Source organism: Methylacidiphilum caldifontis (assembly GCF_017310505.1).
GTDB classification, from domain to species: domain Bacteria; phylum Verrucomicrobiota; class Verrucomicrobiia; order Methylacidiphilales; family Methylacidiphilaceae; genus Methylacidiphilum; species Methylacidiphilum caldifontis.
On the sequence record NZ_CP065957.1, the window covers coordinates 345,435 to 806,807 of the forward strand.

The 461,373-nt window shown below is 41.6% G+C and carries 401 protein-coding genes, 12 tRNA genes, 3 rRNA genes, 1 other RNA gene, 15 pseudogenes and 1 CRISPR repeat array (2 of these 433 running past the window's edge); of the genes and pseudogenes, 193 read left to right on the forward strand and 239 right to left on the reverse strand.

Annotated elements, in window-relative coordinates:
• The 3 genes from IT6_RS01655 to IT6_RS01665 all read left to right on the forward strand — a co-directional run.
• A protein-coding gene (locus tag IT6_RS01655) for a pyruvate dehydrogenase complex dihydrolipoamide acetyltransferase (protein ID WP_134440126.1) crosses the window boundary here: on the forward strand, positions 1-140 show its end. 1,108 nt of this gene lie to the left of the window's left edge; 140 of the gene's 1,248 nt are visible here — the last part of the coding sequence; its start codon lies beyond the left edge, outside the window; its stop codon occupies positions 138-140.
• 13 nt (positions 141-153) lie between these two features.
• Positions 154-1,542, forward strand: coding sequence for a dihydrolipoyl dehydrogenase (gene lpdA / locus IT6_RS01660; protein WP_134440127.1), 1,389 nt, complete (start codon positions 154-156; stop codon positions 1,540-1,542).
• A gap of 258 nt (positions 1,543-1,800) precedes the next feature.
• Positions 1,801-2,697 carry an NAD(P)-dependent oxidoreductase gene (locus IT6_RS01665; protein ID WP_134440128.1) on the forward strand — a complete coding sequence of 299 codons (897 nt, stop codon included), beginning with the start codon at positions 1,801-1,803 and terminating at the stop codon, positions 2,695-2,697.
• Between the two features lie 80 nt (positions 2,698-2,777).
• On the opposite strand, the gene IT6_RS01670 is transcribed toward IT6_RS01665, so the two are convergent.
• The 4 genes from IT6_RS01670 to IT6_RS01685 form a co-directional block, all read right to left on the reverse strand.
• A complete protein-coding gene (locus tag IT6_RS01670) occupies positions 2,778-3,167 on the reverse strand; it encodes a 4a-hydroxytetrahydrobiopterin dehydratase (protein WP_242524282.1) in 390 nt (129 codons plus the stop codon).
• Positions 3,168-3,431: 264 nt separating this feature from the next.
• Positions 3,432-4,307 carry a c-type cytochrome gene (locus tag IT6_RS01675; protein ID WP_206827154.1) on the reverse strand — a complete coding sequence of 292 codons (876 nt, stop codon included), beginning with the start codon at positions 4,305-4,307 and terminating at the stop codon, positions 3,432-3,434.
• A 23-nt stretch (positions 4,308-4,330) separates the two neighbouring features.
• Complete coding sequence (locus tag IT6_RS01680) at positions 4,331-5,209, reverse strand: substrate-binding domain-containing protein (RefSeq protein WP_206827156.1); 879 nt, start codon at positions 5,207-5,209, stop codon at positions 4,331-4,333.
• 254 nt (positions 5,210-5,463) lie between these two features.
• Positions 5,464-7,299, reverse strand: a complete 1,836-nt coding sequence (locus IT6_RS01685; RefSeq protein WP_134440131.1) for a methanol/ethanol family PQQ-dependent dehydrogenase — start codon at positions 7,297-7,299, stop codon at positions 5,464-5,466.
• Between the two features lie 180 nt (positions 7,300-7,479).
• On the opposite strand from IT6_RS01685, the gene IT6_RS01690 reads away from it, so the two are divergent.
• The 3 genes from IT6_RS01690 (at position 7,480) to rnpB (ending at position 10,048) form a co-directional block, all read left to right on the forward strand.
• Positions 7,480-8,697 carry an MFS transporter gene (locus IT6_RS01690; RefSeq protein WP_134440132.1) on the forward strand — a complete coding sequence of 406 codons (1,218 nt, stop codon included), beginning with the start codon at positions 7,480-7,482 and terminating at the stop codon, positions 8,695-8,697.
• Positions 8,698-8,751: 54 nt separating this feature from the next.
• Positions 8,752-9,369 carry an HAD family hydrolase gene (locus IT6_RS01695; protein WP_134440133.1) on the forward strand — a complete coding sequence of 206 codons (618 nt, stop codon included), beginning with the start codon at positions 8,752-8,754 and terminating at the stop codon, positions 9,367-9,369.
• A gap of 266 nt (positions 9,370-9,635) precedes the next feature.
• Positions 9,636-10,048, forward strand: an RNA gene (gene rnpB, locus IT6_RS01700) — RNase P RNA component class A.
• A 21-nt stretch (positions 10,049-10,069) separates the two neighbouring features.
• On the opposite strand, the gene IT6_RS01705 is transcribed toward rnpB, so the two are convergent.
• Genes IT6_RS01705 through modA form a run of 3 tightly spaced genes read right to left on the reverse strand, consistent with a single transcriptional unit; the run spans position 10,070 to position 12,700 of the window.
• Positions 10,070-11,218 (reverse strand): ABC transporter ATP-binding protein, encoded by a 1,149-nt coding sequence (locus IT6_RS01705; protein WP_134440134.1) that lies wholly within the window; start codon positions 11,216-11,218, stop codon positions 10,070-10,072.
• Positions 11,188-11,871: a molybdate ABC transporter permease subunit gene (gene modB / locus IT6_RS01710; protein ID WP_242524283.1), complete on the reverse strand. Its 684-nt coding sequence runs from the start codon at positions 11,869-11,871 to the stop codon at positions 11,188-11,190. The genes IT6_RS01705 and modB overlap by 31 nt, the downstream gene beginning before the upstream one ends.
• A 13-nt stretch (positions 11,872-11,884) precedes the next feature.
• Complete coding sequence (gene modA, locus IT6_RS01715; protein ID WP_134440136.1) at positions 11,885-12,700, reverse strand: molybdate ABC transporter substrate-binding protein; 816 nt, start codon at positions 12,698-12,700, stop codon at positions 11,885-11,887.
• A gap of 206 nt (positions 12,701-12,906) precedes the next feature.
• Between modA and fdhD the strand changes: the two genes are divergently transcribed.
• Complete coding sequence (gene fdhD, locus IT6_RS01720; RefSeq protein ID WP_206827166.1) at positions 12,907-13,746, forward strand: formate dehydrogenase accessory sulfurtransferase FdhD; 840 nt, start codon at positions 12,907-12,909, stop codon at positions 13,744-13,746.
• A gap of 112 nt (positions 13,747-13,858) precedes the next feature.
• Here the strand turns inward: fdhD and IT6_RS10580 are convergent, their stop codons facing one another.
• Positions 13,859-14,086, reverse strand: a complete 228-nt coding sequence (locus IT6_RS10580) for a zinc ribbon domain-containing protein (RefSeq protein ID WP_206827168.1) — start codon at positions 14,084-14,086, stop codon at positions 13,859-13,861.
• Between the two features lie 219 nt (positions 14,087-14,305).
• Here IT6_RS10580 and IT6_RS01730 point away from each other — a divergent pair, with 219 nt between their 5' ends.
• On the forward strand, positions 14,306-15,817 hold the full coding sequence (locus IT6_RS01730; protein WP_242524284.1) for a hypothetical protein: 1,512 nt from the start codon (positions 14,306-14,308) through the stop codon (positions 15,815-15,817).
• A gap of 21 nt (positions 15,818-15,838) precedes the next feature.
• On the opposite strand, the gene IT6_RS01735 is transcribed toward IT6_RS01730, so the two are convergent.
• Complete coding sequence (locus tag IT6_RS01735) at positions 15,839-16,231, reverse strand: hypothetical protein (RefSeq protein WP_134440138.1); 393 nt, start codon at positions 16,229-16,231, stop codon at positions 15,839-15,841.
• 115 nt (positions 16,232-16,346) lie between these two features.
• Here IT6_RS01735 and IT6_RS01740 point away from each other — a divergent pair, with 115 nt between their 5' ends.
• The 5 genes from IT6_RS01740 to IT6_RS01760 all read left to right on the forward strand — a co-directional run bounded on the left by IT6_RS01740 (position 16,347) and on the right by IT6_RS01760 (position 19,381).
• A complete protein-coding gene (locus tag IT6_RS01740) occupies positions 16,347-16,826 on the forward strand; it encodes a peroxiredoxin (RefSeq protein WP_134440139.1) in 480 nt (159 codons plus the stop codon).
• A gap of 64 nt (positions 16,827-16,890) precedes the next feature.
• Positions 16,891-17,316 (forward strand): DUF3096 domain-containing protein, encoded by a 426-nt coding sequence (locus IT6_RS01745; protein WP_206827170.1) that lies wholly within the window; start codon positions 16,891-16,893, stop codon positions 17,314-17,316.
• Complete coding sequence (locus IT6_RS01750; RefSeq protein WP_206827172.1) at positions 17,313-17,957, forward strand: Tll0287-like domain-containing protein; 645 nt, start codon at positions 17,313-17,315, stop codon at positions 17,955-17,957. The genes IT6_RS01745 and IT6_RS01750 overlap by 4 nt, the downstream gene beginning before the upstream one ends.
• A 232-nt stretch (positions 17,958-18,189) precedes the next feature.
• Complete coding sequence (locus IT6_RS01755) at positions 18,190-18,339, forward strand: hypothetical protein (protein WP_206827174.1); 150 nt, start codon at positions 18,190-18,192, stop codon at positions 18,337-18,339.
• A gap of 154 nt (positions 18,340-18,493) precedes the next feature.
• Positions 18,494-19,381 (forward strand): alpha/beta hydrolase, encoded by an 888-nt coding sequence (locus IT6_RS01760; protein WP_134440474.1) that lies wholly within the window; start codon positions 18,494-18,496, stop codon positions 19,379-19,381.
• Between the two features lie 28 nt (positions 19,382-19,409).
• Here the strand turns inward: IT6_RS01760 and IT6_RS01765 are convergent, their stop codons facing one another.
• From IT6_RS01765 to IT6_RS01810, 10 genes are all read right to left on the reverse strand, one after another.
• Positions 19,410-20,630 (reverse strand): molybdopterin molybdotransferase MoeA, encoded by a 1,221-nt coding sequence (locus tag IT6_RS01765; RefSeq protein WP_206827177.1) that lies wholly within the window; start codon positions 20,628-20,630, stop codon positions 19,410-19,412.
• 13 nt (positions 20,631-20,643) lie between these two features.
• Positions 20,644-21,162, reverse strand: a complete 519-nt coding sequence (gene mobB / locus IT6_RS01770) for a molybdopterin-guanine dinucleotide biosynthesis protein B (RefSeq protein WP_206827179.1) — start codon at positions 21,160-21,162, stop codon at positions 20,644-20,646.
• Positions 21,163-21,180: 18 nt separating this feature from the next.
• Positions 21,181-21,762 (reverse strand): molybdenum cofactor guanylyltransferase MobA, encoded by a 582-nt coding sequence (gene mobA, locus IT6_RS01775; protein WP_206827181.1) that lies wholly within the window; start codon positions 21,760-21,762, stop codon positions 21,181-21,183.
• 7 nt (positions 21,763-21,769) lie between these two features.
• Positions 21,770-22,561 (reverse strand): histidinol-phosphatase HisJ family protein, encoded by a 792-nt coding sequence (locus IT6_RS01780; RefSeq protein ID WP_134440478.1) that lies wholly within the window; start codon positions 22,559-22,561, stop codon positions 21,770-21,772.
• Between the two features lie 9 nt (positions 22,562-22,570).
• The gene (locus IT6_RS01785; RefSeq protein ID WP_242524285.1) at positions 22,571-23,746 is read right to left on the reverse strand and encodes an aminotransferase class V-fold PLP-dependent enzyme; all 1,176 of its coding nucleotides are present in this window, start codon (positions 23,744-23,746) and stop codon (positions 22,571-22,573) included.
• Between the two features lie 116 nt (positions 23,747-23,862).
• Complete coding sequence (gene nifS, locus IT6_RS01790; RefSeq protein WP_206828440.1) at positions 23,863-25,011, reverse strand: cysteine desulfurase NifS; 1,149 nt, start codon at positions 25,009-25,011, stop codon at positions 23,863-23,865.
• Entirely contained in the window at positions 24,989-25,978 is a 990-nt protein-coding gene (locus IT6_RS01795; protein ID WP_206827183.1) for a glycosyltransferase family 9 protein, read from the reverse strand. Before IT6_RS01795 ends, nifS begins: the two co-directional genes overlap by 23 nt.
• Positions 25,971-26,522 carry a hypothetical protein gene (locus tag IT6_RS01800; RefSeq protein ID WP_134440481.1) on the reverse strand — a complete coding sequence of 184 codons (552 nt, stop codon included), beginning with the start codon at positions 26,520-26,522 and terminating at the stop codon, positions 25,971-25,973. Before IT6_RS01800 ends, IT6_RS01795 begins: the two co-directional genes overlap by 8 nt.
• A 22-nt stretch (positions 26,523-26,544) precedes the next feature.
• Positions 26,545-27,621, reverse strand: coding sequence for an agmatine deiminase family protein (locus IT6_RS01805; RefSeq protein ID WP_206827185.1), 1,077 nt, complete (start codon positions 27,619-27,621; stop codon positions 26,545-26,547).
• 13 nt (positions 27,622-27,634) lie between these two features.
• Positions 27,635-28,504, reverse strand: a complete 870-nt coding sequence (locus tag IT6_RS01810; RefSeq protein ID WP_206827187.1) for a carbon-nitrogen hydrolase — start codon at positions 28,502-28,504, stop codon at positions 27,635-27,637.
• Positions 28,505-28,626: 122 nt separating this feature from the next.
• On the opposite strand from IT6_RS01810, the gene IT6_RS01815 reads away from it, so the two are divergent.
• Positions 28,627-29,181, forward strand: a complete 555-nt coding sequence (locus IT6_RS01815; RefSeq protein WP_134440484.1) for a Slp family lipoprotein — start codon at positions 28,627-28,629, stop codon at positions 29,179-29,181.
• Between the two features lie 17 nt (positions 29,182-29,198).
• Here the strand turns inward: IT6_RS01815 and IT6_RS01820 are convergent, their stop codons facing one another.
• Positions 29,199-30,059, reverse strand: a complete 861-nt coding sequence (locus IT6_RS01820; RefSeq protein ID WP_206827189.1) for a prephenate dehydratase — start codon at positions 30,057-30,059, stop codon at positions 29,199-29,201.
• Positions 30,060-30,166: 107 nt separating this feature from the next.
• Here IT6_RS01820 and IT6_RS01825 point away from each other — a divergent pair, with 107 nt between their 5' ends.
• The 11 genes from IT6_RS01825 to IT6_RS01875 all read left to right on the forward strand — a co-directional run bounded on the left by IT6_RS01825 (position 30,167) and on the right by IT6_RS01875 (position 40,965).
• Positions 30,167-31,180 (forward strand): bifunctional heptose 7-phosphate kinase/heptose 1-phosphate adenyltransferase, encoded by a 1,014-nt coding sequence (locus IT6_RS01825; RefSeq protein WP_134440486.1) that lies wholly within the window; start codon positions 30,167-30,169, stop codon positions 31,178-31,180.
• Positions 31,177-31,722: a D-glycero-alpha-D-manno-heptose-1,7-bisphosphate 7-phosphatase gene (locus tag IT6_RS01830; protein ID WP_134440487.1), complete on the forward strand. Its 546-nt coding sequence runs from the start codon at positions 31,177-31,179 to the stop codon at positions 31,720-31,722. The genes IT6_RS01825 and IT6_RS01830 overlap by 4 nt, the downstream gene beginning before the upstream one ends.
• A 43-nt stretch (positions 31,723-31,765) precedes the next feature.
• The gene (gene kdsB, locus IT6_RS01835) at positions 31,766-32,497 is read left to right on the forward strand and encodes a 3-deoxy-manno-octulosonate cytidylyltransferase (RefSeq protein WP_134440488.1); all 732 of its coding nucleotides are present in this window, start codon (positions 31,766-31,768) and stop codon (positions 32,495-32,497) included.
• A complete protein-coding gene (locus IT6_RS01840) occupies positions 32,494-34,107 on the forward strand; it encodes a CTP synthase (RefSeq protein ID WP_134440489.1) in 1,614 nt (537 codons plus the stop codon). The genes kdsB and IT6_RS01840 overlap by 4 nt, the downstream gene beginning before the upstream one ends.
• Positions 34,108-34,112: 5 nt before the next feature.
• Positions 34,113-34,898 (forward strand): 3-deoxy-8-phosphooctulonate synthase, encoded by a 786-nt coding sequence (gene kdsA / locus IT6_RS01845; protein WP_134440490.1) that lies wholly within the window; start codon positions 34,113-34,115, stop codon positions 34,896-34,898.
• Complete coding sequence (locus IT6_RS01850) at positions 34,882-35,421, forward strand: hypothetical protein (protein WP_134440491.1); 540 nt, start codon at positions 34,882-34,884, stop codon at positions 35,419-35,421. The genes kdsA and IT6_RS01850 overlap by 17 nt, the downstream gene beginning before the upstream one ends.
• Before the next feature lies 1 nt (position 35,422).
• Entirely contained in the window at positions 35,423-35,938 is a 516-nt protein-coding gene (locus IT6_RS01855; protein ID WP_134440492.1) for an LptA/OstA family protein, read from the forward strand.
• Between the two features lie 33 nt (positions 35,939-35,971).
• Entirely contained in the window at positions 35,972-37,147 is a 1,176-nt protein-coding gene (locus IT6_RS01860; RefSeq protein WP_134440493.1) for an MGDG synthase family glycosyltransferase, read from the forward strand.
• A gap of 202 nt (positions 37,148-37,349) precedes the next feature.
• Positions 37,350-38,816: a family 1 glycosylhydrolase gene (locus IT6_RS01865; protein WP_242524287.1), complete on the forward strand. Its 1,467-nt coding sequence runs from the start codon at positions 37,350-37,352 to the stop codon at positions 38,814-38,816.
• Positions 38,817-38,824: 8 nt separating this feature from the next.
• Positions 38,825-39,484, forward strand: a complete 660-nt coding sequence (locus IT6_RS01870; protein ID WP_134440495.1) for an MBL fold metallo-hydrolase — start codon at positions 38,825-38,827, stop codon at positions 39,482-39,484.
• A gap of 86 nt (positions 39,485-39,570) precedes the next feature.
• A complete protein-coding gene (locus IT6_RS01875) occupies positions 39,571-40,965 on the forward strand; it encodes an aspartate aminotransferase family protein (protein WP_206827193.1) in 1,395 nt (464 codons plus the stop codon).
• An 83-nt stretch (positions 40,966-41,048) separates the two neighbouring features.
• Here IT6_RS01875 and IT6_RS01880 read toward each other — a convergent pair whose 3' ends face one another.
• Complete coding sequence (locus IT6_RS01880; RefSeq protein ID WP_206827195.1) at positions 41,049-41,957, reverse strand: DNA glycosylase; 909 nt, start codon at positions 41,955-41,957, stop codon at positions 41,049-41,051.
• Between the two features lie 59 nt (positions 41,958-42,016).
• Here IT6_RS01880 and IT6_RS01885 point away from each other — a divergent pair, with 59 nt between their 5' ends.
• The 5 genes from IT6_RS01885 (at position 42,017) to IT6_RS01905 (ending at position 46,852) form a co-directional block, all read left to right on the forward strand.
• Positions 42,017-42,955 carry a DnaJ C-terminal domain-containing protein gene (locus IT6_RS01885; RefSeq protein ID WP_134440498.1) on the forward strand — a complete coding sequence of 313 codons (939 nt, stop codon included), beginning with the start codon at positions 42,017-42,019 and terminating at the stop codon, positions 42,953-42,955.
• Positions 42,956-42,962: 7 nt separating this feature from the next.
• Positions 42,963-43,262: a MerR family transcriptional regulator gene (locus IT6_RS01890; RefSeq protein WP_134440499.1), complete on the forward strand. Its 300-nt coding sequence runs from the start codon at positions 42,963-42,965 to the stop codon at positions 43,260-43,262.
• A 45-nt stretch (positions 43,263-43,307) separates the two neighbouring features.
• On the forward strand, positions 43,308-44,486 hold the full coding sequence (locus tag IT6_RS01895) for a class I SAM-dependent methyltransferase (RefSeq protein WP_206827208.1): 1,179 nt from the start codon (positions 43,308-43,310) through the stop codon (positions 44,484-44,486).
• A 120-nt stretch (positions 44,487-44,606) separates the two neighbouring features.
• Positions 44,607-46,301 carry a 4-alpha-glucanotransferase gene (locus tag IT6_RS01900; RefSeq protein ID WP_206827210.1) on the forward strand — a complete coding sequence of 565 codons (1,695 nt, stop codon included), beginning with the start codon at positions 44,607-44,609 and terminating at the stop codon, positions 46,299-46,301.
• A 116-nt stretch (positions 46,302-46,417) separates the two neighbouring features.
• A complete protein-coding gene (locus IT6_RS01905) occupies positions 46,418-46,852 on the forward strand; it encodes a hypothetical protein (RefSeq protein WP_134440502.1) in 435 nt (144 codons plus the stop codon).
• 113 nt (positions 46,853-46,965) lie between these two features.
• On the opposite strand, the gene IT6_RS01910 is transcribed toward IT6_RS01905, so the two are convergent.
• The 3 genes from IT6_RS01910 to IT6_RS01920 all read right to left on the reverse strand — a co-directional run bounded on the left by IT6_RS01910 (position 46,966) and on the right by IT6_RS01920 (position 49,457).
• On the reverse strand, positions 46,966-47,814 hold the full coding sequence (locus IT6_RS01910; protein WP_134440503.1) for a sugar phosphate isomerase/epimerase family protein: 849 nt from the start codon (positions 47,812-47,814) through the stop codon (positions 46,966-46,968).
• A gap of 110 nt (positions 47,815-47,924) precedes the next feature.
• Positions 47,925-47,998 (reverse strand) — tRNA-Gln (locus tag IT6_RS01915).
• 10 nt (positions 47,999-48,008) lie between these two features.
• Entirely contained in the window at positions 48,009-49,457 is a 1,449-nt protein-coding gene (locus IT6_RS01920; RefSeq protein ID WP_134440504.1) for an NADP-dependent isocitrate dehydrogenase, read from the reverse strand.
• 179 nt (positions 49,458-49,636) lie between these two features.
• Between IT6_RS01920 and IT6_RS01925 the strand changes: the two genes are divergently transcribed.
• Both IT6_RS01925 and IT6_RS01930 read left to right on the forward strand, forming a co-directional pair.
• Positions 49,637-50,185 carry a hypothetical protein gene (locus IT6_RS01925; protein ID WP_206827212.1) on the forward strand — a complete coding sequence of 183 codons (549 nt, stop codon included), beginning with the start codon at positions 49,637-49,639 and terminating at the stop codon, positions 50,183-50,185.
• 7 nt (positions 50,186-50,192) lie between these two features.
• Positions 50,193-50,753, forward strand: coding sequence for a hypothetical protein (locus tag IT6_RS01930; RefSeq protein ID WP_242524288.1), 561 nt, complete (start codon positions 50,193-50,195; stop codon positions 50,751-50,753).
• Positions 50,754-50,856: 103 nt separating this feature from the next.
• Here the strand turns inward: IT6_RS01930 and rrf are convergent.
• The 5 genes from rrf to IT6_RS01955 form a co-directional block, all read right to left on the reverse strand.
• Positions 50,857-50,972 (reverse strand): 5S ribosomal RNA (gene rrf, locus IT6_RS01935).
• A gap of 114 nt (positions 50,973-51,086) precedes the next feature.
• A 23S ribosomal RNA gene (locus IT6_RS01940) occupies positions 51,087-53,936 on the reverse strand.
• 146 nt (positions 53,937-54,082) lie between these two features.
• Positions 54,083-54,156, reverse strand: a tRNA-Ile gene (locus IT6_RS01945).
• Positions 54,157-54,191: 35 nt separating this feature from the next.
• Positions 54,192-54,264, reverse strand: a tRNA-Ala gene (locus IT6_RS01950).
• Positions 54,265-54,593: 329 nt separating this feature from the next.
• Positions 54,594-56,117, reverse strand: a 16S ribosomal RNA gene (locus IT6_RS01955).
• The 16S, 23S and 5S rRNA genes sit together here with 2 tRNA genes alongside, the layout of an rRNA operon.
• 385 nt (positions 56,118-56,502) lie before the next feature.
• Here IT6_RS01955 and IT6_RS01960 point away from each other — a divergent pair.
• From IT6_RS01960 to IT6_RS01980, 5 genes are all read left to right on the forward strand, one after another.
• Complete coding sequence (locus IT6_RS01960; RefSeq protein WP_242524289.1) at positions 56,503-58,194, forward strand: ArnT family glycosyltransferase; 1,692 nt, start codon at positions 56,503-56,505, stop codon at positions 58,192-58,194.
• 440 nt (positions 58,195-58,634) lie between these two features.
• The gene (locus IT6_RS01965) at positions 58,635-59,705 is read left to right on the forward strand and encodes a multicopper oxidase domain-containing protein (RefSeq protein WP_390881564.1); all 1,071 of its coding nucleotides are present in this window, start codon (positions 58,635-58,637) and stop codon (positions 59,703-59,705) included.
• 8 nt (positions 59,706-59,713) lie between these two features.
• The gene (locus IT6_RS01970) at positions 59,714-60,415 is read left to right on the forward strand and encodes a c-type cytochrome (RefSeq protein WP_206827216.1); all 702 of its coding nucleotides are present in this window, start codon (positions 59,714-59,716) and stop codon (positions 60,413-60,415) included.
• Entirely contained in the window at positions 60,412-60,816 is a 405-nt protein-coding gene (locus tag IT6_RS01975) for a c-type cytochrome (RefSeq protein WP_206827218.1), read from the forward strand. The genes IT6_RS01970 and IT6_RS01975 overlap by 4 nt, the downstream gene beginning before the upstream one ends.
• Positions 60,817-60,853: 37 nt before the next feature.
• Positions 60,854-61,771, forward strand: a complete 918-nt coding sequence (locus IT6_RS01980) for a multicopper oxidase domain-containing protein (RefSeq protein ID WP_242524291.1) — start codon at positions 60,854-60,856, stop codon at positions 61,769-61,771.
• Positions 61,772-62,072: 301 nt separating this feature from the next.
• On the opposite strand, the gene IT6_RS01985 is transcribed toward IT6_RS01980, so the two are convergent.
• The 8 genes from IT6_RS01985 to IT6_RS02020 all read right to left on the reverse strand — a co-directional run bounded on the left by IT6_RS01985 (position 62,073) and on the right by IT6_RS02020 (position 68,422).
• Entirely contained in the window at positions 62,073-62,477 is a 405-nt protein-coding gene (locus tag IT6_RS01985; protein WP_206827220.1) for a winged helix-turn-helix transcriptional regulator, read from the reverse strand.
• Positions 62,478-62,580: 103 nt separating this feature from the next.
• Positions 62,581-64,155, reverse strand: a complete 1,575-nt coding sequence (gene nadB, locus IT6_RS01990; protein ID WP_206827222.1) for an L-aspartate oxidase — start codon at positions 64,153-64,155, stop codon at positions 62,581-62,583.
• Positions 64,156-64,185: 30 nt separating this feature from the next.
• Entirely contained in the window at positions 64,186-65,937 is a 1,752-nt protein-coding gene (yidC, locus tag IT6_RS01995) for a membrane protein insertase YidC (protein ID WP_206827230.1), read from the reverse strand.
• A gap of 128 nt (positions 65,938-66,065) precedes the next feature.
• Positions 66,066-66,347 (reverse strand): membrane protein insertion efficiency factor YidD, encoded by a 282-nt coding sequence (gene yidD / locus IT6_RS02000; protein WP_206827232.1) that lies wholly within the window; start codon positions 66,345-66,347, stop codon positions 66,066-66,068.
• Positions 66,348-66,352: 5 nt separating this feature from the next.
• Positions 66,353-66,727, reverse strand: coding sequence for a ribonuclease P protein component (gene rnpA, locus IT6_RS02005; protein ID WP_242524292.1), 375 nt, complete (start codon positions 66,725-66,727; stop codon positions 66,353-66,355).
• A gap of 29 nt (positions 66,728-66,756) precedes the next feature.
• The gene (gene rpmH / locus IT6_RS02010; protein WP_134440514.1) at positions 66,757-66,930 is read right to left on the reverse strand and encodes a 50S ribosomal protein L34; all 174 of its coding nucleotides are present in this window, start codon (positions 66,928-66,930) and stop codon (positions 66,757-66,759) included.
• A gap of 41 nt (positions 66,931-66,971) precedes the next feature.
• The gene (locus tag IT6_RS02015) at positions 66,972-68,042 is read right to left on the reverse strand and encodes a polyprenyl synthetase family protein (RefSeq protein ID WP_134440515.1); all 1,071 of its coding nucleotides are present in this window, start codon (positions 68,040-68,042) and stop codon (positions 66,972-66,974) included.
• Between the two features lie 152 nt (positions 68,043-68,194).
• The gene (locus IT6_RS02020) at positions 68,195-68,422 is read right to left on the reverse strand and encodes a PUR family DNA/RNA-binding protein (RefSeq protein WP_134440516.1); all 228 of its coding nucleotides are present in this window, start codon (positions 68,420-68,422) and stop codon (positions 68,195-68,197) included.
• Between the two features lie 152 nt (positions 68,423-68,574).
• Between IT6_RS02020 and IT6_RS02025 the strand changes: the two genes are divergently transcribed.
• Genes IT6_RS02025 through def form a run of 4 tightly spaced genes read left to right on the forward strand, consistent with a single transcriptional unit; the run spans position 68,575 to position 71,586 of the window.
• Positions 68,575-69,798: a hypothetical protein gene (locus IT6_RS02025; RefSeq protein WP_242524293.1), complete on the forward strand. Its 1,224-nt coding sequence runs from the start codon at positions 68,575-68,577 to the stop codon at positions 69,796-69,798.
• A gap of 55 nt (positions 69,799-69,853) precedes the next feature.
• On the forward strand, positions 69,854-70,534 hold the full coding sequence (locus tag IT6_RS02030; RefSeq protein WP_206827236.1) for a MotA/TolQ/ExbB proton channel family protein: 681 nt from the start codon (positions 69,854-69,856) through the stop codon (positions 70,532-70,534).
• Positions 70,535-70,575: 41 nt separating this feature from the next.
• On the forward strand, positions 70,576-70,992 hold the full coding sequence (locus tag IT6_RS02035; RefSeq protein ID WP_134440518.1) for an ExbD/TolR family protein: 417 nt from the start codon (positions 70,576-70,578) through the stop codon (positions 70,990-70,992).
• 21 nt (positions 70,993-71,013) lie between these two features.
• Positions 71,014-71,586: a peptide deformylase gene (def, locus tag IT6_RS02040; RefSeq protein ID WP_134440519.1), complete on the forward strand. Its 573-nt coding sequence runs from the start codon at positions 71,014-71,016 to the stop codon at positions 71,584-71,586.
• 187 nt (positions 71,587-71,773) lie between these two features.
• Here the strand turns inward: def and IT6_RS02045 are convergent, their stop codons facing one another.
• Together IT6_RS02045 and IT6_RS02050 are read right to left on the reverse strand one after the other, a co-directional pair.
• Positions 71,774-72,049, reverse strand: coding sequence for a glutaredoxin family protein (locus tag IT6_RS02045; RefSeq protein WP_134440520.1), 276 nt, complete (start codon positions 72,047-72,049; stop codon positions 71,774-71,776).
• Between the two features lie 32 nt (positions 72,050-72,081).
• Positions 72,082-72,882: a chlorite dismutase family protein gene (locus tag IT6_RS02050; protein ID WP_206827238.1), complete on the reverse strand. Its 801-nt coding sequence runs from the start codon at positions 72,880-72,882 to the stop codon at positions 72,082-72,084.
• A gap of 452 nt (positions 72,883-73,334) precedes the next feature.
• Between IT6_RS02050 and lptB the strand changes: the two genes are divergently transcribed.
• The 7 genes from lptB (at position 73,335) to IT6_RS02085 (ending at position 86,553) form a co-directional block, all read left to right on the forward strand.
• Positions 73,335-74,006, forward strand: coding sequence for an LPS export ABC transporter ATP-binding protein (gene lptB, locus IT6_RS02055; protein WP_390881581.1), 672 nt, complete (start codon positions 73,335-73,337; stop codon positions 74,004-74,006).
• Positions 74,007-74,198: 192 nt separating this feature from the next.
• Positions 74,199-76,109, forward strand: coding sequence for an ATP-dependent helicase (locus IT6_RS02060; protein WP_206827242.1), 1,911 nt, complete (start codon positions 74,199-74,201; stop codon positions 76,107-76,109).
• A complete protein-coding gene (gene dnaE / locus IT6_RS02065; protein ID WP_134440523.1) occupies positions 76,106-79,579 on the forward strand; it encodes a DNA polymerase III subunit alpha in 3,474 nt (1,157 codons plus the stop codon). Before IT6_RS02060 ends, dnaE begins: the two co-directional genes overlap by 4 nt.
• 4 nt (positions 79,580-79,583) lie before the next feature.
• The gene (aroB, locus tag IT6_RS02070) at positions 79,584-80,660 is read left to right on the forward strand and encodes a 3-dehydroquinate synthase (protein WP_206827244.1); all 1,077 of its coding nucleotides are present in this window, start codon (positions 79,584-79,586) and stop codon (positions 80,658-80,660) included.
• Between the two features lie 306 nt (positions 80,661-80,966).
• Positions 80,967-81,140, forward strand: a complete 174-nt coding sequence (locus IT6_RS10585) for a hypothetical protein (RefSeq protein WP_390881582.1) — start codon at positions 80,967-80,969, stop codon at positions 81,138-81,140.
• Positions 81,141-81,494: 354 nt separating this feature from the next.
• Entirely contained in the window at positions 81,495-84,053 is a 2,559-nt protein-coding gene (locus IT6_RS02080; protein ID WP_134440525.1) for a DNA topoisomerase 3, read from the forward strand.
• Positions 84,054-84,183: 130 nt separating this feature from the next.
• Positions 84,184-86,553: a phosphoketolase family protein gene (locus IT6_RS02085; protein WP_134440526.1), complete on the forward strand. Its 2,370-nt coding sequence runs from the start codon at positions 84,184-84,186 to the stop codon at positions 86,551-86,553.
• A 17-nt stretch (positions 86,554-86,570) separates the two neighbouring features.
• Here IT6_RS02085 and IT6_RS02090 read toward each other — a convergent pair whose 3' ends face one another.
• Complete coding sequence (locus tag IT6_RS02090; RefSeq protein ID WP_206827246.1) at positions 86,571-88,118, reverse strand: MFS transporter; 1,548 nt, start codon at positions 88,116-88,118, stop codon at positions 86,571-86,573.
• Between the two features lie 296 nt (positions 88,119-88,414).
• Here IT6_RS02090 and IT6_RS02095 point away from each other — a divergent pair, with 296 nt between their 5' ends.
• The 4 genes from IT6_RS02095 (at position 88,415) to IT6_RS02110 (ending at position 93,804) form a co-directional block, all read left to right on the forward strand.
• Entirely contained in the window at positions 88,415-89,992 is a 1,578-nt protein-coding gene (locus IT6_RS02095; RefSeq protein WP_206827249.1) for an MFS transporter, read from the forward strand.
• Positions 89,993-90,059: 67 nt separating this feature from the next.
• Complete coding sequence (locus IT6_RS02100) at positions 90,060-91,559, forward strand: efflux transporter outer membrane subunit (RefSeq protein WP_242524294.1); 1,500 nt, start codon at positions 90,060-90,062, stop codon at positions 91,557-91,559.
• Positions 91,543-92,838, forward strand: coding sequence for an efflux RND transporter periplasmic adaptor subunit (locus IT6_RS02105; RefSeq protein WP_206827257.1), 1,296 nt, complete (start codon positions 91,543-91,545; stop codon positions 92,836-92,838). The genes IT6_RS02100 and IT6_RS02105 overlap by 17 nt, the downstream gene beginning before the upstream one ends.
• Positions 92,839-92,916: 78 nt before the next feature.
• Complete coding sequence (locus IT6_RS02110) at positions 92,917-93,804, forward strand: hypothetical protein (protein WP_206827259.1); 888 nt, start codon at positions 92,917-92,919, stop codon at positions 93,802-93,804.
• Positions 93,805-93,812: 8 nt separating this feature from the next.
• Here the strand turns inward: IT6_RS02110 and glcF are convergent, their stop codons facing one another.
• The 3 genes from glcF to IT6_RS02125 are packed head-to-tail and all read right to left on the reverse strand — an operon-like array spanning position 93,813 to position 97,670.
• Positions 93,813-95,069, reverse strand: coding sequence for a glycolate oxidase subunit GlcF (gene glcF, locus IT6_RS02115; protein ID WP_206827267.1), 1,257 nt, complete (start codon positions 95,067-95,069; stop codon positions 93,813-93,815).
• Positions 95,070-95,092: 23 nt separating this feature from the next.
• Entirely contained in the window at positions 95,093-96,178 is a 1,086-nt protein-coding gene (gene glcE, locus IT6_RS02120) for a glycolate oxidase subunit GlcE (protein WP_206827269.1), read from the reverse strand.
• Between the two features lie 4 nt (positions 96,179-96,182).
• Positions 96,183-97,670, reverse strand: coding sequence for an FAD-linked oxidase C-terminal domain-containing protein (locus IT6_RS02125; RefSeq protein ID WP_206827271.1), 1,488 nt, complete (start codon positions 97,668-97,670; stop codon positions 96,183-96,185).
• Between the two features lie 276 nt (positions 97,671-97,946).
• Between IT6_RS02125 and IT6_RS02130 the strand changes: the two genes are divergently transcribed.
• Positions 97,947-98,417 carry a hypothetical protein gene (locus IT6_RS02130; RefSeq protein WP_206827274.1) on the forward strand — a complete coding sequence of 157 codons (471 nt, stop codon included), beginning with the start codon at positions 97,947-97,949 and terminating at the stop codon, positions 98,415-98,417.
• Positions 98,418-98,528: 111 nt separating this feature from the next.
• On the opposite strand, the gene IT6_RS02135 is transcribed toward IT6_RS02130, so the two are convergent.
• From IT6_RS02135 to IT6_RS02150, 4 genes are read right to left on the reverse strand one after another with little or no spacing between them, the layout of a single operon-like run.
• Positions 98,529-100,085: an aldolase/citrate lyase/malate synthase family protein gene (locus IT6_RS02135; RefSeq protein WP_206827276.1), complete on the reverse strand. Its 1,557-nt coding sequence runs from the start codon at positions 100,083-100,085 to the stop codon at positions 98,529-98,531.
• The gene (aceA, locus tag IT6_RS02140; RefSeq protein WP_206827278.1) at positions 100,082-101,320 is read right to left on the reverse strand and encodes an isocitrate lyase; all 1,239 of its coding nucleotides are present in this window, start codon (positions 101,318-101,320) and stop codon (positions 100,082-100,084) included. The genes IT6_RS02135 and aceA overlap by 4 nt, the downstream gene beginning before the upstream one ends.
• Before the next feature lie 18 nt (positions 101,321-101,338).
• Entirely contained in the window at positions 101,339-103,537 is a 2,199-nt protein-coding gene (locus IT6_RS02145) for an amylo-alpha-1,6-glucosidase (protein WP_206827280.1), read from the reverse strand.
• Entirely contained in the window at positions 103,530-104,555 is a 1,026-nt protein-coding gene (locus IT6_RS02150) for a glycosyltransferase family 4 protein (RefSeq protein WP_206827283.1), read from the reverse strand. Before IT6_RS02150 ends, IT6_RS02145 begins: the two co-directional genes overlap by 8 nt.
• A gap of 146 nt (positions 104,556-104,701) precedes the next feature.
• Here IT6_RS02150 and pckA point away from each other — a divergent pair, with 146 nt between their 5' ends.
• Positions 104,702-106,246 (forward strand): phosphoenolpyruvate carboxykinase (ATP), encoded by a 1,545-nt coding sequence (pckA, locus tag IT6_RS02155; RefSeq protein ID WP_206827285.1) that lies wholly within the window; start codon positions 104,702-104,704, stop codon positions 106,244-106,246.
• A gap of 66 nt (positions 106,247-106,312) precedes the next feature.
• On the opposite strand, the gene IT6_RS02160 is transcribed toward pckA, so the two are convergent.
• Genes IT6_RS02160 through atpD form a run of 8 tightly spaced genes read right to left on the reverse strand, consistent with a single transcriptional unit; the run spans position 106,313 to position 112,578 of the window.
• Positions 106,313-107,191, reverse strand: a complete 879-nt coding sequence (locus IT6_RS02160) for a F0F1 ATP synthase subunit gamma (RefSeq protein WP_206827287.1) — start codon at positions 107,189-107,191, stop codon at positions 106,313-106,315.
• On the reverse strand, positions 107,188-108,678 hold the full coding sequence (locus IT6_RS02165; RefSeq protein ID WP_206827289.1) for a F0F1 ATP synthase subunit alpha: 1,491 nt from the start codon (positions 108,676-108,678) through the stop codon (positions 107,188-107,190). The genes IT6_RS02160 and IT6_RS02165 overlap by 4 nt, the downstream gene beginning before the upstream one ends.
• The gene (locus IT6_RS02170) at positions 108,675-109,439 is read right to left on the reverse strand and encodes a F0F1 ATP synthase subunit delta (protein WP_206827291.1); all 765 of its coding nucleotides are present in this window, start codon (positions 109,437-109,439) and stop codon (positions 108,675-108,677) included. Before IT6_RS02170 ends, IT6_RS02165 begins: the two co-directional genes overlap by 4 nt.
• A gap of 20 nt (positions 109,440-109,459) precedes the next feature.
• The gene (atpE, locus tag IT6_RS02175) at positions 109,460-109,726 is read right to left on the reverse strand and encodes an ATP synthase F0 subunit C (protein ID WP_206827293.1); all 267 of its coding nucleotides are present in this window, start codon (positions 109,724-109,726) and stop codon (positions 109,460-109,462) included.
• Between the two features lie 25 nt (positions 109,727-109,751).
• A complete protein-coding gene (locus IT6_RS02180) occupies positions 109,752-110,390 on the reverse strand; it encodes a F0F1 ATP synthase subunit A (RefSeq protein WP_206827295.1) in 639 nt (212 codons plus the stop codon).
• Positions 110,391-110,404: 14 nt separating this feature from the next.
• Positions 110,405-110,683, reverse strand: coding sequence for an AtpZ/AtpI family protein (locus IT6_RS02185; RefSeq protein ID WP_206827297.1), 279 nt, complete (start codon positions 110,681-110,683; stop codon positions 110,405-110,407).
• A 9-nt stretch (positions 110,684-110,692) separates the two neighbouring features.
• Positions 110,693-111,103, reverse strand: a complete 411-nt coding sequence (locus tag IT6_RS02190) for a hypothetical protein (RefSeq protein ID WP_206827300.1) — start codon at positions 111,101-111,103, stop codon at positions 110,693-110,695.
• A 14-nt stretch (positions 111,104-111,117) separates the two neighbouring features.
• Positions 111,118-112,578, reverse strand: a complete 1,461-nt coding sequence (atpD, locus tag IT6_RS02195; RefSeq protein ID WP_242524295.1) for a F0F1 ATP synthase subunit beta — start codon at positions 112,576-112,578, stop codon at positions 111,118-111,120.
• A gap of 90 nt (positions 112,579-112,668) precedes the next feature.
• Between atpD and IT6_RS02200 the strand changes: the two genes are divergently transcribed.
• From IT6_RS02200 to tatC, 3 genes are all read left to right on the forward strand, one after another.
• A complete protein-coding gene (locus IT6_RS02200; RefSeq protein WP_206827302.1) occupies positions 112,669-114,012 on the forward strand; it encodes a nicotinate phosphoribosyltransferase in 1,344 nt (447 codons plus the stop codon).
• 65 nt (positions 114,013-114,077) lie between these two features.
• The gene (locus IT6_RS02205) at positions 114,078-114,773 is read left to right on the forward strand and encodes an epoxyqueuosine reductase QueH (RefSeq protein ID WP_206827304.1); all 696 of its coding nucleotides are present in this window, start codon (positions 114,078-114,080) and stop codon (positions 114,771-114,773) included.
• Positions 114,774-114,787: 14 nt separating this feature from the next.
• The gene (gene tatC / locus IT6_RS02210; RefSeq protein ID WP_206827306.1) at positions 114,788-115,555 is read left to right on the forward strand and encodes a twin-arginine translocase subunit TatC; all 768 of its coding nucleotides are present in this window, start codon (positions 114,788-114,790) and stop codon (positions 115,553-115,555) included.
• 12 nt (positions 115,556-115,567) lie between these two features.
• Here the strand turns inward: tatC and IT6_RS02215 are convergent, their stop codons facing one another.
• The 4 genes from IT6_RS02215 to IT6_RS02230 form a co-directional block, all read right to left on the reverse strand.
• Positions 115,568-115,864, reverse strand: coding sequence for a hypothetical protein (locus IT6_RS02215; protein ID WP_206827308.1), 297 nt, complete (start codon positions 115,862-115,864; stop codon positions 115,568-115,570).
• Between the two features lie 51 nt (positions 115,865-115,915).
• The gene (locus IT6_RS02220) at positions 115,916-116,398 is read right to left on the reverse strand and encodes an HNH endonuclease (protein ID WP_242524296.1); all 483 of its coding nucleotides are present in this window, start codon (positions 116,396-116,398) and stop codon (positions 115,916-115,918) included.
• Positions 116,399-116,561: 163 nt separating this feature from the next.
• Positions 116,562-119,726 (reverse strand): UvrD-helicase domain-containing protein, encoded by a 3,165-nt coding sequence (locus IT6_RS02225; protein ID WP_206827310.1) that lies wholly within the window; start codon positions 119,724-119,726, stop codon positions 116,562-116,564.
• Positions 119,727-119,745: 19 nt separating this feature from the next.
• Positions 119,746-122,496 carry a PD-(D/E)XK nuclease family protein gene (locus tag IT6_RS02230; protein WP_206827312.1) on the reverse strand — a complete coding sequence of 917 codons (2,751 nt, stop codon included), beginning with the start codon at positions 122,494-122,496 and terminating at the stop codon, positions 119,746-119,748.
• Between the two features lie 137 nt (positions 122,497-122,633).
• Between IT6_RS02230 and IT6_RS02235 the strand changes: the two genes are divergently transcribed.
• A tRNA-Gly gene (locus IT6_RS02235) sits at positions 122,634-122,709 on the forward strand.
• Between the two features lie 648 nt (positions 122,710-123,357).
• Here IT6_RS02235 and IT6_RS02240 read toward each other — a convergent pair.
• From IT6_RS02240 to IT6_RS02280, 9 genes are all read right to left on the reverse strand, one after another.
• Positions 123,358-123,798, reverse strand: coding sequence for a hypothetical protein (locus IT6_RS02240; RefSeq protein ID WP_206827313.1), 441 nt, complete (start codon positions 123,796-123,798; stop codon positions 123,358-123,360).
• Positions 123,799-125,098: 1,300 nt separating this feature from the next.
• Positions 125,099-126,169: a hypothetical protein gene (locus tag IT6_RS02245; RefSeq protein ID WP_206827314.1), complete on the reverse strand. Its 1,071-nt coding sequence runs from the start codon at positions 126,167-126,169 to the stop codon at positions 125,099-125,101.
• A 65-nt stretch (positions 126,170-126,234) separates the two neighbouring features.
• Positions 126,235-127,080 carry a hypothetical protein gene (locus IT6_RS02250; RefSeq protein WP_206827315.1) on the reverse strand — a complete coding sequence of 282 codons (846 nt, stop codon included), beginning with the start codon at positions 127,078-127,080 and terminating at the stop codon, positions 126,235-126,237.
• A gap of 87 nt (positions 127,081-127,167) precedes the next feature.
• Positions 127,168-128,949, reverse strand: coding sequence for a tetratricopeptide repeat protein (locus tag IT6_RS02255; protein WP_206827316.1), 1,782 nt, complete (start codon positions 128,947-128,949; stop codon positions 127,168-127,170).
• 177 nt (positions 128,950-129,126) lie between these two features.
• Positions 129,127-129,684, reverse strand: a complete 558-nt coding sequence (locus tag IT6_RS02260) for a hypothetical protein (RefSeq protein ID WP_206827317.1) — start codon at positions 129,682-129,684, stop codon at positions 129,127-129,129.
• Between the two features lie 51 nt (positions 129,685-129,735).
• Entirely contained in the window at positions 129,736-130,761 is a 1,026-nt protein-coding gene (locus tag IT6_RS02265; protein WP_242524297.1) for an OmpA family protein, read from the reverse strand.
• Positions 130,761-133,121, reverse strand: a complete 2,361-nt coding sequence (locus tag IT6_RS02270) for a tetratricopeptide repeat protein (RefSeq protein WP_206827320.1) — start codon at positions 133,119-133,121, stop codon at positions 130,761-130,763. Before IT6_RS02270 ends, IT6_RS02265 begins: the two co-directional genes overlap by 1 nt.
• Before the next feature lie 47 nt (positions 133,122-133,168).
• A complete protein-coding gene (locus tag IT6_RS02275) occupies positions 133,169-133,597 on the reverse strand; it encodes an ExbD/TolR family protein (RefSeq protein WP_134439010.1) in 429 nt (142 codons plus the stop codon).
• 17 nt (positions 133,598-133,614) lie between these two features.
• Positions 133,615-134,400 carry a MotA/TolQ/ExbB proton channel family protein gene (locus IT6_RS02280; protein WP_242524298.1) on the reverse strand — a complete coding sequence of 262 codons (786 nt, stop codon included), beginning with the start codon at positions 134,398-134,400 and terminating at the stop codon, positions 133,615-133,617.
• 167 nt (positions 134,401-134,567) lie between these two features.
• Here IT6_RS02280 and IT6_RS02285 point away from each other — a divergent pair, with 167 nt between their 5' ends.
• Entirely contained in the window at positions 134,568-135,140 is a 573-nt protein-coding gene (locus IT6_RS02285) for an adenylate kinase family protein (protein WP_206827324.1), read from the forward strand.
• A gap of 19 nt (positions 135,141-135,159) precedes the next feature.
• Here IT6_RS02285 and IT6_RS02290 read toward each other — a convergent pair whose 3' ends face one another.
• Together IT6_RS02290 and holA are read right to left on the reverse strand one after the other, a co-directional pair.
• On the reverse strand, positions 135,160-135,924 hold the full coding sequence (locus IT6_RS02290) for a glycosyltransferase family 2 protein (protein WP_206827326.1): 765 nt from the start codon (positions 135,922-135,924) through the stop codon (positions 135,160-135,162).
• Positions 135,925-135,997: 73 nt separating this feature from the next.
• Positions 135,998-137,173, reverse strand: coding sequence for a DNA polymerase III subunit delta (gene holA, locus IT6_RS02295; protein WP_242524299.1), 1,176 nt, complete (start codon positions 137,171-137,173; stop codon positions 135,998-136,000).
• Between holA and IT6_RS02300 the strand changes: the two genes are divergently transcribed.
• The 6 genes from IT6_RS02300 to IT6_RS02330 all read left to right on the forward strand — a co-directional run bounded on the left by IT6_RS02300 (position 137,155) and on the right by IT6_RS02330 (position 143,380).
• Positions 137,155-137,649 carry an HIT family protein gene (locus IT6_RS02300; protein WP_206827328.1) on the forward strand — a complete coding sequence of 165 codons (495 nt, stop codon included), beginning with the start codon at positions 137,155-137,157 and terminating at the stop codon, positions 137,647-137,649. The two genes, holA and IT6_RS02300, sit on opposite strands and share 19 nt — an antisense overlap.
• 124 nt (positions 137,650-137,773) lie before the next feature.
• Positions 137,774-138,652, forward strand: coding sequence for an ATP phosphoribosyltransferase (gene hisG / locus IT6_RS02305; protein WP_206827330.1), 879 nt, complete (start codon positions 137,774-137,776; stop codon positions 138,650-138,652).
• A gap of 1,186 nt (positions 138,653-139,838) precedes the next feature.
• Positions 139,839-140,654 carry a D-alanyl-D-alanine carboxypeptidase family protein gene (locus tag IT6_RS02315; RefSeq protein ID WP_242524300.1) on the forward strand — a complete coding sequence of 272 codons (816 nt, stop codon included), beginning with the start codon at positions 139,839-139,841 and terminating at the stop codon, positions 140,652-140,654.
• Between the two features lie 45 nt (positions 140,655-140,699).
• Positions 140,700-141,506: an undecaprenyl-diphosphate phosphatase gene (locus tag IT6_RS02320; RefSeq protein WP_206827332.1), complete on the forward strand. Its 807-nt coding sequence runs from the start codon at positions 140,700-140,702 to the stop codon at positions 141,504-141,506.
• 65 nt (positions 141,507-141,571) lie between these two features.
• Entirely contained in the window at positions 141,572-142,702 is a 1,131-nt protein-coding gene (locus tag IT6_RS02325; protein WP_206827334.1) for a hypothetical protein, read from the forward strand.
• A 12-nt stretch (positions 142,703-142,714) separates the two neighbouring features.
• Entirely contained in the window at positions 142,715-143,380 is a 666-nt protein-coding gene (locus IT6_RS02330; protein WP_206827336.1) for a YrhA family protein, read from the forward strand.
• A gap of 99 nt (positions 143,381-143,479) precedes the next feature.
• Here IT6_RS02330 and IT6_RS02335 read toward each other — a convergent pair whose 3' ends face one another.
• Together IT6_RS02335 and proB are read right to left on the reverse strand one after the other, a co-directional pair.
• The gene (locus IT6_RS02335; RefSeq protein WP_206827338.1) at positions 143,480-144,742 is read right to left on the reverse strand and encodes a glutamate-5-semialdehyde dehydrogenase; all 1,263 of its coding nucleotides are present in this window, start codon (positions 144,740-144,742) and stop codon (positions 143,480-143,482) included.
• Positions 144,702-145,511: a glutamate 5-kinase gene (gene proB, locus IT6_RS02340; protein ID WP_206827340.1), complete on the reverse strand. Its 810-nt coding sequence runs from the start codon at positions 145,509-145,511 to the stop codon at positions 144,702-144,704. Before proB ends, IT6_RS02335 begins: the two co-directional genes overlap by 41 nt.
• Positions 145,512-145,615: 104 nt before the next feature.
• Between proB and IT6_RS02345 the strand changes: the two genes are divergently transcribed.
• Together IT6_RS02345 and IT6_RS02350 are read left to right on the forward strand one after the other, a co-directional pair.
• Positions 145,616-146,455, forward strand: a complete 840-nt coding sequence (locus IT6_RS02345) for an NAD-binding protein (RefSeq protein WP_206827349.1) — start codon at positions 145,616-145,618, stop codon at positions 146,453-146,455.
• Positions 146,456-146,474: 19 nt separating this feature from the next.
• Positions 146,475-147,362, forward strand: a complete 888-nt coding sequence (locus tag IT6_RS02350) for a bifunctional 5,10-methylenetetrahydrofolate dehydrogenase/5,10-methenyltetrahydrofolate cyclohydrolase (protein WP_206827351.1) — start codon at positions 146,475-146,477, stop codon at positions 147,360-147,362.
• A gap of 87 nt (positions 147,363-147,449) precedes the next feature.
• On the opposite strand, the gene rpoC is transcribed toward IT6_RS02350, so the two are convergent.
• The 17 genes from rpoC to glgP all read right to left on the reverse strand — a co-directional run bounded on the left by rpoC (position 147,450) and on the right by glgP (position 167,157).
• On the reverse strand, positions 147,450-151,622 hold the full coding sequence (gene rpoC, locus IT6_RS02355) for a DNA-directed RNA polymerase subunit beta' (protein WP_206827353.1): 4,173 nt from the start codon (positions 151,620-151,622) through the stop codon (positions 147,450-147,452).
• Between the two features lie 21 nt (positions 151,623-151,643).
• Positions 151,644-155,513 carry a DNA-directed RNA polymerase subunit beta gene (rpoB, locus tag IT6_RS02360; RefSeq protein ID WP_134438995.1) on the reverse strand — a complete coding sequence of 1,290 codons (3,870 nt, stop codon included), beginning with the start codon at positions 155,511-155,513 and terminating at the stop codon, positions 151,644-151,646.
• 31 nt (positions 155,514-155,544) lie between these two features.
• On the reverse strand, positions 155,545-155,934 hold the full coding sequence (gene rplL, locus IT6_RS02365; protein ID WP_134438994.1) for a 50S ribosomal protein L7/L12: 390 nt from the start codon (positions 155,932-155,934) through the stop codon (positions 155,545-155,547).
• Positions 155,935-156,202: 268 nt separating this feature from the next.
• Positions 156,203-156,724, reverse strand: coding sequence for a 50S ribosomal protein L10 (rplJ, locus tag IT6_RS02370; protein ID WP_206827355.1), 522 nt, complete (start codon positions 156,722-156,724; stop codon positions 156,203-156,205).
• A gap of 11 nt (positions 156,725-156,735) precedes the next feature.
• Positions 156,736-157,434, reverse strand: coding sequence for a 50S ribosomal protein L1 (rplA, locus tag IT6_RS02375; RefSeq protein ID WP_166792779.1), 699 nt, complete (start codon positions 157,432-157,434; stop codon positions 156,736-156,738).
• A gap of 32 nt (positions 157,435-157,466) precedes the next feature.
• Entirely contained in the window at positions 157,467-157,892 is a 426-nt protein-coding gene (gene rplK / locus IT6_RS02380; protein WP_134438992.1) for a 50S ribosomal protein L11, read from the reverse strand.
• Between the two features lie 88 nt (positions 157,893-157,980).
• Positions 157,981-158,583, reverse strand: coding sequence for a transcription termination/antitermination protein NusG (gene nusG, locus IT6_RS02385; protein WP_166792781.1), 603 nt, complete (start codon positions 158,581-158,583; stop codon positions 157,981-157,983).
• Between the two features lie 67 nt (positions 158,584-158,650).
• Positions 158,651-158,953, reverse strand: a complete 303-nt coding sequence (gene secE / locus IT6_RS02390; protein ID WP_242524301.1) for a preprotein translocase subunit SecE — start codon at positions 158,951-158,953, stop codon at positions 158,651-158,653.
• 10 nt (positions 158,954-158,963) lie between these two features.
• Positions 158,964-159,036 (reverse strand) — tRNA-Trp (locus IT6_RS02395).
• Between the two features lie 35 nt (positions 159,037-159,071).
• Positions 159,072-160,256: an elongation factor Tu gene (gene tuf / locus IT6_RS02400; protein WP_134438989.1), complete on the reverse strand. Its 1,185-nt coding sequence runs from the start codon at positions 160,254-160,256 to the stop codon at positions 159,072-159,074.
• Positions 160,257-160,305: 49 nt separating this feature from the next.
• Positions 160,306-160,378: transfer RNA gene (locus tag IT6_RS02405), tRNA-Thr, on the reverse strand.
• Positions 160,379-160,545: 167 nt separating this feature from the next.
• Positions 160,546-161,895: an exodeoxyribonuclease VII large subunit gene (gene xseA / locus IT6_RS02410; protein ID WP_206827371.1), complete on the reverse strand. Its 1,350-nt coding sequence runs from the start codon at positions 161,893-161,895 to the stop codon at positions 160,546-160,548.
• Between the two features lie 31 nt (positions 161,896-161,926).
• Positions 161,927-162,535, reverse strand: coding sequence for a phosphoribosylglycinamide formyltransferase (gene purN, locus IT6_RS02415; protein WP_206827373.1), 609 nt, complete (start codon positions 162,533-162,535; stop codon positions 161,927-161,929).
• An 18-nt stretch (positions 162,536-162,553) separates the two neighbouring features.
• Positions 162,554-163,099: an adenylyltransferase/cytidyltransferase family protein gene (locus IT6_RS02420; RefSeq protein WP_206827375.1), complete on the reverse strand. Its 546-nt coding sequence runs from the start codon at positions 163,097-163,099 to the stop codon at positions 162,554-162,556.
• A gap of 21 nt (positions 163,100-163,120) precedes the next feature.
• A complete protein-coding gene (gene fumC, locus IT6_RS02425; RefSeq protein ID WP_206827377.1) occupies positions 163,121-164,512 on the reverse strand; it encodes a class II fumarate hydratase in 1,392 nt (463 codons plus the stop codon).
• A gap of 29 nt (positions 164,513-164,541) precedes the next feature.
• A complete protein-coding gene (locus IT6_RS02430; protein ID WP_206827379.1) occupies positions 164,542-165,423 on the reverse strand; it encodes a PPK2 family polyphosphate kinase in 882 nt (293 codons plus the stop codon).
• A gap of 12 nt (positions 165,424-165,435) precedes the next feature.
• Entirely contained in the window at positions 165,436-167,157 is a 1,722-nt protein-coding gene (gene glgP, locus IT6_RS02435) for an alpha-glucan family phosphorylase (RefSeq protein ID WP_206827381.1), read from the reverse strand.
• Between the two features lie 155 nt (positions 167,158-167,312).
• Between glgP and IT6_RS02440 the strand changes: the two genes are divergently transcribed.
• Positions 167,313-168,605, forward strand: a complete 1,293-nt coding sequence (locus IT6_RS02440; protein ID WP_206827383.1) for an exo-beta-N-acetylmuramidase NamZ family protein — start codon at positions 167,313-167,315, stop codon at positions 168,603-168,605.
• On the opposite strand, the gene IT6_RS02445 is transcribed toward IT6_RS02440, so the two are convergent.
• Positions 168,595-169,497: a CHAD domain-containing protein gene (locus IT6_RS02445; protein WP_206827385.1), complete on the reverse strand. Its 903-nt coding sequence runs from the start codon at positions 169,495-169,497 to the stop codon at positions 168,595-168,597. The two genes, IT6_RS02440 and IT6_RS02445, sit on opposite strands and share 11 nt — an antisense overlap.
• Before the next feature lie 115 nt (positions 169,498-169,612).
• Between IT6_RS02445 and rpmG the strand changes: the two genes are divergently transcribed.
• Positions 169,613-169,780: a 50S ribosomal protein L33 gene (rpmG, locus tag IT6_RS02450; protein WP_206827387.1), complete on the forward strand. Its 168-nt coding sequence runs from the start codon at positions 169,613-169,615 to the stop codon at positions 169,778-169,780.
• A gap of 15 nt (positions 169,781-169,795) precedes the next feature.
• On the opposite strand, the gene ispD is transcribed toward rpmG, so the two are convergent.
• The 4 genes from ispD to IT6_RS02470 all read right to left on the reverse strand — a co-directional run bounded on the left by ispD (position 169,796) and on the right by IT6_RS02470 (position 173,021).
• Positions 169,796-170,509, reverse strand: coding sequence for a 2-C-methyl-D-erythritol 4-phosphate cytidylyltransferase (ispD, locus tag IT6_RS02455; RefSeq protein ID WP_206827390.1), 714 nt, complete (start codon positions 170,507-170,509; stop codon positions 169,796-169,798).
• 6 nt (positions 170,510-170,515) lie between these two features.
• The gene (locus tag IT6_RS02460; protein WP_206827392.1) at positions 170,516-171,331 is read right to left on the reverse strand and encodes an MlaD family protein; all 816 of its coding nucleotides are present in this window, start codon (positions 171,329-171,331) and stop codon (positions 170,516-170,518) included.
• A 1-nt stretch (position 171,332) separates the two neighbouring features.
• Positions 171,333-172,079: an ABC transporter ATP-binding protein gene (locus tag IT6_RS02465; protein ID WP_206827400.1), complete on the reverse strand. Its 747-nt coding sequence runs from the start codon at positions 172,077-172,079 to the stop codon at positions 171,333-171,335.
• Positions 172,080-172,247: 168 nt separating this feature from the next.
• On the reverse strand, positions 172,248-173,021 hold the full coding sequence (locus IT6_RS02470; RefSeq protein ID WP_206827402.1) for an MlaE family ABC transporter permease: 774 nt from the start codon (positions 173,019-173,021) through the stop codon (positions 172,248-172,250).
• Between the two features lie 162 nt (positions 173,022-173,183).
• On the opposite strand from IT6_RS02470, the gene IT6_RS02475 reads away from it, so the two are divergent.
• A tRNA-Arg gene (locus tag IT6_RS02475) sits at positions 173,184-173,259 on the forward strand.
• A gap of 737 nt (positions 173,260-173,996) precedes the next feature.
• Here the strand turns inward: IT6_RS02475 and IT6_RS02480 are convergent.
• The gene (locus IT6_RS02480) at positions 173,997-174,434 is read right to left on the reverse strand and encodes a hypothetical protein (protein WP_206827410.1); all 438 of its coding nucleotides are present in this window, start codon (positions 174,432-174,434) and stop codon (positions 173,997-173,999) included.
• A gap of 144 nt (positions 174,435-174,578) precedes the next feature.
• Between IT6_RS02480 and IT6_RS10590 the strand changes: the two are divergent.
• A pseudogene (locus IT6_RS10590) lies at positions 174,579-174,806 on the forward strand (tyrosine-type recombinase/integrase); the annotation flags it as partial.
• Here the strand turns inward: IT6_RS10590 and IT6_RS10595 are convergent.
• The 4 genes and pseudogenes from IT6_RS10595 to IT6_RS10600 form a co-directional block, all read right to left on the reverse strand.
• Positions 174,728-174,940: a hypothetical protein gene (locus tag IT6_RS10595; RefSeq protein ID WP_390881583.1), complete on the reverse strand. Its 213-nt coding sequence runs from the start codon at positions 174,938-174,940 to the stop codon at positions 174,728-174,730. The pseudogene IT6_RS10590 and the gene IT6_RS10595 overlap by 79 nt on opposite strands.
• Positions 174,941-175,113: 173 nt before the next feature.
• Positions 175,114-176,015, reverse strand: a pseudogene (locus IT6_RS02490) (cysteine desulfurase family protein).
• An 8-nt stretch (positions 176,016-176,023) separates the two neighbouring features.
• On the reverse strand, positions 176,024-176,638 hold the full coding sequence (locus tag IT6_RS02495) for a class I SAM-dependent methyltransferase (RefSeq protein ID WP_206827424.1): 615 nt from the start codon (positions 176,636-176,638) through the stop codon (positions 176,024-176,026).
• Positions 176,639-176,902: 264 nt separating this feature from the next.
• Positions 176,903-177,179, reverse strand: a pseudogene (locus IT6_RS10600) (Fic/DOC family N-terminal domain-containing protein); the annotation flags it as partial.
• A gap of 220 nt (positions 177,180-177,399) precedes the next feature.
• On the opposite strand from IT6_RS10600, the pseudogene IT6_RS10605 reads away from it, so the two are divergent.
• The 3 genes and pseudogenes from IT6_RS10605 to IT6_RS02515 all read left to right on the forward strand — a co-directional run bounded on the left by IT6_RS10605 (position 177,400) and on the right by IT6_RS02515 (position 179,701).
• Positions 177,400-178,011, forward strand: a pseudogene (locus IT6_RS10605) (MBL fold metallo-hydrolase).
• 17 nt (positions 178,012-178,028) lie between these two features.
• Positions 178,029-178,388 (forward strand): ArsR/SmtB family transcription factor, encoded by a 360-nt coding sequence (locus tag IT6_RS02510; protein WP_206827428.1) that lies wholly within the window; start codon positions 178,029-178,031, stop codon positions 178,386-178,388.
• Positions 178,385-179,701, forward strand: coding sequence for an MFS transporter (locus IT6_RS02515; RefSeq protein WP_390881566.1), 1,317 nt, complete (start codon positions 178,385-178,387; stop codon positions 179,699-179,701). Before IT6_RS02510 ends, IT6_RS02515 begins: the two co-directional genes overlap by 4 nt.
• 400 nt (positions 179,702-180,101) lie before the next feature.
• Here IT6_RS02515 and IT6_RS02520 read toward each other — a convergent pair.
• The 14 genes and pseudogenes from IT6_RS02520 to IT6_RS02590 form a co-directional block, all read right to left on the reverse strand.
• Positions 180,102-181,722: pseudogene (locus IT6_RS02520) on the reverse strand (IS1634 family transposase).
• A 117-nt stretch (positions 181,723-181,839) separates the two neighbouring features.
• Positions 181,840-184,437, reverse strand: a complete 2,598-nt coding sequence (locus IT6_RS02525) for a DEAD/DEAH box helicase (protein ID WP_206827449.1) — start codon at positions 184,435-184,437, stop codon at positions 181,840-181,842.
• A gap of 2 nt (positions 184,438-184,439) precedes the next feature.
• A complete protein-coding gene (locus IT6_RS02530; protein ID WP_206827451.1) occupies positions 184,440-184,862 on the reverse strand; it encodes a hypothetical protein in 423 nt (140 codons plus the stop codon).
• A 270-nt stretch (positions 184,863-185,132) separates the two neighbouring features.
• The gene (locus tag IT6_RS02535) at positions 185,133-185,765 is read right to left on the reverse strand and encodes a DNA methyltransferase (RefSeq protein WP_206827453.1); all 633 of its coding nucleotides are present in this window, start codon (positions 185,763-185,765) and stop codon (positions 185,133-185,135) included.
• A complete protein-coding gene (locus IT6_RS02540) occupies positions 185,734-186,477 on the reverse strand; it encodes a DNA methyltransferase (RefSeq protein WP_206827456.1) in 744 nt (247 codons plus the stop codon). Before IT6_RS02540 ends, IT6_RS02535 begins: the two co-directional genes overlap by 32 nt.
• A 61-nt stretch (positions 186,478-186,538) precedes the next feature.
• Positions 186,539-187,888 carry a RecB family exonuclease gene (locus tag IT6_RS02545; protein ID WP_206827458.1) on the reverse strand — a complete coding sequence of 450 codons (1,350 nt, stop codon included), beginning with the start codon at positions 187,886-187,888 and terminating at the stop codon, positions 186,539-186,541.
• Between the two features lie 140 nt (positions 187,889-188,028).
• On the reverse strand, positions 188,029-188,526 hold the full coding sequence (locus tag IT6_RS10410) for a 3'-5' exonuclease (RefSeq protein ID WP_315861706.1): 498 nt from the start codon (positions 188,524-188,526) through the stop codon (positions 188,029-188,031).
• A 60-nt stretch (positions 188,527-188,586) separates the two neighbouring features.
• Positions 188,587-189,423: pseudogene (locus IT6_RS10415) on the reverse strand (UvrD-helicase domain-containing protein); the annotation flags it as partial.
• Positions 189,424-189,482: 59 nt separating this feature from the next.
• Positions 189,483-190,463 carry a DUF4238 domain-containing protein gene (locus tag IT6_RS02560; RefSeq protein ID WP_206827464.1) on the reverse strand — a complete coding sequence of 327 codons (981 nt, stop codon included), beginning with the start codon at positions 190,461-190,463 and terminating at the stop codon, positions 189,483-189,485.
• Between the two features lie 383 nt (positions 190,464-190,846).
• On the reverse strand, positions 190,847-191,128 hold the full coding sequence (locus IT6_RS02565; RefSeq protein WP_206827466.1) for a hypothetical protein: 282 nt from the start codon (positions 191,126-191,128) through the stop codon (positions 190,847-190,849).
• Positions 191,128-191,502, reverse strand: a pseudogene (locus IT6_RS10710) (IS1634 family transposase); the annotation flags it as partial. The gene IT6_RS02565 and the pseudogene IT6_RS10710, both read right to left, overlap by 1 nt.
• A 661-nt stretch (positions 191,503-192,163) precedes the next feature.
• On the reverse strand, positions 192,164-193,060 hold the full coding sequence (locus IT6_RS02580; protein ID WP_206827472.1) for a restriction endonuclease: 897 nt from the start codon (positions 193,058-193,060) through the stop codon (positions 192,164-192,166).
• A gap of 335 nt (positions 193,061-193,395) precedes the next feature.
• A complete protein-coding gene (locus IT6_RS02585; RefSeq protein ID WP_206827474.1) occupies positions 193,396-194,211 on the reverse strand; it encodes a tetratricopeptide repeat protein in 816 nt (271 codons plus the stop codon).
• Complete coding sequence (locus IT6_RS02590) at positions 194,183-194,416, reverse strand: hypothetical protein (protein WP_206827482.1); 234 nt, start codon at positions 194,414-194,416, stop codon at positions 194,183-194,185. Before IT6_RS02590 ends, IT6_RS02585 begins: the two co-directional genes overlap by 29 nt.
• A 910-nt stretch (positions 194,417-195,326) precedes the next feature.
• On the opposite strand from IT6_RS02590, the gene IT6_RS02595 reads away from it, so the two are divergent.
• Both IT6_RS02595 and IT6_RS02600 read left to right on the forward strand, forming a co-directional pair.
• Positions 195,327-198,194 (forward strand): TonB-dependent receptor plug domain-containing protein, encoded by a 2,868-nt coding sequence (locus IT6_RS02595; RefSeq protein WP_206827492.1) that lies wholly within the window; start codon positions 195,327-195,329, stop codon positions 198,192-198,194.
• Between the two features lie 13 nt (positions 198,195-198,207).
• A complete protein-coding gene (locus tag IT6_RS02600) occupies positions 198,208-198,813 on the forward strand; it encodes a hypothetical protein (RefSeq protein WP_206827494.1) in 606 nt (201 codons plus the stop codon).
• A 359-nt stretch (positions 198,814-199,172) separates the two neighbouring features.
• Here IT6_RS02600 and IT6_RS02605 read toward each other — a convergent pair whose 3' ends face one another.
• Together IT6_RS02605 and IT6_RS02610 are read right to left on the reverse strand one after the other, a co-directional pair.
• Entirely contained in the window at positions 199,173-201,713 is a 2,541-nt protein-coding gene (locus IT6_RS02605) for a TonB-dependent receptor domain-containing protein (protein WP_206827501.1), read from the reverse strand.
• 757 nt (positions 201,714-202,470) lie between these two features.
• On the reverse strand, positions 202,471-202,815 hold the full coding sequence (locus tag IT6_RS02610) for a DsrE family protein (RefSeq protein WP_206827503.1): 345 nt from the start codon (positions 202,813-202,815) through the stop codon (positions 202,471-202,473).
• Between the two features lie 309 nt (positions 202,816-203,124).
• On the opposite strand from IT6_RS02610, the gene IT6_RS02615 reads away from it, so the two are divergent.
• Entirely contained in the window at positions 203,125-203,295 is a 171-nt protein-coding gene (locus IT6_RS02615) for a hypothetical protein (protein WP_206827505.1), read from the forward strand.
• Positions 203,296-203,297: 2 nt separating this feature from the next.
• Here IT6_RS02615 and IT6_RS02620 read toward each other — a convergent pair whose 3' ends face one another.
• The 3 genes from IT6_RS02620 to IT6_RS02630 all read right to left on the reverse strand — a co-directional run bounded on the left by IT6_RS02620 (position 203,298) and on the right by IT6_RS02630 (position 206,082).
• Positions 203,298-203,435 (reverse strand): hypothetical protein, encoded by a 138-nt coding sequence (locus IT6_RS02620; RefSeq protein ID WP_206827507.1) that lies wholly within the window; start codon positions 203,433-203,435, stop codon positions 203,298-203,300.
• A gap of 157 nt (positions 203,436-203,592) precedes the next feature.
• Positions 203,593-204,249, reverse strand: a complete 657-nt coding sequence (locus IT6_RS02625) for an SOS response-associated peptidase (protein ID WP_206827509.1) — start codon at positions 204,247-204,249, stop codon at positions 203,593-203,595.
• Positions 204,250-204,483: 234 nt separating this feature from the next.
• Entirely contained in the window at positions 204,484-206,082 is a 1,599-nt protein-coding gene (locus IT6_RS02630) for a phytoene desaturase family protein (protein ID WP_206827511.1), read from the reverse strand.
• Between the two features lie 678 nt (positions 206,083-206,760).
• Here IT6_RS02630 and IT6_RS02635 point away from each other — a divergent pair.
• Both IT6_RS02635 and IT6_RS02640 read left to right on the forward strand, forming a co-directional pair.
• The gene (locus IT6_RS02635) at positions 206,761-209,265 is read left to right on the forward strand and encodes a TonB-dependent receptor (protein ID WP_242524302.1); all 2,505 of its coding nucleotides are present in this window, start codon (positions 206,761-206,763) and stop codon (positions 209,263-209,265) included.
• 327 nt (positions 209,266-209,592) lie between these two features.
• On the forward strand, positions 209,593-210,423 hold the full coding sequence (locus IT6_RS02640; RefSeq protein WP_206827513.1) for a hypothetical protein: 831 nt from the start codon (positions 209,593-209,595) through the stop codon (positions 210,421-210,423).
• A 344-nt stretch (positions 210,424-210,767) separates the two neighbouring features.
• Here the strand turns inward: IT6_RS02640 and IT6_RS02645 are convergent, their stop codons facing one another.
• From IT6_RS02645 to IT6_RS02655, 3 genes are read right to left on the reverse strand one after another with little or no spacing between them, the layout of a single operon-like run.
• Positions 210,768-214,919, reverse strand: coding sequence for an Eco57I restriction-modification methylase domain-containing protein (locus IT6_RS02645; RefSeq protein WP_206827522.1), 4,152 nt, complete (start codon positions 214,917-214,919; stop codon positions 210,768-210,770).
• A gap of 34 nt (positions 214,920-214,953) precedes the next feature.
• Entirely contained in the window at positions 214,954-217,815 is a 2,862-nt protein-coding gene (locus tag IT6_RS02650) for a helicase-related protein (protein WP_206827524.1), read from the reverse strand.
• Positions 217,816-217,836: 21 nt separating this feature from the next.
• Entirely contained in the window at positions 217,837-223,095 is a 5,259-nt protein-coding gene (locus tag IT6_RS02655) for a DEAD/DEAH box helicase (protein ID WP_206827533.1), read from the reverse strand.
• 593 nt (positions 223,096-223,688) lie between these two features.
• Here IT6_RS02655 and IT6_RS02660 point away from each other — a divergent pair.
• The 12 genes from IT6_RS02660 (at position 223,689) to cas2 (ending at position 238,395) form a co-directional block, all read left to right on the forward strand.
• Complete coding sequence (locus IT6_RS02660; protein WP_206827535.1) at positions 223,689-224,126, forward strand: hypothetical protein; 438 nt, start codon at positions 223,689-223,691, stop codon at positions 224,124-224,126.
• A gap of 350 nt (positions 224,127-224,476) precedes the next feature.
• Positions 224,477-226,375, forward strand: a complete 1,899-nt coding sequence (locus tag IT6_RS02665; RefSeq protein WP_206827543.1) for a TonB-dependent receptor domain-containing protein — start codon at positions 224,477-224,479, stop codon at positions 226,373-226,375.
• A gap of 99 nt (positions 226,376-226,474) precedes the next feature.
• Positions 226,475-226,798 carry a hypothetical protein gene (locus IT6_RS10545; protein ID WP_315861705.1) on the forward strand — a complete coding sequence of 108 codons (324 nt, stop codon included), beginning with the start codon at positions 226,475-226,477 and terminating at the stop codon, positions 226,796-226,798.
• Between the two features lie 227 nt (positions 226,799-227,025).
• On the forward strand, positions 227,026-230,010 hold the full coding sequence (gene cas10 / locus IT6_RS02675) for a type III-B CRISPR-associated protein Cas10/Cmr2 (protein WP_206827551.1): 2,985 nt from the start codon (positions 227,026-227,028) through the stop codon (positions 230,008-230,010).
• Complete coding sequence (cmr3, locus tag IT6_RS02680; protein WP_206827559.1) at positions 230,007-231,275, forward strand: type III-B CRISPR module-associated protein Cmr3; 1,269 nt, start codon at positions 230,007-230,009, stop codon at positions 231,273-231,275. Before cas10 ends, cmr3 begins: the two co-directional genes overlap by 4 nt.
• 77 nt (positions 231,276-231,352) lie before the next feature.
• Positions 231,353-232,291, forward strand: a complete 939-nt coding sequence (gene cmr4 / locus IT6_RS02685) for a type III-B CRISPR module RAMP protein Cmr4 (protein ID WP_206827561.1) — start codon at positions 231,353-231,355, stop codon at positions 232,289-232,291.
• Between the two features lie 18 nt (positions 232,292-232,309).
• Complete coding sequence (gene cmr5 / locus IT6_RS02690) at positions 232,310-232,669, forward strand: type III-B CRISPR module-associated protein Cmr5 (RefSeq protein WP_206827563.1); 360 nt, start codon at positions 232,310-232,312, stop codon at positions 232,667-232,669.
• A 3-nt stretch (positions 232,670-232,672) separates the two neighbouring features.
• Positions 232,673-233,575 carry an RAMP superfamily CRISPR-associated protein gene (locus IT6_RS02695; protein ID WP_206827565.1) on the forward strand — a complete coding sequence of 301 codons (903 nt, stop codon included), beginning with the start codon at positions 232,673-232,675 and terminating at the stop codon, positions 233,573-233,575.
• Between the two features lie 257 nt (positions 233,576-233,832).
• On the forward strand, positions 233,833-234,924 hold the full coding sequence (gene csm6, locus IT6_RS02700; protein ID WP_206827567.1) for a CRISPR-associated ring nuclease Csm6: 1,092 nt from the start codon (positions 233,833-233,835) through the stop codon (positions 234,922-234,924).
• Positions 234,925-235,027: 103 nt separating this feature from the next.
• A complete protein-coding gene (locus IT6_RS02705; protein ID WP_206827569.1) occupies positions 235,028-236,929 on the forward strand; it encodes an amidohydrolase family protein in 1,902 nt (633 codons plus the stop codon).
• Positions 236,930-236,998: 69 nt separating this feature from the next.
• Positions 236,999-238,006: a CRISPR-associated endonuclease Cas1 gene (gene cas1, locus IT6_RS02710; protein ID WP_206827577.1), complete on the forward strand. Its 1,008-nt coding sequence runs from the start codon at positions 236,999-237,001 to the stop codon at positions 238,004-238,006.
• A gap of 2 nt (positions 238,007-238,008) precedes the next feature.
• Positions 238,009-238,395, forward strand: a complete 387-nt coding sequence (cas2, locus tag IT6_RS02715) for a CRISPR-associated endonuclease Cas2 (protein WP_206827578.1) — start codon at positions 238,009-238,011, stop codon at positions 238,393-238,395.
• Between the two features lie 281 nt (positions 238,396-238,676).
• Positions 238,677-243,391: direct repeats of the CRISPR family, unit length 37 nt; unit sequence GTTAGAACTAGAGATGAAGCCGAAAGGCAATTGAGAC.
• A 110-nt stretch (positions 243,392-243,501) separates the two neighbouring features.
• Here the strand turns inward: cas2 and IT6_RS10715 are convergent.
• Together IT6_RS10715 and IT6_RS02725 are read right to left on the reverse strand one after the other, a co-directional pair.
• A pseudogene (locus tag IT6_RS10715) lies at positions 243,502-244,530 on the reverse strand (IS1634 family transposase); the annotation flags it as partial.
• A gap of 107 nt (positions 244,531-244,637) precedes the next feature.
• Positions 244,638-245,918, reverse strand: a complete 1,281-nt coding sequence (locus IT6_RS02725; RefSeq protein WP_206827580.1) for an RNA-guided endonuclease InsQ/TnpB family protein — start codon at positions 245,916-245,918, stop codon at positions 244,638-244,640.
• Positions 245,919-245,938: 20 nt separating this feature from the next.
• Here IT6_RS02725 and tnpA (IT6_RS02730) point away from each other — a divergent pair.
• Positions 245,939-246,353: pseudogene (gene tnpA, locus IT6_RS02730) on the forward strand (IS200/IS605 family transposase).
• Between the two features lie 124 nt (positions 246,354-246,477).
• Here tnpA (IT6_RS02730) and IT6_RS02735 read toward each other — a convergent pair.
• Positions 246,478-246,882, reverse strand: coding sequence for a DUF302 domain-containing protein (locus IT6_RS02735; RefSeq protein ID WP_134440177.1), 405 nt, complete (start codon positions 246,880-246,882; stop codon positions 246,478-246,480).
• 16 nt (positions 246,883-246,898) lie between these two features.
• Positions 246,899-247,672 (reverse strand): zinc ribbon domain-containing protein, encoded by a 774-nt coding sequence (locus tag IT6_RS10610; RefSeq protein ID WP_390881568.1) that lies wholly within the window; start codon positions 247,670-247,672, stop codon positions 246,899-246,901.
• Between IT6_RS10610 and IT6_RS02745 the strand changes: the two genes are divergently transcribed.
• The 3 genes from IT6_RS02745 (at position 247,640) to IT6_RS10615 (ending at position 248,645) form a co-directional block, all read left to right on the forward strand.
• Positions 247,640-247,882, forward strand: coding sequence for a hypothetical protein (locus IT6_RS02745; protein WP_206827584.1), 243 nt, complete (start codon positions 247,640-247,642; stop codon positions 247,880-247,882). The genes IT6_RS10610 and IT6_RS02745 overlap by 33 nt on opposite strands.
• Before the next feature lie 8 nt (positions 247,883-247,890).
• On the forward strand, positions 247,891-248,196 hold the full coding sequence (locus IT6_RS02750) for a hypothetical protein (protein ID WP_206827586.1): 306 nt from the start codon (positions 247,891-247,893) through the stop codon (positions 248,194-248,196).
• 176 nt (positions 248,197-248,372) lie between these two features.
• Positions 248,373-248,645 (forward strand): transposase, encoded by a 273-nt coding sequence (locus IT6_RS10615; protein ID WP_390881585.1) that lies wholly within the window; start codon positions 248,373-248,375, stop codon positions 248,643-248,645.
• Between the two features lie 121 nt (positions 248,646-248,766).
• Here IT6_RS10615 and IT6_RS02760 read toward each other — a convergent pair whose 3' ends face one another.
• Positions 248,767-249,474, reverse strand: a complete 708-nt coding sequence (locus IT6_RS02760) for a class I SAM-dependent methyltransferase (RefSeq protein WP_206827589.1) — start codon at positions 249,472-249,474, stop codon at positions 248,767-248,769.
• A 367-nt stretch (positions 249,475-249,841) separates the two neighbouring features.
• Here IT6_RS02760 and IT6_RS02765 point away from each other — a divergent pair, with 367 nt between their 5' ends.
• The 4 genes from IT6_RS02765 to IT6_RS02780 all read left to right on the forward strand — a co-directional run bounded on the left by IT6_RS02765 (position 249,842) and on the right by IT6_RS02780 (position 253,354).
• A complete protein-coding gene (locus IT6_RS02765; protein ID WP_206827591.1) occupies positions 249,842-250,858 on the forward strand; it encodes a glycosyltransferase family 2 protein in 1,017 nt (338 codons plus the stop codon).
• Between the two features lie 104 nt (positions 250,859-250,962).
• The gene (locus IT6_RS02770) at positions 250,963-252,039 is read left to right on the forward strand and encodes a hypothetical protein (protein WP_206827594.1); all 1,077 of its coding nucleotides are present in this window, start codon (positions 250,963-250,965) and stop codon (positions 252,037-252,039) included.
• A gap of 19 nt (positions 252,040-252,058) precedes the next feature.
• Positions 252,059-252,619, forward strand: a complete 561-nt coding sequence (locus IT6_RS02775) for a Slp family lipoprotein (RefSeq protein ID WP_206827596.1) — start codon at positions 252,059-252,061, stop codon at positions 252,617-252,619.
• Positions 252,620-252,766: 147 nt separating this feature from the next.
• Complete coding sequence (locus tag IT6_RS02780; RefSeq protein ID WP_206827598.1) at positions 252,767-253,354, forward strand: protoglobin domain-containing protein; 588 nt, start codon at positions 252,767-252,769, stop codon at positions 253,352-253,354.
• Between the two features lie 57 nt (positions 253,355-253,411).
• Here the strand turns inward: IT6_RS02780 and ispF are convergent, their stop codons facing one another.
• On the reverse strand, positions 253,412-253,894 hold the full coding sequence (gene ispF, locus IT6_RS02785) for a 2-C-methyl-D-erythritol 2,4-cyclodiphosphate synthase (protein WP_206827600.1): 483 nt from the start codon (positions 253,892-253,894) through the stop codon (positions 253,412-253,414).
• A 75-nt stretch (positions 253,895-253,969) separates the two neighbouring features.
• Here ispF and IT6_RS02790 point away from each other — a divergent pair, with 75 nt between their 5' ends.
• From IT6_RS02790 to IT6_RS02800, 3 genes are all read left to right on the forward strand, one after another.
• Positions 253,970-254,842: an NAD(P)-dependent oxidoreductase gene (locus tag IT6_RS02790; RefSeq protein ID WP_134440170.1), complete on the forward strand. Its 873-nt coding sequence runs from the start codon at positions 253,970-253,972 to the stop codon at positions 254,840-254,842.
• Positions 254,839-255,129 carry a cupin domain-containing protein gene (locus IT6_RS02795; RefSeq protein WP_206827607.1) on the forward strand — a complete coding sequence of 97 codons (291 nt, stop codon included), beginning with the start codon at positions 254,839-254,841 and terminating at the stop codon, positions 255,127-255,129. Before IT6_RS02790 ends, IT6_RS02795 begins: the two co-directional genes overlap by 4 nt.
• Positions 255,130-255,199: 70 nt before the next feature.
• A tRNA-Glu gene (locus IT6_RS02800) sits at positions 255,200-255,275 on the forward strand.
• A 354-nt stretch (positions 255,276-255,629) separates the two neighbouring features.
• Here the strand turns inward: IT6_RS02800 and IT6_RS10720 are convergent.
• The 6 genes and pseudogenes from IT6_RS10720 to glnD form a co-directional block, all read right to left on the reverse strand.
• Positions 255,630-257,075, reverse strand: a pseudogene (locus tag IT6_RS10720) (IS1634 family transposase).
• A 188-nt stretch (positions 257,076-257,263) separates the two neighbouring features.
• Complete coding sequence (locus IT6_RS02815) at positions 257,264-257,881, reverse strand: hypothetical protein (RefSeq protein ID WP_206827622.1); 618 nt, start codon at positions 257,879-257,881, stop codon at positions 257,264-257,266.
• 3 nt (positions 257,882-257,884) lie between these two features.
• Positions 257,885-258,694 (reverse strand): ComEC/Rec2 family competence protein, encoded by an 810-nt coding sequence (locus IT6_RS02820; protein WP_206827624.1) that lies wholly within the window; start codon positions 258,692-258,694, stop codon positions 257,885-257,887.
• Positions 258,695-258,699: 5 nt separating this feature from the next.
• A complete protein-coding gene (locus IT6_RS02825; RefSeq protein WP_206827626.1) occupies positions 258,700-259,461 on the reverse strand; it encodes a ComEC/Rec2 family competence protein in 762 nt (253 codons plus the stop codon).
• A gap of 729 nt (positions 259,462-260,190) precedes the next feature.
• The gene (locus IT6_RS02830) at positions 260,191-261,894 is read right to left on the reverse strand and encodes a GAF domain-containing protein (RefSeq protein ID WP_206827628.1); all 1,704 of its coding nucleotides are present in this window, start codon (positions 261,892-261,894) and stop codon (positions 260,191-260,193) included.
• A 34-nt stretch (positions 261,895-261,928) separates the two neighbouring features.
• On the reverse strand, positions 261,929-264,643 hold the full coding sequence (gene glnD / locus IT6_RS02835; RefSeq protein ID WP_206827631.1) for a [protein-PII] uridylyltransferase: 2,715 nt from the start codon (positions 264,641-264,643) through the stop codon (positions 261,929-261,931).
• Positions 264,644-264,736: 93 nt separating this feature from the next.
• Here glnD and IT6_RS02840 point away from each other — a divergent pair, with 93 nt between their 5' ends.
• On the forward strand, positions 264,737-265,477 hold the full coding sequence (locus IT6_RS02840; RefSeq protein ID WP_206827632.1) for a pyridoxine 5'-phosphate synthase: 741 nt from the start codon (positions 264,737-264,739) through the stop codon (positions 265,475-265,477).
• Positions 265,478-265,488: 11 nt separating this feature from the next.
• A complete protein-coding gene (gene acpS, locus IT6_RS02845) occupies positions 265,489-265,860 on the forward strand; it encodes a holo-ACP synthase (RefSeq protein WP_134440165.1) in 372 nt (123 codons plus the stop codon).
• A 246-nt stretch (positions 265,861-266,106) separates the two neighbouring features.
• On the opposite strand, the gene IT6_RS02850 is transcribed toward acpS, so the two are convergent.
• The 4 genes from IT6_RS02850 to IT6_RS02865 form a co-directional block, all read right to left on the reverse strand.
• Positions 266,107-266,976: a class I SAM-dependent methyltransferase gene (locus IT6_RS02850; RefSeq protein ID WP_206827633.1), complete on the reverse strand. Its 870-nt coding sequence runs from the start codon at positions 266,974-266,976 to the stop codon at positions 266,107-266,109.
• Between the two features lie 228 nt (positions 266,977-267,204).
• On the reverse strand, positions 267,205-268,134 hold the full coding sequence (locus IT6_RS02855) for an AraC family transcriptional regulator (RefSeq protein ID WP_206827634.1): 930 nt from the start codon (positions 268,132-268,134) through the stop codon (positions 267,205-267,207).
• A gap of 20 nt (positions 268,135-268,154) precedes the next feature.
• On the reverse strand, positions 268,155-268,874 hold the full coding sequence (locus IT6_RS02860) for a response regulator (RefSeq protein ID WP_206827635.1): 720 nt from the start codon (positions 268,872-268,874) through the stop codon (positions 268,155-268,157).
• 9 nt (positions 268,875-268,883) lie between these two features.
• The gene (locus IT6_RS02865; protein WP_206827636.1) at positions 268,884-271,586 is read right to left on the reverse strand and encodes a sensor histidine kinase; all 2,703 of its coding nucleotides are present in this window, start codon (positions 271,584-271,586) and stop codon (positions 268,884-268,886) included.
• A 184-nt stretch (positions 271,587-271,770) separates the two neighbouring features.
• Between IT6_RS02865 and IT6_RS02870 the strand changes: the two genes are divergently transcribed.
• The 14 genes from IT6_RS02870 to IT6_RS02935 all read left to right on the forward strand — a co-directional run bounded on the left by IT6_RS02870 (position 271,771) and on the right by IT6_RS02935 (position 286,102).
• Positions 271,771-272,433, forward strand: a complete 663-nt coding sequence (locus IT6_RS02870) for a 50S ribosomal protein L25 (RefSeq protein WP_134440160.1) — start codon at positions 271,771-271,773, stop codon at positions 272,431-272,433.
• 35 nt (positions 272,434-272,468) lie between these two features.
• Positions 272,469-273,023, forward strand: coding sequence for an aminoacyl-tRNA hydrolase (gene pth, locus IT6_RS02875; protein ID WP_134440159.1), 555 nt, complete (start codon positions 272,469-272,471; stop codon positions 273,021-273,023).
• A gap of 55 nt (positions 273,024-273,078) precedes the next feature.
• Positions 273,079-273,414 carry a 30S ribosomal protein S6 gene (gene rpsF / locus IT6_RS02880; protein ID WP_134440158.1) on the forward strand — a complete coding sequence of 112 codons (336 nt, stop codon included), beginning with the start codon at positions 273,079-273,081 and terminating at the stop codon, positions 273,412-273,414.
• Between the two features lie 6 nt (positions 273,415-273,420).
• Positions 273,421-273,858 (forward strand): single-stranded DNA-binding protein, encoded by a 438-nt coding sequence (locus IT6_RS02885; protein ID WP_206827637.1) that lies wholly within the window; start codon positions 273,421-273,423, stop codon positions 273,856-273,858.
• A 59-nt stretch (positions 273,859-273,917) separates the two neighbouring features.
• Entirely contained in the window at positions 273,918-274,508 is a 591-nt protein-coding gene (gene rplI, locus IT6_RS02890; RefSeq protein ID WP_134440156.1) for a 50S ribosomal protein L9, read from the forward strand.
• A 103-nt stretch (positions 274,509-274,611) separates the two neighbouring features.
• Entirely contained in the window at positions 274,612-277,311 is a 2,700-nt protein-coding gene (gene bamA / locus IT6_RS02895; protein ID WP_206827638.1) for an outer membrane protein assembly factor BamA, read from the forward strand.
• A gap of 253 nt (positions 277,312-277,564) precedes the next feature.
• Positions 277,565-278,164, forward strand: a complete 600-nt coding sequence (locus tag IT6_RS02900) for an OmpH family outer membrane protein (RefSeq protein WP_134440154.1) — start codon at positions 277,565-277,567, stop codon at positions 278,162-278,164.
• A gap of 60 nt (positions 278,165-278,224) precedes the next feature.
• Positions 278,225-279,286 carry a UDP-3-O-(3-hydroxymyristoyl)glucosamine N-acyltransferase gene (lpxD, locus tag IT6_RS02905; protein WP_206827640.1) on the forward strand — a complete coding sequence of 354 codons (1,062 nt, stop codon included), beginning with the start codon at positions 278,225-278,227 and terminating at the stop codon, positions 279,284-279,286.
• 15 nt (positions 279,287-279,301) lie between these two features.
• Complete coding sequence (locus tag IT6_RS02910) at positions 279,302-280,612, forward strand: homoserine dehydrogenase (protein ID WP_206827642.1); 1,311 nt, start codon at positions 279,302-279,304, stop codon at positions 280,610-280,612.
• Entirely contained in the window at positions 280,602-281,702 is a 1,101-nt protein-coding gene (thrC, locus tag IT6_RS02915) for a threonine synthase (RefSeq protein WP_206827644.1), read from the forward strand. Before IT6_RS02910 ends, thrC begins: the two co-directional genes overlap by 11 nt.
• Positions 281,703-281,824: 122 nt before the next feature.
• Complete coding sequence (locus IT6_RS02920) at positions 281,825-283,192, forward strand: 3-isopropylmalate dehydratase large subunit (RefSeq protein WP_134440150.1); 1,368 nt, start codon at positions 281,825-281,827, stop codon at positions 283,190-283,192.
• Positions 283,193-283,214: 22 nt separating this feature from the next.
• Positions 283,215-283,565 (forward strand): SH3 domain-containing protein, encoded by a 351-nt coding sequence (locus tag IT6_RS02925; RefSeq protein WP_242524305.1) that lies wholly within the window; start codon positions 283,215-283,217, stop codon positions 283,563-283,565.
• Between the two features lie 72 nt (positions 283,566-283,637).
• Positions 283,638-283,725, forward strand: a tRNA-Ser gene (locus tag IT6_RS02930).
• Between the two features lie 31 nt (positions 283,726-283,756).
• The gene (locus IT6_RS02935) at positions 283,757-286,102 is read left to right on the forward strand and encodes an HAD-IC family P-type ATPase (RefSeq protein WP_206827646.1); all 2,346 of its coding nucleotides are present in this window, start codon (positions 283,757-283,759) and stop codon (positions 286,100-286,102) included.
• A gap of 100 nt (positions 286,103-286,202) precedes the next feature.
• Here the strand turns inward: IT6_RS02935 and IT6_RS02940 are convergent, their stop codons facing one another.
• On the reverse strand, positions 286,203-286,562 hold the full coding sequence (locus IT6_RS02940) for a hypothetical protein (protein ID WP_134440148.1): 360 nt from the start codon (positions 286,560-286,562) through the stop codon (positions 286,203-286,205).
• Positions 286,563-286,623: 61 nt separating this feature from the next.
• Positions 286,624-286,851 carry a hypothetical protein gene (locus tag IT6_RS02945; protein ID WP_134440147.1) on the reverse strand — a complete coding sequence of 76 codons (228 nt, stop codon included), beginning with the start codon at positions 286,849-286,851 and terminating at the stop codon, positions 286,624-286,626.
• Positions 286,852-287,012: 161 nt separating this feature from the next.
• Here IT6_RS02945 and IT6_RS10430 point away from each other — a divergent pair, with 161 nt between their 5' ends.
• On the forward strand, positions 287,013-288,608 hold the full coding sequence (locus IT6_RS10430; RefSeq protein ID WP_242524306.1) for a hypothetical protein: 1,596 nt from the start codon (positions 287,013-287,015) through the stop codon (positions 288,606-288,608).
• A 209-nt stretch (positions 288,609-288,817) separates the two neighbouring features.
• On the opposite strand, the gene IT6_RS02955 is transcribed toward IT6_RS10430, so the two are convergent.
• Entirely contained in the window at positions 288,818-290,431 is a 1,614-nt protein-coding gene (locus IT6_RS02955) for a hypothetical protein (protein ID WP_206827648.1), read from the reverse strand.
• A 13-nt stretch (positions 290,432-290,444) separates the two neighbouring features.
• Complete coding sequence (locus tag IT6_RS02960) at positions 290,445-290,609, reverse strand: hypothetical protein (protein ID WP_206827650.1); 165 nt, start codon at positions 290,607-290,609, stop codon at positions 290,445-290,447.
• Positions 290,610-290,968: 359 nt separating this feature from the next.
• On the opposite strand from IT6_RS02960, the gene IT6_RS02965 reads away from it, so the two are divergent.
• The gene (locus IT6_RS02965) at positions 290,969-293,047 is read left to right on the forward strand and encodes an NAD(+) synthase (protein WP_206827660.1); all 2,079 of its coding nucleotides are present in this window, start codon (positions 290,969-290,971) and stop codon (positions 293,045-293,047) included.
• On the opposite strand, the gene IT6_RS02970 is transcribed toward IT6_RS02965, so the two are convergent.
• Together IT6_RS02970 and IT6_RS02975 are read right to left on the reverse strand one after the other, a co-directional pair.
• A complete protein-coding gene (locus tag IT6_RS02970; RefSeq protein WP_206827662.1) occupies positions 292,954-293,724 on the reverse strand; it encodes an aminotransferase class IV in 771 nt (256 codons plus the stop codon). The two genes, IT6_RS02965 and IT6_RS02970, sit on opposite strands and share 94 nt — an antisense overlap.
• Before the next feature lie 17 nt (positions 293,725-293,741).
• Positions 293,742-295,961 (reverse strand): protein-disulfide reductase DsbD family protein, encoded by a 2,220-nt coding sequence (locus IT6_RS02975; protein WP_242524307.1) that lies wholly within the window; start codon positions 295,959-295,961, stop codon positions 293,742-293,744.
• A gap of 152 nt (positions 295,962-296,113) precedes the next feature.
• On the opposite strand from IT6_RS02975, the gene IT6_RS02980 reads away from it, so the two are divergent.
• Positions 296,114-297,568, forward strand: coding sequence for an excinuclease ABC subunit UvrC (locus IT6_RS02980; protein WP_206827666.1), 1,455 nt, complete (start codon positions 296,114-296,116; stop codon positions 297,566-297,568).
• Between the two features lie 63 nt (positions 297,569-297,631).
• Here IT6_RS02980 and purL read toward each other — a convergent pair whose 3' ends face one another.
• Together purL and IT6_RS02990 are read right to left on the reverse strand one after the other, a co-directional pair.
• A complete protein-coding gene (gene purL / locus IT6_RS02985; protein ID WP_206827668.1) occupies positions 297,632-299,914 on the reverse strand; it encodes a phosphoribosylformylglycinamidine synthase subunit PurL in 2,283 nt (760 codons plus the stop codon).
• 13 nt (positions 299,915-299,927) lie between these two features.
• A complete protein-coding gene (locus tag IT6_RS02990) occupies positions 299,928-301,070 on the reverse strand; it encodes an amidohydrolase family protein (RefSeq protein ID WP_206827676.1) in 1,143 nt (380 codons plus the stop codon).
• A gap of 341 nt (positions 301,071-301,411) precedes the next feature.
• On the opposite strand from IT6_RS02990, the gene miaB reads away from it, so the two are divergent.
• The 3 genes from miaB (at position 301,412) to putA (ending at position 307,363) form a co-directional block, all read left to right on the forward strand.
• Positions 301,412-302,812 (forward strand): tRNA (N6-isopentenyl adenosine(37)-C2)-methylthiotransferase MiaB, encoded by a 1,401-nt coding sequence (gene miaB / locus IT6_RS02995; protein WP_206827682.1) that lies wholly within the window; start codon positions 301,412-301,414, stop codon positions 302,810-302,812.
• Positions 302,813-303,186: 374 nt separating this feature from the next.
• Positions 303,187-304,230, forward strand: coding sequence for an AI-2E family transporter (locus IT6_RS03000; protein ID WP_242524308.1), 1,044 nt, complete (start codon positions 303,187-303,189; stop codon positions 304,228-304,230).
• Positions 304,231-304,285: 55 nt separating this feature from the next.
• Positions 304,286-307,363 (forward strand): bifunctional proline dehydrogenase/L-glutamate gamma-semialdehyde dehydrogenase PutA, encoded by a 3,078-nt coding sequence (gene putA / locus IT6_RS03005; RefSeq protein ID WP_206827685.1) that lies wholly within the window; start codon positions 304,286-304,288, stop codon positions 307,361-307,363.
• A 2-nt stretch (positions 307,364-307,365) separates the two neighbouring features.
• On the opposite strand, the gene IT6_RS03010 is transcribed toward putA, so the two are convergent.
• The 6 genes from IT6_RS03010 to IT6_RS03035 all read right to left on the reverse strand — a co-directional run bounded on the left by IT6_RS03010 (position 307,366) and on the right by IT6_RS03035 (position 311,960).
• The gene (locus tag IT6_RS03010; protein ID WP_242524309.1) at positions 307,366-308,634 is read right to left on the reverse strand and encodes an aspartyl protease family protein; all 1,269 of its coding nucleotides are present in this window, start codon (positions 308,632-308,634) and stop codon (positions 307,366-307,368) included.
• Positions 308,635-308,797: 163 nt separating this feature from the next.
• On the reverse strand, positions 308,798-309,511 hold the full coding sequence (locus tag IT6_RS03015) for an SDR family oxidoreductase (protein WP_206827688.1): 714 nt from the start codon (positions 309,509-309,511) through the stop codon (positions 308,798-308,800).
• A gap of 86 nt (positions 309,512-309,597) precedes the next feature.
• On the reverse strand, positions 309,598-310,182 hold the full coding sequence (locus IT6_RS03020) for a 5-formyltetrahydrofolate cyclo-ligase (RefSeq protein WP_206827696.1): 585 nt from the start codon (positions 310,180-310,182) through the stop codon (positions 309,598-309,600).
• 117 nt (positions 310,183-310,299) lie between these two features.
• The gene (locus tag IT6_RS03025; RefSeq protein ID WP_206827698.1) at positions 310,300-310,455 is read right to left on the reverse strand and encodes a hypothetical protein; all 156 of its coding nucleotides are present in this window, start codon (positions 310,453-310,455) and stop codon (positions 310,300-310,302) included.
• Positions 310,456-310,622: 167 nt separating this feature from the next.
• Positions 310,623-311,306, reverse strand: a complete 684-nt coding sequence (locus IT6_RS03030) for a lipid-binding SYLF domain-containing protein (RefSeq protein WP_206827700.1) — start codon at positions 311,304-311,306, stop codon at positions 310,623-310,625.
• An 87-nt stretch (positions 311,307-311,393) separates the two neighbouring features.
• A complete protein-coding gene (locus tag IT6_RS03035) occupies positions 311,394-311,960 on the reverse strand; it encodes a hypothetical protein (protein ID WP_206827702.1) in 567 nt (188 codons plus the stop codon).
• Positions 311,961-312,202: 242 nt separating this feature from the next.
• On the opposite strand from IT6_RS03035, the gene IT6_RS03040 reads away from it, so the two are divergent.
• Both IT6_RS03040 and IT6_RS03045 read left to right on the forward strand, forming a co-directional pair.
• Positions 312,203-312,274 (forward strand) — tRNA-Thr (locus IT6_RS03040).
• A 688-nt stretch (positions 312,275-312,962) separates the two neighbouring features.
• The gene (locus IT6_RS03045; RefSeq protein ID WP_206827704.1) at positions 312,963-313,154 is read left to right on the forward strand and encodes a glycosyltransferase family 2 protein; all 192 of its coding nucleotides are present in this window, start codon (positions 312,963-312,965) and stop codon (positions 313,152-313,154) included.
• A 466-nt stretch (positions 313,155-313,620) separates the two neighbouring features.
• On the opposite strand, the gene IT6_RS03050 is transcribed toward IT6_RS03045, so the two are convergent.
• Complete coding sequence (locus IT6_RS03050; protein WP_206827706.1) at positions 313,621-314,121, reverse strand: DUF2321 domain-containing protein; 501 nt, start codon at positions 314,119-314,121, stop codon at positions 313,621-313,623.
• A gap of 186 nt (positions 314,122-314,307) precedes the next feature.
• Between IT6_RS03050 and IT6_RS03055 the strand changes: the two genes are divergently transcribed.
• On the forward strand, positions 314,308-315,270 hold the full coding sequence (locus IT6_RS03055) for a DUF2971 domain-containing protein (RefSeq protein ID WP_206827708.1): 963 nt from the start codon (positions 314,308-314,310) through the stop codon (positions 315,268-315,270).
• Between the two features lie 131 nt (positions 315,271-315,401).
• On the opposite strand, the pseudogene IT6_RS03060 reads toward IT6_RS03055, so the two are convergent.
• Positions 315,402-315,881, reverse strand: a pseudogene (locus tag IT6_RS03060) (IS1634 family transposase); the annotation flags it as partial.
• 148 nt (positions 315,882-316,029) lie between these two features.
• On the opposite strand from IT6_RS03060, the gene IT6_RS03065 reads away from it, so the two are divergent.
• The 4 genes and pseudogenes from IT6_RS03065 to IT6_RS03080 form a co-directional block, all read left to right on the forward strand.
• Positions 316,030-316,770, forward strand: a complete 741-nt coding sequence (locus IT6_RS03065) for a TIGR04255 family protein (protein ID WP_206827712.1) — start codon at positions 316,030-316,032, stop codon at positions 316,768-316,770.
• Between the two features lie 23 nt (positions 316,771-316,793).
• Positions 316,794-317,102, forward strand: a complete 309-nt coding sequence (locus IT6_RS03070) for a hypothetical protein (protein WP_206827713.1) — start codon at positions 316,794-316,796, stop codon at positions 317,100-317,102.
• Positions 317,095-317,505: a type II toxin-antitoxin system VapC family toxin gene (locus IT6_RS03075; RefSeq protein WP_206827722.1), complete on the forward strand. Its 411-nt coding sequence runs from the start codon at positions 317,095-317,097 to the stop codon at positions 317,503-317,505. The genes IT6_RS03070 and IT6_RS03075 overlap by 8 nt, the downstream gene beginning before the upstream one ends.
• A gap of 285 nt (positions 317,506-317,790) precedes the next feature.
• Positions 317,791-318,079, forward strand: a pseudogene (locus tag IT6_RS03080) (IS1634 family transposase); the annotation flags it as partial.
• A gap of 53 nt (positions 318,080-318,132) precedes the next feature.
• On the opposite strand, the gene IT6_RS03085 reads toward IT6_RS03080, so the two are convergent.
• The 3 genes from IT6_RS03085 to IT6_RS03095 all read right to left on the reverse strand — a co-directional run bounded on the left by IT6_RS03085 (position 318,133) and on the right by IT6_RS03095 (position 319,984).
• Positions 318,133-318,375 (reverse strand): hypothetical protein, encoded by a 243-nt coding sequence (locus IT6_RS03085; RefSeq protein ID WP_206827725.1) that lies wholly within the window; start codon positions 318,373-318,375, stop codon positions 318,133-318,135.
• 454 nt (positions 318,376-318,829) lie between these two features.
• Positions 318,830-319,075, reverse strand: coding sequence for a site-specific integrase (locus tag IT6_RS03090; protein WP_206827727.1), 246 nt, complete (start codon positions 319,073-319,075; stop codon positions 318,830-318,832).
• Between the two features lie 87 nt (positions 319,076-319,162).
• Positions 319,163-319,984, reverse strand: coding sequence for a tyrosine-type recombinase/integrase (locus IT6_RS03095; protein ID WP_206827730.1), 822 nt, complete (start codon positions 319,982-319,984; stop codon positions 319,163-319,165).
• 500 nt (positions 319,985-320,484) lie between these two features.
• On the opposite strand from IT6_RS03095, the gene IT6_RS03100 reads away from it, so the two are divergent.
• Together IT6_RS03100 and IT6_RS03105 are read left to right on the forward strand one after the other, a co-directional pair.
• Entirely contained in the window at positions 320,485-320,952 is a 468-nt protein-coding gene (locus IT6_RS03100; RefSeq protein WP_206827732.1) for a hypothetical protein, read from the forward strand.
• 405 nt (positions 320,953-321,357) lie between these two features.
• A complete protein-coding gene (locus IT6_RS03105) occupies positions 321,358-322,299 on the forward strand; it encodes an outer membrane protein (protein ID WP_206827734.1) in 942 nt (313 codons plus the stop codon).
• A gap of 748 nt (positions 322,300-323,047) precedes the next feature.
• Here IT6_RS03105 and IT6_RS03110 read toward each other — a convergent pair.
• The gene (locus IT6_RS03110; RefSeq protein WP_206827736.1) at positions 323,048-323,236 is read right to left on the reverse strand and encodes a hypothetical protein; all 189 of its coding nucleotides are present in this window, start codon (positions 323,234-323,236) and stop codon (positions 323,048-323,050) included.
• 323 nt (positions 323,237-323,559) lie between these two features.
• Between IT6_RS03110 and IT6_RS03115 the strand changes: the two genes are divergently transcribed.
• Positions 323,560-324,087: a hypothetical protein gene (locus IT6_RS03115; RefSeq protein WP_242524310.1), complete on the forward strand. Its 528-nt coding sequence runs from the start codon at positions 323,560-323,562 to the stop codon at positions 324,085-324,087.
• A gap of 33 nt (positions 324,088-324,120) precedes the next feature.
• Here the strand turns inward: IT6_RS03115 and crn3 are convergent, their stop codons facing one another.
• The 4 genes from crn3 to cmr6 all read right to left on the reverse strand — a co-directional run bounded on the left by crn3 (position 324,121) and on the right by cmr6 (position 331,979).
• Complete coding sequence (crn3, locus tag IT6_RS03120; RefSeq protein WP_206827738.1) at positions 324,121-325,041, reverse strand: CRISPR-associated ring nuclease Crn3/Csx3; 921 nt, start codon at positions 325,039-325,041, stop codon at positions 324,121-324,123.
• 320 nt (positions 325,042-325,361) lie between these two features.
• Positions 325,362-329,759, reverse strand: coding sequence for an AAA domain-containing protein (locus IT6_RS03125; protein WP_206827740.1), 4,398 nt, complete (start codon positions 329,757-329,759; stop codon positions 325,362-325,364).
• Entirely contained in the window at positions 329,749-330,621 is an 873-nt protein-coding gene (locus IT6_RS03130; protein ID WP_206827742.1) for an RAMP superfamily CRISPR-associated protein, read from the reverse strand. The genes IT6_RS03125 and IT6_RS03130 overlap by 11 nt, the downstream gene beginning before the upstream one ends.
• 5 nt (positions 330,622-330,626) lie before the next feature.
• Positions 330,627-331,979, reverse strand: a complete 1,353-nt coding sequence (cmr6, locus tag IT6_RS03135) for a type III-B CRISPR module RAMP protein Cmr6 (protein WP_206827744.1) — start codon at positions 331,977-331,979, stop codon at positions 330,627-330,629.
• A 777-nt stretch (positions 331,980-332,756) separates the two neighbouring features.
• Between cmr6 and IT6_RS03140 the strand changes: the two genes are divergently transcribed.
• Entirely contained in the window at positions 332,757-333,248 is a 492-nt protein-coding gene (locus tag IT6_RS03140) for a hypothetical protein (RefSeq protein ID WP_206827746.1), read from the forward strand.
• Positions 333,249-333,797: 549 nt separating this feature from the next.
• Positions 333,798-335,417: an IS1634 family transposase gene (locus IT6_RS03145; protein WP_206827748.1), complete on the forward strand. Its 1,620-nt coding sequence runs from the start codon at positions 333,798-333,800 to the stop codon at positions 335,415-335,417.
• Positions 335,418-335,768: 351 nt separating this feature from the next.
• Here the strand turns inward: IT6_RS03145 and IT6_RS03150 are convergent, their stop codons facing one another.
• The 3 genes from IT6_RS03150 to IT6_RS03160 form a co-directional block, all read right to left on the reverse strand.
• Positions 335,769-336,560 (reverse strand): DUF805 domain-containing protein, encoded by a 792-nt coding sequence (locus IT6_RS03150; protein ID WP_206827750.1) that lies wholly within the window; start codon positions 336,558-336,560, stop codon positions 335,769-335,771.
• A gap of 402 nt (positions 336,561-336,962) precedes the next feature.
• The gene (locus IT6_RS03155; protein ID WP_206827752.1) at positions 336,963-337,499 is read right to left on the reverse strand and encodes a hypothetical protein; all 537 of its coding nucleotides are present in this window, start codon (positions 337,497-337,499) and stop codon (positions 336,963-336,965) included.
• A gap of 301 nt (positions 337,500-337,800) precedes the next feature.
• On the reverse strand, positions 337,801-338,001 hold the full coding sequence (locus IT6_RS03160) for a hypothetical protein (RefSeq protein WP_206827754.1): 201 nt from the start codon (positions 337,999-338,001) through the stop codon (positions 337,801-337,803).
• Positions 338,002-338,838: 837 nt separating this feature from the next.
• Here IT6_RS03160 and IT6_RS03165 point away from each other — a divergent pair.
• Together IT6_RS03165 and IT6_RS03170 are read left to right on the forward strand one after the other, a co-directional pair.
• Positions 338,839-339,273: a DUF805 domain-containing protein gene (locus IT6_RS03165; protein WP_206827756.1), complete on the forward strand. Its 435-nt coding sequence runs from the start codon at positions 338,839-338,841 to the stop codon at positions 339,271-339,273.
• Between the two features lie 928 nt (positions 339,274-340,201).
• A complete protein-coding gene (locus tag IT6_RS03170; RefSeq protein WP_206827758.1) occupies positions 340,202-340,423 on the forward strand; it encodes a hypothetical protein in 222 nt (73 codons plus the stop codon).
• Positions 340,424-340,586: 163 nt separating this feature from the next.
• On the opposite strand, the gene IT6_RS03175 is transcribed toward IT6_RS03170, so the two are convergent.
• Positions 340,587-340,739 (reverse strand): hypothetical protein, encoded by a 153-nt coding sequence (locus IT6_RS03175; RefSeq protein ID WP_206827760.1) that lies wholly within the window; start codon positions 340,737-340,739, stop codon positions 340,587-340,589.
• A 173-nt stretch (positions 340,740-340,912) separates the two neighbouring features.
• Between IT6_RS03175 and IT6_RS03180 the strand changes: the two genes are divergently transcribed.
• Positions 340,913-341,569 (forward strand): hypothetical protein, encoded by a 657-nt coding sequence (locus IT6_RS03180; RefSeq protein ID WP_206827762.1) that lies wholly within the window; start codon positions 340,913-340,915, stop codon positions 341,567-341,569.
• A gap of 929 nt (positions 341,570-342,498) precedes the next feature.
• Here IT6_RS03180 and IT6_RS03185 read toward each other — a convergent pair.
• Positions 342,499-342,587, reverse strand: a tRNA-Ser gene (locus tag IT6_RS03185).
• A gap of 128 nt (positions 342,588-342,715) precedes the next feature.
• On the opposite strand from IT6_RS03185, the gene IT6_RS03190 reads away from it, so the two are divergent.
• The 3 genes from IT6_RS03190 (at position 342,716) to IT6_RS03200 (ending at position 346,344) form a co-directional block, all read left to right on the forward strand.
• Positions 342,716-343,348, forward strand: a complete 633-nt coding sequence (locus tag IT6_RS03190; protein WP_242524311.1) for a 2OG-Fe(II) oxygenase family protein — start codon at positions 342,716-342,718, stop codon at positions 343,346-343,348.
• Positions 343,349-343,412: 64 nt separating this feature from the next.
• Positions 343,413-345,362, forward strand: coding sequence for a GNA1162 family protein (locus IT6_RS03195; protein WP_206827763.1), 1,950 nt, complete (start codon positions 343,413-343,415; stop codon positions 345,360-345,362).
• A gap of 172 nt (positions 345,363-345,534) precedes the next feature.
• Entirely contained in the window at positions 345,535-346,344 is an 810-nt protein-coding gene (locus tag IT6_RS03200; RefSeq protein ID WP_242524312.1) for an HlyD family secretion protein, read from the forward strand.
• Between the two features lie 7 nt (positions 346,345-346,351).
• Here IT6_RS03200 and secY read toward each other — a convergent pair whose 3' ends face one another.
• From secY to IT6_RS03325, 25 genes are all read right to left on the reverse strand, one after another.
• Positions 346,352-347,842: a preprotein translocase subunit SecY gene (gene secY / locus IT6_RS03205; RefSeq protein ID WP_206827767.1), complete on the reverse strand. Its 1,491-nt coding sequence runs from the start codon at positions 347,840-347,842 to the stop codon at positions 346,352-346,354.
• Positions 347,843-347,947: 105 nt separating this feature from the next.
• Positions 347,948-348,400: a 50S ribosomal protein L15 gene (gene rplO / locus IT6_RS03210; protein WP_206827769.1), complete on the reverse strand. Its 453-nt coding sequence runs from the start codon at positions 348,398-348,400 to the stop codon at positions 347,948-347,950.
• 21 nt (positions 348,401-348,421) lie between these two features.
• The gene (rpsE, locus tag IT6_RS03215) at positions 348,422-349,069 is read right to left on the reverse strand and encodes a 30S ribosomal protein S5 (protein ID WP_134440980.1); all 648 of its coding nucleotides are present in this window, start codon (positions 349,067-349,069) and stop codon (positions 348,422-348,424) included.
• 3 nt (positions 349,070-349,072) lie between these two features.
• A complete protein-coding gene (gene rplR, locus IT6_RS03220) occupies positions 349,073-349,426 on the reverse strand; it encodes a 50S ribosomal protein L18 (RefSeq protein ID WP_134440979.1) in 354 nt (117 codons plus the stop codon).
• Between the two features lie 22 nt (positions 349,427-349,448).
• The gene (gene rplF, locus IT6_RS03225; RefSeq protein WP_134440978.1) at positions 349,449-349,988 is read right to left on the reverse strand and encodes a 50S ribosomal protein L6; all 540 of its coding nucleotides are present in this window, start codon (positions 349,986-349,988) and stop codon (positions 349,449-349,451) included.
• A 13-nt stretch (positions 349,989-350,001) separates the two neighbouring features.
• Positions 350,002-350,388 (reverse strand): 30S ribosomal protein S8, encoded by a 387-nt coding sequence (gene rpsH, locus IT6_RS03230; protein ID WP_134440977.1) that lies wholly within the window; start codon positions 350,386-350,388, stop codon positions 350,002-350,004.
• Between the two features lie 16 nt (positions 350,389-350,404).
• Positions 350,405-350,590 carry a type Z 30S ribosomal protein S14 gene (locus IT6_RS03235; protein WP_134440976.1) on the reverse strand — a complete coding sequence of 62 codons (186 nt, stop codon included), beginning with the start codon at positions 350,588-350,590 and terminating at the stop codon, positions 350,405-350,407.
• A gap of 22 nt (positions 350,591-350,612) precedes the next feature.
• A complete protein-coding gene (gene rplE / locus IT6_RS03240; protein ID WP_134440975.1) occupies positions 350,613-351,194 on the reverse strand; it encodes a 50S ribosomal protein L5 in 582 nt (193 codons plus the stop codon).
• Positions 351,195-351,261: 67 nt separating this feature from the next.
• Positions 351,262-351,576 carry a 50S ribosomal protein L24 gene (rplX, locus tag IT6_RS03245; RefSeq protein ID WP_134440974.1) on the reverse strand — a complete coding sequence of 105 codons (315 nt, stop codon included), beginning with the start codon at positions 351,574-351,576 and terminating at the stop codon, positions 351,262-351,264.
• Entirely contained in the window at positions 351,573-351,938 is a 366-nt protein-coding gene (gene rplN / locus IT6_RS03250; protein WP_134440973.1) for a 50S ribosomal protein L14, read from the reverse strand. Before rplN ends, rplX begins: the two co-directional genes overlap by 4 nt.
• Positions 351,939-351,953: 15 nt before the next feature.
• Positions 351,954-352,247, reverse strand: coding sequence for a 30S ribosomal protein S17 (gene rpsQ / locus IT6_RS03255; RefSeq protein ID WP_134440972.1), 294 nt, complete (start codon positions 352,245-352,247; stop codon positions 351,954-351,956).
• A 13-nt stretch (positions 352,248-352,260) separates the two neighbouring features.
• A complete protein-coding gene (gene rpmC / locus IT6_RS03260) occupies positions 352,261-352,476 on the reverse strand; it encodes a 50S ribosomal protein L29 (RefSeq protein ID WP_134440971.1) in 216 nt (71 codons plus the stop codon).
• Entirely contained in the window at positions 352,473-352,898 is a 426-nt protein-coding gene (rplP, locus tag IT6_RS03265; RefSeq protein ID WP_134440970.1) for a 50S ribosomal protein L16, read from the reverse strand. Before rplP ends, rpmC begins: the two co-directional genes overlap by 4 nt.
• A gap of 21 nt (positions 352,899-352,919) precedes the next feature.
• On the reverse strand, positions 352,920-353,567 hold the full coding sequence (gene rpsC, locus IT6_RS03270) for a 30S ribosomal protein S3 (protein ID WP_134440969.1): 648 nt from the start codon (positions 353,565-353,567) through the stop codon (positions 352,920-352,922).
• A gap of 20 nt (positions 353,568-353,587) precedes the next feature.
• Entirely contained in the window at positions 353,588-353,926 is a 339-nt protein-coding gene (gene rplV, locus IT6_RS03275) for a 50S ribosomal protein L22 (protein WP_134440968.1), read from the reverse strand.
• A 9-nt stretch (positions 353,927-353,935) separates the two neighbouring features.
• Positions 353,936-354,211: a 30S ribosomal protein S19 gene (gene rpsS, locus IT6_RS03280; RefSeq protein WP_134440967.1), complete on the reverse strand. Its 276-nt coding sequence runs from the start codon at positions 354,209-354,211 to the stop codon at positions 353,936-353,938.
• Between the two features lie 18 nt (positions 354,212-354,229).
• Entirely contained in the window at positions 354,230-355,081 is an 852-nt protein-coding gene (gene rplB / locus IT6_RS03285) for a 50S ribosomal protein L2 (protein ID WP_134440966.1), read from the reverse strand.
• A gap of 24 nt (positions 355,082-355,105) precedes the next feature.
• Complete coding sequence (gene rplW / locus IT6_RS03290; protein ID WP_134440965.1) at positions 355,106-355,390, reverse strand: 50S ribosomal protein L23; 285 nt, start codon at positions 355,388-355,390, stop codon at positions 355,106-355,108.
• Positions 355,387-356,037, reverse strand: a complete 651-nt coding sequence (gene rplD, locus IT6_RS03295; RefSeq protein WP_134440964.1) for a 50S ribosomal protein L4 — start codon at positions 356,035-356,037, stop codon at positions 355,387-355,389. The genes rplW and rplD overlap by 4 nt, the downstream gene beginning before the upstream one ends.
• Positions 356,038-356,074: 37 nt before the next feature.
• Positions 356,075-356,722 carry a 50S ribosomal protein L3 gene (gene rplC, locus IT6_RS03300; RefSeq protein ID WP_134440963.1) on the reverse strand — a complete coding sequence of 216 codons (648 nt, stop codon included), beginning with the start codon at positions 356,720-356,722 and terminating at the stop codon, positions 356,075-356,077.
• A 54-nt stretch (positions 356,723-356,776) separates the two neighbouring features.
• Positions 356,777-357,082: a 30S ribosomal protein S10 gene (rpsJ, locus tag IT6_RS03305; RefSeq protein ID WP_134440962.1), complete on the reverse strand. Its 306-nt coding sequence runs from the start codon at positions 357,080-357,082 to the stop codon at positions 356,777-356,779.
• 20 nt (positions 357,083-357,102) lie between these two features.
• Positions 357,103-359,274: an elongation factor G gene (gene fusA / locus IT6_RS03310; protein WP_134440961.1), complete on the reverse strand. Its 2,172-nt coding sequence runs from the start codon at positions 359,272-359,274 to the stop codon at positions 357,103-357,105.
• 70 nt (positions 359,275-359,344) lie between these two features.
• Complete coding sequence (gene rpsG / locus IT6_RS03315) at positions 359,345-359,815, reverse strand: 30S ribosomal protein S7 (protein WP_134440960.1); 471 nt, start codon at positions 359,813-359,815, stop codon at positions 359,345-359,347.
• A gap of 222 nt (positions 359,816-360,037) precedes the next feature.
• Positions 360,038-360,463: a 30S ribosomal protein S12 gene (rpsL, locus tag IT6_RS03320; RefSeq protein ID WP_134440959.1), complete on the reverse strand. Its 426-nt coding sequence runs from the start codon at positions 360,461-360,463 to the stop codon at positions 360,038-360,040.
• 298 nt (positions 360,464-360,761) lie between these two features.
• A complete protein-coding gene (locus IT6_RS03325; protein WP_134440958.1) occupies positions 360,762-361,634 on the reverse strand; it encodes a diacylglycerol/lipid kinase family protein in 873 nt (290 codons plus the stop codon).
• 129 nt (positions 361,635-361,763) lie between these two features.
• Between IT6_RS03325 and IT6_RS03330 the strand changes: the two genes are divergently transcribed.
• Together IT6_RS03330 and IT6_RS03335 are read left to right on the forward strand one after the other, a co-directional pair.
• Positions 361,764-363,026 (forward strand): AsmA-like C-terminal region-containing protein, encoded by a 1,263-nt coding sequence (locus tag IT6_RS03330; RefSeq protein ID WP_242524313.1) that lies wholly within the window; start codon positions 361,764-361,766, stop codon positions 363,024-363,026.
• 26 nt (positions 363,027-363,052) lie between these two features.
• A complete protein-coding gene (locus IT6_RS03335; RefSeq protein ID WP_134440956.1) occupies positions 363,053-363,607 on the forward strand; it encodes an RsmD family RNA methyltransferase in 555 nt (184 codons plus the stop codon).
• Between the two features lie 44 nt (positions 363,608-363,651).
• Here the strand turns inward: IT6_RS03335 and IT6_RS03340 are convergent, their stop codons facing one another.
• A complete protein-coding gene (locus IT6_RS03340) occupies positions 363,652-364,932 on the reverse strand; it encodes an RNA-guided endonuclease InsQ/TnpB family protein (RefSeq protein ID WP_206827773.1) in 1,281 nt (426 codons plus the stop codon).
• Positions 364,933-364,952: 20 nt separating this feature from the next.
• Here IT6_RS03340 and tnpA (IT6_RS03345) point away from each other — a divergent pair.
• The 5 genes and pseudogenes from tnpA (IT6_RS03345) to IT6_RS03365 all read left to right on the forward strand — a co-directional run bounded on the left by tnpA (IT6_RS03345) (position 364,953) and on the right by IT6_RS03365 (position 368,260).
• Positions 364,953-365,367, forward strand: a pseudogene (gene tnpA / locus IT6_RS03345) (IS200/IS605 family transposase).
• A gap of 110 nt (positions 365,368-365,477) precedes the next feature.
• Entirely contained in the window at positions 365,478-365,639 is a 162-nt protein-coding gene (locus tag IT6_RS03350) for a hypothetical protein (protein WP_206827774.1), read from the forward strand.
• A gap of 122 nt (positions 365,640-365,761) precedes the next feature.
• Positions 365,762-366,406, forward strand: a complete 645-nt coding sequence (locus IT6_RS03355; RefSeq protein WP_134440010.1) for a L,D-transpeptidase — start codon at positions 365,762-365,764, stop codon at positions 366,404-366,406.
• 90 nt (positions 366,407-366,496) lie between these two features.
• Complete coding sequence (locus tag IT6_RS03360; RefSeq protein WP_206827776.1) at positions 366,497-367,801, forward strand: molybdopterin-dependent oxidoreductase; 1,305 nt, start codon at positions 366,497-366,499, stop codon at positions 367,799-367,801.
• A gap of 12 nt (positions 367,802-367,813) precedes the next feature.
• A complete protein-coding gene (locus IT6_RS03365; protein WP_242524314.1) occupies positions 367,814-368,260 on the forward strand; it encodes a cytochrome C in 447 nt (148 codons plus the stop codon).
• 162 nt (positions 368,261-368,422) lie between these two features.
• On the opposite strand, the gene ahcY is transcribed toward IT6_RS03365, so the two are convergent.
• The 13 genes from ahcY to IT6_RS03430 form a co-directional block, all read right to left on the reverse strand.
• Positions 368,423-369,727 carry an adenosylhomocysteinase gene (ahcY, locus tag IT6_RS03370; RefSeq protein WP_242524315.1) on the reverse strand — a complete coding sequence of 435 codons (1,305 nt, stop codon included), beginning with the start codon at positions 369,725-369,727 and terminating at the stop codon, positions 368,423-368,425.
• A 95-nt stretch (positions 369,728-369,822) separates the two neighbouring features.
• Positions 369,823-371,010: a methionine adenosyltransferase gene (gene metK / locus IT6_RS03375; RefSeq protein WP_206827780.1), complete on the reverse strand. Its 1,188-nt coding sequence runs from the start codon at positions 371,008-371,010 to the stop codon at positions 369,823-369,825.
• A gap of 66 nt (positions 371,011-371,076) precedes the next feature.
• On the reverse strand, positions 371,077-371,538 hold the full coding sequence (locus IT6_RS03380) for an acetolactate synthase (RefSeq protein WP_134440004.1): 462 nt from the start codon (positions 371,536-371,538) through the stop codon (positions 371,077-371,079).
• 57 nt (positions 371,539-371,595) lie between these two features.
• Positions 371,596-372,828, reverse strand: a complete 1,233-nt coding sequence (locus tag IT6_RS03385; RefSeq protein WP_206827790.1) for an aminotransferase class I/II-fold pyridoxal phosphate-dependent enzyme — start codon at positions 372,826-372,828, stop codon at positions 371,596-371,598.
• Between the two features lie 4 nt (positions 372,829-372,832).
• Positions 372,833-373,342: an Lrp/AsnC family transcriptional regulator gene (locus tag IT6_RS03390; protein WP_134440000.1), complete on the reverse strand. Its 510-nt coding sequence runs from the start codon at positions 373,340-373,342 to the stop codon at positions 372,833-372,835.
• A 14-nt stretch (positions 373,343-373,356) separates the two neighbouring features.
• Positions 373,357-374,325 (reverse strand): ribose-phosphate diphosphokinase, encoded by a 969-nt coding sequence (locus IT6_RS03395; protein ID WP_134439998.1) that lies wholly within the window; start codon positions 374,323-374,325, stop codon positions 373,357-373,359.
• A 171-nt stretch (positions 374,326-374,496) separates the two neighbouring features.
• Complete coding sequence (locus IT6_RS03400; RefSeq protein WP_206827792.1) at positions 374,497-374,775, reverse strand: hypothetical protein; 279 nt, start codon at positions 374,773-374,775, stop codon at positions 374,497-374,499.
• A gap of 60 nt (positions 374,776-374,835) precedes the next feature.
• Positions 374,836-375,396 (reverse strand): elongation factor P, encoded by a 561-nt coding sequence (gene efp / locus IT6_RS03405; protein ID WP_134439994.1) that lies wholly within the window; start codon positions 375,394-375,396, stop codon positions 374,836-374,838.
• Between the two features lie 11 nt (positions 375,397-375,407).
• Positions 375,408-376,379, reverse strand: a complete 972-nt coding sequence (locus tag IT6_RS03410; RefSeq protein WP_390881586.1) for a KpsF/GutQ family sugar-phosphate isomerase — start codon at positions 376,377-376,379, stop codon at positions 375,408-375,410.
• Positions 376,380-376,580: 201 nt separating this feature from the next.
• The gene (gene mgtA, locus IT6_RS03415) at positions 376,581-379,352 is read right to left on the reverse strand and encodes a magnesium-translocating P-type ATPase (RefSeq protein ID WP_206827796.1); all 2,772 of its coding nucleotides are present in this window, start codon (positions 379,350-379,352) and stop codon (positions 376,581-376,583) included.
• Positions 379,353-379,476: 124 nt separating this feature from the next.
• Positions 379,477-379,857 (reverse strand): cupin domain-containing protein, encoded by a 381-nt coding sequence (locus tag IT6_RS03420; RefSeq protein WP_206827798.1) that lies wholly within the window; start codon positions 379,855-379,857, stop codon positions 379,477-379,479.
• Between the two features lie 91 nt (positions 379,858-379,948).
• Positions 379,949-380,030, reverse strand: a tRNA-Leu gene (locus IT6_RS03425).
• Between the two features lie 69 nt (positions 380,031-380,099).
• A complete protein-coding gene (locus tag IT6_RS03430) occupies positions 380,100-381,458 on the reverse strand; it encodes a hypothetical protein (RefSeq protein WP_206827800.1) in 1,359 nt (452 codons plus the stop codon).
• A 315-nt stretch (positions 381,459-381,773) separates the two neighbouring features.
• Here IT6_RS03430 and IT6_RS03435 point away from each other — a divergent pair, with 315 nt between their 5' ends.
• Positions 381,774-384,233 carry a glycogen/starch/alpha-glucan phosphorylase gene (locus tag IT6_RS03435; protein WP_206827802.1) on the forward strand — a complete coding sequence of 820 codons (2,460 nt, stop codon included), beginning with the start codon at positions 381,774-381,776 and terminating at the stop codon, positions 384,231-384,233.
• Positions 384,234-384,270: 37 nt separating this feature from the next.
• Here IT6_RS03435 and IT6_RS03440 read toward each other — a convergent pair whose 3' ends face one another.
• The 3 genes from IT6_RS03440 to moeB all read right to left on the reverse strand — a co-directional run bounded on the left by IT6_RS03440 (position 384,271) and on the right by moeB (position 386,557).
• The gene (locus IT6_RS03440; protein WP_134439979.1) at positions 384,271-384,777 is read right to left on the reverse strand and encodes a hypothetical protein; all 507 of its coding nucleotides are present in this window, start codon (positions 384,775-384,777) and stop codon (positions 384,271-384,273) included.
• Positions 384,774-385,079 (reverse strand): ATP-dependent Clp protease adapter ClpS, encoded by a 306-nt coding sequence (clpS, locus tag IT6_RS03445; protein ID WP_187146964.1) that lies wholly within the window; start codon positions 385,077-385,079, stop codon positions 384,774-384,776. The genes IT6_RS03440 and clpS overlap by 4 nt, the downstream gene beginning before the upstream one ends.
• A 290-nt stretch (positions 385,080-385,369) precedes the next feature.
• Positions 385,370-386,557 carry a molybdopterin-synthase adenylyltransferase MoeB gene (moeB, locus tag IT6_RS03450; protein ID WP_206827804.1) on the reverse strand — a complete coding sequence of 396 codons (1,188 nt, stop codon included), beginning with the start codon at positions 386,555-386,557 and terminating at the stop codon, positions 385,370-385,372.
• 175 nt (positions 386,558-386,732) lie between these two features.
• Here moeB and IT6_RS03455 point away from each other — a divergent pair, with 175 nt between their 5' ends.
• The 4 genes from IT6_RS03455 (at position 386,733) to IT6_RS03470 (ending at position 391,791) form a co-directional block, all read left to right on the forward strand.
• Positions 386,733-387,863, forward strand: coding sequence for a ribonuclease D (locus IT6_RS03455; protein ID WP_206827806.1), 1,131 nt, complete (start codon positions 386,733-386,735; stop codon positions 387,861-387,863).
• Positions 387,864-387,989: 126 nt separating this feature from the next.
• Positions 387,990-388,739, forward strand: coding sequence for a YebC/PmpR family DNA-binding transcriptional regulator (locus IT6_RS03460; protein WP_206827809.1), 750 nt, complete (start codon positions 387,990-387,992; stop codon positions 388,737-388,739).
• A gap of 17 nt (positions 388,740-388,756) precedes the next feature.
• Entirely contained in the window at positions 388,757-391,519 is a 2,763-nt protein-coding gene (alaS, locus tag IT6_RS03465) for an alanine--tRNA ligase (protein WP_242524316.1), read from the forward strand.
• A 59-nt stretch (positions 391,520-391,578) separates the two neighbouring features.
• Positions 391,579-391,791 (forward strand): DUF2905 domain-containing protein, encoded by a 213-nt coding sequence (locus IT6_RS03470; protein ID WP_134439452.1) that lies wholly within the window; start codon positions 391,579-391,581, stop codon positions 391,789-391,791.
• 8 nt (positions 391,792-391,799) lie between these two features.
• Here the strand turns inward: IT6_RS03470 and rpoN are convergent, their stop codons facing one another.
• Entirely contained in the window at positions 391,800-393,176 is a 1,377-nt protein-coding gene (rpoN, locus tag IT6_RS03475; RefSeq protein ID WP_206827813.1) for an RNA polymerase factor sigma-54, read from the reverse strand.
• A 96-nt stretch (positions 393,177-393,272) separates the two neighbouring features.
• On the opposite strand from rpoN, the gene IT6_RS03480 reads away from it, so the two are divergent.
• Positions 393,273-394,061: an MBL fold metallo-hydrolase gene (locus IT6_RS03480; protein WP_206827815.1), complete on the forward strand. Its 789-nt coding sequence runs from the start codon at positions 393,273-393,275 to the stop codon at positions 394,059-394,061.
• Positions 394,062-394,418: 357 nt separating this feature from the next.
• On the opposite strand, the gene IT6_RS03485 is transcribed toward IT6_RS03480, so the two are convergent.
• A complete protein-coding gene (locus IT6_RS03485) occupies positions 394,419-394,670 on the reverse strand; it encodes a hypothetical protein (RefSeq protein WP_206827817.1) in 252 nt (83 codons plus the stop codon).
• A gap of 151 nt (positions 394,671-394,821) precedes the next feature.
• Positions 394,822-395,045, reverse strand: a pseudogene (locus IT6_RS10620) (restriction endonuclease); the annotation flags it as partial.
• Between the two features lie 260 nt (positions 395,046-395,305).
• Between IT6_RS10620 and IT6_RS03495 the strand changes: the two are divergent.
• From IT6_RS03495 to IT6_RS03510, 4 genes are all read left to right on the forward strand, one after another.
• Positions 395,306-395,599 carry a hypothetical protein gene (locus IT6_RS03495; RefSeq protein WP_206827821.1) on the forward strand — a complete coding sequence of 98 codons (294 nt, stop codon included), beginning with the start codon at positions 395,306-395,308 and terminating at the stop codon, positions 395,597-395,599.
• Positions 395,600-396,191: 592 nt separating this feature from the next.
• Positions 396,192-397,025, forward strand: a complete 834-nt coding sequence (locus IT6_RS03500) for a vWA domain-containing protein (protein WP_206827823.1) — start codon at positions 396,192-396,194, stop codon at positions 397,023-397,025.
• Positions 397,026-397,044: 19 nt separating this feature from the next.
• Complete coding sequence (locus tag IT6_RS03505) at positions 397,045-397,800, forward strand: hypothetical protein (RefSeq protein WP_206827825.1); 756 nt, start codon at positions 397,045-397,047, stop codon at positions 397,798-397,800.
• Positions 397,778-399,511: a CFI-box-CTERM domain-containing protein gene (locus IT6_RS03510; protein ID WP_206827827.1), complete on the forward strand. Its 1,734-nt coding sequence runs from the start codon at positions 397,778-397,780 to the stop codon at positions 399,509-399,511. The genes IT6_RS03505 and IT6_RS03510 overlap by 23 nt, the downstream gene beginning before the upstream one ends.
• A gap of 98 nt (positions 399,512-399,609) precedes the next feature.
• Here the strand turns inward: IT6_RS03510 and IT6_RS10625 are convergent, their stop codons facing one another.
• The 3 genes from IT6_RS10625 to IT6_RS03520 form a co-directional block, all read right to left on the reverse strand.
• Positions 399,610-399,795, reverse strand: coding sequence for a recombinase family protein (locus tag IT6_RS10625; protein WP_206827829.1), 186 nt, complete (start codon positions 399,793-399,795; stop codon positions 399,610-399,612).
• Between the two features lie 288 nt (positions 399,796-400,083).
• Entirely contained in the window at positions 400,084-400,347 is a 264-nt protein-coding gene (locus IT6_RS10630; protein WP_390881571.1) for a DUF6804 family protein, read from the reverse strand.
• 3 nt (positions 400,348-400,350) lie between these two features.
• Positions 400,351-400,644: a hypothetical protein gene (locus IT6_RS03520; protein ID WP_206827831.1), complete on the reverse strand. Its 294-nt coding sequence runs from the start codon at positions 400,642-400,644 to the stop codon at positions 400,351-400,353.
• 218 nt (positions 400,645-400,862) lie between these two features.
• On the opposite strand from IT6_RS03520, the gene IT6_RS03525 reads away from it, so the two are divergent.
• Together IT6_RS03525 and IT6_RS03530 are read left to right on the forward strand one after the other, a co-directional pair.
• On the forward strand, positions 400,863-401,159 hold the full coding sequence (locus tag IT6_RS03525; protein ID WP_206827833.1) for a hypothetical protein: 297 nt from the start codon (positions 400,863-400,865) through the stop codon (positions 401,157-401,159).
• A 45-nt stretch (positions 401,160-401,204) separates the two neighbouring features.
• On the forward strand, positions 401,205-401,372 hold the full coding sequence (locus IT6_RS03530) for a hypothetical protein (RefSeq protein ID WP_206827835.1): 168 nt from the start codon (positions 401,205-401,207) through the stop codon (positions 401,370-401,372).
• Positions 401,373-401,437: 65 nt separating this feature from the next.
• On the opposite strand, the gene IT6_RS10635 is transcribed toward IT6_RS03530, so the two are convergent.
• The 3 genes and pseudogenes from IT6_RS10635 to IT6_RS03545 all read right to left on the reverse strand — a co-directional run bounded on the left by IT6_RS10635 (position 401,438) and on the right by IT6_RS03545 (position 402,503).
• Complete coding sequence (locus IT6_RS10635) at positions 401,438-401,536, reverse strand: helix-turn-helix domain-containing protein (RefSeq protein ID WP_390881572.1); 99 nt, start codon at positions 401,534-401,536, stop codon at positions 401,438-401,440.
• A pseudogene (locus IT6_RS03540) lies at positions 401,530-402,158 on the reverse strand (IS607 family transposase). Before IT6_RS03540 ends, IT6_RS10635 begins: the two are co-directional and overlap by 7 nt.
• 51 nt (positions 402,159-402,209) lie before the next feature.
• Positions 402,210-402,503, reverse strand: coding sequence for a hypothetical protein (locus IT6_RS03545; protein WP_206827847.1), 294 nt, complete (start codon positions 402,501-402,503; stop codon positions 402,210-402,212).
• An 89-nt stretch (positions 402,504-402,592) separates the two neighbouring features.
• On the opposite strand from IT6_RS03545, the gene IT6_RS03550 reads away from it, so the two are divergent.
• On the forward strand, positions 402,593-403,297 hold the full coding sequence (locus tag IT6_RS03550) for a DsbA family protein (RefSeq protein ID WP_206827849.1): 705 nt from the start codon (positions 402,593-402,595) through the stop codon (positions 403,295-403,297).
• Between the two features lie 64 nt (positions 403,298-403,361).
• On the opposite strand, the gene IT6_RS03555 is transcribed toward IT6_RS03550, so the two are convergent.
• The gene (locus IT6_RS03555) at positions 403,362-404,396 is read right to left on the reverse strand and encodes a glycosyltransferase family 4 protein (RefSeq protein WP_206827857.1); all 1,035 of its coding nucleotides are present in this window, start codon (positions 404,394-404,396) and stop codon (positions 403,362-403,364) included.
• A gap of 224 nt (positions 404,397-404,620) precedes the next feature.
• Between IT6_RS03555 and IT6_RS03560 the strand changes: the two genes are divergently transcribed.
• From IT6_RS03560 to IT6_RS03585, 6 genes are all read left to right on the forward strand, one after another.
• A complete protein-coding gene (locus IT6_RS03560; RefSeq protein WP_206827860.1) occupies positions 404,621-405,001 on the forward strand; it encodes a DUF302 domain-containing protein in 381 nt (126 codons plus the stop codon).
• A 17-nt stretch (positions 405,002-405,018) separates the two neighbouring features.
• The gene (locus IT6_RS03565; protein WP_206827862.1) at positions 405,019-406,854 is read left to right on the forward strand and encodes a ribonucleoside triphosphate reductase; all 1,836 of its coding nucleotides are present in this window, start codon (positions 405,019-405,021) and stop codon (positions 406,852-406,854) included.
• Positions 406,835-407,533 (forward strand): anaerobic ribonucleoside-triphosphate reductase activating protein, encoded by a 699-nt coding sequence (locus tag IT6_RS03570; protein ID WP_206827865.1) that lies wholly within the window; start codon positions 406,835-406,837, stop codon positions 407,531-407,533. Before IT6_RS03565 ends, IT6_RS03570 begins: the two co-directional genes overlap by 20 nt.
• A 22-nt stretch (positions 407,534-407,555) precedes the next feature.
• Positions 407,556-407,990, forward strand: a complete 435-nt coding sequence (locus IT6_RS03575; RefSeq protein WP_206827867.1) for an SRPBCC domain-containing protein — start codon at positions 407,556-407,558, stop codon at positions 407,988-407,990.
• Positions 407,991-408,141: 151 nt separating this feature from the next.
• A complete protein-coding gene (locus tag IT6_RS03580; RefSeq protein ID WP_134439442.1) occupies positions 408,142-409,008 on the forward strand; it encodes a hypothetical protein in 867 nt (288 codons plus the stop codon).
• A 139-nt stretch (positions 409,009-409,147) separates the two neighbouring features.
• Positions 409,148-410,575: an amidase gene (locus IT6_RS03585; RefSeq protein ID WP_206827869.1), complete on the forward strand. Its 1,428-nt coding sequence runs from the start codon at positions 409,148-409,150 to the stop codon at positions 410,573-410,575.
• Positions 410,576-410,863: 288 nt separating this feature from the next.
• Here the strand turns inward: IT6_RS03585 and cynS are convergent, their stop codons facing one another.
• Entirely contained in the window at positions 410,864-411,304 is a 441-nt protein-coding gene (cynS, locus tag IT6_RS03590) for a cyanase (RefSeq protein ID WP_206827870.1), read from the reverse strand.
• Between the two features lie 34 nt (positions 411,305-411,338).
• Complete coding sequence (locus IT6_RS03595; RefSeq protein WP_206827872.1) at positions 411,339-412,367, reverse strand: DUF6607 family protein; 1,029 nt, start codon at positions 412,365-412,367, stop codon at positions 411,339-411,341.
• 117 nt (positions 412,368-412,484) lie between these two features.
• Here IT6_RS03595 and IT6_RS03600 point away from each other — a divergent pair, with 117 nt between their 5' ends.
• Entirely contained in the window at positions 412,485-414,248 is a 1,764-nt protein-coding gene (locus IT6_RS03600; protein ID WP_206827874.1) for a GNA1162 family protein, read from the forward strand.
• Positions 414,249-414,277: 29 nt separating this feature from the next.
• On the forward strand, positions 414,278-415,126 hold the full coding sequence (locus IT6_RS03605; protein WP_206827876.1) for a tetratricopeptide repeat protein: 849 nt from the start codon (positions 414,278-414,280) through the stop codon (positions 415,124-415,126).
• A gap of 9 nt (positions 415,127-415,135) precedes the next feature.
• Here IT6_RS03605 and IT6_RS03610 read toward each other — a convergent pair whose 3' ends face one another.
• Both IT6_RS03610 and IT6_RS03615 read right to left on the reverse strand, forming a co-directional pair.
• Positions 415,136-415,399 (reverse strand): hypothetical protein, encoded by a 264-nt coding sequence (locus tag IT6_RS03610; protein WP_206827877.1) that lies wholly within the window; start codon positions 415,397-415,399, stop codon positions 415,136-415,138.
• A 95-nt stretch (positions 415,400-415,494) separates the two neighbouring features.
• Positions 415,495-416,028 (reverse strand): DUF488 domain-containing protein, encoded by a 534-nt coding sequence (locus IT6_RS03615; RefSeq protein WP_206827879.1) that lies wholly within the window; start codon positions 416,026-416,028, stop codon positions 415,495-415,497.
• A gap of 48 nt (positions 416,029-416,076) precedes the next feature.
• On the opposite strand from IT6_RS03615, the gene IT6_RS03620 reads away from it, so the two are divergent.
• From IT6_RS03620 to IT6_RS03640, 5 genes are all read left to right on the forward strand, one after another.
• Positions 416,077-417,204, forward strand: a complete 1,128-nt coding sequence (locus tag IT6_RS03620) for a nucleoside hydrolase (protein WP_206827882.1) — start codon at positions 416,077-416,079, stop codon at positions 417,202-417,204.
• Between the two features lie 72 nt (positions 417,205-417,276).
• Complete coding sequence (locus tag IT6_RS03625) at positions 417,277-418,575, forward strand: FAD-dependent oxidoreductase (protein ID WP_206827884.1); 1,299 nt, start codon at positions 417,277-417,279, stop codon at positions 418,573-418,575.
• Positions 418,576-418,577: 2 nt separating this feature from the next.
• The gene (gene preA / locus IT6_RS03630) at positions 418,578-419,885 is read left to right on the forward strand and encodes an NAD-dependent dihydropyrimidine dehydrogenase subunit PreA (protein WP_206827886.1); all 1,308 of its coding nucleotides are present in this window, start codon (positions 418,578-418,580) and stop codon (positions 419,883-419,885) included.
• A gap of 25 nt (positions 419,886-419,910) precedes the next feature.
• Positions 419,911-421,320 carry a dihydropyrimidinase gene (gene hydA / locus IT6_RS03635; RefSeq protein WP_206827888.1) on the forward strand — a complete coding sequence of 470 codons (1,410 nt, stop codon included), beginning with the start codon at positions 419,911-419,913 and terminating at the stop codon, positions 421,318-421,320.
• Positions 421,317-422,555 (forward strand): Zn-dependent hydrolase, encoded by a 1,239-nt coding sequence (locus IT6_RS03640; protein ID WP_242524317.1) that lies wholly within the window; start codon positions 421,317-421,319, stop codon positions 422,553-422,555. The genes hydA and IT6_RS03640 overlap by 4 nt, the downstream gene beginning before the upstream one ends.
• 40 nt (positions 422,556-422,595) lie before the next feature.
• Here the strand turns inward: IT6_RS03640 and IT6_RS03645 are convergent, their stop codons facing one another.
• Both IT6_RS03645 and IT6_RS03650 read right to left on the reverse strand, forming a co-directional pair.
• Positions 422,596-423,258 carry an energy transducer TonB gene (locus tag IT6_RS03645; RefSeq protein WP_242524318.1) on the reverse strand — a complete coding sequence of 221 codons (663 nt, stop codon included), beginning with the start codon at positions 423,256-423,258 and terminating at the stop codon, positions 422,596-422,598.
• 377 nt (positions 423,259-423,635) lie between these two features.
• The gene (locus IT6_RS03650) at positions 423,636-424,613 is read right to left on the reverse strand and encodes a CapA family protein (RefSeq protein ID WP_134439453.1); all 978 of its coding nucleotides are present in this window, start codon (positions 424,611-424,613) and stop codon (positions 423,636-423,638) included.
• 340 nt (positions 424,614-424,953) lie between these two features.
• Here IT6_RS03650 and IT6_RS03655 point away from each other — a divergent pair, with 340 nt between their 5' ends.
• The 4 genes from IT6_RS03655 to IT6_RS03670 all read left to right on the forward strand — a co-directional run bounded on the left by IT6_RS03655 (position 424,954) and on the right by IT6_RS03670 (position 428,733).
• Positions 424,954-425,700 carry a sulfite exporter TauE/SafE family protein gene (locus IT6_RS03655; protein WP_134439430.1) on the forward strand — a complete coding sequence of 249 codons (747 nt, stop codon included), beginning with the start codon at positions 424,954-424,956 and terminating at the stop codon, positions 425,698-425,700.
• Positions 425,701-426,209: 509 nt separating this feature from the next.
• Complete coding sequence (locus tag IT6_RS03660) at positions 426,210-426,548, forward strand: hypothetical protein (RefSeq protein ID WP_134439429.1); 339 nt, start codon at positions 426,210-426,212, stop codon at positions 426,546-426,548.
• 61 nt (positions 426,549-426,609) lie between these two features.
• Positions 426,610-428,022: an alkaline phosphatase D family protein gene (locus tag IT6_RS03665; RefSeq protein ID WP_206827892.1), complete on the forward strand. Its 1,413-nt coding sequence runs from the start codon at positions 426,610-426,612 to the stop codon at positions 428,020-428,022.
• Between the two features lie 93 nt (positions 428,023-428,115).
• Complete coding sequence (locus IT6_RS03670) at positions 428,116-428,733, forward strand: MIP/aquaporin family protein (RefSeq protein ID WP_206827894.1); 618 nt, start codon at positions 428,116-428,118, stop codon at positions 428,731-428,733.
• Here the strand turns inward: IT6_RS03670 and IT6_RS03675 are convergent.
• The 6 genes from IT6_RS03675 to IT6_RS03700 form a co-directional block, all read right to left on the reverse strand.
• Positions 428,730-429,347 carry a hypothetical protein gene (locus tag IT6_RS03675; protein WP_206827896.1) on the reverse strand — a complete coding sequence of 206 codons (618 nt, stop codon included), beginning with the start codon at positions 429,345-429,347 and terminating at the stop codon, positions 428,730-428,732. The genes IT6_RS03670 and IT6_RS03675 overlap by 4 nt on opposite strands.
• Positions 429,344-430,753, reverse strand: coding sequence for a selenium-binding protein SBP56-related protein (locus IT6_RS03680; RefSeq protein ID WP_206827898.1), 1,410 nt, complete (start codon positions 430,751-430,753; stop codon positions 429,344-429,346). The genes IT6_RS03675 and IT6_RS03680 overlap by 4 nt, the downstream gene beginning before the upstream one ends.
• A 165-nt stretch (positions 430,754-430,918) precedes the next feature.
• Complete coding sequence (locus IT6_RS03685) at positions 430,919-432,331, reverse strand: bifunctional 2-methylcitrate dehydratase/aconitate hydratase (RefSeq protein ID WP_206827906.1); 1,413 nt, start codon at positions 432,329-432,331, stop codon at positions 430,919-430,921.
• Between the two features lie 53 nt (positions 432,332-432,384).
• Positions 432,385-433,074: a ribulose-phosphate 3-epimerase gene (rpe, locus tag IT6_RS03690; protein ID WP_134439423.1), complete on the reverse strand. Its 690-nt coding sequence runs from the start codon at positions 433,072-433,074 to the stop codon at positions 432,385-432,387.
• A 62-nt stretch (positions 433,075-433,136) separates the two neighbouring features.
• Entirely contained in the window at positions 433,137-434,201 is a 1,065-nt protein-coding gene (locus tag IT6_RS03695; RefSeq protein ID WP_206827908.1) for an NADH:flavin oxidoreductase/NADH oxidase, read from the reverse strand.
• A gap of 44 nt (positions 434,202-434,245) precedes the next feature.
• On the reverse strand, positions 434,246-434,980 hold the full coding sequence (locus tag IT6_RS03700; protein ID WP_242524319.1) for a hypothetical protein: 735 nt from the start codon (positions 434,978-434,980) through the stop codon (positions 434,246-434,248).
• Between the two features lie 88 nt (positions 434,981-435,068).
• Here IT6_RS03700 and IT6_RS03705 point away from each other — a divergent pair, with 88 nt between their 5' ends.
• From IT6_RS03705 to IT6_RS03715, 3 genes are all read left to right on the forward strand, one after another.
• Entirely contained in the window at positions 435,069-436,157 is a 1,089-nt protein-coding gene (locus IT6_RS03705; protein ID WP_134439420.1) for a pyridoxal-phosphate-dependent aminotransferase family protein, read from the forward strand.
• A 141-nt stretch (positions 436,158-436,298) separates the two neighbouring features.
• The gene (locus tag IT6_RS03710; RefSeq protein WP_134439419.1) at positions 436,299-436,970 is read left to right on the forward strand and encodes a response regulator transcription factor; all 672 of its coding nucleotides are present in this window, start codon (positions 436,299-436,301) and stop codon (positions 436,968-436,970) included.
• A gap of 28 nt (positions 436,971-436,998) precedes the next feature.
• A complete protein-coding gene (locus tag IT6_RS03715; RefSeq protein ID WP_206827910.1) occupies positions 436,999-438,402 on the forward strand; it encodes a sensor histidine kinase in 1,404 nt (467 codons plus the stop codon).
• Here IT6_RS03715 and gpmA read toward each other — a convergent pair.
• The gene (gene gpmA / locus IT6_RS03720; protein ID WP_206827912.1) at positions 438,395-439,141 is read right to left on the reverse strand and encodes a 2,3-diphosphoglycerate-dependent phosphoglycerate mutase; all 747 of its coding nucleotides are present in this window, start codon (positions 439,139-439,141) and stop codon (positions 438,395-438,397) included. The two genes, IT6_RS03715 and gpmA, sit on opposite strands and share 8 nt — an antisense overlap.
• Before the next feature lie 149 nt (positions 439,142-439,290).
• Between gpmA and IT6_RS03725 the strand changes: the two genes are divergently transcribed.
• The 5 genes from IT6_RS03725 (at position 439,291) to IT6_RS03745 (ending at position 446,596) form a co-directional block, all read left to right on the forward strand.
• Positions 439,291-440,613 carry a TolC family protein gene (locus tag IT6_RS03725; protein ID WP_206827914.1) on the forward strand — a complete coding sequence of 441 codons (1,323 nt, stop codon included), beginning with the start codon at positions 439,291-439,293 and terminating at the stop codon, positions 440,611-440,613.
• A 14-nt stretch (positions 440,614-440,627) separates the two neighbouring features.
• Positions 440,628-441,935, forward strand: a complete 1,308-nt coding sequence (locus tag IT6_RS03730; protein WP_206827916.1) for a TolC family protein — start codon at positions 440,628-440,630, stop codon at positions 441,933-441,935.
• A 50-nt stretch (positions 441,936-441,985) separates the two neighbouring features.
• Entirely contained in the window at positions 441,986-442,810 is an 825-nt protein-coding gene (locus tag IT6_RS03735) for an efflux RND transporter periplasmic adaptor subunit (protein ID WP_242524320.1), read from the forward strand.
• 5 nt (positions 442,811-442,815) lie between these two features.
• Complete coding sequence (locus IT6_RS03740) at positions 442,816-446,004, forward strand: efflux RND transporter permease subunit (protein WP_206827920.1); 3,189 nt, start codon at positions 442,816-442,818, stop codon at positions 446,002-446,004.
• A 70-nt stretch (positions 446,005-446,074) separates the two neighbouring features.
• The gene (locus IT6_RS03745) at positions 446,075-446,596 is read left to right on the forward strand and encodes a L,D-transpeptidase family protein (RefSeq protein ID WP_206827921.1); all 522 of its coding nucleotides are present in this window, start codon (positions 446,075-446,077) and stop codon (positions 446,594-446,596) included.
• A gap of 212 nt (positions 446,597-446,808) precedes the next feature.
• Here the strand turns inward: IT6_RS03745 and IT6_RS03750 are convergent, their stop codons facing one another.
• The 3 genes from IT6_RS03750 to IT6_RS03760 form a co-directional block, all read right to left on the reverse strand.
• On the reverse strand, positions 446,809-448,374 hold the full coding sequence (locus IT6_RS03750) for a hydantoinase B/oxoprolinase family protein (protein WP_206827923.1): 1,566 nt from the start codon (positions 448,372-448,374) through the stop codon (positions 446,809-446,811).
• Positions 448,375-448,777: 403 nt separating this feature from the next.
• Positions 448,778-449,005 (reverse strand): hypothetical protein, encoded by a 228-nt coding sequence (locus IT6_RS03755; protein ID WP_206827925.1) that lies wholly within the window; start codon positions 449,003-449,005, stop codon positions 448,778-448,780.
• Positions 449,006-449,144: 139 nt separating this feature from the next.
• Positions 449,145-451,220: a hydantoinase/oxoprolinase family protein gene (locus IT6_RS03760; RefSeq protein ID WP_206827927.1), complete on the reverse strand. Its 2,076-nt coding sequence runs from the start codon at positions 451,218-451,220 to the stop codon at positions 449,145-449,147.
• A gap of 205 nt (positions 451,221-451,425) precedes the next feature.
• Between IT6_RS03760 and IT6_RS03765 the strand changes: the two genes are divergently transcribed.
• Positions 451,426-453,057: a bifunctional aminoglycoside phosphotransferase/ATP-binding protein gene (locus IT6_RS03765; RefSeq protein ID WP_206827929.1), complete on the forward strand. Its 1,632-nt coding sequence runs from the start codon at positions 451,426-451,428 to the stop codon at positions 453,055-453,057.
• A gap of 188 nt (positions 453,058-453,245) precedes the next feature.
• On the forward strand, positions 453,246-454,175 hold the full coding sequence (locus IT6_RS03770; RefSeq protein ID WP_206827931.1) for a hypothetical protein: 930 nt from the start codon (positions 453,246-453,248) through the stop codon (positions 454,173-454,175).
• 242 nt (positions 454,176-454,417) lie between these two features.
• Here IT6_RS03770 and IT6_RS03775 read toward each other — a convergent pair whose 3' ends face one another.
• Positions 454,418-454,933, reverse strand: coding sequence for a hypothetical protein (locus tag IT6_RS03775; RefSeq protein WP_134440703.1), 516 nt, complete (start codon positions 454,931-454,933; stop codon positions 454,418-454,420).
• Between the two features lie 262 nt (positions 454,934-455,195).
• Here IT6_RS03775 and IT6_RS03780 point away from each other — a divergent pair, with 262 nt between their 5' ends.
• Together IT6_RS03780 and IT6_RS03785 are read left to right on the forward strand one after the other, a co-directional pair.
• Entirely contained in the window at positions 455,196-455,918 is a 723-nt protein-coding gene (locus IT6_RS03780; RefSeq protein ID WP_206827933.1) for an energy transducer TonB, read from the forward strand.
• 407 nt (positions 455,919-456,325) lie between these two features.
• The gene (locus IT6_RS03785; protein WP_134440701.1) at positions 456,326-457,018 is read left to right on the forward strand and encodes a winged helix-turn-helix domain-containing protein; all 693 of its coding nucleotides are present in this window, start codon (positions 456,326-456,328) and stop codon (positions 457,016-457,018) included.
• Here IT6_RS03785 and IT6_RS03790 read toward each other — a convergent pair.
• Positions 457,015-457,230 carry a hypothetical protein gene (locus tag IT6_RS03790; RefSeq protein WP_206827935.1) on the reverse strand — a complete coding sequence of 72 codons (216 nt, stop codon included), beginning with the start codon at positions 457,228-457,230 and terminating at the stop codon, positions 457,015-457,017. The two genes, IT6_RS03785 and IT6_RS03790, sit on opposite strands and share 4 nt — an antisense overlap.
• 127 nt (positions 457,231-457,357) lie before the next feature.
• On the opposite strand from IT6_RS03790, the gene IT6_RS03795 reads away from it, so the two are divergent.
• Both IT6_RS03795 and IT6_RS03800 read left to right on the forward strand, forming a co-directional pair.
• Positions 457,358-458,131 carry a helix-turn-helix transcriptional regulator gene (locus IT6_RS03795; protein WP_206827937.1) on the forward strand — a complete coding sequence of 258 codons (774 nt, stop codon included), beginning with the start codon at positions 457,358-457,360 and terminating at the stop codon, positions 458,129-458,131.
• A 132-nt stretch (positions 458,132-458,263) separates the two neighbouring features.
• Positions 458,264-458,728, forward strand: coding sequence for a gamma-glutamylcyclotransferase family protein (locus tag IT6_RS03800; RefSeq protein ID WP_134440698.1), 465 nt, complete (start codon positions 458,264-458,266; stop codon positions 458,726-458,728).
• A 44-nt stretch (positions 458,729-458,772) separates the two neighbouring features.
• Here the strand turns inward: IT6_RS03800 and IT6_RS03805 are convergent, their stop codons facing one another.
• The 3 genes from IT6_RS03805 to glgX form a co-directional block, all read right to left on the reverse strand.
• Positions 458,773-459,171 (reverse strand): hypothetical protein, encoded by a 399-nt coding sequence (locus IT6_RS03805; RefSeq protein ID WP_134440697.1) that lies wholly within the window; start codon positions 459,169-459,171, stop codon positions 458,773-458,775.
• A gap of 556 nt (positions 459,172-459,727) precedes the next feature.
• Positions 459,728-460,432 carry a C40 family peptidase gene (locus IT6_RS03810; RefSeq protein WP_134440696.1) on the reverse strand — a complete coding sequence of 235 codons (705 nt, stop codon included), beginning with the start codon at positions 460,430-460,432 and terminating at the stop codon, positions 459,728-459,730.
• A 15-nt stretch (positions 460,433-460,447) separates the two neighbouring features.
• Positions 460,448-461,373: the 3' portion of a glycogen debranching protein GlgX gene (glgX, locus tag IT6_RS03815; RefSeq protein WP_206827946.1), read on the reverse strand. 1,213 nt of this gene lie beyond the right edge of the window; 926 of the gene's 2,139 nt are visible here — the last part of the coding sequence; its start codon lies off the right edge, out of view; it ends in the stop codon at positions 460,448-460,450.

Genomic DNA, 461,373 nt, shown 5'->3' on the forward strand with positions numbered 1-461,373 from the left:
GACAAAATAATATTGTTATTGGTGAAGTCATGCGAGTGAGTGCCTCCTGTGACCATAGGGTAGTTGATGGAGCAACTGGAGCAAAATTTTTAAAAGAATTTAAACAACTCATGGAAAATCCTCTTTCCATGTTAGTATAAAAAAAACTGTTCTATGAATAACGACTTGGACCTAATTGTCATTGGTGGGGGTCCCGCTGGATATGTTGCTGCTTTACGAGCCGCCCAAATAGGAAAAAAAGTGGCCGTGATTGAAGAAGATAAACTAGGGGGAGTATGTTCTAATTGGGGATGTATTCCGACCAAAGCATTGCTTAAGACAGCAGAACTTTTAGAATCATGTCGTAGAGCAGACTCTTTTGGACTAGAAATTTCGGGATTAAAATTTGATTATGCCAAAGTTATTGCAAGGAGCAGGCAATCAGCAACTCGCATGTCTTCAGGAGTGGAATATCTATTTAAGTCCAGGGGAATCAGATGGATCAAAGCTAGAGCAAAAATTAATAAAGAAAAAAAAATAAGGGTATTTTACCCTGCTGAAAAAACCGAAGAACTCCATAGCCCTTTTATACTGATCTGCACAGGTTGCAAGCCCAAAACTATTCCTTCAATCAAGGTTGACGGCAAAATAATTTTTACGAGCAGAGAAGCATTAGAATCTACAAGACTACCCAAAAAAATCGTTATTGTTGGAGGAGGTGCTATAGGGATAGAATTTGCTTATTTTTATAGATGCTTGGGATCAGAAGTCGTTGTGGTCGAAATGACTTCTCATATCCTTCCTGGAACAGATATTGAAATTTCTCAGGCCCTGCATAAGAGTTTAACAAAAAAAGGAATAACGATATTCAACTCTACCCTGGTGGAGAAGTGCTGGGTCATCAAAGATAAACTCCATGTAAGACTTAAGGGAGCTGTAAACGACTCGATCGAATCTGATGCCATGCTTTTAGCCATTGGAGTTGCTGCACAACCTTCTGAAATCCTAGAGCCTGGTTTAGAGCTTAAAACCGAAAATGGATTCATTTCTGTAGACAATAAATATCAGACATCTATTGAAGGCATCTATGCAGCGGGAGATGTTATCGGGCCCCCCTTACTTGCACATGCAGCTTTCAGGGAAGGATGGGAAGCTGTTGATTGCATGTTTTTAGGCAAGCAATCGACTAGACCTCATTTTGTCCCCAGTTGCGTTTATTGCCAGCCTCAAGTGGCTACTGTGGGTATGACCGAAGAAGAAGCAAAAAAAGAAAACATTCCATATAAGACCGCTAAGTATCCTTATAATGCAAATGGAAAAGCCGTTGCTGCTGGAGAAACAGAAGGTTTCGTTAAACTGATCGTGAGCAGTCGCGATGAGGAAATCCTGGGAGCGCACATTCTTGGTCAGGATGCCAGTGAACTTATTGGAGAATTTGTACTTGCAAAAACACTGGAAAGCACAGCCCAAGAACTGCATCTGGCCATTCATCCTCATCCTACTTTATCTGAGATGATTGGGGAAGTGGCTCTTCTCGTAGAAGGAATTGGCCTTCATCTATAATCTTAAAGAAAATCAACTGTTCGTTAAAGGATAGGTCCTTTTTATATTCTCCCAAGATTACAAGTTGGAACAAGGTTAAGAGAATGGTCAAAAGTAAGATTGCGATCAGCTAAAGCTGCTACAACAGTTGTTAAGGCTAAAGGATAGGAATACTCTTGACTTCTATTCGAAAAACTTTTTTAACAGAGAAAAATAGTAATTCGTGGTACTAAAAGCTAATATTTATTTTTAATAGGAATAAAAAAAAGGAGCAAAGATATGAGTAAGAGAATCGGATTTGTAGGTGTGGGAAGAATGGGTGCAAATATGGCACGTCGTCTTCATGATTTAAAATATCCGGTAACTGTTGTTTATGACGTTTATGAAAAAGCTGCTGAAGAACTAGCTAAAGAAATAGGAGCTGAAGCCTCTAAAAAGCTTGCAAGAGTAACTGAGCTTGCGGATGTGATTTTCACCGTAGTTTCCGATGATGCAGCAATGCACAAAATATTTGCAAAAAATGGTGACAGTCTTTTGATCAACGCAAAGGGCAGGATATTCATCAATACAGCCACGATTTCGCCTCAAACCCACATTGAAGTGGGCAAACTATGTGAAGAAGTTGGAGCTGAAGCTATAGAAGCCTGTATGGCTTCAAGTATTCCACAAGCCAGAAATGGTACTCTTTATTTTATGCTAGGAGGCAAACAAGAGGTTATTAAAGAAGTTGAACCCATTCTCAAAGATATGTCCTCTTCCATGAGATATTGCGGGCCGCTAGGATCAGCAGCCAGGGTCAAAGCTCTTGTCAATATGGTCATGAACATTAATACTGCAGCATTGGCAGAAGGACTCGGGCTAGCAAAGGCCCTGAACCTTGATTTAAATATGATAAGAGAGGTTTTCTCACAAACTGGAGCAAATTCAAGGGTATTGCAAACTGACGGAGAAGATATGCAAAATAGGGAACATACATGCTTTTTCTCTGCTGAACATGCCTTGAAAGATAGTGGTATAGCCCTTAATTTGGCAAAAGATGTGGGATTAAATCTTCCTCTTGCTCAAGCTACCTATAACCAATATCAAAGGCTTGTGAAAAAGGGTTTTGGCCAACTCGATAAGTCAGCGATTTCCGAATTAACTTTCCCCGACCGTCATGGGTTGGATAAAGACTAAAACGCAAAACAAATAAAAAAAGGGGAAGGAATCCTTCCCCTTTTTTTATGATTGCATTGAATTCAAAAGATCAAAAAATCTTAAGATTCAACGTAATCTTTTAAAATAGGTTGATACAAGCTATCTGTTTTTGCTGCCATTATAAAGTCATTGCGATGCAATCCATGAATTTTGTGTGTCCACCACCAAACCGTAACTTTACCCCATTCTGTTAAAAGAGATGGATGATGCTTTTCTTGTTCCGCAAGTCTCCCTACTCTCTCTGTAAAGATTAAAGCTGAAGCAAAATCAGGAAATTCGTAAGCTCTCTCCAACATTTCCACTCCATTTTTTTCGACAATCCGCCACTGTGGGATCTGCTTAATTAATTCCACTTTTTCTTGGGAACTTACTTTTGGGGCATCACCGCGGCAAGCAACACACTTTTCTTCTGAAAGATTGTTTTCTGTCATATTAAAAATAGTATTCATCCTCTGTGACAAAGCAATAGTATCTAGGAAGATAAGCAATAAATAATACAAGCTCAGCCCAATCTGTTATCGGTGTACAATCGTTTCCTTTCAAGCTCATTCCAAACACACAGATAAGGCTTCATTCAATCTTAACCAAAATCCTTATATTCCATCTCTTCGTTAAACATACTTCGATCCAAAGGACTAAACGCCAAAGCAAAAATATGGCCCAATAATCAAATAAGGAGCAGACAAGCTTCAGTTGCTCTTTGCATGCTTGCCTTATTGAGGCGCTACACCATAGACTTTGAGTACATTAAGCAAAGCATCCGCACATTTAGTGACATATACCATAGAGCTCTGCTCTTGCCCTTCAAATCCCTTAGGCGAGGTATAAGATTTGCTAAAAGGAAGCATTTTAAGCTTACGAGCTGAATCGAGTTCCATAGCATAAAACGCTGCAAGAGGAGTCCAAAGAATCGCCGCATCAACTTTTCCTGCTAAAAGATCTTCTAGGGGTTTACCTAATTCTCTTTCCTTATCAGGATAGGCTTTAGCTTTTGCTTTCAGAGAAGTAGCGATTTCTTTAGCTGCACTATTGTCAAGCACGGCTACGGTTAACCCTGACAGTTTGCTATCTTCGGCTGATGAGAAATTTTTCGAAGAACCATCGAAAACGAGAACATATTGTCTTTGATAACCACTCAGCCGAGGTAGAACAGCTTTTAACCAATGAGGATCAGCTTCAACTATGGCACAGGATTTTTTATCAATATTGAGCTGTCCGGCAGCACCCCCACCTTGCTCAGCCGCAGCAACTTTACAGTACCTAACAAAAGTGATGACTTTCCATATTTCGTCATCCGTAAGCACACCCCCAAACATTCGAGGCATGGTCTGTTGGGGGATTTGACCTTTAATAAGTTTAAAAAGAGTCTGATCATCGCTTCCAAAAACCCATGTGTCATCAATAAATGAAGGACACATTCCCCCTCCTCCTCCAGCTCCATGACATCCATTACAACCCATCTTAAAATAAAGCTCTTTACCTTGCGAAACCACCTGTTTATCGGAAGGGGAATAGGGATTCTTTTGTTGAGCAAATAGTACACCAACTGATAAAGACAAAATTAAACAGCTAACAGCTATTTTTTTCATGTTATTATACAAAGAGTTATAGGTTAATCATTCTTTAGAGGAAGAGAGCCATCACTTACTTGAGTTGTTTTGATCTCTTTCCCAACAGAAACAGTCTTTTGCAATACTGGCACGCCATACTCTTCAAGAATATGTTGAATTTCAACATGTTTCAGATCGATGACCTGATCAAGTTTCTTTTTAAGCTCTTGGTCTCCTTTCCTTACACCCATGGAGATATCAAAAGTCACGGGAAATCTTGGATTATCACTTGTTAAGGGGATCATAACCAATGGAAAGTTTCTTTTTTTAATATAAAAGCCCGCCACAGGTCCCCATACCAAACCGACGTCAATCTTAGCGTTCATGACATCCTCTACAACTTTTCCCGGAGATTCTTCCGGATGAAATATGGGATCAAAGAAAGGTGAATAACCCACGACATTCTCAATAATACCTCTTTCTGCAAGGAGCTGGTGAGGAGGACTGTTGATGAGGACCCCAATTTTGAGGGTTTTTAAAACAGGATCATTAAGTGATTGAATGGATAACCCCCGGTCTTTTTTATAAACCATGACGTAAGAAGTCCTATAATAAGGTTTAGTCGTAAGAACCTGACCCCAATTGGAAGGTACTCCAATGATCACGTTACATTTACCCAATTTTAATGTGTTTCTTACTAACCCTCTTTGATGAGCAAACCAATAGTAAGACAAAGGCAGCTTGAGAGTATCGGCCACAAGCTGGGCAATTTTATTTTCAAAACCTTCCAATTTTTGGTTTGAAAAAGGAAGGTTCCCTGGATCAGCACAAGAACAGATGTCTTCTGCACTTGCACGCTGCCCTATAAAAGCCATTAAAAAGAGACAAGATAAAATTGTTCTTAAGCTCTTTCTAAATGATATTTCACAAAATCTAATCATCGTGTCTTTCTTTTGGAAAACGTTAGCCTCTATTTTTTAAAACCGTAGTTTTGCTAGAGAATAACAGAACCCTATAGATTTTTTTAAAAAGACCTTTAAGACCTTTTACCTCAAGATCTCTTTTTAATGTAACCCATTTTTAGAGATTCTCTCCCCCATTTATATGTTGATGATTTTTTGAAAACCAACCTTTTAGCCGCTACCCTATTATATTTTCAGAGTAGCGGCTAGAGGTTCAATCAATAATCGTAGCTTTATTCCAACGAAAAGACGTAGAGTTCGCCACCAATGGTCGTAGCCTTTGGAAGTCCAGCTTGATAAGCAACACCCACGGCTCCTAGACCGGCGTAGGGATCGTCAGGAGGTAAGTTCTGGGCTACAGCAATACCAAACCACCCACCGACTCCAGAGTAAACAGCTACGTACTGTTTCTTATCAGGTCCCAAGAATGTAATGGGGTTGCCAATAATTCCTGAACCAAGTTTTTGCTGCCAGAGCACTTTTCCTGTCTTTATATCCACTGCTTTAAACCATCCATCCATCGTTCCATAAAAGGCGAGTCCACCAGCCGTAACCACTGGACCACTCCAAACAGGAAAATGTTCATGGATTTCCCATACTCTCTTCCCCTTAAGAGCATCGTAGCAAATGAATGCACCATAATAATCGTCTTTGCCTTCATGCCCTGAATACATAAGCACGTTGGCGCCAACGTAAGGGGCTCCTGCTGTGTAGGTCGCTTCTACCCCTTCATAGTTCATACACATATTGTTGGTCGGAACATAAAATAATCCTGTCTGTGGATTAAAAGCAGCAGGTTGTTGGTCTTTGCCACCCATGGAATTAGGACAAATACCTTTGGTATCAACACCCTGTTTCGTCCTTTTTTCAGGGATCTCAACGGGTCTATCATTTTCCTTGCTAATTTCTTTTGCCCAATTTTCATAGACAAAAGGCTGAGCTTCAATTAATTGACCCGTTCTTCTATCCAATACGTAACCAAAGCCGTTACGATCGAAATGAACAAGACAAGGGGTTTTCTTTCCCTTTACCGTTAAATCTGGAAGAATCATTTCGTTGATTCCATCATAATCCCAGGAATCCCATGGAGTCATCTGGTATGCCCAACGTGCTTTACCCGTATCGGGCCGTCTGGCTATAATAGAACAGGACCATTTATTGTCTCCCCCCTTTCTCTGCTCGGCATTCCAAGTACCTGGGTTACCTGTTCCATAATAGAAGAGATCAAGAGCAGGATCATAGCTATACCATCCCCAAGTTGTTCCTCCTCCAAGCTTCCACTGCTCCCCAGGCCAAGTTTTCGTTCCATCGCCGGGTCCACCATGTTGGGGAAATTCCTTATTGAAATCGGAATCGATCAAAACTTCCTCATCTGGTCCCTGGCTATAAGCCAGCCAAACTCTATTGCCCGTATTGATATCATAGGCGCCCACTCTTCCTCTGACTCCAAATTCCCCACCAGATACTCCAACAAGTACCTTATCTTTGACAACCAAGGGTGCACCCGTAATCGTTTCCCCTTTAGTCACGTCCGCATGCTTGGTTTTCCAAAGTTCTTTTCCTGTATTTGCATCAAGAGCAATTATCTGTCCATCAAGGGTAGCCAAAAAGAGCTTGCCATTGGCATAAGCCAGTCCCCTGTTGACTACGTCGCAACAAGCCACTGCTACTGCTTGGCTATTCTGAACAGGAGTATATTGCCACTTAATTGCATAGGGCTTTTGAGTCAAATCAAGGGCATAAACATGGTTGGGATAGGCTGAATGAACGTACATCGTCGATCCAACGACCAGCGGTCCACCTTCATGTCCACGCAAGGCCCCTGTTGAAAAGCTCCAAGCAAGACGCAATCGGGACACATTTTTCGTATTTATCTGGGTCAGCTCACTAAAACGGGTATTTGCATAATTTTTGTTTTGCATGACCCATTGAGCTGGATCTTTCTCAAGTTTAACGAGCTCATCATTCGCTTTTGTAACGGGTAAAGAACCTAATAAGCCAAAAGCCGCTAAAAAGGTGGCTTTCTTTGCCACGGAATATCTTTTAGGCTTTTTTAATTTAACTGTCATCGCTTCCTCCTTTATTTATTCTATGGTGCCTTCCATTTACCACTCTTGTGATCTAAGTCAATAACAAATGTAATAATTTTTGTTGACAGATTAAAAAGTAATCTGTCTTGCCGTTATTATTCGCCTTATTCACTTGAGTGTTTTTATTAGCATTATCACTTATATAATTTTTAACATAAAATGAAGCTTTTTTTTCGAACAGATTTATTTAATTGCCAATCTTTTAAAATCGCTTTTTGGGGACAATCTGTTTCTTTTATTGGAAGTTGGATACATTTAGTGGGTTTAAGTTGGCTCGCTTTCCAGCTTACTCGTTCACCCTTGGGCCTCGGTTTGGTTGGTTTTTCCTCCACTATTCCTTCTTTTTTATTTTCTTTTCTTTCAGGTATAACAGCCGACAAATTCTCCAGGCTTAAAATCCTGGTAATAAGCCAATTTGCTAATTTTCTTCTTTCCTTTTTACTGGGTTTATTGAGTACTTTAAAGGTAGTCAATTTCTATGAAGTCCTTATTCTCTCCTTTGGGATGGGTATTTTCAGCAATATGGAACTTCCCTCAAGGCAGGCTCTGTTTCTTTCTTTTTTACCCGATACAGAGTTAAAAAGAGCCATCGCCATAAATGGACTTCTTTTCAACTTGGCAAAATTGATTGGTCCAGCAGCCGCAGCCTTTCTTATTCCTCTTTATGGCTCCTCGATCTGTTTTTTTATAAACAGTCTCTCTTATGGAGTATCCATTCTTTCTTTCATCATCGCTTCGTCTAAAAATCAAAAGAAGGAAAAAACCATTTCCAAATCAAACTTAAAAAAAAGTTTTTTCTCACTCATTGCAAATCCTCTTATTTCTTATCCAGCCCTACTTCTGGGCATTGTTACTCTTTTTGGTTGGTCCTACTCTGTTCTTCTTCCCTATGTTTCTTCACACATCTACAATAAGGGCTCCCAAGGGTTGTCCTTATTCTACAGTGCAAGCGGCCTAGGAGCTATTATCGCCACATTGATTATAACTTTTTATCCCAACCTCTTTAGCTCCTTAAAACTTAGGCAAATCTCCATTATTATTTTCTGCCTTTGCCTTTTTCTTTTCTCCTTTTTCCCTCCCTTTTATATTTCTCTTTTTCTTATTACGTTATTAGGCTTTGGTCTTTCCCTTTTTATAGCGGCAACAACCATGATTCTCCAGGAAAGAATTGCTGGGGAGTCAAGAGGAATGGTTTTTGGCCTAAGTTCTTTCTTTTTTCAGGGTTTTTTTGGCTTTGGCAATCTTCTAATGGGAACAGTTGCTCAATTTGCGGGTGTAAGATTAAGTCTTTTGCTCAGCTCAATCATCTGTTTTGTTGCCTTTTTATTTTTTGAACGTCCAATTCGAATCCAAAAACAAACTCTACCCATAAACTAAACCACAACCTTTATACTGGATTTTACCTTTAATAGGTCGAAGTTATATTTGGCTATGTCTGATCCTCGAATAAACACCCTTTTTTTGGATGTCGGAGGTGTTCTGCTTACCAATGGATGGGATACACAAGGAAGAAAAAAAGCGGCTGAACTGTTCGGATTGGATCCCATAGAATTTGACGATAGGCATCACTTAACCTTTGATACCTATGAACAAGGAAAGCTTACTCTGCATGAATATTTAAGAAGAACGGTATTTTATCAAAGTCGGCCTTTTACTATGGATGACTTTAGGCAATTTATGTTCAGTCTTTCCCGCCCTTTCCCTGAAATGATAGAACTCATCAAAGCATTGAAAAAAAAATATAACTTAAGGATTGCGGTATTAAGCAACGAAGGCAGGGAGCTGCAAATTCACAGGATTCAAACTTTCAATCTGAATAGCTTTATTGATTACTTTATCGTCTCCTCGTTCGTCCATTTAAGAAAACCAGATGTGGATATTTTTCAATTGGCTCTTGATGTCGCTCAATCTCCACCCAGTTCAGTCCTTTATATCGAAGATAGACCCATGTTCGTAGATGTAGCCAGAAGTCTTGGCATCGAAGCCATTAGGCATGAAAGTTACGAAAAAACAAAAGCAGCCCTCATTTCTTATGGGCTTATCCCCTAATCGTTCTTTTCTAAACTTGCTATCTATCAGTTCGGTTTTCTCAACCATGCTCGCTTGAATCACAACCATAACACGGCTTGCTTCTTGTTCTCCAAGTTTAATGGCTATTTGAATGATTAGACCTGCAGGTAATCTTTTATGGAGAAAAGGGATACCATGTTTTAATAGACTAAGCACTGCTCAATGAATAGAGTTGATAAAGCCCCGAAAATTTTGATCAAAGGGTTTCATTTACAAAAATGGCAAAATAAAATATAATAATATATCCCGAGGGGTATGCCGCCACTCGACTTTTAGGCTCTATAAGTCGAGAGGAAAGTCCGGACTCTATAAGGCAGCGATCCACTGGAAACAGTGGGCTTGGATGAGCAAAAGCCTTCCAAGACGGAGAGTGTCACAGAAAACATACCGCTTAACAGTTATCGTTAAGCAAGGGTGAAAAGGCGGGGTAAGAGCCCACCGCATGAATGGTAACATTCATGGCAGGAAAAACCCATCGCAGAGCAAGGCCAAGCAGGGACATGGGTTGCCTTACCCATCTCATCAAAGCATGATGAGAACTCCCAGGTAGGCCGCACCGCTTTGCCAAAAGCGGATCCCTTTAAAGTACAGGGATAGACAGATGGCGGCAAGTCCAGTATCCTGGACTACAGAATCCGGCTTATTCCCCTCGGTATTTTTATAGATTGACTTTAAAAACTTAAAAATCCCTTTCAATCAAATGGATAGCTCCTGTTTTGACCAATGCAGAAACACTGTCTCCATCCCTAATTTTCATTTCGATGAGAGAGCTCTGGCTTATAAGGGCATTAAGCATAATCCCGCAGTCAATGGAAAGGTGAGCTAAGCCTTCTGTCATTTTTATTTTCTTCACCCTACCCGTATAACGATTTCTCACACTGAAAGAACCTTTTGGGATATCGCGATCGGCAAGTCCATCATTTTTAAGTATAGAAACATCTTCAGCGCGAAAGAGACAAAATATCTTTCTTCCCCTAAAAAAAACATCTTTTCTCTCTTTTAATACCGCTTCTAGCTGACCGATTGGCGTTTCTACCACCACTTTGCCTTGCTCTAAATAAACAATTTCTCCAGGGATGATATTTTCTATACCAATAATAGATGCTACTTCTATCGTTGCAGGTTCAGAAAAAACTTGTCTTGTTTCGCCAAATTGAAGCAGTTTACCCGAACTTATTATACCCACATATCGAGCCATCTGAATGATTTCAGCCTTATCATGACTAATCATGATCGTCAAACACCCACTTTGATAAGCGATCTCTTCTATAAGTCCCCTTATTTGTTCTTTAGCCTTAAAATCCAGCCCATTTAAAGGTTCATCTAGCAAAAGCAAGCTCGGTTGCCTAGCTATAGCTCTAGCCAGAGCGACCCTCCTTTTTTCACCCCCTGAAAGCGATGATGGCCACCTTGAAGCCAGCTGTTCTATACCCGTTTTTTTAAGGGCTTGGCTAATTTTCAGTTTTATATCTGCCCGGCTCAATCCTTCTTTCTTTTTTAGACCATAACCGACATTTTTCTCTACCCTCAGATGAGGAAAGAGTGCGTCCTCCTGGACCACATACCCAATATTGCGTCGATAAGGGGGAAGGTTGAGTTTTTTTTTCGTATCTACCCATATTTCTTCGCCCATGGAGATTATCCCCTGATCAGGGAAATCTAGACCAGATATGCAACGAAGGAGTGTGGTTTTTCCACTTCCTGAAGGGCCATAGAATGCCGTCAAAGAAGATGGGCAAAGAGGAATAGTTAACTGCGCCTGTAGCTGGAGGGAAGGAGAAATATTTTTTTCTATTTCTAAATAAAAGACTTTGTTTTGTTGGTCCATCTGCTGTCTGCAGTCGAATATACAATAAAAAGAACAAGAAAAGAAAAGAAGAGAAGCACAAGTGCCGTTTTGTTCGCACTTTCATAGTCAAGCCCTTCAACTTGGTCATAGAGGGCAATGGAAAGAGTCCTTGTTTTGCCTGGTAAATCTCCTCCTACCATAAGGACAATGCCAAATTCTCCTAGAGTATGGGCAAAACTTAAGACTGTTCCTCTCAGAATACCTTGAACGGAAAGAGGCAAGATAACTTTTAAAAACGTAGCCAACTTGTTTTCACCGCAACATAAAGAAGCTTCAATAAGTTTGCTATCCACAAGGCTAAAAGAACCGACTAAATTCTGTACCATAAAAGGCAAACTATAAATAATAGAAGCAACAAGCAACCCTTCGAAAGAAAAAACAAGAGATTTTCCAAAAACTTTTGTATAGATATTTCCGAGAGGACCAGAATTTCCAAGAAGAATAAGCAAATAGAAACCTAAAACAGTTGGCGGCAACACCAAGGGAAGACTTACCAGGGTATCCACAATCATTTGCCAATGGCTTTTTTTTCCAAAGGAAAGCCAATAGGCGATGGGAAAAGATATAAGATACAACAAAACGGTTGTCCAAAACGATAGTTTAAAGCTAAGAAAAAGGGCCGCCCAATCCATCTTTAATATCCTTTTATGGCAAAAGACCATATTCTTTAAGGATTCTCCGGCTATTTTCAGCAAAAAGGAAATCTTTAAATCTTTCTGCTATCGAAAAATCGGCAGTCCGCTTGATAATTAAACCATACTGTAAAATTCTTGGATAAAACTGATGGGGAACTTCTACAAATACTCCTTCAGTTTTAGCTTTTGGCGACAAAGCCAATGAAAGAGGTACAAAAGCGATTTGAGCATTTTTTGCTTCAGCAAACTGAAAAGCTTGTATGACATTTTCTCCCATGACCATTTTTTCTTTTAATCTATCCCACAATCCCGCTTTAATAAGAGCAGCCTTAGCGGCTTTCCCATAAGGTGCTCTTTCAGGATTTGCAATAGCAATTTTCAAGACTTTGCGGTTTAATAATAAATCTTTCCAATTAGCTTGTTCCTCTTTTTTAAACTGATCTTTATGCATCCAAACAACCAATTTACCTTCAGCATATTCAAATGGTTCGCCAACAGAATATCCCTTTGAAGCAAGCAACGAAGGATATTCTCTGTCTGCAGAAAAGAAGAGATCAAAAGGAGCTCCTCGAATAACTTGCTCGTAAAACTTGCCTGAAGCCCCATAGATGATTTCGACCCGAATATCCGGATTTTTCTGCTGAAATATCTCGACAATTTTAGGCAAAACAAATCTTAAATCCGCTGCCGCAGCAACAGTTATGACCGCTGATCGATTAGCCGGCTTAACACCCTCCTCGCTCCGAAGGGGAGATACCAGAAACAAGCCTAAAAACGAAAGAACTGTAAAATATATTAAACGCATAGTTACTTTTAAGTAACTCATAAATCATTGTCAATTTTTCAATCCTCGCTTCTTTCTTCTTAAAACCCCTACATGATTGTTTTTCATCTTCATAATCTTCTTCGACTTTATCTTTAAGTGGTTTTCTTTTTAAAAAAGCTAATGCTTAAGGGTTATTTGAATATTATCTTTTATCTCAAACAAAGAGTTTTGTACAAAAAAGCCATAGAGATAAGCAGGAAATAAAGATGACGCAGAGACCAGGTTCTAAAGTTCCAATCCGCATCTGGGAGTTTACTGAAGAAACAAAAAAAAATAGGGCAGATTACCTAGCTACTGAAGAGCCATTAGAGATCCGTCTTAAGGCTGGAGAGGAAGAAAAAGTCCTAGCCGTTACGATGAGAACTCCGGGAGCTGACTTTGATTTAACCCTAGGCTTTCTGTTTTGTGAAGGAGTAATTTCTAGTTTGGATGAGGTGCACTCGATTTCCTATTGCCTGCGAAAAGAAGAAGAACAGAGATACAATAGTCTTTTGGTTATTCTTAATCAATCCCGGCTGCCAGCAATGGGATCATTTGAAAGGCACTTCATGACCTCGAGTGCCTGTGGAGTTTGTGGTCGAGCTACAGTGGATCTATTGGTTACAAAAAAAAAGGAAAACAGCCGTTTTCCTTTTAACTGGAAAATACCTTTGGAGGTCATCTACAAACTGCCCCAAGAGTTCCAAACAAAACAAAATCTCTTCAAAACCACTGGTGGATTACATGCTGCAGCCATATTCGATTTAAAAGGCAATCTAATCAATATTAAAGAGGATGTTGGAAGACACAACGCTATGGATAAGATCGTTGGATGCGCTTTGCGCGAAGGGCTGATTCCATTGGATAAACACATCGTGATGGTTAGCGGCAGAGCCAGTTATGAGCTTCTTCAGAAAGCCTACATGGCAGGGCTCAGATTTTTTTGTTCCGTATCCGCTCCAAGCAGTCTTGCCCTTGTCGTTGCCCAAAAATTCTCTATTACCCTTGTTGGTTTTTTACGCAAAAAAAGATTTAACGTTTACAGTGGGATTGAAAGAATCGAATAGGTAACTTGCTTAACTCTTGACCTCCTCCCCCGCCTGAAGGCGGAGGATTCCTTCCTGCCACTAGGGGCCTAGTTGCACCCCTTGGATCAGTCGAACAACCAACTCCCCGGCGCTACACCGGAGAACAGGCGATCCGGGCCAGTCCAGCCCTTAATATGTTCATCGCTCCCACTGTGTCGGCATGGCCCTCATACCCGCACCTCTCGCACCGGAATGTCGTTTGCCTCGGCCGATTCGCTTGGCTTACATGTCCGCATTCCGGCACCGGACAAGTCTGGCTCGTGTACGGGGCCGGTACGGTCCTCAGCCAGCCCCCTAACCCGTGGAGCTTGTAGCCCAAGAACGTATCAATGCCTTTTCATTCTATAAGCTAACGATTTTCTCTAGAAATCGTGCTTTTCCAAATTGCATTTCCAAAACTTCTGAAATGATTAAACGATCATATCTAACATATCCTTGATCGCTTTGATTTAGCGGGATCCTTAACAAGATGAAGTTAAATAGAATGAATGTTGAGTACATGAGTTTTGTATTCATGCCAATTATGAATATGTTTTAAATGATGAAGTTTACATTTAAGAAAACTTTTTTCATTATTCCTTTTTTTCTTTTGTCTCTTTCCCTTTTTTGGGGCATGAGCCAATGGCCAGGAACAACGACCCGAAGCAAGGCTGAGATAACAAAATTTAGATCTGAATTAAGCAAAGAAATTGATGAATTAACTTCTCTGACCGATCGACTTGGAAATGAAAAAAGGCAATTTGAAAGTCTTTATGAAAAAACATTGATGTCTTCCCTTCCTGATCAGATACCACTTTCTTTAATGGAATCTTCTCTCTTTAATTATCAGTCAATGCTCGATGAACTGACGACAAAAATTTCAAAAATCCAATCTGACATTTCATCTCGAGTCGCTCAATGGAACCTTTCATCCCAATCCGACCTTTTCGATCCTACACTGCTGAACCGGTGGACATCGATAAATTCTCAAGCGGATAATTTTTCCTCCGCCCTTCATATTCTCCAAACCGATATCCAGCTATCTTATCAAAGACGCAACGAACTGCTTGCTGCTGAAAGTCGTCAAAAACAAGAGGAAAAAAAACAACAGGATTTAGCCGCTTCCAAGGCTGCGGCCTACTCGACGACCAATGCCTCTACTCTATCTAACGCTATTTCTCCATCCGCTCAACCTTTTGTCGGTAGCGAAGAAAACAATACTCAGTTGACTTACTCTGGTAATCCATGGGGAGGATATGGCTATGGTTGGGGCTGGGGATGGCCATGGTGGTGGTGGGGATGGGGATTTGGTTTTGGTTTTGGATGGGGTTTATGGTGGCCTTTCTTATGGGGTCCATTCGGTTTTTTTCCTTTTGTCATTGAACGAAACGTTTTTATTACGAAAACAACCCCGACTCAACAACATCAGGGTATGGCTCAGCATGGGGGTGCAGCCCCCCACTCTCTTTCTTCAGCCCATCCTTTTAATCATCCTGGCTCGTTCCATACCAACCAACACAATATGACTCACACAGTCTCTGCTCACCCAGCTCATAACCTCGCCCATTCTACAACACAAGGTCCTCTTCATAACGATTTTCATAACCTTCTTCACCAAGACCATCAAAACCTTGCCGCTCTGAATCAAAGAAACTTGGCCCATACGCAACCTACAGGTTCTCTTTCCCCCGTTCATCCTCAACACCTGACTAACCATGGCATTCATGACATTGCTGGTCATCCTCTCCATTCTCCCTCAACAGGTCATCTTGCTTCTCATTTTGGTTCTCCATCCTCTTTTTCTGGACACATGGGAGGTGCTCCTCTCCACTCCTTCTCTGGTGGCGGCACCTTTCATGGCAGTAGTGGACTTTCCCACGGATTTATTTTCCATGGGGCAACAGGGTTAGGTCATGGAGGCTTTTACGGTCATCAGGGCTTTATTGGACATCCTGGAGGCTTCTATGGAGGAATGAGAGGATTCCATGGGGGAATGGGAGGCTTCCACGGGGGGATGGGAGGATTTCATGGGGGAATGGGAGGTTTTCATGGGGGAGGATTCCACCATTAATCAACTCAGCGTGGATTAAGCTCAGTGTTGTGCCGCTTGGTCCATCTCTTTTTGGATTTTTCCCGCTTCGTTTCCGATTGACTTTTCAACTTTTCTTAGCCGATCTTGGAATTCTTTTTCCCACTTATCCCAGTTTTTTTGGAAGTCCTGCTGTTCCTTTATATACTCCTGATGAAGAGCTGAAGCCGTTTTTTGGTTTTGTTTAGCCACGGCCTGCTGCCAATCTTCAAATATTTTTACGATCCGATTATGCTTTTTCTTTAGTTCGGAAACTTTTTGATCTTTAAAGCTATTTTTACTTTTAGCAGGGCCACTTTGAACAGAACCGGTTACAGTTTGATCTTTACCCCAAGTTTTAAAGGGAAAGACTACTAAGATAATGAGAGAAATTAGAGGAAAAACAACTTTCATCATAAAACAGTAATAAATGATTTTGAATATTAATAAAAGAAAAACCCCATACAGTTTTTATTTATATGTTTTTTCTTTTTTCATTTTCTTTTTTATCATCTCTTTATATGGTAATGCTATGAATCAGCATTCACCCTTGGAAATCGGAGCAACCGTTCCTGATGTGGCGGGAGTAGACCAAGATGGTCACAGTATCCAACTTAAATCGGTTGCCCAAGAAGGAATCGTTTTATTTTATTTTTATCCCAAGGCAGATACACCCGGTTGTACCCGGGAGGCCTGCAATTTTAGAGATAATTATAAGATGTTAATAAACAACGGAGTAAAAGTATTTGGCATCAGCATGGATAGCCAAGAGGCTCAAAAAAAATTCAAGGATAAATATCATCTACCTTTTACTCTTTTAGCGGATCCCGAAGGTAAAATCGTAGATCAATTCGGAGTGACCAAAAGAAATGGCCATGCTTCCAGGCAATCTTTCCTTGCGAAAAATGGTAAGATCGTATGGCGCAATTTGAAAGTCAATCCCGATAATCATGTTCAAGAAGTACTCGAAGAGGTCAAAAACCTTAAAGATAATTCCGCCCAAAATCGATAACCCAAGATTAAAAAAAGTTCACAACCTTGTAGAGAAGCGTTCTTAAAAAAACATATTTCTAACGATGGATAACAACCTGAGGCTAATCCTGCAGTCTGGCTTTTCATTGCTCTTTGGATTTATTCTTTTCCTCAAACCTCATCTCCTCTATTTTCTCATCGCTGCTTATCTTCTTTTGTTTTCTATTCTTGGTTTTTTTTTCCATCTCCATTTTATATTCTGTCTTGTGACAGCGATAAGCGGAATTTTAATTCTTTTATTTCCTAATCTCATACCCTATCTCGTTGCTTTCCATTTTATTTTCTTTGCCGTCTTAAGTTTTATGGCCTTTGGCCCTTCATTCTTCAGCATCTTTCCTATTATCATCGCTATTTTGCTTTTCATTTTTCCTAATTCCATCGCCTATCTGATTGCTTCATATCTGGTCATTAGCAGCATAGGCAATCTTTTAAATCTCTTTTTTCATCAGAAAGGAAGATTTATGATATGAAAAGAAAGTGGGCGATAATCAAAATAAGATTTTTCCTTTTTTTTATCTTTTTATTCAGTTTCTTTCTTTCAGCTCATTCTCAGCAAGAACCCGTAACAAGTATAGCTTCTTTGGAAAAAAGCCAAGCCATTGAAAAAATTGCTTCTCCCATCGCTCAAGAGTTCCAAGAATCCCTTAAAAATATCTTAACAACAAAAATCAAAGAGCTTGGTCCAACGGGAGCCCTAGAATATTGTAGTCTCAATGCGATGCCTCTCACTGAAAAAATCAAACAAAAACATGGATCAACGATCAGCCTTCTTAAAAGAACTTCAGATAAAGTAAGAAATCCACTGAATAAACCTGATTATGCAGAAAAAGAAGCTCTCGAAATTTTCTTAGAAGCTCAACGCAGGCATGAACCTATGCCGGCAAATTACGTGCAAAAAGTAGAACAAGATTGGACCATAAAATATAGGTATTACAAACCCATTTTTATCGGGAATATTTGTCTTAATTGTCATGGTTCAACAAGCCAAATGAGTCCCTCTCTTAAAGAAGAATTACATAAAAGATACCCAATGGACGAAGCTACTGGTTATAAGCTGGGTGATTTTAGAGGGCTAATCACCATAGAAGTCAGCATGTTCCAAGAAGAATAAGCCTTGGATAAGGCTACCAAAAAAGTAGCTCACCAACTTTCATGCACCTAAAAGTATTGGTAAGAGAATATTTCATAGCTTAATAACTTTTTAGAACAAAACCTCATCCCTGCTCCACTTAAGATGCGCTAGACACATCAAGTTAATATCCCCCCCATTACGGCTGCTTTAGTTACAAACAAAAGAGGCTAAACTGCCGATATAAAGCCTATGCATTGAGTAGATTCCGACGATGTCAGTGGGTTACCTTAAACAATGGGCCACTGGCTACATTCATCTGGTTAAAGTTGTCCTGCAAAAGGATAGAATAAAAGCCCTAAAAGGGTTGGAGAGGCTTCAAAGAACATGCCCTGAAACTGAGCCAGTCGACAAGCAAGCTTAACTTCTTGCAAGATGGGAGCTGTCAGAAACCCAACAAATAACTGGCGCTTATTAATGAAGTTTTAATCCTATTGCACGAAATCTCTACACCAAAAGAAAAAGACATTAAAATTAATTTTTTATAGCAATGAATAACCCTTATATAAAATTATTTTATGTCGTTTTTTTCCTTGCTCATCCTTCTTATTATTTTTCCAAGTTCCATTTTAGCTTTAGGATTGTTTTATTTTGGCAGGGTTTTAGCCAACCTTGCCGTTACAGTTCCTCCTTCTGCAAGCCCAAATCTCAACCCTGGACTAATAGGCCTCAATTACCGATCATTGAAGATCCTGTCGCATGATAATGTAGAACTGGCTGGCTGGTTTGTTTCTTCTAAAACAGATGACGAAAAAGTCAAAACTCCACTTATAGTTATCCACGGACTGGGAGCAAATAAACAATTTATGATGAGTTATATTCAACTTGCACATGAGTTAGGATTTCCCGTCTTAGCCGTTGATCTAAGGGGACATGGCGAAAGTGGTCCTTCTATTGTCACTTTAGGCCTAAAAGAAAGTTTAGATTTAGAAAAATGGGTCGAAGAACTGAAAAAACAAGGATATTCTAAACCGATTCTTTGGGGAACATCACTAGGAGCGGTAACGGCACTTCTTGCCGGATCCCGCCTTAAAGGCCAACTTCGTGCTATAATTGCTGACGCTCCCTTTGATAATCTTTACAATGCCTTAGTTACACATGCTCAATTTTTTTTCAAATTAAAACCTTTTCCGATGGTCCCTATCGTTTCCTGGCATCTCAAGAAAAACTTCGGAATCGATCCTCTAGCCATTGACTGTGTACATGCCGCTCAGAATATTGATTGTCCTCTTTTTATCCTGGCTGCTGAAAAGGATGCAAGAATGCCACTTGCTATGGTAAGAAGAGTCTTTGATGCAGCAAAAAGTCCAAAATCTTGGTGGATCATTCCCAATGCAAATCACGAAATAAGAACCTTTGATAACCATTTCAAAAAGACAATCACCCAATTTCTATACGACATATAAACCAGGAAACGGGATTATTCTGTTTTTATCATAACCGAATGCAATCCACCGGCATATCCTTGGGAATAAAGGTTGACTGAGAAGGCAAACTTAAAAGAACATCAGCTTTGAGTGCGGACAGAAAACCCACAGGATCTTTTAGAGATACTGGTTTAACGAAACGTTGATATTGATTATAGAGTTCCTTCCCAAAATAATACTCGACTCTACCTGCTTTCTTTCTCATTTCGATGGCAATAGGAGCCTTGAATTTGATAAAAGGATTTATAGACCATCCCATCCGCTTGGCTACAGCTTCCCTTAACAGGGCATAAAAGCTGACAAGAACCGCAGGAGGATTTCCAGGTAAAGAGAAAAAGGGAATACCTTCAAAAGAAGAAAAAGAGAAAGGTCGACCTGGTTTAATAGCGATTTTTTTGAAATAAATCCAACATTTCTTATCAATGAACTTAGCCACGTAATCTTTTTCTCCAACAGACAACCCTCCCGTCGAAATAATAAGGTTGGCTTGGCTTTTCTTGGCTTTGTTCATTTCGTTTTCAACTGCATCAAAATCATCTTGAACAATATTTCCCCCTTCCACACAAACACCCAACTCCTTCAAAGCATTTTGTAAGAAAATCCGGTTGCTATCAAAGATCTGTCCATAACTGATGGTCGTCCCTACCGGTTTAATCTCCTCACCTGTGCTAAACAAATGGACACGGAGGGTAGGTTTGACTTTAAGCTGATGTATGCCTAATGATGCTAAAAGATTGATCAATCGAGAATCTATTTTTTGACCCTTACAACAAAGAAGTTGACCTCTCTGTATCTCTTCCCCCGCTTTTTTGATATTATCCCCTTTATTATATTTTCCTTTTATTTTAATACGACCATCCTTAAGGATAACCTCTTCTTGGATAACAACAAGGTCGAAAGGTTTAGGAACAGCTGCCCCTGTGGCGACTTTCACACACTGGTTTGGATCAAAAGTTTTGGATACAGCCTTTCCTGCGTAGATTTCAGAGGCAATTGCAAATTCTTTTTCTCCTTCAGAAAAGAGAGCCTCAGCACAAAGAGCATATCCATCCATTAGAGAAACATCAAAAGGTGGATAATCCGATGAGGAATAAACATCTTCGGCAAGAATTTTATTTAATGATTGTTCCAGGGAAACGGTCTCAAATCCATCAATTTCTTCAATAGTTTTATTTATAATATCTAATGCTTGGTCAATAGAAACAAACTGAAGCGGGGAAGAGTTCATATGTATCCTTTTCTTATAGGGATGGGTTAATCCAATGCAAAATAAAAGAACTTATAGCCGAAACGTCATCCCTAAAAAAGACCGGCTTATTTTCCCAAAAGTCTTTCGACTCTTTTGTCTGGGTTATCAGTCCCACACAACCGACTACTTCTTTCAAAGACAGCTCTGATTCTTCAACTCTTTCCACAAAACATAATTTAGGAAAATGACCTTCTTTTTTAAGTCCCTCAATGAAAAGAATGTCGCAGCCCAAAGTATTCAAAAACTTAACTAACTGCTGAAAAATCATTTCCTGGGGACAACCATAATCGAAAATCATCGCCGACTGATTGCCAGATAGAAGACAGACAGCCGAAGCTCCTGCTTCTTTTAAGCTGTAACTGTCTTTCCCGGGATAATCTAACTGAAATCCTTTATGGGCATGTTTGAAGGCTCCTACCCTTAATCCATTGGAAGAAAAATATCTTATGAGTTTACATATCAGAGTAGTCTTTCCACATCCACTTCTGCCAACAAAACCAAAGACCGTCACGAAACTCCCTTTTATAAACTACCGTTTTCTTACAGCTTCCTCTAGATCAACCAAGTAGTTGATATTGTAAAAGCTTTCCGAGTATTGACTCAAATCAACTTTGAGGGCTTGCACAAATTGATAAAAACGAGCGACTTTCCGCCCTCCCTCAACCAAGTATTTTTCAAGCTGGGCTAACACCGATTTTTTAAAAAGCGCAAAAAGATATTGGTCCCTTGTTCCATCCCAAACATAAGCAACAGTTGAGGAGGAAGAAAAAAGCTTTTCCTTAAGGGCAACATCGAATCTTTCTTCAAAAAAAGGGCAATCACAAGGGACAGTTAACAGGAAGGATGCGTTCATCTGTTTGAGAACGGTATATATTCCACCTAAAGGACCACAGTTTTCCATGCTATCTTTAACAACTGGCCAACCATAACAGCCATACTTTTCCAAGGAGCGATTAGCACTTATCCATAGTGTATTTACCCTTGGAGAAAGTTTTTCAGCACTATAAACAAAAAGGGGTTTTCCTTTAAAATCTAAAAGTCCCTTTTCGATGCCTCCCATACGAGTTGCCTTTCCCCCACATAGAACTACACCATCGATATTGGTCTGCATCTATATTTTACAAAGGAAAAACAATTTTTTTTCTTGATTTAAACATCGTCAATTCCCTGTAACCCACCTCCCTGACAAGATCCAGGGCTAAATCAAAATCCTGCCCCACTTCATTCGGATCATGAGCATCTGAACTGATCAAAATAGGAATATTTTTTTTATAAGCTATTTCCAAAAATCGTTTTTCTGGATAAATCTCTTTAACTGGTTTTCTCAATCCTGCGGTGTTGATTTCAAAAGCCAGATGATGGTCAGCCATAGCTGTAAGGGCTTCTTCATAAAAAGAAGCAAGATCTCGACTGGGTTTATGATTAAACTTTTTGATTAAATCGGGATGAGCCAAAAAGTCGAAAAGCCCTGAACAAGCCATTTTCGTATACAAAGAAAAATACTCAGTCCAGGTGGCTTCGATGTCGGTCTTCTTCCATCTGTCTAATTTAGAAGGATTATCAATATCCCAATCCCTAGAGATGTAATGAACAGCCCCAATAAGATAATCCCAAGGAGCTCGAGATGATAAATCGCGGATGTGTTCCTCAAACCCGAGAATGAAATCACATTCTAGACCAAGTCGTATAGGATATTGTGGAAATTTTTTTCGTGTTTCTTCAACAAGCCCAATATATTCGTCTAGCTGATCAAGACGCATTCTCCAATCATCAAAATGATAAGGCATCGGATTATGATCAGAAAAACCGATTTCGATTAAGCCTTTTTCAATTGCTTTTTGAACATACAGATAGGGCTCCCCTACCGCATGCCCACAAAGTGGAGTATGAAGATGATAATCAAAAATCATAGATCTGGCTTATTCCTTGTAAGCTAATATTTCAATTACCCTATCAATATCCTCTTCGGTATTATAAAAATGGGGGGCAAATCGAAGATACCAATTTTTATTTCTATCCATTCGAAAAGAAACCACTACTCCCTGGGATTTTAATCTGGCAAGAATTCCCTGAGGATCAACTCCTGGAGCGAAGGCAGAAATTATACCTGAACGTCTCTCGAGTGGAAAACCTTCAGAGAGACATTTCCAACCTACTCGACAAAGATTTTCCCAAAGATATTGATGCAGAAAAAGAATTCTTTCCCTTATCTTGTTAATGCCGATAGCAAGAAGAAGTTCCATTGAAGTTTGCATTCCTACTATCCCTAAAGCATAGAGAGCTCCACTTTCATATCTGCGCGCACCTCTTTCCATTTCTATCTTTTCCTGAGCAATAAAATCCGGAGATTTGATGTTCCAAGCTCCCAAAAGAGTTGGACTCAAGTAATCCTGTAGAGATTCCTTGCAATAAAAAATTCCCGCTCCAAGGGGACCCAAAAGCCACTTATGTGAGTCTGCGCTAAGAAAATCAAAATACCTGGAATCCATCATAGAAGCCCCTAAAGATTGTATTCCATCCAGGCTAAATAATATACCCCTTTTATGGAGTGCTTCGCCCATTTCCTGGTAATCGAGGAGATAGCCTGAAAGATAATGACAACTTGCCAAAGCCACAAGTTTGGTTTTGGAACTCAAGGCCTTAAGAACCAAAGGTAAAGTAATTTTCCCTGGTTCTTCGGGATACAGGGGAACAGTCTTAACACCAAACTTTTCAAGATTTTTCCATGGATAAACGTTAGTAGGATAATCATCCGGATAATAGACGACTTCATCACCTGGCTTCCAGGGTAACCCATTAGCGACTAAGTTTAGCCCAAGAGCAGTTGGACCTAAAAGGGCTATCTCCGAAGCTTTAGCCATAAGCAGCTTAGCTGCTGTTTCTCTTGCCTCAGTAATGGTTTGAAAAAATGATTCGGTTTCTTGACTCCAATCCGAAGCTTCAAAAGCCGCAGCGGAAATCTTTTCAGCTGTAGGAGCAGGCAAAGGGGAGACCGCAGCATGAGCCAGAAACACCCTATTTCGCGTAACCGGAAAAAGTGCATTTCTTATATTTTCTTTTGAAAGAATATCTTCAAGCGAACAGTTCATCATCATGGAGTTGTGTATAACTTACATCATAATCCATCCATAATCCATTACCTTGAAGATCTTTTCTATTTTCCCTGGACTTCGTTATAGATGTAAAGCTAGGCAGCAATGAAGACCCACCACTAGGATTTGGGCATCGTTTTTCTTATTTTTTCTACCGATTTAATAATTTCATCTACCGCAAACTGTATTTCTTCTTCTGTATTATGTCTTCCTAGAGAAAACCGAACGCTTGATTTTGCATCTAATGGACTTAATCCCATTGCCGTAAGCACTTTTGAAGGTTTTAATGAACCTGTTGTACAAGCCGATCCTCCCGAAGCGCAGATACCTTTCTGATCCAGGTCAAGAAGAAGGGTTTCTGCATCAATCCCCTTAAAACAGATGTTCGATGTATTGGGAATCCTATACTCTCTATCCCCATTGAGTTTTGTGAAGGGAATCTCACTTAAAATCCGCGTTTCTAAAAGATCGCGCAGCGCGCGTATTCTTTTATTTTCTTCATCCATTCTTTGAGAAAGAATTGCAATCGCTTTACCCATACCCACAATAGATGGAACATTTTCAGTCCCCGCTCTGCGACGCATTTCCTGGGATCCTCCGCGAATTAGGGGTTCAAAAGGACTGCCTTTACGGACAAACAAAACGCCGATGCCTTTAGGTGCATAGAATTTATGTCCGGTTAACGAGAGAAAATCGATTGGTACTTGAGAAAGATCGATAGGGATTTTTCCTATAGCCTGTACCGCATCGGTATGAAAGAGGACCCCTCTTTCTTTACAAATTTTGGCAATCTGTTCTACAGGGAATATTACCCCTGTTTCATTGTTAGCCCACATCACCGATACGATAGCTGTATGCTCATTAATCTTTTTTTCCAGCTCCTCAAGATCAATTAATCCTAGGGAATTTACAGCCATTTTGTCTATCTCCACTCCCCTTTTTTCCAGATCTAAACATAACTCCTGAATGGCTGAATGTTCGGTAGAGGTTGTGACAATTCTTTTTTTACCTGTGGTTCGAAGAGCCGAAAGAATGGCTGCATTGTTAGATTCTGTCCCACAACTGGTAAAAACAATCTCCTCCTCTTGGCAACACAAGAACCGAGCAATAGCATTTCTTGCTTTTTTCACGTATTGCTTAGCTTCTTGTCCAAGCCGATGAGGACTTGAGGGATTCCCGTAGTAAACGGAGAAAAAAGGAACCATCTCCTTAAGCACTTCAGGGTCAACAGGAGTAGTCGCATTATTATCTAAGTATATCAACCGCATAATCATGATTACATTCTTCCAACATTTCAAAAACACAATACAAAACTTCATCGACTAAAAAAGAAACTTTCTCTCCTCTATTCCATAATACTCTGCACCTCTTTTTATCTATATTTCGATACATCCAAATATATGGATCGGTAGGGCCAAATAAAGCGATAGTAGGACAACCCACAGAGACAGCCAGATGCGTAAGCCCACTGTCATGCCCACAATAAAGAGCACTTTTTTTAAGGATGGCCGCTACTGTAGGCAGTTCTAGATTAATTACCTTGAGGTCGGCAGGAATACTCTTTAACTCTACACGATCCAATTCAGCAGGACCCAGAATTAAAACAACGTTATAGCCTCTTTTTTTTAATTCCTGACAAAAGGTTTTCCAACTCTTTGAAGGCCAATTTTTTTTGGGATTACCGCTACCTGGATGGAGAGCTACGATTTTTTGATTGCTTTTCAACCCACTTAAAACAGTTAATGCGTTTTTCTCATCTTCTGAACTAAGAAAAATGAGAGGAGGTGGAATGCTCTTATTAACAGAATCAATGATCCCCAATTCTACTACAGGCTGCAAAAGCCATTCCAGAACGTTTCCTTGGCCAGGGAAAGGGGGACAATAAATGATTTTTTTTACTCCACAACCCTCTATGTTTCTTCTCAACACCCCTTGATTATCAGGAGAGTAACAAAGGACTAGATCAATATGAGAAAAAAACTCCAAAAGCTTTGAGCCGAGTTTCCCTTCTTCAGAAAAAAGGGGAGTAAAAAAAGAACTCCCTATGTCATAAACCTTATCAAAATAGTATCTTTTTTCACCCAAAATCCCATAACGAGGAGTTCCAAGAAGGTCTATCCTTGCAAAGCTATAATGATTTCTTAAGACAAATAAAGCTGGCAAGGTATGGATGAAATCTCCCAATCCTCCTCCTCTAATCACTACAATATTGCGTGCTTCAAACTGCTTAGCCATCCACCAATCCCAATAATAGTAAAATAAGACCAAGAATAATGGGGAAAAGAGCAGCCATTTTGATCTTTTTTTCTGAAGTACAAAACCAAGCTATTCCATCTCGAGCTACATAGGGAATACATACGAAAAGCATCCCCACAACAATCCATCCATAGGCAAGCAATACAAGCAAGATACGCCAATTACGACTACTTAAAAAAGTACCGTCCAAAATAACATCCGCTCCTAATAAAAGGAGAAGTGCTAAAGCTCTGACTGCAATAAAATCCTCGATGGAGATAAGAGCTAAAATTCCAAAAACAAAAGCAAAAAGGATAAACCATATTCTCTGTGGTGTATATTCTCCTAAGTCTATCGTAGCCAATAAAATGATAATCCATAAAACGGCAAGCCCCATCATAATTTTTCCCAGAAAATCATTCCTGGAAAAATTTTTAAGAAATTTTACAAAAAAAGAGGGATAAACAAAAGCGACCATTCCCAGCAATAAATGCAGTAAAGCGGTTCCAAAGGAAACCGCCTTTAAAGAAAGATGATAGATCATGTTATTGTTTTTTCTACTGTTTTTATTCCCATCCGGGTTCCTGTTGCGTTATGCAATGAATAGCTCCTAAGCCCCAAACCAGATCACGAGCTGGAAAAGGATAAATTTTTCTTTCAGGGAAAAAACCCTGCAAGATTTCCAGAACCTTTTCATCCTTAGAATCATTAAAGACAGGAACAAACAGCGAATGGTTTGTGAAATAAAAATTTAGATATGAAGCGGGCAATCTCATTCCTTCTCGGATTATTGGCTTAGGCATGGGGATTTCAACAATTTCAAAGAATTTTCCATAACTATCCCTAGCTTGAGCTAACCGCTTAATATTTTCGCAAAGGCTTTTGTAGTTACTATCTGAACTATTCTCTTCGAAAGCGGCTGCAATGGTTTTCGTATTCAAAAACCTGCTGTACTGATCCACATGTCCGTCGGTATCATCTCCAACGATCTCTGCTTCAAGCCATATGACTTTATCTGCTCCAAGAAATTGATGGAATATTTCTTCTATACTTTTCAAAGAGATTTCAGGGTTTCTATTCGGATTAACTATGCTCCTAAGAGAAGCTAAAAGAACGCCCTGTCCATTAGAATCAATTGCCCCTCCTTCTACAATGAGGGCTGGAGAAAAAACGCGCATACCTAAATAAGCCCCGATCCGTTGAGGTACTTGATCGTCTAGATCATAGGGAGGATATTTTCCTCCCCAGGCATTGTAACCAAAATCGACTATGGCTATTTCTCTGTCATTTTTAATGAAGATCGGCCCGTGATCTCTACACCAAGGTTCATAAGCAGGATTTTCGTATAAAAAAATCCTCCGGTTTATTTCTCCTCCACGTTCCTTGATGAGCTCTTCAACCTCTTCATACTGTTTGCGATCAAATACATTTATCCTGACCTGTTCATCTCCAGAAATAACCCGAATAAGTTTTATCCAAAGTTCTTCAATTTCTCTATGAATTCCAGGAAAACTTATACTCTGTTTTCTTGGCCATGTAAACCAGGTCGCTTTATGCTTTTCCCATTCAGCTGGAAGACGAAATCCAGGACCGGGGTACAAATAGCTATTTTGTGTTCTATCCTCGATGGGGAATTTTTTCATGGACCTAAGAAGGCTAAGAAAGAAATCTTTCAGTCATTTTCCCGTAAAGATCAATACGTCGGTCACGTAAAAAAGGCCAGTTTATTCTTGTTTTCTCAATCAGATCGAAATTGATTTCACCAATAAGAATTTCTTCTTTTTCTCCCGCCTCTTTTATCATTCTTCCAAAAGGATCAACCAAAAAACTCCTTCCCCAGAACTCGATACGCCGACTCTGTTCGTCGCCTTCAAGACCAACTCGGTTTACGGAAGCAACAAATACTCCATTAGCTAAAGCATGAGCCCGTTGTATAATCTGCCAGCTGGATAATTGATCTTGACCAAAAGATTCTTTTTCTTCAATCAGCCATCCAATAGCCGTAGGGTAGAAAATAATCTGTGCTCCCTTTAATGCAAGAATTCTTGCTGGTTCGGGAAACCACTGGTCCCAGCAGATCAAAACTCCTATCTTTGCAAATTGGGTCTTGAAAATGGGAAATTCAATTTCTCCAGGAGAAAAATAATATTTTTCAAAATATCCTGGATCATCAGGAATGTGTGCCTTTCTGTAACAACCCAGATAGCTCCCATCTGCATCGACCACTATGGCCGTGTTATGATAGAGTCCTGGAGTTCTCTTTTCAAAAATCGAACCAATCAAAACCACATTAAGTTTTTTGGCCACCTCCATAAAACTTTGCAGGGTAGGACCATTGATTTCTTCTGCCCAGGCAAAAAAACAGGGATCAATCTGATTGCAAAAATAGCGGGTCCTGAAGAGCTCGGGAGTACAGATAATCTGTGCACCCCATTCTTTTGCTTTATAAATTAGTTCTAACTGTCGATTTAATCCCTCTTCTGGGTCCCGCCCCCCATAACTTTGGATAAGAGCTATTTTTAACATTTAATATTCTTTTTTTCTTTTTTAAAACAATTTGATAGGTTTTGTTCAAACAAAACAATCAAGTCGGTGATCGATTCATTAAAAAACAACTCGTTTTCGTCAAATTGAATTTGAAGCTCTCAATGTCTATTGCAAAGAAAATTTTAGTTTTGTTTCTCCTTATAAACACTACGGTGGGCTGTTCAATTGGTCCCATTACTGCTTCACAACGTTTTAAAGCCAGAAAGCAACCCCCCTTTTCTTTGCTTGCTTCTCGGCCAACTGCCTTTGTTGGCCAACATGTCCTTTTGGGTGGAATAATTCAACGATGCACAACCCAGGGAGGAGAAAGCCTGATCCTCATTATACAGAAACCTCTAGATCAAGCAACAGATCAACCGATCGTGAAAACCCCTTCTAAGGGTAAATTCTATTTCTGGTATAAAGGGAAAATTGATCCAAAAGTCTATTCTACAGGCAAAATGATCACGGTCACAGGAAAGGTTGTTTCACCCTTTAAAATGAAACTGGACACATCCTCATTGCTGATTATAGAGGGAGAAGAATTTTTTCTTTGGCCCAAGGAATCCCTTCCTTCTTATGCTTCCAAAATTCCCACGCGATCTATTCTAGAAAACATATGGGAGCCGGTAGGATTTGAACCCTGGGCAACGGGATGGGGAGAAGGATGGTGGTAACAAACCGGAAGTTGCCCCTAGACGTTAAAGGTTTCCCTTACTGGATATGAGCCCAAAGACTTAAGCCAGAGAGAAAATTTTTCAGCTCTCTGCAGAGCATTTGCTAAGTGGAGAGACTCTTTCCCAGCCTGTATCGAAAAAAGGAAAAGATAGGTATTCAACTTTCCAGGGATAGGACGAGAAACAATTCTTTTTATATTTAATTTTTCGTCTCGAAATGGTTCTAAAAAGGAACATAAGCTGCCCGGCTCATCTTTGACCGAAAAAACAAGAGTTGTTTCCGCAGTCTCACCGGGATAAGGGAACCGGCCTAACACGAAGAATTGGGTGAGATTAAGACTACCCTCTAGCACTGGAAATTCTAATATATCCAGTTTATAGATTTCTGAAGCTAAGCGAGTTGATAGAGCGGCTGAACCGGTAGTTTGAGCAACGATCTGAGCTGCCTCCGAAGTGCTCGCTGTCTTATTGATTTTAGCCAAAGGGAACCTCGATTTAATCCATTTCCGGCAATAAAAAAGAGGTGTTGGGTGAGAATAGATTTCTTTAATTTCTTCTCCATGCCGACCAATTAAGGCCAATTCCACATTCAAGGAAAGCTCTTCTTGAATATAGAGATGAAAATCCTCTTCTAAAAGCAGATCGACCGATTCAAGAATCATCCCTCCAGTGGAATTTTCTATGGGAATTAATCCGATTCTCTGTTCGCCTGCAGCCTCTTCTTTAACAAACTCAATAATATCTTCTATCGAACTGAGAGATTGATGAAGATCATTGGGAAATCTTTTTTTAACAACAAGATGTGAAAAAGTGGCTTCCGGGCCTAAATAACCAATCCTTTTGATTAACAGTTTTTTTTTCTTCTCATCCGCATTCATGTATTTATAAAATTAAAAACTTAATAATATGAGAAACCAAGGAATATATGACAAAAAATGTCTTTGGGCTTTCTAAAAACATATTCTTTTTGTAAGACCTTCCTTTTATGACCTTTTCCCCTGAATATATTGATAAATTTTTAGACCGCTTTACAAACATTAGGGTGCTTGTCATAGGAGATCTCATGCTCGATGAGTTTCTCTGGGGAAAAGTGAACCGCCTTTCTCCTGAAGCCCCGGTACCCGTTGTTGAAGTACAAAAATATTCCTATTTTCCAGGAGGAGCAGCTAATGTGGCTAGGAATTTAGCTGAATTTACAAAAGAGGTATCCATTTTAGGGGTTATTGGTAAAGATGAAGCGGGCAAAAAGTTAATAGAGAGTCTTCAAAAGTTCGGTTGCGATACTCAAGGAATTCTTACTGTTCCAGGAAGACTAACCACCCAAAAAACCCGAATCTTTGGTAGGCAGCAACAGGTAGTAAGGGTAGATAGAGAGACAATCGAGCCTATTCCTGAGACAATCAAAAAAGACATTTTTGTTTATCTTGAAAAAGAGATCGCTTCTAAGGAGCTGATAATCATTGAAGATTATGCTAAAGGACTGCTTGACCAGACTATAATCGATTTTATTCTTAAGCACGCTCAAAATAAGATTGTTGCTGTCGATCCTCATTCTAACAATCGGCTCAATTGGAAAGGGGTCACTGTTGTCAAACCCAATAGAAAAGAAGCCATAGTGCTTGCTGGTTTCCCTGACATTCATGAAGAGAACATGGAAAAAGTAATCGAAGCGGCCATGATCCTTCAAAATAAATGGCATTGTTCATATATTCTTGTCACCTTGGGAGAAGAGGGCATGCTTCTGCTTGAAAATGAGGGGAAAACCAAAAAAATTCCTTCGGTTTGCAGAGAGGTTTTTGATGTCTCTGGGGCCGGAGATACAGCCATAAGTCTTTTTTCGTTAGCACTCTGTTGTGGTTTCTCTGGTTTTGAAGCAGCACTCATTGCCAATCACGCAGCAGGAATTGTCGTTGGTAAACTGGGAACAGCAACATGTACATCCTCGGAACTTAAAAGAAGCCTTTTATCACACTCCGATTCATGGTTTTTTAATATATGAACCGGGCAGTTTTCTTTGACAGGGATGACACCCTCATTAGGAATGTACCCTATTTAAAAAACGACGAACTCATAGAAATACCCCAAGGATTGGAAGTTTATCTTTCCAGGTTAAAACAGGTGGGATTTCTTCTTTTCATCATTTCCAACCAATCTGGGGTTGCTCGAGGACTTTTGACCCCTGAAGACGTCGAAAAGGTCAATAAAAAACTACTAGAAAAGCTGGGAGGTACTTTTTTTGAAAAAATTTATCTTTCCTATGAAGGGCCTTCACAGGAACTGAATTGGGATAGGAAACCTCAACCAACGATGATATGGAAAGCGGCAACTGAATATGACGTTGACTTTGAAAAATCGTTTTTTGTGGGAGATAGGCTTGCCGATATATTATGTGGTCGGAATGGAGGATGTAGAACTATTTTTATCGATCAGGGGAAAAAGGATCTTGAGTCCTATATCTCAAGAAGGCTGTCCACTTTCATCGTCAACTCCGTCTTCGAAGCGATAGAAAAAATCCTTTCTACTTTAACCCTTAAGGAATAATTTTTTCCGTAGACGAACCCTATCAATTTGATATTAATTGTCCATGACCAGCATAGTCGTCATCCCCGCCCGTTGGGGTTCAAGCCGGTTTCCCGGAAAGCCCTTAGCTTTGCTTGGAAAAAAACCGTTAATCCAATGGGCTTGGGAAAGAGCCATGGAATGCAAGACGATAACCAAAGTGATCGTAGCTACCGATGATCAAAGAATAGCAGAGGTAGTGAATAAATTTGGCGGAGAGGTGGTAATGACTCAACCCAACCATCCCTCCGGTACAGATCGCGTGGCAGAAGTGGCTACTCTTTATCAAGCTGATGTCTTCGTCAATTTTCAGGGTGATGAACCCTTTTTACCTGGCAAAGAAATTGACCGACTCATTGATCAAATGGATGAAGCTCCCATTGCTACCTTAGCAAGAGAGATATTAGATCCTTCTGAAAAAAACAATCCTAATGTGGTAAAAGTTGTTTGCGATTTAGATGGTTTTGCGCTTTATTTTAGCAGATCAGATATACCTTTTCTGAAAAATAAAAATTTCAATTATACAAGCCGAGCTCATGTAGGAATATACGCATTTTGCTCTTGGGCTTTAAAGAAATTTGTATCCTTACCTAGTGGAATTCTCGAACAAGTGGAATCGTTAGAACAATTGAGGGCTTTAGAAAATCGTATCCCTATTAAAGTTATTTCAAGTTCTTATCAAACTGTCGCCATCGACTGCCCTGAAGATCTGTTGAAAGCGGAGCAAAAATTAGAACAAATTAGAGAGCAACGATGAAGTACATATTTGTTACTGGAGGTGTAATCAGTTCTTTGGGTAAAGGGATTACCGCCGCAGCCTTAGGAACACTTTTGGAAAAACGGGGAGTCAAGATATCGTTACAAAAACTTGATCCCTATCTTAATGTTGATCCAGGGACCATGAACCCCTATCAGCATGGTGAGGTCTATGTTCTTGAAGATGGAGCGGAGACCGATCTTGATCTTGGACATTATGAAAGGTTTACCAGTGTAAAACTTTCAAAAATCAATAACACCACAACCGGTCAAATATACGAATCGGTTATTCAACAAGAAAGACAAGGGAAATATTTAGGTAAGACAGTTCAGGTTATTCCCCATGTTACAAACGAGATAAAAAGTCGCATTATGCGTGTCGCAGAAAGTAGCCGCTGCGACATTCTAATTACTGAAATTGGTGGTACGACAGGAGATATAGAAGGGCTTCCTTTTCTTGAAGCGATTAGGCAAATGGCTCTAGAAGTTGGACCTGAAAGGGCCTTGTTCGTTCACGTCACCTACGTTCCTTTTATTAAATCCGCTGGTGAATTAAAGACAAAACCAACCCAACAGAGTGTTGCTAAACTCAGAGAGATAGGTATACAACCTAATGTCCTTGTTTGTCGTTCCGATCATCCCCTCACTAACGAAGTTAGAGCTAAACTTTCTCTTTATTGCAATGTTCCCATTGAAGGGGTTATTGAAGAGCTTGATGTTCAACACACCATTTATGAAGTCCCTCTCATGCTTCAAAAAGAGAAACTCGATGATTTAGTGTGTAAATATTTAAAATTAGAGCTTCCAGAAGCCGATCTTTCAGACTGGAAATGTTTTGTTGAAAAAATCATTCATCCTTCCCATCATGTGACAATCGCAGTGGTTGGTAAATACATCGGCCATCAAGACGCTTACAAAAGTATATATGAAGCCTTAACGCATGCAGGAGCATCTCTTTGTTGTGGAGTGAAAGTTAAAAAAATAGATGCCGAAGAGATCGAAGTCCAGGGGACAGAACAACTTCTCCAAGGGGTAGACGGCATACTCGTTCCTGGAGGATTTGGCAGTCGAGGAATTGAAGGAAAAATACAAGCAGCCAAGTACGCTCGGATCAACAATGTCCCCTATTTCGGTTTGTGTTTAGGAATGCAAACCGCAATCATTGAGTTTAGCAGAAACGTAGCTGGACTGACCGGTGCTCACAGTTCTGAATTCGATCCCAAAACCCCTCATCCTGTTATCTGCTTGCTTGAAGAACAAAAGAAACTTTCCAAACTAGGGGGATCGATGAGGCTAGGCAGTTTGATGTGTAAACTCATACCCCATACAAAAGCTTACGAAGCCTATGGCAATGAGAGTTCTAGAGAACGGCACAGACATCGCTATGAGTTTAACAACTCGTATAAATTCATTCTTGAAAAATTTGGTTTAAAAATTTCGGGAACAACTGAAAATGGTGAACTTGTAGAACTGATTGAGCTAGAGAATCACCCCTGGTTTTTGGGTTGTCAGTTTCATCCTGAATTCCAATCACGACCTAATTTTCCTCATCCTTTGTTTGTCGCTTTCCTGAAAGCTGCTCTTGCACATCATAACCAAAGTGGGTCATAACTGAGATGAATGGCAAAAAGCCTTTTTTTCTTATTGCTGGTCCCTGTGTTATCGAATCAGTAGAGCTGGTCATCGATATCGCTTTAGAACTTAAAAAAATTACAACTAAGTATCAGATCCCTTTTTATTTTAAATCTTCCTTTGACAAGGCCAACCGCAGTTCAATCGACTCTTTCCGTGGTCCTGGGTTAAAAGAAGGCTTAAAAATATTGGCCAAAATAAAAGAAAAAACTGGATGTGCTTTGACAACCGATGTTCATTCGACAGAACAAGTCAGTTCTGTAGCACAAATTGTCGATTTAGTGCAAATTCCGGCTTTTTTATGCCGACAGACGGACCTTATTGTTGCTTGCGGACAAACGGCTAAAGCTGTAAATGTAAAAAAAGGCCAATTCTTGGCCCCTGAAGATGTGGATCTTATCGCTGAAAAACTGAAACGGGTTGGTTGTTCTCATTACTTCTTTACGGAGCGGGGAAGTTGCTTTGGATACCACGATCTTGTTGTCGATATGAGAGGAATTAGCCTCATGCGTTCTCGAAAACACAAGGTGATATTTGATGCAACTCATTCAGTTCAAAGACCTTCCGCCCTTGGAAAAGTAACCGGAGGAGATAGTTCTTATGCTTTTCCCCTGGCTCGTGCCGCTGTTGCGGTAGGAATTGATGGCCTTTTTTTTGAAACCCATCCTTTCCCTGAAAAAGCTCTTTCGGACTCATCAACGATGATTCCTTTGGATGCAGTAGATTCCATTTTGGGCTGTCTTTTAAAAATTCATGAAGCTATTCCGTAATGTTTTTAATCTTTGTTTTCTTTCGCTTTTTCTCATCACTCCTAATGGGCAGGCTGACTCTCCTTCTTTGCCCTTAGGAGCCGTGGTAAAAAACTTCTCTTTACCTCAAAGAAATACAAATGGGAAATTGCAGGCAACAATACATGGTGAAGAAGCAATTGCTGTGAGCGTTAATAGGATTGAAATAAGAAAGATGAAAATCGAGCTTTTCGACAACGACCAAATTACCACCGTTATCCTTTCCCCGCGCTGTGATCTTTGGAAACTAGACAATAGATTATCTACAAAAAATGGAGCTGAAGTAGACAGAAAAGATTTAAAATTGACTTCACAAATCATGGATTGGGAAATAGATAACAGAAAAGGAATATTCCGTGAAAACGTACGGATGGTTCTTTATAACCTTCCCTTAGGCAAACAGACTTCTCATAAAGAGAGCCATCAGAGTCATCAACCTCCTACTCCTTCTTTGCGAACAGGCAACATCCCTTTACTCCACCATGATATTGAAACCAAGCCATAAGATGAAAATAACATTCAGAAAGCTTTTTATCTTCTGTTTTATCCTTTTCGAATTCAATTTACATGGCCAATTCCCGGAAGAAAATCCCCCTGAACTCCTGACAAATCCTGATGCTACTGTTGTGACTTCTAATACTTTTAAAATGGATCAAAATATCCACCAAGGTTTTTTTAGTGGTAATGTCATAGCCATCGCAAACAACTTTAAAATGAGATCTAATGAAATGACCGTTTTTTTTGATGAAAACGGTTCGGAAATTAAAAAGCTTATAGCTAAAGGAGAAGCTATTCTGATTCAGGAAAAACGAACAGCAAAAGCTGCCCAAATGGAATATATAGTTGCCGAAGATAAATTGATATTAACGGGAAATCCTGAAGTCATTGAAGAGAATAAGGATCATGTAACAGGCAATGTGATCACTATTTTTCGCAACTCAAACCAAATGTTTGTGGATGGACATAGCCGTGTTATTCTTCTTAGGACAACTCAAGCTCAAGATCAGCAACAGAAAAAATAAAAATCATGTTATTTTCATCCAAGAAAAGTGAAAATGGCGGAAAAAATTAGGGTATTGATCCTTTCCACCAGTGCTGGAACTGGACATATTCGTGCGGCTGAGGCATTAGAAAAGGTTTTTTTTGAGGATAGCAGGGTTGGACAAGTCGAATGTGTAGACGCCCTAAAATATACGAATAAAATCTTTAGAGATTTTTACTCCAAGCTTTATATCCAGCTTGTTGATACGGCACCAACCTTTCTCGGTTGGTGGTACCGAACAACAGACGAACCTTGGAAAACCGATAAGATGAGATTCATGCTCGACCGGCTTAATACTCAACCTCTTATAGATTTTATCTCCGCTTACAGCCCACATGTAACGGTTTGTACCCACTTTTTGCCCGCTGAGATTATTTCCTATTTAATTTCACAAAAGAAAATAGATTGCCGACTGTCTATCGTTGTAACAGATTTTCATTGTCATGCTATGTGGCTTTGTCGAGTTTTTCACCGATATTTTGTGGCCAATGAAGAAAGCAAGATTCACCTCATCAATCTGGGCATTCCAGCAGAAAGAATCGTTTTCAGCGGCATCCCCATTGACCCTGTATTTAAGCCTTCGAAAAATAAAAAAGAACAGAAAAAAAATATGGGCTTTGATCCCGAAACTCCTGTAATCCTTGTTTCAGCAGGAGCTCTGAGTGTAAGCCCTGTAGAAGTCATCCTTGAGTCTCTTGAAACATTGAAAATGCCTCTTCAAATTGTCGTTGTTTGCGGGAAAAACGTGCAAATGGAAGAAAAAATTCGTATCCAAGCTTCAAAACTTTCAAATCATTCTATACAAGTTTATGGCTTCACTACAGAGATGCATAAATTCATGGATGTTGCAGACATTTTAATTGGAAAACCAGGAGGACTTACCGCTTCGGAAGCTATGGCTATGGGCCTACCGATGATAATTATCTCTCCCATTCCTGGCCAGGAAGAATTTAATAGCGATTTTCTTCTCGAAAAAGGGGTAGCTATTAAATGCAACGAGTTTACCACTTTAGCCTACAAAGTCCATTATCTGCTTAGCCATCCTCACATTTTAAAACAAATGCAAAAAAATGCTTTAAAACAGGGCAAAGCTGATGCTGCCTATACAATTGTTAAAATTCTATTAGATGACGAACTCAATCCTCCTATGCCCGTATGCTTAAACCCCGAGCAGAAGGAAAGAATATGATTTATTTTCGGTCTTTATCATCCTCTTTTCTATTTTTACAACTCTAAGCGTTTTTTAAACGGAGGCTGTTATAATGCGCAAGGGATATTTAATCTCAAAGTCAAATGTTAAAGATAATAGAACCCTCTCCTGGCCCTTAGAACTCCCTCATAATGAGTTTTTATGGGGAGTAGCCACCTCACCTTATCAACATGAAGGGGGTATGAATGGAGACGGTGAGCCCTTAAATAACTGGGCTTGGGCAGAAAAAGAAAGGTTAGTTGAGCCTTCAGGCAGAAGTTGTGATTTTTGGAATCTTGCCGAAGAAGATTTAAAAAGGGCAAGTAAGCTTGGTCTTAATGCTTTTCGTCTTGGTTTATGTTGGAGTCGGATACAACCAACCTATGTATTACCTGATCCTCATAAACCCACATTCTCTCCTCCCCCTTTTGATGACCGAGCACTCATGAGGTACTGTAAGATCATCGCTTCTTGCAGGTCGCTGGGAATGGAGCCGATAATCACTCTTCATCATTTTACACATCCTGCTTGGTTAGGACTAGACGCATGGATTAATCGAAACACCATAGATCATTATGTCAATTATGTAGGCTATACTTTAAAATTTCTTCTTGATCATTTACCCAAAGACTTCCATTGCCAGCCTCCTCAGTTCCTTTTAACGATCAATGAACCTAATATGCTCTCCACTTGTCATTATCTATATGGTTATTTTCCTTCTGGACCTAACCGAGGAATCCATGCAGCAACCACCTGCCTCATCCATCTTCTGGAAGCCCATACAAAGGCTTATTTTCTCATTCATTCACTCTATAAATCTTATGGCCTCAAACCTTTCGTTAGTTTTAACAATTATTCAAGCAATCTTTATTGGCTTGACCTTGCTTGGCTTGATCTCCTTCATGCTGCTTACTTTGGAATCAAAAAACAAAAATTATTTTCCTACCTTTGGGATAGAGCCAGGCAATTAGACTCAGCATTTGATAAGATGCGGTTTTCATCCATATCCGCAGTGCGCAAAATTTTGGGATTACTGCTTAAAAAGACACAGCATTTTCTTGCTTATGCTTGTTCTTTTGAAAGCTCTTGGAAAGAATTGCTGGAAGTCATTTATTGTTCAAAACAAAGACCTTTTGATTTCATCGCTTTCGATTATTACGATCCTTTTGTTGAACACGCATTGAGATGGCCAAGGTGGAATGATGAACTACCGAAAAGGAACAAAGCCTTTCATGAATGGCTCATGGAGGCTTTTACAAGTAAATGGTGGGATTGGAGAATGTTACCAGAAGGATTGGCTTTTATTACCCACCAACTTACCCATTATCGGCTGCCTCTTTTGATTTCAGAAAATGGGCTGGCTTATCGCTATACCCCTATGGGAACTATGGAAAAAAGAAAAGACTCTGTCTTAAGAAGCCATTATATTCGAGCTCATGTACGGACGGTACAAAAACTGCGAGCAGAAGGATCACCCCTTTTTGGCTATCTTTACTGGTCACTCGTTGACAACTATGAATGGGGATCTTTTTCCCCAAGGTTTGGCCTCTATTCAATCGATTTTAAAAACGGACTTCATCGAAAAGAAGTAGATGTTTTTGGTGAAAATCCTGCAAAAATATATGCTGAAGAAATAAACAATGCCCGAATAAGCATGACTTACAGGTAAAATCAACTATGAAAGAACCCATAATTTATACTGGAGGTGAACTCCAAACGAACGCTTACCTAATTCCTGGGAAAAAAGCTTATGTCTGTATTGACGCCCCCCAGGGAATTACCTCCTTTCTTACCCAAAGGAAAATTGAAGTTGAAACTCTACTGCTCACTCATGGACATTTCGATCATATATGGGAAGCTCATTTGATAGAAAAAACTTTCCAATGTCCTGTTTACATTCATCCCGCTGACTATAACCTATTGCACCATTCTGGAGGCAGCGCCTATGTGGGGATAAAAGCAACCATTCCATCTCCAAAAGAGATTATCCCTCTACCTGTCCTTGCGGGAAGCAGCATTCATTGGGGTTGCAGTGGGCTAGAATTTATCCTTTTCCATATTCCAGGGCATAGCCCAGGCAGTGTAGCTTTTTATGTAGCCCGGATGCATGCCGTATTTTGCGGGGATATCCTTTTTGCCGGCTCCATCGGTCGAACAGATTTACCCGGAGGAAGCCTTAGCTCTCTTCTTGAAGGCATTAAAAATTACCTCTTTTCTTTACCCGATAACACTGTTGTTTATCCCGGCCATGGTCCCTCAACCACTATTCTGAAAGAAAAAGAAACCAATCCTTTTTTTAATAAACAACTAGAAGGAAAATCTTCTTTTTTCCTATAAAAAACGGAATATAAAAAGTCTTTATAAGATATGACCTATAGGGTAAAAAATTAAAAATTTTTATTAATTTTAATGGGATAAATATAATGGATATAAAGAAAATTATAGAATCACGAATGGGAGAAAATTATTCTCTCCATCACCAATACATTAATAGGACTCTTGTCCAGGTCCAAAGAATCATAGGTTTCGATAAGGTTTATACAAAAGCAAAGGGAGCTTATCTCTATGACAAGGAGGGAAATAAATACTTGGATTTTCTTGGGGGTTTTGGAGTCTTCGCTATAGGAAGAAACAATCCAGAAATAAAAAAGGCCATCATTGATGTACTCGACATGGATCTGCCTAACATGGTACAGATGGATTCGGCACTTTTGAGTGGCCTTCTGGCAGAAGCGCTAGTAAAAAAATTTTCTGAACGCGGTCTTCCTCATCTTAATGCTGTTTTCATTTGCAATAGTGGAACCGAAGCCATTGAAGGAGCCATAAAATTTGCAAGAGCTGCAACCAACCGCCCTCGTATTCTTTCTTTGATTAATTCTTTTCATGGATTAAGCATGGGATCGTTATCAGTTTCTGGAAACCCTTATTTTCATGAGGGATTTGGTCCCTTTCTTCCTGGTTGCGAGCATATAGCAATGGGCGATTTAAATGGATTAGAACATGAGTTAAAAAAGGGGGATGTTGCAGCCTTTCTGTTTGAACCTGTCCAGGGAAAAGGCGTTTACTTTCCTAAAGATGATTATTTCATTGAAGCTCAAAAATTATGCAGGAAATACGGCACTTTACTCCTTTGCGATGAAGTGCAAACAGGACTAGGCAGAACAGGGAAATGGTTTGCGTTTGAACATTGGCATCTGGAACCTGATATAGTTACTCTGGCTAAAGCCCTAAGTGGAGGCTACGTTCCCTGTGGAGCAATTATTACCCGCAGAGAAATTTATCAAAAGGTTTTTAACCGGCTCGATCGGTGCATTGTCCATTCATCAACCTTTGGTCGAAATAATCTGGCCTGTGCCTGTGGTCTTGCGACCTTATCCATTCTTGAAGAAAATCAATTAATCGAAAATGCTAAAAATTGTGGAGAAAAGATAGAGACGGCTTTAATTGGTCTACAAAAAAAACATGAATGGATAAAAGAAGTCCGCGTAAAAGGACTGATGATCGCTATCGAATTTGGCGAGCCGAAATCTTTAACGGGCAAAATGGCTTGGAAAACTATTCATGCGATGGATAAAGGACTATTTCCTCAATTGATCGTTTCTGCATTAATGGCTGAACATAGGATATTGAGTCAGGTTGCCGCTAATAATCAGGACATTGTCAAATGCCTGCCTCCATTGATTATTGGTGATGAAGAAATCAACTACTTCATATCTTCTTTGGATGCGGTTCTTGCTGAGTTGAAAAAATTCCCTGGACCTCTTTGGAATCTGGGAACTAATTTCATGAAAGCGATGAAATCCCAGAAAGAAAATTAAGAGAATGACGCTCTCTTTTCTTCTGCCCTGGGATTTCCTTCATTGACTCAAGTTTAAAGAGCTGGGTTTATGTCATCTTCCCTTTAATGGTATTCCCAAAGACCCCCTTTTTTCCAGAATGCTGATCTTGACCAATAAAAAAGATATTGTTGGGCATAACCTGCAAAAGGACCGAAATAGGTTGAAGAAAAATCGATAAGATCTTTAGAAGTTATCTTGGTTTTGTTTAAGAAAGAGGGGTAAAAAGTTTTTAATACTCTTTCCATCCATCGGTCGATAGGAAAAACATCTAGTCTTGCAAATCCAAAAAGAAGTACACAGTCGGCAATTTTTCTTCCTACCCCTGGCAACTCCATTAGTATATGTCTAATGTTTTCTGTTGAAGTCTTCTCAAGCTCAAAGAAGTAATCTTTTTTCATTGGCCAAATAATGGATGAAACTGACCAAATAAAATCTGAACGGAAACCCAGTTTAGCCTCTTTTAACCCTGTAGGTCCTCTGTCCAGGATCTCTTCAGCAGTGGGAAAGGAAAAAAACCCTGGATAGACTTCACGACCATAAAAAGCTCTTATCCGGCTGACTATTTTGCGAATTTGAACTATCGGTTTTGCAGAGGAACAGAGAAAGCTGACAAGAGTCTCCCACGGATCCTGTTTTAATATCCTGAGCCTAGGGCAATAATGCAACGCTTTATTCAAAGTCCTATCTTTTGGGGGAAAACTGCTCAACACTTTTTCAAGATCCAGTTCAATTTGGAAATACTTTTTAAAAGCACAAAAAGAACCCAGTGGGCTATAAATTGACAGCTTTTTTTCGGGAACTAAAGCATAAGGCACTTCACCTATTTGGCCTATCCATATGCCATTTGCTAACCTCTGCCATGAAAAAGTCTGACCCGATCCCAAAGTGGCATCGATATCGACAAGTTGCTTATCAACTTCTCCAACAAGAGACCAATCACAGCTAATTTGCTCAATGGAGTAATCCAGCATATTTTTATAATGCAATCAAACATCCTCATCATATTATTTAACTTATTGAATACTCATTTATGAAGTTTAGAAATTATTACGAAATATTGGGAGTAGACAAGAACGCAACTCAAGATGAGATTAGATCAGCTTTCAGGCGTCTTGCTCGAATTTATCATCCTGATGTAGCTAAAGATAAAAAAGCCGCTGAAGAGAAATTTAAAGATATAAACGAAGCATACGAAGTCTTGAGTGACCCCGAAAAGAGAAAAAAATATGACCAGATGTTTGAGTCATGGGATAGAACACAAGAAGAATTTGTCCCTCCATTCTGGTCTGCTCCAAAAGGATGGACATATCAACAAAGATACGAGCCCGAATTTGGAGGCACAGGCTTTAGTGATTTCTTTGAGGCCTTTTTTACAGAGCATGGCGGGCTTTTTTCCAATCTTTTTCAAAAAAACGGTGACACGGCCCTTAAAAAACAGAAGGGCAGAGATTTATCAGCAGAAATCCTGGTTAGCCTTGATGAAGTTCTTCATGGTTCAGTGCGTCAAATCACCATATCTCGCCCGTTTAATGGAGGAAGTCGTAAAGATACCTACCAGATTACTATTCCCATTGGTATAGAAGAAGGCCAAAGAATCCGACTCGCCGGACTAGGAGAACCTTCAGCTTTTGGGAAGGCGGGTGATCTTTTTTTGAAGGTCAAATATGCAAAGCATCCCTTCTTTAGAGTCGAAGGTAAAGATCTTTACTATGATCTCGAAATTCCTCCCTGGGATGCAGCATTAGGGTCAAAAGTTCAGATTCCAACCTTGGAAGGGCAGGTCAACTTAAAAATTCCGCCGGGTTGTAAATCTGGAACTAAACTACGCCTTAAAGGTCTAGGCCTCCCTTACCGAGAAGGGGGAAAAAGAGGAGATCTTTACGTGGTCATTTCAATAAATGTACCACAAGCTATAAACCCTGAGGAAAGAAAGCTTTGGGAACAACTCAGTAAAAAGAAATATCAATAGAGAAAGAATGAATAACGAAGAAAAGGAAAATAATCAAACCCTTACTATCCTTGCTGCAGGAGAAGGAAAAATCAGGCTTTATTCTCTTGAAGGCTTATCAAGAGAAACGGGAGTTGATATCGAAATTGTTTCACTGTATATACGGATGGGGTTAATCAGTCCCTGTGATTCACCGCATGGAGAGGACCTTTTCAATGACGATGCTGTTTTTCTCCTTAAGCAGTTTGAAAGGCTAAGATTAGAATACAGAATGGGATTCCAAGCCATCATCAGGTTTTATAGAATATTCAAGGCCTTGCAAAAATAAACAATCCTAAGGTCATAATCCTCGGGCTTCTTTTTTATCCATAACATGATTACTGAATACGACAGCCAAACTCCTCTCCTCCAAGAGATCCTTTGTCTAATCAAGAATCAAGGGCCTATTCCTTTCGATACCTATATGTCGATTCATCAAAGTCATCCCCTATACGGATATTATTCTAGAGGTACTCGAAAACGGATTGGGAAAAGGGGAGATTTTTTCACAAGTGTTTCTGTAGGTTCTCTTTTTGGTGAGAGCCTTGCAATGCAATGTAGTGAAGCTTGGAAGCAATTAAAAATGAATGGCTCTCTATGGATTGTAGAGGCAGGTGCAGGAGGAGCAGAACTTGCTTGTGATATCGTCGATTGGTTGGATAAAAACGAAGCGGATTTATCGAAGCAGTTATCTTATCTCTTTATTGAGCCATTTTCCCACAACCAAAAAGAGCAACAAAGGGAAATTGAAAAGCGGATAGGCAAAACTGACCGTTTTTGTTGGGTAACAGGCTGTGAAGATCTCCCCTCTTTTTGCTCTCCTGTCATTTTAATCGCCAACGAATTTCTCGATAGCCTACCTGTCAAACGCATAACCTTTCGTAATGGCTGTTGGATGGAGCAATACGTAGGGATTAACAAAGAAAATAAACTTAATTTTATAGAACTGCCTCTCTCTGCCCGAAGCGGACTCGATGAGCTTATTAAAAAATTACCTCTTCCGCAAATAGAAGGATATACAACAGAAATCCACACCGAAGCGTTGAAGTGGATTACAAAGCTAGCTCAAAAACTGAATTGCTGCCTTCTTTTCATTATCGATTATGGATTAGCGGAAGAGGAATATTTTGCTCCTTGGCGATCAAATGGCACCCTTCGTTGTTATAAAAATCATAAAATTTTTTCAGATCCCTTTCTCTTTGTTGGCATGAGCGACATCACAACGCATCTTAATTTTAGTCTTATTGTAAAAACAGCAGAAGAAAATGGAATGGAACCAATAGGATGGCTAGACCAACATCATTTTTTTATGGGATGTTTAGAAAAATGGCATTCTAGAGATCCCCTGTTTCTTTCTAAAAACCCACAAAGGGAACAATGGATAAGAAAATTTTTTATGCTTTCCCACCCCCTTTTCATGGGAAATAATTTTAAGTTTTTGTTACTCTCTAAAAACCTTCCCCTTTCCCTAAAGCTACCTGGACTTAAATTTTGCCAATCAAAAAAGCCATGAAAAATCTATTCTAAATTGCTTTGTTTATATCCAATAAGAGATGTATGCTATCAAACAAATTAGATTAACCCTTAGCTTTATTTTTTATTCTACTTCTTTTTTTCATAGCATTTCCCTTATATGCAACAGATAAAGAACAATGAAAAGCAAGCGGGCATTTTGGTTCCTGTATTTGCATTAAGAAGAGAAAATGACTTAGGTATTGGTGACACCAAGGCTGTTTTGTCTACAATAGATTTTTGTCGATCCCTACGCTTTAGCTATCTTCAAATTCTGCCCATAAATGAGACAAGTGAAGACAATAGCCCTTATAATGCGATGAGCTCCATCGCCTATGATCCAATGCTTCTTACCATGGAACCGGGATTTATACCTGGACTTTTAGACGAAGATCTCAAGACAGCCGAATTTAAGGAGCTCAGGTTCAAAGAAAAGTTAATTGATTACACTCTTGTAAAGAAGGTTAAAAAAAGCCTTTTGGAAAAAGCTTTTTCCCGTTTTGTACTTTCTTCCAGCCTTGTTCAAAGAAAGGATTTTGCCCATTTTTGTAGCCAAAACAAAGATTGGCTTTCTAGATATACTCTTTTTAGGGTTCTTGTAGAAGAAAATGATGGAAACAGCCGTTGGAGCGACTGGCCTGAAGAGATTCAGAATTATAAAAATGCCTTGAGTTGGTTTAAAAAACAAAAAAATAAGAGTCGTATTATAGAGAAGAGACGTTTTTATGCCTTTGTCCAATGGGTTGCTTACAATCAATGGAAAACCGTTAGACAATATGCGGACATCAAAAAGGTTAAACTGATGGGGGACATTCCGTTTGGAATCAATAGGTATAGCTCAGATGTTTGGGCAAGCCAAGAGCTTTTCGATTGTCAATGGAGTTGCGGAGCTCCTCCTGAAACCTTTTTCCAGGGAGATGAATTTGTAAAAAAATGGGGACAAAATTGGGGATTTCCCTTGTACAGGTGGGAAAGACATGAAGCCGAATCCTTCAGTTGGTGGAAGCAAAGAGTCCTACAAACGACAAAAATATTCCACGCTTTTCGTATCGACCATGTTTTAGGTTTTTTCAGGGTCTATGCCTTTCCATGGTTTCCTGAGCAAAATGATGAATTTCTTTCTTTGAACAAAGAAGAAGTAAGAGTTAAAACAGCTGGCCTGCTACCTCGATTTTTTCCTGGACCAGATGAGCCGGAAGAGTCGGCTCTCATTAATAAAAATCAAGGGGAAAAAATCTTGAAGGTAATCCTCGATACCGCCAAAAAAGAAATTGTTGTTGCTGAAGATCTTGGTCTTGTTCCCAGCTATGTAAGACCAGTTCTGCAAAAAATGGGTATTCCAGGTTTTACTATCCCCATGTTCGAAAGAAACGTCGATTTTTCCTATCGACCCACAAAGGATTATCCATTCCTTTCCGTTGCCACTTATGGGACACACGATCATCCCCCATTAGCCAGCCGATATAACTACCTTTGTCAAAAAGCCGCACAAAACCCATATAGCGAGGAGATGAGGGAACTTAAGCATATCGGTCTTTTTATTGGATGGAATTCTTCCGAGCTTCCTGATCATTTTGATGAAAACATTCATCTTCGTTTTATTGAAATCCTTCTCAACTGTCCTTGTTGGCTTGTTGTTTTTTCCATTAGCGATCTTCTAGGCATAGACCTTCAATTTAATCATCCTGGATCAGATCCAAAAGATAATTGGAGAGAACGACTAGATAAACCACTCATCGACTACCTCAAAGAAGCCGAATTTGCTTCAAAACTAAAAAAAATCAGTCAGTACATAGAACAATCCCAAAGGTCATAAATTTCATGATGCCTAAGAGTCGCCGTTCATTTATAAATAAAGAGAAACTCGGTTTTTATTTTTTCCTTTTTTTTAACAACATTTAATGAAAAAATATTATTGAAGACACATTGCGTATGAGGCCTTTTTTTATCTCTTACAGAAAGCTTTTCATTATAGGCATTCTGTTTTTCCCTCTATTCATGATCCTTGGAGGATGCGATCAAGCCGTTTATCTTTGGCAATACGGTTCAGTTACAGGTCCGGGAAAAAAGAACGCACGCACCGCTTTTGAACAGGATCTTTTTAATCCAGAAAATACAAAAAAGTTTAATATAGTAGGACATCAGGTTGTTGTTAATTACGTGGATATGCCTTCAATCAATCCTTGGACTTCACAGGAAGAAGCAGAAGTGCACGTAACAATACAAGTGAAATTCAAAAACGGTCGAGTTTTTCAGCAAAGTTATGATGGAACTATTATCCATACCCATGGGAAAGAATGGCACCTAAGTCCAATGCTGGTCAAAGCCATAGATACACAACTTTCAGCTGTCAGTCGTTCAAGTTAGTTTAGGGTTTTTATAATCTCAAATACCTCGGATTATTGGAGTGAAGAAGATTGAATAATCAAATTCTTTCCATTCTTCGGGAAGTTAAACTCTTTTAACGCATGCTTTTATTTTTACAGTCCATTGATAAGCTCAATACCGTGTTCATAGAGCTTGCTAAGAAAGTTTCGTGGGTTATTTTTATCAAGCCTCTGGCTACTTAACTCCAAAAGAAAAGTCGACTGGAAGTTTTTTTCCTTCAAGCTTTCTATGAAATCTTTCCAGCGAATGATCCCTTCTCCTGGAGGCAGATGATCATCATGCTCCCCAAAAGTATCCTGAACGTGAAGAGCTACAACCCTGTTAGCTATTTCTTTGTAACGAAGGATAAAATGTTCCTTATGTTTCAGAAAAACATGACCTGTATCGAAACATATCCCTACATTCTGGGGATATCGAGAAACAAGCTGAAAAAGAAACTCTAAATCTGATCCAAGAAAAGAAGGCAAAAGTGTTTCTAAGGCCAAAACTAATCCCCATTTTTCTATAGATTGATAAATCAGATCTATGCTTTTCTCAATCTGATCTAATCTTGACTTTTCTTCTTCTCTGCTAGAAATACGGCTCATTTCGATGCCCGAAGGATGAACCACAAGAACTTTGCCTCCTATTTCTTTTAATACTTCAGCAGCAGCTAAAGTAGCGTTGACCGATTCTTGCTGTATAGATCGATCAATATGAGAAAGATCAAAAGAAGGATAAAAAGGACTATGCAAACTCAACGGCTGTATACCTAATGAAAAAAGTTGTCTTTTAATGTTTTCGACTTCATTTGGATTTCGATAATCAAAATGGACATATCGACACAATGAATCAGGAGAAGCCCATATCTCAACGGTTTTGAATCCTGCTTGAGAAATAATCGGAAGTGCCTCATTAAGAGGAATGTCACAAAAAAGACTTGTGGATAGCCCCAGATTCACTCTTTAATTTTCCTCGTTTTTCACAGTTAAGACCGACATATCTCTAAAGAGGTTAGGTTTCCATTATTTTTGATTAAACAATACTATCCCTACTCCAAAAAAAATTCAGATGGCTGCCCGGCATGGATTCGAACCATGACTAAAGGCTCCAAAGACCTCTGTGCTACCATTACACCACCGGGCAATAAAATCTTTTATTCACCCTGAACTTTTGAATACCCTTCTACTCCATTAAAGCTATACAATAATTCTGTTTTTGTGAACTCTAATTCTCTTTGTTGAATAACATTCAACAGGCTGATAACATCTCTATGATCGATCTTTAAGCTGTTTTCTCTATTTGCACAAACAAAACGGCATTGAAAAGGACCCGCAAGCAAAGACTCTCCGTAAGCAAAAGGCCAAACGGCCATGCCCCGGTTAGCAATCATTTCAAGCTTTAAACGCTGTCCACAGTCTTGCAACTTTCGGGCCAACTCAACGGGACTCCCCTCAAAATCGATAAATACATCCACTCCTACCAATTCTTTTTTTTCTGGGGGAACAGTAATCCGAAAGTCAGTCTTTGGATTTTCATGAAATCGGGATGAACAAAAAGGTTTTAAAACTTCTGGAACTTTTCCCAAATTGCTAATCACATGCTGAGCAAATTCCTTTGTCCCCACTTTCATCCTGCTTGTCCCTTCACGGAAAACATCATAAGTATGTATTCCTTCTTCAATGGTTTTTAACCATGCATTATATACCCTGTCGGCAATCTCGTTTTGTCCTATATGGATTAGCATCTGAACAGCAGCTAGAAGAAGCCCCGAAGGATTAGCCAAATTCTGACCCGCTCTTCGAGGTGCAGAACCATGAATGGCTTCAAACATCGAATAACCATGTCCAATATTGGCAGAAGCACCAAGACCTACTGAACCTGCTATTTGGAGAGCCACATCTGAAAGAATGTCCCCATAAAGGTTAGCCAGAACGAGAACATCAAAAGACTGGGGGCTATCTGCAAGCTTTGCAGAACCAATATCCACGATCCAATGTTCTTTTTCAATTTGAGGATATTCTTTGGCCACTTCCTCAAATACTTTATGAAACATTCCATCTGTAATTTTAAGGATATTATCCTTGGTAAAAGAGCTAACTTTCTTTCTCCCATAACAGCGAGCATATTCAAAGGCATAACGAATAATTCGTTCTGTACCCTGTCTTGTCATTATCTTTAAAGCTTGGAAAGCATCCACCCCCTGTCTATGCTCTATACCTCCATAAAGATCTTCCTCGTTTTCTCGAATAATAACAAGATCGATCCCAGGATGTTTCGTATGGATGAAAGGGGCAAAGGACATACAGGGTCTAACATTGGCGTAAAGCCCCAAGGCTTTACGAACAGTTACATTAAGACTTTTGAAGCCTCCACCTTGAGGGGTGGTTATGGGAGCTTTTAAAAAGACTTTAGTGCGTTTTAAACTTTCCCATGAAGAGGGTTCGATACCTGAAGGATTCCCCTTCGAATAAACTTTATAACCAATCTCAATCGTTTCAATCTCAAGTTGAGCTCCAGCTTCAAGGATGATCTTCAATGTGGCATCCATGATTTCTGGCCCTATTCCATCCCCATATGCAACCGTTATTGGAACTTTTTTCATGGGAAACTCCTTATGTTGTTGGTACCCTTATCTTGTTTAATCTTTTTTTTCATAGAAAAAGCGAAACTTTTTTAATATTTCTTTTCTTGTTCATTTAGGAAAACTAATTATTCAAATCATTTTAATGAAAAATAAAAATATGTAATAATTTGATAAAAATGACAAGAAAGAAATTGTATATGCAGCCTTATGCAATCATAAAAGATGCGATACTTTCTCTTTCTTTTCTTTTATTTTTCTCTTCCTGCTCACATACTTATTTTTATCCTTATCAAGGGAAAAATGTCCAAATTGGAAAGGGAAGCGGAAAACGCGTTATTAACGGAATAGATGTCTGGAGTGATGGACTGCCGAAAAAAAAATACACCATTATTGGGGTTATTCATGATAATAGGAGTGGACTTTTCTCTTCGGGTGTTCTTAAAAGTGTCACCAAAAAAGCCAAACAGCATGGTGCTGACGGTATCATTGAATATCAGGCCTATGCAACCGCTGTTAATAGCTTAGCCGCCTCAGCAAGTGGTTTTGCTTCTAATGCTGATCAGATGCCTTCCACATATGGGCCAACGATGAGTTCCTGGCTTGCTTTTGTGGGACCCGCATCAGCAGCAGTTGCGGGAGCTCAAAGTGGACAGTCCCGATGGTGGGTTATTAAATATCTTCCAGAAGGGAAAGAACCTCATAAAGCTAAAACAACTAATACAAAAGAAACATCCAACAGTTCATAACCAATTTATGAGTTCAGAACACAAGAAATTCCTTTTCTTTCTTTTATCGACCGCTTCTAGACAACTGCCAATTATTTTTCTTTTTACTTTCTTTAGCTGTTCTAAAACAACGTATGTTCCCTTTGAAGATGGAGCCAAAACGGTCGGCAAAGGGGGAGCTATTCACAAAGTCTGTGGAATTGATGTGTGGACAGATGGCAATCCTGATCGACCTTATAAAATCATTGGGGTTATTCACGATAGCCGCAGTAGCCTTCGAAAAGGCAGTGTAGAAAAGGATGCAGCAAAAATTGCAAAAAAAATGGGCGGAGACGCTCTATTAGAATACCAAACCTTTGGTCTAACTCCTGGTGGTATAACAGGAGCCATTGGAGGAGCAGCAGGAAATGTGATGTGGATTTCCGCTCAATATAGTTCTGCTGCAGCAGGACCCATAGCCATGGGGGCAGTAGCTGCAGCAGCCCTCGCCTCCTCTGGGGGTGGTAAATCCAGATGGTGGGTGGCTAAATACCTCCCTGAAGATAAAACTAAAAAGACAGAAAATAACGAAACACAAAAGGTTAATTAATGGCTAAACATTGATTAAAGTTTTAAATAAAGCTCCTCAAACCCTCTATTTTGCAACACCAAAAAAAAACCTCTTGTCACAACAGACAAGAGGTTTTTAGTGACCCTGGCAACGCCCTACTCTCACGTACCCTATCGGTACACTACCATCGGCGAAGACACGTTTCACTTCCGTGTTCGGGATGGGAACGGGTGGTTCCATGTCTCTATGGTCACCAGGCTTTTTGTTTTTACATTGAGTTATAAAAACAAAAGGTCTAGTGACCACAAAGATTAAACATCGTTCTTTGAAAACTGCAGGCAAATTGAGAATAAAAAACCTAAGCACTACAAGAACTACAAGCCAATCGGGCTATTAGTACCGCTCCGCTACATGCATTACTGCACTTACACGCGCGGCCTATCAACGTGGTAGTCTACCACGGCCCTGATAGGGAGATCTCATCTTGGGAATGGCTTGGCGCTTAGATGCTTTCAGCGCTTATCCTTTCCGGACATAGCTACCCGGCGCTGCGCCTGACGGCACAACCGGAACACCAGCGGTCCGTCACTCCCGGTCCTCTCGTACTAGGGAGTGAACCCCTCAAATCTCCAACGCCCACAGTGGATAAGGACCGAACTGTCTCACGACGTTCTGAACCCAGCTCGCGTACCGCTTTAACCGGCGAACAGACGGACCCTTGGGACCTTCTCCAGCCCCAGGATGCGATGAGCCGACATCGAGGTGCCAAACCGAGCCGTCGATATGGACTCTTGGGCTCGATCAGCCTGTTATCCCCGGCGTACCTTTTGTCCGATGAGCGATGGCGATTCCACATTCAACCACCGGATCACTTGGTCCTACTTTCGTAGCTGTTCGACCCGTCGGTCTCACAGTCAAGCTCCCTTCTACCCATGCGCTCGACGCACGATTGCCAACCGTGCTGAGGGAACCTTAAGAACTCCTCCGTTACCCTTTAGGAGGAGACCGCCCCAGTCAAACTGACCAGCTGCCATTGTCCCAAATCTCGATTCAGAGACTTTGGTTAGAACTCCCGTTACGGAAGAGTGGTGTTTCATTGGCGACTCCGCTTCCTCCGAAAAGGAAGCCTCACAGTCTCCCACTTACGCTAAGCAACCATAACAGAAGTCCAGTAACAGCATACAGTAAAGGTGCACGGGGTCTTTCCGTCCTACTGTGGGTAGGCGGCATCTTCACCGCCATTATAATTTCACTGAGCATCTCTTCGAGACAGTCGCCAACTCGTTACACGATTCGTGCAGGTCGGAACTTACCCGACAAGGAATTTCGCTACCTTAGGACCGTCATAGTTACGGCCGACATTCGCTGGGACTTGGGTTCAAAGCTTCGCCTTTTGGGCTAACTTCTCCCCTTAATCTTCCAGCATTGGTCACGTGTCACTCCCTATACGTCGTCTTCACGACTTTGCAGAGAGCTGTGTTTTTGTTAAACAGTCGGTTGGCGCTGTTCACTGCGACCTCCCTTGCGGGAGGCACCCCTTCTCCCGAAGTTACGGGGCTAATTTGCCGAGTTCCTTAAAGAGATTTCACTCACGCGCCTGAGTATATTCTACCCACCCACCTGTGTCGGTTTCCGGTACGGGCACCTTAGTATACCCGGAAGCTTTTCTTGGCATTTCATTTGAAAGATCCCCTCGGGATTTCTCCTTCAGGTCCCCTTGCGGGACAAGGACTTTCAGCACCTCGCCTTTCTCTTGAAATGCGTCCCTTCCGGTTAAATGTCGGTGGTGCTGGAATATTAACCAGCTTGACATCGTCTACGCCCTTCGGCCTCAACTTAGTCCCCGACTAACCCTGGGAGGACGAACTTTCCCCAGGAAACCTTGGGTTTACGGCGGGCCGGATTTTCACCGGCCTTATCGTTACTCATGTCTGCATTCTCACTTCCAAAAACTCCACGGTCGGTTACCCTCCCGCTTCACAGTTTTTGGAACGCTCCTCTACCGTGTCATAAAGACACCCGCAGCTTCGGTATGCAACTTCATCGCCAATCATTTTCGGCGCGAAATTTCTCGGTGAGTCAGCTATTACGCACTGTTTAAATGGTGGCTGCCTCTAAGCCAACATCCTCACTGTCTAAGAAATTTCACATCCTTTCCACTTAGTTGCATTTTGGCACCTTAGCTGGCGATCTGGGTTGTTTCCCTCTCGACGATGAAGCTTATCCCCCACCGTCTTACTCCCATGTTACACCCTGTGGTATTCAGAGTTTGATTGGATTCGGTACCCCGGTAAGGGCCCTAGTCCATTCAGTGCTTTACCCCCACAGGTCAGCACATGAGGCTAGACCTAAATCTATTTCGAGGAGAACCAGCTATCAGGGGGTTTGATTAGTCTTTCGCTCCTACCCACAGCTCATCGGAGACGTTTTCAACCGTCACCCGTTCGGACCTCCATCATCGGTTAAGATGACTTCATCCTGGCCATGGGTAGATCACCTCCCCTTCGGGTCTATTGCCTGCAGCTTTTGACGCCCTATTCAGACTCGCTTTCGCTTCGCCTCCGTCCCAAAGGGACATAGACTAGCCACAGACAATAACTCGCAGACTCATTAAGCAAAAGGCACGCCATCACCCTTTCGGGCTCTGACACCTTGTAGGCACACGGTTTTAGGTTCTATTTCACTCCCCTCATCGGGGTTCTTTTCACCTTTCCCTCACGGTACTGGTTCACTATCGGTCGCCAGGGAGTATTTAGCCTTACGCGGTGGTCCGCGCAGATTCACGCGAAGTTTCCCGTGCATCGCGTTACTCAGGATACCTTCAGATGTTGCAAAAGCTTTAAGATACAGGCCTCTCACCTTCTTTGGGGCGACTTTCCATCCGCTTCTCCTAGCTCTGCAACTATCTTTGTGAAGGTCCTACAACCCCAAGCAGCAAGCTGCTTGGTTTGGGCTGTTCCGCTTTCGCTCGCCACTACTAACGGAATCGCATTCGCTTTCTTTTCCTCCGCTTACTGAGATGTTTCACTTCAGCGGGTTTCGCCTAACCAGGTCTATGGATTCAACCTGGTCGGGTACGACATTACTCGTACCAGGTTACCCCATTCGGAAATCCCCGGATCAAAGCGTGCTTCCCACTCCCCGAGGCTTATCGCAGGTAGCTACGTCCTTCATCGCCTCCTGGCGCCAAGGCATCCACCATGTGCCCTTCCTTACTTGTAGCTCTCTTTAAGTACTCTTAAATATTTTACTCTCAATCACCTGCAGTTTTCAAAGAACAATCAACCCTCAAATTCAATCCTTAATATACACCGATTAGCCAAGCTAACAAAACAGTCAGGAAAAAAGAATTTTTTTGCTTAACCATCTGGGCCTGACTGGGCTCGAACCAGTGACCCTGCGCTTATCAAGCGCATGCTCTAACCAACTGAGCTACAGGCCCAATCGAGTCCCAACCTTTCCAGTCAATGATTCAACTGGAGGCAAGGGGATTCGAACCCCTGACCTACAGCTTGCAAAGCTGCCGCTCTACCAACTGAGCTATGCCCCCGACAATCTTAGGGATTATCGTGTTAAGCTTATCTTGAAGATGATCTTATCTTCTTTTTGCCTGACAGAAAACAAACCGCTTTTTGTGTATAAAACAAATTTTTATGTCTTTCATCACACAAACTACACTGGCTAGTCATAATTTTACACAAAAACGGCTTTCTGAGGGCTGTGGTCGCCAGTTCAACAGAACTGAGTTGTGCAGAATCCTTAAATAAGGGCGCAGTAACAGTTTTTAATAACTTACTTGTCCGCATCTATATATGCAGAACAAGCAATCGACCTAAGCAACGACTCCCTTTAAAAGTTAATCGTTGCCCTACTCCTTAGAAAGGAGGTGATCCAGCCGCAGGTTCCCCTACGGCTACCTTGTTACGACTTCATCCCAATCACTAGCCATACCTTCGACAACCATAAGGTTGGCTTCGGGTACAACCAGCTTTCAGGATGTGACGGGCGGTGTGTACAAGGCCCGGGAACGTATTCACGGCGCCGTAGCTGATGCGCCATTACTAGCGATTCCGGCTTCACGAAGGCGAGTTGCAGCCTTCGATCTGAACTGGGCCCGGTTTTTGGGATTTGCTCCACCTCGCGGTCTTGCTTCCCTCTGTACCGGGCATTGTAACACGTGTGCAGCCCAGGCCATAAGGGCCATCCTGACTTGACGTCGTCCCCACCTTCCTCCCCGTTGTACGAGGCAGTCTGTTCAGAGAGCCTTTCGGCAACTGGACATAGGGGTTGCGCTCGTTGCGGGACTTAACCCAACATCTCACGACACGAGCTGACGACAGCCATGCAGCACCTGTGCCGTTCGCCCTTGCGGGCCATTACCTTTCGGTAACTGAACACGGCATGTCAAGGCCTGGTAAGGTTCTTCGCGTTGCATCGAATTAAGCCACATGCTCCACCGCTTGTGCGGGCCCCCGTCAATTTCTTTGAGTTTTAGCCTTGCGGCCGTACTCCTCAGGCGGTGCGTTTAACGCGTTAGCTACGGCACTGGCGGGGTCGATTCCGCCAACGCCTAACGCACACCGTTTACGGCTAGGACTACCGGGGTATCTAATCCCGTTCGCTCCCCTAGCTTTCGTGTATCAGAGTCAGGTACCGTCCAGGAAGCCGCCTTCGCCACCGGTGTTCCTCTCGATATCCACGCATTTCACCGCTACACCGAGAGTTCCGCTTCCCCCTCCGGTCCTCTAGCTAGACAGTATCGAATGCAGTTCCTTTGTTGAGCAAAGGGATTTCACATCCGACTTATCTAACCTCCTACACACCCTTTACGCCCAGTAAATCCGAGCAACGCTCGGGACCTCTGTATTACCGCGGCTGCTGGCACAGAGTTTGCCGTCCCTTCCTCTCCCTGTACAATCAAACCTCCAGGTTTATTCAACCTAGAAGCCTTGGTCCAGGGTGACAGGAGTTTACAACCCGAAGGCCTTCATCCTCCACGCGGCGTCGCTCCATCAGGCTTTCGCCCATTGTGAAAAATTCTCGACTGCTGCCACCCGTAGGTGTCTGGGCCGTGTCTCAGTCCCAGTGTGGCTGACCACCCTCTCAGGCCAGCTACCCGTCTTAGCCTTGGTGGGCCATTACCTCACCAACTAGCTGATGGGCCGCGGGCCTCTCCTGAAGCGTAAGGCCTTTTCAGGTCCCCTACTTTGGTCTTTCGACCACATGCGGAATTACCCCACCTTTCGATGGGCTATTCCCCACTTCAGGGCAAGTTCCCACGTGTTACTCACCCGTTCGCCACTGAACTTGCTTCTTGTTGCCAAGAAACAAGCTGCGTTCGACTTGCATGTCTTATCCACGCCGCCAGCGTTCGCTCTGAGCCAGAATCAAACTCTCCGTAAAGAGAAAGATTCTTGGCTTGTTGTTCTACATAAAAAGTAGAACCCTGGCCACAAAACTACTGCATCACCTTAGATAAGGTTCTGCACAACTCAATCCTGTTTTCCGGCGACCAATATTTTCAAAGAACAAATTTTTCTATACCGCTTTATCGTAGGGAGTTTATCCTATTCACTCTCTTTTTTAAGTCAACAATTTTTTTTCTTAAAAAAAAGAGTTTTTAAAAATATACGTCTTATTTCACCCTTTTCAAAGCCAATTGCAAATCTCCAATTAGCCTTGTTAATAAACAATACTTGGGTATGGTTATCTTTCTATAAAAATAACTCTTTTTCTAATGGATTCAATCAATGGCTCTTTCAAAAAAGGATCGGTTCAAAAGATAAAAATGATCGAGCTATTTAATCTATCTAAAAATCTTATTCTAAACAATACCCGGCTCTGTTCTTATCTTACTATTGCTTTCGTTTTCCTTTTCTCTTTTATTTTTCTATCAGCAGGTTCTTTTTCTCTTCCTCTCATCGACCGAGATGAACCTAGATTTGCCCAGGCTGCAAGGGAAATGTTAGAAAAGAAAAACTATCTGGTTCCCTTTTTTAACGGTGAATATAGGCTGGATAAACCCCCACTGATTTATTGGCTCATGATTTTTAGTTACAGCCTTTTGGGAATAAATGAATTTTCAGCAAGACTTCCTTCTATCCTTGCCTGTTCCATCCTCTCCGTTATTCTTTATCGTTTTTCCTCTTCCTATTCTCCTAGGTTTCGGTTATTTGTCCCCTTAAGTTTTATTTGTTCAGTTCAAACCCTTATCCATGGAAGATTAGCCACCGCCGACATGGTAATGGTCCTGTTTGTGACCTTAGCTCAATGGGCTTTTTTAAATCTGCTTCATAAGAAATCCTGGAGCTGGCTGTTTGTTTTCTGGATCTCCTTGGCTCTCGGTTTCTTGGCTAAAGGACCCATTAGCTGGCTTGTTCCGCTTTTTACTTTTATCCTTTTCCGATTTGTTTTTTGGAGAAAACCATCGTCTATTCTTTCTCTATATTTTATTCCAGGCTCCTTGTTCTGTTTGGGGATCATAAGCCTCTGGGCAATCCCTGCGTTGATCGAAACAAAAGGGCTTTTTTGGAAAATTGGTATGGGTGAACATGTTATCCGTAGGGGCATGGAAGCTTTCGATAACAGGCCCTTTATTCCTTTCTATTATTTTATTTCCCCCTTTTTGAGCCTTTTTCCCGCTTCCGCATTCTTTGGGCTCTTTGTTGAAACACTAAGAAAAAAATGGTCAATGGATAACGCCTTCTTGCTTTCATGGTTTCTTGCTCCCATTCTCATATTTTCTTTCTATGCCACAGAACTACCTCACTATATTATGCCTGGATTTCCCGCCTATTTTCTAGTGATCGGTCAAGCTATCAGCGAAACAAAGCCAACAAGGTTTTCTATTCTCTTTGCCCTCTTTTTGTATATCCTGTTTTTTGTCTTTTCCCTTCTCATTCTTTTCTTTGGGTTTGCAGCTGGACCAACTGTAGACAATCCTCTAAAGCCTGTTTTTCTTTCCATAGGACTTATCATCTTTCTGTTATCTCTCTTTAGTGGAGCCATGATGCATTATGCATATAAGAATTCTTCTCGAGCTATCTCCATTTCTATCATGGCTACTGCCTATATCACCCTTAACTGTGTGTTTGGCTTCTTAGCTAAGGATCTCCATTCTCTTTCTTTAACTTCAAGAATTAGTCCTTTGTTTAAAAACATGCCTTTTTCTTCGCAAAACTATGCCTGGGGCTATACTGAACCGAGTCTTGTCTTTTATTCAAACAAGATTTGGAAATGGGATCCCCTTTCTAGCCAGCTTAATCCACCCTATTTTTCGCTTCGCCAAGAAACTGAAACTTCCCTTTCCAAGGCTTTGTTAAATGTTTTTCAAGGGAAAAAACAACCACAATTAGCCCAGAAGACAAATTTTTCCGTTGACAATCTTCCTCCTCCAGGGAAATGGGGAGAAGGAAAAATAGAAGGACTTAACCTAGGAAGAATGTCTTGGGTAAAAATTGAGTATTCCTATCAGTACTAATTTTAGCTCTCTTCAAAACCAAATCTTTTCAGTTGCAAAAGGCCCATCAAAAGAGAGGCTAAAAGCAACGGCTATCATCCTTAAGAGGGCATTCCGATAAAGAAAGATCGCGATTACCCTATCGGTCCCATACTCTTCCCCTATTCAATAAAAGAGAGAAGGCAACTGCTTTTGACTGTAGAGATTATTCTCAAGGCCACTTGTATTCACAAAATCCATAAAATGTCCCGTTGAGATTACTGCTGGATAAAGTGGATAGATCGATAAGCCGGCGAAAGTATTGGGCCTTTCCCTCCAATAGATTCGACAACTCGAATCAACAGTTTTATTTTCCCACAAAAAATATTTCTTTGATCATCAAGAAATAGAACCAAAAAGTAACTTTTGCTCTAAATTGTGCCTACTTGTTTTTTTCAACCTAGTGGGGTTTTTATTCATTGATGATTTTAAAGCTAAAATTGCATAAGTTTTTTTGGTCTTCTTCAACTTCTTTTTTTCTTTTCATTATTCTCTGTATCTTTTTGGGATTAAAAAACCTTCTTCTTAGTGAATCCCGAAATTTTGAGCTTACTATAGAGGATACAATCATCACGCTCGTAAAGGACCAAAAATTCCACACCTTTGCTTTTAATGGCCAAGTACCTGGTCCCCTTATTCATGTTAAATATGGTGATGATGTGACCGTAAAAGTCACCAATCTCACCACCCTTCCCCATACGATCCACTGGCATGGCATACTCCAAACTGGAACTTGGCAAATGGATGGAGTACCCAACACTACTCAACCCGAGATCAAGCCTGGAGATACTTTTAGCTATCATTTCAAAGCACTACCTGCAGGGACCTACTGGTATCACTGTCATGTCAATGTAAACGAACACGTTTCAATGAGGGGCATGTGGGGACCCCTGATCGTCGATCCACCTAAACCCCATCCTTTAGAAAAAAAGGTGACCAAGGATTATATCCTCATGCTCAGTAGTTGGCCTTCTCAATGGGCAAGAAAACCTGGATACGGAGGTATTCCCGGAGATGTCGAAGATTATTTTACCATTAATGCTAAAAGTTATCCTGAAACTCAACCCATTCGGGTCAAAAAAGGTGATTTTATCCGCTTGAGGATTTTTGCCACAAGTGACACGGTGCATTCCCTTCATATTCATGGACACGTTTTTTTGATTGGATGTAAAGACGGCCATTTCTTACCCAATCCCATAGAAGCTGATACCCTGCTGATTTCTCCTGGAGAAAGATACGACTTGTTCATGTATGCCGATAACCCTGGCCGATGGATGGTCCATGACCATGTGGATGTCCATACAACCAATGGCGGTAATCCCATGGGGGGAATAATGACGGTTATTGAATATGACGAAGTGGAAAAAACTGACTCCTGGTATGACTGGAAAGATAAAAAATTCGTTCCTGACTTTTTTTACGAAGAATCGCTTAAAAAGCCTTATGGCCTCTTTATAAATCCTGCATTTAAAGGAGAACCTGCCCCTCAATAAAAATGAAGATGAAAACCTCCTTTTTATTAATTTTTATATTCGTTTTTTTCTTTTCTGTAAAAAAGCTTTTGGCAGAAGATGGAATGCACATTCTTCAAAATCAATGTGCAAGCTGTCATGCGTTAACTAAACCAACTGACAACTCCCTGGAAAGATTATGGAATAGAAAAGGGCCAGACCTCTATTATGCAGGCTTAAAATTTCAAAAGGACTGGCTTGTCAAATGGCTTCAGCAACCCACTGTTATTCGTCCTGCAGGTGAATTTTACCTGAAACATATTAAAACAACTCCAAAAGGTGATGAAATCGATCCTTCCACATTGAGTGCACATCCCAAGCTTTCACCTACAGAAGCACAAGTGGTAGCAGACACATTAATGAATTTTAAACCAGAGGGACTCCTAACAGCCGCTAAATTTAAAAATGAGCCTATCAATCCGACGATCGGAGCCATGTTCTTTGGAAAATTAAGAGGCTGTTCATCCTGTCATGCTACAAAAGAAGGAGGAGGAGGTCTTTCTGGACCCGAGTTATTTGATGCTGGAGATAGGCTTCAAGGGGATTTTGTTTATTCATTTATAGAAGATCCTCAGAAATTTGAACCCCATATTTGGATGCCTCAACTCGATTTAGCAGAAGCGGATCTTCAGCGGCTAACTTCTTACCTAATGAGCCTTCATGGGTCTTCCTCACAAAAGGAGAAAAAATGAGAATGAAGTTCCTCACCCTGATCAGAATCCACTATAGCCCTCTCCTATTCTTTTTATTGTTATCTAGCTCTTTTGGAGCATGGGCTCAAGATCAAAAATGGGCAAAAATTGAAAAGGTATACAACACCTACTGCGTACAATGCCATGGATTACAAAGAAACGGTACTGGCATTAATGCCAAATTTATGACTGTCCAGCCTCGAGATCATACAGACCCCAAGGAAATGGGCAAAATACCTGATGATGAAATCATAAAAGCCATTACTAACGGGGGTATTTCTGTGCAAAAATCAATCCTCATGCCCGCATGGGGTAAAGTGCTTACGCAAGAAGAAATTCTAGAATTAAAAGACTATCTTCGCCACATCTGCAATTGTGGGATGGAAAATAAAAAATCCTAAAAATGGAGGGAAAATCATGAAAAGAAAAAAAAGAAAAATGAGATGGTTGATAGCCATACCAATCCTGTGGATAGGTATTGGATCGTTGGGAGTAGCTAAGACCGTGCCTGTTGAATTTCATGGCAAAGAGGCCGAATTGACCATTGATAACAAGGGCACAAAATATCTTGCCTGGACGTTTAATGGCCAAGTTCCCGGTCCCTTGGTAAGGGTTACAGAAGGAGATGTTGTTGATTTTACACTTGTAAATGAAATCACAAACAAAAAATCCCATGCCATGGATTTTCACGCAGCCCAGTTAGATGCAGCAAAAGACTTTGGACAAATCAGGCCTGGAGAAACCAAGCATTACTCCTTTAAGGCTAATTATCCTGGAGTATTTTTTTATCATTGTGGTGCTGATCCTATGGTCCAACATATAGCAAGGGGAATGTTTGGGGTAATCATCGTAGACCCTAAGGATCCAAAGGCTATGCCTAAAGCGGACAGAGAGTATGTGCTCGTACAATCTGAAATCTATTCCAATCCCGACGATGAAAAAAGCTTGATGGAGGGCAAATGGGAATTCGCCGCTTTTAATTTTTGCAAGTTTAAATATGACCCCGTTCACGATGAAAGAGCCACGACTTGGTTGCAGGCAAAACCAGGTGAAAGGGTGCGCATTTATTTCGTCAATGCTGGACCTAATGAGTTTGCTTCCTTTCATCCTATAGCAGGAATATGGGACAGGGTTTATGTTGGAGGAAATCCTAAAAATGTTTTATACGGCCTGCAATCTTTTACTGTTGGACCCGGTGATGGGGCTATTTTTGATCTGGTTTCACCTGTCGAAGGAGCAAATGCAATCGTTACTCATTCTATGAAACAAGCTCTGTCCGGAGCTATCGCAATAATCATGTTTACCAAAGATGCAGACCCCAAAATGGGTCGAGGAGATCAAATTTTAGTGCGATAAAAAGCTGCATGGGGGCAGGTATGGCTTCTATCTTGATGCCTGCCCAGTCTCTCAACACTTCATAAAAAACACGCATAGAGACGATTAGAGCTACCTTTATATTTATGATAGAATAGGTTCAAAAAGTTTTTGCTCCTACCTTATCTGTAAGGCAAAGATAAATATTTTGCTAACCATAAGTAAAACGACATTTAACCCTTAAGATGGTTTTCTAGAATCAGCTAACACCTACTTAAAGAATACCCAACTGAGTAATGAGGGAAAAAGAAAATAGAGGGGCCTTGGCGACTGCCCGTTTCATTTAAATTACCTTGGCTCCATTATGTAAAGGACGGAATGGCTCTTTTTCTACAACACTCTGGGTTAGGTTAAAATCAATTTCTTTTTGAAGTTCCTCTACACTTTTTAACACTTTCATGAATTTTTCTCCAAAATCGGTCAAGTGATATTCTACTTTGGGAGGAACAAGAGGATAAACGGTTCTTTCTACAATGCCCCATTGACAAAGCTTTTTCAAAAGGTCATTTAGAACCTTAGTGGTAATGCCAGGAATATTTTTTTTCATTTGGCCAGGTCTATGTATTTCTTGACAAATTAGTTCCAATACAGAGACCGTCCACTTACATTTAAAAACTTTTTCTACTAACCGCGCTGCTTCTGCTTTCCTTGTAGGCAATATCACTTTTTGTCTTGCCCTATTATCCATATTGCAAAGATTAAATTTTTTATCATTATTGTCAATAAGGTTTAATATTTTTCTTATTATTTTATATAGGGAATTGCTGAATCTAATTAGGGAGTTTTTCTTATCAATTTTCCCTAGGAACAAAAGATACTTGAGTATCGACTGGGAAATCCAATTTTTTTGGATAATCAACCACCCAATGAGCTCCCCTACTTTCTTTTCTCTGCAAAGCGCTTTCGATGATAATTGCAGCTGTCAAGGCCATATTTTGAGCTTCTAGATTGAGAAGTGACAACGTGCCTTCTTTTTGATGGCTTTTTAAAAATTCGAGCAGCAGCTCAATTTCTTTTTTTGCTTTCCCAAGATCTGACACACACCGGACTATGCCAACATAATCCCACATAATTTTCCTAATCTTACCCATCACCTCTCTTATGTCGGCATCCATGGCTCTATTTTCTTCAAGTAAAACCCTTTCACTGAGCTCAATTTTATCTAGCGAAAAATTTCTATTTTCTTTGGCAGAAAGCTTTGCCGCCCTTCCTGCAACAATAATGGCTTCCAACAAGGAGTTGCTTGCCAATCTATTGGCTCCGTGAAACCCCGTACAAGCTACTTCTCCCGCCGCCCATAAACCAGGGATAGATGTCTTTCCCCACGGATCTGTGGCCACTCCCCCGCATTGATAATGAGCAGCTGGAGCCACAGGCACCAGATCCTTTGACATATCTATTCCTTGACTTAAACAATAGGAGAAAATGTAGGGAAATCTTTCTTCAAGCCATTTTCTTTCTCTTCCTCTTATATCTAAATAGACATAAGGATAATTATTTTTTTTCATTTCCATGAAAATGGCCCGACTAACAATATCTCGAGGGGCAAGTTCTGCTCTTGGATCAAAGGCTTTTAGAAAATGTTCTCCTTTTGGATTTATAATTTTCGCTCCTTCTCCACGAACCGCCTCGCTGATCAAAAATTTTTGAGCAGTAAATTGAGCAAAACAGGTAGGATGAAATTGGATCATTTCCATATTTTTAAGAATAGCCCCAGCCCTGTAGGCCATAGCGATTCCATCACCCGTTGCACTATTAGGGTTTGTTGTATGGAGATAAATAGCTCCACAACCACCCGTAGAAAGAAGGGTATGAGGAGAGAGAAAGGCTTTTATACATTTCTTTTCTTTGTCGTAAACATAAGCCCCAAAACAATTATTCTTTGAAACAATAAGATCAACGGCCAATTGATTTTCCCATATCCTAATCTGGCTTCTTTTTTTCACCTCCTTTTTCAATGCTTCAATAATGGCCATCCCCGTATGGTCTTTAACATGGAATATTCTTCGATGTGAATGGCCCGCTTCCAATCCTAGATCATAATTGCCATTCTCATCCTTGGTGAAAGGCACTCCATAACGAATTAAATCCTTAATCCTCGTTGGAGCTTCTTCAACGAATGATTTTACTACTTGAGGATTGCACAACCCATCGCCAGCTTTGAGAGTATCAGAAAGGTGTGATTCAAAGGTATCTTCTGAAGAGCTCACACAAGATATACCGCCCTGGGCATACCACGAACTCGAACTATTAAAAGTATTTTTAAGAAGAACCGAAACAGGGCCAAATTGAGATACCTCTAAGGCAAAAAAGAGCCCAGCAATGCCTCCTCCGATGACTAGGTAATCTGTTTCTATTTTCTCCATGAAAGTATAATTCAAAGCCAAAAAAAGACCTTATTTCATGAGTGAAATTTTATGAGGGCTCTTTTGCTTTTTTACCCTATGTAACACAGGAACAGGTTTTTTCAAATTTCGATAAGTCTGCACGATAGTCACCAAGTTATTCACCGTCCAGTACAGAGATAAAGCAGAAGCAAAGTTATAGAAGAAAAAGAGAAAGAAAACGGGCATCCATTGAAAAACCTTTAGCTGCGGATTTTCCGAAGCCTGGGGAGTCATTCGAGACAATAGAATTTGGGTTCCTACCATTATCAAGGGTAATGGATTGATATCGAGACCAACAGATGGAATTCGGAAAATGGTATCGGGTTGAGTTAAATCCCGAATCCATAAAAACGATTGATTCCTTAATTCAACGGAGCCCTGAAGCATCGTATAAAACCCGATAAAAATGGGGACCTGAACAAGCATAGGTAAACAGCCCCCTACAGGATTTACTCCATATTCCCTGTAAAGTTTCATCATTTCAGCCTGCATTTTATCCGGCTGATCTTTGTAGCGAGCTTGCAACTCCTTCAGTTTAGGGGAAAGTGCCTGCATCGCTTTCATGTTCCTGTTAGCTTTTGACTGCAGGGGCCAAAAAATCCCTTTAAGAAGCAAAGTAAATAAAATTATATCTAGACCATAATTGGGAATAAAAGAATGAAAATGAACCATGCACCAAACCAAGGGTTTGACCACCCAGCCCCACATTCCATATTCCATGACCCTATCTATATGATCACCTAGTTTTTTGAGACGAGCATATTCTTTGGGTCCTCCATAAGTTTTAAACTGAACACTTAGAATAGAGTTGGGTTCAATGGACATTTCAGGAAAATAGGCCCATGCTTTAATGCCCACAGGTTTAATATTTTGCCCCTCCCGCTCAGAAGGAAATTGAGAAAGTTCAACCGGTACAGCTTCAACTTGAATGGGAGGAAGAGAGGAAGGAGGAGAAACTACAATAGTAAAATACTGGTTTTTTACGGCCACCCAACGCAAGGGTTCATTAGGGCTATCAATGACTGTTCGAGGCCCTCTCCAGTAGAACAATCCCAAAAAACCTGCAGCATTAAAATCAGGGAGGCCAATGCGTCCAAACCGGGCCCCTTTTAAAGTAAGCCAATTGACAGCCATGTTTTGCACGGCATCCTTGACATGAATGGGAGAGGCCAATCCCATATTTATCCTGTACTTAGGAAGAGTGATTGGCAAAGAGGATCTATTAATGAGCCGCTGTTCCATCATAATTTGGTAATCCTGGCTCAAAGAAAAAATTCTTTCTAGAGTAACCCCATTTGTTAGATTACGACGAAAGAAAACTTTTCCTTCTTTGCTTTCCGATTGATAGCCGCTCAAGTTATACTTGGCATCCCATCCAGAAAGATTGAGCAAAGGCTCTTCATCAAATCGATTTAGCAAAATGTTTTCTTTGCCGTTTGGTCCTCGAAAAAAATGTTCTTTAAGCTCGATATTTTGAATGCCTCCTCCCCAAGAAGTAAAAGATACACGTATTTTATCATTTTCTAGATAACTAATGATTTCTTTACCAAGGTCTGGGGATTTTTCGAAGGATTCTAAAGGACCAAGAGTTTGGCTCTCTTCTGGAGTTTTTGAAGATTGTTGATCGGGTGAAGTCTCTTCAGAAAACGTAGACTCAGCAGGTGCAGGTTGTTGCCTTACGTAGTGATATTCTACATATATCTGCCATGCTAAGAGTAATACGAGAGAGATTCCAAAACCGATCCAACCTTTCTTATCCATAACCACAAGATATGAATATTAACCTCTAAAGAAATAACAAAGATTTCCTTCTTCGTAAGATATTTACAAGAGATTTTTCTATTTTTATAAAATAAATTTGTTTGCTACCATAAATGAAAATCCCTTTTTCAAGGATTTGGCTGTTTGTTTACCCCTTTTATGCCTTTTAGTCCTAAATCTTTTGAATCCGGAACCGGATCCCATCCCTCTCCTCCCCAAGGATGACATCTTAGGATTCTTTGCAAGGAAAGAATTAATCCTCTTATTATGCCATGTTTTTGAACCGCCTCTCTACAATATTGAGAGCAGGTTGGATAATAACGACAAACTCCATACATTCCCAACGACTGGCGAAATGTACTGAGGCCATATCGATAAATATCCAAAAGAAAAAAAACTATTTTTTTCATATAATTTATTCCAAGGAAATCGCCTTTTTGCCCAGTTCTATCATATCCTTTTTCAACTCCTCAAATGAAGCTTTCAAAGCTTTTTCTTTGGCTATCCAACCAAAGGAAAAAGACGAAAGTTTAAAAGGCAGGTACTGCCGAAATATCTCCCTCATTCTTCTTTTAATCAAATTTCTTTGTGAAGAATTAATCACTTTTCTTGATACAGCAAAAAAGACAAGGGGAAAAGTTTTGTCCTCTCTAGGCAAAAGATAAAGTATAAAATAAGGAGAAGAAAACTTTTTTCCTTCGGAGAAAAAAAGAGAAATTTCCTTTTTCTTTTTAGCAATAAGTCTACGCGATAATCGATTGTTCAAAACCACTGGATTTCTAAAAACCATCTTATTAAATAAAAGTCTGGGTATGAAAATCATGAAGGAACATGGCGATTAAATTTTCTTTCGGTGTTTTTAGGAACCAAACGCCATCTACCCTTTTTTCTTCTCCTTTGTAATATTAATCGTCCAGTTCTTGTACGAGTACGTTTTAAAAACCCATATTGCCGCTTTCTTGTTCTTTTTGAAGGTTGAAAGGTCCTTTTCATATGTTCCCCCTACGGTCGGATTTGAAAGTTAAAAATGTAGTCTATAGAACTGATTGTGCGTTAACAAGCTCGAGCAGATGATTACCTAAAATTTTACCTACATCACGCAAACATTCTTTTTCATCACTCTCTGGTAAAAGAGCGAGTTCATTTTCCCCTTTTTCCAAGAAATTCATCGCTGTCTGAAGAGTTTTTTTGAGAATCCCTTCTTTTACAATCCAAAATTGAATTTTCCCCCAGTCAGCGGATACGCCGTTTTCGAAAATTTCCACAAGCGTTCTTTTTATCTCTTCCGACCCCTGTTGATAAAGATAAAGAATAGGTAAAGTTAATTTTCCTCCTCCCAAATCTGTCCCCAAGGTCTTGCCCACATTTTCTTCACTGCCAAAAAGATCTAAACAATCATCATATATTTGATAAGAAGATCCCAATGCCTGGCCAAATCTGCCAAGAGCTTCAGATATTGCGCTCGAAGCAGAATTAAGCCTTGCCGCCAGTTCACAGGGAATGCGAAAAAGTTCGCCCGTTTTCATCTGAATGATCTTTAAATATTCCTCTTCCAACAAGCTCCAATCAAATCTTCTACGGGTCTGAAGGATTTCCCCACTACAAACAACACATACTCCACTTGCGACACTCCTAATAATATCCGGATGCAACCGACAACATACTTTTAAGGCTTGGGCAAACAAACTATCACCAAGAAGAACCGAAATTTCAGTTCCCCACCTTGAAGTCACAGAAGGAAGTCCTCTGCGCATCGAAGCCCCATCAAGAATATCATCATGAACAAGAGTCGCTAAGTGAATCATCTCAATAACCACCGCTAAATAAAGATGATCCTCAGCTATTCCTCCACTGCCCTTTGCAGAAAGCAACACAAGAAGAGGCCTAATCCTTTTGCCTTCGCTGGCTAAAACATAGCGAAATAAAGAAGCAACTCCCGCATCAAATTCTTCAGCTTGGTTTAAAATTTCCCTGTCTATCCAAGCAAGATAATCTTTAAGCTGACCAGTCAAGCTTTGGAATATATCCGGTTTCGGTTTAACCTGATCTTTAATTATAGTCATCTTAGCATCATTACTGCGGTCATTATCATTTCCTCCAGTCATAGACACCACGCTATCCCTACTTTCTAAAGCTCTTTAGTAAATAACTCCCTTGGTTTTTTCTTTTAGAAAAAAACCAAATGTCAATTTTCTTTTTTCTGTAAGGTTAGCTAGAGAAGCAGTGATTTCAAAGCTTCTTTTAGTACTCTTACAGTTCAGATTGTTGCATTGGAGGAATCTTTGCACGCCTCGATCATGGCATCGAGCGCTTTTCTGAATTCTTCCAACCCGGGGGCAGGAATAATAATTGCATCCCTTCTTCCTCGCACATCTTCAGTAATACGAAGAAACCTACCCCTTCCATTCTCTTTAAGATCAAAGAAGAAGTTCTTTCTTTCTACAGTAATCTTTTCACTCTTAATGTTTTTTTGCTCGCCATCCATTTCTAGAACTCCTCGCTGGTTTTTAGAGTAACTTTTGAAAGGTCTATTTGTCAAATCCTCGTTTTACATCATCTAATAAAACCGTTTATACTTTGCCTTTTCTGTTGGGTTGTGCAAAATATTTTTTATGTTTTAAGGAAAATCTATTCATTGTGACTAAACAAAAATCATATTTAAGAGGTTTTCTTTTTTTATCCTTCGCCATTCATTTGGCGATAACTTTATTTCTTGGATCAGGAGTTTTGAATCGGTTTTTTCCCCAGACTCCTCCCCATGATCCTCCTCCGCCAACTTTAACTATGCTTGAAATGGTTCAACCTGAAAGCTTTATACCTACCGAAGAATGGCAAAAGACCACTCATCCTGATCCCAATGCTCTGCTTCAATCGGATAGATCAACTTCGTTAAGGAGCCAGGAAACACCTCAAAACCCTAACTCCCCTCTCCCTCAGCTTTCCGGAGATCCCCGCTCATCAATGAGTTATGTTGATGTTCCTTCCTCAAGGCCTTCTCCTCCAAGACCGAGTGGAAAATATACTCCAGCCCAAAAAGCATCCCCGGCTCATAGGCAAATGCAAACTGAAAATCCTCAAACTCCCTCTCCAACTCCAAAAACAGAAGTTCAAAAACAAAATCAAAACCAGCAACAAAAAGCAAATCAATCCCTAAAAGAAGCTGTCCAACAGCCATCTAAAGCTGAAGAAAAAAAAGATGAAAACGCAAAAGAAGAAAATCCCGCTAAGTCACTCGAAAAGCTCCTCAAAGAGATCAACAATCCCACAGAGGAATATCTGAAAAAAGACGATCCCAATGGTGATCCTCTTATGCCTTTTCAAAATAAATCACCAAAAACCCCAACAAAGAATGAAGCTAAAGAAGCCTCTAAAAACAGCCCTTCTCAATCCCAACCCCAAAACAATCCTTCTGCAAACGCGTCAGATCGTCCTGAACCTGCCTCTCAACCCTCTCCTCCTCCCGCTCCTCCCCCTTCCCCTGAATCTTTTGAAAGGCATCGGATGCAAATAGCAGGAGGAAGAACAGCTGAACTTGGTCCTGTTTCACCTTCGGCAAGAGAAACCGAACTTGGCCGTTATAAGGCAAGGCTTTATCGCGCCATCGGCTCCAGGTGGTATCTAGAAGTAGAGCAAAGCATGGGTCTTCTTGCCATTGGCTCTGTTAGAGTAAGGTTTTACGTTCAATCCGATGGGACAGTGAGTAGCCTACAAGTTATTAGTGAAGAAGGCATAACCGAAGTATTGCGGACAATTTCCCTCGATTCTATTAGACTGTCTGCGCCTTTTGGGCCCTTTTCAGAAGAAATGAAAGGACAAATTGGCAATGGATTTTGGGAAGAAATTACCTTCACCATTTACTAATAAAAGAACATTGGTATTTTTTTGAATAATATGGGTTAGTATAAGGAAAGAGTCTATGGTTATTGCGACTAGCTTGAATTGGAATCAGATTTCATCTTATTTTGCGATAAAAAATTTTATAGAAGGTAGTGGGCTGTTCATATACCCGGTCATTCTTTGTTCTATTGTGGGACTGGCAATCATTCTCGAAAGGGCCTATGCTTTACGAAGATCTAAAATTATACCCAAAAAGCTGGTCAAGGCGATCGAAGAACTCGGTTGGGGAGAAAACCCCGAGCACATAGAAAAACTTTGCCAGGATCAAAAGTCGACTTTAAGCCGGCTTGTTTATCTCTGTCTTCAAAACATGACTTGGTCGAAATACGAAAATTCAGAAACTCTCCAAGTCAAGGCCCGTGCTGAAATTGCCCAACTAGAAAAAGGACTTGTCATTCTTGAAATAATCGTAGGTATCGGCCCATTGCTCGGTCTGCTAGGTACACTTTCTGGACTAATCACAATTTTTGGCAACGTCGGGACCCATGGCATGGCCACTCAAGGAGCAGCTATCGCCCATGGTATTTCAGAAGCACTGCATACCACTCTTGCTGGCTTGGGTATAGCTGTTCCCTGCTTGATCGCCCATAGTCTTTTTAGTCGAAAAGTAGAAGCCTATGCAGTTGAAATGGAAACGATCTGTTCAGAGCTCCTGGCAAAAATTTATACTGAAGCACCATCTCCAGATGTTAACTATTAATCTATTCTTTGATAAAATAGGCCAGATGTGATCAATTAATTATGGAATTTAGACCGAAAAGCAACCGCAAGCCTTTGATCAATCTCGTATCTTTAATCGACATCCTATCCATAGTTCTACTCTTTTTCGTTGTGACTACTACTTTTCAAAGAGAAGAACCCGCTGTAAAAATTGATCTACCTAAATCGGTGCGATCAAAACCCATAAGAGCAGATCTGCCTAAAATTATTTTCGTTACTGAAGATAAAAAGATCTTTTTAGATAATAACCCAGTGGAACCGGACAAGCTGGGTGAGATTCTAAAGAAAACAATTTCTGAAAACCCAAATGCCAAAATTGCTCTCAAAGCGAGCAAAAATGCTCCCTTCGAAATCATAATTCAAGTTATGGATGCAGTTAAATTTGCAGGAATTCCAAACTTACCTACATTTACTGCAGAAGAGGACAAAAAACCTTAAAAAAACAATATCTTTACTCTTATGGTATTAAACATTGTTTTGTACGATCATCCTATTTTAAGAAAAAAAGGAAAACCTATCGACTCATTCAATGATCAGTTAAAACGACTGGTCTCAGACATGCTTGAAACAATGGCTTTTCATAAAGGAGTAGGTTTGGCAGCTCAACAAATCGGTCAAGCCCTACAGCTGGCGGTAATCGATGTGAGCGAATCTAAAATTCCTTCTTCCTTGCTCATCGAGGGGAAACCTGTTCCCATCGAAGAACATATGCCTCTTTTTCTTATAAATCCTACCTTAAGTTGTACTCGATCCAAGGAGTTGAGCAACGAAGGCTGTTTAAGTTTTCCTGGATTAAGAATAGATGTTCCTCGGTCGAAGCGAGTAAAGCTAAAAACATTCGACTTGGAAGGCAAGCCCTTGGCTTTGGAAGCGGGAGGATTTCTTGCCATAGCCATACAGCATGAGTTTGATCATCTCCAAGGGAAGCTTTTCATCGATTACCTATCTCCCGAAAAGAAAAAGGCGATCAAAGAAGAACTCGAAAAAATAAAAAGGGCAGAACCCTCCCTTTTTGCCAAAGAAAACGCTTAGGCTTGTTTTGTTGTATCCCAAAGAATTGCACGAATGGGGATTATGGTCTCTTCCTGTTTTGGTTGTAATGTGGGCAGCTTATAGATGTTGACTATCTTTGTCTTTTTACAATAAAGAAAGGCAAAAAAGCTTAATTATAGCTCACATTTCTTGGCCCACAAAGCTAAAAACTGCAACAGTTATGCAATCAGGCTGAATTTTTGTTGCTCTGATTTAAAAAATTTTTACTTCGTATAAACTCTAAAAGTTCCTTCCCTCCAAAATCAGCCAGAACCTCATTCCCCCATTCCATAGTGGGAGCTCGGGATTGCCCTGAAATCATCCTCATTCTTTGGTAAGCTTCCTTATCTCTTAATACATCAATGCGTTCGTAAGTAATATGCAACTGATTTAACAGTTGCTCGACCTCTTCACACCACGGACAACCCTCCTTAATATAAAGAATGAGCTTTTTTTCATCCATAATGGTCAACTCAAATTTTTGGTTTAGCCTGGTTAACTGCCCATAACTCTTTCTAGGGCTTTATCCAAAGGAAGTTGCAATCCACAATAAAAAGAACCGAATTCAGCAAATTGAGCACTTACAGGATCAAATCGCATTTCATAAACAATCGACTTAATATCAAAAGGATCTTTTGCATATAGACTTACTGCCCATTCCCAATCATCTAATCCAGTAGATCCTGAAATATACTGAACAACTTTACCACTATACTTTCTGCCCACAGCTGCATGTCCTTTCATTAACTCTTTTCTTTCTTTAAACCCAAGGGCATACCAGTTCTGACCGTTTTCTCTTTTTTTCCTCATTGGATAAAAAGAAAAAAAAGGATAATCGGCTAATGTAGGATAGAGTCGAACAGTCGTATAATATTCTCGATTTTTTTCAAAAGAGATCATTTTTTCTTTAAATTCTTCAGATCCAGGACTGAGGCCCGAAGAAATTAACTCCTGCTCAAATTCATCTCTTGTTGTAGTGTATTCAGATTTCTCTGTCATAGAAAAAAAAGAAAAATGAAGATTCCATCCATCGCTGCCAAATTCCCTTACGAGCTTTTTTTCAATCTCTTGCATCAGGTTTAATTCCGGACCTAGGATCATAAAACCGATATCGCAATGGCAAAGCATGCAGAAGGTAGCGACTTGAAATTTTTCCTGTTTTCTGATATTTTCAATAAAAGAAATTATCTCTTTTTTGAAATTTGCATTGTGAGGACAGTCTTTTCTTTTCCAATGATCTATAGAAAAGAAAAGGTGAACTACAAAAAGACCTTCTTTGGGTTTTATTGCTTCCATTACAAATGCTCCTTTTAGGTTTTTCGGTTAAAAAAGAAATCCATGATGCATCACTTTTATCGAATGGAGATTATTTTGAGCAAAAAATATTTTTTAAAAGTATCATCTAATAAATCTAATAAACGAAACGCAATCGGGCAAAACCTAGAATGAATACAAAATATAATGGCCATTCTTCCCCTTCAAGCGAACTTTCAGAAAAAAATCGAATGGAATCACCGACCCTGCGTTCCCATTCTTTGAGCGAAGCCTTGAAATGCTTCAAACAAAAGACTCAACTCCCTGCCCATTCCTCTCCAGCTCCTGCTGCCCTTCCGATGGTTCAATCGCTTCGACTCTCATCTCCTTCTTCTTCAACTCAGCTCATTCCTAAGGGAGCCGCTTCCACTAACGCAGGCAATGAAGCTCTCATTAAATCTGTCCAACTGGTTAAGGAATATGGAGGCAGAAAAGTGGTTAATGGGGTAGACCTTGTAGTCAATCGGGGTGAAATCGTTGGTCTCCTAGGACCCAATGGAGCGGGTAAAACTACTACTTTTTACATGCTTATTGGCCTTATTACTCCCACCAAAGGAAAAGTGTTTTTTGAAAATGAGGACATCACCAACATGCCGATGTATAAAAGGGCCCGAAAAGGGCTTGGCTACCTGCCCCAGGAAGATTCCGTATTTAGAAAACTTACGGTTGAAGAAAATCTCATGGCTATACTTGAATTTCTGGACATCTCTAAAGCAGAAAGACAGCGTAGGCTTGATGAACTTATTCATGATTTCGGTCTGGACAAAGTAAAAAAAACACTCGCTATGTCCTTAAGTGGGGGTGAAAAAAGAAGGCTTTCAATCGCCAGAGCTTTAACAACTTCCCCTTCGATTTTGCTCCTTGATGAACCTTTTAGTGGGGTTGACCCTCTGGCCGTTTATGATCTCCAACAACTTGTTTTGAGTTTAAAACAAAGAGGTGTCAGTGTTCTCATTACTGATCATAACGTCAGAGAAACCCTTTCTATTGTTGACCGCGCTTATCTCATCTATGAAGGTAAAGTTATGAGTCATGGGACCAGTGAATTTTTAATCAACGATCCGGTTACCCGTGAACTTTACCTTGGGCCTCGATTCAGCATGTAAAATCTTTAAGATTACCCTTTCTCAACAAAAAGTTCTCCCCCCTTTCCTGTTAATTTGTTAAGGTTTTTGAGTAAAAACGGGTATTATTCTGAAAAAATTCAGATTTTAGAAAAAACTTCGAAGAGATTTTGTCCAAGCATCTTCGGTTAAAATATTTTATTTTATAAAACTGACAAAGATTGGAAATATGCAATGATACCTTACGAAATAGAGCTCAACGAAGAACAAAAAAAAGCGGTCACAGCCCCCTTGGGTCCTATCCTTGTTATTGCTGGAGCTGGAAGCGGTAAAACACGGACTTTGACTTACCGCGTAGCTTACTTGATTGAAAAGGGTATAAAACCCGAGCGGATAATCTTAGCCACTTTTACTAACAAGGCTGCAAAGGAGATGCTCAGCCGCGTAGAACGACTGGTCAAAGCCGATACGACAAGAATTTGGGGGGGAACATTTCATCATCTTTGCAACAAAATTTTAAGATATCATGCTAACGAGATCGGTTTTGGGCAAAATTTTACAATTATTGATCGTGAAGATTCGATCCATCTGCTTGCCGATTGCATCAATCAACTCAATCTTAAAAATAGCAGCAAGTTTTTCCCCTCTCCTGAAGCCTTGATAGAGGTATTTTCACTATCAATTAACAAAGCAAAACCTGTTTGGAGAATTATAGAAGAATCCTTTTCTCACTTTTCTGTCTTTTGTGAAGAGATATCTAAACTGCAGAGTTTTTACATTGAACGGAAAAGAAAATCTTTGATTTTTGATTATGATGACCTGCTCTTTTATACCGTCAAGCTTTTCCAAGAAAAAGAGAAGATCTTGAAATTTTACCAATGCTATTTCGAATATATTCTTGTTGATGAATACCAGGATACGAGTCGAATCCAAGCTGAATTTATTGATCTGATCGGAAAGAGTCATCAAAGAGTGATGGCTGTGGGTGACGATGCCCAAAGTATATACTCATGGAGAGGGGCAGAAATCGAAAATATGCTGAGTTTTCCCAAGAGGTATCCTGCAAGTCTTATAATAAACATAAAAACAAACTATCGTTGCACGCCTGAGATTTTAGCTTTAGCTAACGCAGCTATTGAAGGAAACCGATTCCAGTTTCCCAAGGAATTAAAAGCGGCCAGACAAAGCTTGCAAAAAGCTAAACCAGAGCTGCTCTTATGCTCTTCAGCTATAGTTCAATCACAAGCCATTGCTGAAATCATCCAAGATTTCAGGGACCAGGGAATAGATCCCAAAGAAATAGCCATTCTTTACAGGGCGCATTTCCATGCTATAGAAATACAACTTGAACTCACCCATAGAAAAATCCCTTTTGAAATCACCAGTGGCATCCGCTTTTTCGAACAAGCCCATATCAAGGATATCTGTTCTTTCTTGCGCTTTTTCGTCAATCCTTACGATGAAACCGCTTTTAAGAGAATTGTAAAAATGTTTGCTGGAATAGGCCCAAAAACAGTATCCAAATTATGGGATCAATACCTATCCTCTACTACTTCCCTTGAAAAACTCTCCCCACCGAAGGCAGCAGAACAACCGTGGATGAATTGGCTAGATATTCATAAGGCACTTGCTTTTCCAGAGCTTGCTAATAAACCCTCAAAACAACTGGAGAAAATCCTCTATGGGTTTTATTCTGAATATTTAAAGGTTCTTTATGAGGGTTACCAAAGAAGACTTGAAGATATCGAAGGACTGATTAGCTTTGCCGCTGATTTTAACTCAACAGAAGATTTTCTTTCTCAAATTTCTTTGCTTACAGGAGTTGATACAGCCCATGAGGAAAAAAATGGGGTGCGGCTCAGTACGATTCATCAGGCAAAGGGGTTAGAATGGAAGGTCGTATTCATAATCATGCTTTGTGAAGGACTTTTTCCTTCAAATTATTCTTTAAATTATCCCCATCTGCTTGAAGAAGAAAGAAGGTTATTTTATGTTGCCGCTACACGAGCAAAAGATAGACTATTTTTATGTTACCCTGCCCGTAGATCTTTTAACAACCGTCAACTCAGTTGCTTGCCTTCCCGTTTTCTTGAAGAACTTCCCCAACAGCTTGTAGTAAAAACAAAAGTACAAAAGTTCTTATGAGCAGCAATTTTGTTCATCTTCACCTCCATTCCGATTACAGCCTTCTGGATGCATCAGCAAGGATTAAAGACATTGTCGGCAAAGCCAAAGAGCTGGGGATGGCTGCTGTTGCTCTGACCGATCATGGCAATCTCTATGGAACTATTGAATTCTACAAGGCCTGTGTCAGTCAAAATATCAAGCCCATCATTGGATGTGAAGCTTACATTACTCCCGGGAGCCGCTTTGATAGAAAAGGGAACAGGACCCCTATTTATCACATGACCTTACTGGCTAAAAACAACCAAGGCTACAAAAATCTTTTGAGACTTATATCTCTAGCCCACCTAGAGGGATTTTACTATAAGCCAAGGATTGACATTGATCTTCTTAAAGAATATGGGAGGGGTCTTATTGGCACCAGTGGGTGTATGAATGGAGCGATTCCACAAAAAATACTTGAAGGAGACTTGAAAACCGCAAGGAAGATCGCTGAAGAACTCAGTCAGATCTTTGAACCGGACTGTTTTTATCTTGAAATTCAAAATCATGGTCTAAAAGAAGAAAAAGAAATCAGAGAGGTGCTTGCTGATTTTGCCCAAAGCATGGGGTTACCCTTAGTGGCGACCAACGATGTCCATTATATAGAACAAGAGGACGCCCAGTTTCATGATGTTTTACTTTGCATAGGGACTGCCAGTCAAATTCATGACACTAAAAGAAAGAAATATCCTTGTTCAGAGTTTTTCTTTAAGACCCCTCAACAGATGGCTGAACTGTTCAAGGAATATCCCCAGGCAGTAGAAAATACCTTGAACATTGCGAATAGCTGCGATGTCACCATTGAACTCGGCAAAAACCATTATCCTACTTACAACCCACCTCCCCCCTATAAATCTCAAGAAGAATATTTAAGAAAGCTGTGTTACGAAGGACTTCAAAAAAGATACGCTCCCAACATCAATGAAAAAATCAAAGAAAGACTGGAATATGAACTTTCCGTGATTGAAAAGACCGGTTTTTCAAGTTATTTCCTTATCGTTTGGGATTTCATCCATTATGCCAAAAAAGAAGGTATTCCCGTCGGTCCGGGAAGAGGCAGCGCTGCAGGCAGTCTTACGGCCTACGTTTTAGAAATAACCGATATCGATCCACTCAAGTACGGCTTGGTCTTTGAAAGATTTTTAAATCCTCAAAGGGTTTCTCCACCAGATATCGACATCGACTTTTGTTATAACCGCCGGTCCGAGGTCATCGATTATGTAAGGAAAAAATATGGAGAATATTCTGTAGCTCAAATTATAACTTTCGGTACTCTTGGAGCAAAGATGGCGGTCAGAGATGTCGGCCGAGTCCTGGGGTTGAGTTACCAAGAGGCGGACCGAATAGCCAAGATGATTCCTGCTGATCCTCAAGTGACTTTAGAAAAATCCAGAGAACTCAATCCTCTTTTAGACGAACTTTGGACCAACGATCCCCAAAGCAGGGAAGTCCTTAATATCGCAACAAAACTCGAAGGGCTAACAAGACAAGCTGGAGTTCATGCTGCCGGGGTGGTGATTTCAGAAGGTGAACTTCTTAACTTCATTCCCCTAACCCGGGGTGAACAGGGTGAAATTGTAACTCAATGGTCGATGGAACCTATCGCTGAAATTGGACTGTTGAAAATGGATTTCTTGGGGCTAAAAACCCTTACAGTCATTTCTGAATGCTTGGATCTTATAAAAGAAAAAAAGAATATCCAGTTAGATCCAAGGCAGTTTCCTCTGGATGATAAAAAAACTTACGAGCTTTTAGGCCGAGGACACACCATCGGCGTGTTCCAACTGGAATCTGCAGGAATGGTTGATCTTGCCAAAAAGCTTAAGCCCGGAAATATCGAAGATATCATCGCCCTGGTTGCCCTTTATAGACCAGGACCAATGGAAAACATTCCTGCCTATGCTGACAGAAAACTAGGCAAAGTTCCCATTACCTATGACCACCCACTTTTAGAACCTATTCTCAAAGATACTTATGGGGTAATGATCTATCAAGAGCAGGTTATGCAAGCCGCAAACGTTCTTGCTGGCTATTCGCTGGGAGATTCTGATCTGCTGAGAAGGGCAATGGGGAAAAAAAAGCCGGAGGAAATGCGAAAGCAAAGAGACCAATTTATTAAGGGTTGCAAGGAAAAAAATGGTATTCCAGAAGATAAAGCGATCCAGATTTTTGAAACCTTAGAAAAGTTTGCGGGCTACGGTTTTAATAAAGCTCACAGTGCTTGTTATGGTTATCTTGCTTATATAACCGCCTATTTAAAAGCTAACTACCCCGTTTTTTACCTTTGTACTCTTTTATCCAATGAATCGGGGGATGCTGAAAAAATAGAGTTGCTTGTATCCGAATGCAGAAGAATGGGTATTGCCGTATTACCTCCCGACATATCAAAAAGCGATGTTCGGTTTTCAGTCGAAAATGGGTCTATCCGGTGGGGACTCTCTGCAATCAAAAACGTCGGAGAAGCTGCAGCAAAAGCAATTGTCGAGTTAAGGGAAAAAAAGGGAAGCTATCAATCTTTGTTCGATTTATGCTTCGGTATTGGAGGAAGAATTATAAACAAGAAAATCCTGGAGAGTTTAATTAAATCGGGGGCCTGCGACAGCCTTGGGAGAAGCCGAAAAGAATTATTAGAGAAATTGCCTTCAATCTTATCGGCAGGAAGCAGATCTTCTAAAGAAAGATCAACTGGCCAACAAAACCTTTTTGAGGAGCAGAGTTTTATTTATTCTACCGACCAGCAACCCGTCGAGAATTTTGAAGATTACCCTCTCCACATTCGTCTCCAGTGGGAAAAAGAATTTCTAGGTACCTATTTGAGCAGTCAGCCTTTGGACGAATGGATCCCATGGATAAATCTTTTCCAGAATGTCCCTATCTGCGCCTTAAAAGAACAAGCTGACAGCAGTCGGATCTATCTTCCCGGAATGATTACCCATATAGAGAAAAAAACAGCCCAGAAATCCAAAAAACCTTATTTTAAATTGATACTTGAAGATCAAACGGGTCAGATTGAAGTCATCCTTTTCAAGGATGACCTTCCTCCTTCTCTACTCGATCAATGGACAACCACAGCATTCGTGGTAGATGGACATCTAAGCTCTAGAGATAACGATGTATCGATTCGGGCAGAGCACATTTATACGATTGAGCAAGCCTTGCAATCCTTGACCGCTTCGCTCCTTTTAACTATAAAAGAAGAAAAGTGGGAAGCTGATTCTTGGCAGAAACTGCATAAGCTTTTTTTGGAACACCCTGGTAATATTCCCGCTCAGTTTCGTTGTATAAAAAAGGATGGAACCGTTTATACCATCGAAGTGACAAAAGAATTCTACGTCAATCTTTCCATCACTTTTTTAAAAAGACTTCTTTCTGTCTTGACCCTGGACTCCATTAGCTTGCAGTTAAAAAAGCCGCAATATAACTCCTTTTCTAGAAATAAAATTCAATAGCCCAATGAATGCCCAAAGAATAACCTTAAGAGTTTCAACTCCAAGTAGAAATTATTTCGTGCATATAGCAAAGGGAATACTTAGGGACAGCGGTTTACTTGCACAACAACTCGGGCTCGAAAAAAGGATAGCCCTCATATTTGATGAAGCTGTTAAAGCCTACGCTACAAAAATAGTTGATTCTTTAAAAGCTTATGGTTACGAAGCCAAGCTTTTGGCTATAGCTTCTGGAGAAGGCTCAAAAAGTTTTAAGACTGTTGAAATGATCGTTACAGCCCTTTCGGAAATGGAACTGGATCGCAAAAGTACTATTATAGCTTTAGGTGGGGGTGTACTTGGAGACGTTGCCGGCTTTGCGGCTTCCATTTTTCTTAGAGGGATATCTTTTGTTCTCGTACCCACTACACTTCTAGCCATGGTTGACAGTGCAATTGGAGGCAAAACCGGTATAAACCTACCTCAAGGGAAAAATCTCATCGGCTCCTTTCACCAGCCCCTTGAGGTATGGATTGATCCAACCGTTTTGGATACACTTTCTGCTCGACTCATCAGCGCAGGAATGGCCGAAATCATTAAATATGGCATGATTCACGACCAAGCTCTTTTGGAAGAAATCGAGAAAAAAGACAAAGCTGACTTGCTCTACTTGATTAAGAGAAGCGTGGAGATAAAAGCTGAAATCGTAGGGGCTGATGAAAAAGAAAAAACGGGGAAAAGAGCTCTTCTTAATTTTGGGCATACCCTTGGCCACGCCCTGGAGGCGGCCAACGGATATAAAGATTTGCTCCATGGTGAAGCCGTTGCCATCGGGATGCATGGGGCTTGTTTACTTTCTAACCGGCTCCTTTCTTTCCCTGAAACAGCTATTGAAAGATTGAAGAAAATTCTACGCCTTTATTCTCTTCCGCTTAAGGCCCAAGGCCTTTCCCAACGGGATATCCTAGATGCTCTTAAATTAGACAAAAAAAGAGACAGGGGAACCAATGCATGGGTTCTTCTCAAAAACATCGGCTTACCCATAATAAGCAAAGAAATCACAAAAGAAGATGTCGATTGGCTCCTAAAAGAAATTTTGGATTAACACCAATATTTTTCAGGCCTGCTGCTCTTATGGCCATTTCAAGAATGCGGCTACTCTATCCTTCGGTTTATATTGACATCAGCTATAGGATCAAAAATAAAGACAAAAATAATCTAAGCTTTTGGTAAAATGCCCCTCTTTTTTTATTTTTCATAAAAGGACAACTTCCTCAAAGATAGCCGATCGCTCTTGTCTTGATATGAATAAGAAACCTAAGCCCATAGGAAATACAAACCAGATTACCTAATTGCCAATGCCAGAAACGTTGTCATTTCAGGTTGTGCTTTAGGTACCGAGACTCAAGCTATCTTAGAGTCATTGCAGTCGGAGGAAAATTCTTTCGCGACCATGGGATTAGGCATTTACAACTGCTATCCTTCACAAATTTTAGAGCTCTTAGAAAAGATCATTTCAATGAGCTTGATTATATACAAATTTCGGTTGGGCACAGCACATCCAGCCATTTTACTTTTACTGTAAGCAACAGGATAATAAGTGGCCTTTCTTCTGAAGTCATTATCATGGAAAGAGCCCAAGGAAAAGAGCTTTCTAAATAAGAACTTCTTGTTTACAAATCTTTAAGTATCAAAGAAACATTCCTTGACAAGCCTGTAGAAAAAAAACAGATTTTTCTGCCTCTGTGCTTTTTCCTATTCTGATCTGCTTAGAAACGAAAAAAAAACATCCCTCAACCCCCTATCAAGGGTTATATACAGGGATAGGATGAGACAAAAAGGCAAACAAAGTCTAGCTTAGGATTTACTCAAGAGAGCAACTTGTTAAAAATGCTTTTGTACATAACAATACTTAACATAAAAAAAAGTGTAGTTCTCCATGGCCAAAACATTAGTGATTGCTGAAAAACCGAGCGTGGCACAAGATATTGCTGATGCTCTAGGCGGTTTTCCCAAGGGAAGAAAAGATATTTATGAAAATGACCAGATGGTTATAAGCTCGGCAGTTGGGCATGTCGTCGAACTTTGTCTTCCTGCAGAGATGGACAGCCGCCATAAGCAATGGTCTTTATCTAACCTACCGATACTGCCTGTTTCATTTTCCCTCAAACCTATAGAAAAATCCAAAGCAAGACTTAATCTTCTGCTTTCTCTTCTTCACAGGCAGGACATAGATCTTATTATTAACGCTTGTGATGCGGGAAGAGAAGGAGAACTGGTTTTTCGCTATCTCATTCGATATGCAAACGTCAACAAACCTATCAAAAGGCTATGGTTACAATCGATGACCAAGGATGCCATTATCGAGGCTTTTAAAAATTTAAGGCCCCTTAGCGAAGTAGAGGGTTTAGCTCGTGCTGCGGTTTCGAGATCTGAGAGTGACTGGCTCATTGGAATAAACGGCACTAGGGCTCTTACCGCTCTTCATTCCCACTCCAAAGGTTTTAGGCTTACTTCGGTAGGAAGGGTTCAAACCCCTACGCTAGCGATCGTTGTCGAGAGAGAAAAAGAAATTCTTAGCTTTCAACCTAAACCTTACTGGGAAATCATAGGAACGTTTCTCTCTAAGCAGGGAGAATACAAGGGAAAATGGTTCTTGAAAGATTCATCCGAAGGGGAAGCAAACCATCCTGAAAGGATAGAGGATGAAGAACAATGTCAAAAAATCATTGAAAAATGTTTAAACAAAGAGGGTATTGTCACCGAAGAAAAAAAGGTTTCTTTGCAATCTCCTCCCCTTCTTTATGATCTAACAACCCTTCAAAGGGAAGCAAACAATCGTTTTGGCTTCAGCGCCCAAAGAACTTTACAGATTGCTCAATCCTTATATGAAAATCATAAACTCATCACCTATCCTAGAACCGACTCTAAATACCTTCCCGAAGACTACGTCCTTAGAGTAAAGGAAGTCTTAAAAAGCCTTTCCCATAGTTCTTTTGACTCTTTTAGCCAAGAGATTCTTTCCCATAATTGGGTGCAGCCTAGTAATAAGATTTTTAACAACCAAAAAGTTTCCGATCATTTTGCCATCATACCAACGACAAACAGGCCTTCCGGCATCGATAAAAGCGAAGAAAAGATCTATCAGTTAATTGTCAGAAGATTTTTGGCAGCTTTTTATCCACCCGCTCAATGGGATGTAACCAAAAGGATCACTGTAATCGAAAAAGAAAACTTTAAAAGTGAGGGCAAAACCCTTAGATCAGCTGGCTGGTTAAAAGTCTACAGAGACATTCAATCCTCTGAAAACAGAGAAGAAGACTTGCTCTGTCCCATCGAACAGGGAGAAAGAGTTTTAAACAAGGCCCTGGAAAAAATTGCTAAGGAAACGAAACCTCCTGCCCACTTTACGGAAGCCACCCTTCTTTCAGCTATGGAAAGTGCGGGCAAGCTCGTAGAGGATGAAACACTCAGAGAGGCGATGGCCAAGAAAGGGCTAGGAACCCCCGCAACAAGAGCAGGCATTATAGAGGGACTCATAGAAGACGGTTACATGAGAAGACATAACGGCAAAGAGCTCATTGCCACCCCAAAAGCATTTGCCCTGATTGAACTGCTCTCTGCTGCAAACATCCAAACCTTAAGATCAGCGGAACTGACGGGAGAGTGGGAATATAAACTTCAATTGATGGAAAAAGAGAAATATCCCCAAGAAAAATTTATGGAGGAGATTTACCAACTTACCGCTTCAATCGTGGATAAGGCCAAGTCCCTAGGATCGATCAACAATCTTAAAAAGCCTCTGCCCATTGTCTCCCCACAAGGTAGCACAATTGAAGAAACCCTCTACGAATACAAATCCGTAGATAATGCTTTTCATATTAAAAAATACATTGCGGGTAGACCCCTATTTCCCACTGAACTAGGAACACTCATCATTCAAAAAGAAATCGGACCTTTGAGAGGGTTCTATAACAAAAAAGGCGATCCTTTCAATGCTTCTTTGAGACTTGAAGATGATAAGGGGACCCTAAGGTTTGTATTCGAAAAAAACGGGGCCAAAGAAGAAAATGAGCAAATTATTTCCAAAGAACCCCTTGGTAGTTGTCCCCTGGATAATGCTCCCGTTGTTGAGGCTCAAGGATACTACGGCTGTTCCAATTATTTTTTAGCTGATAACAATGGTAACAAATGCAGTTTTAAAATAAACAAAACGATTTTAGGACAAGAAATTTCAAGAGAGGAGATGATCAAGCTTCTTCAAGAGAAAAAGACCTCTCTACTCACCCATTTTCAATCCAAGAAAAAGAAAAAAAACTTTTCTGCCTATATTGTTTTAAAAGATAATGGAAAGCTTGGCTTCGAGTTTCCGGTTAGAAAAACAAAAAAGGAAGGGGTCATTTCTGAAGACAAAAAGGGAAAGAAAGAAAAAGCAAGACCAGTGAAGAAAAACTCTCGAAGCAAAAAAACAGGCTCCAGCAGAAAATCAAAAAAATGAGAACTGTGAAAGTGTGACTGACCCTTAATGATATTTGGAAAAGAGAGAAACATTTAATTTAACCTCTTATATACAGTGTATCTCAAAACAAGATTTTAGGCATTTTTAAAAACTAATTAGCGGAAAACCTATGAACACGGATACAGAAAACATAGATCTCTACGTGGAATATTGGAATGCTGCCAATTACCTTGCTGCAGCACAGTTTTATTTAAAAGAAAATCCACTTTTACGGGTACCTTTAAAACCCGAACATCTTAAACCTCGAATCCGTGGGCACTGGGGATCTGCTCCTGGTCTTAACCTCATTTATGTCCAACTTAACCGCCTAATTCAGAAAACAAAAGCACAGTTCCTTTTCATAACGGGTCCTGGGCATTGTTCATCAGCCATCCTTGCCAACCTCTATCTTGAGGGAACTTATACCGAATTTTATCCTGAAGTTTCTCAAGATATAGACGGTCTTACCCTATTTTGCAGGCAATTTTCTTCTCCTGGAGGAGTGCCCAGTCACTTGAGCGCGATGACACCCGGGTCGATTCATGAGGGGGGAGAACTGGGCTATTCCCTTTTGCATGCTTTTGGTGCAGCCTTTGATCATCCCCAGCTTATCGTTGCTGCCGTGGTCAGTGATGGAGAAGCCGAAACGGGTCCTCTTGCAGCAAGCTGGCAATCAATCAACTTCCTCAATCCATTAAGAGATGGAGCTGTCCTTCCAATCTTTCATGTGAACGATGGGAAGCTTTCTGGTCCAACGATTTTCGGCAGGATGGAAGACAAGGACATCGCGATGTTTTTTTCTGGCTTGGGATATGACCCTTTGTTTGTTTGTGGTGATGACCCTCAAAAAGTCCATGCGGATCTTTTTAAAGCTTTAGACCAATCCTATCTGGCTATCCGACAAATTCAAGCGGAGGCAAAAGAAAAAGGGCTAAAAGCAAAGCCTAAATGGCCCATGATCGTACTAAGAACTCCTGATGGGTGGACGGGCCCAAAAGAAGTGGATGGAGTACGTATAGAAGGGACTTACCGTTCTCATCGAAGCCCACTTATGGATGCTCGAGAAAACCCAGATCATTTAAAAATTTTGGAATCCTGGCTTAAAAGCTACCGTCCTGAAAAGCTTTTTGATGAAAAGGGAAAGTTAAGAGAAGATCTTTTAGCTCTTGCTCCTAAAGGTCATCTTCGGATGGGAGCAAGTCCCTATGCTAATGGAGGGAGCCTGCTTGTAGATCTCGCTTTGCCCGACTTCACAGAATATAGAGTACCTGTCAAACAACCGGGAACTTCCGTTTCTGAACCTACGCATGTTCTAGGGAAATACATCCGAGATGTGATCCGAAGAAATCCAAAAAATTTTCGAATATTTTGTCCAGATGAAACCGACTCAAACCGGCTATCTGCTGTATTTGAAGTGACATCCCGTTGTTTTGTTTCCAAGATCTTTCCCGATGACGACTATCTTTCCCCCGATGGCCGGGTAATGGAAATTTTAAGTGAACACTGCTGTCAAGGATGGCTTGAGGGTTATTTATTCAGCGGAAGGCATGGGTTGCTAGTTTCTTACGAAGCTTTTGCCATGATCCTTGATTCTATGGCTAGCCAACATGCCAAATGGCTAAAACTCTACAGAGAGATACCTTGGAGAAAACCTGTAGCTTCTCTCAATTATCTTTTATCTTCTCATGTTTGGCGACAGGAATATGATGGCTATACTCACCAGGGTCCAGGATTTATCGACACCTTAATCAATAAAAAAGGCAACGTAATCAGGATTTATCTGCCAGCGGATACCAATACTTTACTTGCAGTCATGGACCACTGCTTAAGAAGTAGGAATTACATTAATCTGGTCATTGCAGAAAAACAACCTTCTCTGGATTGGTTAGACATGGATGAAGCCCGAGCTCATTGTGCAAGGGGAGCCTCAACCTGGTTATGGGCAAGCAACGACAACGGCAAACCAGATATTGTTCTTGGATGTGCTGGCGATGTGCCTACATTGGAAACAGTTGCTGCATCATGGCTTCTACAAAAGTATTTTCCTGAACTTAAAGTACGGGTTGTCAACGTTGTTGACCTTATGATCCTTTCTCCTCCAGCCTATCATCCCCATGGCATCGATGAACAAAATTTTATTAATCTTTTTACTACTTCTCAACCTGTGCTTTTTGCCTTTCATGGATATCCAAGAATGATCCATGACCTCATTCATGGAAGACCTAATCCTGCTCGATTCCATGTTCGTGGCTATCAAGAAGAGGGAACAACAACCACCTCTTTCGACATGGTTGTCTTAAACAAGATCAGCAGATATAATCTGGCTATTGATGCTATAAAATATGCCCTTAAATCTGTTCCCCACCTGCGAACAAAAGGAGAAGAGCTTATAGGTTTCTTTGAAAGAAAGATTGTCGAACATTCAACGTTTGTCCGGACACATCTTGACGACATGCCCGAAATAAAAAACTGGACATGGTCTAATCCAATTACCAGCTGATAGAGAATAAATAAGCTCTATTCTTTTTTTAATTTTTTAATTTTGGATGCCCATACAAAGAAGCTAACAAAAAAATAAAGAATAGCGCAGAACCGAAACGTATCATCAACAGCTAAAATATAACTTCTTTGGCTTACCAAATAAGCGTATTCTTTCAAAGCCTGTAAAGAATCTAAGCCTAGCTCTCTAAGTCTCTGAAGGAATTCCATAACTGAGGGATCAAACAAACTACGGGTTTCTACTAACCGACTTTGCTGGAAAGCCGTGCGATGTTCAAGAAGGGTTCCCAGAAGCCCAGCTCCTACGGTAAAAGAAAAGGTTCTTAACAGAATACTCCAGTTAATTGCTATTTGTTGATGACGGGGAGAAAGTCCTTCAATGACCATGCGGTTAAGAGGAGGCAAAATCCCCACCATCCCTCCCAAAAAGAGTTGTGAAACCAAAACGGATTGAACGAAATAAGATCTTCGATTAAAAAAATCGTAAGTACTAGTCATGTAACAAAAAAGGGCGAGCAAGGCAAAACAAAAGCTTGCTATAGGCCTGGGATCGGAACGATTGGATAAGTAAACGGATAAAGGATAAAGAATAGGCAGGCACACTAGCATCGGAATCAGAGGCAAAGAAGACAGAAAAGAGCTGTAGCCGATTTCTTGAAGAGCTCCAATCAGAATGGAAAAAGCTCCATAAAGGGCACCAAAAGAAAGAGGCCCTATTAAATTGGCGATTAAAAAATTAGACATTAAAAGAAGACGCACATCAAAAAAAGGTTTCTTTTCACCCAGTTCCCAAACAAAAAAATAGATTAAAGAAGCCACACCAATAAAAAACAACACGTTAATGAACAAAGAGTTATACCAATCCTCATCTTGACCTCTGGATGCAAGGGTTTGAAACGAAATAAAACAGAGAGTGATCAACAAAAAACCCACCCCATCGAAAGGAATTTTTCTTTTTTCCTCTTCTTTTTTGCCTAAGAGAGCCCAGAGAAAAGCCAACCCCAGGGAATGCAAAAGGACATTTAGAGTAAAATACTCTCTCCAGTTCCAATGACTTTCTTGTATTAAAGCTCCAAAGGATGGTCCAAACCCAAAAGTAGTCATAAGAAGAAAGCCAAACAAGCTGGTAACAAAGGGCCATTTATTTATGGGATAGAAATCCATCAGGACGTATTGACAAAGCATCATTACAGCCCCGACGGCCAAACCTAGGAAGAATCTGATTAAAAGAAAGAGATAAAAATCTTCCCCTATAGCCATGACCAAGTTGCTTAAAATAAGAATAACGATTGCGCTGTAAAGGGAACGCACTTTACCAAGAGATTGAGAAAGCCATGGACTTATAAACATGCCCAACCCTCGGCCAACAAAAAAAATGGTTGAAGTCCATGAGGCATGACTAGGACTTTGAGCCAACTCACCCACAGCATGCCTGTTTAGAACCGCATAGCTTGAGGAGCTGTAAGTGGCTAACAGAAATTCCATCGCTAACAGAAGATGAATAGCAAAAAAGAAAACTTTTTGTAATAAAGAGCTTACAGGAAATAACGGAGAAGAAATCTTCATAAAATATATTTATCATTTATTTTAGAATTTTAAATATGACTACATAATATATTTTATTAACCTATCTTATTTGTTTTTCTTACATGAATCAGAATAAATAATTTTTTTGAATATTAAATAAATATAATTTTTAAGATATTAAAAAAATAAATAATAAGAAAGCATAATAATATATTGATTAATTTAATAATACTCCAGAGAAAAATTAAAAAATTCATCTAGAAAAATCTTTAAATTCAGAAATAAAATTAATAGTTTAAAAAAAAGATTTAGTATTTAGAAGATTCTTTAAAGAAATGCCTCTAGAACCAAAAAAGAAACTTAGACAATCTCTTCTTATTCTTTTACAAGGGATTTTAAGCATCGAATTTCTCTTAGGAACATATAGCCCACCTGCTTATGCTACTTTTAATCTTTATCCTTCAGGAGATTTGGGCGTAAGCCCCAGCCATGCTTCCTGGATTTCCACCATTTATTTTGCAGGCCAAGCATTTGGGCTATTTCTTGGTCCCTGGTTCGATCGATTTTTAGGAAGAGTGAGGGCTCTTTTTTTTGCAATCAGTTTTTTTGCCCTTTTTGATTTTCTTGTTGCCGTTAGTTCTGATTACTACTTATCTCTCTTTTTTCGGTTGCTTTTGGGCATCGCTGGGGGAAGCACCATGACTCTCTGCCAGCTTAATCTTCTAGATTATTATCCAATCAATCGCTGGCCTTTCATCACCGCTTATTTTGGTTTTCTCCAAGTTTCTGTTTTTGGATTTGGCCCTGTGTTAGGAGGATTCATCAACGAATATTTCGGCTGGAGAGCCTATTTCCTGACCAGTTTTTCTTTACATGTCATCTGTGGGCTTATCGCAAGTTGGATTATTCTTTTTCTCTCGGATCAACACCCAGAGCATGAAACCAAAGAGGTTTACTTTGATTGGGTGGGCTTTATTCTTATCCTTTTTGCTGCTCTCTGTTTCCAAACAATCGTTACTCGAGGTCAAGATGAAGACTGGTACAACTCAACTTTCATCGATCTTCTTTTTATTTTTGGTTCGGTCTCCCTTGTCTATTTCATAGTTTGGGAAATAGGTGAAAAAAAACCTTTCATTAATATCAAGCTTTTTTTAAAACCCACTTTTATCATTTCTGCCATAATCGCCCCTGTTACCTTTGCGATAGTTTACGGACTTTTTTCAACCCTGGTTTTCAATTTGCAGCTGCTCAAAAACGCTACCAATTTCTCTTCGTTTCAAGCTGGATTAGCCATGGCTCCCCTTCTTTTTTTTCTGCCCTTTCTCTATCCTTCCTCTGTTTTTTTATCTCAACGAATTGATCCTCGGCTCATTGCTTCTATTCTTTTAACTCTGCTTGGCATTTTCTGCTACTGGACAGGATATTATGACTTTTTCAGAAAAAGAGCCTTTTTCGATCAATTTTTTAACCAATACATTCTTCTGACGCAGGTGCTCAATGGAGCTTATGTGGGACTCGTAGCTCCACTCAATGCGATCGGTATTCATGGGTTATCAAAAAAAAATCAGGAATCCGCTATCAATTCAGTTATCCTTTTGCGGACCTATTTCCTTACTTGGGGCGGTGGTCTGCTAGGAACCATGGTTATGGAACACCGGAGGGATTTTCAACAAACAAGACTTGTTGAAACATTTTCTGGGCAAAACCCCGAAAGCATGCAATTTATCTCTTCCTTGCATCAGTTGGGTCTCAATGATCTGCAAATACATTCCAAATTGGTCGAACAAGCCGCTAATCACTCGGTTATCCTTGCCTTAAATGATACTTATCGACTTTGCAGTTGGATTTATTTCTTCTTAGCACTTCTTGTTTGGTTGCCCTCGCTAAAAAAGGCTGAAAGATATTTTTCTTAACATTTTCTATCATGACTATTGAAAATGATTTCCACTCACATTGAAAGAGTTCTAATAAGAATGTAACATGAGAAGCTTCTTTTTTATTCAAAGCTTTGAAATAAATAGGTCTTTTGGGTTCTCCTTTTTTGTTTTTATAGTTATCCTAGGCCTTTTTCTTTGTGGATGTGCCACTTTACCTAAAGACACTCGCGTAGCCAAGCCCATAGACCCTCCTCAAATTCAGCAGACCCTCAGTACTGAGTTCGATCATTCCTCAGAAAAGTTAATTCAGAAGTGGCCATCGAATAACTGGTGGGAAGCCTTTCACAACCCCGAAATGAATCGAATCATAACTGTAGCTCTTGGAAAAAACCCCGATTTGAAAGCCTCATTGGCAAGGATACATCAAGCATGGGCGGTTGCTGCGGGGGCTCGGAGTCGTTATCTCCCTTCCTTTTATTCTACTCAATTTCTTTTTCCCGTCCCCTTTGGAGTTATGCAACTTCCGGGTAGCAGTTTCTTTGGTCCTTTTGGGGATAATAGCTTTTTTTTCTGGAGTGTGATCCCGGCACTGGCAAACTATCATCTTGATCTTTGGGGTGAGGATAAAGCCCGGGTGAGGGCAGCCATTGGAATGGCTAGGGCTACTGAGGCCGAATTTGCTGTTGCTCGGCTTTTTCTGAGCACAACCCTAGCCAGCAGATATATAAGACTGGCTTCGGCCGAAGAAGAATTGGAATTAGCCAGAAGCGGTCAACAAATTATCAAGGAGTTGCTCCAACTCGTTCAGATGAGAAAAAAAAGCGGTATTGAAAACCTCCTTCCAGTTCATACCATCGAACAAAGACTGCAAACAATAACCCAGCAGGTCAATAGCCTCGAAAGAGAGACAAAAATTCTTCGGGACGAAATAGCCAGACTCGCAGGTCAAGGGCCCGATTGGGGTAAAACTATCCTGGCAAAAGAACCCCATTTCCCCAAGCGCTTTCCCTTACCCAAATCACTCCCTCTCGATCTGCTGGGTAGAAGGCCTGATGTAGCCGTAAGCAAATGGAGAGCTGAAGCTCTCGCTCACCAGGTTAAAGTGACAAAAACAGCATTCTATCCCAATCTTGACCTAGTGACTTTGGTGGGCTTCGAAACCCTAAATTTCGCAACATTGTTTCTCAACCCCGCTTTACCCCTTTTATATATTGCTGGGCCTGCATGGAATTTGCCGATTTTTACAGCAGGTCGGCTCAGTGCAGAACTTGTCGTGGCCCAAGAAGAATACAACATAGCCGTCGAAAATTACAACAGCACCCTTCTTTCAGCTTTCCAGCAAGTAGCCGATGCTCTTGCAGTTTGGAAAGAAACGGATAAAAACCTGGATTCCCAAGAACAATCAACAGCTGCAGCAAAATCCAATGTTGAGCTTTCAGCACGGCTTTTTTCAGCTGGAATAAATACGAAAACTGATCTGCTGGATTTGCAATATAGCCTCATTCAGTCTCAAATAACATTAAGTAATAGAACTGCTGAACATTTAGAAGCAGCAGTCGGTCTTTTCTTAGCTTTAGGAGGTGGATATGACTCCATTGAATGAATCCGAAAAGAAAAGGGATAATAGCCGGAGTCAATGGGAAAAATGGTGGCGTATTTTAAATAGATCTATTGTTGCTTCAACTCCACCTAAATATCGCAGAAAAGTTATTCGCAACAGACGATTAGTGCTTGTGACTTTGGGTATACTGTTTTTTGGACTTCTTTACTTTATTCTCTGGTTTTTTGTCTTCAGCCGTTACATTGTCACCAACGACGCATACGTTATAGGCAACCTTGTACCCTTGAAATCTCAAGTTAGCGGTGTAGTCACTGAAGTTCTTTATGAAAACACCCAGCTCGTTCACCAGGGCGATGTTCTGATCAGACTGGATAGACTGGACTCCCGAGTCGCCTTGGAAAGAGCAGAAGCCAATTTAGGAGAAACGGTAAGAAGAGTTGAAGATCTTTTTTACCAAGTTCAAGTCAGCCGAAATCGGCTTCTTGCAGAAATCGCAAGGTTAGACCGGCTCAAGCATGATTTAGCCCGCTACAAAAGTGTTGTATCTTATGGAGCAGTTTCCGAGCAGCTGGTCGATGATACCGAGCAGCAAGTTAAGGAACTTGAGGCTCAAGTCAAACAAGACCAAGCTTCCCTTTATGACGCTGAATCTCAAATATTCAATACCAAGGTTGAAGATCATCCCCTTGTCAAACAGGCCGCAAGCGAATTGAAGAATGCTTACCTAGATTACGTCAGAAGAGAAGTTTATGCCCCCGTAACGGGTTATATCGCCAACCGTAAAGTTCAACCTGGAGACGAAGTCCACCCAGACACTTATTTGCTTTCCATTGTTCCTCTCGATTACCTCTGGGTCGAAGCAAACTATAGAGAAAGGGAAATGAAAAAAATCCGCCCAGGACAACCTGTGACAATAACCGTGGATTATTATGGAAGAAGGCTTGTATACCATGGTCAAGTAGAAGGGCTTCATCCGGGAACAGGTAGCGCCTTTGCACTGCTTCCGCCTGAAAATGCCACAGGCAATTATATCCACATTGTGGAAAGAGTCCCTGTAAGAATACGGCTTTCAGCCGATGAGTTAAAGAAACATCCCCTCAGGCCAGGCCTCTCGGTTATCGCCATAACTCATGTCTCCAAAAAAGGGGAGCATATTTTAAGTTCTTTGGTAAAGTTTCCTAAAGAAAAATATGAAGCTCATGTTTATGAAAGAGAACTCGACGGCGCTGACCAGCTGATTCAAAAAGTAATCGAATCAAACCTTTACAAAAACAGGCTGCCACAACCTTCACCAATGGAAAAAAATGAAAACCAGAAATAATTAATGTTTTTAATAATTTATTTGACTGTAATTCTCATTTTTGTCAAAAAAGGGTATTCTTACGATAGGTCTTTTTAAATGAATAACAAGAAGTCGGTTTTGAATTTAACGCTTTTCTTTTTAATTATCTTTTTTTTGTTAAATGTTCAACTTGATGCTACAGATCCCCTTACAGCCGATAATAGTGTAGCTGTGGAAGATCCTAATCCCAAAGCTAAAGAGCAGCTTTCAAAATCTTTAAATAATAACATTAATACCCAAGATTTTCATTACCATAGCGGGGTTTATGCAGCCCTCTATGGTGGAGGTGGATATCTCGATTCAGACCGGTGGAATTATACCGACTCCCGGGGTAATATTGGCATGGGCAATTATGGCGGTTCATGGGGAGGAATAGGAGGACTAAAAGCGGGTTATCAATTCAAGGGGTGGAAAATCGGTCATACCCCATATAGAATTACTGAAGCAGTTGAATTTGATGGGTTTTATGCGGGTTATTCCAACCCGATGAACGGATTTATTGGCACTTTTACTGGCCCCGTTTTCAATGGGAAAAGTGTAAGCCCCGATATGCAACTCAATGTAGGGATCATGACGATCAACGATATAACCAAGCTTATTACCCCTTATCGTTTCGCCCCTTACATTGGATTTGGAGTGGGAGGTGGCATCGTCACGGCTTCTAATATTACAGGACTAGCTCCTGCTGGGGGATTTGACACCACCCATTCGAGTACAACCGGAGCCTTCGTTCTTGCAGAAATCATGGGAGCTGAGTATTACATTACTGATCATTTAAGTGTTTTTATTGAAGGAAAGTTCATCTATTTCGATAGTTCCGTTTCAATCTTTAGGAACTTGGCTCATTTTAATGTGATGACCAATTCTGGAGCAACAGCTGCGGTTTCTTTAAGCAACTTTTTCCAATACATTGGAGTTGCGGGTGTCAAGTATGTCTTCTGGTAAGAATAAAGTTATTGAGCAGCAGCCGGCTGCGATATTTTTTCTATATACTCCAACCAGTGAAGAACAGGGACTGGAGAAAGCTGTTGCAACTGCAACCGACACCCTACGTTTGATGTAAGGATAACGGCCGGTTTCCCGCCGAGGATATTTTTCATTTTCAATTCAAGAATTCTCTGGGAGAGTTCTTTTTGCATGACCGCATACATTCCTGCTGCACCACAGCACATATGGCTATCTGGAATAGAGGTAAGTTTGATATCGAGTCTGCTTAAAAAAGCTTCTACCCTCCCTTTTTCTTTCAGTCCATGTTGTGCTGTACAGGGACTGTGATAAGCTACAGGCTCAAGTCTTGGAGCATTTAAAAGGGAATGGATATCTTCTTTTTCTAAAATCTCAACAGGATCGAAAGTCATACGCGCTATTTGCAAAGCCTTATGGTTATATTGCTTGTCATCTTTAAGTATATCTCCATACTCCTTGATCATTTGACAACAGGCTGATGAACAAACAATAATGCCTCCCATACCCTTTTTAAGATGTGTAATCCACACATCGATATTTTTTTTCATTTGAGAAAGCGCTTTTTTCCTATTGGGTAAATGATAAGCTAGGGCTCCACAACAACCTTCCTCGGCTATGTCTATAAGCTCGATACCAAGTCTCCTAAAAAGACGGCGAGCAGAGTTTAATACCGAAGGATAAATTATTGGTTCAACACATCCTTTAAACAAGATCATTTGTCTTGGATTGCCTCCCCAATCTTTCCTTTCCCAATCCCTTCTAAGGATTGTATCTTCTTTTGAAATTTGGGGCAGCTTTCGGCGTAAAATATCGGGTAAAAGAGCTCTTATGGAACTTCCGAACTTAAAAAGATAATAAAATTTCTTTCTATCCGTAATAAAATGAAGAAAAAAGTTCAAAAGTAGCCTTTCTAAAAAGGACCGCTGGACAGACTGTTCAATAATCTCCTTGCCTATAATCGCCAGTTTTCCAAACTGTACAGAGGATGGACAGCTCGTTTCACAACCTTGACATAAAAGGCATCGATCGAGATGTAGCTTGACTTTTTCTGCTGAGGTTTTGTCTTCCAAAAGGGATTTTATTAAATAAATCCTACCTCGAGGCCCATCCAGTTCGTCTCCCAAAAGCTGGTAGGTAGGGCAGCTCGCATTACAATAACCACAATGAACGCAAGCCCTGATCAGTTCTCTGGCTTTAATAGCCAAAGACTCTTTTTTAAACTTCAAACCCAATTGCGTATCCATAAAAAAGCTATCGCTTTCAATAATTAAAACTCTTTGTAAATCCTTTTAGGATTAAAAAGCCCGAAAGGATCAAAAGCTTCTTTAAGTCTCTTCTGCAAGTTCATGAGCGCTGGTGGCAAAACTGAAGCCAATGTTTCGTCTCGATCATGAAGCCAACCATACCCACCCGCTTGAGTTGCCCAAGAAAATAGGTCCTCATCGGCCTTTGCGTTTTTTCCCTTCCACCATCGTTGCGATCCTCCCCAATCATAAAACCATTCTCCATCCCAAGGAGGAATAGGTGTGGATTGAGGAAGAACAAATCTCCATATCCGATCTGAGTCGATAAAGAAAGAATGAGTTCTTTCCTTTACCGAAAACCAAAATTGATCATGATTATCTAAAATTTCACCTCCAATGACTTTCAGTGCACTTTTAACCGATTTTTCATAGCCTGAAAATCGGATAAAGATTTTACCCCTATGAAAGCACCCTGCAGAAAGGGGAAAACACCGAGTCGAAAGGGTAGAAATAAAATCTAAGGCCTCTTCGTCATTTTTTTCCAGAACAACTGTCATCGAACATTCTGGCAAAGGAACTACCTTAAAGGTCGCTTCAAGAATAATTCCTAGTGTTCCTTGAGCTCCAGCCATGAGCCTGAAAAGATCAAAACCCGCAACATTTTTAATAACCTTACTCCCAAAACTGAGCAATTCTCCTAATCCATTGATAATTTTAACTTTCAGAAGATAATCTTTGAGTGCTCCCCTATAAGGTCTAGAGGGACCAGAAAGTCCGCAAGCAACGCTACCTCCAACTGTTGCTTGCATTCCAAAATGAGGGGGTTCAAAGGGAAGATATTGTCCATGTTGTTTCAAAATCTCTTCTAGGTAGGATAGAGAAGTTCCATTTTTAACAGTTATAAAAAGTTCATCGGGTTCGTACTCAACAACTCCTTTGTTAAAAGACACATCGAGGGGCTCAGCTTCCACTTTTCTACCCAATCTTTCTTTTGTAGATCCACCCACAATTTTGATTTTCTTTTTTAAGCTGATTAACTCCCGGGTTTTCTCAATGATCTGTATGGTGTTTACATCCAAGCCCGTGATTGGAGAACTCACCTTATTCATGGGATTAAAATCTCTCTAACCCACCCCACAAATCATTATCCTTATGAAGATGCATTTTGCCAAACTCTGCACACCGATGAAGTGTAGGGATGGTTTTGGCCGGATTCAGTAAGGAATAAGGATCAAAAGCCTTTTTGACTCTTCGAAATTGTTCAATCTCTTCAGAAGAAAACTGGATACACATTGAGTTGAGTTTTTCCAGGCCCACCCCATGTTCGCCCGTTATCACTCCTCCCACTTGGACACAGAGCTCAAGAATCTTTTCTCCCATCTTCTCCACTTTTTCAAACTCCCCAGGAACGCTTTGATCATAGAGAATAAGAGGATGGAGATTACCGTCACCCGCATGAAACACATTTCCTACCTTAAGATTATAATGGGCTGAGAGCTCATCGATCTTTTTGAGTAAATAAGCCAGTTTTTTCCTCGGGATCGTACCATCCATACAGTAATAATCAGGAGAAATCCGACCCATTGCAGGAAAAGCCGATTTTCTGCATTTCCAAAGGAGCATTCTCTCTGAGTCATCCTTCGAGACAACAATTTCCTTTGCTCCCGCTTTCAACATGATTTCCTTAACCCGTATGCTTTGTTCTTCGACTTCCTCCTGCATTCCATCAACTTCACAGAACAGAATAGCTTGAGCGCTATTCAAAAGAGCCCTTGGCATATCTGCTTGAACGGCATCAAGGACAAGCTTATCCATCATTTCAAGTCCCGAAGGAATAATTCCAAATGAAAGAATAAGACTTACCGCTTGACTAGCCTTAGCGAGGTCATCAAAACAACCCACCACAAGCTGAGCACATTCTGGCTTAGGTAAAAGACGTAAAGTGGCTTCCACAATAATTCCCAGCAATCCTTCCGAGCCAACAATCAATGGCAATAGATCATAGCCAGGACTCTCTGCTCCTTTTCCACCCAGAGTTAATATGTCCCCTTCCAGAGTAATCAATTTTAGGCCCAACACATTATTTACCGTTAACCCATACTTTAAGCAATGGATTCCCCCAGCATTTTCAGCGATATTTCCACCAATCGTGCAGGCAATTTGAGAAGAAGGATCAGGAGAAAAATAAAGACCGTAAGGTGCCGCTTCCTGACTAACACGAATATTCGTCACACCTGGTTCCACCCTTGCCGTTCGATTCTTGGGGTCTATCTCCAATACCCGGTTAAACCGAGCTAGACTAAGGACTACAGCTCCTTCAATGGGAGTCGCTCCTCCCGATAGCCCTGTACCAGCCCCTCTTGGAACAATGGGCACTTTATAACGCTTGCAAACAGCTAATATGGACAGAATTTCTTCAACCGACCGGGGAAGTAAAACAGCAAGAGGGGTAGCTCTAAAAGCGGTGAGCCCATCACACTCATAAGCGGTAAGCCGTTCAGGATCATAAATAACATTTCCTGCCGGCAGGATAGACAAAAGGGACTGTAAAAACGGAGAAAACTCTTCTCTTTTTCTTATTCTTTTATTCTGTTTATCCATGATTAAAATGAACGATAAAACTCTGATAATTCATGAATAATAGTTATTGCTATAAGATAAACTCAAGAGTATCCCATAAGCAACAAAGCTGGCAATTAAAATTGATCACACAAGCAAATTAAAAAATGATCAATCAATTGATTAAGACTTTGAGGAAGGTTATAAAACTGTCTATCTCTTTTTGAGAACCCTTGTTTTTTCGTTATCTTTAAAACAGGTATGATTGATAAATTTCTTTCTGGATAAAAAGGTAAAACTAGGCTTTTAAAAATGGTCATGAATTTCTTAACTCAATTATTTTTTCTTCGTATTTCTTCTGAAGAAGCCTTATATAGCAGAAGTACATTTCAAGGGGTTGTTTGTATATTATTGTTGTTATTGGGTAGTGCTGTTTCTTCATATTATGCGGTTCAAATTCTCAGGTTAAGAAGATTGCAGACTAAGCCTGATGCCCTCTCTCTCATTTTATTTGCTATTTTTGCCCTCTTCGGTTTTTTTGGAATGCTTTTTTGGAAACCTCTCCCTGAAGATTACCGGTGGATAGCCATTTTGGCTGGAATCTCAATAATACTCCTCCTTATCAAAAGATTTGCCCCAAGAACTATACATCCTCAAATCCTGCCTCCTGTGCTCATTCCTTCTGCTATCGTTACTCTCCATTATCTCATTCATGAAAAAATCGAATTTTTGATTGTTTTCTTTGTTACCCTGTTCACTTTAGGGGTAATAAAAGAACTCAAAAACTAAATATCCTTCTTTGCTCTTAATCGCGGTAACAACTCGTTGATTATGGCTGATAATCTCAAACGGGCAAGCGGATCAGAATAAGTGCAAGCGGTCGATATCCTTCTATCTTTTTTAGCCCTGAAGCTGTTCATAAGCAATGAGGGAAAGAAAATCTATAAAATCTTTTGTCAAAACCACTTCTTCAAGGATTTTATCCGCTTTATCTAAATAAGGAAGATGGCTAAGCAGTTCTTTTTCTTCTGTCTTCCAAGCAAGAAAAATTTCTTTATCTAAAGGAATCTCTGAATCCATTAAGGCACCAAGATGAATCCATTGCCAAAGCTGGCTGCGGGCAATTTCAGCTGAAGAGATGTCTTCTTTTATCTTGAAACTTTCAATAGTCCCTTTAGCTGAAAACCACGAAGAAAGATAACGCAAAACCAAGTTTATGTTGTTCCTTATCCCCGACTCTGTGATTTCTCCTCCAATCTTAAAATTGAGTAGATCTCCAACATTATCTCTCGGTATCTCAGCATTCCTTTCTTCTATAGTTAGAGCTTCCGATTTTGTCTTTTCATCAAATCCATGATTAACCCCAGGGAGCAGCTGAGGATGGGCAATCACATAAGCATCAATGCCTAAAGCTTTCATTTTTTCTTTTTCTTCCCTAAGTTTGCTGAAAATTTCTGCGTTATCTTCTTCGGGACTTGTTACATACGGAGTTAAGGCAAAGAGAGCGGAAGCTCCTCTTTTATGACAGGTCCTGGCCAAAAGCTCTGTGCAGGTTTTCAAAAAAGAAGCCTCTAGGGTTATTTCAGATCGATCAGGAAAAATTGCTTCTCGCCAATTCCTCAATTTTTTTATCACGCTAAAGATGTAATCCCTGGGCTCCATGAGCAATCCAACAGCATGGTTTTTCAAACTGTAGAGGATTTCCTCCATTTCAAAAGCTGCTGTCAGCGTTTCTATAAGGATTGTAGCTCTGATCGTTCCAGGAGCCAAAGACAATGCGTTTTCGGTAAAAGCAAAAAGGGATGACCAAAACTCAGCTTCGTAGTGATTTTCTATTTTAGGAACATAAAAAAAAACCCCGCCTTGTCTTTCCGCAAGGAGCCTAGCGTTATGAAAACAAAATAGACCGAAGTCAAAAAAACTTGCACAAATTGGTTCACCCTCTACATGCACATGTTTTTCTAGAAGATGAATCCCCCTTGGCCTAACATGAAGAACGGGCAGTTTCTCTAAGTTGCCAACTTTTTCTGCACTTTGCCTTAAGGCAAGGTACATGCTCGATTGGCCCTCGATGACGTTTCTCCAAGTTGGAGAAAGGGTATCTTCGAAATCAACAACAATTCCTGAAGCTCCGGCCCAAAAACCAAGTTCGAGTTGTAGGTTATCTGCAGCCGTTATGATTTCAACTTTCCGATCAGTTAAAACTTGAGGAGGGGATAATACTTCCCATTTCTCTTCTCGGAGAGATTGGCTGTCTGGAAGAAATCCTAAAGAAATTCCTCTATCCAAGGATTGTTGTGTTTTTTTTCTTCTTTCTAAAAGGTCCACTAAAAGTCCATTAAACCGCCTATGAAGAGAACCAATAAAATGCAAGGCTTCATAACTTAGAATCTTTTCCCAATCTTTGTTGTAGGAACCAATAATCGTTATTCCAGAAGGCGTTGCATAAATACTCATAGATGATCTTTTGTTTGTTTTCTTCCAACAATTGTATCATAAACCAACTCAAAGTAGCTTGCACCTACTTCATGTTGATGATTAAAAGCGCTAAAACCTTGTGCAACCGCTTCCCGCTCATTTTCCTGAAATTCAGAATAGCCAATCAAGCCTTGTTCCTTGCATTCCTTGGCCAACTTGAATGTTCCATAACTGAGGGCATGGAAACCGGCCAAACTTATAACCTGCAGCTTGTAACCCCACGAAGAAAGAAGGTTTTGAAAATTATGCAGTTGATCCTCCTGCACCAATTTTTTCCAATAAAAAGAAGACGAACAATTATAAGCAAGGATTTTTCCAGGAAACGATTTGTGGATTTCTTGGGCAAACTGCCTTGCTTTTAAAAGATCGGGCTGCGAGCTTTCATACCAAAGCACATCGGCATAAGGAGCATAAGCCAATGCACGATTTATGGCTAGATCTATTCCTCCCTTGATTTCAAACAAGCCGTCATCTGTCCTGCCTACTATGAATTTTCTATCCCTCTGGTCTTCATCTGAAGAAATGAAAGATGCCCCATCGGCATCTGTTCTTGCTATAATAACAGTGTTTACTGCCGATATATCCGAAGCTAGCCTAGCCGCTTTAAGTTTCCTTATCGCTTCGCTGGTAGAAACCAGAACTTTTCGTCCCATATGTCCGCACTTTTTTGCTGAAGGAAGTTGATCTTCGAAGTGGATTGCAGAAACCCCAGCTTCAATGAGCCATTTTGTGAGTTCAAAGACATTAAGAACACCTCCAAAGCCCGCTTCTCCATCAACAATAATAGGGACAAAGTAATGGATATCTTTTTTAGATTCCGCAAAATCAATAGCGTCAGCTCTTCTTAATGAAGCATTTATCCTTTTGACAAGCAAAGGCAGAGAGTTGTAGGGATAAAGAGAAAAATCCGGATACATTTCACAAGCCTCGTTAGCATCAGCAGCTATTTGCCAACCCGAACAATAAATCGCTTTAAGACCAGCCCTAACCATTTGAACAGCTTGCATCCCCGTTAAAGCTCCAAGAGCAAAAACAGGTTCTTCTTGATGAAGAAGACTCCACAATAAAATCGAGCCTTGTCTTGCAAGAGTATATTCGATTTGCATTGAGCCCGATAGCCTCACCACGTCTTCTGCGGAGTATTCCCTGCTGATCCCTTTCCATCTTTCTGAATGAGCCCACTCCTCGGCCAATTTCTTTGCTTTATCCAACATATTTTAACCCTATGAAGATCAGTCGATAACAATTAATTTAATATCGCCCTCTTTATTAAGAAGTCTAACCCCAACGTTATGAGGATACCGGGTCAGCTCGATATCGATTTTCCAATCCCTACCTTTTAAATCCTGGATGACCACTTTATCCAGAAAATCGGGCAACCTGGGCTCATCAAATACAATTTCATTCTTGGTTCCATCGATCTTTAAGCCCAACGCGGATTGCAGAAGCAGAAAGATAGCCCCGCTTGACCAGGCATGAGGAGAGCAGGCAACAGGATAAAGAGTCGGTCCTTCATCCCCTCTCCGGGCTATTCCTCCAAAAAGTTCAGGTAAACGTTGAAGATCGAAAAAAAGGGAAGCTTCAAAAAGCCCCTTGAAGAGTTTCATCCCCATTTCTTTCATTCCATAGGACATAAGACCAGCAGCGATAAAAGCGGTATCAAAAGGCCATACTGAACCATTGTGATAGGAAATGGGATTATACCGAGCTTCACCTTCAGCGATTGTCCTTATACCCCAGCCAGTAAAAAATTTATCGCTCATGAGAAGATTACCGATCTTCTCAGCCCTTTGCGGACTAGCAATTCCGGTGTAAAGGCATAGGCCAGCATTCGAAGCAAGAACTTGACATTTTTCTTTTCTTCCATCCAAAGCCAATGCATAAGAAGAGAGCTCATCAACCCAAAATTCTTTTTCAAATTTTTCTTTTAATATTTCCGCTTCCTTGACCAGCCTGTCATGAAGGGAGAAAAGACCAAGAACTGCCGCAAGATCGGCAACATGCTTTTTTGCAGCATAGACAAATCCCTGGACTTCGCAAAGAGCGATTGGCCCGATGGGGAACGATCCATCTTTATGGAAAACCGAATCAAAAGAATCTTTCCAGCCTTGATTGGTTAATCCTCTTGAACTTTTTTTTCTGTATTCGACAAAACCATCCCCATCAACGTCTCCATACCGATCTATCCAAAGCAGGGCAAGCTCGATATTAGGCCAGATTTCTTCTATAAATTTTTTATCTACCGTCCGCTTGTAATATTCAGCAGCAAGAATGAGGAAAAGGCAGGTTGCATCGATACTGCCATAATATTTTCGAAACGGAATTTCTCCTAGGTTCGCCATTTCTCCTTCTCGAGTTTCATGAAGAATCTTTCCCGGTTCTGCATCCGCTTCTATAGAGAACTCCTTGGCTTGAGTCGCTGCAAGAAACGATAACACTCCTTTAGCAAGTTCAGGAGAAAGCCATAAACATTCTAAGGTAGTGATAATACCGTCCCGACCAAAAGGGGTGCAAAACCAAGGTACACCCGCATAAGGAAAAGGCCCAAAGGGGGTCTCAGAGACGAGCATCAAAAGATCGGATTTTGACCGATTAACCCAACTATTAAATTGGCTGTTAGAGGTCCAGACTCTACTCCATCTTTTTTCTGATTGCTGATAATCTTGAGTAGATTTCAAGGAAGCTTCTTCATAACTCATAAGAGAGGGGAATATTCTTTTTTCATCGCTTTGGTGACATTCTATGGACAACCGAATGATCTTTTCTTTCCGGGGAATAAGATCAAGACTAAGGGAAGCTGATGTGGAACCCATAGTTAAAGGTTGAGGATCGAAAAAAAGACGAGTTTGTCTTAGAATGCCATCTAATCCAAGGTATTTAAAAACAACGGCATCCTTTTCAACAACGGGATCCATCAAGTTTCCCCTTCTTTTTCTCTTGCATCCTCTCACCTCAAAGAGATCGACAAAATCGGCATTGAATTTAAAGAGAAGGATAACTTGGGCAGGGCTTTCTCCATAATTGCAAACTGAGATCTCCTCATAAACACAGGCTTCCCAGATAAATTTCGTTCGAGTTATCAGCAAGGTTTGCTGTCGGATAATCTTACCTTCTTTTTCTATTTCCGGATTGGATAAGTCGATGGTAAAAAGTCCATTATCTTCTCGAATCGTCGAACTTAAAAAGAGTGGAAAACTTTTTTCAATAAACAGTACACTTTCGTTAAGATGCCTCGTTCCCCGGTAATAAATGCCTTGGTCACCTAACCCTAAAGGTTGGATATCACCCCGGCGGTCAAAAACTCCAAATGTCTCATTATGTTTCAAAACCCGGGTCCGGTCATCAGCAAAAGGCGAACAAACCCGAACATAATAAGTATCCCCAATTTGTATAAAATCTTTTCCTTCAGCCAAGCCTAGCACCTTATCCATAAAGTAATTTGGTATATATCGATAAGTAAGATTGTGCCATTTTTCTGGCTGTAAAGTGATTTAACACATGATCTCTGCATTCTTTTCGATTAATTTGATCAATTTCCTTTATTTTTTTTATTCCATCCCTGATCGAATCGATAATGTAACCTGTTTTCCCATCAATGACAATTTCAGGCACTGATCCTTTTCTCCAACCAATGATGGGTGTACCACATGCCATGGCTTCAATCATCACTAGTCCAAAAGGTTCGGGCCAGTTAACAGGAAAAAGAAGCGCATAAGCCTCTCCCAAAAACCTGTTTTTTTCTTCTTCCCCAATTTCCCCTATGAATTCAACAGGAGCTTTTTTAAAAAGAGGTAAAATGACTTCCTGGAAATATTCCTTGTCTACTTCATCGACTTTCGCCGCAATTTTAAGGTCCATACCTGACTGTCTTGCAATTTCAATCGCTCTATCCACTCCCTTTTCAGGCGATATTCTTCCCACAAAAGCCAGGTAGTTTCCTTTAGCAGGATAAAAACGGTAAAGATCTTCAGGTATGCCATGGTAAACCGTGCCTACCCAATTAACCCATGGCAAGTATGAACGCTGGGATTGGGAAATCGAAACCACCGGAATCTGATCGAATACTTTATAGAGAACAGCAAGGTCAGGAAGATCGAGTCTTCCATGAAGTGTGGTTAGATGTTTTCTTTTAATTCGATTTGAAAAAGGAAAATGGAAAAAATCGATGTGATAATGAATAATATCGAAATCTTCACTACAACGAAAGAGTTTTTCAAGCATTATGACGTGATAAACCAAAGGATCTTTTTTCTGTTTTTGTAGCCGTAACGATTCCTCTATCGGAGCTATCAATCGAGCTTTAGTCAAGGAATCTCCACTTGCAAAAAGAGTGACTTCATGGCCTTGAGCGATTAATTCTTCTGTAAGATAGTGAATAACTCGTTCTGTACCTCCATAGAGCTTCGGAGGCACCCTTTCATACAAGGGCGAAACCTGGGCAATTTTCAAATAAATGCCTCCTTTTTCAAATTTCCTTAATTAAATTCAAAAAAGAAGCAGATTAAAAACTGACCAGATTTTCAGAGAGCAATAATTATTATAAAACAATTGAATAGGCTTTCAAATCCCCTTTTCTTCTTATACAAAATTAACCCATGACCATTGAAGGATTACTAAAACAGATCGGGTTAAGAAATTTCAATCAGCTTTATTGGGACCTTACCCCAGCCGCTTTATATGAAGAAGCAATAAGAAGACATGAAGCTCTTTTATCCTACTCGGGATCACTTGTTTTCCATACCGGCCAATACAAGGGAAGATCACCCGAAGACAAGTTCATCGTTAAAGATAAAATGACGGAAAACCTGGTCGATTGGGGTAAAATCAATAAACCTTTTGATCCTCTTGCTTTCAGGCATCTCAAAGATAAATTGCTATTCTATCTACAGAACCGGGATCTTTTTCTGCAGAGGTGTCATGTCTGTGCAGATCCTCAACATCGACTGAACCTATGGATCATAACGGAACAGCCCGTTTACTCTCTTTTTGCAAGAACGTTATTCAGGGTAGAAAAGGGGGAAAAAAGAGAGCCTTTGTTAGCTGATTTTATCCTTATTCATGCTCCTGGTTTTAGAGCAGATCCCGAAATCGATCAAACGCATTCGGGGGCTTTCATCATCCTTAATTTCAGTGAAAAATTAATACTTATCGGAGGCACGGGTTATGCCGGAGAAATCAAGAAATCCGTTTTTACCTTGCTGAACTTCCTCCTTCCTCAAAAGGGCGTTTTTCCCATGCATTGCTCGGCAAACCTGGGAAAAAGCGATGACGATTCGGCTATTTTCTTTGGTCTTTCGGGAACAGGCAAAACTACCCTTTCCATTGACCCAACCCGCAGGCTCATCGGTGACGATGAACATGGCTGGGATGACAAAGGAATCTTTAATTTTGAAGGAGGATGTTATGCTAAAATTATTGGAATTAGTAAAGAAGGAGAACCCGAAATTTATAAAAGTGCTTTACGTTTTGGAAGCTTGTTAGAAAATGTCATTATCGATCCTCAAACAAGAGAGATTAATTTTTTTGACGATTCTCTGACTGAAAACACCCGTGCCGCCTTTCCTATAGACTACATTCCTAATGCCAGTCTAACGCAAACAGGAGGGCATCCTAAAAATATCGTTATGCTTTGTTGTGATGCTTTTGGACTTCTTCCTGCAGTAGCCAAACTCTCGACCGAACAGGCTATTTCCTATTTTCTCCTTGGTTATACCTCGAAAATTGCGGGTACCGAAGCAGGGATAAAAGAACCCCAAGCTGTTTTTAGTCCCTGTTTTGGCTCTCCCTTTCTACCCCTTTCACCCAAGGTTTACGCCCAAATGTTCAAAGAAAAAATCGAAAGCCATAAACCCACGGTTTGGCTTGTAAACACAGGATGGGTTGGTGGTGAATATGGCATTGGCAAAAGAATAGCTCTTTCGATTACTCGTCGGCTTGTCCAATCCATACTTAATGGGGAGTTAGCTAAAAGTGAATTTGTCCAAGAAAAGCATTTTAATCTTTTTATTCCTCAAAGTTTCAAGGACATTCCCCATGAAATTCTTTATCCAAGCAAATCCTGGAAAGACGAAAGAAAATACACCACAAAAGCCAAGGAACTTAAAGAACTTTTTAACCATTATGCACAAACATTAACTTAGAGCTAAAAGAAGCCTTATTTTACTGATTATTCTTTGAGTTTGCTGATCGCGTTTAAAAACTGCGAGCTAATCTATCTCTTTTTTAGCCTTTTTCTTTAAAGCTTCACTACCAAGAAGAATGACTTCGATTTCTTCAGTGATCTCCTCTTGTCTAAGCCTATTGGCTTTTTTATTCAGTTCTCCAACCTGCTTCTCAAGTTGATCTAAAGCAGACTGCATGTGTTGCATTCGAATTTTACTCTCAGCAAGCAAAGAAGAATAAAAGGCGAAGAAAAAACCAGCCATGAGGAAATTATCTAGGAGATCCTCAAAAAATTCCCTAGCATTAACTTGAAGTAAAGGAACAGGAGGTGCTTTTTTCTTAGCAGCCAGAATTTTCTCTTCCGATACAGGAATAGGCAGAAGTGTTTTCTTCTCAATTTCAAAACTATCAGCCATATGGAAAAAAACGGAGATCGATGTGGGATGCTCATTCTCTATCAGGCAATTTCTAACCGTATCTAAAAAATCGATAATAAAGGGATAAATTTCTTCAGCCACGCTCGGTCCTGAAACCGCTTTTATGATTTTCTTAAGGCTAGTTGCCCTGCTCTCAAGCTTACTGCCGACCAGGATCAGTCCATAGCTATTAGACAATGTCGAAGATTTTTCCAGTTCCTCCCAAAACCCCACTAACGAGGAATTAAAATCACCGCAAAATCCACGTTCCGACCCGATCAAAATATAAAGAGGTCGTTCTAGCTGCGTTCGAGGCAAAAGATCCGGAAAAGCTGGAAAAAAATCATTGGCTATGTTTTGTAAGGTATCAATGGCCACCTTTTGACTTTCAAAATATCTACTAATTTTCCTTTGCTCGACCAGAGCCATGTTTTTCATGGCCTTCATGATCTCACCAATTTCTAAAAGAGCCTCTCGATACTTGATCAGATCTCTTCGTTTACTCATGCGACTTTTGGTAGTTTTTTCGCTACATTTGCACTGATAGAGCTAAAAGCTTCCTTGATCTCTTTTAGCCAACTTTCCCTTGGATCATCCAAGCTTAAAGAACTCGATTCAATCTTTTTCAAAAGTTCTCCCTGTACTTCTCTTACACAATCCAGCGGAATCACATCAAAAAGACCTTCATTGAAAGCAATCAGCCAACAGAATTGTTGCTTGGGTGAAATCGGTGACAATCTCTCTTGTTTAAGCAGCTCTCTTAAAAGTCTTCCTCGTGCAATCTTTTTTTCTAAAGACGCTTCAAGTTTTGTTCCAAAGCGGGTAAAAACTTCCAGCTCTAGAAACTGCAGGTAATCTAATTTCATTCTTCCCGCCTCTTTTCTTAAGTGCGGATGTTGTGCAGCACCCCCAATCCTTGAAACCGAACGTGTCACATCGATTGCAGGGAGAAAACCACTGGAGAAAAGAAACTGTTCAAAATAAATCTGTCCATCGGTTATCGATATCAGATTTGTAGGGATATAAGAGGAAAGTTCCCCCTGTTGGGTCTCAACAATAGGCAGTGCTGTCATGCTACCTCCCCCTTTAGAAGCTGAAAGATGAGTTGATCTTTCAAGAAGCCTTGAATGAAGATAAAAAACATCCCCGGGATAAGCTTCTCTACCGGGAGGTCGACGCAAGAGTAGAGAGAGCTCTCTGTAAGTTTGTGCATGTAAACTTAAATCATCGTAAACAACCAGTGTATCCCTACCTCCTTCCATCCATTCCTCAGCAATGGTACAGGCCGCAAAAGGGGCGATGTATTGAAGACCGGGTAAGGAGGTTGCTTCCGCTACCACGATCGTGGTATAATCCAGGGCATTACCGGCTCTTAAAGTATCGATCACATGAACTACAGTTGACCTTTTTTGGCCTATTAAACAATAGATACAGAGTACATTTTTATCTTTTTGATTGATGATCGTATCCAGGGCAAAAGTGGTTTTTCCAAGTCCATTATCACCGATTAACAGCTCTCTCTGTCCTTTTCCAATAGGAATCATCGCATCGACTATTTTATTGCCTGTATAAAAGGGCTCATTGACAAATTCTCGATCGATAATTGCTGGGGCTTTAACCTCTAAGTTCCGTTGCCTGGACGACGCAATAGGTCCTTTCCCATCCAGAGGATTACCCAAAGGATCGATGACCCTGCCCAAAAGCTCATCTCCAACCGGGACACTTAACCGTCGACCTGTTCGATGCACAAGAGTTCCCGACATGATCTTTTCGGTTTGAATGAGCATTATGGCCCCAACGAGTTTTTCACTTAGGTTATATACAAGGGCCACACTACCCTCTTCACATTCTAAAAGATCATCAAGAGCTGCCAAGGACAACCCGTCTATCCAGGCTGTTCCATCTCCTATGGCAACTACCCTGCCAAATTCTTCTACCTTGGGATCAAACCGGTATTGATCAACCCAATGAGCTACTTTTTCGATTGGAGTCATAAGCTTACCTTTATTTTATCGTTTTCAGCTTCTGTAAAAAATTCCAATTCGTCCTCGATGCTTGCCCGAACAATCCAGCTTCCAATGATAATCCTTATTCCTGCCAAGAGTTTTGGATCCTGGTCAAAGTCAAGGGGAAGATCTTTTTCGACAATTTGGCTTATTGTCTCTTTGAGTCCTCTTTTAACTTCTTCTCCAATAGGAAAAACACTTTTAACAACACCCTTATCTACACTTTCCCTTTCCATAGAACGACGAATCAACTCGAGGGTTTCGGCAGGTAAAGAGCGAAGCTTTTTAAGACACAAAGCAATAAGTTTGCTTTCAACTTCTTCAGAAGCAAGATTTGAAAAAAACCGAGCAACAAACCGGGCTCCTAGTTGCAGAGCCTTTGCTTGCGTTTCAATCTCCAAGTCCCGCTTTCTTTTTTCCTCTAATACCTTGTTCCTTTCCTTTTCTAGCTCTAAGGCCTTCTGGTTTTCAGCGATAAGCTTTTCCCTCTGGACTCTCAACTCCTCCTCGAGCTCTTCCCTAGCCCTCTTTTTTTCTTCTTCCCAAACCTTTAGCCTATTCTCATAATCGCTCCTTAACTTTACTGCCTCTTCCTTCAACTTTTCTGCTTCTTTCCACATTGCCTGGACAGTTTCTTTCCTTTGCCTGATCAAGTTGAGAACAGGCTTATAGAGAAACCTTTTGAGAAGCCAGACGAAAACCAAAAAGTTAACAATCTGTAGAATGAAAGTCGTTTTGTTCCAGTTCATACCTTAAATCAGTTCTTTTTCTACTTGGTAAGATATTCGAGCATAGGACTTCGAAAAAGAACGATTAAAACGATAACAAGGACGTATATAGCAAGCGATTCTATCATGGCAAGACCGATAAGTAACCAGCGCGTGATCGATTTCTCCAGTTCGGGTTGCCTGGCTAAAGCTTCCAAAGCCTTGGCTATAGCTATGCCCATGCCAATACCCGGACCGACGACCCCCAAACCTATTGCTAAAACCGCCATGGCTGTAACTAAAGTTGAAAATAAACCGATATTACTCATATTTCCTCCTTTTAAGATTTAACTTTTATTTTTCTTGGACTAAGGCTTCCATTCCACTGGCTATGTATATTAATGCCAGAATACCAAAGATATAGGCTTGAAGAATGGCTTCAATCAAGTGAAGCAATAAAAAAGCCACAGGTGTAAGGAATCCAGCCAGAAGTAAAAGAACACCTATCCCGATTTCCATGCTCGACATGTTGCCATAAAGTCGGACAGCCAATGTTACTGTTCGAGTTATTTCTCCAATAACGTGAAAGGGGAAAAACCAAAAAAAAGGAACGAAATATTCTTTGAGATAAGCAAGAATACCTTCTGCACGAATCCCATAATAAGGAACTGAAAAAAAGACAATCAGGGCTAAAGCTGAAGTAATGGAAAGATCCGCTGTGGGAGAATGGAGACCGGGAATAAGACCAATCAGGTTACATAAAAGAATATAAATCCAAAGTGTTCCAATTAAAGGAAGGACTACTTGGGGATCTTTAGGTATCACCTCGGTTACCGATTTTTCAATGAACGAAACCAGATCTTCAACAATCAACTGGAAATAACCGGGTGATTCGAGCTTAAAAGATCGTACACAAAACACCGATAAAACAACTACAATAGCCATTATACATAAAGAGGTGATCGTCGACTCAGTCAAAAATTGCTCGGCCATAAAGCTACTATCTCTTAAATCTTGTTGCGAATAAAAATATATATGTTTATAGCCCCTAATATCACCCCTAGAATAATTAAGGAAATCGTCCAATGGATGGCATAACCAGGAAGTTTTTCATCAAGCCATTTTCCAAGATAAGCCGCTATGATCACGGGAATAATGAACAAAACTCCCAATGTACCTAAAAAGACAGTCTGCGATAAAAGGGTGGGCTTAAATTGCCTAGCTTTTTCTGTTTTCTCCACATCCTTTTGTACTTCTTCAACCAGTTTTTTTCTATCCCGTTCCATAAATAGGTATTACGATTTGGGAATCTTTTTTTGGATTTCCCACATTCTTTTTAGCATTTCCTTTTCAAGATTTTTTGCCCTCTCTTTCATCTCTTTCCGTTGCTCCTCTTCTTTTTTTAGTTCCTGTTCAAGGTTGACCGATATTCTTTTCATATCCTTATCAACAAAAAAATGGGGAGTAACAATCCAGAGAACGTTTTTTTTAAAATAAAGAATCCCCCCAGCCAAAGCTAAGTAGTTGGGATCAGGATCATTAAGGACATAAAACCAGTACAAACCTAGAAGAAGAGAAGTCATAAACGATTCATGCTTTGCCATAATCCCAAACTGACCGCTATGATCTGATCCATGAAAAAGAGTAACGTCTTTGCGGCTTAACTGCTTTGTTGCATCGATTAAATTTAATTCAAAAGTAGCCATCGACTTAAAACGACCTATTTTTTGCCAAACTCCTTTTTAAGGGAACCTTTCATGTAGCACTGATCTTCAGAGAGATGATCGTAGTCTCCGTTGAGTAAAGCCTCGCAATCATCAAGGGTATCGGCAAGTGGAACACTTACCCCAGCAATGCCCGTATGACTTGCCGTGGTAAAAAAGGGTTGGGTTAAATACCTCTGGATTTTCCTTGCTCTCAGGACGATCTGTTTGTCTTCTTTAGACAATTCCTCCATCCCCAAAAGGTTGATGATATCTTCCAACTCCTTGTACCGGGAAAGATACTTTCGTACCTCTGAGGCGATCGCGTAATGCCTTTGGCCAAGAAACTCTTTATCCATGATCCGACTTGTCGAAACCAAGGGATCGATGGCGGGATAAAAACCCTTTGCAGCTTGTGACCGGGAAAGAATAACCACCGTATCCAAATGCGACAATATCGCCATAACCGCCGGATCAGTCATATCATCGGCGGGTACATAAACCGCTTGGACCGCTGTTATGTTGCCCGATTTTGTGGATACTATCCGGTCCTGCAGTTCAGCTACCTCGGTAAGCAAAGTCGGTTGGTAACCCACCATGGCGGGCATCCTTCCTAAAAGACCAGAAACCTCACTGCCTGCCTGCACAAAACGAAAAAGATTATCCATCAAAAAAAGAATTTCGGTTTGTAAGCTATCTCTAAAATACTCCGCATAACTCAAGGCGGTCAACCCAATCCGAAACCTTACCCCTGGAGATTCGTCCATCTGACCGAAAGCCATGAGAGTTTGAGGCATAACCCCCGCTTTTTGCATCTCCTTCCACAGCTCATGACCCTCCCTAATCCGTTCTCCCACCCCGGCAAAAACCGAAACACCATGATGAATTAAACTCACCGCCTTCATAAATTCCATCATCAGAACCGTCTTGCCTACCCCCGCCCCACCAAAAAGACCTGTCTTACCCCCTTTGACAAAAGGACAAAGCAGATCGATCACTTTTATGCCAATTTCAAGGATCGACTTTGGCCCCAGAGTAATATCCAAAGGAGGGGGATCTGAAAAAATATTCCTGTATGCTTCGGGTTCAACAGGTTCTAAGCCGTCCAGGGGTTGACCAAAGATGTTGACAAGCCTCCCAAGATATTTTTTGGATACAGGAATTGAAACCGCACAGCCCGTATCATATACATCCATCCCCCTGTATAACCCAGCCGTTGAATGAAGAGCAATTGCCCTCAGATGATGTTCATCAATGTGCTGGTGGACTTCAAAAACATAACTCTCGTGATCCAAGTAGGTCTTTAAACAACGATGTATGGGAGGCAAAACAAGGCATTCAATATCAACGACTGGACCGTGGACCTCAACGATCCGACCTATAATTTTTTCAGATAAAGCCACTCCTTTAGGGCTCAATTCCTTTTTAGGTTGAGAATTTTCCGATTGTTGATGAGAAACCATAGGTTCTGAATTCATGGAAAAGAGTTTGTCGTTAAATAAAACACGCTGTAAAAATATAGGGTTCGTTTTAAATTACTCAAAAGAACCAACTTCTCCATAGATAACATGAATCCAGATAAAAGTCTTCTTTTGACCGATCTCTACGAGCTGACCATGATGCAAGGGTATCATTATCATAAGATGGAAGGTATTGCTACCTTTGAGTTGTTCGTGAGAAAATTGCCTATAAACAGAAATTTTCTTCTCTTTGCCGGGCTAGAACAACTGCTTTGTTTTGTCGAAAATGCCCATTTTGACGAAGAAGAAATTGATTGGCTCGCCCAGCAAGGATTAAAGAAAGATTTTTTAGAGTATCTCAGAACATTTCGTTTCCAGGGAGATATCTATGCCATGGCTGAAGGAACCATCTTTTTTCCTTTCGAACCTATTTTAAGGGTTACCGCTCCAATCGCCCAAGCTCAGATCCTCGAATCCCGACTCATGAATATTATCCACTATCAAACCCTAATCGCTTCAAAAGCGATCCGATTTTCTCTTGTTGCTCCGAAGAAAAATCTCGTTGAATTTGGATTAAGACGAGCTCATGGTGCTGAGGCCTCCCTTTTTGCCGCCAGGGCTAGTTTCATTGCAGGCTTTAGTGGGACTTCAAACGTTCTTGCCGGCAAAATGTATTCCATCCCGATCTCTGGCACTATGGCCCATTCCTTTATCCAGGCTCATGATGTTGAAGAGATGGCCTTTTACAACTACGCGGTCGCCAATCCCCGCAACGTTACCTTTCTTATCGATACCTATGATACGGAAAGAGCTGCTCGTTACATCGTAAAGCTTGCTCCAAAGTTAAAAGAAAATGGCATTACCATTGAAGCTGTCCGTTTAGATAGTGGAGATCTTGATTTTCTTTCTAGGAGTGTTCGATCGATCCTCGATTCCGGTGGATTAAAGAATACAAAAATTTTTGTTAGCGGTAGCCTTGATGAATATAAACTAGAAAAACTCGTCAGTTCAGCTGCTCCCATTGATGGTTTTGGGATTGGAACTTCCCTGGATACCTCAAGTGACAGTCCTTATATGGACTGCGTCTACAAGCTCCAGGAATACGAAGGCAAACCCAGGAGGAAAAGATCTACAGGTAAAGCGACCTGGCCGGGAACAAAACAGGTATTCAGGTTTTTCAACGAGAACGGAACATTTGAAAAAGATCTGGTTTGTTTAGCTGAAGAAGAATATCCTGCCTATCCCCTTTTGCAACCTGTAATGCGCAAAGGCAAAAGAATCTATCCCAACGAAACTCTTATTGAAATTCAAAAAAGAACTATGAGTAACTTGGAAAAATTGCCTTCTAGACTTAAAACCCTGCAGTCAGCCCAACCTCCTTACCCGGTGGAGTTTTCACCACCACTGATCAACTTGAGAGACAAGCTTGAAAGAGAAGAACTTCAAATGTGATTTAAATGAAATGTTTTTTTCATTCAGGTTGCAATCTGGTGTGGCTTGAATTTCTTTATAAGAAGATGACAGAGCTTAACTTTGAAAGGGTAAAACTAACCGCTCCAGCTGGAGCAGATAAGGTTCTCCTACATTCCTGTTGTGCTCCCTGTTCAGCTGAAATCATGGAAGCCATTATAGCCTCAGGCATCCAACTCACTGTTTTTTTCTATAATCCCAACATCCATCCTCGTGTTGAATACGAAATCCGCAAGAAAGAAAACATCCGATTTGCTGAGAAAAAAGGGATCGCTTTTGTCGACGCTGACTATGACACGGACAGCTGGTTTAATAGGGTCAAGGGACTTGAATGGGAACCAGAAAGGGGCAAGCGTTGCACGGTTTGTTTTGACATGCGAATGGAAAGGACCGCTCTTTATGCCTACGAAAACGGATTTAAAGTTTTCTGTACAAGCCTTGGAATCTCAAGATGGAAAGATTTTGACCAGGTCACTGCAGCCGGAATTCGAGCGGCTTCTCGCTATGGTCTTGAATATTGGACATATAACTGGAGAAAAAAGGGGGGTTCTGAGCGGATGATCTTGATCTCTAAAGCGGAAAATTTCTACCAACAACTTTATTGTGGTTGTATCTATTCTTTGAGAGATACCAATAAATGGAGAGTTTCTAGAGGAAAACCTAAAATCACCCTGGGAAGTACTTTTTATGGTTTAGAAGAATCAAATTCTTCTGAGCAGAGGCAGCCTTCTATCTCCCCTTGAATTTTTTCTTTATCATGAAACGGGATGAAGAGAAACCCTTCCTTGAACATTTAGAAGATTTAAGGTGGGTAATTATAAAATCTCTGATCGCCTTAGTTGCAGCTTCTCTTCTCTGTTTTATTGAGACTAAACCGGTAATGGCCATTCTTCTTAAACCTCTTAAAGCCTCAGGGGAAGACCCTCAAAAAGTCTTAAGAGTTCTGGGTGTAGTTGACCCACTCAGTGTCCAACTCCAGATTAGTTTGCTAGGAGGACTTGTACTGAGCCTTCCTTTTATCCTCTATTTTGTTGCCCAGTTTATTATTCCTGGTCTTACTCCTTCCGAAGTAAAGCTTCTTTTCCCGATATTCAGTTGTGGGGCTATTCTTTTTATTGGAGGAATCCTTTTTTCTTACTTTATCCTGTTGCCCCAAACCCTGCAGTTTTTCTCCGCCTACAACAAATGGATGGGCATTCAAACCGATTGGACCTTGCAGAACTATTCTAATTTCGTTGTCCAAATGCTCGTTTCTTTTGGCTTGGCCTTTGAATTACCCCTTGTGGTTATTCTTTTGGGCATTCTTGGCATTATAAACTCTGCAACACTGAGCCGTTATAGAAGGCATGCCATTGTGGTCATCGTGATCGCTGCTGCCTGTATTACCCCAACCTCTGATCCCTTGACCCTTTTCCTTCTTTCCGTTCCTATGTATCTATTGTATGAAGGTTCACTTTGGGTGTTAAAAACCATTGAAAACCGTAAAAGAGTCCAAAAAGATCACTCCCCAGAACTTCTCCCTTAGCTCCACACTGCCTTATCCCAAGTATTCTAAGCTCCCTTCCTTGTTTCTAAGATAAACGGAAGCTCCGGGATTCTCCAAGCTTACTTCTATTCTGTTGCCTTCCTCAAGATCGATGACAAACTGCTCGTCTTTTTCGATCGCTCTGTGTACCTTTTGACCCGGACTTAACTCTCCTAAAACTTCCCCCTTTATCTTGAGCTGAAGAAAAGAACCATCTGTAAAATAAAGACAAAACACATTCTCTTTGTGTTCCTTTCTTTCAATCGTTCTTCCAGCAATAATCCGGCTCAGTTTTCTGTTTAATCCCATGCTTTGTTAAAATAACCTAAAGAGCAAATTCCACACAACTGCTTTTGTCTCTTACCTATACTCATATGATCTTCTTTTTTCTGGTATTCCCATGTATTTCTTGTAAGCTTCAATCCAATTGGTAGCAATGGCTTTCTGAGCTTCCTTTAGATCAACAATATTTTCACAGACCAACTTGTGCAATTTATACTCCAACTTGTCTTTGAGATAAGCATTCCAAGGTGATGTCCAATAAGACTGAGGCCAAAGGTTCTTTATCGAGTTCGACCCTCCAAGGCCAAGCGGAATCAAATGATCGATTTCATAATGGTGAGGCTCAGGATGAATAATTCCATACCGCCAGTAGACTTCCCTTTTAACAGCGATAGGAACATTCCTGACCCGTTTTGCATAACCAGGAACACAAATGTCTTCTTTAGTCACATCAAACGTATCCCCAGGAGTCAATTGAGGATCGGGCAGCAGCCGATCTTCAAAGCCAAAAGATGAAATAACTGGCCAAAACAGCCATACAATTAAAGGAAACCAAAACATTTTAACCGATTCCTTTGTCATAAGAAGCCAAATAACTTGTCGTAGTTAATAAAAGAAAAGCCTGAATTCAAGCAGAAAAACCCATCGGAATGGATAGCTTTCAACTCAATCGTGCGCTTTTTCAATAGCCACAACAAAAAAACTTCATCTAAACAAAGAAAGATTACAAAGCCATAACCTCCTTGAGAAAAACAGAGACAAGAAAAACTTTTATCCGTGAAGAGTCGATATCAAGAAGCTGGCAAAGAGCTTTGCGGTAAAGAATAAGCTGAGAAAGGTATTTTTTAACAAGCTCTTCTTTCTTATCCAAAGAAATAGCATCAGTCTTAAAATCATAAATGGAACACTGGACATTCCCCAGTAAGTCTTTTTCAACATGAACCCGATCAAGCGTACCTCTGACCCACTGTCCTTCGACTTCAACACAAAAACTGCGTTCAATCCATATTTTTGTTTCTTCTTTGGGAGTGAATATTTCTTTAATGGATGGTGATTGCAAACAATCCAAGACTTCTTTAAAAGGATTTCTTTCTTTATCTTTCTGGCCGTATTCTAAAGCCTTTTGCTTGAGCTTGAATAAAATGTCTTCAGAAAGCCGTTCGATTTGGGAAAATATCTTATGAACGATTAACCCATGATCGATTCTTTTTCCCTTATCCAAAGAAAATAAAGAATAAAGATTCAACTCCTGAGCGTTTGGTTCCAAAGTAGATGGAGAAACAAACTGGGTCCGGGATAGAGGCCTTGGCGGATAAGGAAAATCCTGGCTTTTTGCCTCCTTTTTTTCTTCTAGTTTGAAAAATTCTTTCTTAGGCCGAGGATTCCATTCCCTTTTTCCTGTTTCAAAAAGGGTTACCAAGGGGTAATCAGGAAAAAACAAGTTCCTGTGAAAAGACGTTGTTCCCAGTCCCTCAAGCAGCAAGTCCTGCCAATAAACCGACTGTCTGGTTGAGTTTTTTCCATTTGTTTGCTGCTGAATTTCTCCTACAATATATAATCCTTGTCTTGCCCTAGTCATGGCGACATAAAGAAGCGAAAGTTTTTCCAGCTGTTCTTCAGCAACAAGCTCTTCATACAAGCAGGACAATTGGGGTTCTTTCTCTGCAATCTCTTTCCGAGGAAGAAAAAAAAGCTTACTTTCCCCGCGACTGGATGTATATGCTATGGGAACATCCCGGGGTTTATTCATCGCTGTTTCTCGGCCCAGTAACTCAGTAACGATAACAACATCAAATTCAAGCCCCTTGGCACTATGCACCGTTCTGACTTGAACTGAAGAAGGATCTTCAGATAGGGGTAAAGAAAAATCTTTGTAATGACTTAAAAATCTCTCAAAATTTCTACTGCCCGTTTTATCGAAAGCCTGGCAAATCTGCAAAATCATCTCCATCCTTTCCTTGTGAAAGTCATCCAGCACTACAGCTTGTTGAAGAAGAGAAAAAAATTGAAAAGCTAGTCCTTCAAATCCTTCGAGAAAAAAAACTTTCCAAAACGCTTTTCTCCATGACACCTCATCCTGGAAAACCGAACCGAAGGGTGTACTTCTAAGCCACCCCAAAGCCAGGGAATCTCCAGGGTGAGCTAAAGCTTGGACCAAGGCAAAGAAAAGTTTTCCAATCAAACTATCCTTTCCGGGATAAAGCTTTCCTTCCAAGGATACTCTTAAAGAAGGACACAAGGAAAGATGTTGAAAAATAGCCTCAGCTTTCCTGTTGGTTTGAACAAGAATGGCACAACTCAAATGTCGTTCTTGAGGTTTTATCTCTTCAACCAACAGTTTTTCTAGAGCCTCATACAGGGAAATACAATTATCGGTCTCTTCCTCTTCCCCATTCTCTTCAACAAAGTTCTCTCCATTTTTTTCTTTTTTAGCTGTCTCAACGCACAAAAAACAGCTATATCCTTCCAGTTCTACATCCATGGCTTGTTGATCAACCCATCTTTTCTTCCATTTCTCTAAAGATTCGGGTAAAAGTTTATCAATCACTTCAAAATTACCAAAGATCATGTTAACAAAATCCAAGATAGCCTTGGATGATCTTCTTGAACCGATCAGCTCCTCCCTTTTTAGTTTGTACTGGGACTCGACTGAATCGATCAGTTCACTGCATGCTCCCCTCCACCCATAAATGCTTTGTTTTGGATCTCCAACACAGAAAAAAGACCGTGACCCATCCTGGTATTGGATCAGCTCGTCAACAAAAAGCTTGATCACTTTCCATTGTAATAGACTCGTATCCTGGAACTCATCGATGAGAAAATGATTCCATTTTTGGTCAAGGTTGTACAAAAAAGGATAAGAACTGTTTAATCCAGTGGCTTCTAAGATGATCCTCGGAATATCTTCAAAACTGCAAAAACCCTGGTTGGTTACACTTTTTCGATAATAAAGATCATAAACGCTCAGTAGGTGCGCCACAGCTCGAGTCCTGCGGTGGGATTTTTCAATAAAATAATCGATCGTCTTTTCTGCTAGCTTTCCCAATGCAGAAGCTAGAGGCTCGGCCAAAGGATATTTTTTCCTTTCCAAAGTTATTTGATCACATTGAGCTGTTTGAGGATCGTAAGCTTTCAAGACATTCTGATACAGTCTTGGAAGGGAGTTGATTTTCAACTTTTGTTCCTCCCATGTTTTAGTCGGCATATCCAGAGATTTTAGGTAGGATCCAATCTCATCGAGCAGGGAAAGAAAAGCTGGATCTTTAATTGTCTCCTCGTTACTTGTAACCAACCGAGGATCTCCCCATAAATCTACACTGGGAAAATCAGAGAAATAAGGATAGTATTTCTGTACCAAGGATAAGTAGTTTGAAAAGATTGTCTTAAGATCATCCCCCAAGAAAACCTTAAAGTTGTCTACAAAAGAAGGGTCAAACTCCTTTGAACTTAATACGTTCCTGATTAATTCCACTTGGATGGTTTTTTTAGCTTTTTCATCCAGGATTGAGAAACGGGCAAAACTAGTCCTTTTATCAAGCGGAATGTAATTCAGTAGAAAATAAAAAAAAGAGTCGATCGTTTGAAAATGCAGGGAAGGAAGATGTTCGATAAGCATTTTTAATGCTCGACAGGCCTTTTTATTTTGGGAAAAAAGATCTGGCTCTATCCCTTCTCTATCTGTTAAAGGAACTGCTAGCTTGGCTAAAGTTGAAAATAGCCGATCTACGATTTCCTGGGCCGCTTTTTTTGTAAAAGTAATAACTACCAGCGAATGGGGAAGAATTTCACCCATTAACAGCTCAAGAACTCTTTCAACTAGCTTATGAGTCTTTCCCACTCCAGCAGAAGCTACGACTATCAAGTGGTCTAACTGTTTTTCCCTGTTCATCGTTTTGTTTAAGCTATAGCTAAATAGGAGGTTCAAAAATTTCTTCTGGACTGCTGTCAAACCAAAAATTCCAGGATGGATAACGCCAAATATCCGCCTTGGGATTGGGAGGCCAAAATTTATTTTCTTTTATCGCTTTGACGACCTTGGAAATAGATTTGGTACTCTCTTCAAGAAAATGGGATTTATCAACTGGCCAAAGTTTTAAAAGGTCATTTTCTTCCCTGTGAGAAAGAAAATAAAAAGCTACCGTGAGGCTTTTCCCCGCTGCCACTGATTTTAACCCATGGTAATACAAAGGAAGTTGAAAATTTAACCATCGCCACTTTTTCCCTTCGAATAAAAAATAAGCTTCAGTAGGGGGTAGCTCTTCATTGGATCTAACCGATTTTAAATGGGTTCGGAAAGGGGCCTGGGCTTTCATAGCTTTATAATCGATGATTTGGAACTCTTCTTCCCTCTGGTCTATTCGATCTATACGACCCCGGATCAACATTCCCTCTATTTCGAGTTCAACTGGTTTTTCTACATCCACAATCTGCCATCCTTCTTTTTTTCTAGCCGCTTGAAACAAGGAAAAGGTTTTAAGCCTACCCAACATCGCTTTTTGCTGGAAATGTAAAGCTAAAGTTCTTGTCTTTCCATAACGGTTGGTCAAAGTTTTTTCCAATTGATCCGAAAGAAACAAAAAGATTTGATCGGGATCTACAAGTTCTCTTGACTCATAATTTTTTCCAAAGAAGGTCAAAACCTCATGGAGAATTCTGCCAAAATCAGATTCAATGAGTTCGGCTTGGGGTAAGACCAAGGGTTGCCATCCTAGCCTATGTTTTATATAAAAGTAAAAAGGACAGCTCAAATAATCGTTAAGCGCACTGACTGAAAGGCATTCTTTGTTATTCAACGAAGGAGAAGGTAGTTTTAATTTAAATGAATCAGTTTTTCCCCTGGGAATGGTTTGGCTTGGCAAGGAACTGAACAGGGTAGATACTCGTCTAGGTAATTCTTTATCCTTCAGGAGAAAAAGAAGACGGGAAGGATACAAGACCTCTCCGTCACTGTCTCGTTTAGATAAAAAAATGTCTATTCTACCCCTCCTACTTAACCTTTCGGAAAGATAACGGAGCAACAGCCCATCTCGGGTAAGACGCATTTCTTGGCTTTTAAGTCCCAACTGTTTCCTTCTCTCCTCATCCAAAATCATGTTAGTTCCTATGGACTTGGGTACATCTCCTTCTTGGAATCCCGCAAGAACCAGATGCGAAGCATCATCCCAAAGCAACTCAAGCCATCCTTTAAGTTCTAACCTTGGAGATTTCCTATCATAAAACAGTCTTTCTTCGTTCATTTCATCCAGCATCAAGGAGAGGAAATCACGACAATCAGCTGGGGCAATGGATGGGGCAAGCAGGCAAAACTGTTCTAGCCGTGTGGTTAAGAGAGAACTCCATTGAGGGATAATTTCTTGAAATGACTCTGAAAAGTTTTCCAGAGCCTCTGCAAAGAAGCTCAATAGCTTTTGTGGCCATTGATCGGATTTCAAACCATCCAAGAACCGATTTACACAGCTAACAAGCCCTTGAGTTTCAGGAGGACTCTCTCCTAAATCATCGAAAAACAAGGGAATCCTTTCCATGGTAAAGCGGTCAAGGCTAGACAAAAATGTATCAAACTTGCCTGGATACCTTTTTTGAAACCATTCGTAATAAAGGGGGCTACGGATAAACTGAGAAAGGTTGTTCCAGGAAGGATCGTTAAGCAGTTCTTTTAAATGGAGGAAAAAATCATAAAAAGGGGTTTCCTTATAAGAAATTCCCGAGTAGTCGAAAAAAGGAATATTATTTTTCTTGAGCTCTTCTTTTAGGATCGCTGTTCCCTGTTCGCGACAGAGTCCAATAGTCGTCGCCTCCTCATAATTTTCACCTGAAATCAGCTTAACAATCTCTTTAACCGTGGCTATTTCATCCCCATATAAATGGATGCATTCATCACTAATTGGAATTGTAAGCTCTCTCCAAGAGTCTTCGATAGGCAACCCCTTAGCATCAAAAAAGGGAGCCAGATCAGAAGTGGCCGGCAGAAGCACGTCAATCTTGGAGAACTCCTTTAACCCTTCCAGGAACTTAATGGCTAAAGGATTTGGATCCAGACAACCCGCAACCACTATATTCTTAATTGCAGGGGGGAGCTTAGGCTCTTGTAATAACTGATGGTAGAAGAAAAAAGGATCGATTAATCCCCTTTTTCCAAGGGTAGAAAAATACTCCTGTTCAAGGAGTGCTAAACTTTTATGAAAACCCTCTTCAGCAGGTTGAATGGATGATAAATCTTTGAGGGTCAAATTTTTTTCTGCAAGTTCATCTTGTGTATCGATAATTACCGTAGTTAGTGAAAGAAGATTTTCAAAATCCCCGCTTTTCATGCTCCAAGACTCAAGGACTCGGTTTTGGAAAGCTTGGTTAAGAACGCTTACCCAAGCAAGCTTCCTTTGCATCCGACTGGCTACTTTCTTAAGATCCAGCCAGCCGTCTGGATGAATTTCGAAGAGGGTCATCGGGGTAATGATCGTGGGGAGGACAAATCCTTGGCCATATTTATTCTTGATGGCTTCAACAAGCATCAGTGCTGAAAATCTGGTGGGGACGATAACAAGAAATTCAGAAAAATCAGCAACCTTGTCCAAACAATGGTTATTTCTTAAAGAAAGCCACTCTACGACACTTACAGGAAAAGGATCTTGCACACCCAGAAACTGCCGCTCAAAATCCATTTTTCCATGCTAACATTTTTTTATGCTCTAACCAACAAAAAGAAAACTCAACCAATTGCAAAGTTTAAATGACTTAAAGCTTGCTTTTTATACCTATTCAGTTCATTTATAACAAAAAGGATTATCTTACTCTTGATGCGGGTGTAGCTCAGTTGGTAGAGCGCAACCTTGCCAAGGTTGACGTCGCGGGTTCAAATCCCGTCACCCGCTCCATTTATTAGAATCGGAAACGCTCCTCTTTTCCCAGTTGTGTGAGGTGCATCAAATGGTATTGTTGTCAATTTGCAGCATTACCAAAAAATCTGACTAATGGAAGAAACAACTGCTAGAATGGCAGACAAGATCAGCAATTGATAACATCACGCGGAGTTCAAGGCATTGCACGAAAAAAAACTATCAACCAACCGAATAAAGACAGGGATATATCTGGTCGTGGCAAGTGGTTGAAAGAAACAAGCACTTCTGGAACTACCTAGATTCCTTGACCTCAGAAAAAGCGTGATTCTAAAGCCACCGAGTTGCAGATGCATGAACTCTTCAAGCATATCGAGAGCTTGGTGGAACAAACAATGACTAAAAAAAGTTCGATCCTCTAGGTTGAGGTCGTCATGCCACGATTGACCAGCCAGAGTTTTTTCTTAAAAAAATCAGCCTCTTTCGTTAAAAAGGGTAAATATAATTTATGTCAAGAATACCATCTTTCACTCATAGACTCGGTAAGGCTCTTTGGTGAAAATCTACCACCAAGGAATAATTCTTAGGAGAGTACAAACTTCGGAAGTACAATCTGGATTGCTCGTGTTCAATAATACTAGTGTAAGATTTAATATTGCATCCTAACTCAAAGCACGAGAATCTCGATCAACAAGTCCAGGTCATCGTTCGCAGTGTAGTGATCGACTTTTCTAAGTGAATTCGAATGATGGCAAGTGTATGGGACTTATCCTTGTCAGTCTGCTCACGCAAATCCCGATCAGCAAAAACTGATAGGCTGGTTATTAAGGCATCGTCCTCTAATAGACAATAGAAGTATGGTTTTTCCACTTCTTGAGGATAGTCATTCTCTGGTATTTCCTGTTCTTTAGGAATTCTAAGGGCATCTAGGAGTGTCTTAAGGCGGTTATCGAGATCACCAACCTGCGAAAGCATAGTTCCAGGCTCTTCCGGAACAAGAAGAAGCACCTCAAGATGAACGATATGCATATCACTCTCACGTATAAGTGCTACCGGCTGAAATCCACGAATAGAATCTGGTGGTTTTTTATGCAATTCTTTTTCAATACTTTCCTTGACATGTTGCATTGGCCTCCGGTCAAGTAAGCATTTTATTTGTGGATGGAATACACGTCGAATGGTCTGCTTAGACTCGGGTCTCCCATTGCTTACCAAGGATCCTTCGTAAATTAAACGGAACTCCACCTTTATTCCTCCCACGATCGCGTCCACTTATATTGATATCATATTAGTAACCAGCGCCTCAATGATATTTTATTGACACTTTTATTACAGCTTTTCTCGCTTTTACAATTGGAAATAAAAGGAAATAGAAAAAAGGAGTACAATTCTTTACATTTTTGAGATGAGAGACTTGGCTTTGTGAAGTGTGAATACACAAATGAGTCCCTATCTTCCAGCTTCGTATAACTAATTCGTCTTGAGCATTAAGACGAGGGTAAACCTTTCTCAAAAGGTCTCAATATTCCGGCAAAAAGCAGATTTCAGGTTGAGGAAATGCATAGCGAAAGACTTCTTCTTTCAATACTGTCACCTTCTGCATATTGTTGTCGTCGGATTTTAAGATTAACTTAAGCTCTAATCTTCTAAATACTCTCTACTCGTACTGCTTCAAAATTGCGAGAATATCGGAAAATTACAGATGGTCTTCTAAGGCCTGGAGACATCCGCGGTAAAATGAATAAGTTGCAGCAACCTTTTGCTACGGGTATCTTTTTTCATTGGGCGAAGTGTTTAAACCTCCTAACCAAGAACATGATAAATCTTGGGGGTATATATTTGAACAGGACAAGTTAAGTAAATCACTTAAGACATTGCTGAGAGCAATTAGAGTTCTCGACGGTTCTTTCGGGATCAAATATTCAACAACATTTAATAAAATCTCATTATAAAAATGCTCATATTTTGCACTATCTATAACTGGAAATTTTTTACTAAATGTGTTCTATAACATGCTTAAGGCTTTTTCAACATACCCACAATTAGCGAGAAACCGTATTTGATCAGTCTTTCGACAGCAAGGGAAAAACTGGTATTGCACAAGCTTTATTTTTAATCTTTCTTCTTTTCGTCTGCGAGAATCAAATGAGGTATTCATGGGCTTGGAAGAGATGAGCATTTCTAAAGACTCTGAATCATTTAGTTATCCGAACTTGTTCATATTGAACAATAGGAATATTTCCTATATTCAATAGAAATTTTATTGACCCCTCACCTATTGACAGAGAAACGTTATACTTTTATTTTCGAAAAACCTTTTACTCTGCTCACAAGTAATGAGAAAAAAAATTTGTCATTGTAAACAAAGCAACGAAGCTTAAAACAACAGGCAAACCCCAAAATACAAAACCCAAAACAATCTGTTTCCTTATTTCTGAGAAATCACATACAGCAAGGCGGTATCTAGGATCATCCAGAGAAGGGACAAGATAAGGACAATTTCAACAGCGATAAAGAAATTGGTCGATATAAATTCCCTTGCCGAGTTGTAGGATTGTTCTACCCGGTCTAGCTTGACTTTTACAGCTGAAGCGATGTCGTCGATATCAAATTCTTTTTCCACGTACTTATAAATCGTCCGCAGGTGCCAATCTGAAGCTATCTGGTTAACATTGGCAAAGACCGAGTATATCGACTCGACAATCGATAGTTTATCTTGAACGAAATTCATCCCCTCTTCAGAAAATTTCTGGTAGCGTTGGGGCATCATCCAAAACTTATACCATGGAGGCAAATGGGCTAAAATAGTCTGGGCCTTGTCCAGTTCCCTATCCAACAAGAAATTATAGGAACGCAAGTTCCAGTAAAGGGCATAGACAAGCCGGATGATATTCAATATGACCTGGGATTCGTAAGAAGAGACGACTGCTCCAAACCTTTTGATCAGGATCAACTCGTTTTCGTAATAGCCAAAGTTAATCAATTTCTCGTTCTGGAGTACAAAGGGAGAAAGGCTATCGTAGTTGGGTTCCCCTGAAACAATACCATAAAGTCTCTTATAATGCTGTTCAATAAAGGCTTCAGCATCTTTGACAATTCCAGGTTCCAAAGAGAAAATAGGAAATAGGTCTAGTTCTTCAAGACGGTACACATACTGGTAGCTTGCAAACTGCTTGGCTTGTTCAATTAAACTGTTCACGAACGTCTTGACCCAGGCCAATATCCCCAAAGAACCCACGTTAATTGATCGCACTTCTATGGCAAGCGATGTCAGGAAAGCCATCTCTGCTTCGATGGGAAAAGAGACTTCAATAAGCCCTACACCAAACTTATAAATCTGGGTAACGACTTGAGCTTTAGCAGAAAATTTGTCCTTGAAAGAAACGAGGTGCGTGGTCCTTGTTGAAATTTCTTTGACAATCCTGTTGGCTTCCTCACCTCCAAACTCAAGTTCCAAACCCAAATCAAAAGGAATAAGAATTGAAACCTCCGCTTTCATTTCCTCTCTTAGCGCTTTGAAAATATATAGCAGGACCGACTCTTCGGAAAATGAAAACCCTCAAGCTACAGTTCTATGGGCAACCGGCCTTTCCAAAAGAGGGTTGCAAAAGAAAAAAGTTCTAAGGCAAAGGGCAGATACCCTAAATAACCAAGAATAGGCATTTCAAAAACAGGAAAAAAACCCAAATAAGGGATATGATAAACCCATTTTGGATCAGATTTCCAATTCCATGTTTCCCAACATAACCCACAGATCAATACCCCAATACCCAGAGAAACGACTCCTCTCCAATCTCCCCTCTGTAAATCTCCAAAAAGGATTGATCTTTTTCGGAGAAACGCATTAAGAGGTTCAGTTAGAAAAAAAAGAAAAATCCAGCACAAAGGATAAAAAACTTTGGGAAAACTTAAAAGGAGCACAAGACATAATAAGCCTAAAAGAGCAACTAACTTTTTGGAACCAATAATAAAGGGCTTACGCTTTTTAAGGCTAGCAACCCATCGCCATTGTCTAACCCATTCAGCGGTCGTTAAAACGGCAGGTATAACCGTTGAAAAACTTAAGGAAGCGAACAAAAAATAACTTACTGGGCCAAACTTATGGCTTCCCCTGTATTCCCAATTTTGAATACGAAGATTGATCCCCTCAAAAAGCCACCAGAACGGAATGGAAAAGAGAAATAAAAAAAGATAAGTTAACCCCATTCGCGTCAATGGGGAATCGCCTTTTCTCATGACAATTAACCCATCGACAGTCAAAATATAACCAAGCCATATAAAGAAAAAGAGATAATGAGTCCTTGCCCCTTCGATCAGGAGGTTAGCTATCCATGAAAAGCTAAGCAATCCAATACCTATATAGAAATGCAACCCAAGGTAAGCCTGAGTTTGAACAGAGTAGCTCTTCATCGCTCAGAATTAAAATAAAAAGAAATAGGAAGAATAGCCACTGGCTATTTGAGTTGGAGGATCAAAAAGCTGCTGACTTTTGCTTTCTTAGTGGGCTGAGTTTGCGATCTTGTACTTGATCTGATGGGCAAGTTGAGGATTAAGGTTTTCAATTTTAGTTAAATCTTTATCCCTCTCATTGAAATCATGGAGTTGGTTTTCTAGGAAAACGAGATTAATCAGTGGCCTAATATCACCTGGAAGATTTTCCTCAGCCCTGTGCCATGCATCAATCGCTTCAGGGAACAGGTGAAGTTCTTGACAAAGACAGCCTAAATTAAACCAACCCATCCCGAAACGGGGATCTATCTGGATCGTTTTTTTATACGCATCCAGGGCAACCAATCTTTCACCCACCTTCTGGCTTAATACCCCAAAATTGAACCACCCATCTCGATCCTTGGGATTGAGTTGGACGACTCGCAAAAAACAAGCCCGAGCAAACTTTTCCTGTTCCATTTTCAATAACACCAGCCCCAAGTTATACCATATAGAAGGATTCTTGGGCTCAAGAAGGCTCAACTCTGTATAAGCCTCCGAGGCTTGTTCCCATTTAGCTAGAGCCAAGTAAGATTCGGCTATCCCTACCCACGCACGTATAGATTGAGGGTTTAACCTTGCCGCTTTCATAAAAGCGCCGACTGACTTATCCCAATTTTGCATTTTCTGGAAAATTTCTCCCATAAGCAGCCAGGCACTGACATGCCTAGGTCGAGATTCTACATAGCTTTTGAGTTCTTCAACGGCTCTTTCGAATTGACCGATTTGATTTAAACAGATCCCTAGAGGATAAGCGATCTCCTTGGAAAGAGCTCCATCTTCCCTTGCCTTAAGTAAGGCGTCTATCGCCGGGTTCCATTCTTTACGGGAGATCATGATCTGGGCAAACAAAATAGGATAATGATAATCTGTTTCATTTAAGGAAGTTGCTTTCCTAATCGCAAAATCCGCTTTATCCAACAGAGAAATTCTTAAATAGTTTGCTGCAGCCGACGCCCAGGCAACGTCAGATTTAGGAAACACTTGGATGAGTAGATCAGCATTCTTTTCGATATCGCTTCTCTGAACACTTTGCCACAAATTGATCCAATAAGGTGAAGAAGCAAGCCTAGGATCCTGTTCTCCCTTCTGCTTGATCGCATCCAGGTTTTCCTTCCAAAACGCATATTCCATGAGTCTATCCGCTTTATCCAAGATTTCTAACGGAGCACTTAATAACCTTGCTCTAACCAACTCCTTTTGAGGGTCAATTCCATCCACTATGCCAATCGTTTGATCTTTTTCGTTGATTACTGGACTGCCTAGTAATACTCCAGCTGTCTCCCCAGAAAAATACAGATGTTGACTATCCGTTTCCGGCAGTTCTTTAAGTTTGTATTTACCTATTTTCCTTGGTTCCTCAGGTGTTGGAAGAGGAATGAAAAACTCAAGCCCTGCTCCTTGAGGCCAACTATCCTTTGAAACGATTCTCAAGGCAGAAAAAGATTTGCCTTCCACCTGGACCAAAAGCAAATCTTTTTCAGGTTCTCTTAATATCCAACCCAAGTACTGAACCGGCCGAAAATCCCATCGCTTTGTTTCTTTAACCGTTTTCCCATAGAACACATTGGATAAGGTTAAAACCTTGCCGTCTGCCGATAAGATTATTCCTCTAATCCATTGTGAAGAGCCATTAGAATCGACGACAGAAAAATCAACAATTCTTGAGGTCCAAAAATCGGCATCGAAACTCGATTCTTCGGCTCTTAATAAAGAAAAGCAATAAACTAACGGAGTTAAATAAAAAAGTAAAAAGAGAAACCAATCTTTAAACAGCCAAAAAAGTTTCACAATAAGACTATTCGTTTTTACAAAGAAAAGCAGGCAGCAACTATATACAAAAAAAAGCTTAAAAAATAAAGGATAACTTATTGATTAAATTAAAAGAATAAATGCAACGAAATCAGTCTATGGTTAACCATAAAAAAGGATTTCTTATGAAAATTGGAAAGGATGAATCTATACAGATTACTTATGATGGGCAGTTAACAAGGGACCAACTGCACGAACAATTTTGTCTAAGGCTGGGCGTATAGCATTTAGGTAATCTTCGTTAAAATCTCGGTAACCGTCATAAAGCCAAACATGAGCTCTCTGGATATTTCCAAAAGAACCCAAGGGTATTCCTTTTGATTCCTTCGAAGGATAATATTCGGCAAATAGACGTACAACAATGTCTGTAGCGGTATTGGTTCCTATAAAAGAATACCTCCATCTGCCCAAATCGACCCGAACAATGGGAATCCCTTCCTGAGCTTGGCTCATCTTATCAATCCTTTTTACTTCCAAGGAAGGATAAGCTCTTTTGAAAGCAGAAATCGCTTCTTTATAGAAGAAATCTCTTTGGGAAAGATAATCATACCTGGACAAAACGAATTCCGGCGGCCTGTTAAACCATGCTTCAGGAACAGCTAAAATGTATATTTTGTCATGTGACGGTAAGGAAACATCCTTTTTAGCGCTAAATGCTAAATTTAAAAAAGAAATAAGAAATAAAAGGGAAAAGAAGAAAACTTTTCTTTTCACATATTATTATACTTGTCTTTTCCGAAGAAAACAAATGCAGAAGAAAAAACTTCATTCATCGACTAGGGCTCGAATTACTATTTCTACTCTACGGTTCCTAGCCTGCTCTTCGATTGAACCTCGAGGATTAACAACAGGATGACTTTTCCCATAACCGGTCGCATGAAAGTTATACATGCCCCGAGGAAGATGAGCTTCTAACCATTGCTGAACGGCAAAAGCTCTCTGTTCACTCAGTTGCAAATTATACATCTCATCGCCGAAAGTATCCGTATGCCCTCCAATTTCAACATCAGCCCGGTTGTATTTTTTTAATATTTCGAGCACCTGGAAAAGGAGAGGTTCAGCAGTTGGTTTAATGTTGGCTGAATCAAAGTCAAAAAGGATATCACTAGGAAGACGCAAAACGACAGGTTGTGGAACCCTGGGATCAAAATTAGCTGCTGCTTTAAATTGGGTTTGAATATCATCTACTCCAGGAATGCCTTCTCCCCCACTCGTTCCGGTAGGATGGGTTCCCGCTTGGCCAGGTGCACTCGCTCCAGGGATAGGATCATGACCAAGACCCGAAGGCAGAATATTGTTCGTATTCGGCACGCCCGGAGAGGAAGGCCCGACGATCATGTGCGAAATCATGGATTGGAGCTGAGACTTAGTATCTTCTTCATAAGGACTAAGTTCAGTAGGAGGAGTAGGAGACAGTACCGCAACTTCAGGAGCTCCTCCCGGTACCACAGAAGGCATGGGAATCCTCACCGGGTTAGCTTGAGTTACGTCTTGAACCAAAGGATTGATGGCTTTGATCTGTTTTGGAGCTTCAAGGGCTGGGATTGGAGTTACCGACGGACTTTTGGTATCAGCCCGAGCCTGAAAAATCGAAGCAGGTAGCTCAGCTCTTTTTAAATCTAGTCTGCGGTTAAATTTTTTGGCTGTGGAAGGCAAAGAGATGTTTTTGATGCGGATAGGACCAACTGTCACAATAAAACCCAAATGAAGAAGGATCGAAATGACAATTGCTAGGGTAAGTGTTTTCCGATCCAGAACTATGGAAAGTGAAGGGAAAGGTTCAGTTTTCATCAAGTGTCCGGTTTAAATGAAGGATATTTTTCTTTGAGTTTTTTTTCCCAGAAAGCAGCTTGATCACTATCACCCGCCTTTGAAAAAGATAAAATGGCCTTTTGCATCGCTCGGGGAGTAATGTGATCATCTTGATAGATCAGGCTTAAGGTTGTATAAGCCTTGGCCGCTTCCTTATAATTTTTTTGAGCAAGATAACTATCTCCAAGGAGCATGCGAGCTTTCGCATTATTCTCCCCCTCAGGTTCTTTAAGCATGACTTCCTCTAAATTCTTCTGTGCTTGGGCAAATTCTCCCAGGGCAATCTGTGTCTCAGCCAATCCCAACAGTACGGGGGAATTATTTGCGGAGTCTGGAGCCGATTTCTGGAACTCAAGGTAATAGTTGTTCGCTTCTTTCCAGTTCTTAAGTTTGCGATCCGTTTCCGCTAGCAACCATAAACTTGAAACGAAATACTTATCTTGGGGTTTAGCCACCTGAATGACCTTTTTAAAATAAAGAACAGCGCTATCCCATTTTTCTTTTTTGAGGAGTTGGCAGGCTATCCAGTAATAAAGTTCAGGAGGAATGGGTTCAGCACCACTCTTAAAATTGTCTTCATAGGATTGGATATAACCACATACCTTTTCTACATCATCTTGATGATAAGATATCCAGGCGAGCATCAAGGTAGCCGCTAAATAGAGCTTTTCAGGCTCAGTTTCCCGGGCAATGGAAAAATATTCCTTTGCCTGATCATACTGTTTTTCATCATATTTCTGCTGTCCGACGATCCATGCCGCTATACCCCGGTAAGAAGAACGAGGGTAATCGGTCAATACTTTCTGCATAGTCTCCGCTGCAAGACTCTTTTCCTTGAGTTCGTAGGCTAAAATGCCAACATGTTCAAGACAGGTCTGTCTTTCGGGATCCGTTCTCTTCAGAGCTTGCAAAGCTTCTCTCCACCATTTCAAAGCTTCACTCTTTTCCCCAATTTTTTCCAGACAACTCGCAAGGCTCATTTTTACTGGGATGAGTTCTTTTGAATGGGGATAGTTTGTCAAAAAACTTTTGTAAAGCGATGCGGCTTCAGTCCATTTTTCAAGTCCATAATAGGCATTAGCCTTTCCCAAAAGAATGGCTCCTGGTGGAACAAACGCAGAATGCACAGATTCCAGTTTTTCCCAAAGTGGAAGGGCCAAGGCAAACTTTCCAGTCTTGATGAAGTCTTCGGCTTTTAAGTAAATAAGAGCATAGAGATAGGGGGAAGAAGGATACTGGAGGGAAAATTGACTAATATTGGTTTCCAAGGAGCTCTTATCAAGGTAATAATTGGCTAATACTTTTTCGTAAGCAGCAAGGTCAACGAGGCTAGATTTAGGATATGTAGTTATAAAAGCATCGAGAAGAGAGGTGGCCTTGGAATATTCTTTCATTTCCAAATAGGCATTGGCAAGATCAATCTGAAGTTTCTCTTTCTGGCTATCGACAAACCCATCATTATGTTTCTCATAAAACTGGATGGCTTCGTTGTACCTTTTTTGCGATAGATAAAACTGAAACAGCCCGCTGTTAGCCAACTTATTCCATTCCGTGTAAGGAGGACCTCCTGAAGCTTGAGTAAAAAAAAGCTCGGCCTCTTTAAGTTGACCCGATTTCCAAGCTGCCCAACCGCTCCGAGCTAAAGCTTTCGATCTAACAAAAGGATCCTTTGTTTCGCGCAAGACAACCGACCAATACTGCAAGGCCTGTTTCCAGTCAAAAATCGACTCGTAATAGGCTGCAAGGACTCCAGCAGCATCTACTCTAAGATCTGGAGCCTTGTCAACCAGCTCCCGCAACTTGTAAATCCCTTTTTCTTCTTCCTTTGTTTGGAGCTGACATAAAGCAAGCAAGAAACTAGCAGCCCTTGAGGTTTGAGGATCGGCTTTTTCGGTGGCGACCTTAAGTGCAACAATCGCTTTGGAAAATTCGCCCAGTTCAGATTCCAATTTTCCTACCCAAAAATAAGCTGTAGGAACAAAAGCACTAGAGGGATCATTTTGAATAAGCATCTGATAAATTTTTATCGCTTCCTCTTTTCTTCCTATCATCCGATAACAATCAGCCATGGTAAAAAGCGCTTCCGTTTTTTTGCCTGCAGCTAAAAAGGGCAGAATCTTATACAATATCTTGATCGCTTCCTCGTAGTTGCCCTGCCTATAAAGGGCCACTGCTCTATCTAGCTCAAGATCAGCTGTGGGGACGATTTCAACCGATTGACTAATCTTTTCTGTACGAGCCAGAAGTAATCTTTCGGCGCTCAAAAAATGGAAAAGCGTAAAAACAAAAAATAAACCGGCACCAAATTTTTTGTTCCAGATAAGCTTCCTGAACTTCATTCCTTTTTATTACTAACTATTAAAAACCCAAAATTCATTTTTTTCCTTTAACGGGAAGAAGTCATATCCGGCCGATTCGTCGCAAAGGCTATATTCCAGGCATTGACTCCCCGACAAACATCCAAAACCTTTATGACTTCCTTGTAGGAAGTCTCTTCATCAGCCCGGATAATAATCGCTTGATCCGGATACTGCTGAATTACACCTTTTATAATTTCTTCGAGTTCTTGTGCCGAAACAACTCTATGATTCAAATTGACTTGCCCATCTTTGGTTATGTTTATAATCACTTCTCCAGGTAGCCTCCTTGGCATTTCCCCATTTTTGGCCTTTGGAATTTTTACTTCAAGATCCGCCTCGTATCGCGCCAAATTCCAGGTTAACAAGAAAAAAGAAAGCAAAAACATGATCACATCGATCATCGGCGCCAGTTGCAAGCCAATCTGTTCTGTTCCTACCCTTTTCCTAAAATTCATATGACAATGCTCACCTATTATTCTTCCTTGATTTCGTCGTTATTTTCCTCCTCAAAAGATGAAGAAGCAACCGTTTTGAGTTCGGGGGAAGTTTTGTATTTCTTGTTCAAAAGATAAATTTCTTGAACCCATATCACAGACCTTTCTTCAAAAACAGAGATGAGATATTGGACCCTCCCTCTAAAGAAAGAGTAAAAAAACATGGCCACAATGCCTACAATAAGACCAATTGCTGTTGAAACTAAAGCTTGTGAAACCCCCCCTGCAAGCAAAAGGGTCCTCATTGGGGAAGGTTCGGCAGCGATCGAGCCAAAAGATCTTAATATACCCACCACAGTCCCAAAAAGACCCAACATGGGTGCAATCACTCCTGCATCGAGCAAATAAAGAATACGTTGGTTGAGTAATGAAGAATAACCGCTGCCAAAAGCTTCAGCTACAGCAACAACTGACTCCAAATCTGCATCCTTGTGCTTGGATAAAAAACTAATTACCTCTTTTAAAAGCCGGGCACATCCTTCAGACCTGTTTTTTATGACTTCTGACACCAAAGATATTTCACCTTTCCGGAGTGCATTTTCTACTCTCCGGTCCAAGTCTTTTGTCCAGACAGCAGAAATACGAATGGAAATAAAATAATAAAAAATCAAAGCCACAACGAGAAAAGAGATAAAAAAAAGGGGATAGATTACCCACCCCCCCGATTTAAGGAGGTCAAAGACGGTTATTGGTTTTGTTGTCCCTTCTTCTGCTGCCGCTGCCCAAAAAAGAAAACCATTATGTATAAAATAAACTAAATTCATGATCAAAAATTGGTTTGCCTCTATTTAGATAATTTAAAAAAAAATATGGAGAAAAGTCATGAACTATTTCTTTTTAGTTTATTAATTAAAATGCCATTGGCAATCTTGATTGAATATTGAAAAAAACTATTTTTTTTTATATTTCCATTTAAAAAACTAAAAACACAGTGAAATACAACTCTCTTTTACTCATAGGTGCTCCCGGTTCCGGCAAGGGAACTCAAGGTAAAATTCTTGGAACTATTCCTGGCTTTTTTCATTTTTCTTCCGGAGATCTTTTTCGTTCAGTCGATACGCAAAGCCTCATCGGGAAAACATTTCTTGAATATTCTTCAAAAGGCTTGCTTGTCCCCGATGAAATCACCGTTGAACTTTTTAATTCCTATATTGAAAAGATGATTACAGAGAGAAGATTCCGTCCAAAGGTTGATTACCTTGTCCTGGATGGACTTCCTCGAAACGTGAGGCAATGGCAGATCCTTTCAGACAAGGTAGAAGCCCTTTATGTCTATCATCTTTATTGTTCTGACCGATCTATCCTTGAAGCACGACTCAAGGGAAGAGCCGCATCAGATCACCGAATGGACGACAATGAAGAAGTGATAAAAAAACGCTTCGAAGTGTATGAAAAAGAAACAAAACCCCTGTTAAATCTTTTTTCTCCAGAACGTCTTATCGAGATCGACTGTTCTGTGCTTCCCTACCAGGTATTGCGCGAAATATTAAAACCCCTACCCTGAAAAGAAAAATTTTCTTTTTTTAAGGAGCGATGTTTTTCTTAAGACTATTCGTAGCTATAGGTTTTAGTCGTCCCTTGAATTGTCTTTTCCGTAGCCAGATCATTCCAAGCAGGTCAACAGTCGCTTGAATCGCTCTTTTCCATGAAATGACCTTGCTTTTTCCTGCCCTTCTTGGGCGATGGTTAACTGGGCATTCTCCCACTTTAAAGCCCATCGCTAGTGCCAGGGCGGGAATAAACCGATGCATGCCATTCCATCCAGGAAGTCTCCGGGCTACCTCTGCCGTCATAATTTTTAATGAACAGCCTGTATCCCGGGTGTTATCAGCCAAAAGTACCGAACGAATAGCATTAGCAATCCGGGAAGAAATTTTCCGAAACCAACTGTCTTTCCTGTTCTTGCGCAACCCCGTGATCAGATCCAACCCCTCGGCTTTCAATTGGGAATACAATTTTTTTAGATCTCTCGGGTCATTTTGCAGGTCCGCATCCATAAAAGCCACATACCGGCCTGAAGCTTGACTAATCCCAAAATACATGGCTGCGCTCTGGCCGCTTCTTTCTGTCAAATCTAACCAGACTATCGGGAATCTTGGGGTGGAAGCCGGCCGCTCGTAACTGTCTGTACTGCCGTCATTAACCATAACGATTTCTACATGAAGTCCCAAGGACTCAAGTGCATGGTCCAATTCGGTCAGTAAAGCGGGAATATTTTCGGCTTCATTATGGAAAGGAATAATAAGGGAAAGATCCACCGGTTCGGTTCTCTCGTTAATCACAGTCATTATTTAACTCTATAAATTGGCAATTTTCTATTTTAAAATTTAGAGAATTTAGCTCCTTTCCTAAATAACCGAATCAACCCTTAGCAATAGTATTTGGGTTGAAATCTTCAGCATATCTTTTCATCTTAACAACAAGTCTTTCTAAGACTTTAGCCTTATGTTCAGTGGTAAGGCTGGCCGAAATGAGTTTTTTGTGCGTCTCATAGGCCTGCTGAAATGCCCACAACCAAAAATTCAATCCTAAACCTTGGGCTTGTTCCAGGTTATGACCAAAAACCCATGGGTTTATCCTTTCTCCCGATTTCTTTTTGGGATAAACAAACTCGGCTTCTTCAGTTATGTTTAACTTCAAGTACTTCCCCTTTCCCTGAAATTGGAGCAACCCCTTTTTGATTAAAATTAAACCCAGACAAGCCCAAAATATTCTTTGGGATAAGGAAAGAATAATCCCTATTTCCGACCCTCCTTCTTGCAATAAACTGCGCAATTCCACAAATGCCAGATCGAATTTTGCACCCATTACAAGATCACAAAACCTCCAGATAACCGTTTCTCTTCTTCCACAAAAAAGGTCGGTTAAAGCCTTTTCTTCGATTCTGCCCTTTGCACCAAGATAGAGGGAGAGTTTTTCGATTTCCATATCGAGCAAGGAACGCTGGGATCCTGATTCGATCAAAAGTTGTAGCGCAACGTTTAGATCTGCTTCAATTCCATTTTCTTCAAGTTTTTCCATCACCTCCATAACCGAGGAGGAATCTAGAGGATCGAGTTTAGTTGTCAGTTCAACCTTAAAGAGCGATTTAAGCTCCTGGAAGAGCTTTTTCCTTTTGTCTATCGACTCAGCAAGGATAACAACAATGAGATTTTCAGGGGGATTTTCTTTAAGGATTCTTAGAATTTCTTCAACCCCCTGCTCTATTTTTTTCTCTCCCAAGCCACCGGCAGCTAAAAACCGAGCATTTTTCCAAAAGATAAGCTTGAGTTCATCAAAGAGTGGAGGAGTTAAAATTTCTTCTTTGAGCTGTCCAAGCACAGCTATCGAGTCCGATGTGCTTTCTTTATTATCATCAAGGCTCACCAGCTCTATGCTAGGATTTTCTTTCTTGCACTGCTCAATGAAAGCTAAAGCTTTCCTCTGGGCTTCATAAAAATCTTCACCCCCAAAAATAAAAACACGATTTTTTTTGTTCTCTTTACCTTTCATCGATTCATGAATAAAATGAAAATGCCATGGAACATCTTTGGGCACCTTGGAGAAAAGCCTATTTTGAAAAAGAAGAAACAACAGCTCATCTCTTTGAAATCATCGCTCAGAGTCAGGAGGATGAAAAGAATTTTGTTTTAACTCGAGGTAAAGTATCTTTTTCTCTTCTTAACCGTTATCCCTACAATACAGCTCATTGTATGGTTGTCCCCTATAGGATAATTAAAAGTATCACGGAGTTAACCGAAACCGAAATGTTAGAATGCTTTCATACCCTTAACAGGCTTTGCAAAAGCATTCAAAGGCTTTTTTCTCCCCATGGTTTCAACGTAGGATTAAATATTGGAGCTGCAGCAGGTGCAGGAATCGAAAGCCACCTCCACTGGCATCTAGTCCCCCGTTGGAGAAATGATACCAATTTCATTACAACCATTGGTCATACACGAGTTCACCCCGACGATCTGCCTACGGTTTATAAACTGCTCATCGAAGATCTTGCACGGGAAGAAGAAGATGTGTAACCAAGTTAAAATTCAATCCTTTTTCCCTAAACTTAACCTTCTTTTGTTTTTTCTCATTGCTCCAAAAATTAAACAAAAATATCTTTACAAAACTTAAAGATTGAATAGAGTGATGGTCTTTCCCATGAGTGGTTTGAAATTAAGGATCGGAATCCCCAAAGGAAGTTTAGAAGATGCGACGATAGAGCTTTTTGAAAAGGCTGGTTACATCGTTGCACGGAGTAGTCGTGCTTACAGGCCAGCCATAGACGATGATGAACTGGAGGTCAGGCTTGTCAGACCTCAAGAAATTGCCCGCTATGTTGAACAAGGGTTTTTGGATTGCGGTGTTACAGGCAAAGATTGGATCTTAGAAAACGATGCCGACGTACATGTCATTTGTGAATTAAAATACAACAAGTCCACCTCCCTTCCTGTTAAATGGGTACTGGCTGTACATGAAAACTCGCCCATCTACAAGCCTTCTGATCTACAGGGTAAATGGATAGCTACGGAGGCAGTCAACATGGTTAAACAATATCTAAAGAAACTGGGCATAGAAGCTCACGTCGAATTTTCCTGGGGGGCTACAGAAGTAAAAGTACCTGAACTTGTCGATGCCATTGTGGATATAACTGAGACAGGCTCTTCATTAAGAGCAAATCATTTGCGGGTCATTGATGTCATCTTGGAAAGTTTCCCTCAATTTATCTGTTCACATAAAATATGGGAAGAACCTGAAAAAAGAAAAAAACTTTCCTCTATGGCTCTACTTTTACAATCAGCTTTGAATGCCAGGAACAAGGTTGGGCTAAAGATGAACGTGCCCAAAGAAAAATTAACTGATATTCTAAAAATTTTACCCTCACTCCGTAACCCTACTGTTTCCCCTTTAGCGGATGGACAATGGGTGGCGGTGGAAACAATTCTAGATGAAAGTCAGGTTAGAGATCTTGCTCCGCAATTAAAAGAAATGGGAGCGGAGGGGATTATTGAATATTCTTTAAACAAAATCATCTATTAAGAGTTTATAGGACATGGGATCATTAAAAAAACGCCGCAAGGCAAAAATGAACAAGCATAAGCGCCGCAAACGAAGGCGTGAAAACAGACATAAAAAAAGATTAAGGTATAAGGCATAAATAAGTATTCCTTTCAAGTTCAGGATATTTATAGCCGATAGTTTTAACTAAGGCCTCATCCGCCCCTACCGATCATTTGCGCAGGAACAAGCAACCGGCCGATTCCAGTTGTCGTGTTTGTATCTAAAAAGAATCACGGCTGCCCCTATGCTTTTAAGGGCTTCCTACACAAGGTGTTCTTGAGGTAACTTTTGAGCAACACCGACCATGGTTGCGTACAGAAAAGGTGTCCTAATAATCCAGATAGTTTGCATCTCAATCATTGCAGAAGATTTCATTCCCACCGTTGAGTCAGCCCTGGAATGCAACAGGGATATCGTCTACATGAAACAGAAAGCAAAACATGCCCACACAGGCTGCTTCAGAGAGGTCAAATAAAATACATACAGCCAGTGCCTGATTGCGGCCATCACCATAAACCTAAGGGATAAAACCGGGAACAACCTAGATAGAGCTTTCGAGCACAGCTAGCTTTTTTTACACAATTAATGTGTGCCTATTGCCCTCTGATCAAGCATTGGTTTCATCGCAACGATACAATATTTGCATCCAGGAATGTTATGATTCCGGTATGTGATTTGTTTAAGTAGAGCTCAAAGCCTAGCGGAATCACAGAAACCTGATCCACAGAGGATTTTCCAAGGTCTCTTATGGAAAAAGTCTAAATTCAGCGTTCCATAGCTAAAAGCCAAGCGGCTTTAGCGGACCTTAACCTTTACTAAAGGGATAGGGATGGTTAACAGATCTCAATCCTTTTTTCCATTGAAAGTATCGCTATGATTTTTCCCAAAAGCATTGTTTTAATCTTTGGTCAAATCATGGAAATTCCCTTTAAGGATTAAAGGGGTCTAAATTATAAAAAGAGCAGTGAGTGGGCTACCAGTATCCATTCATATCAAAATATTTCTGGACAGCTCATATCTGAGAGAAATATAATTATGGATTATGATTGTCTTGAGTTCTTTTTCTTTCCAATCGTCCTTACGAAAACATTTCAACCGTTTTCCCTTATTTATTTTAATAACTTCACTTTTTACAATTTTATTCTTTGCTCAACCAGCAAACCTTTTGGCAAGGAGTCGACATCATGGTAGCCATGCGAACTTTAGTAACCTGAGTTACGAGCAAGTCTCCTCTCTTGTTCAAGCCAGTGGTGTCTTTTTGTATGACGCCACAACCCATAAAGTCCTATTTGCCAAAAACGATGATGTTCCCTATGCCCCTGCCAGTACGACCAAACTCATGACCGCCCTGCTCGTTTACGAAAAAACCGGTTTTAAAGGTGAGGTTAGGATCAAAAGAGAAGATACACTGATCCAACCTTCGCATGTTCCCTTGATTGCAGGAGAAGTCGTTTCGATTTACCAGCTTGTCGAAGAACTTTTAATTGGATCTTGCAACGATGCCGCTTTAGCTCTAGCTCGGGCTTGCAGTGGTTCGGTGGAAAAGTTTGTTGAAGAGATGAATCACAAAGCACAGTTGCTTGGCTGCTCAAACACCCATTTTGTTAATCCTCATGGACTTTTTGAGCCTGGACAATATACGACTGCGCGTGATCTCATGCGCATATTTCAAGCAGCTATAAGAATTCCGGCCATTAGTCAAATTTGTCAAACACGCATGATCCATTTTCAAAACGGCGGCATAAAGCGTGTGATGTATAACCACAACCGACTACTTGGTCGCTACTCGGGCATGGGACCAGCCAAGACTGGATGGACAAGAATTTCCCAGCATACCTATGCCGCAGCTTGCGAAAGAAACGGACATACTCTTTATCTGACCATACTCCATAGTCCAGATAAATGGTATGACGCACGCATTCTTTTCGATTATGGCTTTGCCCAGGTAAAACCGCAGTATACTGTTGAAGAAAAATTTTAAAAACTTATAAAAAGCCAGTACTCTTTTCTTTTCTAACTATTCCTCATGAATGAGCTGTGGCAAGCGATCCTTTTAGGAATCATTGAAGGGGTAACTGAATTTCTTCCTATTTCGAGTACAGGACATCTTCTGGTTGCTGAACATTGGCTAGGAGAAAAGTCTGAAACTTTTAACATATTTATTCAACTGGGTGCCGTTTTAGCCGTATGTCTAATCTATAAACAAAGGGTATCCAGTTTTCTCTTCTTATGGAAACACACGGATAAAATTCCCTATTTTCTTAAACTTTTCCTAGCTTTTACCATTACTTCCATCCTTGGACTTGGGGTAAAAAAAATGGGTTGGGAGCTTCCTAAGGACCTTGGACCGGTTATCATAGCTATATTCGGAGGAGCCTTTTGGATCTATTTTGCAGAAAAAGCAACCGTCCATAGGCAATCCTTTGCAGAAGAAATCAGCTGGTTAACAGCGATTTGTGTGGGAGTAAGTCAAGTTGTAGCCGGAATTTTGCCCGGATTTTCAAGGTCAGCAGCGACAATCCTCATGGCGGTACTTCTTGGTGTTTCTCGACCTGCTGCCACCGAGTTTGCTTTTCTTCTAGGGATACCGACAATGTTCGCGGCTAGCCTTTTTTCATGGATCGAAGAGACCCATTTTTTAAAAACACCTTCGATTGACTCCCCTTTGACACTGGCTATCGGTTTTTTCATATCCGCAATCGTGGCTTTTATCTCGGTAAAATGGCTTCTTTCTTTTATTCAAACCCATACCTTCATTCCTTTTGTTTGGTATAGGATAATACTTGGCTTTTTCCTGCTCGCTCTCCTTGCTTTTGGTTGGAAAGCTGTCTAGCCATTTTTCAAAGATAACAATTGTTTTTGGGTTCTTCTGATCTTATATCGCCCTACCCTTTTTTCATGAGCAAGAAAAAAGGCACTACTTTTAGAGACGCTCGAGGCAATATTATCCCTTCAAGGGAAATGCTTTTTAAAGTAGACCGGATGATCAAAAATCTTAACAGCCTTTCGGATCCCCAATCAATTCTCGATGGCTGTCCAGAAGCTCCAGGAATAGTCCTAGAAAAATCAACCGTTATACCCATAGATAGAGAAAGCAAAGAGTACAGGAAAATTGTTAAGGAATATGAGAAAATTAGACCCCAATTTCTTGCTGCTCTTGCTAATCATCCCGTAGGTAAACCACTCAGTCTTCTGGCCGTAGGCAAGGAAGGTTGGGAGATGATGAAAAAAGGCAAGGTGCCTAAACGAAATCTAGGGAGCTTCGTTGACGAGGATGGGATTCGGCGTAACGCTATCGCAATGTACAGCCTCAAAAGACTTAAACGGATAAAAACCCCACCCCATGAAAACAGCCAGGACACATACAACTGTCACCATATCATTCAAAAAAGTGTGAAAGCAACCCACCAGCGTTCACCAAACGACCCTGAAAACCTAGTCCTTGTTCAAACATTTAAAAGTCACAATAACCAATTTAATCCCCATCACTTTTGGCATGCTCTCTTTCTTCACCCTCAGATCAATGGAAATACGGGGATAGCCCAACCTTACTATGCCGTAAGACCCCTCTTTCCGATTTATCCACCCATTCAAAAACCGGTTCAATCCGTTGAACAACTACGCCAAGAACTTAAAAAACTTGACCCCAAGACTACCTTACCCCCTTCTTGGGAAAACAAGATTGTCGCTTTTTCACGTCTACTAGGAAATCAACCTTATCGTATTCCTTCCCCGTATAGGGGAACGATCAAAATTTATCAAAAAATATATTCAAAAGAAAACAGAGAGCATTCCAACAATATCCAGGCACGAGATACCGCTGCTCAAGCAGCTGGTTCATTTGCCCTTGAATGGTTGCCTCCAGGAGCTGTCATTAATGGGAAAAGACTGCCTTTCTCTCACAAACCAAAATTTAGATTGCCAATCATAGATAAAGAAAATAAAATACACAATGAGCAGGGTAATCGCTTACCCCTACTCGCTACAAAGAATAAAGGAAGAAAAGAAGAACGCGCGATTTACCGCTAAACAAAGGTGGTTATGAAATACCTTGAATATCTAGAAATGGTCAATCAGGAAGAGATGGATGCAGGTTTTGAGCCCTTTCGAGGAAGACCAAAAGAAAAGGTTTTAGCCTACAGGGATCAGATAAAAGAAAAATATGGTATTGAAATACCTGAAGATTATCTTGAATTTTTGAATATTGCTGATGGGCTTGCTCATAACGGGGTCGTTTTTTTTTCCACCGATCATGAAAAAGAAGAACTCCAAGCTATTCCTGGATTGATCTCTGAAAACCTCTCGATAGGCACCTTTGAGCAGAATAAAGATTATCTTATTTTAGGTTACTCCAATCTGTTCTGGTATGCTTACCACTTTCCTACTCAAAAATACCTGGCTTTAGACGAAGAAGATCTCCAAGAAGTTGTGGAATTTAAAGACTTCGATGACATGATGACCAGTGTATTGAAATATGAAGTATTAGAAATGATCGATGAAGAAGAAGAGGAAGAGGAGCTGGTCGATGAAAATGAAGAAGAACAGGCCGAAGAGGAAATTTATTCTGAAGAAATCGTTTTAGAAGAGTGGGAGGAGGAAGAAGAAGAAGAAATGGAAGAGGGACCCAGAGAAACCAAAGCCAAGGAAAAAGAAGAGGAGGCAGAAAATAAAGAACAAAAGAAAAATGGTAACGAAAAGAAGAATTAAGTTTTAATTCGTTTTTTTGAGTAAAGTAAAAAGGAAAAAAATTTCTACTCCTTTTTTTATTATTTCAATCTTTATCAATTTCTTTTACTTAAGGAAAGCCTAGGTTCTGATCTGGCCATTACCATAAACGATGTATTTGTAAGTAGTCAGCTCTTTTAGCCCCATGGGTCCACGGGCATGAATCTTGTCTGTACTGATCCCGATCTCTGCACCAAACCCGAATTCAAAGCCATCTGTAAAACGGGTTGAAGCATTCCAATAAACCGCCGCAGAATCTACTTTATGCAAAAAGGCTTCAGCAGCAGAGCTGTCTTCGGTGACAATCGCATCCGAATGATTGGATCCATGCTTTCGAATATGATCGATAGCCTCTTGCAAATTTTTTACAATTTTTATCGATAAAATCAGATCAAGATATTCGGTAGACCAATCCTCTTCATCAGCAAGAATGAGTCGATCTCCCATAATATTCAAGCAGTTCTGATCTCCTCGTACCTCTACTCCTCTTTTTTGGAGCTCGTTGACCACTAAAGGGAGAAAATCGGGGGCAATTTTTTCATCAATTAAAAGCGTTTCCATTGCATTACAGACAGCGGGCCGCTGGCATTTGGCATTCAATACTATGCTCAATGCCTTTTCAAAAGAAGCAGCGCCATGAACATAAACATGGCAAATACCCTGGCTATGCTTGATCACAGGTATTTTTGCATGATTAACAACCGTTTCTATTAGATTTTTACCCCCACGTGGAATAAGCAAATCGATTAATCCTTGTTGGCTGCAAAGTATAGGAATCGACTGTCGATCCGTAGTGGGAACCAATAGAACAGCATCCTCAACGATCTGGGCTTTTCTAAGCCCAGCATGAATGGAATCAACAAGAGCACAATTAGTGTTAAAAGCTTCTTTCCCTCCTCTCAAAATAACTGCATTGCCGGATTTTAGACACAACGCGGAAGAATCCACCGTCACATTGGGTCTCGATTCATAAATAATACCGATAAGTCCAATAGGAACCCTTATTTTTTTAATCAACAGTCCATTTGGCCTTTTCCATTCTTCGATCACTTCACCAAGTGGACTGGGTAGATAAACAATATCTTCTAAAGCTTTGAGAAGATCTCCAAACCTTTTTTCACCCAGATAGAGCCGATCGATTAGGGCTGGTGAAAGACTAGCCTTCTTGGCGTTTTCTACATCCTTTTCATTAGCTCCTAAAATTTCAGCCTTTTTTGAAAGCAACTCTTCTCCAATAGCCATCAGGCCGTAATCGATAGTCTTAGGGGATAACTCAGCCAGAAGACGGCTAGAATCCTTGGCTCTACGGCAAAGATATTGAATTTGCTCCGAAAGATCTTTCATTTTTATTTGTCCTGAAAAGAGTTCCTAAAGGCTCTCCGTTATAAATCCGAACTAAAACGTCTTTTTCTCTCCCATCAGCAATTTGGACCTGTATTCCTGCTGAAAGAGATATTTTAGCGGCTTCGATCTTGGTCACCATCCCTCCCACAGACCTTTCACTGCGAGTTCCTTCAGCCAATTTCTCGATTTGGTCATCGATCCTGTCGACATAGGAAATAAGTTTTTTTTCACCATTGCTGTAATCCATTAATCCTGCAACATTGGAAAGAATGATTAACCGGTCAACATTCATTAGCACAGCAATATGCGAAGATAACCGATCATTATCGCCAAACCGAATCTCTTCATAGGATACACAGTCGTTTTCATTAATTATCGGTATAACCGTTTTTTTAAGCAACAAGTTTTCAAGTAGCTTCTGAATATTTCTACGCAGGGAAACACTATCCAGATCAAAATAGGTTACAAGGATCTGGGCGACATGAAATCCGTAAGAAGAAAAAAACTTTTTATAATAATGCATAAGAAAAGGCTGTCCCAACGTCGAACAAGCTTGAAGCTCCTCTATATTCTCGGGCCTTTTCTCATAACCCAAAATCTCCATTCCACAACCTATAGCCCCAGAACTGACCACAATCACATCGATCTGTCTTTTTTTAATTTCTATAAGCTGCTTTGTCAGATTTTCCATCTGCAGCAAATCAAGAGAACCCTCTTTTGTGCTTAAAACACCTGTCCCGAACTTAACTACCCATCTTTTTGGTCTCATTTTTCAACCTTTCAAATTAAACGAGAAAACCGAAAATCGACAAGAGCAAAATCGATCATCATTCCTAGATCACTCCTTATAATGAGATTATATTAAAATACTCTATGAATCTTCCCGTAGTGATCGTAGGTTGTGGATATATTGGCAGGCTTTTGGCTTTAAGGCTAAAAGCTCAAAACAAGGAAGTCCTGGGCATTGTCAAAACAGAGGAAAGCCGGATAAGTCTTGAAAGAGAGTCTATTCCAGCACTCCAAGCCGATATTACCGACAGCAGGCTGCCTTTGCTTCTTCCTTACGCTTCAGCTTTTGTTTTTTCTGCTTCTTCAAGCAGGTCTGGAGTTGAAATCTTCGAACAGATTTTTTCCGTAGGTCTTGATCATGTTTTAGAGTCTTCTAGTGGTGTTCCTTTTGTTCTTATTTCTTCCACCTCTCTCTATAGCCAGGTAGATGGAGAATGGGTAGATGAAAACTCAGCCTCTATCCCCACCACACCATCAGGAATAATCCTCAAGAAAGCCGAAGATAAGGTTCTTGATCGAGGTGGCACAGTCTTAAGGGCATCGGGTATTTACGGACCACAAAGAACCTATCGAATAAGGGGATTGCTCGAAAATAAGGTGCGGATAGACCCGAGAAAAAAATGGATAAACCAGATTCATGGATCGGATCTTGCAGCTGCTATAGAACATTTCCTAACCATTCCTGGCTTGTTCAATATCTCCGATGATTTACCTACTCTTGAAGAAGACTTTTATGGCTGGTTATGCCAAAACCTTGATGTTCCTTTACCTCCCATTGAGCCTAGGCCACCTCACTTAAAAAGGGGATATTCCAATAAAAGAATTTCCAATAAAAAAGCTAAATCATTGGGTTTTACTCTTGATTTCCCTACATTCAAAGAAGGATACTCCAGTTTAATTCAAACTTATAAAAACACATCTTAAACCTAGAGAGAAAAATCTGATGCAAGAAGCTCAGTTATTAGACGGAAGACATATTGCCGGACAGATCCATAGGGAAACAATGGAAGCTGTCCAAAGATTACGACGAAAAGGAATATTGCCTTGTGTGGTGTTTATGCGTGTTGGCAATCACCCCCCCTCTGAACTGTACGTGAGGATGAAACAGAAGAAAGCCCAAGAAGTTGGTATCCAGTCCGAAATCATTTCATTTCCTGAAGATGTCTCCCAAAAAGAAGTGTTGGATAACCTGAACCGACTTAACCTGGATCCTTCGATCCATGGTATACTTGTTCAACTTCCGCTTCCTAGTCATCTTTCTGAAAAACAAATAGCTCTTGCTATTAATCCAAAAAAGGATATCGACGGATTTCATCCTTTAAATTTAGGGAAAATGCTCCTGGGTGAAAAAGATTGTTTTTATCCCTGTACTCCTTTGGGCATACAAGAGCTTCTGAAACGCTATAAAATCGAGATCGAAGGTAAAGAAGTCGTTATTTTAGGGAGAAGTAATATTGTGGGTAAACCTTTAGCTGCTTTGTTCCTGCAAAAATCAAAGTATGCCAATGCTACTGTCACAGTCGTTCATTCTTTTAGCCAAAACATCAAAGAACATTGCCGACAAGCGGATATCCTCATTGCAGCCATGGGCAAGGCTCGGTTTGTGACTAGAGATTTTGTCAAACCCAAAGCTGTGGTTGTTGATGTTGGAGTCAGCCGAATTGCTGACAGTTCTTCTCCTCAGGGATATAGGATTGTAGGAGATGTGGACTTCGATGAAATTAAAAAAATCGCTTCTTGGATCACCCCCAACCCGGGAGGAGTAGGGCCCATGACCATCGCTATGCTTTTAGCCAATACGGTCAAAGCTGCAGAATTATCCCAACCCTAACCTCTTAGCTTCCTACAAAAGAAATTTTTATCCCTAAAAAAGTCCTATTCCTTAAAAATACCTCTGCCTACGCTTTAAACTTAAAATCTATTTCCCTAGCTGAGGAAGCCATTTTTGTTCTTTTTCTGTTTCCTCTCCATTACCATAGATCTTTTGATCCTTTTTCTCCTCTTTATATTCAGAGGGAGCTACTTCCACTAGCCGGATATTCCGATAAACCCGAAATCCCGTACCCGAAGGAATCAGATTGCCCATAATAATATTTTCTTTAAACCCTTTGAGAGGATCAATCTTGCCTAAAGTAGCTGCTTCGGTTAAAACCCTTGTCGTGTCCTGGAAGCTTGCAGCGGCTATGAAACTGTCTGTATCCAAGGAAGCCTTGGTAATACCAAGAAGAACGGGAATTCCCACCGCAGGCTTTCCTCCTTTTGCTTCGACAATCCTATTTTCTTCTTCAAATTTCAGCCGATCAACTTGTTCTTCCCATAAGAAAGACGTATCACCCGCATCAATGATTTTAACCTTCTTCAGCATCTGCTTTATAATGATCTCGATATGCTTGTCGTTAATTTCCACCCCCTGTAACCTGTAAACTTCTTGAACCTCATTAAGCAAGTATTCTTGCAACTCCTGGATTCCGCAAACCTCAAGGATCTCTTGAGGGACTATCGGGCCTTCCGTTAATTGTTGACCTTTTTTAACCACGTCTCCCTTGTAAACAATCAGATGCTTTGAAAGAGGAATAAGATGCTCCTCTTCAATCCCTGTCTCTGGATCTCGAATCAGAATTCTTCTCTTTCCCCGAATAATTCCACCGTCTTCGACTATTCCATCAATTTTAGCAATCTCAGCTGAATCTTTGGGTTTTCTTGCTTCAAACAGTTCAGCCACGCGGGGCAATCCTCCAGTAATGTCTTTGGTCTGAACCATTTTTCGAGGAGTTCGTGCAATTCTTTGACCAGCAACAACCTTATCCCCAGGTTTCACCTCGATTCTTGCCCCTGCAGGAATTCCATAAAAAGCGATCACCTCTCGAGTATTTTCATCAAGGATCAATATTTGAGGATGAAGGTCATGTTTATGTTCGATGACAATCGTGCTAATTTGCTTGGTCGTTTCATCCAGTTCTTTTTTAACAGTCACTCCCTCGATAATATCTCGAAATTCAACTACTCCTCCTTTTTCAGTCAAAATGGGTACATTGTAAGGATCCCATTGGACGAAAATCTGGCCTTTTTTGACCATTTCTCCATCAGGAATCAAAATGATCGAACCCACGATAACGGTATGTCTTTCGAGTTCTCTGCCTGATGGATCTAATACGGCAAGATAACCACTCTTGCTCAAGACTATGAAATGGTTTTCAGCGGTTTTAACCGTCCTCAGGTCAATGTATTGCACAATACCATCGTTACGGGCACGAATCTGGGGTTGCTTGAAAACCTGGGAAGCGGTCCCTCCTATATGGAAAGTACGCATGGTCAGTTGTGTTCCAGGTTCTCCAATGGATTGAGCCGCTATTACCCCTACAGATTCTCCTAGCCGGGCCATCCTATTGGTCGCTAAATTTAATCCATAACAATTGGCACATACACCCCATTTGCTTTCACAGGTAAGAACTGAACGAATCTTTACCTTCTCGACTCCCGCTTCTTCTATTTCCTTGGCTTTCTTTTCGTCAATCAGCTCTCCAGGCCTGATGATTATCTTTCCTGTCATGGGATCAATAATTTCATCACAACATACCCGACCAAATATTCTTTCGGAGAGTTTGACAATTTCCTCATCCCCTTCATAAATAGCATTAACAATTATCCCTTTGTTTGTCCCACAATCTTGAGAGGTGATTACGACATCCTGTGCTACGTCATGCAGTTTTCGTGTCAAATAGCCTGCATCAGCTGTCTTCAACGCGGTATCTGCAAGTCCTTTTCGCGCTCCATGTGTACTGATAAAATATTCCAATACCGAAAGGCCTTCCCTAAAGTTAGAAATGATAGGCCTTTCTATAATTTCCCCGGAAGGCTTCGCCATAAGGCCTCGAATTCCTGCAAGTTGCCTGACCTGTTGGCGATTACCTCGAGCACCAGAATCCACCATAAGATAGAGAGGATTATACTCGGGTCGGCCCATGTTGTTTTCTAATGTCTTATAAATGACACCAGAAATCTCTTCGGTTGCTTGAGTCCAAATATCAACAATCTTGTTGTATCTTTCACCATCGGTGATCGCCCCAGACCTATATTGTCTCTCAACGACATTGACCATATCGTAGGCTTTGGCAATGATCCGATTCTTTTCTGCAGGGACGATCATGTCATCCATGCCTATCGAAATTCCCGCTTTTGTGGCCTCTGCAAAACCTAACTGCTTAAGGTTATCAAGACACTGAACGGTTCTTTCTCGACCAATGGTCTGGTAACATTTAAGAATGATCTCTCCAAGCTGTTTTTTGCCTGCGGGCTTATTGTAAAAACCAAGTTCAGGTGGCCATATCTGGTTGAAAATGACTCTCCCAGGGGTAGTTTCGATAACCTTCTTGGTTTTATCCCCAAAAACCGTATTTCGACCATAATCAGGATTCTTTATCAGGATAAGATCATGCATCTGCAAAAGCCCATCATTGTAGGCATAAATGACTTCCTGGGCATCTGAAAACAACGGTTTTCTCTTCTGTTCTTGAACTTTTATTTTCAGTGGAGCTTGGGTTAAATAATAACAGCCCAGCGTGATATCTTGTGTGGGAGTAGTGATGGGTTTTCCACTGGAGGGTGAGAAGATATTCAAAGGAGCTAACATCAGCAACCTTGCTTCCAGCTGCGCCTCAATAGAAAGAGGAACATGGACAGCCATCTGATCTCCATCGAAATCCGCATTATAAGCCGTACAAACCAAGGGATGAATTCGAATGGCATCTCCTTCAATTAAAATAGGTTCGAAAGCTTGAATAGAAAGCCTGTGCAAGGTTGGAGCCCTATTTAAAAGAACAAGATGACCCGCTGTGACCTGTTCAAGCACATCCCAGACAAGGGGATCCTGTTTTTCAATCATCTTTTTTGCCGTTCTCACCGTATGGACATGGCCCAGTTCCCTTAATCTCCTAATCATAAAAGGCTCAAAAAGCACCAAAGCCATCTTTTTAGGTAAGCCACATTGATTAAGTTTTAGCTCGGGACCAATCACGATGACCGAGCGCCCACTGTAATCCACCCTCTTGCCCAATAGGTTCATCCGGAACCTTCCTGTTTTTCCTTGAAGCATGTCAGACAAGGATTTGAGTGGCCTATTGCCCGCCCCCGTGACCGCCCTACCATGTCGCCCGTTATCTAAAAGGGCGTCAACGGCTTCCTGGAGCATTCTTTTTTCATTTCTAATAATCACATCCGGAGTCTTCAGCTGAAGAAGATTCTTTAGCCGGTTATTCCGGTTAATGACCCTTCTGTAAAGATCATTAAGATCGGAGGTGGCAAATCTGCCTCCTTCAAGAGGAACCAACGGCCTTAAATCAGGTGGAATGACAGGGAGAACTTCTAAAATCATCCATTCTGGTCTTGTTTGGGAATTAATAAGCCCCTGGACCAGCTTTAGTCTTTTGGCTAGTTTCTTTTTAAGCTGTTTACTCCTTGTCCCTTCCATCGCCATAGCCAGATCGTTAGCTAAGGCCTCCAGATCTATCTGTTTCAATATATCCCTTACCGCCTCCGCTCCCATCTTCGCGACAAAAGACCCCTCTCCATATTGAGCCAATGCATCACGATATTCCTGTTCAGAAAGAAGCTGTTTAAACTTCAAAGAAGTCTTCCCTGGATCAACGACCAAATAGTCTTCATAATAAATGACCCGCTCCAAGTCTTTGGCGGTCATATCCATAATTAAGCCCAGCCGGCTGGGCATGCATTTCAAAAACCAGATATGAGAAACAGGGACCGCCAACCGGATATGTCCCATTCGTTCCCTTCTAACGCGTGACAAAGTGACTTCTACCCCACACCGATCACAAATCACTCCCTTGTACTTTATGCGTTTGTATTTGCCGCATGCACATTCCCAATCTTTGGTCGGTCCAAAAATTCTCTCGCAAAAAAGTCCACCTTTCTCAGGTTTGAAAGTCCTGTAGTTAATCGTTTCAGGATTACGCACTTCCCCTTTGCTCCATGACTCGATCGTTTCGGGTGAAGCGATAGAAATCTGGACTTCATCAAATCCAATCGTCTTTTGAAATCCAAGTACCTGGCGCGCTGTTAAGTTTTTTGCTTCCATACTTTTTGCCTCCATAATGTTTTAGGCTGCCTCCCCACCGCTCAAAGCTTTAGGTGCGGTTGGCTTAACTGAAATTCCCATTGAATCTGAGCGCTGACCAATGCTCACTTCAAGGCATAACCCTTGCAACTCCTTGATCAAGACATTAAAGGACTCCGGTGTCGTTGTTTCCAGGTAATTTTCACCTTTAACAATACTTTCATAAATTCTTGTTCTTCCCTGGACATCGTCAGACTTAACGGTCAATAACTCTTGCAAAACATAAGCCGCCCCATAGGCTTCCATCGCCCAAACTTCCATTTCTCCAAAACGCTGCCCACCATACTGAGCTTTTCCTCCCAAAGGTTGTTGAGTGACCAACGAGTAAGGCCCCACAGCTCGGGCATGGATCTTATCGGCAACCATATGGTTAAGCTTCATCATGTAGATTACCCCAACCACTACCCGCTGGTTGAACCTTTCTCCGGTTCGACCATCATAAAGAATGCTTTTCCCATCTTCATCCATACCCGCCTTGACCAGGAACTCTCGTATCTTTTCTTCTTTAACTCCATCGAAAACCGGAGTAGCAACATTAAACCCTAACTTTCTTGCAGCAATACCCAGATGGGTTTCAAGCACTTGTCCTACGTTCATTCTTGAAGGAACACCCAAAGGATTAAGAACTATGTCCACTGGAGTTCCATCGGGCAGATAGGGCATATCTTCAACAGGCACAATCTTAGAGACAACCCCTTTATTACCATGTCTACCGGCCATTTTATCCCCAACGGAAAGTTTCCTTTTGTTAGCAATGAAAACTTTGACCTGCTTAATAATTCCTGGCTCGGTATCTTCTCCACTTTCAATTTGATCAAGTTCAAGCTCCCTATCATTTCTGAGCTGCTCAAATTTGGCTTCAAAGTTGCCAATAATTTCAAAGATCTTTGAGCGAATCGGGCTCGGATCGATTTCGATCTTATCGTAGGCCTGAGCCATTTTTCTTAAAAGAACCTTCGTGATTTTCCGGTTAGCAGGAATAATAATCTCACCCGTTTCAACATTAACCACATCTAAGGGGATCTTCTCATTCAAGAGGATATTGGAAAGAGCTTGTGTTAATTCCTCTCTAAGCTCTTCTTCTTTCTGATCATATTTTTCTTCAATTTCTTTAATTTTTTGCTTCGCTTCTGAAGCATTGATTTTTTCTTTTCGAACACGCGCAGTTCCCTCACTCACTCGGACATCCATAACTATCCCATAGGTACCAGAGGGGACCCTCAAGGATGAATCCTTCACATCGGCTGCTTTTTCTCCAAAAATAGCTCTCAGGAGTCTTTCTTCAGGAGCAAGTTCAGTTTCACTTTTAGGAGTAATTTTACCTACAAGGATATCCCCGGGTTTAACTTCAGCTCCAACCCGAATAATTCCATTTTGATCCAGATTCTTTAAAGCTTCTTCTCCCACATTAGGAATATCCCTGGTTATTTCTTCGGGTCCCAATTTTGTGTCCCGAGCTACGATTTCAAATTCATCGATGTAGATGCTCGTAAACAGATCTTCCTTAACAATCCTTTCGGAAACAATAATCGCATCTTCGAAGTTATATCCGTTCCAAGGCATAAAGGCGACGAGCAGATTTCTACCTAATGCCAGTTCCCCATTTTGAGTACTGGGCCCATCAGCCAGTATATCCCCTTTCTTTACAGTCTGCCCTTTTTTAACGATTGGCTTTTGATTAATACAAGTCCCTGCATTGGAACGCATGAACTTATTGAGCCTGTAAATCCCGGCTTCCTTTTCGGCTCCCTGCTTGACTTTCCTTTTTTTCAGTTCAGTATGACCGCCAGGAGGGCTCACAATAATTTCGTTGCCCGTTACCGATGTCACTACCCCATCAATTTCACTTACGATAACAGCCTGGATGTCCCGCGCAACCCTTTCTTCAATGCCTGTACCTACAATGGGAGCTTCAGGTTGAATGAGAGGAACAGCCTGTCTTTGCATATTTGAACCCATCAAGGCCCGGTTTGCATCGTCATGTTCGAGGAATGGAATCAAGCCTGCAGCAATGGAAACGATCTGCTTGGGAGAAACATCCATGTATTCCACTTTTTCTCTTTCCACTTCCATGAACTCTCTGCGAAACCTTACCGCGACGCGCTGATCCAATATTGTTCCATCTTCAGAAACCGCCGTATTGGCCATCGCAATCACATAGTTTTCTTCCTGATCAGCTGTAAAATAAACAATTTCGTTAGTCACCTTACCGTTAAGGACTTTTCGATAAGGGGTTTCCAAAATACCGTACTCATTGAACCGGCTGTAAGAAGCCATGGTAGCAATCAGCCCTATATTCGGTCCTTCTGGAGTTTCTATGGGACAAATCCTGCCATAATGAGAGGGATGAACGTCACGCACCTCGAAACCGGCTCTTTCTCTTGATAGTCCTCCCGGTCCCAAAGCTGAAAGCCTTCTTTTATGAGTTAATTCCGAAAGCGGATTAATCTGGTCCATGAGCTGGGAAAGTTGGCTCCGTGCAAAAAAGTCTCTTATAGTCGCAGATAGGGCCTTGGGATTGATCAGCTTCTGGGGAGTCATCCCCTCGGTATTGACATCGAAAAGGGTCATCCTTTCTTTAACGAGCCGCTCGGTTCGAGCTAGGCCCATCCGACATTGATTGGCAACAAGTTCGCCAACTGTCCTTATACGCCTGCTCCCCAGATGATCGATGTCATCGGTAATGCCTTCGCCTTTTTTAAGCTTGATGAGATATCGGGTAGCTGCAACCAGATCTTCCCAGCTAAGTATTCGGATGTCAGGGTCAACCTGGATATTCAGTTTTTGGTTCAGTTTATATCTGCCCACCCTTCCCAAATCATATCTTTTGGGATCTAACAAAAGCCTTTTCAAAAGCAACTTGGCATTGGATTCCGTAGGCGGATCTCCCGGCCTAAGCCTTCTGTAAATTTCTTTTAAAGCTTCTACAGGATCTTTTGTAGGATCCTTTTTAAGACATTTAATGAGCGTGTCATCATACTGCACATCGACAACATGAATGGACTGAATGCCTACATCCAAAAGTTGTCTTACCACACTCCTTGTTACCGGCTCATAAGCCCTGGCCAATATGACATCAGGATTATGAGGATCCCTGACCTCGCTCACCAATACTTTTGTAGCCACTTTCTCTTCGTCTATCCCCTCAGACAGGTTGAGTTCTTCAACCGAATAAAAAAGCCTTATTATATCTTCGTCCCCACCTGTTCCTAAAGGAGAGGAAGGACCGGATAAGGCCGCTGCAAGAGCCCTGAGCAAGGTTGTAATCAAAAACTTTCTTCTCTTTTTTCTCCTGTCCAAATACACATAGAGAAGATCGTTCGTATCAAAGGCTACTTCTAACCAACTTCCTCTATCCGGGATAATCCGAAAAGAATAAAGGGTTTTGCCGTTGCTGTGGAAACTGGATTCAAAACAGATACCGGGTGATCGATGCAACTGGTTGACGATCACTCTTTCAGCCCCATTAATGATGAAACTTCCCTGCGGAGTCATCATCGGCAGTTCGCCCATGTAGACTTTCTCTTCCTTGACCCCTTCTTCATCCTTGAGCCTAAAGGTAACATAAAGAGGGGCAGCATAAGTCTTCCCATCACGAAGGCAATCAATAGGGCTGAATTTGGATTCGCCAATCTCGTAATTGACATATTCAAGCCTGACTTTTCCATCGTAGCTTTCTATTGGAAAAACTTCTAAGAAAACTCCATGCAACCCCTCAGGTTTTCTTTCCTGTGGAGCGACAGAAAGTTGGAGAAAATCGGCATAAGATTTAGTCTGATGTTCTATAAGATTAGGCAAACTTAATCCTTCCCGAATTTTCCCAAAATTAATTCTTTCTACCTTTCCATTCATATCTCTATAAGCTCCACAATATCTTAGATCGTTACTTGATTTCTACTTTTGCTCCGGCTGCTTCTATCTTTTTCTTTATCTCTTCAGCCTCTTCCTTCGATACCCCATCTTTCAGAAGCTTGGGAGCTCCTTCAACAAGAGCTTTCGCCTCTGCAAGCCCCAGTCCAGATATAGCCGCTCTGACTTCCTTAATAACCGCTATTTTATTCGGTCCTATCTCTTTAAGATGAACGGCAAAAGTCGTTTTTTCTTCTACCGGAGCCTGGGCAGCACCTTGTTGGGCTCCAGCAGGAGCCGCCGCTACTGCAACAGGAGCAGCAGCGCTTACTCCCCATTTTTCTTCAAGCTTCTTCACTAATTCAGAAGCTTCCAACAGGGTAAGTTTACTTAATTGATCGACCAGTGCATCTAGGTCAGCCATAATATCCTCCTTATAATACCACCTAGAGACGGGCACCCGCTCCGTCAATTCTCCCTGGAGGGCTCCAAGGCTAGGTGGCTGTTCGCCCTCATTTATATCCTCCTATCTCTATATTTTTTTCGATCATCCTAAAAAAAACCTTTACAAAGGAAAAAAATTTATGACATAAAGGAGACAAGATTCATTCACTCTTTTATCTCTGAAAGAAGAGCTTTTTCTTCTCAATTGGTTTTATTTTCTCCTCTCGTTTAAAAAAATAGAAAGAAACTCAACTTTGCTTCTTAGAATACTTTTCGACTATCCGAGCCAAGGCTGAAGCGGGTTCATTGATTAATCTTACTAGTCTTGTACCAGTCGATTGAAGAGCAGAAAGAATTTGACTCCTCAGAACTTCAAGGCTAGGTAAATCCGCCAATTTCAAAAAGTCAGTTTCATTAAAAAGACTCTTCTCAACGATCGCAGACTTGATTTTAGGCAGTTGGAACTCAGCGATAAAATTCTTTAAAATCTTGGCCACTGCAGCCACATCTTGTCCCTCCGATGTCAAAAGAGCTGTGGGCCCTTTAAATAGATCCTCTGTAAGAAGTTCCTTGGGTTTTATTTCACTCAGAGCAATTCTGATCAAAGTATTCTTGGCGACCAGGCAACGGCAATTGACCGTTTTCAACCTTTTTCTCAACTCGGAAAAAGCTGAAACTTTTAGCCCTGTAAAATCGATGAATATAATAAAATGAGAAGGTTTGACGACATCAAGCACATAGTTTTTTAGTATAATTTTTTCTGTCCTCATAGAAACTCTCTTTATTTAATCAATGTATAAGCATCGAGTCGAATGCTTGGCGAAACGCTTAATGATATAGCCATAGACTGAAAATACTTGCCTTTGGAAGATTGGGGTTTTGCTTTAGCAACAGCTTCAACCACCGCCTTTATATTTTCTTCCAAGGCTTCAGGCTTGAAAGAAGCCTTCCCTGCAACAACATGGAGATTAGCTGATTTGTCAACCTTAAATTCAACTCTTCCTTTCCTAAATTCTTTTATCGCCCCCACCACATCCTCCGTCACAGTCCCTGTTCTAGGGTTAGGCATGAGTCCTCGTGGACCTAGAATTTTCCCTAGCTTTCTCACCTCCTGCATCGCATCGGGAGTTGCGATCGCAATATCAAAATCGGTATAACCTTCCTGGACCTTCTTGATGAGATCTTCATACCCTACTATGTCTGCGCCAGCTTCCTTTGCTTCGTCAGCCGCTGTCCCTTTTGCAAAAACGGCTATTCTTACCGTTTTACCGGAACCGTGGGGAAGGCTAACTGTCCCTCGGACCATCTGGTCACTCTGCTTAGGATCAACTCCTAGATGAAAAGCGACATCTACTGATTCATCATACTTGGCTTTGGGAATATCCTTTAAAAGAGCCAAAGCTTCAGCCAAGGAGTAGGTTTTATTTCTTTCTATTTTTTCAGCCGCCAGCCGATACCTCTTGCTTCTTTTCTTTGCCATCGCCTTCTTCTCCATCAACCTTTTAATTTAGGTTATTCGACAACCTCTATGCCCATGTTTCTTGCCGTACCTTCAATCATTCTCATCGCTGCTTCTTCGGTCGAAGCATTAAGATCTTTCCATTTTATTTTCACAATCTCTTTGACCTGGGCTCGGGTCACTTTCCCTACCTTCGTCCGATTCGGTTCCTTAGAGCCGCTAGCAAGATTAGCCGCCTTTTTAAGAAGAACGGAAGCAGGAGGGGATTTCGTTACAAATGTAAAAGTCTTATCTTTATAGATAGTAATCACCACAGGCAATATGTTGCCCGCTTCTTTTTGGGTAGTCGCATTAAATTCTTTACAAAAAGCCATGATGTTGACACCATGTTGGCCCAAAGCAGGACCCACAGGAGGAGCTGGATTAGCCTGCCCCGCAGGTATCTGCAACCGCACAATAGCACTCACTTCCTTAGCCATCTCTCTTTTCCCTCTTTCAATGGTTATACGTAGATATTGAAGCTTGCAAAAAAAAAATTTTCCTCTGATTCCTAATGTCCCCCCCCTTTTAACTGGCTTTTTCCACTTGCCAATATTCGAGTTCAACCGGGGTTGATCGTCCAAAAATGTTGACAGATACTCTTAGTTTTCCTCTTTCCAGATCTATTTCCTCGATGACCCCTTCAGAATTCAAAAAAGGACCATCGCCTACTTTTACACGATCGCCAACCGAAAAAACCGTTTTGGGTGCAGCACTCGAAGTTCTTTCTTTAAATTGTCGCAACATCCCCATTACCTGTTCAGTAGGCATCGGCAGGGGATTTTCCCCATCTGCAAAACCAATGACTCCAGGGGTTTCACGAACAAAATACCAGGCCCTTTCGATTAACTTCCCAGAAGGATCTCTCAATTGAATTTGTAGAAAAACATAACCGGGATAAAGTTTGCGCTTAATCTCGATCCTTTTTCCCTTCCTTACTTCTGTAACCTTTTCTACAGGAATGATGACTTTCCCAACAAGATCCTGCATCTCCTCAGTTTTAATCCTCTTTTCCAAACTTTTCTGTACCTTCTCCTCTTGCCCAGATAAAACATGAAGAGCATACCACTGCATATTCTGGGATTCTGCAGTAATCTCGTCCATCTCAACATCTGAATATTCCGCTTTCATCATCTTACAAAGCTTACCCCATTCACCTACTGTAACTTAAAAAACAGATCCTTTTTTTGTCTTTGAACTAAAAATGCAAAGTCGTTAAAAAATTTACTAATCTGACCAAAATAAAGTCAGCGGACGTCACCACCGCTGCCAATATAATAGAATATATGGTTACAGCTAGTGTAGAATCAATTAATTCTTTATATTTTCTTACACCTTTTTCTTTGGGATCCCAGGGCCATGAACATTTTTTAAGTTCCGCAATCACTTCTCCCACAAAGGCTTTTATGACCGAGCCCTTTTTTTTCCATATCCATAAGAGAAGCCCCGTGCTTAAAACAAGAAGCGCAATGTAAACAATTTCAATCCAATGAATCGACATTTTCATTCATCAGGGCAGGAGGGACTCGAACCCCCAACCGACGGTTTTGGAGACCGCTACTCTACCAATTGAGCTACTGCCCTTCTCAATTAATTTAGCGTTTTTAAGCCCCAAAAAGCTATTCGATAATCTCGGTGACAACCCCTGCTCCAACCGTTTTTCCTCCTTCCCGGATGGCGAAGCGCATCGATTTTTCCATAGCAATAGGGGAAATGAGATCCACCATAAATTCGACATTGTCCCCAGGCATAACCATCTCCACTCCTTCCTTCAAAGTCACCGTTCCCGTTACGTCGGTGGTTCTGAAAAAGAACTGGGGTCTATAACCATTGAAAAAGGCGGTATGCCTTCCCCCTTCTTCCTTCTTCAAAACATAGACTTGCGCATTGAATTTGTGGTGAGGAGTTATAGAACCTGGCTTAGCTACTACCTGTCCTCTTTCTACATCATCCTTTTTGATTCCACGTAGCAGAAGACCGACATTGTCGCCTGCTTCGGCGGTATCCAGGGTTTTTCTAAACATTTCGATATCGGTTACCACCGTTTTGGTCGTTGGCTTAATACCCACAATCTCAACCTCTTCCATTCTCTTCAATGTTCCCCTTTCAACTCTGCCCGTAACGACTGTTCCTCGTCCTTCTATATTGAAAACATCTTCAATCGGCATCAGGAAGGGTTGATCTTTGGGTCTTTCTGGAATCGGGATGTAATTATCCATCGCCTCTACAAGCTCTACAATGTTTTTCTCATATTCAGGATCTCCTTCCAGAGCTTTAAGAGCACTTCCCCGGATAATTGGAATTTTGTCTCCAGGAAAACCATATTGATTGAGCAGTTCTCTGACTTCAAGCTCAACAAGTTCGAGCAACTCCTTGTCATCGACCATATCCACTTTGTTAAGAAAAACGACTATGTAAGGAACACCCACCTGTCGAGCAAGAAGAATATGCTCCCGGGTTTGAGGCATCGGACCATCAGCGGCGCTCACCACCAATATCGCTCCATCCATTTGAGCTGCACCGGTGATCATGTTTTTTATGTAATCCGCATGCCCCGGACAGTCGACATGAGCATAATGCCTTTTGTCCGATTCGTATTCGACATGTGCCGTGTTAATGGTAATCCCACGCTCTTTTTCCTCTGGAGCCTTGTCAATTTGATCATAAGCCATCTTTTGTGCAAGGCCCCTTTTCGCTAAAACATAAGTAATAGCGGAAGTTAATGTGGTTTTACCATGATCGACATGACCTATTGTCCCCACATTGATATGGGGTTTTTTCCGTAAAAATGCCTCCTTTGCCATTGACCTTCCCTCTTTTTAGTTCAGTTATTCATCATTAGTTTTCTTCACGAGCCCATGACCGGGATTGAACCGGTGACCCCGTCCTTACCAAGGACGTGCTCTACCAACTGAGCTACATGGGCAATAACAGCTTTTCATTAAATAATTTAAACAAATCCAATGAACAATAAAATAAATACACAACTCTTTAGTGTATCCCTTATGCTTTAATGAATAAAGAGTCAAAAATATAATATGAGAATCTTTTTTAAGTCAAGGATTCCTGTAATATAAAACCCAATTTATTTCTTTAAAAAGAATTTTCTTCTTGATCAGGGGTGCTTTTTTCGACACTTGCCCATAATTTTCCCCTAGAAAGAACAACGACGATTTGTTCCCCGGCCGAAACATTTTGAGCCTTTTTCAATAATCTGCCCTGCCGGTCGAAAGTCATTGAATAACCCCTATCCAGAACAATTTGAGGACTAACCGAATGGAGCCGGGCAGCCCAAAGTTTCAGTTCTTCTTTTCTCCGGTCAATAGCCATTCGTGGATCAAAAGAACTGAGCCGTAAATTGAGCTGGGTACACTTTGCTCTTATCCTTTCTAAGGCTAAAACAACCGCTTTTGTTAAAGATTGCTCGAGCATGTCTGTATTTTGCCTGAGCAATCCCACGTAGCGCGAAGGCTCCGCAAGGCTGGAACTTTTTTTAATTTTTTCCAATCTTTCTTTCCAAAGGGCAACATACTGCAAAGAAAACCGACGAATTCTCTGTTCTAAATGCTCCAACTCTTGGCGCCATTCTTCCCAATCCCTGGAAACAATTTCCGCTGCAGCAGAAGGAGTCGGGGCTCGTACATCAGCCACAAAATCCGCAATGGTAAAATCTGTTTCATGTCCTACCGCTGACACTGTGGGAATAGGGCACTTAAACAGGGCTCTTGCCACAACCTCTTCATTGAAAGCCCACAGGTCTTCTAAACTGCCTCCCCCGCGGGCTACAACCAATATGTCTACCAGATTGAGCCGGCTAAATTCCTCTATCGCTTGGGCAATTTCCAGGGCTGCCCCGTTACCCTGCACCCGCACATCCCGGATATAGATTTGTATCCCTGGTGCTCTCCTTTTCAAAATCCTAGAAAAATCCTGGATGACCGCCCCTTTGAGAGAGGTGACAATACCAATTTTTTCAGGAAAAACTGGCAACTTTTTTTTACGGGACAGATCGAAAAGTCCCTCCGAAGAAAGTTTTCTTTTTAATTGTTCGAACTTTTCTAACAGAGAACCCGCCCCTTTTTCTCTCGCTTCAACTACTCGAAGTTGATATTGACCCCGGGTTTCATAAACGGTAAGAAAAGCCCTAACCACGACCGAAAGTCCATCTTTCAAAGGAAAATCAAGCTTTTCGGCATCACTCCTAAAAAAGACCGCATTAATGACTGCACTTTGGTCTTTCAAGGTAAAATAGCAATGGCCAGAGCTGGGAATCCTTAAATTAGAAATCTCTCCAATGACCCACACCTCCCCTATGTTACCCTCCAAAAGCAGGCGTATCTTTTTTGTCAGTCCACTGACTGTCCAAGGCTCGGCTGGTCCTTCAGCTTCAGCATTTTGTTTAGCCACCTCTGTTTTCCAAAGATCAAGCTCCAACTCATTCATCTTTAACCATTCCTTTAAAGCGAAGCAGCCGTTAGCCTCCCTTTTGATTTAGCCAATCCAAGCATATAGCCTTTAGTACCCGTGGATACAACTCATGTTCGGCTTGTTGTATCCGAGCATGTAAAATTTCTGGAGTATCACCGGGAAGTAGGGGAACTTTGGATTGAGCAATAATCTGGCCTCCATCCACTTCTTTACTTACCCAGTGAACCGTACAGCCAGTTTCTTTTACTGAAGCCTCTAAGGCCGCTTTCCATGCTTCCTTTCCTTTGAATGCAGGTAAAAGAGAAGGATGGATGTTTATTGTTTTGCCTTCATAACAGCTAAGAAAAGTTTCTTTAAGCACACGCATAAAGCCAGCCAGCACGACCAACTCAATATGATATTTCTTTAAGATCCTGACAAGTTCTTCTTCTATCCAGGGCTCAAGCCATGTCTTATATTTTCCTTGAGGTAAAACCTCCGTGGGTATCCCTAGTCCTTTGGCTTTCTCTAAGATCACTGCCTCCGGATTGTCAGATATGACCACGGCTATTTTTGCCGGTATTTCTCCTCGGTCGATGGCACTGGCAATTGCTGAAAAATTACTTCCTTTCCCTGAGCCAAGTACCGCTATATTTAGCAATCGCCGATAAGTCATGGGTTTTCCAGTCAACAATTATTCTTTTTTTATCCCCTTGTTCTGTTCAGCCACCATAGCCCCTTTCTGGATCATTTCCACTATCCCAGAAGTCGATCTGCCTGGATATAGCGGAATAAACTTAATTTGAGACTGGCACTCAACCAACACTTCTTTTTCTTCCGGATTTAGGGACTCAGAACTATAATCAGCTCCCTTGACATAAACGACCGGTTTAACCAAGGAAAGAAACTTCGTCGCTCGCCTTTCACTAAAAACGGTGACCGCATCCACTGCCTTCAATGATCCTACAATAGCCGCCCTTTCCCATGCAGAAAAAAAAGGCCGGTCATTTCCCTTAAGTTCCTTGACCGATCGATCCCCATTGATCCCTACCCAGAGGAAATCGCCCAATTTCCTAGCCTCGTTCAAAAGAGCCAAATGACCAAAATGGAAAAGATCAAAACATCCATTGGTCACAACTACCTTTTTCCCCTCCAGGAATTGTCGAAAATCGGTCACTTTCTCCATGGGGATAAACCAGAAGTTTTGTGCCACAGAGGTCAGAAATGACAGGTTGTTCATAACAAGTTTGACGTGAAAAGCTTAATCCAGGCCGATCATTTTTTCAGGTTGAACATACCGGTCGTATTCTTCGGGGCTTAATATTCCCAAAGCAACCGCTGCCGCTTTCAAGGAACAATTTTCACTATACGCCTTTTTTACGATCTTTGCGGCCTGGTCATATCCAATTTTAGGAGTCAAAACGGTGATTAACATCAGTGAATTGTCTACATACTCTTTTATCTTCTTCACATTGGCCTGCAACCCTTCGATACAAAATCGCCTGAAATTCCTGCAAGAATCGGCCAGTAGCCGTATAGAATGAAGAATATTCCATATAATGAGAGGTTTAAAGACATTCAATTCAAAGTTTCCCTGGCTACAGGCTATTGTTACAGCCGTGTCATGACCCATAACTTGCAAACAGACCATGGAAAGGGCTTCAGCTTGTGTCGGGTTGACTTTTCCAGGCATAATCGATGAACCGGGTTCATTGGCTGGAAGAATGAGTTCTCCAATGCCACACCGGGGACCCGATCCCATCCACCGGATATCAGAAGCGATTTTAAAAAGGGAAGCAGCCAATCCTTTAAGTGCAGCACTTAGAGCCAAAAGGGGTTCATGACCAGCCAAGGAAGAAAACTTATTTTGGGCAGAGTAAAAAGGAAAACCTGTCCACTGTGCTATTTTTTCAGCCACTTTTTCTCCAAACCGGGGATGGGCATTAATCCCTGTGCCTACAGCCGTTGCTCCAATGGCAAGACCATAAACATCATTTAAACTGTCGTTAATCTTTGACAGGCCCATTTCAACCTGGGACACATAACCGCTAAATTCCTGTCCTAGAGAAATAGGGGTCGCATCCATCAGGTGAGTGCGACCTATTTTTATGATATGAAAAAACTCCTTCGACTTTTTATCCAGAGCATCCTTTAGTTTCGAAATCTCAGCAATAAGACGGTTGTGAACAGAAAGAGCCGCTGCTATATGCATCGCTGTAGGAAAGACATCGTTTGATGATTGGCAACGGTTCACGTCATCATTAGGATGTACAGGACTTTTACTGCCTAAGGGAAAGCCCGCCAACTCGTTGGCTCGGTTAGCAATCACCTCGTTGCAATTCATGTTTGTTTGGGTTCCACTGCCTGTTTGCCAAACATAAAGAGGGAAATGATCATCCCAAAGTCCCTGGTAAATTTCATCGCAAGCTTTTACGATCAATTTTGTTTTCTCCTCGGGAATCAGCCCTAGTTCGGCATTAGTGATTGCAGCAGCCTTTTTGATCAAGGCCAAGGCCCGAATCACTTCAAGGGGCATTTTTTCTTCACCTATGGCAAAATGCATAAGTGACCGTGCCGTCTGCGCCCCATAGTATTTATCTGCAGGAACAGAGACTTCACCCAAGGAGTCCGTTTCAATTCGAAATTTTTGCATAAAAAGACCTACTAAAGTTATTGATGAGTTTAATGTTGTGACCGGCTTTTGCCGTAAAACAAAGCCTTTAATTTTTCTTTTTCTTCCTCTTTCAAACGGGGATAATCCAGTTTTAATCCTTCCATAAGTTCAACAAGGATGCTTGCGGCTAGCAGTTGGCTATACCACTTGTGATCTGCGGGCAAAATATACCAGCAACTCTCGCTTGTAGTCGTGTGCTCAAGCATCTGTTCATAAGCCAAAAGGTAGTCTTTGAAGTGTTCCCTTTCTAAAAGATCTGAAAGAGAAATCTTCCACTGTTTATCTTCCCTTTCGATCCTTTCGGCAAGACGCTTGTCTTGCTCTTTTTTCGAAAGATGAAGAAAAAATTTAACAATCAAAAAACCGTTTTCTACAAGATATCTTTCAAACTGATTAATCGTCTCAAATCTTTTCTCCCAAAATTTTTCTTTATAATGATCCTGGGGAAGGTTCTCTTTTTTGATCAACTCAGGATGCACTCGACAAACCAGGACCTCCTCATAGTAGGACCGGTTAAAAATACCAATTCGGCCCTTCGATGGGAGCTTTCGAACGTAACGCCACAAAAAATCATGTTCAAGTTCTTCGGCCGAGGGTTGCTTAAAACTATGGACTTCTACCCCCTGTGGATTTAATCCCGATAAGACATGCTTGATTAAACTATCTTTTCCCGCAGAGTCCATCCCTTGAAGAATGATCAACAAGGAAAACCGATTGGAAGCATAGAACTTTTCTTGCAACTCGATTAACTTTTCGATGTCCAAAGCCAGCTTTGACAACGCTTCCTGCCTATCCTTAAAAGGCCCTGTATCAGCTGGATCATAGTCTGACAAACGCACTTTATGAGATTGCTTAATTTTGTAATCCCCTATTTTAAGTATCTTGTTCATAGTGTATGGCTCTTAATAGTAAGCTTTTAGAACATATTGCATGAGCATGCGCTGGGCATTAAAAAAAGAACCATTGATCGCAATACAGGAACGCATAATAGAAGCATAGGAGTCGGGGTTATTATAAAAAATAGGCATAATGAGCTTCTCAAGCTTGTCATAAAGGTCGCTTGCGTCTCGATTGAGACTAAGAGCGTTCTCCTTGGACTCTTTCAGCTGAAACAGATCCATGCCAAAAGACCAACCGGTTGTACCTTCGATGCATCCTTCAATCCACCACCCGTCTAGAACACTTAAGGAAGGCACACCATTGATCGCCGCTTTCATCCCACTTGTTCCTGAAGCTTCAAAAGGAGGTTGGGGATTATTAAGCCAGAGGTCTACCCCCGCCACGATTCTTTTGGCCAAGGCTAAATCATAATTTTCAACAAAAACGAGTTTAATTTCTGGACCAAGAAAATGCCGAATTGCATGGATCCTCTGGATGATCTTTTTGCCTTCCTCATCTTTGGGATGGGCTTTGCCTGCAAAGATGAGCTGCAGTGGACCCACCGATTTGGCTATTGAATTTAGTCTTTCCAAGTTTGTAAATATAAGCTCTGGTCTTTTATAAGCGGTCATTCTCCGCGCAAAACCGATTGTAAAATGATCTATATCCATCCCCACGTTTTTCTGCCTATTTATGAAATCCAACAGGAGTCGTTTATTGATCAAATGAGCTTCCCAGATCTCTTTTAAGGGGATAGAGATCGCATACCGGATGCTAAAGATATCTTCTTTCCACCTTGGAATATGCTCATCAAAAAGTTTTTGGATTGGTCCGCTGAGCCATGAAGGGACATGGATACCATTGGTTATGGCATCGATTTCATAATGAGAAAAAAGCATTCGGGAAACTTCTGAATGCCTCTTGGCAACCCCATTAATGTAATGGCTAAGGTTTAAAGCCAAATAAGTCATGTTCAGATAATCCCCACAACAAAATATATCGCGCAACTCCCCATGAAGAGGGAAAAAGGGTAAAACCTGTTTGACAAGTGAAAGGGGAAATTTATCATGGCCCGCAGCCACGGGCGTATGGGTCGTGAAAACACAGAGTGCTCTAACCGCTTCAATATCTTCCCACGAGGCCTGGTCATGGCCCGCTTCAACCATCTGTTCCCGGAGAAGTTCTAGGGTCAGTAGGCTTGAATGGCCTTCATTCATATGGAATCGATCGATTTTCTTATAGCCTAAGGCCCTTAACATCCTTACCCCTCCAATTCCCAGGACGGCTTCTTGACAAAGCCTGTAGCGGTCATCTCCCCCATAGAGAAACCCACTTAAACTCCTGTCATAAGGATCATTTTCGGGCAGATCGGTATCCAGAAAATAGACAGGGATCTTATGGTCCATTTGCTCAATTTCGTAAAGCCATGCCCGCAGTGTTATCTCCCTGTTTTCCAATTGAATTTTGACCCGCGGTTGCTGTTCAACAAGAAAATCATCCACGATCCATTCCACAGGCTCTTCTGTTTGAACCCCATTTTCATCAATTCTTTGAAAGAAATAACCCTTTCGATACAAAAGACTGACTCCTACCATGGAAAAACCCACGGAAGCTGCGGCACTCAATGTGTCTCCAGCCAGAATGCCTAAACCTCCGCTATAGGTAGGAATCCTTTCATCAACCGCTATTTCCATTGAAAAATAAGCGATAATCCGGCTAACAGAATTCTTTTTGAAATGATTCATTGTGGGAAGGGTGTGTAAGTGAATGTTAAAAACTTTTCTACACCCATACAGATAAACAATTTTCTTAACAGCTCATTTTAATAATATCAAGCCTAATTGCCTAATCCAAAAATAGATCTTGCCATAATGATTTTACTCACCAAAAATAAAAGAAAATGCAAAGGTCCGCTTTATTAAGCCTTTTTTCCCTTTGCTTTGTATCCCTAACAAACCTGTTATCTCCTCTGTATTCAAAAGTGCTCTTGGGAATAGATGTTTTAAGAGAAGAAAACTTTGCTCCTTTAAAGGGCAAACGAGTTGGGCTTATCACCAATCAAAGCGGAGTCGACTCTCAAGGAAGACCTACAAGTATTATACTCCAAAAGGCACCCGGAGTTAAGCTTGCCAGGCTTTTTGCTCCTGAACATGGCATAGAGGGTAAAATCAAGGCTGGTGATGATGTTCCATCCCATAAAGACAGGTTAACGGGCTTAAAAGTTTACTCCCTTTATGGAGATACCAAAAAACCGACCCCGCAGATGCTCAAGGATCTAGACTGTCTTGTCTTTGATATCCAGGACATAGGTTGCAGGAGCTATACTTTTGTGAGTACCATGGTTTTGGCAATGGAAGCTTGTGGAGAAGCTGGAATTCCCTTTTATGTCCTGGATAGACCTAATCCTCTAGGTGGACTACGTGTCGAGGGGCCCTTGGTGCATCCTAGCTGGAAATCTTTCGTGAGTTTTATTCCCGTTCCCTATGTTCATGGGATGACCGTGGGAGAAATCGCCCAGATGGCTAATGAAAGGGGATTTATATCCCATCCCTGCCCGCTTCATGTCATCCCCATGAAAGGATGGTCTCGGTGGATGACCTGGAAAGATACCGGTTTGCACTGGATTCCCACCTCACCCAATATTCCAAGAGAAGATACTCCCGTCTATTATGTCGTTACAGGGCTCATCGGTAGCCTTGCAGGACTTGAACTGGGGACAGGAACACCTGAGGCTTTCAGGCTTTTGGCTACAAGGGGACTCGATGGATACCGGCTGGCCAGCGAAATAAACTCTATGAACCTAGCTGGAGTTCTCGCTATTCCCCGGATCATTAGTGGTCTTTATGGTATAGAGTTGCAGATCGATCCCAAAACGCCCGCTAATCTCACCGCCCTGGGTGTTTTTATCGCTTCCAGAGTAAACAAAATGGCTAATCCGAGTCCCTATTGGAGGTCATCGCTTACTCAAAGAAATCTTTTCTTTAAAGTCTATGGAAGTTCGCTGATCCGCACTGAATTTAATAGTTATACATCGGTCCAATCCATTGCAAAAAAGTGGAACAATGAATTAAGCTCTTTTTTGTCTATAAGAAAGAACTATTTGCTCTACCCTAGCATCGAATCGACTGACGAAAAGATAATCATAAGAAAAGCTAAAAAAGTAAAAGCCCTTACTGAACCCACTATGGATTGAAAAGAGTGGGTATGGTTTCTTCTAACCCTGAGCCGATGAGCTTTTCAGCCAGCTCAAGAGCTTCCTTTTCATTTTCTAGCTCAAACTTGTTCAACAATAAAAGGAACTCTTCAAAAGATTTCTTTTCTTTATCCCCTAGATATTTTGAATCGATATTCGATATCAAGCTAAAAAGCACATGAAAATCATGAGCTTGACCAAGAAATTGTTCAATCTGTTTAAATTTTTTTACAATTTTCTCCAGTTCTGCTGAGCTCTTCCAGTGCAAACAGAGACTAAGCTGGTAATAAAATCTTTTTGTTTTTATCCTCCATTCATGGAAAGAAGCAGCAGAACTCTCATTTTTAGCTTTGATCATGCTATCTACAACGGCATTCAGTCCATCTTGCAATCTTTCTATGATCACCTGCTTTTCAAAGGGCTTTCCTGATATTTTTTTAAGCAACCTTTCTCTTGCAACCAATATGATCTCCATGGATTTAACATGTTTTTTTTCTATCTGCGGGCTTTTACCATTCGAATAGGGTTGGTTTTGTTTTAATCCATGGGACTGACTGCCAAGAAAATGTTCAAGGATCTTAGGGAAAATAAGCTGAGGATATTCTTGCTTTATTTTACTATAGATCTTTGTAGAAACATGTGAGTCCCTTATGTTTCCTAGGCTAGACATCGCTTTTTTAACTTTTTGTTTTTCTTTCCTTACAAAATTTTTGTCCAAGAAGGGTTTAAAAAAATAATATAAAGCGCGTAATTTCTTCCCCAAGACTCTCAGGTCATGGATATTGTCGTCAAAGTTAGTGGGATTTTTCCACTTCAAAAGCTTCTCAGCAGCCTTATCCCAAAATATGCCAGGTTGAGCCCGTTTGATTTTTATACTCTGCCCTTTTTCCATAACTAAAAAAGGTTACTAAAATAATTGCTCTTTTTTATAAATAATAAAAGAGATTCTATTTTTCATTGCATTCTTTACCGTTGACAAAACCTTTTGAGAAAATAATTATTTAACCATGCCTAGAGAACAGATTATCCTCGAATGCACGGAAGCCAAAGCGGAAGGAAAACCCGCTTCACGTTATTATGGGACGAAAAACAAAAAACAGCAGCAAGCTAAAATTGAACTTAGGAAATACAACCCTTTTTTAAAAAGACATACCCTTCATCGAGAAATCAAGTAGTAAAAGAACAGATCATCAACTTCGCTGCCTTGGTTGTAGTCTTTCTTTTTTCTCTAGTAGGAGTTCTGCAAGTTCCCAATCTTCGGGCATGGTCATTTTTAAGTTCGTTCCCATGTAATGGACAACTTTGACATCTTTTCCTATCATTTCTATCGCCGAAGCATCGTCAGTGACTATTTTTCCTTGTGAATACAGTTCTAGATAAGCTTTTTGCAATAACGGCCTTCGGAAAATCTGCGGAGTCTGAACGGTCCATATTTTACTTCTATCCAGGGTTCGTAGTACTTGAGCTTGCGCACCTACTTCTTTTAGGGTATCTGAACAGGGCTTGCCACAGATTGCAGCTCCTACTTCAACGGCTGCCCGATACACGTTCTCAATCAGTTCTTCGGTAACAAATGGTCTGGCCGAGTCATGGATCATCACATATTCAAATCCCTCATCCAAAGCTAAAAATCCCTGGTAAACGGAGTCCTGTCTTTCTTTCCCACCCATTACAACTTTTAGCGGCTTGTCTAAAGAAAGTCCTGAAACCTTTTCCTCCGCATTTTGGATGTTTTCTTTTGAGACCACAACAATAATCTGCCCGACTAAGGGTGAGCGGCTAATCGTACAAAGACAGATCTCTAAAGGACAGAGCCCATTTGAAAAAGGCTTAAATATTTTATCGAAACCCATACGTCGGCTTTGTCCAGCCGCAACGAGAATTGACCCTATTGGAGCTTTCATCAGGTTTTATTTTACGGTACTTTTATCTAACTTTGCTTTCATCACTGGACCCTTGGTCCTAGCTCCTTCATGATGCTGAGCTGCTGCTTCTTTTGCCTCTTCTTTAGCTGCTACATCCGAGTAAAAAAGAATTCCTTTTTTTCGTAGGTTAAACACAAAAGCGGAAAGGTTTTCGGATATTTCTGGATCGTTCAAAATCTTGGCCAAGGGCCCTTTGCCATACTGAGCATCGGCAAGAAGCTGGTCGGTTCGGGTTAAAACCGCTCGCAGCTCTTTAATCGTTGCTCGAAGATCAGTAGCCGTCTCATCAGTCAGTACATTTTGATTAATCCTATTAACGATGGTTCCCGCCCCCTCGAGCAGTTGGGTAGCTGAACTGATTAACGGTGCAATCTGAGTTGTGACATCACTTAAAGTAGAAGCCCGGCTTCCCCGCACCTTGTCTCCGTTCCTTAAAAAAGGAGCGGTTGTTCCCTTTGGAGTTATCGCTATGGCTTTATCCCCAAGCATTCCCACGTCAACAATTTGAAAGAGAGCATCTTTTCTTATTTTTGCATCAGCATTAATTTTTAAATCCACCTCAACAGCTCTTCCTTCCCTAATCTGCCGAGGTGTGCTTATCACTCTTCCTACTGGGGCACCTGCAAAGTGAACTGGCGCACCCTTAATCAAACCGTAAGCATTGGGAAATTCCACTGTAATTTGGTATGAAGGCCGAAATTTTTCGCCATATCGACCAAAATAAATAATCAGTCCCCCAAGAATTGACAAACCTATAAGGAGAAACAGCCCCACTTTAATTTCCAAATTTTTTGGTTCCATTTCAATTACACCTCACTTCGGATTCGATAATCCCATAAACAAAATTACGAATAACAGGATCTTTTGAAGCAGCAAATTCCTCAGGAGTCCCCACACTGTAAATCTTACCGTTATAAAGCATCGCCACAGTCCTGCCTAACTGTCTTACCGCTTCCATGTCATGAGTCACGACCACCGTCGTCACATTAAAATCTTTATTTAACGAACAAATAAGGGCATTGAGCTCAGATGCAGCGATTGGATCAAGACCCGCTGTAGGTTCATCAAAAAAAATGATCTTTGGTTTGGCAATGACCGCCCTGGCCACAGCCACCCTTTTTTTCATTCCTCCACTAAGTTCAGAGGGCATTTTCTGCTCTTGACCTTTTAATAAAAGTCTCTCTAAAATTTCGCTCACTTCCTTCTTAATTTCCTTTTCACTCATTCCCCCTTTTTCACGCAAGGCAAAAGCAACATTTTCTTCAACGGTCATAAAATCAAAAAGGGCTCCATTTTGAAAAACCATTCCCATATCACGGCGTATCGGGGCAAGCTTTCTTTCAGAAAGTTCTACAAGATTTTTTTCATTGTACCAAACTTCTCCCGAATCAGGCTTAATTAATCCCAGGATAATGCGAAGAAGGACACTTTTGCCTCCTCCGCTTCTACCTATAATCATAAACCTATCCCCTTTTGGAATTTCCAAATTTACCCCATCAAGCACCGTAATCCCATTAAAAGATTTTCTTACATTGATGACTTTCAACATCTTGCAAAGCTCTCCTCCCCTTTTTTATCTTGAATCCAAACTAAACCTCTTACTTTCTTCTTTTAATAAGCATATTTGAGCCCGAACAATACAGTTAAAACCAAATATTTTTTTAAAATCCTTATTCATTTTTTTACATCATAAAATAAACTCTTTTCCTTTCACTTGTTAGGCAAATAGAATATTCATGAGAAAACTGAAGAAAAAATTCGATATAAGAATAGCAATGGAAGAGTAAACCATGGCCTGCGTAGCCGCAACGCCTACTCCTTCGGCACTGAGCTGGCAATTAAGCCCCCTGTAGCAACTAATCAACACGATTAATCCGCCAAAAAACATCCCTTTTATTTCTCCCATCCATACGTCATCCAGTGAAGTAAACCGGATCGTATTTTCCCAGTAATAAGCCGGCTCTACTCCAAGCAAGGGAACTGAAACTAGGTAGCCGCAAAGAATCCCTATGCCAGAAGTAATAGCTACCAACAAGGGCATGGATACAACCAAGCCAAGGAACCTGGGTACGATTAAATATTGGGTTACGTACACCCCAAGGGATCTTAAAGCATCGATCTGCTCAGTCACTTTCATCGTGGATATTTCTGCAGCCATAGCTGAACCGACCCGACCAGAGACCATCAAGGCACAAAGGACAGGTCCTAACTCCCTTAACATTGCCAAGGTAACCACAGGTCCTGTCGCTGAACTCATCCCTAGTTTACCAAAATGGAATTGAACCTGGGCAGCAAAAACCGCCCCAGTGAAAGCTCCCGTTATAACAACAATGATCTGGGATTTTGCTCCAATCGATAAGATTTGCGTTAAAAAGAGCTTCCATCGCAAAGGGAAAGAAAAGAAAGAATAGAGAGTGTCCAACAAAAGGAAAAAGATCTCACCCGTTGCCTTAAAGAACTTGGTACATAGGCTTCCTAACCGATAAATCAAAACTATCCTCCTTTTGCTAAAAAGCAAAATGTGCTTTCTTTTGTTAATAAAGAAAAAAAACAAATTCTAAAAAATAAAAAGAAAAATCTTATTCACTCTTTTCCCAAGATAAATAAGATAGATTGACTTATACTCGAAATTTTTAATTTTTAAAAGCCAAAAGCACCCGTAGCTCAGAGGATAGAGCAGCGGATTTCTAATCCGTTGGTCGCGTGTTCGAATCACGCCGGGTGCGCCAAATAAAAAGCTAGTAAAAAACACAAAAATCAAGATTTACTCAAGAAAGACAAGCAAAAAGGGCAGTCTATAAGAAATACTTATCCATACCCAAAAATACTTAATAATACTCCAAAATTACGCACATATTGAACAAGAAAAAACACATTCGATGTATAATCTCTTTAAAGATTGGATGAAGCTTTTCAGCCCTTTTCACTGCTTATCTATTCTACCTCCAGCGACTTGAGAAAACAATAAATGCGACTATGCTTCTATCCAAAGGATGAAAAAGGAAAGAGATGCCGTGAAGCCTGTCTTTCCTTGATGAATCAGCGTTCCAAGATAGGTTTCGTAAAATGCTCTGTGGCGAACTTTTTTTGAGTTGCTAATAGGAGATTAATGCAGACTACTGGGAAAACTTTCCCCTGATTGATTTTCGCAAAGGAATTTCAGAAGCAATTTAAATAAAGGCAAGAGAGGGAAGACTGAAATAAGTCTTCCCCCTCCCCTCCTCCCTGAAACGCTCGATTATTTTTGATATCAATTTATAGAGCTCGATCTTTTTCTATTTAATATCCTTGTTTTTTTTCTCGCTCTTACCCTTTTTTATATCTAATCTTTAAGCTCATTCCTATTATATTTATTTATAAGGAAAGATTATGCAAAAATATTTCATCCAAAGCATAAGAAAAACTTATCCCTCAGGCAACTGCCGACTTTCGATAAGGGCTGATTGTAGACTTCGTCAGGATACTTTTATACCCATTCTATCTCATATTCAGTATGTTCAGTTAGAGTTTTGGATTCAAGAGCCTCTACTTGCTTGGCTTCTCTCTTCAAAATCCAATGGAACCCGACCATTTTCACGATTGAGTCTATAATTTCAACTTGCGCCCTGATTGCTGCCACAGAAGATTTTCCAGTTGCTTTGAGCATTCTTTTTTCTTCTTCGAGCTCCAAGTAGGCTTTTTGATATGCTCCAATGCAACCTGTCTTTAATGCGTTCCACTCATCAGCGCCAATTTCTTCGTTGGCTTCCCTTAAGTATGAATCGACAACAGCGGTTGATAGTCCAATTTCCCTGCTGATGTCTTCATACGAATAGCCCAGAAAGCTCAATGCGAGCACTTTAGCCCTTCGCCGCTTGTATTCGGTTAGTCTAGTATCATTCTTGTTTTCTTTCTTTTTCGCCATGATTTAATTTCCCGAAAAGGTGCCTTTTTGGGAAAGTCCGCTCCTCCCGATCGGAGGGGAACGCCAAAAAGAAAGACCGCCTCCGCTTCCCTAAATGGGAAAGTTGGCTTGAAAGGGGCGAGAATCCTCCCCAAGATCCCGGTTGTGGAAAAGCCTCTTCCTCCGCGGCGGCGTCCCAACCGCGAGGCGCGCACCCGGGAGTATCTCACCCCTCCCGAGGCCGAAGGGCTCATCGAGGCCGCCGGAAAGGCGGGCTGGAACGGCCCCCGGGATGCGGCGCTCCTCCTTTTGGCCTATCGGCATGGCCTCCGGGTGTCGGAGCTCGTTTGCCTGCGGTGGGAACAGGTCGATTTGACCGCCGCCCTGCTGCACGTCCGCCGAGCGAAGAACGGGATCTCGGCGACGCATCCGCTGCGCGGACGGGAGCTGAGGGTGTTCAGCATCGCTGGATCGGGATCGACGCCAGTCGCGCGAGCGCCACGTGATGATGCTGCGCACGTGATCATTCTATCGCCGCAGCCGAAATCTAGAACTCGGGCGTCCTTAAGCTCGCCTATCAGCTCAAGAATCAGGCGTTACTCGATCATCTCCGTCATGGCACCGAGCGAGGTCGCCCGCCAGGTCTCATAGGCTGCCGGACCAATCGTCGTCGGTTTTTCCGCGGTACTCATGTGATTAGCTAGCGCAAGTTATCGACCGCTGCCTCGATCTTCTCCGTCGTCGTGAAGCGCCCAAGGCTAAAACGGATCGCACCCAAGCCGGGTTCCGGAGCAATGCCCATCGTTCGGAAGAGCAGAGGGAGGACGACCTGGCGAAATGTCAGGCTGATACGGTCGAGGTGGCAACCGTCGGCATGCGTGTGAGGATGTTGGTGCCGTTGCGGCCGACGAACGAGACGTTGAGCGTGTTGGGGAGGCGCTTCTCCAGGTGGCCGTTGAGGGTCACGCGATTAGCGAACACGGTGCGAAGACGCTCCCAGAAAAGGTCACGCAAGCGTTGCACCTCGAGCATACCAATCCACGCATGATCGATTTCGCAGGCTTGGCCGAGTGCAGTAGTCAATGAGGTGCTCTCCGTGCCCGCCCGCGGTTTGGCCTCGTGGCCTGCGCCATGCAGGAGCGGTTCGAGTTGTACGTTCTGTCGGAGGTAAAGCACGCCGAGACCTTTGGGTGCGTAAAGTTTGCGTCCAGCTACCGAAAGCAAGTCCACGCCGAATTCCGAAACTTTTGCCAAAATTATCCCCACCGACCGTGCGGCGTCGGTGTGAAACAGTACAGCCGGATGTTCGATTGGATTTGTGATAATGTGATTGCCTTTCCGGTGTAACGAGAAAAACCCTTCTGTGATCGCCTGGTTGTAGGCCTCCGTGTCGCCACCGGTGAAAATGATTTCCTGCGCCGTACAGCCGAGCGACGCGGCGACTTGACTACGGGCTTTCTCAACTGGCCGTTTCGCCGGCGCGCCCACCCAATGCAGACTCGGTGAATTGCCGTAGTGTCCGCTCAAAAACGGGCATATCGCGTCGACCACTTCCGGCGCAATCGGCGTGCTTGCGTTGTAGTCCAGGTAAACGTTTGTCATGGCGACGTTCAGCCATTTCGAACGAAACGGAAGTAGCTGAATTTTTGTTCCGTATTCCACGGCGTGATGTGCGTTTCGTCCACCTGCTCAAGCAACCGAAATTCTTCGCCCAGCGCCGCGCGAATAGCGGGAGCATCATAGCGGACCACGTCGAGTCCGCTGCATTTCACCGGGCCGTCAACGGCGAATGTGGCGATGATTACGTGGCCGTCCGGCGTCAGGGTTCGACGCAAGGTCTCGACATATTTTTGCCGGTCATCTTTGTGGGTCAAAAAGTGGAAAAGGGCCCGGTCGTGCCAGAGGTGGAATCGGCGCGGCGGATAAAACTCCGTGACATCGGCCTCGAACCACTCGACCAAGCCGGCCCGCACACCAAGGCGCTTTCGGGCGCAGGCCAGCGCCGCGGCCGAGATGTCCAGCACCGCTGGCTTCGCGAAGCCCGCGTCAAGCAGGAAATCCACGAGCACAGACGCGCCGCCGCCTACGTCAATGACGCCCGCGTCTTTGCCGACGCCGGTCGCCTCGATGAGGTTGAGCGATAGCGCTGGCCGTTTTTGAAACCAGCTCACGTCGTCGGTCGCTTTGGTTTGATAAACCGTTTCCCAATGTTGTTTCTTAATCATAATTGTTTAGGGCCATTCACTTGACTCAACTATGCACAACATCTTGCGGTCGCACCAGTTGTTCGCAGGTCGTCGAGGCAATCTGGACGGCGTGTCGTGCGAGTCGGAAGAAGGGCTTTCCGCAGGAGGCCGATTTCCGGCGGTTGAAGCGAAAAACGCTTCTTCGCTATTTCAAGTGGGTAACGCAGGGAGATCGAGCCTGAGCTTTCATCGGGATTCTGTACCTTCGCTGAGTATACGGAGATAGCGCGGGTAAGCAAAAATGCGTCCAGTTTTGGGAGCGCCGAAACTCCTCCGGGGCTTTTTTGCTTCCCCGCCCTTGGGATAATAGGATGCCGTGCATTTCCCGAATCAGTCGATTGGAGAGGGGGAAGTTTTCTTGCAGGCGCTTCAATCCATGCTCCAGGGCAGCCACATAATTGGAAACTTCCACCACGTCGTCCAGGGGAGCCCCAGGCGCTTCCTTCAGCTCGAAGAGCAAAAGGTCGGAAATGGAGGCCTGGGTGCCTTCGATCTGGAAGGAGAGAAGCGCCTCCCGCTGTTTTTTCGTTGACGTGATTCATCGGATCCTCCCTTTGCCGAGAGATCGGCTGCCGGTTCCGGAAACGGCTTTCCGTGCCCATGAGCCCCGTTCCCGTTCTTGAAAAACCGATCCATCCTCCTTCGCCTTGACGGGAGATTGACTTCATGTTTGTTTTATATTACATCAAAATTCATTAATTTCAAACTTTATTAACTTCTAAATAAATGGAGTTTCCGAGATGTTCTTCAAACAACGCTCGACAAAGGAAGCGACGCTCTCCTATTTCTACGGGTGCGGCGGTCTCGGACAGGAGGTGGCGGTGGATGTCGTGGAAGGGGAGAAGAGTGGTTCCTGCATGAGGCCGAAAAGGCGGGGTCCGGCTGGCTTGGGTCATCGATACGCATGTCCATGCCGACCACCTCTCGGGAAGACTCAGGCTGGCCGAGAAGACAGGGGCCTTCTACGGCCTCACGAAAGCGCGCAGAGGCATGTGCGATATTCTTTCCGCCCCCTGAAGGATAATGAAATTCTTCAGACGGGGAATGTTCTGACCCGTATCCTCCACACCCCTGGCCATACCTCCGACAGCCTTCACAAAAGACTTCTGGCTCTTCCCGACGACGTTGCGATCTATCCGGGCCACACCTCGGGAAGCTTCTCTGCTGCCGGGATCTCCGGAAAACCCTCCTCGACGATCGGGTTCGACAAGCGATTCAACCCCTTTCTGACCCTCGGAGACCGGAAGGAATTCATCGCCAGACTGAAGGCCGACATTCCCGACAAACCCGCCGGATTCGAGAGGATTGTCGCGATCAATCTTGGACATCAACCGGCATCCGGTTCCCTTTGAGGAGGACACATCCTCGTATGGATACTGCTCGCTTCATTCTTGTCGCCGAAATGTTTTCGGCCCTGTCGCATCCCAAGCGCCTCGAGATCATCAGTCACATCGGGTGGGGGGAGCGGGGCTCGGGCGAGTTGGCCGAACTGACCAGGCCCTCGAAGGCCAACGTCTCCCAGCACCTCAATGTGCTCAAGGCCCGTGCCTTGGTTTATTGCGAAAAGGTCGGGACCTCCTGCCGGTATCGGGTGACCAGCCCCAAAGTGCTCGAGGTCTGCGACCTCATTCGTCAGATCGTCCTCGACCAGATGGAGACCGACTCCGAAAGACGAAAGAGCCTGACGGAGATCCTGCCCTTCTCCCGGGAGCGGAAAGGGGGAGCGTGACTCCGCAATCCGCGCCTCCCTACCGCCGGGGAATCCGGATCAACCGGGGCCAGTTCCTCCACCACATTCTCCAGGTCTTTTTCGTGGGCCTCGTCATCGGAATGGAACGAACCGTCCTTCCCTCGATGTCGGGGGATTTTGGCGTGGCAAAGGGCTCCTTTCTGTTCCTTCTCTCCTTCGTGCTTTCTTTCGGCCTGGTCAAGGGAATGCTGAACTTTGTCGCCGGAAGCTTGGCCGACCGGTTCGGGCGAAAGCGCGTCCTGGTGGCGGGATGGCTCGCCGGACTTCCCATCCCCTTCCTCGTTCTCGAGGCCCGCAACTGGTGGTGGATCGTGGCGGCCAATGTCTTCCTGGGAGTCAACCAGGGGTTCGCCTGGTCCATGACCATAATGAGCAATCTGGACATCACCCGGCCCCAGGAGCGGGGACTGGCGACCGGCGCGAACGAAAGCGCCGGATACCTCGCCATGGGCGTAGCGGGAGTCGCAACCGGCTACCTGTCCGTCAGGTTCGGCCCCCGGTTGGCCCTTTTCGGCTTTGGCCTAGCCGTCGTCCTGGCCGCTCTGGCTATGGCCGTTCTCTTCGTCCGGGAGACGCTTCCCTGGGCTCGGGCGGAGTACGACGAACACAAAGAGGGGAGCTTTTCCGGCCCCCGGCCGCGATTCCCTCGGGGCGTTCCGGACCACCCCGGGGCCAAAGAAATCTTTCTCCTGTGCTCCTTCCGCCATCCCACCTTCCGGGCCCTATCCCAGGCGGGAGTTGCCAACAAGATTGCGGACACCTTGGTCTGGGGACTTTTTCCCGTCTTTTTCTGGAGTCGGGGACTGTCCCTCACCGAAATCGGATGGCTGACCGGCCTCTATGCCATGGCATGGGGGGTCGCCCAGACGGCGACGGGGCATCTCTCCGACATCGTTGGGAGAAAGAAGCCCATCGTGGGAGGGCTCTGGTGCCTGGGCGGTGGGATCGTCGGCGTCGTCTTGTCCCAAAACCTGTTTCTCTGGGGATTCTTCGCCTGCGTCATGGGGATCGGAATGGCCCTTCTCTACCCCACTCTCGGGGCCGCGGTCGCGGACATTTCCCCTCCCGCCTGGCGCGGACGGGCCGTGGGCACCTACCGCTACTGGCGCGACTCGGGATACGCAGTCGGGGCCGTCCTTCTGGGCCTTCTCGCCCAATGGAAACAGGATACGGAGATCGCCTTCTGGACGACTGCGGTCCTCCTTGGCCTGTCGGGGCTCTGGGTGGCGACCGGTTCGGAGGAGACCCATCCCGGACTGAATCCGGCCGACGAATCGGGATCAGATGGATGAACAAACAGCCCCTGACAACAGGAAAGAAAAAATTTCTTATCCGGACGATCGCATTTTGTGGAGCCTTTCTTGCCAGTCTCGCGGGAACGGCCCCCTGGCGGGCACCGGAGGACCGACTGGTGCCCCAGCCTCCGAAGCGTGACGGCCTCGGCATCCCCCGCGAAAGGAGGAGCAGGACCAGAGAAGTCCCTCTCCCTCAACGGACCGGACACCCTCGCCGCCTACAAGCATTCCTGGAATCCCATGACGGCCGGTCCGGACCTCGTCTCTTACGCCGATACCCTCCCGGAGGGAGTCTTCAACGTCCGGTTCTTCTTCTACATCCGCTTCACCTAGCTGAACTTCCGAAACTCTAATATATAAGTTATTGCAGCAGAACGAGATAACATTTTTATTCTGCCTACATAACCCACTTGGGCGGATGAGCAAACAGCGGTAGTAGGTCGAGTTTTTGAAGCAATGCGTTGAGCTCTGTAGGGATCCGGGATAAAAGCCAGGTCACAGGCTTTCCCTTGCTAGAGAGTTGGACCAAGCGGATTGATTGCAAGCGGCGGAGCACTTTGGGAACTTCTTCGGTAAAACCCTTCGCTACCCACTGTAGTTCCGAGCCGGGCGCTAATCCAGAAGGCCAAGAAGCAGAGCCTTATATGGTTACGAACCCGGTCCGGTCGCCAGTGATAGACCGGACGAATTTCCATGTAGCCCTTGAGCTCGCAAAAGGCTGACTCAACCTCTGCAAGCCTCTTGTAGTGCGTGAGGACTTGCTGATCCGAAGCTTTTGTCGAGGGGAGGTTAGTCTCCAAAAGATACCAACCATCGATCGCCTCTTCTTCCTTAACCCGCTCCAAATCGAGCTTCCACCAGAACCGGCCTTTGGCGTCAACCCCGTACCGAAAGTATTTATGCGCTTGGATTCTCTGGAGCGCCCGGCCGACCCGGCTGCCAAGATTGACCGGATCCACTCCCTTCCGCATCGATCGTGCTATTTGGCGCAGCAGCTCTTCTCCTTGCTCGATCCGTCTCTGCCGCCGTTCCTTATCCCGTTGCGCTCGCCACTCCCCTCCGGCGATAACATAGCGAACTCCTTGGTATTCAATCTCCAGAACCCGAGTCCGATCCGTAAGCCAAAGCTGGCGATCTTCAGGAAGGCTTCCGATAATCTCCTGCAGCTTTGCTTGAGTTGCTCGTGTCACATACTGGAGTTCCAGACCCGTCAATATCTCCAGGTTCCACTGGCTCTTCATCCCCCCGTCGAAGACAAAGGTCGCTTCCTGGATCCCAAACCTTCGTCGCAGGGTAACCAAAAGCCCCGTCAGGGTCGTATTATCCGCCCGGTTCCCTCGAAGCACCTCCACGTGAATTGGAATGCCCCGACTATCCGTAGCGACGGCAAGAAGAACCTGCAGCCTATCCTGCCGATGATCCCTGCTGTAGCCATATTGGGCCAAGCCAGCTGGACCATCCCCTTCAAAATATACACTGGATAGATCATAGAGCACCAGGCTTGCTCCAGCCGGTTGAGATTCCTCGTAGAGCTTCTTCTCAATCCCGCTCCAAAGCCACCCGAGTCCATCCATCGCTTGGTAGAGATCTTCCTCCTCCAGGTCATCCTCCTCTAACCCACAAGCCTTGGCCAGGAGTGTCCCCCGGGCTTCCTCCCGCAGGGCAAGCTTGGATGAGGGAAAAAGAATCCGCCCGTAGATCATCGCCTTCAAAAGTTTCTGTTTCCGTTCCGATTTGACTCCGCCAAGAGCTTGATCCAAACCGAATCGTTGCCAAGCTTGCTCGAGGACTGCCAAGCCCCCGTAATCCAAAGCATCCGGGGCTTCCCACTCCTCCAGGGGAACAAGCTTCTTCCCCTGCAAGATTGCCCTGACCGCATCCCTGACTTCTTCAGGCATCCGAGTCAGATTAGCCAGGATCCTTGTCTTGACCTGTTTGCCCACTCGGTAGGACTCCCGGACAAGATAAGACCGATAGATCTTGCCGTTTTGGTAGGTACGCACCTCCTGCAAATACATGCCTACAGTATATAAAAATATGAGAAAATAATCAACAAAAATAATTCACATTTATTCACATATTACGTCCTACATTATTGACCCTAAGTCCTTTGTCTACCTAAATATCGATCAAAATCATAAGGAAGATCGGTTAACTTCGCCTTCTTCTGTTTGCTGAACCACGACCCAGTCTGGATAGTAGAAACCGATGGCACTACTTGGTTTAATATAGTCTACTCGAAATTGTGTATTCGATTCACCTTGCTCTGTTGTAGCCAAGGATGCAAAGCGTAGGACATCTGGGGCATCATCAAGGAATTCTGCAAAGTGCAGTTCAAAATCGTTGTATGTTGCAACATAATTAAATATTGTCTTCCGTGCAACAAGCGGCGGCAGGTTGCGTCGCCAAATGAAGGACTTCGTTTCTGAAAGTCTAAAGTTAGCGCGCTCGAACTCGATTGGGCGACGGATGATCGTCAGTTCTCCAATCTTTTGAGCTAGGTATTTTGCGATGCATTCCTGCATTTCTGGAAACGAAAGATACTTTCGAATTCTTTCTTCTCTTTCCAGATCTTCTACCACCTGTCCGAAACACCTGGTTGTGATATATGAGCTAACGATTGGAAAGAGCTTTGCAAAGTAAGAAGTAAGCTTTGCTTGTTGACACACCTTGTTAGTAATGGAACTGAGGAGAGCTTGAACTGGTGGAAATTCGCCAACTCCAACATCCACTTCGTGAACCTGTGTTTGTGTAGTTGCGAACTCCATTTTCAGCTTCATCCGGAAACTATCTCCAAGATTCTCCAGATCAGAGATCGGCTTCAGATCAGCGATGTTTAGTTGGGATAGGTTAGGGATGTGATGCACAAGGCTTGGTTTAGTTATGGGAATAGCAATATGATAGGCCATACGCTCTTGAATAGGTTCAATGATGACCGGATTTGGTGGATCTGTCTTTGTCGTTGTAATACCTACACCTTCGGCTTCTAGCTGATCCTGCAAAACCTTGAGTAAGTTTGGTGTACCAAGCCCCTCCAAGGTCTGCATGCGATCTGAGCTTACCAGTGGCATCAGGCGAAGACCTCGGCCTATGACCTGTTCGGGCAGTATCTTAGATTTGGCGGTAAAGGGACGCAATCCGAGTATTACAGTCACATTACGCACATCCCAGCCTTCCCTGAGCATCATGACGCTTATTATAACTTTAATGTTATTGTTATCGATGTCTCGTGCAGCTTCGCGTGCTTTATCCAGGTCCTTCTTGGTGATTTCTCCCTGTTGATCAGTATGTATGACCAGAATTTCGGATTCCTTGAATCCAAATTCTTTGGTTTTCAAAAGATAGTCTCCCAGAATATTAGCATGAGCGTTTTTTTCCGTAACAATGAAAAGCACGGGTTTAATACCTAGTTTCTTTTTATAAATATCCCAGTGCTCTTTCCACCGTTCCACCGCTGCCCTTATCCAGTAGCCATATTTCTCCCCAATGTTTTCGTTAGTTATATGGTCTGGATCTTTTATTTTTATGGGTAGCTTTGGATCATCTTCTTTTGTTACGATGAGTGGAGCTTTGACAATCCTATCCTCTACCGCTTGCGCGAGGGGGTAGTCGCAAACCGTCCAAGGAAAGTACATTCCTTTCTGGTCTTTTGGAGTAGCCGAGAAATCAAGCCAAAGGGCAAGGCCTTTTGGTAGACTGCTATTGATATTCAAGAGCGTCTGACTCCATGCCAAGTTTTCGTCATGAACGTGATGTGCCTCATCATTTATAACCACAAGATCACTTAGCGACTTAATCTGCTCTAACGTCGTCCGCTGGCTGGTAGTGGCTTGATTCAGATTGGGCTTCTTACCAAGCAAAGCCTCGATAGCATTTTGTGGAGTCCATTCTTTTTGTTGCAAATCATACAGTTTTTGGGTATTAGTGAGAAATAAGTTGCCATAAGCAGCTGGTTCGTTTACATCTTCACGAAGTATTACTTTTAACTCGAATGGTCTCCATTTAGGAGGAACAAGAGGAAGCTGCCAGAAAATTTGATTGTTGGCGAAATCCTTTTCTAACCGTTGATAAACGATAACATTAGGTGCAACAATGAGGAAGTTATTTGAGAGATCAGATGAAGGGATGAACTTCTTATGGAAGTAACACCAAACAATTGCCATTGCCATTACCCAGGTCTTGCCCGAGCCTGTTGCCAATTTAAAAGCGAAACGACGAAGTTTCTCCGGTGGAAGATCTTGAATCCCCTCTGTTTTAAGTTCGGGCACATAGCGTCTAATTTGTCGCTTCCCATCCATGGTAGTTTGAAAGGCTATGTTGTATATGAATAAATCCTCCTTGCATTTGGTTGCGTACTCTTGAATCAGTTTTTGGATATCCCGAACGCCTACTATCTCTAAGAGCCAGACTAAAGTCTCGATAGCCTCGCGTTGACAGAAGTAGTACCGAAAGGGACTGTTAAAACCAGGAACATCATGATCCTCTTCGAACCAGTATTCGAAAAGTCGCTGAGTCACGCAGGAAGCACCAGGGTAACCTTGATCCCGCCATGCATCGACCTGTTCGCGTATTCTTGGTACAAGTAGTAATCGACTACCTCTCCGACCATCAGCCCCGCGCCAGCCTGTAGGTGAGGTATCATCCTTGACTAGGTGTTGCGTGGGTTTTTCCCATGGTCGACGACCAGGAATCTCCGGAAGGTCCTTATCGTAGGAAATGATAGCCTTAGCCATAACTAGATTACCTCCACGTCGAAAGCTTGTGTGGTGTCATTACCAAAGATGTCGATCACTTTAACTAAGATCCGGTACTTGCCAGGCTTATCGTAGGTATGTTTATCGGAAATGAGGAGAAGCTTACGATCCTTTCGAGTCCGGTAGGCAACCCAGCCCTGCATAAAAGTATCGTTCTGGAAATTCCAGTCTATAGCCCAGTAGTCGATGTAATCAGACCATTTCTTGATCTTACATAACACATCTTTGGGAATGAGATCCGCATTAGGCGAAACAAAGTTCGTGAGCTCAACTTGAACAGTCAGCTTTTCAAGATTAATAATATTAGCCTCGAAGTACGCTAGCTCGAAGAATCGGATATCCCCTTTCTCCACTGCTTGCGTCTCCATTATCTCCCGAGGTATCTGAAAAAGTAAGAGCTTCACGCCTTTTTGTCTGGCGATCTCATGCATTCGTCCCCCCTTCCGTATATTATTGTTTGGACCTGCAAGACCCATTTCCCATTCCCAGCCCAGCACATGTAGCTCGGTTTGCTTTAAAGCTACGCATTCATCAAGCGCCGAGTTGATTTCCTCAATAGTTACCGGTGCTTCCACGGATCCAATATGAACCATAGCATTGCCTTTCTTTCCATGAATATGGCTTTTTCCTATTATGGGCTGAGCGCCATAGATTTTAAGGATGAATGTAATATATTAATAGAAGCGGCGTTCAGTTTCAGCCTTGTCCTCCATGTCACCAAAGGTCACTCCCTGCCAGTACTGGCGCTCGTATTTGCCGAGATTCAAGATTTCGAAAGGCTTACAGTTTTGGATAGAAAGCAAACGTTTGCGGGTCACATGGATCGCCCATCGGCTTAAGTCACAACCTATCCAGCGTCGGCCGAGTTTCTCAGCGACAGCAAGGGTGGTTCCTGATCCACAGAAGAAATCAGCGACAAGGTCGCCTTCAGCAGAGCACATCTTGACTATTCGCGTGAGAAGACCTTCTGGTTTTTGCGTCTCAAATCCAAGTGCTTCGTGACTATGAGCACCTAGGTAGCGAACTTCTTCATCATCCCAAATACTCTGAACATGGTGGTAGTTATGCTCGTCCAAGTACTGCTTATAGCGTACGGCTCCGCCATCGCTGATCACGATTAACCCTTTACGCCAAGCCTCATCAATGCGCTCTTGGCTCCACAGCCAGTGCCTGCCTGGTGGTGGAGCGATAATTTTATCTCCGAAGCGCCTGGCGGGTCCTGAACCCTTAGCGTTTAAAGAGACAAGTTGGTAGATGCGTCCGTCTTTTTCTTTATCACGGTAGAACTGTTTTGATGTATTCTGCACGGAGAGGTTGGCCAGGCTGTGTAAAAAAATAGTTCTCTGTTCTGACAAACCACAGAATCACATCATGAATCCTCCCACAACCTCTGCGATCACCATGGGCCGTAACTCGCCTCCAAATTATTTCGTTCACAAAACGCTCGGTCCCAAACAGCTCATCCATTATTATCTTTATGTAGGGGCTTACCCGATCATCAAGGTGAATAAGTATGTTCCCCTTTTCCGATAGAAGGTTTCGCATAACAATGAGGCGTTGGTACATTATTGATAAATATGAACTTAATCCTTGACCCCACGTATCCCGATATGCCTTCTCCTCTATGATCGATTGCTCTTTAAAAACCTCATCACCACAATCTCCAATCTCTGTCGTAAATGAGAAATCAGCCCCCGTTGCAAATGGCGGGTCGATGTAGATGAGATCAATCTTTCCTGCAAATTTCTCCAAAAGAGCCCCCATCACCAACAGATTATCTCCCCAGATTAGCTTGTTCCGCCAGCCTTTTTCAAATGTTTCTCCTTCCTTGTTTTCCCATATATCCAGGAATGTCTGCTGGATACCATTCTTCCGTGACTCACGTGTAGCTCGACTTTCGTTAATGCGTTCGATAACCTGAAATGGCAGATTCAGGCGGGGAACCTCCTTCAATGTGCAATCATCATCATATTTTCCGGGCCATACCAGTTCTGTCTTTTTGATCTCAATCTTTGCCATACAACATTCCTCCTTCACCTATTAAAATTCAACGTGCCTCCTGCTGACTTCGTCCAACCAATCATGCCATATCGATGTTTATTAAGCCTTGTTTTATGCAGTAATGTCGCATGTCGCATTCATTACACACTTTACGATCGGGTATCCTGAGCACTCGAAAGTCGCATTTCTGAATCTTCTTAACAACTTCATCGAAGCGCTTAGCTGCATCAGATACTTTTTCCGGACGATATGGAATTTCCATCAATGCATTATGCTTACTGGACTCGGCAGTCCAATATAGTAATAGTCTTTCAGGTCGCATCCCGTATCGTTGTTCAAGGATATGAGCATACATACAGAGCTGATCTTCATAGGCAGCTAAAAGTATTGGATCGTTACTACGCTCGGAGGTCTTAAAATCGAGTATTTCCAATTTCCCGTCGTTTCCCATGAGAAGGTCAACCTTCCCTGTTAGGATGTAATCATCCTCCTCAAGGGAAACATCAACTTCAGTTTGGATTACTCGTCGCATCTCCTCTTGATTCTGACGGAAATAATTCATCACTTGATTAAAGGCAATATCTTTTTCTGATGCTCCGATAGAACGCGACTCTCTTATTGATAGAAATCGATATGTGCGTTCGAATAATTCTCGAATCCGGGATTCATTAAGGGTATCTAAGCCACCATCAAGTACAATGCGGTGAATTTCTTCAATAGTTTGGTGTACAAGGAGTCCGAAAAATATTCCTCCAGAACGGGAAGGAATAAAATTATATTTACGAAAGAACTGATACTGTCGAGGACACGTCTCATAGACCCTAAGATCACCTGAGAAACTGTATGTGCGTTTAGCTGGTTTGCGCTCGTGCATCTTGAAACGCTGCTTTACAAGTAGCTCTTTCTGCACATAAGGCCATTGAGGCAGTCCCTGCCAGATTGATGCGAAATATTCTTTGGGCTGTTTATGAGCAGTAAGTACTAACAATTTCTGAGCCCTTGAGAAGGCTACGTAGAAGAGTCGCATCCGGTCAAAAATAGTTATACGATTTTCAGGCTCAAAGCTTTGCCGGCGGTAGAAAGGTCCTAATATTTTATCAATTTGCTTGGGACTTTGGAGTTGTACATCAAGCGAAACAACCACAACCACTGGGAACTCAAGACCTTTGGCCTGATGGATAGTCATTACCTGGACGTATCCTTCTGGTATAGGATAGTCTGGATCCTCGTACTCGTTGATGCCTCCATCGTAGAGAAGACGAAGGAAGCTGTTAAAAAGGTCCAGCCGGAGTTTTTCACGGTTATGGTAGGTAATAACCTTATAGTGGTAGTAAGTCTGGAAAGTATTTAGAAGCTGCGAGAATATTGCGAGGTTCCGGGCTGCATTTTCGTTTTTGACCGCAGTGGCGAAAGGCTCTAAGGAGAGCAAACGATAAAGATAGTCCGTGGGGCGAGTGTCGAGCGTCTCCCATTTATTTAGAGCATATATCTCGGAATTCCAGGCTTGAAGAGCTTCGGTAAGAACACGATTTGTCGCAAATCGATGTGCTAGACCAACGCTTGCCTTATCTACATAGCTGGCAAGGTTTGCAACAGATCCAACACTTTACCTCGTGCATCATCATGCCAACCAAAGATAATTGCAAAGCAAGCAACAAGATCACGAATCTCTTGATTTTCAAAATAAGCCCTAGCTCTCGGACAGAAGGCCGGGATATTATACTTAGCCAACTCCTTAAGGTATGCCCCGCTGTACTCTTGTCGAACGGTATGGAGAAGAAGTGCCACTTGGCTGTAATCTTCTATTATTTGATTTTCTTTTAGCCATACAACTAGATCTGCAAATCGACGCACCTCGTCATGTAGATCTCGCCCCCAGATTGAGAACACAGCAGGATAATCTGGATGCTCCGCGGTTGGATCTGCCAGAATCTTTTTGTTGTAACGATATGATGGACCATTTGGATTTGACCAGTCGACTGATTTCATCCATCGATCGTAGCGTTCCACTATGTAACGATGAGAACGATAGTTCGTCTCCAACTTGACTATTTTGCAGTTTGACATGCGTTGTGGAAATTCAAGGATATTTTGTACAGAAGCACCACGAAAGCGGTAGAGACTCTGATCTTCGTCACCGACGACGAAAAGATTCTTCGTATTCTCGGTGAGCTTGATCAAAATTTGTTCTTGGACATAATTTGTATCCTGATATTCATCTACAATGACGTACTTGGTCTTAGTCTTCACATCCTCCATGAGAGTAGGATCGCATAGGAGGTTGTAGATGATCTTCTGAAGATGTGCGAAATCGAGGCGGTTGTCTCGGAAAAGCGCTTTTTGATAGGTGAGGTATGACTCACCGATACTTTGTAGGAAAGGGTTGGATGATGTAAGCAATGTCTCAGGATTGATCAATTCTTCAGAGATCTTATTAAAGTAGCGACGAAGCTCCCCGATGGTGGTCTAGCGACTCTTCCAGCAACCAAAATAAAGATCATTTAGGTTTTGTCCAACAATCTCGTCAAAATGTTCAGACAAAAAGAGAAGCTGTGTGAGTTCATCGAGTACTTCATAGTTGTGGCCAATTGGAGTCCGATGCCGATACCGTTGTAACAAATGGTTACACAAACCATGAATGGTAGAAACTGTCAGTTCTGAGAGGTCTTCATTATATCCTATCTTCTTAGCAGCGGCCGCTATCCTATCCCGCATCTCGAAGGCAGCCTTTTCAGTAAATGTGCAGAGGATCACTTCACTAGGGGTGGCCTGTTCGAGAACAAGGAGATTTAAAGTCTGGAGGATGATGCTGAATGTCTTTCCAGAGCCCGGACCCGCTACCACAAGCAGAGGACCAGTCATATGCCCAATGACTGACCGTTGTGCATCATTCAGACATGGAAAACAATTAAGAATAGTTGGGTGGATCGTCATAAAAGCCCTGTCTTTTAAAACTAGTGGCATCTACCGAAATGATCAGATGGTCAATAACCTTGATATTCAAAGCCTTTGTGGTACAGATTTTAGCGACGAGGCCATTCTCCTTTGACTTGTACTTCACTACAAAATCCTTGAACAATTATTCTAGAATTAGGATGGTTGAATTTTTTTGCGAGTCTCTTAATTCGTTTATCCTCAAGATGTGCATATAAGTATTGCTCTGAATTCGCTGCCAATACTTTATTTACAGACCAGGCATCCTCATTGAAAACTTCCAAAATATCTGGAACCTGATCATACCACGTCATTAAAAGGGCTCGATACGAAGAAAGAGGAAAAATGATTTCTATATTTTCATTTAAAAAACCTCTATTATTTGCTCTAGTGAATTTTGGATCCAATATTTTTATTACTGGGTTGTCAGAGGTAATAAAAAACCCGTGAATAGCATTGACAACCGACCATTTCATGCAGTCAAAGATCTTGGCTATCTCAATTAAATTCGTAAAGACCGGCAACAGCATATTTTTTTTTGGAACATGAATAGTAAGCCATGATGGGTTTTCGAGTAATTTGTATAGGTATTCGCGATCCTCTTTATTGAATTTATCTCCAGTCTTTTCTTCTATTCTGTTAATTAGTGTATCAAACGCTTCAGGAATTGTTCTGTAAGTATCGATCAATATCTGCGCTAATATTCTATGGATTTCGGCGACAAAACAACGCATACTTTGTGTTCGCAAGACCATCAATGCTAGAAACAAACTAAAATCGAAGCGTTCTTGAGTGCCTTCAGTCGGTAAAACCCCACGGAGTAGATTCTCATAGATGGGAGCGGCATCGCTTTCAACTCTCGAAAAGAACTTTTCAATATCATTGAGCCTTTTACCATCTTTATTTTTAATAGAATAGTAATCTTTCACACATGCTGTGTTTTCCGGTAGAGAAGACCACACGTCTCCTGATTTTGAATCATAGGTCCAAATATGACCTTGAGGTTTTTTACCTACAAAGTGCTTGAGGTAAAAGACTGGCACGAAATGATGATATTTTGGTTCTGACATGAAAATTCTTTTAATATTTATCAAACTTTAAATAATTATCTCTTTAGATCAATTTGATAAATAGGAAAAGTTTTGATAAGGTTTTTTCTCGATTAACTTAACTTTTGAAATTTTTAGATATAAGGTTTTGCGGTGGAGGATATTGTCTTTTTTTTTCCTGCTTACATGACCTAGATATGCAGATGCAAGAAATGCAAAAGAAGTTTGAGTTTTTGAAGCAAGGCTTTGACTTTAAAAGAATCTTTGAAGAATTTTTTACATGTCTTTTCTTAACAGATTTAATTGCTTAATATTTCGTTCATATTAACTGAACTTCAAAACTTTGAGATATAAATGTTGAAGCAGAACTTCATAACATTTTTGTTCTGTCTACAGGGCCCACTTTATGGATGATCGAACAGCGGAAGCAGATCGAGTTTTTGAAGCAACGGGTTGAGCGCTGTAGGGATCCGGGATAAAAGCCAAGTTACAGGCTTTCCCTTGGTATAGAGTTGGACCAAGCGGATTGATTGCAAGCGGCGGAGCACTTTGGGAACTTCTTCGGTAAAACCCTTCTCTACCCATTCTGCTCCCAGCCGTGCACTAATCCAAAAGGCCAAGAAACAGAGTCTTATGTGGTTACGAACCCGGTCCGGCCGCCAGTGATAGACCGGACGGATTTTCAAAGTGTCCTCTTTGCTTCTTCCCGCAAGGCAAACTGGGATGAGGGAAAAACGTAGATCATCGCCTTCAAAAGTTTCCGTTTTCGTTCCGATTTGACTCCGCCAAGAGCTTGATCCAAACCGAATCGTTGCCAAGCTTGCTCGAGGACTGCCAAGCCCCCGTAATCCAAAGCATCCGGGGCTTCCCACTCCTCCAAGGGAACAAGCTTCTTCCCCTACAAGATTGCCCTGACCGCATCCCGGACTTCTTCGGGCATCCGAGTTAGATTGGCTAAAATCCTCGTCTTGACCTGTTTGCCCACTCGGTAGGACTCCCGGACGAGATAGGACCGATAGATCTTGCCTTTCTGGTAGGTACGAACCTCCTGCAAGTACATGCCTACAGTATGTCAAAAGACAATAAAATAATCAATAAAAAATAATTCACATTTATTCACATATTACGACCTACATTGTTGGCCCTAAGTGCTTTGTCTGCCTAAATTCTGCTCAAAATTATAAGGAAGATCGGCTAATTCTCCTCGGCTTGTGAAACCTATTCTGGTAGGTTGGCTTGTCCACGAATGGGCTACTGACCAGAAACGGACACCAGCCGAAAAAAGCTTAGCAAATCGCTTTTTCGGCCTTGTTTAAAATCTGAATAGCCTGAGAATCAGAGGACTGTAAAGATGCGGTGGAATGTTTCTTTAATCTTCTAAAACAGTTGTAGTAAATAGATTGGTACATGGATTATTCCAGCAGAATCACAGTAAATGTTTCATGTTCGATTGCAAATGTTGCTAGTCGTGTTAAAAAATATTGCCAAGTTTTCATGCATTAACTTCCTTTTTAAATTAAATTCTATTTCTTTTTTTAGTATTAAAAAAAATCTAAAAATCTAAAAAACATTGTTGGTCTTGTGCTATTCATATACGAGAGCTCAATTAACATTTAAATAAAATCGGGCTGTATTCCTAGCAAGATAATGAATATTTTTAGCTTTATCCATATATATCACCATTACAAAGTTTATAAGTACTGGGTATGGCTCTATGTGTATCATTCGGTAAAATAATCAGAGTCAATTTTTTTAATCTCGTATGCAGAAACAGGCAATACTCCTACATTGTAATCAATCATCAAATGGGCAAGTTTTTCGCCATCAATAAGAATAATTTTTAGATCGATATGCGAAGCGTACTCTTCTGCTTCTTTCGAAAAGGAAGATGTCGTAATAAATATCCCCTTTTTTGCTCTCTGTCCATGCAAAGCTCCAGCAAACTTTTGAATTTCGGGTCTACCTACCATACCATTCCATCGTTTTGCCTGTATGTAGATAACATCAAGCCCAAGCTTGTCTTCCTTAATTATTCCATCGATGCCCTCATCACCGCTGCGTCCCAATGCACTGCCTGCGTCTTGCCGCGAGCCACCATATCCCATTTTCACGAGCAAATCGATAACAAGTCGTTCAAAAAAAACTGGTGAACATGATTTGACGGTCTGGAGTAGCTCATCTGCAAGATTTTGTCTAACTTTCTGGTAAGCAGCCTCAAGAGCTTCTGTGGGGGTTTCTGATATAGGCTCGCTGGATTGATCTTTAGCAGGCTTCCGATGCGAGCGAAATTCAACGAATTCCGGATACTGACTTAAAAAGGATATGTCTATTTTAGGAGGATTTTTCTCAAGAGCATCGAGTCCTCTCTGCGTAATGCGAAAGTAGCCGCGGCGAGGAGAATCAAGAAGGCCAGCTTTGGTCATATATGTGCGAGCCCAACTAACGCGATTATCGAATATCGGTTGAGTTCCACTTGGAAGCAGCTGTTTCTTTTCGGCTTCGGTTAGTCCAAATTCCGACGACAACATTTCAATCGCTTCTCGAATTGTATGTTCTTGACGATCACCAGCAAAACGCAGCAAAGGAAGAAATACCGAAAGAAAATCTGGGATAGGCATAATCGTTGTTAGGCACTCAGCCCTTGATAGTAGAATTGAAAAAGGATTTGGTATTCGTGATTGCGAAAGCTTACATAAAGTAAAGCTAGATGGAAAGTGCTTACCAAACCAAATATGACTTGTAAATCGATGGACTTAGGGGAATCGATCAGATAAAAACTCTCGCTTTTCAACCGAATCATCATGTCAATCAAAGTTTATAATTGCAATACGCATACAATATATCAAATCCAATTTTATAAGACAGTTTATTTCATAAAATAAAAACAAAAATGTTTATTCAAACTCTGATAAGGAGCTTGTTAGCAACTCCTTCCAAAAGTCTTAAACCCATCTTAGCATAAAAGAAAACTCTCATTGATACCAAAATTATATCGCTTGTATATGCTTCCTCTTTTACTATTCTGAGCAGGCAGCACTCTTTTACAATGCACACCTAAAAGATAAGGAGTAATAGGAGCTTTCCAAAACGCAGGCAATTCTTTTACTGGACGGGTAACAGGTGGATTTTTCGGTGGAATTGATTTGTGGGGTGGACTCTTGGGTTTGCGTTTTTCCACTTTGGAACGCTGAGGGGTTGAAGGAAAAGGACTCATAGCCGGAAGGGATGGATCAAGACGATGGGCTTCTTCATCGATCTTTTTTGCTTGTCGTTCGTCTCCTTCTTCCCGATAGACAAGAGCATTATTGAGCAGGAAAACCGCCAAGAGCCGTTTATGCTGCTCAATGACTTTGCCTGCTCCGCGTCCTGCCTGAATATATGCCAATCCGGTATTAAAGACAGCGTCAGTTTGTGCTTGGCTCAACAAAGCCTTCTGAATGCTGATAGCACGGGAAAGCATCTTATGCGCCTCGGCAAACTTCTTTTCTAAAGAGAGAACAACACCAAGATTGTTGTACGAAACCGCAATACGGAAAGAGAAACCAAGCATCGATGCGTTACGTTGAAAGTTTCTAGTCGGTTCCACATCACTTGCCGCTTGTAGAGAAGTAGCTAGTCTTAATTCCTGGTGGGCAACTCGTTCTGCTTCTGGAATCCGGTGAGCAGTAATGTATTCCGCAACTCTCTTTCCTTCTCCGGAAGGGCCAAAGACAATCTGAGGTACGGAAAGAAAAAAAGCTTCAGGATGTTTGGGCTGCCGCGCAATCAAAGAAAAAATAGTTCCCATGAGGAGTAAAAGTCCCAAGCCAAGGGAGAGGAGAAATTTCCTCGATGAATCCAATCCGAAAATTGACGAGCAAATACGTCGCGTTGTGGATGATAACATGTTGTTTGCCAGAATCGAATCGGGTGGGTGCTCTTCTTTGTAACCTTACCACAAATGTTATCCATCCCGCAAATTGCCATTTAGCCATGCGCAATGCCAATAGGTAACTCCGAATTTTATCAAGTCTTCGAACTTTTTGATCTGCAGAAGACCATATAGCTTCAGTTCAAGGATACTCCCATGCTGTTATTTCCTGTAAAACTAACTGTCCCTTTCCTTTCCATTCGTTTTTTCTATGGGAGTCCCTCCCCATTCTTATCCACGTGGCAAGCATAGACAATAAGTTGATTTTCTGTCAAAGGATCATTGCCTTTGAAAATCTTTTCATCAGTTCCATATCGACCCCTACGAGAGCTTGAGTTAAACCTAATTGTCGCCAAGCATTCTCTAGCACTTCCAACCTTCGTAACCTAAAACCACTTATCGTTCGAGCCATCCTACAGAGACAAAGGATATTTTATAAAGCCGCTTCCAAGGTTTCTGGCTCCTTATTCGGGATTTGGATAATGTTGCCAGATAGACCCTCTCACCGAAAGGATGGACTATTTCTCTGGAAGATACATTTTAGAGTTTTTGAAATTCTACTTGTCCTTTGCTAGTAGATGATTGTCCACACAATTAACATCACCATATCCATTCAAAAATCAAAAGGCTAACTCATTTTAAATGTATATATATTAACCTATTTCTACCCTATACATTAGTGATATAGTGTTACGACAAGTAACTGTCACACATGTCGTTACACATTTGTAACAGAGACACGAAATTCTCTTAGGATCCTAAAACTAGATCGCCACTTATTTTTCACGCAATTGTTACAACGCAATCTTCACACCTTTTGGTAAATTGCCCGCAGCTCATTGTGAAGAGCAAAGTGCGTGGATAGGTAGGGAGAATAAGCACTAATCGATGTTGTTCGCTATCCCCACTCGTAATGAGACAGCATAAAAAGCGAACTTATACCAACCAGTTCTATGAAATATGCAAGGAGTCCTATGGAATACACAAAACCAATCTTTTCGTTGAGTTTACAAAAGAATAGGCGAGATCCAATTATCAGATGGATCTTCTTATCGATTCTTTTCATCAACATTGTTCCTGCCGTTCAAGCGGGAGATTCCACGTTGGGTCCTGCTTCCATGTTAACAGGAGAAGAAAACACTTCTTCGCTCCAGAGCATGTCAGGAGACCCTGCAAGTTGGGATCAGCCTCCGCAGGGAACGGAAAGCACAGGAAATGGTCCTCAAGATGTTTTCGGGGGAAGCACGTCTTACCAACCACTTTCAAACCTGCTCCGGAATCATCCACTTCTGGCTGATGCTTCCTCTTCTTCAACGGCAAACTCATCCACGACCTCTTCTTCTTCCAGCCCTTCTTTAAGTTCGTCTGAATCGGGTAGAGTCACAATGCCTGAAACAATTGTATCGACCAGTAACGAATCGGTTTTGCCAGGCGATTATGATATTAACTCTGTATATGGAATACCGCTTAACGTCGTTGACACCCCGCGAAGCGTCCAGATCGTTACTCAAAAGGAAATTCAAGCTTCGGCGTTCATATCGCAAAATGTGATGTCTCTTATGTACATGGCTCCTGGCCTTTACATGGGTACCACCTTTGGCGAATTTTCGGTTCCAAATATCCGAGGCATGCCAGCTAATAAATACATCAACGGAATGCTTTCTTTCCTTCCAGGAACTGGCTACGAAGGCGGACCAATGAACATGAACGATTTTGACCAGATCAACATCGTTCAAGGACCAACCATGCCAAGTTTACTTTCCATTCGTGCAGCAGGTGGTTATCTTGACATCCAAACCAAACGACCTTACTGGGACGGTTTCCATGGCTACGCAACTGTCATGGAAGGAATGTACGATCAGAATCTCTGGCAAGCTGATGTCGGTGGTCCCATTAACGACAAGCTTGCCTTCCGTTTCAGCTACCTAGGCAATTATTCTGGAAACTATTACTACAATGATTACCTGCACAACCAAGCCTTTTATCTCGCACTCTCCTACAAGCCCTATGACAACTACGAATTATTCTTTAACAATTCTTTTTATACGGAAGGTTACAATGAAATAGGAGGTATCAACCGACCAACCCAACTATTAATTTCCGATCATGAATACCTTTCTGCATTTATACCGAACACCTTTGTAGGTCCACCAGTTTTCGTCAACGGCCATAAAGTAAACTACAATATAGGACCTGAATTGTACAATTACGGGGTTTCCGTCATGCCTAAGTACTACAACACGATTCATTTCGTGCCCTTATCGGCAATCGGTGGGTACCGCGCCAACCTCTTGAATCCTGGATCTGGCGGTTACGTCGAAAGTGAACGAGCACAGGTTATCCAAAGGGTTAATGTCAATGAGGGTTTCCAAATTGTCAATAATAGTAACTTTGAATATTTTTCATACAACTACCAGAACTTCACTCCTTATAACATCTACACTCCAGGCTCTTTTGTGGGACAGAACAATACTTCTTTTATTTTTAACTTCGAAACTCCAATCGGCGAAGGAAGCAAAGCGGAGGAAACAGAAACAAAAAGTTTACAGGATTCAAAGAATGCTCCCCTGAAAGAAGAGCCATTCCCAATTCACCACACCGTCAACGTTGGATTCGAGTTCGATTATGCCAACATGATCGTCTACGAGGGAGACTTCGAACAGACATTCAATCCGTGGAACATGGGTCCGCTTTATGATGCGGTCTATCCTTCCTATTTTCAATATAACTTACCTGGTACACCTTGGTTCAGTAAGTATCTTTATCAAGATGTGCCTATTCCTGGCCGTCCTGGCCAAGTATTCAATCCAGGTAACTTCAGCTCGACTGATTCTGAAACTTGGTATCTGCGTCCCTACTGGCAACACCAGATCGATTTCGGTAAACACTTCTCAATCTTTATGGGCGCAAGCGTCCTAGGCCTCATGGGTACTGCAAAGAACCCACCCGGAACCCCTGCCACTTATTACGACTTTGGGGAAGCTCTTCATCCTTTTGGAAACTACTTTTCTACTGTCATTCCAAACTTCGACTTCAGCCCACGTTGGAAACCAAACGAATGGACAACAGTTTACTTCGATTTTCAACAGGCTTACTTAGCTGAAACAGGGGCCTTTTACGGATTATCTCCCTTAACAAGCAACTATGATCTTCACTTGCATCAACGTCTTTACAGTGGAGGAATAAATTTTAGCCTGCTCAACGGCAAACTCAACATATTGACAGCAGCCTTTGATCAAGAGTTTCAGGAATTAGAATCTTTTAAGAAAGTGCTTCTTGTCCCTGTTCCGATCGACGTAGTAGGAGGCACTATGCAGGTCTCCTATCAACCCGATCGTCATCTCTGGCTCGTTGCTAATGCATCATATATCATTGGTACCTTTAATTATGGACCTCCACTCAAAACGGGGCCTAGCATGGACCAGCCCTATTCGAGCATCCTCGTTGCCCAGAATCCGGCGAAATATCCTTTTGATCTGTTCGGCTATTTTCCCCAGGGAACGTATCCCTACGTGGGTTGGCCAAACTTCCAGACTTCATTCATGGCAACCTATACATTCGATTTCGGTTTGGGGCTTTTCGCCTCGTTCAACGCAACCAGTCCACAGTATATCGCTTACGATTATATCACGCGTATTCCATGGCAGTATACGCTCAATTTAGGTCTTAGCTATACGAGTCCTGACAAACATTGGGTGGCAAGACTTTGGATCTGGAACGTAACCGATCAACACAACTGGATGACAAGTGGTAGTGGCTTTGCAACTTCTTTCAACAACTATGACGAGATCATGGTTTCGTGGCCATTCTGGATCCAAGGTCAGGTCGTTTACCAATTCTGAAAAAGGAATTTCTATGACGAGAATAAGACGCGGGTTGCTTTTTACTTCACTGGTTCTTATAAATTGGTTTCTATCTCCTTTTAGTCAATCATCGGTACATGCGACATCTAAGCAAGTAGCGCCAAAAGCGACAAAAGGGAGTACAATAATAGCTCCTCAGATTATTCTAGGTGCTAACGGCGAAGGAAAGAAAGCTCAAGAACTGCTCTTGGCTGGTCAAATCCCTGAAGCGCGTATCCAAGCTGAAAAAGATCTCCACGCTTCAATTGCACACTTGGGCTTTAGTTCCTTTGGGTTAATAGTCCCATATAATAATTTAGGCGTTGTGTATACTTTCGAAGGTAAATATGCTGATGCTCACAAAATGTTTTCTCGGGCAATCGGACTTGGGAAAGCTGCCCTGAGTCAAAGTCAGATGGCTGCTGGATATAGTTCAGGCTCTACCTATACTCAGGCAGGAGCTGGGGCAGGAAAAGGAGCAGCCATTCAAAAGAAACTTCTGGCTCTCTGCCTCTACAATAACAGCATCGCTTACCGAAAGGAAGGAGATCTATCTAAAGCAGAGCGCTTTCAATCCGACGCGCGTAAGCTTGATCCTACTCTACCTGAGTTGCAATAGGAATCACTCTTCCTGTACAATCGAACACGCTGAAATTGTTCTTAATGTGACCCAGACTGAAGAAAAGGATCTTTTAGCAGTAGGAGGGTAGCTTGCGTTCTGGGCGGAACTGTGCCCTTCTGGATGATCCCGTTGTTGCAAGATGACTCGCCAAAGAAGTTATGGGAGTGATAGTTTTTTTCGATAGTGGACGATAATCCGATCGATCCCAATCGCAGAGGTAGTTGGAAGTACGGTATGAGCTACCCTTTTAAAAAAAGTGGAGGCAAGGTGCAGGATAAGAAGGTCGAGGAAAAAACGTGCTGGCCAGCCTTTTGATCTGGTATTTATCTTGGTTCATTAAAAGGTATTTGATCAAGCTAGAAACTTGCTCCGATACTTCCGTAGATTGTAAAGGGAGCTCCTGGATAGCCGAGTAGATAACCTGCTTGGTAAGCGATGGGGACATTAGGGTTGCCAGCGGTCCCGTAATAACCACCGCTGGTGATAAACTCATAGCCGTTGTAGCGTAGGTCGGTGATGTTCATTAGCGTTAAGTTGAAGTTGAACAATCGCTCTCGATCGAGGAACCGCAACGGGACTGATGCGTTAATTGAAGCGTTCAAAGTGTAGTACTGGGGCATTGTTGTACGGCTGGGTGCCCCCGTTTGGTTGTTGAAGACATATTGGTCGCCGTTGAAGAGAAACCAGCGGCTAAGGCGAAGGGAAACATTGCCGAACTGCTGAGTATGGAAAATGCCACCAGTAAGCATCAAACTGGGGACGTAGGGGACATGGCGACCATTGTAGACAACCTGTTGCGGTGTGCCAGGACTCACGACATAGCTTTTGTAGACTGCGTTCTCAACTGCGCCGTTCATGAATATGTGAAAGGTACCGAATGGGTTGTCGTCCAAAAAAAAGTCGGCTCCTTGGTAAATTGAAGTGCCAAGCCCAGTGATTGGTTGACCAACGAAGTTGACCATGTTGATCGCCTGCTCGGCAAATCGAAGCCAGAAATAATTAGCGCCGAAAAGCATATTGTTGAGACCCGGCATATTTTCGAAATGAGTCTTGAAACCTCCGATTGCGTACTGCGCCAAGGAAAGACCATAGTAAGAGCTTGGAATCTTTTGAAAGAGACCCCCTCCCCCACCGACAGTATCAGTCTCATAGGTTTCCGAATAGCTCCCGTAGAGGGCTAGCCAACGAGTAACCTCGTAGTTTAGAAGAATGGACGGCTCGACGCCGCTCAGATGACGGATAGCATTAGGTAGTTTTCCTTGATTATGGCTGGGATTGAATTGAAACGCTAAGGGGAAGTATTCCTGGGCATTCATCGAATAGGCTGTCCGGAAGACGTCGTAGCGGATACTCGGAATAATCTGGAACGTCGTGATGGGTTGAACTGTATCCTGGAGATAGACAGCAATATCAGTCTGATCCCAGTAATTGTTTCTGTAGAAGTTGTTCGGAGTCAACTCCCCACCGGGAATATTTGTGCCTGGAAGGAAGTAGTTTGGATTATAGAATGCATTACGGCTGTTATATGTGGAGGAGATATAATAACCACCGATATCGACTGTGTTATAGGGAAGGACCCTGGTCAAGTCAACTAGGTCGCCGAAATCCCATTCGGAAGGGTTGTTGTACTCGAAAGCATTGGGAGCGTTTTGAAAAAAGTTGTAGTAACGGCTGTGGATACGCTGAGAGGCATTATAGAAAAGCATATTGTGGAGGGTCGTCTTCTTGTCTTCGTCAAGGTAGATGTTCTGCTTGGCATAAGCGATCTGGGTTGATTGCTTATCGAATTTGCGCCAGACGTCGTAGTTCAAGTTGCTGTAGAAGCCACTGGTCGCCTCGCTATAGGGAATTCCTGGAATTGGGACTTGATTGGCATTCAGACCATTGATGGTAACGTAAGGATTGGCGTTGACCGGGAGGATGGTCGGACGGTAACCGCCCGCATTTGCATACCAAGCTCCGAAGCTGATATCACCGGAATTAAAGTTCTTAATGGTCTTTCCATAAATTGCATACTGGTAGCTCGGACTGCGGAACCCATCCGGAGACATTCGAAAGTTATTTCCATCGCCGACTCCACCAGAGATCACTGTCGACCAGCCGTTTATATTTCCAGTCCGGTAGTCAGCGGTCAAGAGCTTCTGACTGAAACTGCCATAGACCATGTTGATGTCAGCGCCATAATGTTCGGTCGGCTGAATTGGGGTAAATTCGACCTGTCCTCCTACGTTGTCGTACCAGCGGCCGACAGCTGTACCCGGACCGTAGGTAACCGATGTACTCGAGATCATCATCATGATCGGCACTGATGGTGACTGCCAAAGACCTGTCGAAACATTGTTCATAGGCACTCCGTCTAAGGTCATCATGATCGATGCTCCACCCGTGTATCCGCCAAAGCCACTCCACCCGTTGCCGATACCGTTGATCGAGACGGTATACTTCGTAGCACCGGTGTTTCCGTACCCGTTAACGTTAACCCCTGGTGAGAACTGTAGAACTTGAGCTGCACCGGCAACTGGGCCAGCGCTCGCTGCGATGTTCTTATCGATTACTCGGGTTGTCAGCCCAGACCGGAAAATCTGTTCCTGTGTGGGGGCTTGTGACGCTCCTTGTACTAGATCAGTAGGGGGCTCAAGCAGAGGATTGTTGACATCCGTCGAGACAGTGGTAGTGGGCATTTGGATAACTCCACCCTGATTGGTTGGTGCTGTTGTTTCACCCACATTTTCCGAGTTTGCCGTCGAAGAAGAAGCATCCGCCAGAAGCGGATGATTCTGAAGCATATCAGAAAGCGGTTGGTGTGTCGAGCTTCCCCCAAATACATCTTGAGGTCCGCTTACCGTGTTTTCCGTTTCTTGCGGAGGCTGATCCCAACTCGCAGGATCTCCAGACATGTTCCTAACTGTGGACGAATCTCCTTCTCCCGATAACGTGGGAGTTGAATTAATCGAAGAATCCACTGCTTGAACAAGGGAAATCATACTTAAGAAAAGAATTGATAAGAAGAACCACCAAACTGGCCTATTTACTCTATTCTTTTGTGAACTCAATAAAACGATCGACTCTGCGTGTCCCATAGAACTCCTTGCATATTTCATAAAACTGGTTGGCACCGGTTAGCTTTTTACGTGGGTTCATTGGGAGGTGGGATAGTGGGCGATATTGCTCCTGGCTTATACTTACACGCCACATAAATACCCTACTCTTCGCTCCCAATCCTAAGTGACGGTCACTTTATCAAAGGATGCGAAGATTGCGTTGTAACAATTGCGTGAAAAATAAATGACAATCTAGTTTTTAGATCCTAAAAGAACTTGGTGTATCTGTTACAAATGTGTAACGACATGAATGACAATTACTTGTCGTAACAATATATAAATAACCTATTGCATATAAATAGGTAAGAATGGTTCATTTGTCGTGAGTTTTTCTTTTAGTTTTTAAATGATGATATGAATAGACAAAAATCTAGACAACATTGTAAAAAGACCTTAAAGATAACGCAAAAAACGGAAGGGATCTTTTCTAGAATCTTTTTTTCTCTGAGGAGGTTGACACAACCTCGACTGCCTTCACGGTAACGAACTGAATTTCTGAAAAGTAAGAGACACTACCCTTTTGTTGATAAAAGCCTAGGTAGTCTCTATAGTATTAAAAAGAGAGAACTGTCACACCTTCAGCGATGCGCTGCCGAATCTCGACGGCTCCTTTGACGAATCGTGCAGAAAGCATTTGATCTGGATCCACACCATAAGCTTCCAAGGAGACCTGGCAAGCGGCGATGTCCACCCCCATTTGCCGTAAATGGTCGAGGGCTTGCGCAATAATGGGGGTAGATTTCTGGTTCGAGCGTAGAATTTCGACACCCGGACCCAGCAAAAGAAGCTCAACCTTGGTTTCTGGCTGTTCAGCCATGATGCCCGTCATATGGAGAAGGGAATTCAGCCGCGGGAAAGCCTCCTTTCCCGTAGTCACTACGACAAGTAGCGCATGCATAATAATCCTTGCTAGAATGGTTCCTACTACATAAGTCCAACCAATGGGGCTGGACCACAGCGTCCTCCACTTGCGTTCCTTTGTCCTTTAGCATTGTTGTATATTCATTGTCAAATTATCTTTCTAGAACCAACCGTTGTTCACGGGACCCCTTTTTCCGCCTAAACCAAAATTCATTTTCTACAAAGATCAAAGTCAATCATGCTTTGTGGAGAACTCATTTTCACAAGATAGATATCAACATCTAGGCGTTTGGAGTTCGCATAATTACTTTTTAGAAAATCACCGTCCGTTGTTCATTAAAAGCACGTGCATTCATGGGATTGTTGCAAGCTGGGAACTGAGATAACTACGCCTGAGATCTGCAAGCAATTCAATGGGCTTCACGTAGCGCCGATGAATGGCAATGTGGCAAGATTAAAGGGTAGCTTTTCTCCAATCTTGGATAACCAACGAATGCAATCGGGCTTAATTACTTAAAATTATGTGCAATAAATGACTCCATGAGCTGGATTATTTTTCAGGATGTAATCCTTACAATCAGAAGCCAAGCTGAGGTTAATGACTTGATCACTTCTTACTTTCCTTTGCAGTACAACATGATCAAGCTCAATCGCCACTTCTTTTTTGTCACTAGACCCTGCACATTTTTTCTCACAACCTCTTAACAATGTGATCTTAAATATCAATATTATGCTTTCTTAAGCTCTCTGATTATAAAGACCAGAAAAAATAAACTTTCTTCTTTAGAAACAAGAAATAAAAATAGATCATTTTTCAAACTGCCTTGATTAGTTCTTCACCTTCTGCAGTCGCTTTGTTAACCGCTGAACTAACCCTATGTAGACTTAGGTCTCCCTGCCAAGGCCTAAGCAGTTCCAGATCCTTCTTTTCTTCTCCAGGTACTGGAGAAAGCCAACGGTCATAGTCAACCTGGTTCACAATGACCGGCATTCTATTATGAATCGGCCTTAGCTTTTCGCAAGCTTCCGTAACAATAATCGTAGCGGATTCTATGGTTTCACCAGGACCTTCCCAATGGTCCCAAAGCCCTGCAAAAGCAAATATCTCTTGACCAGGAATAGTAATATACCAAGGTTCTTTTTTGCCATTTAACATTTTCCATTCATAAAAGCCGTCTGTGGGAATAAGACATCTTCTTCGTTTAAAACTTTCTCGAAAAACGGGCTTGGTAGAAACGGTTTCAGCTCGTGCATTGATCAAGCTATAGCTGCTTTTCTTTTCCTTTGCCCAGTGAGTAATTAGTCCCCAGCGAAGCAGGTCAGCTTTGTTCTTTCCATCAGTTTTCCTTACAATCAGGATGGAGGTCGATGGAGCAATGTTGTAACGGGGTTGAATTTCAGGAAGTAGTTCTAGATTAAAAACCTGTTTTATGACTTTCGGTGGAGTATGAAGAGAAAATCGGCCGCACATAATGAGGTTATAGTTCTAAATAGCTTTAATAAATCTATTTTTCTATAGTCACTCTTCAAATAATCTCGAATAGTTCTTTATCATTTAATTTCTCATAAATGTTCCCATAAAAAATGACATTTAATAGTAAAACTTCTAGATGCCCCAAAGACATATAAATAACCTGTGTTGTCTCCAGATGAACCTAACTAAAAAAGAACAAGTTATCCTGTTGGATTAGACCATCTTTTTATCTCAATTTCCCAATACTTCAGAGATAAGGCGTGGCCCAAGTATGGCCGACGCTGCCAGCAAACCAGACATCATAACTCCTGCAATACCTAGACCTGTACGACAACTGGCACCGCAAAGGAGAAGTCCATCAATCTCTGTCCTTGCTCCTGGGCGACCAAAAAGAAATTGTTTCGGTGTGGCTGCAATCCCATAGCCTGTTCCACCCGTTGACAGTGTATAGCGGCTATGCGTCAGTGGGCTTGCGAACTCTTTATAGACAATGTTCTCTGGTAAATTGGGAAATGCACGCCGTGTGAGCTCGATGAGTCGTCTACCAAAGATTTCCTTGCGTTCCTTATAGAGAGTTTGATTTCGGTACCTATTGTTCTTTCCTTCTTCAGTCTGAACTGCCCATGCTTCAGGCTGGCTTGGAGCAACGGCTATAAGCTGCAGGTTATAAATCCCCTCTGGGGCAAGCCTTTTATTTGTTGGATCCTTAACAGAAGCAATTGAAACAAAAACTGTTGGAGCTTCTGGAAACTCTCCCCTAGCCACTTGTCGATATTGGAGTTCATGATCATAACTGGAATGGATCCAATAGTTGGTAGAGAAGTGATTTTGCTCGAAGACAGACTTACGTACACCCAGGTAGGCAACAAAAAGCGCAGGAGCCATTTCCCACTGGCGAACTCTTTGCAAGGATTTTGAAGGCATATTGTCTTCCCCTACCAGCTCCAAGAATGTCTGCTTAACATCGGCATTAGAAATGATATATTTACCCTCAACCTCTTGAACACCCAGATAGGGATTTCTAAACTGTACTCCAACGGCTTTTCCCTTTCGTACCAAGATCTTTAGGACCCGACTTCGAAGAAGTATCTTTCCCCCCGCTTCCCCGATTGCAGCTGCCAGTTTATCGGAGATGATTTGGCCACCACCTCTGGGGTAATAAGCCCCTTCCAAATAATGTTCAGCAATACCCGCCCCAATAAGCAGAGAAGCTCTACTCGGGGGAAGGGCGTAGTTAGCGTGTTGACCTGCAAGCACAGCTTGAAGAAGGAGATCAGAGGTACAACTTTGTAGAAACTCACCAAACGATCGGTTAGCCCAACGAAGAAGTTGTGGGGAGGAAAAAATATTCCAGAGGGTTTTCATGGGATTAGCCAATCCTCGGAGTAGCCGCTGCAATGAATAAAGAATAAGACAATAGCGGTCAATTCCACCCCTTTGCTTAGGGAAACTTTCTATGAGTCGACTCCTAAAGACCTCTATACCTTTGGGAATGCGGAACGAAAACTCGGGGAAAAGAAGAGTATCGAAACCATTGGGATCCATCTCTTCAAAGACGATCGGCTCGGATCCCGCTGCACGCAAAATGGAGGGAATAAGGCCACCAGAATGACAGCCACCTAGATAGTGAAGTCCAATATCAAACTCGTATCCTGGACGCGAGAAGATCGTAGCATTTCCACCGGCAACTGTATGTTGATCAAGAACAAGGACTTTTTTCCCTCTGCGAGCTAGTAGGGCTGCAGCCGTTAACCCCCCGGTCCCAGCACCAATAACGATAGCATCGAATTTTGAATCTGGGAGAGTCCGGAAGCGGTCAGGAGTATTCATGTTGTATTGATATCTTGTATTAATGCCTACAGAAAAACCGAAGAACGATTTAAATCAAAGAAAGGGAAACTACAGTATCATAAAAATCAAGTAAGCTTATCACACATAACTCCTTGTAAAAAGGTGTTATTAAATTTGCTCATCAAAGAAACCCATTGAGATGGTTATAAAAATACAAAGTCTCAGTCCTACCCTTAAGCAAACAGGGTTATTTCTAGCCGCCTCTTACAGGCACTTTAGAGATAAAGAGACACTTGTTGCTACCGAGGAAATGCTTGTGCAAGGTTAAAGTTATAAAAAAGCAATTAGTTAAGGGACTTGGAGAAAGAAGGGTTGCTCAAGGCTTTTGTTTTTATCTTCCTACAATTTGCCATGTGCCATCGTAAGCAGCTTCAAGTTCCATTTCGTTTATCACCAAAACATTAAGTACCTTATCCCCCAAGTTCACAAAACGGGCTAACGAACTTTTGTCTTTCCGCTTTCTTTTTAAATTCAAAATCAAGCTATATGGAAATTTGAATAATTAGGACAAAAAAATGTTGTTCAATGCGTCGTTTAGTCTCTGTCTTGAAAGAATAGGACAAAAACGGGTCAAAATACAAGCAATTTACTGTTAGTCCTTTATTTCAATTATAGATATTTTCCTCCCAATATTATCAAAAATGAAGGCATAAAAGAATGTTTTTTTCCTGTAGCCTAGATCTTTGGAAAAGTAGTTTTCCAATAAAACATATTTTTCAAAAGCCAATTTTTTTCTTTCTTTTCCTTTCCCAATCGCTTTTTAGCCAAACCATTCAATCACCTAATCCTGAAAATATTGCTTTGCTTCCTGAAATAACTGTTGAATCAGCCGCTCCTTCTTCAGAAGTTCTCCCCACGGAGAGTTCTTCAGTCTACGGACTAAATCTAAAAGTCCTTGATACTCCAAGACAAATCACCCCCATTAATCAAACTCTTATTCGCTCTTCTGGCATGGCCGCCCAAGGATATATTGATCCTCTAAGTACCGCTTTTTTAATAGCTGGAGCGATTAGCGAAAATAGTGGAGCAATGATGGCTGCTCCTTCTATCCGAGGAATGGCTGCTCAACCCTACATCAATGGTATTCAATTCACCTCTCTCCAAGCCGGAATGCCCCTTACACCATTTAACTGGAATATGGTTGAATCAGAAGATATTACCGAAGGACCCGCCAATGCCGTATTTGGTCAACAACAACCTGCTGGCGGGACTGTAAACTATATCACAAAACAGCCTTACTTTGATCAATTTCGAGGCCAACTTTGGGATACAACCGGTATGTATCAAAACTATATGTGGGGAGTAGATTTAGGAGGTCCAATCGATAAAGCCCACAACATCGCCTACCGGTTGAGCTACATGGGTATCGAAAATGGAAGCTACTATCAACCTAATGTGCATAACGATCAAGAAAACATTTATTTTGCCCTAGGTACTCGACCATCTGAAAACTATTCAGTCGATTTTATCTCAGATTTTGGGACTTATGACTTTACTCCAATGATGTCTTGGATGAATAGACCAACCACAGCGCTTATCCAGAACGGACTTTACAATACAGGTGCTTTACCTCTTTCTCAAATCCAGATCGGACCAATAAATAATCCAGGGTTTGCAACATATGCTGGACCTTTGGAACCGATTAGTCGCCGATTGGTTGCCAATAATCCCGAAAGTATAGGTAGAGCTTACAGCGGTTTTGTCCAGCTCATACAGAAATTGAAACTGGGAGAAAATATCCAGCTTAGGAACAATACTTTTGTCTACTATGGACGAAATGTCGTGGTTGCACCTGCCTCCTACTATACCGAAGTGGCTATGGGTGACTATGAGATCGATAACCGCACTGAATTGCTCATTTCTTTCTCCACACCAATCGGTCAATCGAAAGAAAATGTTGGGAAGCAAAAAAGCTTTTTAGGTCAACTACTCTTCGATCATCAGCTCGATACAGGAGTTGAATGGGGATTTGAACATAATCTTGATTATGAATCTCAACTTTATTTTGGAAGTGCCAATGCTTGGGATATTCTCCGTACAAGTCCTACCAGTTGGAACTTTACTCAAACCGCATTCTTTCAATCCCTGATCCGTAACCCACAAGCACCTGGGGGTGGAGAATGGCCAATTCCAGGATTGCCCGGTGTCTATTTCGAGCCTCTAAACGGAAGTGCGGGGACTACCGATTGCAACTACTGGACAGTCGCTCCTTTTTTTCAACATTATCTAGCAATTAGTGATAAGTTGTCAATCCTCATTGGTGCTCGAGCCACAACTTATTTCATTTCGAGTCAGACCCCACCTGGTACTCCCCCAGAACTGTTCGTCCAAGCACAAACCATCCAGGAACTTCCAATGATTAATGCCAGTGTCAGTTACAAAGTTTTTCCCTGGTGGACAGCTTATTTTAATTACAACTTCCTCTATGTTGCCAATGTGGGAGCAGTTGGAGGATTTAATGTTTATCCCACTGGTTTACCTTCATCTGAATTTAACCTACAAGAGCAACTTTTTGAAGGCGGATTTAAATGGAGCCTTCTGCACGACAAGCTTTATGCGTCACTGGCCGGTTTTTCCCAACAAATTCCACTTTTTAACTTCGTCGATGTCCCTCCCACCCTAGCTACAATAACAGGCTTAGAACTGAATCTTACCTATCAGCCGACTCGTCATTTCTGGATGCGTGCCGGCACCTTCTTTTCCCAAGGAGTTGAAGATTGGGCTGGACTTCCTTTTGGACCTCCCATGTCACAAACTTATTCTACAGCTCTTGCTCTTCGAGCCAACTTACCCCTTAACAACTACCAAAGTTTTCCTCCAGCCAACTATCCCTTTATTGGTTGGCCTCAAGAGGTAATCAATGCCATGGTTAGCTATCAGACTGATTTGGGATTGGGCATAACTGTGGGCGGTCTTGTCATGAGTCCCCAATTTCTTGGATATAACTATGCGACAGCAATCCCCTGGCAATTTTTAATCAATGCTAGGGTATTCTACTCAGCCCCTAAATGGGAAGCTTCCCTTTGGATTTATAATCTAACAAACGAACACTACTGGCTACCTTATGCCATTGGTTCCATGCCGGATCGTACCAATGACTATGGGGGTATTGTTGCTGGCTTGCCCTTTTGGATACAAGGAACGGTAGCATGGAAATTTTAATGTAATCATGTTATAGTTTTTGAGTTTTGATTTAAGAAGTATTGTTATAACCAGGCTATAGTTTGTAGTATCCGATTTATACTTCCCTAATAGTTGATTAAAGGAAGAATTTTAACGAAATGCTATATGAATATTAATAGAGGTCTTTTTATAGAGCCTAGTTCTTTATATAGTATTTAGTGCTTTAATTAATAAAATGATCAAATTACATTAATAGGTGATTTCATAAAAAATGAATTTAGATGTTTTTGCATTATGGAAAGAATTTTTGTTTTTTTGATAAACATTAGTCATCTCTATACTTGATACTGTCCTTTTTTAGACGATATGATTTCCCGCGATATGGATGTACCGGTCACTCGAGTTCAGATTCCATATTCGAAGCTTCAAGCCCTACCAAAGGAAGAGCGTATAGCGTTCTTGCGCGTTGGCTGGCTATTCTCCGAAGTCAATTGGCTTAGGAAGCTATTGATGATTGTTGGAAATCAAAATCTCGGGCAAACAGAAATGCCAGCCACTCACTGGCTTCGAACACTTCTTTTGACGACAATTTGTGGAAAAATGTATGAAGGTTGGAAGATAATCTCCAGTGATAAGAATTATATCAGGAAAATAGTAGCGCACCTACTAAAGAGCGATGACAAATTCAAGAAGGAGCATGAAACATTAAATAGTGATTTAAAAAAAGGTTCTTTTATCGAAAAGATAAGACATAACATCGGCTTTCATTATCAGCTTAAGGATTTTGATCAATGGCCTCCACACGCTCAAGATGGTGACCAGTTACTCTCCGTTCTTTTTACCGAATACGATGGCGACATGCTTCCCTCGTTGCCTGTGGTTCCTCTCTTCGAAACCGTAGCCCGATTACATCGATCTTCTAACAATCCCGAACCAAACACTTATGAAGAATGGGAAAAGAGCCATTTGTCTTCATTAAACGAAGTAAGCAAGACCTCAAATTGCTACTGCGTTTACTTGCAAAAGATTTTCCTGACAATGCTGAAAGAAATAGTTCAAGATGATTGCAATATATCATACGAGAAGGTCGAAAATCCTCCTGCATACAATGCTCAACAAATTTATTTTTTTATGACACCTCCATCCAATGAAACGTACGACCAACTTAAAAAAGAACTCAATCCTGATAAAGGATAACAAAACTTCTTCTACTATTCTGAATCGCAACTTATTGATACTAAACGCAATGGTTTTTTCTGCTTAAATAACCCACTTGAGTTGAACGAAGTTCGAAGAAAGTCTAGTTTCAAATCAGTGCCTTCAGTTTTACGATTCTGCAAGAAGATTGCGATTAAAAGTCTAACAATTATGGCAAGGTAACACATCCTGAACTCTAACAAGTAGACTGTGTATCGAAGTCTTCTATCTTGTCCTTGAAATCCACATCAAAATGATGCCTGCTCCTTCCTCCACTTTTTTCTTCTATGAACTATCTATTGATAATTTTGACCATAAAAACAAAGAAAGCTAAGATCACTTAGCTATTGCATAATCCCTTTAAATGATGAGCCTTCAGATTTTTCCAGTCCAAGAAATGTTCGTTCTTGCATCGCGTCATAGATTTTGAGAATTTCTTGCTTCGTTCGATAATCGCCGAAGCGTTTCTCATCATTGCTACGAATAATCGGAAACTGGTCTAGAATATAGTCTACGGCATCACGAGGTTTAGGGAAAAATTCTTTAAGTATGCCCAGCTCTCCCGGACTCTCTGCGACTACAGCCCATTCCTGAATAGCTCGTCGCCATCCGCCATCAGAATCAGCAGGTAGATAGAGGTGGAAGAAGAGGGCATCCAACTCGCATCGGAGTCGAAACCGTCGCTCCGGATCGTAGAGGAAAGGTGGGCCCTCGTATCCGAGATCACGGGCAAAGGGCTCTAAGTCATATGCAGTATAGGTCAATTCGAGCACACGAGAACGAATGAAGTCTGCAATGTTCTCGGTTGAAGACCATGGACAAGGTTTGTCAAAGGATTGAGGCGAGAAGATCGGTAATTGCTTCATGATGAAGCATGCGAGACTCGTCCCACCTAACTTCTGTCGCGTACAGTAATCAAAGGACAATGAATTTAACGCTGCTACTAGAAGTACGATATTCTCAGGCGAGATAGGGAAGATTAAAGGGTATTTGCCACTTACCGCCACTCGAGGAATAACAGACGCAATGACTGTGCGCTCGTCGGTAGACCTTGCAATGTCTCGCCAACCCAGAAGCCATCTCCGGTTCCAACGATCAGCAAGCCTTTTATCAACCTCCTGCTCGGCTATCCAGTAGCGAGGAAGTATCCGGTAATGTGGATTAGCCAAGCGTTCAGGTAGTATTTCGGGAAGCTGCGTGCTTTTGGAGCCTCGCGGCTGATCTAAGTAATCTCCAAAGCGGTGATTAAACTGGTGAATCATCTTGGCTTCATAAAGTGGCAAAAAGTGCTCTTGATCCCGAACGAAAATGTTGCCTTCCAAATGATAACCTTGTTCTTCAAGATCTGCCCGCGTACGAAAGAGGTGAGAATCATTAGCCATATGAAACATGGCCTGGAATTTGATTCCCCATGGGTTACCAACCACTCCACTGTCTTCCCTAATCAGTACGGGCACTCGACGATATATGGCCTTGGTCAGTTCGGCATCGGTTCGGCTGCGAAAGATAGGCGCCGTTCTGGTATTAGGATTGAGAAGCTTAAAATCTTCCAGGGCGAGAGTGAAGCGACGATTAGTATCGGCTAAATCACTTACTTCATGGCAAAAAAAAGCAAATTCTGCTCCTAAAGAGTGGTCAATTTTTTCCATTGCATTTCGCGTCTGTGAATCCATCGAACAAGTAGTTACTCGCTCTTTTCTGTGCAAAGTCAGTAGAGAGAACTTGTAGCTTCGGTGAATTTCAGGGAATATTCCTTGACGGTTCTCAAAATCAAACATGCTCACGAGTTCGCCATGCTCGATTAAGTATTCAAAAAAAAGCTTGTTTGTGTCATCGGTGGCGATACCAGTGGGAACGATTATGCCTGCACGTCCGTACGGACCGACGAGCTGTAACACGGTTTCAGCGAAAACGGAGTAGGTATTGATGTCCCCCCTTCCGGTCAATGGATAACGACCGCTTGTGCGAATAAACTGACTGCTTGCATCGGCGTGTCGTTTCGCTTGTTCGAATTCAAAAAACATGTTCTTTTCTGCCTGTACATCTGAACGCTTAAGTTCTTCTATTAGTTTATTACGCGCAGCCGCATTGGGGGCGTTTGCAATTTCAGGATTACGGTTTGCAAAAAACTCCTGTTCCTGGAGCTTGATTCGTTCCCATGGTGGATTGCCAAGAACAACATCGAAGCCGCCTTTTTCCATAACCTCAGGAAAAGCAACGTGCCAGTGAAAGAACCTATGTTTGCGGGCAAGCTCTCGTGCAAAATTTTCGACCTCACGACGACTCTCAATGCCAAGCACTACCCGATATAGATCTTCAGTAACGGGGACACGATCCAATGTCTCTTTGATCTTGGGAGCAAAAAATGCAGCCACGAACAGATCTGCTTGGAGTTTTATACGTTTTTGTGTGGTATTCTCCTCCACTTTCTCCCATGCGGACCGTTTGCTTGCAATGTCTTCCAACGTTTCTTCGGGCATTTTGTCGAAATCAGCAGTGACAGCAGCGATCGACTTAAGGCTATCAGGATCAAACAAGTTGCCTTGTACAAAACCTTCCATAGCTCGATTTTCTCGATTTTTATTTCGAAGACTGCAACAGATCACTTTGCAATCTCCTATTAACTCTTTGTATGCATCATTTGGAATTCCCTTCTCCAAGATGGAGGGATCAAGCACTCCAACAAGACTATCTCCACACTGAATATGGTGGTCGAGGAATGTGAGTGGTTTACTAGGTTCAATTGTTTCTATCCAGAGAGCAGTACGACAAAGTTCAACCGCTAGTGGGTTACGATCCACTCCATAAATAGAATGCTGGACTACCTCACGCAATGCATGCTGTCGCGTGATCTCATCAGGAGTATCAGTACCAGATTCAAGACGAGCAATTTCGGTTGCCATGCGACGAGCGGCAGCAAGGAGGAAGTGCCCTGATCCACAGGCAGGATCAAGGATCTTAAGATCAAGAAGCGCTTTCCGAGGGTTTCCCGAAGAGTTTGCGATAACATCCGCCATAACAGGTTCGAGTGCCGATTTTATGAGTTCGTTAACAAGGACAGCAGGAGTGTAATAGGATCCTGTCAACTTGCGTTCCGAAGTACTCTTTTTCTCTCCATTGGATCGCTCAATAAAATCAAATTTCCAAGGTCTTGTGTTTACATCTATTTGTGGATGGAGTTCGAGAAGGCTTTCGTATACAGAACCTAGCTCCTCCATGCCTATGTCGCGATAGTTTACCCTGGCAAGTCTACCGTTAGTTTGGAAAAAGCCGAGACTTCGAATTGCCTCGAGCAAGAATTTGTTGCTGATCTGTCCAGTCTCCAATATCTTGCATTGATTTTCCTCAAATAGCCCACCTAATGCAGGTAATCCCAAGGTTTGTTCCCCTCGTGCTAGGCAGCCAAAGAGAATCTTCAAGCCCTGCCATAAATCATCGTGGTGATCATAATGGCGACGTTTGCCTGCGAAATCTCGCAGCTTTGCAAGACTATAGCCTTGCTCATAGATGGCACGCTGGTCGTCGGTTGCCTGCGATATATGAAGAAGATTGCGCTCTTCAGCAGTAAAGAGGAATAGAAGTCGGTATACAAGACGCAGTAGTTGTTGAAAATAATCTTGGACTGCAACCTGTCCTTCCTGAAGTGCAATCTGCAAATAATCATTTCCTGGATGCTGCAAAAAACCGTTGCCGAGCTGGAGCAACCCATTCTTGACTCCTTCCCGTAAATGTTCGAGCGCCCGTTCGCCAGTTTGGTGCGCTTCGACTCTCCACCGTTCTATTATCGTTGAAGCTGCTTTACCATCTGCCGATCTGAAACGCGAGGCATGAATGATCAGCCAAAGTGTTGCAAAATCTGGATAAAGCTGTTCGGAAAATATCAAATTGAGGTCAGCCTCAACATACGCTGGTCGAGTTAAACTTGGATTATTTCGCAGGACTCTTATCTTGGCACCATTGGAGATAATGCCCCACCGCACATCATTACTCGCATTCAGAAAGTCCTGCATAAGCGCATGTGGCGATCGACGTCGTCCTTCACTTCCAAATCGTAAATCAGCCCGATCGAGTTCAAACTGGATCGTGGTAAAGAGAATTGGCATGGAACCACCCAAGGCCAAGTGAGTAATTGGGAAAGAGTGTCCATCAATAACTAACGGAGGAGTACTAACAAGGTCATCGAAGCCGAAAATTTTTTTGAACAACGGCACAAGCCAGCCGTCAATACCAACTTCGTTGGTTATTAGATCTGCCTGTTCACGACCTTTAGTATAATTTGCATATAAATCATTCGCTATTCGCCAATAACGTGCAAGTTCCTCTCTAAGGACAAACGAACGAGTCAAGCCATAATCGTGATTGGACTGATTTGTGGCTTCCTGTGCAGCTATCACGTTCAGAAACTCCGGAGGGAAAATTCCACCCTCTACCCGCAGGGCTATGAAGCCGGTTTTCTTACGATTTCGAGTAATAGTCCAATTTCTCATAACTTTCATTTTCTTCTTGCCATTTCGAACTATCAGCCGGTCTTCAAAGCTTAGCCATGGGGATGAGCACGTAGAGTCCAATTTTGTCAACGGGAGGCACCGAGATAACGCGGTAGCGTATTCCACAGGCATCGCTTGCTTCTCGGACACGACGATGATCCGCAAGCAGTTCTACAGCTCGACGTTCTGCAATCTCAGCAAAACTAGCCCCAAGTTGGGGATTGAGCCTAAGTGCCTGAGTCAGAAAATGAACCTTCTGACCATCTTCCATGTTTCGGCTAGGTTTCAGAGAAAGAAGTCCCAATGCATCTACCTCATTTAATATTTTTGGAGCTTCCGTTCCACGGATTGCAACTCCGAGACATTCTTCAGCTAACAATACTTTCATAGGAGTATAACGTCCAAGTTCATCGCGTTTTTCGACAGTAATCTGGTAACGCAACCGAAGGAGATAAACGATTGTCCGTGCATCTACTGCATCTGTGAACATTGCACTATACCGTGCTCCAAAATTCGGATTTTCATCTTCCAGGGCACTCTCAACGATATAATCACCCAAGATAGCGACAAGAGGATGAGTCCTGTGAATATGCAGTACGCTGCTCGGAACTGGATTCTGAAAACCAACACGGATGGTGCCTTTGAGTCCAACCTCTTCCAGTCGATCACGAAGTTCGCTACGCAAATGATCCAGCGGAAATTTCCAATGATCGCAACAACATTCCAGCGGGGCACCGAGCCGTTCGGCAGCTTTCGATACGAATCGCTCGACATCTGATGCACCTCCGAGTATGGAAACCGCCTTGTACCACTCTGGCACCACTTCTTCAGGTCGCAAACGGCGTTGAGCAAAAACAGTACGAGTCATCTTGCCACGCGCTATTTCCCAAGCATTGTCAACCTCCGCCTCTATCTCTCCGAAGTCGAATGCAAGTTGTTGCGTAGCTTCAATCTTTCGTCCCTTTTTTATCAATACAGACTTCATAATAGCATCGATAACCTTGGTGCTGTCCTCAGGCAATGGTACCGTAATGCCAAGCTCCTTGCGAATCTTCTCTGCTTTTCGCAGGATCACTTTTAACACAGCACCATCGACTGGATTATTCTCACCATAGATCATAAGGCAACGTACTACTTTAGAAGCTTGGCCAAAGCGGTCAACTCGCCCTTCACGTTGCTCATGACGAGTAGGATTCCAAGTCAGATCGTAATGGACCACTGCATTAAAAAATTGCTGTAGGTTAACACCTTCCGATAAGCAATCGGTAGCAACAAGTACGGGAGAGACTCCATCTGGTAACTCTCTGAGTGCTTCTATTCTTTCTTCTCGCTGGTCAGGAGTGAGCTCTCCTGTTACAACTATGACGGACGCTTTATGCTCTGGAAGTAAAGACTTCAATTGTTCAGCCACGTAGTAAGCTGTGGCGATATACCGGCAAAAAATCACTGGTTTGAATCCCTGATTCAGGAGCTTAAGAATTTCAGTCGAGACAATGGCGATTTTAGGATCGGACTTCAGACCACGCAGTTTTTCAGCTTGCCTAATAAGCATCCGAAGCACTGCAGCATCTTCTGGTGATTCTACCGTTCCAGCTGGAACAGTTTCATTAAGTGTTAAAATATCATCGGCCATTCCGTCAATGACCGTCTCAATAGCTGTCTGGTCAAGCTCAGCGATTTGCTCGGCTTCGTTTCCTCTCTCCACCACTTTTAGGCGGGTGCGAAGAGCAAGTGCGGCTGCTGCAGGGCTCGATGAGATGCACCGAAGTAACGCAAGAGCTGCCCACCACGACATGCGTCGTTCCAGTTCTGTTTTTCCCTCAGCACTTTGAACCATGCTTTGAGCATAATCAAGAACCATGTCGAAGAAATCTCCCCATGATCCGTTTAATTTGTAAGTTGCTTCTCTACTTTCACGCACAGGAAACCCAATAGAATCTCGCCATTCCGTAATGTCGCTACGTCGCCTCTGAACGAAATGATTGGCTAACTTTTCACGCAAGTGTCGACGTTCTTCTCCTTCCGGCAATTCACTCAAGGCACTAAAACAGGGGTCAAGGAGAGCAAGGAGATTGTAAAAAGCGACATCATAACCGGAATGTGGTGTAGCGGTAAGGAAAATCATGTGCCTGTTACTCTTTTTAGCAAGACCCTTAATAAGCTCGTATCGTTGATGACGTATCCTTGTGCTCGATTGAACACAGGTATGAGCTTCATCAATGATCACAAAATCCGGGCAGGCACGGAAAAAGTCCTCTCGACGCCTATCAGATTTAATATAATCTAGAGATACTACTGTGAATGGATAAACCTGGAAAATTGACTCGTCCGGCCTTAATCCTTGCTCCAGACGGGGTACGGTTCCAGTGCGGACTGTTTCAGCTTCTATATTAAATTTGGATGCCAGCTCCTTTTGCCATTGCTCGCAGAGATGTGGTGGACAAATGACTACTATTCGTTCGATCTCGCCTCTGTCGAGCATCTCTCTTGCAATGAGACCAGATTCAATCGTCTTCCCAATTCCGACATCGTCGGCGATCAGGAGCCGAATAGTTTCGAGCTTGAGTGCCATGAGTAATGGTACCAACTGGTAAGCGCGAGGCTCTACAGAGATGTTACCGAAACAACGAAATGGGCCAGCCCCTGTCCTCAATTTCAGACGCAACGCATCACGCAGAAGCAGGGCACTATCCCATGCACCTGGACAAGGAGTATCGGGCAACTCGAATGTTGCAGGTTTCGGTTGCACAGACTCAAGTGGCAAATAAATGAGGGTGGCGTCATCCTCACTGCCACCGAGAGGACGGAGTCGTAACAGATTTGGCCGAGTTTCTGGCAACACTACCCATTCACGTCCCCTTGCCTTAACCAGAGTTCCAGGTTGATAGGAAATCTTTAAGCTCATAGGCATTCATTCCATGAATCACTAACCAAAAGACTCAACAGATGCAGAGGTATCTGTGGAACCGAAAAGCCATCTATACCTAGAGAGAATTTCGGGCCAGGATTTTTGGTCGGCAGGAAATCGTATAACGGTATACCCCGCATCCTCAAGTCTTGCAGTTATCGTTTGATCTAATGTCTTTTGAGTATTGCCCGCGTGATGAGGACCGTCGATGTATATAAGAGTCTGTTTGCTCTCGTAAGCAAAATCAGGCCTGGTCTTAAAAGATTCGAGATAAGGTTGCGCTTTATCTGGAAGGTGAAATCCACCATCTTTTAAAAATCTAAGCCATTCCTTTTCAAGCGTGGATACCGAAGCATTAATCATCTGCTCAAAGCTCTCGCTTGAATTATAGGAACTCCCACTCGTGCTTCGAGTTACCCTCGTAAGACGGCAAAGGAAATCGAGCATCATCTCGTTCTTTCTATCAATATCTTTATGTTCGAGTTGGTTCCGATAACTAAGAAGACAACGGTAACAACCAGCCTCGCAAGTATAATATTCGTTTTTAAGGTCTTTATAGTCGATCCATTGACCCGAAATTGAACTAAAGTGACAAATTTCCAGTGCTTTTCGAGCAATGCGTTGTATGGCTTTGGCATCGCTAGCGATTCGAGTCAACACGCCTGCACCACCTTCGGCCGCCTCGTAGAATAGTATGCTTCGTCTATTTTCCATATCAGGCAAAGGTTCAGCAGCAAGCTCAGCTTCTTCCAGCTGGAATTCCTGTTCAATTCCTCGCTTGAAGGCGTATTGAAGCGTAGTCATAACCTCTTTTGGAAATGTTCCTTTTGGAATTAAGATGAGTGCATTACGCGTGTCTTCGACAAAAGGTGTAATACGTTCAATCTTTTTCCCTTCCCTCACGGAATCATCCTCATCATCCGTTGGCGCCTGAGAATCTTTACACCACTCGCCTGTTTTAACGTCAATGGCAAAACCGTAAATCGACTTGTCTTTGCGGCGTCGCCAACCGAGATTGACCCTCCAGATTGTAGCCGCAGGACCATAGTGGAGTTCGAGTATCTTTTTGCCCCCCTCGATAAAAACTGATGACTGAACACGAGGTTTCCCATTAGTCATGGCGAAATGTAGAGTAGTGATCATCTCGTAACCCTGACGTTGTCGTTCTTCATCATCCGAAGTAATCCGCATCGCACGGCGGGTTGAAACCTGTTCTATTCGATAAAGGTTATAGATAAGGCGTCCACCATCGAGTTTATAACCGCAATTGACGCAACACTCGAAACGGCTTTGCTCTCCGAAGTGTCCGTATCCGCAGTTAGGGCATAATCGGGCGGTTTTTAGCGTAAGCCATGAAGAAGTCGTAACGCTGCTTTCGTCACTAATTGTTAAAATCGCGCGTTTGACTCTATAAGTGCTGCCTTCATGATAGATTATCGATCTAGGTCCGAATTCACTTAATCCGATAAAGCGAGGCCGACTCAGAAAAGTTTCTCGGGCAACTTTTCCCTTTCTCCCTGGAATGAATGCAAGCAATGGTAAACGAGGGAAATTATATCCAGGCAAGAACCCTTCAGAGGCGAGATAGCGATAAGTATAAAAATCGGAATTCATCGTTGCTTTCGCGTCAAGGAGCAGGGAATTCTGCATAAAGGCTTCGTCATGGCGAGTCTTAGCCTCACGCCTTTCTTGTTCAGTGGCTGCAGCATTACTAAGGATATCTTGAGCAAGCTCCATTTGTTTTTTCGTTGCCCGATACAGTGAACGCCAACGTTGAAACGCATTATTGAACTGGTGAGGAGCTCCTTTAATCACATTTTCAAGCCAACTCGGGGTATTCCATGGGGCCCGTGCGACATCGAGATCATCCCTGAGCATGGCAAGAATGCGGTTACAACGATAAATTGACTGGGCAACCACAGTCGGCTTGTTGATTTCTATTGCAATGTCTTCGCGCAGAGGAAGTTTATCCGTATCATCTAAGTCAAGGACATCGCGCACTGAATCGCCGAGTTTCTTTCCAGTCTCAGCAAGCCAGACCGCATGAAGATGACTCTTTACTAGATCTTCATTAGCTAGATCAATTGTTGGAGGGTTGACTGCGCCAGCGACCATACGCGCTGGATCGGAAAAGAAGTACTGATCATGAGGTGATTTTGCGGCACAATATGTGATCACCAGTGCTGGTTGTCCGCTCCGTCCAGCACGGCCGCTGCGCTGGGCATAATTTGCAGGAGTTGGCGGTACATTTCTCATATATACAATGTTCAGAGTCGAGATATCAATGCCTAGCTCCATGGTTGGAGAACAAAACAATACGGGCAACCCATCGGGCTCGAGTTTTCCATTAACGATCTTCTTCTGTGAAAGCCCCCTGCGAAATCGCTCCTCTCTTTCTATCCGGATTTCAGGCTCAACTTGCGCAGTATGCTCACGCGCTTCTAACTGGTGTAAAAAGCGATCAGATTTTTCCAGGAGCTTCGAGATATTCTCATAAAGTGCTCGGTAGAAAGTGTTCAGCTTTCCGGCTTCTTCTACCTCTTGAATCTCAGGACGCCGCCATTCGAAAGCCGAACTGTCAATCCGATAGCCGATAAGTTCCCGGCCAAGCTCGGTCGGTTCCACATAACCATGAATCTTAAGGATACGTAGAATATCGTCGACTATGGCGTTGTATATATCCTCATCGAATTTCGGAGGAAAATGCGGATTATCATTCCAGGTAGATGGAGACCTCAGGAATCGTCCAAAAGAGGAACGCCAAGAAATGAAGATGATTTCCTGACGGGCAGTACTCGTCTTGACACGTGGGACCATATAGCGATTGGAAATAAGTTGTTCGCCTTCGGATAGACCCCAAGGCTCTTTAAGTTCGTTGAAACTACGATTGCGAATCTGTTCCTGGAAACTGGGATCAAGATATATCGTCTTGATACAGAGAGTTTTTCTCATTCTGTCTAGCAATTCTTTAACAACCTTGTACCTTTGTTCAGGTTTTGCTGATGCAAGCAATAAATGTGCTTTCCTCCATTCCGCTTCATCTGAGCAACAATCCTTTATCCCCTGATATTCAATGGATAGCAACTTGAGCTGTTCGAGGTTAGGATTGGTAATCCGCCAACCAGATCGAAGATCAAAATATAGCCGATACCCCAACACGTCGCGCAACGTCTTTATCGTATTCTGTGCCTTAATCCCTTTAGCTTCCGGATTTGCTGCATAGTCGTCGGGTTCGAGATGCAGATGCTCAATAACCTTCTGGGTAAGCATATCGTTTGTGATTCGATGATCAGGATGACTACGAATTGCAGCAAGCAGCGCACCACGCAGCAAGAGGATCTGCACGAAATCGTTGAAATGACCTGCTTGAAGGGATGCATCCTGACGATTATCTGTAAAAGCCAAAATCTTTTTGGCCTGATCGTTGAGATTGGTCTTGATCAAATACTTAAGCGCAGAGATTGTGAGGATGGTAGTCGCAGAACTGCGCCCCTCGCTCGACAATCCAGAAAGTTTGGTAAGATCACTGCGTACGTTTCCATCATAGGATACGCCACAGCGTAGGCAGAACCGGAAAGGACTTGATATGAACCAAGCACGAAGACCATCGCTAACAACCTGTCCGTTCAGACCGAGTTGAATCAAAATCGGTTGATATTGACGATAATTGGCTTTCAGCCGACCTGGATTTGTAGTGAAGTCAAGCCAATCTTCAGGATAGTGCTTTTCGAAATTGTTTGGATCGAAGATGCCTTCGTAATCAGGCATGAGATATCCAGATTGAAGTTCTTCATTTTTGCTCGATTGCTCAGTAAAATCTCGAGGGCTGAACGATTGTGGTTGCTTGTTGACCATGGTCGCCCAGACTGGGAAGTACTCTTGCCCGCATTCGCGGCAAAAACAAAGATTAAATAGACTGCGTTGACGATCGCCTGGTTTAAACTGTTGACCATCGACCGTGATAAATCGTTTTCCTTTTTCTTCCAGCGTCGAATAGACATTCCAAGCACCACTGATAAACTGATGGAGACGAAAGGCAAAAAATGGACGTCCCTTGTCATCGCGAGTTTCATACGCTTTGAGCAGAAAATCCGCTAAAAATGAATGGCATTTGTCTTGGAGAAGCCCGCTTTCCTTTGAAAGCTTACTTGCAGCTTCGTCAATAGTCAGAGGATGTGAAATGCGAACATATTTATCTCCTTGCATTTCAAGGCCTAGTCTTTGTTCAATCCAAGCTGCAACTGGGTGCATAGCAAGATCATTCCAACTTGGTGCTGGAGGAATGCCAGCCATTATGGCTTTAGCAAGTGCGCTACGATCAATTGGTACTTCTTTTAAAGTTACCCGTTCGATTGTCTCAGTAATGATATTTTCCGCTTTGACTTTCGTACCGAAAAGTCGTGTAGCAACCTCAGCGACAGCGCAAGCACGCGTTGTTGCATCCCCCTCTGATGCCATGGTTGCAGAAGTACCAATACAGAGAAGCTTGTCGTTGAAGCGTTCACGAACACGGCGTACAAGCATGGCAACGTCAGCGCCCTGCCTACCGCGATAAGTATGCAGTTCGTCAAGCACTAGGAACCGCAGTCCAATGGCAAGGGAACGGATAGAAATATCGACAGGGAGGAAACGAGTCATAATCAGCTCGAGCATGACATAGTTGGTGAGGAGGATATCCGGTGGATCTTTCGCAATCTTCTCCCGCTCATCATCTTTTTCCTGACCAGTATAACGGGCGAAAGTGACAGGAGATTCACCTTTTTTATAGCCATATTTGAGGAACTTCTCAAGTTCCTCAAACTGGCTGTTACACAGAGCATTCATTGGGTAGACTACAATTGCAGAAATCCCCTTACATTCCCCGTCCGCACGCTTGCGCCGCAATATGTCATCTACAATCGGTATTAGGTAACCAAGTGACTTGCCTGAGCCCGTTCCAGTGGTCAGAATATAGCTTTCCCCTCGTCGAGCTGCCTCAATTGCATCGTGCTGGTGCTTGTGCAGTATAATTGGCTCACCAACAGGATTGTCCGCAGATTTTATTCGGAAGATCTTGGCACATTCAGGATCAAGGATACCTTCTTGGATTAGATTGTCGATCTTGCCACCTGAAACGAAATTAGGGTTGATCTGGATCAGAGGAGATGGCCAAAATCGACCATTTCGATAAGCTTTATCAACCTCCTCTTTGATGTCTTCAGCAAGGATTTTAGTAAAACTACGCGAAAAACGTTCATAATCCTCAATCAATTTATTGCGGAATTCAAATACGTTCATAACTTTCTTTGATCTTGATCTGGTCAATATCGGTTAGGTGATAGAATGGCAGGTAGAAAAACACGTAGATACATGACCTTTGCCGTAATTCTCAAGCCAGAAAAAAATTCCCGCCAATGGTAAAAGTATAATAAGAACCAGTGCAGCGTATATTTACGGTTACAATTGGCTTGCGCACAATGCCAATTCGTGAGGGTTGATGCGGATATTGGTTTCCATGTCTCAGCAAGACAGTTAAAAACACTCAAAAGATTAACAGAATCCATTCTTTTTACAATAATATGCAGAGAGGCATATCACAATATCTTTTCTTATCTAGTCAAGGATTTTTTACTTTTTTCAGATTACTGTAATTCTTTTGATTCACTAAACTCTATTAGGATGAGATAACACATCCATTATTCTACATGAATGTTATCTTAATCAACGTAATAAAAAAAGACAATGTGGCTTATAAGTCACCAAAACAGATACCAACATCAATTGATTTATAAGTTTCTATCCAAAGAAATTTGAGAAAAAGAAATAGTTAAACGGAAACTTATCTGTGGAAATGCTTACAGGGCGATGAAAAAGATGTAATTTTTCTCTCTATGGTTGCCGCCCCCAACCAACAAGTAGAAGCACTTACCAAATATATTTATAAACAAAGATTTAATGTCGCAGCAAGTAGGGCTAAAGCTCAAATGTGGCTTCTTTATTCAATCGGTCCAAAAGAACTACACCCAGACTGTATGCGTAAAAAACTATTAGATCATTTCTTAAATTATAAACCAAATCAAATAGATGCTCCTGATTTTGACAAATGCGAAAGCAAATTTGAAAAAGAGATCGCTACCTTGATACATAAAAAAGGATATGCTATTGAACTTCAATACAAGGCTTTATCTTCAGCAAATTATCGCATCGATATCGTCATCAAAGGCAATAACAATCGTCTTGCCATGGAATGTGATGGACCACATCATGAAGAACCAAAACAAATTCAAGATGATATTTCTAGACAACGATTACTTGAAAGATGCGGATGAAAATTTTGGAGAATTTCACTTTCTAAATGGGAATGGAAAGGAGAAAGAACTTTAGAGCCTCTTTGGCAAAAATTAACATCAAAAGGTATTACACCTGAAGCATAAAGAACAAAGCTGTCTTTTGCCTATTTACATAACATATATTATGACCTGACCTCTTTTTGAAATTGTGTAAATATTATATACATAATTTCCTTTTTTATTTCATAATCACTTATAATCGATAATTCTTTTCTTTCATCTAAATATAATATTACTCAATCTTGTCGTCATAATGTCGTTATGTTAAATATTACCTAGTATTATTATTTCTCCTTGCATGTATATCAGATTAATAGATTCTATGCAGTATGTATTCCTTGAGTTATCTTCTTAAAAGGAACTCTGTAGCAATATTTATTGTAATCTATTATGGATTATATACTGAATATTTAATGTGTCAGCAATCTGAAGATAGAAAAGAAGTTACTAATCCCAAGGCTCTCCTCGCTCAGAATCAAACGACTATTACATCAGAACAATCTCCATCTCAACAAAATCAAACCGTACAGAATACAAAACCAACAAGACCCTATATTAAAGCTGATAATTCTGGAGTTGTTATGCCAGAAGTAGTAGTGACCGAATCTGAACCTTCCTTAACTGTACCTTCAGCACAACAGATGAAGAAGATACTCGAAGAGCTTCCCGCTAGTTCTAATCTAATCGAAGCAAAAAGGGTTCGACAGGGAAGAGCGGCCACTCTACAGGATCTGTTTTTGTTTCAACCAGGTATCTGGACTCAGCCAGGATTTACAGGTCCTAATGCTTTTAGAATTTCCATTCGAGGATCTGGACTTTCGACGGGTGCAGGGACTGAACGTGGTATATGGTTTTTACAAGATGGTATGCCCTTAAACCCACCCGATGGGGTACTTTTCAACCAAGGGGAATTCGACCCTTTAGCCTACCAGTATTCGATGATATACCGTGGGGCTGAAGCTTATAATTATGGGTTTGCAACACTATTTGGAGCTGTTAATTTTGTAACCTATACTGGTTATACTGCTCCGGCTTATTCTGCATACTTTACTGCTGGAAGTTTCGGCTGGCTTCAAGGTTCTATTGAAGCAGCAGGAGTCGAATCAAAAACTGATTATTTCGCCGTATTATCTGATGCTTCTGCAGAAGGATACCGCTTCCACAACAGTTTTAACAATGCTTGGCTTAATACGAATGTCGGTTATAAGATCTCCCCCAATATTGAAAATAGGATCTATTTTACTTATTCCAATCAACAATGGCAAGTCCCCGGTCCCCTTGCCCTTGAAGAAGTTTTAACGAATCCAACAACCGCTAATCCCGCTTACGTGGAGGGAGATTACCGGCAATTTTGGGATACTACTCACGTCGCTGATAAAGCAACCTATGCTATTGACCAAACCCAATCCATTAACATGGGAATTTCTTGGACAAATCTGCATCAAATAACCTTTTATGGGCTTTTTTTCCAAAGTTCTAATAATTTCTTTTCTTTGCCCCTTAACTATGTCCGAACGGCTGATCTTTATGGCCACCGGAATATGCTTGTAGCTGGAGTCATGCCAATGGGTGAGTTTTATCAAGAAAATTGGAATAGGCTCCTTGGGACTATTCAAGGAATACCGATGGCTACTTACAACATGACCGTTGTCAATATTCCTATATATGCTTATGATCAATTTTGGATTACAGATAGATTTTCAATTAATCTAGCCCTACAAGCTATTTATGATCGATTAACCAATGAAGCCTATAAGGATCTCATCCATCGAAGTGTCGATACAACCCTTACCTTTAGCCAGTTTAACCCTAAATTAGGACTTTTATATCAACTCGATGCCAATAACCAGATCTACACCAGTGTTGCCCGTAGCTATGAGCCCCCTTCCCTTTATGAAACAGCTATTTCCCCAACCGCCTTACCAGCAAATCTTGCACTCTATCCCAATTTAGCTCAAACAGCCATCACCGCTGAAATCGGTACTAGGGGACAATGGGATAGATTAAATTGGAGTGTTGCTTTTTTCCAATCTTGGGTAACCAATGAGCTGCTCGAAGTTTCTTTAAACCCTCCACTCAACACTCTTATTTATACTATCAATGCTCCCCCAACAACGAATCGTGGAATTGAAGTAAGCCTAAATACCTTACTAGCCAAGGGGTTAATGGTCAGCCAAGGGGAACTCCAAAATCAAGATCAAATAATGTTATATCAAATATTCGATTGATATCGATTTTATTTTAATGGTAATTATTTTTCCCCCCTTACCCATCATGAAATCACGTTTCGAGGCAATCAACTCTTTGGCGTTCCAGAATATTCTTACATGGCTCAACTTCTCTACCAACATCCTTCAGGGTTTTATATAGGTCCAAACGTCATGGCTTGGTCTACTTATCCCGTAGATTTACTTAATACCACATTCGCCCCAGGAACAGCTTTACTCGGTTTTCGGATCGGTTATCAAAATCCTAAAAAGCATTTATCCATTTACCTTGACGGAAGAAACCTCACCAATGAACATTATGTGGCCATGGTCAGCGATGTTTTCGACGCTTCAAATGGAGGAAAAATTCCTCTTTCTAAACAAACCTATTTCTGGCCAGGGGATGGATGGGCTATCTATGGGGGGATTTCATGGAACTTTTAGCTTTGTAACTACTCCCTGTTCTAAAAAATCCTATTCATTCATCTAATATAGTTCATTTTAGTTTACTTGTTGAATCCCTAATCTTTTAATGGTTTGTTAAAATAGTTATTGCTTTTTTTTCTAAAAAAGACTACAAGCATTTATTCAAGCATATTTTTTTTCTAATTGAGACATCAGTGGACATGATTTTTCTATAAAAAGATAAACCAAGCTTCTATTATTTCCCTATGAACTTCTGGCAACAAAAACTGCTTGCTTTTTTACATGACCCACCCTGTAAACCCTTTAATGTCGGGGAACATAGAGAAATTGCAGAAAGATGTATTATTGACGCTGGTTTTAATGAATTAGATCTTAAATTCAATTATCATGTTTGTGATCATATCGCCGCTGCTGCTGATAGACTCATATTTCCTAAGCCTTTTATAGTTCATGCAGAATTTACAAGTACTCATGATTCTCCTTATCATCATACCCTTGGGGGAGGAAAATTGCAGTTTTCTGAACCCATTAATAGTTCCGAAGCTGAAAATTTCGTTAAGCAACTTCAGCCGACCTATCTGACCTATTACAACCTTGAAGCTATTGAAGACAAAACATTCGATGGGTTTGAAAGAAATGGAAAAGATTGGGCTAATTTCTTTTTGCATTGGCGATTATGGAAAAAATTCGTATCAGAAAAAGATCCTAGGCTTGTCTTTTTGCCTGCGGACACTCGCATCCCAGATCATTCTATTTGGACTCATTGTGCCATTACAAGTGCTCTTCAAGGATGCGTTGAAGTTGAAGGTTACTCCATAAAATCTTTTGATCCCGCCTTTCTTCTTTTTCAAATCGGACCCGTCCAGGAATTCATTGCTCAAGCAAGAAAAACAAAAGATCTTTGGAGTGGAAGCTATCTTCTTTCCTGGCTAATCGCTCATGCAATAAAAGCTGTAACGGATAGAATAGGGCCAGATGCTATCATCTATCCTGCTCTTTTTAATCAACCTTTATTTGATTTTTTACACAAAGAAGAACTATATGAAAAAGTTAAGACTCCTGATAACAAAACTTTGTGGGACGAGGAATTTAGCTCTATTTCTCCCCAAGCAATCTTAACCCCAAACTTTCCTAACCGCTTTCTTGCCCTTATTCCATCCCCCAAAGCATTCGAGATAGCTAATGCTGCTGAAAATGCTCTCAAAGAAGAGTTAAGAAGGATTGCCGATAGCTGTAAATCATATCTTAAGGATGAGATTGGAATGGAATGGAATGAAAACATTCAAAAAAGATGGGAAGAACAAATTAGTTCTTTTATTCAGGTTTCATGGTTAGTATATCCCTGGGAAAAGGATATAGTAAAATCAATTGATTTGTTTAGCAAGCTACCTTTGCAACGATCTGTTGATCAAGAAACTTCTCCCGCAGACAACCTTAGAAAATTATATGATTATGCAAGAACGAGACCTAGAGAGGAACTAGATCCACGTAACTTTAGACATATTGGAAATGAAATTGTCTATGATTCTCAAGGTCTTCCAATCATTGAAAATAGTGGTTTCTGTTGGTCAGCCTATTATGCAATAACCGATTATCTTCATGCTGCTAGGAGAAACACAAGAGATTTTTCTTTCCTAGGATCACCTTCTGAATTTCAACTTAAGAAAGGAGTTCCAAAGGATACATATTCGGGCAAAGAAGAATCTATAGGTGGGGAAAAATGGCAAAAAATTTTAAAAAACAAACTACCTTACCTTTTCAAAGAAAACGAGCATCTAGGGGCTCTTAATCTCATAAAAAGGATCTGGGACAAAGCCTATTTAATCAATGTCCACAAACTTTTTCCCCAAGTCTTTGATTCTGTTCCAGATATAGCTGCACTCGACTGGCTAAAAGAAAAAACAAATGAGTTAAAAAATAATACGACACATAAAGATTTCACAGTAGCTATAGAAAAAGCAATTGAAAATAAAGAGCTCAATTTGTCTAAAAAGGATATAAAAACTGACTTAGAAAAAGAAGGCGTTTTCTCTTCTTTTCCTTCTCTTTATTTTCAAACTGAAATTCAACAAATAAAAAAAGATAAAAATGAAACAACTAAATTCTCAAACTTAGAAAATGCATTAACATGCTTAAAAAAATTACAAAAAGGTGAAAAAATATCAAAACCCAATACCTATATTGCTATTTTAGCAATGGATGGGGATTCGATGGGAGAATGGCTTAGCGGACAAAAAACCCCTGAAATAGGAGAATCTCTAGCTAAAAGCATAAAACTCTATTTTACTGAAGATATTCTTAAAATTAGACGCCCACTATTCCCTAGTTTCCACCTTGAACTGAGCCAAGCATTAGCCAACTTTTCAATTTTTTTAGCTGCTCCAATCGTTAAGCATTTTAATGGACAGTTAATTTATTCAGGTGGTGACGACGTTCTAGCCATGCTTCCTGCAGAAAAAGCTTTAATATGCGCATATGTCTTAAGAATGGCTTTTAGAGCTGAAAAGATTTCTCGAACTGATCCAGATTTTGATCTAAACATGCCGCAATATTTTCCTGGAGTACTAGAAGATCAACAACAAGGTTTTGTTGGATTAAATGGAGAATGGGAAGGATGGAAAAGCTATGGGTTAATAAAAAGTATCCCTAGAGGATATCATCTCCTTCTTATGGGCGATAAAGCAGACATCTCAGCAGGCATTGCTATTGGACATATTCATAGTCCACTACAAAATCTAGTCAATAGTGCTAGAGAAGCAGAAAAAAAAGCAAAATCAGCTGACTACGGAAAAGCTTCCTTCGTAGTTAACCTTTTTAAACGTTCAGGAGAAATTCTTCAATGGGGTTCAAAATGGTCTTCTAATCAAACCAATACAAAGTGCTATCCCATAGAAATTATTGAAAAACTAAAGACTTTTTATAATGAAAATAAAATCTCAAGCAGGTTTCCTTATAGGCTTGCAGAACTCACACTACCTTATATATCCCATAAAGCTCATGATTCCATTGTAAAAGAAAACTTCGATGAGCTTAAGCCAATCATAGAAAAAGACTTCACTTTTGCTCTTTCTCAACATTTCGATACTAAAAACGACAATTCGATAGAAGAAGAAAAAGAAAAATTTGAACAAATTGGCAAAGAATACCTGGCCCAATCCAAAAAACTATTAGATTTTCTTGGTCCTTTTTTGACTTTTGCTTTCTTCAAAGAAAAAGGAGAGACAGGATGATAACATTAGACCTTATTCCTTTTGATACACTATTTTTCCGAGATAGTCGACCCCTGGCTGCTGGTAGTAGTTTTGGGCATGGTGCAAACTGGCCACTTCCTTGTACAATACACGGTGCATTAAGAACAGCTCTCCTTTCTTTTGCCGGAGAATTACCATCTGAGCCCAAAAATGGCTGTCAGCGAAAAGGAAAAGTAATGGGAGAAATAGGAACCGATGCATTTAATTGGCTTAATATCAAAGGCCCCTTTCCTGTAGATCTTAGAAATGAAGAAGTCTATTTTCCAAGACCATTGGATCTTTCTTTGGATTCTGATCTGAAAACTCTTAAGTCCTGCCGCCCATTAAAAATTTCAAATAATACTTATAAATCTAATCTTCCTTCTCCTATATGCTACCCCGTTGTTTCGTCTACTCCACCTACAAAGAAGGAAGCACCAAGATGGATTCCTTCTTCTCTTTTCGAAAGATATCTTAAGGAAGAAAGTTTTATCTATGATGTGGAAAAAGTTTTTTGGGACTCAGAATATAGAATTGGAATAGCTATTGACCCTGAAAGTCAAACTGTAGTAGAAAGTCAATTTTTTGCAGCAGAACATTTGCGACTAAGAGAAGATTTCGCCTTGCGTGTTTTAACTAACAGCCCTCCGGATCATAAAAAACAGAATACAACTGAACAAAGCCTTACTCCTGAGAACCTGGATCAACTTACGATAACAGTTGGAGGAGAAAACAGGTTTTGCAAAGTAAAGAAAGCTTCTAAACAATTAGATTTTTCTAACAAGGATCATATCCAATCAACAAGGCTTAAATGGGTACTTCTTACTCCCGCTATTTTTCGCCAAGGCTTTTTGCCTGGCTGGATTAATGCGAACAGCACCGCTCAATGGAATGTTTGCCTTCGGCTAGTCGAGAAAGAGAGTCGTCGAGAGTTCCGAAGAAGGCGAAAAATAGATCCTAATTGGAAATATGTTCCAGAAAATGACCCAGCTGAACAGATTATAGCACGGCTTGTAGCCGCTTTTATTGGCAAGCCTGTTGCTATCAATGGTTGGGAAATATTTTCAGGATCTGGTGGTGGACCTAAACCTACGCTTCTTGCTGTACCTGCTGGATCTGTCTTTTACTTTGAAACAGAAAGTGAAAACGAAACAAAAAAGTTAGCTGAAGCCCTCCATTTTCGATGCCGCTCTGACTTTTATGGAGAAAAAGGACTAGGACTTGGTCTTTGTGGAACTTGGTCTTATTCTGAACTCTTATTGTAGGCTTGTCCATAGACGTCTTAGAGGATGAAAAAATATTTTAATTTCATTAAATTTTAAACGAAAAAGGAGAATAAAAAATGACAGAATCCATGCAAATCCTAAAACAAGGAAAACCTGCTTTAGCTTTTCTTTATCTTTTTACCCAAACTCCCCTGCATATTGGAGCAGGCAGTTCAGTGGGAGCAATAGATCTCCCTATTATCAGAGAAAGACACACGGGATTTCCCATAATTCCGGGGAGTGCTATTAAGGGAGTTTTTCGTGATGAATGGGTTAAAAAAGATACTTTGGAAATTACCGATGAAGGGAAAAAACTTTTTGGTGTTGGATCAGATAGTGAGGCTCAAAGTGGATTAATTCAGTTTACTGAAGCTAAACTATTAGCATTTCCAATCCGATCTTTAAAAGGTTGTTTTGCTTGGATTACTAGTCCACTTATACTCAAACGTTATTTCAGAGACTTACATAAAAATGATTTTTCAATGCCTAATTCTCTTATTGATAATAAAGCTTTATTCAAAAAAGATAACCCAATTTCTATAGAAGATCACTCAACTACTGCTAAGGTCATTTTAGAAGAGTATATTTTTGAGTATTTAGATGATCCTCCTGAAATTTTATATTCAATATTAACAGAAGAACTAACACACAAAAATGAAATCTTAAAAGAGATACCTAAAAGAATAGTAATAGTAAGCGATGGAACAATGAGTTTTTTTACACAAACTGCTTGCCAGATTGCTCAACATGTAAAAATTGATGATAAAACAGGTACTGCTGAAGAAGGAGCTTTGTTTAATCAGGAGAATGTGCCTTCTGAAACTCTTTTTTATAGCGTTGTAAGAAGGAGTTCTATTAAAAACGACTCTTTTGATCCATTCGAGAAGTTAACAAGTAAGATTAAAGAAAAAAACCATCTTTTCCAATTTGGAGCAGATGCAGGAACTGGTCTTGGATATTGTACAACATTCTTAAACTACAAGCTTCATATTCAGCAAAGCGAAAACCAATTTTAAACTAAGCGAGGTAGTATTATGAGCACAATGACAAACTTAGATATACTCAGAGCTAAACATGCATTAAATAGAGCAAATAATTTAGATAAAAAAAATGTTAATAAAATACCAGGACTAATAATGTCCAATGGATTATTATCTACTCTTGCTTATATTATTGACAAAAAAAGTGATTCTGAAACTTCCAAAGCCATGGAGGCTGTAATTGATTATTTAAAAGAAAGAAATGTGATATCCAAAAACACAGTTACCGGTGCTCTCCAGGAATTAACCAACGGCGATTCCATTAAATTACAACGAGCTACTTTTGAAGCATTACAATATCTTTCTTATCTAAAAAGATTTTCTGAAAAAAAGGAAATTCAAAAAAATACTTAATCAATGAATAATTATATTGCTATTAAACCAATCAAAGAATTAATAAAAAAAAATAATCCTGATTCACTTGCTCTTTGTTTAGTAAAATACGTAGATCCTAGGAAAAATAATGGATTTAATGCAAAAGAATATTACTTCAATCATTTAAAAACTATAAAGCTAAATCTAAAAAGAATCGACACTTGGTGGAATTTTATACATTCCATTCCAAAAAATCGAATATTTTATTTTCAACTACAATCTCAAAAACTGCTGATCAATACAGCCGCAGTAATCACGGGAAAATTTGGAGTATGTATTGATTATTACGGAATCCCTTATATACCTGGAAGTGCTGTTAAAGGTTGCGCTCGAAGCGTAGCAATCAAAGAGTTGCGAAATGCTTCAGAGGCCAATAAGGCTGAGTTGTTATCTACCATTGCACTGGTTTTTGGATGGTCAGAAGCAGACTGGACAAAAAATGAAACTCTTTCTGATTTTTATTGGGGATGTAACAAAAATGATGAAATTTTAAGTGATGCTGCCTCATTAATAATGGAAAAGATAATTGGAAAGCACAACAAACAACTTATTCAAGAAATTCCAAACTTTGCAGGCACAGTTTCTTTTTTGGATGCTTATCCAATACCTCTAAAATTTTATCCTTCAAATTACAATACCTATAACTCTTATCATCATCGTGATTTTCCTCAATATCCTCATCCTGTAACACGCAACCATATCTTCAGTTTTTGTCTGATTCCTTCTCCAAAACGAATTTTGGTAGATGCCCTTACTAAGAGTATTGGTTGGCTCAAAAAAGGACTAGAAGATCATGCAATAGGCGCAAAGAAAAAAAATGGTTATGGAAAATTTATAGACTGTACCGAAAAAGTTAAAAGAATGATTAATAAAACAACTAGATAATAAAAAAAACAAGAAAAAAGAAACATAAAAAAATAAGTCAAATAGTGAGTTACTAGATACATGTAAACTGAATGAAGTGCATTTTAGAACTCTACAATTAAATCAAATGATTAATAGGATTTGATTTTCAAATTCGAATTCTTACTTGAACATGGAAAAATTATTTATTCAAGTACCGACGACAATAATATTCTTTTCAGTGGTTTATGAGAATTTTTATCTTCGAATATTTCCTTACCTGATGAATAAGAAAAGCTATGAATCAAAAAAAAGAAACTATTTTATTAGCTGTTGTAGGTACATCTCCTGCAGTTATTCCTGAGACTATCTGGGGGCTTATCCATGAGTCTCCTCCTCTCTGTCCTCGTTTCATTGATGTCATTACAACAACTGCTGGTAAAAGATCAATAGAATCCGAACTGTTAAATCCAGGAAAAAATTCCTTATCTATCTGGGATGAATTTAGACAAGGGTTAATCGATAAAAAAAAGATAAGTCCTGATTCAGTTATCCTTAGAGAGATCAAAGTTATTCCCTCTCCTCTTAAAGAGCAAGGTAAGTGTGTGGAGTTGGAAGATATTCGCACAGCCAAAGAAAATGAAGATGCAGCAGATTACATTCTTGAAGAAGTAAGGAAAATTACAGAAAACCCTGACACTCTTCTCATTGCTTCAGTAGCTGGAGGAAGAAAAACAATGAGCATCCTACTCTCCATTTCCATTTCCATGCTTGGTAGAGAGGGAGATAGACTTACTCATGTACTAGTCAATGAACCCTATGATGATCCACGGCTTCAACCCAAATTTTACTATCCAACACAAAAAGAACAGCTTCTAAAGACAATATCGAGCAGTGTAGTACATGCTAAAGATGCCAAAATTGAGTTAGCAAACATCCCCTTTGTTAGATTTAGAGAGCTTTTCCCAAAAGAGCTAGGAAGATTCCCAGGTCGATTCACAAATCTGGTCCATGAATTTTCCAATGAAATTAAAAAGTTAAATCCTAAGCTCGATTTCGATCCTCAATCTGGAAAAATCATAATCAACGACCAGGAAATCGCGCTAAAAGGTAGAGAACTGGCATTTTTTGCTTTTCTCTGGGATAGGAAAAAGAAAAATCTTCCACCCCTAGAAACTCATAATGATGTTGATAATCTCTTTCCTAGCTTTTTTGAGCAATGGAAAAAGGAAAATACTCAATTAAGCGCTTCAATAAAAGATTGGGATCTCGACATTGAAGATTATAGAAAATGTTTGAGTAACTTAAGAAAAAAATTAAAAGTTAACGGTTTAGGAAAATACAGTGAACTATTTTTCCCAACAAGAGGAAAAGTTGGTCTTCCTTCCTAACACATTCGATCTGCATCCATTATATCAAGGAAAAGCTCTTAGATGGTAAAGAGAAAGACCGAGGAGCCAAAAATAATTTTTTATAAACAAAGGAGTAATTATAATGCAAAGAAATGGTAATGATTATGATAGGCCAAATATTACTTCTTTGTCACAGAAAAATATTCTTCTATGCACCTTAGGAGAATCTTGGATCATTCTTATAGAAGCTGCAGATTATAAGCATCTTGATGAAATTCATTGTTTAACAGGCATTTCAGCAAAAGTTGAATCCAATTTTGAAAAACTTTTTTCTTCTTTTGAAAAAAGGAACTGCACTTTTGGCATATGGCAATTGAAAGGATTCAATGAAGCCGAAACTCAAGAACAGGTAGAAAACTTCAATGAAACGCTTTTTAGGTGGTATCTGTACCATTTACAAAAAAATAATCAGTTGCCATATGCCTGTATTGCTGGTGGATACAAATCGATGGCAGCTGTTCTCCATAAAGCCGCTTATAGCTTTGGATCAAAAGGAATATTCCATATTCTAGTCAGTGGAGATCCTCCTAAAGATGAAGAAAATTATAATATAGCTAAGCTTGAAAAAAGAATTTTCTATGTTGATCTCGGAGAAGAACAAGGATTTGACGCTTTACATGAATTAAAATCGGGTGATTTTCCCTTAGAATGTTCACAAATAAGAAAATACAAGAATATTCATCATTATCTAATCGATATTCCTTCAAAGAAAAACTTATGGGAGGTATGTAAAAACACATTAAAAAATATTTCTAGAAAGGCTAAGGCCTGGGATAAGAAAGAGAGTCTTCCTTTTTCTATTCTTGCTGTTGCTCCTGACAGCTTTATAGATTGGCTTAACAAAAATGTTGACCCACAGGAAGACAAAAATTGGATCAAGCAACTCCCAAAGATCGAATTGCACTGCCATTTAGGCGGTTTTGCAACTCATGGTCGAGCATTAGAAGAAGTTAGAAAAAAAGCAAAAACACAACAAAGTAACTTCCCCCCTCCCCCTCCCTTGCCTGAGGGATGGCCAGAACCCAAAAAAGAGATAGGTCTTGAAGCCTATATGAAGTTAGGCAATGCAACAGGATCTAATCTTCTTAAAGACCAGGGTTGCTTAGAAAAACATTGTCAACTTCTTTATGAAGCATTGTGCGACGACAACGTTGTTTATGCTGAAATACGCTGTTCACCAAATAACTATGCAACTCCTCAGGATGGTCGATCAGCTTGGGTTGTGTTAGAAGAAATCAGAAATTATTTTCAACAAGCAATGGATAAGAAGAAAAGAGAAAATTTTGAAGCTTTTTGCCACGTCAACCTCGTCATTATTGCTGACCGTAAAAGCGCTGATCTTTCCTCCTTAAGTCGCCATCTTTCTTTAGCTATCACTGCAAATCAGCATTTTCTAGTACAATGGGAAAGTTGTGCTATCGTAGGAGTGGATTTAGCTGGTTTTGAATCAAGGGAGACGAGGGCTGAACTTTTTTCTTATGACTTTACTCCAATTCATCGATGTGGAATAGCAGTTACGGCTCATGCTGGAGAAAATGATGATGCTGAAGGCATATGGCAGGCTATATTTAAGCTGCATGCCAGAAGATTAGGCCATGCTTTAAGTTTAAAAAATTCAAAAGATCTTTTAAGAACCGTAGTGGATAGAAAAATTGCTATAGAGTTATGTCCTTATGCAAACTATCAAATTAAGGGATTTTATCCAATGCAAGGAAAAGAAGAATATCCTTTTTATGATTATCATAAAAAGGGAATTGTTGTTACGGTTAATACAGATAACATAGGTATAAGTAAAGCCAGCCTTTCAGATAATTTTCTTTTTCTTTCAACCAAACTTTGTCCTCAACTTACGAAAATGGATATTTTGAGGATCATCTCTAATTCAATTAGGGCTGCCTTTCTTCCTTACAAGGGTCAAATGGAGCTTCAGAAGAAAGTTGAAGATAAATTGAGCAAACTCATTCAGCAATATGTCCAGGTTTGACGTCATGTCATGTCTAAACACTTGAGATAAAAAAACTCTTTTTTATGTTTTGAGGAAAAAAGAAGAAGTATGCCTTCTGCTTATTTAATTCAGTCTTATACTAAAATCTCACTCTATTCAGAAAGACTCCAAGTCGTTGGATTAAATGAAGAAAGTGGTTCAGAAGAAGTTATTAGAGAAATTCCTTTAAGAGAACTCGAAAGAGTTGTATTGGATCAAACTGTTTCTATTACTACTCCAGCTCTCTGTGAATTGATGAACCGGAACATTCCCATTTCTTTTTTGGGTTTTAATGGACAAATTATAGGAGGATTTCTTCCTCCCTTAAATTCACATGGCCTGTGGAGACAAAAGCAATATCAGAATAGCTTAGATCCCAAATCTGTTCTTACATTCTCAAGTAAGCTCATTAGGGGAAAAATTTATAATCAAAGGCGTTCTCTTCAAAGGCTAAGCTTAAACAGAAATATCAATATAGAAAAAGATCTCCAATGGCTAAATCAAATTCTCTTCAATGTTGCTTCAGCTTCCACTGTTGACGAAGTTCGAGGATACGAAGGAGCCACTACAGCCCGTTATTTTCAAACTTGGTCTACCTTTTTACCAAAAGAATTTCCTTTTGAGCGCAGATCCACTCGTCCTCCACTCAATCCTGTAAATGCTTGTATATCATTTGGTGCAACCCTTCTTTACAATGAAATGACGGCTCTTATTCATCTCCATGGACTTGATCCCGCATTAGGTTTTTTACATGCTCCAGAAAATGAAAGATGGTCTCTTGCTTTAGATCTCATTGAACCCTTCAGACCCGTAATTGTAGAAGCATTAACACTAGATCTTTTTAGCCACAAGATTCTTAATCATGAGCATTTTGAAAAGAAAAACGGGGGTTGTTATTTAAACGAATCAGGAAGAAGAAAATTTCTTGCTCAATATGAAACTAGATTAGAAAGACAATTTCTTTCTGAATTTGCCAGTTGTAGAACGACCCTAAGAGTGCAATTAGAATCTTGCGCCTGTTCATTCAAAGCGGCTTTAGAGGATCCAGAAAAATTTGAACCTTTCTTAATGAATTAACCATGAGCAGAAATGATGAATACACAGAAAATCAATCTGAAGAACCATCTTATTGGTGGTATGAAGCTTTTACCCCTTTACCCAGCAGAAAAAAACCACCAGGAGAGAAAAAAATGCTCACTGTTATTGCATATGACATTTGTGATGACAAGAGATTACATAAAATAGCAAAAATTTGTGAAGATTATGGTGTAAGGGTTCAGTTTAGTGTTTTTGAGTGTTATTTAGAAGAATCAGAATTGGAAGGGCTTTGGAAAAAATTACTTTCAGAAATCAATCCAAAAGAAGATAGAATTGTTGCCTATAAAATTGATTCTAGATTAGCGAAAGAAATTAAAACAGCAGGTACAATGGTTTGTTCAGAGAAAGTACTCTGCTTTTTGGTATAATGTATAATATTTGAAAATTTTACGGTTTTTTATTATAAAATGATAACTTGAAAATTTTATGACGGTAGTTTTGTTTTAAAAATTTCTAATTTAGGTATTGACTACAAATAATATAAAAAAAGATATCCCAATACCCATTATTATCATGCTGGTTATGAATAAGTTATTATTATCAATTGCAATTCTAAAAAATTTAAAGCAAATAGAATGCCAATCTAAAAATACAGTCAATACCTTAATATATATTTCTATTTTGATATTCAAAGACTTAGAAATTCGCAGTTAGAACTAGAGATGAAGCCGAAAGGCAATTGAGACGAGATATCCGATTACCTGAATAATGTTAACGGGTCAATCGTTAGAACTAGAGATGAAGCCGAAAGGCAATTGAGACTTACTAGCTTAGCTACCTGATACGACCTAGCAGCCTTTGTTAGAACTAGAGATGAAGCCGAAAGGCAATTGAGACCTTTTCGGCCTCTTGGATGGCATTTTTTAAGGTCTCGTTAGAACTAGAGATGAAGCCGAAAGGCAATTGAGACTCATAATTGGCTCCCTTCCTTGCTATGTTGAAAATTAACGTTAGAACTAGAGATGAAGCCGAAAGGCAATTGAGACGTCATTCTTATCACTTTCCCTTTCGCAGGAAAGCCCATTTGTTAGAACTAGAGATGAAGCCGAAAGGCAATTGAGACCTCAAGACCGTTGATGGCAATGATTTTATTATATTCTGTTAGAACTAGAGATGAAGCCGAAAGGCAATTGAGACTGGTTCCCAATAATATATATAAAATGATATTGGCCTTTCGTTAGAACTAGAGATGAAGCCGAAAGGCAATTGAGACCCTTGTTTGTTGTTCCACAAGTATTCTTTCATTTTATTACCGTTAGAACTAGAGATGAAGCCGAAAGGCAATTGAGACAGTCTCCCAGCCTTGATAACCAGAGATTGGGCGGACTCGTTAGAACTAGAGATGAAGCCGAAAGGCAATTGAGACAAATCTCGCATTTAACTTTCATTTATATTATTCCCCAGTTAGAACTAGAGATGAAGCCGAAAGGCAATTGAGACTCAGCCATCCAATTACCTCTTCCTTTTTCATTTCTTTTTGTGTTAGAACTAGAGATGAAGCCGAAAGGCAATTGAGACATAAAAGCTGATATAGTTTTTCTTCATTCATTTCTTTCCGTTAGAACTAGAGATGAAGCCGAAAGGCAATTGAGACTTGAGATTTAATAATTTTCCAGAGTTCAGGAACTGATGTTAGAACTAGAGATGAAGCCGAAAGGCAATTGAGACGGATTTGTCTTTTTAACTTTCTCCAGAAGTTTCTTGGAGTTAGAACTAGAGATGAAGCCGAAAGGCAATTGAGACGAATTAATTCAATTACTTGACCTGGATGAGCTGCTGCTCGTTAGAACTAGAGATGAAGCCGAAAGGCAATTGAGACGAGCTTCCGTGGGCTGATGGCGGGAAAACCACAACGCAGTTAGAACTAGAGATGAAGCCGAAAGGCAATTGAGACGCGCAAACTTTTTCAAAGAACTTTTCTGGCTCCTGAGGTTAGAACTAGAGATGAAGCCGAAAGGCAATTGAGACTTCAGAGGAATAAACTCTCCCCGGAAAATATTTTTCAGTTAGAACTAGAGATGAAGCCGAAAGGCAATTGAGACGCGTCCTTCATTATCGACAATGAGCTTACTAAAATTAGTTAGAACTAGAGATGAAGCCGAAAGGCAATTGAGACCTTCCCCTCATAATTCCATCCAGCCCAAGGATGGAACGTTAGAACTAGAGATGAAGCCGAAAGGCAATTGAGACTCCAACACGGAAAGATATAATCCGGCTCGTCTTTATTGGTTAGAACTAGAGATGAAGCCGAAAGGCAATTGAGACGGGTACTGCTGAATCATTACCACTAGAGATTGATGTTGTTAGAACTAGAGATGAAGCCGAAAGGCAATTGAGACACATATACAATTCCCAATCTTCCCTTACTTTTTGGGAAAGTTAGAACTAGAGATGAAGCCGAAAGGCAATTGAGACTCCATTATGTATTCTCCCCCCGGAAAGTATTCATTAAGTTAGAACTAGAGATGAAGCCGAAAGGCAATTGAGACGGTTTTTTGAGGACTCGCCCGAGCCCTCATTTTACGTGTTAGAACTAGAGATGAAGCCGAAAGGCAATTGAGACGCTGGCTCATGCTTGTTGAGCCAGACAAGCTCTTTTACTGTTAGAACTAGAGATGAAGCCGAAAGGCAATTGAGACAACTTCCTTCCCCGTTACGGGGAAGAAAATAAACACTTGTTAGAACTAGAGATGAAGCCGAAAGGCAATTGAGACCCCCTCAACCCAGATTGGTTCTGAGTTGAGGGGAATGATAGTTAGAACTAGAGATGAAGCCGAAAGGCAATTGAGACATTTCCTATGATCTATAAGCCGATCTTGGTAATCAAAAGTTAGAACTAGAGATGAAGCCGAAAGGCAATTGAGACGGGAAATATTTATTAAGATCTTCCTCAACCTGATCGAGGAAGTTAGAACTAGAGATGAAGCCGAAAGGCAATTGAGACTTCCTCGACCTTATCAAGGAATTGAGCCACATCAGGGAAGTTAGAACTAGAGATGAAGCCGAAAGGCAATTGAGACGCTCCCAGTTGGCCAACTGGAAGCACAATTCCTTCTACCGGTTAGAACTAGAGATGAAGCCGAAAGGCAATTGAGACAGCCTTCTAAATAATACTCCTCCGCTATGGAGGAGAGATGTTAGAACTAGAGATGAAGCCGAAAGGCAATTGAGACCAGCCAATATCTCCAATTTACCTCGATCTCATACGGTAGTTAGAACTAGAGATGAAGCCGAAAGGCAATTGAGACAAAGAACACACCTCTGGTACCATGGTAGATGTGAATGTTACGTTAGAACTAGAGATGAAGCCGAAAGGCAATTGAGACGAGGGTGAGGGTTAGGATTGGGGTTCCCACCTACCTTCGTTAGAACTAGAGATGAAGCCGAAAGGCAATTGAGACCGTCTTCTTTTGCAAGTGAAGGTAAGCGGTGTGTTCTGTTAGAACTAGAGATGAAGCCGAAAGGCAATTGAGACAGCAACCCGAACCGGGCCACTCCCCCGACGGAGGATGATGCAGCGTTAGAACTAGAGATGAAGCCGAAAGGCAATTGAGACATAATCTTTCGGCCAATGCTTTTCTACATAAGCTTTTGTTAGAACTAGAGATGAAGCCGAAAGGCAATTGAGACACCCGTTTTGAAACAGCCATTCCTTAGATCTTATATGGGGTTAGAACTAGAGATGAAGCCGAAAGGCAATTGAGACGGGGAAACAAAGTGCCCGTAATCTTTCACCGGGAAAACGTTAGAACTAGAGATGAAGCCGAAAGGCAATTGAGACTTTGCCATCGTAGTTCCAACCAGCCCAAGGGTGGAACTTGTTAGAACTAGAGATGAAGCCGAAAGGCAATTGAGACGAAATTTCGAACAGCAATCTCCCGACTTTTCTTTTGGGAGTTAGAACTAGAGATGAAGCCGAAAGGCAATTGAGACCATCAACCAATTCCTTGGAAGCTAACTCACTCAAGTCAGTTAGAACTAGAGATGAAGCCGAAAGGCAATTGAGACTCCATTTACAGTCTATGTATTCTGGCTCATTGTAATTGTTAGAACTAGAGATGAAGCCGAAAGGCAATTGAGACTTATGAGGTTAAAATGAAACCCGATAAGTCATATACATGTTAGAACTAGAGATGAAGCCGAAAGGCAATTGAGACCACTTTTCTCTACACTAATTACATACTCCTCACAACGTTAGAACTAGAGATGAAGCCGAAAGGCAATTGAGACGAAATTTCGAACAGCAATCTCCCGACTTTTCTTTTGGGAGTTAGAACTAGAGATGAAGCCGAAAGGCAATTGAGACAGCCCCCCTTTGTAAACATAGAGCCGCTCATTATAAATAGTTAGAACTAGAGATGAAGCCGAAAGGCAATTGAGACCCCACAAGATTGTCGCGTTAAAAGGAATGACTGCTCCCAGTTAGAACTAGAGATGAAGCCGAAAGGCAATTGAGACAAAACCACTTCTACCATAGCTTCAAGATGATCTGGAGGTTAGAACTAGAGATGAAGCCGAAAGGCAATTGAGACCATCAACCAATTCCTTGGAAGCTAACTCACTCAAGTCAGTTAGAACTAGAGATGAAGCCGAAAGGCAATTGAGACTCCATTTACAGTCTATGTATTCTGGCTCATTGTAATTGTTAGAACTAGAGATGAAGCCGAAAGGCAATTGAGACTCCTGGTTGAGGTTTTTTGAAGGCTCTACCCGAGCCCTGTTAGAACTAGAGATAAAGCCGAAAGGCAATTGAGACTTTATTTTCTATTTACGAGGATTCACCCGAATCCTCATCGTTAGAACTAGAGATGAAGCCGAAAGGCAATTGAGACTTCTAGCTCTTTCCTTGTTTTTTCTTTCATTGTTTTGCTCGTTAGAACTAGAGATGAAGCCGAAAGACAATTGAGACCCAGACCAGTTCTTTGGTTATATCCTCAAGGGGAAAGTTGTTAGAACTAGAGATGAAGCCGAAAGGCAATTGAGACGACTTTTCTCACTCTTATAATGTCTCCTTTATTCAAGGGTTAGAACTAGAGATGAAGCCGAAAGGCAATTGAGACAAACAGGCTTGTGGAAATATCTCCAATCAATGTGTCTAGTTAGAACTAGAGATGAAGCCGAAAGGCAATTGAGACTCATCTTCCTCTACAAAAGTCCAATACCCTGAATCCCAAGTTAGAACTAGAGATGAAGCCGAAAGGCAATTGAGACGAACGAGAAACATTCCATGCTTCCCAGACATGGTATTCCGTTAGAACTAGAGATGAAGCCGAAAGGCAATTGAGACGGGAAGTGCGGAAGATTTAGATTGATCTCTTTATCCTGATGTTAGAACTAGAGATGAAGCCGAAAGGCAATTGAGACTTCTTTTCACATTGTTTTATGCCAAACCTCCCAACAGTGTTGGAACTAACTCTTCCGAAACTTCAAGATATAATGTGCTGTAGCTCAATGATATCGTCTTTTTATTCTGACTACATAGTCCATTTGAACGGATGATCAAAGAGCGAAAGCAAGTCGAGTTTATGAAGCAACGTATTGAGCTTAGTAGGGATCCTGGATAAGAGCCCAATCACAGGCTTTCCCTTCGTAGATAGTTGGACCAAGCGGATTGATTGCAAGCGACGGGGCACTTTGGAAACTTTTTCGGTAAAATCCTTCTCTACCCATTCTATTCAGAACTGGGCGCTGGGCACAGAATCAAAATGCCTAGAAGCAGAGCCTTATATGATTACGAACTCAGTCCGGTCCCAATGATTGATCTGACGGATTTCCAGGTAGCTTTTGAGCTCTTAGAAGGCTGACTTCTTCAAGCCTCTTGTAGTGCGTAAGGACTTGCTGATCCAAAGTTTTGGCTGAGGGAAGGTTAGTCTCCAAAAGATACCAGCCATCAATCGCCTCTTCATCCTAGAGCCGATCCAAATCAAGCTTCCACCGAATCAGCCTTTGTCATCGACTCTGTACCGAAAGTATTTAACCTGGATTCCCTGGGGCGCTCAACTCACCCAGCTGGCGAGATTGACTTGATCCGTTCCCTTCCGTATCGATCGTGCTATTTGGCGCAGCAGTTCTTCCCCTTGTCCGATCCGTCTTTCCCGCCGCTCTCCGTCCTTTAGCACTCGCCACTCTCCTCCAGGAATGACATAACAAATTCTCTGATGTTCGATCTCCAAGACCTAAGTCCAATCCGTATGCCAGGGCTGCCGATCTTCGGGAAGACTTCTGATAATCTCCTGCAACTTCACCTGAGTTGCCCGAGTCACGTACCTGAGTTCTAAACCTGTCAACTTTTCCAGATTCCACCGGCACTTCATTCCCCCATCGAAGACGAAGGTTACCTCCTGAATCCCAAACCTTCGTTGCAGCATAACCTAAAGCCCCATTAAGGTCGTGTTATCTACTCGATTCCCTCGACGAAGCACCTCCACATGAATCGGAATACCCCGACTATCAGTGACAACGACAAAAAGAACCTAAAACCGATCATGCCGATGATCTTGAGCTTTAGCATTAATTTATTGAATGGATACGAAAGATGAAACAAAAAGACACTTAAGAATAAACAGGTTGACATCCTCCCCGGCCTGAAGGCCGGAGATTCCTACGGCGCTCAGGGGTGGCATGGCGCCTCTCCTGGGTCGCTTCGGTGGGTTCCTGCTTCCGACCGCCAGCGCGGTTCGATCCACAGGCCATCCGGGCTGACGGCTTGCGCCATCCCGCTGCAAGCGTGTAGCGTGTCCTGCCCTTCGTCCCGCAACATTTGCATCCCACAAGAGAGGATGTTGATTGCACCGACCACATCGGCGTTGTCCTCAAAACCACATTCCACACACGCAAACCGGGCCTGCGTCTGGCGGTTGTCCGCCGAAACGTGTCCGCAGCACGGGCAGGCGCGGCTCGTATTCTGCGGCGGCACGGTGATCAGCCGGCCGCCCCGCCATGCCAGCTTGTAGTCCAGTTGGCGACCGAACTCGAACCAACCTTGATCCAGGATCGACTTGTTCAGGCCGGACATGGCCCGAACCTTTCGGCCTGGAGCCTCGACAGTGCCCGCCGCCGACCCGGACATGTTCCGTACCTGCAAGTCCTCGACGAAGACTACAGCGTGGTTTTTGCTGATCGCGGTCGAGGTCTTATGCAGGAAGTCGCGGCGGACATTAGCGATGCGTGCGTGGATGCGCCCAACTCTTGCTTTTGCCTTCCTCCAGTTGTTGCTGAATCTGACCCTGCGGCTCAATGACTGCTGCGCCTTGCCCAACGCCATCTCATGCCGCCTGAAGCTGTGGAGCGGGGCGTAGAACGTGCCATCCGAGAGCGTAGCGAAGCGGGCGATCCCCATGTCGATGCCAACCGTACCCCCTTGCGGGATAGGACGCTCCACCTCCCGCTCGGCCTGGATGCTCACGTACCACTTACCGCATGACTGGCTTACGGTGACGTTCTTGACTACACCGAGCACCTCCCGGCTGTTGCGGTAGCGCAGCCAACCGAGCTTAGGCAGAAAGATGCGGTTGTTGTGCTGCTCCAGCTTGATCTGCTTCGGGTCAGGATAGCGGAAGCTATCCGACATGCCTTTCTTCCTGAAGCGTGGGAAACCAGCCCACTTGGCAAAGAAGTTGGCGTAGGCTCGCTCCAGGTCTTTGAGAGATTGTTGCAAGGGATGCACCGGAGCGTCCTTGAGCCATGCCGTCTCCGCGCTGTTGCGCCACTCGGTGAGCAGCTTGCACAACCCAGCGTAGCCAAGTTTTTTCTCGCCTCGCTCGTGGCGCTCCTTCTGCAACGCCAGCGCCCTGTTGTAGACGAACCGGCATGAGCCAGCAAAGCGGCACATTTGCCGCTCCTGCTGGCCGTTTGGCATCAATTCGTACTTGAAGGCTTGGCGGATAAGCATGGAAACATTATACTTAGCCTATGGCGCAAAATCAAGATATAAGACATGGACGGCACTATGTCTTCAAGATGCACGTCCATTTGGTCTTCGTGACGAAATACCGCCGCAAAGTGTTCGACGACGACGCCATCAACCGGCTGCGCACGATCTTCGCCAAGGTCTGTGCCGACTTTGAGGCGCAACTCGTCGAGATGGACGGCGAGGACGATCACGTCCATCTGCTCGTGGAATATCCGCCCAAGGTCGCCGTCTCCAACCTGGTGAACAGTCTCAAGGGCGTATCCAGCCGGCTGCTGCGCAAAGAGCGGCCCGACATTCAGAGCTGGTACTGGCGCGGTGTGCTGTGGTCGCCGTCGTACTTTGCTTCAAGCAGCGGCGGCGCGCCGATTTCCATTGTGCGCCAGTACACCAGAGCAGCTGCAGACGCCACACTGAAAACGGGCCAAAGGCGAAGTTTCGGCGAAGCCAAACCCAAGGACGGCTACGCCGTCCGCGCTATCCTTCCCCGCCCTGAACGGCGGGGCAAGCCCGCGCACTTGGTCAAAAATTACTTAGATATTTAGTTAATGCAATATTGGATTAATGCAATAATTCGCTCATCAAAAGCAGAGGCCTTAGACATCAAGCTTGAAAGTTTATGGTATTGGCAAAGATGAGAAAGACAGTGAAAGAAAACATCAACAGTTTTGTCTGAATTTTCTCGTATAAGAAGCTTACTAGGCAGATCAATTGCAAGGGTAGCAGACTCCATCATGAATTCTGTACCTACTAATGGATTTCCAAAGACTAGCACTACGGTTGGGGGGAGTTTTAAACCAACTTCTTTTGCAGCTTGACTATGATCATATGTTGCAAAAAGTCGAAAGCCTTCGCTTAATAATGCATTTTTCAGATGTAAAATCGTATCAGTAAAGTTACATACTGAACTATAACGAAACATTCCTTCAGGTAAGGTCTCAGTCATATTCTTTCCTTTTTTCTTAAATTGTAGACCAATAGCCTAAGCAGCTCAAGTGACACTCCCATATTCCCTGAAGGGGATGGGCTTCTAGCCACATCTCGCAAGCTGTGGGCCGTTCCCGGAGGGAACCCGCACCGTTTCCGGCGCGTCGCTTGACGCTTGCGAACCGAGCTAGACAACTTTGGCCCGTGTCCAGCCGACTACTACGCCGGAGATGTCCCGGACGTAGATACGTGATGCGCTTTGGAAACGACACCACTTGACCAAATGCGATTGCATGCATATTTAGCGCACCCACGATATCCCTATGGCCTTCAAATCCACAGGCGCTGCATCGCCAGTTTCGCCCCTTGGGCTTGTGGCGATGACCGCATACGGGACACTGGCTGGACGTTCCTTGCTCCTCCCCGGTGAAGCACACGATGCGGTCTTGTTCCAACTTCTGTTCCAGATAGCTGATGTCCTTCCCGTACTCCCATTGGCTCATACGCTGATTGTGATGGCGTCCGGCATGCTTCCGGCGAACGCCGTCCGGGTTGCCAACGAAGAGAGCTTCGATGCCGCGCTCCTTGCAGAAATCCGCCACTACCCGGATGCCCTTGGGGCGCAGGTCGCGGACTCGGCGATTATAGCGCAGAGTGAGCTTCGCTCGTGCCCACCCGAGCTTACGAGAGCTTCGCGAGCCCTTTTGACAGCGGGATCGCTTTCCCTGGATTTCGCCCAGTTGCTTGCTGTGCAGGCGCTTGAGGGATAGAATGCCGTGCCCAGAGACGACCAGAGCATCCCCCCTCATTGGTCACCACGGCAGCCTGGTGGATCTGCCCTAGGTCCACGGTGGCGCGCTTTTGCGTTGCCCCCTGGCTGGCAGTGGGGGCCGTGTTCTCTACTTCAACGCGGATATGGAGTTCATGGTGCACACCGTTCCAGACCACCTTGCAGGCGGCTTTCCCGGTCAGCCATTGCGGGCGCGCTAGATCCAACGCTGGACGCCCCCGCCCCATGAGGAGCACGATGGCTTTTCCTCTAACCCCATCGCCTGGGCCGGCCACATCAAGGGGAAGAACCGTTTGTCCTTGTAGGGATAGCGGATTTCTTTGCGACCCGCTTTGCGGTTTTCTCGGGCGGACTGCACCGCCGCATCAAACGCCCGAAAAACGTGCTGAATGCTTTGGGAGTGCAGGGCAAATCGGCCTCCTTTGGTGGCTTCGTGAAACTGGCGCTTGCCAGGCCAGGGTAAATTTTCCCGCCTGGCAGCAAGGTGCATACCTAGGCAAAGATTCCATACGCGAGCCGCCTCCATCTGACCTTCACGGATGATGGTCTCCTGGCGTCGGGAAATTCCCTTGAGAGGAAAGATGCGTACCCGTTCCATACCTGTTATTCTAGTGCCATGAACGATACCCTGCAAGCCGGGAAACCCGCCTGACACACTATCAGATAGCTATCACTTCGTGTGGATACCGAAGTATCGGCGCAAGATCCTGGTCGGTGAGATGGAAACAGCCGGCAAGGCGCTCATCGCCGAATGCTGCGACCAGCACGGCTTTCGATTGCTGGCCCTGGAGACGGATATCGATCATGTGCATTGCTTCGTGTCGGCCTCGCCCAGATGGGCTCAGGCGACGATTGTGGGTCTGCTCAAAGGGTACACCTCGCGCGGGGCTCCGGGAACGCTTCCCGAAGCGCGTGGCGCCTCTGTGACCGAGAACAGCTCTGGACACAGGCGTACTACGTGGGAACGGCAGGTGCGGTATCGGCAGAGGTGATCCGGCGACATATCGCGGAGTGTCAGGGGAAATAGCCACCCCTCCGGGTGGCGGCGCAGTCAGCCCATCCCTTGAAAAGGATGGGTATTCCCGCGCTGTTCTATAATATTTCTTTTTTAAATTAAGAAACACCAGTTGGCTTTCGACTAATCGCAGCCAAATTATCGCTGAAACGGATTCCTTTTGCTAGAGGCCCGATCACCTTATCCCATGAGCAACGGAAGATTGGGCAATATCCTTTGTCAGTAAATTGAAACTGAGGAGATTCAAAACCCGCTTCCAAAAGAATGCGTTCGATATCCTTGCGTACTAAAGCTGTAATATGTGCTGGATAACTTTCAGCAAGAAACAGGCTAAAATGACCCTTAAAAATTAATGCTGCTATAGCTCTCCAACTTTCGTTATTAGGAGTGGTCATAATCAATATGCCTCCTGGGCAAAGCAATCTAAACCACTCGCGTGCTACCTCCCTTGGATTTTCAAGATGTTCAATGATTTCTGCAGCCACATTCACGTCAAAGCTCTCGGCAGAAAAGCCAGTTGGATGATTTAAATCTCCAACCCACCATTCGATGTTATCTGGCAAGTCTGGAGGCTTAGGCAATAAATCCGCTGCACAAACTTTGTTAAAACGACCACAACGATGTAACCATTGTGTAAAAAGTCCTTTACCCGCACCAAAATCAAGTACTCTTCCTGAAAGAGAACACTTTTCAATAATCCGTTCAATTAATGTATAAATAACATCTGAACTTGTTCCACCGCTTTTCTGGGATGCGTATAGTCTCCACTGGTTTATCGATTGTTTATTTTCTCTAAGGTTTTGCATTAATTAATTTATGGGTAGCCTATAAGATTTAGCCAGTAAATCAATTCGAATTTCCAATCTGATTTTTAAGAAAATTATAAGATAATGGTTTTTATTTTCTAAATCTTTCTAGGGTCATCCTTATTATAATAAAGGATAGACTTGGTAGTCACAAATTGATGTAAAAGAAGTATAACTCTTTTAAGGGTAATAACATAGAGGGAGTCTAAAAACCAAAGATTGCCACTATTGGCTATGTTAATGGTCGAAGATGTTCTATTTTGGATGTTTTCAAAATAGAAATTAAGAAAACATAAAATAACTTTTCATTCCAAGAAAACTCCATTGAAATTACAATATTTTCCTTATATGTACTACGATAAAAACAATGGTTTCTGCATTTCCTTACCACTTTTCCATTATCATTGATACCTACAACTATTCTCAATTTATTGGAGATGCTATTGAAAGCGTACTTAAACAAGATTTTCCTCAAGACCGCTATGAAATCCTCGTTGTGGATGACGGTTCTACGGATGAAACACCAAAGATTATTCAGGAAAAATTCCAGCATCGCGTCAAATACATTTACAAACCCAACGAGGGTCAGGCCTCAGCTTTTAACCGTGGCTTTGAAGAGTCAAAGGGAGAGTTGATCTGTTTTCTTGATGGAGATGACTTTTGGCTTGCTGAAAAACTTTCTACTTTATGGCAAATTTATACCCAGACAAACATTGGTTGCTTTTATCATGATCTTATCCTAGTCGGTTCACCTGCTCCCTGGAAAAGCGTTTTAACTTTTAGTCCTTTTTCAAAGCTTGAACTGGTAGCCCCTAATGCTTATCTCCTTCCCCTGGAAAAAGCTGATCTGCTCTTTTCTTTCGCCGTACCTACCTCGGGCATCACCTTACACAGAACGGTAGCCCAAAAAATTTTTCCTTTAGCCAAGGTTACTTACAAATTAAATGCAGACTTTTTCCTCCAAGCCCTTGGGCTTGCTTTTTCTCCTTTTGTTGTGGTTCGAAGTCCCTTGGGGTTTTACCGGTGCCATCCTCAAGGCTGGGGTATATGTCTCAGTTTTACTCCTGAAGGTTATAAAGGCCAAATTGAAATTGCAGAAAAAGTAAAAGCTTTTTTGCTTGAGCTCCAATCTTCTTGTTCTCTTTGTTCCTTAATTCAAACTGTTGAAGAGGAAATTGCCTTCCGGCAGTTTCTTTTAGATCTTTCTTGCCTTTCCAAATACCGTTCTTTTTTTCAAAGCTGTCTTTACTTAAGCAAAGAAAAATCTCTTTTTTCTTTTTGTAGAAAAATTGTCTATTTCTTGCGTATTTGGCTGGGAGATTCCCTGTTTCTTAAAGGGTTTAACATTTATAAACATTTGTTTTCCAAACCGCCTCTTTCTTAGTTAGTTGTATCAAGTTTTAGATATTCTCAGAAAAGGGAATAAAATCTTAGAACTAAAAGCCCGAGACCAAAGGATAACTAGAGTTTTTAATTCTTAAATATGCTGTGAGCAAAACAACAGTTTTTATCCTTGTTCTTTTTATTGGTTTTATCATCGCAGGGCAAAGCCTTTTAAAATATCATCTTGGGTTCGTAGCGGACATTCATCATGCCTACCAGATGCTCGAAAAGAAAAGACCAACTTTAGATCAAGTTGAAACAGCTGTTGAAGAAGCCATTCCTGATTTTTTCTCACCGATAGAACTTGAAGAAATCCATGAGGAACAGGCTCCTTTTGGATTACGACTTGATTGCTCGCTCACGGTTTCTGCAGACATGGATATTTACAAGGTTTATTCAGAGCCTATTCTCCAAGACCCCGAGGAAGTAAAATCTCTTGATCTTATCCCCAAGGACCTGCGTGAGATGGCCCTGGCTGATGTAGCCAACACGGTGTTTATACCCGGATTTCCTGCGGGTATGACTTTTGAGCGTCAAACTAAACAACTTCTTTTTAAACGGGGAGAAGAAATTACTCTTAAGGTTAACGTTAGGGCCTCCGAGAACTCACGAGGTGGTTGGACCACCGAGGCTGACATAGAAGATGCCCCTTGGAAAATAAAAACTCCAGGCTGTTTTTTGAAAACAGCCCTAGAACTTGCTGAAGATGAAGCCAAGGAAATAAAGAGTTGGAGTATGATATGGAAAAAATACTGGGCCTTAGAGAATAACCCTGCAGAAAAAAATAGGGTTTTAAAAGCTTTTGCTAGTCAAAAACAGAAACAGCCTACAGAGACAATAAAAAAGGAAGAATTAAGGACAACACAAAAGGCTCTACAAGAGCAAAAGCCAGCAATACCAACCCCAAAAAGATCGTTCAAAAGTAATTTTGAGCCCTGCATTGTCAAGGTTGCCTTTTTCAAAGCTGATGCTGTCTATAAAGAACGAGGCTCAAATATAACCATTCGTATTACTAAGACCCTAAAAATTCTTTCCTACACCATTCCCGAAGGAACAAGAGCCTTTGGTTGGGTCCTCAAAAACGATGGTAAAAGAGGGATGGAAGTCCAATTTGTTCGTGCTGTTTTACCTCGAGGAACGGTTGTAAAGTTTAGTAGGAAAGCCAAAGTTATTCCTATATGAGGATAATGGCTCGATATTCATGAGGCGCAAATTTTTTGATCCCAAGCAGCATAACTGGATTGAAAAAAGAATCTCTCCTTTACTACCCCAAAGACATTTATCTTTTTCCCTTTCCCTATTTATGTTATTTTTGCTTGTCCTTTTTATCTATCCAGCACATGGATCTCTTATTCCCAAGGAAATCCTAAGCAAATTAAAAAAACAGCCCTCTTTTGAAACCTTACTCAAGGATCCCGATCTCTATAAGGGCCAATTGATTCTCCTTGGAGGTATGATTCTTTCTAATGATCCTTTAGAAGACCGTACTGAACTGCTAGTCGAACAGAGGGAGCTGAGTCATTCTGGAAAACCTAAAAGTTCTTCTCATAATAAAAAGAGCTTTTATGTCATTTCAAAGGATTTTCTCGATCCAGAAATCTATACTCAGGGCCGCTTGGTAACCGCCTATGGCACTATTAAGATAAGCAGACGTTCGGAGAAAAAAAAGATTTATCTTGAAGCACGCTCTGTCTATCTTTGGCCGCAATTTAGCCCTCCAGCAGGAGGATACATAGGCATAGGTCCCGGTTTTTTCTTCTGAATTTCTTCTCTTAAAAACCACTGTATAGGTCTTAAGACTATATCCACAACAACCCTTTGCTTCCTCACAAAACCATTTTTTTTTGTAAAAGAGTCAAGCAAATCTCCTTATTTTCACGGGTTTTTCCAATTGCTAACTTTTTCAGCCATGGGCAACGATATTGCTTCAATCACTGAAGCTATTCTTAAAGAGATACCCGAATGCTGTCGGTTGAGTGAAAAAGATATAGAAAAGATCTCTTCATTGAGGCCTTATCTGTATCCTTTGGAAGATAGGCTTGTCAAAGGTTTCTACGACGTGCTTTATGGCTATCCTCCCACCTCTTCGATTTTTGATCTTTCTGAAAGGGAAAAAAGAGAATGGACATTAAGAAACTGGTGGAGAAGAACTCTTGATGGCCCTTTTGACCTTCACTACTGGACATGGCAAGCGGCAGTAGGCATCATCCATATTCGTCGAAAAGTCAAAAACCCCATGATGATTGGCATGTGGGCTTGGATCCTCAACTTTTTAGGAAAAGAATTATCAAAGATTTTATCTTATGATGAATTTACAAAGGTCTTAGAAGCTTTCCACAAACTTGCAGCAACAGCTGAAGCTTTGACCGCCGAAAGTTATCTTCACCACTATCTCCTTGCCCTTTGCCATGCCACAGGAACTGATCTTCAACTTATCGATCGGCTTGTTCTTATCGAACTGGAACAAGTTCAAAAGACCCTTAGCCAAAAAAGCTAACTTTTTTATTTAAAGGCTGCTTTTAAGGGCTAAACAAAGTTTCCGTAACCATTAGGTTTAATCAATCCCTTTGCTAATCAGGCAACTTGCAAAAGCGGCAATTCCTTCTTGCCTTCCAATAAAACCGAGTTTTTCATTGGTTGTTGCCTTGATACCCACCTGGGCTTGGTCAATGCCTAGAGAAGATGAAACTCTTTGTTTCATCTCTTCAATAAAAGGAGAAAGTTTTGGTCTTTCACAAATCACAATGGAGTCAATGTTTTCGATCCGCCACTTTTCTTTAAAAAGGATTTGGCTGATCTCTTCAAGAAAAACCAAGCTCGATACATCTTTCCACTTTGGATCACTATTCGGGAAAAAAAACCCGATATCTCTTTTGCCCATAGCCCCAAGCAGGGCATCAGCTATAGCATGAATTAAAACATCACCATCTGAATGACCTAAAAGACCTAATTCAAAGGGGATGTTAACTCCACCCAAGATCAACTTTCTACCTTGGGCAAGCCTGTGGACATCATAACCGATTCCTGTTCTAATCATGGGCATAGGGTAAAGAATGTAAAAAAAAATAAAAATACTTTTTTAAAATTCTCATTCTGTCTTTAATTTAATTCCGTGAGCGGTATAAGAATTGCCCTACTAGGGACGGGAATACTTGGGCATAGCATCGCTGAAAGACTGCTCCACACCTATGATTCTCTTTATGTGTACAACCGTAGTCGGTCAAAGGCTGAAGATCTCCTCTCTCTTGGAGCAACTCTGTGCAATACTCCTGCCGAAGCCATTGCGGCTGCCGATGCCCTTTTTTTAGTTTTAACCGACGCCAAAACCACGAAAACGGTTCTGGCTTCGGCTGAAGAAAAAACTCTTTTTGAGAAGAAAACCTTTTTCCAGCTCGGAACGATTAGCCCTATGGAAGCCGAGGAGTTAAATGCTTACATTACGCAAAAAGGAGGGGTATTCATAGAACTGCCTGTGTTGGGCAGCAAAAATGAAGCTAAAAACGGTTCTTTGCTTTTAATGTTTGGGGCAAACGAGGAACAATACCACAAATGGCATGATTTTTTATCCTCGCTGGGAAAAGTTTTTTTTGTCGCTGAACCCAAAAAAGCGGCTGTTTTAAAACTTGCCCTCAATCAATTGATCATTTCATCCATGGTTGGGTTTTCTTTAAGTTTTGCAATGGTGATTAAAGAAAATATCGATCCCAAACTTTTCATGAACATTCTGCGGGCAAGTGCGCTCTATTGTTCAACTTACGATAAAAAACTGCCACGGCTGGTAAAAAAAGATTATGAACTTGCCAATTTTACTTTAGATCTTCTTTTAAAAGACCTTAAATTATGCTTGGAAGAGACAGAAAGACTTTCCATAGAGTCTGCTCCATTAGAAATTTCAAGAACGATTATTGAGCAAGCCCTAAAGCGTGGATACGGACAAAAAGATTATTCAGCTCTTTTTGAAGCAATTTTTTCACCCAAACCATGAATACTTTATCTTCTAAAGCCATTATCATTGAAAAAAATCCCTCGCAAAACAAACTTGATGAACTAGGTGTTGCCCGTTGGCCCATATGGGAAAAAGAACCATCCTCTTTTGACTGGAGCTATGATCAAAAAGAATGCTGCTATATCCTTGAGGGTGAGGCCCTGATCCAGGTGGGAGAAGAAAAACCTCTTCGGATAAGTCAAGGGGAACTGGTGACCTTTCCCGCGGGTCTGTCTTGCCACTGGGTAATAACGAAAAAAATAAGGAAACATTATCAATTGGGTTAACTTATTTTTTTATTTTAGTCGGAGTTGAGAAAATTTTAAATCTCTATTATCTATTTCTAATTAAACAAGAGGCCCCATCATCTAGTTGGTTAGGATACGGCCCTCTCAAGGCCGGTGGACGGGTTCGAATCCCGTTGGGGCTACCACAATTTACTTCTGAGATTATGCCAATATATTTTTTTTGTGTGTGTGAGGCACGGAAAGATAGAGATTAGATATGGATTAAAAATTTTTTGTGAAACTTTCTTTGAAATGGATGCCTCAATTTTTTGCAATTTTTATGTGTTTTGGGATATTTTTACCCTGTTTTAAAACGATTTGAGACAAACATCTTGATTTTGTTCAATCAACTTCATTTTCTCTTGAGATTTTTCAAAAAGAAGTTTCCTGCTCTGTTTATTAAATTTAGTATTTAATATTATTACCATTTTGTTAACTGAACTTCCGAAACTTTGAGATATAAGATGTTGTAGCAGAACAATATAACATTTTTATTCTGCCTACAAGGCCCATTTGGGCGGCTGAGCGAAGAGCGGAAGCAGATCGAGTTTATGAAGCAACACGTTGAGCTCTGTAGGAATCTTGGATAAGAGCCCGATCACAGGCTTTCCCTTGGTAGAAAGTTGGACCAAGCGGATTGATTGCAAGCGACGGAGCACTTTGGGAACTTCTTCAGTGAAGCCCTTCGCTACCCATTCGGTTCCGAGTCGGGCGCTAATCCAGAAGGCCAAGAAGCAGAGCCTTATGTGGTTACGGACCCGGTCCGGCCGCCAATGATAAACCGGACGAATTTCCATGTAGCCCTTGAGCTCGGAAAAGGCGGCCTCAACCTCTGCAAGTCTCTTGTAGTGCGTGAGGACTTGTTGATCCGAAGCTTTGGCCAAAGGGAGGTTAGTCTCCAAAAGATACCAACCATCGATCGCCTCTTCTTCCTTAACCCGATCCAAATCGAGCTTCCACCAGAACCGGCCTTTGGCGTCAACCCCATACCGAAAGTATTTATGCGCCTGGATTTTCTGGAGCGCCCGTCCAACCCGGCTGCCCAGATTAACCGGATCCGCTCCCTTCCGTATTGACCGTGCTATTTGGTGCAGCAGCTCTTCTCCTTGCTCGATCCGTCTTTCTCGTTGCTCCCTATCCCGTTGTGCTCGCCACTCCCCTCCGGCAATAACATAGCGAACTCCCTGCTGTTCGATCTCCAGAATCCGAGTCCGATCCGTAAGCCAAAGCTGGCGATCTTCGGGAAGACTTCTGATAATCTCCTGCAACTTCGCCTGAGTTGCCCGAGTCACGTACCTGAGTTCCAGGCCTGTCAGTATCTCCAGGTTCCACCGGCTCTTCATCCCCCCCGTCGAAGACAAGGGTCGCTTCCTGGATCCCAAACCTTCGTCGCAGCGTAATCAAAAGCCCCGTCAGGGTCGTGCTATCTGCCCGGTTTCCTCGAAGCACCTCCACGTGAATCGGAATCCCCCGACTATCCGTAGCGACGGCAAGAAGAACCTGCAGCCTATCCTGCCGATGATCCCTGCTGTAGCCATATTGGGCCAAGCCAGCTGGACCATCTCCTTCAAAATATACACTGGATAGATCATAGAGCACCAGGCTTGCTCCAGTCGGTTGAGACTCCTCGTAGAGCTTCTTCTCGATCCCGCTCCAAAGCCACCCGAGTTCATCCAATCGCTTTATTGACAGCCTCCATACAGAAAAGCCACCTATCCCTCCAGCGCATAAAAGGCCAAAGCATCCGGGGCTTCCCACTCCTCCAAGGGAACAAGCTTCTTCCCCTGCAAGATTGCCCTGACTGCATCCCGGACTTCTTCAGGCATCCGAGTTAGATTGGCTAAAATCCTCGTCTTGACCTGGTTGCCCACTCGGTAGGACTCCCTGACGAGATAAGACCGATAGATCTTGCCTTTCTGGTAGGTACGAACCTCCTGTAAATACATGCCTACATGTATATCAAAATATGAGAAAATAATCAACAAAAATAATTCACATTTATTCCCATAATACGTCCTACATTGTTGGCCCTAAGTGCTTTGTCTGCCTAAATTTTACTCAAAATTATAAGGAAGATCGGCTAACTCTAATGCGAAAAAGAAAGAAAGTATCGATTGTTGTTTATTATGACTACCTATAAATTTAAAGTTTTTATGACAACAAAAGCCCTGAGAACTTCATCTGTTGCGTATTTCCAAAATCGTTTTGATCGTCGGTAAAATATAACTGATGAAAATATACTCAATAAAAACAATATCAAAGTGGATATTTTAAATACAAAAATCACGAAATACATCAAAAATAATGATTCAAATAAAAATAAAACAAGCCACCCCCTATACAAACCGTAATAGGCGTTAAATACAGAAACTCGACCAGTTTCATCTTTGATAGAGACTAACGTATAACATAGATTCCATAATCTGTTTTCGTCTTGTTTTTGTAGTCCAAAAAATTCTTTTGCTTGGTACAAGATTTCCTTTTGCTTATCATCGTAACTTCCTTTATCCTCTGGGATCAAAAATCGAAAAAAACTTATATCATTTATTAGATTCGCAAATCCCTGGACCAAGTGTCCTACATAAAATGCAATAATAAGCCAGATTAAGGTAGTGTCTAAACTAAAAGATATTATATGAAATTGAAAAAAATAAAATGCGTCAAAATCAATAAGCAATAGTGTAAATGCCCCAACTATAATATAGCTGATTACGTCATAAACATTAAGCTTTGAAAAAAACTTTTCCTCCATAGCTTAACAATTTTGATTGATATGAATGATGTAGTTGCCAATAGCCGGAATTATAATTGTTATTCTCCCATCTTTACGAGTTGTTAGAACCTTTCTAATACTCCCACTAATGTTTAAACCTCTACAATGTTGAGCGTAGAGATTATGGCTTTGTGTTTCGTGCATTACCGGCTTATCAGAAATAATTATTATATCAGGAGCACAGTAATCGAACACTTCACGACAATAGCCATTTTTTCTTCCATGATGAGAAGCAATTAAAATATTTGTTCGCTTCAAACATTTTACAAATTTTTGGTTTTCTAAAAATTTTTCCCACCCAGCGGCTTCAAGGTCTCCTGGGAACATTACACCCACTCCGTTGTAAGCAACAAAAGTAACAACACTGAGATTATTTGTATCTTGAAATTCTTTCAACGAATGATGAAAATAAGCGATTTCCATCTCATAGCTTGGGCATATCGGTGAAATGAAAACATTTCGTATCCAATATAAAGCTGTTTTCACCGCATCGTGTACTTCGCCACTTTCTTTGATTTTTTTATGTTCCAACCAGTCGGGATCAATATTGCTGTTGTAAGCAATACTTTCGGGGAAGATATTCATTTTGAAATTTACTAAATCGGATAGATGATCTTGGTCCAGATTACTTAAAACAATACAATGAGGTTTTTGATTGCGTTGTTGCAACCAGCTTGAGGGTCGCCAATTTGTAGATTTGTTGCATCCAGCTCCTATCAATATCAAATGGCCACATGGCGTCTCTACAGCACTACACTCTCCATGTTCAACATCAAAAATGTGAATTTTCATCGGCTTCATATAGGATACCATTTATTGCTGTAATCCCAAAACTCTGTCCGGAAAATTATTTTTTCCTCCTCATTTATACGAACCTTTACATTTCCATAATACTTGGTTGATAAAACTAACCCATGCTTTTTGTAAGTATCGCGGTCATAATCAACGCCTTCCGCAACTGAAACCACTGTTAACCTCGGTTTTACTGCTTCCAAAAAATCTATTGAAATGTGATTTTTACTTCCATGACCTGGTGCTAAAAGTATAGAAGATCGCAATTCGTTTTCCTCATAGTTTTTTACTACATCGTCCAATGCTTGCTTTGAGGCATCTCCAGTAAGCATGACTCTTACTCCATTGTATGTAATTTGAAGTACATAACTTAAATGATCGTATTCCTTACTCTCTTCTGCTATTTTTATAAGCTCTTTATTTGGTGAAAGTATTTTAATTCCATCTTGTACCCAACAACAATCAGCATTTGTATTTCGCAAGGGACTTAAAACATTAACATTCTTAATGCTTCCTTTTTTTAAGGATTGATAAAACTCCCAATCTGTTTTGTCATAAAGAGAATTTTCCCAGCCACCAGGATTTGGTTTATTTTCCGGGACATGCCAAAAATTCCTTATATACTTCTTATCAAAAAGTGTTTTTAGCCCTGACATATGATCCATATCAGGGTGCGTTAGAATAAATCGGAAAATTTCTTCATTGGGAAAATTGTTCTGTATATAATCAGTTGGATTATTGTGATTCGCTTTTTGCAAACGCTCCATTGAGGTTCTTTTGCTTTGTGAAAATGACCTGGAGTCGTCTATATCAATTACGCTTAAACGGCCCGATGGAAATTTAATTATTGTACAATTTCCTTTTCCTACATTTATAAAGTGAAAATCTAACATATTATTTAATCCTAATATTTATTCTTAATCTCTTTAACCTTAACATGGCGTCTCACCTGAATCAATTTTAACGATGGTATGAAAAGAAAAGTCAGCCGTTTGGAGACTCGATATTGATCTTGGAACATATCTTTTTGCAGGGGGTATTTCCTGGAGTTTGAGCTGATATTGGATTTATTCTTTGACATAGTTATAAAACTATTCTATTTACCTAGACAAATATAATCAAATGATTTATTTAAAAAAAATATATATACTTAATCTTTACATAGAGCTTTTACCTCCGCACGCGCACTTAGAGGATTGGACAAGATCAACCATAAAGATAATGAACTCCAGCTGAAAAAAACCGGGTAAAGTACCAAAGGGAGTAGTATAAATTCATTTCCTCCAGACTCCCATTATTCTTTTTGACCACTCGACATGAAAAATGAAAAAGGATATAATGTGTAAAAACAAATTGGAAAATTTTCTGCTTTGCTCGCTACAAGGCAAGTGCCGCCGCTAGGTGGGATTATCGTGCCGTCTGCATCACAACATCTATCTAGCGTTCTGCTGGAAAAAGGTTCAAAAGAGTTGTAAAGTTGTATAGTGATTAGCTTCCTAATCAAAAAGTGGAAAAAGTAAAGAAAAAGTGCTTCCCTCTCCTAGTGTTGAGCTGACCTTGACTTTACCCCGGTGGTTTTCCATAATTTTCTGAACGATCGCTAATCCAAGACCCGTTCCCTGTTTTTTCCTTGTCAAAAACGGAACAAAAAGTTCTTCTATTTCCGCCTTCGACATTCCTGATCCTGAATCTTTAACCCTGATAGCTAAATAAGGATCCGTTTCGGTTTCTTCTATTTCAGCTATGATTTCAAGAACTCCTCCCTCTCCCATCGCTTGGGCTCCATTAAGGATGAGGTTCAAAACCGCCTGTTCAACCTGTGATCGTTCAGCTTTAATTTTAGGAATGGAAGGAGAAATAGAGGTTTTTACCTCGATTTTTTGCCCCGCTAATTTATGCCGGGATAATAGAAGAACATCTTCGATGATTTCTTCAACTTTCAACGATTCCAAAGAGGGTTGGGTGGCTTTCCCTAACACCAGGACTTGATCAACGATCCGGTTCATCTGGATCATCTTTTTTTCAAGAACTTCCAAGTCTTTTTGAGACACTGGGTCATGTTGTATTCTCGTTTTTAAGCTATGAATAAGCATGTGGATTACCGTAAGGGGATTTCTGATTTCATGAGCAATTTCTGCGGCCAAAAGCCCAAGGGAAAGCAGCCTTTCCCCTTCCCTGAGATTTTCCTCGGTTTGAACAATCCGATCAAGGAGCCTAGCTTTAGCCAGGGCCACCGCCGAGAGATCGGCAAGGGTTTGTAGTAGCTGGATCTGGCTATTTGAAAACCGGTGAGGAAAGGCGGTAAAAAGGGCAAGCACCCCCTGGCATTCGCTGCTAAAAACAAGAGGAACAGACAAAAAAGAAACCATCTCTTTTTCCATAGCCAACTCAGGACAATGGATCAAAGATTCTTCATGAATATCCTGTATAGCCAACGGCTTGCACTTTTTGACGACGACCCCAAAAATAGACTCACTTAAAGAGATCGTCATCTTCTCTTTTTTCATGGTTTCTTTGTCCTTGTCACAAGAAGCGATGAGATGGAGTTCAGTCTTATCTGGATTGAGAAGAAACAACTTTCCCTTGTTGGCATTCATAAACGTCACGGCATTCCTTACTACCCCTTCTAAAGTCTTTTCAAGATCTTCCTGGGAAACGATCGTTCGGCCTATCTCAATAAGAGTAGAAAGTTGGTCAGCTTGTTGTCGGAGTTTTTCAAATTCCCATGCCAATGATAACCATTGGGCGGATTCCGCAGCAATGGCTTCCAACTCCTTTTCGTGTTCCAAGCTATAGTGAGCTTTTTGATGGCTATCGACGTTAAGGACACCGATGACGGTGGATTGCCATTCTATGGGAACGGCCAACTCCGATTGAATCCGAGGGTCTATGGAGACATAACGCCAATCTTTTGTGACGTCGTCAATGCGCATGGTCTTAGCCGAGTTAATGACCCAGCCGGTAATCCCCTCGCCCACTTTAAGCTTGGTTTTTTTGGCTTTATGTTTAAGGCCAAAACTGGCTTCTATATCAAGCAAACCCGTATTGGGATTGAATAGAACAAAAGAACCGCTATCCGATGCTGTTCGACTAATCGCTATTTTCAAAAAATGCCGGATAACTCCCTGAACCGTCAGCAACTTCTTTACTTTTTCAATGGATATTTCACCACTCAATTTCCGCAGATGAGCAAGATGCATTTTAACCCTTCAAGCCGTTTTATAATCCTTTATTCTAAATGCCTATGGCCTTGCGTATATTTTTTAATATTGATTTAATCTCTTCTTCCTTCACGACTTTTTGTCCGCTACTGTTCAAAATGTAAAAAGTATCCAGGGCAGCTCCCTTCTCGGTTGCTATACGAGCCGAAACAATTTCTATGCCAAGCTCCAAAAGAGCATTTGATATTCTATAGAGAAGAGCCGGTTTATCTGGAGTTTGAATATCTAAAATCGTGTAGTTTTTAGAAGAGTCCTGATCGAAGCTAATAGAAGTGGGAAACTCTCCTTCAATTTCCTTTTTAACTGTGATCCCGGGTTTAGGAATACGGCTAGCAATGTCAAAAGATTCATCAAGAAACACTTCTTCAAGTATTTTACAAAAAGGATCTTTATACTGTTCTTTTGAAGCAAATTCCATTTTGGATGTACAGACCTTGAAAACGTCGAGTATGATACCGTCGCTACGAGTGTTAATATCGGCACTCAAAATAGAAAGGCCAATAATGGAAAAACTCCCGCAGATCCGGGAAAAAACGCCTAACCTATCCCAAGTTACAACAATGACTTCTGAATAGTCAAACTCAGGCTTGTCTATCCATTTAACCACGGGAGCCAAAACATTGGAATGGGAGTCGAGTTGTTTTTCAAGGAAATGATGAATAGTTTCAATATGAACCGCGATCGATTCTTCAGAAAAAGTCTGGAAATATCTTAAAGGCAGGTTATTAAAATGTGCATCCACTTCTTCTTGATCAATCTTTTCAGAAAGCCTTTCCTTTGTTTTTTCTTTTATCTGTTCTATCGATTTTCTGCGCTCGATAATAAACTCTTCCTTGTTCGATAAAGCTTGGGAGGTCTGACGATAGAGCTCCCATAGTAGAAGGTTTTTCCAACTTGACCAATTTTTGGATTCTCCGGTTCCTTCTTGATCGGCAAACGTCAGTAACATTAGCATATCCAGTCTTTGCTGGGTCATGACTATCCGGGCAAACTCTAAAATGGTTTCCTCATCTTCAAGATTACGCCTGGCCGCGATCTGGCTCATTAAAAGATGTTGATCAACCAGAAAAACGAGCAGCGAAAGTTCCTCAGAAGATAACCTCAATCTTTTTGCTACATTCATGGCATGGATCGCACTCTGTTCTTCATGATGTCTTTTATGGCTGGCCGCTCTTCCCGTATCATGCAAAAGAATAGCTAAATAGAGAATAAAGGGATTTTGTAGCTGATGAAAAAGGGTGGCAAACTGTTTGTAAGGCGCTTCTTTTGCTCCAATGAGAGAGTCAATCACCTCGAGGGCGCGCAAAGTATGTTCATCAGCCGTGTATCGGTGGAAAAACTCATGCTGGACCAGGCATCTGAGCGGAGCAAACTCAGGGAAAAGCCTTCCCAACAACCCAATTTCATGCATCTGCCGGCATATTTCCCCTACTTGGCCTTTCCGAGAAAATATCAAGCGAATAAGGTTCCTTACGTCTTTACGACGCAAGAAGTTATAATTGATGAGATGCAACCGGTGTTTGATCTGCATCTTTAGAGTTGTCCCTATTTTTAAGCCCCATCTTTGGATAAAGGAAAAGGCTCTTAAAATAAGAATAGGGTTTTCAGTGAGTTTTTCTGGGTTAACGACTTCCAGGCTATGATCTTCGATTGTAAAAGAACCTATGTTTTTTTTAGCCTTTGATCTAGAAAGAAATCCTTTTTTTTGGTAAGCGATTGCTTCAGCCGTACTATTTGCAATGAGATAGATCTGCAGGGCATGGTCGTAATATTGTCGCATGAATTCCTCGACCCGGCCTAAAATATCTTTTTGAGGATACCCAAAGGCATTAGCCACTTTGCCCTGGTTCCCAAGGGTCAAGAGGTCAAACTTTCTTTTTTCACGGTAATGCAACTCTTCGCGTACACGAAGAAGAAAATCATAGGCATTTTTCAGTTTTTCCCAATCCTTGTTATCAATCCACCGCTCTTTTACAATTACTTCTTTTTGAACTATTTTTTCCTTGACCCGAGCTATCCAAAAAAGATTCTGGTAATCCCTTAATCCTCCACAGCCCCATTTAATGTTAGGTTCTTGAACTAGGACCGTACCCCCATATTTTTTATGTTGTTCTTTCAAATCTTCAAAACGCCATTCGATAAACTCCTTTTCCTTTCCCGTTATACAGGAGGGCTCAAAAACATCCTGAAATTTTTTCCACAAAACTTTCGAGCCACAAATCAAGTCGGAATCAAGAAGTGCAGTTTTAGTTTGCAAGTCTTTATTAGCCGCGGCTATGATTTCATCCAACTGATGCGTCGAATGCCCCACATCCAGTCCGATGTCCCATAGAAAATAAAGGATTTGGTGTATGAGTTCAAAAATTGATTGTTCACTTTCTTTTTTGAGATCATAAAGAAAAAGCAAATCGATATCACTGGCTGGAGAAAGTTCTTGCCTGCCAAATCCACCCACAGCTAAAAGACAAATTGCAGGTTCTTTCAAAGCCATTTGCGGATAGACCTGTTCGAGGGCCATCGTCCACATGTGAGTCAACACCGCTCTGAAAAGCTCTGCCCGCTTATAGGTGATCGCTCTGCCACCGGATCCTAAAGCATATTCCATCCTAAGATGATGGGACTCTTTTTTTAAAAAATTTCTGTAAAATGAAACCAGCTCTTTAGGTTTTCTTTTGCTCTGACTCCATTGCTTTTCTATTTCTCTCAGGAACTTTTCGAATGAACTCATCTTAGTTTTGCAACTTCAACTCAATTCATTTATCATAACTCAACCCCGCAATCTTTCCACAAACTGCTCAACAAAACTAATAAGGATGATAAAATGATTCGGCTAGGACTTAACATCGATCATGTTGCTACATTAAGACAAGCAAGGTATAAACAAACCCCTTTTTCTTCGCTTGCTAATCCGTCGCCCCTTGAGGCAGCAAAAATTGCTCAAGAAGCTGGAGCCCATTCCATCACCGCCCATCTTAGAGAAGACCGTCGGCATATTCAAGATGAAGATATGCGACTTATCCGAGGGGCGGTTAGAGATTTGAACATGGAAATGGCTCCTATAAATGAAATGGTGGAGATCGCTTTGCAAATCAAGCCTAATGAAGTCTGTTTGGTCCCAGAAAAAAGAGAAGAAGTAACCACGGAAGGTGGACTGGACGTTGCCGGCAACTTGTCAACAATTAAAAAAGTGGTTAATGAACTTTCCCAGGCAGGAATAACGGTAAGCCTTTTTATAGATCCTGATCCGGTCCAACTTAAGGCCGCCAAAGAAGCATCAGCCCACTGTATCGAATTGCACACCGGTCAATATGCTCTAGCAACTGAACCCAAAGAGATTGAGGAAGAAATTGAAAAGCACAAGTATTGTGCTCATCTTGCAAAGGAACTTAACCTACAACTCAATGCGGGCCATGGACTTAATTACAAAAATGTTAGCCGTTATATACACTCCGTTCCTTTCCTTCATACCCTAAATATAGGCCATGCGATCATCTCTGAAGCCCTTTTTTGTGGACTTAAACATGCCGTCCAAAAAATGATCCAGTTGCTCGATAAACAATAAGTAGCAATCTTATGAAAATCATAGGATTAGGAATTGACTTGGTAGAAAATAGCCGGATCGAATCACTTTATAGTCGATATGGTGAGCGGTTCTTAAAAAAAATCTATAAAGAGACTGAACTTTCCTATTGTTTAGCCAGGGCCAATCCCATTCCCCATCTTGCAGCTCGGTTTGCAGCAAAAGAAGCAGCGATCAAAGCCTTGGGGAGTCCCGTTGCTTATTGGAAAGATATTGAAGTGGCTTCCCTAAGGAACTCCCCTCCAAAACTGCTATTTCATGGTGAGATCTCAAAGCTTTGTTCATCCAAAGGAGTAAGCTCTATTCTTTTATCCTTTACTCATACTCCCCTAGCTGCCACGGCGGTTGTTATTCTTGGAGGTTGACCTTTTAAAGGATAATCAAGCGGGTGGTAAACCTAACAATGATTTTTTTCGGTGGATCCTATTGCTTTTTTAAGATCAATACCGAGCGGTATTTTTCCCTTTGATTTAAAAAAAACAGGATTTTTCCTTTCAGCTATAGGTTTTTAATAAATAACAGGGCTAAAAAAAACAGGGGAGAATCCCAGCTTTTAGCTGACAGCTGCACCGTTTAATCGATCAAGGCTATAGCTCAAAGTTTTTCTTGATTTATTTTGGCTTTTCACAGATCAAAAAAAGGATCGAATGAGGAATGGCTATACCTTTTGGAGTTTTTAATCTATCTAATGCCTGTTCGATATGAGATATAATTTTTTTTCTTTGAAAATCAGGGAACTCCCGGAGCAGGCTTCCTCCACTGCTCGACTCATAAAACCGGATAAGTTCCTCTCCGGTTTTAAACAGATCAATGTAGTTTTGGGTTTTTGTTTCTAGGATTTTAAAACCGCTTTCAAGGACAAGTCCCTGGGCTTCCTCAGCTTCCCGTCTATACTCGGTTGTATCAAACTCCTTGGGGACGTAGCCTAATACAGATTGCACTGATTTTCTCACAATCGACATTAAAAATAGGTTTTGTTGCTTAGCCCCCATCGCTATGCCTAATTTTCCCCCTACTTTCAATAAACGATAAATATCCGCTATGGCCTGTGGTTTGTTGTCGATCCAATGAAAAACGCTATTGAGATAAATGACATCAAAATAGTTATCTTTGAATAGATAAAGATCTTCGGTGGAAGCAACTTTAAACTTAAGGTTTTCCTTTTCTCTCCTGCGTGCTATGTCAATCCTAAAAGGGGAAGGATCGATCCCAATGACTGTACCTTCCCTCCCCGTTATTTCAGCCACGTAAGCAGCCAGTCTTCCTGTGCCACAACCGATATCAAGCACCTTCTGGCCTTTTTTAATTTTCAATAAAGAAACAAGCTTTTTCCCCTGGATGAACTGAGGATTACTTAATTTGTCGTACTCAGAAGCTAACTGGAAGGAATCATAGAAATAACTTCCTGGCTGACAAACAATCACGGCCCCTGGATAAAAAAAGAAATAAATAAAAAGAAAAAACCTACAAAACGACTTCATTGGGTTTTAGCCCTAATGTATTAGAAAAAGGATCAGAGAAAGCTTATTTATTTCATCCTTATAAAAATCGTAAAAGGCTACATTTAATATCTTTAGGTTATTTTTTTAGGCCTTTTATTCCTTGTTGGATAGCGATTGAACAACAAAAGAAAAAAGGGCTAGTCTTATTCTTTGTTATAAAACAAAAATGTATCCAAGTTTGTTTAAAAGAAGTTCAGTCAAAAAAGATTATTTGCTGACCAGCCTTTTGGGAGAAGGATATACACAAGGACAACACCCCATGACCTGGCAGAAAACTTTGCTAAAATAACTTAAGCTGGAATAGCCGACAGCAAAAGCGGCTTCCGTGACATTGTAATCACCTCTTTTTAAAAGCTCCGCCGCTTTTTCAATCCGAAGATTACGGATGTAAATAGGAATAGTCATACCCATTTCTTTTGAAAAAAGCCTACTTAAATACGAAGGACTCACTCCAACATATTGTGCAAGTTCAGTTAGCCGGATAGAGCGAGTAAAATGTTCTTTAAGATACTCCTTTGCCTTTTCAACAATTAACTTATGCGCGGGTGAAAAAGGGCATATCTTGACATCGGTATTGATCGGTTCAAAAAGGACTTCTGCAGCGGCTTCAAGGGATAAAGCATGGGCAAAAAGAGTCAATGTTGGCTGAGAGAATGTTCCCGACAGAAGGTTTTCCAGCCGGACTCTCAGAGACGAAGACATTATTCGAGGAGAGCCGATCAGGGGTTCTTCTCTTTTGCCTTCAAGCCAAGCTTTGACGGGCGGAAGAAGCCATTCTTCCATCCCCTTAAGTTCCTCCGCCAAGGCTTGCCTAGACCATTCCACAGTTACAAACTGGGCATATTCTCCAGCCTTTCTTTCCGCATGCAATCTCTTTTTTGAAATCGCATAAAAACCGACTGTTCCAGGTCGAAATTCAACCATCGATCCGTTCGAATAAATGACACCATGCCCTAGATTATTGATACAGATTTCCAAGCTGTTGTGATGAAAGCTCTTCGACCAGTCAAAATAACCATCGATACGGGATTCAATAAGCTCCAAACTCCAACCATGAGAATAAAAACCCCCGGCCAGCTGTCTCCACCTGCCCGAAATATCTTTCCATGCCCCTTCTTCAATTTTAGAAAGGTTCATCTTTTAACTCACAAATAAGCTTATTTTATGCCATCCTCTGGATCCAAAATCATCAGCCTATACCCGACTCCAGGTTCGGTTAGCAGAATTTTAGGTTGCAGCGAGTTTTCCCCAATCTTTTCTCTAAGCCTGGCCATGTAAACGCGCAGATAATGAATCTGGTCCATCCCCCGTGGACCCCATACTTCTTGTAATATTTGCCTATGAGTTAAGACTTTTCCTGCATGACGAACCAGAAGTCTTAATATGCCATATTCGGTAGCCGTCAGCCGTAGTTCTTTCTTATGGAAGAAAACCCTCCTGTTAACTAAATCCACTTCAAGACCATCCGACCGGAAAACCTGGAGGTTGTCTTGAGGCTGAAGTCTTCGTAAAAGTACTCTCATTCTAGCCATCAGCTCCTCTTCTCCAAAAGGCTTGGTTAAATAATCATCAGCCCCATAATCTAGAGCTTGGACTTTATCTTTTTCCTGGTCAATAGCGGACAGCACCAGAATTGGCACCTGGCTCCATTCCCTTATCCTCTGGATTACAGTTGTTCCATTCATATCTGGCAACAGAAGATCTAAAATAACAATATCGGGTCTTCTTTGAGCCGTTTCCAAGATACCTTCTTCTCCCCTAGAAGCAAGAAAAACCCGATACCCTTTTGCTTCAAGAATCAGTTTCAATAGTTTTAGTATCTGCGGTTCATCATCAATAACCAGGACAGAAATCGGAATCTGTTTTTCTCTGTTCATACTCGGTCTTTATTTTTTCACAGGTTCTTCGGTTGGCATAGGATGAACTTCTGGAACACTTTCAAGAGGAATAACGATGGAAAAGACAGCTCCTCCTTCAGGCCTATTTTGAACAAGAACCTTACCCCCATGAGCATCAACTACACCTTTAACAATGGAAAGGCCTAATCCCGTTCCACCCGGTGGTGCTCCTGTACCTCGATAGAACTTCTCAAATATCCGGTTCAATATTTCGGGGTCTATCCCTGGTCCCCGATCAGCTACCCGGATGACAAGCGCGTTTTTTTTCACTGAAGCACTGAGTTCAATTGGAGAAGAGGGCGGAGTATGTAAGGCCGCATTGAGCAACAAATTATTCAAAGCTTCTAACATTAACGAAAAATCAATTTTAATTAACGGTATTCCAGGCTGGATATCTACCTTAAGCTGCCTGCCGGCTAACTCTTTTTGTGTTTCTTTAAGAGAAAGATTAAACAGGTCGTGGATATCCGCCCATTCTTTCTTGAGTTTGAACCTTCCCGACTCGATTCTAGCCATATCAAGAAGATTCCTGACAATTCGATTCAGTCGAAGAGTAGCCGACCTGATTTCATCGATAATCATAGCCCTCTTTTCGCTCGACAAATCTTCCTTGTTCAATGATTCGATAGCGGTGGTTATGACCGCAATAGGCGTTTTCATTTCATGGGATATGGAATTGAGCAGTGTGCGGCTAAGCCTTTCGGATTCCGCAACCACTCGAGCATGCTCGGCCAGCTCAGCCAGCCTTTGTCGATCGATAACAAGAGCTATCTGGTTAGCAAAGGCTTGAATCAAACTTTTTTGATCAAAAGAAAGGGATTGGATCCCAGGCAGGCTTATTCCAAGTACCCCTACAGAACCCTTGTGCGTAGAAAGAGGTACATAATAGGCCTTGGAAAGAGGGAGATTTTCAGTAAATCTACCCGCCGCTTTACCATGTTCAAAAGCCCATGCTGCAACACTGGCTTCTTTTTCGGTAACCTTAAGGGTACTTGCCCAATGGGGTAACCCTGAAAGCTTGTTATCGAAGGGATTAACGAGAAAAACGGCTACTTCGGCTTGGAAAAAATGAGAGAGCTGCTCAACAACCTTGATGACAATTTCATCGAGACCTGCAGCTTGCGAAAGCTCCTGACTTAGCATATAAAGAGCTGAAATTCTAGCCTCTCTTCTTCTTTCAGCTTTTTCTTGAGCTCTCAATCGCGTAATGAACTGGCCTAGAACAAGAGCAACTACAAAATAGCTGAACACCACAAAACCGCTTTCTATCCCTTGGATCCCAAAGGAAAATTTTGGAGATAGAAAACAAAAATCCCAGATTATGGCACTTAACAAGGCAGCTACAAGGACAGGACCCCTGCCCACAAACAGGGCAAGGATTACTATGCCCAAAAGATAGATCATTCCAATCGATCGACTTCCGATCCATTGGTTAACCCACAAGCAAAAAAGGGTAATTGCAAAAATAACCAAGCAGGTTAGCCCGTATTGTGAAAAACTCGATTCGGGAATGGGTAAAATTTTCTGTTTTTTTGTCTCTCTTTCCTTTTCTTCTTCACCGACGATATGAATGTCTATCTCTCCGCTTTCCCTCACCAACCGGTGAAGTAAGGACCGACTTTTAAACCATTCAACAAGTCCTCTTCCCCTGGGTTTTCCAAAGACAATCTGGGTAATGTTCCACTGCCTGGCAACTCGCAGAATACCCCGGACAATGTCCTCGTCGGCCGTAGTAATGATCTCGGCTCCCAGATGCTTAGCTAATTCAATGTTTTTTGAAAGCCTTTGTTGGTCTTCTTCAGCTAAAACCCTACTCGTTTCCACGTATACCGCATACCATGGACATTTCAGGCTTTCAGCGTTCCTCCTCGTCCATTTAATGAGAGCCTCAGAGAAAGGACTTGCACTGATGGCCACCAGTAACCGGTGAGAAATTTTCCATGGTCCTTGGATATGCATTATCTGCATGTATTCCTGGACGTCTTTGCCCGCTTTTTCAGCCGCAAGTCTCAAAACGATTTCTCGAAGCGCTCTTAAATTGCCTTCCCTAAAAAAATTCAGCGCTGCTGCCCGAGCTTGGTCGGGAATGTAGACTTTGCCCTCGGCAAGTCGTTTGAGCAGATCTTCAGGAGAAAGATCAACCAGTTCAATCTCCGCTATGTCCACAATGCTATCAGGAACCTTTTCGTAAATAGGGGCTCCTGTGATATGGCTGATCATATCTGTCCGGCTCTCAATGTGTTGAACATTAAGAGTAGTATAGACATCGATACCCGCTTCAAGGATTTCCAGTACATCCTGGTATCGCTTCAGATGCCTCATTCCAGGCGCGTTGGTATGGGCCAACTCGTCTACAATGACAAGTTGGGGTTTTCGTTCGAGGATCGCATCAAGATCCATCTCTTCCAGGAAGATATCTCTATACTGGACGATTTTTCTTGGAATGATAGGGATACCTCGAGTGAGCAGCTCGGTTTCTTTTCGCCCATGGGTTTCGACATATCCAATAACCACATCTTTGCCATTATTCAATTCAACCTGGGCTGCCTGGAGCATTGCATAGGTCTTCCCCACTCCGGGACACATGCCGAGGAAAATTTTTAAACTCCCCCTGTTCTTTTCGCCCTCTTCTTTTTGTACGACCTCAAGCAAGGCATCTGGATTAGGTCGGTTATCGATCTGATCTTGCATTATTAAAAATAGAAGCTATGAATAAGGATTTAGCCAAATGAAATTAAGCAAATATAGAAGATTTTGAAAATTTTATGTTTTTAATTATTGTAAAACTAAATCCGACGACTATCTTAAATACCTTTATCGAAAAAGCATATAACAGTAAATAATAGATGCAATCCTATTAGAAGGGACAACGATTATGGCACAATCTATCACTCTTAAGGCTAACCTAAGAAAATCAATCGGGAAGTCTGCAGTCAAAAAACTACGGTCTAAAGATAAAATTCCTGCTATCCTTTATGGAAAAGGAACTTCTGTTCCCTTGGAAATTCTAGCATCGGAATTTAAAAATCTTTTTCATGGAAAAAGAATAGAAAAAGTCCTTTTAAACCTAGAAATTACAGATGCCCAAGAAAAAAAGTCTACCTTGGCATTTCTCCAGCAAATTCAACTCCATCCTCTCACCGACAAGCTCCTTCATTTAGATCTCCATGAGCTCTCCGCCGATGAGAAAGTCCATGCAGAAATAGACCTCATTTTTACAGGCGAGCCCCAAGGCTTAAAATCGGGTACCGCAAATCTGGATATATCGTTACGTAGAATCAAAATTAGTTGTTTTCCTAAGGATCTGCCCGACTCCATCTCTGTATCAATAGATCATTTGCAAACGGGCGAATCTCTTCATGTAGGAGACATTCCTTTACCTCCAGGGGTCGAATCGCTGAGCCCAAAAAATCAGGTTGTTCTGTCGCTTGTTGCAGCCAAGGGTGGAGAAGAAGAGCAAGCTGCTGGTGCTGCTGAAACTGCTGAACCCGAGGTCATAAAAGAAAAGAAAGTCAAAGCTGAAGAATCTTCACAATAAAGGGTATTTAAGCTACTCTTTAGAGGATTTTCACTGTGTTCCATATTGTGGTTGGTTTAGGTAATCCGGGAAAGGAATATGAGAATACAAGGCATAATATCGGATGGAAGGTAGTCGAAGAGCTAGCCAAAAAACAAAACCTTTCTTTTAAAAGGGATAAAGAGAGCCAATCGAAGATCGCATCTAAGGAAAAAGTGATTTTTGTCCTTCCTCTAACTTATATGAATCTGAGTGGTCAGGCTGTTTCTTATCTTTTAAAAAAACTGAATTGTCGAGCTCAAGATATCCTTGTTATCCTTGATGACATTTTTTTACCCCTTGGAAAATTGAGGTTTAGGATGAAAGGATCTTCCGGGGGGCATAAAGGACTCCAATCTCTTATAGAGGAACTGCATACGGTAGAAATTCCAAGATTGCGTTTGGGCATCGGCCCTTTACCCGAAGGTGAAGAGTTGGCCGATTATGTGCTCAAGCCCTTTTCTGAAACCGAAAAAAGCAAGGTCGAAGAAATGACTACTAAGGCGATTCAATTTTATGAATCCTTGCAAAAAGATGGAATTGAAATTGCATTGAACAAAATTACTTCATAAAAGTAACTATTAATTAAAGTATAAAAGAAAAGATTTTTTCACAGAGTAATCCCTCATGAACAGAACTTATGATGCTCTTTATATTCTTGATGTACAAGGTAAAGAAGACTCCCTTAAAGAGATGATCGAACAGATCGAAAAAACGATCAATCAATTGGGCGGTAATGTTCTGAGCCTCCAAAAAATGGATAGAAGAAAGTTTGAAAGGGTGGCTGGAAAAATTGACTCAGGTTATTATGTTAACATGGGTGTTGAATTAGCTCCTCAGAGTCTTAAAGAACTTGAAACCAAGCTTAAGGCCAATCCTTCTATCTTCAGGCAATTTTATGTGAGAAGAAAAAAGGGACTGTCGGCTGTTCCAAAAGACCAGTTGCAAAATATCGTGACTTAATTTTTTATGGCTGACTTAAACAAAGTTTTCCTTATAGGCAACTTAACACGGGATCCCGAATGCCGTTATACTCCAAAAGGCACACCGGTGGGCGATCTTTCTCTGGCTATAAACAGCTCTTACCGAAGTCAAGATGGTCAGGTCAAAGATGAAGTTTGCTTTGTCGAAGTTGTTATCTGGGGTCGGCAGGCTGAAACATGCAAAGAATATCTGCAAAAGGGTTCCCTGATATTCGTTGAAGGGAGGTTGCAGATGGAACAATGGGAAACAAAAGAAGGGGAAAAAAGGTCGCGGATGAGAGTGAGGGCTGACAGGATTCAATTCCTTGGAAAAGCCAAGGGATCTAGCCAACCTACTCCTGTTGAGTCTTCATCAACCAAGACTGATACTGCCTTTTCTCCTCCAGAAGAACCCCAAGCGGGTGATGAAGAAGTCCCCTTTTAGATCTTGACAACTCATGAAAGAAAAAGGAATAAAAGTCTCCCATTAGAATAGGATTTACTATGGATATAGAAGTTATTCTTAATAAAAAACTCGATAAACTTGGCGCCGAAGGAGATCTAGTCAAAGTCAAGGCGGGCTTTGCTCGAAATTACTTGATTCCTAACGGTTTAGCCACTATTGCTACAACGACTACGAAAGCACAAGTCGAACGGCTAAAAAAAATGCGTGCCGAAAGGGAAGAAAAAGAAAAAGAACAGGCTTTAGAGCTAGCTTCAAAAATCGGCTCGCTTCGACTCACCTTTAATTTATTGGGAGAAAAAGAGACGAATAAAGTCTTCGGTGCCGTGACCACCCAAGATATTTGTGAAAGACTTCTTCAAGCAGGAATCGAGGTCGATAGAAAAAAAATTTCCTTGGATAGACCTCTTAAGGAATCAGGCCTTCATGTTGTTCCTATACATATCCATCATGATGTCTTGGCTCAATTGCAAGTGGAGATAATTTTCCCCAAGAAAGAAAAAGAAGCGGAAAAGGAAAGTAGCCAAGAAAAAGCCAAGAAAGGTGACAAAAAAAAGAAAGATAAAAAAGAAAAAAAGGAGAAACAGCTTAAGAAAACCAAGGCAAAGAAAGCTGAAGATTCATCAACTTAATCAAGGCATACCCTGCAGCAGGGGGGATTACAATCAGATCATTTAACTAGACTCAGTGCTATGGTTTTCGATTTTGTGGGGATAGCAGGGAAAGGAAAACTCTGTGAAACCCAATGTTTTTCTCTTCTTGCTTAACATCAGAATAGAAGAACATATTAATCTTAAGTTTTCCTTAGCTTTTCTTTTCTTTTTTTTAATTTCCTTTGACATAGCCCTTTGCCAGTCCTCCTCTTCTCAAGAAGGACCTAATCTTCCTCCCCTTCCCTCTTCGATTGACGCTCAACCTAAAAGTGTTTCTCCTTCACCAAGTCCAAGCCAAACGGGCGGTTCTTCCAACCTTGCTCAAGAACAATCAGAACAACTGACTCCCTCTGCTCCCCGCCTTGCTCCTCCATCACCGCCCGAAACCCCTCCCACAGAAGAAGAAAAACCCGTCGAACAAGCCGTACAACCTCCCCCCCATGCTATCCCGATCAAAAAAAAACCTAAAAAAATTGTCGGCCCACCTAGTGGGGCGGAAAGCCAGAAGAAAGGCCCAACAGTTAAGGAAATTGAAATCGTCTACGTTGGCCCCAAGTCGGTGAATCGGTCCATGATTCTTTCCAATATGCGCACAACGGTAGGGCAACCTTACTCAGCAAGCACGGTAGAGGAGGATGTCAGGAATCTTTATGCGACTGGACTTTTTACTAACCTTAGAATATCGACTGAACAAGTTGCCGAAGGAGTGAAGGTCATTGTGATCGTTCAACCTAAACCGCTGGTCAAAGAGGTCACTATCCAGGGAGCAAAGCAGATCCCTATAGAAAGGATTAAAAAACAGATTAAAACAAAGATTGGAGATCCTTTAAGTGAGTTCCAAGTTTCAGCGGATGCGGAAAAAATCAAGGAATACTATCAAAATCATGGTTTTGGTAATGCCCAGGTCACCTACAAAATCGATGTTAATGAAGAGTTCGGTCGGGCTATCGTTAGTTTCTCGATTTCCGAAGGAGAAAAGCAGTTCATTGTAATGGTTAATTTCGTCGGCAATAAAGCCTTCAGTAATGCTGAGCTGCAAAAACAACTCAAAACGAAAAAAAAGAATATCCTTTCCTTCGTAAACAAATCGGGAATTTTTAAAGAAGACCAACTTCAAGAAGATTTAAGAAAACTCAAGGAGTTTTACCAGGATCATGGTTATATCGACATGCAAATCAAGGATGTCAAGGTATCTAGCCCACAAAAAGAGCAGATGGTTGTGACAATCACTATTTTTGAAGGAATCCAATATAAAGTAGGGACTATTCAATTCCAGGGCAATGTTATCCATCCTAATAGTGATCTACTCGATAGCATCAAAATGAAAGAGGGTAGCGTGTTTTCTCCCAAAGGACTTGATGACGATATCAAAGCGATTAGGGATCTTTACGGCAAACAAGGCTATATCGATGCGGAAATTAAACCTGAAAGATTAGCTAACATCGAAAATGGCCGCATTGATTTGCTCTTTAAAATATCGGAGGGCAGCCAGGCTTATATCGATAAAATCATTATCCAGGGCAACAACCAGACCAAAGACAAAGTTATCCGCCGGGAACTGGCGGTGGCCCCCGGAGATGTGTATGACAGCGTTAGGGTTGATGCGAGCAAGAAAAGGTTAGAAAATCTGGGTTACTTTGACAAAGTGGAGATCAATCCCCAGGACACCAACATTCCTAATAGGAAAAACATGGTCATTTCAGTCCAAGAAAAAAGAACAGGAAATGTGACTTTTGGACTGGGATATAGCACGATTGAAAGTTTGCTTGGGTTTGTCGAACTCAACCAGGGAAATTTCGACATCGCCAATCCTCCTTCTTTTACGGGCGCTGGACAGAAATTTAGGTTTAGGTTGCAACTGGGTATTTTCATGGAAAGTGCCATGTTATCTTTTACCGAACCCTGGTTTATGGATCAACCGCTAATGGTCGGTTTTGACCTCTTCTTCAATCAACTGACCTATCTTCAGTTTTACAACGGATTTAACGAAACCCAGTATGGTTTAGATCTGCGTCTTGCCAAAAGACTAAACCAGTGGTTTACTCTTTCAACCCGCTACGATTTTAATGTATACGATCTTTGGGGTTATCTTCCAGAGGTCGAGAATATCCCTGTGTTTGCGCAAAACAGAGGGTCAAGAACCCAAAGCGATATCACTATGGATCTGATCTATGATAGCCGTGACAGTGTCTTTGTCACCCGGCATGGAACCTATCTTGATTTCAATATCCTGGGTGCGGGAGGCCCATTGCTTGGTCAAACCGATATCTATAGATTACAGATCGATATATCCCATTTTGAAAACTTTCCTCTCTGGGACATTATTATGTGGAATCACCTGACGGCTGGATTTGTCCAGCAATACGGTAAAAGCAGTTTTGTTCCACTTTTTGACAGTTATTTTGTTGGTGGTCCCCGTTCTTTAAGAGGATTCGACTACAATCTTGTTGGGCCTAACTACCTTCCCCTCGATTTTCCGGTTGGAGGTCAAACCATGGCGGTTTGGAACCTTGAATTTACATTTCCTGTTGTAGACAGGGTCAGATTTGCCGTTTTCAATGATATGGGCTTTAATGCCGGTTCGCTCATTGGACCAAATGAATACATCCCCACCCCTCTTGTCGCAGGACAGGGGATAAACATCGATGCGGATTACGGGTTTGGTTTAAGATTGTTTTTACCTATTGGTCCCTTACGTCTCGATTACGGTATTCCCTATTTAAGGCAGAGCTGGTTGAATAAAACAGGCAGGTTTTACTTCGATGTGGGCTATTCTTTTTAGGCCAATGAATAGATCAAAAATCATTTGACAAAAGAATAATTTCTCTTTTCAATTGCTGAGCATAAAAATTACACAGATGTACCGCGGTAAGGTATTACTTGTGTTTTAACCAAAATCCGTTATACTTTTTTCTGCTATGTAAAGGAGGGAAAGAGGGAAGATCAATTTATGGATGGGAAAGGATCTCTATTTGCTGGTGGGCAAACTAGATTTACTTAAAATATCTATCACTTAAAATATAAATTATAAACTTATGAAATCATTTATTTTTGCCTTTAGTGTTATAACCGCTTTATCTATTTCATCGCTTTATTCTCAACAGGCTTTAAAAATAGCCGTAGTAGACCTTCAAAAAGCTTTTAATGATTTTTACAAAACCAAGGAGGCGGACTCCGAAATGAAATCCAAAGTCGCCGCTTTCGAAAAAGAAAGACAGGAGATGGCCAACGACTTGAACAAGATCGGTGAAGAAGCAAAAAAGATGCATGATGCCGCCCAGGATAAAACCCTTTCAGAAGCGGCCAGGGCAGAAAAACAAAAAGCATTTGAAGCCAAAGCACAAGATTTCCAGGCGATGCAAAGAAAATTTCAAGAATTCCAATACGTGCGGACTAAAGAACTGGAAGATCGTTCACAGCGCATCAGGCAGAGTATCATTGACGACATTACTAAAACCATTTTAGAAATCAGCAGCCGTGAAAAATTTACTCTAGTCTTTGACAAATCTGGGAAAAGCTTAAGCGGAACAAACGTTCTGCTTTACTCCCAGGATGTTAAGGATATTACGGATGAAGTGATTAAAACGATTAATGCAACAAAACCACAAACCAAGGCTGCTTCTACTTCTCAATAGTTTGGATCAGAAGGAGGGCAAAGACCATCACTGCCCTTTCCACTCAAAGAGGAATAAAAAGTGGTTTCTTATACTGTAAAACAGCTTGCCGCATTAGTTGGGGGTATTGTTGAAGGAAATGCAGACATCGAAATTACAGGGATATCCGATATTGAGGAAGCAAAAAAAGGACAAATTACCTTTTTAAGCAATCCAAGGTATGAGTCGGCTGTTGAAAAAACTCAGGCTTCAGCCATTGTGGTATCAAAAAGTTATAAGGGTACTTCACCGGCTACCTTGATTCGGGTTGAGTCTCCATCCCTTGCTTTTTCAGAGATCGTTTCGTTATTTAGTCCTAAGCCAGTTTCCTATGAAGCAGGAATTCATCCCACAGCGATCATTGGAAAAGCAGTCGAAATAGGAAAAGAAGTAAGCATTCAACCCTATGCCGTAATCGAAGATAATGTAAAGATTGGAGATGGATGTGTTATAGGAGCTTTCGTTTTTATTGGCAAAGAAAGTGTTGTAGGAGAGAAGTCTTTTTTTTATCCTCATGTCACCATTCGGGAAAGGTCGCGGATTGGCAAAAGGGTCATTATCCATTCTGGAGCAGTGATCGGATCTGACGGATTTGGTTATGAACTGAAAAATGGCCGACATGAAAAAATCCCTCAAGTAGGAATTGTTCAGATCGATGACGATGTCGAAATTGGAGCAAATACCACTGTGGATCGGGGTAGGTTTGGCAAAACGTGGATCCAGGAAGGCTGTAAAATCGACAATCTTGTCCAGATTGCTCATAATGTTATCATTGGGAAAAATTCAATTATCGCTGCCCAGACAGGGATTTCCGGCAGCACTTCCCTGGGAGACAACGTGACCCTTGCTGGGCAGGTAGGTATTGGAGGCCACATCCACATCGGCCAAGGGGCAACGATTACAGCTCAATCGGGTGTAACAAAAGATGTTCCTCCCCGGGCTATCCTTTCGGGCCGCCATGCTCGACCCATCAGCCTTACGCATAAGCTTGAGGCACTTTACAATAAGCTTCCTGAAATATGGGAAAGACTCAGGAAATTAGAAAAAAAACAGGGGGAAGATGTCTTTTCCACCGAAGATGATTCCTGCAAAGCTCAGGAGTAATTTTTTTTATAGATCATGAAATCTTTTCATGTCGGATTAATCGGTCTAGGTAATGTGGGTTATCGTGTGTGGCACAATCTTTTAACCCATAGAGAACTGCTGGCAAAAAAATCGGGCAAAGAAATTGAAATTAAAAAAATCGCGGTGCGTTCAGTTGAGAAAGCTCTGAAACAAGGTGTTCCTCCGGGAATACTGACCACGGACTGGAAAGAGATTGTCAACGATCCGGACCTAGATGCTATTGTCGAGTTAATTGGGGGGATAGATGTCCCCTATGAAATCATTACAGAGGCTTTAAAAAAAGGAAAAGAGGTGGTAACCGCTAACAAGGCTCTTCTGGCCTTCCATGGACAACAGATAGCTAGTCTTGCATCCAGCTATAAAAGAAGAATTCTTTTTGAAGCCAGCGTTGCAGGAGGAATTCCTCTGCTTCAAGCTATTCAAGATGGACTTGTTGCCAACCGATTTCTGATGATTTCAGGCATCGTTAACGCTACCTGTAATTATATTCTGACGGAAATGACTAACGGTCGGATGAGTTATGCAGATGCACTAAAAAAAGCCAAAGAGCTTGGCTATGCCGAAGCGGATGAAACACTTGATGTGAGTGGTGAGGACAGTGCGCACAAAGCAGCGATCCTTTGCGCTTTATCCTATAGATTCTGGCCAAAAGTCGAAGAAATCTACACCTCTGGGATTCAATCGGTCGATCCTTTTGACATTCAATATGCTGGAGAACTTGGCTATGTTTTTAAGCTATTAGCTATTATAAAAAAGCACCAAGACTCAAAAGAAGTTGAAATTCGGGTTCATCCGACTCTTCTTAGAAAAGACCATATTCTGAGCTCGGTTTCCGGATCTTTCAATGCTGTGATTATTAAAGGAGACATTGTAGGAGATCAGCTATTTTATGGGCGAGGAGCTGGAGGAGATCCTACCGCCAGTGCTGTATTAAGTGACCTAGTGGAACTGGCCAGATATCCCCACGTGGAATATAATCCTCGACTTTTCTTTGCTGATGAACAAACCGAATATAAGGTCATGCCTATTTCAGAGATTATTTCCCGATATTATCTGAGGCTTAATGTGGTGGATAAACCTGGAGTCTTGGCAGCGATCGCTGAAATTCTTGGGAAAAAAAACATCGGTATTTCTTCTGTTGTCCAACCTGAAGTTTCAAGCTTTTCGCAAGGCGTCCCCCTGATTATAATGGTCCATGATGCGAAGGAAAAATATTTCAAGGAAGCTTGTTTTGAAATATCCAGGCTTCCTTTTCTTAAAGGTGAACCAATCGTTTACAGAGTAGAGGATTTTCATGTTCAATGAGAATAACCCTAGATCCTGGCTAGGGATAATTAATCGGTATCGAGATCGTCTTCCCCTGTGCGGAAACAGTATCAATATTACCCTTCTTGAAGGGAATACACCCCTAATCCCTTCTTTAAAATTATCCCGGATTTCAGGAAAAGATTTAAACGTTTATTTCAAATACGAAGGACTGAATCCAACGGCTTCTTTTAAAGATCGGGGAATGGTCGTAGCCATGACCAAAGCCCTGGAACAAAAAAAGCAGATAGTTATTTGTGCCAGTACCGGCAATACCGCTGCTTCAGCGGCAGCTTACGCAGCGAGGGCTGATTTAAAATGTTTTGTTTTTCTTCCCCAAGGGAAAATCGCCTTGGGCAAACTATCCCAGGCTATGATCCATGGGGCAGAAATAGTAGAAGTAGAAGGAAATTTTGATGACACCATGCGGCTGGTTATCAAGCTTGCGAGCTTGAAACCTGAGATCGAACTAGTCAATTCAGTCAATCCTAGCCGCATAGAAGGGCAAAAGACAGCCGCTTTTGAGATCTGTGACACTCTGGGCGATGCCCCAGACTATCATATTTTACCCGTAGGTAACGCAGGCAACATTACTGCTTATTGGAAAGGTTACAAAGAGTATTACGAAAGTAAACTTTCGAAGAAACTTCCACAAATGTTAGGGTTTCAAGCCGAGGGAGCTGCCCCTATTGTGCAAGGAAGGATTATTGAAAATCCCACGACAATTGCTTCAGCTATAAGAATTGGTAACCCAGCGAGTTGGAAAGGAGCTTTAGAAGCAGCCAGGGAATCAGCGGGTTGGATCGGTGCGGTAAGCGATTCTGAAATCATTGAAGCTTACCGTTTTTTAGCCTATCAAGAAGGTATTTTCGTTGAACCCGCTTCAGCGGTCTCGGTGGCAGGGTTTTTAAAAGCTTGCAAGCAAGATCTTATTAGACCGCATTCTACTGTCGTATTAACCCTTACAGGACATGGATTAAAAGATCCTTCTTTTACTGAATCCTGCTTTTCTTCTTTTCCCCGCCACCAGATCCTTCCCTCGATAGAAAAGGCCTTGAAAATTGTAGAAGGAACGAAGCAAAAAAGTTGAAAAGAGTTGAGAATTGATTCCTATTCTTCTATCTTGGCTAAAGAGGAAAACTCCGAAATAAGGCTTTAAAAGAGTTGCTCTTAAGAGTTACACAGTAAACTTTAAAAATAGAAATTATAGATATGACTTTGACAGAAAAAATACTCGCCAAAGCTAGCAAGAGAACCAAAGTTTCTCCTGGAGATAATATCTGGGTTGATACGGATATCCTTCTTACCCATGATGTTTGCGGGCCAGGCACTATAGGGGTCTTTCATAGGGAATTTGGGAAAAACGCCCGGGTATGGGATCCCTATAAAATCGTGATCATGCCCGATCACTATATTTTTACTTCCGACTCTTTATCAAATCGAAATGTCGATGTCCTTAGAACATTCGCAAAGGAACAAGGACTTCCTTATTTTTATGATGTCATTGATGATCCTCAGGGGACATGGAAGTTTGATCCTCTTAAAGGTTCGCTCCGTCGTCAATACGGATCATTATATGCGGGTGTTTGCCATACGGCTCTTCCTGAAAAAGGACACGTGCGTCCTGGAGAAGTCCTTTTTGGTACCGACAGTCATACCTGTACGGCTGGGGCTTTCAATCAATTTGCAACGGGTATTGGCAACACCGATGCAGGTTTTGTAATGGGTACAGGCAAGCTCCTTATCAAAGTTCCCCCCACAATCCAGTTTTATCTTGACGGAGAACTCCAAAAAGGGGTTATGGCTAAGGATCTCATCCTGCATATTATTGGTGAAATCGGCTTTGATGGGGCAACTTACATGGCGATGCAGTTTGAAGGTCCCGGTGTGTTTACTCTTTCGATTGAAGATCGCATGACGATAGCAAATATGGCCATAGAGGCGGGGGCCAAAAATGGGATATTCCCTGCTGATCAAAAAACCATTGAATTTGTAAAACAGAAGACTTTGAAAAATGGAACGAAAAAGGAATTTGAAGTCGTTGAGCTCGATAAAGATCAGCATTTTTTTGCCTCCCATGTCATTGATCTTTGCCAGATTGAACCGACCGTTGCCGCTCCTCACAACCCAGGCAACAGGAAAAAAGCCAAAGAACTGAGTTCTATTAAAATTGATCGTGCCTATCTCGGTTCCTGTACAGGAGGCAAGCTATCCGATTTCATCGCTTTTGCTTCGATCTTAAAAAACCAAGCGGTGAGTGTAGACACTTTCGCCGTTCCCTCGACTCCTGAAGTCGTAGATCAACTTTACAAAATCCAGCTGGAAGGCCAGAGCCTTTGGGATATACTCACCAAAGCGGGTGTTCAAATTACTGAAAATCCTTCCTGTGCTGCTTGCCTTGGAGGTCCGCTTGATACCTTTGGAAGGCTTAATAAGCCGCAAGTCTGTATCTCTTCGACAAACCGCAATTTTCCCGGACGAATGGGAGACAAAACTTCACAGATCTATTTAGCCTCTCCACTCACGGTTGCAGCATCGGCTATAACAGGCAGAATTACTGATCCACGGGAATTTTTATAGGCCGACTCAATAAAAACAGACCATGTTAGACCATAAAAGATCATTCTATCCCCTAAATAAATTAAATTGCTTTGTTCTTTTGTTCTGTTTTTTAAGCTTATCCTTTTTTTCCTGCACCTCGACCATTGGAGGCTATGAATACAACTTAGTTACAAAAGATAGGACGCCTTTCTACACTCAGGGACCAGGCGAAGAGGTACCTGATAGTTATCTAGAAAAAGGAACCCGGCTAAAGCTTCTCGGTTCTACGGGGGAAGGCTTTGTGCGGGTGGAAACGACACGGGGCAAAAAAGGATTTGTCCCTACTTCCTATCTAGAAAAACAGGATACCTATTATGGTACTCCTTCAAGTACCCTTGCTCCAAGCTGGTAATGAGGATAAGGAAACAAAATAATTTTCTGTTTTTTCTCCGTCCGTTTATAATATAACAATAAAAAGCCCCGGGGACAGATGCCGGAGTGGTTGATCGGGCACGCCTGGAGAGCGTGTAGTCGGCGAAACCGACTCGAGGGTTCGAATCCCTCTCTGTCCGAAACCCTTTTTTCAATTCGAGGAAAACCTTTGTGCCTGATGATAATGTCAAGCTTCAACTCGGGTTATCTTGGGTGGAAGCTAAAAAAAGGTTATCTGAAGAAGGTTTAAATGCTCTCCCTGAAAAAAGAAGTCATCCTTTATTGCTTTTCTTATCCAAGTTTTGGGCACCCATTCCCTGGATGTTGGAAATAACCATTATTTTGGAAATTGTTCTCCACAGGGTTCACGATGGACTAGCCATTGCTGGTTTTTTGATCGGTTCTTCAATTATCTCTTTTGCACAGGAATCTCGAGCTCGTCGTGCCCTTCGCTCTTTGATCCGTCGACTTTCTCCACGTACTCGAGTCCTTAGAGATGGAGTATGGACTATCCTCCCTGCCCAGGAAATCGTCAGGGGGGATATTATCTTGTTGCGCAGTGGGGATATAGTTCCTGCAGATCTTCAACTGATCGAGGGCCAGATAGAAGTCAATGAATCAATGATTACAGGAGAGTCTTTTCCCAGAACTGTCTGTGAAGGAGAAACCCTGTTTGGAGGAGGTTTTGTTGAATCGGGACAAGCTCATGGAGTAGTTGTCGCTACAGGAGCCCAGACTCATCTAGGGAAAATGACAAAGTTAATCCAAAAGGCTATGCCCCCTAGCCAAGCCGAAAAAGTTATATTCGACATCGTCAAGTCCTTACTCTGGATCGATAGTCTACTCATCGCTTTTATATCCCTTTATGGTGCCATCGCAGCCCTTCCCTTTACCATTTTACTCCCTTATGCGCTTGTCATTCTTATCGCATCAGTGCCTGCCACATTGCCTTCCATCTTTACCCTAGCCACGGCACTCGGATCCAGGGAACTGGCATCAAAGGGGGTGTTGACATCCAAGCTTTCCGCCCTTGAAGATGCTTCAGTTATGGACGTTCTCCTCGTGGATAAAACCGGCACTTTAACCCGCAACGAGCTTGAAATCAATAATCTTTTCCCCTATTCACCATACTCCTCTAAAGAGCTATTGCTCTGGTCGGCGCTTTGTTCTGATCCCCTAGCCGAAAACCCGATCGATAAAGCGATTTTTAAAAAACTAACCGAATATAAGCTTTCGACTCAAGAGCTTTCTCTTAGCTTTAAGCAATATATTCCGGCTGATCCAAAGACAAAAATGTCTAAAGCACTCTACCTAGATAAAGAGGGAAATCCGTTAACCGTTGTTAAAGGGGCTGTGCCGGCGGTATTAAAAAATATCCCCTTTGATTCTTCAGAAATCGCAAATCGTGCAAAGGAACTGGAGGCGGATGGATCACGTATCCTTGCTGTTGCCTATGGTTATCCTAAAGCTGACAAACTTTTAGGACTCATCAGTTTTTCTGATCCTTTAAGGGAAGAGTCAGAAGCATTGGTGAGAAAAATCAAGGAGCTTGGAATCAAAGTGATTATGGTGACAGGAGATCAGGAATTTACAGCAAAATCCATTGGGCGAAAAGTGGGTATTGGTGAACAGTCGATTACCCTTCCTAATGCAACAGCCGATCAACTTCAGCAGATCGAAAAGTTTGACATTATTGCTGGCGTTTTCCCTGAAGATAAGTTCATGATCGTTCAAGCCTTTCAAAAGAAAAACCATGTTACAGGCATGACTGGCGATGGAGTAAACGATGCACCGGCCCTGCGACAAGCCCATGTAGGAATAGCGGTGTCCAATGCAGTTGACGTGGCCAAAGCGGCCGCAAGCTTCGTGCTTACCAATCCAGGTCTTATGGATATTGTTCCTGCCATCATGCTAAGTCGTATCATTTTCGAAAGGATTCTCACTTACATTCTTAATAAGGTGGTCAAGACAATAGAAGTCGCTTTTTACATGACTTTAGGATTAGTTCTGGGAAAAACATTCGTATTAAACCCTTTTCTTGGAGTCATCCTTGTTCTTTACAATGATGTGCTAACTCTCTCTATCATTAGCGATCAGGTCAAGCCAGCGCACAAGACAAGGAAATGGCCTATTAAGTCCATTGTGATTAGCGGAGCAACTCTTGGGTTTATGCTGCTGCTCTTTTCCTTTAGCCTGTTTTTGTTTGCTCGAAATGTTTTAGGACTTGACCAGGATCATCTTCAATCATTGAGCTTTCTGATCCTTGCGTTAGAAGGTCAAGCTACGCTTTATCTTGTCAGAGAACGACATCATTTTTGGAACTCCTGGCCAAGCTCATGGATGATAGCAACTTCCCTTTTTGTCCTCTTTGCCTTGGGGATACAGGCCACATATGGAATAGGCACGACCAAAATAGGTTTTGGTCACTTCTTGGGCCTTGTCGCTGCGATTTTAGCCTATATGATCGCACTGGACTTTTTTAAAGTTTGGCTTTTCCGAAAACTCAAACTTTCTTAATCGGCCGAGTTGCTCTATCTAGATCAATAGGTTTAACGCTCTTGAAATTGTCTAAAAATAACTGAAGTACAGTTATTAGTATTGTCTTGCTTTTATATTTTCAAGAGCTGCAACAAGCAAAAGCAGAATGCTCTCCACAATGATTACAGAAAAAATGGTTCTTTTTGTCTTTGGTTTGCCTCGATTGGATTATACCCTGGCATAAGCCTGGACAATTTTGAAGCTGTCCAGGATCAAACCATGTTAAATGTTCTTTGCTTGCCTTCTTGACGGTTGTCATCCAAACGCCTTTACATTTTCCGCAAATAATCGCAAAGGTTTTTCCTGGAGGAATGCTTTTGGCCTGCTCAATACTGCTAAGAATGGTTAATCTTTGTCCTTTTGAGGTTGGGATAATCGCTCCTTGACCAAGAAAGTAAAAGCCAATGAAAAAGAAAAGAATAAAAACGATGTTTTTCATGCATATAATGGATTTGGCTTATTAAAAGCAAAAACCGTACCAGAATTTTACGGCGAATATTTCAGAGGTAATCCTCAAAACTGACTGAAGTCGGTTCGCGCTTTCCCAAAATTTCAGCTTGTTCTATAACCCTTTGCTTCGAGGAATCAAAGCGGTAACCATTACAGTTGGGACAAAATATAGCCTTTTTAGAAACGATCGAGCCGCATCCTTCGCACACTTTATAATCAGCAGGAGAAGCAATAATCTTTGCCGCTTTCTGTGCTCTCTCTTCCAAGGGGTTATTCACAGCTAAAAAATACTAATTCTTTATTTAGATACAACTAAAAAAATCCGAAAATAGCTATGCGTTCGTTGGCGCATCCTCTTTTTTAAGAAGAATAGGCTATAGCTCATTTTAGGAAAGCCCATTGCTAATGGAATAATAAACAGTGTTTTTAAAATCTATTCATGCACAAAAAAGTTCTTTTAGGTTTTTTCTTTCTTCTTTTTTTTGTTCCCGCTACCTATGGCCAACAACAAGTTTACCAACCGAACAGTTCCCTAAGCGGAATAGATCCCAGCCTTGGACCTCTTATCCAAAAAGTTTTCCAGTTTGGTCAACAAGCAAGGCAGGAAGGCCAACAGATCGCTGTCACGATAGCTCCCTTTTTGTTTTTCATGGCTGCTGCCATGGGAGGATTTCGAGTTGCCTTTGGTAAGCCTATAATCGATGAGCTGATCGACTATACTATTCATGCGGTCATTATATGGATTGTCGTCTATGCCCAGTTTCCCCAGCATTTGATCGATTATGGAAGACAAGCCCTCATTCAAGGTGGACTGCAATGGGGCAAACAGGTCGCCAACTTGGCATTCGATCCTCCCATGGGCAATTCCCCGACTCAATGGTGGATCTGTTGGATTCATGTCCCTCCCTCCAGTGGGGTTGGAGTGGTTGCCTCGCCCTCAGGTGTCTGTCAAGGGAACGTAGCCGATTTTAAATTCGGACCTATTTTTGTAAGCCGGATGTTTGGGCTGGCCAACAACCTGGCCATTTATAACCCGGTAGTCTATAGATACCTAAACGAAGCCTTCCAAGGGCTTCTTGCCTGGTTTATGCCAGGGGGGGGTACTAATGATATTAAGAATACAGGTGAACAGACTTTAACCCTAATCCAGGTCTGGGGCATACCTCTTATGACTTCCATCGGGTGGGTTTTTGCCCTTGTGCTTGCAGCTGCCCTACTTTGTATTGGGGCGATTTTTACTGTTATTTTTAGCCAAATTATTCTTTTGGGAGGCAGCGAAGCGGCTTATCAGGCGTTATCTGGCTTTGGCATCGCCCTGGTTCCTTTAACATTCTTTGCCTCTTTTCGAGGGTTATGGAGACCCATGCTCATGGGTCTTGTCGCCGTTTCCATCGTTCCTGTGCTATATTGTATTCTTGCCGGCTTAGGGTATATGATGGCAGATATTGTTTTCAATACCCTCTTTGGGATAAGTGTAAGTGGGGATATGGGATTTGTTTCGGGGGCAACGACTCTTGGAGCAATGATCCCTCTAATCATCGAAGCAACGATTGGCTGGCCTATCAACGGACTAAGTCTTTCCAATCTTTTTGATGGAGGGTCAGGAGGTGGATTAGAAAGTCTTTTGCAGGTCTTTCTTAAAAGCATTTTTACGAATAATGGAGCAGCCGGAGGACTCCCTATCCAGCAATGCTTGGAACAGGCTGGAGGAGGAGCAGGTCCACTTTCTTTTGTCTGTGCAGTGGTTTATACGATCCTTGGCTTTCTTCAAGCTTCGGGAGCTTGGGTGCTCTATTCACTGGGCATTAACATAGTGGCTGCTTTTATCTATGCGGGATCGATGTTTCCACTTGTTGCAGTCCGTGTTGCCTACGGTTGGTCATCAGCCTTTGCGGACATGGCTGGTGCCCTGCTCGAAAGCTTTAGCGGCCATTTCGGAAGGGTGCATAGTACAAGCATAGAAGGGTTAAGGGGCGTTGGAGAAAATATACAGAGTCGGGTTGGTGGTGTGTTCAGAGCATTAGCGGGTAAATAACCTAAAAAAAAACGATTAAATTAAAAAAAGTTTGGTTATACAGCCCTTTTCTATTTTTTTTCTCGCTAACTTATTCTTCGGTTTGGGACAAACCTATCCCCTGGCTTTACTAACTTAAGTCTTCTTTAACCAAAAAGCCAATTATAGGGCTATATTATGCCAATATGACCGAATATCCACAAGGTATCTACAGATAAGCCCTTGGGTTGTCAATGTATAAGGTCTTCGCTTCTTTGTGGTTGCACTGAAAGCTTTGAAGTCAGATTATAAGACGAAAGAGAAGCTTTTTGCTGCTCCTTGATACCCGCTTCCACTGCTTTCATTAACCCTTTATGGCTTTCAAACACGTAATCGGTGGGATAATGCCTTTCCCATTGACCTTTTTCATTAAGCACAGCTTTTGGATCTGGAGCATCAGCGGTATAGGTATCAGCAGTTACTTTATTGACAAAACCCGCTTTTGCTAATTCCTTCTCAAGATTTGTTGACCGATTCATTTCACCCAGATGGGATGCTCCACCCCAATGTAAAATCCGTGGACCTGGATAATGGTATGAAGTAGCCCTAGCTATATCCTTTATAGAGCAGGGCCCATAATGGCGATCTTCTCCTTTGGGATAATTCCCTGCCATTCTTTGATCTCTGTAATCTAAAAAGGCTGAGTTAAAACCTAGCCTTAGTTCTGCCTTTTGAAGGGGATAAAACTGGAAAATCTTTTTAAAATTCGACTTATCTATATTCGTTGTTAAGATCGAAATACTTTTGTCTTTTTTGACTAATGCATTTATTGAATTAACCAGATTTTCCTTCTCTTCTTTTTCTAACTGGATTTCACCTTCTTTTTCTATCTCTTTAAAAAACTTCTCATTTATTTCATCTTTAGGGGGTTTTCCCAGTAAAGCGCTTTTTCTTGCTTTTATCACATAATCATTTACTGTTTTTTGGCATTCTTTAGGAAGGCATATCTGCTTATAGAGATTATTTTTTCTTTGTTGGGCTTTTAACTCCTTAGTTGAAATATCTACTGCATAAACTTCAATCTTAGGCTTTTGCCCTTCATATCCATTATGCTTTGCAACCGCTTTTAAAACTTCAGCAAAATGGGTTAGACCATACACTCTATTGTTATCCTTTGTTATCTGCTGAGAAGGTTCTTTAAATCTCCTAATTATAGCATGATCAGGGATGGATTTGTCATAGCCATCGGGAACAAAAAGATCAACTGTTTTAGATAAATAAGATGCGGTACGATCTTCCCACCTTACCACTCTTTGCTGACCATTGCCGTAATCAATTATAAATTTTTCTCCTTTTTTAGGTTTTAATATTCTTTCAATATCAGGACTAAACGCTGCGCTCTCAGCGGCTACAAGCTTATTATCCCAAGCTCCAATCCATTTTTTACTCTGAGCATGCTTCTCATATCCATACTGAGTTAACCTAACATTAATTCCTTCATCTCTTTTTGCCTTCCTTAGCTCCCCTACCCATTGCCCATTTTCTTTTTTAACACGATCAAAAGGGAAGCTAAGAATAGCCGGAGATTTTTTTAACATCTTGTTTAGCATTGCTTCTTGGAGCTTATCGACCTTTTTGTCCGCTTCCTCGAAAAGCATCTTGTGATCCGCTGCTTTCTCATAGATTGAAGTGGCTCGATCGATAAATTTTTTTATGAGTGGATTAAAATCTCTTGGCAGTTCTAAAGATAGGACAAAATGTTTGTCAGCTAGATCAGATAGACTTTGAATCAGAATCTTATAATGATCATGATCATGGATCTCTCCGCAGCTAACAACTAGAGTAGTATTGAGATGCTTTTTCATTGTTCAGTCGAGATTAAGACTTTCCAGAATTGAAGCATGCTAAAATGGCCGATCGAGGTTTATTACCCTCGTTAACCGGATAAAGATTCCCCACTTCCATTCCCTTCAGAGCAGAAAAATGAGGTCCTGGAAAAAGAAAGGAAAGCCAAGATAACAAAACATTTAAATTGATTCTCATAAGCTATTGTTTTTGATCTGCTTTCTTATTAATTAATAGGCCTCTAATCTTTTTTCTTCTTTTACTTTCCCAACTGCTTTTTTTGGACTTCCTTACAACAACTCACATTTTGAGCTTATAGCCTCATCTGTGGGGCCATTTAATTTTCAAAAACTGGTCACTGGAATTGGCCTTTGTGTATATAAAAGTAAGCAATGAAAAGGGATAAAAAACAAACAATAGAAAATTTTAAGCAGCTTGAGTTTGAAGTGTTTCAAAAGCTAAAAAAAAATTCTTGCCCAAGAAATTGATTAAAATTTTTTGATGTTTTTTCTTTCCTTTCCCTTTGCCCTCTTAAATAATCGAAAAATATTTTGATAGTGGCCAAATCGAATTTTTTTAACTTATATACCCATAATTTTGTAAGGGTTGCGGTAGGTATTCCTGTAGGAAAGGTTGCCGATCCTTTTCACAATGCCGCTGAAATCGCAGGTTTATGTAAAAAAGCGGTCGAAAAAAAAGCCTCTTTGCTTGTCTTCCCCGAGTTAAGTTTATCTTCTTATTCTTGTGAAGATCTCTTTCATCAATCCGCCCTTCTTGATAGTACCTTGAGGGCACTAGAATATCTTCTCCAGGAAACCACTCCCCTTCCTCTGCTCACTATTATCGGTCTACCCCTAAGGGTCAACCAACTGCTTTACAACTGCGGCTGTATTTTCAGTCAGGGAAAAATTCTAGGCCTCATTCCTAAAAGCTATTTACCCAATTACCGTGAGTTTTATGAACTCAGGCAGTTTGCTCAAGCTTCCTTTGCCACTGAGCAGTATATAGATCTGCTAGGCCAAAAATCGATTCCTTTTGGCAGCAAATTAATCTTTGAATGGGAAGAACAACCCCTTTTCAAAATGGCCATTGAAATTTGTGAAGATCTCTGGGTCCCCTTACCCCCTACCTCTTTTGCTGCACTTGCAGGGGCAACGGTTCTCGTCAACCTTTCAGCTTCCAACATTACGATTGGCAAGAGTGATTATAGGAAACTGCTTGTAGCAAGCCAATCGGGAAGATGCATTTCGGCTTATATCTATAGTGCTGCTGGTTTTGGAGAGTCGACAACTGATCTTGCTTGGGATGGAGAAGGGATGATCTATGAAAACGGCACTAGACTGGCTGAAAGTCAACGATTTGCCTACGACTCACAACTTATTTTTGCTGACATCGATCTTGACCGACTTCAGGCTGATAGAATGCGACAAAACAGCTTCGGTCAGTCAAAAGTCCATTTTCACAAAGAGATCAGTTGCTTTAAAACCATTGCTTTTTCTCTAAAAGTCCAGAAAGAGTCATCCCTTTTACTGGAAAGGGAAATCGAGCGATTCCCTTACGTCCCAAGTGATCCTCTCACAAGAGACCTGAGATGCCAGGAGGTCTATGCCATTCAGACTCAAGGGCTGATTCAAAGACTAAGAGCAACTGCTATTCGCAAAACGGTCATAGGTATATCTGGGGGGTTAGATTCGGCTCATGCCCTGATTGTTTGTGCGAAGGCGATGGATATCTTAGGTTTTCCAAGAAAAAATATCCTTGCCTGTACAATGCCTGGATTTGCAACATCCAAAAAAACCCTTGACCAAGCCCGCAGGCTTATAGAAGCGATCGGTTGCCAGCAATATTTTTTCGACATCCGTCCCAGTTGTATGCAACTCTTCAAAGATATCAAACATCCTTTTGCCTGGGGTGAAAAACTCTATGATGTAACCTTTGAAAATGTCCAAGCGGGTGAAAGAACGAACCATCTTTTCAGGCTAGCAAACTTTGAAAATGCTTTAGTTGTAGGCACTAGCGACCTTAGCGAGCTTGCCTTAGGTTGGTCTACCTATGGGGTTGGAGATCACATGGCTCATTATCATGTCAATGCAAGTGTACCCAAGACACTGATCAAGTTTCTCATCCGTTGGGTTGCTAAAACCAGGGAGTTAGGTCAAAATGTGAGTGAGGTCCTTGAAGAGATCTTAAATACAATCATTAGTCCAGAACTTATTCCCACTGAAAACGGCCAAGAACCTCTGCAAAGTTCCGAAAAACAAATAGGACCTTATAACCTCCAAGATTTCAACCTTTATTATACACTCAGGTATGGGTATCTACCTACAAAAACCGCTTTTCTTTGTTGGTCTGCTTGGCATGATAAAAATTGCGGCCACTGGCCAGAAGGTGAAGAGAAAGTCGATGAATACAGTATTCAACAGATAAAACATTGGATGAGGGTTTTCCTCGATCGGTTTTTCCGTACCAGTCAATTCAAAAGAAGCTGCATAGCCAATGCTCCCAAAGTGGGTTCTGGTGGCTCGCTTAGTCCTCGAGGGGATTACCGCGCTCCTTCTGATAGCTCTTCGGTTCCCTGGTTAAAGATTTGGGAAGAGATACCAGACAATGAAGAGGAACTTTTAAAAGCCCTATAGGTAGCATTGAGTTTCTTTGAGAGCTCCATCGTGATCTTTCCTTTCTCAAGCTGCCTGTCTTGGAATTGCACAACGGGTTTAATACCTATCCAACTATTGGTTATGAAAATCTCCTCCGCTTCTCTAAGAATTTCAGGTCCAGATCTTTCTTCTATAACGCTTAGTTCCGACATGATCCATCCCCTTATCACTCCCTTACGACATCCAGTTTGAACAGAAGGGGTATATATTCTACCCCCTTTAACCCAAAAAAGATTACTCATCGCTCCCGACACAACTTCCCCATGCTCATTCAAAAGCACCGCTTCATCGGCATTGACAGAAAGTCTAGCTTGATAATGGACCAGATAACTTAAAGTCTTAAGCTTACTATCCCAATTCTGAGAACCCACTCTTACAGCCGAAATATCTAAAGTAAAGACTTCTTTAGGTTCTTGAGCTAGCGGGTCAAAAAAATGTTTCTCTTCCTGGGGGCTGATGATCCAACGCCATTTTCCAGTTGCATGAGGAGGAAGATGTCGAACATATTGACGAAAATCTTGCTTGGGAAACAGGCCAAGCATACTGGCACTTTGCTTAAGACTATTCCAATGTTCATTGGCAAAAAACACGGTCCCCTCTTCTACCCTGAGGGTTTCGAATACCCCATATCCTGGAACAAAAGGACCGAAATCCATAAAAAGAGAAAATAGATTTACTGAAAAAATTCTTCGCTCTTGGTCTGCGCTTCTCTCTGTTTTTTCTCTTTTTCAATTTTACTTAAAACATCCAAAAGCATCTTTGGAGTAATCACTTCGGGTAAAAGGAGCGGTGAAGAAGAGTCGATTCCATAAAAAACATAAGTAGGCACTCCATTTCTACCTAGATATTCCAAAGCTTCTGTGATTTTTGGATCACGATTAGTCCAATCCGCCTCCATTCTCACAACACCTAGCTGTTCGAACTTTTTCTTTACCTCTGGATTTTGTAAGGCTACTTTTTTGTTTACCTGGCAGGTCAGACACCACGAAGCGGTAAAATCAACGAACACAGGAACTCCCTGGTGGACATACTCTTCTAACTTGCTTTCCGAAAAGGGAATCCATTCCTCCTTCTTGGCCATTTTTGAGGAAAAGGATTGTTCTATTTCCACAACCACGTAATAAAAACTACTCAACAGGATCGCTACCGAAACAAGAATAGAAACAATACGAACTCCAAGAGGATGATAAGGACCGCTAAATTTGCCATAAATCCATGATCCAAAACCAACAAATAAAGTGGCCAAAAGGATGTCGACAACCCCATCTATTCCTCTGAGTTTTCCATATACCCAAACCAGCCAGATCACCGCTCCAAGAATGGGAAAAGCTAGAAATTGTTTAAAACTAACCATCCAAGGCCCAGGCTTGGGAAGTAGCCTGAGTAGGCCTGGGAAAATAGATAAGACAAATACAGGGAAAGCCATCCCTAAAGCCAGGGAACTAAAGACTAGCATGATAACTGGCGGAGGTTGGGAAAGGGCAAAACCAATGGCAGATCCCATGAAAGGAGCTGTACAAGGAGAAGCGACTAAAGTGGCCAAAACGCCATTGAGAAAAGAACCGAAAATGCCCTTGGCTTTTTCTACCAGGGATTGCGCTGAAACCAGGGAAACCCCAATCTCGTAAACCCCAAGAAGGTTCAATGAGATCAGGAAAAAGAAAAGTGCCATGAAAGCCACAAATGGAGGAGACTGTAGCTGGAAGCCCCATCCCAGCTCTAATCCTTTTTCCCGCAAAAAGATTAGCAGACCCACGACAACCCAAAAAGAACACAACACGCCAAGCACAAAGAATAGTCCATGAACAAGGGAAGAAGACCCGCCTTCCCTGGATGCGCCGACCAAGTTTAGTACTTTTAACGAAATAACAGGTAGAACGCAGGGCATGAGATTAAGAATCAGTCCACCTATAAAGCTCAACCCAAGATAGGAAAAAAATTTTTTGTTGAAATAAACAGACGCTCCCTTTTTTTGTGTTTCAACCTTGGGAGGGATGTATTTTTTAGCCCTTATATCCCAGTTAATCTTTTCTATCCCTTTGAGTCCTGACAGTTTGGCTGTAAATATACCACTTAAAGGTTCATTCAAGGGAGCAGGATTACTGCTGGGACGAGCAATCTCCAGGGATACCCCTTCTTTACGTAAACGCAGTTGTTGGGGAGCAGAATTTTGAATGATCCCATTTTGGAAAGGGAAAAAATGAACCGACTCAAAATTAAGGATTTTTCCCGTTTTGTTCTGGAAGAAAATAATCAGGTTCTTTCCCGTATCCATGAAACTGATATCAACCGATTCAGGAGGAGTGCGTGGAATTTCATATCTGGCTTTTTGGAAGCCTTCCTTTAAAGTCTCATCTACTCTCGAGCTGTTCTCGACAGGAAGGGTTAAGCTAAGTTCAGCACTTCCTGGCAGACAACTTTGAGCACATTCTACCCATTGCACCAAAGCCTTGAGATTAACTGTGCTGCCTACCCGTTGTTCTTGAGAAATATTCATTGGAATGAGCAGCCAACATTCACCTTCATATCCAAAACTGGCAAGCGGTGGTATAGCGATCACACTAGGGGTTGGCCACTGGATAGGCCCAGCATATACTCCCGAGGGAAGAGTCCAATCGATTTGTGTTGCTGAGCCAGCATCTCCAGGATTGAGCCAATAGGTATGCCATCCTTCATCCATTTTCATCCGTAAAGCCACGTAGAAATGACTTCCCGGACTTACCGCATCGAGTTCAGATAAGAGGGTTACTTCCGTATGATGGCTTCGAGCAGGATTCGATGTAGCCGCAAGCCCATGTTGGTTGTGGAATACTTCAAGAAGGAGAAGAAGAAAAAGAGAGATTAAAGCTCTTTTGAGATTAGTCCAATACATAAGAGTTTGAAAATGCAACATTACACGAATTTCTGCGTTGTACAACCTAATCATAATCGTCAACAAGTAGAGAAAAATAAATGTCTTTTTATACTTAAAAGTGGCTTAAATTATAGGAGATTAAAATAAAAAAGCTTTTTTGTTCAGAAGGAGCTTTTAATAAAAGATTTGTTATGCTAGTACAAGAAAAAATTCGAGATCTTCCCCATAAACCTGGAGTGTATCTTTTCAAGGACAGATTGAATCGGGTTATTTACGTGGGCAAAGCCGTCGACCTCCATAAAAGAGTAAGCCAGTACTTTCATCCTTCAAGAAAACGGCGAGCGGATAGAAAACTCAATGCCCTTGTGGAGGCGATCGCAGATCTTGAATTTTACTGCGTACATTCAGAAGCCGAAGCCCTACTACTGGAAGGAAGATTAATTAAAGAATTTAGACCTCGTTATAACGTTAGTTTCAGGGATGATAAACGGTTTTTGTTGGTCAAAGTTGATTTGACCGAACCTTTCCCTAGGTTTCAAGTTACCCGGCTAAAAAAGCAGGACAACGCCCGCTACTTTGGACCTTTTGCCAGTTCTGGAGCCCTAAGAACTACTCTAAACATTATGAAAAAAAAGTTCGGATTACGCTCCTGCAACGCTCTTATCCCCACTGAAAAAGACTACAAACATTGCTTAGATCATATCATCAAGAACTGTTCGGCTCCCTGTATCGGTAAAATAAGCCAGGCTGAATATCTGGAAAGAGTGAAAATGGCCTGTGCCTTTCTTGAGGGGAAATCCAAGGAAATGATCGAAGAAATACGGGCGAAAATGGAGCAGGCTGCTCAAGCTTTCGATTTTGAAAAAGCCGCTGAACTCCGGGATCTGTTAGAAGCTTTAGAAGAAACGACTAGACCAGCACGCCGTTTTGTAAAACAACTTCCACAAATTTCCTCTCCCCATGAAGACCTTGAAGCACTAAAATCTGCCCTTTCTCTTTCCAAACCACCTCTCCTTATCGAATGTTTCGATATATCCAATATTTCTTCTACACATAAAGTAGCATCCATGGTCTCCTTCCGGGAGGGAAAGGCAGAAAGGTCCGCTTACAGAAGATACAGGATAAAGACCGTGGAGGGACAAGATGACTTTGCATGCATGGAAGAGGTCATTCGAAGAAGATATAAAAGAGTTCTCGATGAAGCTGGAAATCTTCCTGACTTAATCGTTGTTGATGGAGGCAAAGGTCAACTTTCAAGTGCCCTTAAGGCATTGCAGTCTTTGGGATTGAATAATATCTGCGTTATTGGCCTGGCCAAAGAAAACGAAGAGATTTATCGCAAGGGGCTTTCCGAACCGCTTATCCTGGATAAAAGTGACAAAGCTTTGAGACTACTGCAAAGAATAAGAGATGAAGCTCACCGGGTGGCTAATGCTTATCATCAGTTACTCCTGAAGAAAAGGATGAGAGAAAGTATCCTTGATGATTGTCCAGGGGTAAGTGAAAATCGCAAAAAACTTTTAATTCGAGCTTTTGGTTCAGTTGAAAAAATCAAGAAATCGTCCGTTGAAGAAATCGCTGCGGTAAAGGGAATAGGCAAAAAACTTGCTGAAAAAATCGTTTCATTTCTTTCTTCCCGCAATTAATCCCAGGGTAAGGTTCGTTTGCTCATACTCTAAAAGAAAAAACTAAGCCTAAAAGGACTTTGCTTAGTCCTTTTTGCTCTCTAAAATATTTAGTAGCTCATTTTTCCACCTTTTTTCGATTTCTATCCCTTTGACTTCTACAGTCCGTTTACCGTGGAGTATACTGAGTGAATAATTTTCCGTCACCTCTCCTATAACAATGAGTTCTACTCCTAGGCTATTAGCTATCTTCACAACGGAAGGAAGATTTTCTCTAGGTAGTGAAATAATAGACCTAGCCCCCGCTTCATTGAACAAGAGCTCATCCAGTCGAAGTTCCTCTGGAAAAGTCACTGAAAAACCTAGTTTCTTATGTCCACTTACACAACATTCCACCAATGCTAGGGCAAGTCCTCCTTCGGATAAGTCATGGATACTGCTGGCTAAACCTTCGGAAACCAAAGAGTATAATAACTTGTTATGTTTTTTTTCGGCTTCCAGGCTAAAAGAAGGAAGCTTTCCTCCCCTTTGTCCAAACCATTCTTGAAGGTACAAAGAACCTTCCAGTCCACTGCCCCAACCTCCAAGCAGGACGATGAGATCACCCGATTGTTGGAAAGATAGCCTAGCTAAGGGTTTGTCAGTCTCGATAAGTCCAACAGCTCCAATTACGGGAGTAGGTAATATCGAGCTTTGTTGTGAAAAATTATAAAAGCTAACATTACCCCCCGTCACGGGTATCTCAAAAAACTGACAAGCCTCGGCAATGCCTCTTACGGCTTCTTTAAATTGCCAATAAGAAAAAGGATCGTTAGGATCCGCAAAATTTAGATTATCTGTAATGCCTAAAGGAATAGCACCAACAGCGGCAAGATTCCTCACCGCTTCAGCTACCGTCATTATTGCTCCCCTATAAGGGTCGATTCCGCAATACCGGCCGTTACCATCGAGGGTTATTGCCAACCGGATCATCTTATCCTCTAGAAAAAGGCGTAACACCGCTGCATCCAAGCCAGGATCTTCGACAGTTCTCAACCCAACCATGTAGTCAAATTGGCTATAAATCCAATGCCTTGAGCAATTTTGAGGTAATGCACAAAACTCTCGCAAAAGATTTCCGTAATCCCCAGGTTCAGGTAAGCCCTTCAAAGATAAGGAAGCTTTGATTGGGGGTTCAGAGGCCTGCAATTCATAGACAGGTGCTTTATGAACAATCAATTCTGGAGATATTTCCAGGGCTAGTTTACCCCAACGATAAAACCGCAGTTTTTCTTCTTGGATCACTTCACCAATCCGGTTGAAAGGAACAGCCCACTTCTCAAAGACCGCCCGGGCTACATCTTCTTTGTCTTTATTGACAATCAAAAGCATTCTTTCCTGGGACTCGGAAAGGAGTATCTCCTCAGCGCTCATGTCCTCTTCTCGCAGAGGGACATCATCCAAATTGATCTCCATGCCTGTTTTTGCCCTAGCGGCTGTTTCTGAAGTCGAACAGATAATGCCCGCAGCCCCCATATCCTGGATTCCTACTACCACTCCTGGTATTTGGAAGAGTTCTAGGCATGCAGACATCAGTATCCTTCCCATAAAGGGGTCAGCGATCTGTACCGAAGGCCTTTCTTCTGACTTGTTTTCCTCTAGCTTTCGGGAAGCGAAAGCAGCTCCCTTCAGTCCATCCCTGCCTGTTTTCGAACCAACAATAAATACAGGATTGCCTATCCCTCGAGCAACTCCACGCTGAATCTGATCAACTTTCACCACACCCAAGCAAAATACATTAACAAGAGGGTTGCCCTCATAACTTTGATCAAAAGCAAGTTCTCCCCCCACCGTCGGTACTCCCACGCAATTGCCATAATGGGCTATACCCGCCACGACATTTTGCAAAAGAAATGCATTATGAGCTGCATGCGGGCTTTTTTCTTTTCTAATATCACCAAATCTCAAGGAATTCATAAAACAAATGGGAGTTGCCCCCATAGTTAAGATGTCCCTGAATATACCTCCAACTCCCGTCGCAGCTCCCTGGAAAGGTTCTACGGCGCTAGGATGATTATGAGACTCAATCTTAAACACTACAGCCCAACCCTTCTCCAACTCAACCACTCCCGCATTTTCCTCTCCAGCCTTCACAAGTACCCTTTTCCCCGTGGAAGGTAGTTTGCGCAGTTCTTTTTTTGAACTTTTATAACAGCAATGCTCGCTCCACATTACTCCAAAAATAGCCAACTCAGCAGCTGTAGGCTTCCTACCTAACAAAAGAAAAAGCCTTTTATATTCGTACTCCGAAAGGCCAAAGGATTGAAACTCCGCAATAGACTCCTTGTCTATCTCTATAACTGCATCTTTTTGTTCTGTAATTCTCATCTTTAATGACTCACTAAGGATACACTTTCCTTCCCTTAAGGTAAAGAGCTCTGAGTACGGGAGCGGGTAACAGCTCCAAAAGACAAAAACTGGCTTCATTGCCTTCTTTAAGACCATGATTTATCCCCAAGACTGCAGCTGGTCTTACTGAATAAGCATCCCACCACCATCTCCAGGATACTCCAGTCAATTGTTGGGCAACAAAAACGCCATCGAAAGGTTTCAAAGTCGATCCTCCCAACCGACCTGTACTTTTCTCTGTCGCCTTTCCCTGGTTATCGACTTCCAGCTCGATCTGGCCTAGAAAATAATTGCCGGCAGGAGCAGCTGCAGCCGCTATGGCATCAGAAACAAGTATTACCCTGGGTCCAAGAGCCGAGGTTAAAGCCCGAAAAGCCACAGCAGGAATATGCTTGCCATCTGGGATTAAAGAAACGTAGGGGAGGTCCGAGGCAATGACGTTAAGAAGGATATTATTAAACTTGGGAATTGTGTGAGATAAAGCATTGCCTAGATGAGTCCATAGTTTAGCACCCGCTATAACGCAGGATTGTATCACTTCCCAAGAAGCTTCGGAATGCCCCAAAGCTATCGCAAGACCTAAAGAGTCCGCTTTCTTTATAAATCGCAGGGAAGTTTCAACTTCGATTTCGGGAGCCAGAGTGATCATTTTGAGATTTCCTTGAGAGGCTAAAAACAGCTCTTCCAGCCACGATATATCTGGCTTTGTCATCCATTCAGGCCGATGTACACCTCTGCATCCCGAAGATGGGGAAAGAAAAGGTCCCTCCAGATGAAAACCTATGCAGTTCAAAGAAAGTTCCTGCCGCAGCGTTTCTAGCTTCTTAAGAATACCCAAATAAGAAGCTAGGGGTCGGGTAATAATTGTAGCTAAAAAATGTGAACAGCCATTTTCAAATAGTTTTTGGCAAAGAAGCTCAAACTGTCCTTTAGTAAGATCATCCCCATTTAAGTCTACTCCCCCAAAACCGTTGATTTGCAGATCAAAAAGACCAGGGGCAATCCATGGCAAAGATTTTGAGTTTTCCCTTGGTTTAGTTTCGATTCTCTGATAAATACCCCCTTCAATACTTATTTCCAGAGGTAACCCACTGCGATAATCTCGAGCTACAAGAACAAAAGAACGAGGATGCATCTTTGATTTTTCCATTCAGAAGCAATAAACTCGATTTAAAAAATGAGAAAACCCCCTCCTTGCACAACCTCTATCACGCTTTCCGTTCCATCAATCTTACTCATTGATGCTTCAGACAGCAGTACCCTTTAATCCCTAATGAGAATATTTTCTCTAAATGATGAAAAAAGCTCAACACTCAATCCTAAAAAACCTTGTTAACTTTTTTTAAGCAAGGGCATAGAGTGTAAAGAAAAAAATCTCTTTTTCTCTCTTTTATCTCCACTATCTTTATAAATGACTTGTAAGATTTAAAGATAAAATGGCTTTACAAATTTCTTCAGCTATAACTACTTAAAGACATGCCTTCAGTTTTTCTCAAGACATTTGGTTGTCAGATGAACGTACGGGACTCAGAACAGGTCCTCCAGGATTTTATTGAACGAGGATACGAAATCGCCCATTCCGAAAAGCATGCTGATATTATTCTCATTAATAGCTGTTCGGTTAGGGCATTGGCTGAAGAAAAAGCTATAGATAAGTTGCTATCCCTGAAGGTCGAAAAAAAGAAAAACCCCTCCCTTATCTTGGGAATCATAGGTTGTATGGTTCAAAACAGGGGCAGAGAAATAGCTGAAAAATATCATTTTGTGGATCTATTGCTGGGTACACAAAAATTCCATAAAGTAGCCGAAATTGCAGATAAACTCTTCAGGAATCCCCATAGGGGACAACCCTACATCGATCTCTCAGAGGAAGAAGACGCTCATAAATCGATTAAAAAACACCTTTCTTCCGCTGCCAATCCTATCGCCTATGTTTCCATCATGCAAGGTTGTAGCATGCACTGCTCTTTTTGTATTGTCCCTACAACTCGAGGCGAAGAAAGATCAAGGCCAATTTCAGAAATCTATGAAGAGGTCAAAAGCCTTGCCTCCGCTTCAGTTAAAGAAATCGTGCTCCTTGGCCAAATAGTCAATCGTTATGGGGCTAAAGAAATACCCTGGGTAAAGGGGAAATCCCCTTTCGTCCAACTTCTTGAAAAATTAAGCACTATTGAACAAATCAAAAGAATTCGGTTTACTTCCCCTCACCCTATTGGTTTTAAAGACGATCTAATCCAGGCATTCAAAGATATTCCCCAACTCTGTGAACATGTTCATATCCCTGTACAATCGGGAAGCGATAAGATATTAAAGGCGATGCGTAGGGGATACAACCGTTCAAAATTTCTCTTTCTTGTGGAGAAGTTAAGAAAAGCAATTCCCCAAGTAGTCCTCTCTACGGATATCATTGTTGGATATCCAGGAGAAACCGAAGAAGATTTTCTCCAAACTTGTTCGTTAGTCGAAGAGGTTCGATTTGATAAGGCTTTTATTTTCCGTTACTCTCCTCGCGAAGGAACATCTGCAGCAACCTTGGCAGATCAGCTGAGCGAAGAGGTCAAATTCGAAAGAAATTACCGGTTGCTTGAGCTTCAAAAGAAAATTACGATGGAGAAGGCTCAACAATGGGTAGGACAAGTTGTGGAAATTCTTGTTGAAGGGGAAAGCAAAAAAAATGCTTCCAAGTTTCAAGGAAGAACCCGGGGTAACCATCTTGTGATCATACCTAAAAATGAACGATGGAGAGGAGAGTTTCTGCCTGTAAGGATCATCGAAACTACAGGTCATACTTTTTATGGTAGCCCAGTACTCGCCGGCATCGACGAATCTGAAATGGCTCTTGAAGAAGATCTTTATCCCAAGCCTATGCTTTACTAAAAGAAAAATTTGTTCCTCTACAAAACTAAACAAAAAATGAACCTAACTCTATTCATCGAATTTTTCCTTAACCGCAGGGAACCTGAAAGCTAGGTTGAGTAGCCATGCTTTGGAGAAGACTGCAATGCGAAGAAATAACTACGCTTGCGGAAGGTTAGAGGTCTACTCCAGGATACATCATCAGTCCTGGGCTCTGGAAGGTAATGTTGCAGGCAATCCTTCAGAACAAGGAGTAGAGAAAAAAAGAGAGCGGTTGTTCTCTAATCAAGGCAAGAAACGGTGTGGAGTATCCGAGCCAATAATATGTTAATGAGGAGATCCTTAGTGACTTTCTTTTATATTCGGGTAATCTTTTTTTCCAGAAGTCCATGACAATGACCTCTCCTAGTTACCAAAAAACGGCTCGAATTATTGCCTCTATTCTTTTTGTTATCTTAGCTATTTGGATATTGCGTGGTTTTATTGTGGCCATGGCCTGGGCTTTTTTAATCGCCATTGCAACTTGGCCGTTTTATAGATGGATAAGAACAAAACTGCCTCGGAAAATCCCGATTTGGGTCAGCTCCTTATTTTTCACTCTTCTTGTCGGGGTATTACTTTTTGCTCCGCTTGTTTATGGTGTTTTTAAAGCGGGACAAGAAGCGATTGTACTCGGTCAATACATAGCCCATGCCCAAAAAGAGGGGGCTCCAGCTCCCGATTGGTTCCAACGTATTCCTTTTATCGGCAATTGGTTAACATTACGCTGGAATGCAAATTTAGCTACTCCTGAAGCTGCATCCAAGACCTTGGCTCATATTGATACCGCATTTCTATTCCGTTGGGGAAAAACCATTGGGGTACAGGTTATTCACCGGATGGAAGTCCTCGCTTTTACTCTGCTGACCTTATTTTTTCTTTACAGGGACGGAAGCATACTCGGCACCAAATTTCTTGCGTTTATCCGTAAAATTCTAGGTGCCCCTGGAGAAAGGTATGCCCAGCACCTCGTTTCGGTCATCCGCGGGACGGTTAACGGTCTTGTGCTGGTCAGTCTTGGGGAAGGTATTTTGCTTGGGATAGCCTATGCAGTTGTTGGACTACCGGATCCAGTAACCCTTGGAGGCATTACTGGGATTTTAGCCATGATTCCCTTTGCTGCTCCACCGGTGTTTTGTACCGCTGCCCTATTCCTTATTGCCCAGGGAATGATTATCCAAGCGGTGGCCATTGTGATTTTTGGTTTTAGTGTGCTGTTTATAGCCGATCATTTTATCAGACCTGTTCTCATTGGTGGAGCGGTCGATCTGCCCTTCTATTGGGTTCTTTTAGGAACACTTGGAGGTCTTAGTTCTTTTGGTTTACTTGGACTTTTTGCGGGACCAACGATCATCGCCACTTTGCTCGTGGCATGGAAAGATTTTATAGAAAAGCCCTAAAATTGACTTTGGGTCATCATTTCCAACTAAACAATAATGTTTTAACTTCACTCTTATGAGTAGCTATTTTCAGTTTTTTTGTTCTCCCTATGCTAAAAAAGGGGGACGCAGATACCTTAGGGAAAAGGCTGCTCTAGCTGAAGAAAATAGAGCTGACGAACTGATTCTATCTTTTCAAGATCTAAAGCTTTCTGTTGATCAGGTTAACCAAAGATTAAAACATATCCTAAAGGCTATAGGAGAAGAAGCCAAGGGCTTCCTTTCCGAACAGCTCACAAAAGTCTATCCTCTCAATACTCATGAAGGATTACTCCTTCTTAGGCTTGCCGAAGCTCTCCCCAGGATAACCGATGATCAAACTGCACTTCTCCTTTTTAAAGAACAAATCTTAAAAGGAAATTGGCAAAATACAACCCATTCCCATTGGCTTTCTTCCTTACTGAGAATAATACGTCTTGTGACTGAAAAAGCAGATCTTCTCCCTTTCATCTCCTTTCTTTCGGATAAAGCCCTGATCTTGTTTATCCATCTCGCTACAAAGATTCTGGTCAATTTATTCGTTCTTGCCCCAGATATGGACAAAGCCCAAGAAAAACTTTTTGACCTTGTCAGAAGTGGAGAACAGATTTCCCTGGATCTGCTAGGAGAAGAGGCTCAAGGTGAAAAAGAAGGCAAAAGACATTGGGAGAACTGCCAAAAAGTCATTAATCTTCTTGGAGATCTTAAAAGAGCCTTTCCTCATTCCGATCCTGAGATATCCGTAAAACTCTCAGCTATCGATCCCAAATATGAGCTACATTATGGCCGCATTTCTTTCGATAGGATTTATTCTAAACTCAAAACTCTCTGCTTAATGGCCAGTAAAAAGGATATAGGATTATGTATCGATGCCGAACAGTACTTTAGATTTGAATTTTCAGTCGATCTACTCGAAGCCCTTTTGTCTGACCCAGACCTCAATGATTGGAATAAAATGGGCTTCGTGGTTCAGTCTTATTTAAAAAACAGCGAAGGGCTGATTGATTACTTGGCTGAACTTTGCAAAGAAAAAAAGAAAAAGCTCTCCGTTCGCTTAGTTAAAGGAGCGTATTGGGACCATGAAATCATCCATGCTCAACATCTAGGTCTATATTGCTATCCTGTCTACACCCTCAAGGAGCTGACCGAACTTTCCTATATGCTCTGTCTATCCAAGTTACTTAAACAGTCCGAAGTCCTTAGTAGCCGCCTAGCTACTCATAATCCTTCTACTCTTGCAGCAAGCTTAGAGCTTCATTCTTCTTTTAAGGAAAACCCTATTGAGTTTCAAAGGCTCTATGGTCTTGGTCAAAGCCTGGGAAAATGGCTAAAACGGGCAGGTTATGCAACCCGAATCTATATACCTATAGGTGAAGGAAAGGAACTTTTTGGCTATTTAGCAAGGAGATTAATAGAAAATGGTACAGCACTGGACAACACCCTTTTCCCTTTCGATTTCGATAAACTGTACTGGGATCCTCTTGGTAAATTACAAAAGCGAGCCTTAAAGTATAATCCCAATATTGCACTTCCCACCAATCTGTTCAAGGATCGTGAGAATGCTCCTGGAATTGATCTTTCTAACCCCGAGGCATGGGAAAATATCGCCCAAAACACCGATGATTTCGCTTCCAAGCCCAGGTCTTTATTTTTCTATCCCAAACCCAAAGGTAAACAAGTAAAAGTCTTTTCTCCTGCTAATCCTGAAGAATGCTTAGGTGAAGTTCCTTTCCCCCCAGAAGAAGATATTGAGAATATGCTTTCTCTGACAGCCTCTTATGCTGAAGAATGGGATAGGCTACCGGTAGAACAAAGGGCTGAAAAAGTCAAAAAACTAGCCAAAGAAATCTGGGAAAACCGGGATGAGCTCTTGTATCTTCTTTGTGCAGAGGCGGGGAAAACTGTGCCCTCTGCCCTCTCTGAAATAAGGGAAGCGATCGATTTCTGTAACTATTATGCAAAGGAAGCCACCCGGCTTTTTGCCCATCCCCATTTACTCCCTGGCCCAAGAGGCGAGGAAAATAAACTTCACTACCATGGTTGCGGGCTTTGGGTATGCATTAGCCCTTGGAATTTTCCCCTTTCTATTTTTATAGGACAAATTGTAGCTGCCCTTCTTTCTGGTAACGTCGTAGCCGCTAAACCCGCCGAAGAAACCCCTCTTATCGCTACGGCTGCAATAAATCTTGCTTATAAAGCGGGTATTCCTAGGGAAGTTTTAAGTTTGATCCTGGGAGATGGCCAAAGTGGGAAAATAATGATTAATCATCCCTTGGTTCGAGGAGTGGCTTTTACTGGATCAACGAAAACGGCAAAAAATATCGCCCTATATTTAAGCCAAAAAGAAGGTCCTATTGTTCCTTTTATCGCGGAGACTGGAGGTATCAACTGCATGGTGGTGGATGCTACGGCTGCTATCGAAAGGGCGGTTAAAGATATCCTTGTTTCTGCTTTTGATAACGCAGGACAAAGATGTTCTTCACTAAGGCTATTGCTGGTACAAAAAGAAATATCAAACTCGATTTTGGATTTGCTCTCCGATGCTACCCAATCCTTGATCGTAGGAGATCCTCGGTTTTCTGAAACCGATGTAGGCCCTATCATCCGCCAATCTCTTTTAGAAGAGCTACAAAAGTTTTCTTGCTTTTTTGAAACTCAAGGACGGTTGCTAGCCAAAGCACCTATGGGTAAAACGGCTTCTTCCAATGGTTTTTTCTTTGCTCCCCAGCTGTTCGAAATCCCATCGGTGGATTTGGTAAACCAGGAAATCTTTGGACCTATACTGCCTGTTGTCCGTTATTCAAGAAACGATCTTTCATATCGGCTTAAGGAAATTCATCAGAAAGGCTTTGGTTTGACTATGGGGTTGCAAACAAGACTAGATAGTTTGACTCAAGAACTTTGCTTGGGTGCTCCCGTGGGTAACTTCTACGTTAACCGCTCAATGATAGGAGCCGTTGTCGAATCCCAACCGTTTGGAGGTGAAGGGCTTTCAGGTACAGGACCAAAAGCCGGTGGTCCCAATTACCTGCTGCGTTTCGTGCGCGAAAGAACGTGTACTATTAATACGGCAGCCCTAGGAGATCCTTCGCTTTATTTTTTAGATCGATCTTAATCTCATCGCTTCGTTTTGGAGGAACGAGGCATAGGAGTCAAAAAATAAAGCTGTTGGTTTCTATAATCGATTGTGACTTGCTTGTCATAGAAAAAACCAAAACCGATCGTACCTCCTGTATAAAACCCAAGATCAGCATCCATATTATAGGGGAGTGATCCCACTATACCTGGCAGAGAGCCATGGATTTTTTCTCCTCTTATTTCAATCTGGCTAGCCTGTCCAATCTGGGATGAGCCCCTACTCGCCCCTAATTCCCACTGGACATCAAGATTTGTCCCCCTACCCCTATGAATATAGGGTTCTTCGTTAGAAAAATTCTTTTGTATCCAGATCTTTGAAAATTTGGCTATAGAAGGTGAGCAAGCAAAATAGCCAGGGGTAGCTGTGTCTAATAAAAAAAGAAGAGGAAAACTGCGGTTAATACTGGCCTGAACCAATAGAGTTTGAGCTGGTCCAATGAGAAAAGGCACTTGAGTCTTTCTTTGTTCATCCTGGGGGCCTTTTTCAAAAGGGATCTGAACATTGTCATGGGATAACCCAAGGATAAAATACTTGGGTGTTCTTTTCCATCTTCCACGGAGATCAAAAGAGGGAATAAAATGAGACAAGAAATTCTCTCCTAGAATACCATCGATCATCATCCCTGATCGAGGAATATCCAATAAGGAATGAACAAGTGCAGGAATATTTTTTATCGTTGCCCCACCCAAGGATAACGAAGGAATTTTTGCCCATTGAATCCAAAAGCTACCTTGGGTACTCTGCTCTTTTTCTTTGCGGAAAAGCTCAACGGCCGCTTTCTTCGCTAAACGTGGTGATAAAAGGACGTAAGTTGAACCAGTATCGATCATGAATCGAGCTTTGATACCAGACAACTCTACTTCAATGACTGGATAAGGAACGATCTCTTTAAATTGAATTTTAACATAAGGGCTTTTTGACTCCACTAAAAAGGGTTTATGCTCTCCAAAACTTTTCAAAAGATCCCCTTGCCCATATTCCCCTAAAGCGTAGGCAATTTGAGCTGCCTGCAAATAACGATCTTGCCGAATATAGACTTCTCTTAAAAGAGCGAGAGATTTCTTGTCTTCAGGAAAAAGTTTTAATGCATGTTGGAACGCCTCCTTAGCCTCCTCTAGTTTTCCAAAGCAGAGAGCACTCTCTCCAATTACCCTCCAACAAAGATCACAGGAAGAATAATGGCGTAAGAGCTCATAAGCATATGTAGAAGCTTCTTCAAGCCGTCCGCTCTGGAAAAGGCTTTGCAACTTTTTTATATTTGTTTCTTCCTTACTTAATGCAAAAAGAATAGAACTTGAGCATAAAAAAAAGAAAAACAAAAAGAATAAAAACCTTTTCACAAGGATATCATGATAAAGAGAAACAAATATCCTGATTAAATATAGCCAATACCATCAAATATACATACCTTCAGTCCGCCCCTTTCCTAGGAATAATAATTTCAGTAGGCCAACATGCCCCAGATAAACTTAAAAGATAAAGAACCGTTTGGGCTATATCTGAAGGTTGAATATAGTCTTCTCCCTCTACCCCTGTCATTGGTGTTGCAACCATTGCAGGACAGATCGCGCTAACCTTTATGTTATATTTTTTGCCTTCATCAGCCAAAGCCTTTGTAAGCCCCATGACTCCAAACTTCGAAGCACTATAAGCTGCTGTACCTGCCCAAGCTTCTATACCCGCCACAGAAGAGATATTGAAAATATAACCTCCCTGTTGCTGTCTTCTCATCTGACTAAAAGCTTCTTTAGAACACCAAAAGGTCCCATAAAGATTTGTTTTTAATAGCCTGTCGAAATCTTCCGAAGACAACTCTTCTATGGGGGAATAAATCCCTATCCCCGCATTATTGACAAGAATATCTAAACGGCCCCAACAATTGACTGTCTGTGCTATGAGCCTTTTACAATCCGACTCTTTAGAAACATCCGTATCGATAGGGAGGACTGTATTGGAAGTTTCTTGCTCGATTTCCAAAGCAACCTTTCTATTCAGATCCATTCGACGAGCAGCGATGACAACTCGAGCACCCGATGACGAAAGGGCAAAAGCGATCTCTTTGCCAATTCCACTATTTGCTCCTGTTACTACAGCCACTTTATCTTTTAAAAAATCCTCGTCCATAGTTTACGGTACACTTAAAGTAGTTGATGAAACAAAACCAAGAAATGTGATTCAACCACATTTCGTTAAAAAAGTGCTTAGATGGATCAAGCAGTTTGAATAAGCTCTTTTTCTGTAATTATGAGGTCCAGTCTTTGATCGTGAGGCTCTGTATAAATTTTTGGAATTTCTTGGAAAGAAAAAAACAACCCGATCCGACAAACCCTCGGAGAAAGGGTAGATAGGAATCGATCATAAAAACCTAGTCCTCTACCAAGCCTATGCCCTTGTCTATCGAAGCCCACCCCAGGAATTAAAATCAGATCAATACTTTCGGCTAAAGCTTCAATGCAGCTTAGTCGAGGTTCCATGATGTTCAAAAAGTTTTTTTCTAAATCCTCTTTTTTATCCACAATAAAAAACCGCAGATAATCCGTATCCACACGTGGAAAAAGGACCGTTTTTTTACTCGCCTTGGCCAAACGAAAAATATCGGAAGTATCAGGTTCCGAAGGTAGTGAAGAATAAAGAGCAACCACTTGGGAATCTTGCCACACGGGATGACTGCATAACCGGTGAGTAATCTCCATCGATGCAGTAATGCGATCCTTCGGTCGTAATGACCCAAGTACTTTTGATTTTAAAAGTCTTCTTTGAACCTGCTTAAGAGAATAGGTAGAGCTTACAGCCATTTATTATTAAAATCTTAAAAACAATTAAAAGTAAAACAAAAATCTAAAGATATTTTTTAAAAGCGAAAGATATTTTTAAAAAATCATGATTCCTTTTTTCAAAGGAAGAAGAAATTTTTATTCGTGACGCCTCTGGAAAAAAAGGTTTTGTTGAACCAGTTTATCAAATTTTTCATCCCTGAAAGTCTCCATAACTTTCTCATCTTTTTTAGAGGATTCAAGAGAATCCCTTTTTCCATTATCTTTTTTTCTTTTATCTTCTTTTCTCTTCATGAAGAAAACTCAACCTCTTTTTAAATGATCTTTGGCATAATTTTGAAAAAAAAACAAACTGACAAATAGTTTTATTACTATTTTTTATCCAAAAGAGAAATAAGGATATTTTCTATAATATATTCCCTATGAAGTTATAAACCTTTCCGGGGGAAAAAGAGGAATAATTACTTAGGATAAGGTTCATTAAGAGTATCGATAAGACTCTGAGCACTCTTAGGGGGTTGTACTTGGCCGGCAAATATTTCAGAGGGACTAACTGCCTGGTGATAATATCTTTCATTCACTTCCGGCTCTTCCCTAATATCAACCCCTTCAAGAGCAATACCGCCAAAAAGGCCTTCTGAGGACCGGTAGGTATAAATATTGGCCCTTGGTTTGATTAACGCCTCTCTTTCACTTTCCGGTCCAGCAACTCCACTCATCTCTCCTGTTAAATGAACTTTCCCGCCTCTAGAAAACATTCTTATAGCTTTTTCAGAATTAAGAATAACGACATAATCAGTCTTTGTTCCCCCTACCTGCAGACCTACTCCTATTGCACTTACAGATATTGCCGAAGGCCCAGACCATCCTCCTATAGGAAGCCTGACAACGACAAGCCCTTTACCATATTCTCCACTGATCACAAATCCTCCCTTGGTCACTTCCAAGTAAGCAACACCTTTAGCCTTTTCCCACACTGATTTAGGAATTTTGCCTTCCTCTTTGAATTGATGAATAACGGCCGAGGCATTATGAACAATTTCCTTTAAGTTCCAGGCACCATAAACGGTTTTTGTCATGCCCAGAAATACCAGCAGGGAAAAAACTGAAAGGAGCCGCATAAAAGGGGAAAAAGAGATTTTCATTGGATTTAATCCTTTGATAACAAAACCATTGGTTCAAGTAAACCCTTTTATATAGACGAAACTTCTTTTTTATTGAAAAACAAAAAACTATTTTTTCTCTTGGTTTTTGTCTTGTGTAATGGGTCTTTTTTCTGCAACTCCATTGGCTCTCACATAGACCATTTCACCGGAATGCAACTGGTAAGTCTCGTTTTGAGGAGTAAGCACTAAGGTTGCATCCCCCTGTTCAGCTCCATATCTTTGTTCTGATGATGAATAAGAAGCAAAGAATTTACCGGTAGTTTGTGATGTAAAAGTCCCCCCTTTGGTTATAACTTTGAAATCTTTTGAACTAAATTCTATTTTTCCTCTATCAAGCTCAAAGACAATCGGATTTTCATTTTTCAAAGTTACAACAGACAAGCTATCAAGCGTTGCTTCTTCCCCCCTATCCTTCCAACCAATGGTACAAACAGAAAAATAATCTGTCTTAAGCGACTGACCAACTTTGACATCACTTCCTTCTTGAACAGGAACCCCATAAGTGGTGACTACGCTATTTTGATCACCTCCTTTAATGGAAATAATCTGAGCAGCAAAACACCCCAAAGGAATGAAACAGAATAAAAGAAAAACTTTCTTTGAAACCGCAGCGAGTAATGAAAATCTTTTCATAAAAAATTTTTTTAATTATATGTTTGTTAATCCAGCAAAAAATTGCAAGCATTTACCAACTTGTTCTTTTTAGCTCTACGGAATTTTGCTTAACCCGATATTTTTTCTCGGAATCTCTTTTTTTTTGCATTCATTATAAAGAGGATTCCAAAAGGAAAAAGAAGAAAATCGCCTTTAAAATATTTTCTCTGTTGTAAAAAGTTGTTTATTTAGAAAACTATTTTATACTTTTGGGTTTTAATGCCGGCTTAGCTCAGGGGTAGAGCAACGGTTTTGTAAACCGTGGGTCGTGGGTTCGAATCCCACAGTCGGCTCACGTCAAAATTAGCTGAAAGTCAAGATTGGATATAAAATCAGAGCTAAAATTAGTCAATACGTATTAGTCTTTTTTCCTACAGCAAAATGCCTAAAAAAACGCTAAAATCGTTGCCAAAACGATCAAGGAAAATGCAAGGAAATTAAGTTCGATTTCGGCGGTCGTTCAAGAATAATTGTATACTTTCGGTTGAATGAACTTGTAACATTTTCTTAATCAACAACTTACAAAGTTCTTTTCGTAAAATGCATTATAACGAAAGATTGTTGACCTTCCGCTATATAACAACCCTCGCCAACTCAAGGAAAGGCTTATAAAAGATTTTAGAAAGCAGGGCATTCAAAAGCTGTTGCTAACAGGTTGTAAGCAATAGAAGCATAACCTTGTCAGCAAGGAACTGATAGAAAAAGCTAGTCGTCACTCATCACAGTCTACTCGAGTCTTCTTGCTTGCTTTTCCAGATTATAAGCTCCAAAAAGCGATTTTCTTTTCAGTCGGCTTCCCAGATCAGGTCAGATGGGCTTTCAGCCCCATTGATGTCGTCCGCCTATCCACACTTCCCGCCCCAAAAAATTTTTCTTTCGCCACATTAAAAATGAAAGAGGTTAAATTTTTGCCCTTATCAAACAAATAATTTTTTCTTTTTTTATTATAAAATATTCAAAAATTTCCAAGAATTTAATTCTATGTCTTCTAGCCGCAAAGCTTTTTGTTTGTGTGTTAAAAATGAAGAACGAGACATTGCTGAGTGGGTTGCTTATCATCTTGTATTTGAATTTGATGCAATTTTTGTCTATGACAACTTTTCCACCGATCGTACTTTAGAAGTTCTCAACCTGTTTGTTCCACTTGGGAAAGTCAATGTTATTTCTGGTTAACTTTTTTTCCTTGAGATTAGAGATAATCTTAAGAGCAGGTTTTCAAGAAAGCCACTTGTGATAAATCGCAAAAAGCAGTAAAGGATTGTTAATGATAATATGATATCATTATTCTTGTGTCTAGAAACCAAAACCAAGCTAAATTTAATCAATACACTTTAGTACATTTTCCTACAGCAAAATGCCTAAAAATACGCCAAAATTGTTGCCAAAACGATCAAGGAAAATGCAAGGAAGATTTTGTATTGTGTTTCTACCAGATCTATTTCAAATATGATTTGCGTTTTGCTAACCGTGGGTCGTGGGTTCGAATCCCACAGCCGGCTCACAACAAAAATAGCTGATAATTCTCTCCAGAAGAGAAATCAAAGACAAAATTGGCAAACCTATTTTAGGACTTTTCCCTACTGAAAAATGCCTAAAAAAAATACGAAAATCGTTGCCAAAAACTGTGAGAAAATTGTGATCAGAGGTTCAAAAGCTGTTTGACAGACTCCGCTGCAATATCCGCGATAATAGATTTAATTATCATCGCTATATCTTGTTTAGTTTTAAGCATAATCCTTTTGACTCTGTCTATAGCCAAATTAGTTTTGGGAGTATCTTTGATTAGATCGTTAATACTTTGATTAAGCAGTTCTTTTTCTTCATCTGAAAGGCTTTCAATTTCTTTAATTCGAATCCGTGCCGCCTCAATTTTTGTTTGAGTCCATGGATATGGGGTTCCACAGAAATGACAATAGGATGGTATAGTGTATTCCTTGATAGTAATATATTTTGGATTATAATACATACCTTGTATATCTTCATTACAATTTTCGCACTTTGTTATAGACTTTGCGCCACAAATAGTACAATAGTTTTTGTTGTGCATTGGATATCGCTGTGCAGCATCATTAATGAGGTGTCCGTTCAAACAAATTTGTGCAACATCGTAATCAGATTCTTGTGGGATGCGAAAATTCATGATTTAAATAATATTCAACGATTTTTATAAATTCAAAGAATTAATAGAGTTTTTTCAAAAAAAAATGTTGTAAACAATTAATTAAATGTTTACGAGAGGGGCACATCTTTTACTTAAGGACAGCACTTCTTTTACTTTAAACTTAAACATAATCTATTTAAATGTTATCGATACTATATGTAAGACATGATAGCTGATTGGGAAAAAAAGATAAGTCCATATTTTTTGAAGATTTGGGAGGAACTTTCTCCTTATTCAAATTTACCAAAACTCTACCATTACTCCACTGGAGAAAATTTCATTAAAATCATTGAGAGTGGAGAGCTCTGGGCCACTCAGGTGGCTTGCCTTAACGATAAGCAAGAGTGTCATGGTTATTATAAACTTATCCAAAAAGCACTAAAGAAACGAAAGTCTAAAAAAAATGGTGGAGTATGTCCAGATCGGATTTATCAAGCATTATTGGATACTACAAAAGAATCGATCGATAAAAACCTACCTGATATTCCAATCTTTGTTGCGTGTTTTTCGACCGAATCGGATGATTTAAGCCAGTGGAGGGCTTATTCACGGGGAGAAGAAGGCTATGCAATCGGGATTGATTTCACGAAGATTCAGGAAAATATGCATCGATCATTTAAGATTACTCAAGTAATTTATGATGTAAGTGAACAAGAAAAAATGATAGAATCCATCATTAATGCTGCTGAAAAATTCTTTACCGATTACGAGATTGCTAAGGATTTAGATCGTCAACTGCCTCAAAATTATGAAGAACTGGAAAAATCAAACAAGGCAGCATTTGCAGCTATAGCATTCCTCAAGGCATTTGGTCAATTTGCACCTTGTTTTAAGCACGAAGCATATAAAGCAGAAAAAGAGTGGCGCATAATTTATTTTCCAGATGGTAATGACAGTTCACGTATGCGGTTTACTCAGCATCGAGGTTTCCTTGCTCGGCACGTGGCACTTTTTGGATCGAAAAATAAGGAAAATTCACTTTTATTGCCTGAGCTAATCCGCGAAGTCGTTATTGGTCCTTGTGCTTATCCAGATATTTCACGTGCAAATGTTCGTTATCTGCTATCTTCTAAAGGCTATCTTAATGTACCAATCAAGACCTCTAATATTCCTTTTCGATCCGTATAGCCTATTCAAAACTATGGAATAACGAAAATTCTCATAATACATTATGAGCTATCTTCTCGCATAATAACTGAACTTCCGAAACTCTAAGATATAATTTATTGCAGCAGAACGAGATAACATTTTTATTCTGCCTACATAGCCCACTTGGGCGGATGAGCAAACAGCGGTAGTAGGTCGAGTTTATGAAGCAATGCGTTGAGCTCTGTAGGGATCCGGGATAAAAGCCAAGTTACAGGCTTTTCCTTGGTAGAGAGTTGGACCAAGCGGATTGGTTGCAAGCGGCGGAGCACTTTGGGAACTTCTTCAGTAAAACCCTTCTCTACCCGTTCTGCTCCGAGCCGTGCACTAATCCAAAAGGCCAAGAAGCAGAGCCTTATATGGTTACGAACCCGGTCCGGTCGCCAGTGACAGACCGGACGGACTTCCAGGTAACTTTTGAGCTCAGAAAAGGCTGACTCAACCACTGCAGGCCTCTTGTAGTGCGTGAGGACTTGCTGATCCGAAGCTTTGGCCAAGGGAAGGTTAGTCTCCAAAAGATACCAGCCGTCGATTGCCTCTTCTTCCTTGACCCGATCCCTATCGAGCTTCCACCAGAACCGGCCTTTGGTATTAGCTGATCTTTTTCACAAATTTGTTCGGAACTTATAAAGCTATAAAAACGGTCTTTTTGTGGTTCAAATGGTCTAATTTGAACTCTCACATATAATATTGTAATCTATTATAAAAATATTGTAATTTATTATAAAACAGAACTATTTAATGAATCTTCTACCTAAACGGCTAAAGAAAGAGCCCCTTATCGAGGCGATTTGGCAGGTTCAATTTGAAGTTATGCAAGATGTTGGTGATGTGTTAATAGGAATTCTTTTTTCTGAACTTAAGAAAACACACCCTATACTGCAATGGCGACGTCTTCCTTCTGCCGATATTCCAGCCCTTGTTGCTCGCGGTGATCCTAATTTACAATTCGCTCCTAAGATGCTTATTGAAGAGCCTAATGGATCATTTATTTGGCAGGTAGGCGATCGGGTTATCACACTGAATTGCCGTAAACCATATGTTGGCTGGTGCAAATTTAAAGAAGCCGTAAAAATCCTGACACAAATTATAGAAAGTAGTGAACTCATCTCTAATCCTCAGCGTCATTCATTACGCTACATTGATTTGCTAAGAGACGAGTTGGCAATGGATCTTACACCACTCAGATTGAAATTACAACTTGGTGATTATCAAATTAAGGATCGTGTCCAGATACGTTTGGAAATCCCTGATGCAGAGTGTATACATATTCTTCAAATTGCTACTAAAGCTCATGCCAATATTAAAGGTGAAAGGATAATAGGTTCCATCATTGATTTGGAGACGCTGCCAGCAACCAAACCAGGTAACTGGGATGCCTTGCGGGCACAGCTCGATTTGCTCCATGATCATTCAAAGGAATTCTTCTTCCGTGAGATTTTAACTAAAGAAACTGTACAAAAACTTAATCCTGAGTATTGACAATGTGTTCAATAACATTGGATATGTCGGAATTGACCTTCTCGAAAAAACCGGTGATTGCTTATCAACATCAACTTCCAGTTTGTACTCAAGTATCTTGGAATGATTGTATTTTGGATGTTGGTTACAAGGCTGGTTGTGCCTCAGCTACTGCCCCACAGAATGTCAGACTTTGGGAACATTCTTTTCTAGATTATCATCCCAGAACAGAACTTGGAAAAAGGCTTTTGGCTCTTCGTCAAGCCTATGTTGCTAGTGGAGGTCGTTTGCTATCAGCCGATGAAATTGATGAGGAACTGTATTTGCGCCGTGGTAGGGTGAGAAATGCCTAAGCGCACATATATTGACACTTCTGTATTGTTAGCAGCTTTCAAGGCAGAAGAAGATCTGTCATTAAAAGCACTCGCTGTACTTGATGATCCTGAGCGAATCTTGATTGTTAGCGATTTGGTTCGCTTAGAAGCCATACCCATGGCACGTTATTTCAATCAACAACAAGAAATAGATTTTTACGAAACAGTATTCAATAGAGCAGAAAACATCGCTTGGGATAAATCAGCCTTACAACAGGCTCAAACAATAGCCGAAAGCTATGGTCTCTCTGCTATGGATGCAATTCATATAGCTCATGCAATGTTTGCAGGAGTAGATGAGTTTGTTAGTGCTGAGAAGCCGACCAAACCGATCTTTCACGTGCAGGGTCTTGCAACGTTTTCTATAAGAGACAATTATTGAAGTGTTAAATTACAACCTGATTTAGATGCCTGGAGAAGTTCGGGAAGTAGTCAGGACTATTTGACAGAGAATGCTTATCTCCATGTATGGGTAGTAAGTCTCGGATGCTTTGTATTATAGAAGTTTGGCAGTGTTCGAGCAAACCTGGCAACTATTCGGTTTAGATCAAGCTCTTACTGGATTCTAATTGAAAAAGAAACAGAAACTATTAAAAGTGATGATCTACGGACTGATTCTTTTTCCCTCATCCAAGTTTGTCCTGCGGGAAGAAGTAAAGAGGATACTTTGAAAATCCGTCCAGTCTATCATTGGCGGCCGGACCGGGTCCGTAACCACATAAGGCTTTGCTTCTTGGCCTTCTGGATTAGCACCCGGCTCGGAACAGAATGGATAGCTAAGGGCTTCACCGAAGAAGTTCCCAAAGTGCTCCGTCGCCTTCAATCAATCCGCTTGGTCCAACTTTCTACCAAGGGAAAGCCTGTGATCGGACTCTTATCCAAGATTCCTACAGAGCTCAGGCGCATTGCTTCATAAACTCGATCTGCTTCCGCTCTTCGCTCAGCCGACCAAGTAGGCCTTGTAGGCAGAATAAAAATGTTATATCGTTCTGCTTCAATATCTTATATCTTAGAGTTTTGGAAGTTCAGTTAAATTCCACCACTTAAATAAAATCTCTTGAAATGAATCCGATTGAATTTCTCTTAACTCCAAGGAAATCTTTTCTGGGATGATTTCACAACCATTTTTACAATAACCTTTTACCTTCTTAATTGAATCTATTAAAACATTTTTGTGTAAAGCTAATTGTTCAAGCTTTGCCCTTTGTTGAATCCGACGATATATTGTTTTACTAGCTCCAACTGGTCTCAAATGGGGATTTGTCTTAAATTATCTTTTGAGAAAGTGAGAGCATTTTAAAAAATATTAGTATATGTGAGGTGTAATATAAATATTATTAAAAATAAAGATGAATTAGAATGTTGTGAAAAAGGAAAACAACCATGAAAAAATTTTTATTATTTTTATTGATGACCACTTCAGCCTTAGCTTACCCGTTTTACATGAATAATGTCGGTAATTACAGTTTTGGTTATTTCGGAAGAACTCCGATATACATGAATAGAATGGGACCTTACACATTTGGAACTATTGGAAATAGACCATTTTATTCAACTCAAGTGGGCAATTTCACATTTGGACAAGTAGGAGTAAGGCAAAATCATTTAAGGAGTAATTTCTACAAATATAACCATTCATACATAAGGAGTTTTTATCATGGAAGATCTTATCACAGTAAATACTTAGGAAGTAACATGCCAAACGCCTAAATATTCTCCTTAATAGCTGAAAACGGCACTATATTCGACTCAGGCAATGAAGGGTAAATCTGAAAATACCGCTTGCCATCTTCCTCGCTTACTAATGCCCAGTAATGTCGGTAAACCAATGTAGAACTGGAATGACCGAGTTCGAAAGCGACCTTTCCGGCATCTTTGCATTGAGCTAACCTGTAGGAAGCATAGGAATGCCTCATGCCGTTGTGCTTCCATTCAATGCTTGTCAGAGCCATCAATTTCTCGAGCTTATGTTGTACATTCTTGGGTTTTACATCCCCAACTTTTTTACGGTAGGGTTCAATCCAAGCCCTTGCGTTTTCCTACAATGGAACGACCCTTCGACTCGCTGTTTTTGCGACCCCTGCGTCGATCACAACTTCTTTGTGATTAACCTGCGACCATTGAAGTCTGTCCAGTTCTGCAGTCCTCAGTCCACAGAAGAACCCTAAAGCAAGGTAGGAGACGAGGTCGGGTATCTCTTTCCTTGCGGCTTCCAGTAAAATCTTAATCTCTTCAATGCTGAATATTTCAGTCTTGGCAGGTCTTACCTTAAGGTTAGGAACTTTTTTTATGATATCTTCAGGACACCATCCCTGCATAGCACTCCAGTTGAGAAGATTGCTGATGACCCTACGGAAATTGACTTTGGTTTGAGGCGCAACCGGAAGATTTAAAATCCAGAGGTAAATTTCTTGTGGAGTGAGAGAGGAAAGAATCCGTCCGGAAAAATCTTGCTTAAATCGATTTAAGCGGTTTTTCAAGTCCTGTAAAGCTCTTGGTCTTAATCCTTCGATAGTCTTAGCCTCAAGAAAATGAGTTACGGCTTCCTCAACAGACACACTGGACAACTCCCTCTTGCGTTTTTCTACCCAATCTCTAACTACGGTTAGCGGATCAACCCCAAAAGGTTCCAGCAATTTCTTTATCTCTGCCAACATCTCAGCATCCCCGGGACGCAGCGACAAAGCTCCTTTGCCGGCTTCCTCAAGCTGGTTTATGAGCTTCCTGCATTCAGCTTCGGCTTTAACCTTGTTCGTGAAAAATCTTCTATGACGCTTGCCCTGAGCGTCTCTCCATTCCAGCACATAGGGATACTTACCGTCTTCAGTTTTCTTTATTCTCGGCGGTAAAGGTTTTCTCATACCATAACAAAACGTAAAATAAAGTAGTCATACATGTCATCAAATTGTCAATAAGATGGATATAATTTTATCTACCAGATATAATTGCTATCTGAATACGGTTTGCTAAACCGTGGGTCGTGGGTTCGAATCCCACAGCCGGCTCTTCAAAAGGATTTAGGCTAGAACATAGATCAACAGGGAGATGGAAGGATGATTCATTTTAGAGCCAAAACAAGGTTCTCTTTATCTACAGTCTTGCCTAAATTATTTCAACCAACAGTGTTTCTTTATTAAAAAAATTCCATCCTTTCACATAACATTAAAATAGGGATAGAACATAGCTGTTGTCATTTTAAACGGAGAAAAGCGGTAGGAGTTAACCAATTCAGCCGACAATTGCTTTCTGGATACCTTCAGAAATGGAAATCCATGAGACATGGGGCAAAACCTATAAATCTTCATTTTAGAAAAACACATCCTATAAATAAACTTTCAATAAACAACCTTAAAAAAAGCCAATGAACCAATTAGTGTTATTTCATTCAATCATGGGAATCTTTATTGTAGTGCAAAGTTCTTTTGCCCAGATCTATCCTTTTCCTGAATATCCTAAATCACCAAACTCAAAAGAGCAATCTTCTCAACCTTTATATGGAACCCCTTTTGTAGAATCAACATGGCTAAGTTGGGAAGTAAAAGGAATTCATTTTCAAGAAGGAATGGATCAAGCCAGAGTAATTAAGATAATGGGTGAAGATTATGAACGATACGATGTAATGGATATCCATTACCGAAGAGGCCGAATAATGTCAGGATATATTGGGGTATATTTGAAAAATAAATTAGAATCTGCTCATGTTTTAAAATGGACTTACCAAGATTCTTCTCATTATGTATACGAAGCCTATTTTCTCTTCTTAGATAAAAATAAAAGTCTTGTTAAAATATTTTTAAGGAAAAAACCCTTAACTATTATAGCCCAATAAAAAAGTTTCTATGAGGCAATCCTTATTTTTAAAGCCAACTCAATTCTTGTCCAATGCATAATAAACACATACTTCACTATAAAATCATTACAATAGAGATCCATTAGATTAAGCTCCCCAAGGAAAAAAAGATTGTAGGATTATTGTAAAAGTGTTGTCATAGTATTCAAATAAATATCTTCCTTTTTCGTCTAAGCGAAAATATAGAGTCATAAAATCCTATTTATCCTGATAAGAGTATTTGCTGAGCTCAGGCTTATTTTCTGACTCCCACCTTTTGCCCAGCTTCTTTTTGCAAAAAGGCAAAATCAGGTTTTTTTCTGAAGCATTTTTATAATTTTAAAAAAATTAAAAATAATAAAAATACTCTTTACACATTGAATTTTTTTTTTAATCTCCGAGATAATGGAAAATACTGCATTATATCGGCTTATAGAAGGAGCATGCAACAAGCTTTCTACTCTATTCATTTTCATGAGTATTTTGACATTTTCAAATCTTTCTTTTGCCAACAGACTAACTGAAACCTCCTCTTCCCAAAAAGAAGATATGGATGATATAAAAGCGCTTGCCAAGGAGGTTACCCCAAAGAAAGCCTTGTCTTTAGGAAGGGGTTTGTACATAGACTTAGCGGCCGGGGGAGGAGTCGTATCAAACAACTCCATCGTCCAGAGTGGTACCGCTTTCCTTCCTGCAAGCCGTGGTGGACCCCTTGGAGTTTTGGCTGTAGGCAGTCCAAATAACCACACTACGTCCTTGGGTGGGCTTGGCTTTGGGTATGAGTGGGATGGCTGGAGGCTTGGCGGCCCTGAATCCCTATGGGCGATTCTTCCCGCAGTTGAATTTAACGGTTATTATCTAGGGACCTTTCAAAGTGGGTTTTTACGGAACACAATCTCCTTAAATCGGATCCCTGAACATCTTTTTAACGACCGTTTTCCTACGGACATTGGCGCGCTCTTAGTCAATGGGGTCTTTTCTCTTCATACACCCTATCACATTTATCCCTATGTTGGTGGCGGCGTTGGTGCTGCCATTATTTCCGTTTCAGGTGCGGATTCCGAGCAGGACACACCACCTGAACCTGGAATTAACCATTTTAACTCCCATACAAGCGCATCCGACTGGAACTTAGCTGTTAACGCAAAGGCTGGCCTACGTTTTGATATTACAAAACGCCTTTGGGCTTTTCTTGAGTACCGTTTTCTTTTTATTGATAGCACCAATTACACATTTGGTTCTACGGTCTACCCCACGCATGTCCCCACAACTCCCTGGAACGTACATTTTGGTGAAATGTTTTTCCAATTGGGTGTAGCAGGAATTGGATATTCCTTTGGGAACTAAAGGCGACTACTCAGCATTTATTCTTTTGTTATTCCAAAGTAATTACTGAAAATTCATCATTAAATACATAAAATCGACATATATTCGGTCTTTTAAATCGTAGCCTTTTTTCGTCAATCTTTTAAAGTCAACATGTGTGATAAAATATATAGTTCTAGATAGACTATCGATTAAATCCAGAATCGTCTTTAAAATGCCAATTCCAATATCATTCTCTGAACCGAAAGCATACAAAATAATAGAAAAATTGGCATAAGCTTAGGATTGTTCCAGGCTATTGTGTAAGCTATCAGCTAGACTTAGCCCTCTTGCTATTGCTCCCTAAAGGTCCCTCGTAAATTAATCGAAATTCCATTGCTAACTTTAGGATACACAACAAGTTATTCAACCTTATTCAAATACAAAATCTCAACTATTAACTGAATTTCCGAAAATCTAAAATATAAGATAGTAAAGGAGAATAACATAACATTATATTCTGCCCACATAACCCACTTGAATGAAGTTTTGTTAGGATGATAAAATTTTATTATATGCTTCGAAAGTATTTCTATAAATTGATCCCAGGTGCTGTCATCGGAAAATTCATCCTCTTCTCCATCTATCAATCCTTTTCTGGAATGCATGCGGCATTTCCTCGGTTCAAAAAGCCTTTAAATTATTTTCAGAAAAATTGGGGGCTAACTGAACTTCCAAAACTCTGAGATATAAGATATTGCAGCAGAACGACATAACATTTTTATTCTGCCTACAGGTCCCACTTTGGTGGATGAGCGAACAGCGAGAGCAGATCGAGTTTTTGAAACAAAGCATTGGGCTCTGTAGGGATCCAGGATAAGAATCCGATCATAGTCTTTCCCTTGGTAGAGAGTTGGACTAAGTGGATTGATTGCAAGCAACGGAGCCCTTTAGAGTGCAGTATAATATCTATATCCATCCTTTCAGTAGTTAAGAAGGTTGCAAGCATTTCTCCAGTTTTGAACAACTATTCACTCATTGCTTAAATCACATGCATGAAGATAGAATTTTCTGACTTTAAAATAGAAAGAACTTTAAAATAGAAAGAAATTATAATGATGAATAGGATTTTCCTGCAAATTAAAAGAAAAAAATAGGGGCTTCCAAAACCAAATTGTTGATTTCCTTTTTTAAGGTAATCTGCTATTCTTCTATAACTCTCTATTTCTATTATTTTTAAGCATCCCAATCCAATTGATATTAATTACTTACCATAATAGCCACTGGAACATTAGACTTCCAATGAAGCAAAAAACCTTTTATAAACAAACTTACAATATTTTAAACAATCCAATGTGCCTACAAACTTTTGATTTATTTCCAACAATAATCTTTGGATTCTTCATTTTCATTCAGATTTCTTTTGCCCAGATCTATCCTTTTCCTCAATACCCTAAATCAATAAACTCAAAAGAACAATCTTCTCGATCTTTATATGGGACTCCCTTTGTGGAATCAACATGGCAAAATTGGGAAGTAAAAGGGATACGTTTTAAAGAAGGAATGAATCAAGCCACAGTAATTAAAATAATGGGAGAAGATTATGAGCGTTACGATGTGATAAATATCCATTACAGAAGAGGTCGAATAATGTCTGGCTATATTGGTGTAAATTTAGAAAATAATTTAGAACCTGCTCATGTTTTAAAATGGACTTATAGAGATCATTCTCATTATGTTTACGAAGCTTATTTCCTTTTCTTAGACAAGAACAATAATCTTGTTAAAATTTTTTTAAGGGAAAAACCATTAGACATTATAGCTCAATAAGATTTCTGCTAGGTTAAGCACACACCATTGTTATTACTCCAAAAATAGTTGCAACAGTTCTGAAGGAATCTCAGGAGGCTCTGCATGACGCTCAAGCTTTCCAATAAGGAAACTTGGGGGATCTGTGGTAAGCTTCTTGCTCACATATTGTTGTGTGGATTGTATCCAAGCTAACAGTTGTAAATTACAGCAAAGCGCAGCCCCTTCCCATTGTTTCATTTCTAGCACATCTCCTTTCCTTGTAACTATAATGCAGGATGTGCAGGCATTTAGGATCCTTTGGTTGTATCGATCGATTTTTCCCCCACAGTCCACTAAAAGAACTCTCTTACTTTCTTGAAGTTTTTCAATGTCTTCAACAACTTTGCCAACAAACTCTTCGTTCCATGACCCCTTATACCGTAGTATCTTTACAAGTTGTGGATCTCCTTCAACAAACCAGTCTCCCTCGCCATCAGGACATGCTCGCAGTACAAACACTTCACGTTGTCCCTCTTCACCAAGAGCATTTCTTAGCCTCTTGACTAGTGAGTAAACCAACACCGACTTTCCACTATGAGGAGGGCCTATGATTGCTACAGCTCGGTGATGAAAGCTAGAGCTTGTATGTTGAGAACGTTTTTCTGTCGACAGTTGCTTGGATAGATAGCGGCTATCCACTTGGCAAATAGTTCCTACTGGCGGTGCATCTACTCGATGAGCTTCAATAACAATAGCGCCATGACGAGGATCATAAACAGCAATCCACGGGCTTGGATGACAAAGATGGGTCAAGTAAGTGTAGAGCCAAATTGGTGCCCTGCCACAAATAACAATGCCTCGACTCATGGAAAGCTCCGGAGGCAGTTGAACCGAAGGAAGTTCTTTTGGGTCTATTATTCCATTCCCTAAAAGGAGAATGTCCAAAATCTGAAAATCGTCCGCTGGAATAACACTTAGCGAAAGATTTTTCATTAAAATTATCTCTTTTTCTTTCCTTTCTACACTTTTTGGGAAGAGAGTAGACCTCTTTTCTTAGCACTGTCAAGCAAATGAATGTCCAAAGACGTCCTAAAGACAAACTTATAAACGATAACTTTCTAGTAGAAACAATAAATTGGTTTTGACAGAGCAGGCTATCTTTTTATCATTTCGGTGCAGCCTTAAAGAAATCCAACAACTCGTTTCACGAACAAATGCTTAAAGAAAGCAGAAAGGTGTAGCACATCACAACCAAATACAATGTAAAAATTACATTCTCAAACAAAACCCCTTAATAAAGTGTCTTTTTAACACTAACGGCTAGGTAGGATACCTTTTTCTTTCAATCGATCCCACAAGGGGTCCAGCGCTTTCTCTCCTTCCCATTCAAAACGCGAGAGGGGAAGCCTCCAAAACTCCCAACCGTAGCGTTCTAATGTTGCTTGCCGCTCCCAGTCTCTAGCTTGCTGTTCGAGCTCAGTATGGTGTGGACCATCGCATTCAACAGCAAGTCGAGCATGATGTCCAATAACAACAATATCAATCCGGTATCCGCCAGGGCCAAAGGGAGCTTCTTGTAATCGCAAATTATATCCCTTTCCCCAAATAAGCTTAGCCACTTTCCGCTCAAACTCGCTTTCACAAATAGACCAATCTGGCACGCCTCCTTCAGGCACTGGTACCCTAGGATCTTCTAAGAAATGTTTCAAAAGAAAAGATCTCATACAATTAGGAGATAAATCCTCTAAAGAAACAGAATAAAAAAGCCAAAGCTGATCACGTGCTCGGCTAGCCGCTACATTGAAACGTCTTCTGTCCGAAGGCTTGGTTAAAGCTCCAATGCGCTCTTTAGGTGGGGCAGCAACTATAGAAAGAAAGATGACATCTCGTTCATCACCTTGGAAAGTGTAGGGATCGCCGCAAACGATTCTATGCCTATTCATACGCTCTACTGGGATCCTACTATCCAAAAGTAGCTTGTTAATAAGCTCTGCTTGTTTTTCACCTTGCAAGCTAATTATTCCCATAGTACGGTTTTCATAGCGTGAGTCTTCTAGACATTTCATGACTGTTTCGACAACCTTTTGGGCCTCAGGAGGATTGACAATCTGGCTACCTTTTTCATCTCGATAACCATTCTCAACATAGACAGCTTTTAGTGGTTCCAAGCGATCCAAGCCGTATGTCCTGAGGGGATACAATGGGTAATTTGTGTAGGAAATCTTATTAGAAAACGCAATGATTTCTGGCATGCACCGAAAATGTTCCCGAAGTCTAATCCGTTGCGAAAACATAGTTTCCGCAATGTCAAATAGGCTAGAGTCACCCTCAAATAAGGATGCAAAAGGATGGTCCTTTAGATATTGATTAATAAGAGATCTTACTTGTTTTTTGTCGATACCGACAGCCTCGGGTGAAATTTGCTCATCATCACCAACGATCACAGCCTTCTTTGCAATAAAACAAAGAAGAAGGGAGTCTAATTCACTTTGGCTTGCCTCATCAATAATGATTACGTCAAAAAACTCAGGCTTTACATGAAGAGTTTGAAGCAAACGATTAAAAGGAAGCACCCAGGCAGGGACCACATTACGACATTTTCCTAAGTATTGGCTAGCTTCTTTTTGATAAAAAGAGACGTATTTTCCAGTCCCCTTGCCGATTTTCCGTAGCGTTTTTTTCCAAGCTGTAAGATTTCCATTACCCTCTTCGGGCATGACCTTCCTAAGAAAAAACCTTGCTCTTGAAGCTGCCAAATCCTCAATAAGCTTTTTCTCTTTTATTTCTAGCTCTTTTTTTCTTTTTTGATATTCTTCTACAGGAAGTTTTTCTTTTAAAAGTTTTTCTATATAGGTTCGAGCAATCGCCCATTTCCAAGCCTTAGGTAGACTTTCCAACCGCTTTGGCCATTCAGGATCAGCTATCGTAGACAACAGTTTTTCCATAGTGTTAGGAAGAACCTGTTTCCATTTCCCTATAACTTGGCTTGCAAACTCAAGCTTTACTCGATCGTTTTCCATTTCTCTAAGCTTCTCATAAAGCAACCAATAGCGTTGAATGTCTTTTTCCTTTAGTGTCTCCCACAGATCATTCGTTATAGGATGTGCGGAAGCACGGTCGATACGTGCAAGAATTCTCTTAATTTGTTCTAATTTGTTATGGATATTTTGTAACTCCTTAGCAATCCATGCAGCAGAAAGGAGATCGGAAGCTTTCCTAAGCTCAGGAAGACTTTTTATCGAGATTGGTGAGTCTAGCTGGGAAGCAAGCCAATTTTCCAATTGCCTCACTTCTAGCTCAGCACAAAGAAGCTCACGCAATAGTTGTTGATTTCTTGTAAAAATAGCCATTCTCTCTGGTAAAGAAAAAGAAGAAATCTTACCTAAGTGAGTTTCCCAAAGAGAGCTAAGTTCTTCAAAACACATTTGGCACCGCAGCCAAACAAGAAGATTAGAGAGAGTCTTTCGATCTCGACAAGGATGACCATTGACTTTTACAAAGGCCCACAACGCACGGGTTTGTCGAACAACCTTTGGCTGAAAAATCAAAAAACCCCACCCGCCGCCAGATTCTAAGTGGGAGAGAAGTGTTTGAGCTTGTTTTAACGCCAAGGGTAATGGTTGAGTAAGACCATCAACAATTATTTCCCTGGCTTCTTTAGCCTGCTCAATCTCTGCTATCAATCCAGCTGAACGTCCTTCCAGCTCTTGCCAACTGCTCCGGTATCCTAAAAGAATTTCTTCCAGTGCTTTTTTGAGCCAATCGGATCTCGATCCTTTTAAGGAAAACTCTTGAAAAAGAGCTTTTGCTGCATCAGATCTTTCTTTAAGGATTTCTTTGTCAATTGTGAGAAGAGAATTGTACTCAATTTCTCTTAAACCCAACTGATTAATCTCTTGTTGCAATAGATTTTCTTTTCTCCAAAGTTCTTCGAGGTCTTGAGGAAGAGGAAGCTCTTTTATAGATGGGTAAAGAAGTTTCAATTCTTCTTTTCGGTCTGAGGAAATTTCATGAAGGGTCCAGTATGCATGTACAAGCTCTTCTACAATAGTTGGATATTGGTAGTCAGGGTTCACAGGATCGCATATCCAGCCCAACTCCTTTTCTTCTTGCCTCAACCGCAAAACTAACTCTCCAGGTGTTCCTTGATAATAAGTGCCAGGAATGTGAATTGATGTACTCTCCGTTGCTCTATATGTTCGAAGCGCATCATTACACATGCGTAACTGCTCGCGAGTTTCCTTCAAATATTTTGACAACAGCTCAATGTTCCGTTGAAGCACCTCAGTTGTTACTCGCGATTGCATATCTAATATTCCGTTTACAGATTTCTCCATTCTATCCATATCTTCTTTGCGATCTCCCAAGGCAGTTACGCAAAGAGGTTTAAGTGAGTCAGGCAATTTATCGTATAAAACCTTTAAAGCTCGAGAGGTTTGACTTGTTACCAAAACTTTTTTCCCATGAGCCAAAAGATGACAGATAAGATTGGCTATAGTGTGGGATTTTCCAGTACCCGGAGGACCTTGAACCACTACTGCGGGTTGTTTCTCAAGCTTAAGGACAATATCCCGTTGCTCCTCGTTAGAAAGGAGAGGGAAAAAAATATCATCCCAAGTTTCTCTTAGCCTCTTGTCTTCTGTAGGTAAAGTTTGCTCATCAATAGATGATGACAACCCACAAAGATAACTGAAAAGCAAAGGAGGTTTTTCTAGTCTTTCTATTTCTTGGATGGCTTCATCCACGCGTTGAGAAAAAATCTCAGTAATACGATTTCGAAACAAAATAATTGGCTCCCAGTAGACCTGGGGGTAGCTAGAAAAATCTGATTGCTCTCTTGGTAGTCTATCTGGACAAAATTTGCCATGTGGATCTAGCACATGAATGAATCGCTTAAGAAGTTCTACTATTTTTTCCTTTTCCAATGGACTGGCTAGCTTCTTAGCTTCTTCTTCAAGCTCTCTTAGATTGTTTGGCTTTTCGTCAGGATCTAAAAAAGTTGTTTGAACCTCTGCTCCTATACGATCAGGATCTGAGAAAAGCTGGATCTCTCCTGTATCTTCCTTATACTCAATACCTAATGGAAAGCCAAGAATCGGATGGCGAATTTTTTGCCGATCTTTTGGAGCCCACACCAAAAGACCGATACAATATAAAAGTTCGTATTTTTCTTCCTCTTGCTTAATTTGTTGATAGATTTTGAAAAGTTTTCGGTATTCTCGCGAGACGTCTTGATATTTTTTGTATTTGTCAAGCCAAGCTTTCCAATCTTGCTCAACAAAGCGATTATAGGACTCTAAAAGGGATGGATTTGGTTCCAGGATTTTGCCGTTAATCTTTATTTGCTCCTTAAGCTTAGGTTTTTGCACATCATCTAGATCTTCATTCAATTCCTTATTTTCTATCCAATCTATCCAATCCCGAAGATTTTTAGGAGGGTCAGGGCGCCGTGGTACTTCAGGACGAAGAAAGGAAAGCAAATGTTCTGTCCTTTCTTCGTTATCCGCTAAAGGCGCATCTAAAAGCAAACCTTGTACTTCCTTAAACCTTCTAAGGTCTTCCAAAAAGAAAACTGAGTCTTGCCCGTAATCCAATAGGTTCCTGGGTAACTTCCGTTTAGAATGTATAATTTTATGGAGCTCTGCAAGGTAGCGAAGAAGCGCAATAGCCTTATTTTTTTGTGAGAATGCATGTGAATTTTTAAAGCTCATGGAAATCCTCCGTAATCTGGGATAAAATCGGACCGGATCTCCATTCCGTAAGAGTATTTTCTCCAAGTACCCGTTCATGGGGAGCTTCAAGAACTAAAAGATGAAACTCTTTTTGAGGAAACGCCACTTGTATAGGTCGTAAAAGAAGAGCGCTACGCTGCCTGGGATTATCAAGTCCAAGGGGAGTGGGACGATGTCTGTTCCTACTTCGAGCCGAATAACATTTTCGTAAATTCTTTAAATAGTCCTCGGCTTTTTTTACTAATCCCCACCAATCTCTTGCTTTTGCATCTTGCGGAAAGTGAAATAAAAAACCTGCGGGACAAAGAAGTTGGTTAATCCTTTCCTGCCACTCTTCTAGTGTTTTTGGAGCTTTCTCCCATTGGAAAGCCCCAGCACATCGAGTAGCTCGATATCCCAAAGAACCAAAACAAAGAAAAGCTTCCTTGGCATTGTTCCATAGAGTAAAAAGTTGGGGATCCCTCTCACAAGGATCCCTTTGCCATATAAACTGAATTTCACAGGAGCTACCAGGGGAAATAGCGCATTCCTTATTCCAACGGTCGGAAGCTTTAATAAAGTACCAAAGGTAACCTCCCTCTTTAGGGCTAAGCTTTTTGTTCCACCATTTTTCATCGGAAGGCTTCTTTATAAAAAAACGCATCAGAAATGCACTTGCTAATGCAGGATTTAAGCTTATGCCTCCAAAGACTTGCTGTTCCTGCTCTCTGCTTCCTCCAAGCACGCGAAACCACCATCGAAGTTCTCCACGTACTGCACTCACTCGAGCCTCAGCTCTACTAGGATCAGCTCCACCACAAAAACATGGAGTTATGAATGTAATCGTATAAGTCTCTTGCATAGCAATTAAGGAAGTTGAAAAGAAAACTTTTTCGCAAGGTTTTGAATTCCAAGATAGCTTCTGTTTGTTGGAGAGTTTTTCACGCTCTCATATAGAGAAGTATTTTCCCTTAAGAGATAATAGAGAAGAGTATACTGATAAATTTCGTCTTTTGTGTATCTCTTGTCCCAGTATTTTTCTTCTACTGAAAACCATTTAATTTTTTGGCGTAACTGATCTTGTTTAAGACCTTTAAGCTCTTCTAGGATTGTTGGATCTGGTTTTAAAGAAGCCAGCAGAGCTTCTTTTTCCCTTTTCTCTTTTCTACTCTTCACAAGGGATTCTGCTTGTTGGATTGACTCCAAATCAAAATAGCCGCATCCCGATGAAGTTTTTGCTCCAACTCCAAAAACTCTAAGCCCTACGGAGAGAAATCTCCTTGCTAAATTGACATACTCTTTGTTATTCTTCCTCCCTATAAGCGGAAAAGAAAAAATAGCACCTGGACCGACTGTAATAAAGAATACCGGGTTAGGACCCTCGTCATCGGTGGCAATCTCTTTAGCTCCTCTGTAATAATCCATATGATGACAAGAAATAACATCAAGTTCTAATCGTATTGGAAGGCTTTTATCTCCATTTGAGAGGGGCATTGGATAAGCCGGCAAAAACTGCACCATTCCAGCAAAATTTGCAATGCCAAGCTCTTCCTCTTCTTCTTGATAGAAAGGCTTTAAATGTAACATAAAATCTTTAGCTAAATCTGAACTTATTTCTTTCCAGGATGCTTTCCCTCCAGATGCATATTCCCAATCACTACCTTCCTCCCAATCCTTTGAGACCCAACCAAATACCAGAAGGCTTTCTCTAATCATTTGCTTTTTATTTAGAAAACCTTCATATAATTCCGGCCAAGGGCTTTCCTTGGGAGCTTCCCTATCTTTCCACATGTTTAGAGCCGCAATCGCCGCACGACGGGCACATCCTTTCACTGCACTACCGGGGATATAAGAAACTCCATATTGGTCCAAGCAAAGATTTGCATTTTCCAGTACACCACCGCTCATGTTTACAACGAGCCGAGATTGTAACCGACCAAAAAGAATATAGTCCTTGAGTTCCGTATCTTTTGGCCAAAGATCTAAGAGAAATTCAAGTTGGTCTTCACACCGAAGTTTTATAGAATCCCGCGTATGCTCAACTTGATCAATAACCTTTTTTAGTAAAGCTTTTCGATCATCTCCTTTAAGACGAGGGTCAGCATATTTCGATAGCAAAAGAGATGGAGAAATAAAACTATCACCTTTCTGTTGAAGCAGGTTTTTTACTTCATTTGGAAGTAAATAAATACATTTTCCTAAAGAGCCCTCTTCTTTCATACAATAGCTCTCTTCCCGCTGGATTCTTTTTCATAATGTTTTTAAAATACGCAAGGATAAAAGTTTCAATAAAGTGACATGTCGCAGAAAATCGAGGACGTCAAAAATTTCTCTCCTTCCTATGTACTCCATCATGAAAGCCACTTTTCCTTATACTATGGATATATTCTTAACGTCAAGATATAAAAACCAAAAATATTCATTATAAGCTTAAGAAAAAATGGCATAATTCTTGGCAATATAAAGCCAAAGAACGTTCAACACAAACTCGAGAAGCTATCAGCTCTGACAGGTATCGGATGGCGGCACAACTGCATGCGGCACAGCTACGCAAGCTACAGGGCACAGTGCAATGACGCGCCACGTGTGTCTTTGGAGCTTGGGCACATGAGTCCGACACTTGTTTTTCGGCATTATCGGGCTTTAGTCAGTGAAGAAGATGGGCAGAGGTATTTTGAGATTTTTCCTGCTTTTGAAAGAAACGTAATGAAGTTTAAAAAGGAAGTAAATCCTTTTAATCTTTTCCGTTGAAATTTATATATAAATTCAGATAGTAGGTAGTAGCTATCTATTCATCGAATCTTTGATTTAATCACGTTCTATTTCTATAGAAAGTGCTTATACAGCCACTTCAGATATCGATTCTCGATCAACTTCAAAAAAGGCATGGTACTTCAATCTAATTAATTCTCAATCGATGTCTAATTTTTTAATAAAAGGTCGCTATTGACATTACCTAGGTCATCCTTAGCTTATTTCTAAGCGCTCAAATGTCTTATGCAAATAGGCGATTTTAAAGGATTCTTTTTATCTATTTTACGTCTATTAAAGTCTAAAATTCCACCTTTCCTGCGCTATTGGGCCGATATTCCCTCATTAACACTGCAACCAGGACCTAAAGAAAAGAACTTATATGGCTTTTTGGGTCAAAATATATGTATTTATAGCTGTGTACGTGCAACAAATGATGGAGGACAGTCCGCGCGTATACAAAGAGCAGTTTTGTACTGTAATAAGAATGGGAAGAATAATCTCTTTGAACATAAATTTCTAATAGTGAGTGATGGTCGCGTAGTAGTAGAAGATATTCCTAAAAATACAACTAGGGATGTAATCAGTATTTTCCACTTACCTTCTGAATATATATCCCATGAAGGGTCATTCCAAGCCAATTTACTTGAACTTATTGATCAATTCGGTGTCCGCTATTCTTTAAAAAAACCAATCTTTTATTATGTCCCCAGAGATTTTTCATATCCTCAATTCTGAAATTCTGATCTTTAATAGGGCTTTAAACAAAAGATGAAAAAATTTTAATTCTATACAGCCTATTTGAAAAGACAAAAAAGAAGGGAAATGGTTTTTTTGATTTTTGAAAAAATATTTGAGTTCTAAGTGATCAAATAAAACTGGTTCGATCAAAGTTATATCATGAGAATCAATAAGATCAAGAGGAGCTTCTGGTTAATTTGAAACAATGTTAAAAGATCATCAGATGATGAGCATGGCTGGCAATGATGAATATCATTATGATCATGGTAAGGAAAAGGTAGAAAACATAAAGTAAAAAGGCAGATCGATTTTATGAAAAAACGCGTTAAGTTCTGTAGGGATCTGGGATAAGAGTTCAATTAAATGCTTTCCATTGGTATAGAGTTGGACTAAGCATGCTTGATGATCGCTAACCGATCTTCCTTATAATTTTGAGCAATATTTAGGCAGACAAAGGACTTAGGGTCAATAAAGTAGGACGTAATATGTGAATAAATATGAATAATATTTGTTGATTATTTTCTTATATTTTGACATACTGTAGGCATGTATTTGCAGGAGGTGCGTACCTACCAGAAAGGCAAGATCTATCGGTCTTATCTCGTCCGGGAGTCCTACCGAGTGGGCAAACAGGTCAAGACGAGGATTTTAGCCAATCTAACTCGGATGCCTGAAGAAGTCCGGGATGCGGTCAGAGCAATCTTGCAGGGGAAGAAGCTTGTCCCCCTGGAGGAGTGGGAAGCCCCGGATGCTTTGGATTATGGAGGCCTGGCAGTCCTCAAGCAAGCTTGGCAACGATTCGGTTTGGATCAAGCTCTTGGCGGAGTCAAATCGGAACGGAAACGGAAACTTTTGAAGGCGATGATCTACGGGCGGATTCTCTTTCCCTCATCCAAGCTTGCCCTGCGGGAGGAAGCCCGGGGGACACTCATAGCCAAGGCTTGTGGGTTGGAGGAGGATGACCTGGAGGAGGGAGATCTCTACCAAGCGATGGATGGACTCGGGTGGCTTTGGAGCGGGATCGAGAGGAAGCTCTACGAGGAATCTCAACCGGCTGGAGCAAGCCTGGTGCTTTATGATCTATCCAGTGTATATTTTGAAGGGGATGGTCCAGCTGGCTTGGCCCAATATGGCTACAGCAGGGATCATCGGCAGGATAGGCTGCAGGTTCTTCTTGCCGTCGCTACGGATAGTCGGGGCATTCCAATTCATGTGGAGGTGCTTCGAGGGAACCGGGCGGATAGTACGACCCTGACGGGGCTTTTGGTTACCCTGCGACGAAGGTTTGGGATCCAGGAAGCGACCTTTGTCTTCGACGGGGGGATGAAGAGCCGGTGGAACCTGGAGATATTGACGGGTCTGGAACTCCAGTATGTGACACGAGCAACTCAAGCAAAGCTGCAGGAGATTATCGGAAGCCTTCCTGAAGATCGCCAGCTTTGGCTTACGGATCGGACTCGGGTCCTGGAGATTGTACACCAGGGAGTTCGCTATGTTATCGCCGGAGGGGAGTGGCGAGCGCAACGGGATAGGGAGCGACGGGAAAGACGGATCGAGCAAGGAGAAGAGCTGCTGCGCCAAATAGCACGATCGATGCGGAAGGGAGTGGATCCGGTCAATCTGGGCAGCCGGGTCGGCCGGGCGCTCCAGAGAATCCAGGCGCATAAATACTTTCGGTATGGGGTTGACGCCAAAGGCCGGTTCTGGTGGAAGCTCGATTTGGAGCGGGTTAAGGAAGAAGAGGCGATCGATGGTTGGTATCTTTTGGAAACTAACCTTCCCTCGGCCAAAGCTTCGGATCAGCAAGTCCTCACGCACTACAAGAGGCTTGCAGAAGTTGAGTCAGCCTTTTGCGAGCTCAAAAGCTACATGGAAATCCGTCCGATCTATCACTGGCGGCCGGACAGAGTCCGTAACCATATAAGGCTCTGCTTCTTGGCCTTCTGGATCAGTGCCCAGCTCGGAACCGAATGGTTAGCGAAGGGTTTTACCGAAGAAGTTCCCAAAGTGCTCCGTCGCTTGCAATCAATCCGCTTGGTCCAACTCTCTAGCAAGGGAAAGCCTGTGATTAGTTTCTTATCCCGGATCCCTACAGAGCTCAACGCATTGCTTCATAAACTCGACCTGCTACCGCTGTTTGCTCATCCGCCCAAGTGGGCTATGTAGGCAGAACAAAAATGTTATATCGTTCTGCTGCAACAATTTATATCTTAGAGTTTCGGAAGTTCAGCTAAGCCTTCATATGTCAAATATTTGAAAATGATCAATGCCTAAGATAATTTGTCTTGCGGCATTTTTCCTACAGATTGATCATCATCAACTTAAGAATTATGGTTTCTCTTTTTCTTGAAAACCTTTTTCTTCAGCAAACCCCAAATCGCATATTACATATAATTCTACATTGTCATGAAGAAATCCAAAGAAACGAAATTAATTTATTCAGAATATATTGTAGAATAACAAAAAGCTCAAATTCCTTGTTATTTTTCAACTGTTCCATCAGAATTCAGTTGAAAACTAGCTTAAATGCTTTTCCCACCGATTAGTTATTAAATGACCGATTGCAATGAATCCTGCTCCCAAAATCGTCCCTCCATAAGTTACGATGAGAGGTAACCAATTATGTTGTGCGAAGCCAGCATACCAAGGAGCAAATATGAGGGTAATTGGCAAGACCATAAAAGCGATAAGGCCGCCCCAAAAGCCTACTACTTTTATAACGATAGAAAGATTTAAAATAAACGATACGACAGCTGTGACTGCATATATTATCCATCCACTAACAATAAAAGAAGTTGCTATAAATTTGGAGATTGCAATTGATCGTAACTTTGCTTTATAATGTCCTTCATGTGTGTTTTGAATACCTTTTGGATTAGGTCCATATTGGTTGTCTCCAGGTGTGCTGTCACGCAGTAAAAGAAGCAAAAACACTAAAACCCACACAAGCAGCAGTATTAATATCAAATCGACAATCCACTCAATACCTGCCACACCAGATATGAAAATACCGACTAACAACAGTATTGGTATTAGTAGCCACTTCCCACTATGTGAGGTATCGTGTAATCGTCGAACAGTCACTGCAAGGGATGGTATTAAGGTAGCAAGCCAATAAATAAAACTAAGAGGACCATAACTTGGTGTTTCATTACCTAGCTCAAAATATTCAACGTAGAGAAACTGATCTAAAATTCTGAGACAAATCAAAAAAAGATTGTTAAACAAAAAGTAACACCAAAACTCACTGCGTCGTGCCCGCCCGAAAAAGTCTGTATATTTCCGCAATGCAGATAAGTACCATTCCATACACTCCAATTCTTTTTGTCTATTTTAGGGAAAAAATTCTTTCATGAAAATATATAGCTTTTCAGCCTTTTCATCTTCAAAAGATTATAAAATTCTTGTAAAAGCAATAAATTATTTTCCACCCTGCGCATGCCTCTGAAGACCTTTTTTACCATACTTGACCAACAAAATAAGAAAAAGCCATCAAATTCAATAACTGAATATCAAAGATATTTGTTCAAAGATATTTGTCACTGCCAGCTTATGTCACTAATAATGCAAGATACTGATCTTTCTTTGAAAAAGTAGAATCCAGTTGTCGATATACTTGATTATTTAATATTGTCTTCCATTTTCAAACTCTATTTCGTAATTAGCGTTTTTCTTATTTGTTTTTCAGTTTATGTTATATCCCTTCTTAATTTATTTTCGACTTTGTTGTATCCCATACACCCGATTCAGAAACTCATCCAGATCGTCAAACTCTTTTAATTGTAAAAGAAGAACCACTTCTTGTTTTACAATTATCTCACCAATCTGTTTTAGATCTCTCAGACCACTAGGCTCATTTTGTACTAAATGAGTTATTTCATGTTTAAGAAAATCCGTCCGATCACAAAGCTCATTATATACCATTCGAGTAATATTCTTTAGTTTCTTGAAGTATCTTAATTCCTCATCTATTTTCCTTCTTGGATATTTATTAAGTTCATAAATATATTCTTTAGCAACAGTTTTCGCTTGTTGTAATGTTTCTTCAAAGGTATTTTTGCTTTGATATAAGTCATCCGTCAAATAGCCTTCACTAATACACTTATCAACCTCATTAATAAATTCATGAGCATATACATCTAATTCAGCTGTTAAACCAGCTAACTTTTCCAATTTCTTATTAGGAGATGGTGAATATGTAAAGAAAGTAAGGCATAAAAAAAGAACGAACATCGCTCCAATCACCATTAATATGTCCTTTATGATTTTCACATTTCTCTTCAGATTATTTTTATGAGATTAACCTTTTCATTTTCTGATTACAATATTTCGTTAAAACTTTTTCTTACTTTATAGAAGTGCTAACTGAACTTCAGAAACTCCAAGATAAATATATTGAAGTAGAATTACATTGGCTTTTTATCTGCCTAACTAACCCACTTGGGCGAATAAACGAAAAGCTGAAGCAGGTCAATTTTTGAAGCAACGCGTTGAGCTCTGTATGAATCCGAGATAAGAGGACGATCACAGGCTTTTCCTTGGTAGAGAGTTAAACCAAGCGAATTTCCTGAAAGCGGGTGATCGCTTTAGGAAATTCTTCAGTGAACTTCTTCTCTCTCAATTCTATTTTGTACCTATCGCTAATCCAAAAGGTTAAGAAGCTGAGCCTAATTCCATAGGGACAAGCTTCTTTCTCTGCAAGACAGCCCTGACAGCAGTTGTTTAATGCTGGAACAATGTTTAGTGGCATCTTTAATTGTCAAAAAACTGAGGCTTTCTATTACTTATCAGCTACGAAAAGCCTCTGAAAAATTGCTTAAGGAAACGGTGTGTTAATAGATCAATTGCTAGGTTAAAATATTATGTTGCCCTCCAAAGGAACTTACTCTACCCTTACAAGATAATTATGCTTGTTGAAACTAAATCTAGACTACTCATTAGAACGGAAGGCGTATTCTTTTTCTTTTCCTTATGATGTGTATGATGCTGTAGTTGGCAGGATCATCATGGGTTACCTTATTAAAAAAGAGGAAAACGAGCGTTTTATCGGTCAGAGTTATTTTCCAAAAAGAGTATGGAAAGATAGTATGGAGAAACAAAAAGAAAGATAATAGGCGGTCAGTCGACAGTCTACACTACTGCTCGACAATGAAGGAAGCTCTCACAGACGATTTCATAAAAGTTGGCATTCTGATTTGTTTTCTCCGAATGATATTATAGCCTTTAAATATTATTGTACTTTAACGATGCCTCAAGGATTATTGTGGGAAGGCATTATACAGGAAAACTACAGTTGGACTTACATAGACATTCATTGACAAACAAGAAACTGAGACTAGGTACGTATAATTGATTCGATCCTTTTATGCAGACACAGAGGGGATGTTTAGGTTTTTATTTACAGAGTAGAGATGAAATAAGACAATTTCCTTACCGAGGTTAGTGAAAAAGTTTTTCAAGGATGTGTTTAGGATAGAAAAAGATGTATTGCTTTTACAAGGATTTTATAATATCATGAAAAAATCTGAAATGTTACTTACTTCCCTGAGAAAGTTTTTAGCCTGAAATAGATAAAAGAATGGGGTGTATGGAATGGTACTTATCTGCATTGCGGAAATATGCAGACTTTTCTGGGCGAGCGCGACGCCGTGAGTTTTGGTATTTTTTTTTGTTCAACACTCTTTTTTTTGTAGGCTTCAGAATTTTGGATGAGTTTATTATTACTGAACATCCCGAAATATGGAACCTGAGTCATCCAGATCGAATTTATGGTCTTCCTGGTCTTCTGTTTCTTATTAGTGGTCCGCTCAGTGGCATTTACCTACTAGTTACAATAGTTCCTACCTTGGCAGTCATCGTTCGACGTTTGCATGATATCTCACGTAGTGGTTGGTTATGGTTGGTACTGATAATAAACTTGCCGCTTGGGTTTCCAGTGCTTTTACCATTTTTTCTGCGAGACAGTACACCTGGTGAGAACCGTTATGGCCCTAACCCGAAGGAGGTTTACAGCCTTGATTGAGGCTGGCTTTATAATTGATTGGAATCTACTAAAAACAAGATTCTTTAGTATAAATCCATCGAAATTACCTCAGTGGGTGTGGGATCTTTCCTTGATAATTTTTGCATTTATAGTTGGGACTCTAGTCATGTGGTTGACTATCATTTTAGTTACGATTTTATTGTTTCTCATTATAAGCAGAGGCCTTCCGAATGGCAATATTGCACACTTTTTTTGAACTGTATTTTTTCAGCACCCTTTGGAGACTTTTTAGCAGATCAGATAGCGGTCAAACACGACAAAATACTCGGAGCTTTGGTCATATCAGCACCGTTTATTTAGAGTTATTGAGTCTTGCAATTGGTGCGCGTAATGTTCATGATAACAAACCGTATGCAATTTTGATAATAATCCCTGCAATGCTTGGGGGCATTATGTAGAAAAGTTACGATCAATCTCTATCTCTAAATTAATAGCTATATCCTTTGTTTTGGTAGATGGATAATATATGCGGTCACAGCTGTCATATCTTTTGTTTTAAATCTTTCCATCATCATAAGAGCATCAGAATATTGGGGTGGTCTTATTGCCTTTATGATCTTGCCAATTACCTTCATATTTATACTCTGGCATACTGGAATTGCACAACATAATTGGTTATCACTCATTGTGATGTATGGAGGGTAGTTTTTGGGATCAGGGTTCATTGCAATCGGTCATTTAATAACTAATCGGTGGGAAAAGTATTAAAGCTAGTTTTCAACGGAATTCTGATGGAACAGTTGAGAACATAACAAGGAATGAGATTTTTGTTACTTTACAATATACTCTGCATAAATTGATTTTCGTTTCTTTGTATTTTCTTCATGAGAATGTAGGTTTTGCTGAAGAAAAATGTTCTCAAGAAAAAACAGAAACCATAAGTTAATGATGATCAATCCGTAGGCAAATGTCTCAAGACAAATTATCTTGGGCTTTGACCATTTTCAAATATTTTGACATACGGGGGCTTGGCGGTCCTCGAGCAAGTTTGGTCCAACTCTCTACCAAAGGAAAGCCTGTGATTGGGCTCTTACTCCTGATTCCTGCTGAGCTCAACGCGTTGCTTCAAAAACTCGACATGCTTTCGCTCTTTGCTCGCCCGCCCAAGTGGGCCATGCAGAAAGAATAAAATGTTATGTCGTTCTGCTTCAATGTCTTATATCTCAGAGTTTCAGAAGTTTAGTTAACGATTAATTCCTATAACAGGTCATATAATCGAGGGACCAATTTCTTAATACTGTTATCAACCGAAAAAGAGATTAAATGATCCAGATTCAAATTCAAATCATCGTTCACGATTGCATAAGCTCTACAGTGATCGGAACACCAGGTTTGCCTTCTTGATTGGTGTCAGATCTTTGAGATAAAATTAGGGCTAGAAGTGGATCTTGACCTAGGGCATATCTTTCCCAAATTTGAATGAGTCGTACATCTAAGCCATTCATGGTACGAAAGAGTACCATAGGAATAAATCATGCTTTAACAATTTTTTTAGGATGCTTTTATTGAATTTTAATTTCGCTATTAATCCAATAATAATTTTCATTTATTTTTATTGTGAAAATAAAATATAATTTAATAAAATTTATTACTATTTAGCAATGGCTAAGGAATGTGAATGCAGACACTTATTTTGTATTGGGTGACATCAGCTTGCCGTGGCAGTGGTCTTTGGTATTTAGCTGTAGAATTTGATGGATTTCCTCATTTTGTTGGTCGAGCACTTGCTCCAGTCATGATGTGCTTCTTCCCCGCTTGGGCCGTGGTTGTTGGTTTTATGACAGTAGCAACCGTGTGGGCATTTGTTGATAAGGAACCGTTTGCAAATATTAAATTTGCGTTGCTGATTCATTATATTTATACCCTACAATGGATAACATGTCCATTAAGTGCTTGGTGGCTTTTTACACATGCAAATACTTGGATCGCTGTCTTTGCTCTTTTGTATCCATTCTTTACATCATTTCCAATTCAAATTCCGATGCAATCAATGATTATTGGTTTAGTAGGAGGCCTAGCTAAACGAGAACCAATACTTCAAATCGGAGGCTTACAGTACAAGTTTTTCAGAGATGCCGTGTTTGAAGTCGTCCGTTCTAAAGATTATCCTATAAGTGTTGTAAGATTGATGGACCAAATAATTCCTAGAAGGTTTCTTGAATGTGGTACTAACTTACAGGAATCACTAGATAAATTAGGGCGAATTCTAATGTCTGTCACTTTTGGAACCAAACCGGCAGTAGTTCTTGAAGAGGTTCGGACCTTGTTTAGCTAAAAGGTTATATTTACAGGACAATCTTGCGCATTATGTATCAGCTAAAAGGAGAGGGAGATGGGGTTTATTGAGTTCAGATAGTTTAAATGCAATAAATTGCAATGGACTACAAACCATAAAGAATAATCGAAACAGTGGCCTTTCAATCAACCTTGGAAGAAGAAATTGTTTAATCATGTCTTATCAGCATGTATCTGTCCGCGGTTTCACACGTCGAAAAAGGATTAATTTTCTTTTGGGAACTCTAAACCACACATTCGAACAGAAGTTCAGTCCGCCGTTGAATCGGTACAGAACAATTAAAGCTGACGTTGAAAGAGGACTCGGACGAACAATGAAAAGCGACGTTGAAGTGTAGACAAGTGAGCAAGAACATCTGACGTTGAAGCTTTAACGAGCGTACAAAAGAGAGGGTGGGCCGAAATGCCCTTTTTCTTTTTGCCCTCACCGCGGGCGCTCGAGCCTGCTGCCTTTGATGCGGCCTAAAACAGCCACAGCGTAAAAGACAGCAGGTCGCAAGATCTTTAGGCCACCGCACTCGTTATCATACTCGTTACAAACACAAAAACGATTATAGGGCATTTTATGCGACTTGGCCTGAAAAGCTAGTTTATATGAGCAAATGAGGGCGGTAATGCTTGCACTCGCCTTACCTCGCCAAACGATGTGAACTCATTCGAAAAACCGAACTTGTGTAAGTCGCTGATGTCAGCATATATGCGGGATGCGAGAGGCTGCAAGCATATATCTAGCCTTGAAAGAAAATGCGTCTAACTACTTGATTTTCTTGCTCATTTCTTGCTCTTTTTGAGCCTAATGAGCCTAATATTGAGATATTATTAAGTATTTTATGGATCTATAAGTAAAGCTTATATTTATTTGCTCTTGCATACGGTTGCTTATCTAATCTTGATTTTCGAGGTGGAAAGCGGAGTCGGAGGGATTCGAACCCTCGAGGGGATTTTTGTCCCCTAACGGTTTAGCAAACCGCTGCCTTCAGCCACTCGGCCACGACTCCATGAAATGAATCCTTATTATAATCTTTATACTAATCCCTGACAAAACTAAACTTTAGAGAATCATTTAGTAAAAGTCAGATATATTTGTTGCAAAATTTTTAATTTTTTTATAGAAATAAAGACCGCCATGAAATACATCTCCCTCGAAAAACTCGCTTCTACTCCTGTAGAACATGACCCTTTTGAATACCTTGTCGTTAAAGGGTTTGTCAAAACCGAAAACAAAGATCAACTTCTTTCAGACTTTCCTCAGATAAAAAAACCGGGTGTTTTTCCTCTTTCTGAAGTGCAATTTGGTCCCTCTTTTTCTGCATTCATTGAAGAATTGGAGAGTCCAGCCCTAACAGAAATTCTTCAAGAAAAGTTCAATATCGAATTACTTAACAGGCCTATCTTAACAACCGTCAGGGGATGGTGTTCCAAAGATAGGGATGGCAATATTCATACCGATTCAGTATGGAAATTGGTCACTTTGCTTATTTACTTAAATGAGGAATGGGAACCTCAAGGAGGTAGGCTCCGGTTGTTACGGTCCAAGAACATTAACGATTATGTGGCTGAAGTTCCACCTGAATGGGGTTCGCTCATCGCCTTTAAAAGATCGGATAATTCCTTTCATGGCCATTTGCCTTTTGAAGGACAGAGAAGAGTAGTAATGCTTAACTGGGTAACTGACCAAGAAACCCTTAATAAGGAATTAGGAAGGCATAATTTTTCAAGCCTATTCAAAAAGTTTGTTCCTTTTACGATTAAAAGATAGCCATTTGCTTTCTTTTTTCTTGTATTTCAAGTATTTAGAGCCAAAATGAGTTGGCCTAAAGTCTATGCGCCACTCAGCCTGTCTCTTTTTCTTGCTTATTTTATGCGTTGGATGTTCGGGAATTCGAACTCCTTCTGAAGATCAAAAACTTTATCTAAAAGAGCAGGCTGTTCATAACCATGGGAAAAAAACTCTCTATGACCATGTTGTCGATATTGATCCAGGAAAGATCCGGGCCGGGGTAAGTTCTCTTTTCTATGAGTTGCCTCCGAAAACTGTTGCTGTTTTACCTTTCGTTGATCAAGATAAAGGAGATTATTATCTTAACAAACTTCCTCTAAATCAGCGCGATCCAGAATTACGGGAAAAATATCGGTGGACGAGGGCACAAAGAGTCCGAAAACTCATTTACGGAAACCTCGCTCAAAGAGAATACTACCCTATTAAACTGGGCAAAATCGATGCTGTATTAAAACAACATGGTATTTGGAACAGTAAAGATCTATCTAAAGTTTCTCCTGAGCAATTGGGCTCTTGGTTAAATACCGATGCCGTGATTTATGGAGTAGTAAAAAATTACGAAAGTTATTATGCCGGAGTCCTTTGTGGTTATAGCGTCGCTGCGGACATACAGATGCTTTCAACTAAAAACGGTGAGCAGCTCTTTTATGCTTCCGGTTTAAGGAATCAATTGGGTTTTGATTTCGGTCTAAATCCAACTGATCTGCTCATCAACTCAGTAATCAATTTTACTTATTTAAGAGATGTCGTATTGAGGCGCGCTGAAGAAGACATCTCAAGAGAAATCGTAATAAGAATTCCCACAAGAAGGCCAACTCCTTATTTCCCTCAGGCTGAAAATGCCCTTGCCCTTTCCCATAACTCTTCTTCAAAAGAAATACGGAATGAAAAAAAAGGCAGGGCTGGAAGTCCTCCACCCTCTACTCGATCCCTTAGCCATGAAAATGAAAAGAGAAGTCCTTTTCTTTTCACACAAGGCTCAGTGCATAAAATGCCTATCGAGCCTGATAATCCTCATTTTTCCTTTCGCCTTTCCAAAAAAAATGAATTGTCCCAAAAAAATATTGAAATAAGAAAAGCGGATTTTGCCCTTGCTGCTATCGATGAACCTAAGGGAAAACCGACTAAACAAAAAGCCATGCCAACTATTCTGTTTAATAACGTTTCAGATCAAAAGTTCTTTCTGTCCGAAATTGGTGATAAGATTCATGGAAAAAAATCTATATACGATCGGTTGATCGAGATGGATATCCAAAAACCTGAAGTGATCGCCCATCCCGATTATTCTCATGAAGCAAGCGGTAAAATAGCCGTTCTTCCTTTTTCAGATCAAGCAACAGGAGGTGATTTTCTTGTTAACCGCATTCCACTATTCCCCAAGTCAAAAATGCAAAAAGAAAATTGGCAATGGACAGTCAGTAATAGATTACGCAGAACCATTGCTGGTTATCTGGCCCAAAGGGATTTTGAAATTTTAAACCTTGGTGAAGTCGACACGACCTTAAAAGCTCATGGACTTGCAACCATGAAAGATTTATTGAGCATTCCTCCTAAAATCTTGGGAAAATGGCTTTCGGCTGATCTTCTGCTTTATGGGGAAGTGACCCATTACGAGGGTTTCTATTCGGTCGTTTGGGCTGCCTGGAAAGTGGGAGCACGATTGAATCTTGTTTCTGCCCATTCGGGAAAAAAACTTCTTTCTACCAATGCAACACGAATGTCTAACCGTTTTATTCCAGCTATCACTCCTGTCGATTTAGCTATTTCAGGAATTACAACCATGACCACGATGATGCGCGATTACAAATTAAAACAGGCTGAAGAAGAATTATCTAGAGAACTTGTATTGCGTTTTCCTGCTGTCAAACAGGTTAATGAAAATTCTGAAAATCGAGATCTTCCCCATCCTTTAGTCCATAAAATTTCTATTCTCGAATCTTCGCCTAAAAAAAGAAAAAATCTCGATCTTTTCGAAAAAAGCCCCTTCGCATAGACTCGCTTTCATTTGTTCCTTTTGTATAGTAATTGTTTACTGAGCTATGAATTTTTTCAGCAAATCCTCTTTCAGGGCTGATTTATTTTTGATCCTGCTTGGATTGTCATCCTTTTTTGTTTGGAAAATGCTGTTTGAAAGATCCTGCTATCAAAAAACTGAGGATGCTTATATGAGTTCTCATGTTTTGAGAATATCCTCGAAAGTTTCAGGTTACGTCGAGAAAGTGTTTGTAAATGATAATTGGAAAGTCAAAAAAGGTGAACTTTTGGTAAAAATTGATCCCAGGGATTACATCGCAAGAGTAGCGGTTGCGGATGCCATCAGAAAATTCGCTCAAAGCGAATGGTTAAGACTCCGTGAATTAAGTGTTGTCAATGCTTTAAGCGCTTTTAATTATGATCTTTCTTTAGCCTCAAACTTGATTACCCGATCCATTCTCCGCTTAGAAAGTCTTTCTCTTGGCTATACCGACATTTACAGTCCCATCCAAGGAAACATTACCAACAAGATGGTCGAACAAGGTGATTACGTGAGCAGCGGTCAATATCTTTTTTCAATAGTTTCCGGGGATTTCTGGATTATTGGGAATTTCAAAGAAGGACAGTTAAATAAAATCCGCCCGGGTCAACCAACCTGGATCAAAATTGATGCGTATCCCAACAGATGGCTATCGGCACATGTCGACAGCATACAAAAAGGGACAAAAAATGCCTTTAGCCCTTATTCTTCTGAAGACCTTAGCCTTAATTACGTCAAAACTTCGCAGCGGATACCTATTAAAATACTCCTTGATGAAACGCTACCTTCCGACTACTTGAACATTGGCCCTTGGATGACGGTAAAGGTTAAGATAAAAACAGCTGAAGACAACTACATTTATCCGTTAAGTATCCTTTGCTCCCTGCTTAGTTTAATAGGTTTATTCTTTTTGAGAACAATCGCCAAAAAATATTTGCCCAAGAAATTCTTCTACTTTTAGCTTGTCTTTATTTCTTAAAAAGAGAAACCGTAATGCCGGCAATAACAAGAATGCCAATAAAAGTGTATATCCATACTAGAGTCCTTTCCTTGGCAACATCGCTAGATATTGTTCCTACGGCAGCTTTGCTCAATTTCCTCTTTTTAAGAAATCCATCATAATTTCTCTGGAGTAAATAGGTTTCTGTTTGCCGCATTGTATCCAATATCACACCCACAACAATCAGCAAACTTGTCCCCCCAAAAAACTGAGCTGTAATCGCAGGAATACCCAGCAAGTTCTGGACAACCATGGGCAATACAGCAAGGATAGACAAGAATACAGCTCCGGCTAGCGTTAGTCTGGTCATGGAATAGTCGAGAAACTCGGAAGTCGGAGCTCCAGGCCTTATACCGGGAATAAACCCTCCATGCTTTTTCAAATCATCAGCGATCTGTACGGGATTAAATTGGGTAGCAACCCAAAAATAGGAAAAGAAAAAAATCAGCACGACCGAAAGCGCATAATACAGAGAGCCTGCCGACAAGGAGTTGGCAATCCTAGCAGCAGTTGCTGAATTAGGAACTAAAAACCCAATCAAGGTTGAAGGGAACAGAAGAATAGCTTGGGCAAAAATGATGGGCATCACCCCGGCATAGTTCACTTTTAAGGGTAAAAAAGAAGTTTGACCACCATAAATTCGGTTTCCCCTTACCTGTTTTGCGTAATGTATAGTAATTTTTCTCATCGCCTGAGTCATAGCCACAGTCGTAGCAATAACACCGAAGAGAAAAAGGAGAAGAAGGGCTATCAGGAAAGGACTTGAAGCGGTAATACTCGAAGGAGAAATGAGTTTCGACCATCCCTGGACAAGGCCAGCGGGTAAGCGAGCCAAAATGCCTATTGTAATAATCAAAGAGACCCCATTACCAATACCCTTATCCGAAATCTGCTCTCCCAACCACATGAGAAGCAAGGTTCCCGTGGTCAAACTAATCATGGTGATGAGTCTAAAACCCCAGCCAGGTTCAGGAACAAGTGGGCTGCCTAATTTTTCAATAATTCCATGAATTCCATGAAGCAAAGGAATGCTTTCAGGATTTTCAAAACCGATAGCGAGCAAATATCCCTGGAAAAGACACAACAAAACGGTTAACATCCGAGCATACTGCGTCAATTTCTGTCTTCCTCCCTCTTCTCTAGCCAGTTTTCCCAGGGTTGGGACAACCGTTGTCAGCAGCTGCATCATAATGCTCGCACTGATATAAGGCATAACGCTGAGAGAAAAAATGGCACAATTTTCAAGTGCTCCACCACTAAAAAGATTGAGCATGCCCACAACAGACCCCTGGGCTTGCTGGTCAACAACGGTACGAAAAAACTCTCCAAGAACATTGGGATTTACTCCCGGAGTAGGAATTGCCGAGCCCAATCGAATTATAATAATAACCCCTAGAGTAAAGAGTATCCTTGACCTGAGTTCTGGTATTTTAAAAATGTTAACGAAGGCTGACAGCATGAATTATTATCCACTTATCTTTTATAACCTACTGTTTTATAACCTACTGTTTTATCAGTAATATATAGACAACTATTCAAGGGTAAGATTCAAGAGGAAATATTCTTAAGAATGGGATTTTATCAGTTCAATTTGCCCACCCGCTTTCTCAATCTTTTCTTTTGCGGTGGTACTTACAGCATGGACTCTAAAAACATACGGCCTGCTAACCTCTCCCATCCCCAGGATCTTTACCCCATCCCACTTTCCTTTAACCAATCCAAGCTTCCTAAGTAAAGTTTCATCAATCGTATTTTCTTCAATTCCCGCAATCGCTGAAAGATTAACAGGAGCATAAAAAACATGAAACCGCTTATTATTAAATCCTCTTTTAGGAATCCTTCGGATCAGGGGCATTTGTCCACCCTCAAAACCGATACGGATGGATCCCCCAGAACGTGCTTTCTGCCCCTTATGCCCTCTTCCGCTCGTCTTTCCATGCCCAGAACTCTCCCCACATCCCACTCTTTTCTTCCGTTTCTTAGCTCCAATGGCCGGTTTAACATCGTGTAGCATCATAATGCAATCCCTATCAATTTTTTATTCCGTAAAAGGTTGAGAGGAAAGATGGATTTCTTTACCTCTTTTATGCAAGACCTCATCTCTGGATTTTAACTGTAACAAAGCCTTAAATGTAGCTTTCGCAACATTATAAGGGTTTTTTGACCCTAACGACTTGGTTAAAACATCTTTAATACCCGCAGCCTCTAGTATAGATCGGACAGTTACCCCCGCTATAACTCCTGTACCAGGGGAAGCAGGTTTCAATAAAACTTTTCCTCCACTAAATTCACCAATGACTTCGTGAGGAATGGTATCGCCATTTCTAACAATCTGTTGCATTTTCTGCCTTGCACTTTCGGTTGCCTTTTTTACAGCGTCAGTCACTTCATTGGCTTTCCCAAAACCTATTCCGATCCGTCCAGCACGATCTCCGACAACCACCAAGGCTCCAAAACTGTAACGTCGGCCTCCTTTAACCACTTTGGCACACCGATTCACATGAATTACCCTATCCATGAGTTCTTCATGGTAAGACTCTTCCTGTTTAAAATCTCTTTTTTCAAACTGACGTCGAACCTTCTTTCGAGGCCCTTTCGGTTCAAGAATCTGTTCTTCTTCCTTTTGGTCTAGAGATTGTTTTTCTTCTAAAATAGTTGCCGATAAGTTAACGTCTTTGGGATTCATTCGTTAAAACTCCAATCCTTTTTCTCTAGCAGAATCTGCAAGAGCTTTAACCTTTCCATGATAGAGAAACCCTCCTCGATCGAAAACTACTTTGTGAATGTTTTTTTCTAAGGCCCTTATCGCCAAAGCTTCTCCAATTTTGGCTGCCCCATCGATATTCGGTTTTATCTCAGAAAAGGCTTTTTCCATAGTAGATGCACAAGCAAGTGTACGGCCCTCTTCATCATTGATGAGCTGGGCATAAATATGCTTGTTTGAAAAATATACACTCAACCGCGGTCTTTCAGAAGATCCAAAAACTTTTTTCCTAATGCGCCGATGGCGTAGTTGCCTTGCATCCAATCTTGTCTTCTTCATAGTCTGTTTAGTGATCTCTCATTTACTTTTGAGCCGTTTTACCCGCTTTCCTACGGATAACTTCTCCTTCATATCTTATTCCTTTTCCTTTATAGGGTTCAGGAACATAAAATCCTCGAATATCCGCTGCCACCGCACCAACCAAGCATTTGTCGATCCCCTCGATGGTTAATTTCGTATTGTCTTGAACCTTAACCGATATACTTTGAGGAATTTCATACACGACCGGATGTGAAAATCCCAGGTTCATGACTAACTTTTTGCCCTCTACCGCAGCTCTAAATCCAACTCCATTAATCTCCAGTTTCTTCTGAAAACCCTCATGTACCCCCATGACCGCATTATATAACAAAGAGCGATGCAACCCATACATCGCCTTTGATTGCCGAGTATCAGAAGTGTTCTCTAAAATCAAAGAACCGTCTTTGAGTTGAACCTTTAAAAATTCGGGTAATCTGTGGGATAGTTTGCCTTTTTTCCCTTCTATGGTTACATTATTTCCCTCAATACTTACTTTTGTTCCCAACGGGAGTTTAATGGGCAATCTTCCAATTCTTGACATTTTCAGATCCTTTTTAATAAATGGCTAAAAGCAACTCTCCACCCAAACGTAGTTTTTTAGCTCTGTGACCCGCCATGATCCCTTTTGGGGTAGAAAGTATGCATATTCCCAATCCTCTTAAAATATTAGGAATTTCTTTAGAACCCACGTACTGACGCAATCCTGGCTTACTAATCCTCTTTATCTTGGTGATGAGAGCGGGTTCTTTAATCACAACTTTCAACTCATACTTGTTTTTCCCTATCTCTATTTTTTCTATTTTCTCCAGGTAACCCTCATCAAGCATCACTTGAGCAATTCTCTCCTTTAACAAAGAATGAGGCATCTTGACCTCTTTCTTCTTTACATAAGCCGCATTTTGTATAGCGGAACAAAAATCAGCGATGGGATCGGTTGTCATATTCTCTTTTATTAAATTACCAACTGGCCTTCATTACGCCAGGAATTTCCCCCCATGAAGCAAGTTCTCTAAACTGAATCCTACTCAATCCAAACTTTCGCATATAAGCTCTTCTTCGACCAGAAATTCTACACCGGTTGTATTTTCTTGTGCTGAATTTCGGTTTTCTCTTCTGCTTTTCAATCCATGCTTTAGTAGCCATCTGTTTGTCTCCCCTCTATTTTTTAAGCCGATAACACAAGCGGCTTGCTTTTTTCTCCAATGAAAGGAAAACCCATCGAAGAAAGAAGATCAATAGCTTCTTTCTTGGTTTTGGCCGTTGTCACGATTGTGATGTCAAAACCGATGTTCCTCTTTAAATTTTCGATATCTACCTCTGGAAAAATGGTATGATCTTTAACTCCAATCGTATAGTTTCCCTGGGCATCAAAAGACCGAGTAGGTAGCCCTCTAAAATCTCTGACCCGAGGCAATGCCGCCCAGACAAATCTTTCCAAAAACTCGTACATCCTCTCCCCCCTTAGCGTAACCTTACAACCAATTTCTTGTCCCTTTCTTAGCTTAAAATTAGAGATACTTTTTTTAGCCCTAGTTTTCACAGGCTTCTGTCCTGTAATAAGAGCCATCTCCTTAGCCGCCTCTTCTAAGGCTACCTTGATATCTCCCGATGAACCCATGCAACAGTTAAGGGTTATCTTTACAATCTTAGGCACCTCGTGAATGTTTTTATACCCGTTTTTCTCAATAAGATAGGGAACAACAACTTCCCGGTAGGCTTTCAAAAATTTAGGGACGTTACTTTTCATTCCACTCAATAAACCTTTTGTTTTTCATTAACCAAAATAAAACCAATCTTTTTCCCGAGGGTTATTTTTAAGTCTCCTCTTTAGGCTGGCCTTTCTTTTTTTCCTGCTTCTTTTCCCATTTCGAAGCAAGCATCACATTGGAGATAGAAATAGCCGCTTCTCTTTCCACAATGCCTCCTTGAGGATTATTCTGCGAGGGTCTTACCGCTTTTTTAATTATCTTGACCCCTTCAACCACTACCTTGTGGTTTTCCCTCAATACCTTGATGACTTTACCTCTTTTTCCCCGCTCACTGCCCGTGATAACCACGACCTCATCCCCTCTTTTAACATGACTCTTTTTCAAGGGAAGCAAGTTCTTTCTTTTATTTCTTTTATTCATACAACCTCCGGAGCAAGCGATAGAATTTTTATGAAATTCTTCTCGCGTAACTCCCGGGCAACGGGACCAAATATACGAGTCCCCCTGGGATTAGATTCTTTATCAATAATGACAATAGCATTTTTGTCAAATTTAAGATAAGACCCATCATTCCTTCTAATTGGGCTCTTGGTCCGGACTACAACCGCTCTAACCACTTCTCCTTTCTTGACCGTCCCATTGGGTATAGCATCCTTTACCGAAGCAGTTATAATATCTCCAACCCTAGCGACCAGGGTTTTTCTTCCGATAACTCCAATCATGGTCGCTTTTTTTGCCCCGCTATTATCGGCAACTTCTAACCAACTGCGGACTTGAAGCATTTTTGACTCCCTTCTTTACGACTTCAAAACTTCTACCACTTTCCATCTTTTCAACCGACTGAGAGGTCGACATTCCTGAATTCTGACAGTATCTCCTTCCTTGGCCAATCCCTCCTCATCATGCGCATAAAATTTTTTTCTAACCACAACAATTTTCTTATATCTGGGATGAGCCTTATGCCTACTGACCATCACAACGGCGGTCTTTGCCATTTTCGTTGAAACCACTTTCCCAATCTTTTCTTTAGGTTTACTCTGCTTAACTGCATTTTGGTTGGAGCGATTTTGAGTATCTAAACGTTCTTCCATAGTATGCTCCCTTTTAGCTTAAATTTTCTGCCTTACTCTTCTCTTTAGATATAGTCTTTATCCTTGCGATCATCTTTTTCAACTCCTTAATACGCGAAGGTTTTTCCAAGGCAGCTGTCGATTTCTGCATCCGCAGCCGAAACAACTCTTCACGGCATTCCTGCTCTTTTGCTAAAAGCTCTTTTAATCCAAGTGCTCTAAGTTCAACGAGCTGATTTTTACTTTTCATACTTTAATCAACCTTTCCCGAGTTATAAACCGAGTATGAATCGGTAGCTTTGCTGCTGCCAGCCTCATTGACTCCTTGGCAACCTGTTCAGGTAGACCATCCAGTTCAAAAAGAATCCTTCCCGGTAGAACCACCGCAACCCAGAATGCAGGCTGCCCTTTTCCTTTACCCATACGCGTTTCTGGGGGTCTTGCGGTTACCGATTTATCAGGGAAAATCCTGATCCATAGTCTTCCTTTCCTCTTTACATTACGCATGATAGCTACGCGAGCTGCCTCAATCTGCGTGTTCGTAATCCATGCCCTTTCCAGGGCCTGCATTCCATATGAACCAAAAGCCAGCTCGGTCCCTCTCGTTGCACTTCCTTTCCGACTTCCCCGCTGACTCTTCCTGTATTTTACTCTTCGAGGCAATAGAGCCATATCTTTCTCCCTTCAAATGAGTTAAACAACAGCTGTTGCGATGTCTTCTTTCCTACAGATCCATACTTTTACACCGATTTTACCGGCTACCGTTTTTGCTTCCGCAAACCCATAGTCAATATCAGCCCTTAATGAATGTAAAGGCACTTTTCCTTCATGATACCGTTCAGCTCTAGCGATTTCTGCTCCACCAAGCCGCCCTGCACACCTCACTTTGATACCTACCGCACCCGCATCCATGGTCAATTGAATCGCCCTTTTTATGGCTCTCCTGTAAGCCACTCTTCTTTCAATTTGCAGCGCTATGTTTTCAGCAACAAGTTGTGCCTCCAGTTCAGGATGTTTAACTTCTTTAACGTCAATTAAAACTTCCCTCCCTTTTTCGACAAGATCCATGATCTCTTCTTTTATTTTATCCAGCTCGGCTGCTCTTCTTCCTATAACCAATCCTGGTCTTGCGGTATGGATGTTTATTCTTACCCTATTACCGGCTCTTTCTATAACAATTTTCGATACAGCCGCCGATTCTAACCGTTTCTTTATAAATTTTCGAATCTGATAATCTTCCCAAATAAATCTTGGGAATGTCTTTTTGTCCGCATACCATATCGATCGCCACTGCCTGTTTATTGGCAACCGAAATATAATGGGATTAACTTTTTGACCCATAATAATACCTTAATTAGTTCTTATTTTTCTTTTTCATCCAGGATAACACAGATATGACTTGTCCGCTTTCTTATTATCCCTGCACTACCCCGTGCTTTAGGTTGATACCGACGAAATTTAGGTCCTTCATCCACAAAAACTCTTTTTACATACAGATCTTGGGCCCTTAAATTATAATTATTTTCCGCATTGGCTATGGCCGAACCCAGAGTTTTTCGTATAAGCCGCGCTGCCTTCTTTGGATAAAAAGCCAGGACCTGGAAAGCATCGCGCGCATCCATGCCTTTTATGGAACGAGCAACATCCCTGGATTTGAAAGGGGATATTCGAGCCATTTTATACACTGCACGCACTTCCATACTTTTCTCCTATTTGACTGAAGCCTTCTCTGTATGGGCACCATGTTTCTTAAAGGTCCGCGTTGGAGCAAACTCCCCCAATCTATGGCCCACCATATTCTCGGTGACATAAACGGATTGAAAAGATTTTCCATTATGCACAAGAAAAGTATGACCCACAAAATCGGGGATGATCATCGAACGGCGCGACCATGTTTTGATGGGTTTTTTTGCTGTTCCCATTTTTTCAATCTTCTCTAATAAATGCTCATCTACAAAAGGACCCTTTTTAAGACTTCTGCCCATAAACCATCTCCCTTTTGTTTATTTTTTCTTCTTTTTCTTCGGTCTTCTTTCAATAATAAACCTTGTCGTGGTTTTACGTTTTTGCCTTGTCTTTTTCCCTTTAGCAGGTTTACCCCATGGGGACTCCAACTGCTGCCAGCCTCCTCCCCCCTTGCTTTTTCCTTGACCTCCTCCATTAGGATGATCAACAGGGTTCATAGCCACCCCCCTTACCCTAGGTCTCCAGCCAAGCCAGCGCGTTCTACCTGCCTTACCCAAGGATTGATTGAAATGATCAGGATTGCTGACCTGTCCAATCGTCGCATAACATTCAGACAAAACTTTTCTCACTTCTCCAGAAGGCAGTTTGATTATCGCATATTCCTTGTCTAATCCCATCATTCGTGCACTACTTCCCGCTGAACGTACAAGCTGGCCACCTTTGCCCGGGACAAGCTCAATGTTATAGATAGGAAGTCCAGAAGGGATTCTTTTTAGAGGCAAAGAGTTGCCCACTTCCGGAGGAGCATCAGGACCACTAATGATCCGGCTACCTACTTTAAGCTCTTGGGGAGCAATAATATATCTTTTTTCTTGGTCATCATATTTAATCAAGGCGATCCGTGCCGTCCGCATGGGATCATATTCAATGGCTTCGACTGTTCCATAAACCCCTTTCTTGTCCCTTTTAAAATCGATAATCCTGTATCTTTGTTTATGTCCACCCCCTCTATGGCGTGCTGTTACCCTGCCGTAGTTGTTGCGGCCTCCTTTCTTTTTATAGGGTTCAGTCAGTTCCCACTCGGGCTCTGTTTTTGTAATATCCGAGAAATCATCCAGCGCCATGAAGCGTTGAACGGGTGTCAATGGTCTAAAATTTTTGATTCCCATACGCTTTCCTTAATTCGACAAGGTTCAAACCGTTATATCAATTTTCTCACCAGGGGCTAATTGAACAATCGCCCTTTTTGTTCGTGGAGTCTTGCCAGGACGGCCTAACCTGCTCCACTTCTTTTTGGGTTGTACATTAAATAAATTAACCTTCAGGACCTTTTTCCCAAAAGCTTTTTCGACCGCTTTCTTGACATCTATTTTTGTAGCCTTCGGGTCCACATCAAAAATGTATTGATTCTGTTCTCTTAGCATCGTCGCTTTTTCCGTAATGCGCGCACTCCGTAGGATCGAAAAAAGATCGGTCATCGCACAGCCTCCCCTTCATCATTTTGGGTGTTTTTGCTAATCAATTTTTTTGCCCTTTCAACAAACACATCCAAGGCTTCTTTTTCTATATAAACTTTCTTATAACTTAATAAGTCCAGGGCATTAACATCTTGTGCCCTTACGATAGCCAGATGAGGAATATTCCTTCCCGATAAAAGCACATTCCTATGCGGCAATTTCAAAACAAGCAAGCAACTTTCTCTACCATCCCATCCTTCCAGGAGCGAGAATATTTTTTTGGTCTTAATTTCATCCAACTCTACTTTATCCAAGCAGTAGAGCTCTTCGCTGGTTATCTTCGCAGCAAAAGCTTTAAGAAAAGCGAGGTTTTTGACCTTTTTAGGCAACTTTTTTGAAAAATCCCTTGGTTGGGGACCAAAAACCACTCCTCCCCCAACCCACAGCGGTGAAGAAACATAACCGGCCCGGGCTCTGCCTGTTCCTTTTTGTCTCCACGGCTTTTTGCCTGAAGCCTTGACCGTTGCTTTGGTTTTCGTTGCCCGTGTCCCACTTCTTAAATTAGCAAGATATCCACTGAGAGCATCGTGCAAAACCTGATCTCTCTCCCCTACTTCAGGAAGTACAAATCCATAAGCTTTCGCTTTTTCTAAAGTCATCAATTCCATAACCAACCTTTAGTTAAGAGGGTACAATCCATGTTGCTTAAACAGTCGTCGCTTTGATCGCTTTTCTTACAACGACCATATCCCCTTTGGCTCCAGGAACACTGCCCCTCACCAGTAAAACGTTGTCTTCGGGTATGATTTTAAACAGATCTAGATTTTGTATCGTCACTTTTTTTCTTCCCATATGTCCAGGCATCCCTTGATTTTTAAACACTCTGCCCGGAAACGATCTTTCTCCTATAGCTCCATTTCTTCGATGGGTTTTCGATCCATGAGAAGCGGGCTGTCCTCCAAATCCATGTTTCTTGATCACCCCTTGAAAACCTTTTCCCTTAGTTATCCCTATTACATCAACCTTTTCCCCTTCTTTAAAATGTCCTACATCTAGGCTTTGGCCAGAAGTCCAACTCTGATCGGTATTGAACACGAACTCTTTCAGATGTCTTCTTGGACTTATCCCATTCTTTTTGTAATGACCCAGTAGAGGCTTGCTGAGTTTGCTTTCCTTTACTTCTTCATAGCCTATCTGTAGCCGCACTCCTTTGCCCTCGGCTTCTTTTTTACACTGAACCACGACATTCGACTCAGCTACCAACACGGTCAAGGGGTGTAGTGTCCCTTTCTCATCAAAGAGCTGGGTCATGCCCACTTTTCTTGCCATTATCCCAAAACCCTTCACACTCATAATATTGCCTTCCGTTTCTTAACCTCATCACACCAGTTTGAGTTCTTAGCCAAATTAAATCCGAATACTAATATCTACTCCTGCAGGTAAATTTAATTTTTTTAATTCATCTACCGTTTTAGAGGTCGGCTCTTTTATATCGATTAGTCTTTTATGAGTCCTAATCTCAAAGAGATCCATGCTCTTTTTGTCGACATGAGGAGATCGGTTAACCGCATAACGCTCTATTTTCGTAGGCAAAGGGATCGGACCTGATACAGCAGACCCCGTCCTTCGAGCTGTTTCGGCAATCTCGGAAGCAGCCCGGTCAAGAAGACGATAATCGAAAGATTTTAACCGAATTCTAATTTTATTAGCCACCGTTGTTCCCTCCCTTCTTTTTATTTTTTCTTCTGATCTAAAAGTGCGTTATAGATATGAGTGGGCACTTCTTCGAAATGAGAGGGCTCCATCGAATAAGCCGCTCGTCCTTTAGACATGGAGCGAATGTCATTCACATAACCAAACATTTCAGCCAAAGGAACCTCAGCACTGATAATGGAAGTATTTCCCTTTGTTTCGACATTGAGAATTTTGCCTCTTCGCCTGGTCAAATCCCCAAGGATGTCTCCTTGAAATTCGGTAGGGGTGGACACTTCTACCTTCATAATGGGCTCAAGCAAGTAACAATCAGCCTTTTTCAATGCGTCCTTGACTGCAAAAATAGCCGCCATTTTAAAGGCTAGTTCACTGGAGTCCACCTCGTGATAGCTTCCATCGATAATGGTAATTTTGACATCTGTAACAGGGCTTCCATAAAGTATGCCTGAACTTAATGCTTCCTGTACTCCTTTAAAACAAGCTGGAATGTACTCTTTAGGGATCGTCCCTCCCACAATTTTACTTTCCCAGTCTGTTCCTTTACCTCGTTCAAGAGGAACCATTTCCAAAATCACATGTCCATATTGGCCCCGGCCACCCGTCTGCTTGATCAATTTCCCTTCTCCCACAGCTGCTCTTCTAATTGTCTCTCGATAAGAAATCTGTGGAGCACCCGCGTTGACATTTACCCCAAACTCTCTTCTTAGTCGGTCGGTAATAATGTCTAGGTGAAGTTCTCCCATCCCTGAAATAATAGTCTGGCCTGTTTCGGTATCCGTATGGACCCTAAAGGTTGGATCTTCTTCCATGAGCCGTTGTAGAGAATGAGAAAGCTTTTCTCTATCAGACTGTGCCTTAGGTTCAACAGCCATGGATATGACCGGTTCAGGGAAAACCGGGGGTTCTAATGAAACCTCAAAACCTTCTTCAACTAGAGTATCTCCTGTAGCCACATCTTTAATACCCACCAGAGCTGCAATGTCCCCTGAATAGACCGCTTCTATATCTTTTCTCTCGTTGGCTTGGATTTGAACAATCCGACTTACCCGCTCCTTCTTTCCTGTCCTTACATTATATACGCTATCCCCCTTTCTCAACACACCTGAGTAGACTCTAAAAAAGACCAACTTCCCCACGTAAGGATCAGACCATATTTTAAAAACGAGAGCACAGAACTTAGCCTGATCATTGGAGACAACCTCGATAGTTTCTTGCGTATAAGGATTATGTCCTTTTGCCGGTTCAATATCCAGAGGATTAGGCAGATAATCGATGACCGCATCAATTAAAGACTGCACCCCTTTGTTCCTGAAAGCCGATCCCCCCACAACAGGGACAAACTCATTTTTGACCACCAATCTGCGTATAGCTTGCTTTATCTGAACGGGAGTAGGCTCCTTTTCTTCCAAGAAAAGCTCTGCCATCTGTTCATCGCGATCGGCAAGAGCCGCAATGAGCTGGGCTTTTGCCTTGAGTGCAAGCTCCTTGTGCTCCTCTGGAATATCTGTAACGACATAGGTTGATCCAAGTTTATCGTTATCCGTATAGATGATCGCTTTTTGGCAGATCACATCGATCTGACCACGCAGCTGGTCTTCATTGCCTAAAGGCAGAAGTACCGGCCAAGCATAACCATCCAGTTTGGTCCGGATTTCCTCGACAACCCTGTCAAAACCTGATCCTATGCGATCCATCTTGTTAACGAAAGCGATCCGAGGAACCTTGTAGCGATTGGCTTGTCTCCATACCGTTTCAGATTGGGGTTGAACACCGGCCACACCACAAAACACCACAATCACTCCATCGAGAACTCGCAGAGACCTTTCTACTTCAGCTGTAAAATCCACATGGCCAGGAGTATCGATGATATTGATTCTGAACTTTTCCCCTTCAAACAATTTCACTAAACCCGGTTCTTTTTTTTCCAACCAAAAACAGGAGATAGCCGCAGCCGTAATCGTAATGCCTCTTTCTCTTTCTTGCTCCATCCAATCGGTCACCGTTGTCCCTTCATGGACTTCGCCCATTTTATGGATCATCCCTGTATAGAAAAGGATTCTTTCGGTAAGAGTGGTCTTGCCCGCATCAATGTGAGCGGCAATACCAATGTTTCTTGTCCTTTCCAGGGGAAAAGGCCGATGTGGTGAATTCATCAGTTGGCTCTTAACTGTCTGAGATAAATCGCTACTCATAACCCATCCTTAAATTTAAATCTCTTTAGCTTCCTTAAACATACGATCTATGCATAAAATACTACAGTTTTTAGAATCGAAGATGAGCAAAAGCCCTGTTAGCCTGTGCCATTTTATGGACTTCATCGCGCTTTTTAATTGAGTTGCCCGTCCCATTAGAGGCATCCATAAGTTCCAAACTCAGCGACTTAGCCATCGGAACCCCCTTTCTTGAGTTGGCATAATGTACTATCCAGCGCAAGGCCAGTGAAACCTGCCGATGCGGATTAACCTCAACAGGAACCTGATAGGTTGCTCCTCCCACCCTTCTCGATTTGACTTCAAGCTTAGGTTTCACGTTATCGACCGCTTTTCTAACAATTTCAACAGGATCCCCTTCTTTATTATCTTGATTCAAATCCTCGATAGCCTCATAAACTATTCTTCTTGCCACACTTTTCTTTCCTTTCCTCATTACCGTATTGACAAGTCTTGTAATGAGCTCGGAACCATATTTTGGATCAGGCTCAAGCTCCCTTCTTTCAGCTCTTCTTCTTCTCATATCGACTCTTACTACTTTCCAATAGGCTTCTTTAAAATAAAAATTTCCTTTAAAACCAGTCCGTTAAATAAGCAAAGGGATTTTAAACTTCGTCTCCCCGTGTTACATTGGCTGCTCTTTGCGGTATTTTCTATAGCCCCATCAATATCAAAATCTCAAATATACATATCTGTTTTTTTTACAGATGCAAATACCTTAATTCCTACACTGGATAAAAATATCTCATTTTGCCTTGGCTTGAGGCTTTGCTCCCGTTTTTGGCCTTTTTACTCCATATTTACTTCGAGAAACGTTCCGGTTAAGCTTATTGGTATTGCTTGGACCAACCGCTCCCGCGGCATCAAGCGTCCCCCGGATGATATGGTAACGGACACCCGGCAAATCTTTTACTCTTCCTCCCCTCACAAGAACAATAGAATGCTCCTGGAGATTATGGCCTTCTCCAGGGATATAGGCGATCACTTCCTTTCCATTCGTAAGCCTTACTTTTGCAACCTTTCTTAAAGCCGAATTAGGCTTTTTGGGAGTTCTGGTCATTACCTGGACACAAACTCCTCTTCTTTGAGGGCAACTATCCAAAGCAGGGGCTTTGGTCTTTCTTTTTAACTTTTCCCTCCCTCTGCGTACAAGTTGATTGATCGTAGGCATAATCTCACACCATGCTTTACGTTAAAAACCCCTTTAACTTTTTACAATTGTTACTTTTAACTTATCCAACTCTCACTTAGAGCTCCCTACTGCCTTCGTAGAAAACGAACACAGCCTCTACTCTAGACAAAGACAAAACTCTGTTTAGTTGAGAACTAATAAAAATGGGAAAATTGAAAGAAAAATCAAGTTTTTATTTAATACTTTATTCTATTTATTGCCCATCATCCTTTCATAATCGGATAAATAATCCCTTAGAAAATCTGGGAACAAGCATAGAAAACATATATAAAAAAGATTAAGGAACAATGACTTTAAGTTTTTGAGGTTCACAAGAAAAGCTCACTGGAGTATGGCCATAAAAATCTCCGTCAAGTTCTACAGGAACCTCCTCTTTAGATTGAACAACAAAACTTCGCGATTGGAAACGAATGACTTCCCCCTCCGACTCCTCCTCGTCATAGAGACCACCCATAAAACTTCTTAACCAATATTTTATTAATACCGTAGAACTTACCCGGCTAAAGAGATAACCATCCAGAAGGCCATCGTCTAGACGTGCCTTGGGGAAAACAGCAAAAGGACCCCCATAATACCTGCCGTTGCCTATTAAAAGAAAAGACCCTGACAGCCGACTGCCTTCCTCTAATGTTATTTGAAGGGAAGGCTGAGTTTCTTTCAAAAGATAAGCTACGGTAAACAGATAGCTAAGAGGCCCCAGGGTTTTCCTCACATTCCAATGAGTCAATTGCAGGACCTTTGCATCTAATCCTACTCCGGCAAGTTGTACAAAATGCTGGTCATTGGCTTTCGGGAAATCAATAGCCCTTATATTTCCTTGAAGTATGGTTGCCCAGGCCTTTTCTATGCTTCTTGGCAGTCCCAGTTCCATGGCAAAGACATTAATCGTCCCCAAGGGAATGACTCCAAGGATAACTTCCCTGCCGTTAAACCCATTTACGACTTCGTTAATCGTCCCATCTCCTCCCGCAGCCACTATCAGATCATATCCCTGTTCGATAGCCCATTCGGTTTTTGCTTCGGCATCTCCTGGATATTGACTAACCTTGATCGGGACATCTCCCACAAGGGTATAAAGCTTCGAAAGCAGATGTTTAGCTTTTTCTCCCCGAGCTGCCGGATTGAAAATAATACAAATTTTATTCTGCACTAGCCTTTACTCCAAATCCAAATAAACTTATAGGTTGTGCGCCTTATTGTTAAGCTTATTGAAGCTCTTTTATTGGTCATTACTACTCTTTTTTTGTTATATCTATGCTTTTTCTTCGTCTTGCAAAATATGGAAAAAAAGCAAGCTACAATCCACTTTATTCAGTCAGCTCTCACAGATCTCCTCGGCGTACCCGTTGATGTTGAAAAAATCCACTTTTCTTTTCCTCTAGGTATAAACCTAGAAAAATTAAAGGTTGAAAACTCACTTTCTAAAAGTTGCCCTTCTCTATTCGAGTGTAATTCTATTAAACTCAAAAGCCACATATCACCCTTTTTATATGGCCTCTATTTGAATGTTCTGCTCACAGAACCAAAGACATCCTTTGAACTCAACAGCGGTCGGCGGCTGCTCCTACCTTTAATTGAAGAAGGGAGCAATGGGGAAGAACTCCCTTCCCTATTTTCGGGTAAACTTGCCGCTTCCTTACCAATCCGAAAAATCTCTATCCAAAAGGGCATAATCAAGATTTTTTCTGCTCATCAACAGCCTCTTTTAATGATCGAAGGCATCGACGAAGAGGAAGAGCTAGATTTAAGGAATCAGAAAACATTGAGTAGAGGCCAGGCAAAACGAGTTTTTTTCAATTCGACCCCCTTCCTTTACAACCTGAAATTTAAATATCTTTTTTCCTCAAAGGTATTTCAAAATTTCGATTTGGATTCACAACTTTCTGGTGGAAAATTGCATCTTGATCTCTACAATCAAGCAAACCAAAAAGATAAGAAAAAAACTTTAGGTTGGAAAATCTTCGCTTCTGGGTTAAAAGCCCAGGAAATATTCGAACTACTCGAAGCCCATGGTTACTCTTCCATTTCAGGTCTACTGCATTGCAATGCTGAAGGATCGATCCATGGTATGGGTCTTGATTCTTTTGAAGGCAAGGGGACGTTTGAAATAGAACGAGGAAAATTCGAAAACATGGCCCTGTTCGATAAACTGTCCAATTTGCTTAAAAATGCCTCCATGAAAACTCCTGAATTTGATCAATGGAAAGGTTCTTTTATAATCAAAGAGGGCAAAATTTTATTCACGGATATGTCCCTTTCGTCCAATTCTTTTTCAATGGTGGGAAGCGGCTTAGTTAAATTTAATAGCTCCATGGAAATGGATTTAAAAATATTGCTCAACAAGCCCTTTTTTAAAGCTAACCTTCCTGAGTCGCTCTTAAGCAGAATCAAAATGCCCCAAAACTCGGTTTTTTCAGTTCCTGTAAAAATTTCTGGAACATTATCTAATCCTCAAGTCGCATTTATAGAAACCCATTCTATGCCCCAACTTTCTCCTAGTGGATCAACTTTACTTTCCCCACTTCCTATTCCTGCTAAATAATTTGAAATCAACTTTTCTTTTTAACCATGTCGCTAAGAATTACGGGGGGTATCGCCAAGGGAATAATACTTAAAGTACCCCAAAAAACCCCGGTTAGACCCGCACTGTCCAAAATAAGATCGGCCATTTTTTCTTCCCTTGGAGATTGGATAGAAGGAAAAAAAGTGATCGATCTTTATGCAGGCTCTGGAGCCCTAGGCATCGAAGCCCTAAGCAGGGGAGCCTTATGCTGCACATTCGTGGATAAATCAAGAGAATGCTGTGAATGTATCAAAAACAACCTTAAAAAAACCCATCTTGAAGGAAAAGTCATTTTAGCTGATGTTTACAAGTTTTTAAAATCGGATACTGAACAATATGATCTCGTCTTTGCTTCTCCCCCCTATTTTAAAGAACCAAAACTATTAGATGATCCCCTTTTTTCTTTTGTTTATCCCCGGCTCAATCCCGAAGGCACTTTCATTTATGAGTTCTTTTCCAAAAACATCGTAAAACTTGCCGATCAGTGGTTATTGAGCTGGGAAAAATCCGTGGGAGAAACCAAAGTCTGGATGCTTAAGCCCAAATGTTTATCCCCTTAAATTGACATCCTCCCCGGCCTGAAGGCCGGAGATTCCTACGGCGCTCAGGGGTGGCATGGCGCCTCTCCTGGGTCGCTTCGGTGGGTTCCTGCTTCCGACCGCCAGCGCGGTTCGATCCACAGGCCATCCGGGCTGACGGCTTGCGCCATCCCGCTGCAAGCGTGCAGCGTGCCCTGCCCTTCGTCCCGCAACATTTGCATCCCACAAGAGAAGATGTTGATTGCACCGACCACATCGGCGTTGTCCTCAAAACCACATTCCACACACGCAAACCGGGCCTGCGTCTGGCGGTTGTCCGCCGAAACGTGTCCGCAGCACGGACAGGCGCGGCTCGTATTCTGCGGCGGCACGGTGATCAGCCGGCCGCCCCGCCATGCCAGCTTGTAGTCCAGTTGGCGACCGAACTCGAACCAACCTTGATCCAGGATCGACTTGTTCAGGCCGGACATGGCCCGAACGTTTCGGCCTGGAGCCTCGACAGTGCCCGCCGCCGACCCGGACATGTTCCGTACCTGCAGGTCCTCGACGAAGACTACAGCGTGGTTTTTGCTGATCGCGGTCGAGGTCTTATGCAGGAAGTCGCGGCGGACATTGGCGATGCGTGCGTGGATGCGCCCGACTCTTGCTTTTGCCTTCCTCCAGTTGTTGCTGAATCTGACCCTGCGGCTCAATGACTGCTGCGCCTTGCGCAACGCCATCTCATGCCGCCTGAAGCTGTGGAGCGGGGCGTAGAACGTGCCATCCGAAAGCGTAGCGAAGCGGGCGATCCCCATGTCGATGCCAACCGTACCCCCTTGCGGGACGATCTGCTCAACCTCCCGCTCGGCCTGGATGCTCACGTACCACTTACCGCATGACTGGCTTACGGTGACGTTCTTGACTACACCGAGCAGCTCCCGGCTGTTGCGGTAGCGCAGCCAACCGAGCTTGGCCAGAAAGATGCGGTTGTTGTGCTGCTCCAGCTTGATCTGCTTCGGGTCGGGGTAGCGGAAGCTATCCGACATGCCTTTCTTCCTGAAGCGTGGGAAACCAGCCCACTTGGCAAAGAAGTTGGCGTAGGCTCGCTCCAGGTCTTTGAGGGATTGTTGCAAGGGATGCACCGGAGCGTCCTTGAGCCATGCCGTCTCCGCGCTGTTGCGCCACTCGGTGAGCAGCTTGCACAACCCAGCGTAGCCAAGTTTTTTCTCGCCTCGCTCGTGGCGCTCCTTCTGCAACGCCAGCGCCCTGTTGTAGACGAACCGGCATGAGCCAGCAAAGCGGCACATTTGCCGCTCTTGCTGGCCGTTTGGCATCAATTCGTACTTGAAGGCTTGGCGGATAAGCATAGAAACATTATACTTAGCCTATGGCGCAAAATCAAGATATAAGACATGGACGGCACTATGTCTTCAAGATGCACCTCCATTTGGTCTTCGTGACGAAATACCGCCGCAATGTGTTCGACGACGACGCCATCAACCGGCTGCGCACGATCTTCGCCAAGGTCTGTGCCGACTTTGAGGCGCAACTCGTCGAGATGGATGGCAAGGACGATCACGTCCATCTGCTCGTGGAATATCCGCCCAAGGTCGCCGTCTCCAACCTCATGAACAGTCTCAAGGGCGTATCCAGCCGGCTGCTGCGCAAGGAGCGGCCCGACATTCAGAAGCGTTACTGGAAAGGCGTGCTGTGGTCGCCGTCGTACTTCGCTTCAAGCTGTGGCGGTGCGCCGATTTCCATCGTGCGCCAGTACACCAGAGCAGCTGCAGACGCCACACTGAACCCAAGGACGGCTACGCCCTCCGCGCTATCCTTCCCCGCCCCAAGCGGCGGGGCAAGCCCGTGCACTTGGTCAATCAACATGGCATAAGATCTGCTTTAATGTTTTTACATGAGCAAGAGCTTAAGAAAAAACGAAGAAAAGAAAAAAGGATACAAAAAAGAAGAAAAAAAACTAAACATTCCTTATTATCCTGTTGAAAAAGAACGGTCAACGGATCGTAACGAACCTTTAATCCTGATTCCTTACCGCTATAGTCGGTATATCGAATAAAACATTAAAAAAAGGAAACCCTCCATGGCTAAAGTATACTGTCAACCTATCTGCAGATAATATGAGCAATTCATATTAATTTTTCTTTTCAAGAAAGCTCACTCCATGTAATTTCTCAACTTATGGGGAAAACATGGAGAAGCCTTTTAAAACTTTTTTTCTTTCTTTCCCTCTCTTTTGATCTCATAGCTCAATCCGCCCATAGTTCTATCGAAAGCCCAAAAACTTCGGTCCACCGAATTGTTAAAGTTTCCTTACAAAATCAAGCCGTTTATGTGTTGGAAGGCACTAAACCCATTTTTGTTGCTGCCTGTACAGTAGGCAAAGCCGGTCATCCTACACCTAAAGGGACCTTTCATGTGACTTCAAAATCTATGAAAAAACGCTCCAATAGCTACGGTTTCTGGGTCAGGGGTGAGGAAATCAGAATGACCGAAAGCCCCTCTTCTCCGCCTCCTGGAGGGAACTGGCGCTACGTGGGCTATCCCATGCCCTACTGGGTTGAGTTTTTTCCAGGTTATGGTTTCCATGAAGGATTCGTATGGTCTTCTCCTCGAACTCATGGTTGCATTCGGCTTCATGGGCAATCCGCTATTCAATTTTTTAACCTGGTTAACGTCGGAACGCCCATTTTTATTGCTGATTCTTTTCCTGAAGATCTGACCCTAGGAAAACATATCCTAAGACCAAGAGATGAACTGCTTCCCGATCCTCCCGGCCAATTCATGATTTCTGATAAAGCTTTTGAAAAACCCTGGGAATTCTAGGAAAAAATTTTTTAGTCCTTTCCTTAAACAATAAACAAAACCTTTTTATTTTTGGCTGTTTACTGTATATTACAGGATATTACTTATAAAATGAACAAGGATTTTTTAAGCTATTTTTCACATTTTCCCGTAATTTCGAGAAGAGAATGGTTAAAGCTTTTTGGTCTTTCGACGCTTTCCACCTTGTCTTTGCAGAAATCCTTTGGAGGAGAAGAAGCACGGAAGACCCATTTGGACATATCAAGTCCAAGTCCTTTTTGGACCAGCCAGAATCCTTTTGCCTATGAGCCTCAAAAGTTGCCCCTCATTCGACTCAATGACAGGCCGATTGTCCTTGAAACACCTAGGGAGTTTTTTGAATTTTCCTTTACTCCTAATGCCGCCTTTTATGTGAGATACCATCTTGATTGCATTCCAAACTCCATAGATCTGTCCAAGTGGAGACTTTTCCTCCAAGGCAATTTTTTAAACCCCGTTTCATTTAGTTTTGCTGACCTGCTTACTCGTTTTGAACCTGTCTCGATTGTCGCTGTTAACCAGTGTTCTGGAAACTCTAGAAGTCGATTTTATCCAAGAGTGCCCGGTGCTCAATGGGGAAATGGAGCCATGGGAAATGCCAAATGGACGGGAGTTCGTCTTATGGACGTCCTGAACAAGGCAAAGATGAAAGAAAACACAGTCCAAATCCAGTTTCAGGGGTTTGATTACGGTCGATCTCCAGAAGGAACTCCGGCCCATAGTTTCATCAAATCTCTAGATAGGGATGATCCCATACTCGAAGAAACGATTCTAGCCTACGCAATGAATGACGAGCCTTTACCCTTATTGAATGGATTTCCACTTAGATTAGTTGTTCCTGGAAAATTCGCGACTTACTGGATTAAACACCTTACATGGATCAGGGCTTTGGACTCCCTTGATACGAATTTCTGGATGAAAACAGCTTATCGCATTCCCAAGAACAGGCATAATTCGGTCTCCTTTGAAGACTACCAAAAGGGTGTTTCCTTTGAAACCATTCCTATTGGGGCAATACAGATGCCAGTCAGATCTTTTATCATTCAGCCAGCTGGAGACTCAAAACTGATTGAAAAAATGCCTGTCCAGGTCAAAGGGATAGCTTTTAGTGGTTATGGGGCAGTTGCGAAAGTCGAATTTTCTTCTGACGGAGGAAACCATTGGCAAGATACAACTCTTGGAAAAGATCTAGGGAAATATTCCTTTCGGAACTGGCACATTTTCTGGACACCCAAGAAGGCTGGCGAATATATCCTTGCTTCAAGGGCATGGGATGAAAAAGGGAATACTCAACCGCTAACACCTATTTGGAACCCTGGAGGATATTGTTGGAACACGGTAGAAACTCAAAGAATTTGGGTAGGTAAAAATTCATAAAAAGGCTTTCCAATGTCTATGCTTCGCAAAGCTTCTAACTTTTTTTTCTATTTTTTCTTCATTATCTTCGCTTCAATGAGTTTTGCTCAATCCTCTAGCGAATTTCCATCCAATGAACCTATGGAAATAGGAGAAGCGGGATTGTATACTCTGGATTCTACCGGTTTAATCTTCCCCTTCGTTGCTTACCCTCAAGATGCCAGCTCCGTTTACTCGGTGGGGGCTTATCCGCTTACCACTGAACCTCTCCCTATGGGAGAAAGACAGGAAATAGTACAGAGTTTCTGCTCCATGTGCCATAGCACCACGGTCATTAGTCTCCAGCCTAAATTTTCTGGTCAAGTATGGAGACATGAAGTTGAAAAAATGAAACTACTCGGTGCCCAAATTCCCGATGATATGATCACTCATATAATCGACTATCTCGAAAAAAACTGCTCAGTAAAAAGCAAAAACTAATCACTTTAAAATGGGCTATTTGCTCAAAGCCGAAAACAGGAAGGCCTAGAGTAGACAATCCATTTCCCAATACATCGATGAGTTTAGCCAACGATCACAGCCAAAACAGCGTTTGCTGTTTTGCTTTCATATAAAATGATAACTACTCCAGTTGGCTTTTTTTTAGTACCGATAATGATCGGGTTTGTAAGGACCGTCTACAGGAACACCCAGATAGTCAGCCTGCTCTTTTGTTAACTGGGTAAGCTTAACCCCCAGTTTTTTCAGATGAAGCCTGGCTACTTTTTCATCAAGGATCTTGGGCAGGGTGTAAACTTTACCTCTTTTATATCGGCCAGTTTGGCGATTTGTCCATAATTCAATTTGAGCCAAAACCTGGTTCGTAAAGCTCGCACTCATCACAAAACTAGGATGCCCACTGGCACAACCTAAGTTTACTAACCTTCCCTCAGCTAAAACATAAAGCTTTTTGCCATTCGGCCAAACAAACATGTCAAGCTGCGGTTTGATCTGAACCCGTGTAAGATTTCTATCCCCATAAAGGGAGCTGACTTCAATCTCTGAATCAAAATGACCGATGTTACACACAATCGCTCCCGACTTCATCCTATCCATATGTTCTCTTGTTATGACATTGATACAACCCGTTGCAGTCACAAATATGTCCGCTTTATCAACGATTTCTTCTAAAAGAGTGACTTCGTAACCATCCATCGAGGCTTGAAGTGCATTGATGGGATCAATTTCGGTAACAACTACCCTAGCTCCCATTCCTTTAGCCGATTGCACGCAGCCCTTACCCACATCTCCATAGCCACAAACAACCACGATCTTTCCTGCGATCATCACGTCAGTTGCTCTTTTAACACCGTCAAGAAAGGATTCCCTGCAACCATAGAGATTATCAAATTTGCTTTTCGTACAGGAATCATTGACATTCATACTGGGAGGTCCCAATGTCCCTTTGGCTTCCCTATGATACAACCGGTGTACTCCTGTAGTCGTTTCTTCTGAAATGCCTACAATGCCATCTAAAAGCTGCGGATATTTTTGATGAACAAGCTCTGTAAGATCTCCTCCATCATCTAATATCATGTTTAAAGGTTGTCCATCAGGCCACCTCAATGTTTGTTCTATGCACCACTCATATTCTTCTAAGGTTTCTCCTTTCCATGCAAAAACCGGAATTCCTCTTGCTGCAATGGCTGCTGCAGCATGATCTTGAGTGGAGAAAATATTACAGGAACTCCACCTGACTGATGCACCCAGCGCAACCAGAGTTTCGATCAAAACAGCCGTTTCAACAGTCATGTGCAAGCAGCCGGCAATTCTTGTGCCTTTTAAAGGATACAATCCCTTGTATTCTTCCCTAAGGGCCATTAAACCGGGCATTTCATCTTGAGCTATTTCTATTTCTTTACGCCCAAAGTCAGCCAGCTCCATATCTTTCACTTTAAAGTCAGCCATAACATACTCCTTAATCATTAAAGGCTATCCTTTTCATTTCTTTTTAAAACTTAAAAAAAAGGGGTTCTATCGCCTTGTCTATTTTTGCCTGATCATTAATCCAGACCCACGGCAACGAGCAGATCATCGACTCTATCGGTTTTTTCCCAGCTGAAGATATCGTATTGATCATTTCTCCCAAAGTGACCATAATTTGTCGTTTTACTATAAATAGGCCTTAGCAAGTCAAGATCCTCAATGATTTCAGCAGGTTTTAACCGAAATACCTCCCGAATCGCCTTTTCTATTTTTCGATCATCGACTAGAGCTGTCTCAAAGGTATCAACAGACACTGACACTGGATCAGCCCTACCAATAACATAAGCGATTTGAACTTCTACTTTTGAGGCAATCTTAGCGGCCACAATATTCTTAGCTATATACCTAGCCATGTATGCAGCGCTCCGATCGACCTTTGAGGGGTCTTTTCCGCTAAATGCTCCTCCTCCATGCCTACCCATACCTCCATAGGTATCGACGATGATTTTCCTTCCTGTAACTCCGGAGTCCGCATCAGGTCCTCCGACCACAAATCTGCCCGTGGGATTAATGTAGAAAACCGTTTTTTTATGGAGATACTCTTCTGGAATCGCTTTTTGAATCACTTCTTTTTTTATTGTTTCCTCTATTTCCTTCTTCGACACCTCTGCGGAATGCTGTGTCGAAACCACAATAGCCTCTATGCGCACCGGCCTGTGATCTTCATAATAAAGAGAAACTTGAGTTTTGCCATCTGGACGTAGCCAAGAACAGCCTTCTTTTTTTCTTAGTTCAGTCAACCTTCTAGATAACCTATGGGCAAAGGTGATCGGAGCGGGCATGAGTTCCGGAGTTTCTGTGCAAGCAAAACCGAACATGAGCCCCTGGTCTCCTGCTCCTTGATCATAATTAACATGAACCGAAGATGTTTTCTTTCCATCTACTCCTAATGCTATGTCTGGACTCTGCTTGGAAATCGCACAAACGATATGCAATTTCTCAGGGTAAAACAAGCATTGGGGATCATTGTAGCCTATCTGTTGCACGGTCTCTTTGACAATCTTCACATAGTCAAGATTCGCCTTGGTAGTGATCTCTCCAGCAAGGACGACAAGATTTTCCTTAACAAGCGTTTCACAGGCAACCCGACTGAACTTGTCCTGCTGAAGGCAGTTGTCTAAAACCGCATCGGATATGGTGTCACATACCTTATCTGGATGGCCTTCAGTCACCGATTCTGAAGCAAACACAAATGATTTAGACATAGGAGATAAAATTTATGAGTTATAAAAGCGTTTTTCTTAAAATAAGACAATCATATTTTGATTTAATCACCTACTGATATCTTTTTGGAAAAGTATCCGGTAATTATTCCTCAAAAGCACAGATTCAGCTAGCTCTTCATCTTCGACCCTTAAGGCCAGCACCGCTTTCCCATAGGGTCTGGTCAAAAAAGGATAGCTAAAATATATGTTGATTTCAGCCTGAAGCAGAATAGTCAGAACTTTTCTTAAATCTTCAGCTGTTTGAGGCAGCTCCAAGGCAATCAGGGAACATTCCGTAAATGAGATATTGTTTTCAGAAAGAATTCTCCTTGCCTTTTGTGGATCATCGACAACCAACCGAATGGTGGAAGCCTCCGAAGTATCCAGAATGGTAAAACCTATAATATGGATTTCATGACCTTCCAAAAGCCGAACCAGCTCCAAAAGCCTACCGGCTTTATTTTCCATAAAAACACTAAATTGATTAACTTTTTCGGGATGCCTGTCTTGAGTTGTTTGAATACCCACGATTCTCCTCTAAAAAAGTTTGTAGCTAATATAAAATCCTTTTTCTACTTCCATCTATTATTTATTAGCCTCTTTTTCAATTTTTTTTAGCCATTTTTCTATACGGCGCACAGCCATCTGCAGATCTTCAAAGCGAGCTGCAAAACTACACCGTACATATCCTTCTCCTCCCTGACCAAAAGCTGACCCAGGAACAATGGCCACCCCCCCTTCTTGAAGAAGCCGATAAGAAAAATCCCTAGAAGATAGGCCATAAGTACGAATAGAGGGAAAGTAGTAAAATGTTCCTCTAGGAAAACAGCCGGTTAAGCCCAAAGAGGAAAGGTTTTTCCAAAGAAAATTCCTCCTTAGCTTGTATTCTTCGACCATCTTCTCCATTTCTTTCCTCCCCTTAGACAAGGCTTCGATAGCCGCATATTGGGCAACCGAAGGAGCACAGAGGATAGAGTATTGATGAATTTTAACCATCGCCTCAATCCATTCTTTGGGACCGCAGCCATAACCTATCCGGTATCCCGTCATCGAGAAAGCCTTGGATAAGCCATGAAGAAAAAGGGTTCTCTCTTTCATCCCTTCAAAGGCTGCGATAGAAAAATGCTTACCTTCATAAGTCAACTCCGCATAGATCTCATCGGTAATAACAAAAAGATTATGTTTATGGACTATTTCGGCAAGGGCTTTAAGCTGCTGTTCACTTTCTGTTGCCCCCGTGGGGTTTGTTGGAAAATTAAGGATTATGGCTTTTGTCCGAGGGGTAATTTTTTTTTCAAGTTCTATGGGACTGAGTCGAAACTCATCTTTTTCATGTGTTTCAACAATGACAGGAATACCATGGGCAAGAACAACAAGAGGAACATAAGATACATAAGAAGGCTGGTGGATGATGACTTCGTCTTGCGGATCAATTAATGCTCTCAGAGCACAGTCAAGCGCTTCGGAAACTCCCACGGTGACAATGATCTCTTCGTGGGGATCATATTCGACACCGATCAGCTTAAGGACATATTGAGAAATCAGTTTTCTGAGCTCGATTAGCCCTAAATTTGAAGTGTATCCGGTCTCCCCTTTTTCTAAAGCATATATGGATGCCTCCCTGATCAACCATGGTGTTTCGAAATCCGGTTCTCCAATGCCCAAAGAAATAACGCCTTTTTGATTTTGGACGATTTCAAAGAAATCCCGGATTCCAGATTTTCCGATGAGAGAAAGCTGCTTGGCCAGCGCTCTTTTTGGGCTCAAACTAAAAGGTAATATTTTTGCAGAATGGTCAACAACCGATTGTTTTTTCATCAAGTTAAGGGCTAATGGGAAGGCGTGAATGCACAGGGGTTGAGAAAATAATCCCCTGTTCTTTATAAGTCTTTAGCATAAAATGGGTAGCTGTTGAAATAACCCCCGGCAGAGTGGCTAATTTTTCGGATACGAAAAGAGCAACTTCTTTTAAACTCTCTCCTTCAAGAAAAACAAGAAGATCATAAGCTCCACTCATCAAAAAGCAGGATGTCACTTCTTCAAAAGCCGCAATGCGACGAGAAAGCTTATCAAATCCTCCCCCTCTTTCTGGAGTAATTTTCACTTCAATGACCGCACGGACAGGTTTTCCTTGTATTTTTTCAGGATCAAAAATAGTTCTATAAGCTAATATATATTTTTCTTTTTCCAACTCCGCTAAAAGCCGGCTCACTTCATCAGTAGAAATACCCAATGCTGAAGCAATATCCGCAACATCTAGCCGGGCATTTCTTTCTAATAACCTAACTATGTCATTTAATAATTGAGCTTTAATATTCAATGGGCTATGCAACTATTTTTTCTTTTTTAAAGATTTATTTTCTTTCCGTCAACTTCAAACAGAGAGGTAACGGACATCCCCGTATGAATTCTTTTAATGGCTTCCCCTAAAAGGGGAGCAACATCCAAGACAGTCAGCCGAATCCCTTCAACCATGGGCACCGGAACACTATTAGTGGTTATCAATGCTTCAAGTTGAGAATCCCTTAACCGGTTAATGCCAATTTGATTAAGAACGGCATGGGAAATGCCAGCAAAAACACGCCTTGCCCCCTTTTTTTTCAAAATATTGGCAGCAGAAACAACCGTACCTGCCGTTTCGGTTAAATCATCGACGATCAAGACATCCTTTCCTTGTACATCGCCCACCACAAAATCCGCCTCCGTATGATAAGCATCTATTCTTTTTTTAACAACTAGCGCAAGACCCTTGCCCAGTAATTGGGAATAGGTTGAGGCCATTTTAATCCCTCCCACATCTGGAGATACAACTACTAGATCAAGCAGACTATTTGTTTCTAAATACTTGTAGAATACAGGGACGGCGGTGAGGTGATCCACCGGAATATCAAAAAACCCTTGTATTTGTTGAGCATGGAGATCCATGGCCAAGACTCTATTCGCCCCGGCAGCAACAAGCAGATTGGCTACCAGCTTAGCTGTTATAGATACTCGGGGTTGATCCTTTCGATCTTGGCGGGCATAGCCATAAAATGGAATGACAGCCGTAACTCTTGCCGCACTGGCCCTTTTAGCCGCATCAATCATGATTAGCAACTCCATCAGGTTGTGATTGGTGGGAGGACAAGTAGGCTGTACGATAAAAACATCTCTGCCCCGAATATTTTCGTTAAACTTGACAAAGGTCTCTCCATCTGGAAATGAAGAAATGGTCGCTTGTCCAAGAGGAATTCCCACATACTGAGCGATCTTTGTGGCTAAAGAGGGATTGGCTCTTCCAGAAAAAATCTTAAGCAATTGATAATCTTCATTCATTCCAAAGAACCCTCCCTAAAATTAATCATTTTCTTTTTCATTTTCATAACAATAAATTGCATGATCTCTTCATTTTTTGGATAGGATTAGGGATCAATTCTGACTTTTAAATTTTGGTTACCGATTGAAAAGAGCAAAAAAAACTCATATTGAGAAAAAAGGATTATAGCCTTATTCGACGAGCCTATCGTTGAGAGGGCTCCAGCCTATTTGACGAATAAAATGCCCTCTGCTTGAGGGCAAAATCTCTCTACTCAAGGACAAAGCAGGAGAAACAAAAAGAAAAGCTCTTTTCTTTAACCTAGTTTCTTTAAGCTTTATTAAAGCTTTCAATAAGACTTCTGATCCATGGGGACTGATCATATCGATCAATTCTTCTTTCTGAGCTTTGAGCAGGATCCCATTCCAAAAACCACCCTCATCCAAACCCTCCTTCTTGCCGTTGCCCATATGGTTAAATTCAGACTTCTTATAAAGAAGAGCTATCTCCCTTGAGAGCCTTATGATTCCCTATGCTCGACTCAAATATTTCCCATCGGTTGTACTCACTTTCACCAACTCCCCCTCTTTGATAAAAAGTGGAACCTGTATACAAAGTCCTGTTTCTAGGATCGCTGGTTTCATGACATTGGTTGCTGAGTCTCCTTTTACTCCTTCAGGGGCTTCAACAACTTTCAATACCACACTTTGGGGCAGTTCGATGGCGGCAAGGGAGTCGTCAGCAAAGAGAAGATCCACAGGCTGATTTTCTTTCAAAAAATCCTTGGCTTTACCGACCATTTCTTCCGAAACCGGAAACGTGTCATAGGTTTCAGGATCCATGAAAACAAAGTTGTTTCCTTCCCTATAGCTGTATTCGCAACGCTTTCGCACCAGGGAAAGCAACTCCACTTTGTCCTGTGAGCCAAATCTTTCAACAAAAGATTTCCCCGTTTTAAGATTTCTCAAAACCATCTGGACAAATGCCCTCAAGTTACCCGGTGTCCTATGCATCGTTTCCAGGACAAGACAAATGGCCCCATTATGCCTAATCGCTTGACCTTTTCCTACATCCGTCGCATTCACAAACATAACAATCTCCCTTATAATAATCGATGAATAGCTAAATCTTGGGAATCAATTAATCCGACTACCCGATACTGCTCATCCACAACAATCAAATCTTCTATTTTATTGTGTTCAAAAACATTGAGTACTTCAACTGCAAGTTTGTCAACCCTGACCGTGATAGGTTTTTTAGTCATCACTCGGCCTAAAGGTTCTTCTCCTATCCGGGGATTGATTTCGTAATTTCTTACAAAATCTCCATGAGTAAATATCCCTATAACCTTTCTCTCGGGATTGACAACCACAACAGCCCCAACTCTTTTTATGTTCCACAACTTCAAAGCCTCTTTGACCTTTGCCTCTTCCTCTAGAATAACCATTTGGGACATGGGCCTCATGATATCCCCGACTTTAAGCAATAAATTACGACCAAGTGTCCCACCGGGATGGAACCGAGCAAAATCCTCCTTCTTAAACCCTCTTTTTTCCAAAAGCACCATAGCTAAGGCATCCCCCAGGACAAGCATCGCCGTCGTGCTAGAGGTAGGAGCCAAGTTCAGGGGACAAGCTTCTCTGTCAATACGCACGCTCAGAACAATATCTGAATTTTTAGCCAGGGTTGAATGTTCATTACCTGTAATCGAAATCAAAGAGGTCGTCAATCTTTTCAAATGGGGAACCAGCCTAAGAATTTCGTCCGTCTCTCCGCTATAACTCAAAGCCACAATGGCATCACCCCTATTGACCATCCCTAGGTCTCCATGAAAAGCATTAACAGCATCAAGCACTACACTAGGAGCTCCTGTGCTTGTTAAAGTGGCCGCTATTTTCCTTCCTATATGACCTGACTTTCCCACTCCAGTCACTACAATTTTTCTGTCAGCCAGGATGGTCTTTTCTAAAACATCAATGGCTTTTTCAAAATCAGAGTTCAACTGCTTCTGAACGATGCGCAAAGCATCCATTTCCAGCTCAAAAACTCTTTTTGCTAAACCGATTATGTCCATTTGCATGGTTGTTTAATTCGAACAAAGGAAAAAAAAGATTAACAAGGAGAACAAAAGAAATTCAAGGTTATTTTCAGAAAATCAACCAAGATTATAAACCCAATTGCTTGGGTTTTTTTTGTTTCCTTCTTTTTCTAAAGCGATCTTATTTTTGCTGTCTAAGATCAAAGCCGATCAATTGAGATCTTCTGGCCTACCTCATTAGAGCCATTCTCCATTGAACTTCTTTATGTACCAACTTTTTACCGTTTGCACGACAATACAATAAGCAAGAAGGATTCCCCAAAGCCAGAAATAATAGTTTATAGGTAAAGGAACAAGTCCTGCAGCCTCTCCAAAATAACTTTTTGAAATCAAATGCCCAATGACGATAACGACCGCCGTAGCCAACACCAGTGGTCTTGTTGCTATACTCTGTATGAAGGGAATCTTCCTTGTTCTAATCATATGAACAATCAAGCTTTGGGAAAGCAAGGACTCCACGAACCAACCTGAGTGAAATAAAGCTTGTTTTTCTATAGAATTGGCACCAAAAACAAACCACATTACCCCGTAGGTGACATAGTCAAAAATGGAACTCAGAGGCCCAATAATCAGCATGAACCTTAAAATTCCCTCCGCTTCCCACCTTCTAGGCTTGGCAATGAACTCTTCGTCCATTCTATCCCAAGGAATAAGTGTCTGTGAAAGATCATAAATCAAATTTAAAATGAGTATTTGCAGGGGACTCATCGGTAAAAAGGGAAGCAATATCCCAGAGCCTAAGATACTCAAGACATTGCCGAAATTTGAACTCACCGCCATTTTTATATACTTGACCATGTTGCCGAACATTATCCTGCCTTCGATAACCGCCTGCTCGAGAACAATAAGGCTCTTTTCCAACAGAATGATATCGGCTGACTCCTTAGCTATGTCCACCGCCGTATCTACAGATATACCCACGTCCGCCTCCCTTAATGCTTGGGCATCATTTATCCCATCACCTAAGAAGCCAACAACATGTCCTCCTGTCCTTAAGGCTCGGATTACCCTGGCCTTTTGCAAAGGCGACATTTTAACAAAAATATTGGCTTTTTCAGAAGCGGTAATGAGTTCGTCATCCGTTAAACTTTCGACTTCATACCCTCGCATTACCCCTTTGACTTCCAATCCTATCCAATCACAGATTTTCCGGGTAACGATCTCGTTGTCTCCTGTAATAATTTTGACCTCCACACCAAAGTTTCTCAACGCTCGTAAAGCCTCTTCGGCATCATGCTTTGGAGGATCCAAAAAGGCGATGAAACCACAAAGGGTCATCTCTTTTTCATCGTTTACCGACACGGGCCTATTCATGTCCAGCGGCAATTCTCTATAGGCCACAGCTAATACCCTCAATCCATCGCTGTTCAGGTCATCACGCAGGGCCAGGGCCTTTTTTTTCATCTCTGGACTTAATTCGATGACTTTTCCTTTCTTAAGGAGCGTCTTACAAATAGCCATCATCTCTTCTACTGCCCCCTTGGTAATTAAAAGGTCTTTTCCTGTAGCAACTTCTCGCGCTACAACTGACATTCTACGCCTGGAAAAGTCGAATGGGATCTCGTCTACCTTGGAATAATGAAAAATGAAGTTTTTAGCTTCTTCTTTCTTATCGAGGACAGCTTGATCAAGCAGATTACGTAGCCCACTCTGATAGTAGCTATTAATGTAAGCGTACTTTAAAACCTCTTCGTTCTCTTCTCCTTCTGGATCCAGATATTTTTCAAGAATTATTTTATTATGAGTTAAGGTGCCTGTTTTATCTGTACAAAGGATCTCCATCGCCCCTATATTCTGAATGGCATTGAGCCGCTTAGTCACCACTTTATTTTTTGAAAGCAACAATGCGCCTCGAGCCAGACAACCACTGACAATCACCGGCAGCATGGTAGGAGTGAGTCCTACTCCTACAGCCAAAGAGAAAAGGAAAGCGTCCATCCAGTTCCCTTTAGTGAACCCGTTGATGAGAAAAATAACGGGGATCATGGTGCCTATAATCTGGAGAAGTAACCAGCTAATTCGGTTTACACCGAGATCGAAACTGGTTACCGTCCTATAACCGCGAAGGCTCTTATAAAAAGCACCAAAATAGGTATTTTCACCTGTTGAAAGCACCACGGCCGTAGCCGTTCCACTAATCACATTTGTCCCCAAGTAAGCTATGTTGGGCAGGGAAAACGGATCAGTTCTTTTCTGTTCTGTCAACGAAGAGGGATAAGCGCTATCATATTTTTCTACGGGCATAGACTCACCCGTAAGCACTCCCTGGCTTACGAATAGATCTCTTGTAAAGATTAACCGCACATCAGCTGGAATCATATCTCCAGCGGATAGCTGCAAAATGTCTCCAGGAACAATCTGGCTGATAGGGACTTCTCTAGCTTGGTTTACTTCAGGAACAAGGGGTTTTTCTGTGTCATCTCCTTTTTGTTCCCAAATTCTCTTCACCGTAGCGGTCGTTCTCACCATGGCTTTGAGCCTTTCAGCCGCTTTAGTCGACTGGAACTCCTGGACGAATCGCAAAAGTACGCTCACAACGACCATGATCATCATGACAATGACACTTTCCTTTTCACCCACAGACCATGCTACTAATGCAAGAAAAGTTAAAAGCAGGGCAAAAGGATTAAAATAGCTCTGCAGAAGCATAACGAACCAATGGGGAACTTCTTCCTGTTTGATCTCGTTATAGCCGTATTTCTCCAACCGCTCTTCGACTTCTGCTTCAGTCAAGCCTTCGGGACGAGTGCCCAATTGTTCGTAAAGATCGTTAAGGGAAATAACACTGGCTTCTTTAAGCTTTTTAAAAATGCTCTCTTCTCTTTCCTTTAAAAAAGCTTCTTTTTTTCTTTCCCCTAGTCGAACTTTTCCAAGAAATAGGCTAAAGAAAAGACTCCTCCATTTTTTTTCTTCAACGGGCTTCTTTTCTTTTGTTGCGTTTCTCATCATCGCCTATAGGTTGTATTTCTAAGATCCTTTGAAAACTTAAAGCCTGAACAATGTTGAAAATCTAATAAAAAAGAAAAGGCAGCAAAGCCATAGTCTGTTTCCTTTTGTTTTTCAAGCTAAAAAATCACAAATTTTCCTCATTTTCCCACTCCGCTTTCCAGGGTGGACTCACTATGCATAGGAAACTCAAGGGTTCTTCAGCTGGATTTTCCACCCATTGTAGGCAGCCTGCAGGCACATAGACTAGACTGTAAGTCCGAACAGGATAGCTCTTTTCGGCACCCGTTTTAAAGATACCTTCACCACTGAGAAAAAGATAAATTTCGGGTTGGTTCAGTCGATGAGCTTTGGTCGATTTTTTGGGATCAACCCTCCCATAAGCGATGGAAAAAGAAAGAGACAGGCCTTCTTTCTCAGGATGAAAAAGTTCGTTTAAAAAAGCACCATCTTTGGCCACAAAATAGGCCTCCTTGTTCAGCTCCTTTACAAAGAAACGATCATTCATCGATTGGAATAAAGGATAGCGGGTTTGCTTTGCGGGTTATATTAAACTCGATAACCAAACGAAAGAATCAAACCTTAATTAGAAATCGCTTTGCGCTCGAGAGGATTTGAACCTCCACGGGTTGCCCCACTAGAACCTGAATCTAGCGCGTCTGCCAATTCCGCCACGAGCGCTTTTTTAAATTTAGTAAAAACCGACTAATAAATCTAAAGATTTAAGATACAATTGCAATTATCCTAAAACTAACTGCGGTTTAACATCAAAGGAGAACCTTGACTTCCTGGATATTGCCCCTGTCTTTCTTGAATTTTTTCTTTTAGCTCCTCTTCATACTCCTTGACCAACTTATCCCTGTAAGCTTCAACCTTTTCATTAACTTCCCTTATTTTTTCTCGTCGCTCGGCAAGTCTTCTTCTATAAATGCCTTTTCTGCGTTCATGGCTGTACAGATATCCTCCTAAACCTCCCCCGAGTAGTCCTAACCCTGCACCAATACCCGCACCCAATCCACCTCCTGCAAGTCCACCAATGAGCGCACCGCCTAACAGCCCGATACCAGCCCCTTCAAGAGTGGTGGTCGGAGTTCCAGATCCTGAGGCAAAAGGTTTACCCATCCTGGGAACTCCGGGTATATCCTTTACCAGCTGGTTTCTATACTCGATAACCTGATCACGGATCTGGTTAATACGTGAAAAAAAATTCTGCCAACTCTGGTCTTGTTCGCGCATGAGTTCATTAAGAACTGGATCAGATTTTATAGAAAAGACCTCTTCGGTCGGGGCTAAAAGTGACCTTCGAATATTCAGGCTATCGGCATCTTCAAAGGGCGTAGGCCCCACTTCTAATATCCTCCAATAGCCTCCTTGAACAGCAGCTTTTTTTACAGTCCAACTAAACTCGTAATTTTCCTGGGCCTTACATAGGATTTTCTTTTCTCCAAAAAAGTAAATAAAGCCCGGAGGAAGATCCCGTGTAAAAAGAACGAGCTGTACAAGTTTCTTTTGAATCTTATCCTCATTTGAGCTGGGTAGCATGGCTTTACCCCTCGGCACAATCCACTCCGTATAGGTAGGAAGAACCTTTACATTGTAAGTCACTTGAATGAAATCTTTTGTTTTTTCGAACTGGACAGGCTCTATTTTAAGTACCGTTATGCCTTGAGGCAAATGTCTCAACAACGCCGCTTTGACAGCTTTAATATTGGGCAGATCATGATAAAGCTGCCAGAAATTTGGCCGATTGAACTCCTTAAGGGGTTCAAAAGGAACGACGCTATTTTGCATGTATCTACTTATTTGTTCGTTCCAAAAAAGATATTTTGAATAAGCAATTTCTGAAGAATTGATTTCATCGTTGGCCGTAGAGCCGGGTAAAGGCTTTGTAAAAAAATAAATTAAAAAAGCCAAAGTGACGACTCCAAGCAAAATTCCAACAGAGAAAAATAAGGTTTGTCTTCTTGGTCTTTTACCAGTAGGGATTCGAGTAGCCGTTTTCAGGGAATCAAACAAGAAAGGTCCCCGACTGCTCCCGTTTTTCGCTTCCTTTGGGATAGGAGGAGGTTCAGGTTTTCTTTCAAAAAGGTGTTGGTTTATGTTGCCCATAGTGATAGTTTATGAGTTTATCATTTTTAGTAAAATATCTTACAAAGAAAGAAAAAAGTAAGAAATATAAATAAAAAAATATAAAAAACCATTATTTTAATTAATAGAATATCATTTGCAATGAATGACTTTCCTTCCCCGTTATCTGGTCCATGAACAAAAATGATGCGGCTCTAAGATTAGGTTTTTAATCCATGGGAAATGAGGGACAAGAATAATTGATGAAAAAAAATTGCATTTAATATTTCATTAATTAATTTTATGAGATAGTAATACGGGTTTGGGAATAGACCTACTCTGTTTAAATAATTTAATATGACTTCTCGTAATGGATTTTGGCGTTTTGCCACCGACACCTCCCCAGAAGGGATCCGGGAATCTATACTTTCTCATCTGAGGCTAAGCTTGGCCCGTTCACCTGATACCGCTACGACTTTCGATTGGTGGATATCCACGGCAATGATGTGTCAAGATCATATTGTTGATCGGTTCCTAGCTACCTATAGGGCGCAAAAAGCTGAAAAGGTTAAAAGGCTTTATTTTTTCTCCCTGGAATATTTTCTAGGCAGGCTTCTCCATCAAAACCTCATTAGCTTGGGAATTCTTGAACAAACAAAAAAAGCTCTTATTGGGCTTGGGCTAGATATAGATCAAATTTTTGAAGAAGAGCCTCAAATAGGTCTTGGCAATGGAGGTTTAGGAAGACTAGCGGCCTGTTTTCTTGATAGCCTATCTACACTCAGGTATCCTGCTTTTGGCTATGGTCTTCATTACGAATTTGGCCTTTTTCATCAGGATATAATTAATGGCTACCAGGTAGAAAGACCTGATGATTGGACCAGATTTGGAGTCCCTTGGGAGATTATCCGTCCTCGGTATTCTCAAGTGATCCGACTATATGGAAACATTGACTGGAATAAACAAAAACCCGTTTGGGTAGGTGGGAAAGAAATTCTTGGAGTTCCTTACGATTACTTAATACCCGGCTACAATAGCCCCGTGGTTAACGTGTTACGTCTATGGAGATCCAAATCCACGGTAGAGTTCGATCTTGAAGCCTTTAACCGGGGAGGATATTTTGAAGCGGTTGCCGAAAAAAATTTTTCTGAGTCGATCTCCAAGGTCCTTTATCCTAATGATAAAACAGAAATCGGCAGAGAACTGCGTTTAATTCAACAATATTTTTTCGTCTCCTGTTCTCTCCACGACATCATTCGGAGATTTCTCAAGGAACATAGTAATCTAGACGATTTTCCCTCAAAAGTAGTCATCCATCTCAATGATACCCATCCGGCCATCGCCATTGCTGAACTAATGCGGATTTTCCTCGATGAACATAATCTTTCCTGGTCAAAATCTTGGGAGCTTGTCTCTCAATGTTTTGCTTACACAAACCATACCCTTATGCCTGAAGCCCTTGAAAAATGGTCTGTTCCCCTCTTTGAAAGAGTCTTGCCTAGGCATCTTCAAATCATCTATGAAATAAACAAGCAGCTTTTGGATAACATCCCTTTAAATATACAAGAAAGAGATAAGCTTATCCGACAGGTCTCGCTTATTGAAGAGACCCAACCCAAACTCGTGCGGATGGCTAACCTAGCCATTTGTGGCAGCTATTCCATCAATGGTGTTTCAGCCCTTCATAGCGAGCTGCTTAAAAAGGAACTTTTTCATCCCTTTTATATCTTGTACCCCAAGAAATTTCACAATGTAACCAATGGGATTACTCCTAGACTTTGGCTCCTTGCCTCCAACCCAAGACTGTCTAACCTCATCACAGAAGTGATTGGCGATGGCTGGCCATCTGATCTTGAGCAATTAGATGCCCTGAAACCCTATGCCCAAGACCCTGCTTTCAAGGAAAAGTATAACCTTGTCAAACAATCCAACAAGGCTGAGCTTTCAAGCTTACTCAAGAAAAAGTACAATTTTGTATTAGATCCCGAGGCCATATTCGATGTCCAGATTAAAAGAATCCATGAATACAAAAGACAGCATCTTAATCTCTTACATATACTTTCACTTTACCGCAGGCTTTTAGATAATCCCAACCTCGATATTCATCCCCGGGTTTTTCTCATCGCCGGGAAAGCTGCCCCCGGATATGATCTTGCAAAATGTATCATCAAGGCCATTAACGCGGTCGGTTATAAAATTAATAATGACCCTCGGGTAAATAAAAAACTGCGAGTTTATTTTGTCCCCAACTATGGAGTCTGGTCAGCAAGCAAAATTATTCCTGCAGCAGATGTTTCTGAGCAGATATCCACGGCGGGCAAAGAAGCTTCCGGCACAGGTAACATGAAACTTGCCCTCAATGGTGCACTGACCGTGGGCACCATGGATGGGGCTAATATAGAAATTTTAGAAGCGGTCGGAGAACGCAATATTTTTATTTTCGGCCTCAGAGCCGAAGAAATCAGGAAATTGTCAACATCCGGTTATTCTTCAAGAAAAATCTACGAATCGGATCCCGAGATAAAATACCTTTTGGATTGGTTGAAAAGTGGTGAATTTAGCCAAAACGAACCTCCATCTGTTCTCTATCCGGTAGTTCACAGCCTTATTGATGGAGGAGATCCCTTTTTTGTTCTAGCCGATTTTCATGCCTACAAGCAAACTCAGCTTGAAGTTGATCAGCAATATAAGGACAGGCAAATGTGGATTTCAAAGGCTATCCTTAATACCGCTTCTCTTGGATGGTTTTCAAGCGATCGATCTATCCAACAATATGCTACCAACATTTGGGATCTCTCTCCTTGTTTGCCTAAATAACACAGTTTATTGAGAGGTCATTCAAACAGGATTGGATTTATCCCATGAGATAAGAAATACAGTTTTCCTGGAGATAAGCTAAAAAATGAATTTCCCAAATAGCTTGTTGTAGGGTTTTCGATTTTATAAGGAAAGGATCCCAATCCATTTGCTCTTCAGTTATTCCATGAATAAGTGCAAGAGTGATACGGCGGTCGTTCAACAAACACAAAAAATGATCAATATCCCTTTTGGCTATGCGAAGGTAACCTTTGGTTGGGTTTAACAAAGAGCTATCCTTTGAAAGCCAATTTTCAAGCAACTTGAGCCTTTCTGAACGTAACTCAAGTCTTTCAGCAGCCAAATCTTCGAGAAGTTCCTCAACCTCTTCTGGGTCAGTACTTCGACTTAACTGCCCAATCCAAAACTTCTTTAAAGGATCGGGAAGTTCTGTAATCTCCTGCTTGTAATGTTTTTTAAGCTCAAAAAGAGAAGTCAAAAGGAGTTCTCTTTCTGTCGGTTCAAACTGGATAATCAACTCATCCTTATCCTCCCGAATTTTCACGTTTTCTCCATCGTCGCTTGCAAACCAAAACCTTGAAGCTGGTGTACCAGGAGTTCTGCCTTTTCTTTTGTTTCTTTTGCTACCATGCTCTTGCCCTTATTATGGACTTCTAACATGTGACGGGTAGCATCCTGTTTGCTCATTTTAAGAACCCTCTGAAAAACATACACCACGTAACTCATTAAATTTATCGGGTCATTCCAGACAATTACACCCCAAAGCTGGTCAAAAGCTTCTTTAACCTTATCTTCGACCGACTCTTCTTTAACCACTTCAGGACTTGTAAGTTGCGCAACCGCCATCAACCACCTCCCTTCAGTCATTGATTGGAATGGTCATAAAAAAATAATATTTATAAAAAAAACATATCAAAATTCATTATCTAAAAATTATACGGTTTAGCTCCAATTTTTCTTTAAGAAAAATTTGACTCTCACAATTATACTTAGCCGAAGCAAGCCGATCAACAATCCTGAAAATAAAAATAAAAAAGACTATCTTTTAAATTATAAAACTGGAGTTCCTATCCCAAAACAGGAATTGGGATTAGCCTTTATGAGTATGAACTGAATAAAGTTTTTGGGCCTTACCCTTAGTATCGAGGAATAGAGGGATCGATTAACTGACTCCAGGCATCAATACCCCCATGAACGTTCCAAATGTTTTTGAAGCCAGCATTAAATAAAATGTGACAGGCTTTTAAACTTCTTCCCCCCATCTTACAATGAATCACGATCTTTTTAGTGCTATCCAGTTCGTGAAGCCTAGCTTGTAATTGACTGAGGGGAATGAGCTTGGATTGTGGAATGCGGGCTATTTGATATTCATGTTCTTCCCGAACATCGATCAGTAGAAAATCTTCTCCTCTGTCGAGAGCCCGTTTTAGCTCTTCGACCGTCATCGAAGGCACTCCATTGTTATAATCAACAGGTTGTTGCCGATTTAATCCACAAAAGGCTTCGTAGTCAATAAGCTTTGTAATTGTTGGGTTTTTCCCGCACAACGGACAATCTGGGTCTTTCCTCAGTATATATTCCCTGAAACGCATCTGCAAAGCATCGAAATGAAGCAACCTGCCAATCAAAGGTTTGCCAATACCCAAAATTAATTTAACCGTTTCAATGGCCTGCAAGACGCCGATGACTCCAGGAAGAACTCCCAAGACTCCTCCCTCAGCACAACTGGGAACCATTCCAGGTTCAGGAGGTTCAGGATAAAGACAACGATAGCATGGCCCCTTTTCAGCCCAGAAAACCGTCGACTGCCCTTCAAATCGAAAAATGGATCCATATACATTGGGTTTGCCCAGGAGCACACAAGCGTCATTCACCAGGTAACGAGTTGGAAAATTATCGGTTCCGTCAACTACGCAATCATAATCTTTGATGATTTCCAAGGCGTTTTCAGATTTTAATGCCATCTCGTAAGGAATGATGTGCACGTTGGGATTGATCTCTGAAATGGTATCGATGGCCGACTCTATTTTGGGTTTACCCACACTGCTTGTTTTGTGAACAATCTGCCTATGAAGATTGGAATGATCCACAACGTCGAAATCGACTATACCTATCGTTCCCACACCCGCAGCAGCGAGATAAAGAAGCAGGGGAGATCCTAATCCTCCCGTCCCTACCGCTAATACTTTGGCCGCTTTTAGCTTTTTTTGCCCCTCTAGGGTCACTTCGGGCATAATCAGATGCCGACCATAACGCTTGATTTCTTCAAGAGAGAATTCCACTTCTGAAAATGTTTTTTCTATTCTCGGTAGAAAGCTTTTCATTTTTAGATCACTTTTCCCTGGATAAAATTGGAATCACTGTTAATCTCAATCCCACAGGCTCACTATGCCTTGATGAGTGAAGTAATTCTATAGATTTTTTTCGCAAAGAAAAGAATTTTCTTTTATAGTGAATCCTTATCCTCATAGGTTATTAGAAATCAATGAATGATAAATAATGGAACAAAAAAAAGAAATTCAACTCCCCTTCTTTTCATTAAATCAGCCGATAAAATGGATCGATAACAAAAACATCCTTCAAGAATTTTTATCTTTAATTGACCCTTCAAAACCTATTGCCATCGATATTGAAGGAGACAGCCTCTATCACTATCCTGAAAAACTATGCGTGGTTTCCCTCTGTCAAGGACGAAATTTAGCGGTTATCGACTGCCTCCAAGGCAACTTAGCTCTGCTTTGGGATGTTCTTGCAGCAACCGAATGGATCTGTCATGGAATGGATTATGATCTAAAAATGCTCAGAAAGTCGGGTTGCCCTCAACCCAGAGCAATTTTCGATACCCATATCGCGGCTAAACTTTGTGGTTTTGAGTCTGTCGGATATGCTCATCTTGTCTCGTTATTTTTCCAAACAAAACTCTCTAAGGAACATCAAAAAGCCGATTGGTCTCGTAGGCCACTATCTCCATCTTTAATCAGCTACACAGCCAAAGATGTCCTTTATCTTGAAAAACTTAAAGAAATTTTATCCAGGCTTCTCCAAAGCCTTGGAAGGAGAGAGTGGATGGAACAGAGCTGCAAAAGAATCCAGAGAAAAATCGAAAATTCTTTTCTCAGCTCTACTCAGCAACTGGAAAGAATGGAAGGCATTCACAAACTGGATTCCTTGGGTCAATCGATTTTATTTGAATTGCAACAGTGGCGACAGAAACTCGCTCTTCTAAGGGATATTCCTCCTTTTAAAATCATTCCTACCGAAGAGCTCATTCAAATGAGTTTCATCTTGGCTCATGGTGGATCGATTTTAAAGATTCCTGCTGTTAAAAGCCTGGAAAAAGAGATGCTTGGTGATTTGTTACAAGCGATAGAAAAGGGAAAACAAAATGAAGCCCAAAAAGAACCTTTCGTTGGAAAAAAATTATTTTTCTTAGATAGGGAAGCAGCCAAAAGATTTGAACTGTTGAAAAATAAACGCAACAAAATAGCCTCTTTTCTTGGCATAGATCCTTCATTGATCGCTTCTAGGACCATTTTAACCGAAATGGCGATTAACCCTAAATCGGCGCGCCAGAAGTTAATTGAAGACAACAAGCTTTGTCCATGGCAAGCAGATTTACTGGGGATATGATAAGATAAATTGAGCTCTTTTTTATATTATTTATTTTTAAATAGATTGTTATTATGTAATAAGAGGCTTTTTTCGGGTAAAAAAACAGCTTTAAGAAGTTTTATTAGTAGGACAAAAATTTGAGTTATGGCTGGACATAGTCATTGGGCAAAGGTCAAACACCAGAAAGGCTTGACCGATATTCGAAAAGGAAAACTCTTTAGCAAACTTTCCAGGGAGATCTCCATTGCTGCACGGCTTGGAGGAGGAGATCCCACTTTCAATTCAAGGCTTAGGAGGGCCATTGCTACTGCACGAGACGAAGGGGTGCCTCAAGAAAACATAATGCGAGCCATACAGAAAGGAACGGGAGAAATTGCTGGTAGTCATTATGAAGAAGTGCTTTATGAAGGCTATGGCCCAGGTGGGGTAGCTGTCTTGATTGAAGCGGCTACAGATAATCGAAATAGAACGACAGCAGAGATCCGAAACCTCTTTTCAAAACATGGAGGAAATCTTGGAGCCGCAGGAAGTGTGAGTTGGATATTCCAGAAAAGAGGTAAAATTGTTGTTGATGCCGAGAAGAACGACTTCGATAAGGTTTTTGAAGTCGCTCTCGAAGCTGGAGCTGAAGAAGTTGAACAAAAGGGGACTGAAATAGAAGTGATCGTTTTGCCCGAAAAACTCGATGAACTCCAAAAACAATTCGACTCGGCTGGAATTGTAATCAAATCTAGCCAAATGATCTATATTCCCAAAAATTCGATTTCCCTTTCAGACAAAGAAACGCTTAAATCCCTATTTCGTCTTCTTGATATTCTTGAAGACCAGGATGACGTTCAAAATGTCTATGCCAATTTCGATGCTCCTCAAGAAATTTTAGAACAATGTGAGTAACCCTTTCTTGCAATTTGATGAAATCGAGTGAGATTCGAAAAAGCTTCCTTGAGTTTTTCAAAGAAAGAGGTCATACAATCCTCCTTTCGGCTAGCCTTGTCCCCCAATCTCCTAATCTTCTTTTTACCAATGCGGGGATGAACCCTTTTGTTCCCTTTTTTTTGGGCAAACAAAAATGCCCCTATGTACCCCCTCGTATAGCTGATAGTCAAAAATGCCTCAGAGCGGGAGGAAAACACAACGATCTGGAAGAAGTCGGCTACGATGGCTATCACCACACCTTTTTCGAAATGCTGGGTAACTGGTCTTTCAATGATTATTTTAAAGAAGAGGCGATCTACTGGTCATGGGAACTGTTGACCGAACGATGGGGATTTCCCAAGGAACGGATATACGCCACGGTTTACAAGCCTGCCCCTGGTGAACCTGCGGAATTTGACGAAGAATCGTATAGAATCTGGTTTCAGCTTTTTCAGGAAGCCAGGTTAAATCCCCTCGAGCATATCCATTTTGGAACTAAAAAAGACAATTTTTGGATGATGGGCGAAACTGGACCCTGCGGTCCATGCTCTGAAATTCATGTAGATCTTACTGTAGAGGGTAATTCTGAAGGGAAATTGATCAACAAAAACAGCCCACTATGCATCGAGATTTGGAATCTTGTTTTCATTCAGTTCAACGCTAATGAAGATGGATCTTTGTCACTACTCCCTTCAAGGCATGTTGACACGGGTATGGGGCTTGAAAGAGTATGTGCCATAATTCAGGGAACTTCCTCTTTCCAGCAATTTCATACCCCTATCTCCGATTACGACACAGATCTTTTCATTCCCCTTATTCAGAAACTCCAAGATATATCTAAAACCACTTATACGGGGACATTTCCCTCTTCATCAAAAGAGATTTCCAACTCCCAGCTTCAAAAAGACATCGCCTTTAGAGTAATCGTCGATCATCTACGGGCTATTACTTTTGCCATCGCTGATGGTATTTTGCCAAGCAATCTAGGCAGAGGTCATGTTTTACGAAGGCTTCTAAGAAGGGCTACCCGATTCGGCCAAGTCCTTGGAGTCAATCCTCCTTTCATTTTTGAGATGGTTGATCCCCTGGTCAAGATCATGGGTCACCACTATCCGGAGCTCATCGATAAACAAAACCTGGTTGAGGAAGTGATCAGTGCGGAAGAGGAGCTGTTTGCCCGAACGCTTGCTCATGGATTGGCCCTTTTTGAAGAAATAAAACAGAAAATGATCGCTGAAAAGAGAAAGGAAGTCCTGGGCAAGGAGGCTTTTGTGCTTTATGACACTTATGGATTTCCAGTTGATTTAACGCAACTTTTGGCCAAGGAACAAGGATTTAGCGTTGATACAAAGGGCTTTGAAAAGCTTATGGAAGAACAGAGGCAAAGATCTATTGTTGCCCATGAAGAAGACATCGTCAGTTTGACACGAACATCTGAATTTGTGGGTTACGAAGAGCTTGAAGCTGAAGCTGAAGTGGTTGTTTTGCTTTCTGCTAATCGGGCAATATTTGACCGTACTCCATTCTACGCGGAGATGGGAGGCCAAGTGGGAGATAAGGGTTATGTTGTTTTTGACCAGAAAAAAATAGAAGTTGTTGACACGATTAAATCGGCAAGTGGAGCTCACATTCATAGGCTTGCTTTTACTGATGACCTCAAGCCCGGCAGCCGAGTTTACCTCCAAGTCGACAAGGAAAGAAGGCACTCTATTGCCGCCCATCATACCGCCACCCATCTTCTCCATTGGGCATTGCGCAAGGTCCTGGGCCCGGAAACGGTACAAAGGGGAAGCTATGTGGGCCCAGACAGACTAAGATTTGACTTCACGCATTCCGGGCCCCTTACTCCTGAAGAGCTTGAAAAGATTGAAAAGCTGGTTAACGAAAAAATCGAACTCAACGACCCTGTAACAACAGAAGAAGAAAACTACGAGGTTGTAAAAAACAACCCTGAAATCCTGCAGCTCTTTGGTGAGAAATATGGTCAAAGGGTAAGAGTTGTCTCTGTGGGCAATTATTCCAAAGAGCTATGTGGCGGAACGCATGCCCAGAGTACCGGCGAAATAGGCTACTTTAAGATCCTCAATGAATGCGGAGTTTCAGCTGGCGTAAGAAGAATTGAAGCAGCCTGTGGTAAAGCCCTGTTAAATTTTCTTCAGGCGCAAGCTATAGAGCAGGATAAAAGGTGGCAAATTCTCCACAGTAAAGATCCAACTCTTCGCAAGCTTCCAAAGTTTGTCGAGTCCTTGGATTTCGATACTCTCATCGAGATCTTCAACAGGAGAAATGAAGAACTGAACCTGATTGAAAAAGAGATCAAAGAAAGGCAAAAAGCGAAAGCCAAAAAGCAAGAAGAAGAGCTTCGCCGGGAAGCCAGGCAACAGGTTACCGAAGTTCTATCCAGGGTCGAGAAAATAGGTAGCCTTCCGGTTTTATTCTTGGATTGTGGTTCCAAGCCCCAATCCTATCTTTCCCTCTTGTGGAATGAATTATCCAAAAGAGTCGAAGTCGTAGCCATCCTTGCTTGCAGCCAAGAAGAGAAAATCCATCTTTTTATTGGTGTTGGACCTTCTTTAACAGAAAAGATCCAAGCTCACCTACTTCTGTCCAAAACGATCGGTCCTTTGGAAGGAAAAGGAGGGGGATCGAAAACCCTTGCTCAAGGTGGACTTAAAAACACAATAGGGATAAGAGTTGTTTTTGAAAAAGCTCAAAAAGCGATTCGTGAATGTTTGGGAGAACCCATTGGCTCTATCTAAGGTCAAACTGTTTTTAGAGTGTTGATTAACTCGGTATTCTATTCTATTTTTTAGTAGCTATGCAGGAATTAGGGAAAATTCTTGTTTTTCTAGGAGTTTTTCTTGTCATTGTGGGACTACTCATCGGATTTGGATTTGGCAAAGGCTGGATAGGAAAATTGCCTGGTGACATTAAAATTGAAAAAGGGAATTTCACTTTCTATTTTCCTCTCACTACCTCCATTTTAATCAGTATTGTGTTAAGCCTTGTTTTCTGGTTAATCAGGAAGTGAGCTAATCTTTAGCTTGTCCGACGTAAATGGCTCGGTAAGATTTTTAAATGAGCCCTATACTTAGCAATGGTTCGTCGAGCCATTTTTATTCCCTCTTTAGCTAGAAGAGCAACTATTTGCTGATCGGATAAAGGAGATTTTGGGTCTTCGTTGCGGATGAGCCTTTCTATGGCTTCTTTAACGATCTGATTGGCCACAAACTCCCCAGTCTCCTTTTGAAAACCTGAATTGAAAAAATACTTAAGTTCGAATATACCGTGAGGGGTTTTTATATATTTATTAGCGATGGCACGGCTGACCGTCGTTTCATGCACATCGATCTTTTTGGCTATTTCGCTCATTGTCAAGGGTTTCAAGGAATGAGGGCCGAAATTAAAAAAATCCTCCTGGCTTTGGATAATCGCTTCGGCAACCCTTAAAAGAGTACTTTCCCTCATCTTCAAACACTTAATCAAGAAAAGCCCCGAACGTTTTTTTTCTTTCAAATAATTTTTTAAATAGGGATCTTTATCCTGTTGACTGAGCAGACTCTCATAATAGTGATTAATACGCAACCTAGGTATTACCTCTTCGTTGAAGTAAACTTTCCAGCTTCCCGCTTCTTTAACAACAATAAGATCTACCTGGATTATCTTTTCTTTCTCATCACCCCGATACTTCGAACCTGGAAAGGGATTAAGGGAACGAATGGACTCAACCGCTTCCTGGACTTGTTTAAGGTTTACTTTTAATTGTTTTGCTATTTCAGATAATTTTTTCTTTTCTAGCAGAGTTAAATACTCGCTAACAATACGAAACTCTAAAGAGTTTTCCTTTCCCAAGGCTTTGAGCTGTAACAAAAGGCATTCAGAAAGGTTTCTCGCAGCTATACCTGGGGGATCAAGAGATTGAACAAGCTCCAAAGCTTTTTCCACCAAACCATAAGGCAAACCCAGTTCATGAGCGATGTTTTCCAACTCAGTGTTTAAATATCCCCTGTCATCTAAATTACCAATGATGTAATGAGCGGCTTCCAAAAGGGTGTTGTCGGTGCAAACCAAAGAAAGTTGCTTAGAAAGTTCCGTAACCATGGATTCAGGGACAACCTGGGAATCGAAAAAAAACTGCCTCTTTTTTTCATCTTCAGTCGATCTTTGAGATCCCTCAAAATTCGGTCCCAAATAGTCATACCATTTTTCTTTTTCCTGGAGTAACCCTTCGATAGATTGTCCTCCCAAAGGCTTGTCTTCAGACATTTCTAAAAGGGGATTGGATAACAACTCCTGCTGGATAATTGCAGACAGCTCAACAGCAGGAGCTTGCAAAATAGTTAAAGAATGTTGCATTTGAGGCGACAACGCCTGATGCAACTTAATCGATTGATAAAGTCCTAACGATGTTGACACAGTTTATTCTATTCCAATATGAAGCATTTTCTAGGCCAATTTATTTTTTTCTTTTTTTTCTCGCAAAAAAAAAGTTGAAATGAAATAGTCAAAAAAATGGTCAGGCTGAGCGTTCTAGCGAGTGGAAGCAAAGGCAACGGTTACTTGTTGGAAACTGAAAAATCCCGTGTTCTTATAGACCCTGGAATTCGGTGCAAACAGATCCTTGATCATCTTTCTAGGTTAGCCATTTCTCTTGAGTCCATAACAGCCGTTTTTATTACCCATGAACATGCCGACCATGTCGCTGGGCTACCTGTCTTGTTAAAAAAACTGCCTTTGCCTTTATATTGCAACACCCTTACTTGGAAATCGTTGAAAAAAGCAATGGGATGGGAAGATAAAGCAGTGAATTGGAAGCCTTTTGAGTCGAGTAGTCGATTTCTCTTGGATGAGATAGAAATCGAAAGCTTCCCCGTGCCCCATGATGCAGCTGATCCCGTAGGGCTTCTCTTCCATCACCGACATGGAACGATTGGACTTCTCACAGACCTCGGCTACATCACAAAATTAGTGAAAGAAAAGATTATCCGCTCTCATACCTTAATTCTGGAATCCAACTATGACATGAACTTGCTACAAGCGGACAAGAAAAGACCTTGGTCAGTAAAACAAAGAATTTTATCTCGCCACGGGCATCTTTCCAATGAAGCGAGTTCTTTAATCGCCTGTGACTTGGCCAGGGAAGGAGTTAAAAACCTATTCTTGGCTCATTTGAGTGAAGATTGTAACCGCGTAGAACTGGCCGAAACGACCGTAAAAAATAAGATCCTTTCTTCCAAACTTCCCATTCCTCACATCCAGGCCATAGATCCGGCTCATCCCTTCTTACAAATTACGCTCTAAACAAAACCGTTGCGCTTCGCGGGCAAAATCCTGTCCTCCACTATCTTCCATGTTGCGGATATATGGTTTGTCAGCATCACCGTGGACAGCCAAGACCCGCTGCGACACCGCGATGAAAACAAAGGCATGGTTTGGGGTGGATTTGGGCATTGTGACCCAGGCGAAGCTCTTGACGGGAGAGACCCTCCCCGGCCCCAAGGCCGCACACGGCCCTGCTCAAGAGTCTTTGCAGGCTCTTGCGCCGTCTTTCGCGCAACCGGGCGAAGGTGCGCATTAAGCTTGCGCAGCTTCACGCCCGCATCGCCAAACATACGACAGGAGGCCCTGCACAAGCTTATATCCAGCCTCAGCCGGCGATTACACACCACCGCCATCGAGGTACTGAATGCGCGTGGGAGAGGCAGAAACCGCCATCTGGCCCAATCCATTGCCAACATGGGCTTTTTCGAGTTCCGGTGAAAGTTGGAATACAAGGCCGAACGGCACGGCGGCTTGGTGCTTGTGGCGGATCGGTTCTTCGCCAGTAGCTAAGAGGTGCTCCGCGTGCGGGTAGGCGATCGATGTGCTGCCGTTATCGACGCGGAAAGGGGCATGACCGGCTCGTGACACACGCCGGAGGTCAAGCCTGTAGAGAGAAAGGCTCTGGATTCAGTCACAAGGCCGAAGTAAAACCGGTCTCGATAAAGAAGGAAGTTAGCTCTGTTGCTGTTTGAGCTGGAATGAGTAAGTCTGATGGAACGAATGTCAACTACGTTGTAGCCTAGCAGTCTACGCGACGAAGTACCGTATCATAAAGCCCGATGTCTTCTCCCTCATGCTTATTAATGCAAGTGTAGGCAAGGCTGGGGCTTCGTAGCGCTTGAATTTATACACCGCATCGTTCATCAGGGCGCTGTTGAACACCCCCAGGCTGACGAGTAGTTCAAAGTCCTTTACCGTCAATCCAGTGACCTTCTTGAACAACCCTGGCTCCAATTTCGAGAGGCGGATACCTCCTCGAAGGTCCTGGTTGTATTCTTCAACCGTACGAGGTGGTTTGCTCCAACTAGTTTCTTTGATAAAAAAAGCCAGTTCCTTGCGGGTCATGCAGATTTTGTTGCCGTGGTAGATCATCATGGGATTGGCTCGACAAGGTGGATCCACCAATAGATTACCACCAAACGCCCACCCCTGCCTAGAAGGAGAGTAAACTGATAGTTATACCTGTGTTCGATTCGCTCAACCTCCACCTCGAAGAGAAAGGCATGTCTAGAAAACAAGCCGAACCGGAGGCGCTGAGCGAGTTCGTTTTTGCCAATTTGGCCACAAAGGCAGACATCGCCGAGATCAAAGGCGAGATTGCTGGGTTGGACCGGCGCATCTCATCGTTCAAGAACGAAATTGTAGACCTGCACGGAAAGCTGTGTAAAATCGACGCCAGTTTCGAACGCATAGACCGCAAATTCACTCTCTACTTCACGGCGATTCTGTTCGCCGTGATCTTTCTCAACCAGGATGCACTGGCGTTCATTGCCCGACTGTTCAGACTGATCCGCTAGTGCACCTTGTCCGCCAACCCCTTGTCGGGGAATATCCGTCCCTGGTAAGGGACGTGGTTTCCCCGGCTTTTTTGTCATAAACCCGAACGGCATTCGCCGATAGCGCGCCGGACGACATCATTATCAACGTATGAGCCAATGGGAGTACAGTAAGGACATCCAGTATCTAAGACAAAAATCGGAAGCAAATCGCATCCTATACTAGATGCCATCTCTTGAAGGGGATTGGGAGTGTTACACTTATCCACGTTGGATGCACAGGCAGGCTAACTTTCCAGTTCATGCGCGAGCGTAGCCGGTTTCGTGGAACCAGTTGTTATACGCCTATTCATTGACGCTGACACCTCAAAAAGCCGCACCTAGACCACACAAATGGTCTCCTGACGAAAATTCAAGTTCAACGAGGACTTGAAACTACTACCCTCCCCAAAAAGGGCACATGCCTCCATAACTTTCACAAGATGCGCCAGATGCACTAGATTAGATTTAGAAAATCGTCTTTATCTGAAGGGAAATTGATATAAAAAAAATTTGCTTTTTGGGAAAAAAAATGATTAAATACGAATTTATCTTTATCTGAAGGGAAAATGACATGGCGTACACAGCAGAAATTAACCGCAGTAATCCGACCGCGTTTCTATTTCTAATCGACCAATCCGGATCGATGAATGATCAGATGTCATCATGTAAATCAAAAGCGGAGCAGGTAGCCGATGTACTAAACCGAACACTTGCTAGCCTGATCATCCGCTGCACTAAGGCCGAAGGAGTCCGGGATTACTTCGAGATCGGAGTAATTGGGTATGGCGGTAATGGGGTCTATAACGCCTTTCAGGGCATGCTCGGATCATCCGTTATGCATCCGATCTCTGCTATAGAAAAATCCCCGCTGCGCATCGAGGAGCGCAAGAAGAAAATGGACGATGGGGCAGGAGGTATTATCGAACAATCCGTGAAGTTCCCAGTTTGGTTTGAGCCTCATGCGAGTGGGGGGACACCGATGTGTTTAGCGATCACAAAAGCTGTAGAAGAGCTTGTACCCTGGTGTGATTCCCACCCAAACAGCTATCCGCCGACCGTTCTACACATTACGGACGGAGAGTCCACCGACGGAGACCCGGAAGAACTCACCACACAGCTTCGCCAGATTCAGACAAACGATGGTTCTCTCCTAACGTACAACTTGCACGTCAGCACCTCTGGTGCAAATCCTATTGAGTTTCCGGCCTCCGAAATGGGGCTACCAGACGCCTATGCCAAGCTTCTGTTTCGAATGTCAAGTCAACTTCCAGCGCACCTCATTAGATATGCCCAAGAGAGAGGTTATACGGTAGGCACGGAGTCCCGAGGCTTCATGTTCAACGGGGATATCGTACAGATCGTGGAGTTTTTCGATATTGGTACGCGTGCCTCACAACTGCGCTAAGTTAGTCTAGAACAAGCACATGCGGGTGGTCTTTGCAGAGCAGGTACCAAAGGAGCCTTCGTTTCCCGACGTCAATGAAGACGTTCTCGAACTACGAAGAAGCGACATAGGGCGAATTGCAGTAAGCGACGGTGCTTCAGAGTCGTTCGACTCGAAGAGGTGGGCAAAGCTACTTACGGCCCGCTTCGTCCAGAACCCTAAATTAGACAAAACATGGCTTGATAGCGCCATCTCGGACTATCAGACCCAATTTAACCCGGCTCAGATGTCTTGGTCACAGCAGGCAGCTTTCGATCGGGGAAGCTTTGCAACCCTTTTGGGGATCGAACAGCTTGTTGAGCATAACTCAATAAGCATCTTCAGTGTTGGCGACAGCATAGCAGTGTTTTTAGACGGTAATGATTTGATTGATTCCTTTCCCTACAGGCGGGCTGAGGAGTTCCAGCAGCGTCCCGAACTGTTCAGCACCAACGCCGCGCTCAATGACTTCTTCTCATCTCCAGATTTTTCTACCCGCTATTACAAAACTTGGTCCTTGATGAACAGAAAAGCTCCTGTTGTTCTCTGCATGACAGATGCTATTGGGGAATGGTTCCTCCGAGCCGCACAAGAAGGTAATCATAAGTGGCGCGTACTGACCAAGATAAGAGACATTTCGGATTTCGAATCACTCGTGCTACAAGAACGTCAATCTGAGAACATGCGGATAGATGACACGACGCTAGTGAGGCTCGCTTTCGACGCGATAGATAATGATGAACTACCCTACCCTTGAGCAGTACAACGAGACGTTACAAAACCCCCAAACCGCTCTTATTGACCCTGAGCTCAAGAAGGGTACTATTGCGACAACCTATCTTGGTTTACCGCTCGCTTTGTGCGGCGGCTTTGCACTTACCTACACCATCACGACTGCGAGCGCCCGATACGCTGTTCGATGCTTCCACAAGCAATCGAATGCTCTCGAGCAGCGTTATAAAGCTATTTCTCAAAGGCTCAAATCGTTACGCTCCCGATACTTCCTCGATTTCGAGTTCCAGACTCAAGGTGTACGTGTCAACGGTAAAGTATTCCCTATTGTCAAAATGGCATGGGCGAGTGGTAAGACCCTAGGGGAATTTTTAGAACAACGATATCGAAATCCAATGGAATTACAACAGTTGAGATTATCTCTTCGATCCCTTTCCAGCTACTTGGAAAATCATCATTTGGCGCACGGCGATATACAACCTGGCAATGTCATGGTTGCTAACGGCGGTCTTTCTGTGCAACTCATTGACTACGACGGTATGTATGTCGATGACCTAAAAGCACTTGGAAGTACTGAACTCGGGCACCGAAATTTCCAGCATCCAAAGCGCACTAGTAACTCATGGGATTATCGACTCGACAGATTTTCTTTCATCTCTATCGATCTCGCACTTCGAGTGCTAGAGGAATGTCCGGAATTGTGGGGCAAAACGCAATCTAGCGGTGACGCTATACTGTTTAAAGCAAATGATTTTATTGATCCAAGGCAATCAGACATTTTCAACAAGCTGTTTGCACTCCCCAAGTTTTCTCAAGACGCAAAAAACTTTGCTACCATTTGCCAAAGCCCGTTCGAGAAGATTCCAACACTCGAGGAGTTCATCACCTATAAAAATATACCTCAACCAGTCATCTCGAAACCGCCCATCGCTCCTCTTGGTCCAAGGCCATATATTCCTCCCTTTCCCGTTTTAGATGCTACAAATTACGCCCTCTGCCTTCAACATGTAGGCGATCGAATAGAGCTAATTGGAAAAATCGTCGAGGTTAAAACTGGATCAACTCGCCACAGAAAGCCTTATGTTTTTGTTAACTTTGGACCATGGCAAGGGAAAAGCGTCAGAATCAGCATCTGGTCCGAAGGTCTATCTGCACTTGCACAAAAACCTGACGCACAGAAACCTAATCGCAGTTGGATCGGAAAATGGGTGAGTGTAGTTGGCCTCATGGAACCTCCATACGAAAATCGCAAATATCAATACACTCATTTGGCTATCAGCATCACGCAAGCTAATCAACTTTGTATAATCAGTGAATTGGAGGCTAAGTTCCGCTTATCGAGCACATCAATGATATCACCCAATAAAAATAGAGAAATATTGGAGGGAATACGCAAGAAAAGCGGCACGTTATCCCCAAGCAAGACATTTACACAAGCGCCATCCAGCCCTAACCAAGCGGTTCTGCAGACCATGAAAAATACTCAATCATCGAACACAAAGAACGACTGCTTCATTGCCACGGCTGTATACGGACCCGATTCCCCTAAAACCAATGCACTGCGCACTTGGCGCGATAGGGCGCTGGCACCCTCAAAACTAGGGCGCACTTTTATCAGCTGCTATTACACGTTGTCGCCATGGGTTGTGCCGGTCATCGAACGAAACGAACGACTCGCCTCCATCGTGATGAGAATGCTGGATTGGCTCGTTACATGGGTCGGTAAACATCCGTGATCCCATAGTCCACAATTACCCCTATCCGAGCATGGCGGCCTTGATCCGCTGCACGATCGCCGTGCCCAAGCCGTTTATCTTCACTGCCTTCAAGATTCTCATCCCGACAACAAGAGACGCCTGGATTGCCGCTTCCTTGTCCGCTTCTCGGTCTGTGGGCGGTCTAGCGTCTTACCGTTCGCCCTAGCACGGGCGAGGCTCATTTGCACCCGCTCCCGGATCATGGCCCACTCAAATTCGCCAAAGACCCCGAGCATCTGAAATATGGCTTTCCAGACTGGCATCGTGGTATCGATCCCCTGCTAATTTAGATAGAGGTAGATCCCGTATCCGTGGATGTGGATGCCGAACAGGAAGGAAACCATGTATTGTAGCCTCCGACAAAGCGCATCGAGTGCACTCGTACTTGGCAACGTCGGTGGCAATGGCAAAGATAACTTGAAGGTATCATGTAACGGCTAACGTCCACCATAACCGGTATGTAAAAGCGCCGCTTTATTATGCTTTTGCACGTCCGAGTTGATGGTGTGGTTAGGTGTCTTCATTTTCAGCCTGCTATACATGACTTTTGGTTAGCAGCAAGAACAACCCAGCACAAATGTCGATAAATGCCCAAAACTCTTTTGGCAGTGAATTTTGACGATTGGGTTAAAAAGACTCGCGAGTAGCCCAAAGACCCACGGAAGAGATTGGTCTTTACGATTGTAACTTACGAGTGCAGCCCACGCAAACACCCCTGTTATCACAAAGCGCAGGAGCATGTGGTAGCCATATGGCAAAGGCGCAGCCCCAATGAATAATATTGCAACTGCGATATAAATTACGGCTACAGGCATTGGCTATGACCTGCTTAAGAATTTTTTCTGGACTCCCGCGCCCATTGTATGTATGACTCCGATAATCACAAGTGGACCAAAGAAAAGACTGCCCACCTGTAGCCATGACAAGTGCCAAGCTGTCACAACACCGAACATCCCGACTATGGTACCTACAAGTGCCATGTATTCAGTAAACAACCCTCGATTGAAGTCGAATGCTTTATTCTCGATGGAAATTGTGGCTATCCACTGAACATCAGGCATGTTTACGGTCGCCCTTGAGGAGACGTCTCCGCAATCCGCTGATACCTGCACCTCGGCGGAAACTCATTCTTTTGCTCCCGCCTTGCAGCAACCAGGGATGCGAATTGTACCGATGGATTGGTAACTTGGCTACCCAGCAACTTGAACGCAAATGCCAGTATTGTACACCAGATTTTTCGGCACAATTCCTCCCCAGAATAAAGTCAGGGGTTTCCTTGCGGAGGGTCTATGAAACATCATCAACCCATCGAGCGAGCGCGCTACCCATCGTGGCCAGCACTCTGGGCCGGAAATTCGGCGTCCAGGTCGCCATCGGTGGCGATCAGGCGGCGACTGACGGAAAGGCCATCGTCCTTACCGCGTCCGCCATGGACGAGGTAAAGACCGTCCTTTGGGGCTACCTGGCCCAAGAAGCAGGTCATGTTCGCCCAACTGACTTTGAGATCTTCAAGGATGTGGCCGACTGGCCGCTGCGGAAGGCAACCCTTAACGTTTTGAAGGACATCCAGATCGAATTGGCGTGCGGTTTTAAAATGGACATTCTGCCGCTGCTGGTTCGGGAGTGAATGTAATCAACTTTGTTGCTGTTTGAGCAGGAATGAGTAAGTCTGATGGAACGGCTCGCGCATACGCACCCATCCAAGCAGAGAGATGCGGATGCGGCAGCCGTTACCGAAAAAGTGCTCGTTGGTAAGGATAAAGTGGTCGTCGCGGCCTTTTTCCTAAGATTTGGGATTTTCGCCCACCCTACCCAAAAGTTTCTTGAATGCTTCGCCTAGCTATATGATCTCCATCTGCAAGGAGCATTTGCTGATGTTCTGCATCCAAGAGAAACGCTCACGCTTTATGGCACCCAAGCTGTCGGCGCAGTGCCAACGGTACGGACAAAGTAGGTTGCCTGCGTGTTGTTGGGGTCAAGGGCAATTTTGTAAGTCATCAGCATGCCTGTGCCTCCTCAACCACTTTCTTCACGCCATCAAACAGCTTCCAGTTCTTGCATGAACGTTGCCGCAGAGCCGAGCACTGAACACCGTGATGATCTCCAGTACGTCCTTGGCCAAGTCTTCCTCGAAGGTCGTCTCCTCGCCCTAGTTGAAAATGGCCATTTTAACATTCTTTGCCTCGCAAATGGCAAAGACCAGTTCCGCGCCGAAGCGTAGTAGCCGATCTTTATGCGTGATGACGAGTCGTCCAACTTGGCCTATAGGGATTGCATTAGCAGACGCTTCAACCTCTTCTTGGGGTAGTTCATGGCCCAATCCAGATCGGCAATGACCTCAAACGTCCATCCTTGACGGTCACAATAAAGTTCCAGCACTTGTTTTTGCCGCTTCAGGTCATCTTCCTAACCGTGGCTGGACAGGCATGAATAGCCCTCGGTCCGGCGCTACGCGTCCGCCTCGGCACTGAACAGTTCAGGCTTGATCTTGGCCAGGTCATAGCGGCGATGGCCGCCTCGCCGTGTGTTCGGCGGCCAGTCTGCCCGTCGCCTCACAGAAGCGCAGCGTCACAATCGATACGCCCAACACCCAGGCGGCGTCACCAATGCTTACCAATATTTCCATATTGGAGAGTATCGAATTTGGAATTCAACCTAACTGTTTATCCCCTTCCCTTCAACTCCTATTGATCAAAGATAAAGCAATGGTTTTCCACTCCGAGTCGAAATCTTCCCCTGGCTGTTTTCCCGCCCTTGAATACCAATACTGGCTGTTTGGAATATCTCCTTCTTTGCGATGCAAAAAAGCATGAACCCAGTAGCAATCTTTATCCTCATGACTCTGCACAATGCGATGGGCTTTTTGCCAATTGCCCTTTTTTTCAAAAAACAGGGCTTGAAGGGCAGCAGAAAGAAATTCGGGTGGACTATCGTTTTTTTCTATGATATCGAAAAATTCCTGTAAGCTCATAGAAAATCTAAATTTACATGATTCAGCGGCTAAACTGGATTCTTTTTTATAAGAAGAAAGGGATTTTGACTATAATTTTTTGTTAAGATATGACCACATTCATTATAAGTAGGCTTTTGCCCCTTATCCTTTATTTTTTGCTTTTTCCCCTGATTTCAGGAGCTAAACCAAACGCCGAACCGATTCCCCCTTCCCCTCTTCCTCCGCTGTCCGCCGAGGCGAGAGCAAAAATCTTGAGGCCTTTATCTATAGATTGGATACAGGGAGAACCAAACGCTGCTGTGATCATTATCGAATATCTGGATCTGGAATGCCCAGTTTGTGCCGCCTACTACCCTCTGCTGCAGGAGCTGAAAAAGAAATACGGTGATAAAATATCCTGGATCATGCGTCATAATCCCTCTATTTCCCATCCTGAAGCATTCCCCGCTTCCATGGCTGCTGAAGCAGCTGGCCGGCAAGGAAAATTCTGGGATATGGTTAGCTTGCTTTTAAAAAACCAGAAAGAATGGTCTTTCAAGTCTAGCTGCACAGAGTGGTTTATTCACTATGCACAAGAACTCGGATTAAATGTAGAGCAGTTTAAAAAAGATCTCCAGGGTGTAGAAGGCATTCCTCTTCGGAAAAGGATTCTTGCTGACTGTCTTTCTGCCATTAGAGTCGGTGTAGATGGAAATCCTAGTTTTTTTATCAATGGAGAAAAAATTACCAATCCATCTAACCTCCAGGAGTTTTCGACGTTGATAGAAGCTGAATTAATAAAAAAGAAATCAACCCTCTCCCAAAAAAATTAAAGCAATACGCTTTTTGCCAATCAATTATCATCATGCAGTGCGATAGGAAGGGGACAAAAAAAGATTATTTTCTTTTTTCGGCAATAACCTTCTGATAGAGGGAAATGTAGGATTCTGCCATCTTTTGTGCTGAGAATCGCTTTTCGAACCTCTCACGACATTGTTTTCTGTTAAAGGTATGGATCTGGCTTAAAACATTAACCGCTTCTTGAACATTTTGAACGATAAACCCCGTGATTCCATGATCAACAACCTCGGGAATTGATCCTTGTGGGTAAGCGATGACGGGAGTGCCGCAAGCCATGGCTTCAATCATGGAAAGCCCAAAAGGTTCTGGCCAACAGACAGGAAAGAGCAGGGCCAAAGCTCCTCCCAAAAGTTCGTTTTTCTCCTTATCGGTGATTTCTCCCAAATACTCGATGTTTTTCTTTTTGAACTCAGGCAGAAGTTTTTCAAAATAGGCATCGTCTCCCAGTCCTACACGGGCTGCAATTTTTAACTTTAATCCTGCCATTCTCGCTATCGCTAAAGCATCATCCACTCCTTTTTCGGGAGATATTCTGCCCAAGAAAACGATATAATCAGAAGGATTTTCACTCAGCTGATAAAGAGACAAAGGAAGTCCATGATGAACCGTCCCTACCCAGCGTGCCAAAGCCAATCCCTGCCTTTGTACATGGGATATGGACGAAAGGGGAATATCTTGAAACTCTCGAAAAAACGGGATGTATTCGGGAAAATCCATGCGTCCATGGGGAGTAGTTAGATGGGGAACATCAAGCCTTCGTACAATAGGGAAATGGAAAAAATCGGTATGAAAATGGATAATATCAAACTGATCTTTATGTTTAAGCACTTCCTCCAGCAAAAGAACGTGGTAAACCTGGGGATTAACACAACGCTGAGTATCTTCCCAGAGAGCTTTGGGTATAATCGGATAGAGTCGAGAAGAAGTTTTTGAATCACCGCTGGCAAAAAGACAAACTTCGTGTCCCGCTTTTACAAGCTCTTCGGTTAAATAAGAAATTATCCGTTCTGTCCCTCCGTAACGGGGAGGAGGAACCGGTTCGTAAAGTGATGCAACCTGCGCTATTCTCAAAGAAAAGACTCCTTTTAATCCAATGGTTGTAAAGTATTAGCTAAAAAAACCAAAATAACTTGCAAGTAAATTTATTGGTTTTGAGCCATTCAAAAAATATTTTTATCAATTTATCATCTTTTTCTATCCAACGATCCAACTATCATGTTCCATCTTGCCCTGTCCTCTCTTCGCTGGAAAATGTAATTGAGCTAGCCTATGTTAATAAAAAAAAGGAGATATTTATGCTTATTACCTTCGAAAGCAAAAAGGAGATCGAAGAACTAAGGAAGTCCCTGGAAATAAATGCCGCAGAAAAAAATTTTGGGGTCATGGGGGTCCATGACATTTCAAAGACGCTAGAAAACAAAGGTTTTCGGTTAGATTACAGATGTCTTATACTAGAAATTTGTTCTCCACGGTTCGCCAAGCAAGTCCTGGAACAGAACCCTGAAGTTTCAACCGCTCTTCCATGCAGAATTGCTGTATACGAACATCAATCTCACAGAGTAGTTGCTACCCTTTCCCCACGGGCAATTGTTGAGTTATTCAAGGCTCCGGGATTATATAAAGTTGCTGAAGAAGTGGAAAACATTCTCAAGGAGATCATGCAAAAATCTATTTAATGAGCTTGCCCTCCCCTATGAACGAATCCTCAACGAAAGAAAACTCAACTGTCACAGAGCTTGTGGATAGCTATCTTTCCAGGTCAAACTGGGAAGTGAAAGAAAACAGCAACATGTCCTATTCTCTTCAAGGACTTAATTTTTATCTTTCATCGAAAATTTCAAGAACCTATTGGTTAGAGAAAATTTATCCGCCCGAAGTCAAAGAAGCCTTCGAAAGAGGTGATTTTCATATCCACAATCTCCAAGTATTGGGAGTCTATTGCATGGGATGGGATCTAGCCGATTTGCTTGAAAAAGGATTCAGGGGTGTAGAAGGCAGGATGGAAAGTGGGCCTCCTCAACATTTCAGCTCCGCTCTAAACCAAATTGTAAACTTCTTTTATACTCTACAGGGAGAGGCAGCCGGCGCACAAGCTTTCTCAAATTTTGACACGCTACTTGCTCCTTTTATCCGTTACGACAACCTGAAGGAACAGGAAATTAGACAACTGCTCCAGCAATTTTTGTTTAATTTAAATGTTCCCACCCGCGTCGGCTTCCAAGCCCCATTCACCAACTTGACCCTAGATTTAAACCCTCCCCATTTTCTACAAAACGAAGCTGTTTTAATCGGGGCTAAAACCAAGAAAGAAACCTATGGAGAGTTCCAAGAAGAAATAGATGTTTTGAACCGGTTATTTTGCGAGACTTTTTTAGAAGGGGATTTTCGGGGTAGGGTTTTCACATTCCCGATTCCGACCTATAACATAACCCCTCAATTTCCCTGGAAGAGTGATTCGACTACAGCGCTTTGGAAAATGACCGCAAAATATGGAATCCCCTACTTTGCCAACTTTATCAATTCGGATTTAAAAGTTGATGATGTCCGAAGCATGTGCTGTCGGCTAAGGCTTGATTTGACGCAGCTTTTACGACGCGGTGGGAGTCTTTTTGGCTCAAACCCCTTGACCGGTTCAATCGGGGTAGTCACTCTCAATCTTCCTCGAATAGGATTTCTTTCAAAAAGCGAATCGGAGTTTTTTGAAAGGCTTCTGGAACTGACGGAACTAGCCAAAATAGCCCTTGAAACCAAAAGGAAAGCTATTGAAAGTTGGATGGAAAAAGGCCTTTATCCCTACAGCAAGTTCTATTTAAAGAATGTTTACCAAAGATTTGGAGCCTACTGGGCAAACCACTTTTCAACCATTGGGGTTATAGGCATGAACGAAGCCTGTTTAAATTTTATCGGTAAAAGCATAGCTGAGCCCGAAGGAAAGGCCTTGGCGATTAAAGTCCTCGATGTGCTCAGAAAGACTTTGCTTAGCTTTCAAAAGGATACTCAAAACTATTATAACCTTGAAGCTACTCCTGCCGAAGCTACAAGCTACCGGCTAGCTCGAATCGACAAGAAAATGTTTCCCAATATTCGTGTTGCCAACGAGGAAGCGGTAAAAAAAGGAGCTGAGCCTTTCTATACGAACTCGACTCAACTGCCAGTTAATTTTACTACTGATCCTTTTGTAGCCTTAGATCATCAGGAAGAACTCCAATGTCGCTATACGGGAGGAACCGTACTTCATTTTTTCCTTGGACAAAAAATAGACGAACCGCTGGCAATCGCTCCTTTTATCCAAACCGTTTGTACAAACTACAAAATTCCCTATTTTACCCTAACCCCCACTTTTTCCATCTGTCCAGAACATGGTTATCTTTCTGGAGAACAGGCTCAGTGTCCACGGTGCGGCAGGCCATGCGAAATATACTCTAGAGTAGTTGGCTATCTGCGGCCTGTTAATCAATGGAACCCAGGAAAACAAGAAGAGTTTAAACTCAGGAAGACTTTTATCCTCAATGAAAATAGGGGGCATTGAACCTTTCAGTCTTATCGATTTTCCTGGAATACCTGCTGCAGTTATTTTCACACAGGGCTGCGATTTTCGTTGCCCTTACTGTTATGTTCCTCAGCTCGTTGTCCCCGAAAGCTATGGTTCTCTATTGGCTGAGGACCAGGTTTTGAATTTTTTAGAATCCCGGAAAGGAAAGATCGAAGGGGTGGTTATAACGGGTGGAGAACCTACCTTACAGCAAGATCTTCTGCCCTTTATTATGCTTATTAAAAAGATGGGGTTTTTAGTTAAACTCGACACCAATGGAAGTCATCCTGAAATAACCGAAAGCTTAATACGAGAACAACTGATCGATTATGTAGCCATGGACTTCAAAGCCCCCCTAGAAAAGTATAGAGAAATGACAAGGTCTTTAATCGATAAGGAGATCATTGCCCGAAGTATCGCTTTGCTTATCCACTCTAACATAGAGTACGAGTTTCGAACAACCGTAGTAAAAGAAGATATCACATTTGAAGATTTTAAAAGGATGGTTGATCAGATCAAAGGAGCTAAAAAATATGTCCTTCAGAAATTTATTCCCAAAGCTCCCCTTGTCGATCCTTCTTATGAAAAGAAACATCCCTTGGATCTTGAAGAAATTGAGAAGTGGAAAAATTATGCCCTAAGCAGGATCAAAAAAGTCATCGTAAGGAATTATTAAGCCTGAACCATAGAAATATTATATGTATGAGATTTACACATCTATCGAAATCGAAGCTAAAAAGGAAGACCTCTGGAATTGTCTTGTAGATTTTCATTCCTATTCAGCCTGGAATCCTTTTTTAAGAAAAATTGGAATAAAAAACCTACGTCCCCATGAATCATTTTGGCTTTTGGTTCAAGCTCCTGCTTCACTACCTGTAATCATGAAAGGGATGATTCTTAGCATCGAGCCACAATCGTTACTTGTCTGGCGTTGTCATTTAATTCATCCTCTTTTGTTAACAGGCATACACAAGCTCGAACTCACTGAAACCGTTCCTTGTCATACCCTTTTTGTCCACACAGAACAATTCCAGGGAATACTACCCCCTTTACTTTGGACAATGATAAAGCCAAGGGTATACAAAGGATTTGAAAGCATGAATAAAGCCCTTAAACAAAAGATCGAGAAATGAAGTTGATCTCCACCTAAATCCCTATTGACCTTTTTTTTCCCTGTTCATATTCAGCCAGCCCGGTTCCAACCCATTGGCTTGGCCAGAAAATTACCAAATATGAGATTAATAGGCACCGATAAAATTTTTGATAAATGATCATTTCCTGCCCATGACAGCATTACTTCTCCCTCTTATTGCAAGCATCATTCAACCTTTAGGTTTTCTCCTTATCAAAAAGGGTACAGACAAACCCTTGCAAGCTCTGTATGCAGCATTGATAACCAATATCTTCTTTGGCTTATTCTCTTTTCCTTTCCTTGTGATTACTCCAAAATCGGGGTGGTTCCTCCCTTCCCTTGCAGCCTTATTAAGCGACCTAGGTCAACTTCTTCTCTTTCTTTCTGTGATAGGTAGTGACGTTTCGGTCATCACCCCGGTCATGGGGACAAAAGTGCTTTTCATAGCCCTCTTAGATTGGTTTTTTGCTAGCCACAAGTTTGATCCTAAACTCGCTCTATCTATTTTCTTCTCCATTCTTGGTTTTTTCCTTTTAAACAAGCCTACATCCAAAAAAATCCTTTTAAATTCCGTAGAAAACAACAAAGGACTATTTTTTGCCGTTGGTTGTTCCTTGCTTTTTGCTTGTTCTGATCTCATCATTCAGAAAGCTTCACATGAACCTTTCTTACCTTTTCTTCTGCGCCTGTATGTCCTTTGTGCTGTTTTTTCTCTCCCTTTTCTCTCTTTTTTTTCTCTCTTTTGGAAACAACCTTCTTTTTTCCCTATCCCCCTCATTTCAGGAAGTCTGATCCAGGGCTTTCAAGGCCTGATTGTCGCTCTGGGTATCCTTTTCAGCGCAAATGCAGCCCAAACCAATATCCTCTATAACCTAAGGGGAATATGGTCTGTATTGATTGTTTGGACTTTAGGTTTTCTGTTTAAAACCGAAGATTCGGTGCAACAAAAGGGAGTTTTTTTCAACAGGGTTGTTGCGGCTTTATCTTTTTTAATTTCAGCGGTCTTCGCTCTTTTATGATTTTTTACTTTGCTATCCCCTGCTTCTTTCTTCTATTGCCAAAAATCCATTTCGAGGAATTGTAGTTTTAAGGCCACCGGCTGTTTCTTTGCACTTTATTCTTTTCGAGATAAATGTTTAAATTGTTTAAAATAATCCCTTGAAAGAACTTTGGAAAAAAAGTGCAACCGAACTTAGCCATTTAATCAGAAACAGGGAAATTTCCCCTGTTGAACTGGTTAATCTTTATGCCGAAAGGATAGAAAAGATCGATCCTTACCTGCATGCTTTTACTTATCTCTCTGTCGAGTCGGCTAAAGAAAAGGCTAAAGCACTCGAAAAAGAAATACTCGAGGGTTCTGTTCTTTCTCCCTTATGCGGTGTTCCTATAGCCATTAAAGAGCATTATGACATCGTTTCTTTGCCCTCAACCCATGGATCCCTGCTTTTCAAGGATTATATTGCCAAAGAAGACCATCTGCTTATCAAAAGGCTTAAGGAAGCCAAGGCTCTTATCCTAGGAAAAACAAACATGCCTGAGTTCGGTTTTAGTGCAGTAAGCCACAACCCCCTGTTTCCAGCAACAAAAAACCCTTGGAACCTCTCGTTAACCGCTGGAGGATCAAGCTCTGGTTCAGCGGCAGCTGTTGCTGCTGGCCTTTGTCCCCTTTCCCTGGGAAGTGATGGAGGGGGCTCAATCCGGATCCCCGCTTCTTTTTGTGGAATTTTTGGCTACAAACCCTCACGGGGAAGGATTCCTTGGCCTATAGGTCGTGGAAGAGATTTTGAAAACTGGGAACTTTTTTCTCATGCTGGTCCACTTTGCCGAACCGTCGAAGATGCAGTTATTTTTTTATCTGTTCTTGCTGGTCCCGATCCTTCTGACCCTTATTCACTTCCACCAGCTGAATTTGGATGGGAAAACTGCTTGAAAGAAGATATAAAAGGCCTAAAGATCGCCTATAGTTTAGATCTTGGGTATGCAAGAGTCGATCCAGAACTCAAGCAGATCATCTCCAAAGCGATAGAACTATTTGAATCGGACTTGGGATGCAAAATTGAGGAAGTTGATCCGGGATGGCCTGATCCCTCTGAAGCCTTTTTGACTTTGGTTTATTTTGGAGCAGACTTAATTGCCTTTCGCAAAGCGATGTCAGAAAACCGGAAGAAAGTTAGCCCTCATATCAGCGATTTTGTAGAACGAAATTTGAAACCAGAAGATTTTTCTTTAGCTTTAAAACGCAGAAGGGAAATCATATACAAAATGAGCAAACTCATGGAAAAGTACGACCTTTTTTTGAGTCCTGTTACTGCTATTGCTCCCTTTGAGCTCTATTTCCAGGGACCCGATTTCATAGCGGGTCATCCTGTCAATCCTCACGTTGGATGGATTCCTTTTACTTACATCATGAACATGACCGGGCAACCCGCCGCTGCTGTTCCTGCAGGATGGACCTCTAAGGGACTGCCCGTAGGCCTGCAGATTGCAGGTAAACATCTTGATGATCTTACTACTCTCAAAGCCTCCTATGCTTTCGAAAAGGTCTGTCCATGGAATGAGAAATGGCCTTCTATTGCCTTTATTTAATTTTAAAAAGTTCAATCCATTATTCTCGACCGCTCCCCGACCTTAGAATATTATCATCGATGCAAGGCTAAAGAGTTTTGCTAACAATTTGCGGTAAGGATTTCGGCGAAGCCAAGCTAACACTTATGCAGGTGGTTGTTTAAAACAGAGATAAACCGATCGGTCTTGGAGCTGTTCGCCAGAATATCTCTCTCTGCCCATAAGCTGAGTTCATAAAAGTGATGAGGGATTGACTCACTCTTTCAAGCTTCAAAAATTAGAACAGTAATCAACCCTTTTTAATGTTTTCTATCCTTTCCTATAGGGAAGAAATTTTCCGTCCATGACGATTCTTACCCGTGGTCCTGAAGCTGTATCTACCCTTTCCAGACTAATGACCATGTCCACGGCACTCATGATTCCATCTCCAAACTTTTCCCAGATAAGTTCACGAACGGCTTCTCCATAAACTCCAAATGCTTCGTAAAATCGGTAAAGAACTGGATCATTGGGAACTTGTTTATCCCAGCTTCTATCCACGCATTTTTGCAATTGAACGGAAATCTCCGGTCCCAACCCAAGAAGAGCACAGATCCGATCTGCCTGTTCTTTTTCCGCTGTAGCCTTTCCCATACAAACAGCGACCAGAAATACAGCAGATATGCCAGTTTGACGGGCGATCTCTTCCCAGGAAAGTTTTTTGCTTTCCTTGGCTTCCTCTATCTTTTCCCAAATTAAATGCCTTTGCATCAAGCGGGCTCCTTTTTTAAACTATTCTAATTCTTTATTCTTCTCCATTAAAATGGGGATTAAAGGAAAGAGCTTTTCCATTTTTTGCCGGAGTTAAGATGCAGTACTCTTTAATCCATGATAAGATAGAAGCCTTGAGATCTTCTCCAGATTTTGTCATCGTATCAAATTTTGTTGCTTCTTCGGTTAATTTTTCAGCTAGTTTTCTTGCATCCCCTTTACCCTTGTACTTTACTTCCTGGCATTCCACAAAGATGTTATTCCATACGGCACGTACGGCTTCCCAAAAAGGACCTGTTTTTTGCATGTATCGAACGGCTGGGCTGAAATCCAGCTTATTCTCTTTCTGGTAAATAATAACCCCTAACTCTCTGGCCAAAGCATGCTCTTTTGAATGATCATAGACCCATTTTTCATTATCCTCCTGCAGTATCCATCCTTGCTGCAAAACGATTTGGTGCATGACCGACTCCATGACGTTATAATCGGAACGCCTTGTTGTTTCCCTTCGAGGAAGAGGTCTCCAAAGCTTATGGGAAATCCATTCTGAATACCCTCCCTCATGAGTCCATTTCCCATAACTGGCATACCGAGGGGCATCATCCACATTCCAGACCGTCTGAACCCAACAGCCTTTTACTTCAGCCGGTTCAAGAACAACCGATCTCCAGCAGTTATCAGCTGTATAACTCCAAAATGTAGCCCTTTCGTAATCCCAATCTTCTCTCCAATGTTTTATCACTATTCCCCGAGAATCAACCAAGAGGTGTTGAAGGCTGATGTGTCGGTCTTTGTCTTCTAGAACAATGACTTTTTCGTATCCTTTAACTGTGTAGGATGGATAAAGGGAATAGGCAGGATATAAAGAGAATATTTCGTTAAACCGGTAAACAACTTTCCAGTTACCTGCCATGGAAAGGATAGCTTTGCGATCTTCAGCAAGAATATCGTTTTTGATGTTCTCTGAATGTAAAGTAATAGGCTCGATTGTGCTTAAAAGGGTAATTAAAGAGAAAAAAACATGAAGCATAAGGAAAGATAATCTCAGCCATAAAAGATTCATAGGAAAGAAAAAGTTTTGCCTTTGGACCGATCAGGGAAAAATAATAATTTAGCCTCGTTCTTGGCCTCAATTTAGGTTATGTTCCATTCTTTGTATAAAAAAGAGTGTTGATTGAGCATGTTTCCAAGAAACGTTATTTTGCAATCCTTTCTCTCTAGTTCTATTGGTTTATTATCTTTCTTTTTTTTCTTTTATCCGCCACTGCCTCTTTTTCTAAGAGCATCTGAAGTTTATTTAACTTCGGCCACAAGATCTACAGCATCAGCCGCAAGCGACCCTATATCGATTGAAGAAGATGATCAGCCCCTTTTTCTCGAAGAAATAGGACAAAGTAGTCATGGTAAAAAACATTGGTATGATTATCTGATTGAAGCCGATCCAGGTTCGTGCATAGTTCAAACTGCTGATGATTACGAACAAAATGTTCCCCAAAAAATTGCCGTTTTACCTTTTTCACTTAAGGGAAGCGCAAAGTTCTCGATTAATGGGTTAAAAATTGACCCTCGAAAAGAAGATCTTCTTGAAAGCTGGAAATGGACTATTGCCCAAAGGGCTAGAAGAGTCTTTCATGGCTTTCTTTCTGCAAGAGAATTTGATGTCATTCCTTTATCCACTATTGATAGTATTCTTTTAAGAAAAAAAATTGGGACCGACTCCGCCCTTAAAGCTTTGAAGCCTGAAATCCTTGGTCAATGGTTGGGGGCGGACTGCCTTGTCTATGGAGAGATCTATCCCTACCAGAGGTTTTATCTTGTTATGGGCAGCGGGATTCGTATTAAAATGTCCATAAAAATCGTTTCTTCAAAAACAGGAAAAGTGCTCTTGAGTGGCAGTGTCAACCGAAATTATTTGGATATTAACCCACGGTTTGATCCCGTTGATATTGCTGTATCCTCGGTTTTGACCCTCTCAACTTTAAGAGATATTAATTTAAGAAGGGCTGAAGATGAAGCTTGCAGGGAACTGGCTTTAAGGATTCCCCTATCACCCAGAAAAGCCTATCCTGTACTTCCTGAAAAAGAAAACTCTTTTCCCAAACCGTTAGCCTTAAGAGAAAATGAATCCTTGGTTAAAACCGATGAGCAGGCTCAAGACAACCCCCCCGAGAGTTGCTATACTGAACCTCCAAAGGCTTGGGCGGTTACCGAAAAAAAATCTGAGCTTCAAAGATTCTTTCTCCCTGAACAACATTTCATTGAACATAGCAAGAAAAAAAAAGTGGATTATCTTCTAGATGTCGATCCTTCACATTTTAAATGCAGCACATCGGCTTTCTTGATGATTGAACAACCTATGAAGTTCGCTATTCTTCCTTTTATTGATGATGCAACCAAAGGGAAATTTGTTATTAATGGAATTCCCCTTTCATTGAGATCAAAAGAAAGAAGAGCACAAATGCGTTGGACCATTGCCAACAGGTTACGTCGAGGTATAGCCTGTTACCTTGCTCAAAGGGATTGGGAAATTCAAAGCCTGGACCTTACGGATAACATTCTAAAAGCTCATGGATGGAAGAAGGCTTCGGACATGCTAAAAACGGATCCCACCACTCTAGGAGATTGGCTGGGTGTCGATTGCGTGGTGTATGGCCGGGTTTCGTCGATGATGTCGATATATGCTTTAATGTATTCAGCCTGTAGAGTAGGTATCGAGGTCAAACTGGTTTCAACTAAATCTTCAAAAAGTCTTGTTGAAGTTTCAGGCAGTCGCACAGAGTCCTCTTTTGCTCCCGCCTTAGATCCTCTAGATATTGCGGTTTCCTCTGTTACTACCGCCCTTCTAATCAGGGATGTAACCTTTAAAAGGGCAGAAGACGAAGTATGCCGAGAAATTGTTGCTCGCATTCCCTCAACATATAAAGAAAACAACAGAACCAACTGATCAGATTTCTTTTTTCATTAAATACTCTTATGAAAAGCCCTTTTAACCCCTTTATTTTTTTCACCCGTTTTGTTTTGTTTTTCTCTCTTTTTACAAGAGCTTTTGCGCTCTCTAAGGAAGGTGAAGTGGAGAAGTCGGCTCTTAATCAACCAGCAGGCAAAGAAGAATTTTCTTTATCTCCTTCAATCAGACCAAGTCAGCTTAAAAAAACTGATCCTTTTTACAAGAAACTTTCGATTACAGAACAAAAAAAAGCGTTTTTCGAAAAAGCCCTGATTTTGGAAAAGGACCAACATTGGGAGGAGTTAAACAGGCTTTCAAAAAAATGGATCCAAAGCTTTCCTCAAGAAGCAGCTGCACATTTTTTTCTAGGCCTCTCTTATGAAAACCTTGGCCATTATCGCAAGGCCATTAAAGAATACAAGGAAGCGGTAAGACTTAAAGAAGATTTTCCCAAGGCTTGGTGTAATCTTGGTAGCGCTTATGCCTATCTAAAAGACTATTCCAAAGCCACTGAAGCTTTAGAGAAAGCTTTGAAAGAATATCCAGATTTTGCTAGAGCATGGTCAAACCTCGGTGCATGCTACATTATGCGTGGATACTACGCAGAGGCTATCGAAGCCTTGAAGAAAGCTACAAGGCTAAAACCTGATCTAGCTGATTCCTGGTGCAACCTGGGAACCGCATACGGAGAGATAAAAGCCTATGATAAAGCGATAGAGTCCATGCAGAGGGCGACACAACTCAAAGCCGATTATCTTGAAGCGTGGTATAACCTAGCGAAGCTTTACGGCATCATGAATAACATTCAAAAAAAAGCTGAAGCTGAACAAAAGATTCAGGCAATCATTGCAAGAAGAACTCATCCCTCGCCATAAGAGGCAAATTTACTTTTTGGATTGTGCAGAATGCCTTTTTGATTTCAAGGATTTCTTTTCCTTTTTAGGCGGACCATACACCACCTCTTTGAGTTCTCCCACAGTTACTTTGCCTCTAGGCACTGGTTGTGTTTCGATCAATTCCTGTCCTCCCTGAACGGGAAGTATCGTTAGCCTATATCCTTTAGGAGTCTTGACTAAAGCAGCAAAAGAAACACCAAGCAGCGAAAAAAAGAAAAGACAACTCACAACAAATATTGGCTTACAGTCCATTATTGTAAAAACTACTTTTGTTTTTATCAAAATCCAACAAATAAGTCATGAAAAGAGGAGGGCAATCTAAAAAAAATTTAGCGAAGAAGACCAACTTATGATCTTTTTGCTTCCTCTCGCTTGGGATAGATAATGACTCCATCTACAAGCTTACACCAAGGAGTAAGCTCATGTTTTTTTTCTTTTCCCATTGGGAAGATGTGGAAAACACTAATGGCTTGCACAGTGAGGGCATCGGAGATTAAAAAGCGGTGGCATCGCCAGGGCAGAGTTTCAGCGCACATGATGGCTACATTTTTTTCCTTTGCTTTCTCAATGATACATTTGATAGCCCTTGCAAAACTTTCCGTGGCCATATAATCGGCAAATCCCCTGAAACTGTCATTTTGCCATCCTTCATTAACCGAATCTTTCTTAGGATGCCTAAATCCCCCAGCCTCAGCTAAATGACTATAACCGATGGCCTCTTTTTCAAGAGCAACTTTCAAATTTTCCTTATTAAATTGGGGATTATGCAATGACCGCGGAACGGACCGGACGTCATACAAAAAATTAATTCCTGCAGTTTTCAACTCACCAATAAATTCTTCTATGGATTTTGTACCATGCCCGATCGTTTTGATTATCATTTCAGTACAATGTAACTCTTAGTTTTTCTAAAAACTACTCATAAGCTTATGCAGAAACAAATTTCTAGCTCCTCCTTTCAGAAGCGGATAAAACCTTTTCTTTGTACTTTATTAATCCTGATTTTTTTATCTCAATTTATGGAAGGCAAAGAACTTGTGATCATTGATCAAGATGGAGCTGGCCCTGGTGGGACAGATATGCAATCGTTGTTATTAGCCTTAGAAATCCCTCAAATCGAAATTCTAGGTATAATTATCACAAGCGGGGATTGCTGGAGAGATGAGGGTCTTTTACATACCCTAAGGCTTCTGGAGATTGCAGCCAAACCCTCCGTTCCAGTTATCCCCGGAGCTGTTTACCCTCTTGTTAATTCAAAGAAAGAAACATTATTAAGAGAAAAACTCTTCGGAAAACTTTTCTATAAGGGCGCATGGAACAGCCAATATAATGGTCGGAATAGCCATCCGCCACTTTTCTATTATGAAGACCCATTTCAACCTCCGGCTCCCATAGAAGGCATGCCATCGGTCAAAAAAACTCAAGCCAACGCCGTCGATTTTCTCATCCAGTCAGCAAAGAATCACCCATCTGAAATAACCCTTGTTGCTCTAGGGCCGATGACCGACATCGCTTTGGCTTGTAGACTTTATCCCGAATTTCCAAAACTCATAAAAAAACTCGTTTTTATGGGAGGAAGTTTTAACCCTGTAACGAGCGATCCTGAATGGGCCGAAAATCCCCGTTTCGAATTCAATTTCTTTTGGGATCCCGAAGCTGCTCACATCGTTTTAACAAGTCCTTGGAATGAGATCGAAGGCTATCCGGTGGATATTGGCCTTGACACCGTGATGAACGAAGAACTGATCGAGGCATTCGATAAACAAAAATCTAATATCAGCCAATATATAAAAAAATATGCCTGGAAGAATCAACCCATGTGGGATGAAATCGCTGTAGCTTGCTGGACAAATCCCTCTTTAATAGTTAAAAAAACAGCACTGTTTGTGGATGTGGATATATCCCATAGTGCAAGCTATGGTAACACGATCAGCTGGCAGCCTGGGTTAGAACCAGATTGGAAAGAAAAAAAGCTACAAATCATCAAAAAGATTGATAGATTAAGGTTTTATCGTTATTTTATCGACACATTGCAATCCCAAGACAGTCAAAAATAAACGGGTTTTTCTTTCCTGAGCGGTCAACGAGTTAACCGATGCAAAAATTTTTACAAAAACTCTAAAACAAAAATGGAAATAATCCAAGAATCTGTTTCCTGTCTTTCCCTTGCCCAAGCAATATCTGAAGCCAGTCGCTGTCTTTACTGTTGGCATCCACCTTGCGTTTTAAGCTGCCCTACGGGTATTGAAATCCCCAAGTTTATCAAGAGGATTGAAACAGAAGATATGAGAGGGGCAGCTGCGGTGATTTTGAAAGACAATATTCTTGGCGGAACTTGCGGAAGGGTCTGCCCTGTAGAAGAACTTTGCGAGAAGGCCTGTGTTCTTAATCAGTTGGAACAAAGACCTGTTTCAATTGGAAAGCTCCAACGCTTTGCCATCGATTCGTTCTTGACCCATCATCATTTCAAACCCAGGGTCAAGCTGCCTTCGAAGCAAAAGGTGGCCATCATCGGTTCAGGCCCTGCAGGACTTAGCTGTGCTGCCACTTTAGCCAAGGCAGGGATTGAAGCCTGCATTTTTGAAAAAAAAGAGTTGCCTGGTGGTCTTTCCACTTATTGTATTCCGTCCTTCCGTGAACCACTCGAAGTAGCCTTAAGAGAAGTCGAAGAAATTCAAAACCTGGGCGTAGAGATTCAAACCAAAAAAGAGCTGGGCAGGGATATCGAACTAGAAGGGCTACTCAAAGAGTTCGAAGCCGTATTTTTAGCCACCGGGTTAAGTGGGAGTCCAAGATTAGGAATGGCCCATGAAGAATATTTCTTAGATGCACTCCAGTTCCTTTCCCTGGCTAAACTCAATCCTCTCTCCCTTTCTTTTTGTAAGCATATAGTGATTATAGGGCTAGGGAACAGCGCTATTGATTGTGCCCTTGTTGCCAAAAAAATAATCAAGGCTAATGTCTCTATTATTTATAGAAAAAGGCTTGAAGAATCCCCTGCTTATCCAGCAGAGATAGAAAAGTTGATGAAAGAAACCATTAATATTCAAACTCAATCGACTGTTACTGCTGCAGTCATTGAAGAAAACCGGCTGATTGGGGTTTACTGCAGTCAATTAGATGATCCTGGTTGCTTTGACAAAAGAAGGAGATTAAAAGAAAAAAAGGAGTTTTTTCTCCCCGTCGATCTCGTTGTTCGTGCTACAGGCCAGCAAAAACCCTTTTGGTTACAGAAAATGCATATCGAACTGGATGAAAAGGGATTCATCAAGGTCAACGAAAAGTACGAAACTTCTGTGCCTAGGGTATATGCCGGTGGAGATTGTATCCGCACCCATGGCCTATTCTCCACTGTCCATGCAGTAGAAGATGGGAAAAGGGCTGCATTTTATATTGCACAATCTTTTCAAAAAAAGGTTTTTGTCTAGTTATGATCGACCTCTCGATTAATTTTGCAGGAATCCATAGTCCCAATCCTTTTTGGCTAGCCTCTGGACCGCCAACCAATAGCGCTAAGCAAATCCACGAAGCTTTTGAAGCAGGATTCGGTGGAGCGGTATGGAAAACGATTGGGGCAAAAGTAATTAACGTTTCCAATCGGTATGCTCTCTATAAGAGAGGCAACAAAATCCTGGGCATGCATAATCTTGAACTGATTTCAGATCGGCCCCTTTCAATCAATCTTAAAGAAATTCAAGAAATCAAAAAACTATGGCCAAGACGGGCTCTAATCGTATCTATCATGGAAGAATATGATCGCAAAAAATGGGAAGAGCTCGCCCTGAAAGTGGAAGATACTGGAGCCGATGGTATTGAACTTAACTTCGGCTGTCCCCATGGAATGCCTGAAAGAGGAACAGGCAGCAAAATTGGTCAAGATCCAGCTCTTTGTGCAGAAGTTACTTCCTGGGTAAGAAGGGTAAGCTCTTTACCCCTTATTGTCAAACTCACCCCCAACGTCACGGATATCAGGCGTACAGCACAGGCTGCGCTCTTGGGTGGAGCATCAGCCTTAAGTTTGATTAACACCGTTGAATCCCTAATGGGAGTAGACATCGATACCTTTGAAGTTTTGCCTAATATTGGAGCTAAGAGTAGTCAGGGAGGTTACTCGGGAGAAGCAATTAAGCCTATTGCCCTTAATTTGACTGCAAAAGTTGCTTCTATGGAACAGGTGCAAAGCAACCGCATACCTATTTCTGCAATGGGGGGCATATCAAATTGGAGGGATAGTGTCGAATTTTTACTTCTTGGGGCAACTTCTTTACAAATCTGCACAGCGGTCATGCTAAAGGGGTTTAGAATTATAGAGGAGCTGCTTTCTGGACTTAAAAATTGGATGAGATCCAAAGATTTTAGTACTCTTTCTGAATTCAGGGGAAAATCTCTTTGTAAAGTTGTCCCTTTTTCAGAACTTGACACTACTTTTAGAACAGTTGCCCGAATCAATACGCAGAAATGCATCGGTTGCAATCTCTGTTATGTCGTTTGCGATAATAGTGCTCATCAATGCATCGAGTTGGATGAAAATGACGCTCTTGCTTCTGGGCAAGCCCATTTGAAAGAGAAAAATAGGCATTTTCCTCAAGTCAAGGAACAGGATTGTGTTGGTTGTGCCTTATGTTACCACGTTTGCCCTGCTGATTCCTGTATAGAGTTGATCATGGCCAATCCGATCGAAAAAAAGACCGCAGGCAATGAAACCAGTCCAACAGCTTTAGCTGCAAGTCTTTTCTAAGATAAAACAAAGAGGGATCATTCTTATGGAAACTGTCATCAAGAATGCCAGGGTTGTTACTGGAGATGGCATTCTAGAAGGAATAGAGGTGGGAATAGAAAATGGCAAAATTGCAGCGTTAGATAAAAACCTTTCCGGCCAAAAAATAATCGATGCCCAAGGAAAATATCTTATTCCAGGAGGAATCGATGTTCATACCCATCTGGATACTTTTTTTGGAGGGATGCAAACCGCTGACGATTTTACTTCAGGTCATCTTGGAGCCATTGCAGGGGGAACAACGACTCACCTTAATTTCTGTTTTCCCGAAAGAGGGCAAAGCCTAATCGAGGCTTTGTCCTACTGGATCAATAAGGCTCATGGTGATGCTTTAATCGACTATGGGTTTCATGCGGTAATCCAAGATGAGAGTCATCTGCAAGAACTCCCGCAGCTTATTGAAATGGGCATAAGCAGCATAAAATGCTTTTTGGCCTATAAGGACAAACTGCAAATTAATGACGAACTTTTTTATAAAACCGTTGAAAAGGCAAAGGAACTAGGAATTGTAACAATGGTTCATGCCGAAAATGGAACCCTCATTGATTACCTGGTTAGAAAAGCAATGGCTCATCAATGGATCTCGCCACTCTTTCATGCTAAAACTAGGCCCCCGGAATTTGAAGCTCAGTCTATCCATTTCGCTGCAACCGTTGCCTCTGTCCTCAGAGCTCCCCTTTATATTGTTCATCTCAGTTCTAAGCAGGGGCTAGAAGAAGTTATCCGGGCAAAGCGCTCAGGCACTTTTCTCTGGACAGAGACCTGTCCTCAATACCTTTTTTTCACCGAAAAAGATCTTCAAAGAAAGGGAAAATCTGCCGGGCTCGAAGATTTTGAAGGGGCTAAATGGATCTGTTCTCCTCCTTTAAGAAAAGAAGAAGATCGGAATGCACTCTGGGACGGCCTTTTTTCGGGAACAATTGATGTGGTGTCCTCTGACCATTGTTCATTTCATTTCATAGGTCAAAAAACACGAGGGTTAAAAGATTTTTCTAAAATTCCAAGTGGTGTCCCAGGGATAGAAGAACGGATGATCCTCCTTTTTTATTATGGCTGCATGAAAAGAAAGTTGCCCCTCGAGCGGTTTGTACTCTTAAACTCTGAACTTCCAGCAAGGATTTTTGGCTTGGATGGTATAAAAGGAAAAATCGCTGTTGGTTACGACGCCGATGTTGTCATATGGGATCCCCAAATCAAGAAAACTTTGTCAGTCCATTCCCACCATATTCGCTTAGACTACAATCTCTACGAAGGTTTTTACATCGAAGGCGGACCAGAAATGGTGATGCTCCGCGGTCAAATTATTTATAACAACGGCCAATTTTATGTTAAAAAAGCTAACGGCCAGTTCCTTTTTCGATCTCCCCCTTCGATACTCAACTGCCCTACACCATGATGCAACTCGATCCTAAAAGAACAATATCCGCACTCCGGGAACTCAGAGCCTTAACCGAAAACAACAAAGGAGCCCAGAGAGTCGCTTTTAGCCCAACTTGGCAAAAAGCAAGAGATTGGTTTCTCAACCAACTTCGGGATCTTCCCTGTCATATTCGAATGGATGAGGCGGGTAATCTATGGGTTAAAATCAAGGGTAAAAGCCCAAAAGAACTTTGGATCGGAGGGCATCTTGATTCGGTTCCAGCAGGAGGATGGCTTGATGGAACCTTTGATCTGCTTGCAGGCTTAGAAGTGCTAAGAACCTTCGGGAAGAGCATTCCTCCTCTAACCCTCTGCTTGGTGGATTGGGCTGATGAGGAAGGAAGCCGATTTGGAAGAAGTCTTCTAGGATCCAGTGCTGTGTCGGGAAGTCTGAAAAAAGAAGAGATATTTTCTTTAAAAGATAGCTCTGGGATTTTTCTTTGCGATGTCCTAAGTGATTATGGGCTCGATCCAGAAAAAGTTACTGAAGCCTCAAAGCAAAAGATTAACGCAGCAGCCTATCTGGAAGTGCACATCGAACAGGGGCCTGTGCTCGAAAATTTATCCTTACCTCTTGGAGCTGTCATAGGCACCGCGGGGGTTATAAGGCAGCGGTTGATTTTTAATGGAATTTCAAATCACTGTGGTTCTACTCCGATGGATCTTAGGAAAGATGCCTTGGTAGGTGCTTCTCGACTGATCCTGTTCCTGCGCAGTGTAGCCTATAGATACAAAGGAGTAGCCACGGCAGGATGTTGCGAGATCGAACCGGGAGTGGTAACCGCGATTCCCGGTATCTGTCGGTTGACTATCGATCTGCGTAATTTAAACAAAACGAACCTTGAAAAGATGTGGAACGAAACATTTGCCGAGGCGCAAAGGATCGTTCAAGAAGAAGGATTATCGTTGGACTGTGAGAACCTTATGCAGATTGATCCTGTTTTGTTTCATCCACAACTGGTAGAACTCTGTAAGCAGTCCATACTCGAAGTAGTGCCTCAAGTCCATACAATGGGATCTGGACCACTCCATGATGGGACTGAAATGGCCAAAGCGGGTATACCTTCAGCTATGATGTTTGTCCAGAGTAAAGGGGGAATATCCCATAATCCAAAAGAAGACTCCGATCTTGAACACCTTGAGTTGGCTGTTATCGCCCTAGAGAAATGGGTAAAAAAGACAATCGATTGGATAGTTCAGTCATACCCTTAAAAATAGTCTTTTAAGAATATCCCTTCGTTAAATTCCCTTTTTATTGCTGACCTTGGACCGAAAGAGAAAGCTGTTTTTTTGGGTAATGTTTGATGTGGAACTGAACAGGAATGATCACTTGCGAGGCTATCGGGGTGTTCCCTTTCCTTGCGGGATGGAGCTTCCACCTTCTTACAGCATTTAAAGCCATGGAGTCAAGCCCTTGATCCCCGGAGGATTTATAAAGACGTACAGATTTGACATGGCCTGTATGGGACACATCAGCTAAAATGTAAGATACCCATGTTTTTTTGGGTACAGCATGATGGTCAGAAGAGGATCTTGGATTCATTGAAGAAGCGAACCGAACGCAAATGATCTTCTTTCTTATCGATTGATCACCGGCTTTCTTGGAAGAAAATTTCCACTGTTTTGCCGAAAACAAGGCGGTTTCATCAAGATCTGGATATCCCGAAGATTTGTAAATCTTGGCTGATTTTATCCCTCCATCTGGATAAATTTCAACTTGGATATACACTTTGCGATTTTCTCTTCTCCTATGTCTTGTCCATTGATAATCGCTGGAATCATTGGAATTTTCGAATCGAGATCTGCTACTTTGGGAGTTATCAGCCCTAAGGGGGATAAATGATAACCCAAAGAGAATAAGGGAAAAAAGCAAAATTACTTTAAAGTCGTATTTCTTTTCCAATGGGTTTAACAAGATGAGATATTCTAAAGCACTAAATATAAATATTAATTGAAAATAAAATATGAATTTTTGTTTTTCTAGGCAAGCTGAATAAAGTTTTAATCTTTTTTATGAAAGAAATATTTTTGCTTTGAAACGTTTCTTCGTTTCTTTCTGATAACGACTGGAAGGAAAAAACTAAAGAACTCAAAGAGTGAGTTTGATGCCAAAACCCATATCTTGATGCCTAAAGGGCTTAGGGCAAGTTCCACCGGGAGTAAATCCTATAGTGAAGAAGACACTGTGGCCGTCGTCACAAGATGGCGGATAAACCGGCCAAGTTGAAGCAGAGCTTGAGCTTTCAACCTGTTTGGAAAGGTTCGAACAGGCCTGATGGAAGGGATCAATCTTTACACTTTTATCAAGCAATAGTCCTTTTCCTTTTCCCAATGAACCTCCGTTCCCAAAACGCTACATAAAGAAATCATTCTTTCAATGATTTGCTTAGCTTCCCTACCTTTAGCCCTTTGCGCTCTAAAATTATCTATCCGTACGGGGTAAAGCCAAAGTGATAATACCTTTTTTCTTTCTATTCTTATCAGAAATACAAAACTCCAGTCATTTCGGAAGTAGGGATCTACTGCATAATCATCGATAAAATCACCACATGAATAGAGAATCATCCCTCCATGAAAAACTTCAACAGCTCGAAAAACATGTGGAGAATGACCAAATACCAAGTCTGCCCCGCTATCTATCAATCGGTGAGCAAAATCTATATGCTCTAAAGGGACTTCAAATCCCCAGTTCGAACCCCAATGAGCCGAAACAATGAGAAAATCTACCTTCGATTTCGTTTTTTTGACCAGTTTAAAAAGCCTCTGTGCCCTGGGATCATCCAACACGACTGGTACATAATGGATACCTCCTGCTCTTTCAGTAGCTTCCCAGGAAGGTTCATTATCGGTAAAGGCCAGGAAACCAATCCTAAATCCATGAACATCATCTATGGCCGGTCGGCTGCATTCAGCTAAATTCATTCCAGCCCCGCTATGGAGTATTCCTGCCGCATCAAGGCTGTCCAGCATTTCAGCCAAAGCTTCTGTTCCATAATCAAGGACATGGTTATTCGCTAAAGATACCATTCTTATGCCAGCCTCTTTTAGCACTTCAATGTTCTTTAGTTGCGACCTGAACCGGAAAGTTTTTGGAGGAAGACCTTGGGGTTCGGGCAGATCGGTAAAAACACATTCCAAATTGCATCCTTTCCAATCTGAACACCGCAATAGTGGTAGAAGATCTCCCCACGGATAAGAAAAAGCTTCTTTTTCCAACACTTCGTTGAGAAGTCGTCCCAGCATCACATCGCCCACAAGAATAATCCTCATCACCATTTCACAACCTAAAAAAAGATCGATTCTTATAAAAGCTTACCCGACACAGCCTTTTTTTCGATATATTTTCTCTATCTAATGAACCCATAAAAATAAATTTTTTGAATTTAAAATTTAAATATGCTGAACGTCTTAAGCCTTACACAAGGAGTTAGGGAATTTTAATAAATAAAAGCTCTTTTTTTACTTTTTAATTCAGTTTGAACAGAACTTTCTCTTTTCGATCTAACCTAAAAATTGCTGTTATATAGGGGTTTAATCACTAAACCTTATAAAAATAATTGCTATGGAGGGGGAAAATAATAATCAATATTCACTATAGAATTAATAGAGAATGAAATTTTACATCGTTGGGTTTTTCGTTGCTTTTCTTATAGGGTTAACAGGCGTGGGAGGAGGGACGCTGACCGTTCCCGTGCTCATTATGCTTGGCATTGAACCTTCGATAGCCGTTGGCATTTCCCTTGGGTTTTCTGCCCTGATTAAAATTCCTAGTTCCATAGTCTATTTTTTTAAAGGACATATCGAAAAAAAAACGTTATTTTATCTTTCAGCGGGGGGGATTCCCGGGGTTATTTTAGGTTCGCTACTTTTGGGTAATATTTACAAGCACGATAAGCTTCGCTCCCTAATCCTTCTTATGATCGGGCTAACTCTGGTCATCTCCTCCCTAGTCAACCTATGGCACACCCTCAAAGATTACAGACCCACAACCAATAAGTATGCCATTCTATTGCCTCTGTTTGCTTTTTTAATCGGTTTTGAAGTAGGGACATCTTCTTCTGGGGCGGGAGCCTTAGGTACGCTTTTACTGTTGAGTCTAACGACTTTGAGTCCAAGTGACGTGGTGGGTACTGATATCACTTTTGGACTTATTCTATCCCTTATCGGGGGTGGGATTCATCTTTTTCAAGGATTAAGCGATACCAATATCATAGTTAAAATGGTTACAGGTGGAATTTTTGGAGCCATAGGAGGAGCGTTTGCCTGTATAATCTTTCCTAAGAAACCAGCACGAATTTTTCTTTTGCTCTGGTTGATTTTCGTCGGTTCCATGCTTTTTATAAGATCGCTTCGATAAAGGATATAGATCGATTGTTTATCTTCTGTATTCACTTTAATGTTGATCTCTCATTCCTCAAGACAATGAAGGCTATCCTCCAAGAGAACATTTATTTTACAAAACAACCTTAGAACTAGGCCTGAAAGTGGGGACACATTAATCTAAGTACGGCTAACAGGGTAAGAAGAAAAATTTTCCTTCAGTCCAATCCATTTAACAGGATCTAACAGCTCATCGTCGATTCTTTTAGCTCTACAAACCTCGCTCAACTACCCCTATTCCTATCTCTCGTAAGCATAAAATACCCTAGCTTAATCAATCTTTATTTTCTATTCATCAACAATATCAAGGATTATACCGCAAAAAGTAGCGTTCTTATCCTGCTATGTTTATTGAAAAAATCACCAACCCTTTTTCTCTTGACTCATCAAGATTAAAATAAGCCACCGGCCTTCATAAACTTGTTTCCATCTCCCTGTTTATGTGATATTCTTTAAAAGAGCCAATACCTTAACCTTGAGGTAGTTATGAAAAAATTAAAAAAAGTCTTTCCTATAACAGCAACTCTGCTTTGTTGGGCTTTTGCCATGACTGGGAAAGCACAAACCACCCCTTCGAGTTCACAATCCACACAAAATCAAATCCAAGGGGCAACAAGTTCCTCTGATCAAACCAAAAAAGAAGCGACAAAGACTGCCAAAACAAAACTCGACAGGTCAGGAACAACGGTCAGTAGAAAAACAAAAAAGTCGAAGCGAATGGCAAAGAAAGAGAAAAAAGGCTTTGGGCATGAAGTGGAAAAGTCCTTCAAAGATGTTGGCGGAGAAATGGAAAAGGGCTTTACGGGAAAAAGAACGATAAAGTAAACCTTTTTCACCCTTAAATATCATTATAGAAAACCTAACCGTTTTCTTATTTTGTCCAGGCATGAGTCTTTCTTTGAGAGTTGCAGCCATTGGTCTCTTTTTTTCTTTTTCCCTATATTTGTTGGGAGAAAAGGTTGAAGGCAATTTTTTTCCCTATGGGGTTGCAAGTGGAGATCCTACGTCTAATAGCGTGATTATCTGGAGCAGGATAGAAAGCGCTTTGCCTTCGCTGAATGTCAACTACGAAATGGCCTTGGATCCCTCATTTAAACAAATGATTAAAAAGGGGACGGTTAATACTTCTCTAGAGAGGGATTACACCCTAAAAACAGATGTTCAAGGACTTGAGCCGGCCACAATCTATTATTACCGCTGGTCATGGAATGGCCATTATAGCCCAACAGGAAGAACAAAAACTCTACCCCTACAAGCTAAAAGTATTCGGATAGCCCTGGCCAGTTGCCAGCATTACGGCGCAGGGTTCTATACCGCTTATCGGTATATAGCGCAAGATAATCCCGATTTCATTCTTCATGTGGGAGATTGGATCTACGAGTTTCCTGTTTATGCTACCACTTGTGCAAGACCCGATCCAGTGGGTATAGCTGTAGATCTTAATTCATACCGGGCAAAACATAGGCTCTATCGGACCGATCCAGATCTCCAGGAAGCCCTAAGGAATATTCCTCTCATTGCTATCTGGGACGATCATGAAGTTCAGAACGACTACGCAGGTACTGCCCTTTACTTCTATAACCGAGAAAGGATGAGAGCGGCTTACACCGCTTACTTCGAATATCTCCCAGTAAGGGAACAGAAAGAATGGAAACTTTACCGCTCTTTTAAAATTGGAAATCTTTTGGAACTTTTTCTTACCGATGGGAGGCAATACAGGGAAGAAGATATCGGGCATCCGGCCACCCACCCTTCTTTGGAAGATCTTCTCCAAGTTTCGGCTCCTGGACGATCCATGCTTGGAGCAGAGCAAAGAAACTGGCTCTTACATTCTTTAAAATCAACTCAAAGCTTATGGAAATTCGTCGCCAGCGGTGACATGATGATGGAGATCAAGCGGGATGGCAAACCTTTGAATCTGGATCAATGGGATGGATTCGAATGGGAAAGAAAGCAAATTTTAAGCTCTATCCAGCAAAACAAGATCAAGAACGTAGTCGTTTTGAGTGGTGACAGCCACATTTTTAGTTTTGGTAAGCTCATTATTGACGGAGAGCAGGTCGCTACCGAAATTGGTACCGCAGGCATATCATCTCCTGCTGGGAAAATTGCAGACAAAGAAGAGTTACTCAAACAGAATCCTCACGTTATCTTTACAGATACCGATCATAGAGGCTATGTTCTTCTTGATATATCCTCTGAAGGAATCGATGTTTGCTTTTATGGACTCGATACCGTCCTGAACCCTGAAGCACAAAGAATACTTCTCAAGAAATTCCATATCCCTGTCTCCCCTTAACTGGTAAAAAAAATTTTTATTGAAAATCAAAAAAACCAGTTAAACTTTCATACCTTTATAACTCTTTCAGAACTTTTTATTTTGCATACTCTTATGAACAAGACTATCACCGAATTTATTGGCACTTTTTTTCTCGTTTTAACCATTGGTTGCACGGTCATAGGGGGTGTGGCGATGGCTCCGCTCGCTATCGGTTCAGTCCTTATGGTAATGATTTTTGCAGGAGGACATATCTCTGGAGGACATTATAATCCGGCGGTTACCTTGGGGGTTTGGCTACGTGGTCGCTGTCCCACCCAGGATGTTATGCCTTACATGATCTCCCAATTTTTGGGTGCTCTTGGTGGAGCAGTGCTCGTAAAACTTTTTAGAAAGGCTCCTCTCTCTGCCTTATCTATAGACTACTTTCCGGCATTCATGGCTGAATTTCTTTTTAGTTTTGCTCTTGTGTATGTAGTCCTTAATGTGGCCACAGCCAAGGGGACAGCGGGTAACTCTTTCTATGGTCTTGCAATCGGTATGACATTAATGGCGGGAGCTTTTGCTGTTGGAGATATCTCGGGAGCGGTATTTAATCCCGCGGTCGCCCTGGCTATCTCCATACTTGGTCTCTGTTCTTACAAAAACTTGTGGCTTTATTTAATCGCCGATTTCCTTGGTGGGGCATTAGCGGCAGGAATTTTTAAAACTATCAACCGCTCAGATCATTAGCCTAAGGCTATACCCATTGCAGCTAAAAAAAGGGAAATCGACCAAAGGATGTCAAAATTTATCCATTTCTTATAAAAGAACTGCAAAAGATCAGCACGAAAAACAACAGTAGCGATTAAAAATATGGCTAAAAAATACCCAAGGGAATGAACAACGGAGGGATAAAGAAATAACTTGAATGAGCCTCCCTGCATAGACCAGGGGAAAAAGGGTTTTCCGCAGAAAGAAGATCCTGCAAAAACCATCAATCCTGCTCCATGAGCGGAGGCCATAAGAAAAGACCAGTATACAAGATCCATTATTCCCACGTTCATCCCTACCCAATTGGGATGTCTGGCTCTAAAAAGCCAATAAAATCCAAAACCAAAAAGAGCTATCCCAGATAATCCTTTAACCCAAAACGGGGAAAGAGCTTTTCCTAAAAGGACAAAAATGCCGCAAGTAAACAAAACAGCCAGGAAATGTCCGACAAGGAGTGCACCTACCGCTCTAGGAATCCAAGAAAAACTGTTATGCTGGAGGGCTAAAGCCACTGCAAAAAGCCAACCCATAGCTGGATTGAGCCCATGAAAAAGACCTAACCCCAAATAAAAACCCAGAGCTTCAATACTCATGGAAAACAAAAAGAATCAGTCGAAGAATCTCCTCCTTGAAGCCTGACTTGATGCGGTCTCAACCCGGCAAACTCGATAAAGAAATCCTTTTCAAATTCAAAACTTTTGGGGGTTGATTGAATTTTAACCATCCAGCCCTCGATACCCGAAGGATAAAATTGTTCATCCCAAGCCCAGTAGAGGGAATTAGTGAGATAGATGCGTTTGCCATCACGGCTAACTTCGACCATCTGAGGTCCTCCATTGAGAGCTTTCTGCGGATTTTTTGGATGAGAATACTGAAAACCAATACCCCCTATTTTAAGACAACCTACCAGCTCAGGATTATAAGGATCAGCTACCTCGTATTTTCGAAGTTCTCCTGTTCCCCAGCAGGACACATAAAGATATTTATCGTCCAACGATAAGTCGATATCCGTGATAAGAGGGGGAACTTTACCGAAGGGTTTTAACAAAGTGGGAAGCTTTTCTTGCTCAACAGATATAGCGGGAATTTCGATCACTTTTTTTATCTGCCATCCACTGTTGTCTCTAAACCATAACCAGACTGAAGCTGAAAGATCTTTCCTGGAAATAACAACCCCTGCAAAACCATACGATTTTCTAGGGTCGTGGGCAGGCCTAAGCTCAAGTGCCATCTGGTTATCCTCCCCGAGATCGAGGACTTGCAAATGTTTTCGTTTTCTCATATCCCACAAATGAAGCCTATGCCCATATTTTCCCTCCATGAGCAGTGAACCGACCACACCCTGTTCTACCATAGGAGGTGTGCCCCATTCGCTGCTTATCAGGATGTCCTGGTTAATATGCCACCAAAAATCATAAGCGTAATACTGTGGCCCTCTGTCTATTTCCCACATACCCAAGGGATCAAAAGAAAAATGATCCAGGATAAAAATCCCTCCAGGCCCTTCTCCTTTGTCGTTACCCAAAGCACTCACATAAATACCTTCAGGTCCACAGTGCACGGTGTGAGGCCGGGAATAGCCGGTCCGCTTCTTAAGAACCTCAGGTTCAATAATTTTCGTGATCTCTGGAAACAGAGGATTTGGTTTAGTATCTATGACGTAAATCCGAGAAGATCTTAACCCAGGAACCACCAGGTATCTCCTTTCAAGATGGGGATGGGGTGACTGTGGACAAAGTGAACTGCTGCAAGCATTCCATCCAAAATGATGCAGTTCATCTCCTGGATAAGGCATTTCCAACTGACTGACGATCTGCCCATAGGTTTTTGAATCCGGGTCAAGATCAACAACCGCTAAAATATCGCCTCGGGGGTTTTCTAGGGATCCATTAGACTGTGCAGCGGGGTTCAAAGCAACCACATAAGCGAGTTTTTCTGGAGGAGATTCCATCGCTACCCTAGCTGAAGGATAAAAGGTTGGATCAATTGTCCATCTCATAGACTTTTTTGGTTAATATAAGAGTAATTAGGGTAAAATATATTTTCTGCAAAAACAGTAAAGATATTTTCTTTATCCTTAGTTTCCCCTTTATGTTAGAGAGAGTTCATGGTCAAGGCTTCTGAGTAAGCATAGGGGTAAGCGGTCAATATTATTGATTAAACCCTAAAGGTTGGGAACAAAAAGCGAGCATAACTGCGTAACGCTTTGGGTAAGGAACTTTTCTTTTTCAGAAAAGAGCTCAAGGATCTGTTTTTTTTTGTCAGCAGAAAAAAGCTCATCCAGGGAATATTCTATTTTCTTGGGCAAAACATTCCGGAACTCTGTCCTTCTGCGAGGATGACCCAAGGGAAAAATCACCTCTTTTTTATCGGTCGAAGAACCATCTTCGAAAAAAACCTGTATAGCGTTAGGAACCGCCATTTTTTCTGGATCATAATAAGCTGAAGTGTAGGTTTTATCTTCAATAGTAACCATTTTTCTCCTTAAGTTATCAATCCGCGGATCAGCAGCAACGTCATTTTCATAGGAGCCTTGGGTTACTTGTCCAAATAGCAAAGCGATAGCAACAATATATTCAAGACAGTGATCCCGATCAGCTGGGTTAGATAAGGGTCCCTGCTTATGAATGATCCGTATAGCGGGCAACTGGGTATGAATTTCTATCCGCTGGATCTTCTCAAGCTTAGCTAAGACCTCGTCTCGAAGGGCTAAAGCTGCTTCGATAGCACTTTGAGAGTGATACTCCGCCGGATAAGCTTTAAAGAGCACATTTTTCATGACGTAATCTGAAAGCGGCCGATCGAGTACAACTTGCGTTCCTCTTAAAAAGGCATCGGGAAATCCCCATTGAGGTTGAGAAAGTACATTTGGATAAGCCATTTCCCCTCTTAATGCAATAAAAGCAAGCCATACCGCTCTGCGCACGGCATCAGCCGCTGCCCAAGATTTTCTCCAACCCGTAACCGGAGCATGTCGATAAATTCTTAGTGGAGCTCCATCCACAAAACTGTTGGACAAAGCACTCATGACCTCTTGTTCCCCTCCTCCAAGGATGGCAGAGGCCACGGCTGCTGAAGCAACTCGAACAAAAACCACATGATCTAGCCCAAACCGGTTTAGAGAGTTTTTCAAAGAAAGCACTCCCTGAATTTCATGGGCTTTAATCATCCATTCAAGAATTCTTAACCCACTTATTTTTTCTTTCTCCCTTTTTTCCCTATACTGGGCACAGGCCAGTATGGCTCCCAAGTTATCAGATGGATGACCCCATTCTTGGGCAAGCCAGGCATCATTGTAATCAAGCCAACGAAGAGCACAGCTGATAGCAAAAGCCGCATCCAAGGGATGAGCTCGCAAGGTTGTTCCAGGAATAAGACAGCTAAACTTCTCTGACGGTTCATCAAACAAGGGAGTCAGCCTAAGCCGACATTCTTCGGATTTAACTCCAAGAAATAGGCAAGCAAGAGAATCCCAGAAACAAAGATAAGCATTATCAAGGGCATCCTGGCTCAGTTCCTTATTAGATAGAACATAGCTACAAATCTCATTTAAAACCTGCTCTCCTTCTTTTTCCATAATTTTAGCTCATCTTAGATATTTATCCTTTAGTCCTTTTTTTCCCTCTTTTTTTAGCAGAAAGCCTCCTCTATACTTTCCCTGAGCTTAAGAACATTTTCTTTAACTTTGCCTTTGAAAACAGCCGAGCCCGCTACCAGCACATCCGCTCCTGCTCGAACAATTTCAGCGGCATTAGAAGGTTTTACCCCTCCATCGATTTCAAGCCAGGCTTTAGAATCTATCCGGTCAAGCATCTCCCTGAGCCTAGAAACTTTCTCTGTACTTGTAGGAATATAATCCTGACCTCCAAACCCCGGGTTGACGGACATTACCAAAAAGAGATCGGCATAGGTAAGTATTTCTTCAAGACTCACAAGAGGGGTAGCAGGATTCAACGTAACGCCAGCCTTAACTCCCAGGTCATGAATCAGTTGAACCGTTCGATGCAGATGAGGACATGTTTCTACGTGAACCGTGATGATGTCAGCCCCAGCGCGCACAAAATCGGGAATGTAACGATCGGGATTTTCAATCATTAAATGGACGTCAAGGGTTGTTCCCGTAGCTTTCTTTAAAGGAACCAAAGCTTCAACGATCAAAGGTCCGATTGTTATGTTGGGGACAAAATGGCCATCCATTACGTCAATATGAAGCCAGTCAGCTCCCGCATCCAATGCCTCCTTTGCATGGACTTCGAGACGTGCAAAATCAGCAGATAAAATCGAAGGAGCTATCTTAATATCTCTACGAATGCTTTTCATGCTTACCTATTATCATTATTCTTTATATGATCTGACAACCAAATTTTCTCATTTAAGCATACTTACGAAGTCCACGCCCGCAAATATTGAAGAGGCCATGGACCTTTGACCCTCAAGGTTTTCGCCGCTTTCAATACCCAGTAAGGATCCCTGAGAAGCTCTCGGGCTAAAAATACACAATCAGCCTTTTCTTGAGAAATGATCGCTTCAGCCTGCCAAGGATCAGTAATCAGTCCAACCGCTGCGGTCTTGATCCCGACTTTTCTCCGGATAGCTTCAGCAAAAGGAACTTGGTAACCTGGCCTAACGGGTAGCGCTACATTAAGAAGTCCTCCACTGGAACAATCGATAAGATCGATACCGATTTCCTTAAGCCGAAACGAAAAAGCAATCGATTGTTCCAGGTCCCATCCTCCCTTCACCCAGTCGGTAGCCGAAATACGGACAAACAGGGGCAACTCTTCGGGCCACTGGGACCTTACAGCTTTAGCTACAATAAGAGGAAATCTCATCCGATTTTCTAGACTTCCACCAAACTCGTCACTGCGCCTATTTGACAGGGGTGAAAGAAACTCATGGAGGAGATAACCATGAGCCATGTGGATTTCTAAAACCTGGAAACCCGCTTTGCGTGCTCTATGAGTCGCTCGGACAAAATCTTCTTCAACTTTGTGGATCTCCTTACGACTCATCTCTACGGGTATTGGAGAAAGAGAATCAAAAGGAATAGGACTGGGAGCCATAGGAATCCAGCCATTTTTTTCTGGAGGCAAAGGAGCTCCCCCTAGCCATGGCTTATCAGTAGAAGCTTTTCTACCCGCATGACCTATCTGGATACCTACGACTGCTCCCTGCTTAGTTACAAAATCCACAATAGGAATAAACCGATCGATATGAGCATCTGTCCAAATACCGGAATCATAGGGGGTAATTCTTCCTTCAGGGCTAACAGCAGTAGCCTCAACCATGACAAGGGCCACTCCTCCCACAGCACGTGATCCCAAGTGCACCAGATGCCAATGGTTGACATATCCCTTCTCTGCCGAATACATGCACATCGGGGAGAGAAATATCCTATTTTTAAACTGCACGGACCGGACCCTAAAAGACTCAAAGAGTTTGCTCATCGACTTTTCTCGGGAAACTTTAAATTTTTAAATTTGATTTCTATCTATTCGTTTTTACCCATAGGCTGGGGCAATTCGAAATTTTTCATCGAAATGATTTGCCGGGCATGAACTTGTCCAAGAATATACTTTAACCGATACTCAAGATCGAAAAAAGAGGGCAAATGCCCAAAAAGACCCTTTTCTGCGCTCGCATGATAATGGATCTCAAGCTTATCCACAACAGCAATAAACCAAGCCATCTCAACAGGCTTAGGTAATCGGCCTTCGACACAAAGCACAGAATAGTCCTCTTTACTAATCCACATTTTACCCTGGATAGCATTGATCAATTTTTCTATTTTCGATTGATAGGGCTGGTTGGGTTTGGGGTCGAAACGGATAATGTAGGAAGGAAGTCCATGCCATCTGCTCATCCCCTCATAACTGATAGCAAACCGAGGAACAAGGTTTTTTAGCGATAGATAATCTGAAACCATGTTAGCCGCCTGTGCCTTTTGAATATCCTGGGTGCTTAACTTGCGCATCGCTAGGGTTCCCGTTTGAGGGTCAGCCGATAGAAGAAAACCTTCACCCGGTTTCACTAAAAATTGTAAGCTGTTGGTTTTCAAAGGATTGCCGGAAGAATCCAGTTTTTGGATTTCTACCTTTTCTTGATACTGCAAAGCCAACATCGCTTTGGTCATGAGCTCGTTCTGATAAATAGCTCTCTTAAGAATTTCGTCTAGGGGAAGAGAACTAAACTCCTTGTTCGACTCTGAATGAGAAGGATAAACCAAAGGCCAGAAAAAAACCCATAACCAGATTAATCCTCTTAGAAAGATAACGAAAAGTTGATTTTTTTTGCAATAAAGATATGCTGAGAGAATGTCTAAGCACATAAAACTTTTTATTCCTGGTCCTACAGAGGTATCTAAAAAAACTTTAGAGGCTTTTGCAAGCCCAATGATTGGACACAGAAGCAAAGAGTTTCAAGCTCTTTATCGTGATGTTCAGCCTTCTCTCCAACAACTTTTCTATACCCAAAGACCGGTATTCTTTAGTACCAGTTCCGCGTGGGGGGTAATGGAAGGAGCTCTGAGAAACCTTGTTCAGAAAAAAGTGCTTTGTTGCATGAATGGTGCCTTTTCTGACAAATGGTTTGATGTGGCCATACGCTGTGGCAAAGAAGCTGAAAAACTTCAATATCCCTGGGGGATACCTGTTGATCCGACCGATTTAAAAAACCGGCTCAAGACCGGGGAGTTTGATGCAGTAACGGTCATTCACAATGAGACTTCTACGGGGATGATGAATCCGCTATTTGAAATCGCCGGGGTAATGAGAGAATTTCCGGAAGTCTCTTTTATTGTTGATTGTGTCTCTTCTTTTAGCGTTCTTAAAATACCCTTTGATGAACTGGGGATCGATGTAATGCTTACGGGAACTCAAAAAGCACTCGCCTTGCCTCCTGGTGGAGCTCTTTTTGCCGTATCTCAAAGGGCAATGACCAAGGCTGAAAAGACTCCTGCAAGGGGCTACTACTTCGATTTTCTTGAATTTCAAAAGAATCATGAAAAGGATATGACCCCAAGCACCCCTTCTATTAGCCTGTTTTACGCTCTCAAAAGCAAGCTTTCCGAAATATTCAATGAAGGGGTAGAAAACCGATACCATAGGCATTTAACTATGGCTCAGATGACCAGGCGATGGGCCACCGAAAGGGGATTTGAGCTTTTCCCTCAAAAGGGGTACGAATCTGTTTCCTTAAGCTGTATTAAAAACAACCTCGGAATAGATATACCCAGCTGGATTCAGCTTCTTAAAAACCGCTTTGCTGTAACGATTGATGGGGGATATGGAAAAATCAAAGGCCAGACTTTTAGGATTTCTCACATGGGAGATGAAACCCCTGAAACTATCGGGAAACTGTTGGAAAACCTGGATGAATGCTTACAAGAAGTAAAGAAGCATTAGAGTATGGGGGTATTGAAAGTTAAAAGAGTCTAGCAGTAGGTCTTGAGCTGAGAAGATCCCTCGCAAAAAGCCTTTCCTTTTGAGTAATTGATTCTTTCCAAGAAGCCTTTTCCATTCTATTGTTGGAAAAGACAAGAGGGCATGCGAATTTTAATTGTCGAAGACGAATTAAAGATCGCTCGGTTCATATCGCGGGCCCTGGAAGAAGAAGGTTTTGTTGTCGACAGTTGCAATCGTGGAGATGAAGCTTTGTTGCAACTATTAACTACTCCTTATGATGCCGCTGTCTTAGACATTATGCTTCCTGGTCCTGATGGACTTAGTATTCTGCGGTCTTTGAGAGACAGGGGGATTCATATTCCTATTCTTTTGTTAAGTGCAAGAGGAGAAACCCGAGACAAAATTGAAGGGCTAAATAGCGGTGCGGATGACTACCTTCCAAAACCCTTTTCAATGGATGAGCTGATAGCTAGACTCAGGGCGCTTATCCGAAGAACTGCAGGCATAGGCCTTTCTGTTTATAAGGTAGGCAACTTGACACTGAACCTTGTCACAAGAGAGGTTTATCGCGGTCAAAAAAAAATAGATCTCACAGTCAGGGAATTTTCAATCCTTGAGTTACTGATGAGGACACCAGGAAGGGTTTTCACCCGGACCCAAATCTGTGAACATGTCTGGAACTATCACTTCGATCCAGGAACCAATCTTGTCGATGTGTATATCCAAAAGCTCCGTAAAAAGATCGATGAATGTGAAGAACAAAAATTGATACAAACTGTTAGAGGGGTAGGTTACAAGATTGAAGCTCCTTGATAACAGGGGACTAAAAGAGTTTTTTTAAATGAAAAACCTCCCTTTGCGTTGGAAAATAGCCTTTTGGACAGCATTTCTAGTTGCTGTTGCTCTGCTTTCTTCTGGAATGGTTACCGGAATTGTACTTTACAGAGAACTCGTAGAAAGCACAGATCGGGAATTAAAATCAGACTCTCTGGAATTTTTTAACCTCCTGGCAGAAAAACAAAACCGTTCTTTAAGTGCTTCAAAAAGTCTGTCCCAGGACTTTGAGAACTTTGAAGAAAGCTCGATCATGGAGTTCTCTACCGCTGAAAGCATCCCTCTTTACAAATCCCCTCTTCTTAAGGAAAAAGAGCTTTTTGCAGGCCACCCTACAGATAGTTTTTTCTACGAGAAACTTGATCGCGGTCTTTACCGTATTTTTTATACCCAAAAAAACGGTTATCGGCTAGCCCTTGGGAAAAACATGGCTTCCCTTTATGAAATTCTTACCGAAGCTTCTCATGCTTATCTGCTTGCTTTCCCCTTCGCCCTGCTTCTTTCTACTTTGGGAGGATGGTGGATATCTCGAAAGGCTCTTTTGCCTATCCGCAATCTGACTTCAGCCCTCGAACAGATCAGGGCTTCAGCTCTTCACCGCAGAATTTCTATTCCTGCTCAAGATCCAGATCTCAAAAGGCTTGTCAGTATTCTTAATGAAATGCTAGCTCGGCTTGAAGAGGCCTTTCAAAGAGAAATTCGATTAACTGCCGATGCTTCCCATGAACTCAAAACTCCACTGACTATTCTCAAAAACGAGCTTGAGACTGCTCTTCAGCGATCGGATACAGATCTTCAAACCGAAAAAACATTTCTCAACCTTTACGAACAGGTTCAAACCCTAAATTCCCTTACCCAGACCCTTCTTTTCCTTTCCAATCTTGATCGGGACAACGCCTTCCTCAAACCAGCACCAATAGCCATTTCGCAAGTTCTCAACGAGATTGTTGAAGATGTAGCCATTGTGGCTTCTTCCAAAGAAATAACCATTAAAAAAGAGCTGACAGAAGTGGGTTACCTGTATGCCGATGAGGATCTCCTCCGCAGGCTTTTATGGAACATTTTTGACAATGCGATTCAACATAATATTTCTGGAGGCATTATAGAGGTAAAGCTAAAACCAAAACCCCCTGACAGCTGTCTTATCCAGGTGAGCAACAGTGGTCCTATCGTAGCTGAAGAAGAAAGGAAAAAAATTTTCGAAAGATTCTACCGTGGGAAAAACGCAACCGAAAAAGCCACTGCAGGCCATGGACTAGGTTTAAATCTCTGTAAAGAAATTGTCAGCGCTCACAAAGGAGAAATTAGCTATGATGTCGATGAAAGAGGACTCAACCAGCTTACAGTGGTATTTCCCCTTAGTGTAAATTCTTTTCTCAGCACAAAAAAAGCAAAGGACCTTCTTAGCTAATCGCTTTACCTTGGGCGGCTACTTTGTACTGGGCTTGTTTTATTTCCTCAATGTCTCCTAGGTAATAGGAAGAGAGCTTTTTACCCCGCTCATCAATGTCATAAACTAGGGGAAAGCCAGTGGGTATATTAAGCCCCACAATCTCTTCATCACTGATACCTTCAATATATTTTATTAAAGCCCGGATACTGTTCCCATGGGCAGAAATCAATACCTTTTTACCAGAAAGGATCTCAGGGAAAATCTTTTCTTTCCAGTAAGGCACGGTTCTTTGGAGGGTATCTTTTAAACTTTCAGCCGAAGGGATCTCTTCAGGAGACAAATCCCGGTAGCGTGGGTCAAAACGAGGATGAGAGGGATCGTTAATATCCAGTTTGGGGGGAGCAATATCGTAGCTTCTACGCCATAAAAGGACCTGCTTTTCTCCATACTTCTTGGCCATTTCCGACTTGTTTAATCCTTGAAGAGCCCCATAATGCCTTTCGTTAAGACGCCAACTTTTTTCCACCGGAATCCACATCAGGTCCATTTCATCTAGGACAATCCATAAGGTACGAATTGCCCGTTTCAATAAAGAACTAAAAGCGAGGTCAAATTCAAACCCCGCTTCTTTAAGAAGTTTAGCTGCATTTTCCGCCTCTTCCTTGCCACGACTCGAAAGGTCCACATCAGTCCAGCCAGTAAACCGGTTTTGCCTATTCCAAATACTTTCACCATGACGAAGGAAAACTACTCTCATGTGCTTTACTATGATTCAGAAAAGACAAAAAAGAAAAATTAATTTTTTTTCATCTAAACTATTCTTTTTTCTTTAACTTACTGATTCATGTTTTTCATCTAAGAGAAAAATATTAAAAAGAAAAATGGACTTCTCTTTTTTAAGCTGCGATGAAAACAGCGATTATTCTTGTTCAACTTTTCTTTTGTGCATTTTTGGGTTTTAGTCTTCAAAGATTAAACGGAGCAGAAAATAAAGAAGGTTTTTTAAAGGATCTTCTCAATCGAGGTCTATCCTCCAATCCTGACGTCCGCTACTTTTTCCTGGAGATCGAAGCAGCCAAAGGTCAGCAAATTCAAGCACGACTTTTTCCCTATCCCCAGTTTATTGGCTATATCGGGCCTTGGAGCAGTGGTGGATCAGCAACTACTCCTTCTGCATTCTCTCCTTATGGCTACCAATTCTATGAACTCTATCAACCCCTTCCTTTCCCTGGAAAGCTCAAATCCCGAAAAGAGATCGCCGCCTTGGATAGGGAGATAGCGGAGTTGATTTATAGGAGATACAAACTTTTTCTAGCATTCAAAATCTACTCCCTTGCCTACAGTATCGGTCTTAACGAGGAAAGTCTCCGGATAACTCAAGAAATTATTGAAAGGATAAATTTGCTTATCGACTTTTTGTCCAAAAGACCTAAGATCGGCATACAGGCTCTTGTTGAACTCAGAATATTAGAAGGTGGACGAGTCGGTTTCCTTCAGAACAAAAGGGATCTAGAGCAAAACCTTGCTTCTTTAAAATCCCAACTCAACGCTCTTCTCAACCTCTCCCCCTCAAATCCTATCCATGCCCACATCCTTCCCTCCGGGCCATTGCCCAAACTAAGCTTAGAATATTTAAAGCAAACCGCCCTCGAAAACAACCCTACCCTGCTTATTCATGAGCGTTTAACCAGGCGGGCAGAAAAAGAACTCGAATTAACCAGACTGAATGCTTATCCCGATTTTACTGTTGGCCCCTTTTGGGAATACAACAAGGGGATCAACACTGATCAGGGTGGAGGGGTAACTTTTACAGTCGGTATTCCCTTTAGTGGTTCAAACGTTCCGGGACAGGCGGGGTTTGCATGGACGACAAACAAGGGAAATATTATGAGTGCCCAAGCAAAACTTGACCAAAGTCGATCTCTTTACAAAGCGACCGTTCAATTCATCTATGGCTTGGTTGGATCTCGATTTGCCGTGTACGAAAAAGCCAGGGATCAGCTTCTCAACCTTCCTTCTGAAAATATGTTGGAACATCTGTCAAGGGCTGCGGCGATGGCTGAAAGACAATACCGGTTAGGTGCGATCGATATTAACAGGTTTTTGGCGGTTCAAAGGCAATTTCTTGCTGTAACTTATGCCATCCGTGGAGCTCAAATCGATGCGATATCCACTTTTTATGAACTTCAAAACATAGCGGGAATCGATTCCAGCCAAACTTCATTATAAAAGAAAAGAAAGCTATGAAAAAAACATCTATTCGAAGCTTATTCATATCTTCTTGTCGAAGGATATCTATCCTTTGGATAACTTTCTTTTTCAACTCCTCTTTCTTAATAGGCCAATCTGAAAATCTTCATTTTCCTTTGGCCATTCAAAAGCTGGTAGAAGAAGCCTACCAAAGGAATCCCGAAATTCTCTATTACCAGGCGGCAATAGAAGCGGCTAAAGGCCAATCCATACAGGCAAAGATCCTCCCCTACCCAGAAATAGTAGGTTATGCGGGTCCATGGTTCAGTAGCCCCGGACAGGAAAATGGAGCTGGGGCAACAGGTTTTTACCAGGAATATGAAATTGTTCAACCTTTTTTCTTTCCAGGCAAAATGAACATTCTTAAGGCTATTTCAGACAAAGATGGAGAACTGGCTAGACTTTGGCTAGACCAATTCAAGTTAAGCTTAAGAGCACAGGTCGTCAGCCTTGCTTACCAGCTTAGTGCAGCGGAGCTTAACGCCAAAGCTACAATGGAAGTACTCAATCAAAGCAAAGAGCTGATTGAATTTTTGGAAAAAAGACCCAAAATCGGTATTCAAGGTCTTCTTGATTTGAGAATCATCCAGGGGAGTCTTGTTGACTTTCAAAGGATGAATAGAGAGCAAGAACAGCTTAAAAAATCGGTTCTTTCCCAGCTCAATGCTATTCTTGGATATCCCCCTGATCATCCTCTATCTCAAAATATCCTTGCTCCTGAGCAATGGCCTGCTGTCCCTAGTCTTGAAACACTTTTGGAATCAGCTAGCAAGCATAACCTTTTCATCCAGATGAGAAGGATAGAAATTGAAAAAGCGGCAAAAGTTATCGATGCCGCTAAATTTGTGAATATCCCCGACTTTGGACTGGGTCCTTATTTTGTCCAGGAAAAAGGAACCAACAACAACATAGGACCGGGAGTAATTTTCACAAGTGGGCTTCCTCTCTGGAACCAGAATCGTGGAAATATTATCAGTTCAGAAGCAAGAAAAGATCAAGCGGTTTCCATGTTTGCTTCCACGTGGAGATCGATCCAGAGTTCAATCAACACCAGGCTTGAAGTTTACAGGCAAGCAACCGATCTTTTATCCAAAGTTCCCCCCTCTCTTCTTGATCGTCTCCGCTCGGCTGCATACTTGGCTGAAAGACAATACCGATTAGGAGCTATCCCTGTTCAAACCTTTCTTGAAATGCAAAGACAATATGTTTCCAGCGCAATCACTTTAAGAACTGCTCAGATCGATGCCGCTACGGCTCTCTATGATCTTCAAACGCTGACCGGTGGAGGTTGGTCAAAATAAAAAGCATTAAGTTGGCTATGTTCCTTTTTTTATTATTTTGGTTCTTTTTGATGAAATTTTATGATAATTCGGTTGTGCCGACTTTCCTCCTTTTTCTATTTGTTGGCTTTGCCTCTTTAAACCATCTTCTCCTTTATGGTCAAACTAGCGAGGTGCCCTCCCCTCAGGTGGTTTTCGAAGAGCCGCTTGCTGGACTTGATCCTTCTTCGCCTCCCCGATTCATCCCCGGCTCAGGTCTATTTCTAGGGGCTATTACTGAAAAGGAAATGGGAATCCAAACCACAGCTGCAGTTGAAAAAGAGATCGCTCCTCTCTATTTGGGCGAAAGCCAGGTTTACAGGTCATCCTGGGAAAAATCCTCCCGATATAATGGTCAGGAAGAAGGATTTGCTTATTCAACATCTTTTATTGACGGTAAAGACAGCGAAAAACTCAATGTTGGCCAGCGAGTACATGTTAAGGTCAAAAGAGCTGGTTCTGAGACCCTCAGCTATGAAGGCAAAATTTTTTACATAGACAAAGAGCTTATTCCGATTATTGGCAAAGCCGAAATCATTCTACAGATTTCCGACCCCTCACACACTTTACAGGTTGGAGATTGGATCAATTTTGAAACATCACTGGGGTTGGTTGCCAGCTGGCTCACAATACCTGAATCGGCCATCCTCGACACGGCCAGTGGCTGTTTTTGCTATGTTTTCTTGGGAAAGGGCCATTATCAAAGAAAACCGATTGAAGTGGCTTTCGTTAGCCAGGGATTGGGGGCCATAAGAAAAGGGCTTGAAAAAGGCGCCGAGGTAGTAACCCAGGGAGCAAAGCAACTGTGGCTTCTTGAACTTTCCCTTTCACAATCTGGCGGCCCATCGACCTATTAAAAAATATGATCAATAAAATTGTTTTTTTATCGATCGAAAGAAAAGAGGTGGTTTTAGGGTTGGCGATCGTCCTTTTTATCCTAGGGCTGTTGTCTTTCTTTCATCTGCCTGTGGATGCTGTTCCCGATCTTTCTAACGTTCAAGTCCAAATCAACACCTATGTGCCTGCCTATGCTCCCGAAGAGGTAGAAAAGCTCATCACCTTTCCTATAGAAATTGAAATGGGAGGCATACCTGGATTGGAAACGATCCGTTCTTTAAGTAAATTTGGTCTTTCCCAGGTCACCTTAATCTTCAAGGATGGAACAAATCTCTACCGAAGTAGACAGCTTGTGGGAGAAAGACTTCTTACAGCTAGCGCCAAGATTCCTCCAAACATCACTCCTACCATGGCCCCGATAACTACGGGACTCGGTGAAATTTTCCATTATATCCTCAAATATAGAGATGGAACCCAAGAAAAGCCTTCTTCTGAACTTCTTCAACTCATCGAGCTTCGTCTTTTACAAGAATACACGATAAGACCTATGCTCAGAAGAGTGCCTGGAGTAGCCGATGTCAATACGAGTGGGGGTTATCAAAAACTGATCCTCGTAGAACCCGATCCCAATAGGCTTACCAATGTCGGTATAACCATTGGAGAGCTGGGGCATATCGTTGGTCAAAATACTGAAATTGCTGGAGGAGGAGTAATCGATAAAGCAGGTGAACAGCTTACGGTGAGATCTCTGGGCAGAGTCAATACTCTTGAAGAAATTGCTTTAATTCCCATTAAATATGCTGGAGGGTCACAACCGGTGCTGGTTAAGGACGTCGCCAAGGTAGATGTGGGAGGAAACATTCGGGTAGGTGCTGCAACATACAACGGTTCTGAAACTGTTCTGGGTACAGTCATGATGCTTGTTGGAGAGAACAGCCGAGCTGTTTCCCAGCGCGTAGCCAAAGAGCTTGAACTCATTCAACAAAGAATTCCATCGGCCTTCGAAATCATCCCTGTTTACAATCGAGCTGACGTGGTAAACGCCACCATTAAAACAGTTACCCATAACTTATTGGAAGGAGCCCTGCTTGTCATCGCCATCATATTTGTACTCTTGGGGAACTGGAGAAGTTCTCTACTTATCGCTTCGGTGATCCCCATGGCTTTTCTCTTTGCTATAATTATCATGTTCTGGCTAGGGCTGTCGGGAAATCTGATGAGCTTAGGAGCGATCGATTTTGGTTTAATCGTTGACGGAGCCGTTGTCGTCATAGAAAATGCCCTTCGCAGACTGTCCCTCAAAGAGGCTCTTCTTTCAAGGCCTTTAAGTCTTGAAGAAAAAAAGAAGGAGTTATACGACTCTACCTTGCAGGTTATCAACTCGGTTTTCTTTGGTATCCTCATTATTACAGTGGTCTATATTCCAATACTGACCCTTTCGGGAATCGAAGGTAAAACCTTTAGTCCCATGGCCATCACCGTGATGCTTGTCCTTTCGGGCTCTTTACTCCTTAGCCTTACCTATGTTCCTGCTGCTGCCGTCAATGTTCTTAAAGCACCTAGAGAATTGAAAGAATCTTTTGTCGTTCATTGCTTAAAAAAAGTATACCTGAAGGTTCTCAAGTGGACCCTGGGTTATGGCCGATGGATAGTTTTACCCGCTGCTTTATTGTTGATTGTGGCTTCACTTTGGGCTTTTAAACGGCTTGGATCAGAGTTTATTCCTAGGCTTGACGAAGGTTCCGTTGCTGCGATGATTTACAGAGCATGGTCAACTGACCTACCTTCTTCTGTAGCGATGGAAGAGAAAACCGAAAAGGTTCTCTTGGAAAATTTTCCTGAAATCAACTGCATTTTCTCTCGTGTTGGCACCTCTGAAATTGCAACCGATCCGATGCCTCCCAATGAAAACGACATCTATTTGATGCTGAAACCAAAGGAAACATGGAGAAAAGATAAGGGCAAACCCATTTCAAAAGAGAAGCTGGTGGATTTGATTTCCAAAGAAATAGCTTACAGGGTACCCGGACAAAAGGTCCTTTTTTCGCAACCCATTGAAACGCGGTTTAACGAAATGCTCGAAGGGGTACGAACAGACCTTTCAATCAAGTGGTTCGGAGAAGACTACGATATTCTCACTTCTCTGGCAAAACAAACTGAAGCCATTGTAAAAGGCATAGCGGGCACCCTTGAAACACAAATCCAGGCCGAAGGAGATGCTCCTTCCCTTGAATTTGTCCCTGACCGCCAGAAAATGATCCAATTTAATATTGAAGCTAGCGAAGTCAATTCGGCCATTTTTTCATCCATGGCGGGTAATCCTGTAGGCCTTATGATTGATGGAGAAAAGCGCTATCCCATCACCATCAGGCTTCCCGAACAATTCCGAGAAAATCCAGATGTAATCCTCAACTTGCCTATAAAATCCATCATGGGGGGCTTAATGCCTCTTTCCTCTATTTGCCAGTATCACATCTATAAGCGGCCTCGAGCTATTTTCAGAGAAAATGGTACCCGTTACCGTGCCGTCATGGTGAGCTTTAACAGGAAAGATATTGAAGGCTACGTAAACGAAATCCGACAAAAAGTTGAAAAACAAATTCATTCACCCAAGGGGTATTACGTCGAATATACGGGTCAGTATCAGAACTTGGTTAAAGCTAGAAACCGGCTTTTATTTATCGTTCCCAGCTGTCTTTTCTTGATTTTTCTATTGACTTATATTGCCCTGAAGAATCTAGGGCAAAGCCTATTAGTGATTAGTAGTGTTCCTTTTGCCGCCACTGGAGGGATATTGTCTCTTTTTTTGTTACGCATGCCTTTTAGCATATCTGCAGCGATCGGTTTGATAGCGCTATCGGGTATATCGGTGCTCGCCTCCCTTATTCTTGTCAGTTTTATTAATCATCTGGTGCAGGAAGGTTATAGTCTGCGGGAGGCTATCGAAAGAGGATGTGATTTGAGATTTAGGCCTATACTGACCACAGCTTCCGTTGCAAGCCTTGGTTTTATTCCCATGGCTTTGTCTCAAGGAGCAGGTGCTGAAGTTCAAAGGCCACTTGCGATTGTCGTTATCGGAGGTATTGGAACTTCAACTTTTCTGACTTTGCTTCTACTGCCACTCCTTTACTTCTACCTGGAGCAGAGAAAGGAGAAAAAAAGAAAAGAAACTTACACGGTAATGAAAGAACGAGAATTTCTGAAAAGAAAATAATAAACTTTTTTAAATAACATAAATAACAAAAGAGAATATCCCTTTGGATCGGTTTATAAAAAAGCTTGTCTTGATTTTTTTTCTCATTTTTGCCTTTCACGAAAACCATTGGGGGATTGAGAGGATACAAAGGGCCAGCCAATGGTTTAATCATTCCAAGGACCTCCTATCGGTCGCAGAAATCATTATTAGCTTAGCGGAACAAAAAATTTATGTCTATGGAACGAATGGGAAACTTATCGCTCTTTCAATTATTTCTTCAGGCAGGGATAAACATGCCACTCCTCCAGGTGAATACCAGGTCATCGAAAAAGAAATGATCCATTATTCCAATCTTTACGGTTATATCATCGATCGAAAAAATAACATTATTAGGCCAGCCAGTGCTAAAGAAAAAATTCCTCACAACTACCATTTCAAAGGAGCCCCCATGCCCTATTTTCTTCGGCTCACCAAAAATGGTATCGGTTTACATGGAGGCCTGACTACAGGCAGGCCTCTTTCCCATGGCTGCATTCGTTTGCCCATGGATTTCGCAGCCAAGCTCTATTCCATAACTCCCTTGCATACTCGTATACTCATCTTTGATTAGCTCCTTAAATAGTTAAAAACCCAATAACGGGTAAACAAGACTACCCTAAAAAAGATGGAATTTCTTTCAGCCTTTGTATGGCCGATAGACTCGACTTAGAAAAACCTTTTGTAAACAAACCTATTATCCGCTTTGATAAAAGTTTTATATTTTTTACAAAGGATATGAACTCTCCTTCTTATAAACGTTGTTTTTAGGAAAAGAGATATTCCTTAGCCTTTTTTCCCCCATCCTCCTCCTCCAGGAGTTGAAATTCTTAAAATATCGCCTTTCTGTACGGTGAACATTTTTTTTGAAGGCAATGGGATTTCTCCATCCTTTCCAATCAAAAGATTTTCTCCTTTCTTTCCCTCTTCTCCACCCCAAAGACCGTAAGGAGCGAATTTTCTCCGGTCGGAAAGAAGGGAAACGGTCATTGGCTGCAAAAACTCGATTTCACGAACAATCCCATCTCCTCCTTTTTTTTCTCCACCACCTCCTGAACCTTCCCGGATGGCATACCGCTTTATGCGAACAGGTAAGCTATATTCCATTGCTTCAATAGGGGTATTCAAAGAATTTGTCATATGCGTATGAACCGCACTATCTCCATCACCCAAGGGTCCTCCTCCCATTCCACCTCCAATCGTTTCATAATAGCTAAAAGGCTCTCCTGTCTCAGCATTTATGCCTCCGAAACTAAGATTGTTCATAGTCCCACTGCTTGCTGCAGGAATCGTATCGGGAAGAGCCTGATGTAAAGCTCTCAGCAAGACGTCAACCACTCTTTGAGACGTTTCAACATTGCCTCCAGCTACAGATGCTGGATAAACAGCATTAACAACAGTAGCTGTAGGAGCTATAACCTGGACTGAGGACAATAACCCAGCATTTGCAGGGACAGCCTCAGGCAACAGCGCACGGATCACGTAAACTACTGCAGACAAGGTAATTGAAAAGACCGCGTTGACATTGCCTTCAACCTGTGGAGAAGATCCGTTAAAGTCGATCAAAAGACTCTTTTCTTTTTTTTGAATAGCTACCTGGATAGGAATAGGATCGGAAGAAATCCCATCGTCATCCAAGTAATCGATAGCTTTATAGGTCCCTTCGGGTATCTGATCGATTCTTTTTTCAACCACTCTAGCCGTATAATCGATAAGCTCTTTCATGGCTAAAGCTATTTTTTCCTTTCCATACTTGGAAATCATTTCCAGTAGCCTTTTCTCTCCAATCCGATTGGCCGCAAGCTGAGCGGTCAAATCCCCTTCTCTCTCAGAAGGGGTTCGCACGTTAGAAAGGATAAGGTTCAAAAGATCTTCATTCCATTTTCCTTCTTCGACAAGTTTAACCGCTGGGATCCGTAATCCTTCTTGATAAATTTCTCTGGTCAAAGTCATTGACCCCGGAGCAATACCTCCAATATCGGAATGATGAGCTCGAGAAGCCACATAGAAAAAAGGAGAGTCATCTGCATTTTCAACAAATACCCCCGAGATCATCGTAATATCCGGTAAATGAGTTCCTCCTTCAAAAGGATCGTTGAGAATAACAACATCTCCTCTTTTCATGGGAACAGAACGAATTACCCGCCTTACCGCCATGGGCATTGAACCAAGATGGACAGGCATGTGATCACCCTGGGCTATAAGAAGACCGTCCTTATTGTAAAGAGCACAAGAGTAATCTCTTCTTTCCTTGATGTTTGGTGAAAATGCCGTTCGTCTTAAGGCAATTCCCATTTCTTCGGCGACATAAACAAATAAAGATTTAAATATTTCAAGCTCAATCGGGTCCATTTTTTTCAAAAACATTAAAAAGATTACATTATAGAATTCAAGTCCGCTGAGATTTAAAATAGCCATTGCATGTGCAGGACATCACCTTTTAGTCCTCTTCTAATAAGGTCATATGGGCCATTATTTTTACTCAAAATTTTATGCCTGGGTATAATGTTTTTATTTTCTGGTGGTTATTGATTCCAGACTCTGCTTCTTTGATGACAAGGGCAATAAAAACTTCTGTGCAATTACAAATTCCTAAGAGTGGACATCTGATAGTTCCAATCTAGTTCCTGATCACTCTTTAAAGACCTGCATAAATCAGCATTATCAATGAAGATTTTTGGACATGGACAACGGCCGTGTGGGTGTGGAGTTGCTTTATCAGCCAACAGACAGCTTGCCTAACTATCCTCATCCGTCAAACGCTATTAAAGCTAATTGGCTTTCCTTGAGCCAAGCAAAACCTTTCGAGCGCTTCCCATTGCTTCTTGAGATTCCCCTTTTGTCCCGCGCTGGACACTCTAGCGTAAGCAAAGAACTGCCTCCGAGAAGCCTTCTGGCCGATTTCGCGCACGTAATCCTCGTGGGCATAGTTCCACCAGTTAGCCGGAGTCCGCTTCGCTGGAAGAATGCCTCCAGGTCCCACGGCCGGAGCGTGTTCACACTGCGACCAATCAAGGCTCCGAACTGCTTCGGCGAATAAATCTTAACTATTGAAACACGAATAGAAAGAGAAATCAATAACTAATAGCTGCTCCAGCAAATTACAAAAATCACAGTAGCTGTCAGCCTATTTTAGAGATGAAAAGGTTACCAAAACTATCAACGCTAGCCTCATAAGAAGGATTAATAACCGTTGTTGCACTGTATTCAACAATCACTGCTGGTCCTTTTAACTTGTTTCCCCCCTTCAATTTTTCCCTGAGATAAAACGGGGTAAGCCACTCTTTTTTCTGGAAAAAAACCATTCTTGTGTCAAGCTTTGCTTCAGGAGATGGGATACTTCCGCTCAGAGGCATCCTAGGAAAAGAAATTTTGTCTAAAACACCTATAGCCCTCAACCTGAAAGTCACCGTTTCTATTGTCCTTGACCAATCACAATATCCATACCTTTCTTCATGTTTCCGATGAAATTCCCTGGTCATTTCTGAACCGTAAGGGAGGCTAATCTCAAATGATTGTCCTTTGTAACGCAAATCGATAAACCGGCTGAAAAATCGTCGAACTTGAGCAATACCCTCTTCTTCCAAATCCTTCTGGGCTTCCCTTTCGAGTTTACTAAAAATCCAATCGATTTCTGTCCCTTCAAAGGAATCTAAAGGTCGGATACAACTTAAAGAATAATCTTTAACCACGTCCGATAAAAGTACTCCAAGAGAACAGAATAGTCCAGGATCCCTAGGGACTACAACAAGAGAAATTCCAAGGGTATCAGCAAGGTCACAGCCGTGGAGCCCACCTGCACCTCCGAAAACCATCAGCGTGAACTCCCTCGGATCCTGTCCCTTGGAGACCGTCATGAACTCAATAGCCTTGGCCATCTGGAGATTGGTTATATCGAGTATTCCTTGAGCAAGCCCGATGACCGCTTTCTGGATTCCCCCTTCCTTTTCAATAAAATCAGGAAGTTGTTCGCTACAGAATTTTTCGAAAAGCCTCCATGTTCTCTCCCGATCCAGCCTTAATTGTCCATCCATAAAAACTGTATCCAAAAGCCTTCCCAAAATAAGATGAGCGTCAGTTACGGTTATGTTATCTCCCCTGCCATAGCAGATAGGACCCGGATCGGCACCTGCACTCTGAGGACCTACGCGTAAAGCTCCTCCTGCATCAACACGAACAATCGAGCCTCCACCCGCAGCGATCGATTTGATTGCGACGATAGGCGTTCCAAAAGGATAGCCCCCTATCTCCGCCTCCGTCGTCTTTTCGATCTGTCCTTCAATAAAATAGCTTACGTCTGTCGAAGTTCCTCCCATATCCACAGTCACCACTTTTTCTAGACCACAATACTTGGCCAAGGAAGCCGCTGCGCATACTCCCCCAGCAGGTCCAGAAAGAACGGTTAAAAGCGGGTTCTTCCTGATCCCCTTTGCTGAAAGAACTCCCCCATTGGATTGCATAACCCTGAAAAATGAATTCTTGTGTAGTTGATGAACAAACCGATCTCCATATTGGGCAGCTGCCCAACTATCAAGCAACTTTATGGCCCCCTCGATGTATTTCGATACAACAGGGCCAATTTTCGCATTAAGCACAGTGGTGGTTGTCCTTTCATACTCCCTATATTCAGAGAGGATTTCGTGAGATAAGCTTACTGCGTAGCCTTTACGTCTCAAAAAGAATCCGACTTCTTTTTCGTGGACAGGGTTAGTAAAAGAAAAAAGAAAACAGACAGCGATACTTTCAATCTCATGCTCTTTGAGCTTTTCTAGTGCAGAGTTCACAACGGAAAGATCCACTCTTTGGAGTATTTTTCCTTCCTTTGTTATCCTTTCCGGAACCCCAAAACGAAGAAAACGGGGTACAAGAGAAGGGGGCTTAGATGGTCCAAGTTTGTAGAGTGAAGGTCGATTCTGCCTACCTATCTCAAGTATATCTTCAAATCCTTTTGTGGTAAAAAGAGCGGTCTTGGCTCCCTTCCCTTCAAGAATAGCATTAGTACCTACAGTCGTCCCATGAACAATTTCAAAAGATGAGAGCTGATCAAACATTCCCAGGGCTGTTTTTATCCCTTCTACTAACCCTTCTTCTGGCCGTTCAGTTGTTGACCGTCGCTTTAGCCGGTGGAGAGTCCTTCCATCAAAAATGACAAAATCCGTAAAAGTCCCTCCTATGTCTACGCCAATTCGTACAACCATAACAGATTTATCCTGGAAGCTAAAAATTCTGTCCCTTTATTCTCCTTATTAAGGCTTATTATGGAATGCACAAAGCCCTTTTCCATTTTTAGGTTTCATTTTCTTTTTCCTTTCATATCCTCTTCAATAACCTTCTTTGAGAAAAAATCTTCTCAAGTAGGGATGAATCAAAAAGATATATAGCTAAAATGTAAAGAAAACACATATGAATAACGAAAAAAAAACAACAGATTACCCCACTTCACAAGAACTCCTCGCTTTTTTATCCCAAAAGCTTTCTTACCCTCACCACCCTAAGCATATTCGGTTCCTCCAAACCCATGCTTCATATGTTTTTATTGTTCCCCCTTTTGTTTACAAAATAAAAAAACCAGTCAATTTTGGTTTTCTTGACTTTTCTACTCTTGAAAAAAGAAAGTTTTATTGCCAACGGGAAATCCAGCTTAACCGGCTCCTCTGCCCTGAAATTTATCTTGGCGTGGTTCCGATTACAAGGAATGATTCAGGCCTGCTTTCCTTTGATGGAAGGGGCAACATCGTTGAATATGCTGTAAAGATGCGGATGCTCTCCGGACGGTTTTTCTTCAAAAAACTTCTTAAGAGAAAAAGAGTGGATTTTTTAGATATCGAACGGATTGTATCCAGACTCTGTCAATTCTATCAACAGACGGAGAGCGGCGGTGAAATATCCTCTTGGGGTTCGATCGAAAAAATTAAAAAGAACACCGATGAAAACTTTGAGCAAACCCGAGCCGACATCGGGTTAACCCTGGACCAGATTAGTTATGATTCAATTGCCTATTTTACTAACCGGTTTTACGAACTTTTCCCTAACCTTTTTGAGAAGCGAGTCCGTCAAGGTTGGATTAAAAATTGTCATGGGGATCTCCATCTCGAGCATATCTACATACAACCAGATAAAATCTGTATTTTCGACCGGATCGAGTTTAATGAACGGTTCCGCTACATCGATGTAGCTTCTGACATCGCCTTCTTGGCTATGGATCTTGACTATAACCAAAGACCAGATTTTTCATCCTTTTTTTGCCGTCGTATGGCTGAATCGCTCAATGACCCTGATCTCTATAAATTTCTTGACTTTTATAAGTCTTATCGAGCCTATGTCCGGGGAAAAGTCGAAGGCATGACCGCCAAAGATCCACTCGTAAAGAATACTCAAAAAAAGGAACACATTGAAAGGGCTAAAAGATATTTTCAGCTTTCCTTACAGTATGCGGTTATAGGCTCTCAGCCGATTATGCTTGTGGTCATGGGAAAGGTAGCCACGGGGAAAAGTTTCCTAGCCGAGCATATTGCTAATCGGCTGGGATGGAAAGTTTTTTCTTCCGATAGAATTCGTAAAGAGATTGCAGGAATCGATCCTTTTAAGAGGACAGGGCCCCTAGAGCGCCAAAAAATCTATTCCAAGGAAATGAGCAAGAAAACTTACCAGGAATTAATCACAAGAGGGATAAATGAACTGCATCAAAACCGGGGAGTTGTCCTAGATGCTACCTTTGGCCAAAAGGAACAAAGAAAAGCCCTTCTAGAAAAGTTAAAAGAAAAAGATCAAAGCTATCTTTTTATCGAGCTTGTGGCGGATACATCCACAAGAGAAGCCAGATTAGAAAAAAGGGAGTTCTCTCCATCAGTCTCTGATGCGCGTCTAGAAGATCTGCAATCTTTAGACGACCTGTACGAAGAACCTCTAGAACTCCCCCAAGAAATCCGCCTTCAGATTTCCTCCAAAGAACCTTTTGAGTCGAGCTTAAAAAACCTATTCCAGTGCCTCTGTGATCGCCACCTTGAGAAACTATCTAAAATAGAAAAACAATAGCCGGCCAGACTTTTAGCTTTTCTGAAACAAACTCCAAATTATTATGGTTTAAAAAGACATAAGAATTAATCGTTCTAAGGAGTTTTTTCTAAGACAAATAAATTCTAAAAAGAAAAAAAGGGTACATTTTTTGCTTTTTTTCAAACCAAACAACTCCTTTTTTTATCTGCTTCAATCATGAAACTTTTATGTTTTTATCTTCTTTCCCTATTTATCTTGTAAGCTTATTGCTTATTTTTACCCCTGCTCTCATGCTCAAAGCCGACTCCATATTTTGGCCAGGAGAAGAAGTCGCAGCCCAGGATCTTATCGAAACGATGAATGGTCAAGATCCAGGTAAAGGATGGCTAGGTAAATGGCGCAAAATGGCCCAAGAAACTCGAGACAGACAACCTAAATGGCTAACCCCCATGGTTACATCTACTGCAAGGCTTGAACAGAGAATCCGCTATGACGCTTATTATGAAACCCTGCCTAATGGGAAAAAAGCTTGGGATTTTGGAGCGGGCAAAGGAGTTTCTCTCATTGTTGGTCCAACCCTTCAATTTACTTTTTCTTTACCTGAATACCTGTTTTATCCCGGTCAAGGAGCTCAAGACGGCTTTGGTGGAGAGACTTTTTTAGTCAGGCAACGCATCATGGCATCCCCTGAAGGACAAAAAAACTACTGTTTTTCGGTCCAGCTCCAGGCTGTTTCCCCCTATTCCACCTTTGGCAATACAGCACCGGCTGTATTCAACCACTGGACTTGGGCACCGACCATTCTTTTTGGTAAAGGCTGGGGTAATTTTACGATTCAACTCAATCTGGGGACACGGTTGACAGATGGCAATAACGAAACTTCCGCCCTTCCTTATTTCTATAATGTAGCCTTTGAATACCGGGTCGGATATGTCACACCAGCCGTGGAAATTACTTCTCAATCCGCTTTCGATCAGCTCTATTTTATCAATGCTCCTGGACTTTACGTCATTCCCGAAGTGTTAATTGGCCGTTTCGCTTTCAAAGATGATTGGAAAGTCTACTATGGATTTGGCTATCAGATCGGGCTCAATAGCCCAACAATAGAAAAAAAATATTCTAATGCTCTGATTATGAAGTTTCACCTCTTGTTTTAATAACTACAGGGACAGGCATTTCGCTACGCTTTGGCAAGTTGTTCTTACGAATCGACGGTTATGTGTACTCCAGGGATAAAAAAAACAGGGGAAAAAAAACACCTCCCTCCAGACCAAGACATGGATTCTAGGAAATCTACATCGATAATAGAATGAAATCGTTCTTTTAGACTTAAAAGATTAATATGAGCCACTAAAGACTTTACGAAATCCTATCAAATCCATTTGACAAGCTAAGTATCCTAGGGAAGGATGCCCAGTTGTTCGTAAATTTCTTTTTGAAGTGGATAGATCTTATTTTTAAGGGACAAAGCTTCAACTTTGAGTTGTTCTTCACCCTTTTCTTCAAGCTCCTTTTTTGCCCAAAATGTAGCTACGCAACGAAGCTCCTCGGTATTTAATCCAATCCTGGGAAGGTCACGATAGACATAACAAAAAGAACAATAATGCCTGAATTGAACCTTTCCCTCTTTTTTCTCAAAAAGAAGAACTCCTTTCCTTTCATTTCCATCCTCGGAAATAAAATAAAACTCTTCTCCATTGGCACTCACTGCGCCTAAATAATCATGAGTACAATCAAAAGCCAAATAGCTACGCATATAAAGTTGTTCTCCATCGGGAAAAGTAGAAAGAAATCTTAATAGCCTAGGGGTAGCCAGTGGGGTTTTAGCCGCCCTTAAAGCGAAAAGGTGGTGGCCAGTGCATATCAGACACGTTGTAAAAAGAAATAAAGCGATGAGCCATTTTCTAGGATTCATTTTTATAGAAATGAACAAAAAATTTAAAATGTGGTTCTTTCTTATTCAAAGCATTGAGTTAAAAAAAACAGTCTTTTCTCTTAGCTCATAAAGATAAAGAAAATAAAGCTTTTTATAAATTTTTGACCTCTCTATTAACATTAAAATTAAGAAAAGAAACAAAAAGAAACCCCACTTTCTTTGATATTGTTGATTTTCTTTTTAGCTTTTTAAACTTCCTTTTAAGTTTCTGGCCAGCCCCTGTTAGGTCAAGCTTATTCTTATGAATAGGCTTGTAGAAAGAAAAGATGAACAAGGAGTAAAAGAACTCTACTACGACAAAATACCATTTGTTTTCTGTCTTGGACTCGCTTTTTTTGTTCATCTAGGAGGAATTTTTTTTCTGTCCAAGGGGTTTAAAATCGAAAGGTTAGAAGAAAGACTTTCTTTAGGAAAGCCCACTGATTTCTATGTGACCCTGAGCCCTGATGACGCTTCAATGCATTCTTCACTACCCATCCCGGAAAAACAGCTTCCTTTTTGTCCAAAACAACTTCCAGAGGAGCAGAAAATCTCTAAAGCTTGTCCTTCTCTCTTGAAATCTCCCCCTGTTATTCCTCACACAAACGCCAATCCACAGAAAAAAATGGCTATTACTCAAACAGCCCCTTTTCCTTCAGCCCAAAAGAAAACGAATTCAAAAAAAGAGTTTCAAAACCAAAACACCGAAACCCTCTCACAGGCTTCCATGCCTCCTCCTCCCTATCCCTACGAGGCTAGGCTTCTTAGGATGGAAGGATCGGTCGTTATTCGGCTTCACGTGCAGAAGGGTAAAATAGTTAGCACTGAGATTATCCGCTCTTCGGGCTATAGGTTACTCGACATGCTTTCAAAGCGTTGGGTAGAAACGCATTGGCATTTTCCTCCTTTCGTAAACCGGGTGATTCTTGAGAAAATAACCTTTGAACTTGAAGAAGATAGCCCAAGTCAATTTGCACTCAATTAAAAAAAGTTTTATACTTATTGCAGTTATCTCTTAAAAAGACACGCTCATTCAAGATTCTCTTCCCCCCTGCTCCCCATTATATCATTAAACTTTTTTTATTATCTTCTCTTTTTACACTTTTGCTTTTTGTAGGGAGAAAGCTAAAACCTATAAAACTTTTCCCATTATCTTCTTGACACGAATAAGCAAAAACAACTTTAAAAATATTTTCTTAATTTTTCAAAATGGATTTACAATCTGGTATTTTTATAATATGAAAAAAATCAAAAATTTTTTCAGTTTTTGAAAATTATTTTATAATGTATGGAGTAAACAATTTGGTTTAAGAAAGCCTCTTATTAAGACCCAAAAAAAATTAGTAATTCTATTGTTCTATCTTATTCTTTTTCAATGAGTTATAATTTATTATGATCTTTATCCTTGCAACAACCAACGATTATTTTATTAAAACGGCTCAAGAATCCTCAATGATTCTTAAAAGCCAGTTAGTCACAGTGAATCATTTAAGTGAGTTTTTCACCCAAATTTGCTTTAAGAATTATGATCTTGGAATTGTAGATCCTGAAACTCCCAGTAGTTTTCCTTATCTAGATATTATTGAAAAGCTAAGAAAGGAGGCTATCTCTGTCCCTCTTTTCCTCATTGATCATGACTTGAATGCCCAGCAAAGAATCCTTGCTTTGCGTAAAGGAATCGATCTTTTTATCCCTAAAAACTTCATTGCTGAAGAATTAGCCGAACAAATTCTCTCTTTGCTTAAGAAAAAAAGTCCTGTTGATAAACATATTTTAAAAATTGGTAATCTGACCATTGACCTCAAAAATTCCAGGGTTTGGAAAGGCACTAAAGAAATCAAGCTGACTCCAAAAGAATTTTCCTTACTCGTACTTCTGGCAAATCAAAAAAACAATATTATTTCTGCTGAAGACATATTTAACCAGCTCTGGGGTGATTACTCAAAGGCTAGCTCTATCAACAATGTTATCCAAGTCCATATGAGTGGATTAAGAAAAAAACTCGAAGAATGTGGGCTTTCAAGTCTCATTACTACGGTCAGAGGCAAGGGTTGGATGATACAGGATCAAAAGCAAGCCTGTTAAGAAAAAGAGATTATCTTTTTGTTATTTTCCCCTTCACAGTCTTTTATCTTCTCTTCCAATTGGTGTATCCTCTGGCAAAGCCGATCAATGAGAATAGCCATTTCGCTGAGGGCTGTCCATATTCTCTCTTTTTCATCCACAAAGCTTGTTTCATTAAACCATCCCTGAAAGTCTTTATGCCTTAATTTTAAATCATCAATAATTTGCTGCATGATGATTAAGAAAAAATAAAATCATTTTTACTTAAACTAGCTATTTGGATAGAAAAATATACTTAAAATATATTACTATTTTTGCATAATAGATTACAATTCCTAATTAGTTGATGAGAGAAATCAATTGAAAGATTTATCCTCTTTAAGCAAAATAGATCTGCTCAATCTTTTAGAAATTTATAACAGCTGTTTACGCATTGGACATCAAAAGGAGTTGCATGAAATTCTAAAAAAGATCCAAAATTTAATTCCTTCTTCTTTAATCGCTTGTGGCCTTGTCAAGATTCATTCTTTCAATGAAGTGAAGAAAACTCTAAAAATCATAAATCATAGCTTTCCCAATGACCTGATCGCCTTTTATTTGAAGTTGAAATACCAACATGTTGATCCTGTTGTAAAAACTGCCTTAAGGCTGAAGGGAACAATCGTCCGTAGAACTGAAATTTTTAAATATTTCCAAGATAAGTTGCGGCATCAGTATCTCAAAGATGCCTCCGATATCGGCCTTCTCACAGGCCTCAGTTTTGGAGTTATCAAACCGACCGTTAACCTTGCTACTCTTTTTTCTTTTTGTGACAAGGAAATAGAAAAAGATCCTAGGCATGAAACTATTCTTAAGGCCTTAATGTATCCACTTCATCTGGCATTACTTCACCTTGCACAGCCTCAAATACTGGATAGATCCAACAAGCAAGAACAACACACTTTGACCGATCGCGAGCTAGAAATACTAAAATGGGTAAAAGAAGGAAAATCTAATTGGGAAATTTCTTGCATTCTTAACATAAGCGAAGCGACTGTCAAGTTTCATCTTAAAAATATTTTTTTAAAATTAGAAGTCCAAAACCGTTGTCAAGCGGTTGCAACTGCCATCTATAAAAACCTCTTAACTCTTTAAATCCAAATCATCTTGTTTGCAACTTCTCCGACCACGCAAAAGAAATGAACCTCATTTATATTCTTATGAACGTAATTCTTGTATTATTTACTTTTTTATTTTAATAGAGTGTTGACTGAGAAGAAAACTTCTATGCTCTATTTCGCTTATGGCTCAGACATGGATTGGAACCTGATGAGGAAAAAATGTCCCTCGACCCGATTTTTTTCTCGGGCACTCTTAGATCAGTTCAAACTGGTTGTGGCTAGGGAATCAAGTCAATGGAAATGCGGAATTTTTGGAATAATTCCAGAAGATAAAAGTCAACTTTGGGGAGTGATCTATGAAATATCTCTTTTTGACCTAGGAAAACTTGACGTTTCAGAAGGCTATAATCCTTTAAAAAAAGATTGTGGTTGTTTACGCAAAGAATGCATCGTCTATAAAGAAGGGGATAATAATTTTCCTTTAACCGTTTTTTCCTATTTTCCAGAAATCATGCCCAATCCCCCTCCTCTAAGTCTCGAATACCTTAATAAAGTTATAGGTGGAGCTCACTACTGGCATCTTCCTAAAGGTTACATCGCCAACCTAAATAGACTCCTTCCCAAAAGCTAGATTGGAATCTAAATAATACCAATGCCCCTCCTTGAGCTTCTATCTTACTCTACACTATCTTCAAGGACAAAAATGTTTTCATCAACTCCGAGAAACTTCGAAGCTTTTCTTGCATATTCATCCCGGGAATGAATATCAGTAAATAGTTTTAAAGCTTTATGAGCAGCTAAAAAAGCATAATCTTTAGCAACAGCTTTCAATGAAAACTTATTGCCTTGCAGACTAAACAAATAAAAGGTGTTGTCTTTATCTTTGATTAACAGGTAGTGCTCATCCTCTTTTTTACCAGATTTAGGTAGACCTAGCGTAATATCAAGGCTCTCATAATGTGTAGCCAGAAATTGACAAACCTCTTGCCCAACCGATTGACTATGGCCATTAAACAGCAGGAGGAGAAAAAAATAACAGAACGCAAAAGAGAAAACCAGTAACCTTTTTTGCATCACCCACCTATTTTTAAATAACGGCGAAAAACGCCAAAGAGTTGCATGGGTTTTTACTTTTATTTCTCATTTTTAATTCATAAAGCGAGGATTATTGAGAAAATTGCAGTCTTTCGATAATAAAACGACCAATAGAGTAAAAGCTAAGCGATCAATATCAATTTGGAAAACCTGCGAGGGAAAAATGGAATACTATGGAAATTTTTTTTTATTACCCCGACTTTTTCCTCCAAATGGAATAGAAACAACAGAAAAAAGTTAGAGATATTTAATCCACAAATACTACCTAATACTTTCCTGGTTTTAGCTTCCAGTACTCCATAAATTAATTATCACTACAAACTCCCTATCCTTTCATTAACCGCTCTACCGAACTTACGCCGCAGTGCTCCACCCATAATCGCGCGGAGATTTAGGTGGTGGTGAAGCGGCGATATCGTCTGCCAGAGCGATTTTGTTGACATTGAATGGAAGTTTAGTATATGCACAAAACAGATTGTTGGCCGGGAACCGGCCAAGCGTGGAGAGAGTTAATACTCTCGTAGAAGCGCGAAACTCACTCCATACCATCAGGTTGGCAGGAGTAGTTCATTGAGTTTAACCCTGGAATTTCGCCATAACCGACAAATTTCGTCGAGCCGTTTGAATTATATCTAGGAAATTTCATAAAAAGATCAAACACACTCACTCCCCATCTTCTTTTCCCATGATAAGTCCTTCCATCGCTGGAGCCAACCATCACTCGCTCCCCTGTTTGTTTTTCATGGCCAAGATAAATCATCACATGACTGATTGGAGGATCATTTTGTGTCGAATAGGTCCCTATCCAAAAAAGAAGATCCCCTGGCTTGAGATCATTGAGTTCAAAACTATTGGGATTATTACTGAGCACCGCTTTAAATTTCCCTTCTTTCCTAACCCAACAATAGAGACCGGAAGAACTTCTAGGTACATCTTTTAAACCCATCTGAGTGAGAAGATAATAAACAAAACCAGAACAATCCATTGCCCCTTCTTTGGGATCAGCCAAGCCATAACGGTAGGTAAGATTTTCCTTAGTCAAAGCCAAGGCCTTAATAAGGAGCAGTTGGATAACCTTGGGAAGAGATGGAAATTCAACTAAATCTTCAGGTTCAAGAGAAGCATTCGGATATATATCCGAAGGCAAAGTAGAAGAAGAGGAGTTTGACTCAACATGTTGTTGAGCAAAAACAAAAGAAAAAACAAAAAGGACTATCCCAAAGGGGAGAAAATATTTCATGAAGAAAATTGTTTTTTAGCTTTTTGCTTCATTGAGCCTATAGCCACGAAAAAGCACAATTGACCTTTCTTTAAGCATATACGAAGAGCCCCCTGGGTATTCTTTCTCTTTTTGAGAAAACTCAGTATCGGCTGAATCAAAGACTATCGTCCAGGGTTTTTCTTCTCTACGCTTAGGGAGAGTAAAAGAAAGAGGACTTTCAGAGCTATTGAAAAGGATCAACATGGAGTTTCCTTGGATTGGATTTCCTTGCTCATCGATGTCTCCGATCATATCCCCAGCGAGGTAAACGCCAAATGATTTGATGTAGCCTGCATTCCAACTTTCATCGGTCAACAGTTCTCCGTTTACATCTAACCAACGAATGTCTCTGACTTCACTACCCCGAATAGCCCGACCATGGAAAAATTTTCTTCTCTGGAAAACAGGCTCTGTTTTTCTTATTTTGATCAGTTCACAAACAAACTGAAGCAACTCTTCGTCTTGTTCTGAAAGTTGCCAGTTAACCCAACTCAGTTCGTTATCCTGGCAATAACAGTTATTGTTTCCCTTCTGGCTATGTCCCATCTCATCTCCGCAATATAACATGGGAACACCAATGGAAAGAAAAAGGGTAGATAGGAGATTTTTGCGTTGTTTAAGCCGCAGCTGCAGAACATGAGGATCATCCGTAGGACCTTCTACTCCACAATTCCAACTGTAATTTTCATTCTGCCCATCCCGATTGTCTTCAAGATTAGCTTCGTTATGTTTCTGGTTATAACTCACTAGATCAAGAAGAGTAAAACCGTCATGACAGCAAATAAAATTGATACTCGCATAGGGCTTGCGGCCGCTCTGCTCGTAGAGATCACTTGAACCAGAAATGCGACTTGCAAACTCGGCTAACATCCCCAAGTCAGCCCTCCAGAATTTTCTGACCGCATCCCTGTATTTTCCAT

Bases quoted from the DNA above. Each gene is read 5' to 3' on its own strand.
- rpsE (WP_134440980.1), bottom strand. From the start codon at position 349,069: ATGAATCCCAAAGACGTTAACTTATCGGCAACTATTTTAGAAGAAAAA.
- rpsF (WP_134440158.1), top strand. From the start codon at position 273,079: ATGAACAGAACTTATGATGCTCTTTATATTCTTGATGTACAAGGTAAA.
- IT6_RS10410 (WP_315861706.1), bottom strand. From the start codon at position 188,526: ATGTCAAACTGCAAAATAGTCAAGTTGGAGACGAACTATCGTTCTCAT.
- IT6_RS03190 (WP_242524311.1), top strand. From the start codon at position 342,716: ATGAAATACATCTCCCTCGAAAAACTCGCTTCTACTCCTGTAGAACAT.
- IT6_RS03340 (WP_206827773.1), bottom strand. From the start codon at position 364,932: ATGCTTATCCGCCAAGCCTTCAAGTACGAATTGATGCCAAACGGCCAG.
- IT6_RS02970 (WP_206827662.1), bottom strand. From the start codon at position 293,724: ATGGATTTCGGTCCTTTTGTTCCAGGATATGGGGTATTCGAAACCCTC.
- IT6_RS02440 (WP_206827383.1), top strand. From the start codon at position 167,313: ATGCAAAGGTCCGCTTTATTAAGCCTTTTTTCCCTTTGCTTTGTATCC.
- IT6_RS02110 (WP_206827259.1), top strand. From the start codon at position 92,917: ATGAATAACAAGAAGTCGGTTTTGAATTTAACGCTTTTCTTTTTAATT.
- IT6_RS01900 (WP_206827210.1), top strand. From the start codon at position 44,607: ATGCAACAGATAAAGAACAATGAAAAGCAAGCGGGCATTTTGGTTCCT.
- IT6_RS02940 (WP_134440148.1), bottom strand. From the start codon at position 286,562: ATGAAAAACATCGTTTTTATTCTTTTCTTTTTCATTGGCTTTTACTTT.
- IT6_RS02665 (WP_206827543.1), top strand. From the start codon at position 224,477: ATGTATTCCTTGAGTTATCTTCTTAAAAGGAACTCTGTAGCAATATTT.
- IT6_RS02430 (WP_206827379.1), bottom strand. From the start codon at position 165,423: ATGAACAAGATACTTAAAATAGGGGATTACAAAATTAAGCAATCTCAT.
- IT6_RS02975 (WP_242524307.1), bottom strand. From the start codon at position 295,961: ATGTTGCATTTTCAAACTCTTATGTATTGGACTAATCTCAAAAGAGCT.
- IT6_RS03165 (WP_206827756.1), top strand. From the start codon at position 338,839: ATGGAATGGTACTTATCTGCATTGCGGAAATATGCAGACTTTTCTGGG.
- IT6_RS02020 (WP_134440516.1), bottom strand. From the start codon at position 68,422: ATGGATGGCGAGCAAAAAAACATTAAGAGTGAAAAGATTACTGTAGAA.
- purL (WP_206827668.1), bottom strand. From the start codon at position 299,914: ATGAGAATTACAGAACAAAAAGATGCAGTTATAGAGATAGACAAGGAG.
- proB (WP_206827340.1), bottom strand. From the start codon at position 145,511: ATGAGACCAAAAAGATGGGTAGTTAAGTTCGGGACAGGTGTTTTAAGC.
- IT6_RS02130 (WP_206827274.1), top strand. From the start codon at position 97,947: ATGAATTTCTTAACTCAATTATTTTTTCTTCGTATTTCTTCTGAAGAA.
- IT6_RS02955 (WP_206827648.1), bottom strand. From the start codon at position 290,431: ATGAAAAAGCATCTCAATACTACTCTAGTTGTTAGCTGCGGAGAGATC.
- IT6_RS01815 (WP_134440484.1), top strand. From the start codon at position 28,627: ATGTCTATTGCAAAGAAAATTTTAGTTTTGTTTCTCCTTATAAACACT.
- IT6_RS10545 (WP_315861705.1), top strand. From the start codon at position 226,475: ATGGCTCAACTTCTCTACCAACATCCTTCAGGGTTTTATATAGGTCCA.
- IT6_RS01840 (WP_134440489.1), top strand. From the start codon at position 32,494: ATGAAGTACATATTTGTTACTGGAGGTGTAATCAGTTCTTTGGGTAAA.
- IT6_RS02445 (WP_206827385.1), bottom strand. From the start codon at position 169,497: ATGGAAAAAGGGCAGAGTATAAAAATCAAACGGGCTCAACCTGGCATA.
- IT6_RS03780 (WP_206827933.1), top strand. From the start codon at position 455,196: ATGAATAGGCTTGTAGAAAGAAAAGATGAACAAGGAGTAAAAGAACTC.
- IT6_RS10615 (WP_390881585.1), top strand. From the start codon at position 248,373: ATGGAAACAGCCGGCAAGGCGCTCATCGCCGAATGCTGCGACCAGCAC.
- IT6_RS03100 (WP_206827732.1), top strand. From the start codon at position 320,485: ATGAACCAATTAGTGTTATTTCATTCAATCATGGGAATCTTTATTGTA.
- IT6_RS02225 (WP_206827310.1), bottom strand. From the start codon at position 119,726: ATGAACAGGGAAAAACAGTTAGACCACTTGATAGTCGTAGCTTCTGCT.
- rpsL (WP_134440959.1), bottom strand. From the start codon at position 360,463: ATGCCTACGATCAATCAACTTGTACGCAGAGGGAGGGAAAAGTTAAAA.
- pckA (WP_206827285.1), top strand. From the start codon at position 104,702: ATGACCATTGAAGGATTACTAAAACAGATCGGGTTAAGAAATTTCAAT.
- IT6_RS03125 (WP_206827740.1), bottom strand. From the start codon at position 329,759: ATGAGCTTTAAAAATTCACATGCATTCTCACAAAAAAATAAGGCTATT.
- rplA (WP_166792779.1), bottom strand. From the start codon at position 157,434: ATGGCAAAGAAAAGAAGCAAGAGGTATCGGCTGGCGGCTGAAAAAATA.
- IT6_RS03430 (WP_206827800.1), bottom strand. From the start codon at position 381,458: ATGGGCAACATAAACCAACACCTTTTTGAAAGAAAACCTGAACCTCCT.
- IT6_RS01760 (WP_134440474.1), top strand. From the start codon at position 18,494: ATGTCGTTTTTTTCCTTGCTCATCCTTCTTATTATTTTTCCAAGTTCC.
- IT6_RS02780 (WP_206827598.1), top strand. From the start codon at position 252,767: ATGGGCAACGATATTGCTTCAATCACTGAAGCTATTCTTAAAGAGATA.
- IT6_RS01800 (WP_134440481.1), bottom strand. From the start codon at position 26,522: ATGATCTATCATCTTTCTTTAAAGGCGGTTTCCTTTGGAACCGCTTTA.
- IT6_RS02705 (WP_206827569.1), top strand. From the start codon at position 235,028: ATGCAAAGAAATGGTAATGATTATGATAGGCCAAATATTACTTCTTTG.
- ahcY (WP_242524315.1), bottom strand. From the start codon at position 369,727: ATGGCTGACTTTAAAGTGAAAGATATGGAGCTGGCTGACTTTGGGCGT.
- IT6_RS03045 (WP_206827704.1), top strand. From the start codon at position 312,963: ATGTCTTCTAGCCGCAAAGCTTTTTGTTTGTGTGTTAAAAATGAAGAA.
- rplF (WP_134440978.1), bottom strand. From the start codon at position 349,988: ATGTCAAGAATTGGAAGATTGCCCATTAAACTCCCGTTGGGAACAAAA.
- secY (WP_206827767.1), bottom strand. From the start codon at position 347,842: ATGCTGTCAGCCTTCGTTAACATTTTTAAAATACCAGAACTCAGGTCA.
- IT6_RS02495 (WP_206827424.1), bottom strand. From the start codon at position 176,638: ATGATTAAGAAACAACATTGGGAAACGGTTTATCAAACCAAAGCGACC.
- IT6_RS02540 (WP_206827456.1), bottom strand. From the start codon at position 186,477: ATGGCAAAGATTGAGATCAAAAAGACAGAACTGGTATGGCCCGGAAAA.
- IT6_RS02580 (WP_206827472.1), bottom strand. From the start codon at position 193,060: ATGCCTATCCCAGATTTTCTTTCGGTATTTCTTCCTTTGCTGCGTTTT.
- IT6_RS01825 (WP_134440486.1), top strand. From the start codon at position 30,167: ATGACCTTTTCCCCTGAATATATTGATAAATTTTTAGACCGCTTTACA.
- rplB (WP_134440966.1), bottom strand. From the start codon at position 355,081: ATGGGAATCAAAAATTTTAGACCATTGACACCCGTTCAACGCTTCATG.
- IT6_RS03495 (WP_206827821.1), top strand. From the start codon at position 395,306: ATGTCTAGAAAACAAGCCGAACCGGAGGCGCTGAGCGAGTTCGTTTTT.
- IT6_RS02420 (WP_206827375.1), bottom strand. From the start codon at position 163,099: ATGAACAACCTGTCATTTCTGACCTCTGTGGCACAAAACTTCTGGTTT.
- glgP (WP_206827381.1), bottom strand. From the start codon at position 167,157: ATGAATCATTTCAAAAAGAATTCTGTTAGCCGGATTATCGCTTATTTT.
- IT6_RS02045 (WP_134440520.1), bottom strand. From the start codon at position 72,049: ATGGATGAAAAAAAGCTCATTCTTTATATTAAGGAGGGTTGTCCGTGG.
- IT6_RS02660 (WP_206827535.1), top strand. From the start codon at position 223,689: ATGGTTGCCGCCCCCAACCAACAAGTAGAAGCACTTACCAAATATATT.
- IT6_RS01970 (WP_206827216.1), top strand. From the start codon at position 59,714: ATGAAAACCTCCTTTTTATTAATTTTTATATTCGTTTTTTTCTTTTCT.
- IT6_RS01875 (WP_206827193.1), top strand. From the start codon at position 39,571: ATGGATATAAAGAAAATTATAGAATCACGAATGGGAGAAAATTATTCT.
- nusG (WP_166792781.1), bottom strand. From the start codon at position 158,583: ATGAAAGCGGAATATTCAGATGTTGAGATGGACGAGATTACTGCAGAA.
- IT6_RS03655 (WP_134439430.1), top strand. From the start codon at position 424,954: ATGAAATTTTACATCGTTGGGTTTTTCGTTGCTTTTCTTATAGGGTTA.
- IT6_RS03600 (WP_206827874.1), top strand. From the start codon at position 412,485: ATGTTTCCAAGAAACGTTATTTTGCAATCCTTTCTCTCTAGTTCTATT.
- IT6_RS02060 (WP_206827242.1), top strand. From the start codon at position 74,199: ATGATACCTTACGAAATAGAGCTCAACGAAGAACAAAAAAAAGCGGTC.
- clpS (WP_187146964.1), bottom strand. From the start codon at position 385,079: ATGGCGGTTGCGCAACTTACAAGTCCTGAAGTGGTTAAAGAAGAGTCG.
- IT6_RS02090 (WP_206827246.1), bottom strand. From the start codon at position 88,118: ATGAAGATTTCTTCTCCGTTATTTCCTGTAAGCTCTTTATTACAAAAA.
- IT6_RS03705 (WP_134439420.1), top strand. From the start codon at position 435,069: ATGTCTAAGCACATAAAACTTTTTATTCCTGGTCCTACAGAGGTATCT.
- IT6_RS03130 (WP_206827742.1), bottom strand. From the start codon at position 330,621: ATGCAAGAGACTTATACGATTACATTCATAACTCCATGTTTTTGTGGT.
- cmr6 (WP_206827744.1), bottom strand. From the start codon at position 331,979: ATGAAAGAAGAGGGCTCTTTAGGAAAATGTATTTATTTACTTCCAAAT.
- IT6_RS03575 (WP_206827867.1), top strand. From the start codon at position 407,556: ATGTATGAGATTTACACATCTATCGAAATCGAAGCTAAAAAGGAAGAC.
- nifS (WP_206828440.1), bottom strand. From the start codon at position 25,011: ATGCGGTTGATATACTTAGATAATAATGCGACTACTCCTGTTGACCCT.
- IT6_RS03695 (WP_206827908.1), bottom strand. From the start codon at position 434,201: ATGAGCAAACTCTTTGAGTCTTTTAGGGTCCGGTCCGTGCAGTTTAAA.
- IT6_RS03410 (WP_390881586.1), bottom strand. From the start codon at position 376,379: ATGGACATAATCGGTTTAGCAAAAAGAGTTTTTGAGCTGGAAATGGAT.
- fumC (WP_206827377.1), bottom strand. From the start codon at position 164,512: ATGCAAAAATTTCGAATTGAAACGGACTCCTTGGGTGAAGTCTCTGTT.
- IT6_RS03095 (WP_206827730.1), bottom strand. From the start codon at position 319,984: ATGAGAAAACCTTTACCGCCGAGAATAAAGAAAACTGAAGACGGTAAG.
- IT6_RS01890 (WP_134440499.1), top strand. From the start codon at position 42,963: ATGAATAACGAAGAAAAGGAAAATAATCAAACCCTTACTATCCTTGCT.
- IT6_RS02080 (WP_134440525.1), top strand. From the start codon at position 81,495: ATGGCCAAAACATTAGTGATTGCTGAAAAACCGAGCGTGGCACAAGAT.
- IT6_RS03665 (WP_206827892.1), top strand. From the start codon at position 426,610: ATGAGTCTTTCTTTGAGAGTTGCAGCCATTGGTCTCTTTTTTTCTTTT.
- purN (WP_206827373.1), bottom strand. From the start codon at position 162,535: ATGACTTATCGGCGATTGCTAAATATAGCGGTACTTGGCTCAGGGAAA.
- ispD (WP_206827390.1), bottom strand. From the start codon at position 170,509: ATGAAAGCTCCAATAGGGTCAATTCTCGTTGCGGCTGGACAAAGCCGA.
- IT6_RS02695 (WP_206827565.1), top strand. From the start codon at position 232,673: ATGAATAATTATATTGCTATTAAACCAATCAAAGAATTAATAAAAAAA.
- rpmG (WP_206827387.1), top strand. From the start codon at position 169,613: ATGCCTAGAGAACAGATTATCCTCGAATGCACGGAAGCCAAAGCGGAA.
- yidD (WP_206827232.1), bottom strand. From the start codon at position 66,347: ATGAAAAAAATAGTTTTTTTTCTTTTGGATATTTATCGATATGGCCTC.
- IT6_RS02865 (WP_206827636.1), bottom strand. From the start codon at position 271,586: ATGCAAGATCAGATCGATAACCGACCTAATCCAGATGCCTTGCTTGAG.
- IT6_RS02625 (WP_206827509.1), bottom strand. From the start codon at position 204,249: ATGTGCGGCCGATTTTCTCTTCATACTCCACCGAAAGTCATAAAACAG.
- IT6_RS02590 (WP_206827482.1), bottom strand. From the start codon at position 194,416: ATGGCTAAATGGCAATTTGCGGGATGGATAACATTTGTGGTAAGGTTA.
- IT6_RS03550 (WP_206827849.1), top strand. From the start codon at position 402,593: ATGACCACATTCATTATAAGTAGGCTTTTGCCCCTTATCCTTTATTTT.
- alaS (WP_242524316.1), top strand. From the start codon at position 388,757: ATGAAATCGAGTGAGATTCGAAAAAGCTTCCTTGAGTTTTTCAAAGAA.
- IT6_RS02180 (WP_206827295.1), bottom strand. From the start codon at position 110,390: ATGGCCGAGCAATTTTTGACTGAGTCGACGATCACCTCTTTATGTATA.
- lpdA (WP_134440127.1), top strand. From the start codon at position 154: ATGAATAACGACTTGGACCTAATTGTCATTGGTGGGGGTCCCGCTGGA.
- IT6_RS02840 (WP_206827632.1), top strand. From the start codon at position 264,737: ATGATTCGGCTAGGACTTAACATCGATCATGTTGCTACATTAAGACAA.
- IT6_RS02300 (WP_206827328.1), top strand. From the start codon at position 137,155: ATGGAACATCTTTGGGCACCTTGGAGAAAAGCCTATTTTGAAAAAGAA.
- IT6_RS10635 (WP_390881572.1), bottom strand. From the start codon at position 401,536: ATGCTGATGACTTACAAAATTGCCCTTGACCCCAACAACACGCAGGCA.
- IT6_RS01745 (WP_206827170.1), top strand. From the start codon at position 16,891: ATGGATAACAACCTGAGGCTAATCCTGCAGTCTGGCTTTTCATTGCTC.
- IT6_RS01920 (WP_134440504.1), bottom strand. From the start codon at position 49,457: ATGAAAAAAGTTCCAATAACGGTTGCATATGGGGATGGAATAGGGCCA.
- IT6_RS01680 (WP_206827156.1), bottom strand. From the start codon at position 5,209: ATGATTAGATTTTGTGAAATATCATTTAGAAAGAGCTTAAGAACAATT.
- IT6_RS02215 (WP_206827308.1), bottom strand. From the start codon at position 115,864: ATGGGATTAAACAGAAAACTGAGCCGGATTATTGCTGGAAGAACGATT.
- aceA (WP_206827278.1), bottom strand. From the start codon at position 101,320: ATGTTGGATAAAGCAAAGAAATTGGCCGAGGAGTGGGCTCATTCAGAA.
- IT6_RS03580 (WP_134439442.1), top strand. From the start codon at position 408,142: ATGACAGCATTACTTCTCCCTCTTATTGCAAGCATCATTCAACCTTTA.
- aroB (WP_206827244.1), top strand. From the start codon at position 79,584: ATGAATGCCCAAAGAATAACCTTAAGAGTTTCAACTCCAAGTAGAAAT.
- rpmC (WP_134440971.1), bottom strand. From the start codon at position 352,476: ATGAAAAGTAAAAATCAGCTCGTTGAACTTAGAGCACTTGGATTAAAA.
- IT6_RS03480 (WP_206827815.1), top strand. From the start codon at position 393,273: ATGGTCAGGCTGAGCGTTCTAGCGAGTGGAAGCAAAGGCAACGGTTAC.
- IT6_RS02760 (WP_206827589.1), bottom strand. From the start codon at position 249,474: ATGCAAAACCTTAGAGAAAATAAACAATCGATAAACCAGTGGAGACTA.
- IT6_RS03785 (WP_134440701.1), top strand. From the start codon at position 456,326: ATGATCTTTATCCTTGCAACAACCAACGATTATTTTATTAAAACGGCT.
- metK (WP_206827780.1), bottom strand. From the start codon at position 371,010: ATGTCTAAATCATTTGTGTTTGCTTCAGAATCGGTGACTGAAGGCCAT.
- IT6_RS03175 (WP_206827760.1), bottom strand. From the start codon at position 340,739: ATGAATGGCTTAGATGTACGACTCATTCAAATTTGGGAAAGATATGCC.
- IT6_RS01870 (WP_134440495.1), top strand. From the start codon at position 38,825: ATGAAAGAACCCATAATTTATACTGGAGGTGAACTCCAAACGAACGCT.
- rplR (WP_134440979.1), bottom strand. From the start codon at position 349,426: ATGAAGAAGACAAGATTGGATGCAAGGCAACTACGCCATCGGCGCATT.
- rplN (WP_134440973.1), bottom strand. From the start codon at position 351,938: ATGCTTCAAGTCCGCAGTTGGTTAGAAGTTGCCGATAATAGCGGGGCA.
- IT6_RS01665 (WP_134440128.1), top strand. From the start codon at position 1,801: ATGAGTAAGAGAATCGGATTTGTAGGTGTGGGAAGAATGGGTGCAAAT.
- IT6_RS02725 (WP_206827580.1), bottom strand. From the start codon at position 245,918: ATGCTTATCCGCCAAGCCTTCAAGTACGAATTGATGCCAAACGGCCAG.
- IT6_RS10630 (WP_390881571.1), bottom strand. From the start codon at position 400,347: ATGCCTGTAGCCGTAATTTATATCGCAGTTGCAATATTATTCATTGGG.
- IT6_RS03025 (WP_206827698.1), bottom strand. From the start codon at position 310,455: ATGAAGAGAAAAGAAGATAAAAGAAAAAAAGATAATGGAAAAAGGGAT.
- IT6_RS03505 (WP_206827825.1), top strand. From the start codon at position 397,045: ATGCGGGTGGTCTTTGCAGAGCAGGTACCAAAGGAGCCTTCGTTTCCC.
- IT6_RS02560 (WP_206827464.1), bottom strand. From the start codon at position 190,463: ATGTCAGAACCAAAATATCATCATTTCGTGCCAGTCTTTTACCTCAAG.
- IT6_RS03615 (WP_206827879.1), bottom strand. From the start codon at position 416,028: ATGATAATCAAAACGATCGGGCATGGTACAAAATCCATAGAAGAATTT.
- IT6_RS03330 (WP_242524313.1), top strand. From the start codon at position 361,764: ATGGAAAAAAAGCAAGCTACAATCCACTTTATTCAGTCAGCTCTCACA.
- IT6_RS03510 (WP_206827827.1), top strand. From the start codon at position 397,778: ATGATGAACTACCCTACCCTTGAGCAGTACAACGAGACGTTACAAAAC.
- IT6_RS01805 (WP_206827185.1), bottom strand. From the start codon at position 27,621: ATGAAAAAATTCCCCATCGAGGATAGAACACAAAATAGCTATTTGTAC.
- IT6_RS02190 (WP_206827300.1), bottom strand. From the start codon at position 111,103: ATGGCTACTTTTGAATTAAATTTAATCGATGCAACAAAGCAGTTAAGC.
- fusA (WP_134440961.1), bottom strand. From the start codon at position 359,274: ATGAGTAGCGATTTATCTCAGACAGTTAAGAGCCAACTGATGAATTCA.
- IT6_RS03435 (WP_206827802.1), top strand. From the start codon at position 381,774: ATGACTTCTCGTAATGGATTTTGGCGTTTTGCCACCGACACCTCCCCA.
- IT6_RS10610 (WP_390881568.1), bottom strand. From the start codon at position 247,672: ATGAGGGGGGATGCTCTGGTCGTCTCTGGGCACGGCATTCTATCCCTC.
- IT6_RS03065 (WP_206827712.1), top strand. From the start codon at position 316,030: ATGAATCTTCTACCTAAACGGCTAAAGAAAGAGCCCCTTATCGAGGCG.
- rplW (WP_134440965.1), bottom strand. From the start codon at position 355,390: ATGACCGATCTTTTTTCGATCCTACGGAGTGCGCGCATTACGGAAAAA.
- rplK (WP_134438992.1), bottom strand. From the start codon at position 157,892: ATGGCTAAGGAAGTGAGTGCTATTGTGCGGTTGCAGATACCTGCGGGG.
- IT6_RS03760 (WP_206827927.1), bottom strand. From the start codon at position 451,220: ATGGTTGTACGAATTGGCGTAGACATAGGAGGGACTTTTACGGATTTT.
- IT6_RS02085 (WP_134440526.1), top strand. From the start codon at position 84,184: ATGAACACGGATACAGAAAACATAGATCTCTACGTGGAATATTGGAAT.
- IT6_RS01930 (WP_242524288.1), top strand. From the start codon at position 50,193: ATGAGTTCAGAACACAAGAAATTCCTTTTCTTTCTTTTATCGACCGCT.
- yidC (WP_206827230.1), bottom strand. From the start codon at position 65,937: ATGGATAAGAAAGGTTGGATCGGTTTTGGAATCTCTCTCGTATTACTC.
- IT6_RS02095 (WP_206827249.1), top strand. From the start codon at position 88,415: ATGCCTCTAGAACCAAAAAAGAAACTTAGACAATCTCTTCTTATTCTT.
- IT6_RS03070 (WP_206827713.1), top strand. From the start codon at position 316,794: ATGTCGGAATTGACCTTCTCGAAAAAACCGGTGATTGCTTATCAACAT.
- IT6_RS03640 (WP_242524317.1), top strand. From the start codon at position 421,317: ATGATGCAACTCGATCCTAAAAGAACAATATCCGCACTCCGGGAACTC.
- rplC (WP_134440963.1), bottom strand. From the start codon at position 356,722: ATGAGTGTGAAGGGTTTTGGGATAATGGCAAGAAAAGTGGGCATGACC.
- IT6_RS02480 (WP_206827410.1), bottom strand. From the start codon at position 174,434: ATGGCGAAAAAGAAAGAAAACAAGAATGATACTAGACTAACCGAATAC.
- IT6_RS02650 (WP_206827524.1), bottom strand. From the start codon at position 217,815: ATGAGCTTAAAGATTTCCTATCAACCTGGAACTCTGGTTAAGGCAAGG.
- IT6_RS01975 (WP_206827218.1), top strand. From the start codon at position 60,412: ATGAGAATGAAGTTCCTCACCCTGATCAGAATCCACTATAGCCCTCTC.
- IT6_RS01705 (WP_134440134.1), bottom strand. From the start codon at position 11,218: ATGGACCAACAAAACAAAGTCTTTTATTTAGAAATAGAAAAAAATATT.
- IT6_RS03140 (WP_206827746.1), top strand. From the start codon at position 332,757: ATGCAAATAGGCGATTTTAAAGGATTCTTTTTATCTATTTTACGTCTA.
- IT6_RS03335 (WP_134440956.1), top strand. From the start codon at position 363,053: ATGTCGCTAAGAATTACGGGGGGTATCGCCAAGGGAATAATACTTAAA.
- IT6_RS01740 (WP_134440139.1), top strand. From the start codon at position 16,347: ATGAATCAGCATTCACCCTTGGAAATCGGAGCAACCGTTCCTGATGTG.
- gpmA (WP_206827912.1), bottom strand. From the start codon at position 439,141: ATGAGAGTAGTTTTCCTTCGTCATGGTGAAAGTATTTGGAATAGGCAA.
- IT6_RS03790 (WP_206827935.1), bottom strand. From the start codon at position 457,230: ATGCAGCAAATTATTGATGATTTAAAATTAAGGCATAAAGACTTTCAG.
- IT6_RS03565 (WP_206827862.1), top strand. From the start codon at position 405,019: ATGAACGAATCCTCAACGAAAGAAAACTCAACTGTCACAGAGCTTGTG.
- IT6_RS02775 (WP_206827596.1), top strand. From the start codon at position 252,059: ATGAGGCGCAAATTTTTTGATCCCAAGCAGCATAACTGGATTGAAAAA.
- IT6_RS03740 (WP_206827920.1), top strand. From the start codon at position 442,816: ATGATCAATAAAATTGTTTTTTTATCGATCGAAAGAAAAGAGGTGGTT.
- IT6_RS02265 (WP_242524297.1), bottom strand. From the start codon at position 130,761: ATGAAAACTGAACCTTTCCCTTCACTTTCCATAGTTCTGGATCGGAAA.
- IT6_RS02030 (WP_206827236.1), top strand. From the start codon at position 69,854: ATGGTTATTGCGACTAGCTTGAATTGGAATCAGATTTCATCTTATTTT.
- IT6_RS02050 (WP_206827238.1), bottom strand. From the start codon at position 72,882: ATGGAAGCAATAAAACCCAAAGAAGGTCTTTTTGTAGTTCACCTTTTC.
- cas1 (WP_206827577.1), top strand. From the start codon at position 236,999: ATGCCTTCTGCTTATTTAATTCAGTCTTATACTAAAATCTCACTCTAT.
- IT6_RS02330 (WP_206827336.1), top strand. From the start codon at position 142,715: ATGAAATACCTTGAATATCTAGAAATGGTCAATCAGGAAGAGATGGAT.
- IT6_RS03400 (WP_206827792.1), bottom strand. From the start codon at position 374,775: ATGGGCAACGGCAAGAAGGAGGGTTTGGATGAGGGTGGTTTTTGGAAT.
- IT6_RS02525 (WP_206827449.1), bottom strand. From the start codon at position 184,437: ATGGCTAAGGCTATCATTTCCTACGATAAGGACCTTCCGGAGATTCCT.
- IT6_RS02910 (WP_206827642.1), top strand. From the start codon at position 279,302: ATGAAATCTTTTCATGTCGGATTAATCGGTCTAGGTAATGTGGGTTAT.
- IT6_RS02250 (WP_206827315.1), bottom strand. From the start codon at position 127,080: ATGAAGAGCTACTCTGTTCAAACTCAGGCTTACCTTGGGTTGCATTTC.
- tatC (WP_206827306.1), top strand. From the start codon at position 114,788: ATGAAACGGGATGAAGAGAAACCCTTCCTTGAACATTTAGAAGATTTA.
- IT6_RS02750 (WP_206827586.1), top strand. From the start codon at position 247,891: ATGGCTTTTCCTCTAACCCCATCGCCTGGGCCGGCCACATCAAGGGGA.
- IT6_RS03570 (WP_206827865.1), top strand. From the start codon at position 406,835: ATGAAAATAGGGGGCATTGAACCTTTCAGTCTTATCGATTTTCCTGGA.
- IT6_RS01730 (WP_242524284.1), top strand. From the start codon at position 14,306: ATGATGAAGTTTACATTTAAGAAAACTTTTTTCATTATTCCTTTTTTT.
- moeB (WP_206827804.1), bottom strand. From the start codon at position 386,557: ATGAAAAGCTTTCTACCGAGAATAGAAAAAACATTTTCAGAAGTGGAA.
- cas2 (WP_206827578.1), top strand. From the start codon at position 238,009: ATGAGCAGAAATGATGAATACACAGAAAATCAATCTGAAGAACCATCT.
- IT6_RS03725 (WP_206827914.1), top strand. From the start codon at position 439,291: ATGAAAACAGCGATTATTCTTGTTCAACTTTTCTTTTGTGCATTTTTG.
- hydA (WP_206827888.1), top strand. From the start codon at position 419,911: ATGGAAACTGTCATCAAGAATGCCAGGGTTGTTACTGGAGATGGCATT.
- IT6_RS03170 (WP_206827758.1), top strand. From the start codon at position 340,202: ATGTCTCAAGACAAATTATCTTGGGCTTTGACCATTTTCAAATATTTT.
- IT6_RS01885 (WP_134440498.1), top strand. From the start codon at position 42,017: ATGAAGTTTAGAAATTATTACGAAATATTGGGAGTAGACAAGAACGCA.
- IT6_RS02795 (WP_206827607.1), top strand. From the start codon at position 254,839: ATGAATACTTTATCTTCTAAAGCCATTATCATTGAAAAAAATCCCTCG.
- IT6_RS02600 (WP_206827494.1), top strand. From the start codon at position 198,208: ATGACGAGAATAAGACGCGGGTTGCTTTTTACTTCACTGGTTCTTATA.
- IT6_RS02850 (WP_206827633.1), bottom strand. From the start codon at position 266,976: ATGAAGTCGTTTTGTAGGTTTTTTCTTTTTATTTATTTCTTTTTTTAT.
- IT6_RS03545 (WP_206827847.1), bottom strand. From the start codon at position 402,503: ATGAGCTTACAGGAATTTTTCGATATCATAGAAAAAAACGATAGTCCA.
- rpoC (WP_206827353.1), bottom strand. From the start codon at position 151,622: ATGGAAGCAAAAAACTTAACAGCGCGCCAGGTACTTGGATTTCAAAAG.
- IT6_RS10625 (WP_206827829.1), bottom strand. From the start codon at position 399,795: ATGCCAGTCTGGAAAGCCATATTTCAGATGCTCGGGGTCTTTGGCGAA.
- rpsS (WP_134440967.1), bottom strand. From the start codon at position 354,211: ATGGGCAGAAGTCTTAAAAAGGGTCCTTTTGTAGATGAGCATTTATTA.
- glcF (WP_206827267.1), bottom strand. From the start codon at position 95,069: ATGGATACGCAATTGGGTTTGAAGTTTAAAAAAGAGTCTTTGGCTATT.
- rpsH (WP_134440977.1), bottom strand. From the start codon at position 350,388: ATGACAACCGATCCCATCGCTGATTTTTGTTCCGCTATACAAAATGCG.
- cmr3 (WP_206827559.1), top strand. From the start codon at position 230,007: ATGATAACATTAGACCTTATTCCTTTTGATACACTATTTTTCCGAGAT.
- IT6_RS02635 (WP_242524302.1), top strand. From the start codon at position 206,761: ATGTTTTTTTCCTGTAGCCTAGATCTTTGGAAAAGTAGTTTTCCAATA.
- IT6_RS10430 (WP_242524306.1), top strand. From the start codon at position 287,013: ATGCACAAAAAAGTTCTTTTAGGTTTTTTCTTTCTTCTTTTTTTTGTT.
- atpD (WP_242524295.1), bottom strand. From the start codon at position 112,578: ATGAATTCAGAACCTATGGTTTCTCATCAACAATCGGAAAATTCTCAA.
- IT6_RS02595 (WP_206827492.1), top strand. From the start codon at position 195,327: ATGGAATACACAAAACCAATCTTTTCGTTGAGTTTACAAAAGAATAGG.
- IT6_RS02990 (WP_206827676.1), bottom strand. From the start codon at position 301,070: ATGCATCCTCGTTCTTTTGTTCTTGTAGCTCGAGATTATCGCAGTGGG.
- IT6_RS03605 (WP_206827876.1), top strand. From the start codon at position 414,278: ATGAAAAGCCCTTTTAACCCCTTTATTTTTTTCACCCGTTTTGTTTTG.
- rplL (WP_134438994.1), bottom strand. From the start codon at position 155,934: ATGGCTGACCTAGATGCACTGGTCGATCAATTAAGTAAACTTACCCTG.
- IT6_RS03035 (WP_206827702.1), bottom strand. From the start codon at position 311,960: ATGAAAAGATTTTCATTACTCGCTGCGGTTTCAAAGAAAGTTTTTCTT.
- IT6_RS03500 (WP_206827823.1), top strand. From the start codon at position 396,192: ATGGCGTACACAGCAGAAATTAACCGCAGTAATCCGACCGCGTTTCTA.
- IT6_RS02325 (WP_206827334.1), top strand. From the start codon at position 141,572: ATGAGCAAGAAAAAAGGCACTACTTTTAGAGACGCTCGAGGCAATATT.
- IT6_RS01670 (WP_242524282.1), bottom strand. From the start codon at position 3,167: ATGAATACTATTTTTAATATGACAGAAAACAATCTTTCAGAAGAAAAG.
- IT6_RS02855 (WP_206827634.1), bottom strand. From the start codon at position 268,134: ATGAACCTTTCTAAAATTGAAGAAGGGGCATGGAAAGATATTTCGGGC.
- IT6_RS01905 (WP_134440502.1), top strand. From the start codon at position 46,418: ATGAGGCCTTTTTTTATCTCTTACAGAAAGCTTTTCATTATAGGCATT.
- IT6_RS01820 (WP_206827189.1), bottom strand. From the start codon at position 30,059: ATGAATGCGGATGAGAAGAAAAAAAAACTGTTAATCAAAAGGATTGGT.
- IT6_RS02920 (WP_134440150.1), top strand. From the start codon at position 281,825: ATGACTTTGACAGAAAAAATACTCGCCAAAGCTAGCAAGAGAACCAAA.
- IT6_RS03235 (WP_134440976.1), bottom strand. From the start codon at position 350,590: ATGGCTACTAAAGCATGGATTGAAAAGCAGAAGAGAAAACCGAAATTC.
- IT6_RS03155 (WP_206827752.1), bottom strand. From the start codon at position 337,499: ATGGTGATTGGAGCGATGTTCGTTCTTTTTTTATGCCTTACTTTCTTT.
- glnD (WP_206827631.1), bottom strand. From the start codon at position 264,643: ATGAGTTCATTCGAAAAGTTCCTGAGAGAAATAGAAAAGCAATGGAGT.
- IT6_RS02185 (WP_206827297.1), bottom strand. From the start codon at position 110,683: ATGGAACGGGATAGAAAAAAACTGGTTGAAGAAGTACAAAAGGATGTG.
- IT6_RS03715 (WP_206827910.1), top strand. From the start codon at position 436,999: ATGAAAAACCTCCCTTTGCGTTGGAAAATAGCCTTTTGGACAGCATTT.
- IT6_RS03200 (WP_242524312.1), top strand. From the start codon at position 345,535: ATGAGTTCTCATGTTTTGAGAATATCCTCGAAAGTTTCAGGTTACGTC.
- IT6_RS03105 (WP_206827734.1), top strand. From the start codon at position 321,358: ATGGAAAATACTGCATTATATCGGCTTATAGAAGGAGCATGCAACAAG.
- mgtA (WP_206827796.1), bottom strand. From the start codon at position 379,352: ATGATGAGAAACGCAACAAAAGAAAAGAAGCCCGTTGAAGAAAAAAAA.
- IT6_RS03775 (WP_134440703.1), bottom strand. From the start codon at position 454,933: ATGAATCCTAGAAAATGGCTCATCGCTTTATTTCTTTTTACAACGTGT.
- IT6_RS02825 (WP_206827626.1), bottom strand. From the start codon at position 259,461: ATGGAGCGTTTGCAAAAAGCGAATCACAATAATCCAACTGATTATATA.
- putA (WP_206827685.1), top strand. From the start codon at position 304,286: ATGAGTAGCTATTTTCAGTTTTTTTGTTCTCCCTATGCTAAAAAAGGG.
- IT6_RS02765 (WP_206827591.1), top strand. From the start codon at position 249,842: ATGGTTTCTGCATTTCCTTACCACTTTTCCATTATCATTGATACCTAC.
- IT6_RS03625 (WP_206827884.1), top strand. From the start codon at position 417,277: ATGGAAATAATCCAAGAATCTGTTTCCTGTCTTTCCCTTGCCCAAGCA.
- rplJ (WP_206827355.1), bottom strand. From the start codon at position 156,724: ATGAGGACAGAAAAAATTATACTAAAAAACTATGTGCTTGATGTCGTC.
- IT6_RS01895 (WP_206827208.1), top strand. From the start codon at position 43,308: ATGATTACTGAATACGACAGCCAAACTCCTCTCCTCCAAGAGATCCTT.
- def (WP_134440519.1), top strand. From the start codon at position 71,014: ATGGTATTAAACATTGTTTTGTACGATCATCCTATTTTAAGAAAAAAA.
- ispF (WP_206827600.1), bottom strand. From the start codon at position 253,894: ATGATTAGAACAGGAATCGGTTATGATGTCCACAGGCTTGCCCAAGGT.
- cmr5 (WP_206827563.1), top strand. From the start codon at position 232,310: ATGAGCACAATGACAAACTTAGATATACTCAGAGCTAAACATGCATTA.
- IT6_RS03355 (WP_134440010.1), top strand. From the start codon at position 365,762: ATGGGGAAAACATGGAGAAGCCTTTTAAAACTTTTTTTCTTTCTTTCC.
- dnaE (WP_134440523.1), top strand. From the start codon at position 76,106: ATGAGCAGCAATTTTGTTCATCTTCACCTCCATTCCGATTACAGCCTT.
- IT6_RS03385 (WP_206827790.1), bottom strand. From the start codon at position 372,828: ATGAAAAAACAATCGGTTGTTGACCATTCTGCAAAAATATTACCTTTT.
- preA (WP_206827886.1), top strand. From the start codon at position 418,578: ATGATCGACCTCTCGATTAATTTTGCAGGAATCCATAGTCCCAATCCT.
- IT6_RS02465 (WP_206827400.1), bottom strand. From the start codon at position 172,079: ATGTTGAAAGTCATCAATGTAAGAAAATCTTTTAATGGGATTACGGTG.
- IT6_RS01755 (WP_206827174.1), top strand. From the start codon at position 18,190: ATGTCAGTGGGTTACCTTAAACAATGGGCCACTGGCTACATTCATCTG.
- IT6_RS03595 (WP_206827872.1), bottom strand. From the start codon at position 412,367: ATGAATCTTTTATGGCTGAGATTATCTTTCCTTATGCTTCATGTTTTT.
- IT6_RS03710 (WP_134439419.1), top strand. From the start codon at position 436,299: ATGCGAATTTTAATTGTCGAAGACGAATTAAAGATCGCTCGGTTCATA.
- rplO (WP_206827769.1), bottom strand. From the start codon at position 348,400: ATGATGCTACACGATGTTAAACCGGCCATTGGAGCTAAGAAACGGAAG.
- IT6_RS02015 (WP_134440515.1), bottom strand. From the start codon at position 68,042: ATGACTGGAGGAAATGATAATGACCGCAGTAATGATGCTAAGATGACT.
- IT6_RS02605 (WP_206827501.1), bottom strand. From the start codon at position 201,713: ATGTCTGGAGATCCTGCGAGTTGGGATCAGCCTCCGCAAGAAACGGAA.
- thrC (WP_206827644.1), top strand. From the start codon at position 280,602: ATGTTCAATGAGAATAACCCTAGATCCTGGCTAGGGATAATTAATCGG.
- IT6_RS01785 (WP_242524285.1), bottom strand. From the start codon at position 23,746: ATGATGATGAACTGTTCGCTTGAAGATATTCTTTCAAAAGAAAATATA.
- kdsB (WP_134440488.1), top strand. From the start codon at position 31,766: ATGACCAGCATAGTCGTCATCCCCGCCCGTTGGGGTTCAAGCCGGTTT.
- IT6_RS02925 (WP_242524305.1), top strand. From the start codon at position 283,215: ATGTTAGACCATAAAAGATCATTCTATCCCCTAAATAAATTAAATTGC.
- IT6_RS03050 (WP_206827706.1), bottom strand. From the start codon at position 314,121: ATGAATTTTCGCATCCCACAAGAATCTGATTACGATGTTGCACAAATT.
- IT6_RS03360 (WP_206827776.1), top strand. From the start codon at position 366,497: ATGAACAAGGATTTTTTAAGCTATTTTTCACATTTTCCCGTAATTTCG.
- acpS (WP_134440165.1), top strand. From the start codon at position 265,489: ATGAAAATCATAGGATTAGGAATTGACTTGGTAGAAAATAGCCGGATC.
- IT6_RS02960 (WP_206827650.1), bottom strand. From the start codon at position 290,609: ATGAGAATCAATTTAAATGTTTTGTTATCTTGGCTTTCCTTTCTTTTT.
- IT6_RS02335 (WP_206827338.1), bottom strand. From the start codon at position 144,742: ATGAAAGATCTTTCGGAGCAAATTCAATATCTTTGCCGTAGAGCCAAG.
- rpsG (WP_134440960.1), bottom strand. From the start codon at position 359,815: ATGAGAAGAAGAAGAGCTGAAAGAAGGGAGCTTGAGCCTGATCCAAAA.
- IT6_RS03150 (WP_206827750.1), bottom strand. From the start codon at position 336,560: ATGGAATGGTACTTATCTGCATTGCGGAAATATACAGACTTTTTCGGG.
- IT6_RS01810 (WP_206827187.1), bottom strand. From the start codon at position 28,504: ATGTTAAAAATAGCTCTTATCCAAAGTTATGGGGGGCGGGACCCAGAA.
- IT6_RS02510 (WP_206827428.1), top strand. From the start codon at position 178,029: ATGGATACTGCTCGCTTCATTCTTGTCGCCGAAATGTTTTCGGCCCTG.
- IT6_RS01985 (WP_206827220.1), bottom strand. From the start codon at position 62,477: ATGGATAATAGGGCAAGACAAAAAGTGATATTGCCTACAAGGAAAGCA.
- IT6_RS02350 (WP_206827351.1), top strand. From the start codon at position 146,475: ATGCAAGAAGCTCAGTTATTAGACGGAAGACATATTGCCGGACAGATC.
- kdsA (WP_134440490.1), top strand. From the start codon at position 34,113: ATGAATGGCAAAAAGCCTTTTTTTCTTATTGCTGGTCCCTGTGTTATC.
- IT6_RS02160 (WP_206827287.1), bottom strand. From the start codon at position 107,191: ATGAGTAAACGAAGAGATCTGATCAAGTATCGAGAGGCTCTTTTAGAA.
- IT6_RS01695 (WP_134440133.1), top strand. From the start codon at position 8,752: ATGTCTGATCCTCGAATAAACACCCTTTTTTTGGATGTCGGAGGTGTT.
- IT6_RS02630 (WP_206827511.1), bottom strand. From the start codon at position 206,082: ATGAATACTCCTGACCGCTTCCGGACTCTCCCAGATTCAAAATTCGAT.
- IT6_RS02860 (WP_206827635.1), bottom strand. From the start codon at position 268,874: ATGAACAGAGAAAAACAGATTCCGATTTCTGTCCTGGTTATTGATGAT.
- modB (WP_242524283.1), bottom strand. From the start codon at position 11,871: ATGGATTGGGCGGCCCTTTTTCTTAGCTTTAAACTATCGTTTTGGACA.
- efp (WP_134439994.1), bottom strand. From the start codon at position 375,396: ATGTTTGTGAATGCGACGGATGTAGGAAAAGGTCAAGCGATTAGGCAT.
- IT6_RS03735 (WP_242524320.1), top strand. From the start codon at position 441,986: ATGAAATTTTATGATAATTCGGTTGTGCCGACTTTCCTCCTTTTTCTA.
- IT6_RS01965 (WP_390881564.1), top strand. From the start codon at position 58,635: ATGATTTTAAAGCTAAAATTGCATAAGTTTTTTTGGTCTTCTTCAACT.
- rplV (WP_134440968.1), bottom strand. From the start codon at position 353,926: ATGGAAGTGCGTGCAGTGTATAAAATGGCTCGAATATCCCCTTTCAAA.
- fdhD (WP_206827166.1), top strand. From the start codon at position 12,907: ATGACGCAGAGACCAGGTTCTAAAGTTCCAATCCGCATCTGGGAGTTT.
- rplI (WP_134440156.1), top strand. From the start codon at position 273,918: ATGGATATAGAAGTTATTCTTAATAAAAAACTCGATAAACTTGGCGCC.
- IT6_RS02270 (WP_206827320.1), bottom strand. From the start codon at position 133,121: ATGAAGTTCAGGAAGCTTATCTGGAACAAAAAATTTGGTGCCGGTTTA.
- rpsC (WP_134440969.1), bottom strand. From the start codon at position 353,567: ATGGGTCAAAAAGTTAATCCCATTATATTTCGGTTGCCAATAAACAGG.
- IT6_RS02345 (WP_206827349.1), top strand. From the start codon at position 145,616: ATGAATCTTCCCGTAGTGATCGTAGGTTGTGGATATATTGGCAGGCTT.
- IT6_RS03810 (WP_134440696.1), bottom strand. From the start codon at position 460,432: ATGAAATATTTTCTCCCCTTTGGGATAGTCCTTTTTGTTTTTTCTTTT.
- modA (WP_134440136.1), bottom strand. From the start codon at position 12,700: ATGAGTTACTTAAAAGTAACTATGCGTTTAATATATTTTACAGTTCTT.
- IT6_RS02645 (WP_206827522.1), bottom strand. From the start codon at position 214,919: ATGAAAGTTATGAGAAATTGGACTATTACTCGAAATCGTAAGAAAACC.
- IT6_RS02205 (WP_206827304.1), top strand. From the start codon at position 114,078: ATGACAGAGCTTAACTTTGAAAGGGTAAAACTAACCGCTCCAGCTGGA.
- IT6_RS03015 (WP_206827688.1), bottom strand. From the start codon at position 309,511: ATGGACGAGGATTTTTTAAAAGATAAAGTGGCTGTAGTAACAGGAGCA.
- IT6_RS03115 (WP_242524310.1), top strand. From the start codon at position 323,560: ATGAAGCAAAAAACCTTTTATAAACAAACTTACAATATTTTAAACAAT.
- cas10 (WP_206827551.1), top strand. From the start codon at position 227,026: ATGAACTTCTGGCAACAAAAACTGCTTGCTTTTTTACATGACCCACCC.
- IT6_RS03455 (WP_206827806.1), top strand. From the start codon at position 386,733: ATGGAACAAAAAAAAGAAATTCAACTCCCCTTCTTTTCATTAAATCAG.
- IT6_RS03750 (WP_206827923.1), bottom strand. From the start codon at position 448,374: ATGGACCCGATTGAGCTTGAAATATTTAAATCTTTATTTGTTTATGTC.
- IT6_RS01750 (WP_206827172.1), top strand. From the start codon at position 17,313: ATGAAAAGAAAGTGGGCGATAATCAAAATAAGATTTTTCCTTTTTTTT.
- IT6_RS01735 (WP_134440138.1), bottom strand. From the start codon at position 16,231: ATGATGAAAGTTGTTTTTCCTCTAATTTCTCTCATTATCTTAGTAGTC.
- IT6_RS03350 (WP_206827774.1), top strand. From the start codon at position 365,478: ATGAGCAAGAGCTTAAGAAAAAACGAAGAAAAGAAAAAAGGATACAAA.
- IT6_RS01830 (WP_134440487.1), top strand. From the start codon at position 31,177: ATGAACCGGGCAGTTTTCTTTGACAGGGATGACACCCTCATTAGGAAT.
- IT6_RS02200 (WP_206827302.1), top strand. From the start codon at position 112,669: ATGAATCCAGATAAAAGTCTTCTTTTGACCGATCTCTACGAGCTGACC.
- IT6_RS01980 (WP_242524291.1), top strand. From the start codon at position 60,854: ATGAGATGGTTGATAGCCATACCAATCCTGTGGATAGGTATTGGATCG.
- rpe (WP_134439423.1), bottom strand. From the start codon at position 433,074: ATGAAAAGCATTCGTAGAGATATTAAGATAGCTCCTTCGATTTTATCT.
- IT6_RS01860 (WP_134440493.1), top strand. From the start codon at position 35,972: ATGGCGGAAAAAATTAGGGTATTGATCCTTTCCACCAGTGCTGGAACT.
- IT6_RS03620 (WP_206827882.1), top strand. From the start codon at position 416,077: ATGCAGAAACAAATTTCTAGCTCCTCCTTTCAGAAGCGGATAAAACCT.
- IT6_RS03145 (WP_206827748.1), top strand. From the start codon at position 333,798: ATGTATTTGCAGGAGGTGCGTACCTACCAGAAAGGCAAGATCTATCGG.
- IT6_RS02240 (WP_206827313.1), bottom strand. From the start codon at position 123,798: ATGCAACATGTCAAGGAAAGTATTGAAAAAGAATTGCATAAAAAACCA.
- IT6_RS02830 (WP_206827628.1), bottom strand. From the start codon at position 261,894: ATGCATCTTGCTCATCTGCGGAAATTGAGTGGTGAAATATCCATTGAA.
- rpoB (WP_134438995.1), bottom strand. From the start codon at position 155,513: ATGAATGGAAAGGTAGAAAGAATTAATTTTGGGAAAATTCGGGAAGGA.
- IT6_RS03395 (WP_134439998.1), bottom strand. From the start codon at position 374,325: ATGAATGAAGATTATCAATTGCTTAAGATTTTTTCTGGAAGAGCCAAT.
- IT6_RS03000 (WP_242524308.1), top strand. From the start codon at position 303,187: ATGACCTCTCCTAGTTACCAAAAAACGGCTCGAATTATTGCCTCTATT.
- IT6_RS02135 (WP_206827276.1), bottom strand. From the start codon at position 100,085: ATGAGTATTTATGCAACGCCTTCTGGAATAACGATTATTGGTTCCTAC.
- IT6_RS03160 (WP_206827754.1), bottom strand. From the start codon at position 338,001: ATGCCACTAAACATTGTTCCAGCATTAAACAACTGCTGTCAGGGCTGT.
- IT6_RS01925 (WP_206827212.1), top strand. From the start codon at position 49,637: ATGCAGCCTTATGCAATCATAAAAGATGCGATACTTTCTCTTTCTTTT.
- IT6_RS02980 (WP_206827666.1), top strand. From the start codon at position 296,114: ATGCTAGTACAAGAAAAAATTCGAGATCTTCCCCATAAACCTGGAGTG.
- IT6_RS03675 (WP_206827896.1), bottom strand. From the start codon at position 429,347: ATGAGTATTGAAGCTCTGGGTTTTTATTTGGGGTTAGGTCTTTTTCAT.
- IT6_RS03180 (WP_206827762.1), top strand. From the start codon at position 340,913: ATGCAGACACTTATTTTGTATTGGGTGACATCAGCTTGCCGTGGCAGT.
- IT6_RS03530 (WP_206827835.1), top strand. From the start codon at position 401,205: ATGGAACGGCTCGCGCATACGCACCCATCCAAGCAGAGAGATGCGGAT.
- IT6_RS02820 (WP_206827624.1), bottom strand. From the start codon at position 258,694: ATGAAAATTCACATTTTTGATGTTGAACATGGAGAGTGTAGTGCTGTA.
- IT6_RS02105 (WP_206827257.1), top strand. From the start codon at position 91,543: ATGACTCCATTGAATGAATCCGAAAAGAAAAGGGATAATAGCCGGAGT.
- IT6_RS03730 (WP_206827916.1), top strand. From the start codon at position 440,628: ATGAAAAAAACATCTATTCGAAGCTTATTCATATCTTCTTGTCGAAGG.
- hisG (WP_206827330.1), top strand. From the start codon at position 137,774: ATGAGTGGTTTGAAATTAAGGATCGGAATCCCCAAAGGAAGTTTAGAA.
- IT6_RS02275 (WP_134439010.1), bottom strand. From the start codon at position 133,597: ATGAATTTTAGGAAAAGGGTAGGAACAGAACAGATTGGCTTGCAACTG.
- IT6_RS03075 (WP_206827722.1), top strand. From the start codon at position 317,095: ATGCCTAAGCGCACATATATTGACACTTCTGTATTGTTAGCAGCTTTC.
- IT6_RS03800 (WP_134440698.1), top strand. From the start codon at position 458,264: ATGCTCTATTTCGCTTATGGCTCAGACATGGATTGGAACCTGATGAGG.
- IT6_RS03650 (WP_134439453.1), bottom strand. From the start codon at position 424,613: ATGAGGATTATTCTTGTGGGCGATGTGATGCTGGGACGACTTCTCAAC.
- IT6_RS02870 (WP_134440160.1), top strand. From the start codon at position 271,771: ATGGCACAATCTATCACTCTTAAGGCTAACCTAAGAAAATCAATCGGG.
- IT6_RS03680 (WP_206827898.1), bottom strand. From the start codon at position 430,753: ATGAGATGGACAATTGATCCAACCTTTTATCCTTCAGCTAGGGTAGCG.
- IT6_RS02165 (WP_206827289.1), bottom strand. From the start codon at position 108,678: ATGACTCCAATCGAAAAAGTAGCTCATTGGGTTGATCAATACCGGTTT.
- rplD (WP_134440964.1), bottom strand. From the start codon at position 356,037: ATGGAATTGATGACTTTAGAAAAAGCGAAAGCTTATGGATTTGTACTT.
- IT6_RS03020 (WP_206827696.1), bottom strand. From the start codon at position 310,182: ATGGCTGTAAGCTCTACCTATTCTCTTAAGCAGGTTCAAAGAAGACTT.
- IT6_RS01765 (WP_206827177.1), bottom strand. From the start codon at position 20,630: ATGAACTCTTCCCCGCTTCAGTTTGTTTCTATTGACCAAGCATTAGAT.
- IT6_RS02220 (WP_242524296.1), bottom strand. From the start codon at position 116,398: ATGTTTTGGTTTCCTTTAATTGTATGGCTGTTTTGGCCAGTTATTTCA.
- IT6_RS02610 (WP_206827503.1), bottom strand. From the start codon at position 202,815: ATGCATGCGCTACTTGTCGTAGTGACTACGGGAAAGGAGGCTTTCCCG.
- IT6_RS02100 (WP_242524294.1), top strand. From the start codon at position 90,060: ATGAGAAGCTTCTTTTTTATTCAAAGCTTTGAAATAAATAGGTCTTTT.
- IT6_RS01675 (WP_206827154.1), bottom strand. From the start codon at position 4,307: ATGAAAAAAATAGCTGTTAGCTGTTTAATTTTGTCTTTATCAGTTGGT.
- IT6_RS01855 (WP_134440492.1), top strand. From the start codon at position 35,423: ATGAAAATAACATTCAGAAAGCTTTTTATCTTCTGTTTTATCCTTTTC.
- IT6_RS01865 (WP_242524287.1), top strand. From the start codon at position 37,350: ATGAATGGAGACGGTGAGCCCTTAAATAACTGGGCTTGGGCAGAAAAA.
- mobA (WP_206827181.1), bottom strand. From the start codon at position 21,762: ATGCAGACCAATATCGATGGTGTAGTTCTATGTGGGGGAAAGGCAACT.
- csm6 (WP_206827567.1), top strand. From the start codon at position 233,833: ATGAATCAAAAAAAAGAAACTATTTTATTAGCTGTTGTAGGTACATCT.
- rplE (WP_134440975.1), bottom strand. From the start codon at position 351,194: ATGAAAAGTAACGTCCCTAAATTTTTGAAAGCCTACCGGGAAGTTGTT.
- IT6_RS02460 (WP_206827392.1), bottom strand. From the start codon at position 171,331: ATGGAACCAAAAAATTTGGAAATTAAAGTGGGGCTGTTTCTCCTTATA.
- IT6_RS01880 (WP_206827195.1), bottom strand. From the start codon at position 41,957: ATGCTGGATTACTCCATTGAGCAAATTAGCTGTGATTGGTCTCTTGTT.
- IT6_RS01960 (WP_242524289.1), top strand. From the start codon at position 56,503: ATGATCGAGCTATTTAATCTATCTAAAAATCTTATTCTAAACAATACC.
- secE (WP_242524301.1), bottom strand. From the start codon at position 158,953: ATGTCGATTCATTGGATTGAAATTGTTTACATTGCGCTTCTTGTTTTA.
- rpmH (WP_134440514.1), bottom strand. From the start codon at position 66,930: ATGAAAAGGACCTTTCAACCTTCAAAAAGAACAAGAAAGCGGCAATAT.
- IT6_RS02815 (WP_206827622.1), bottom strand. From the start codon at position 257,881: ATGGAGGAAAAGTTTTTTTCAAAGCTTAATGTTTATGACGTAATCAGC.
- IT6_RS03770 (WP_206827931.1), top strand. From the start codon at position 453,246: ATGTTTTTATCTTCTTTCCCTATTTATCTTGTAAGCTTATTGCTTATT.
- IT6_RS03420 (WP_206827798.1), bottom strand. From the start codon at position 379,857: ATGAATGATCGTTTCTTTGTAAAGGAGCTGAACAAGGAGGCCTATTTT.
- IT6_RS02290 (WP_206827326.1), bottom strand. From the start codon at position 135,924: ATGACTGTGATTAACGAGAGAACCGAACCGGTGGATCTTTCCCTTATT.
- tuf (WP_134438989.1), bottom strand. From the start codon at position 160,256: ATGGCAAAGGAGGCATTTTTACGGAAAAAACCCCATATCAATGTGGGG.
- IT6_RS03470 (WP_134439452.1), top strand. From the start codon at position 391,579: ATGCAGGAATTAGGGAAAATTCTTGTTTTTCTAGGAGTTTTTCTTGTC.
- IT6_RS02170 (WP_206827291.1), bottom strand. From the start codon at position 109,439: ATGAACTGGAACAAAACGACTTTCATTCTACAGATTGTTAACTTTTTG.
- IT6_RS02640 (WP_206827513.1), top strand. From the start codon at position 209,593: ATGATTTCCCGCGATATGGATGTACCGGTCACTCGAGTTCAGATTCCA.
- IT6_RS03055 (WP_206827708.1), top strand. From the start codon at position 314,308: ATGATAGCTGATTGGGAAAAAAAGATAAGTCCATATTTTTTGAAGATT.
- IT6_RS03765 (WP_206827929.1), top strand. From the start codon at position 451,426: ATGAATAACGAAAAAAAAACAACAGATTACCCCACTTCACAAGAACTC.
- crn3 (WP_206827738.1), bottom strand. From the start codon at position 325,041: ATGAAAAATCTTTCGCTAAGTGTTATTCCAGCGGACGATTTTCAGATT.
- atpE (WP_206827293.1), bottom strand. From the start codon at position 109,726: ATGAGTAATATCGGTTTATTTTCAACTTTAGTTACAGCCATGGCGGTT.
- IT6_RS01690 (WP_134440132.1), top strand. From the start codon at position 7,480: ATGAAGCTTTTTTTTCGAACAGATTTATTTAATTGCCAATCTTTTAAA.
- IT6_RS02035 (WP_134440518.1), top strand. From the start codon at position 70,576: ATGGAATTTAGACCGAAAAGCAACCGCAAGCCTTTGATCAATCTCGTA.
- rnpA (WP_242524292.1), bottom strand. From the start codon at position 66,727: ATGGTTTTTAGAAATCCAGTGGTTTTGAACAATCGATTATCGCGTAGA.
- IT6_RS02280 (WP_242524298.1), bottom strand. From the start codon at position 134,400: ATGAATTTAGTTTATTTTATACATAATGGTTTTCTTTTTTGGGCAGCG.
- IT6_RS03030 (WP_206827700.1), bottom strand. From the start codon at position 311,306: ATGAAAATCTCTTTTTCCCCTTTTATGCGGCTCCTTTCAGTTTTTTCC.
- IT6_RS03110 (WP_206827736.1), bottom strand. From the start codon at position 323,236: ATGGATATAGATATTATACTGCACTCTAAAGGGCTCCGTTGCTTGCAA.
- IT6_RS03365 (WP_242524314.1), top strand. From the start codon at position 367,814: ATGTCTATGCTTCGCAAAGCTTCTAACTTTTTTTTCTATTTTTTCTTC.
- IT6_RS02900 (WP_134440154.1), top strand. From the start codon at position 277,565: ATGAAATCATTTATTTTTGCCTTTAGTGTTATAACCGCTTTATCTATT.
- rplP (WP_134440970.1), bottom strand. From the start codon at position 352,898: ATGGCTCTATTGCCTCGAAGAGTAAAATACAGGAAGAGTCAGCGGGGA.
- IT6_RS01795 (WP_206827183.1), bottom strand. From the start codon at position 25,978: ATGGCTAAGCAGTTTGAAGCACGCAATATTGTAGTGATTAGAGGAGGA.
- rpsQ (WP_134440972.1), bottom strand. From the start codon at position 352,247: ATGGAAGAACGTTTAGATACTCAAAATCGCTCCAACCAAAATGCAGTT.
- IT6_RS02230 (WP_206827312.1), bottom strand. From the start codon at position 122,496: ATGGATTTTGAGCGGCAGTTTCTGGGTGTGCAAGATCCTTTTCCTGTA.
- IT6_RS02735 (WP_134440177.1), bottom strand. From the start codon at position 246,882: ATGACTGAGACCTTACCTGAAGGAATGTTTCGTTATAGTTCAGTATGT.
- IT6_RS03660 (WP_134439429.1), top strand. From the start codon at position 426,210: ATGAAAAAATTAAAAAAAGTCTTTCCTATAACAGCAACTCTGCTTTGT.
- IT6_RS03610 (WP_206827877.1), bottom strand. From the start codon at position 415,399: ATGGACTGTAAGCCAATATTTGTTGTGAGTTGTCTTTTCTTTTTTTCG.
- IT6_RS03670 (WP_206827894.1), top strand. From the start codon at position 428,116: ATGAACAAGACTATCACCGAATTTATTGGCACTTTTTTTCTCGTTTTA.
- IT6_RS01850 (WP_134440491.1), top strand. From the start codon at position 34,882: ATGAAGCTATTCCGTAATGTTTTTAATCTTTGTTTTCTTTCGCTTTTT.
- IT6_RS03685 (WP_206827906.1), bottom strand. From the start codon at position 432,331: ATGGAAAAAGAAGGAGAGCAGGTTTTAAATGAGATTTGTAGCTATGTT.
- nadB (WP_206827222.1), bottom strand. From the start codon at position 64,155: ATGGAGAAAATAGAAACAGATTACCTAGTCATCGGAGGAGGCATTGCT.
- IT6_RS02320 (WP_206827332.1), top strand. From the start codon at position 140,700: ATGAATGAGCTGTGGCAAGCGATCCTTTTAGGAATCATTGAAGGGGTA.
- glcE (WP_206827269.1), bottom strand. From the start codon at position 96,178: ATGAATAAGGTGAGTTCTCCAATCACGGGCTTGGATGTAAACACCATA.
- IT6_RS02145 (WP_206827280.1), bottom strand. From the start codon at position 103,537: ATGGATAAGGTGCTAGGCTTGGCTGAAGGAAAAGATTTTATACAAATT.
- IT6_RS02655 (WP_206827533.1), bottom strand. From the start codon at position 223,095: ATGAACGTATTTGAATTCCGCAATAAATTGATTGAGGATTATGAACGT.
- IT6_RS02245 (WP_206827314.1), bottom strand. From the start codon at position 126,169: ATGAAAGCGGAGGTTTCAATTCTTATTCCTTTTGATTTGGGTTTGGAA.
- IT6_RS03560 (WP_206827860.1), top strand. From the start codon at position 404,621: ATGCTTATTACCTTCGAAAGCAAAAAGGAGATCGAAGAACTAAGGAAG.
- IT6_RS02125 (WP_206827271.1), bottom strand. From the start codon at position 97,670: ATGGATAAACAGAATAAAAGAATAAGAAAAAGAGAAGAGTTTTCTCCG.
- xseA (WP_206827371.1), bottom strand. From the start codon at position 161,895: ATGAATGAGTTGGAGCTTGATCTTTGGAAAACAGAGGTGGCTAAACAA.
- IT6_RS03460 (WP_206827809.1), top strand. From the start codon at position 387,990: ATGGCTGGACATAGTCATTGGGCAAAGGTCAAACACCAGAAAGGCTTG.
- rplX (WP_134440974.1), bottom strand. From the start codon at position 351,576: ATGAATAAAAGAAATAAAAGAAAGAACTTGCTTCCCTTGAAAAAGAGT.
- IT6_RS03090 (WP_206827727.1), bottom strand. From the start codon at position 319,075: ATGGCTCTGACAAGCATTGAATGGAAGCACAACGGCATGAGGCATTCC.
- IT6_RS01780 (WP_134440478.1), bottom strand. From the start codon at position 22,561: ATGATTTTTGATTATCATCTTCATACTCCACTTTGTGGGCATGCGGTA.
- cynS (WP_206827870.1), bottom strand. From the start codon at position 411,304: ATGCAAAGGCATTTAATTTGGGAAAAGATAGAGGAAGCCAAGGAAAGC.
- IT6_RS02885 (WP_206827637.1), top strand. From the start codon at position 273,421: ATGGCTGACTTAAACAAAGTTTTCCTTATAGGCAACTTAACACGGGAT.
- IT6_RS03805 (WP_134440697.1), bottom strand. From the start codon at position 459,171: ATGCAAAAAAGGTTACTGGTTTTCTCTTTTGCGTTCTGTTATTTTTTT.
- IT6_RS03195 (WP_206827763.1), top strand. From the start codon at position 343,413: ATGCGCCACTCAGCCTGTCTCTTTTTCTTGCTTATTTTATGCGTTGGA.
- miaB (WP_206827682.1), top strand. From the start codon at position 301,412: ATGCCTTCAGTTTTTCTCAAGACATTTGGTTGTCAGATGAACGTACGG.
- IT6_RS10595 (WP_390881583.1), bottom strand. From the start codon at position 174,940: ATGATCACGTGCGCAGCATCATCACGTGGCGCTCGCGCGACTGGCGTC.
- cmr4 (WP_206827561.1), top strand. From the start codon at position 231,353: ATGACAGAATCCATGCAAATCCTAAAACAAGGAAAACCTGCTTTAGCT.
- IT6_RS01685 (WP_134440131.1), bottom strand. From the start codon at position 7,299: ATGACAGTTAAATTAAAAAAGCCTAAAAGATATTCCGTGGCAAAGAAA.